This is a genomic window from Halorussus pelagicus (assembly GCF_004087835.1).
Lineage (GTDB): Archaea > Halobacteriota > Halobacteria > Halobacteriales > Haladaptataceae > Halorussus > Halorussus pelagicus.
This window is the reverse complement of the sequence record NZ_CP035119.1, coordinates 2,293,391-2,736,049: the sequence shown is the minus strand read 5'-3', so window position 1 is coordinate 2,736,049 and position 442,659 is coordinate 2,293,391. Positions and strand designations below refer to the sequence as shown.

Below are 442,659 nucleotides of genomic sequence, written 5' to 3'. Positions count from 1 at the left end.
TCGGCGACACCAGCGGCGTCGCCGACTTCCGCGAGGACGAAGTTCGCGTGGCTCTCCCACGTCGGCGCGTCCAGATGCTCGTAGAGGTGTTCGCGCGCCCACGCGGCGGTCTCGACGGTCTTCTCGGCGTGGTCGTCGTCGTCCAGCGCGGCGAGTCCCGCCCTGCAGGCGACTTCGCTCGCGGCGAAGGGCGTGTTCACTCGGGCGTACGCGTCGGCCCACCCCTCGGGAACAACGCCATAACCGAGGCGGACGCCCGCCAATCCGTACACCTTCGAGAAGGTCCTGAGGACGGCCACGTCGTCGCGCGACTTGACGAGTTCGACCGCGCTCGGCCCGTCGTGGAACTCGCCGTAGGCCTCGTCCACGAGGACGAGCGTGTCATCGCCCGTCTCGTCGGCGATTTCCTCGATTGCGTCGAGTTCGAATCGCTTCCCGGTCGGGTTGTGCGGACTCGTGAGGTGAACGATGCGCTCGCCGTCGTACTCGGCGAGGACCGTCTCGCTATTCAGCGCGAAGTCGTCATCTTTCGAGAGGTGGTAGTTTGCGACCTCGCCGTGGTGGAAGCGAGCGCTCATCCCGTAGTAGGCGAAGCCCGGTTCGGGTACCAGTACCTCGTCGCCGGGGTCGAGCATCGCGCGGGCGAGGTAGTCCAGCACGCCGTCGCCGCCGTTTCCAAGCCAGATTTGGTCGGGCGTGACACTCCACTCGTCGGCCAGTTTCTCCGTGAGGTCGGCGTGAGAGGCCTTGGGGTAGGAGCTAGCCGACGCGGCCGTCTCCCGAATGGCTTCGACCGCGGCCGGACTCGGGCCGAACGGGTTCTCGTTCGACGCGAGTTTCACGAGGTCGTCGGGGTCCAACCCGAGGTCGCGGGCGACCTCCTCGATGCCCCGTCCGGCCTGATACACGGTGTGCGAAGAGAGATCCCGTGGTTCCATGTGAGAGAGGTGTGGGCGACCCGTCTTAAGCGTGCTCACCTTCGGCGACCCGTCGCCGTCGGAAGATGGTCCCCGACGCCCGCCAGTATTTTTGTCAGACTCCGCCCAGTATGCATAAGGAAAGTCCTGTGGTCCCTTCGGTGGGGAGAGACACGATGTCACGAGAAAATCGCAATCAGCGGAGAGGCAACGAGGAGAGCAGCTACGACCGCAGTTCGCAGAGCGAGGGTGGCACGCGACGGCGACGCTACTCCGCGGGCGGGCGAGACCGACGGTCCGGGCGACGCCAGTCCGGCGAGCGGAACGTACTCGGCCAGCGTCAGCAGTCCGGGCAACAGTATAGCCAACAGCAGCAGTCCGGACAGCAGGGACAATCCGGCCAACAGCATCAACAGTCCGCGCGGCAGAGCAACCGATACGGGAGCAACCGCCAGCAGCGCGGCCAGCACGGACAGTCAGTCCAACAGGGCCAGAGCGGCCGATACGAGCAGACCGGTCAGAACCGAACCGGCCGGAACCAGATGGGTGGCCGCGAGGTTCAGGAGCAGGGACATCACCAGCGGTCCGGACAACATCAGCAGTCGGGGAGTCAGCAGAGCAAACGGGGCAAGCAGGGAGGTCCCCAGAGCAAGCGATACGGAAAGAACCGCGGTCAGTCCCAGCAGGGTGGACGAGACCGGAGCAGTCAGCGCCACGAGGTCGGACAGAATCAGGGCCGAGGACAGAGCCGTCAGGGCCAGAGCGACGTTCACCAACGGAGCCAGCGCGGCGGAAGCGGCGGCCGGTACACCAGCCACGAACTGGGCGGCCAGCAAACTGGCCAGCAGTCCGTCCAGCGCGGCCAGTCCGGTCAGCACGCTGGGCATCAGCAGAGCGGTCGGTACGAGCACTCCGGCCAGCGCGGCCAGTCCGGCCGCGGAGAGCAGGGCCAGAACCAGTACGGCGGGAGTTCCGAGAGCGGGTTCAGTTCCGTCCAGCAAACCATGATGCGGGGACAGGAACAGCACGGGACACGGAGCGAGCAGAGCCGCGGCGACGAGTCGTCGCAGCGCCGCGGCGGTCGATAGGACGACGAACGTCACCAGCGGTCGCAGTGCTCGCTGACTCGGGCGACTCTGACTTTTTTCGCCGGACTCGACAACGGTGAGAGACGTTACCACTATTGCCGTTCGGGACCGAGGTTCCGTGGGGAACGGGAATGTTCACGCGACATACTACCAAGAGTGGGGACGAAACCGGCGGTGGTGCGCGATGAGTGACGCGCCCGAGACCGACCCCGACGTAGAGACGACCGAACAGCGCAGGGTCGTCGATTACGACGAACTCGAAGCGATGCTCGGCGACCACGTCGTCGGGCGCGAGACGCATTTGAACGCCGAGGGGTTCGTCGTTCGCCCGGACGCCGTCGAGTCGGTCCTCCGGACGCTCAAGCGAGAGGCCGGATTCGACCACCTCTCGCTGCTCACGGCCCAAGAGTACGAGGATCGCTACGAGAGCATCTATCACCTGACGAAGTACGACGACCGGACCCAAGAGGTCAACGTCATCGTGCCGACCAGCAAGGACGACCCGTGGAACGAGAGCGCCGCGTCAGTCTACAAGACCGCGGAGTGGCACGAGCGCGAAGCGTACGATTTGGTCGGTATCGACTACGAGGGCCATCCGGACCTCAAACGCATCCTTCTGCCCCAGACGTGGCAGGGCCACCCGCTGAGTCTCGACTACGATCAGGACAAGCCACAAGTCGTCGCCCTGCAGGCGCACGTCAACCCCATCGCCGAGAGTCGGAAGGGCACCGAGTCGGAGTCGGACACGATGTTCCTCAACATCGGGCCGCACCACCCCGCGACGCACGGCGTTCTCCACCTGAAGACGGTGCTGGACGGCGAGCAGGTCGAGAACGTGGAACCTGACATCGGCTACCTGCACCGCTGCGAGGAGGAGATGTGCCAGAGCAACAACTACCGGTACCAGATAATGCCATATCCCGACCGGTGGGACTACACCGCGAACATGCCCAACGAGTGGGCCTACGCCCGCGTGGCGGAGGACTTGAACGACATCGAGGTGCCCGAGTACGCCCAGATAATCCGGACGATGGCGGTCGAGTTCGCCCGCATCAAGGGTCACATGCTCGCGGTTGGTACGTTCGCGCTGGACGTGTACGGCGACTTCACAGCGACGTTCATGTACGCCATCCGGGACCGAGAAATCGTCCAGAACATCTTGGAGGACCTGACCGGCCAGCGCATGATGTTCAACTACTTCCGGTTGGGCGGCGTCGTCTGGGACTTGCCGGAACCCCGCGAGGAGTGGTTCAACAAGATTCGGGATTTCCTCGACACCATCCCGCGACACGTCGAGGAGTACCACAACCTGCTGACCGACAACGAAATCTTCCAGAAGCGAACCGTCGGTACCGGCGTCATCGACGCCGAGACCGCGAAAGACTACGGGTGTACGGGTCCGGTCGCTCGCGGGTCGGGCGTCGATTACGACGTGCGGCGCGACGACCCCTACGGCTACTACGACGAACTCGACTGGAACGTCGTCACGGAACCCTACGGAGATAACTTCTCGCGCCTGATGGTGCGACTCCGAGAGGTCGAGGAATCGGCCAAGATAATCGGCCAGTGCGTCAACCTGCTCGAAGACTGGCCGGAGGACGAGCGCACCATCCAGAGCAACGTCCCCCGGACACTCAAGCCCGACGCCGATACGGAGATTTATCGGGCCGTCGAGGCCGCGAAGGGCGAGATGGGCATCTACATCCGGTCGGACGGAACCAACCAGCCCGCGCGGTTCAAGATTCGGAGTCCGTGTTTCAACAACCTCCACGCGCTCGAAGCGATGGCCGAGGGCGAGTACGTGCCCGACTTGGTGGCGGCGCTCGGGAGTCTCGACATCGTGTTGGGGTCGGTAGACCGGTAGTTCGCTACTACTGCACGGAGTCGAGTTCTGCGTCGCGCGCCCCGCGGCGCTCGACTGACTCGGCGTCCGGCCGGTCGCGGGCGTCGGAGGACGCCTCGATGAGGTCGTCGAGTCGTCGGTCGAACTCGTCCTGTCCGATCTCTCCGGCGGCGTACCGGCGCTTCAGCGTCTCCACCGGACTCTCGCCCCGAGAGGCGTCGCTTCGAGTCGGGTCGGAGGTGGGAGCGAACATCGTCGTCACTGCGACTGCCGGGAGAAGTAGAGACAGGATAGCAAACAGAAGCGCGAGCAGGGTGTAGGTTAATCCGCTTTTCACTCCGGAGACGACCGCGAACATCGCGTAAAGCGAAAGTACGGCCCCAATCGTCGCCAGTCCGGCGACGCGACGCCGCCATCGGCGGCTATCGGGAGTGAATCTGGCCAGAAGCCTCGGAGGTCCGGGAGAGTCGTCGGGGACATTCATGTCAAGTATTCCATTACACAGCGGTCTGAAACACCTTTCGGTGGGTCAGCGAGCGTTCGTACTTCGGCGTATCGGGATGGCCACAACCCCCTTACCGCAATCTCCCGTGCCACAGCCATGGTCGAGTTCGGTTACACGCTCTCCAGCGAGGAACACGCTCCGACCGACCTCGTGACCCACGCGGTCCGTGCCGAGGAGGTCGGGTTCGACTTCGTCTCGATTTCGGACCACTTCCACCCGTGGATTCGCCAGCAGGGCCACGCACCGTTCGCTTGGTCCACGCTCGGCGGGGTCGCCGCGGCGACCGACGACGTAGACGTTGGCGTCGGCGTGACCTGTCCCATCGTTCGCGTCCACCCGGCCATCCTCGCGCAGGCGTCCGCGACAGTAGCCTCGATGTTCGAGACCTCCGACCAGCAGTTCTACTTCGGCGTCGGCACGGGCGAGAACCTGAACGAACACGTCCTCGGGGACCACTGGCCGCCCCACCACGTCCGCCTCGACATGCTCGAAGAGGCAATCGACGTGATTCGAAAACTCTGGACCGGCGAGATGGTCAACCATCACGGCGACCACTACACCGTCGAGAACGCGAAACTGTTTACGCTCCCCGAGGAGACGCCGCCGATTTGCGTCTCGGCCTACGGCGAGCAGACGGCGAGGAAGGCCGCGGAACTCGGCGACGGGTTCTGGTCGGTCGGCCCGCAGGACGTGGTCGAGAGGTTCGAACGGGAGGGCGGCGACGGACCGAAGTTCAGTCAACTGACGGTCTGCTACGCCGACAGCGAGGACGAGGCGGTCGATATCGCTCACGAACACTGGCCCAACAGCCTCCTGCCGGGGCAACTCGCCACGGAACTCGCCACGCCGAAATTCTTCGAGCAGGCCTGCCAGATGGTCGAGAAAGCGGACGTGCGCGAGACCGACAGCATCGTGACCGACCCCGACCCGCAGGCCCACGTCGAGAGCGTGCAGGAGTTCGTGGACGCGGGATACGACCACGTGTACGTCCACCAAATCGGCCCGGAGCAAGAGAAGCTCTTTGACCTCTACGAGGACGAGATTCTGCCGAAGTTCCAATAGGAGGATTTTAGGATAAGTATTTCTCTTCTTTTTCAGTAGTAGATGCTTGTTCAAACATTTTATCTTTACGCCAACTTAGATAATAGTACCAAATCCCATTAAGTTGTGGTGTATCCCGATTTAGTTGCCGTCTCTTTTTCTCAAGACGCTCAAGCTGATCTCGAAGTTCGGGAATATCTGCTTCTTCCCTTTTCACATCCAATTCGATGAAACTGTCCACTTTATCAAACAGATCTTGATGCTTTTGACCAGAATTATAGTATGATTTTGACTTAGAACGAGGGCGTCCGATTGCGGTTCCCAGTGAAACCACAAACAATCCGATAGATAATGAAGCAAGTAGATTTGGTCCAAATTGTCCTTTCGTTAGCCCATAGGTCATTACTCCTCCAAATATCACCGTAGTCCATTCTGCGATGTTGGATATCCACTTAAAACCAGTAGAAGCTAAGTAGTACCGTTTGAAATTCCAAAGTTCGTTATTCTTCAAATCAATAGACTCACTATAAATTTGCTTCCTCGTACCTGGCTCTATTATTTCCTCGGTCATATCAAGGAAGTTTCTTCCTTATTTCTTAAATACATTCACACTCTCAGATCCCATCGGTTTCAATCACGTTTTCAGAGAGATGTAGCTCAGTTTGTAATTTCCCTTCATACTCGTATGCTCGTGACTCTTGTATTAAATACGTATTTCCTTCCTCAAGGAGGTCGAGTTTTAGACCATGTACATCTCGCCAGATAACGAATTGAATCTCTCCGGTTTCATCCTCAAGTGTACCCCTTTGGCGTATTTTTCCGTATTTAAAATAATCTTCATTAGTAACACGCCCTGTGAAGTTCACTATTTCACCGCTTTTGATGTCTCCTATCTTCTTTTCCGGTGTTTTTTCCAAATCATGATCTTCTTCTGAAATCCACTCTTTATAAATATCTCTTACTTCGGCTGGACGTCTCTTAATTACGGTCGGTGTTTCAGAAACATGCCTACCAGTAAAAGTAATGAACTTCCTTTTGTCATACAATTCTATTTTTTGGTCATCTGAGAGGCCGTAATCAGGGATGGGTGCCTCTAAAAGGACATGTAGACCTTTTCCACTAGGAGAAATCTCTGTATAGGAATCTAATTGCTTCACCAGTTCCCAAGCTCTGCTTTCCACCTTCTGGCTTTCTTTATCAATACAGAAATCTATGTCCAATACGCAAAACGGGTCGTGTTTTGTAAGAGGAAACCCAACTCCATTAACTGAATACAATTCTTCTTTGGCCTCCCAAACATCTGCGAAACTTTTCCAATTAGACTTGTTGTTCCAATTAGGTTTTCATATCGCTCAGTATCAACCGGAATTTTCCTTGTTTCCGTTCCTTTTTCAATTGAAGTCCAACACATCCATTGTTTTCGATGGAGTAACTTCGGGATTAGCTCGCCAATCGCAACTCCGCTTTCTTCAATTGTTCTTTCCCCAGTGGAGGATGTCTCACACATTTATCAGATAATAAATTCCTATCCCGGCAAATAACTTTCTACCATCAATATTAGATTTGAATCCATACAATTGATGCATGTACTTCACGATGCATAGTTCGTATCTTAAACCGGACAGCCCCGAATCTCGCCGCCGCGCATCCCGTCGGCAACCCAGTAGATGGACAACACGAGCGCGACCAGCGCGAGGACCGAAAACTCCAGTCCGTCGAAGGGAAGCAGGGTCGCCGCGCCCGCGACGCCGAACAGCGAGAGGAGGCCCGCCAACAGCGCCGACCCGCAGGCCGCACAGCCAGCACCGAGCGCGCCGAGGACGAGACCGACCGTGCTTCCGCCTGCGGCCCCGCCGCCAGCGCCGTCTCCCTCGCTCAGTCCGACCCCGTGTTCCCGGAAGTGGTAGACGACCATCGCCACGTCCACGCCCGCGAGCGCGGCGATAGCGACGAGCAGTAGCTCCGCGACCGGCCCGTAGTTCGTGCCGAGGAAGGGGTAGAGACCGAGCAGGATGGTCGTCCGGTCGCCGAGTCCGATGGGGGCGGTCAGCGCGAACTCCGCCAGCGCGAGGTTCTGCCCGAGGACGAACGCCGAGAGCGCGACGAGCGCGGCGGCGACGGCGAGCGCGGCGTAGGCAGGTCCCCCAAGCACGAGGCGCGCGGTCCGACCCATCAGTCGCCAGTCGTCAGTGCGGGTCGGCAGACGCGGGCGGAGCCGCCAGAGATTTGCGAGGCTCACGAGTCACACCCCGAGCGCGGCCTTCACGACCTGAAAGCTGATGCTTCCCCTCGCGCTCGTCCGGAATTCGTCGCCCCGGAACAGGAATACGGTCGGAGTCGTCTGACCGACGCCCGCCTCCTTCCCGGCCGCGAGGTCGGCCTGCACCGCGTCGTCGTGAGCCTTCTCCTCGGCGTCGGCGACGACCGCCTCCGCGTTGAGGTCGGTTTCGTCGGCGAGGAAGGTTCTGGTTCGCTCGAAGACGTTGCTCGTATCGAACTGCTCCTGCTTCTCGAAGTAGTGGCCGACGAGCGCCCACGTCGCTTCCGACCCCTGCCGGAAGCCCGGTCGTGCGGCGGTCGAGGCGTCGGCGGGCACGTCGCGCTCGGGGTTCAGCGCCTCCATCTCGTGGGCGAACGCCGACTCGATGGCCTGCGTCGCGGGCTCGCCCCACGGGTAGACTACGGGGTAGCTCCGGAGGACGAACGTGACGCGGTCGCCGAGTCGCTCGCGTATCTTCGGTACGGTGTCCCGCTCGAAGGCCGCGCATCGCGTGCAGGAGGGGTCCTCGAAAGCGACGACGGTGCCTGCGGCCTCGCCGGGCGACGGTCCGAACCGGGTCTGGTCGGCGAACCCCGCCGCGGCGGGGTGGTCGCCGAGCGCGGTAGTGGTCGGCGTTCCGGAACTCGTCTCGGTCGATCCGGCGGGAGCGTCACCGGGGTCGGACAGACCGCCGATGCACCCCGCCAGCGAACAGACTGCGCTCGCGCCGCCGACGGCGAGCAGCCGCCGACGACTCGACCGTCGATCTCCTTCAAGCGTCATGTCTAAAAGGGCGTCGCCGACCGTCAAAGGCGTTGTTCCAATTTCGTACCGAGACGATGCCTACTCTCGCGCTGGCGCTCGCGTCGCTGGTCCTCCTCGACGGCGCGCGAGTACCGCCGTTTCTCCCACTCAGACAATCCCGGCAGTTTTTATTACCGGGGCGCGTAAAGCCCCCATAGACCGATAGCTCGGGGAATGTGGCCTCGCCACCGCGGGGTCCCGCCGATGGCTGTAAGACGCCGCGACCGGGACCCCGTCGCTCCGAGCAGGTTTACGTACGTACGGACGCCACCTAGCGCGGCGCTGTCGCGCGCGACGTGGTCTCGCCGCGGAACGACGGCGCGGGTCTCCCGCGAGAAGACAGCGGGGGTTTCCCGCGAACAGACGTCGCGGATTTGCCGCGAGAAGACGGCGTGGCCGTGCCGCGAACGGTGGCTTTGCGTACATAAGGTGAAACTATGGAAATCGAAATTGCAACCATCGGCGGTTACGAAGAAGTCGGACGGCAGTGTACTGCCGTTCGCGCAGGCGACGACGTTGTCATCTTCGACATGGGGCTGAACCTCTCGAAGGTGCTGCTCCACGACAACGTCGAGACGGAGAAACTACACAGTCTCGACCTCATCGACATGGGGGCGATTCCGGACGACCGCGTCATGTCGGACCTCGAAGGCGACGTGCAGGCCATCGTGCCGACCCACGGTCACCTCGACCACATCGGCGCAATCAGTAAGTTGGCCCACCGATACAACGCGCCAATCGTCTCCGCGCCCTACACCATCGAACTGGTCAAACAGCAGATTCAGGGCGAGGAGAAGTTCGGCGTCGAGAACGACCTAGTGAAGATGGAGGCCGGAGAGACCATGTCCATCGGCGACTCCGGACAAGTCGAGTTGGAGTTCGTCAACGTGACTCACTCCATCATCGACGCTATCAATCCGGTCCTCCACACGCCGGAGGGCGCAGTCGTCTACGGTCTCGACAAGCGCATGGACCACACGCCGGTTCTGGGCGACCCCATCGACATGAAGCGCTTCCGCGAAATCGGCCGCGAGGGCGAGGGCGTGCTGGCCTACATCGAGGACTGTACCAACGCGGGCCGGAAGGGGCGAACGCCGAGCGAGTCGGTCGCTCGACGCCACCTCAAGGACGTGATGACCTCCGTCGAGGACTACGACGGCGGCATCGTGGCGACAACGTTCTCCAGCCACATCGCCCGCGTCAAGAGCCTCGTGGAGTTCGCCCAAGATATCGGCCGCGAGCCGGTACTGCTCGGGCGCTCGATGGAGAAGTATTCGGGCACCGCCGAGCGACTCGACTTCGTGGACTTCCCCGAAGATATGGGGATGTTCGGCCACCGCAAGTCCGTGGACCGAACGTTCAAGCGAATTATGAAGGAGGGCAAGGAGAACTACCTCCCCATCGTCACCGGCCATCAGGGCGAACCGCGCGCGATGCTGACCCGGATGGGCCGCGGCGAGACGCCCTACGAACTGGAGAACGGCGACAAGGTCATCTTCTCGGCCCGCGTGATTCCGGAACCGACCAACGAGGGCCAGCGCTACCAGTCCGAGCGCCTCCTGAAGATGCAGGGCGCGCGCATCTACGACGACATCCACGTCTCGGGCCACCTCCGCGAGGAGGGCCACTACGAGATGATAGACGCGCTTCAGCCCCAGAACATCATCCCGGCCCACCAAGACATGAAAGGGTTCGCACCCTACGTGAGCCTCTGCGAGAGTCAGGGCTACAAGATGGGCCGCGACCTCCACGTAACGAGCAACGGCAACATCATCCAACTCGCCGAATAACATGACAGACGCGAGCGCCGAGACACTGGAAACGCAGGTGCTGGGAGCGGTCGAACAGCGACGCGAAATCGTCAACGCCGCCATCGAGGAGGACCTGCCGGTTGACGAACCACAGCGCCTCTACGAGGCGGTTCGGTACCTGCTCGACGCGGGCGGCAAGCGCCTGCGGCCGACCGTACTGTTGCTCGTCGCCGAGGCGCTCGCGGACCGCGACGCCGACCCCGCAGGCATCGACTATCGGGACTTCCCCGACCGACAGGGCAACAGCGTGGACGTGATGGCCGCCGCGGTCGCTATCGAGGTTATCCAGTCGTTCACGCTCATCCACGACGACATCATGGACGACGACGACCTGCGCCGGGGCGTCCCCGCAGTCCACCGCGAATACGACACCGAGACCGCGATTCTCGCGGGCGATACGCTCTACTCGAAGGCGTTCGAGATTCTGGTAGAGGCCGACGCCGACCCCGCGCGCGTCGTGGAGGCGACCGACGTGTTGGCGACGACCTGTACCAACATCTGCGAGGGCCAAGCCCACGACATCGCCTTCGAGGAGCGCCCGAACGTCGTTCCCGACGAGTATCTAGAGATGATAAAGGACAAGACCGCCGTCCTCTACGGCGCGGCGGCGACCATCCCGGCCATCTTGCTCGGCGCGGACGACGAGACCGTCGAGGAACTGTACCAGTACGGCATCGACGTGGGCCGAGCGTTCCAGATTCAGGACGACGTGCTCGACCTGACGGTGCCGAGCGAGAAACTCGGCAAACAGCGCGGGAGCGACCTCGTGGAGAACAAACAGACCATCATCACGCTCCACGCCCGCGAGCAGGGCGTCGATGTGGACTCGCTGGTCGAGACCGATGACGTGGAGTCGGTCACAGAGACCGAAATCGACGAGGCGGTCGCCCGACTCGAAGACGCCGGAAGTATCGATTACGCCAAGGAGAAAGCCCAAGAGTTGGTGACTCGCGGCAAGGACCGACTGTCGGTCCTGCCGGAGAACGAGTCGCGCGAACTGCTCGAAGGCATCGCGGACTACCTCATCGAACGGGGTTACTGACGGCGCTCGCCGGAGAATTTCTTCTCGTCGTGTTCGACGCCGATGAGTGAAAACTACAGGAGGGAGGCGTCAGCGGGGCTTCTCGGCGGCGTCACCGAGTGATAGTCGAGAGAAAGACGTCAGCGGGACCCGGAGCGGTCATTCGCCGGAAAATTCCTTGTAGTGGGTGTGTTCGAGATACTCTTCGAGCGTGGGTTGTCGCCAGTAGCGTACCACGTCGCTTCGGTCGTCGTACTCCACGATGTCGGCCTCGGCGAGACGCGGCAGGTGGGTCTCTCGAAGCTCCTCGGCGATGGTCGCTCTCAGCGAGTCCGTAATCGGCTCGTCGGCCGTGCGACCTTCCCACATGACCACGTTGTCGGCCAACTGATCGACCTCGGCGAGACCATCCTCGGTGCCGATGAGCGTGTACAACGCGTATCGGCGGCGGCTCTCCGCGAGGAGGTCGAAGAGCTCGTCGAACGAGGGCGTCGTAACTGCGCGACCGTTTCGGAGGGCATGGTCGCCCTCGATACCCGAGCGAATAGTGTCGTTGTCCATAGCGGGTGACCTCCATCTATACTATGCCCCAGAGGGGACAACAAACCTATGCCTCAATAATGAGGTTCGGCCGGTAGAGAGTGTCAGTAGCCGAATATCAAACGTCTTAGGGGTCGAACGAACGTTCACTCACCCGACGTTTGGAGGTCGAGGAAGGTGCCGACGAGTTTCCGCTGGGCGGCCTGTAGGTGCTGGTGGAGCGTCGGCGACGAGATGCCGAGCGACTCCGCGACTTCCTCGCCGGTACTCTCGCGGGGGTACTCGTAGTAGCCCGCGAAGTAGGCCGCCTGCAACGCGGTCCGCTGTTTCTCGGTCAACTTCTCGGCGAGCGTCTGGCGGAACTCTTGGGTCGTGTGGACAGGTCTGTTTACCTCCTGCTTGCTCACGAGTTCGGCACCCGAATACGTCGTCTGAAACTCCTCGACAACGCTTCGGACGCTCACGTCGTTCGGTGCCTCAGCGAGACACCGAACGACGCCGCTCTCGGCCGTCGCGGACTTGACCACGGTCCCGGTCTCCACCAGTTGGCCGACCCCGGATTGGGCGGAGTCGATTTCGAACAGACACTGGTCGTCGTCCTCGGTCACGAGTCGGTACTCCTCGACAGTCGAGGAGTCGTCGAGTTGGTCGGTGAGTGCATCGACGGAGGCCCCCTCAACCGCGACGTATTCGAGCAACTGGTCGCCCGAGAGACCGACCAGACCGCGCAACGAGAACTCGCAGTCGAGTTCGGCCGAGATGCGTCCGAATCCCCGCTCGGGGTTTTCGACGCGGAACTCCAACTCGACCGCGGCGTCCGACAGGAGCAGATTACGATTCTTGACCGCGTTGATAGCGAAGGCGACGATTTCCCCGAGCGTTTCGAGAGCGGGGAGTTCCCGGTCGCCGAACGTCCCCGGGCAGGCCCCGCTGATGCCGAGGACGCCGTAGTTTGTCGTCCCGTAGGTCAGGGGCACGAGGACGGCCGTGGACATGTCCAACTCGGCCATGAGTTTGCGCTCGCGCTCCGAGAGGAGGTCGGCGTCGCCGACTTCGGAGATGACGACCGACTCGTCGTCGCCGACGACCCGCGAGAGCGCATTCTCGGAGTCGGGCCGGGAGCTGGTCGCCTCCACCAGTCGCTCGATTTGTTGGCGCTCGATGCCTGCGACCGTACTCGGAGGCATCTGTTCGTCTTTGACCCACGGCCCGCCGACCCACGCGAACTGGTAGAACTCCGAATCGGCCAGTTCCTCGCAGACGACGCGCTCTATCTCTTCGCGGGTCGCAGACCCGACTAACGACTGGAGGATATCGTTGATTAGCCCGTTGATGCGGTTGAGTCGGGTGAGTTCGTCGCGGCTCTCGGCGAGGCGACGCTCGTTTTCCCGGCGCTCGGTCACGTCGCGGGCGACCCAGACGACCGCCTCTCGGCCCTCGATGGTGTCACCCAGCGGCGCGGTCCGGCCCTCGTACCAGCGTTCGCCCGTCTCCGTCTCGGCCTTGTACTCGACGGTCTCGACGCCGCCGGTTTCGAGCGTCCGGTGGACGAGGTCGAGGTACCTGTCGGCCTGCTCGGCCGGGAAGGCGTCGTGGAGTCGCTTGCCGACCAACTGCTCCTGTTGGAACGTCCGCAGGTCCTTGCTACTCGGTCCCGACAGCACCTCCAGATACCGGCCGTTCTCATCTAACACGAAGGCTACGTCGGGAAATGCGTTCGTCAGTTCTCGGAGTCGGTCGCCGCTGACGCCCGACTCGGTCTCGACGCTGGCGGCGGCAACAGCACGGTCGATGCGCTCGCGGAGGGTATCGCCGTCTGCGTCCTTCGGGAGGTAGTCGGTCGCGCCCGTGGCGAATGCATCGCTGGCGACCGCTTCACTCCCCGACCCGGTGTAGAGGACGAACGGGAGATTCGGGTAGTCGTCGCGGACCGCTTCCAGCAACTCTAACCCGTCGCCGCCGGGAAGGTCGTACTCGCTGACGACGCAGTCGAACGTGCCGTCGGCCGCGAGACTGTCGCGGGCGGCCGCGGCCGTCTCCGCAGTCGAGAGAGTGACCGACTCGGCCTCGGACAGCGCCGCTGGCGGCGGTTCGTCGGCGTCCACGTAGAGGACTCGGACTGTCCGCACCGAGGTCCGAGCGGTTCGGTCGGTCGTCGCCAGCGTAGTCTTCTCGGAGGTCACGTTCTAAAAGAGAGTATATCCCCGTGAAAGTAAGGGTCTTGGTTAGTTCGCCAACTACTCCGACCGGCGGGCGCTCGGGCCGAACAGAATCCGGACGAGTTTTCCCGAAGACGGTGCAACACATCGACAATGAACGACGAACTCCGCGAGCGAATCGAGACGGAGGCAGAGAAGCACGCGCTCGTCAACGCGGTCAAACACGAGAGCGAGGCCGACGTTGGTGCCGTGATGGGACCGCTGATGGGCGAGAATCCCGACTTTCGACAGCACGGCGACGAGATTCCGGGCGTTATCGCACCCGTGGTCTCGCGGGTCAACGAGTCGAGCGTCGAGGAGCGCCGCGAGCGACTCGGCGAACTCGCGCCCGACTGGTTGGAGGAGATAGAGAGCGAGGACGAAGAGGACGACCAGATTCTCCCGGACCTACCGAACACCGAGGAGTACGACGAGATTCGGATGCGGTGTGCGCCCAACCCCAACGGCCCGTGGCACATGGGTCACGCTCGGATGCCCGCGGTCATCGGCACCTACGCCGAAGAGTACGACGGCGAGTTCATCGTCCGGTTCGACGACACTGACCCCGAGACCAAGCGTCCGCTACTGTGGGCCTACGACGAGATTCTGGACGAAATCGGCTATCTCGGCTTCGAACCAGCGGAAGTCTACCGAGCGAGCGACCGTCTGGAGACGTACTACGACCACGCCCGCGACCTCATCGAGAAGGGCGGAGCCTACACCTGTTCGTGTTCCGGCGAGGAGTTCTCCGAGATGAAAAACTCCGCGGAAGCCTGTCCGCACCGCGACAAGGACCCCGAGACGACGATGGACGAGTTCGAGGCGATGGTGGACGGCGAGTACGACTCGGGCGAGATGGTCCTCCGCGTCAAAACCGACATCGAACACAAGAACCCGGCCCTGCGTGACTGGGTGGGCTTCCGCATCATCGACACGCCACACCCCCGCGAGGAGGCCGAAAACTACCGGTGCTGGCCGATGCTTGACTTCCAGTCGGGCGTGGACGACCACCTCACGGGCGTCACGCACATCATCCGAGGCATCGACCTGCAGGACTCGGCGAAGCGCCAGCAGTTCGTCTACGACTACTTCGACTGGGAGTACCCCGAGGTCATCCACTGGGGCCACGTCCAAGTGGACGAGTACGACGTGAAGATGTCCACCTCCACGATTCGGGAACTCATCGAGACGGGCGAACTTGACGGCTGGGACGACCCGCGCGCGCCGACGATTCCGAGCGTCCGCAGGCGGGGCATCCGCGGCGAGGCCATCGTGGACGCGATGGTCGAACTCGGCACCTCGACCAGCAACGTCGATCTGGCGATGAGTACGGTCTACTCGAACAACCGCCAGCGCATCGACGACGACGCCGACCGCTACTTCTTCGTCCGCGAGGACCACGCCGACTTCACGCTCACCGGCGACCACCCCGAGACCGCTCACCCGCCGGTCCACCCCGAACACGACGAGCGAGGCACCCGCGACATCGACGCCGGAAACCGCGTCCGAATCGAGGAGGCGGACGTGCCCGACGACGGCGAGCGCGTCTGGCTCAAGGGATTCGGCTGTTTCCGGCGCGAGGACGACGCCTTCGAGTACGTCGGCGACGACATTTCGGCGGTCCGCGAGGAGGGCGTGGACGTGATTCACTGGGTGCCCGCCGACTCCGCGACGCTGACCCAGATGCGAAAGAAGGAGGGCGACGTGGTCGGCTACGCCGAACCCGGTTTCCGGGAGACCGAACCCGACGAGATGGTGCAGTTCGAGCGCGTCGGCTTCGCCCGCGTGGACCGACAGGAGGCCGACGACGAGACGGTCGTCTACTTCGCGCACGAGTAGCGTCTCGGCTCTCCGCTGGCGGCGAATAGCGAACGCTTTTCTCCGAGATTCACGGCCACTCGCTCTCTCGGCCCTCTATGGGGTCGGCGACCACGCCGTCCCGCTGGGCCAGCACGCGGGCGTGGGCCGCACAGACCTCTCGGTTCTCCGTCCACGGAACGTGTAGCCTGACCGTCGCGGTGGATGAGCAGTCCGACTCGGCGCACTCGGCCATGCGCGGCGCTACGCGCGCCACGCTAATCGGTGTACCGTCGCTTCTCCTCGGCCGCGGCGTCGCCCCCGTAGCGGTCCACCAGCGGTTCGTAGGCGTCGCCGAGCGCGCGCATGCACTGGCCCGCCGAGTGGAAGCCGAGTTCGTCGGCGACTTCCGGCCACGGGTGGCCTTGGAGGACCTTCCGGACGAGGATGCGCTCGGCGCGCGCAGAGAGCGCGTCCGAGTCGGTTCCCTCCCCCGAGTCCACGAAGTACCGGAGCGCCACCCGCCGGAAGGGACGGGGCGCGGCGTCGTACTGGCCGGGACCGTAGGCGCTCGCGGCGACTGCCCGCCAGTCCCACGCCGAGAGGTCGAGTTCGACCGGGGCATCGACCGACCGCAGGAGCGCCCGAATCATGTCGGGGTCGGCGTCCCGAAGCGGGTCGGCCAGCATCGAGGCAACTCGGGAGGCGAACCAGCGCGCGTGACGGTCGTGAAGCTCCTCGCCCGCGTCGCTCAGGGGGTCGAGCATCAGCGCCGAATGCTCCCCGCTGGTGTCGTTTCTGGTGGTCGAAAGCTGGACCGTCCGGTAGCCGTTCGCGCGCCAGAACCGCAGGAGTTCGGGGGTCGCGCCGTAGCCGACGCCGAGCCAGTCCAACTCGTCTTCGAACTCCGCGCGAATCTCCCCGAGCAGTCGGGAGCCGAGACCCCGCGAGCGCACGGCGTGGTGGGTTGCGATTCGCATCACGCGCTTCCCGACCGGGATTCCGGCCCGCTCGTCGCGGAGTTGGGAGGTCAGCACGTCGGGGAGCATGTTGCCCCGTACCCGGCCGCCCTCGTACATGTGTTCGCGCACGTCCGCGGGGAGACCGCCCTCGCGGGCGAGCAGTGCGACCGCGACGACGTGATTCCGGCCGGTCGCGTCGTCCTCACGGACGAGTGCCCGGACCGACAGGTTCGGCGCGTCGAGCAGGCGCGCGAGGTCGTCGGGTTCAGTCCGGTAGTGAGCCAACACGAGCAGGCCGAAAACCTCCCGGAGCAGGGTCTCGTCAGCGAGCAGGTCCGCGGGCGAGACGGCGCGATACGCGACCGACTGGGGGTCTGTGTCGGCGACCACCTCGTCCACCGGCGGCCGGGCGTCGAGCAGGAGCGCGCGAAACGCCCAGACCTCCACGGGGTCGCCCGCGGCATAGCGAATCGGTTCGTCAAGACCGGTCTCGACGACTTCGTGGTCGCTCTCGTCAAGTCGGTCGCGGAACCGGACAGAGAAGCCCCGGCCCGCGCCCTCATAGCCGTGAATCGTCGTCGTGAACGCGACCTTCGGGGCCGCCAAGAACCGTTCGAGCAGTCGGACCGAGAGCGCCGCGGCCTCGTCCACGAAGACGGCGTCCGGCGCGCTCGCGGGCTTGTCCGCGAGCGCGCCGGACTCACCGGTCTCCCCGTCGCCGAGCAGGTCGGCGGCAGCGGTGGGGTCGGCGAATCGGACGCAACCGCCCGAGTCGCCTTCGACCCGAATCTCGCGCGGCGAATCGCGGTCGGTCACGACCGCGACGCCGAGCGTCTGTAGCAGGGCCTGCGCCCGGACGAACACCTCGCGGCAACTCCGGTACTCCGGGGCCGTGACCAGCACGTCCGCGCCCTCGGCGGCGAGGCTTCCGGCCGCGATGCCCGCGGCGCTGGACTTGCCCCGGCCGCGGTCGGCCTCCACGACGACCGCAGTTGTTTCGGAGTCGTCGCTCTCGCCTCCTTCGTCGCTGTCAGCGTCGCGCAACGCCTCTAGCTCCCGGACGACTTCCATCTGGTCGCCCGTGAGACAAGCGTCGTACGCCGCGTCAGGGAACCGGCGTTTTTCTGGGAGTTCCGGCGAGTCGTCGTCGGCAGTCGAGAGTCGCGGCGCGGGGTGAGTCAGACCGTCGCGCTCGACGGTCCCGGCGTCCGCGTCGAAGATTGCGACGCCGGGATGGGCGCGCAGCGTCTCGGCGAAGCGCCGCCGGAAGTTCCCCGTCACGTCCGCGAGGTCGTCGGGCGGCACCGCCAGCGTCCCATCGAAGTCCGTCCGGCACTCGGGCCACTCGTCTAAGGGCGGCGCGAGCAGGACGAACAGGCCGCCCCCGTCCACCGCGCCGACGACCCGGCCGAGCGCGTTCGGCCGGAAGTCGGCGTGGGCGTCGAAGACCACGCAGTCGCGGGTGGTCCCGAGCAGTCGGTCGGCGCGCTTCGGGGCGACGCGCTCGCAGTCGAGACTCCCGGTGCCGACCAGCGCGGTCGCTTTCCGGTCGATTTCGGCCGCGTCGAGCGCGGCGTCGGCGGCCGCGTAACAGGCGTCGCGGTCGCCGGTGAGGACGAGCAGACGGCGTTGGTTCGCGCGGCGGGCCTCGTCTCGCAGGGCAGTGGCGACCCCGGCTACGTCCATGCTCGCCGTTGGTCCGGGCCGAAGAAGGGCGTTTTCCTTCGGAGATACTGCGTCAGTACCGTCGCTACTGTTCGGACGAGTCGGAAAAACTGGTCGCGCGAAATCGGGAAACCGGAATGGCGAATAGAGAATGGGGAATCTGGGGGTCGCCGCCGCGTCAGGTCACTTTCTTCCGGAGGTAGGCCGAGATGCCCTCGCTGAGGAGGACGACGCCGAGGATGGCGATGAGGATGGTGAGAACGGCCGACCAGTTGAAGTAGTTGATGTTGGTCTGGAGCGCGACGCCGATACCGCCCGCACCGACGAACCCGATGATGGTCGAGGCCCGGACGTTGATGTCCCAGCGGAACGTGGCGACCGAGACGAACGCGGGCTTGATCTGGGGCACGATGCCGTAGATGAACGTCTGAAGCGTCGATGCGCCGGTCGCGTCGATGGCTTCGACCTGCCCGTGGTCGATCTCCTCGATGGCCTCCGCGATGAGTTTCGCGGTGAAGCCAACCGACCGAACCGCAATGGCGAGGACGCCAGCGAGCGCGCCCGGACCGAACAACACGACGAAGATGAGCGCCCAGATGATAACGTTCACCGAGCGCGTGAACGAGATGATGAACTTTCCGAACCAGTAGGTGAGGCGGGTCGGCGACGTGTTCTCCGCGCCGAGGAACGCCACCGGGAGCGCGAGCAGTATCGCCAACCCGGTTCCGAGTATCGAGATGTTGACGGTCTCGATGAGCGGGCCGACGATTTCAGACGTGTAGGCCACGTCCGGCGGATACATCCGACCGAAGAGGTCGGCGACTTCGCGCGGCGCGGAGGCCACGTAGTCGTAGTTGACCTCCATCGAGCGCCACGCGACGGCGAGAACCACGAGCGTCCCGAGGACCGCGAGGTATCGGGTGAGTCGCTCGCGCCGCGAGTAGCGGTGCCAGTCACCGGACGACGGATTCGTTCTGTCGGACATCACTGGACCCTCCGTCGCGCGTAGGCGCTAACCACTTCGCCGACGATGACGAGGCCGACGATGACGAAGACGATGAGCGAGCTGAACTGGTAGTCGTACTTCTGGAAGGAGTTCAGCAGGGTGATGCCGATACCGCCCGCGCCGACGATACCGACGACCGTGCTGTGCCGGAGGTTGATGTCGAGTCGGTAGATGCTGAGACCGATGACTCGCGGGACGACTTGGGGCAGGACGCCGAAGATGTAGACGTGGAGTCGGCCCGCGCCGACCGCTTCGACGGCCTCCATCTGCCCGATGTCGATGTCCTCTATCTCCTCGGCGAGCAGTTTGCCGAAGAAGCCGACGGTCTTGAACGCGAGCGCGAGAACGCCCGCCAGCGGGCCGAACCCGACCGCCTTCACCATCACGATTGCGACGATGAGTTCGTGGAACGCCCGCGTGACCGAGACGATGCCCCGGCCCACGCCGTAGATTGGCTTGGGCGCGAGGTTCCCCGCCGCCATGAATGCGACGGGAATACTGATGACGACGCCGATGCCCGTCGCCAGTATCGACATGACGATGCTCTCGACGACCCCGCGGACCATCAACTGGAACTGCGAGGGGGTCGCCGCTGGCGGGAGCATATTCGAGACCAGCGTGATGCCAGCCGAGATTCCCTGTAGGAACCGGTCGAACGAAATCCGGAGGTCCCACACGCTGAAGAGGACGAACCCAGCGATGACCGCGTACACCGCGTACTTGGCGTAGCGGTTGTAGAACGCCGTCGGGCGGTTCCACTGGTCGTCGTAGTCGGCGCTCTGGTGAGTCGCCATGAGCGACTACCCCTCCCTCGCACTGCGCTCGACGGCGTCCTCCGAGAGGTCGTCGCCGTCGCTCGCGGCCGCGTCGCGCTCTTCCCGAGAGTCGCCGTCCCGGTAGATGATGTCTTGGGCCTGCTCGTCCAGTTCCTCAGGGGTGCCCTCGAAGACGACCTGACCGTCGCTGAGACCGACGATTCGGTCGGCGTAGTCCAGTGCGAGGTCAACCTCGTGGATGTTGATGAGGACCGGAATGTCGTCCTCGCTGGCAATTTCGGTCAGCAGGTCCATCACCTCGATGGACGTTTCGGGGTCGAGCGCGCTGGTCGGTTCGTCCACCAGCAGAATCTTGGGCCGCTGGATGACCGCCCGCGCGATGCCCACGCGCTGGCGCTGGCCGCCCGACAGTTCGTCGGCGCGGTTGTCCTCGTGGCCGCCGAGACCGACCCGGTCGAGTATCTCGCGGGCGCGAGCGATGTCCTTTCCGTCGAAGTCCCGACGGAACGCGCGCCACGTACTCATGTAGCCGAGTCGCCCCGAGAGGACGTTCTCCATGACGGTGAGCCGTTCGATGAGGTTGAACTCCTGATGAATCATCCCCATGTCGCGGCGGGCCTCCTTGAGGTCCGCGCTCCCCAGCGCGGTAATCTCGGTGTCGCCGAGCCAGATGCTCCCGCCGGTCGGTTCGGTGAGGCGGTTGATACACCGGATGAACGTACTTTTTCCAGCACCGCTCGGGCCGATAATCGCAACAATCTCGCTACCACCGACTTCCATAGAGATGCCGTCGAGCGCGCGGTCGCCCGAATCGTACACCTTCTCTAAATCTTCGACCCGTATCATTTGTTGGTCACTCTTCGAGGTTGCCCGTCTGGTACTCGACGCCGTTCTTCTCCTGAATCTGGAGGATGATGTCGTAGGCCGTCGCGTAGTCGATTTCGGTCCATTTGCCTCGTCCCTCGAACGTCTCGGCTATCTTGGTGTCGGAGTAGTCGTAGTCGATGAATGCCTTCCGGATGCCGTCCTGAATCTCGGGCGTGAGGTTGTACCGGTAGTTGAAACTGGTCGTCGGGAAGGGGTTGCTCGCCCAGACCACCTTGATATTCGTCGGATCAACGTTCCCGGAGTTTGCCACGCGCGTCACGCACGTACTACACACGGGCGCGGCGTCGTAGTCGCCGTTTGCGACGCCGAGGATGCTCTGTTCGTGGCCGCCTGAGTAGGAGACCTCGTAGTCCTCGCCGGGCGTCACGCCTTCGTTCTCGAAGAGCGCGCGCGGTGCCTGATTTCCGGAGTTCGACGACGGTTCGGAGTGAGCGACGCGCTTGCCGCTCAGGTCGTCGAGACCGTTTATTTCGTCGTTGTCGGCCTGCGTGGCCAGCCAGAGCCGGTAGCCGAACGCGCCGTCGTCGGACACCTGAATCGAGAACGGCACCGCGCCCGCGAGGTTGACCGCGAACGGGGTCGGGCCGGTCGAGAACCCGCCGACGTGAAGGCGCTCGGAGCGCATCGCCTCGATCATCGAGGCGTACGACTGGAGGGGGAAGTATTCGACCTCCTTACCGGTCTCTTTCGCAATGTTGTCCATCAGCGGTTGCATCGTATCGCGGTACGCCGCCGGGTCCTCGGTGGGCGTCATGGCGAACGCCAACTTGTCGGGGTCGATGAGGTCGTCGTCGTTTGACGGCGTCTGCTGGACGGGATCGCCGTAGCGAGGTTCGTCTCGCGTCTCCATATTTTCGAGGTCTTCGAGGGTCCCCGTCTCGAAGCCGGACTGAATTAGCGCTCGCATCGGTTGGGGGAACTCGGGGTTCGCCGGGTCGAAATCGGAAGCACCAGCGCCCATCTGGGTTCCGGTCGTGGTTTCCTCGCTGTCGCCTTCGCCTTGAATACAGCCAGCGAGTCCGTACGTGACCGCTGCGCTCGTCGAAGCCAGTAGCGACCGTCTCGAAAATTGTTTCTTAGTCATCGGCGGTGGACGCCAATACGTAGCGCCCCTTATCAATCTTTATCATATTTAATAGAACTCCTTAAATACTCTATCAGATTAGGTTCGAGCGTCACGCGAACGATGGCCGTGACCGACTTCCCGTGCGTTCGTTTCGCACGCCGTCGCCGCATTTGAAAGCGCTTTTAAGGGGTGACGAACTACGGAAGGATACGACCTGTGCGCGGTTGATGATGCTCCTAGCCGCAAAGGATTTGCCCGGCAGGGGAGCTTGAGCCGACGTGCAGGGAGGTGAACAACCTATGCCAGTGTACGTAAACTTCGACGTCCCAGCCGACCTCCAAGACAGCGCCGTCGAGGCGCTCGAGGTCGCCCGAGACACAGGTAGTGTAAAGAAAGGTACGAACGAGACGACCAAAGCGATTGAGCGCGGCAACGCCGACCTCATCTTCATCGCCGAAGACGTTCAGCCGGAAGAGATCGTCATGCACCTTCCGGAACTCGCCGACGAGAAGGGAATTCCCTTCATCTTCGTCGAGACGCAGGACGACATCGGTCACGCCGCCGGACTCGAAGTCGGGAGCGCCGCCGCTGCGGTCACCGACTCCGGCGAGGCCGAAGACGACATCGAAGACATCGCCAGCAAGGTCGAGGAACTTCGTTGAGGTGGTTGAGTCATGAGTGCAGAGGAAACTGAAGAAGAAGGCTCCACGCCCGCCGAAGTGATAGAGATCGTCGGCAAGACGGGGATGCACGGCGAGGCCATGCAGGTCAAGTGCCGCATCCGCGAGGGCGAGAATCAGGGCCGCATCATTACGCGGAACTGCCTCGGCCCCGTCCGAGAGGGCGACGTCTTGCAACTACGCGAGACCGCACGCGAAGCCGACTCCATCGGAGGTCAGTAACCCATGCCCCAGTTCCGAGTCTGTGACTACTGTGGCGACGACATCGAACCCGGTACGGGCACCATGTACGTCTCCACCGACGGTAGCACGACCCACTTCTGTTCGGCGAAGTGCGAAAAGAACGCCGACCTCGGCCGCGAGCCGCGTGACCTCGAATGGACCGAGGAAGGCGGCGCAGAGAGGACCAACGAATGAGCGACGACGCCGAGCGCACCTTCGTGATGGTCAAGCCCGACGGCGTCCAGCGCGGCCTCATCGGGGAGATCGTCTCCCGATTCGAGGAGCGCGGTCTGAAGATGGTCGCCGGAAAGTTCATGCAGATGAGCGAGGACCTCGCTCACGACCACTACGGCGAACACGAGGGCAAGCCGTTCTTCGAGGGCCTCGTTGACTTCATCACGTCCGGTCCCGTCTTTGCGATGGTCTGGGAAGGTCAAGACGCGACCCGACAGGTCCGCAAGATGATGGGCGAGACCGACCCGGCCGAGTCCGCGCCCGGCACCATCCGTGGCGACTTCGGACTCGACCTCGGTCGCAACGTCATCCACGGTTCGGACCACGAGGACGAAGGCGCGAACGAGCGCGAAATCGACCTATTCTTCGACGAAGAGGAACTGGTCGATTACGAGCGTATCGACGAGACGTGGCTGTACGAGTAACGGCCTAACGCGGTCGATTCGTTTTTCGTTATTTTCTTCGAGTTCGGAGTGGCGACGCCGACGTACCCTGTCGTCGTACAGCCGTCGCCGTACATCCGAAACCGCACGGCAAGAAAGAGCGGAAGTTCAGTCCGCTAGCGGTCGCTCGTCCCCGTTGACGCTGTCGATTATCGCGTCGCCGTCGGGGCGCTCGACCAGCCAGAACAGCTTGTAGGCGTCCACCGTCCGTGCGAACTCGACTTCCGGCACGTCGCCCAGAATCGAAGTGCGGAGCGTCCACTTGAACGCCGCATCACGGGCCTTCTCGTCGGCCTGCTCGGGCGAGAGTTCGCTGGGGAGGACCAGTGCGTCCTCAACCGTTCGGGTCTCGAACTCCGGAACCCTGTCGGCCCGGAGCGAGAGGCGGCGCGAGCAGTCCACGCTGACGACGCGACTGTCACGTCGAGGGGACATGAACGGACGGGCCACCTCGACCTCGGCTTCGTAGACGCGATAGGGGTAGGCCACCGCGCCGACCCGGCCCGCGGACGCCACGTCTTCGCGGGATACCGTCGGTCGGATGACCGGGAGTTCGACCGCCTCGTGGCGCTGGCCGACCAGCGGGTTCGATTGGGTCGCCTCAGTGTCGGCGCTCCGGGCTTCCGATTCCGCGGTGTCTGCCTCGGACTCCGCCGCGGAATCGCTGGCGTCGGCGTCAGCGCTCATCGTCGTCCCAGTAGCCCGACGCGGCGACGTGGCCGCGGATGTTGTCCGCCTCGGTCACGACCTTCGGCGAGGTGTCGTCGCTCGTCCCGCCGTCGGTGGCGTAGTCGGGGGCGCTCCCGTCGGAGATGACTGCCGAGAGCGGCTTGTCGAACACGTCGAAGTGGTCGTCCACGCCCGCGGGCGGTTCGGTGAGTAGCGACACCGTGACCAGCGTAATCACCGAGAGGATGAACGCCGGGAACAGGCCGTAGACGCCGACGAGACCCGAGAGGAACGCCGAGCCTTCGACCGTCGCCGACAGGCCGAGCAGGTCGATAACCGTCGAAAGCTGGGTCCAGAGAATCATCGTAGCCGTGCCGACGAGCATGCTGGCGACCGACCCCTTGGCGGTCACGCGCTTCCACCAGAGGGTGGCGATGACCGTCGGGCCGATTGCGGCCCCCAGACCGCCCCACGCGTAGTCGAGGACGAGCGTGTAGATGGGCGTGCTCTTGGCGAGGTACGCGAACGCGACGCTCGCGGTGCCGAGACCGAAGGTGACGTACCGCGAGTATTTCACGAGTTCTTCCTCGGTGGCCTCCTTGTTGAAGAAGCCGTGGTACACGTCTTCCACGACCGCGCTGGTGGCGACGAGCAGTTGGGAGTCGGCGCTGGACATCATCGCGGCGAGGGCCGCCGCGAGGACGATACCGGCGATAGCGCCGGGCAGGAGGTCGAGGGTGAGCATCGGCATGACCTCGTCGCCGTTCTGGATGGCTCCCTCGCCGAACATGGCGATGGCGTAGAGACCGACTAGCGCAGCGCCGATGTAGGCGACGAACATGAACAGTTGGGCGACCAGCGCCGCGGTCCGGATGTTCTTCACACGGTCGATACCCATGAACCGGACCATGATGTGGGGGTTGCCGGGCACCCCGAGACCGATGGCGGCGTAGCTGATGATGCCGAAGAGTGCGGCCCAGCCGGTTGTTCCGGCCGTGATGCTGGTCATCGACGACCCCGCGGTGGCCGCGACCTCCGCGAAGGGCAGGCCCATGTTGAGGAATGCGATGACCGGCAGGAGGATGAACGCCGCGAGGATGATGGCCCCTTGGAAGTAGTCGGACCACGCCACGGCGAAGTAGCCTCCGAGGAAGGTGTAGCCGATGACGATGACGCCGCCGACCAGAATCCCGACCCACGGCTCGATGCCGGTCAGAATCTGGAGCAAGGTCCCGGCCGCGACGATTTGGGCACCGACGTAGCCGCCCTCGAACAGCATGAGGACGACGGCCGAGACGCCCTTGACCGCGCCGGTATCGTCGCCGAGGCGGGTGGCGAAGAACGTCGGGAGCGTCACCGACCGGACGAGTTCGGTGTACTTCCGCAGGCGCTTGGCGAGGCCCGCCCACGCAAACAGGTCCGCCGGAATCATCCCGAGACCGTTCAGGAACGCCATGATACCGGTGCTGTACGCGTCGGAGGGCACCCCGAGCGTGAGCCACCCGCTCATCTCGGAGGCGCGTTCGGAGAATCCGGTCACGACGGGACCGATTTCGCGGCCGCCGATGACGTAGTCGCCGACCGAGTCCATGAACCGCGAGGAGTAGAGACCGATGCCGAGCAAGACGAGCAGGTAAAGCGAGAACGCACCGAGGACCCAGATACCCGCGTCGCCCGCGAGACCGCCCGCGCTACTTTGCATGCTCGCCCTCCTCGTAGCGCTGGCGCAGGCGACGCTCGCGGCGACCCTCCCAGACGTAGTACGTTATCAACATGGTGAAAAACATCACGTACGGTCCGACGACCCCGAGCCAATCGAGTGTGCTCATGGCAGGCATTATCACTGTAGCCGTAAACAAAGGTATTATATTTATCTTTTGATTAGACAGCCCTTCTGTCTCTTAGCAGTCATCTCGGACAATCTAAATCCACTATACGACCGCGGTACTCAGTATTTATACATAAATACCGAAACAACCTCGAACAACTCACTCGTCGTGGAACAGCGGTTTTACGCTTGAGCTACCACATCCCAAACATGGACATCGATACCACGCGACGTGCGCTCGTCGCCGCCATCGTCGGCGGCGGCGCTGTTGGCGGGTCCCTCTCGCCGGTCCGGGGGTATCTCGACCGGTTTGCCCCTTTCTCCGGGTCGGCGTGGCGGGACGCGACTGACCGGACGAATCAGCGAGTCGAAAGCCCGTACGGTCTTGCGGCGGTCCGCTACGACGAGTACGGGACCGCGCATGTGGACGGAGACGACGAGCAGGCGCTCTACTTCGCGGTCGGATACGCGCAGGCCGCCGACCGACTCTTCCAGATGGACCTCCAGCGGCGGGTGATGCGCGGCGAACTCTCGGAAGTCGTCGGCGAGCGCGCGCTCGACTCCGACGAGTTCCACGTCCGGATGGACTTCGCGGGCGGCGCGGAGGCGAACCTCGAACTGCTTGAAGGGACGCCGACCGGCGAAGCCGTCGAGGCGTTCTGCGAGGGCGTCAACGCCTGCCGAGAGCGCGAGGCGCTCCCGATGGAGTTCGGCCTGCTCGACTACGAACCTGACCCGTGGACCGCTGCCGACACGATGCTGATGGAACAGCAGATTTCGTGGGGGCTGACTGGGGATTTCTCGACGCTCCGGCGCGAGCGGTTGGCGCGGAAACTCGGCGAGGACGCCGTCGAGGAGTTGTATCCCTTCCGGATGGACCACGACGCGCCCATCATCAGGTCCGGTTCGGACAGCGGGAACGACGGCACGACCGCGAGCGCCCGAACTCGCCGGACGGTTTCGTCGTCCCGCGATTTCGAGGGCGACGACCTGCTCGACTGGGTGTCGTCGTTCGAGTCGCCGCCCGGCGTCGGGTCGAACAGTTGGGTCGTCTCGGGCGACCAGACCGCGAGTGGCGACCCCATCGTGGCAAACGACCCGCACCTCTCGCTGATGGCACCGCCAGTCTGGTACGAGATGAACCTCCGGAGCGACGAGGCGAGCGTCCGCGGCGTGACGTTTCCGGGCGTCCCGTTCGTCGTCATCGGGGAGAACGACTCGGGCGCGTGGGGGTTCACCAACAGCGGGGCCGACGTTATCGACTTCTACAGCTACGAGACCGACGAGTCGGGCGACCGCTACCACTACGAGGGCGAGTGGCGAGAGTTCGAGACCGAGGAGCGAACCATCGCGGTCAGCGACGGCGAGGACCGGACGGTCACGGTCCGGAAGACGATCCACGGGCCGCTCCTCGAACGCGAGGGCCAGCGAGTCGGCGTCTCGTGGACGGGCCACACCGCGACCCGGACCTCGGAGGCGATTCACGAGTACAGCAAGACCGACGGGATGGAGGAGTTCCTCGACGCCACCCAGAAGATGGACCTGCCGACCCAGAGCGTCGTCTACGCCGACCGAGAGGGTAACACGCTCTACTACGTGACCGGCAAGATTCCGATGCGTACGATAAACAACGAAGAGGTGTGGGGCACGCGGGTCTTCGACGGCTCTGCGGGCGAAGCCGAGTGGGAGGGCTTCGAACCCTTCGGCGTCTCGTCGTGGGAGGGGTTCGTCCCCTTCGAGGAGAAGCCACACGTCCGCAATCCGGAGTACCTCGGCAGCGCGAACCAGCGCATCGAAGACGACCCCGAACACTACATCGGCGAGCGGTACAGTACGCCCTACCGGGGCCAGCGACTCTACGAACTGCTCGACCGGCGCGCCGACTCGGAGCGACCGATGGACCCGCAGTTCATGCGCCGACTCCAACGGGACGCGAAGTCGGCCCGCGCCGAACAAATACTGGACGAACTCGTCGCCGCGGCCGAGGGTGAGGACGGACTTGCAGAGGCGACCGAGACGCTCCGGAACTGGGACGCCCGGATGACCCGTGACTCGCGCGCGGCGCTCGTCTTTGTGATGTGGTTCGAGCAGTTCCGCGAGGAGACGTTCGGCGACGAGTTCGAGAGCAACGACCTCGACGAGGAAGACTACCCGAACGACTGGGTGCTGGCGACCCTGCCCGCCGAGAGTCGCTGGTTCGGCGACGAGGGCCGCGAGGCGGTGATGGTCCGGGCGCTTCGGACGGCCATCGAGGACATCGAGGACGGCGCGACCTACGGCGACTACAACACGACCGCGGCCATCACCCATCCGTTCGACCAGTCGTTTCTCAACTACCCCGAGTATCCGACCGACGGGTCGGCCTACACGCTGAACAACTACCGCAAGGAGTCTGCGGTCGGGAGCAGTTGGCGGCAGGTCTGTCCCCTCTCCGACCGCAAGCAGTCGATTTGCATTCTACCTGGCGGCAACTCCGGGGCGTACTTTTCGGACCACTACGACGACCAACTCCGACTGTGGGCCGACGGCAAGTACAAGTCGATGAGCCGCGCCCTCGCTGGCGAGACGGCCATCGAGTTCGAGACCGCCGACTCGGAGGGCGACCAATGAGCGAACTCTCCGACGACCTGACCGCGAGTCGCGCCGAGACCGGACCGCTCGGGAGCGCGCTCGCCGAAATCCGGACCGACGCCAGAGCGCGGTGGGCCGCGCTCCTCGCGGGCGTGGTCGTCGGTCTCGCGGCGGCGTGGGTCCACTGGTACGGCTTCCTCCTCGGCGGCGCAGTGGTCGGTCTCGCCTCGAAGAACGTCAAGCGAGGTCTCGCGGCCGGAATCGCCTTCGGGGTGTTGGCGTGGGCGGTGTTCGCCGTCCTCGTCGCCGCGAACGGCGGTTTGGTGCAGTACGCCCGGATGGGTCGGTTGCTCTATCTGAGCGTCGGAATTCCGGTCGGCCTGTCGGCGCTCGGGTCGCTAGTTCGAGGTGTAGTCTGAGTCTCGGGAAATCGTCATTCTCGCTGTATCGTGAGAAACAGATGAGTAGACCAAGCGGAGCGAGCGACTGCCGACGCCACTCATACCGCAACCGCGGGCCTCACGCCTCCCCAACCTCGGCGGCCGCATCCGCGGCCGCCGTCCCTCGCGCGGTTGGCGCGCGCAGTTCTGCGCGCGCCCGCACGCGCCGATCTGGAAATCCACCCAGCGCGAAAGCTCCCAGAGAAACCCATCGCACAAACCTTCAAGTGCGAAGCCGGGGCGAACCCTGCCCGTGACCTGAATCAGGCCGGAGCGCGCCAGCGGTTGCGCGGCGCGCGGCGCTCCGGAGCGCGGCCGATGCGTGCCGCCTGTCAGCCACTCCGACGAGCGCCAGCGGCGGCCAGTCGAATCGCCGTCGGTCAGTCGTCGGCGGCCACGGCCGACCGCTCAACCTCGATTTCGCCGTCGTCGAGTTCCTGTTCGACCTCTCGGGCGGCCTGCACGAGGTTCGCCATCTTCTCGTAGGCCACCTCGCGCGGGAGTAGCTTCACCCCACAGTCGGGACTGACGGTCAACTGCTCGGGCGGCACGACTTCCAGCCCCTTCTTGATGTTCGCCTTGATTTCGGGCACCGTCTCCACGTCGGCGTCGTGGGCGTCAACTACGCCGAGCGCGAGGTCCGCGGTAAACTCGGGGTCTTTGAACACGTCCAACTGCTCGTAGTCGCCGTTGGCGAGTTCGAGGTCGAACTCGTCCACCGGGAAGTCCAGAATCTCCGGGTAGATGCGCGAGTAGTCGCCGTAACAGACGTGGAGTCCGATGCGCACGTCCTCGGGAATCCCGTCCGCAATGCGTTCGAGGCAGTCGCCGACGATGGCGTGGTCGTCCGGCGTCGTCGCCAGCGCGGGTTCATCTATCTGAACGTAGCGAGCGCCAGCCTCGACCAGTTTCTCTATCTCCTCGTTCACGAGGTCCGCGAGGTCGCGGGCCAGCGACTCGGTGTCGTCGTAGGCCTCGTTGAAGCTCCAGTTCGCCAGCGTGTACGGGCCGGTGATGGGCACCTTGACCGGTCGGTCCGAGACGCTCGCGGTGAACTCGTACTCGTCAACGAGCCACGACTCGTCGTACTCCACTTCGGAGACGACCGAGGGCTTGTCGAAGGTGTTGTGACCCCACACCTTCACGGGACCGTTGAACTCGTAGCCGTCGATGCGGTGGGCGAAGAACTCCACCATCTCGTTGCGCCGCATCTCGCCGTCTACGATTACGTCGAGTCCGGCACGCTCGTGTTCGTCCGTGATGAGTCGCGCGGCGTCGTCCTTGGCCTCCTGCCACGCGTCGTCGTCGAAATCCGGCGTCGCTCGCGGTTCGTCATCGCTCGCGTTCGAGGCGCGTTGCGCCTCGCTGTCCTCGTGAAGGTCACGCGCACGGTCCAGCCATTTCGGCTTGGGGTAGCTACCGACGACGGTCGTCAGCAGGAAGTGGTCAGTCGGGTGATTCTCGGGTCGGAACTGGTCTCGGTTCTGGCTCATGCTGTCACCTCTGCGAGGTCGGTCGCTTCGCCGAGCGCAGCGAGTTTCTCCTCGAACGTCGAGTAGGGCAGGTAGAACAGTTCGGTGTTCGGCGTCAGGTACACCGTCTCGAAGTCGGCGGCGGGGGTGTTCTCCTCCAGCCAATCGGCGCGCTCCGAGATGGCTCCGGCGTCCTCGACCAGCGTGTTCTGGCCGTCTACGACGCCTGCCGCGATGGAGTTCTTGGTGCCGTACTCGTTGATGTTGTAGAGGTTGTCCTCCGGGTTCGAGACGAAGTCGTAGCCCAGCGCGTCGAAGTCGGCGTCCAGCAGGTGCGCGTGGACTTTCTCCTCCAGCGCGCCCCAGTAGGTGTGGACGACAACGTCGGTGTCCGCGTCGGCCGCGCCTGCCACGGTGTCTACTGCCTCGCTGGCGCGCTCGTCCTCGCCCTCGTCTGGCGCGTTCTCGACCAGCGAGGGTTCGAGAACGAACAGCGTCTCGACTTCGGGGAACGCCTCGACCTCTCCGGCGAGGAAGTCCGCAACGGCGTCGAGGAAGTCCGCGTCGTCGCCGTAGTGTTCGTCGGTGGCGAGGTCGGCCAGCGAGTACGGGCCGGGGACGACCGCCTGAAGGGAGTCGTCGTCCGCGAACTCGCTCGCGGTCTCCAACTCGGCGGCGATGTCACCGTCGAACGTCAGGTCGTCGGTCACGACCGGCTCTCGGTAGAAGTTGTTGTTGTCGTAGTACCGGACGATGCCGCGGGTCTCGACGGCGTCGTGGACCGCGAGGGGATGGGCCAGCATGTCGTCCCACCGGAGTTGTCCCTCCACGGTGCGGTCGAGTCCGGCCTCCTGCTGTCGGCCGACGACCTCCTCGCGCGCCTCGTCGTAGACGGTCACGATTTCCTCGTCCTCGTCGCCGCTGACGAGGTCGTGTTTCTGATGGCCCTTCAGGTCGGCCAAGTCGTCCTTGGCCCAGTCCGGAAGGGGATACACTCCCGGCGTCGTTGCGACGTATTTGCTCATGTACCCCGGACTACGAAATGCTGGTGCTTAATATTTTCCTCTTCGGAGATTACTGATGGGAATAGAATGTGGGTACCACATCACACGAATCGATGGAGCGTGAACCCGATAAAGGCGACTGCGACGGCGACCGCGGCTTAACGCACGAGTTTCAACACCGTTAGCGTCTCGAAGGGGAACGACTCGTCGCGGAGCGCCACCGCCGAGAACCCTTGGTCGTCGGCCAGTCCGACGACTTCGTCTACCCCCGTGAGGCTACTGACCAGTAGGTAGACCGCCCCGTCGGGCGCGAGCGCGCGCCCGACGGATTCGAGGAACGGTTCGATGACCTTCCGTCCGTCCTCGCCGCCCGAAAGCGCGACCTCCATCCAGTCGTCGCGCTCGTCGTCGGGGTCGGTCGGCAGGTAGGGCGGATTGAACAGCACGGCGTCGAAGACGCCCGTTCGGAAGGGTTCGAGCAGGTCGGCCCGGACCGCCTCGACGCCGCGCTCGCGGGCCTGTCGGCAAGCGTGGGGGTTCAGGTCAGAGCCGAGGACGCGCGCGCCGGTCTCGTCGCCGACCGTCTCGGCGACGTACCCCGACCCGGTGCCGACCTCCAGCGCGAGGTCCGCGGGGTGAGATTCGAGGTCTGCGACCGCGGCCTCGGCCAGCAGGTGGGAGTCCTCGGCTGGCTGATACACTTCGGTCTCGGCGTCGCGTTGGTCGGCGAGGTCGGTCACTGCTCGCTCACCTCGCTCGCGTCGGACCGCTCGTCGGCCACGCCGCCGTCGGTCTGCCCGGCCTCGGCTCTGGGGCCGTCGGCGGTCGCTTCCGGCAGGTCAGCATCGCTAGCGAGGCGAAAGCCGCCCGACTCCTGCCGACCGGTGAGTTCGCGCTGGGGGTAGGGAATCTTGACGCCCTCGCGGTCGAAGGCCGCCTTGACCGACTCGATGATCGCGGTACGGGCGCGCCACTGCCTGCGGGCGCTGGGCTTATCTATCCAGCACCGCAGGACCAGCGTGACCGCTGAGTCGCCGAACTCCTTGAGGACGACCTTCGGGGTCGGGACGGTCAGCACCTCGTCCAAGTCCTTCATCGTCGTCTTGGCGAGTTCGGACGCTTGCTCTACGTCAGCCTCGTAATCGACGCCGATTTCGACCTCGATGCGGAGGCGGCCCTTCCTGCTCTTGTTGATTATCTTCTCGCCGCTCACGATGTCGTTAGGAATCATCACGTACTCACCTGCGAAGGTCTGGATGCGCGTGTTGACGATGGAGATGTCGGTTACGATGCCTTCCTCGCCGTCGATTTCCACCCAGTCGCCGATTTCGAAAGGCCGAGAGAACATCAACACGAACCCCGCGAGCAGGGCACCGAGCGTCTGGCGGGCCGCCATACCGACGACGATACCGAGGAAGCCCGCACCGACCAGCAGCCCGCTGAGGTCGATGTTCCAGAGACCGAGGATGATGGCCACCGCCGAGACGTAGACCGTGAGCTGTGAGACTCGATAGACGATTTCGCTCTGATGTTCGCTGATGGTGTCGTGGCCGTCAACCAGTCGGTCGATGGCCCGCTTGACGAACCCGGTGGCGATGTACGCGCCCGCCAGCACGGCCAGCGCGAGGAATATCGAGAACCCTTTTCCGGCGACGTTGTTGATACCGTCGAGCGCCTGGGCGGCGGTCGTCCCGCGTTCCCAGAGGACTATGAGACTAATCGCCGACACGAGGAGGAGACCGCCCAGCGACGCAAGCAACACTACGTCGCCGACCTGACTCGGAAATCGCTGGCGGAGCTTCGGCCGGACGCGCCGGGCGACCCAGAAGGCTCCGACGAGAACGAGCAGAATGGCGGCTGTCGCCGCGAGCTGTTCGGTCGTCGTGAAGTCGGCCAATCGGTCGATAGTCGAGAGGAGGCCAGCGAGCGCCCCGCTCACTCGTCCTCACCGCCGTCGAGACCGTACTCGGTCGCAATCGTCGCTAGCGCCGCGAACGTCTCGGGCGGAATCTTGCCCGCGCGCTTGCCCAGCACGTCGGGGTCCAACTCGGTCTTCCCCTCCGAGATGGCCGTGACCGGCGCGTCGGCGTCGTCTAGCCCCGAGATGTGGCCGGTGTTCCGAATCGCGTTCCGGAGCGTCTTACGCCGCTGGGTGAAGATGGCTTTGACGAACCGGAGGAAGAACGCCTCGTCTTCGACCTCGTAGTCGGGGTCGCGCGGCGTCGTCCGGACGACGGCGCTCTCGACATCCGGCGGCGGCGAGAACGCCTCCTTGGGCACGGGTTCGACGACTTCCACGTCGGCGTAGTGCTGGGCGGAGACCGAGAGGCGACCGTAGTCGTCGGTCGCCACGTCTGCGGCCATGCGCTCGGCGAACTCCTGCTGGAACATCAACAGCGTCGGCTCGCCGCGGGGGAGCAGTCGGAAGGTGATTTCGCTAGAGACGCCGTAGGGGAGATTCGAGATGCAGGCGGTGAACTCCGGGAGATCGGTTTCGAGCGCGTCGCCTGTCACGACCGTCAGGCGTCCGGCGGCGATTTCATCGGCGAACTCCTCACGCAGGAACGCCGCGAGGTCTCGGTCGCGCTCTATCACCGTTACCTCGTCGGCGACGGCGAGCAGTCGGTCAGTCAGTGCGCCGGTCCCCGGCCCGATTTCGAGGACGTGCGACAGGTCGAAGTCGGTCTCCTCGGCGTAGTCGGGCAGTCGGTCGAGAACCCGGTCGTCTACGAGGAAGTGCTGGTCCCGGTCGGGGTTCCCCCGGACGCCCGCCCGTCTGAGCAGGGCGTCGGGGTTGCGGAAGTCGCCTTCCGCGTCGCGTGCGTCGGTCATCTTGCTCGGTGATAGCCCCCGGAAATGGGTAAAGCCACCGAGTCGTTGAGGCGCGACCTCGGGGAGAAAAGCCGAGAACAGCGACTCCGTCCGGGCTACTCCTGTTGCTCTTCGACTCGCACGAACGTGCGGTACTTCAAGTCGTCCTCCCGAATCTCTTCGAGGATGCGCTCGACCAGCACCTCCTTGGGATTGTGAAGACCCGACACCCGACTTTCGAGGTCGTCGAAACTCTGGAACGGCTTGCGCTTGCGGTTCTCCAGAATGTTGTTTCGGAGTTTCTTCCCGATGCCGGGGAGCAGATTCAACTGGTGCAGGCGGAGCGTGATGGGTTGAGCGTCGTTGTAGAAGTCCACGAATCGTCGCTCGTTGGACTCCACCACGTCGCGGATTGCGTGTTCGAGTTCCGACTGGGCGGCCGTCGAAAGGTCCGCGTGCTCGATTTCGCGCACGTTGTCCACGAGGTCGTCGCCGCGGTCGGCGTCGAAGCGGTCGGTAATAGTGAGACTCACGTCCTCTTCGAGGGTCACCTCGAAGAGTCGGAACTCTTCGACGCCCAGCGCGTACGCGAGCGCGGGTTTCTGATACTGGGGCCTGTCGTCGTCGGCGCGACCGTGCGGGAGATAATCCAGTACGACCGCTGGCACCTGCTCTTCGTCGTCATTCTGTTCACTCATTGTCATTGATTACGGCGACGAACTATTTAAAGAGTTGGTGGCGTCAGACGTACTTCGCAACGACATTGAGAATGTCGTCGAGTTCCTCGCCCGAGAGCGTGTATCGCTCTTGGGCGTACACCGCGCGGAGTTCGTCGCGGTCCTGCGGAAGTATATCGGCAATCTTGTACGCGGTCTGCTCGTCCACCTTGTCGAGTTCGAGCAGTTGCTCGACGAGTTCGCGGGACTCCTCGGCTTCGAGCGTGGCGAACTGGTTGACGTGTTCGATGGCGCGCGCCAGTTCGTAGCGCATCTCTCGGTCCTCGTCCAAGGCCCGCTCCTGTTCGACATCCGAGAGAAGCTCCTTGGCTTCCGCGGTAGTAAGGAACTCCTCTTGGACTTTCTCCTTAAATATCGTCATGCTATTCCTGCGCTTTCAGGTGTGCCGAAGTGACGATGAGGGTCTTGTCCTTGCCGCCGTCGGCGACGCCGACTTTGTAGGCTTCGCCCTGCTTACCTTCGATTTCGCCGGTCAGGCCGTCGAAGCGCGGGTGGTAGCGACCGTCCTCGACGCTCGGGTCGATTTTGAGGTGGACCTTCTGGCCCTCCTCGAACTGCTGGACGGCGCGCTGAGGCGGGGACGTACCGCGCTCTCGGGGTTCGTTCGAGAGTTTGTCACGAGTGCTGTGTTTGGGTCCGTTCGAACTCGGCATAGTCGTACCCACCCCTTGTTCTGTCACCGTTATAAAAGGCACGTTCCGCGTTCCTCGGAGTTCAACGTCTGCGGTTCACGCCGGAAGGGCAAGAGTAACCTGCCGTCCGCTCCTCGCTACCCATATGACCGACAGCGAAGAGTTCGACTTCGAGACGCGGTCGATTCACGCCGGACAGGAACCCGACGAGGAGACCGGGGCGCTCATGACCCCGATTCACGCCAACTCGACCTACGAGCAGGACGCGCCGGGCGAGCATCGTGGCTACGAATACTCCCGAACGGGCAACCCCACGCGAACGGACCTCGAAGCCAACGTCGCCAGCCTCGAAAGCGGCGAGTACGGTCGCGCCTTTTCGAGCGGCATGGGCGCTATCAACACGGTCCTGAACCTGCTAGAAGCGGGCGACCACGTCGTCGCCAGCGAGGACGTGTACGGCGGCACCCACCGCATCTTCACGCAGGTCTACGAGCAGTACGACCTCGAATTCGACTTCGTTGATATGACCGACCTCGACGAAACCGAGGCTGCCGTGCGCGAGGAGACCGAACTCGTCTGGGTCGAAACCCCCACGAATCCCCTGCTCAACGTCGTTGACATCGCGGGCACCGCCGACATCGCCCACGAGAACGACGCGCTCTGTGCGGTGGACAACACCTTCGCCACGCCGTACCTCCAGCGTCCGCTCGAACTCGGCGCGGACCTCGTTTCCCACTCGCTGACCAAGTACATGGGCGGCCACTCCGACGTGGTCGGCGGCGCGCTCGTGACGAACGACGAGGAACTGGACGAGGAGTTCGGTTTCTACCAGAACAGCGTCGGCGCGACGCCCGGTCCCCACGAGTGTTTCCTCGTCCTGCGCGGGACGAAGACGCTGCCGGTCCGGATGGACCGCCACTGCGAGAACGCCCGCGCGCTCGCCGACTGGTTGCAGGACCACGACGCCGTCGAGCGCGTTTACTACCCCGGACTCGACTCGCACCCGGACCACGAACTCGCGGCCGAACAGATGGACGACTTCGGCGGGATGGTCAGCTTCGAGATGGACGCCAGCCTCGAAGAGACCGCCGACGTAGTGTCGAACACCGAGGTCTTCACGCTCGCGGAAAGTCTCGGCGGCGTCGAAAGCCTCATCGAGCAACCCGCGACGATGACCCACGCCGCGATTCCGGCGGAGGAGCGTGAGGCCGCCGGACTCCGTGACGGTCTCATTCGGGCGAGTATCGGCATTGAGAGCGTCGATGACCTGAAGGCGGACTTGGCCCAAGCGTTCAAGCAGTCGCTAAACTGAGGCCGGTTCAGTGGAGCGGGTTTCGGCATCGCGTATTTTCGTCAGCGGTTATTTTTCCTCGCCGGGACCGAGACCGAACGTCTCCCGGATTCGCCTCGATAAGTCCTCGCGGAGGTTCCGCAGGTCGGCGAAATTTTCGGTGGGGTCGGCTTCGGCCGAATCACCACTGTCGGAGTCGGATTCGCTAGGGTCGGTTCCGTCGGATTTCGATTCCTGACCGGCGTCATCGGCGCGAGCGACGTCGTTCTGCTCCGCGTCGGGATACGGAAATCGGTGGGCGCGCCACGCCGAGGGGAGCGCGTCGCGGGCGTCGAGTTCGAGCGAGCGCCCAGCGATGGTCTCGGCGTCGAGTCGGGAGTAGACCGCGCCGTCCTCGTGGAAGAGACCGTTGATGCGAACCTTCTCGCGGGGTTTTCGGAGGTACGCCGGGCGGAGCATCAGGCTCCAGAAGAAGTCGCCGTCGAGGGTACCCGCGTCGTGGACCTCCCGAATCGTCGGGGCGAGACTGGCGAGGTTCGGCGCGAAGCGCGAGGGCGGTTCGTCGAGAGTTCGTTGCCACTCGGTACACCAGAGGGGCTTGGCGGGGGTCGCGGTGTCGTCATCAGTCCCTTCGGAGATGTCGTCGGCGAGCGCGCGCTGTTCGGCCACGTACTCGCGGGCCGCGCTCCGAGTTCGCGGGAGATTCATATGGAACTGGTAGGCGTCGAGCGCGCCGTCGCGGTCGTAGACGCGGGCGAAGCGCACGTCCTTGGTGCCCATCGTGAGCGCGGCGTCCGGCGCGGCGTCCCGGACCGTTTCGAGCGCGTCCATCACGAAGTCGCGGCGCGGTTGCACGTCGCCGGGTTCGTTCATGATTTCGGTGGCGAGCAGGCGGTCGTCCTCGGCGTACTCCTGCGCCCATCGACGCGCGAAGTGAATTGGCGAGCGGTCGTAGCCCTTCCAGTTGCGCGGTCGCAGGATTTTCGACCGTGAGGGAGAGTGAACGCCGAACGCCTTTCGCGGGTCTCGCGCACGGAGGTTCTCCTCGGTCGGTGGTGCCTCCGGCGTGGCTTCGAAGAGCATGACGACCGGATGGATGGCGCGCTCTCGGCAGGCCGAGAGGAAATGTTCGACGTGCGCGAAGAAGGTCGGGCCGTCCTCGCGCCAGCATTCGTAGGAGGCGAAGACTCGGAGACTGTTCAGTCGGAGACGCGCGGCGAAGTCGAGTTCGCGCTCGATGGTCTCGTTGTCGTAGTCGGCCCACATCTGGTAGGCGTTCCAGTCCTTCTGCGGGAGGTACACCGCCCCGCGAACGTCGCGGAGAGTGTCGGAGCGGGCATCGTCGGTCACGACGAACGAGAGCAAATACGGAGGGAAAAGCGTTCGGTCGGGGACGGTGATAGGTCGTCGTCGGGAGATGTCGAGGCGACGACGAACCGTGGTACGCCGAACCACCATTTCCGCTGTTTCGTCTGTTCGGAAGGATTTATAAAAACCCCCACCCCGGCGTTCCTCTGAATGGTCCTTAGAACGGAGGGGAGGCGAAGCGGCGTGAACTGTCGAGCAGTTATTTTCCCACCTGAATAGTTGAAATAGTCTGAGTAGACTAGTTTGCGGATTCTGTTTCTGGGACTAGAACAAGAAACTTGCTCTTTCTAGAAGCCCTTGAGAACGGCCACCCCTCGATTCACCGCATTCAGCGGAACGATGGGGTGGGGGTGTTTCTTAAATAACTCACTCACATGAATCAGCGGAATCAGCGGAACGGGTGGTTTCGATAGCTTCAAGACCGACCCGCGACTCCGCCACGAGTATCATGGGTTCGTTCGACTTCGTCCGGGAATATTCTCCGTACACCAACCGCGAGGCGCTGTTGGACGATTACACGCCCGACACGCTGGTCGGCCGCGACGACGAACTCGAGGAGTACCACGGCGCGCTCCAACCGGCCATCTACGGCGAGCAACCGGACAACATCTTCCTCTACGGCAAGGCGGGCGTGGGCAAGACTGCCGCCACCCGATTTCTCCTGAACAAACTCGAAGACAACGCCGAGGAGTACGAGGACTTGGACGTTCGCACCGAAATCATCAACTGCGACGGCCTGAACTCCTCGTATCGGGTCGCCAGCAACCTCGTCAACACGATGCGCCCGCCGTCGGACCACATCAGCGAGACGGGCTACTCCCGCTCGCAGGTCTACGACATCATGTGGCAGGAACTCGACAACGCGGGCGGCATCATCCTCGTCGTGCTGGACGAAATCGACCACCTCAAGGACGACTCCATCCTCTATCAACTCTCCCGCGCCCGCGAGAACGAGAACCTGACCGAGGCCCGTATCGGTCTCATCGGCATCAGCAACGACCTCACGTTCCGCGACTCGCTCTCTCCCAAAGTTCGGTCCTCCCTCTGTGAGCGCGCCATCTCTTTTTCCACGTACGACGCCAACGAACTCCGCGCGGTCCTCGAACAGCGCAAGAGCGTCGCGTTCAAAGACGACGTGCTGACCGACGATGTGGTGCCGCTCTGCGCCGCGTTCGGTGCCCAAGAGTCCGGCGACGCCCGAAAGGCCCTCGACCTGCTGTTGAAGGCGGGCGACCTCGCCCGCGAGCAGAACGACGAGGAAGTCGCCGAACAGCATGTCCGCAGAGGTCGCCAACTCCTCGAACGCGAGCAAGTCGCCCGCGGCATCGCGGACCTCAACGACCACGAACGACTTGTAGTCTACGCGCTGGCCACGCTCGAAGCCGAGGACGACACCCCGGCGCGCTCGCGGGAGATTTATACCCGCTACAAATCCTTGGCGGACGCCGCGGGAAAGGACTCGCTGACCGCGCGCTGGCTTCGGGAACACCTCGACGACCTCGCCATGCTCGGTATCCTCAATGTCACCGAAATCAACGAGGGGTCGGCGGGCGGCAAGTACCGGGAGTACGACCTCCAGCAGGACCTCGCAGTCGTGCTAGACGCGCTCGAAGAAACCTTCGAGTCGATGGGCGTCCACGCGAGCGTGAAGGGCTACCTGTAGCCACTTTTTGCTGCACTCGGTTGCGCCGCGCCGCGGGTTCGGGGGTCTCGCTGACAGAATGTGGGAAAAACACTGAAAGACAACCCGTGACTTCCGAGTCGTCGTTCGCTCCCTCGCTCGCGGTCGTCTCGCTAGCCCGACCGCACTACTAATTCTCGCAATGACGAGGATTTATACCCAAAGCCGGGACGACTCAGAGACAAACACGGACCCAGGAACAGATGCGGACCCGGAGTGTGCGACTGCGGGGAAGACGCCCGCTGCGACGACCAGACCGACGACGAGCAGGAGGGTGCTGGTTCTCATGTGCTCGTCTCCGTTCCCGAGGACAATAACGCTCCACGCGGTCGTCGGCCGTTAAACGCCGGAAATCGACGGTTGATTACGTTCTGGTCGTCGTTTCGTCGCCGCTGTCGCGCCCCCGCGAGAACAGGAACAGCGCGAACAGGAGCGGCGAAAGAAACGCCAGCGCGAGACCCACTGCCAGCACCAGCGCGCCGGTCGGGAGCGAGGCGAGACCACCCTCGCCTCCGTCTCCGGTCTCTCCGGTCACGTTCAGGTCGCCAATCATCGTGGTCGGGTGGACCGTACAGACGTACTGGGCGGCGTTCCCCGTCGCGGTGAACGTCACCGAGGCCGTCCCGCCCTGTTCGGTGATGATGTCGCTCTCGACGATGGCGTTCTCGCCGCCGTCCCAGATGACGATGTTGTGCGGTTGGCCGTCGAGGTTCTCGAACCAGAACTCGTACTCTCGGCCCGCTTCCAACTCGATGGTCGGGTTCTCCTCGCCCTCGATGGCCGCGGGTTCGCGGCCCTGCCACCCCGCGACCTCGCCGCCGAAGCGGTAGGTCTGGGCCTGCGCGGAGGCGTCGTCGGCGAACGCGGCGCTCGCTCCCGCCGCGGCGGCCGCGCCGCTCACCCGGACGAACGTCCGGCGGGTCAGGCCGTCCTCGGTCCCCGACTCCGAATCGGCCGAGTCCGCTCGCTTTGGACCGCTCCCTGAGTCTCCCCGCTCCGCGGACGTAGAATCCCCCGTCATCGTTCCTCCGAGTGATTTCGCCGCGAATCCTCAAGAGTCCACGGGCCAGCGAGAGCCAGCGGCGAGGCGTTTCGCTCGGAGGCGACTCACCGGACCGAACGCGACTCGCTCGCTGGCCCGAAAACGACTAACTACCGGCGGCCGTCGCCCCGACATGGACGCGACCACCGGATTCGTCACCCAACTCGGGATGAACTACGAGACGGCCTTCGACGTGGCCGCGGAGTTAGACTTCGACTACGTGGAACTGCTGATGGACGGCGACCACGAGCGCCGGAGCCTCGACCCCGCGGCCGTGCGCGAGGCCGCCGCCGACCGGGACCTCGACCTGCTGGTCCACCTGCCCTTTGCGCTCGACGTGGGGTCGGCCTACGAACACGTCCGCGAGGGCGCGATTCGGGAACTCGTCGCGGCCGCCGAGACCGCCGCGGAGATGGGCGCCCAGAAGGGCGTCGCACACGCCAACTCGAAAGCGTGGGGTCCCGCGTGGGACGACGCCGACCTGCGCGACCTCGTCCTCGATTCGGTCCGCGAGGTGGACGCCGAGACGCCCGACGACTTCGAGATCTGCTTCGAGAACATTCCGCGCGGGGCCTTTTCGACGGGGAACTTCCCGGACCTCTTCGCCGACACCGACGCCGCGATGACTCTCGACACCGGCCACGCCCGCGTGGACGGGTTCGACTCGGCGGGGATGGCGACGTTCGTCGCGCGCCACGCCGACCGAATCTCGCATTTCCACCTCAACGACACCCGGAAAGCGCAGGACGAACACCTGCCGTTCGGCGCGGGCACCATCGACTTCGAGCGGATACTCGGCGCGCTCCCAGCGGACTGGTCGGGGACGCTCTCGCTGGAGGTGTTCACGCTCGACTACGGCTACATCGGCGTGAGCAAGGAGTATCTTGACGACGTACTCGCCAGCGTGGAGTCGTGAGGACGAAAACGGTCGTCGGTTTTCGGAGATAGAGAGTAGCAATTCCGGGACGCGCGCACTCGGAAGACGCGGGGTGTCTTCGGGTGTGCGCCCTCGGCCGCGCGGAGCCGCGAGTGCGGCCGAGGGCGCGGCGCGTCCTGTCGGTGGTGAAAATTCGCGTTTCCGGTGGGCAGTGGAAATGCGCGCTCTCGGTTGTCCGCGACGATTCGCGTTCCCGCCGTTGCCCGACTCCGCGACCCGAAGCGGTGCGACGCTCGCCACCGACCAACTCTTTTCGGCGCGCCGCCGATAGTGTCGAAACGTGACCAATTCGGACTCCGACGTTCTCGTCGCAGGCGAAGCCCTGATAGACTTCCTGCCGGACAGTCCCGGCCCGCTCGCGGGCGTCGAAAACTTCTCGCGGCGCGCGGGCGGCGCGCCCGCGAACGTCGCGGTCGCGCTGGCGCAACTCGACGCAGTCCCGTGGTTCTGGACCCGCGTGGGCGAGGACCCCTTCGGCGACCACCTTGCGGCGACTCTCTCGTCGTTCGGTCTCCCCGACCGCTTCGTCGAGCGCGACCCGGACGCCAAGACCGCGCTGGCGTTCGTCAGCCACGACGCGGACGCCGACCGCGCGTTCACCTTCTACCGCGACGGGACCGCCGACACGCGCGTCGAACCCGGTGGCGTCCCCGACCGAACCCTCGACTCGGTGTCGTGGGTCTACGTGGGCGGGGTGATGCTCGCGGCCGATCCCGGCCGGTCGGCCACGCTGGACCTCGCCGAACGCGCCGCCGAGCGCGACTGTACCGTGGTCTTCGACCCCAACGCCCGCCCGGAACTCTGGGACTCCGAGGCGGCGTTCGGCGAGCGCGTCCGCGAGATGCTCGCGTTCGCCGACGTGGTGAAGGCCACCCCGGAGGACCTCCGCGCGGCCGGATTCGACGGAGACTCGCCCGACGCCCTCGCCGCGGGCGTCACCGACGCGGGACCCCACACCGCCCTGCTCACGCTCGGCGGTTCGGGGGCATTCGCTCGCTCGACCGACGCCGCGCCGTGGGGCGCGGACGAGGCCGCTCACGGCGGCTACGAGGTCGAATCGGTCGCGGACACGACGGGCGCGGGCGACGCCTTCACCGCGGGGGCGCTGGCCGCGCTCGCGGCCGGAGCGGGCGACGAGACCGACGATTCGGCCGACGGCTCGACCAGCGACCCGAGCGACCGCTCGCTCGCGGCGGTCCTCCGGTTCGCCAACGCAGTGGCGGCGGTCACGACCACCGCGCCCGGCGCGATGACCGCGCTCCCGACCCGCGAGGCGGTCCGAGAGTTCCGGAGCCAGCGAGATTGAACCGGACGCGCTGGGAATCCGCTTCTGCCTCGGCCCCGAACTATTTGACCCACGCCCTCACAACCCACGGACATGCACGAGCGAGCAGCAGAGTTCGCCGACCGGGCGCGCCGCCGCCACGACTTCGAGGTAGATGTCGAGGAGTTCCCCGAGGGGACAAAGACCGCCGCGGACGCCGCCGACGCCATCGGCTGTGACGTGGCCCAAATCGCCAGTAGCATCGCCATGCGCGCCGACGACTGCCTCGTCGTGGTCGTGACCAGCGGTGCGAACCGGGTCAGCGAGACGAAACTCGCCGACCGTCTCGGACTCGCCGAGGACGACGTGGCGATAGCCGACGCCGGAGAAATCAAGGCCGCGCTCGGCTGGTCCATCGGCGGCGTCCCGCCGTTCTGCCACGACGCCGACGTGCCGGTGTTCCTCGACCGGACCCTCACCGAGTTCGAGACGGTGTGGGCCGCCGCGGGGACCCCGGAAGCGGTGTTCCCCATCGCGCCCGACGAACTCCGAGAGCTGTCCGGCGCGGAGGTCGCCGACGTGGCCGAGTGAGCGCCCCGACCGCGATTTCCAGATTTTCGAGACCCTGCTACTACTTTTTGGTTCCGTCGCGGGCCAACCCGAGCGCCTGCGCCGTGGGGAGTTCCCATCCGTAGCTGACCGCCGCCATCCGGGTTCCGACCGTCACCGCCGCACAGACCGCCGCGGCGCTACTTCCACTCCCACTCCCACTGAGGGCCGTCACCACCCAGTACGTACTCCCGCCCAGCACCGCGCAACTCGCGTAGAAATCGTCGAAGAGGATGAACGGCGACCTGTCGAGGAGGATGTCCGCGAACGCGCCGCCGCCCACCGCGTTGATGGTTCCGACGGCGACGACGCCGAACGCCGAGACGCCCGCGTCGCTCGCCACGATGGCCCCCGCGGTGGTGAACGCCGCGAGTCCGACCGCGTCGGAGAACAGCGTTATCGGGTGGTCGTCCGGCGAGTCGAGGACGACGCTCAGACCGACCGCCAGCGCCACGCCGACCATTCCGAGACTTATCTCGCCGAGCGACCTGAGCGCAAGCGGGACGCGATTCACGAGCAGGTCGCGCGTCGCCCCGCCAGCGAACGCCGTGACCAGTCCGACGACCGCGACGCCGAACACGTCGAACTCCTCGCGTATCGCCTTTGTCGCGCCGACGAGCGCGAACGCGACCAGTCCGACCGTGTTCATCGCGGTGAACGGGTCCACTAGCAACGCTTCGGCGAGGTTCTGAACCACTACGTTCGGTCTCGCCTGCGAGCGTCTTGAGCGCTACGCATCGGCCGCCGCGCTCGCAGGGAATTCGCCTCCGAAGCCGAACCCTTGATTTTCCGGGCGTCCGAATCGCCGACCATGAGCCTCCTCGAAACCGCGCTCACGACCGTCCTCGACGCCAGCCTCGGCGTCTGGCTCGGGAGCATCGTTTTCTTCTCGTTCGTCGGCGCGCCGACGACCTTCGACGTGTTGGGCGACGACGCCGGACAGGTCGTCAACGCCATCTTCCCGAAGTATTACTCGTTCGGCACGGGGTTGGGATTCGTCGCGTCCGCGGCCGCGCTCGCGGTGCGCATCGGTCCCTACGACGGCATCCTCCTCGCGGTCCTGCCGCTGGCGGGCGTCGCGCTTAACCTCTACGCCCGGCAGGTCCTCATTCCGAAGATGGAGCGCGCGGGCAACGACGCCTTCGCGCAGTACCACGGGCAGTCGGTCGCGCTGAACGGCGTCACGATGCTGGTGGTCGCCGTCGCGCTGGTCGTCTCGCATCTTTGAACAATACACAGATTGCTAAGGAAACGAAATACAATGTTGAAAGGTACCTATACGTTGCTCGTAGCGCTCGAAACCTCCGCGACCGTCGAGTTCGGCGCGGCGGGCGAACGCGACCTTTCGGCCGGATGGTACGCCTACACCGGGAGCGCGTTCGGAACCGGCGGATTCGCGCGCGTCGAGCGCCACCGCGAACTCGCCCGCGGGGAACGCGACGCCCGCCACTGGCACGTCGATTACCTGCTCGGCCACCCCGAGAGTCGCATCGCGGAAGTGGTGAAAACTGCGGGCGCGGACGCCGAGTGTGCAATCAGTCGGAAAATCGAGACCGACGACGCCGCAGCCGAATCGGTCGCGGGTCTCGGCGCGTCGGACTGCGAGTGCGAATCGCACTTGACGTTCGCTCCGGCGCGCGAGACGTTGGAGCGTGCGGTGAGGAGCGCCCACGAGTCGGCGAGCGAGTGATTGCGGTCGAGCGGCGGGGACTCGCCGTGCGAGTCACGCCGACGCCGACTCCCGGTCGCCCCGACGGACCGCCAGCAGCGAGAGACCGAGCGCGACCGCGTAGGTGCCGTACCGGACGTACCACGGGGCCGCGTCGAGGAACAGGACCGCACCGACGAGAAGACTCATTCCGGCAGTCAGGAGCACGACCCACGTATCGCTCTGGTCAGACATGACTAATAGTTGGTAGAAGCTGTACAAATATCTTCTCACCGCGGTCGATTCGCTCGGCAGTTGCAGTGGGACGCATTCGCCCGGCGGACGTCGCCGTAGACCTAACTATCTCCGGCCCTCAGTCACACACATGGCTTTCAAACGGAACGTCGGCGGACTCGACAGAATCGCTCGCGCGGTCCTCGGGGTCGCGCTGGTCGCAGTTGCGGTCGGCGCGTTCGTCCTCGGCCGCGGCGGCAACATCGGCGTTGTGGCGGGGATTGCGGGCGCGGCGCTCCTGTTCAACGCCGCCACGCAGTTCTGTGGCATCAACGCCCTGTTGGGAATCGACACCTGTTCGCGGAGATAGCGCGCGAGTCCGTCAGTACACCGCGTCGGCTATCTCGTCGTCCAACTCCTTGAACGTGTCGAGGTGCGTCCGGCGCTCGGTCCGGAGCGTCGCCAGTTTCTCGTCCAGATTCGCCACGTTCTCGGCCGCGTCGAACTCTCGGATGTCCATGCCCGGCACCTCGCTCGGGACCGTCATCTCCGTCGCGTCGTCGTCGGTCCACTTGACGGTGCCGCGGGCGATTTCCCGCAGGAGCGTCACCGAGTCCTCGACGCCGATATCTCGGCCGCCGAGGCTCCCGGTATTGAGAACGAAGCAGTCCACGTCGAGGTCGGCCACGAGGTCTCGGAAGCGATTGCCTTCCTCGCCTTTCGACCCGACGATGAAGGGATTCGTGCCGACCACGCGGATGGACTCCCCGGCCTTCGAGGGGTCGCCCGCGCTGGTCTGGACCGACTCGCCGAGCATGAACGCCACGGCGGCCTCCTCGGGAGTGAGTTTGGCGACCGGCGGCATGACGGGGTTTCGCGTGATGAAGAAAATCTGATCGACGCTCTCCAAGTCGATGTCCTCGCCCGCCGACGAGAGTTGCTCGCGCTCGATGACGGCGCGACCGTTCGAGGTGTGGCGGTCGCTGTCGAAATCGACGGTCCCGTCGTCAGCCACGTCCACGTTCTCTAGGACCGCCGACTCGTCGGTCACGGCGTCGTGCATCGCGGGCTGTTCGTCGGCGTCGAGACCGATTGTCTTGACGTAGAGACCGTTGCCCTCGCTCCCGGCGATGGCTCCGTCCGGGCGGAGCGCGCACACGTCGTCTTGTAGCATCGTCGCGTCCTCGCCCGATTCTTCGTCGAGCCAAAGCCCGTGAGCCGTCAACGTGGACTTGCCGGTCGCCGACAGGCCGAGGAACGCCTGTCCGACGGTCCGGCGGTCGCCGTCTTCGGCGTCGGGGTCGGCTTTCAAGCGGACCCGCTTGCTTCCGGCGTGGAGTCCGAGACCGCCCTGTTGCTTCGCGTAGTACATGAACAGGCGCAGGAACGACTTCTTCGCCTCGCCGGTGTAGTCACTCCCGAGGACGGCGGTGACGCCCTTTTCGGGGAGAATGCGAATCGCAGTCTCCTCGAACTCGGGCACCTGCACGGTCACGAAGTCCGGGTCCGGAGCGGCGTCCGCGCCGCCCGCTCCGTCAGCTTCGACCGGTTCGAAGAGCTTCGACCACGCCAGCGCGATGCGGGCGTACTCCTTCGAGACGAAGAGCCGACAGACGTACGAGTGGTCGGGGTGGCGACCCATCCGGCGGTCCACACAGACCATCTCGCGCTCGGCGGCCGCCTCGACGGCCCGCTCGACGTGTGCGTAGTCGTCCGCACCGAAGTCGTCGTCTATCGCGTTTTCGGTCCGGTCGGCGTTCCGCGAGCGCTCGTCGCTGACGTACGACGGCGACCCGAACTCCGTGGTCGTTTCGAGGTGGGCCGAGAACTCTCGGAGTCGGTCCATCGAGGGCTGGTAGCGGACGTTGCCAGCTTCGACGGGGTCGGGGAGTGCTGTCTCCAGTGACCGAACTGTCTTCCCGAATTCTGACATCGAGTGAAGACAGAGTACCCCGCCGTATAATTATGCACCATTTACGCGGGCCTCGGGGTTTCTACCCCGGATTTTTAATTTCGGTTTCGAGTAAATAATCCGGATTTTGCGACGGATGGGTCTAGTTGTGTCGGCGTAGGAACGGGTTGTCGGGTTCGATTCCCACCCCGCTGAAACAGGACACTACTTTTAAGCGCGACTCGGGCGAACGTCCGTGCGTGGACGAGAACACTGGAGGGTTGTCGGGGCTGTTCGCGCCCGAGCGAGTCGCCGTAATCGGCGCGACCGAGAGCGAGGGGTCTATCGGTCGTGCGATTATGCGGAACTTGCAGGACGACTTCGCGGGCGAGACGGTTCCGGTGAACCCCAACTATGACGACGTGCTGGGGCTGGACTGCTACCCCGATATCGATTCCGTGCCGGGCGAACTGCACCTCGCGGTCGTCGTGGTGCCGCCCGGAATCGCCGTCGAGGCGGTCCGACAGTGCGGTGAGAGCGACATACGAAACGTCGTGGTCATCACCGCCGGGTTCGGCGAGACCGGGAGCGAGGGCGCGAGTCGGGAGCAGGAACTGACCGAGGTCGCCGAGGAGTACGGTCTCAACCTCGTGGGACCGAACAGCCTCGGCGTAATGAGTACGCCGTCGGGACTGAACGCGACGTTCGGTCCCGAGAACGCGCGTTCCGGCTCTATCTCCTTCATGAGCCAGTCGGGCGCGTTCATCACGGCGGTACTGGACTGGGCCAACGACGAGGGAATCGGGTTCAAGGACGTGGTCTCGCTGGGCAACAAGGCCGTGCTGGACGAGACCGACTTCGTGGAGGCGTGGGGTGACGACCCCGATACCGACGTAATCTTGGGCTATCTGGAAGGCGTCGAGAACGGCGGCGAGTTCATCGACGCGGCCCGCGACGTGACCGACGACACGCCAATCGTGATGGTCAAGTCCGGGCGCACCGAGGCGGGCGCGCAGGCGGTGTCTTCCCACACGGGGACGCTCGCCGGGAGCGAGCAGGCTTACGAGGCCGGGCTGGAACAGGCCGGAGTGTTGCGCGTCGAGAACGTCCAAGAGCTGTTCGACTTCTCTCAAATCCTGTCGGGCCAACCCGTGCCGGATTCGGACGACGTGGCCATCATGACCAACGCGGGCGGACCGGGCGTCATGACCACCGACGCGGTGGGCGACTCGACTCTCTCGCTGGCGTCGTTCACCGACGAGACGCTGGACGCGCTCTCGGAGTCGATGCCCGAGGAAGCCAACATCTACAACCCCATCGACGCCATCGGCGACGCCGACATCGAGCGATTCGAGGAGGCGCTGGACATCGCACTGAGCGACGAGAACGTCGGGTGTGCAGTGGTGATTTCGGCACCGACCGCGGTCATCGACTTCGACGATCTCGCCGAAGTCATCACCGACTTGCAGGCCAAACACGGCAAACCGGTCGCCTCGGTGCTGATGGGTGGCGCGCGCACCGAGTCGGCGAAGAAAATCCTGCGCGAGGGCGGCATCCCGAACTACTTCGACCCGGCGCGCGCGGTCCGGAGCCTCGACGCCCTCTCGCGCTACAGAGACATTAGCCAGCGCGAGTACGAGGCCCCCGAGCAGTTCGACGTGGACCGCGAGCGCGCCAAAGAGATTCTGCAACGCGCCGAACAGCGCGGGGACAATCGCCTCGGCGTGGAGGCGATGGACCTGCTGGACGCCTACGGGATTCCGACGCCGGAGGGCACCGTCGCCGAGGACCCCGAGGAGGCGGTCGCCACCGCCCAAGACATCGAGGGCGACGTGGTGATGAAAATCGTCTCGCCGGACATCCTTCACAAGTCCGACATCGGCGGCGTGAAGGTCGGCGTCGAACTAGAGGACGTGTACGACGCCTTCGAGGACCTCGTGACTCGCGCCCGGAATTACCAGCCAGACGCCGACATTCTGGGCGTCCAAGTACAGGAGATGGTGGACCTCGACGCGGGCACCGAGACCATCATCGGAATGAACCGCGACCCGCAGTTCGGACCACTCTTGCTGTTCGGACTCGGGGGCATCTTCGTGGAGATTCTGGAGGACACCGAAACTCGCGTCGCGCCCGTCAGCGAGCGCGAGGCCGGAGAGATGGTCGAAGGAATTCGCTCTGCGCCGCTCCTTCGCGGGGCGCGCGGCCGCGACCCCGCAGACCGCGATGCCATCGTCGAGAGCCTGCAACGGCTCTCGCAACTCGTGACCGACTTCCCCGCGATTCTGGAACTCGACGTGAACCCCCTCGTCGCGGGACCCGAGGGCGTGCAGGCCGTGGACGTGCGACTGACCGTGGACACCGACGAACTGTGACGACCGACGAACCCAATCCGACCACCACCCACACCCAATCATGAAAACGATACTCGTTACCGCGACCGAAGAAAGCACAGGCAAGACCGCGGTCGCGCTCGCGCTGGCCAAACTGGCCGCCGAGCGCGGCCTCTCGGTCGGCTACATGAAACCCAAGGGCACCCGCCTCCAGAGCAACGTCGGCAAGACGCTGGACGAGGACCCGATGCTCGCGCGCGAACTGCTCGACCTCGACGCCGAGATGCACGACCTCGAACCCGTGGTCTACTCGCCGACGTTCGTCGAACAGGCCGTTAAAGGCCGCGAGGACCCCGACGAACTCCGCGAGCAGGTCCGCGAGAGCTTCGACAGTCTCGCCGAGGGCAAGGACCTAATGGTCATCGAGGGCGGCGGGAAACTCACCACGGGCGGTATCGTGGGCCTGACCGACCCCGAAGTCGCCGACCTGCTGGACGCCGAGGTCCTGCTCCTCTCGAAATACTCGCAGGCGGGCGACGTAGACGACGTACTGGCCGCCGCCGAGGACGTGCAAGCGACCGGCGACGACCGACTGCTGGGCGTGCTGTTCAACGCCGTCCAAGAGGGCAACTTCGACGGTCTGGACACGGCGGTCGTCCCCTTCCTCGAAGGCCGCGGCGTGCCAGTCCTCGGGGTCGTCCCGCGCGAGCAGTCGCTCGCGGGCGTGACCGTTGCGGAACTCGGGGAGGAACTCTCGGCCGAACAACTGAACAGCGCGCCCGGTGACGCCTTCGTGGAGCGATTCCTCGTCGGCGCGATGTCGGGCGATTCGGCTCTGCGACACCTCCGTCGGACGAAGGACGCCGCGCTCGTCACCGGGGGCGACCGGCCGGACCTCCAGCGGGTCGCGCTGGAAGCGCCGGGCGTGAAGTGTCTGATTCTGACCGGCGGCTTCCGGCCGCCGGGCGCGGTCATCGGCAAGGCCGAGGAGAAGGGCGTCCCGGTCCTGCTGGTCCAGTCGGACACGCTGACGACCGTCGAGCGCGCCGAGGACGTGATTCGAAGCGGTCGCACCCGCGACGCCGAGACGGTCGCGGTGATGCGGGACCTGCTCCACGACCACGCGGACGTGGAGTCAATCGTCGGCGGTGCTGACGCCGACACGCAGGCGGACGGGAGCGCGAACTCCAGTGAAGAAGAGTCGGACGCCGCCGAGAAGTAGTCCCGCAAGTCAACTGTAGGCGCTGGCGGCGTCGGCGCGAATCTGGGAGAAGTTGGGCTTCGAGGCGGAGGGCGTCCACCGCGACGAGGCGTTCACCGACGGCGAGTACGTCACCGTTCGGTACTTCGGCGCGCTGGACACCGAGTGGCTGTCAGAGTGAGAGGGAGAACGGGACCGAAGGCGGTAGCGAAGCCGTTCGAGGAAGCTACTCCAGCACGCTCTCGACGGCTTCGAGCGCGGGCGTCACGTTCGACACGTCGCTGTCCATCCCGACGAAGACGGTCGGCAGACCGTCGTACCCGAGGACGACGAGGTTGATGCCGTCATCGAACACCTCGACCGAGGTGGTGTAGCGCCCGAGCGGTTCGTGGAGGTCGGCCTTCCGGTCGCTGTGCAAATTCTTGAAGGCGACATCGTCGATGATGTCGTCGATTTGCTCGGCCGAGTAGTCGTCAAGGGCTTCCTCTGAGGTGTAGGCGACGGAATACTCTCGCTCGCGGAACTTCCCGTAGAAGACTCCACGGAGTCCGTCACCGACCCGTTCTCGGAGCGCGACGACCAACCGGTCGATTTTCGAGTCCATATGTCGAGTCTACGAAACGGAGCGTTATTTTTCTTCCTGAATGAGAAATATCTCTCGCGTTCACTGGCGTTTGTCACTTGCACCGCCGGGTTATTTACTCCGGGAGCGAAAACTCGCTGGCGAATGGTAGTCGAACGCATACTCGCGCTGGCGACGATACTCGTCCTCGCGGGAACGTTTCCGCTGGCAGTTATCGCGGCCCGCGGGTTCCGCGGCGCGCCGTTCGGGTCTGTCCTGCGCCCGCTTCCCGTCCTTCTGCTCGCGTATATCGCGCTGAACGCGGGCACCGCGCTCGGGGTCTCTACGCCGCCCGCCTTCAACCTCGCGGCGTCGGCAGTGGCGACCGTGACCGCACTGGTCGCGGCGGCGCACGTCCTCGTCTTGCTCACCGAACGGAGGAAAGTATGAACCCGATGAGCAACTTCGTCTCGTTCGTCTTCATCGCCCAGACGTCGATGCTGGTCATCACTACCGTCCTGCTCGTCTACCCTACTGTCGCATACGCTCGGAACGTCGCGCACACGCGCGGCCTGCTGTTGCTGGCCGCCGCGTTTCTCTCCCTGACGTTCTCGTACGTCGCGTCGATACCGCTCGAACTGTCGCTGGTCTCAGCGGTGTTCGACTTCTCGGCGTCGGTCTTCACGGCCGCCGGAATCTGGCAGTTCGCCCGGCCGTTCGTGCGCATGGACGACCGTGACGTGGAAACGACGACCGCGGACGACGCGTCCGGAGGGTTCGAGAGTGCCCGAGGAGACTGACGGGGCGGCGTTCTCGCTTGACCCCGGCGAGCAGGCGCTGGTGTCGGTCCCCTCGATGGGGTCGCCGCTGACCGCCCTGCCGGACGAGGCCTTCGAGAACATGTTGGTGGTGTCGGCCACCGCCGCACCCGGCAGGGTCGAGTCGATAGTCGAACGCCGCGGCGGCGACCCCAGCAAGGTCGGCGTCGTCCCGGTCACGGGGTCGCCCAGCGAGTACGACGGCCCGCTCTGGACAACCGACCCGGTGGACCCGAGCGATCTGACCGGCATCAGCATCCGCGTCTCGACGGCGATGGAGTACGTCATGGGCGGCGGCTGGGTCGTCGTTGACAACGTGAACGTCCTGTTGATGTACGGTCGAGTCGAGCAGGTGTTCAGACTGCTCGATTCGGTCGTCTCGGCCAGCCGCGAGAAAGGAGCCTGCGGGGCGTACTGCACGGTTCGAGACGCAGTCACCGACGAGACGTACGACCGACTTCGCGGACTCTGTGACCGCACGATAACGGTCGAGTAGTTCGACGCGCGACCGGACTACATTCGTCGCACACTCGGGCTAATTTTCCGTCGTCTGAGTCCTGATACTGATACGGTAAAATTAATATTCTCTCATTTGCTAAGAGTACCCATAGATGAAACGACGCACGTTTCTGGCGAGCGGTGTGGCGTCGCTCTCGCTGACCGCCGGATGTCTCGGGGGCGGTGGGAGCGGTGCCGAACTCTCGCTGAAACCGGAAGACGGTAACGTTGACGGTTACCCGCCGGAGTTCGACGACCAACCCGAAGAGCGGAACATCGACACGTCATCGTTCGGCACGACTGAGGAGAACGGCGTGCAGGTACCTCTCGCGCCCGTCGATGTGGCCCACTACTGGTACAAACGCGGCGAGGCCCGAATCGCGGACGCTCGCGGTAAGAAGTCCTACAAGAAGTCCCACGTTTACGGGGCGGTCCTGAGTCAGGCCTCGAAGGGCCGACGCGCCGACAACGACCCCGTGATGGACTGGCCGAAAGACGACCGAATCATCTGTTACTGTGGCTGTCCACACCACCTCTCGTCGATGCGCGCTTCCCAACTCATCAACGAGGGTTACGAGAACGTCTACGTCATCGACGAGGGATTCTGGGAGTGGCAGGACCGCGGCTACCCGATGCGAGGGAGCGACGTGTCCAGCAAGCCCAACAGTTGGGTCATTAGCGGCGAGACCCAAGCGTCGCTCGCGGGGCGCAACGCGTGGGCGCGCCACCGCGCGTCCGGCCAGATGGAGTCAACCGACATCACCGACGCCGGGAGCTACGAACTCCACCTCAAGTTCCACGAGGTCGGTCCCGACTCGACCATCGAAGTCGAGACGCCGGACTATCAAGTCGAAGGGAAGCTAAAGGACCTCGCCGCCGGAACGGTCCAAGGCTGAGACCGGGGCGAAGTCGTCGTCGCCGTATTTTCCGTCGCACCGAGATTCCCGCCGTCGATTACGGCGAGTTTTCACTTTTCGAAATCGGTCCGCGAGATTGCGGACCGCGATTCACTGTACCGACTCCGAGTTCGTCTGCTCTTTCGACGTACTTTCGACCGACGATTCGGTTCCAAGCAGTACAGTTTATTTTCACAGAGTAAAATATTTATATCCTAATTTAGTTTTATAATACTAACCAAAGATATTATAAACTAAAAGAACGATAAAAACGTTTATGTCCGGTTACAACCGACGGTCGTTCCTCAAAGTCAGCGGCACAGCACTCGGCGGCATCGCAGTCGGTAGCACGGTGACGGTCGCAACCGCCGACGAGCGATTCCTCGTGGACAGCAAGAAGACCTCGAAATCCGAGGCCGAGGCGGCGGGTCTCGACGTGGCCCACGACCTCCCCGAAATCGACACGCTGGTCGTGGAGGGCGCGGAGTCCGACGTGGAGGCGCTCGGAGTCGATTACGCCGCCGACAGCACCTACTCGCTCGACCTTCCGTTCGACGAAGAGCAGGTCGCGTCCGAAGACGCTACGGACGAACCGTACTACTCCGCCCAGTGGGACAAGCAGGCCCAGAACATCCCGGACGCCCACGAAATCACGCGCGGCGAGGGCACTCGCGTCGCGGTCATCGACACCGGCGTCGCGGCGGGACACCCCGACCTCCAGCACGCGGTGAACGAGGACCTCTCGCAGGACTTCACCGGCGACGGCTACGGCGCGGCCGGACCGTACGGCGGCTACCACGGCACCCACGTCGCGGGCATCGTCGCGGCCGACGACCGAAACGACGCCGGAGCGGTCGGCTCCGCGCCCGGCACCGAAATCGTGGACTGCCGGGTCTTCTCGCCGAGCGAGAACGCGGCGTTCGCCGACATCGTGGCCGCGATGGTCTACAGCGCTCGCATCGGCTGTGACGCGGCGAACCTCAGCTTAGGGTCCTACCCCGCCTCTCGAAAAGAGAACGGGAGCTTCTACGGCAAGATTCTCAACCGGACGACGAGCTACGCCAAGAATCAGGGAACCGTCATCGTGGTCGCGGCGGGCAACGACTCCGCGGACCTCCAGCACGACGGAAGCCTCATCAGCCTCCCGAGCGAGGCGGCCAACGTCGTCTCGGTCAGCGCGACCGGACCCATCGGGTTCAATCAGGGCGACGACGGTCTCGAATCGCCGACTTACACGCCCGCGGCCTACACAAACTACGGCACGAACGCCATCGACGTGGCTGCGCCCGGCGGGAACTTCGACGACTACTCCGCTGGCTGGTTTTACGACATGGTGTTCAACGCCATCGCCCGACCGCAGTTCGACGCCGACGGCAACTACGTCGGCGCGAGTTACACCCACTCGTGGATTGCCGGAACGTCGATGGCCGCGCCGCAGGTCGCTGGCGCAGTCGCGCTCCTCCGGAGCCAGCGTCCCGACCTCAACGCGAACAAAGTCCGCAAGCGACTCCGCAACACCGCCGAAGTGCCCGAGGAGTTCGACAAGACCTACTACGGCGCTGGCGAACTGAACACCTACGAAGCGCTGAAGTAAAGCCGAAACCGCCGTCGTTTTTTCGGGCAACGCGACTCGGGAGTCGCGTCGCACGTCACCCCGGATGGTTCCTCCCGAATCGCGTCCACTTCGAGCTACGCTCACTCAGAGACGCCTCCTTCTCTCGCCTCTCGCGCTCTCCGACGACGAGACCCCGTATCTACGCAAGCGATTCCGAATCCCGTGCATTTATGCCCACGCTGTTAGTAGGCTACTAACAACAGTGCCAGATATGAACCGACACCGCGTCGTGCGGAGGGCCGACTCGTGAACGCGAGCGACCTCTTCGCCGCCGTCACGCAGTATAGCCGCGGAATCATCGCCGTCCTACTCGTGCTGACCGTGCTGGTCGGGGCGGGCGCGCCGATGGTTGACCAGTCGTCGTCGCTCGAACAGTTCCAGAGCGACAGCACGGCCGCCGACAAACTCAATTACATCGAGGAGAACTTCGAGTCCGGCGACGAGAACACGACGACCGCCCAACTTATCGTCCGCGACGAGGGCGGAAACGTCCTCTCGAAGGACGCGATGGTCGAGACCCTGCAACTCCAACAGGCGTTGCGCGACAACGCGACGGTCAACCGAACGCTGTCGAACGAGACGCCCAGCACCGGCATCGCGAACGTCGTTGCGACGGCCAGCATTCGACAGGAGCAGGCGACCGAACTCAAAGAGAGCGGTGCCGAACTCCGAGAGCGTCGGGAATCGCTCAACGAGTCGCGGGCCGAACTCCAACAGCGGAGTCAAGAAATCAACCGGACCGCCGGGCGACTCGGCGCGAGTCTGAACCAGACCCGCGAGTTGCAGACCGAATACGACCGTCTCAACGCCTCCTACCAGCAGGGCGAGGTGAGCGACTCGGCCTACCGCCAGCAGTCCGAACAGTTGGAGACCCAACTTCGACAGGTCCGGACCTCGGCGACAGAGAACCTGACCGCGAACCAGTCGGCGACGTTCGCACAGGCCTTCCAGCAGACCCGCGGTCTGCAACTCCAACTCGATAGACTCAACACCTCCTACCAGCAGGGCGACATCAACCAATCGACCTACCGCCAGCGTACGACTGAGATTCAGTCTCAGTTCGAACAGGTGTTCGAGTTGGGCACGCGGGGCGTCTTGGCCGACAAGTACCAGCAACTCCAACAGCGCGGCGAGGAGTTGCGCGAGGAAGGCGAACAGTTAGCCGAGGACGCAGAACGACTCCAAGAGCAGCGCCAGCAGTTGCAGAACGCCTCTGCACCCCCGCTACGGGAGCAGACCGACCGCTTGCAGTCGATGAACGCCTCGGACATCGAATCGACGGTCGAGACGGTCCTGAGCGAGAGCGACGACGGGTCGTCGAGTCAGGCGTTCACGTTCATGCCGACCTCCTACGAACCCGGTAGCACCGAGGCCAACGCGACGATGGTTGTCGTCTTCCAGACCCAAGACGGCCAGACGGTCCAAGGCATGGCGTCGAGCGACATCGTTGACTCCCAGACCGCGATGGCCGACATCGCCGAGCAGGAACTCGACCGGGAAGTCCTCGTCTTCGGGTCCGGCATCATCAGCGAGGAGACCGACCAGTCGATGACCGACAGCATCGCCATCGTCGGTCCGATGGCGCTCATCTTCGTCATCCTGACGCTGATAATCGCCTACCGCGACCTGCTCGACATCCTTCTGGGCGTGTTCGGTATCGGCGCAGTCCTCGTCTGGACGTTCGGCTTCATGGGCTGGGTAGGAATCACCTTCAACCAGATATTCATCGCGGTGCCGGTCCTGCTCATCGGTCTCTCCATCGACTACGCGATCCACGTCTTCATGCGTCACCGCGAGGAGCGCGAGGAACACGACGGCGAGAGCGTCCGCGAGGGGATGTCGGTCGCACTTGCGAGCGTCGGCGTGGCGCTCGTCTGGGTGACCGCGACGACGGTCATCGGCTTCATGTCGAATCTTGTCAGTCCCCTCCCGCCGATTCAGGACTTCGGTATCGTGAGTTCGGTCGGCATCCTCTCGGCGCTGATCGTCTTCGGCGGACTGATTCCGGCGCTCAAGGTCGAAATCGACGGCTTCCTCGAAGCACGCGGCTTCGACCGCAAGAAGAAAGCTTTCGGAACTGGCGGCGGCGCGCTCGGGTCGCTGCTCTCTGCCGGGTCGGTCGCGGCCCGGAAGGCACCCTTCGTCGTCATCGCGCTGACGCTGGTGCTGTCGGCAGGCGGCGCGTACGGCGCGACGCAGGTCGATACCAGTTTCGCGCAGACGGACTTCCTCGCGGAGGACCCGGCCGACTGGATGAAGGACCTGCCCGAACCGTTCGCGCCCGGCGACTACTCCGCGAAGGCGAACCTCGAATACGTCAACGACAACTTCCTGCGACAGGACTCGCAGGCCCAGATTCTGGTCGAGGGTCCCGTAGCGAATCCCGACGCCCTCGAAAAGTTACAGCGGGCCGAGGAGACGGCCGCCCAGAAGGACGACGTGGTTGTCGTCCTCTCGAACGGCGAGCCACAGATTCGGAGTCCGCTCTCGGTGATGGACCAAGTCGCGGCCGAAAACGAGTCGTTCAACCAGACGTTCGCGGCGGCCGACACCGACGGCGATAGCGTGCCCGACCGTAACGTCGAGGAAGTTCTCGACGAACTGTACGCGGTCGCACCGCAGGAGGCGAAAGGTGTCGTCGTCCGACAGGACGGCGAGTACGAGGCCGCGCGCATGATCGTCTCGGTCCAAGGCGGTGCCTCCTCCTCGACGGTTACGACGGAGATGCGCAACATCGCCACCGAAATCAGTAACGACGACCTGACCGCCACCGCGACCGGCCAGCCAATCGTCTTCGAAATCGTCCAGAAACAGCTTCTGGACACCGTCATCGAGAGCCTGCTCATCACACTCGCGGCGACGTTCGCGTTCCTGATGATCGCCTACCGTCTCGTCCACGGGAGCGCCACGCTGGGAGCCATCACCCTGCTCCCCGTGGCGTTCAGCGTCTCGTGGATTCTTGGGACGATGTATCTGCTCGGGATGCCGTTCAACGTCCTGACGGGGATGATCACCAGCCTCACGGTCGGACTCGGGGTGGCCTACAGCATCCACCTCAGCGAGCGCTACACCATGGAACTCGGGCGGCGCGACACCATGTGGGAAGCCATGAACGAGAGCGTCACCGGCACCGGCGGCGCGCTTCTCGGTAGCGCGGCGACCACCGTCGGCGGGTTCGGCGTCCTCGTGTTCGCCATCCTGCCCGCGCTCCAGCAGTTCGGCGTCATCACCGGCCTGACAATCGTCTACGCGTTCCTCGCCAGCGTCCTCGTCCTGCCGAGTCTGCTGGTGCTGTGGACGCGCTATCTCGGGCCGGGCGAGACGGACGCGAGCCAACCGAGCGCCGCAGTCGCTAACGGCGGGACGGAGATGAGCGAGGACTGATGGACGAAGACGACGCCATCGACGCCCTCGAACACCTCGGACTCTCGAACTACGAGGCCAAGGTGTTCGCCGCGCTCCAGCGACTCGGCACCGGCACCGCCCGCGACGTGCATCGGGCGACCGACGTGCCTCGCTCGCAGGTCTACGGCGCGGCCGAGTCCCTGCAAGACCGCGGTCTCGTGGAGGTCCAGCAGTCCAAGCCAATCCAGTATCGCCCCGTCAGCCTCGACGCCGCCCGGTCGCATCTCCGTGGCGAGTTCGAGCGCACCCAAGAGCTGGCCTTCGACTACCTCGAAGCGGCCCGAAAACAGCGCGGCGAGGGCGACGAGGAGCGCGAGGATATCTGGACGGTCCACGGTCGGACCAGCATCGACGGCCGAGTCGAGCAACTGCTCGAAGAGGCCGAGCGCCGAATCCTCTTCGGCGTCGGCCACGACGCCCGCGGACTGACCGACGACCTCGCCGACCGCCTGCGCGAACGGGCCGACGCAGGCGTCGAGGTCGTCCTCGTCGGCGACTCCGTGCTCGAAGAACTGTTCGCCGACAGCGATGTGGAAATCGCGGACTTCCCCGCCGACCACCCGCACAACAAACCTCCGGACCGCGACGACCCTATCGGCCGGGTCGTCGTCGTGGACGGCGAGACGGTGCTGTTGAGCGTCCGCGACAGGCGCGACGACCCCGAGTTGGAGGAAGAGACCGCCATCTGGTCGTCGAAGACCGGTATCGCCGCGGTCCTCATCCAACTCATCGACGGCGGACTCGGCGACGCCGTGTCGGTCTAAGCCAAGCCGGGAAAATCCGCTCACCCGACACTTTTTCTCGGTCGGCCTTGTAGCCCGACCCATGCCGTGGTACGCCGTAGAAGCGCTTGACGACGCGCTCGACGCCACGAAGTCGTTGCTCACTCCGTTCGACGCCCGCCAGTGGCTCAAACTCGCCGTCGTGGTCTTCTTCCTCGGAGGCACCGGGGGCGGTGGGCCGTTCACCAGCGGGGGTGGCGGCGGTGGCGGTTCGACCGACGTGTCCGGCGACGCTCCGGAGTTAACGTTCGGGCCGGGGAGCGAGTTCGACGTTCCGTCCGCGCTAGGCGACGTACTGCCAGTCATCCTCGGCGTGGTTGCCATCGCGCTACTCGTGGGTCTGCTCTACGTGCTAATCGGGACCGTGATGGAGTTCGTCTTCGTGGAGACGCTTCGCCGCCAGCACGTCCGGATTCGGGACTATGCCAGTCAGCACCTCGGCCGCGCCGTCCAGTTGTTCGCCTTCCGGGTCGCGCTCGGCCTGCTGGTCGTCGTTCCGGCAATCGCGCTGGTGGCGGGCATTGTCGGACTCGCCACGGGCGCGCTCGAAATTTCGGTTGTCCTGCTTGTTCTCTTGATTCCGCTGGTCGCAGTCGTCGGCTTCCTCGTCGCGCTACTTGACGCGTTCACCGTCAACTTCGTCGTGCCGGTGATGATTCTGAAAGACACCGGCGTCCTCGCGGGGTGGCGTCGGTTCTGGCCCACGCTGACCGAGGAGTGGAAGCAGTACGGCGTCTACGCGCTCGTCCGAGTCGTCCTCGCGTTCGCCGCCGGACTGGTGGCCACGGTCGCTGGCGGAATCATCGGCGCGTTGCTGGTCGCGCCGCTGGCCATCGTGGGCATCGTAGCGGTTCCCGCGTTCGGGGGTTTCGGCGCGATACTTTCGAACCCGGCCGCGCTGGCCGTCGCGGGACTCCTCGCGCTGTCGTACGTCGTCGTCCTGACCGCCGCGCTCGCGGTGGTCTTCGTGCCCATCCAGACGTATCTGCGCTACCACTCGCTCGTCGTTCTCGGCGACACTAACAGCGAGTTCGACCTGATTCCGGACCTGCGCCGCGAGATACGCGAGTCGGAGTGACGATACCGACGGGAGGTTTGTGTTGGACAAGAGAAAAATTACTTCGACCGGCCAGTCCCCGATTTGTCACACTTATTTACAGTGTCGGGAGAATAGACTGATTTATGCCCTCCAAAGTCAAAGACGTTGTGTTCAGTGAACCCGCTGGGAAACGTAATGCGTTCGTGATGTTTGGTAGCTCACTCGCAATGTTGAGCATCTATATCTACTACGATGTTCTACGCGATGTCTCCTCGGTCAACTCACTTATTATGGCGCTTGGGTTCGCGCTGTCCGGAGTCGCTGAGTCCCTTCCAACGGAGCGCCGACAGATGGCCGGTGGATTGCGTGTAACCGCGCTTCTGTTGCTAATCGGTCTACTCATCCTGTTAACCTTCGCTCCCGAACTCGTGCTCTGACCACGATTGGGTCCGTGTTCGATTCGCATAGCTACGTAGCGGTCTCGCGTTTCGATTTCGGACGCCGAGTTACATAACGAAATCGCGCTACCGACCACTGTTGTGAGTCAGAGTTTCGACCGGAGTTGCCGCGAGACCGCCGCGTCGTCGAGCAGTTCGCCGTCGCGCCGGACGTGGACGACCGGCGCGTCGTCCATCCGGAGCCATTCGTCGTCGCCCTCGCCCGAGAGCGAAATCGACCGGCCGGTGCGGCGGGTGCGGACGCGACGAGCGGTCTCACGCGCTCGCTCGTCCCCGTCCTCGCGTTCGGTTCCGTCCGCGCGCTCGCTTCGCTCGCACGCGTCGAGCGCGAGCGGCGGAGCGCTCCGTTCGGTCGCCACGATGGGGATGTTTTCGAGGTGCGGGTCAACTTCGCGGAGGAGCGTGCGATACTCGCGGACGAGACCGACGGCCGCTTCGGCGGCGTCGGCCGAGGGGAACGACTCGCTCCGGACCGGGACCGGGCACTTACCGGATAGCGGACAGACGACGGCGAAATCGCCGTCGGGGTCGGTCAACTCGGTTATTCGCTCGCGGAGGTGTTCGAGAGAGTCTGTCATGGGGACTCGGTGGCCAGCCCTCAGCGGACCGTTGAAGTCGTTTCGGTATCCTCGTCGGCCGCCGCGCTGACAGAACCTGCGCGCTCCATTTCTCACACGCGAGCGCAGAGGTGACTCCGGACCGCGCGCTGGCAGTCGGCCAGCACGGCGTCGAGTTCCGCGAGGTCCGCCAGCACGGGGTGAGCGTCCGAAAACTCGCCGTAGAGGTGGGCGAGTAGCTCCGACTCCCGAATCCCGGTCAGGCCGTCGTTGCGCGTCTCCCGAATCGCGGCCTGTCGCTCGGCGGCGATGCGGTCGCAGGTCGCGCGGAACTCGGCCAGTCGGTCGTGGCGCGCCCGCAACTCCTCGAAGCCGAGTTGGAGCAGGGGTGTTTCGTCGGCGTCCGCCAGCCAGTCGGTCATGTCGCTCAGTTCGTCGGCGATGTCTCGGACTCGGTCGCGCTCGCCTTCGATGCCCTCGGCGAGCAGGCGACACTCCTTGCGGCGCTGGTCGGCCTGCGAGAGGAGTTGGCGCTTGAGTCCGGTCGAGAACCCGCCCGCCGCGGGCGAGAGCGCCGCGGTCAGTTCCGGCGATAGCTCGTCGGCCATCGCTTCCTGCATCGACTCGGCGTCGGCGTAGGGTAGAACCGTCTCGCGGAATGCCTCGCGGACGGTCGCCGCGCCGCCGGACGCGTCCGCTCCGGTCGTTCCGACGGCGAGCGCGCTCCCGGCCGACCTGCCGCCCGACGACCCCGCCGACCGGCCGCCCTGTCGATTCGCGTTGGTGACCGACACCGCCGCGACGCGCTCGCGGAACTCGCCGAACGCCGCGACTTTTTCGGCGATGCGGTCGCGCTCGCTCGCCGCGCGTTCGACCGCCGCGGGCGTCCGGGGTTCGAACGTCGTCGCGTCTCCTGTGGGGAACTGTTCGATCATAGCTTCGAGTCGAGTTGGCGCTCTACGGCGTCGTCAGGGAGCGGTTCGCCGTCGCTCCGGACGTGGACCAGCGGCGCGTTGTCCATCCGGAGCCACTCGGACTCGCAGTCGCCCGAGAGGGTCACCGACCGCGAGGACTGGGGGAGACCGTTCGCGCGTCTCCCCTCGGTGCGCTCGCGGGTCGAGACCAGCGTGGGCGCGTCGCCCGGTCGCTCGTATACCGAGAGGCGATGCTCGGGGAGTTGCGGGTCGGTCTCGCGGAGCGCCTCGCGGTAGGTTCGGGCGAGGTCCGCGGCCTCGTTGGCGGCCGCCTCGGTAGGGAACTCCCGGCCAGTCAGCGGCGCGGGGCACTCGTCCGTGTCGGCACACGCGACGTAGAAATCGCCGCCGTCAGCGGCGAGGTCGGCGATTTCTCCGCGGATGGCGTCGAGGGAGCAGGTCATGTTTTAGGCTTACCTAATCCGAATTAGGCTGGCCTAAAAGAACTTTCGGATGGGCGTCGCTGCGACGCCGTCGTCGGTACGGAACTCGGCGGACCGGTCGCGCTACCACAAGAGATTTTTGTCACGGCTCTGAATAGTCTGCCGACATGGTACACTGCCCCGGATGTGACAGTTCGCTCGCCGACGTGGCGGACATCGACTTCGAAGAAGTGGACTCCGCGATGGGTATCGTCAGAGCCTCGAAGCGGTTCTACACCGCTAACTGCGCCGAGTGCGGTCGCACCATCGGGAGCGGCGTCGCGGGTGCGAAATCGAACGGGGGTGCCGCTTGACGATGGTTCACTGTCCCGAGTGCGAGACGACGCTGGAAGAGCAGGGCGACGTGGAGTTTCTGGATATGGACTCCACGACCGGATTTTTCAAAGCCTCGAAGCGGTTCTATCTCGTCGCCTGCGCGGACTGCGGTGCCGCCATCGGAAGCGGCGTCGCTGGCGCGATGTAACTCCTCGGAACGGACTCCGTTCGCGTTCAGAACGACGTGTACTCCCCGACCAACTCGACCAACTCGCGCTTCTCGACCTGGCCCCGAACGCGCTCTTGACAGTCGCCGTCGGCGTACACCTCGAACGCTGGTGTGGCCTCGATGCCGCGCTCCAAGGCCAACTTCTGGTGATGCACGATATTGACTTTCGCCACCGCGGCGAACGTCTCGCGGGCGACGGACTCGACGACCGGGTGGAGGCGCTGGCCCGCCCCGCCGTTGGCGTAGTAGTGGACCAACACGACATCGTGGGCCGTCACGGTCTGGTCGAAGCTCTGGGAGCCATCGACGTACACCGGCGACGCTGGCGCGCCGAGGCCCTGTTTCTGTGCGAGCGCGCGCTTCTTGCGCTCACGGACTGCATCGAGGTCCTCGTCGTCCATGTCGTTCAGGAGTTGTGAGGGGGCCGACTTAGTTTTGCGGTCCGCTTCTCAGCGTCGATAATTCTGGTCGCGGGAACTTCAAACCGCGCTCGCGTCGAGTGCGTCCGCGCCGTCATCGTTCGCACCGTCGTCCACGAGCTGTCGATACGCGCCGACGAGTACCGCGACGCCGAACACCGAGGCGACGCCGGAGAAGGCTCCGGTCAGGAGGGCGTTCACGAGCGGGTCGATGACTCCGACCAGACCCACGATGCCACCGACCAGACCGGCGATGATGGCGACGACGAAGCCGAGTCCGAACAGGCGGAGCCGGTGTCCGGAGGTGAGTTCCCAGCTTCGTTTCATCGACTCCACGACCCCGGCGTCCTCGACGGCGACCACGAGGGAAGTGAACAACAGACTGACACCGAGGAACAGGCCGGGGAAAAACAGGAAGCCGAACCCGATGAGCGTGACTATTGTCACGAGAATGGAGACGACGAACGTCACACCGACTGTCCGGGCGAGCCGCCGGGTGTGGTCGGCGCTCGGAACGGCGTCGGTGTCGGCGTACAGCGCCCGCATGGCGACGATGCCGAGAACGGTGCCAGCGACGAGGAGGACGAGACCGAGGACGGCGCTGACGGCCATCGGAACTCCGAGTGCGAGCGGATACAACTGCGAGGACTGCCCGGTCTCGGGGAGACCGGCCAACGCCTCGGCGAACAGCGACTGGGTGACGACCTGCGTGGCGAGTTGGAAGACGACGTAGGCGGCGATGAGGGTCGCTCCGCCGCGCGTCGAGAGCTTATCGACCGCGTAGCTCAACGAGCGTCCGATACTAAGTTTGGAGGGCATTGGTCCATATTTCTAGTCATATCGTATATACTTTTGTTTTCGGCGCTAACGAACTTCGACTGCGGTCGGTCCGCCGGACTACTCCGTCCCCTCGGCGTCGCGGCCAGTCAGTTCCTCCAGCAGGAAGCGCGCTTGCTCCTTGTCTAGGGGGTCGTTGGCGTTCCCGCAGTGGGGCGACTGCACGCAGGCGGGACACCCGCCCGCGGCGTCGCAGTCACAGGCTTCTATCATCTCGGCGGTCTGGGCCATCAGGTCCGACACCGTCTCGTAGCCCTCTCGGACGAGTCCGACGCCGCCGGGGTAGCCGTCGTAGATGAAGATGGTGCTTCTGCCGGTGGCGGGATGCATCGGCGTCGAGAGACCGCCGATGTCTGCGCGGTCACAGAGCAGTTCCAGCGGGAACAGCGAAATCATCCCGTGTTCGGCGGCGTGAATGCCGCCGTTGAAGTCGCCCTGCTCGCGCATCGCCTGTTCGACCTCGCGGGGCACCGTGAAGTACAGCGCCTTCGTCCGGAGCGAGATTTCGGGCATCTCCAGCGACTCGCGGGCCAGCGTCTCGCCCGAGCGGTCGCGGCGCTCGAAGCCGGTAATCTGCTTGCGCATCGTCACGTCGGCGAACCTGACAGCCACGTCCTCGCGGGTGGCCAGTCGCTTCTCGCGCAGGTCCTCCTCGACGGTAATCTCCTTCTCGTGGAGGACCTTGGTGTGGTAGTCGGCCCACGTCGGACTCAGTTCCGCGACTTCTTTGTCCAGGTCGAGGTCCACCACCTCGTAGGACTGGCCCTGATGGTGGTAGATGGCACCGGGGTGGGCGTCGGTCAGCGCGTCCTCGAAGGGGAGGGTGGCGATGGTGTCGCCGTTGCGCCGGTCCAGCAGGTTCACCTCGCGGTCGTCGATGGAGCGCAGACTCATCTCGTGTTGGGGACTGCCGTCGCCGTCGTAGGTCCAGCGCAGACCGTCGTCGGTGATGCGCTGTTCCAGCAAACCCTCCGCTTCGAGGTCGGCCACGAGGTCCGGAAACTCCTCGCCGAAGTAGTCGGCGTCCTCGGGCGAGAGCCACGTCTCGCGGGCCGCCGACAGCACGTGGTCGGGCAGGAGTTGGTCGTTCGCGGGGTTGACGACTGCGCGCTCGGGCGACCCCGCGAAGAACTCCTCGGGGTTGGCCATCAGGTACTGGTCCAACTGGTCTTCTCCGGCGACGAGGGCGACGAGACTCGGGTCGTCGCCTCGGCCCGCGCGCCCGGCCTGCTGGAACGCCGCCATCCGCGTGCCGGGGTAGCCGTCGAGCAACACCGCGTCGAGACCCCCGATGTCCACGCCGAGTTCGAGCGCGTTGGTACTCCAAACGCCTCGGACCTCGCCGTTCTGAAGCCCTCGCTCGATTTCCTTCCGGCGGTCGTCGCTTAGCGCGGCCTGATACGCCGTCACGTCGGGCGCGAGGTCGCCTCGGTCCCTGTCGCGCAACTCGTCGGCGCTCTCCATCGCCCACTGCTCGGCGGCCTGCCGGGCGCGAGTGAAGGTGAGCGTCTGGTACTCCTTCGAGACGAGGTCGGCGAACAGGCGCTTGGTCTCGGCGTGGTTCGACCGGCGCTGGCCCGACGTTCCTACCTGCGCGGTCTCGTACTCCGGCGGGTTCCACAGCACCCAGTGAGTCGGCCCGGTGTCGCTCACGTCCTCGTCTATCAGTCGGAACGACGATTCGGGGGTCCCGGTCACGCTCGCGGCGTGTTCGACGGGGTTCCCGATGGTCGCCGAACAGCAGACGAACTCGGGGTCGGCGTCGAAGCGGTCGCAGATGCGCCGGAGTCGTCGGAGCAGGAGCGCGACGTGGCTTCCGAAGACGCCGCGGTACTCGTGAACCTCGTCCAGCACGACCGTTTCGAGACCCTTGAAAAACCAGTCCCAAAGGCGGTGGGCGTGGGGCAGAAGCGCGTAGTGGAGCATGTCGGGGTTCGTGAGAACGACGGTCGGCCGCCGGTCCCGAACGTCGCGCTTCTCGGACTTGCTCAGTCGCCCGGTGTACTGCTCGACGGAGACGCGACTGCCGAAGCCCAACTCGCGGGCGAGGTCCGAGAGGGTCTCCTCTTGGTCGTTGATGAGCGCGTTCTGGGGCGCGACGTAGAGGGTGCGCCCGCCGTGGTCCATCGCGCGCTCGAACGCCGGGACGGTGTACGCGAGGCTCTTGCCGCTCGCGGTCGGCGTGGCGACGACGACGTTCTCGCCGCGGCGAACCGCCTCGATGGTCTCGACTTGGTGGCGATAGAGGCGGTCGATGCCCCGCGATTCGAGCGCGCTCTCCAGTCGCCCTTCGAGTTCCACGTCGGCGAAGTCGCCGTCCCGACCGGGGAGGGTCCGGTGGGTCTCGACCTGCCCGGCGTAGTAGGGTCGGTCCTGGAGCCAATCGATGGTCTCGTCCACGAGTCGGCGATAGGGTCGGGGTCCCTAACCCCTTTCGCCGCGGAGCGAAAGTGAACGCTGGCGGTCGGTGCCCCCGGAATCGAGAACCTGTGTTCGTACTCTGGGAAGAATTACTAAGGGTTTGTGAGTCGTCGGGTTTCGCGGGGGAGAACACAATGGGAGACGACGACCGACGACACGGGTCCGGTAGCTACGAACCGGGCGACACCAGCATGCGAGTGGGAATGGAATCGCTCCGCGAGCGCGGACTCGAACCGGAGGAACTGCGCGAACGCCTCATCGACGCCATCGGCGCGGAGTTCAGCACGTACTACTACTACACCAACCTCCGGATGCACCTCGCGGGCCACGAGGACTACAAGGAGATTACCGAGGACGCGCGCCTCGAAGACCGCGCGCACTTCGAGTTGGTCGCGCCTCGCGTCTACGAACTCGGCGGGTCGCTCCCGAACGACATCGGCGACTTCATGAGTCGAGCGTCCTGTCCGCACGCGGAACTGCCGGTGGCGATGGGCGGCGACGCACCGGACGACCTCGAACAACTCGATGCCGAGAGCGTCCTCGAAGTGCTGCTGGAGGCCGAGCGCTGCGCCATCCGGACGTGGAGCGAAATCTGCGACATGACCCAAGGAAAGGACCCGCGGACCTACGACATGGCGAGTCGCATCCTGCAGGAGGAAATCGAACACGAAGCGTGGTTCGTGGAACTCCTCAGCATGGAGCGCGACGGCGAAATCAACCCGGCGGGCCACTTCGTCCGCGGCGAACCCGGCGACGCGCCGTACTCGACCAACCGACGCATCAACGACTCGGCCTGACGACGGCAACGCGAACCGCGACGGTCGGCGAATCGGTCGCTACGCGCTCGGTCGCCGACACGTTCATCCCGATTTATCGACTACCAATCGTCGTGAGTACGTACACCGTCGTCATCGAGATTCCGGCGGACTGCGCCGTCGAGCAGGCCGGAGAGACCGTCGAAATCGAGGTTCCCGAGAGCGAGTACGTCCTCTCGGCCGCACGGAGTGCGGGCGTCTGGCTTCCGGCCGACTGCCAGCAGGGGTGGTGTACCACCTGCGCCGCGAAACTGCTCTCGGGCGAGGTTGACCAGTCTGACGCCCGGCGCTACTACGAGGAAGACGAGGAGGCCGACCTGATTCTCTCCTGCGTCGCCAAGCCCCGGTCGGACCTCCGGATTCGGGCCTGCCAGAACGACGCGATGCTCGACCACCGCGCGGAACACGACAAGCCGCCGGGCCAGTCGAAGCGGTGAGACAGATGTAGCAGTGTTAGAGACATATTTGTGTTTCTCGGCTACGGCGCGGTCCGGTCGGCGCTCGCCGTCGCCCCATCGCCGTTTTGTCGCCAGCAGTGGCCCATCACCGTTTTACCGCCAGCAGTGGCCCCATCGCTGTTTTACCGCCAGCGGTCCTACACTCGTCCATGAGCGACTACCACGCGGCCCTCGTCTACGACGGCGAGTGTCCGTTCTGCTCGGCGGCGGCCACGGCGCTCCGGCGACTCGACGGCGTCGGCGCTATCGCGTGGGGCGACGACCCGGCCCAAGCGTTTCTCGAAGCGCAGTTCGGCGAGACCCCCTTCGCGCTGGTCTTCGCGGATAACCGGGAGGAACGCGTCTACGTCGGCCGCGAGGCGGCGCGCGAACTCTGCGACCGGGCCGGGATGCCCGTCCTCGTGGGGGACATCGTGGGCGACAACTACGAGTCGCTGGCCGACGCGATTCGGCGCGTGACGGGCGTGGAGGGTGAGCCTGAGCCGTATCACGGTACCTATCCGCTTTCGGAGGCAGGGATGGAGGCGTTCGGGGAGTTGGCGGCGAACGCGTGGCACACCGCGAAAGTGGGTCGCTAACGGAGACAGTGTACTCGTCGGAGCGAAGGAGTCGGGTGGGTAACGGAGCGAAGGAACAGGATGAGTCTCGGAGCGAAGCTAGCTTCAGGCTTGAGCCAATCATACCGCACCCGCCCCGCACGGCACCGCCCCGCCCCGCATCAGCCTCACGCCTCCCCAGCCTCCTCGCTCGCTTCGCTCGCTCGTCCACCGGAGGACAAACTGCGTCTTCCGAGCCTGCGCTCACGTCCGCTCGCGCAGACCTCGCGCGGTTGGTTCGACGGCGCACCTGCGCCGTCGCACCAGCACGCGCCGGGCAGAACGTCGAATCGTGCGCGAACTCCGTTATCTGTCCCGCGTCACGACTTCGCCGGGCGTCGTCGTCGCGCGCGAAGAGAGCGTCACGCCCGCGTTCAGACTCGTGTTGATGGCCGTCTTCGCGTCGTCGCCGACGACGACGCCGAACTTCCGGCGGCCCGTCGAAACGCGCTCGCCCTTGACAGTAAGCCGCACGGAGTCGCCGTCGTGGCGGAGGTTGGCGACGTTCGTGCCCGCGCCGAAGTTGACGTTCCGGCCCAGCACGCTGTCGCCGACGTAGCTCAGGTGCGCGACGTGGCTCCCCTTGCCGACGACGCTGTTCTTGATTTCGACGCCGTGGCCAACGTGGGCGTCCTCGCCGACCAGCGTCGCGCCCCGGACGTAGGAATTCGGGCCAACGCTCGCGCCTGAGCGGACGAGCGCGGGACCTTCGATGACGACTCCTGCGTCCACCGTCGCGCCCTCCTCGATGACGACCGGGCCGCGCAGGTCGGCGTCCTCGTGGACCTCGCCGCGCACGTCGCGGGCCAGTTCACCGAGTTTCCACTCGTTGGCCTCCAGCAGTTCCCACGGGCGACCCACGTCGAGCCATCGGTCCATCGCGGCGTAACCCACGTCGTACTCCGCGACGGCGCGGGCCACCACGTCCGTGATTTCGTGTTCGCCGCGCTCGCTCGCTGGCACCTCTAGCCATTCGCGCGCTTCGGCGGGGAAAACGTACGCCCCGGCGTTGGCGAGGTCGGTCGGCGGGTCGGCCGGTTTCTCCACGATGTCGGTGACGGTGCCGTCTTCCGCCGAAAGGACGCCGTAGTTCGAGGGGTCGGCGACGCGGACCGCGCCGACGCTCGGTCCCGAATCGAACAGGTCGGCGACGGCCGCGGGGTCGTAGAGGTTGTCGCCGTTGAGAACCGCGAACTCGCCGTCCAGATGCTCGCGGGCCGCTCGAACCGCGTCGGCGGTCCCGGCCTGTTCGCTTTGGACCGCGTAGGTGACCGTCACGCCGCGGTACTCCTCGCCGAAGTATCCGCGGACCTCCTCGGCCTCGTAGCCGACAACGACGACGAGTTCCTCCGCGCCAGCGTCCACGGCCGCGTCCGCGGCGTGCGCGACCAGCGGCCGGTCGGCGACCGGGAGCATCGGTTTCGGGAGCGACGCCGACAGCGGTCGGATTCTGGTCCCCTCGCCCGCGGCCAGAAGCACTGCTTGCATGCCACCGCATTCGACGGCCAGTAGTTTCAGTCTCCCGGAGTCGTCGGATACTATTCGTCAAACGGTTACATTGAACGGGGGCGAGACTCTTGGTATTGTTCGACAGCCGTGTTTAAAACCCTGTGACCGGTCCTACCAGAGGTTTTTCCCTTCCGGGTATCTTCTTTCGATAGAAACGGACGACTGTCGTCGGAGAGACGTTCCGGACGCCCTCTCGCGGCAAATGGCTTAATATCTGGGGGAACGTAGTCTCGTCCGGCTTATCGAGACTCCGGGAACTCTCCCACAAGGTGTCGGAAACAACGGAACCATGATTGACAACGAATGAACATCGATACATCGGACAAGCGGCAACTCGACCAGTCGTCGAACGTTCTGTTACTGGCACCGCTGACGCCGACGGGGAATCGCGCCTGTCTCGAACTACTCGCTTCGACCGCCCGACCGGACGAGACCAACGTCGCCGCGGTGACGTACACGCCGCCGCCGGAGACGTGGATTTCCGACTGGAAGGCGAACGTCGGCGACCTCCCGGCCGAACTCGCGTTCATCCACGCGAACACGGTCGAGACCGATGACGGGCCGGACGGCACGGAGGTCCCGGAGAACGTCTCGGTCGCGCGAGTGGACCCGAATCAGCCGATGGACATCATCGCGCCACTGAGCGAGCAGTTGACTCGGTGGGAGGACAACGGCAACCAGACGCTCGTGTCGGTCCAGACGCTGACGGTCCTCTTGGAATACGTCGATTTCGACACGGCGTTTCGGTATCTCCACATCCTCACCCACCGGGTGCAGGCGGCCGACGCAATCGGGTTCTACCACATGGACCCGGACATCCACGACGAGGAGACCGTCAACACGCTGAAGACGCTGTTCGACGCCGTGGTCGAGGTGGGCGACGACGGCCGGGAGTGGTCGGTCACCGAGACCTACGGCGACCGGAGCGCGACCAGCGATCACGCCCAAACCCACGACACCGACGTGTCGGTCTCCGACTCCGACGACGGCGTGTTCGGGTCCGTCCTGAGCGCGGTGTCGAACCTGTTCTCGGGGGCTGACGAACCGGAGCGCCCCGAGACTGGACCCGGACCCGACCCCGATATTTCGGCGTCGCCGGGGTCGTCGGCCGGAAGCACGGCCGCCGACTCCGACCACTCCGCGAGCGAGTCGAGCGCCGAGCAGTTCCCCGACGAGGCGATGCTGACCGACGAGGACCGCATCCGCGAACTGCTGACGAGTTACGGCGGCCGGATGAAGCAGGCCGACGTGACCGAAGAGACCGACTGGTCGAAATCGACCGTGAGTCGCAAACTCTCGAAGATGGAAGAGAAAGGTCTCGTTACCCGCGTACAGGTCGGCCGCGGCAACCTCGTCTTCTTGAGCGGCTACGAACCGGAAACCGCGAAATCGCCCTTCGAACAGGAGACGACTGACGGATGAGCGAATCACTACCGAGCGCCAACGACATCGCAACCATGCCCAAGGACGCCACAGTGCTGATAGTCGATGACGAGGAGCCAATAACCGACGCCTACGCTCAGTGGCTCGAAGAGGACTACAACGTTCGAACCGCCTACAGCGGGTCGGAAGCGCTCGACGAACTTGACGAGGGGGTCGATGTGGTCCTTCTGGACCGCCGGATGCCGAACCTCTCGGGCGAGGACGTGCTGGCGCGGATTCACGAACAGGGACTCAACTGTCGGGTTGCGCTCGTCTCGGCGGTCGAACCCGACTTCGACATCCTCGAACTCGGCTTCGACGCCTACCTCGAAAAGCCGGTGTCGAAGGCCGAGGAACTGCTCGAAATCGTCGAGACGCTGCTCACGCGCTCGACCTACGACGCCCAGATGCAGCGGTTCCTCTCGCTGGCCAACAAGAAGGCCGCCTTGGAGACGAAAAAGAGTCCCGAGGAACTGGACGCAAACAAGGAGTACGCCGACCTCACCGCGGAACTGGCCGAACTCCGGGCGCAACTCTCGGACACCGCCGGGACGCTGGACGACGACGACCTGCGCGCGGAGTTCTACGACGGCGACTAGCGGGCGGGTGCCAGCGACTCGCAGGGCGACGCCAGCGACTCACAGAGCGAGTCGGCGTTTTCGTTTAAGTGCTTCTGGCGACAACGGGCAGATACGAGGGAAGTCGGCGACGTTCTACCGGACGCTACACCTGCCAGCGATGCGTCTTCGCCTGCTAGTGATATCTTCTCTTGCCAGCGATGCGTCTTCTCACGTTCCCGAGAGGCGCATGTTTCAACTATCCCCGCCGAGTACGGCCGGGTGATGACCGAGGGGTGGACGGACTCGCTGCCGACGTGGCAGTCGGGACCACACGACGACCGAGACGCCGACCGACCGCTCAGCCAGCGCCCCGGCGACGGGGCGGTCGGCCGGGCGGACCTCCAGCGCGACCAGACGGTGCGCCAGTGGGGACCAGTCACGCCGAGCGCAACCCAAATCGGCCGCGCCGAGTCGCCCGACGCCGACCTCTCCGAGAGCGTTCGTCGCCTCCACGAGGAGCGCCACTCGGCGATGGCGGGCCATAGCTCGCGGATGCACCGCCTCGACAAACTCCGCATCTCCCACGCGCTCTGCAACGATTTGTCGCTGACGACGTGGCAACGCGACCGCGTGGTCGGCATCATGTCTGACCTCGATTTGACCGCGTTCGGAAGCCAGCGCGCGATTCCGAAGGTCGCGCTGGTCGTCATCCGCCACGTCGTGGACCGCGAGCGCGAACACTACCTCGGTCTCCACGACGAGGAGTGGATCGGGCAACTCCCGCCGGACCGACTCGGCGACCTCTACGACCGGTTCCGGTCCATCACCGACGACCCGCAGTTCTCGGACCTCGTGGAGAAGCACGGACTGAACGTGACCAGTCTCAACCGACTCCGGCGCACCCTGAAAGAGCAACTCGCCGACCAGCACCTCGAAGACGCGGTGTACGGTCGCAACCCCCAGCGAGACCCGAACCTGCCGAGCCTCGACGCTCGCCGGACTGACGAGACTGACGAGTGACGAGACCGACGAGGAGCGATAGCTGGCAAGGGTGATAGCTGAAACTGCAAGGGAATCGACGGCAGAGAAAAACCGCAGGAAAACGGCGAACGAATCTTCCTCGTATCTATCCGTTGTCGCCAGAAGCACTTAAACGAAATCGGTCGAGGAACCTATGGCGACGGTTCGCGCGCCGCCTGCGTAAACAGACCTCCGACGTAGACGAGCGTCACCGAGGCGAGCGCCAGCGCGACCGCTTGGGCGATTAGCAGGTCGTACAGCACAGCCAGCGCGATGAGCGCCCAGAGAACGCCGCGCCGGAGGACCAATCCCGACGACGTGACCAGTGTCACGAACGACTCGGCGCGCCGCTTGGACAACGACCGCAGGTGGACTGCCTGCGCGACGACGTACGCCAACGACGCGAGGAAAATGGCCGCCGGTGCGCTCCGGAAGAAGCTTCCGACAGCAAGAATCGCCAGTACGAACGCTCTAAGGCCGACTGTCCGCCACGATATTCGCTCCGTGAAACTCATGGTCGATTTTCTGACTAGTTTCTTACAAGTGTTGCGTATCGAAGCCGCCCGCTGATTTTCCGCCGTCAACCACAAAATCAAGTTCCCCCGGTGAACACACCCGAACACCAGATGATAGAAGTCGAGAACCTGCGGAAGGAGTACGGCGGATTCACCGCCGTCGAGGGCAGTAGCTTCTCGGTTCCCGAAGGCGAGGTGTTCGGCGTCATCGGCCCGAACGGCGCGGGCAAGACCACGACCCTGAAAATGCTCTCGGGACTGGTCGAACCCACCTCGGGGTCGGCCACGGTCGCGGGCTACGACGCCCAAGACCCCGAGATGCGAACGCACCTCGGCTTCCTGCCCGAGGAGTCGCCCCTCTACGAGGACATGTCCGCCGTCTCGTACCTCCGCTTTTTCGCGGACCTCTACGACGTGCCGACCGACGCCGCGAACTCGCGCATCCACGACACGCTTGACCGCCTCGAACTGGACCACCGCGACCGGAAAATCGGCGATATGTCGAAGGGGATGACCCGGAAAGTCGCCATCGCGCGCTCGCTGGTCAACGACCCCGACGTACTCGTCTACGACGAACCCGCGAGCGGACTCGACCCCTTGACGACCAACTACATCATCGAGTTCACCCGCGAACTCGCCGAGTCGGGCAAGACCGTCGTCTTCAGCGCGCACAACCTCTTCCACGTCGAGAGCATCTGCGACCGCGTGGCCGTGATGAACGACGGCCGAATCGTCGCTCGCGGGAGCGTCGAGAACATCCGCGAGGAACACGGCCGGACCGAGTACCGCGTCTACACCACGGTCGAAGTGGCGGGCGCGGTGAAGGAGAACGGCCGGTACCGCCGCACCGTCGAGAGCATGGACGCCGTCGAGGAGACCCGCGAACTCGCCGAGGCGGCGGGCGGCGAGGTCGATGACATTCAGACTCACACCCCGAGTCTCGAAGACATCTTCCTCGACCTCGCGGCCGAGTCCCCGGACGTGGAGGGCCGACCGTGAAGCTACGCAAGACCCTGCGCATCGCGCGCTGGGAAATCTCGAAGAACGCGGGGCAACTCGACCGCCGGACGGTCGCGGTCGGTCTCGTCGTCCTGCTCGCGGTGGGTGCGCTGACCCCGCTGGTCGCCAGCGAGGGCGTCACCCTGAACGACGGCATCTACCGCGTCGGCGTCTCGCAGGACAACCCGTACTACGCCCCCGTGCAGAACGACTCGACGTTCGTCGCGGTCGAACCCAGAGACGAGGGGTCGGACCTGTTCTTCTGCACGGAATCGACGCCGAACTGCGAACCCGGCGATATTCGCGCCGACAACACCGACAAGGGGAGGGCCGCGGTCGCGGAACTCCGGAAGTCGGTCGGCCGGTACAACGACCGCCTGATGGCCGACGAGTCCGACAGCGTCGCGGCGTTCCCCGTCTCCGTTTCGGTCAGTTACGAGCAACAGGACGGCCTACAGGTCGGTGGCTCAGGGTCGTCCGACGAGGCCCGCCGGACCACCCGCGAGGGCGAGAAGCGTCTCGGCGGCGGAAGCGGCGAAAGCGGCGGGGATGGCGACTCCGGCGGGTCGGGAACCGACTCGTCGGACTCCGGGTCGGGCGCGAGCGACGGTCCGGTCGGCGCGCCCTCGGTCGGTAGCGGCGGCGGGTCGCTGTTCGGCGGAAACGCGCAGGGCGACACGCCCTCGGGCATCGCGCCGCCGTTCCCCTTCGAGTCGCTGGTGCTGGCGTTCGCGTTCGTCCTGCCGATGAACTTCGTGATTCAGGCGTACGCCTCCACGATTCTCGACGAGCGAGTCAACGAGCGCGGCGAACTCCTGCTGGTCTCGCCGGTCTCGCGCGGCGACATCATCGCGGGCAAGACCCTGCCGTACTTCGCGGGGATGGTCGCCATCGCCTCGCTGACGGCGGTCGGTATCGCGGTCCTGACCCCCGCCGCGGCGGGCGCGCTCGCGGTCGCTTCGACCGCGGCGAAGTCGGTCTCCGCGGTGGTTCCCATCGCGTTGCTCTTCCTCTCGGCGGCGTTCGTCGGCGGGATGTTCGCGCGGTCGTTCAAGGAACTCACGTTCGTCACGGTGACCCTGTCGGTGTTCCTGACCTCCTACGCGTTCGTCCCCGCGATTTTCACGAACGTCCACCCGGTCGCGGCCATCTCGCCGCTCACGCTCGTCGTGAAGGCTCTGCGCGGGACCGCCTTCACGCTGGGCGAGTACGCCTTCTCGACGGGACCGCTCTACCTCTCGTCGGGCGCGCTGTTCGCGCTCGGCGCGGGCGTCTACCGCGAGGAGGACATGTTCACCCAGCGGTCGGTCCCGCTGAAGTTCCTCGACGCGCTCGACGGCCAGATTTCGGGGCGGCGCTCGATTGCGAAACTGAGCGCGCTCTCGATTCCGTTCGTCTTCGTCGGCGAACTGCTCGCGGTCGCGCTCCTCTTTGCGCTTCCGGTGTCGCTGTCGATGCCGGTCTTGCTCGTCGCCATCGCGGCCGTCGAGGAGTTCGCCAAGAGCATCCACATCTACGCCGGGTTCGCCCACTCGCGGTTCGAGCGGACGCTCCGCTCGGCCGGTATTCTCGGGTTCCTGTCGGGACTGGGCTTCTTCCTCGGCGAGAAGGCGACCGCCGTCGCCCAACTGGTCGGTCTGCCGGACCTCGAACTCGGCCGGGCCGCGTTCGGCACCGTGACGGGGTTGGGCATCGAGACCTCGCCGCTCTTGCTGATCGGTCTGCTATTCGCGCCGCTGGCGCTTCACACCGTCACGACGACGATTACGGCCGCGGGCGCGACGCGGGACCGCAACTGGTACGCCGGGACGCTCGTTACGGCGACGTTGCTTCACGCTGCCTACAACCTAACGGTGGTGAGTTACATTGGGTAAGCGCCTGACGGTCGCCAAGCGCGAACTCGCGTCGCTCCGGAGCGAGAAGACCATCGTGCTGGCCATCCTCATCCAGTTGTTCATCGCCGCGTTCTCGTCGTTCCTCGCGGTGGGGCTGGTCTCGCTGTACGACCCCGGTTCGGTCTCGAACCAGTTCGTCGTGGAGTTCGGCGTCACGGGCGAGGCCCGCGAGGATATCGTTCCCGTCATCGAGGAGCGCGACGGCTGGCGCGCCATCGAGTACGGCGAGGAGGCCGCGGCGCTCCGGGACTTCAACGGGGGTGAGGTTCACGCCGTCCTCGCGGTCTCTCGGACGGACAGCGGCCGGGCGCAGGTCCGGGCGACCGCGCCCGACGGCAACGTCCGGACGACGCTCGTCGTGACCCAAATCAAGGGCGTGCTGGAGGCGTTCGAGCGGAGCGAGCGCGACCGACTCAGTTCCCGCTTGGAGCGCCAACCGGTCGAACTGCCGCCCGACGCCTCCTCCAGCCCCTACTTCGGGTTCACCTACACGGTGTTGCTCCCGCTTCTGACCTTCCTGCCGGTGTTCGTCAGCGGGTCCATCGCGGTGGACGCCATCGCCGAGGAGTACGACCGCGGGACCCTCGAACTCCTCCGGGTGACGCCCCTGACCGGGACCGACATCGTGGACGGGAAGCTACTGGCGATGGGAAGCCTCGCGCCCGTGCAGGCAGGCGCGTGGCTGGCAATCCTGTCGCTTCGCGGGACCGCGATTTCGAACCCCTTCGAGATTCTGTTGCTCGTGACGGGCTTCTCGGTCGGCGTCGTCACGATGGGCGCGACCGCGGCGCTGGCGTTCCGCGAGCGCAAGCAGGCCCAGTTCCTCTTCTCGATGGGCGTGCTGGTCGTGTTTAGCTCGACGTATCTCCTGCCGGAGTCGCCCGCGAACGCGGTGGCGAAACTGGCTATCGGGAGTCCGACACAGACGACCCACCTCTCGGTCGTCGCCTATCTGGTCGTCTCGCTGGTCGCGTTCGTCGGACTTCGGCGCGCGGTCGAAAAGCGGGGTCTCGGCGAGTAGGTCGTCGCGCGTCCGCCTCACTCGTCGAAACTGCGGCGCGAGCGGTCGTTCGCGCGGCGAGACGCCGCGGCGTCGGTGTCCCGCCGCGCCGCCTTCTCGGCCGACTCGCGGTCCATCACCTGTCGCCCATTCTTCTCGCTATCGACCGCGGCCCACAGGAGCAGGCCGCCGCCGACGCTCACGAACAGGACCAGCGCGAACATCGCGGCTCCGGACATGGCAACCTCAACCGAGGAACACGTCCACGATGTCGCTCCCCGTGGAGCCAGTGTCGCGGTAGAGTTCCGAGTAGCCGCAGCTCAGGCACGAGACGACCTGAAACTGGTTGGTCTGAATGTCGAACATCTTCGAGAGACCGCCGCCGGTCGTCGAAATCGTTCCCACGTCGGTCTCGGTGTGGCCGCACTTCGGACAGCCGTCGTCGTCGTGGATTTCGTCGGAGGGCATCGTCGGCGATTGTCGGACCGTTGGCATGAGCTTTGTGGTCGGTCGGAAGCGATTGGCGAACTCCGCATCGTCACCGGAGCGCCGTCACCAGCAGGACCACGCCTGCGACGGCACCCAACAGCGCGAGCGACGTGCCGCCCAACTCGCCCGAACGTCCAGCGGGCAGGTCCCGCGCGAGCAGACCGGCCGCGAGCGCGGCGCAGACCCCGACCGCGAGGACGCCGAGACCGTGGAGCAGTTCGACCTTCCGAGTCGCCGCGCGGCGGCCGACCTCCGACCCGAGCGTCGTGGCGAACTCCCCGGCGTCCCAGACCGCCAGCGCGGCGACGAGCGCGGCGAAGACGAGCCACGTCGGCGCGCTCACAGTCCCGGCGAACGCCGCGGCGACGAAGAGACCGCCCCCCGCGAGCGCCGGACCGGCCGCGCGGTCGGTGACGAACCCGAGCGCGAACGCGACCCAGAGCGCGAAGAGACTCACCACCGCGAGCAAAAGCACGCCCGCGGTCAGACCGAGGACGACCGTCTCGCCGCCGTAGAACGTTACGACGCCCTCCGAGAGGTCCCGGAAGCGCCCCGCCAGCGGCGCGTCGAGTCGCCCGGCGACGAAGCCGACGAGCGCGTCGAGGAGCGGTCGGTGAACCACGCCGACCGACGCGACGACTGCCATCCCGGCGAGGAACGGCGCGTAGCCGACCAGCATCTCCCGCGTGGAGGTGCGCGACGAGCGCCGGACCAGCGCCGCCACAAGTGCCAGCGCGCCCGCGACGAGCGCGAGCCACCAGAGCGCGGTCCGGACGCCCGGCGTCGCCGTGAGGGTGACGAGGAAGTCCCGGACCGCGCCGGGGAGCGCGCTCTCGACCACCGACTCGGAAATCCCCAGTTCGACGAGGAAGACGACCGGGAGCGCGACGACGCCGAGTCCGAGGAGTTGCCCAAGCGCGCGCTGAAGGCCCGCCGCGAGGGCCGCGACCCTCACATCGCCGAGTTCGGCGTCCCCTGCCAGTTCCTCGGTCGGGAGGTCCCGAACCGCGAGGTAACTGGCGAGCGTTGCGGCCGCGGCCAGCAGGCCGAACGAGAGCAGGTGAATCTCCCCTCCCGAGGGCGCGAACAACCAGTCGGTCGCCATCGACACGAAGTCGCCGACCACACCCGCCGCGCCGACCTCGAAGTTCGTCAGGAGTGCGTGGCCCGCGAGCGCGAGGAACAGGACGAACGGAAGCACCGCGACCCGGTTCGTAACGTCGAGGGACTTCGAGACGGACCACGAGGTGGCGACGCCTCGGACCGACGCCGCCGCGCCGAAGACCGCGACCGTGCCGCCCCAGAGGACCGCCAGCACGCCGACGATGCGAAGCGACTCGCCGACCACGCGGGTCGGCGACGACGCCGGGAACGAGGCCGCGAACGCGACCAGCGTCTCGTAGCCGATGCCCGCCGCGACTGCGGTCCCCGCGGGAACCAGCAGGAGACTCCCCGCCAGCGTCGCGGGCACGCGCCACCGGTCGCGCGTCAGCAACCAGAGCGCGGCCGCGAGACAGACTGCGCCCGCCGCGGCGGCGAGCGCGCCCCTCACCACCCCGACAGTCGCGCTCAGGCCCGCGACGCCGCCAGCAGTGCCCAGTAGCGCGACCGCGGTACTCGCTCTCGTCGGTGCCCAGTTCGCCGTCGAGTCGGTCGCGTCGTGTTCGTCCATCATGGTCAGAGCAGGCTCCGTAGCGAGCGTTCCAGCGCGATTCCGAGCGGGTCGTCCACGTCCCAATCGACGGTCGTCGCCCCGGCGGTCCGGAGGTCCCAAAGGCGAATCGCGCGCCGCGTCGCGGCGACCGACCGGCCGGGCGACGACCTGGCGTCTCCCCCGGTCACGTCGGGACTCAGCGCGGCAACGTCGTGGCCGCGGGCCGCCAGTGCGCGGGCCAGCGACTCCGGCCAGTCGTCCAGCACGGGCGAGACGACGACGACCTGCGCGTCGCCCGGCAGGCGCGCGAGCAGTCGCCGAGTCATCGCGTCGGCCGGGTCGGAACTCCCGTCGGGGACTCCGCCGTCCGCCGCGGCCGCGGCGGTAGCGGTGACCGGACTCGTCCCGTCGGTCGGCACGGAATCGGGGTCGTCGCGGTCGGCCGCGCGACCCACCGCGTCGAAGACGAGGCGGGCGCTCCCCGCGCCGTCGGAGTCGGCCCACGGCAGGTCGTCGGGCGGCAGACCGCCTTCGAGGTCGTCCTCGCCGAGTCCGACCGCGGTGACGCTGGTCGCCACGTTCGCGCCCGTCAGCGCGTCGTAGAGCCGTTCGGCGGCGTAGGCCGAGAGCGCCGCGCCGTTGGGGTAGCCCGCGCTCGGGGTCGTCCGGGCGACCGGCCGGGCGTCCACCACGACGACGGTCCGGGCCGCCCGCTCCTCGCGGAACCGCACCGTGGTCAGGTCGCCGGTCTTGGCGAACCGCCGCCAGTCGAGGCGACTGATGGGGTCGCCGGGCCGGTACTCGCGGGTCGAGTGGAACTCGATTCCCTCGCCGCCCGAGTCGGTGGTGTGGGTCCCGACGCGCCGCGGCGACGCCCGGCCGAACGGCGGGTCGGCGACCGAACGCGAACACGAGAGGGTCGTCTCGCCGTCCGCTTCGACCGCCGTCGTCACGCGGTCGGTCCCGCTGACGGTTCGGACTCGAACGGCCGGGTCGCCGAACTCGTAGTCGCCGCGCTTGGCGACCACGGAGTACGAGACGGTCGCCTCCTCGCCGGGGCGGAGCGCGACCGCGGCCCGCGGCGACCCCGAACTGACCGCCAACTCGTCGGGCACGCCGTCCACGATTCGCACGTCCGCGAGCGCCGACTCGCCCGGATTGTGGACCGTCAGCGTCACCTCGACCTCGCCGCCCGGCGGCGGACTTGCGGGGTCGAACGCCCTCGTCACCTCGGGTTCGGTCGCGCCCGAGAGCGACGAGAGCGCGCCGACGGCGACGTAGGCCAGCGGCACCGCCGCGGCCGCGAACAGTCGCGCCTCGGCGTAGAGCAGGCCGAGCGTCGTCAACAGGAGCGTCCCGGCGAGCGCGCCGCGGAACCGCGGGACGCGGGTGCGAGTCACGAGTTCCCTCCCGCGGTGTCGGCCGAGTCGTCGGCTGGGCCACCCCTCACCGAATCACCCTCCGCGTCCGATTTGTCGCCGAGGACGCGCTCGATTTCCCCGACCGTGCGCTCGATTCGCCGCCGTCGCTCGGCGGCCGGGTCGAGCCACGCCCGCAGGCGCGAGGCGAGCGAGAAGGAGGGTCCCGACTCCCCGGCGAGGAACGCCGCGGCGGTCTGGTCGCCGGTCCACGCGCCGGTTGCGACCGCCAACTCGGCCTGCTCTGGACCGCGGTCGGCCGCGCGAGCGTGGGCGCTCGCGGCGGTGTCCGCGAGGGTCGATTGGACTGCATCGAGCGCGCGCTCGTCGCCGTCGCAGGCGTCGGCGACGCTCGCGTCGAACGTCTCGCCGGTTCGGGCGCGGTCGGCGGCGCTCACCTGCTGGGGCCGGTCGTCCGTCGCGTCGAATCTGGCGGCCGGGCCGTCGGTCGGCGCGCGGTCCGGTCGCCCGCCGCGGGCGGCCCACGCCGCGTACGCGCCGACGACCGACCCGAGGACGAGCAGGAGTCGCTGAGGGTCTCGGGATTCGAGGACCGAGACGACCGCCGAGAGGCGGTCGGCGAGACCGGGCGCGACGACCACCGCGGCCGCGAGGAGCGTGGCCAGCGCGCCGAGCGCGCCCAGAGCGCGAACGCGCATCAGTCGTCACCTCCCGAGCGGGCGTCGCGGGAATCGCGCGCGTCGCTCCCCTCGCGGGCCGCACGCTCGATGGCGTCGATTGCCTCCTCGACGTGGGCGAGGCGGTCGCTCGGTGAGCGCGCGCCGTACTCAACGTCCCGGAAGGCGTCGCGCAGGGTGACGACCGCGGCGGGCGGCAGGCCGTCCTCGCTGACCGCGTGGTCGGCGAGTTCGCCGGGCGTCGAGGCCTCCGGTCGCCGGACCGAGACGACTCGGAGGAACGTCGCCCACGCCTCCCGGAGCGTTCGGTAGGAGTCGGCCGCCTCGGCGTCCTCAGACCCCGAAACGTCCGGCGTGGGACCGCCGCCGAGCGACCGCAACGACCCCGCGCGGACCGCCCGCACGCGCTCGGCGAACCACGCCCGGAGTCGCGCGAGCAGTTCCGAGACCGTCGTCTCGCCCGCGGCGAGTTCTTCGAGCGCGTCGAGGACCGTCTCGACGGCCCGCGCGAGGCGGTCGGCCGCGCCGAACAGCGCGGCGACCGCGAGGTCCGGAATCGCGCGCACGGTCCCGGCGAGCGCGGCGACGAGTCGCCGGAGCGTCCACCCCCGGCGGGAGGCCCCGAAAGCGAGTCCGCCGAGGACGAGTGCGAGACCGCTGAGGACCCCGGCGAGGTTGACCAGCAGTCCCGAGACGGTCGCTCGGCGCGTCTGGCCCTCCGCGGAGACGACGACCTCGGCGCTCCGCTGGACGGGGAGCGAGGCCGTCGCCGTGCCGTTGATGCCGGTGGTCTCGTTCGCGCCCGCGACTTCCACTGTGGCGTCCGTCAGCGGGTCGCCGCCGTAGGTCGCGCTGATTTCGACCGCGGTGCCGGGGAGCGCGAGCGGGAACTGTGGGTCAACGTCGAGTTCGAGGCGCGGGAGCGAGAGGGTGCGCTCGCCCGAGACCGACCCGCGGGAAACCGCGAGCGTGACGTTGCCCGGCGAGTCGGGGAGTCGGACCCGGAGACGGCCGTTCCGGTCGGTCGTGCCGACCGTCTCGCCGTCGAGGGTCACGTCGGCGTTCCGGACCGCCACGCCCTCGACCGTCGCGGTCACGACGACTTCGCGCCCCGTGGCCACGTCGCCCGAGACGGCGAGCGAGGCGTCGGTCGCCAGCGGGTACTCGGTGCCGTCGGTGGCGTTGCTCCCGTTTTCCTGCGCGAGAGCGCGCGGTGAAGGGGAAAAGGAAGAGGAAGAGAGCGAGCGCGGCGGGTCCGACAGCGAGAACGCGGCGTCGAAATTCGTCGGCGGCCCGGCGACACCCTCGACCACGTCATCGTCCGACGTGCCGCCGACCGCTATCCGCAGATTCTCGGCGTAGGGGACCTGCCCGGTCACCGTCCCCTCGGTGTCGGTGATGCCGACCTGTTCCCCGTTGAAGAAGACCGGGACGCCGATGGCGGGGGTTCCCTCGTCGGTGACGGTCACCTCGACCGTCGCGCCGGGGACCGGGGTACGATTGAGTCTGACGCTGTACTGGTCGGTCGTCCGAGAGTCGGTCTCCGTGGTCGTCTCTCCGGCGTCCTCGCCGGTCGTCGTCTCGTCGGAGTCGGTCGCGGTCGTCTCCGCGGGCGTCTCGCCGCTCTCCGTCGAGTCGGTGGGCGTCTCGCCCTCCGGCGAGGAGTCAGTCCCCGACGCGCCGGTTCGGGTCCCGCCGCTTCCGCCGCTCGTCGCGGTCGGGTCGCCCTCGCCGGGGTCGGTGGCCGTCTTGTTCGGTGAGAACCGCTCGTCGGGACTGCCTGACTCGTTGGGCGAGTAGTCGCTCGGGTCGGCGTCGGTCTGATTCGTCAGGGCGCGCTGTTCGGCGTCGAGGCGCTCGCGTCCGGGTGTCGGGTCGAATTTTACCCATCCGACATCTGGGAAGTACGCCTCGACCCACGCGTGGGCGTTCATCCCGCGGACCTCGTAGGTGTTCGCGCCGACCGACTGGCCGGTAGAGTAGCCCACGACGTAGCGCGCGGGGATGTCCTGCGAGCGGAGCATCACCGTCATCGAGGTGGCGAAATATTCGCAGTAGCCCTTCTCCATGTCGAAGACGAACTGCGAGGCCACGTCCTCGCCCGCGGGTTCCGAGACGTTCAGCGAGTAGTTCTTGTTCGATTCGAGCCACGACTCGATTCGCGTCGCGGACTCGTAGGGCGAGGAGGCGTCCGCGGTCAGGTCGTCGGTGAACCGCCCGATGCGGCGGTCGGCGTCGCCCGGCAGGTCGGTGTAGCGCCGCTCGATTTCGTCCGGGTAGTCGCTCCCCGCGGTCCGGAGAACGTTCGGGTCGCGGGCGGGCAGGTGGCTGACCCCGGAGTAGGTCGTCCCCGGCGAAATCGGGGATTGGCTCTCGAAGGCCCTGTCGTCGGTGACGTACAGCGAGTCGGCGTCCGCTTCGACGGAGTTCGCGCGCCAGACGCTCGGGAGCGCGGTCGCCGACCGCTGGAGCGTGACGCGATACTGGACCTCTCGGCCCTGAATCGCCGCGTCCTCGATGGGTCCATCGTAGGGTCGGCGCTCGCCGGAGGACTCCCACCCCGACCCGGTGTAGGTGTCGTACGCACCGGTCCGCCAGTAGGCGGGGACCGAACTCTGCACCTGAAAGTGGGTCTCGGCGTTCTGGGACCGGAAGGCGCTGGTCCCCTCGCTCGCCAGCGACCCGCCGACGTCGGTCTGGTCGCCGGGATTCAGCGCGCCGAGTCCGCCGCCGCTTCCGGTCCCGCCGCTCCCCTCCGAGAGTCCGTAGGGGTCAACGTTCGGTTGGGGGACGACGGACCCGATGGGGGAACTCCCGAGTCCGGCCCCCGAGACGGCGGGGACGAGGGTGCCCGCGAGGACGACCGCGAGGACGCAACACGCCGCGAGCGCGGCGCGGAGTCGGTCGCGGGACTGTTCGTCGTCGGGCAACAGAGGTGACGGCTTCGTTGGCATGATGAGTGAGTCCGCGGACGGCGCAGTCTTGGTGCAACGTGTGCGCAGACAGGTAAAAAGAGTGGTGGAAGTCAGGGATGTTGACAGGAGGCGGGGCGGCGGGTGTGGTCGTCTCGGAGACGCGCTCGGTGGAACGAACCACGGAGCGCGCTCGACGGACCAATCCACGGGACGCGCCGCGTCTGCGCTCGCGCTCGCGGAACCGCGAGCGCGAGCGCAGACGTAAGCAAGGAGGCACGGGGCGTGGTGGCGGTGCGGTCGGCGATGCTGTGCGGTGTCGGTGTCGTGCAGTTGCAGTGCAGTCGCGGCGACTCCTCAGCGTCGGCGATAGCTAGCGAGGTCTGTCGCCGCCGACAGTTCCCAACGAGACCGAGAGTAGAAGACTTATGACGGGTGAGTAACCATTTCCCGTCGAATGAGCGAGTTGAACCGCCGCCAATTGCTCGCTGGACTCGGCACCGCGGCCGTCGGCGTCGGCGGCTATCGCTGGTGGAACGGCGATAACTGCCCCGACCGCAGAGACCCCGAGTGGACTCTCAGCGGCGAACGCTGGTCTCCGCCCGTCACTACCGATGGTTCCGTCTACGTCTCGGAGCAGTTCGGCACCACGGATGACGACCTCGTCTCTCGCGTCGCGTCGCTGGAGCAGTACGACGGCGAACCGAACTGGGTCTTCACCGTGTCCGGTGGCGGTGCCGGGGTACCGCTCGTCGCCGACGAGACGGTCTACGTCGGAACCGGCGGGGACTTGGTGTACGCGCTCGACCGGCGGACCGGACGCGTCGAGTGGCGCTACGACGCTGACGGCCGCGAGACCTACGGCGGCGGCGCGTGGGGCCAACCGGCCAAGACCGACGGACTCGTGCTGGTCGGCGTCTCGCACTCCGAAGAGGGGGACGCGATGCCGAGCGACGACGAGACCTACACCCACCGAGTCGTCGCGCTCGACGCCGACACCGGCGAAGAGGTCTGGGCGCAGGAGGTAGACGAAATGGTCTGGACCGGTCCCGTCGCAGTCGGTGATACCGTCGTTACGGCGACGGAAGCCGGGGAGGTCTACGGATTCGCGGCCGACAACGGAACTCGACGCTGGCGGACCGGGGTCGGCGAGACGGTGAACCAGTCGATTTTCGCCGACGGCGATACGGTCCACGTCGCCAGCGGGAAGGGAGAAATCGCGGCGCTCGCCGCAGAATCGGGCGCGGAGCGGTGGACCACCTCGCTGTCGAGTTCCGTCATTTCGTTCTCGCACGACGACGCGAACCTCTTTGTCGGGACCCATTCGGGGAGCGTCGTCGCCGTCTCGCAGGACGACGGGAGCGAACGCTGGCGCTCCGCGGGCGAGGAGGGAATCTCCGGTCTCGATTCCGACGGGTCGGTCGCGTACGCCATCGACTACAGGGGGTACGTCCGAGTTCTCGACGCCGAGACGGGCGAGCGCCGAGACCTGTTCCGGGTCCCCGAGAAGCGAGGAGAGGACCTGTGCGGTTGGAGTCCGACCTACGAGCGGCGAGTCGGTCTCGTCGCTGGCGACGACGACCTGTTCGTCTCTGGGCCGTGGGTCAGACAGGTGCCCCGCTACCGGGAGTGAGGACTCGCACTGCACCACCACGATTTTCGAGGTGGAGACCGATTGGCAGACGATGCCAGCCTACAGTTCGGGATTCCGGTCGCTCGACGCCGAACACGACGACCTCGCGCTCGACGTGACAGGCGAGATTCCGTCGTGGCTCTCGGGGTCGCTGGTCCGCAACGGTCCCGGCAAGTTCGAGGTGGGCGGCCAGCGAGTCGAACACTGGTTCGACGGACTGGCGATGCTCCACAAGTTCCGGTTCGACGCCGGTTCGGTGTCGTACTCGAACCGATTTCTCCGGACCGAGACCTACCGGCGGGCCGTCGAGGAGGGCGAGATTTCGAGCCAGTTCGCCACCTCGGGGGGCTATCTCGACCAGTTGAAGTCGTTTCTGGGCGACCCGACCGACAACGCGAACGTCAACGTCGCCCGCGTCGGCGGCGAGTACGTCGCGCTGACCGAGACGCTCCGCAGAGTCCGCTTCGACCCCGAGAGCCTCGCGGTGCAGGACCATCTCGATTACGCCGACGACCTGACGGTCCACCACGTCACGGCCCATCTCCAGCGCGACGACCGGCGCGGGGAGACGGTCGGCTACGCGACGCAGTTCGGCCGGACGAACCGCTATCACGTCTATCGGGTCTCGGACGAGCAGTCCGCGGCGGGGAAAATCGAGCGCGTCCCCGTGGTCTCGCTCGACGTGGACCGCCCGGCGTACCTCCACAGTTTCGCGCTGACGCCGCGGTACGCGGTCCTCGTCGAACCGCCGTTCGTCACGAACCCGATGCGCTTTCTCCTGCCGGGCGAGGGCGGGTTCATCGACAACTTTCGCTGGCGGCCCGAGCGCGGCACGCGATTTCTCGCCGTCGAGCGCGAGACGGGGGACCTCGTGGTCGAGCGCCGCGTTACCCCGTTTTTCTTTTTCCACACGGTCAACGCCTTCGAGTCCGAGGGCGACATCGTCGTGGACCTCGTGGCCTACGAGGACGCCGAAATCGTTTCGAATCTGTTCATGGGTGCGGTCGGTGAGGAGGTCGAATCGGTGGACGAGCGCGGGGAGCGCGCCCCTGACTCCGGGCCGGACCTCAACGCCGCGGACGGCGAGTTGACGCGCTTCCGAATTCCCGTCGCGGACGACTCCGAGAGCGTCCGACGCCGGAGCGTCTACACCGGCACGGAACTCCCGCGAGTCGCCCCGCAGGCCCGGACGAAGCGGTACCGCTACGCCTACGGGCAAGCGACCGCCCGCGAAGGCCAGACCGGTCTCGTCAAGGTGACCGTCGAAACCGGCGAGGCGACCGAGTGGTGGGCCGACGACCACTACGCCGGAGAGCCGATTTTCGTGCCGAAACCGGCAGAGGATGTGGAAGGTACAGAGGGCGCAGACGCGCCCGAGGACCGCGGCGTCGTCCTCGCGCCCGCGCTCGACGCCGAGCGCGGGCAGTCGCTACTGGTCGTTCTCGACGGCGAGCGCTTCGAGGAGTTGGCGCGCGCCGAGGTTCCCCATCACATCCCGTTCGGGTTCCACGGCGAGTTCTTCCCCGAAGTCGAGCGATGACTCAGCGTTCGTGGGTCCGGACCTCGGTCCCGGTCTCCGGGACTGTCGGATGGGTCTCCGCGAACTCGCCGTCGGTCTCCTCGCGGGCCAGAATCTCCCACTCGCGGTCGCGGACGGAAACGCCCCGATGACGTTCGCTGGGAGAGTTACCCGCAGAAATTAGACCGACGACGACTTCACCGCGGGCACCTCCACGCGCTCCAGCACGTCCGCGACGATTGCGCTTCGGTCGGTCCCGCGGACGCTCGCCTCGTCGGTCAACACGAGGCGGTGGGCGAACGTCGGTTCCGCGACTCGCTTCACGTCGTCGGGGACGACGTACCCGCGGCCCGAGACGATCGCGCTGGCGCGGGCGGCCTCGAAGAGGCGCTGGATACCGCGCGGCGAGACGCCGACATCGACGCGGTCGTCCTCTCTGGTCGCTCGTCCGAGCGCGACCACGTAGTCCCGAATCTTGCCATCCACGCGGACCGATTCGAGGACGCGCTGGATGGCCGCGACCTCCCGGCCCTCCACCACGGACTGGACGCTCGGAGCCTTCGCGGTCCGGTCGGCGCGCTTGTCCACCAGTTCGCGCTCGCCGCCGAAGTCGGGGTACCCCATCGTCGTCTTGACGATGAAGCGGTCGCGCTGGGCCTCCGGCAGGCCGAAGGTGCCCTCCTGCTCGACGGGGTTCTGCGTGGCGAGGACGAAAAACGGCGTCGGGAGGTCGTGAGTCGTCCCGTCCACCGTGACCTGCCCCTCGCCCATCGCTTCCAGCAGGGCGGCTTGGGTCTTGGGCGGCGCGCGATTGATTTCGTCGGCGAGGACGACGTTGGCGAAGATAGGGCCGGGCGAGAACTCGAACTCGCCGGTTCCCTCGTCGTAGACGTTCGACCCCGTGATGTCGGCGGGGAGCAGGTCGGGGGTGAACTGAATGCGCGAAAAAGAGAGACCGAGCGCGTCGGCGAACGACCGCGCGGTCAGGGTCTTTCCCGTCCCCGGCACGTCTTCGAGCAGGACGTGCCCGCGGGCCAAGATTCCGGTGAGGACGGTTTCGAGGAACTCCTCGTCGGCGATGACCGCCGAACTGACGGCGTCGAGGACGCGCTCGCAACGCTGGGTCGCCGTGGGTTGGTCCATGTCCCGAACTCTTAGTGAGTCGTAAAGAAGCTTGGTACTCAGCAAACCGACGGGTGTTCGGTGTCGTCTCTATCGGGGGCGATTTCGGCAGGAGACCGGGTCGAAAAGACGCCACTTGCTCGCCGCGAGTCGGGGTTTCCGTGAGGTCCCATCGAAACCGTCGGCAGGAGCGACTTGCGAACAAATTTCGAGTGTGTTCGGTGAGAGAAGGAAGAAATATATGAGGTTAAGAATGTTCGAAATAGTATGGGTTTCTTCTCGACCGAGAACCGCGACGCACGCACCGTTGCAGTCCTCGGAGGAGCTATCTACGCGGTATTCGTCCTCTCGTGGCTCTTCTCGGCAGGTGTTTATTTTTCGTCTCAGGGGGTAGTGGCGGTCGTATTCGCGCTCGGCTACTCGGTGGTGGGAATGTTCGTTACGGCCGCCGTTCCCCTGTACCTGTTCGGCCGCTTCTCGCTCGTCTCCTCACCGCTTGCGACGCTCTGGATTTTGGGCGATACGGCGTATCAATGGCGGTACGGAGCGCATCTTCACCCGCTCTCGTCGTATCTGATCGTCTGGCCGATTCTATTGGGATTCGTGCTAGTAATTACGCTCGGAGAAGCAGCACTTAGAGTCGGTCTGGACCGTATTATCGGCCGGTTCGGCCTCCAACGGGTCTTTTAAACGAGGCCGGAGACCTCGACGGCCCGCTCGTCTCCGGACTACTCCTCGATGTCGATTGCGGGCCGACCCGGTTCGGTCTTGCTCGCCAGTTGGTCGTCGGCCTCATCGGCGCTCTGGACGACCACACTGGCTCCGAACTCCCGTTCCAACAGCCACGCGGCGCGTTCGAGGGCGGCGCGCTCGCGCTCGGGCGACAGTTGCTCGTCCAGTGCTTCCGAGCGCGCGGCGAGGTCCTTGGCGAAGTCCGCGGCGGCCTCGCCGACCTCGCGCAGTTGCTCGTCGCCCATGACCGTGCCGACGACGTTGCCCTCGGCGTTCGCGGCGACTTCGCGGGCGCGGTGCTTCCACTCGGGGGCGACTGCGAGCGTGACGGTCTCGGGGTCCTCGATGCCAACCGTATCCACGATGTCGCGCACGTCCTCGCGGGTGTTCTCCACGAGGCGACGCTCGATGTCGTAGTTCTCAGGGGCGTCTGCGGCGGGCCAGTCGGCCTCGGCGACGAGTCCGTCGCGGCCCAGTCGCTCCCAGACCTCTTCGGCGAGGTGGGGCGCGACCGGCGACAGAATCTTGACGGCCGTCACCAGTCCGCGCTCGAAGGTGTCGGCGTCGGGTGTGGTGTACTCCCGGTAGCGCCGCAGGAGCGAAATCTGCTCGCGGACCGCTTGGAGCGCGTGGTTGAATCGGAAGTCCTCGTACTCCTCGGTCGCGGTGGCGACCGTGGCGTCGATTTCCCGCGAAACGTAGTCGGCGACGGCCAGAGCGTCGGTGTCGTCTTCCGCGGCGGTCACCTCGCCCGCGGCGAACTCCTCGGCCAGTCGGTAGACGTTCTGCAGGAAGTTGTTCGCTGAGTGGACACCTTCGGCGCTCCACGCGAACTCCTTCTCGGGTTGGGCGGCCTCCATGATGAACAGGCGGGCGGTGTCCGCGCCGTACTCGTCGATGATGCGCTGGGGCGAGACGCCGTTGCCCTTGCTCTTGGACATCTTGTTGCCGTCCTCGCCCAGCACCATCCCCTGATTCGTCAGGTCGGTAAACGGTTCGCGGACGCCCTCCAGCAGGTCGATGTCGTCCAGCACCTTCGTGAAGAACCGGGCGTACAGCAGGTGCATCACGGCGTGTTCGATGCCGCCGACGTACTGGTCTACCGGCATCCAATCGCTCGGTCGGTCGGTGTCGAAGGGCACCGCTTTTTCGTCCGGCGAGACGTAGCGCAGGAAGTACCACGACGAGTCCACGAAGGTGTCCATCGTATCGGTCTCGCGCACGGCGTCGCCGCCACAGTCGGGACACTCGACGCGCTTCCACTCCTCGGCGGCGTCCAGCGGGTTGCCCGTCGTGTGGACGAACTCGGGCAACTCGACCGGCAGGTCCTCGTCGGGTACCGGGACGTGGCCACAGTCGTCACAGTGAATCATCGGGATGGGGGTGCCCCAGTAGCGCTGGCGCGAGATGCCCCAGTCCCGGAGTTTGTACTCGGTGCGGTGGTCGCCGTCGAACTCCTCGACGAACCGCTCGCGGGCCTCCTCGCTGGGCAGGCCGTCGAACTCGCCGCTGTTGACCAGCACGCCGTCGGGCGTGTAGGCGTCTTCCTGTACGTCTACCTCCTCGGGGTCGGTGTCGGCGTCCGGCGCGGGTTCCACGACCTGTTCGATGGGAATGTCGTGGGCCTCGGCGAACTCGTGGTCCCGGTCGTCGTGGCCGGGCACCGCGTACAGCGCGCCCGTGCCCACGTCGGTCAGCACGTAGTCGGCGACGTAGACGGGAATCTCGTCGCCCGTGGCTGGGTTGACCGCGTACTCTCCTGTGAACACACCGGAGGTCACGTCGAGGTCGTCCTCGTCGGCGTGTTCGGCCTCGTCGATGTACTCGGCGACTTCCTCGTTGTCTTCGGCGATTTCCTGCGCGACGGGGTGGCCGGGAGCCAGCGAGAAGAAGGTCGCGCCGTGAATCGTGTCGAGTCGCGTCGTGAAGATGTCTACGTCGCCGTAGCCCGGAATCTCGAAGGCCACGCTGTCGCCCTCTTGGCGGCCGATCCAGTTGCGCTGCATCTCCCGGACGTTGGCGGGCCAGTCGTCCAGTTCGTCCAGCGACTCCAGCAGTTCGTCGGCGTAGTCGGTAATGGTGAAAAACCACTGGTCCATCTCGCGGTGTTCGATGGGCGTGTCACACCGCCAGCACAGTTCCGCCTCGCCCTCGACCTGCTCGTCGGCCAGCACGGTCTCGCAGGAGGGACACCAGTTCAGTTCGGCGCTCTGGCGCTCTAACAGCCCCTCGTCGCGGAATCGCTTGAACAGCCACTGGTTCCACTGGTAGTAGTCGGGGTCGCAGGTCGTGACCTCGCGCTCCCAGTCGTAGCCAAAGCCCATCGCCTTGAGCTGTTCTTTCATCGAGTCGATGCAATCCAGCGTCCAGTCGCGCGGGTTGGTGTCGCGCTCCTCGGCGGCGTTCTCGGCGGGCAGGCCAAACGAGTCCCACCCCATCGGGTGCAGAACGTTCTCGCCGCGGAGTCGCTCGAATCGGGCGTAGGCGTCGGTGATGGTGTAGTTACGAACGTGGCCCATGTGGAGGTTCCCGGAGGTGTAAGGGAACATGGCGAGGACGTACTCGGGGTCCTCGGCGCTGTCCGGAATGCGGAACACGTCGGCGTCCTCCCACTCGCGTTGCCACTTCGGTTCGACCGACGTATGGTCGAACCCTCGTTCGCGCTGCTCGGTAGTCATTATATCGAAATACGGGCGACCACGATACAATAGCTTTGCCTTCTGCCAGTCGCCGCCACACCGTCGGGACCGTCATCTCCTTGGCCCTACCGCCCGAATCGTCGCCCATGCGCCGCGTCGGTCTCCGCGCCCTGATGGCCCTCGTCGGTCTCGCCCTGCTCGCCGTCTACGCGGGCGTCGCCTACCTCGGCTACCGACTGCTGGCCGCGGTCTGGCTGGCGCGCGCCGACCTGCTTGCGGTCGTCCTCTGGACCACCGGTCTCACCGTCGCGCTCGGCTACCTCAGCTACCGCTTCGGCACGGGACAGCTCCTCTCTCGGGTCGGCGCGGCCGACCTCTCGCGCCGTCGCGCACCCGAGGTCCACGCTCGCCTCGACCGCCTCGCCGAGGAGATGAACGCGGGCCGACCCCGCCTGCTCGTCGGGCGCATCGGTGCGCCGAACGCCATGGCGCTGGGCGGGGTCCGGGATGGCGCGGTCGTTCTCGACCGCTCGGTGTTGTTCCTGCTGTCGGCCGACGAACTCGAAGCCCTGCTGGCCCACGAACTCGCGCACCTCGAAAGCAAGGACAGCCTCGTCCAGACGCTGGCCTACAGCACCGGGCAGTCGCTCGTCTGGGTCGTCGTCGCCGCGGCGCTCCCGTTCGTCCTCGTCGGGTCGGGGCTGCACCGGGCGTTCGACTGGCTTCGAGGGCGACCGCCCGCCGACGCGCTCGCGCCTGTCGCCTCGCTCCGCAGGCGAGTCGGACAAGTCGTCATGGTCGGGTTCGTGGCGCTCACGCTCGTCATGCTCGCACACTCGCGGCGGCGCGAGTACGCCGCCGACGACCGCGCGGCCGCGGTAACGGGCAATCCCCTCGCACTCGCCCGCGCGCTCCGGAAAATCGAGCGCGCCACCGAACCGCGATGGGCGATGTCGTCATCGCTGTACGTCCGCGGCGACGAGGACGGCGCGCTGACGCGACTGCTCTCGACGCATCCCGAGATGGACGAGCGCATCGACCGACTGGTCGAGCGCGCGGACCGCGAGCGCGGCGCGGTGTCGATAACGGTTCGATGAGCTGCCGGGAGGTCCCGAGCGAGTCCACCGGCCGAATCCGTTATTTCGCTCGCTTCCCTAGTACCACTGCTATGAAACGACGAACGTTCGTGAAAGGCGGGGGGACAGTCGCGGTGGGCGGACTTACGGGCCTCGCAGGGTGTAACGCGCCGTCGGGAGACGGCGCTGAAGGGACGACGACGGAGACGACCCCGGCGGGGACGACTGCCGAGGACGCGGCCGAGACGGACGGAACGACGACCGAGGATGGCGGACCCGTGCAGGTCGCCATGATTAGCGAGGGGACCAACTACTACTTCGACCCCATCGGCCTGTTCGTCGAACCGGGGACGACTGTCGAGTGGGTCAACCAGTCGGGGTCCCACTCTGCGACGGCTTACGCCGAGGGGACGGGCAGCGCGGAAGTCACCCGCATTCCGGACGACGCGGAGCCGTGGAACAGCGAAATCATCACCGAGCAGGGCGGCACCTTCAGCCACACCTTCGAGGTGGAGGGCACCTACGACTACTTTTGCATCCCGCACAAGACGCTGGGGATGGTCGCGCGAATCGTCTGTGGACAACCCGGCGGCGTTGAGGGGAACCCGCCGGACGGCGAGGTGCCCGCGCCCCAAGACATCGTGGACCGAGGGTCCATCTCCTACGAGGAGTTCGCGGGCGACGGATAGGTCCACAACGAGTCGCGTTGCGCGACGCCGTCAGTCGTCGTCGCCGGAGACGCTTTCGAGGTCCGCTTCGGTGAGCGCCCGACGCCACGACCCGAACCGTCGGTGGTAGGTCACGGGGGCGTACTGGCCCCGGTCGTCCATCTCGGCGGCCTTCGGGGAGCGGCCGAGTTCGTCGGTGAGACGCTCTATCTCCCGGAGAAGTTCGGTCTCGGAGATGCCGTCGTTGGTGTCGAGCATCGCCTCGCGGAGCGCGTTCGACCAGCTACCGAACCGGAGCTGATAGGTCCGGTTCGAATACTCGCCGTGGTCGGTCATGTCCCGCTGGGTCGGCGGCTCGCCCAGCTCGGTGTAGAGCCGCTGAAGCTCGGCCAGTAGTTCTCTGTCGGGAATGCGCTTGCTACCCATCTCGTCGGGGTCCAACCCGGCCGCCTCCAGCGCCTCGTTCCAGCCTCCGAAGACTTCCTGATAGCGCTCCGGCGCGTACTCGCCCTCCTCGTGCATGTCCACCACGGTCGGCGTCTTGCCGAGCCGGGCGGCCAGCGACTGAAGTGCGGACCGGAGCGTCTCCGGAGTGACTTGCTGGCTCATCTGGTCGTTACGTTTGAGCGAGAAGTCTTAAATCTGAGCGTTTCTGGATTCTCCAGAGGTGTAACTCATTTGTCGGTGTCCGATTCGGCAAGATATCAACGACTATAATTCTGTTTTCAATTAAGCAAGTATTTATATAGGGGGAATGCGAACGTCGCAACTAAGCACGTATCATCTCGGGAGAAGTGCCGGTTCGGGGCGGCTTTGGCGGTCCCCCGCCGACGAACGTACCATGCGGCGTCGGTATAATAAAGTATATGGCCGCTTCTCACGGGTGATAACGTGACGGAAAACAGAGAAATACGAAACATGAAACTCAAAGCACTATTCGAAGACGACGGCGCAGTCTCGCCGGTCATCGGCGTCATCCTGATGGTGGCGATTACGGTGATTCTGGCCGCGGTGATTGGAACGTTCGTTCTCGGTCTCGGCGACCGAGTGAGTCAGGCGAGTCCGAACTCACAGTTTAGTTTCAATTACGGGACTGCTGGCGGAACGAACGGAGACTACGTGAACATCACTCACGACGGCGGTGACGGTGTTGAGGCGGACCAACTTAGCGTTCAGATTAACAGTAGCACTGCGTGGAACGGTACAGGTTATGAGAACAACTTCATCAGTGCCGGAGGCAGTGATGGATGGTCTGGAAAGAAAATCACCGCTGGCAATACCCTCGACATTCAGGAAGACGGTAGCTTCATGAGCGACGGCGACACGGTGAAAGTCATTTGGAGTGCTTCGGGTAGCGACAAGACGGCTGTCGTTGGCGAGTCCGAGGTGTCGCTCTGACGATGGAGCTGAAAAACTTGTTCGGTGACGAGGACGCCGTCTCGCCGGTCATCGGCGTCATCCTGATGGTGGCGATTACGGTCATCCTCGCCGCCGTCATCGGTACGTTCGTCCTCGGTCTCGGCGACCGCGTGAATCAGGCGAGTCCGAGTGCGACGTTCAGTTTCGACTATAGCCAATCTAGCGGCAATATCACTGTGGATACAGTTCACGACGGTGGGGACTCCGTTGCGGCCGACCAAGTGAACGTTACTGTCGGTGGACAGAACGTCTACGGCAACGGTGGTCTTGTAGTGAGCAGTTCAGATAACAGTTCCTTCCCGAACGAAGATATTACTGCTGGTGACGGTCTCACCGTCAACAGCAGTTCCTTCTCGGACGGCGACGCAGTGAAAATCATCTGGAAAGCGTCCGGTAGCGACAAGACGGCGGTCATCGGCGAGTCTGAAGTCAACGTCTAGTCGGCGTACGCATTTCCCGATTTTTCGCGCTCTCACTCCGACAACCCCGTGTTTCGCCACTGCGACGACCGAGGCTACACGTCCGCGCTGGCGACGAACAGCAGATGTTCGGCCGCGTCCTCCACGGCGTCCATCGCGGCGTCGAGTTTCAAGATTAACTCCCGGACCACGAGCGCCTCCGCGGTCGGCCGCCCCTCGAAGGCCGCCGCGAGCGCGTCGTGTTTCAGGCCGTCGCACTCGCTTTCGAGGTCGGCCACCCGGTCAACCGCGTCGGTGACCGAGACCGCCGCGCTCTCGCCGACCAACTGCTCGACGTAGGCGGTCGTCGCCGCGGCCAACTCTGCGGCCGCCTCGGCGGTCAGCATCGCCATCTCTCGGAGCGTCGTCCGCGCCGAATCGCCCAGTTCCGGGGTGATAGCGTGTAGCTCTCGAACGAATCCCTCCGCGCGATTCGGCACCGCGTCGATGGCGGCGTAGAGTCTGGCCACGTCGTCCACGCGGAGATACATCTCGGTGTAGTTCGGCGGCATCGACTCGCGGACGGTCCCTCGCAGCTCTCGAAGCGCGGTGTCGCAGGCCGATTCGTGCTCGGCGACGCGCTCGACCGCTTCCTCGAACGCGGCCGGGTCGGTTCCGTAGGCGTCAAGCGCGTCCGGGAGGTGGGCGGTCGTGTCGGTCACCCCGTCGAGGTACGTTTCGGTCAGTCTCCGAACTGCCGCGGCGTAGTCTCCCCTCGCAGAACTCATATCGGAGACGCGAGCGAGCAACGGGAAAAGGCTACTATGAGGGGTACGTTCGGGAACCGTACTCATACCATTGAGCGCGGACTTTCGGGTCGGTATCGCGTCTTTCGCTGTCTCGGTAAGCCGAAACCCGAAACGAAATAACCGCCGCCGCGGTACGCTCTCTCGTGACGATTCGAACGGTCAGTTCCCGCGAGTCCTTCGAAACTCTCGCCGCGACTCTCGACGCGCCCGCCCGAATCCCGGTCGAAGTCCGGACCGCGGTCGGCGACCCGTACGACGCCTACCGGCGCGCGCGCAACGAGGAAGGGGGCGTCTACCTCGAAACGACCGGCGGACAGGACGGGTGGGGCTACTTCGCCACCGACCCCGAGCGATGGGTCCGGACCGACGCCTCGGACGCAACGCCGGAGGGGTTCGCCGCGCTGGACGACCTGCTCGGCGAGGAGCGACTGGTCCGCGGGGACTGCGACGTGCCCTACCCCTGCGGCGCGCTCGGGTGGTTCTCCTACGACCTCGCCCGCGAGTTGGAGGAACTACCCGACACGACCGACGACGACCGCGACCTCCCGCGGCTTCAGTTGGGCGTCTACGACCGCGTGGCGTCGTGGCGCGAACCGCGCGACGGGGGCGAGACGGAGTTACGAGTCACCTGCTGTCCGCGAGTCGCGCCGGATGACGACGCGGCCGAACTCTACCGCCGGGCGGTCGAGCGCGCCCGCGACCTCGCGCGGCGGGCGAGCGAGGGCGACCCGCAGGTCGAAGACCCGCCCGCCGACGCCGAGACGGCGACGTTCCGCAACGAGGTCGGCCGCGAGGAGTACGCCGAGCGCGTGCGCCGGACCAAGGCGTACGTCCGCGACGGCGAGACGTTTCAGGCGAATATCTCCCAGCGACTCGTCGCGCCCGCGGCGGTCCACCCCGTCTCGGCGTTCGCGGCGCTCCGGTGGGTGAACCCCGCGCCGTACTCCGCGATGGTGGAGTTCCCCGGCGTCGATCTGGTCTCGGCAAGTCCGGAACTCCTGATAGACTGCGCGGGCGATCGTCTCGTGACCGAACCCATCGCCGGGACCCGGCCGCGCGGCGAGACGCCCGCGGACGACCGACGACTGGAGCGCGAACTGCTCGACAGCGAGAAGGAACACGCCGAACACGCGATGCTGGTCGATTTGGAGCGCAACGACCTCGGGAAGGTCTGTGAGTTCGGGTCGGTCGAGGTCTCGGAGTACCGGCGTATCGACCGCTACTCCGAGGTGATGCACACCGTCTCGAAGGTCGTCGGGCGTCGCCGCGAGGACGCCTCGGTCGCGGACGCCATCGCCGCCGTCTTCCCCGGCGGGACCATCACGGGTGCCCCCAAACCCCGGACAATGGAGATAATCGACGAACTCGAATCGACCCGGCGCGGTCCCTACACCGGCGCTATCGGCGCCGTCGGGTTCGACGAGCGCGCCACGCTGAACATGACCATCCGGACGCTGGTCCGGGCGGGCGAGCAGTATTATCTGCGGGTCGGCGCGGGCATCGTCCACGATTCGGACCCCGACGACGAACACGAGGAGACGCTGGCGAAGGGCCGGGCGCTGGTCCGCGCGATGGACGACGCGCTCGGCGACGAGGCGGAGTTGGCCGTCGAGGAGTGAGCGGGGGATTTCGGAGAGTTTCTGACAGTCTTCGTTTCCACTGCGGTCGGCGCGTGCGGGCGTGGCGCGTTCATGCGCCACGCCCATCCGCGCGAGGGACGGCGGCCGCGGATGCGGCCGCCGAGGTTGGGGAGGCGTGAGGCTGATGCGGTCGCGGTGCTGTGCGGTGGCGGTATGAGTTGCTCACGCCTGACGCTAGCTTCCTCTCGACGGTCCACTCGTTTCTCTCTCGACGTTCACCTCATTGCTCTCCGACTCGATTCACATCTCGGCCTCGTACACGACGAATCGACCACGAACTCCCAGTCAACCCACACGACGAAGCGGGAGTCGAATTGCTTAATCCGACCTATCGACTACCCACGGACGATGCAATTCGGGGAGTTCGCCGACATCGCCGCCGAAATCGAGGAGTTGAGCGCCGACACCGAGATTACCGAGCAGGTCACGCACCTGTTCGAGGGCGCGACCGATGACCTCCCCGTGCTGGCCCGGTTCGTGCAGGGCCGCGTCTTCCCAGCCTGGGCCTCGCGGACCCTCGACATCGGGCCGAACTACTGCTACGAGGCCATCGCGCGGGCCGCCGGGACCAACGTCTCGGCCGACGACGTGGAGGACCGACTTGCCGAGGTGGGCGATATCGGCGAGGTGGCCGCGAGCTACGACTTCGGCGGCCAGCAGGGTCTCGGAGCGTTCACCGGCGGGGGAGCGAGCGGGACGGGCGCGAGCGACGGGTCTGGAACGAGCGGCGCGAACGACCTCACTGTCGCCGAGGTCGCCGACGAACTCGACGCGCTCGCGGCGGCGGAAGGCTCGGGCAGTCAGGACACGAAGATAGACATCCTGTTCGCGCTGTTCAACCGCGCGGACGCGGTCGAGGCGCGCTATCTCGCCAGACTCGTCCTCTCGGAGATGCGCATCGGCGTCGGCGAGGGCACCGTCAGGGACGCCGTCGCCGGGGCCTTCGACGTGCCCGTCGAATCCGTCGAGCGCGCGTTGCAGGTGTCGAACGACTACGGCGAGGTGGCCCGCGTCGCCCGCGAGGAGGGCGAGTCGGGACTCGCGGAACTGGACCTCGAAGTCGGTCGGCCGGTGCAGGCGATGCTGGCGCAGGCCGGGACCGTCGGCGACGCGCTCGAAGATTGGGAGGAGGTCGCGGTCGAGTGGAAGTACGACGGCGCTCGCGTCCAGATTCACTACGACCCCGAGGGGTTGGGGTGGGACGCCGCCGACGATTCCGCTGACCCGACCCGGAGCGCCGACGCCGCCGGGGGCGAGGGCCGCAACCGAGACAACGCCCGCGAGGTCGCAATCTTCTCGCGGAACATGGAGGACGTGACCGACGCCCTCCCCGAAGTCGTCGAGGAGGTCGAGGCGAATCTGGACGCTCCGGCCATCCTCGACGGCGAAGTCGTCGCCACCGAGGACGGCGACCCCCTGCCGTTTCAGGAGGTCCTGCGGCGCTTCCGTCGGAAGCACGACGTTGCCCGCGCCCGCGAGGAGGTCGAACTCGACCTGTTCGCGTTCGACTGCCTGCACGCCGCTGGCGACGACCTGCTCCGGACGCCCCTACCCGAGCGCCACGAGCGACTGGACGCGATTTTCGACGCCGAGGACGGGTCCGGCGAGTCGGTGGTCTCGTCGCTTCACCTCGCGGACGACGCCGACGAAATCGCCAGCATCGAGACCAAAGCCCTCGACGCGGGCCACGAGGGAATCATGCTGAAGAACCCCGACTCGACCTACTCGCCGGGCCGCCGGGGGAAGAACTGGCTCAAGCGCAAACCCGACGTGGAGACGCTGGACCTCGTGGTCACGGGCGCGGAGTGGGGCGAGGGCCGCCGGGCGAGTTTCCTCGGAACCTTTCTGCTCTCGGCGCGCGCCGATGGGGATGCGGGCGACGGAGACGCGAGCAACGGCGAGTTCGAGACGCTCGGCAAGGTCGCCACCGGAATCACCGACGAGGAACTGGCGGACTTGACCGACCTGCTGGAACCGCACATCCGGAAGCAGGAGGGCCAAGAGGTCGAAATCGCCCCGAAGGTCGTCTTCGAGGTGGGGTACGAGGAGATTCAGGAGTCGCCGACCTACTCGTCGGGCTATGCCCTGCGCTTCCCGCGATTCCTCGGCGTGCGCGACGACAAGGACCCCGAGAGCGCGGATTCGCTGGCGCGCGTCGAGCGACTGGCCGACGAGCAGTAGGAAGTGATACTCGATAGTTTCAGGGAGCGAGCGCACCGTCGTCGTGGGGAGTCGAGTTCGCGTAGAGGAGGTATCCCATCGTAAGCAGCGACAGCGTGAGCAGTTCGCCGGACGGAAACCATCCCGGAATGTCGCCGTTCTTCAGGCCAATAGCGTATAGCAGACTCCACGTCCCCGAGAAGAGCAGTAACGGAATCCCAACGAACCGGATGGAACCGTCTTTCCAGAGGAAAGCTAGTCCGAAAAGTGAAGTCCCCGCTATGTACGGCAGAGGACTAAGCCAGAAGAGATACCGAAATTCAGGTGTCGGGCGAACGAGAGCGGTTAGAAGACCGCTCAAAAAGAGGAGCGGCGTGAGTGCCATCAGGGCGACACCCCCAATGGCTAACCGAGGAGTCTCGGAAGTCAGGCGGTGATACAGACCTAACAAAGCAACGAACGAGAGTCCACGTCCGACGAGTCCTGGTGATAGGGCGGAGGAAATGAAGCCCACCCATCCCGGTAGTCGCTCCGTTGGCATGACCCCGGCGAAATCCGGAAAAGCCGGGGACGCAATCTGGATTATTAGAAGCCCTCCCGCAATCAAAAGGAGAACACCGGTCTTTTCTTCGAGCAGTTCTCGCAGCTCCAAATGAATCATTGACATTACTGTGCCACCACCGCCCGGTGTTAAATGTTGTTCTAATTACCTCCGAGCGTTCACTACTCGAACTCTCGACCGAGCGTCCCGAAGCCGGTGGGACTTTACCGACACAGCACCTTCCGGTAAGAGTGAATTCCGACGAAGTCCGAAACCAGTGGGCCGAGCGGTCGGGCGAATATTCGCCGAGCTACTACGCCTACTACGGTCCCGACGAGACGAGCGACCGGATTCTGGACCTGCTCGACTCGTTCGTCGGGTCGGACGCCGCCGTCCTCGAACTCGGGTGCAGTTCCGGCCGTCATCTCGCGCACCTCCACGAACACGGCTACGACGACATCCACGGCGTCGAAATCAACGACGAGGCCTTCGACGTGATGGCCGACGCCTACCCCGACCTCGCCGAGGCCGGGACGTTCTACAACGACGCCATCGAGGACCTTATCCCGGAATTCGAAGACGGCCGGTTCGACGCCGTCTTCTCCGTCGAAACGCTCCAGCACATCCACCCCGACGACGAGGCGGTCTTCGGGGAACTGGCGCGCATCACCGCTGACACGCTCGTCACCGTCGAGAACGAGAACCGCGACGACGACTCGGAGGAGACGGACGAAAACGACGCGAACCGCGGTGCGGGCGCTCCTCGCACCGAGAGCGAAACGGACACCGAAGTCGATGTTCCTGAAGGCATCGAGGCGGAAGCCCGGCGAGGAGTCAACTACGTCAAAGAGGAGTTCCCGCTCTACTACCGCAATTGGAACCGGATTTTCACCGAATTGGGCTTCACCGAGGTCGAACGTCGGGCGACCAAGCGCGACACGCTCCGGGCGTTCCGCCGCGACGACTGACCGCGCTCGCGGATTTCGGAATGGATGTTCCACCGAGGCCGAACCGTTTTGACTGCCCCGCTCCAACCTGCGGGCATGACAATTCGACACGACGGACTCACCGCGGAGTGGCTCGGCTACGCTGGCCTGCGGCTCGAATCGCCCGACGGAACGGTCGTCTACGTTGACCCCGGCCGGTACGGCACGCTCACGGGCGAGTGGCGGCCAGACTCGCCGGGCGTCGGCCACCCCGAGGCGCGCGACTATCGCCCGGAAGACGGCGACCTCGTACTGGTCACCCACGACCACCACTACGACTCCGACGCGATTCGGCGCGTCGCCGCTGAGGACGCCACGCTGGTCGTCTACAATGCGGTCTATCCGCCGAAAATCGACCGCGACGTGGAGGCGTTAGGCGACTTGCCCTACGAAGTCATCAAGGTGGACGAGACGGACGACCTTCTGCTCGGCAACGTTATCGTCCGGTCGGTCGCGGGCTACAACGAACCCGACGGGCCTCACACCGACGCGAACGGCGACCCCTTCCACCCCGAGGGATTCGGCGTCGGCTACCACCTCACGCTCCCCGGCCGGAACGCCGAGGACGTGACGGTGTTCTGGCCGGGCGACTCCGACGCTCTGCCGGGCCACACGGAACTCGACGTGTCGCTGTTCTGCCCGCCCATCGGCGGGTCGTTCACGATGAACCGCGAGGAGGCCGCGGAACTCGCGGAAGCGATGGACCCCGACCTCGTGCTGCCGATTCACTACAACACCTTCGAGGCGCTGGAGACCGATTCGGGCGCGTTCGCCGCCGACGTGGCCAAGCGCGGCGTTCCCGTGGTGCTGGACGAGTAGGCAGACGGAGCGGAACCGAGGAGATTATTTCTTCTAAGTTGCTAGTTATTTTTGAGAGTAAATGCTCCCGGTACGACGATGGACCCGGCCCGCACTGCTCGCGGCAGTCGGTAGCGCGCTCTATGCCGCCGTCGTCCTCGCGTGGGGTCTCGACCCTCGTCAGAAATTGCCTTCTCGACGCCGCTCTGGCTGACCGTCGGCGGTGCGCTCGCCGGAGCGGCCGGTGTCGTCGGCGTCCCGATTGCCCTCTGGGTTCGCTATCGCATCCGGAGTCCGGTTGTCCTGATGGCCGGTCTGCTCGCGTTCTGGCACATCCTTATCGAGTACCCACCAATCGGGAGCGGGCAGGGAGACACGCCGGGGGTTCACCTTCGTCTTTCTCTTCGCACCGCTGTACGTCGCGGGCTACTTCCTGCTAGCGGCGGTCGAGCGGTGGCTTTGCGGTCGGCCCGGTCTCGAACTGCTCCTCGCGTAGAATTACACTCTTCGGGACGACCCTCCGGATTTTTGTTCCTGTCTGACAACTACCGGGCATGGACTGGAACGCACTGCTCGCCCCCGTGGTTCGCTACACCGGCCTCGCCGCGGCCGCAACGGTCGGCGTCGCCTACCTCGTTTTCAGCACCGGACTCACACTCCTTCTGCTCGCCGGGACCGGCGTCCTCCTCGTCGTTCTCGGCGCTGGCGAGGCCGGGGCCGCGCCAGCCTCGGGGGTCGGCATGGCCGAGGACTCCGGGATGGAGGCGGTGACCGAGGGGATGAACGGGACGGAGATGCTTTCGGGGTCGAGCGCCCACCTCTCGCTCCGCGCGAAGATGCTGTTCTACGGTCTCGGTCTCGTCCTGTGGAACATCGCGGGACTGGCCGTTCTGCTCCGATGAGGCGCGTCGCACCTCACTCGCGGCCGCCGACGCGAACGTCGCACCGAAACCCGAAAGACCACGTATATGTCGCCCCGCTACCACGTTCCGGGCATGGAGAAGGTCCCCGACGACTGGCCCTACGCCGACGAACCGACCGCCTGCGCGGCCTGCGGGAGCGACGACGACCGACACGTCACGGTCGATACTCTCGGTCTCGTCTGGGGCGCGGCGATGGACGGCGGTCTCGCGCCGACCGCAGTCGGCGACTACGGCGGCACCCTCCGGTTCCGGTGCTGTCACGACTGTTGGACGAGTCGAGGTATCGACGCGCTCGAAGAAGTCCGGACCTTGGTTGACCGCGAGGCCCGCGCCGAAGGCGACCGCTCGTTCGCGCTGGACGACGAACAGGTCGCGGCGGCCGCGAAACTCGACGCCGAGCGCGTCGCTGTCGGCGACTTCCGACGCCTCGACTACCGGAGCGACCCCGAGCGCAGGCACGTTCGCTCGCAGGACGAAGCGGTCGAATCGGTGCTGGAGAGTTGGTTCGACAGCGAGTGACGAGCGGTTCGGGCGCGAGCACTCTCCGTTCGCTCGCGCGGTCCTCCCTCGTTACTCGCTCTCAATCATCACGTCGGTCGCTTTGACGACCGCGTTCACGTCCGCGCCTTCCGCCAAGCCGAGTCGGTCAGCCGACTTGCTGGTGATTATCGACGTGACCTCGGTTCCGTCGTCGGTCTCCACGACGACTTCCGCCGTCAGTCCCGCCGTGTCGAGCGACTTCACGGTTCCCGCGAGTCGGTTACGTGCGCTGAGTGGCATCGAACGCGCTACGACGTGTTCCGGGTTACGTCTACTGGCAGTCAGCTATCGAGAGGATGCCGCCCGCGCTTCGGTTCCCAGTCGGGTTCTCGGAAATGCAGCACAATTTACTTATTCCGGCCGCAACTACTTAGAGTGTGAGTCCTCGCACCACACCTAACTTCTGTTCGCAGTGCGGAGCGTCGCTATCGCCCGGCGACAGCTTCTGTTCGCAGTGCGGGTCCGCCGTGGACGAGGAGACCGCGGGCGCTCAGGGTGTTGCGCCCGACACCGACGCGGCGGCCCTCTCCGACCCCGGTCTCCGAGAGCGCGTCGAATCGCTCGCGCTCGACGGCTGGGAGGTGAAGCGCGACGACGGCGACGGCGTCGTGATGGTCAACCGAACAATCGGGTCGCTGTGGATACACGCGCTCCTGTTGGCGGTCACCACTCCTGCCGGAAACCTGCTGTACGCGTGGTACAACTACTCGCCCGGAGCCGAACGCATCGAACTCCGCCCGGACGGTACCGAGCGCCGCCCCGACGAGAACTCGTCAGAGTGGACGCTGAAGTCCGCTGTCGGCATCGCGGCCGGACTGCTGTTCGGGGCGTGGCTCGCGTTCGTCGGCACGCTGGCGCTCTGGCTCACGTCGTCGTTCCTGACGACCCTCCTCGCAGTCGTCTTCCTGCTGGGGGCAGTCGCGTCGATTCCGCTCGCCATGCAGTTCGCGCCGGGCTTCGAATCGCCGACGACGTTCGGCCGTCGCCAGACGACCGACGAGGAAATCGTGGACGAACCCAATCGCCCGTGTTCGGCCTGCGCTCGCCCGGTCGGAACCGGCGTGCGCCGGACCTTCGCCGAGAAGCGCTACGTCGCCGGGATTCCCGTGGAAACGCTGAGTGAGGGCGAAAATATCTACTGCCGAGCGTGCGCGAACGGCGACCCGTTCGTCCGGGAGCGAGATGACGACGAAACGGGACCGGAGCGAGAACGAGAGTTCGCCTGACTACAGGACGCCCATCGCTTCGAGTCGCTCGGGCAAATACCGCTCGGTCACGAAGTCCAGTCCGTGAGACGCCAGCGACTGCTGTTCGGACTTCTTCCCGATGTCAAGTTGAATCTCTATCTGCTCCTCCCAGTAGTCGGTCTGGAAGCGCGGGTCTTCGAGTTCGCTTTCGAGCGCGTTCACGTCGGAGTCGCTGAGGGGGTCGGTCGGCAGGTCGTACTCCACGATGTCTTCGGGTTGGATGCCGATGAACTGGGCCTCCGGCGTGGCCAAATACTCGCTGAGGTGGGCCGACTTGATGGACCCGTAGGCTACCGACCCGAAGATGCGGTACGACCACGGGTCGCCGTCGGTGAAGACGGTTACGGGCAGGTCGAGTTCGTCGTGGAGGCGCTTGGTGATGCGGCGAGTCGCGCGCGCTGGCTGACCCTTGAGGTGGACGACGATGGTGTTGTACTTCTCGTCGAAGCCGTTCTCGACCAGTCGGTCGCGCATGCCACCGGTCTCCACGCAGAGGACGAAGTCGGCGTCGTGGTCCAGAAACTCGATGGTGTCGGGGTTGTTCGGAATCTGGTAGCCGCCCTCTCCAACGTCCTTCTGACAGTGGATCTCGCGCTCGCCGCGGCGAGTCTGTTCGCGGAGATAGAGCGGTCCCATGATGGTCGCGCCCGACTCCTCGGGGCGCATGTGGAAGTCCTCGCGCGTGACCTCCGAGACGATTTCTAAGTCCTCGACCAACTGGTTGGACTCGTCCTGCGAGGAGAACTGCGCCTCGTTCACGTCCCAGCTCTCGCTGAGGTAGTAGAGTTCACGCAGGGTCGATGAACGGTCTTCCTCCAACTGCTCGGAGAGGAAGTCGATAGTGTATATAGCCTTCAGTAGTTTACGAGCGCCCCGGACGCTGTTGGCGCTCCGTGTGCTTTCGCGGTCGCCGTACACCCAGACGTTCTCGTCCTCGTCGAAGACGATGTTGCTCTTGGTCCGGGTCGGGAGCGACATCTCGGGGATGTCGCCGCGCTCGAACTGGTCGTAGAACTCCGCGGCGAGGTCGATGAGTTTCTCTTGGGCTTCTGCTTCGTTGTCTGCGCTCATTGGTTGATGGTGAGTTTCGGGTCCTCGATTCCTTCGACGCTAACGTCGAACGATGCGTCCTCGCCGACCTCGTACTCCAACGTGACCTCGTCGCCGCTCCCGACGGTCGGCGACCACTTGACGAACCACTCGCCGTCCATGTCCACGGCGGTTGCGCCGTCCGAGAGATTCTGTGGTTGCGCGTTCACGATTTCGGTGATTTCCGGCGAGGCGTTCGTGTCGCTGTTGTTCTCGACGGTGAGCCGAACGGTGCCGTTCTCGACTTCGCGTTCGACCAGCACGTTGTTCATGATTCGGGCCAGCGCGTCCTCGTACCGGGGTTCGCTCTGGTCGGTCACGTCGGCCAACTTCTCGGCCATCTCCGGAAGAATCGAGGCGATAACGTTCTGCTTTTTCTTGCGCTTCTCAAGCGATTTGCGCTTGTTGAGATACGACTTCAACTCGCGGGCGGCCTCCCGAATCGCCAACTCGATTTCGTCCTCGATTTCGGGGACGTTGGCGACGGCGTCCTTGCTCTCGCTGGTGAACGGCACGTTGGTCGAGGCGACGTGGACCATGATGACCGCCGGGCCGTTCGGGATGCCCGACCCGCCGGGTTGGCTCAGGTTGTAGTTGCGCCAGCCGATGGATTTGACCACGTCGGTCGTCGCACAGGCCCCACGCTGGTAGACCAGCGGGACGCGGTTGGCGAACCGCAGGACCTCGGCCTTGCCCTCCTCTTCCAACTCGCCGCCGTAGGCGATTCCGGCCTCCACAATGAAGGGGTCGCCGCCGTGAACGTCGGCGTCGCGGGTCGAAGCCGCGTAGAAGTCGGCGTCGTACTCCTTTCGGAGTCCGGCCTCCACGAGGTCGGCGGTGATGGGCGACAGGCAGTTGGTCGGCGGCGAAATGATGTCGGTTTCGGTCATCGCCGCCAACAGGTCGCTGGACATGTCGCGGTCGTCCACGAACTCCCGGACTTTCGGCACCTCGTCGGGGACCGTGACCATCGCGTTCCAGACCTCCATGACGACGTTTTCGCGCGCCGTCTCGCCGATGGTCGCGTCGTCGAACTCTTCGGTCTGGTCGGCGGCCGTGTCCACGTAGTCGCGCAACTCGTCGTGAGTCGCGCGGTCGCGCTCGCGGCCCTTCTCGAAGCGCTTGGCGAGGCGTTCGGCGAGACCGTGGATGGTCTCGTCGTCCTTCCGGGTGCTGGTCGCGGCGTCCACGAGTCCGTAGAGATCGCTGGTCCGCCCCTCCGTGAGTTCGGCCCACGCGGCTTCGACGGCGTTTTGTTGTACGGTGTCGCCGAACGTCTCGTTGAACGCCTCGCCGTCGCCGACCGACTCGGCGGTCTCGGCGACGATTTCGACCAGTTCGCTGTGAGCGACCCGGTTTCGAGCGGTGACGGTCTCGGCGACCTCGTCGCCGAACGCGGCGGTCGCGTCCGCGGTCTTGTTCGAGACCGCGGACGCGACTGCGCGCGCGAGGTCGGATTTCTGGTTGCTCTGGGGCGGTTGCCACGCCGCCTCGCGGCCGAAGTGGCGGTCGCGGAAGTTGTCAAGGATGGAGTCGGCGGTCTTGCGACCGACACGGGTGAACTCCTCCTGTGCGAATCCCGAAATGCTGTGGGAGTCAGTGCTAGCGAGCATCTTCAGCAACGTCCCGAGTTCGACGCCGTGGGGGTGCGGGCGAATCTCTTCAGTCTCGGCCGGGAGTTCCGCGCGCTCGGCCCGCCGGAACTGCTGTGGCTCGTCCATGCTCGGTTCGCGGTACTCGATGCGAGCGTGGGGGTTGACGACCGCTGTGTGCTTGATGTAACGCTGGAGCTGCTGGCGCGCCCGCATGTTGGCCTCCATCTCCAACTCGATGCGAGTCCCGTGGGTGTCGTTGACGTGCTTGCCCACGGGCGGCGAGTCGGCCTCGTGTTTGATTTCCGGTTCGTTCTCATCGGTGTCGATGATGAGTTCGAAGTACTGCTCGGTCCCTTCCTCGGTCTTGCTGGTAATCTTCGCTGGCTTGCCGGAGGTCTGCTGGGCGTAGAGGACCGCCGCCGAAATCCCGATTCCCTGCTGACCGCGGCTCTGTTCTCGGGCGTGGAACCGCGAGCCGTAGAGGAGTTTTCCGAAGACTTTCGGGACCTGCTCTTTGGTGATTCCGGGACCATTGTCCTCGACGACGAGGGTGTAATAGTCGCCCTCGTCGTCGATTTCGACGTAGATGTCGGGCTTGATACCCGCCTCCTCGGTCGCGTCGAGGGCGTTGTCAACCGCCTCCTTCACCGCTGTCACCAGCCCTCGGGCACCGCTGTCGAACCCGAGCATGTGCTTGTTCTTCTCGAAGAACTCGGCGATAGAGATCTGGCGTTGGCTCTCGGCCAACTCCTCGGCGATCCCCTCCTCCTCGCCGAGCGTCGACTGGATAGATGGCATTCTGTAGTACGTCGTAGCCGCGTAGATGTTAAAGCCTTCTTGATGCCAGAATGAAAGTAAAAATAGTGAATAAACTGTATTTCGATATAGTAAATGAGGTGCGTTCGGCGGCTTCGTCCCGAGGTCGCGGCGGCCGACTCGCCGCTCGCGGTGGCGCAAAAGAAATAGTTCGAGTGGTATCTCGCCAGAGCGGTTTTCCACCGCACTGTCGTACCCTCTCGCATGGAAAGGTTACGGTGGGTGCAACTGACCGAACAGGAGCGCGACGACTTCCTTGGCGACGGCGGCACGGGCACGCTCTCGTTCTCGACCGAAGGCGCGGACCCTCCGTTCTCGCTCCCGGTCTCGTACGGCTACGACGCCGGGAACTTCTACTTCAGACTCGCGTTCCCCGACGACAGCGGGAAGAACCAAGTGGTCGATAACCCAGTCGCTTTCGTCACGCACGCCCGGACTGACGAGGGGTGGCGGAGCGTCGTCGCCGCCGGAACGCTCGAAGACGTGACCGACATGGACTACGACTCCGCCGCGGTGCAGGGGATGTGGGCCGTGGACATCCCCAAGGTGGACGTGTTCGAGGACCCGCCAGACGACGTACCGTTCCGGCAGTTCCGACTCGTCCCCGAGCGACTGACCGGCCGGAAGGAAGTTCGGTCGGACGACTCCACGAAGGCGTGACTTCCGAGTGAGCGCCACGTTCGGGTCTCGTCTCGATTTCGCCGTCATTTCGACTAATGACATTTTTCTCGCGCGCGCGTGTGCGAGGGATTTATCAGGAAGGAACTGCTACCCTGAATCAGGTTTTATGAGTCAGGAAAGTGAATACGGGGCCGGGCAGATTCAGGTTCTCGAAGGCCTACAGGCGGTTCGGAAACGCCCGGCGATGTATATCGGTTCTACCGATACACGCGGCTTACATCACCTCGTTTTCGAGGTCGTTGACAATTCTATCGACGAGGCCCTCGCCGGTTACTGTGACTCGATTGATGTAAACATCCGCGACGACGGGTCGGTGGCTATCTCCGACGACGGTCGCGGGATTCCGGTAGACACCCACGAGGAGTACGACAAGCCCGCAGTCGAGGTCATTCTGACCGTCCTCCACGCTGGCGGGAAGTTCGACAACAAGTCCTATCAGGTCTCGGGCGGTCTCCACGGCGTCGGCGTCTCGGTGGTCAACGCGCTCTCGGAGCGCCTCGAAGTTGAGGTCAAGCGCGACGGCGCGCTCTGGCACCAGCGGTTCGAACGGGGCGAACCCGTCACGCCGCTCGAACGCGTGCGCGACCTCGAACCCGACGAAGAGACCGGGACCGAGATTCAGTTCTGGCCCGACAGCGACATCTTCGAGACGACCGAGTTCACGTATTCGACGCTGGAGAGTCGGCTTCGAGAACTCGCCTTCCTCAACTCCGGGGTGCAGATTTCGCTCGCGGACCTCCGCGAGGACGGCGACTCGGACACCTTCGAGTACGAGGGCGGGATTCGGGAGTTCGTCGAGTATCTCAACGAGACGAAGACCCCGCTCCACGACGAGGTCATCTACTTCGAGGACGAGGACCAAGACATTCAGGTCGAGGTGGCGACGCAGGCCACCGACGAGCTTCAGGGGTCCATCCACGCTTTCGCCAACAACATCAACACGCGCGAGGGCGGCACACACCTCACCGGGTTCAAGACGGCCCTGACGCGGTTCGTCAACGACTACGCCAACGACAACGACCTTCTGGGCGACTTGGACGAGAACTTGAAAGGCGAGGACGTGCGGGAGGGTCTGACGGCGGTTATCTCGGTCAAGCACCCCGACCCGCAGTTCGAGGGCCAGACCAAGACCAAACTGGGCAACAGCGAGGTCCGAGGCATCGTCGAATCGGCGATTCACGAGGGACTCTCGACGTACTTCGAGGAGAACCCGACGACCGCCGAGGCCATCGTCTCGAAGGCCGTCGAGGCCGCAAAAGCCCGAAAAGCCGCCAAGAAAGCCGAGGAGTTGACTCGACGAAAGAACGCCTTGGAGTCGAGCGCGCTCCCCGGAAAACTGGCTGACTGCCAATCGCGCGACCCCACCGAGTCCGAACTCTTCGTGGTGGAGGGCGACTCCGCGGGCGGGAGCGCGAAGCAGGCCCGCGACCGGGAGTTTCAGGCCATTTTGCCGCTGTTCGGCAAGGTGCTGAACGTCGAGAAACACCGCCTCGACCGGGTGCTGGAGAACGACAAGATTCGCCACTTCATCACCGCGCTCGGCACCGGCATCGGCGACGAGTTCGAGATAGACGACGCGCGCTACCACAAGATAATCATCATGACGGACGCGGACGTGGACGGCGCGCACATCCGAACGCTCTATCTGACGCTCCTGTATCGATACATGAAGCCCCTGCTGGAAGCGGGCTACGTCTACGCGGCCCAACCGCCGCTCTACCGGATTCGCTACCGCGGCGAGACGTACGACGCCATGACCGAGGCCGAGCGCGAGCGGATTATCGAAGAGAAGTGCGACGGCAACCCCACGCAGGTCCAGCGGTTCAAGGGTCTCGGGGAGATGAACCCCGAACAGCTCTGGGAGACCACGATGAATCCCGACAACCGCATCCTGAAGCAGATCACCATCGAGGACGCCGCCGCGGCGGACAAGATGTTCTCGGTGCTGATGGGCGACGCCGTCGAACCGCGAAAGCAGTTCATCAAAGAACACGCCAGCGAAGCCGACTGGGTTGACATCTGATATGAGTACGGATACACCGGACCTCCCCGACGAGGTCGCAGAGCGAGTACGGAACGTCCGCGTCGAGGACGAGATGGAGCAGAGCTACATCGACTACGCGATGTCGGTCATCGCGGGCCGCGCGCTCCCTGACGTGCGCGACGGACTGAAGCCCGTCCACCGGCGCATCCTCTACGCGATGCACCGGGCGGGCATCTCCAGCTGGGCAAGCCATCGGAAGTCCTCGAACATCGTCGGCGACACGATGGGCGACTTCCACCCCCACGGTGACAAGTCCATCTACGACGCGCTCGTTCGGATGGCACAGGACTTCTCGATGCGGTACCCCCTCGTGGACGGGCAGGGGAACTTCGGCTCTATCGACGGCGACCCGGCCGCCGCGATGCGATACACCGAGGCCCGAATGGGTCCCATCGCCGAGGAGTTGCTGGCCGATATCGACATGGACACCGTCGATTGGAAATCGAACTACGACGACCGCTTGCAGGAACCGGAGGTGTTGCCCTCGGCGTTCCCGAATCTGTTGGTCAACGGGTCGTCGGGCATCGCGGTCGGCATGTCCACGAACATCCCGCCGCACAATCTCGGCGAAGTCGTGGACGCGACGGTGGAACTCATCGAGAATCCCGACGCGACCGTCGAGGACCTGATGGAACACGTCAAGGGTCCGGATTTCCCGACCGGCGCGAACATCGTCGGCCGGAACTCGGTTCACGCCGCCTACAAGACGGGGCGGGGTCGAATCCGGATGCGCGCGGAGTTCGAGGTCGAGGAGCGCGAGACCGGGAGCGACCGCATCGTTATCAGCGAACTTCCGTTCCAGACCAACAAGGCCCGGATGATAGAGAAGATAGCCGACGCGGTCAACGACGGGTCGCTCGAAGGCATCCGCGACCTGCGCGACGAGTCCGACCGCGACGGCATCCGGGTCGTGGTCGAACTCAAGCAGAACGCGATGACGGAAGTCGTCAAGAACCAACTGCTGGAGGGCTACCTCGAAAAGACCTTCGGCGTCATCAACCTCGCGCTGGTCGATGGCGAACCGAAGGTGCTGTCGCTCAAGGAGACGCTCCAGCACTACCTCGACCACCGCAAGGAGGTCGTCAGACGGCGGAGCCAGCACGAACTCGACGAGGCCGAGGACCGCGCCCACATCCTCGAAGGGCGTCTCACGGCGCTCGAACACGCCGACGACGTAGTGGACATCATTCAGGACGCCGAGGACCGCGACGGCGCGAAAGCCGACCTGCAAGCCGAATACGACTTCTCCGACGAGCAGGTCGATCACATCGTTCGGATGCAGTTGGGTAGCCTCACCTCGATGGAGGCCGCCGAAATCGAAGACGAGTACGAGGACGTCCAATCCCGCATCGAGCGCCTCAAGACCATCCTCGGCGACGAGTCGGAACTGCTCTCGGTCATCGAGGAGGAGCTACTTGCGGTCAAAGACGAGTACGACGACGACCGGCGGACCTCGTTCATCGAGAACACCGACGAAGTGACCCGCGAGGACCTCATCGCCGAGGAGGACGTGGTCGTGGTCGTCACCGAGCAGGACTACGTCAAGCGGATGCCCGTCGCCCAGTTCGACGCGCAGAACCGCGGCGGCAAGGGCATCATCGGCGGCGACATCAAGGAGGGCGACCGCGTCTCGAAGGTGTTCCGAGCGAACACTCACGACTACCTGCTCTGTTTCACCAATCAGGGGCAGGTCTACAGCCTGAAGGCCTACGAGATTCCCGAGATGTCCCGGACGGCGCGGGGCAAGTCGGCGGTCAACCTGCTTGACTTGGACGACGGCGAAGAGATTACCGCGGTCGTCAACACCGACGACTTCGAGGACGGGGAGTGTCTGAGCATGGTTACGCGCGACGGCTACGTCAAGCGGACCGCCGCCTCGGAGTTCGACAACATCCTCTCGACGGGTATCATCGCCGCCAAACTGGAGGACGGCGACGAACTCGTGGACGTGAAAGTGACCGACGGATCGACCGACCTGCTGGTCGCCACTCGCGGCGGCATGGCGATTCGTTTCGACGAGGACGAGGCCCGCACGATGGGCCGGAACGCTCGGGGCGTCCGGGGCGTTGACCTCGAAGGCGACGACACGGTCGCCGGGATGGTCGCGGCCGAGGACGGCACCGACCGCGACCTGCTGACGGTCACGGAGAACGGCTACGGCAAGCGGACGGCCCTCTCGGAGTACCGCAAGCAGTCGCGCAACGGGAAGGGTCTGGTCGATATCAAGACCGGCGGCCGGAACGGCGGCGTCACGTCGGTCAAGGCCGTTGCCCCGGCCGACCACCTCGTTATCATGAGCGACGACGGCCAGATTATGCGGATTCGCGCGAGCGATATCTCCGAAGTCGGCCGGAACACGATGGGCGTGAAGGTAATGGAACTGGAAGGCGACGACGGCGTGGCCAGCGTGGACGTGATTCCGGACGGAAGCGGAAGCGACGACTCCGACGAGTCGGCCGAGAGCGAAGCGTAGCTGATTCGCTGGTTTCTCGTTTGCTGTTTTCTCGCTTGCCGGTTTTTCGCTCGTCGTTTCTCAATCACCCGCTATCTCGGCCACTCCTCGGAGGTCCGGGACCTCGTAGTTGGGTTCGACCGACAACTCGACGCCGCGGCAGTGGTCGCGCCGGACGAACGCGGAGTCGAGACCCGCGCGGTGGGCCGCCGCCACGTCGCTCTCGCTGTCGCCGACGTAGAGGGCGGTCTCGCCCCCGAGGTCGGCCAGCGCGCGCTCAAGGTAATGGGGGTTCGGCTTCTTCTTGTCGAGACTCCCGACGCCCATCTCGCGGCCGTAGTGCGTGCCGAACAGGTCTCGGAATCCACAGTGGTCGAGGACGAACTCGATGGTCTCGTGCTGGTTCGAACTCACGAGACCGAACTCGTGGGCGAGGTCCTCGACGGCCGCAACGTCGTCGTAGCGGGCGCGCGCTCCCTCGCGGAACTCGTCGCGCTGGGCCGCCGAAGCGTGGCGGTCCCGCGCCGTCCAGAACTCGTCGGGGTCCAACCCGTAGGTGTCGCAGACTTCGTGTAGACTCTCGGGCGTGACGCCCCGAAGTACGTCGGCGACGTGTTCCTCGTCGGGCGACTCGACGCCCACCGCGCGGAAGGCCGATTCGGCCGCCCGTCGGAGAGTCGCGTCGCTTGGCGGTTCGACCAGTACGCCGTCGTTGTCAAACAGAATCGCGTCGTAGTCGGTCATTCGTCGGGTCTCGCGCCCGCCGACTGCTTTACTATGTCGGTTCGAGAAGCGTACCCACAGGCCGCAACCTTCCCGCGGCCGAAGGTCTCGGCGAAAAACAGTCGCGCTACAGAATCCGCTTTCCGAGACCGCTCGCGGCCAGTTCGGTCGCCAACTCGGCTGTCTCGTTGTGTTCGTCCAAGATAGCGTTGACCTCCACGACTTCGAGGGTTCGGAGGATGTCCTCAGCCTCGTCGCGCTCGGCGACTTTCTCCAAGGCGGTGTGGGCCTCGCGGTAGTTGACGCCGCCCCGGACCGGGGTGCCGACGCCGGGTGCGACCTTGGGGTCGAGCCAGTCCATGTCGAGGCTGACGTGGATGCCGTCGGTGCCGTCGGTCGCAACGTCCAGCGCGTCTTCCACGACGGGGACGACGCCGCGCTCGTCGATGTCCGACATGGTGTAGGCGGTCACGTCGCTCTCCCGAATCGCCTCGCGTTCCGCGTCGTCCAACCGCCGGAGACCGACCATGGCGACGTTCTCCTCGCGGAGAGTCGGGGCGTTCGCCCACTCGGTGTCGGCGAAGTCCCCAATGCCGAGCAGCGCCGCCAGCGGCATCCCGTGGACGTTGCCCGAGGGCGAGGTTTTGGGCGTGTTGAAGTCGCCGTGGGCGTCGAACCAGACGACGCCGAGGTCGGCGTCGCGGGCCGCGCCCGTGACGGTTCCGATGGCGATGGAGTGGTCACCGCCCAGCACCAGCGGGAATCGGCCCGAATCGAGGGTTTCGGCCACCTCGTCGGAGAGTCGGGTACACACGTCAGCCGTCTCGCGCAGGAACTTGGCGTGGCCCTCGCTGGGTTGCTCGGCGTCGGGGTCGCGCTCCTCAGCGCGCGGGACCGGCAGGTCGCCCGCGTCGGTCACGTCGAGACCCATCGCTTCGAGTTCGTCCGCGAGTCCCGCGTAGCGGATGGTCGAAGAACCCATATCGACGCCGCGTCGGTCCGCGCCGAGGTCCATCGGCGCGCCGATAATTTGCACCTGTCTGCTCATGACCGGACGTTCGAGACCCCGTGGTAAAGAAGACGTGATTTCGGTTTGGCGCGAGAATTGCGAACTCGAAGACCGACGGCGTCCGGTTCCGACTGCGAACCTATGCGGACTACTTGTACGGCGCGCAGACCTCTTCGAGACCCTCCTCGAAGCTGATTTCGGGTGTCCAGCCGGTCGCCTCCCTCATCTTCGAGGCGTCGGCCATCGTGTCGTGGACGAACATATCGTCGTCGATGGGGTTCTCGATGTGTTCGGGTTCTACGTCCGCACCGAGTTCGTCTTCCAGCATTTCGATGACCTCGTTGGCGCTGTAGGAGTCGCCCGTACCGAGGTTGTAGATGCCGGTGAGTTCGTGGTCCGCTGCGAGTTCGAGACCGCGGACGATATCGGAGACGTGCGTGAAGTCTCGGGTGTGGCTCCCGTCGCCGTAGATGACGGGAGTCTCGTCGTTGGCGATATCGTGAGCGAACTGCGAGATGATGTTCGCGTACTCGCCTTTGTGTTCCTCAGACCCGCCGTAGCCTTGATACACCGAGAAGAAGCGCATCCCGGCCACGTTCAGGTCGTGGGCGTTGGCGAAATACTCGCCGTAGCGCTCGCGGGCGAGTTTCGACGCCTCGTAGCCCGTACGGGCCTCCACGTCCATACTCTCGGGCGAGGGGTCGGTCCGACTCCCGTAGATCGACGATGTCGAGGCGTAGACGACAGTGTCACAGCCGTCCTGCCTGACTTGTTCGACGGTGTTGGCGAAACCTTCGACGTTGACGCGCGCACCCTGTCGGAGACCTTCGATGCTGTCCTCGTGCATGGTGAGCGACGACAGCGCCGCGAGGTGGAACAGCACGTCCACATCTTCGGTCGGCAGGTCGTCGTCCAGCACGCTTGCGTCGTGGAACTCGACGGCGTCGTCGATATTCTCGGGGGTGCCGAGATAGCAGTCGTCCACCGCGAGAACGTCGTTCTCGTCGGCGAGGTAGTTAGCCAGATTCGACCCGATGAAGCCTGCACCACCGGTCACGAGGACGCGTTTCCCTTGCATATCTGGACCCATCGTCGCCACCGTCAAATCGCTGTCGCTCCGCTCTCCGGGCACGGGTGACCACCTGTCAGTCCGTCGGAATTCCGACGCCCGTCGCGCCGTCGGCCGGTCCGTCGCATTTAAGCCTATCTGTCGCCAACGATGGGTCAATGTCCACAATCGAACTGACGGCGAGTCAAAAGAAGATCCTCCGCGCGCTCGTGGACCTCCACCGCGAGACCGAGGACGCCGTAAAAGGTGAAGATATCGCCGACGAAGTCGATCGGAACCCCGGTACTATTCGGAACCAGATGCAGAGTCTCAAGGCCCTCCAACTCGTCGAAGGCGTCCCCGGTCCGAAAGGCGGGTACAAGCCGACGGCCAACGCGTTCGATGCGCTCGGCGTCCAGAACATGGACCAAGAGGCAGAGGTCCCCATCGCTCTTGACGGCGAACTGCTCGAAGACCTCAACGTCGAGGAAATCGACCTCGCCAGCGTCCACCACCCGGAACTCTGCCGAGCCGAAATCCACGTCCGCGGGTCGGTGGGGCAGTTTCACGAGGGCGACAGCGTCCGCGTCGGACCGACGCCCCTCTCGAAACTCGTCATCCACGGGTCCGTGGACGGGAAAGACGACACGAACAACATCCTAATTCTGAAGCTCGAATCGATGGAAGCCCCCGCCGAGGAACCTGAACACTAACTCCGCTCTACATCTCGTATTTATCGCCCGATACTGATATCTCTCTTTCATTTTTTCGTGATAGGTACTCTCTCTCATTCGTTCCGGGGTTTCAAAGCCTTTGTATCCCCGGCCTTCGGAGATGTTGATATGACTGAGAAAGTCGTCGTGGTCGGCGCGGGTTACGCTGGTGCAGGCGCGGTTCAGAGCCTCGAAGACGAGTTGGAGCATGCGGACGTAGAACTGACGTGGATTTCCGAGAACAACTACCACCTCGTTCTTCACGAAGCGCACCGCGTCATCCGTGACCCGAGAGTCGAAGACGACATCACGATTCCGGTCGGCGACATCGCTAGCCCGAGTACGCGATTCGTGCAGGCCCGCGTCGAGAGCGTCGATACGGACGACCAAACGGTCGAACTCGACGGCGACGACGCCGTCGAATACGACTACCTAGTGGTCGGAATCGGGAGCCAGACCGCCTACTACGGCATCCCCGGCATGGAGGAGAACGCCCTGACGCTCAAGAGTCTGGACGACGCCCACGAGATTCACCAGCAGGTCAAAGACGCCGCCTCGACGGCCTCGCGCAACGACCCCGCAAAGGTCGTCATCGGCGGTGCAGGTCTCTCGGGCATCCAGAGCGCGGGCGAGGTCGCGGAGTACCGCGACGAACACCGCGCGCCCATCGACATCTACCTCGTGGAAGCGCTCGAAGAGATCATGCCCGGACAGGACTCGGAGTTGCAGGGCACGGTCCGGCGACACCTCGAAGAAGCCGACGTCGAAATCCTGACCGACGACCCCATCACGGAGGCCGACGAGGACGCCATCCACTTCGACGAGGGCGACCCGCTCGACTACGACGTGTTCGTCTGGACCGGCGGCATCACCGGGCAGGACGCGCTCGACGACACCGACCTCGACAACGAACACAACCGCGTCACCTCCGAGTCTACCTTCCAGACCAGCGACGAGAACGTCTTCGCCATCGGCGACTCGGCCATCATCGACCAGGGCGAGAACCCCGCGCCGCCGACCGCGCAGGCCGCGTGGCAGGCCGCCGAAGTCGTCGGGGAGAACATCGCTCGCGCCATCAACGACCAACCGCTCGAAACGTGGTCCTACGAGGACAAGGGGACGCTCATCTCCATCGGCGAGACTGCCGTCGCCCACGACGTGCAGGCCGGTGGCGTCTCGGTTCCGTTCCGGACGTTCAACTCCTACCCCGCGAAGTTCCTCAAGAAGGCCGTCGCCGCGCGCTGGATTGCGGACGTGAGTTCGCTCCCGCGCGCGCTCAAGGCGTGGGACTCGCTGTAGGAACAAACTAACCTCTTGTAGAAACGCCGAACCCAACCGCTCTTACTCGCCGTCTCGCTGTTCTACAATCCGGTCGATGATGTGGCCCGTCGAGAGCAGTTCGCCCTCGTAGGCCGGGTCGAGTGGACTCGCACGCCGGACCTCGCAGTCGATGCCGCGCCGAGCGAGTTCGTCCTCGATGGCCGCGGCGTCGTGGTGCTGGTCGTGGCCCAGCGCGATAACGTCCGGGTCCAGTTCCTCGATGGGCGCGAAGATGTCGTCGGGGTGGCCGACGCGCGCGTCGTCCACCGGGTCGAGCGCCGCGACCATATCGCGGCGCTGGCGGTTCGGCAGTATCGGCGGTGCTTTGTGGGTGACGTTCTCCCGTCTGGCGACGATGACCGTGAGTCGGTCGCCGAACGCCCTCGCATCCCGGAGGTAGTGGACGTGTCCGGGATGGAGAATATCGAACGTTCCCTGTGCGATGACGTGGGTCATGCTCCGGCCTCCTCGGTCGATGCTGTGTTCTCGTCAGTCATGCTAAATCCTCGTCAGTCACGGTGCGTCCGCGTCCTCGTCGAAGTTGTAGTCTAACTCGGCGTCGATGTCGGCCTGCGTGAAATCGAAGAACGATTCGCCCTCGGGGAGCGACACGTCGAGCACGTCGAGGTCTCGCGGTTCGCCCTCCCGGTCGAACGCCTGCCAGTCCCCACGTTCGTAGGGGTAGCCGATGATGATGTGGACTTTCCCTCTGCCGAAGGTGGCCAAGTCCTCTTTGCTCGGCTTCAAGACCCCGTTCGGGTGGGAGTGGACCGACCCGACGGAGTTGAAGTCGTTGGGCACTTGGCTCGTCTTGACGGTGGCGCTCACCGAGTTGGTCTCCGTGCCGGGGATGACCAGCACGTCGGTGATGACGGTCCCGTCGCGTTCGAGTCCGAGCGACCGCGCGTCCTCGCCGCGGAGAAAGCCCATATACTCGTGAGGGTGAGCGTCCTCGGACGCCGCCAACGCGAACTGCATGGCGTCTTCGGCGATGCCGAGGATTTCGCTCGACCGGAACAACCGCATGGTCGAAACTCCGGTCGGGCGCGTTCTAAAGGTTGCGAACCGCTAGGCGAACGGACGTTCGGGTCGAGAAGCACGGATATATTGCTCGTAGAGACGCTATCTTCAGGCTTGACGAAAAGAGTCGGCCGCAACACCACCGTATGCACCGCGCCGCCTCGCATCAGCCTCACGCCTCCCCAACCGCTTGTGCTTCTCGGTCACTTCGTTCGCTCCGATGCTCAGCCCTCGCGCGGATGGGCGCGTCGCCCACGGCGTCGCGCCGTCGGACAAACCACGTCCGACGAGCCGTGCGCTCACGTCTGCTTGCGGTTCCACCGCTCGCTTGTCGCGGCGCGGAGCGCCGTGCACCGTTCGCGCAGACGCCCGCACGCGCCGGGCCGAACAGTCCACCGAGCGCGAACGAGACTCGGAGAACGAGCGAGACCCCTCAGAATCGGAATCCGGAAGTCGGCGCATGAAGCTCTGAGCCGGATAGAACCCCGAAGAACGACGCGAATTGCTCCCGACCAGAACGGGGCGTCCTGTGGCTACTTGCAAACCCTTAAAATCGACCGAACCGAAACTACGGGCAAGAATGACATCTACCGCTGACTCGGGCGAGGTCGTCGTCTACGACCTCGACCCGGCCTGCACCCTCGAAGACGTTTCAGAGGGCAACTACTACCACGCCACCGTCAACGGCGTGGTCGATTACGGCGTGTTCGTGGACCTCTCGGAGTCGGTCTCCGGACTCGCTCACGAGTCGAACTACGAGGGTAGCTACGCGGTCGGCGACGATCTCGTGGTGGAATTGACCGAGATTCGGGAGAACGGCGACCTCAGCTTCGACCCCGTGGAACTCGACGACTACGAGACCGTCGAAGTCGGCCACGACTACGACATCTCCGACGCGGGCGACCTCTCGGACGCGGTCGGCGAAACCGTCCACCTCGAAGGCGAAATCGTCCAGATAAAGCAGACTGGCGGCCCGACCATCTTCCACGTCAGCGACGAGACCGGCGTGGTCCCCTGCGCCGCGTTCGAGGAGGCTGGCGTCCGCGCGTACCCCGAGGTCGAAATCGACGACGTGGTTCGCGTGACCGGGCAGGTAGACGAGCGCGGCAACTCCCTACAGGTCGAAGTCGATTCGCTGGACGTGCTGACCGACGGCGAGGCCGACGACGTGCGCGAGCGCCTCTCGGCCGCGCTCGACGAGCGCGCCCAGCCCCACGAGACCGAACCGCTCGTGGAGTGGCCCGCGCTGACCCAGATGTTCCCCGACCTCGAAGAAGTCGCGCGCCAACTTCGCCGGACCGTCCTCGAAAGTCGGCCCATCCGCGTGCGCCACCACGCTGACGGCGACGGGATGTGCGCCTCGATTCCGGTCCAGTACGCCTTGGAGCAGTTCATCGAGGAGACTCACCAAGACCCCGAGGCCAAGCGCCACCTCTTCAAGCGCCTGCCGAGCAAGGCACCCTTCTACGAGATGGAGGACGTGACCCGCGACCTGAACTTCGCGCTCGAAGATCAGGCCCGTCACGGCCAGAAACTCCCGCTCCTGCTGATGCTCGACAACGGGAGCACCGCCGAGGACGTGCCCGCGTACAAGAACCTCGCACACTACGACATCCCCATCGTCGTTGTCGATCACCATCACCCCGACCCGGAGGCGGTCGAACCCTACGTGGACAACCACGTCAATCCGTACCTCTACGACGAGGACTACCGCATCACGACCGGGATGATGTGCGTCGAACTGGCGCGGATGATTTGGCCGCCCATCACCGAGGAACTCCGCCACGTCCCCGCGGTCGCGGGACTCTGTGACCGCTCGAAGGCCGACGCGATGACCGACTACGTGGAACTCGCCGAGTCTGAGGGCTACGAAGAGGCCTTCCTCCGCGACGTGGGCGAGGCGCTGGACTACGAGGCCCACTGGCTGAAGTACGACGCCGGGCGCAACCTCATCAACGACGTGCTGAACGTCGGTAACGGAGATGGCGACGAGCGCCACCGCGAACTCGTCTCGTTCCTCTCGGAGACTGCCGAGTCCGAGGTCGAGGACCAACTCGACGCCGCCATGCCTCACGTCGAACACGAGCGTCTGGAGAGCGACGCGAACCTCTACCGCATCGACGTGGAGAACCACGCCCACCGGTTCACCTACCCCGCGCCGGGCAAGACCACGGGCGAAATCCACGACCGGAAGGTCCAAGAGACCGGCGAACCGGTCATCACCATCGGCTACGGGCCGGACTTCGCAGTTCTCCGGAGCGACGGCGTGCGCCTCGACATCCCCGAGATGGTGACGGAACTCAACGAGGAAATCGTCGGCGGCGGCGTCTCGGGCGGCGGCCACCTCGTCGTCGGGTCCATCAAGTTCGTCCCCGGCATGCGCGAGGAAGTGCTGGACGCGCTGGTCGAGAAGATGGCCGACGCCGAACTCGACGAGGCGTTGCAGAGTACGACCGTCGGTCACGAGCAGGACGACTGAGTTAGCGGCGCTTCTCGAAGACCACCTCCCGTTTTGCGACCAGAATTGCGACGACGGCACCGATAGCCACCGCCGCGAGCAGGCCGACCGGAACGCGATTCGACCCGCCGTATCCGCCTTCGCCCGCGCTCGCCTCCCAGTCGGCGTCGAAGGCGTCGGCGTAGTACGCGCCCGCCTCCTCGCCGTGTAACAGCACGGCGACTTCTCGGTTCTCCCGTGCCGAGTTGTTGTTCCAGTTCAAACTTCCGACCACCGCCGTCTCGCCGTCCACGACCACGCCCTTGGCGTGAATCTTCTCGTAGCGTCCTCGCGGGTCGGCGAGGCGCGCGTCGAGCGGCAGGTCTTCTCTCTCGGCGCGCCCGTTCAGCCACTTGACCAACTTTTCGTTGTCTTCCTTGACGTACCACGCGCTACTCAGCAGTACATCGACCTCGACGCCTCGGCGCGCGGCCCGGAGGGTCGCACGAAGGAGTGAGTGTCTTCGCCCGCCGACCGAGACCTGCTGGACGCGAATGGACTCGTCGGCGGCGTCGAGTCGGTCGAGTAAAGCATCCTCTGCATTGTCGGGAGCAACGAGAACACTGCTCGAAGCAACCGTAATATTGCTCGGTGTGACCTTCGACGGGTACGTCTCGTTCGCGGGTGTGCCGTCGGCGGGGGTAAAGCTCTCTCCCCGACGGAATTCGGACCACGATTTCGCGCCCCGGTAGTCGGCATCAGCCTCGAACACCTCTGCGAGGCGGCCCGCGGCCGCCTCGCTCCGTACGACCGCGCCCCACCCGCGGTTCGCGTGGCCGCCGGTCCCCGATGGCTTCCAGTTCTCGGTCAGTACGAGCGCGCGGTCGTCCGCGACGGCGTACTTCGGGTGGTGGAAGTCGTAGCGGGCGCGCGGCCCGCCGAGGACACGAACTTCGACGCCGCGGGCGACCAGCGAGTCGAGAATCTTTGCTGACCGCCGGGTGAGACCGCCGACCGGCGCGCCGTCCACCAGCACGCGGACGGAGACGCCCCTGCTTGCGGCGTCGGCCAGCAGGTCGGCGACTCGTGGGGAAGCGAAGCTGTAGCCCGCCAGCAGGATGCGCCGGTCGGCCGAGCGAAGCGTCTCGACGGGAACGTTGGGCGCGTCGGGCAGGACGAACGCCCGCGCTTCGGTCGGTCCGGTCCGGGCGACGCCGAAGTCCGTCGCACCGAGGGGCGTCCACCGCCAGCGGTCGTCGCCGGTCGTTCGGTGCCAGCGTTCGCTCTCGGGAGCGTTTTCGTACGTGACACTCCCTATGGTTCTGTTTCCGCGAACCAGTCGGACCGTCTCGCCGCCGTTCGCCAGTGAGAAGTGACCGTCGAGCGCGAGGACGCGAGCGTCGGTCAGGTTTCGCGCGAACTCGGGGGCGGTCGAGACGGCGACCCGACCCGAAACGGTCGCGTTCGGGAGCGAGACGGTCGCTTCGCCGTCGGCGAGCGCCCACGCAGAGAGGTTCGTCCGGTCGGGAATCTGGAGGACGACGAACTCCCCGGCATCCTCGTCCGCGACGGGATTCGGGTAGAGCGAGACGATTTCGGGTGTTCCAGTCGCGGTCATCGCGTCGTTTGCGGCCGCGGTCACCCCGTGATTCACTGGCGACTCGGCCGTCGCACCCGCGGGAGCGGCCGGTATCGCCGCTGGCGCGACGACTACGAGCAGGACCGCGGCGAGGAGCGTCGGCGTGAGGGCGCGCGAGGAGGACACGGGAAGGGTTGGTCGCCCGTTCCGATTTAAACCCTCGGGGACCGGTGGATTTTTGCTCGATAGGTTCGCCGGTGTGAATATGGTGGACTTGGTGCTGGCGCTCGAACTCTCGGGATACGCGCTCGGTGCGCTCGGCGCGGCGTTGGTCTTCTTCGAGTTCTTCCAACTGCCGACCTACGTTGAGTATAGCGAGGAGTACAACGACTACAGCCTCGACATCTCGCCGATGGAAGTGACCGAACATACCTGGATCGGTCGCATCGGCGCGTTCCTTCTCATCGTCGCCTTCGCCGTGCAGTTCGTCGCGGCGCTACTCGGCTGAGGGGTGGACGACGTTCCGACAGTCGGGACACTCGGCGAAGCGGGCGGGGCGGCCGTCGGACTCGTACTCGATGAGAAGCCAGTCACGAGTAATCACTTCGTCGCAGTTTGGACAGCGCCCGACCGTTTTCGGTTCGTACGCCATACTTGCGTACGTATTAGGACGAATAGCCGTCGCTTTGTTATTGTGTGAGTAATGTCGATATCGAACGGTACCGTCAGACTAACTCGACCGCAAATCCGGGACCGGAAGACGACTCCGGCGGTAGTCGCGGCTTATGCCGCTGTTTGGCGCTCGCTCTCGACTGCTTTCTCGGCTTCGGCCTGCACGAGGTACGCCCGGTCGTCGGCGTATGGTCGGACTGCTTCGAGTGCGCGCTCGGTGCCGATTTGGTTGAGCGCCCACGCCGCGCTGGCCCGAACCTCGTCGGCCTCGTCGTCTTCGAGCAGGTCCGCGAGCGGGTCGATGGCACGCGTGTCGCCGATGAGACCGAGCGTGCGGGCGGCCTGACTTCGCACTTCTGAGTTGTCGGCCGCGAGTCGGTCGGCAACGTCTTGGGTCGCCTCCTCGCTACCGATTTCGCCGACCGCCTTGAGCGCGGGCTTGGCGAGACCGGGGTCCGAATCCACGTAGTCGAGTACCGCGTCGAGACCTTCCTTGTCGCCGATTTTGCCGAGCGTCCGAATCGCGTACTCGTCTCGGCGCTGGGCGAGTTCCGTCATCTTCTCCAGCGAGTCGGGGTGGCCCATTCGGACGAGCGCCTCCTTGCAGTGTTCCTCCATGAAGTTCGACTGGAGGTTGTCGAGCGCGAGCAACACCATGTCCGCGCGGCCGCGCTTCTCCCAGACCTTCAGCGCGTGCCACTCCGGCGGGTAGTCCTTGCGGTGGTCGAGAACGTCGTAGAAACCCTGTGCCTGCAACTGCTCGCGGGTTTCGAGGTCGTCCCACTCCTCGGCGGCCTCGACGCCAGCGTCGAGGTCGGCGGCCGCTTCCTGTAGGTCCGCGATGGTTTCGGCGTCCTCGTCGGGGTCGAGTCCCGCCTCGCCGATTTCGACCGCGGCGTCGTCGATAGCGCCCGCGATGTCGGTCACGCCCGTCGAGACGGTCGCAGAGATGGAGACGCCCAGAATCTCTTCTACGTCCGCGATGAAGGCCTCGACCACTTCGGCCAGTTCCTCGCGGCCCGTGTCGGTCCACTCGGTGTCCTCGACGGTGGTTCCGGACGCGCTCACGTCCTCGACAACGTCCTCGGCGTAGGGACCGCGGGCGTCTTCGAGGTCGCTTTGGAGGTCCGAGAGACGGCCCTCGAACTGCTCGCGGGGACCCTCCTCGTCCTCGTCGTCGGGTTCCGGGAGATCGGCGTCTTCGAGGTGTCCCTCGATTTCGTCGAGATGCGCCTCAACCTCGTCGAGGTCGGCCTCGGTTTCGGCCGCTTCGAGGTCGCTCTCGGCGGCGTCGAGTTCTTCCTCTAGCTCCTCCTCGGAGAGCGGCGTCGTGTCGAGTTCGGTCTCCTCGGACTGTTCGGTCTCCGGCGCTTCCTCGGTCTCCTCGCCCGCGTTGTCCTCGTCGCTCATTCGTCCCACCCCGCAAGGCTTACCGGACTCATATGTGCAAAACTCGGTGCGTACACCTCAAGAGCGTTTCCCTTCACCCTCGCGGGTCGCCGACCTCCGGCCCTCGACCTCGCGCGCGTCGAGGTCGCAGTCGGTCTCCCGCCAGTAGAATCGCGGGCCGAGCAGAAGATACGCCAGCGCCGCCGCGAGCAGGAGTCGGGGGAACGCCCGGCCGAAGGCGGCCGGAACGAGGATGGCCAGCGCCTGTAAACCACCCATCGCCAACGCGTCACGCGCGAAGAGGTCCGGATACGTCACGTTCGTCACCATCAGGTACGCGAAGGCACCCGCGGCCGCCAGCAGGACTGTGGCGTCCTCGACGCCCGCCAGCACGCTCGCGGCGAGAAGCGTCCCCGCGAGCGTACTCGGGACGCCCTCGGTGTGTCCGTTACCCACGTCGTAGGCGGTGTAGAGTCCGAGTCGGACGACCGCCATCGCCACGAACAACGCGGGCACCGCGAAGACCGCGACGGCCACCGCGGAGGGGTCGGTCAGTGCCCACCGCTCGCGCGCGACGACGAACACGAGCATGGCTGGCGCGACGCCGAACGAGGCCACGTCCGCCAGCGAGTCCAGATACTCGCCCGCGGGCGTGCTACCCAACGTCCGGGCGACGACGCCGTCGAGACCGTCGGCGACCGCCGCGAGCAACACCAACCGGGCGGCCAGTTCCGGGTCGATGGTCGCGGCGACGGCCGCGAGGAAGCCGAGCGCGGCGTTGGCGACCGTCACCGCGTCGGCGACGCCGAGCCGACCGACGAAGCGGGGTTCCATACGTGTCGGGTGTGCGGTGGCCGTTGATACGTCTTTATATCCGGACGACTCTCGCTCGGCGGGTAGGGTCGCGCTCGGGGTTCGAGTCGCGGCCGACGGTTCCGGGACCCGCTTTCGCATGACCTAAATCGCTTGAACGCCGAGCCACCGACATGAACCGCCGAACCTTCCTCGCCGGGGCCGCGACCGTCACAGCAGTCGGGGTAGCCGGGTGTAGCGCCCTCGGCGGCGGGAACAACGAAGCGACCGACTACGACGTGGGCATGGGGTCGGCGTTCTTCCGGCCCGCCGAAATCGAGGTCTCGGTCGGTGAAACCGTCGTTTGGGCGAACACGGGCAACCGTAGACACACCGTAACGGCCTACGAGAACCAGATTCCCGACGACGCCGACTACTTCTCGTCGGGCGGTTTCGACTCGGAGGCGGACGCCGTCGATGGCTGGCAGGACGGGTTCGGAGGGTACATCGAGTCGGGGACGACGTACGAACACACCTTCGAGATTCCCGGCGACTACCACTACTACTGCATCCCCCACGAACCGGAGGGGATGGTCGGGAAAGTCGTGGTGACGGAGTAATCTCCTGTATAAAACAAAAGCGTTCTATCTTTTACTAAAGTTATCCTGTTGAGACATTCGATAATACATCCAATACCCCGGTAATAGAGCTACGAAAATGTCTACTGGTATTCCGAGTATATAATTACAGGCCCACATCAACAAACCGACAGCAGCCATACTGCCTACTACCAAAAAGAACCAAGCGACTTCGTAGGCTTTCTCAGATAGTTTTGGCTGGAACCTCTCAGAGGCTTCTACTTCTGCAGCCAAGCCTACTGTTATTGAACCCATCGCAGCATACGCCCCTGAGTATCGCTGCAGTGGATTAAACGAAAGAAGGTTATATTGGGCCACGAGTATAGATATACTAACCATTGCTGCAACGCTTAACGTTGCAGCTTCTTCTTTTGATCCTATTTTCATAAATACAAAATACGCGACGAAGCCACAAATGGCCATGGCTAAGACAAGAATTAATGTCTCAAGCATCACTTTCACACGTCCATAATCGCTTAAATTATTACTTATCCCTCACTAGATACTCGGTGAAAATGACCTATAAATAAAAATAGGATAAAACCGGTGACCAAATGTGGTTTAGACTTCGACTTCGTCGTCGTCCACGTCCACGGAGGTCTCTTCCTCGGCGGCGACCTCTTCGGGACGGGCTTCCAGCGTCGTCTTCTGAATCTCGACGCGGCGGAGCGGGTAGATGGTCTTGGCCTCGCCGTAGATAGCCGACGAGAGCCGCCCCTCGACCACGCTGTCGATGAGGTCCTCGAAGGTGCGGTCCTCGGCGGCCTCCTCGACGATGTCGATCATCGTCCGGCGGATGGCCTGCTCTTGGCTCGCGTCGGCGTCCTTGGTCGTGAACGCGACGGGCTGAATCTGGACGCGGTAGTCGTCGGTCGTCAGGACCGTGATGTACGCCTCGACCTTCGAGGCACCGCGTCGCACGAGACTCCGCAGGTAGTCGCGGGTCAGTTCGTGCTTGATGAACTCGGTGTACGCCGAGTCGCTTCCCACGTCGTTGATTTTGAACGTGAGCTTGGTGTTGTTCTCGCTGGCGTCGCCTTTCAGCTCGCCCAGCGTCGTCTCGATGTTGCGACCGAGAACTTTATCCGGTTCGTCTGCGGGGGTGCCACCGAGCTCCTGTCGGTCGAACTGCTGGGGAGCGTGGATGGTGTACCACCGCTTCTCGTGTTTCTGCTTGGATACGGATCGTTCGCTCATGATTGGGTTGTGTTGTCTGCGTCTGCTGTGAATCGATTGGCTATCTGTACGACTTCCTGCGCCACCGCGAGGTTCACCACGTAGTCATCTATCGTACTCCGGAGACCGCCGGTCGTCTCGCGCTCGGCGGTCGTCACGACCGACGCGACGCCGTCGTCGCGCTCGACTCGCGTATCGATTTCGGTCGTGTTGTCGGGTCGAACCGACGCCGCCAGAATCTCGGCGTTCTCGACCCGCGACCGAATCGTCGCCGAGCGCCCGGCCGACTGTTCGGAGTCGGAGCGACCAGTCATTGTCTGGCCTCCCGGAAGGCGGCAAGGAAATCCTTGGTGTCCGTCTCGGGGTCGAATCGCGCGTAGCCACGGGTCGGCGTACCGCCACCCGTCCCGCCGACCGCTCGTGCGGCCTCGGTCGTCGCCGCGCCGACGGCTGAGTCCGCGACCGCAATCGCGGCGGCCTCGGACTCGCCGACGACGAGCGCGACGGGTTCGGGCGACCGGAAGTCCCGCAGGAGACGGGCAACCGTCTCGACGGGAGCGCTCTCCGTGCGAAGCACGAACAGGCCGTCGTACCGGCCAGTCGTGCCCTCGCGCAGAACCGCGTGAGCGCGCTCGGCGTGGTCGCGCCACGCATCGAGCGCGTCGGCGCGAGCGTCGTGACCGAGCGCCAGCGCGACGCCGGTTCCCGGTCGCTCGCGCGCGGCGGCTTCCAGCACGTCGGCGTAGCCTTCGACCGTGGCGAACGGTGCGCTCGCCGTCCCCGCGTCGCCGGACTCCTCGTCCGGAATCGCGTGCGGCCGGAGCGCGCGCTCGACGGTCTCGGCGGCGCGGTCGGTCGCGCCCTCTCGGCCCGCGACCGCGAGCGCGAACTCCGAGGCGACCGCTCGGTGGGCCGCCTCGTCGAGTTCCGCGGGCAGGCCGAGTTCGGCGAGCGCGGCCTGTACGGTCTCGCTGTCGCCGGAGTAGTCGGCGTGCGCGAGCGTCGAGTGTGCGAGTCCGTCCACGAGGTCGTCGGTCGGCACGCCGACACCGAGTCTCCGGTCGAGACCGGCCTCGCGTGCGCGTTCGAGGACGTGTGCGCTCTCGCCCGCTCCCGCGGGGTGGCCTGCGGCGACGACCCCCGCGAGCGCCAGCACGGCGTCGGGGGTCGCACCGAGTTCGCCCGCGGCGTCGAAGGCGGTCACGCTGGCCGGGGTCGTCTCGCCCGGCAGGTGAACCTCCGTCGCGGGGTCGAGACCGATGGCGACAGCAGTGTCGCGGGCGTCCGTTGAGTCCTCGTCAGAGGAGTCTGTGGGACGAGCCAGCGTCTCGCCGAATCGCCCGACTCGAACCTGATACGGAACGCCGCGGTCGGCGCAGGCGCGAGCGAGCAGTCCGGCCGCCGCGAGGCAGTCGCCGTCGGCACGCGCGAGGACGCGAACGAAGTCGGTCTCGCGCAGTTCGGCGGCCACGTCGCTGGCCGAGTGGGTGTGGTCACCGCTTGTGGATCGACCCGAGGTGGACATTCAGGTTACTCTTCGGTGATTTCCTTGGCGGTGTCGTAGGAGTACGTGAAGTCAACGCTGAGTTCGTCGCCGCGGTAGTAGTCGATGAGGCGTCGAGCCTTCGACTGGGTGTTCTGAAGCGCGCGCTTGTTGGCGGCGTCTTGGGGGTTCTCGTCCATGTGCTCGCGCAGGCGGACGGCCCGCTCAAGCAGGTTGTAGAGGTCCTCCGGAACGTCGCCAGTGGCGTCGTTCTCCTCGAGAATCTCGGTGACTTTCTTGCCGGTCGCAAGCTTCACGTCCGGGATAGGCGTGCCTTTCACGCCCTCGTCACGAAGCTTCAGACCGATCTGGCTCGGGCTGTGGCCCTGTTCGGCCAGTTTGACGACGCGCTCTTCGATGGCGTCTTCGTCTACGTCGCTCCACTCCGGCGGTTCGTCTGCCACGGGCTTGTCCGAGTCGGACGAGCCACGGCGGCGGGTGTGCATTCGTGCCATAGTTGTCTGATTGGAACTGCACAGGCCGCTATCGCCGATTGTGAGGTATGCGTGCTGATGCGTCGGTCTGACGCGGCGCACGTCCGCAATCCCGAGTCGGGCAAGCACCCGACGAGTCAGATTTGCGGCTGTGCTGTTCCCGTACATTTGGGGATACACCTGCAAGGGTAAAGCTTTACTATATCCTATTGTCCTCCTCGCTCTCACACGTCCGTCGTTTCGAGAAGTTCGAACAATCATTCCGGCGCGCGCTGGCGCGACCTCGTGTCTCCCCATTAGCGCGCGAGGTCTGCGCGAGCGAAGCGAGTGCAGGCTCAGCGGACGCGGTTGCGGAATGAGTGGCGTCGGCAGTAGCTAGCTACGGACGCCCCGTCTTCCTGCTGAACCGGATGGTCGAACCCACCAACTCGACTACCGACGGATTCTCTCCACCCAGTTACTCACCTCCTCTGTCACTCCTTCTCGATAGTCGGGCGATTCCGAGAGGTTTATCAGTAACCCCGGCCAACGAAGAAATGCGTTCGAGGGCTCGTAGATCAGCGGTAGATCATCCCCCTGGCACGGGGAAGGCCGCGGGTTCAAATCCCGCCGAGTCCATCCGCATTTTACCGCCGTTTCAAGGGGGACTAAACAGACATCTACACGTCTGTACTCCCCGGAAACCGGTGAATCGGCATCTCGATACACCCCCAACAGAAAGCGAGTAGCCGCGCAACCGGAACGCGGGTCGCCGCCTTCCGGCGGTCAGGATAGGGGATGGAGGTGGTCCGCGTGAGCGTTGACCACCTCACGCCCGTCTGTACCTACTGCGGTCTCGCCATCGACACACCTGAAAAAGAGTGTCCCGCCCTCGATGACGGGAGGTGTCGGCCCTAATGGCGCTGAAGAGGAGCCGCTACCCGCTTCAAGGCGTCACCTACGTTCGGATGACCAAGTGTCCGTGCGGCTACGAGTTCTCCGACTACGAGCGCCGTTCGGAACACTTCCTTGAAGACCACACTGCCGACGACGTTCCCGGCCTCTCGAACCGAGGTGACCGCGCGTGACCGCCGACCTTGCCACGGCGCACCAGCGCGCCGTCGCCACCCTCAACCTCGCCCGCGACCGCTACCTCGGCTATCTGGAGCGGGTCGGCCCGCGCAAGTGCATCGACGGCCTGCGCGACCGCCTCGACGACGGCCAGACCGTCTGGCTCGTCTGCTTGGAGAAGGACGACACCTTCTGCCATCGTCGGTTGCTCGCGGCGCGCGTCCGCGGTAGCTCGCCGACTCACTGGAGCGAGCTTCACGAGTCGCCGGAACCCGACACCGACGACGAAGACGGCCCGACGACTGCCACCCTCGGCGACTTCGCGGGAGGTGAGACCGCGTGAGCGACGACTCGACGAGCGAGACATTGCACGTCGTGGACCTGTTCGCGGGCGGCGGCGGCATCTCAACCGGCGTGGCCAACGCCGCTCGGAACCTCGGCTACACCCCCGGCGAGGACCTCAAGCTGGTCGCGGTCAACCACAGCGAAGACGCGATAGCGACCCACGAAGCAAACCACCCGTGGGCCGACCACTACCACGCCAAGGTCGAGGCGCTCCACCCGCCCAACGTCGCCCCGGCGAACGACGTGGACCTGCTCACCGCTGGCCCGTCCTGCACGCACTTCTCGAAGGCCCGTGGCGGCCAACCGGTCCAAGAGCAGGAACGCGCCAGTCCGTGGCACGTCCTGCGCTGGGTCGAACTCCTCCGCCCGAAGCACCTGCTCATCGAGAACGTCGGCGACCTCCGGTCGTGGGGACCAGTCGTAGATGGCGAACCGACCCGCGACGGCTCAATCTACGAGCGCTGGATTGGAATGCTCCAAGCGCTCGGGTACACCGTCATCCGCGACGAGAAGGACCGCTACGGCGTCAAGCTCCGAGCCGCCGACTACGGCGACCCGACAACCCGCCAGCGCCTGTTCGTCATCGCCAGCCGGACGAAACGACCGACTGCTCCCCCACGGACCCACTCCGACGACCCGGACGACGACCTCGCCGACTGGGTACCGGCCAGCGCGGTCATCGACTGGAGCGACCGTGGCGAGTCGCTGTTCGCGCGCTCAAAGGCGCTCTCCGGCAAGACGATGGACCGCATCGCCCACGGCATCCGAGACTTCTGCGACGACCGTCTCGCGCCGTACGCCGACGCGCTCGAACGCCTCACCGAAGAGGACATCTACGCGCTCCAAGACGACGTGGTCCGGGTCGAAGACCTCGCGGAGGCGCTGACCGAGCGGACTGACCCGTTCCTCGTGCGCGGCGAGGTCGCGGTCACCGACGAGAGCGAGGCCTCGACGCCGATGGTGATGGGCCAGCACTCCGGCGCACTCCCGCGTGACGCCGAGACCGACCCGCTCCCGACCATCGCTAAGCGCGGCGCGATTCACTTCATCGAGGCCGACGCGTTCGTCCTCCCGCGAAACGGGTCCAGCGGCGGTAAACACTCGAACCCCGCGTTCGACCCTGACGACCAACCGCTCCACACCGTCACCGCTCGGAACCACGACGGCCGGTTGTTCACGCCGTTCCTCGTCGATTACAAGGGCACGCCAGACCACGCCGCCCAGTCGGTCGCCGAGCCACTCCCGACGCTGACGACGCGCGCACGGTACGCGCTCGTCCATCCGGACATCTACCCGTGGGGTATCGACCTCCAGTACCGGATGCTCGACCCGCCGGAGACCAAGCAAGCGCAGGGGTTCCCGGCCGACTACGAGATTACCGGCGACACGAAGCGCACTCGCCGCGCCCAAATCGGGAACGCCGTCCCGGTCGGGATGGCGACCGCGCTCGCCGAGCACATCCTCGCCGCCGAGACCGCGACCCTCTCGACGTTCGATGCGGGCCTCTCCGACGACCCCGAGGTCGAAATCCCGGCGTACGAGGAGGTGGTCTCCGATGACTGAGCAGCCCACAGACGAAACCGAGCGGTGTCCGGAGTGTCGTGAGGACATGGAACCGATGGACGTGAGGAAGCGTCTAAAGCGCGGTCGAATCTCATACCAACGCCGTTGCCCGAACTGTGATGCGTTTATCGGAGCGGGGAAGAAGACGTTCTACAACGGCGAGGAGTTCGTGACGGAGACCGTCGGTGAGCAGTCCAGCACGGCCACCGAGCAGGGAGGTGACGACGCTTGACGCACGTCGCCAGCGCGCCCCACGAACTGGAGGCCGACTGGAACTTCTTCGAGCATGGTCTCTCGCCCTACTGGGCCGTCACGAACCTCCTCGTCAACCAGTTCGACGGCCACGCCGACCAACTGGAATACGACCTCGACGGTGAACAGTGGTCGTTCGAACTCTACTACCAGAAGGGTGGCATCGCACCCCGACCCGACGACCCCATCGACGCGCCGCGACTTTACGAGCCCCGACTGAAAGCCCGCGGTCACGGCGAACGCAAGGTCACGTTCCACGTCCGACCCCGGTTCAAGGGCATGGAACACTACGAGTCGGGCGACCGCATCTCGACTCCCTGCGACCGCGACTCCATCCCGAACGAAGGCGTCAACGTCCACGTCCAAGGCAGCAACCTCGAACCCGAGGAGTACGAACGACTCCTCCCCCAACTCGTCCAGTTGCTGTTCGCGGAGGCGGGCCAGCGGTTCAACCACGAATACTTCAACCCGCGCTACATCCACGACTCGTCGAACGCTCACTCTTACGAACGCTATCTCCGCATCCGCCGGTCGATGAACCAGAAAATCATCGGCACCAGCGGCATCCTCCAGAAACTCCATCACCTTCTCCTCGACGAGGAGGGCGTGCGCTACTCGCTGGAGGTCGATAACGAGGACACCGTCGGCAAGATGCACCGACTCCCGCTCCGGCAGTCGGCCGCCCGCGAACTTCCGGTCGGGAATCGCGGGAAGCAGGTCAAGAGCTACCTCCTGAAGAACCCCGACAGCGTCGATGAAACCGACCCGACCCACCACCCAAAACTCGGCGTGCTCTTCAACAAGGAGCTGAACAACTCGACCGTTCGCTGGTCGAAGATCGACGACCTCCAGCGTGAACTCAACGAAACGCTCATCAACCTCCTCTACTGGTCGAACGTCCCAACCGACCCCGACCAGACGACGTTCGTCCCTGACAGCCACTTCGACGTGAGCGCCTACGACGAGAATCCGACGCTCCGGCTCTACGACGACCCAACGCCGAAACTCGAAGCCTCGCAGGAAGCGCTACTCGTCCAACAGATGCGCGAGTTGACCGACGCCGACATGGACCACCTCGAAGCGATGACCGACAGCGGCCAGTGCCACTACGAAGAAGTCATCGACGAGGCGGATACCTCAGTCTCGACGCTCTACCGCACCCTCAAGCGGTGCGACGCGCTCCTTGAATCCGACAACGGCGTCGTCAAGTGGCGGTCGAAGAAGATTCGCCAAGAGTTCGCCGCCGTCTTCGAGCGCGTCGAGGAGACCGTCGAGGCCGCCGCCGACCAAGCCGCGCGCATCCTCGATCTCGACCCACGGCAACTGAAAGAGAAAGGCTCGGCCTTCCAGCGATGGCTGACTCAGTACGGTGCCGAAGTTATCAACGACGGGAGCGCACCACGCGACCGCGTCCACATCAAGATCACGTCGGTCCTCAACCGGTATCGGCAGAGTTCAGGAGAGTACATCGGGAAGGTCTTGGAGTACCTTGAGGTCGTCTGGACGAAAGCCGGATTCGACGCGCCACTTCACAAAGCGATCATCGAGTTCAATACGGGCAACGGCTACCACCGACTGATATACGGATCGGACGAACATGAACGAATAATGGATAGTTCCACCAACTGACGCGCGACTAAGTAGTGGCAACACTATTCTTCGGGGCAATTTATACAACTACAATTTTACTTCTCTTCCTCGAAACACAAGCTAACTTGCTTTAGCCAGTCTGAGATATGCGACCAGTGAGTACGGAGGTGCGGCCCTTCCCGGCGAGCTTCCCATCCAACGGGAAGCCCCCCTTAGAAGGTGTGCCTAAGGGCACCCACCAAAAAAAGTACCCCCTGCCTCCGCAAATTCAGCGGAACAGCGGAAACCACGGTGGGACTCACACCCGATCAGTCGTCCCCGAGCGCCTCATCAACATAGGACGCCTCGTAGCCCAGAACGTCACGAAGAAGTTGCGCAGGGTCTCGATCAGCCAGACCACGCGGCAACGAATCTCCCTCCGGCCCCTCCAACCCCATCAGCAAGTTAGCGGGATACGTTCCGTACAGACGAGTTAGCAGGTTCGCCAACTCCCATGCAGGCCGTGGCTCTTCGTAAGTGGCAATTTCCGTCGGACTCGCGTAGCCCGCTGGCCCCTCCCAAATTTGGACTTCGTATCCCGTGAAGCTCTTTCGCTGACCATCATTGATGATTCGGCCCTCAACCTCGCTTACAATGACCGACGTATCTCCATTCTCGTACCCATGCTCCGTTTCTTCCCAAGTATCATTCGGTGAGACCATACTCGACCGATATATGCGGACCCCTCAAGAGCCTTTGCCCCTAAGGGGCAGGACAATTGCGGGCCGGGCCAGAACGGCCCGGCCCGCCGTGGATTGGCCAATCTGCCGAAACCAGAAGGTAGAACGGATAGAACGGGTAGTAGAGCCGTATACGCGGTTAGGAAAATCCTACCCCTATCTCCTCTACGGTAGGCGAGACCTACCGCATCAACTTAGAGTAACTCGCGGAGAGGGTCTAAGTCTCGGTCCGACGGCGTCGCCCAGACCACCGCAGACGCCAACACGTAGAGATGGACCGGCGCAAGCCAGAACCACCCGCTCCCCGAGAGCGGCGACAGAACAATCCACATGTACGCCGCGAGGAACATCCCGCCCGTGACTACCGGTGCAACTCCGACGACGACCTGCGGCCACACTGCCGCCTCCTCGGCGAACTCAACGTCGAGCCACGGACGGCCCTGTGCGGTCACCCCGAACTCCACGTCCTCGGCAAACAGGAGTGCCGCGAGGTAGTGCATCACCTCGTGAAGCAGATATGCCGGTCGGAAGACTGCGTACACCGCGGTCACACTGTCTCACCTCTCGCAGACGACGAGGAGAGTTCACTCACCACCATCAGGTAGAGGACTGCTCCGAGATAGCACCCAAGAAACAGCGCGCTACAGAACTGGCTCGCAACCGGAAACCCGTGGAACGAGGTCCACGACATCGCGCCGAACGCGACGAATCCAGCGACCCCCGACCAGTAGGCTGGCTTGATGAGCGCCTCCATCTCGTCGGTCGAAGTCATTGTCCCACTCCCTGATAGAGCGTCCACAGCGCCGACGCACCGGCACCGATGGCGATAAGCATCAAGACGTTGCTGCCGAGACCGGGCAGAACCGGTGCAGCCATCCCGCCGACGATGACCGACACGACGACCAGCGGAGCAGGCGACCGCGAGTAGACGGCAAACGACCCGCCGAACGCAACCAGCACCCAGACCACGAACGCCGGACCCATCGGGTTCATGAAGGTCCGGATGATGCCCTCGATGAAGTTCCCTTCCGCCCAGAACTCCAACAGTCCGCCTGACTCTTGGAGAGGAAGTAGCTCGAACATGGGTTACAACCTCGTTCGGAGCACGATTTGAAGGATTGTCCAACCGATTATCGCGTAGACGGGGTACGCGAAGAACACCGCCGCGCGCTTCGGAACCCCCAGATTCACGAGAACGCCATCCAAGTTCCCGAGAATCCCGAGTGTCCGACCGACGATTCCGAGCGCGTCAGCAGGGTTGAGCGACCCTGAATCGGAGACCTCCCCGGACGAGTTCTCGTACGCCCTGTTCGCGTCATCCACGTCCTCTTTGACTCCCGTCGTCGGGTAAACTCCGAACGTCGGAGCAAGCGTCGCCGAGGCAAACGCCGTCGCCGCGACGATGCAGACGATTAAAATCACCATCTCCTTTCCTCGCATTCCCATATTATCGACCCCCCATGCGACTGCTGAGATAGAAGGCGAGTCCGACGCTCCCGGCGTAGAGAATCACGCCGATTCGGAGGTCGAGGACTCCGCTGTACCACAGCGCACCGGCGACCGACGCCGTCACGACCGAGCCAATCGGCGCAGATATCGGCCCGAACAGTCCACCGATGAGGAGGATGAGACTCCCGTATCCGACCTTTTGCCACATCGGACCGAGACCCGTTTCGACGCTCCCGCGGTAGACGTTCACCTTCTGCTGACCGCTAATCGTCTTGTTCGTTCCTTCTGTCGCGCTCCATTCGACGATGAACGTCTCGTCGGTCTCGTTCGCGTCGATGGGGACCGACGCCGCATAGGTCTCGACGGTCCCGTACACCGTCTTCTCGAAGACGACGTTACTCTCGTTGCCCTTCTGGTAGACGAGAAGCTCTAAATCGGACACTGACTGGTCGTGGGACGCGAACGTGATGCTGATCGTTCCCTCGCCGGTCGTCTCGTTGTGCGACCCGCGGACGCTCATCGCGTACGGCGTTCCCGCTGAGACCCCGACATCGACACTCCGGACGTTCAGTTGCAGAATTTGGTTTGCGAATCCGCTATCAGCAGTGTACCCACCGAGGTCTTTCGATTTCGACCCCTCGTTGACGATAAGTCGGTACTCCTCCCCATCGGTGACACCGACGCACGCGTAGTTGGTCGAGCCGAAGTACGTTCCTGCGGCGTCGCGCCACTCGCCGTCGATGTAGCTTTCGAGGACCAGCCACGTATCCGCAGGCTCGAATCCCGCGCTCTGTGAGTTGACCTCGAAACACTGTTGGAACGTCTGGGAATCGCTTTTGTTTAGCAGGACTGTATGCCGGTTCGTCCGTGAATAGGGGTGGTTGATCAGCATCCGGCGGCTTTGATACTCGTCGGCGGTGAGACGAATTTTAAGCTGAGTATCTGGAACCGCGCCGACGACGGCCGTCCCGTCCGAGACCGAGCGCGTCTCTCGGAAGTCACCGTTCGTTTCGATGATCTCCATGTCGATCTCCGACGTTACGAGCGCCGACCGGTTGTCGCCGTCGTGAATATGAAGGATGAGCGGCGATTTGAACTCTAACGAGTCCGTCGAGACGGTATGCCCGTAGGAGTCCGTGAGAATCCAGTGATAGGAATGGGTCCCGCCCGAGACGTTCGAGACCGACACACTGGCGGTCCCGTTGCTGGCTAACGTCGTTGTCGCTTCCTCGACGCCGTCGAGGATGAGTGACGCGTCCACGGAGTCGCCTTGGGTTTTACCGAAGTCGGTGTCGTTGACCGGGACCTCGACCGTGATGGACCGTCCGCTCGTTCCGTTTCCGTTCGCTGGCGTCGCGTTCACGGTATCAGCGGTGGGTGGGTCTGTCTCGACGAGCATCCCCTCGTCGTGCAGTTCGGCCGTCGGGTTGCTCCCCGTCTTTTCGAGGGTCACGTCCACCCGCCACTTTGGGGAGTCAAAGTCGGCTCCGGAGATATTGACGGTCTTATTGCCTGAATTCGAGAATGTTGATGAATCAACCACCTGCCACTGCGTACCAGTCCACGCCTGCCACTCGACAGTCGCGGTCGCGTTCGAGATCGAGAGATTCGTCCAGGCCTTTTTCGCGTTGGTCGCGGTGTGGTTATCGCTCACGTACAATCCTGTCTCGGCGTGAGTTCCCGCGTCCACCGCATCGACAGTTCCCACGTCCGTCTCTTGTTGCTGGATTTGGAACGTATCGTAGCCGTTCGTCATGTCGTTGCGGAAATTGACCGTGCTGCTACCAGACGCCCCGCTTTGTATCATCCACTCAACCGTCGCGGTGTCGGAACTCGGGTCAATGTCACGGACATTCACCCACACCCATTCGTTGTTCCCAGGGGTCGTTGCAATCGTAGTCCACGACCCGTCATAGTAAACGAGGTCGCCATTCCGGATTCCAACGTTTACAATCGAGTTACCATCCTCGTTCAAGTAGATGAGCGTCCCAGCGTCCGTATGCGAGTACAGCCACGCGCTCGCGTTCGCCGTGGAGGTCTGGACCGACTGGTCAAGGTCGCCCCCAGTGACGTTTACCGATCGGGTGCCGTCGTGAACGGGCGACGAGACGACTTCTGCGCTATCTCCCGCCCAGTCACTGGGGAAGGCTCCCAGATCGTCGTCTTCAAAACCGTCCGTGAGTCCGGTAGCCAGTGACACGCTAGCTGCCTCACCAGAACCGTCAACCGTCACATTTTCGAGTGTCGTCGCACCCGATAACTCTGCGCCCGTCGAGTGCTCACTTCCGACGGCTAATTCTCCATGCGCCGCCGTGACAGGACCCACTGATGTTGCCAGATACACTGCCACGAGCGCGAACACGACGATACTCTTACGCGCCATCTGTGTCCTCCATCTGACCGCGGTTTTCCGGTGCGATGCTCGCCGAACCAGTTTGGAGTTTCAGTCGTGTCATAATCACTGCCTCCCTGCGAGCCCCAACTTGGCGACGACCGCCAGCAGCACCCACGCGAAGCACCCGATAAACACCGCAATCGGCAGAATCTCCAGAACCAACCACGCGAAATTATCGAGCGGGCCCATCGACCACGCTCCGGACTCGATCAGTCTGGACCCTGCCGCTTTATTTCCTAACCGACCCAGTAGACTCGGCGCGAACGTGAGAAAGACGATCCCGAGCAGCAGGACCTTGAACAGGAACTGAATGCCACGAAGCATGGTCAGTACCTCCGACTCGACAACAGCACCGCCTTTCCGAACAGGAACACCGTCACGAGGATCATCACGAGGAACGGCATCGAATGGCGGGCCTGCGCCATGTAGCCGATACCGTTGCTCGCGTATCCTTCGTACCGAGTGTCCGCCGACCGGTTGACCGCCATCTCCTGACTCTTGTCAAAAATCGGCCCGATGAACGCGAACGTGAGCGCAAACGCACCGAGAACGAACAGCGCGATGACGATATGGTACCCGATCGCGCGGTCGTCCTCGACGAAACTCCGACGGGTCACTCGAATCCCTCCTCGAAGGCCGCGTCGAACTCGGCGTCCATCTCGTCAAGTGACGCCACCGGGTTCCGGTACTCCTTGCTGAAGAGACCGCCTATCTCCTCGAACTCCTGCCAGAAGTCGGACCGGGGCTGGTCGCCACCCGGAAGTTCCTTCTTCCGTCTGTCGAACTTCTTCCGCAGGTCGAGGTCCCGCTCGAAGTCCTGATTGAACTCTTGGTCGAGCTGCAGGTCCTGATCGAGGTCCTGCTCGAAATCGAGGTCGAGGGTTTGGTCCATCTCGGTGGAGAGGTCCACTGAACTCTCGACTGTGACGCCTTGATCAGTCGCCTGCGCTTCACGGAGCCGAGACGCAGTATCCTCGAACGTCGAATCGAGGTCGCGTTGAACCTCCTCCTGCAGGTCACGAAGCGTCGTCGCCGCCTCCTCTTCCTCAACCGTCCGCGCTTCGACGCCCACCTCCGTCGTCTTTTCTGTCTCAGCCGTCGTTTTCTGGGCGTCTTGAAGTTCGAACTGCTGTCTCAGGCCCTGATTTAGCTCGTCTATCTCTCGGATGGTCTGGTCAAGGCTCTTCGACTGTGACCCCGGTTTAACACCGATTTCTGACTCAAGATCTGTCTCTGAAGTCTCCCGAACGTCCGTCGTCGGGGTACTCTCGGCCACTTCTTCGACAGACTGGTCGTCAGGAGTTAGTTCGCGGAGATCCTCCGTCGGGGTCGCCCCCGGCTCGGCCTCACTGACCTCGGCCGACTCGGGGGTCCACTCGTCTGTCTCCCGAACGTCCTGTTCCGAGACCTTCTCTCGAAGTTCTTCCAGTTCCTTATCGAGGTCTGAAAGCTCCTCGTCCGACTCCGTCGTCTCGCTGTTCGATTCTTCACGGTCTCTCGTCAGTGTCAACTGGTCCCCTGCACCAGTTCCCGGCCCAAGCGGCTGGGCCTGCCTGCGCTCATCGCGCAGGAACTGCCTCACTCGCGGATCATCGACCGTCTCACGGAGTTTCTGTCCTGCCTTTTTGCCTGCGACGACACTCAACTCTTCAGGACCGAGTTTGTTACCAGGCATTTGGGAGACGACCCGCGAACCAGTCGCTGTCTTCGAGGCGAGTCGCGTCGCAACACTTCCGACCAGTTCCTCGCCGGGTTGAATCCCGTAGGCCGCCGCCCGACCCGCCGTCGAGGACAGCTTCGAGGCACCGGAGATGGCGGCAGCACTCCCGCCTAACGACCCGACAAGTTGCCCGGAAAACTCCGCCGGGTTCGACTGCGCAGCATCGACAGCGGCCGCGCCAGCCGACACGAGTGCGTCATCAGTCTGTTCAGCGACTTCGTCTCCGTCTCCAGCGAGCGTCTCGGACCCGGCGTAAACAAGGTACTCAGCGCCTTCCTTCAGCCCGAGTGCCGCCCTCGGGACGTTTGCAATGTTTGCGGCCCCCTCGAAGGTGCCCTTCCCGAACGACCGGAGACTCTCCTCTAACGCGACACTGGTTCCTTCCAGCGACGAAGCCGCATCGTCGTACCCTCTCGCTCGCAAATCGTTTGCGGTGTCCTCCAACTCTTCGGCGATAATCGACTCCGAGGCGATCCCTCCCTCATCGAAGAGCGCGCTCGACGTATCCTGAATCGCGCTACTGATGGCCTGCGACCCTCCTTCGAGGTAGTCCTCGACGGTTTCACCGCCGGTGAACGGAATTTCGGCCTGATAATCACCGAACTGTTCTTCGGCCTGTTGCCCTTCGATCTGCGCGACGAGGTCGCCCTTCTCGTTCTCGACGACCTCGATGTTCTCCGCGTTCGGGTTCTGTTCGCGGGCTTTCTGCCTGAGGAGGGTCTTGCGTGCTTCGCGCGTTAGCTCGACTCCGTAACCGGTCTCAGCCTCCTTGTCGGCCGCGAGATCCTCAACACTATCCGGCCCCTTCCGGAAGACGCGCTTTATGTCCGACTCGTCGATGTTCTCGGTCTCTTCGGCGATCCGTTCGCGGATGTTGGTCGTGGTCTCCGTCCGGTCAAGAACAAAACCACCCTGCTCGTCCCGGCCGACATCGACGTTCACGTCTGAGTCGTCCTCAACCTGCTTTTCCATCAACTCTTCACCAAGTTGCCCGCCGGAACCGACGCGGCGTTTCTCGTCGGCGTTTCGAGGCGGGCCGAGGGAGAACTCCTCACCGACATCCGACTGGTCGTTCGTTAGGTCCGGTCCTCCTCTCGGACCATCAATTCTCTCGGGCTGATCGCCGAAGATGGGTCTCGCAGTGAGGTCGCCATCCTCTTTTGAGAACTCGACATCTTCCGCGCCAGTTTGCTCCTTCAGACGGTCCTCGAGCACGTCACGCTGTGCGCCACGGGACAGTCCGAGGACTTCCACCACGTTCTCACCAGTCACGCGCACACGAACATCAGACGGGCTAACTTCACTCCCGTACTCGCTCGCAACGTTGCGCTGGACCTCCGATACTGTCTCCTGAACGGTGTCCCTCGAAAGGTCAGGGGCACCGTCATCGGTGACGACAGTCGGTCGTTCGGCAGGCATCACCTCCTCGGAGTATTTCTCTCCGGACCTCGACGACGTATCCGTGTCGTCCTCTGGAGTCGTATCGTTAGGGCTGTCATCGCCATAGCGAGCCTCGTTGGCCATGTCCTTGTCGAACCCATCGCCTGCCGAGCCGGACCCAGAAGCGCCGCTACTTCCCGAGTTGGAGTCCGAGGAGTCACTACTTCCGGAGTCCGATTCGGACCCGGAATCCGACCCCAGACCACCGGTCAACTCGCCCTGTGTCGGTGCGGTCCCTCCAGGACCGTCGTTCCCGACAGTCTCCGAGTCGTCAGACTCGGTCTCGTCGCTGGACGAGTCATCGTCACGGCTCCCACCTCCTCGGCGAACGGGCGGTCTCGGCATCTTACCTCCCCCAGCCCCGCCCTTGCTTCCACTGACCGGACGACGAGTTCTGGACGTGGACATCCGTATTTCGCTTCCGTGCTTCTTTCTGCGCGACCGATCTCGCCTTCCCCTTCCGGTGGTGACGTGAGAGGATGCTACCACCGCGGCCCGCGCCGTTCTTCACGACCCAATCGCCTTTCCGGTCGTCGCGCGTCGGGTCGTGCTCGACGTAGATCGTCACGCCGACCCCTCCCGAGCTTGCTCCTCGCCGTCGATCACCTTGCCGCCGCTGTCCTCCGACATCTCGCCGAACTGGACCTCATCTGCGTCGGTCTCCTGCTCTTCCGACTCGCCTTCCGGGGACCAAATCTCGAACGCCGCGAAAAACTCACTGAGGTAGTTCAGAGCCGGAACTCCCACCAGCGCGTAGAAACCGACCTTCGAGACCGACCAGATAGCGTCAAACTGGTCGGCAGTGAGCCGATCCTGAAACGCGAACAGGACCGCCATCTGCGTTCCGAGGGTGACGCAGGCGATCAACACGATGAACCCCCTCGTAATCGAACTTCCATCGAAGTTCTCGGACGCTTCGCCGAGTGATTCTCGGACGTTCATCAGAACAACCCTCCCATCGCCGCGAGGTCGAAGCCAGTCACGAGGTAGTCGGTCGGGACGCTGATGTACGGCATCGGGATACTGCCGCCGCCAGCCCCGCCGCCGCCCCCGCCACCCTGATTGCTCCCCATCCAGTACCCGATGAGCAGCAGGACGATGGAGAACGCCGTCTGGGTCATCGGACTCGTCTGGCCGTACTTCGCCACGCTCGTGCGAACGTAATCGGTCGTCTTCCGGAACCCGTTGCCGTCGAGCATGCTGAACGGCGTGTAGTTCTCCAAATGCCCGAAGTTCACCATGAAGTCCGACCTCACCGGCACCTCCTCGACGAGGTCTTCCTCGTAGTCGTCCTCGTCCTTGCCCTTCTCGGGCGCGCCGACGCGTTTCTCCTCGTCGTAGGCGTCGCCGCCGTCGGTCTCGACGCGCTCTTTTCCTTCGAGGATTTCGAGCGTCGCGGGGTTGACCAGCGCCTCGATGTCCTCGACGATGATTCCGACCGTCGAGCCGTAGAACTTGAACAGACTTCCCTGACCGCCAGCCTTCCGGAACTTCCCGTCGCTCTTCAACCCGCGCTGGGGTTCGGTCTTCTCGGTCGCTGGCCGGAGCTTGATACGGCCGGTGTCGTCGATCTTGAGCGCCGAGGTCCCGGCGATCATCATCGCCGGGATGAACAGGGCGCTTGCGATCGTGTTCCGTGCCTTCTGAATGTACGCTTCGTAGTCGATGTCTTGGAAATCCATGAGTGATCACCCGAATAAGCGCCCGAGCAGGCCCTCTCCTTCACGCTCCGTGTAGCGGGTCTGCTCTTGCCGCATCGTCTTGATGATATCCTGTTGAGCCATGTCCTTGCCACCCGACGCCTTTGCGAGGATGAGACTCTCGATGGACTCGATTTCGCGCACTTGGTCGGGGGTGAGCGGTGTCTTATCGCCGAGGCCGTCGCCGTACACCAACTTCCGGGCGGGTCCGGTCATCCGCGACCCGGAGGGCGGATGCTGGGCAAGATACTCGAAGGTCCGCTTGTGGACCATGTTCTTGAACTCCCAGAACTCCGCCTCCGAGCGGTTCGCCAGTTGGTGGGCGCGCGAGAGTTCGGCCTCCATGAACTCGATGTATTGGCTACCCACGTCGGATTTGACCACCTCGGCGAGGTACTGACGGTCGCCGTCGAGCGCACCGTTCTGGGTCTTGTTCAGGTCGCTGTAGTCGTCGTTTCCTGCGCTGTTCCCCGACGAAGCCGTCGCCGTTCCGGCGGTCCCGGTCTGGCCGTTCTGCTTGGTCTTACTCACTGAAACACACCTCCGAGCACATCTCGACGGTCAACGTCGAGTTTCGAAATCAGCAGGCCGTACACGATGAGCACATCTGCGAACGCGCACAGGAACCACAGTACCGCGAGGTAGTACGCCTCAGTCGCCAGTATCGAGCCGTTGGACACGACTTCGAGGTTGAGCGACGCGACGCCACACAGCGCGAACGCGAGCGCTCCGAACACGGCCATCAGGAGGTCAGCATCTTGAAGTTCGCCACGGCGAGCTACCGCGAGGTAGCTGGCTATTGCAGCCGCAGCCAACACGAAGAGGTACACTTGAACGAGCATGTCTGGTTACGTCACCTTGGTCGCCGCGAGGAGCGCGGCGACCACGGCGATGAGAAGCCCGATATCGCTCCCTGCTCCGAAGAGCAGTCCAATTCCGACCGCCAGCGGCCGTATACGTTGGTCGGCCGATTCGTACCAGTAATCGACGGTTGCCTCGTTCCCCTCCACCGGACATCCCGGTCCGGCGGAGACACCTTGTTCTGAACAGGTCACGAAGTCGATCGTCCCGGCGCTCGCGTTGAGCCGGTAGTCCTCGGACTCGTTCAGCGTCGTCCCATTCTGAGAAACCGTCTCGTTGCCGTACAGCGAGTTGTTGCCGAGCGTCTGCCACGTCGCGGTGTTTCCGGCGCTATCCGCGACGGTGAGCGTCTCGGTCGCGTGGTAGTCGGTGGCGGTCCCCTGAAGAGCGGACCCCAAAACGAGGGGTGCGCCGAACAGCAGGACGACCGCCGCCGCCACGATGATGAATCGCTGCATGAGCGGTGGTACGAGGTCGAAGGGACGGGATTGGATTGGGAGCGATACCGCGCGGGATGGTTACAAACGATACTATTAGGCCCGGTTCAGGTACGCGAAGACCATGAACACGATCATCAGGAGGGGCACAAGCCACCCGAACTCGATGACACCCGCGGCCTGCTCACCGCTGTTGATGTTACCCAGCGGGCCGCTGATGTTCCCGCCCGCGTTGCCGACCTTCGAGAGGATGACCGGCATGAGGTAGAGCACGACGGCGACCGTCAGGACGCCAATCATGGTACTCTCGGGGCCGAAGAACCGCGCCATCTTCGAGTCGCTTTCTTCGAGGTCCTGCTGCGCCTTGGTCTTCGAGAGTTCCCAGTCCTCGGTCAGTCCCTCGGACGCGAAGTCTACTTCGACCGCGCTACGGAGCGTCTCGCCAGCGACTTCTGCGCCGTTAGCCGTTTTCTCTTTACCTTGTGCGATGGCTTCCGCCGTCGCCTGACGGAAGCCGTCGAGCGTTGCCGTCGGTCCCGAGGACGCGGTCGCCCCCGAGGTTGCCATGCCTGCGGACATGTACGTGTCCGAAAAACCCGTCTCTCGCCTAATAATTACCGTAATGATACATTCTGCAGTAGCGAGTACCAGTCTCCAGCATTGTACCGCGTTACGGTAATCTGACAGTGATTTCCACTCTGTCGTTTTCGTATGTCGAACTACGACGACGACACTCCGGAGCGCGCCCGGAAATCACTCAACACCATTCATAAAGCGCGGAAACAGGCCGACGCCGCGATGGACCTCTACATCGACGTGTTCTACAAAGACAACAACGCGAAACTCGAAGAAGCACACGTCGAACTTCACAAGGCGGTCATCCGGTACTACAACCGGCTTCGACCGTATCTGGCGAAGAAGCCCGAGTTATTCAAGCGAAAAGCGATTCACGAGACCCAACAGGGGAACCTCTACCTCAACTCACTCGACAAGTGGCGAACGGCGAAGAGCACGTCCGAGCGGACCCGCCGGAAAATGGGCGAGGCCGACGAAACCGAGATGGTTGACGAGACGATCTGCCTCCCGGCCGATATTCTGTTCTCGGCTTACGACCGGCTGAATCTCGCACTGGTCGAACTCGACTTCGGCGCACAACCCGGTGACGATGTGCCTGAAACCAGCGTCGAGGACGCCGTCGAAGACCCGGACGCCAGCGCCGACGAGTCCGGTGACACCGAGGAGGTGGCCGGATGAGCACCACCACCAACGCTGACCTCGACCTCCTCGAACTCCCCGAACCGCCTCAGCCCGAGAGTCCCTCGCTCCCGCCGGAACTCCTCGACGACCCGGTCGGCGACGAGATCGGCGGCGAGTCGTTCACCGACTCGCCGTTCTGGGAGGAGTACGAGAAGCGAGCCTCCCAGAACCGCGACTTCACGGTCATCGTCTCCGACTGGGACAACGAGCGCGGCTCCGGCAAGACGACGCTTTCCATCAAGCTGGCGCGGGCGATGGACCAGTCGGACAAGGGCCTGACGCCCTCGAAAGCGACGCTCACTCCCGAGGAGATGATCAACGCCTACTCGGCCGAACCACACCAAAGCGCGCTCATCCTCGACGAGGCCGAGGCCGGAATGAACTCGCGGGACGCGATGACGACGACGAACAAGGTACTCTCGAAGATGGTCTCGATGGCGCGTGTCGCCGAGAAGTACGTCATCTTCAACATGCCCGCCTCGTCGCACATCGACAAGAACATCCTCGACCTCGCGGACTACTGGATTCTGGTCCAGCGCCGCGGCCTCGCCCGCGTCTACGAGTTGAACAAGAACCCGTTCGAGGGCAGGACGTACCCGACACCGACCCAGACGATGACGTGGGACGCCCTCGACGGTGACAATCCAGTGTATCAGTCCCTTACGTCCGAGAAATGGGACGAGATTGGGAGTGGGGCGGACGGCGAGTCGAAGTACATCAGCCGCGAGGACCACCAGGAGCGCGTCGAGGCGGAGCGGAAGACCGCCCGCGAGGAGACCCGCGACGAAATCATTGCGAACCTGCTCAAGCATCCCGGCGTAGCGCTACCACAGACAAAAATCGGTGAAGTCGCCTGTCTGATGAGCCAATCGCACGTCTCGAACGTTAAGAAGGACGTTGACCAATTCGCCACGAACGACTTCTTGGCCGAAATTACTGGGAAATAATAGCTATGCTGGAGAAAACCGCAGGACGGCGACGACCAACAGACCTACCGACCAATTACCACTCGATTAGTTATATTATACTAAACGCGCAAAGGGCCAGCCGACCCTCAGTTGGTAGCGATAGCCGTCGGCGAACTTCTATTCACACCCATACGTTGCGGAACTTAGTGGGGCGTGCGCACGGAGTGCGCAACAACCGACAGATTCCGCAACGAGGAGGTACCGAATGAAAGTCGCCGACGCGCACGCGGCCATCCGCGCAGGCGCTCTCACTGCTCCCGAAATAACCCGTGAGATCGACGGTATTAGCGACCGTTCTCACGTCTCACGGGAACTCAAGAAGATGGCCGAAGACGACGACACGCGGTTGGCCCGCCACGAGAAGGACACCGGCCGGGGATTCGTCTACAGCATCCCGGCCGACGACGCTGACCACGACCTCGATACCCTGCCGGTCCTCGGAGATCGGGAGTACGACTGGGACAGCTTGGTCCCGACCATCGACGAGGTTCCGAACTACATCAGCGTCCTCGGTGAGTTCGAGGACATCGAGGCCGCCCTCGACCAGCGCGAGACTAACGGGCCGATTCCGCACTTCCGTTTGGTCGGTCCGCCCGGCACCGGAAAGACGACACTCGTTCGCCGTCTCGCCGCCGAACGCGGCTGGCCGGTTATCGAGGTTCAGATTACGGCACAGATGAAGGAAGCAAGCCTCGTCGGCTCACCGCACCTACTCGGAGGCGAATCGGTCTGGGTTGACGGCCCCGTCGTCCGGGCGCTGCTGTGTTCGCAGGACCGGCCGGTCGTCGTCCTCTGGGACGAGATCAACCGCAGTCCGTTCCGGAACAAGTCGCCACTCCAGTCGGTTCTCGACTCCCGAACGTCAGTGACGGTTAAACCGAGAGCCAACGAGGAGATTCGGGGGAACACCGAGAACCTGATCTCGTTCTCGACGATGAACGAAGGAGCGCAATACAAGACGTTCGACGTGGACCCCGCCGAGGAGCGCCGCCACGGAAACACGTTTCCGGTCCCGTATCTCGGCCTCGTTGACCGAGCGCGAGAGGTTGACCTGCTCGCCGACGAGACGCCGGTCGCCAACGAGGTCGCGGAGACGATGGTCACCATCGCCAACGACCTCCGGCGAAAGGCCGCTGACAGGGGCGGAACGATTCAACGTGGCGTTCCAACATCGACGCTCTTCCGCTGGGCTCGCACCTATGCGGCCTACGACGGGACGCGACCTGACCCACTCCTACGGGCTGCGCAGACGGCGCTGATCAACCCCCGATACGACTGGGGCGATGTCCTCGAACCGGACCCGGAGAACGACTCGCTCTACGCCGACGGCAGTCCGGCGCGCGCGGTCGAGCGCCTCGTCGAACATCACCTCTCGGGTGACGCCGACACGACGGTAGACCAGACACAGGGGGTCGCTTGATGCTCCACGCTAACGCCGGGGAGTTAGTCCGGTTCCTGTTCCGTCACGGGACAGACCGAGAGAGAGAGAGGGGGACTACCGGCGAGGAGGCTAAGCTGATGGAGTTCCCCGCCAACACCGCGTTACTGGTTGAATCCCATCTCAGTGACGTGGACCCAGATACGGCGACGGCTACGGACGCCGACTCGGACGACGACCCCGAGGAGTGGTCGGAGGAGGACCTCGACCAGATCATGGGCCTCGACTCCAACATCGAGCAGGAGGACGAGGTCCTTCAGAACGTGACGGTTGACGTGGTCGCTGACGAGAGCGAGCGCAACGAGCGTATCGCCGAGTACGACGGAGCGGCTCCATTGCCGGACATCCACGAGCGTATCCGCGAAACTGCCATCGACTGCAAGGTCTACTCGGCGTTTCTGGACATCTTCAGCGACGAGCGCCGTCGCCCAGTTGACGAGCCGGGAACGCTGGACCTTCGACAGGCGACTCGGTACGTCTGTGGCGACACGACCACTGACCCCTACGAGGAGTGGACCGAGGTGACCGGCGGCAACGTCGCGGTCGGCGTCTCGCTCGACCAGTCCGGGTCGATGGGTCAGTACGAGGTCGAGTCGAAATCGGCCGTCGGTGCGTTCCTCGACGCGGTCCAGAAGTTCGGCGGCGAGGTCGTCGCAAACGCGTGGCAGGGCGGTAGTCGCTCCGCGGACAGCGTCGTCCTCACGCGGCCGCGGGAGAAATTCGACTGGGAACACCTCCTCGCGGTGCGCCCCCGGTCGTCAGACCCGATCTCGGCAGGGCTATTGCACTGCGCGAGCCTCCTCGACCGAGTGGCCGCCGACGAGAAGCTCCTGCTCGTCGTCCACGACGGCCACCCGACCGTGCTGTCTCGGACCGACCTCGACAAGACGGACGCCTGCCGAGAGGCCGCCGAAACCGTCGATGAACTCCGAGACGAGGGGTTCACGGTCATCGGTGTCGGCTTCGGCGGTGTCTCCGAACGCAACCTCGCACGGATGTTCGGTGAGGATGGCTACGTTCACACCGAGTTGGAACGGCTGGCCGACGCACTCGTCGAGAGCTACGAGAAACTGGAGGATGACCACGGTGGTGGCGCGTAGCGCCGCCGGATGGTGTGACGTACTCCCCGACAGGTATAGTACCCTGCTCGCCGCGATGACGCTCCTTTTTCTCTCCGGCTACGAACTGCTGGCCATCCCTCTCCAGATGGTCATCTACGTGCGTGCGTACGCCGCGGTCTGGGTCGCCCTCGAAGACCTCAACGCCGAGGAGCCCGCGGAGTTGCTCGAACCCTACTGGCTGTCGGTGCCGCTCGCGGTGACGATCGGCGCGAGTACCGCGTCGGTCCACGTTCTCGTTCTCCGGTCGCCGATGGTACTCGCGGTCACGCTCGTCGTTCTAACCGGTGTGCTCGAAGAAGTGTACGGCATCCACCGCCACGGAACCGCGGAAGATGTGACGCGGCTACGGGCGTTGGTGCTGGACGAGTAGGAAGAGCGTCGTGAGAAGTAGAAGACCGACCAGCCACAGCGAAGCTACTTCCAGCGAACAACCGGAACTGAGACACCCCGTCGAAGCCGCGTCACTCAGCATCGGCCTCGGCCTCCCGGAGATTGTTTTTCTTGCCTTCTATCATTTCTGTCTCTCCCCTGTTAGCTCTCGGCCGGGTTACTGCGGGTCGAGGAGAATCGCCCCGTCTTCGCGGGTCTTGATCACGTACTTTTCGCCCTCGACGAGCGCCACCTCGTCTTTGGCCTTCGTGACGGTCACGCGGTACGAGCCGTTCGCGTAGAACAACGGCCGAACGCCGACAGTCGTCCATTCGTCAGTATCGGCGTCGGTTTCCTGCGGCGTCGTTTTTGATGTACTCATTGTGGTCCGTCTTGGTGTAAGGAGGCCCACTTAAAATCCTAATACCTCGTTAGGGTAGAATCCGTCTCAGAACCCCCCGGTTCTGAGACACCACAGAACCACCGCGCACCTTTTTAAACATATAACATCAAGTATAGCATGAAATAGACCATGACCGACGAGTTCGAATACACCACCAAACCGTGGCAGCGATCACAATCCAGTTGGGCAACTACAATCCCGTCCGAAATACTCGCTATCAAAAGCGCTCCGACCGGCGACAACGCTCGCGTGAAGTGGTCGATTAATGAAGATACTGGAGCCGTCGAAGTGCGATTCGTCGAGGAGAGTAGCGATGATTAGTGACGTTGCCAAACAGACCGCACAAGAAGCCGTCGAGACGTACGAACAAGATATCGTACCCCAAGCGTGGGAGAATCTTGACGAAGGCCGGTCTTGCACAGTTTGCGAAGGTGACGAGTACGCTACTCTTGAAGGAAAAGCGGAATGCACCGTACAGGAGTACACCGGAGACTGTGGTTGCGGGGGACAAGCCCTCATCCATCGATTGACGGTGAATATCGGCGGTAAGCTGCCGTTTTCACAGAAGCATCTTCTCAAAACTGCTTGTACGGAGTGCGACGACCTAGCGGAGGTTACAGTGTCGGATATCCTTAAATTCACTTCTCCCGTGCAAGAAGAGACGTTCCACATCGAAACGGGCGTGTTCACGGAAACCCATCCGATTCACCACCATCACACCAGTTACACCCCGGAAGAAACAATTCTCGTGTGCGACTCGTGTCATGCACGAATTCACTCAGACCCAGATTTCCGCCCCGATCTCACACCCTCCCGGTCTCGGGATGCGTTGGAGGCCGATAGCCATGACTAACGAGGAGCGCGCCGTCGGCTACGCTCGTCTCTCCCAAGACGGGAAGTCGCTCCCGGAACAGCGCGAGTCCATCCGCGAGTACGCCGACGAACGCGGCTTCGACCTCGAACAAATCTTCGACGACGGCCAACACGCCAGCGGGTACTCCGCCGACCGCGAGGAGTACCAAGCCATGCTCGACCGTCTCGAAGACGGTGACGTAGACCACGTCGTCGTCCGGGACCGGTCGCGGCTTTCCCGCGACAGCAAGGAGCGACTTCGCCTGCTCCTCGATCTCGACTCGATGGGCGTTGATGTCCACGTCGTCGAGGTCGGGGAGCGCGTCGATCTGGACGACCCCTACGCGCTCACCCGCGAGTCGGCGCAGGCCGACGCCGACGACGCCGAGAAACGCAAGGAGGCCGAGCGCGGACGCGCCGAGGCCGAGTATCGCGCCCAGAACGGTCTCCCGAACGGGCGGCCGCCGTTCGGTCTCCAGTACGGTCCAGAGAAAGAGCGATTCGTTCCAGACCACGATGACGACGCCTTCGAGACCGCACTGGAAGTCATCGACTTGCGGGCGGACGGAGTCTCGTTTCGAGCCATCGCCGAGGACATCGACGGAGTCTCGAAGGACACCGCGCGGCGGATTGTGGACCGGCGCGAGAAGTATCTTGATTGCGGTTAACAGAAGTTCTGGGTTGCATAGACCCGCGTCTTACCATCAACTTCGATGATGTAGACGCCAATACCCTCTTTTTGCCAGTAGTCCCGGAGGATGTTCTTCCGGTGGCCTGTCGAGTTCATCCACTGGTTCACGAGGCCGCGAGCCAGTTCTTTTTCGTTCGAGTAGTAGACGCTCTCTCCATTATCTCGGAGAACATTTTCGTTCGCGTAAGTGTACGCAATATTCTCAGCACCGGTCGCATATCTGTTTCCACTCATTGGCACCTCACACATGTAGCCGTACTCCTCGTAGCGGTCTTCCATCGAATCGCCGTCCGGTGATGTGTGCGAAAAGTAGCCCTGCTCGCCCATGTCGCGGCTGTGATTTCGAGCAATATTCCTAAGGTGCGGATTAAACTTGAGCGGTTGCAGACCCCGATCTTGTCGCCGTTCGTTTATCTCCTCGTGAACCAGATACTCGATTTGGGTTCGGTTGAGGTCGTTGTCAAACAGGCCCGAACCGTCACTCGACGAGTCCGACGCTTCGGAATCAGACCGACGCGTTTCTTCGTCAGTAGCGTTTGCGACCGCGCCTTCTGTGTCCTCCAAGAACGACTCCGCTGGAGAGGTATCGACGGGGAAGCCGGGAATACCGACGACGCCCAGTTGACCGACGGTCGCCACGGAGATCAGGACGACGAGGAGAAACCGAGCCGAGAGTAGCGAGGAAAGAACCGACGATGAACCACGTCCCGTACTTCGAGTAGAGTTTCCGCGTCCGGGGAGCTTCGAGGCCGTCCAGCGACGAGCGCGGTTTAGCGGGTCGGTCACTGTCCCGACGATGGCGTTCCAGCGCTGGCGGCGCTTGATCTTGTTCAATTCCTTGTCGATGTTCTTGTCGTCGTTCGACTTCGTCTGGACTGGTGGACTCGAATCGAGGTCCTCGACGGCCTCTTCCGTTCCGTAGGTTCGAATCTTGCTCTTGTCCATCGCCTTGGGCGATTCACTCGCGGAGTCCGACGAGTCGCCGAGCGTCGCATCGAAGGCGCTCTCGAAGTGTTTCCCGGCGTCGTTCGCGGCCCGAGTCGAGGGACAGTTGTGCTTCTCCGGGAGCGTGTGCGACGAACAGACCTCCGTCCCGCAGTAGTTGCACCGTCGGGTGAGGTCGTCTGTCTCGCCACAAATCGCGCATCCGGCCATTATCCTGTGGCTAATACCGACGAAAGTTAATTATTCGGGTTCGGTGATAGGTGAGGCGCTCGATTCAATGTCCAATCTGTCGAGCAAGTTAATCGCCCGACCATGCGTATCTTGGACCGTCTACTTTTACTCCGATAGGATGGTCATCGACTTTTTCAACTAAGCCATTATCTGCCAGCTTTGTGCGCAGAACCGGACACGCTCTCCGAAATGACCCCACGTTGAAGCAGAAACCGAGTGACAAGCGATGAACCGCTAAACGACGTTAGTTTTATGTTGTCAGAATATTGGGATAGAGTATGCTCTTCATCATATTCGGGTGGTCGCATCGGACGAAAGAGTACGGGCCTACGTATCCGATGGAGTGCCCGCATTGCAGTAACGAGAGCTACTTTCACTTGCTCAAGTACCGTCGCTGGTTCTCTTTGTACTTCATACCACTCATCCCTCTTGGTTTCGGCTCCTACGACCTCGTTTGTCCAGTCTGTAGTTCAAGTATCGAACTCGACGGACGGGCCGAGGCCACGCAAGCAAAGCAACTCTCATCTGCGGCAGAAGACTATCAGGATGGCAAATTGACTACCGGCGAGTTCGACCACGAGCTACAAGCATTCGAGGCCGATGTTTTCTCCGACGTGGCTGCTCGGGACATCAAGCGGCAACCCTACGGAGACGGTGACAGTAAGATATTCCGTCCGCTCATGGCTCTTCTATTTGTCTTCGCCACAATTGTGGCAGTACAAAGTGCGGTGAGTCTTTATCCCGGTTCATTTGCACTTGGAGTGCTCTGTATGCTCCCGTATCTGGTCATCCGATACCGCGACCCGGAAAGTACGACGGTGCCCTTCGCAAGTATTCTGAAGAACCGAAGCTGACAGTTTACTCCTCGTCGCTCTCTAAGTCCTCGGCGTCGAGGTCGCCAGCGAGATAGGCACGACCTCGGTCCGTAATCCGATAGTACCCTCGTTTTCCTTCTACCTTCTCCAGCAAGCCATGGTCGGCCAATTCAGGCATTCGACGTTTTACAGTCGGATGCGATACTCCTTCGATGTTGAAGGATACAACCGCTGGCGGCATAGAAATGTCCTGCTCCTCAAAAAATTCGAGGATAGCAGGGTCTGACTTAGTCATCCACGTCACCAGCGGGCGCATTACCCCGCTCTCGATGCTCAATTCTCATAATTGCATGTCACCCGTCCGCTGTTAATACCTGTTGGTGTGTTCATGATACTAATCGGTATCAAGATTTATTACGCATTACTCTAAAGGGAGAAATCACGGAGACAATCGCGGACCCGTCGCTCGCCGATGGGTCCATCGCTCGAAAACGAAGCGGACCCCGCTGTTAGGGGCAGCGGGTCCGCGTGAGCCTCCGTAAGACAGGTACGGAAGCCATGTACGCAAACACGACGACGGGACTTGATAGTTCCGCACGACGGAAACGACGTGAATCGACCGCGAGACTAACAAAATCAAATAACTTCCGCGGTGAAACCGGACTACTTTCACTTTCACCGCGTGCAAGAATTAGATTCTTAACAAACCCGTGTGTTACTCCGAAACACATGTCGGGAGAACCGATAGTCAGGCTCAACAACGACACCTCGCGGTGGCGGTGGGCGTGCCCGCGCGGCCACCGCAACTGGGAAGCGACCAACGACCACGTCTGGTGCCAGACCTGCGCGCGCCAGCGCGGCGACGGTCACTACCACCGATTGCTCGACAAGCGCTCGGGCGACCTCGTCGCTCGCGCGCAACTGGTCGTGGTTGACAAGGGAGGGTCAGCATGAACTGCCCGCACTGCGGCGCGGGCGTGGACGGTGTCTCGGCGACGACGGCGGCAGTTAGGCGAGACTACTCGTCGCCTTGCTCAAGCAGTCGTTGGATAACGTCGTCAAAAGTGTCGCCCGGTGCTTTTCGGACGTTCAGTTCCTGCCACGTGTCGGTTGTTACCTGTATAGATGTAATGTCGTCGCTCATTGTCGAATCAATGGTTTCTGTGGGGTATAGGTTTTTGGATAAAGTCAGTATCTAAGGCCCTATAGAACAACAGAACCAAGTCAATAGAACAATGCTCCTGTAATACTATGGCAGAAATGACAACCGTGTCCGTCTCAGCGGACACATGGAAACGGCTGAATCGTGCGAAAGAACCCGGAGAAACGTTCGATGACGTTCTCCAGCGACTGATTAGCGAGGGGTCAGCATGACCCTGAAGAACGCGGTTGACGGCCAGATGCTCGAAATCAACGACGAGCGATTCGCGGTCGTCTCAGAGGAGACGTTCGTTCTGGCCCCCGAGAACTTCATGGTCCCCGAGGACGACGCGGTCGTCTTCCTGAAGGGGATGGACAACCAGTTCGCACAGGTCTGTTCAGGTCCCGTGCTGGAGACGCCGTCCGGTAGCGAGCAAGTTCAGCGCGTCGAAGACGTGACGCCCGACTGGAAGGCCGAGACCATCGCGGCGGACGGAGGTGACGCGTAATGTCGTTCTTCATTCGCGTCGAAGGCCTCGACCCCGAGGACCTGAGCGACAACGCGGCTCACGACCTCACCGACCGCCTGTTCGCCGACATCTGTGAGGACTACCCCGAGCACTACGACGACCTGACGGGCGTCATCCCGGTCCTCAACGAGGCCGAACACGCGCGGCTGGTCGCGGCCTCGACCATCGAGCGACCGACCGAGCAGGACGCGGCCATCGGTGAGCCGGAGATGGCGACCGACGGCGGGGCGACCCCGTGGGACCCGTGGTGCGACTGGTGCCAGATGGCGTTCAAGGACGGACCCGACTGGAAAGTCGAAGCCACCAACATCACCGGCTGGTTCTGCACCGAGAACTGCGCGGACCAATGGCGGTCGGGTGACACCACTCCCGAGCGAGTCGGCCAACAGGACGACGCCACCCCCGAGACGGAGGAAGATGGCGAGCAGGAGGTCATGACCGACGGCGGGCGCGAACCTCCGAAGAGGAAGAGTGAACCGTACCACTGTGGCTTCTGCGACGAGACGAGTCCGGACCCTGCGACAACGAGTCTTCCCTGTGGCTGTGTCCGCGTGACGTGTCCGAACTGCGGGAAGACCGACGAACTTCACGAAACGTTCTGCCGGGCGGATGAAGTTGCGACCGACGGCGGAACGGACCTTGCGACCTACGAGTTCACTGTCGAGAACGATGGTTCAAGCATCGTCTACGGGCCGTGGAACGACGGCGACGAGTGGATGCTCGCACTGAGCACTGCGACCGGCGAGCGCGTCCGGCTCCTGCTCGGCGAGGCCGCGATGTACGAACTCTGGACCGAGACCCACAACACCCCTCGACCTCGTGCGGCCGAGCCACGAGACACGCTCTCGCGGGAAATCGTCGAGAAGGTCAACGGGATGAACGCCGACCAACTCCGCGAGGTCCTCGACGCCATCGAGGACGTTGGAGGACAGCGATGAGCATCGAACGCGAGGTCGCGGTCTCGACTCGGGCGTACCCGAGCGGGCGCTGTCGAGCTATCTCACGGTCCGAGCGTCGGCGCTGTCGGAACTCCTGCGGCCGCGGACCGGACGAGGGACTGTGCGCGACGCACGCCGCCGAGACCGACCCGGTGACCATCGACTGCGACCCGCGGACGCTCATCGCGGCCGTCTCCGAGCAGTTCCCCGCGCGATGCCGAGCTATCCACAGCGGCCTGCGCTGCGAGACCGGCTGCGGTCCGACCGACCGGTTCTGCGCGCTTCACGAGACCGTCGCCGTCTCCGAGGTCATCGACTCGCTCGACGACGGCGAACTCGACACCGCGCTCATCAAGCAGGCGCTGTCCGCGGTCGAGGAGGTCGAGACGCGATGAGTCTGACGTGTGACGGATGTGGGATAACCAGCGAGGACGTGCGCCTCGTTGAGGTGGAGAACCCGGACGGACTCATCACGACGTGCGACAGGTGTGAGGACAACCTCAACTCCGACATCGTCTCCGAGGAGGGGTCGCCGTGACCGGTCGTCAGACGACCCTCGACCGCTTCGTGGGTCGGTTCGTCTGCGACTGCGGAGCAGTTCGACGGACGTTTCTCGGACTGACGAAACATCGGTCCGCTCGACGCTGCTGGGAGGACGCATGACTCGGTGCGACGGGTGCGGACGACAGACGAAGACGTACATCTTCCATTCTGGGCCGTGCGCTCGCTACTGTCCGAGTTGCGAGGAGTTCCGAGAGGAGAACAGCATCGAGGCAGGAGAAAATGAGCAGTACAAGCTACGAGCGGCCGCTTCCATCGAGGAGTGAGACAAATATGGCAACCAACACGCAGGACAACGGCAACAACGAATCGACAGCGAAACCGCTCTACCAACGAGAATCCGCGCCGGTTGACCGAGCAGACGATTTGATTCTGCTCGCTCTGAGCGCGGCCGACGACGACCTCGACGGCGACGACATTTTCGCGCGAACCTCGGACCTCGCTATCGAGGTGTTCGGCACGGTCGTTGACGGCACGAACGCCGAGTGGGAGTGTAAGGACGCTATCGACAGGTTCGACCAGCTGGGCTACGTCGATGGCACTCCCTTCCGAGAGGAGAGCATCTCGCTGACGGAGAAGGGCGAGAAGGGTGCGGGAGCGCTCCGTGCGGGACTTTCCGACGACAAGCGAGACGCACTTGCGGAGTGGACCGGGCAGGAGGCGATGCTCAGTGAGTAGCGACCTCGAACCGCTCCCGCCCGCGGAGGCGGTGAACCTGTACCTCAGCCATCGAGAGCCGGAACTGTCGGAGAAGTCGCTGGAGAACCAGCGCTATCGGCTGAACGCGTTCATCGCGTTCTGCGAAGAGGAGCACATCGAGAACCTGAACGAACTCACCGGGCGAGACCTCCACCGGTACCGCGTCTGGAGACGGAACGGCGAGGGCGACGGGTACCGTGACGACGGCGTCTCGAAGACAACCCTCCGGAGTAACCTCGCTACGCTCCGGGTCTTCCTCGAATTTGCGGCGAGCATCGATGCCGTCGAGTCGGGAATGCGCGAGCGTGTTCTGCTCCCCGAAATCGACCCAGAGGAGGAGGCAAAAGACGAGAAGCTGTCGGAGGACCGTGCGGAAGCTATCCTCGAATACGTCGAGCAGTTCGAGTACGCGAGCCGCGACCACGTCATCCTCGCGCTACTGTGGCACACTGGTATCCGGTTGGGTAGCCTGCGCGCGTTCGACGTGGGCGACTTCGACCCGGACGCCCCGTGCCTCGAACTCCGGCATCGGCCCGAGAACGAGACGCCGCTGAAGAACGCGAAGGCGGCGAACCGGACCATCGCGGTCGGCGACCACTACGCGGAGGTCCTACAGGACTACATCGACCACAACCGCCACGACGTGACCGACGACTACGGCCGCGAGCCGCTTATCACCAGCGAGCAGGGCCGTCTCACCGAGACACCGATTCGTCGGACGGTCTACCAGTGGACGCGGCCGTGCATGGTCGCCGACTGTCCGCACAACGAGGACCCTGACGACTGTCCGTACATGAACCGCGACCGGGCCAGCGAGTGTCCTTCGTCGCGGTCGCCCCACGGCATCCGGCGCGGCGCGATCACGAAGCACCTCCGCGACGGCACCCCCGAGGAAATCGTCACCGACCGGTGTAACGTCAGCAGTGATGTCCTCGACCAGCACTACGACCAGCGAACCGAGCGCGAGAAAATGGAACTTCGACGCGAGTTCCTCCAAGACGCATGATTTCGAGCAACTCCCCCACCACGAGAAGCGAGACCCGGCATCGAACGAGAACCCGCGCATCCCGCGAGAAGCCGACACCCCGCCGAGTCCATCCGCATTTTTCGCCCGTAACCGGGGACCAAAAGCACAACGCCGAGTTACGTCTCTTTGACCCCGTCGAGTCGTCGTTCTCGGCGTCGAGCGACAGATGCGCACGGAGCGCTCCGCCAGACCGTATCGACGCCTCCGACATCCGCGTATCGGAGGTGTTTTGTACCGATGGACGAATTCATTACGTAGACGGCACGGTCGGGAAGCGACCTTTCAGCCCGCGTGGTTTCCACACGGGTTACCGCTGTCTGACCTACTCCGTCTGTTCAAACTCGTGAGCGGCGGCTATTGCTGTATTCAAAATCCGACGACCGACCAGCGGGAGGTCCGTCGCCCGAAAGTACCTCCACAGTCGGAACTCATCTCCAGAGTTAGAAGTCGGTCCGCGAAAGCCACTCGCGCGCGACGGCGACGAACCACGCCATTCAGACCGCGAACGCGACCAGCCACGCGGCGTACCGGACCGCCGGAGAGCGAGCGACGAGGTACGCGACGCCGAGGATGTCACTGTCGGCGGGCATGTGTGGACCGTCACCGTCGGCGTTCGCCTCCGCTGCGGGCGAGTAACATCACGACGCCGAGCGCGAGCAACATGACGATACTGGCGCTCCCGATAACGACGAGTTGGGCGTCCTCGTCGCCGACACCCGCTGCGACGACCACCTGTAGCACACCTGCGCCGACGAGAACGCCGACGAGCGCGACGACCCGCCAATCCGGTCGCCTCGACGCAATTGCCATACGGTAGCACACTAACTGAACGACCGTAGTTGTATCGCTGACCGCGCGCGAGACCGATGGTCAAGAAGTCGGCTCGGCCGCGACGCCGCAGTCACCCCCGCACTAGAACGCGCCCGCTCGAATGGACAGTGACCTCGTACACGTCGTAGGGGAACGACACCGAAACGTCGTCCCGGAGGTCGCCGTAGCGCCGCGTCTGGAAGAACAACTGGAGCGCGTCACAGTCTACCACGGAACTCAGCGGCGTCATCTGTGCGGGGTCGCGCTCGACGACTTCCGAGAGTGCGAGCGCGACACCTGTGCACACTTCTCCGTCGAGCATGTGCTGGCTGATGTTGAAGACGTAGGTAGAGTTGGCCGCGCCGTTTTCGGAGGTAGATTCGATTTCTACGAGGTCGATGTTCTTTCTCGACATACTCATTCTGGTTGCTACCGGTTCTCAGTGTGGGGCGTACAAAGAGTTTCCGGTGAGCAGAACCGCCCGGAGAAACCCTGATGGCGGACTTTCGAAGGAGTGGTCTCCGTCCGGAAGCTCCGGAATCTGCTCGCCGTCTCCGGAATCCGGTCGCCTCCGACGCCGATTTGGAGCTTCCGATCTCGTCAATGCGCTAGTGAATTTTTCTCGAGGGGTGGCGGCTTAGTTTATAAGTCCCCGGTTCGATGGGGCGGACATGACCGGTCGGCGGCGTTCATCGCTCGGGGACACGCGGTCGGGAGAGAGGGGTTCGGACCGGCGGGGCCAGTCGGAGGTGTTGGGCGTCGTCCTCCTGCTCGGAATCACGATTATGGGCACGGGTCTCATCGTCGCGTTCGGGTCGTCGGCACTCGACGACTCTAAGCGAACCTCAGAGATAGACAGCGCCGAGAACGCGATGACGCAACTCGACTCGAAGGCGAGTCTGGTCGGCATCGGGTCCTCGCCCGCACAGCGAGCCTCGCTCGGCGTCGGCGGCGTCTCGGTCGAGAATCGGAGCGGGTGGATGCGAATCCGGGTCGTCAACCGGACCGACGGCACGACCGAACACGACGTGATGAACCGGACGCTCGGCGCGATAACCTACGAGAACGGCGACACCGACATCGCCTATCAGGGCGGCGGCGTCTGGCGACGGACTGACGGCGGCAGTACGATGGTCTCGCCGCCGGAGTTCCACTATCGGGGGACCACGCTGACGCTCCCGCTGGTCAGCGTGAACGGGACCGACTCGCTCGACGGGACGATTCGGATGGCTCGCGGCGGTCCCACCGAGTCGAAGTTCCCCAAGCAGGGCGACGCCGCCTTCCGAAATCCGCTCGAAAACGGCGAAGTGACCGTCACGGTCCGGAGCGCGTACTACGAGGCGTGGGGCCGGTTCTTCGAGCAACGGACTGGTGGGGAGGTCACGTACGACCACGCCCGCAAGCGAGTCGTCATCACGCTGGTCGCGCCGACCGAGACCCAGAACGTGACGAACGCGCTGGCGGGGACGACGCCCGACCAGATGACCATTCAGGGCGCTGGCGGGTCGTCGTTCACCGACAGCTACAATTCCTCTGACGGCCCGTACTCCGGCAGTCCGTCGATGCCCTACGAGGGAACCATCGTCACGAAGGGGAGCGTCGAGTTGACCGGCGGTGCAGAAGTCTACGGCGACATCCGGACTGGCGGCGGCACCGTGGACTTCGGCGGCGGCGTCGCGGTCCACGGCAACGTCTCCTACGGTGGAACTATCAACTGCAAGGACAACGGTGGCGGATGCAAGTCGGTCGATGGTTGGCAGGCGAACAACGGCACGGCACCAGACATCAGTCCCATCGGCGAGTTGGTCACCCGGAAGGACGCGACGTACAGCGACGCCTCGAACAACGACAACGACGCCGTGACAGCCATCAACGAGAGCACCGACGAGTGGAACGAGTCCGAATCGACGCTCACCCTTCCCTCCGGCGCGTACTACGTGGACACCGAGACACTCGACTCCTCACAGACCGTGGAGTTCGACAACACCGGCGGCGACGTGACGCTGGTCGTGGATGACAACATCGTCTGGAACGACGTGAACATCGACGTTGCGGACCCCGACGGCGGCATGGTGAAACTCTACACGACCGGATCGAGGTTCCACGTCATCGGCGGCGAAGTCGGCGACACGGCGACCCACGAGTCGCCGGTCTTCCGGGTGTACGCCGGGCCGGGACTCGACGTGAAACTCGACGACAGCGCGAAACTCGTCGGTCTCATCTACGCACCGGGCACCGACACCCAGAGCGGTTCGATTACGGTCCGCACCCAGTCGGAACTGTTTGGCGGCATCGTCGGCGGCGGCAACACCCTCTTGAAGGCGGGTGGGTCGATTCACTTCGACCGGGCGCTCCGGTCCGTCCAGCCGGTCGTCGGCGTGAGCGGTGACGTTCCGCGAGTGACCTACCTCCACGTCAGCGTCAGTCGCGTGAACGTGACGAGCGCGTAAAATCGGTCGTCAGTTCGCTTTGTCTCCCCTCCGAACTCCCGGCGACAGCCGCGACTCAGGCCTGAATTTCGAACTCCACGACCGTCTCGGGGACGAGCAGATGGTCGGTCCGGAACTGGTAGGTTACCTCGCCGTCGCCGGGGTCGGCGAGCGACGGGTTCGAGGGCGGGGGCACCATCCCCTGCTCCTCAAAGTAGCGACCCCACGCCGCGGCGCGGGGCGACTCGACGGTGACGTTGACCCGCGCTTCGTCAGCCGAATCCGGTCCGGTGTCGAACTCGCCGTCGAGCTGTTGGGACTGTCGATGAGCGACCAGCAGGACCGTCGAGGAACCGCCGACGCCTCCGGAGTCGGTTCGGGGGTAGGTCACCAGCAGGGGAACCAGCGAGCGACGTTCGTTCACGAGCAGGTCGGGTTCGTTGCGCATCGCCGCCGAGTCGCCGTCCACACGGAACGTCGCGCCCGCCGAGAACACCGCCTTCCCCGCCGTCCCGGAGTAGACCAGCGGCCGGGTACTCCCCCGGTAGGTCGCGTTCGCGTCCGTGACGGTGTGGTTGACCTGCACCTCGACGGACACGGGGTCGCCGAACCCGAGGGTGGCCTCCGAGAGTTTGAGTTCGGTCGCCCGACTGGGCGCGCCCTCGCGGGTCAGGTCCTCGACGTTGTCGTCCAACACGTCGAACGCCCGGACCGCGTTGGTCAGTTGCTCGTCGTCGCGGGCGTCGGCCAGTCCGCCGATACCCGTGGTGTAGACGACGCCGACGGAGGCCGTCACCAGCGCGAACACGAAGACGAATCCGATGGTCTCGCTGACGCCCCGGCGGTCCATCATCTCGAACGCACCTCCAGTCTGTCGGGGTCGGAATCCGTGTTCAGGACGATTCGGAGGTCGCCGCCCCGGACCGTCGCGTTCCGGACCGCGGTGTCGTTGTGGAACCCGACCTCGACGGTCACCTCGGGCGTGTCCGACTGGAGGACGAGGCGGGCGTTCGACTCCGTGGCGTTGACCCGCACGTCGTAGCGCGTGCCCGCGACTCGCTCGGGGACCGCCGTCGAAATCGAGACTGTGGGGTCAGTTTCCGGTCCGGCGCTCCCGGTTTGAGCCAACCTGTCGGCGGCCATCAGGTCGCCCGCGATTCGCTCGCCGAGGACCGACAGTTCGGTCCGGGCGGCCGACTCCCGGCGGTCCTGAACCATCCCGCCGGTCGCGGTCAACACCCCGCCGATGAGCATCGTCGCCACCACGAGGTTGAGTGCGTAGTTGACCGTAACCGAGACGCTCCGCGTGTCGCCACCGAATCCGGAGGAATCGCGGCGTCTTCCGCGTCCCGTCATCGCGGCTCACCCGGCGCTGACCGGACGGTGGTGTGATACGTGAGCGTCGGCGTCTCGAAGTGTATCTCGAACCGGGCGGCGTACACTGCGGGTGCCGACCGCGGCGACGACGAGGTCCCCGGTCCCGCGACGTTCCCCGTCCGCACGTCGGTCCCGGCCGCAGACGTGTTAACGGTCACTCCGTACGTTCCAGTCGCGTCGTCGGCATTCTCGAACGCCACGTCGTAGGGCGCGGCGACGCCGTTCGCCCAGACTAACGCCGGACATCGTTGGCCGCCGACGGTGCCCGACGTGAGGTCAATGGTCGCCTCCGAGACCATCACCGAGCAGACCGCGGTGGCCGACGCCTCGCTCCCGTTTTTCACCGCGACGGTGATGGCCCCGCCGTCGTCGTAGATGCGGGCCTGCCACTCGTCGGAACTCCCCACTGCGCGGACCGCGAACGCCGACCCCGCCGTCCCGCTCAGTTCGTCGCGGGCGACGGTCAGCGCGAACCCGCGTACGCCCGGCCCGTCTCCCGACCCGGCGTCCTCGACGAGCGTCCAGTCGGCCGACTCGCCGTCGCTCGTGAAGTTCCGCGAGGCGTCGGTCTGGCGGAGGATGCGCCCCTCCGTCAGGTCCACTGTCTCGGTCTCGACGACCGCGAGCGTCGAGCGCTCGGCGCTGTAGCGAGACGCCAACCTGTCGTAGCGCTTGACGCCCGCGGTGACGTTCGCCTCGACCTTCGTGCGGGTGTCGTACTCCGCGCGGTTCTCGGCGTCTACGACGTCGCCGACGCCCGCGATGGTCTCCTGCTGGAAGGAGACGGCCCCGCCGTCCTCGACTTCCGCCCCGCGCGTGGCGAGGTTCTGCGTGTAGATGACCGTGTTCAACAGCAGGACCAGCGCGACCAGCGTCACCGCGACCGCGAGACCGGTCACGAGGATTAGCTGTCCGCGGTCTCGATGCATCACATCTGCCATACGACAAGTTGCACCTCCATGACGTTGTAGAAACTCGCGTTGGGCGCGGCGTCCTGCGCGTAGAAACTGGCCGACGAGACGGTGCCACTCGCGCCCGAGAGCGGCGTGTCGTCGGCCAGCGTGACGGTCCGGGTCGCCGACGCCGCGTTGTCGCTGGGCGACCCCATGTAGACCATCGTCTGCGTTCGTGTGCCGTTCTCCGCGGTCCGATACCGGACGATGACGTTGTACGCGATGCGGCGGTCCATCGTTGAGAGGTCGCCGAACGTGTCGTTCAGCGCGGTCCCGAAGGCGTTGGGTGGCCCGCCGTTCGCGTAGAATCCGCGGCTTCCGGTCCGGACGAACGCCCCCTCGCTGGCGTTCCAGAACGTCACCGCCGGGCGGAGCGTGCCGTTCTCGGCCGCCGTCGCCAGCACGTCGGCGGCCGCGGTCCGGTGTTGGGTCTCGATGTGCTGGTTCGACGTGCTGGCGGTCAGCGGCGTCACGGCCGTCGCCTGAAGCGCGAACAGGACGCCAGAAACGACTAACAGCGCGGCCATGAACGCTTCGAGAGTGTGGGCCTGCCCGCGGGAGCGCGACCGTCCGGAACTGCGTTTCCCCGACATGCTACCACATCCTCACGTAGAGGTCGGCGTCGTCGCCGCCGAGCAGAACGACCCGGCGAGAGACGACCACGTTCTCGGAGTCGGGCGGCGTCGGTCCCGCCGCGAGCGTGACGCCGTTTCTCGACCGGATAGTTCCGTCCTCCGCTATCGTAACGTTGACCGCCGTCGCGGGACCGAGACCGAGCGCGGCGTCCAAGTCCGCGGCGTCGGTGGTGAACTGACACCCCGCGACCCCGCCCGCGCCGTCGCCCGCGGCGTCGAAGAACTCGGCGGTACACGCCGGGTCGAACGCGCCGGGAGTTGTCGGATGTGCGAGCAGTTGTTCGGCCAGCAGGCCCGCGGTCCGGTCGGCCGCCAGCACGTCGCCCGACCCGGTCGCGGTGAACGGTTCGAACGCGCTCGGCAGGAACGTGACGACGAACGCCACCGTCAGCAGGAAGACGCTCATCCCGACCACGAAGTCGATGCTCGTCTGCGCGCGAGAGGCGTATCGATTTTCGTCCTCGCCCGCGGTCGAACGGTCGCCGCGCTCGTCGGCGGGGCGCGCGTCCTCGGCGGTGGATGTGTTCCGGAGCATGGTCAGATGAACGCGAAGGTGACGAGCGCGACGGTCGGTAGCACGACGGCGAACTTCACGCCGGACAGCAGCGACGCATCGCGGATATAGCCCGCGATGAACCCCGAGAGTATCGCTTGCAGGGTCACGGCGTGGAAAAACAGCATCGACAGCAGTTTCGTGTCGATGCCGCCGCCGAACTGCGAGGCCCCCGCTCCGTCGCCCGAGGAGGCCTGTCCCGCGAGTCCGGCCATCACGTCGAGGAACCTCACCTTCAGGATGGCCATCACCGCGAGCAGGGTGAGGTAGGTCATGATGATGATGACGACCTGCATCCGCGAGCGGGACTTGCGCTCGCGGGCGATGTCGTCCTGATTCTCGCTGGCTTGGGCCGCCGTCGAGAGGACCGCCGTAATCCGGCTGGAGGCCTCCTGAGCTTTGGAGACGAGCTTCACGGTCCGTGCGAGGCGCGGGATGTGATAGCGGTTGTTGAACTCGATGAGCGCGGGCTTCAGCCCCATCCCGTACTCGACCTTCGCGTGAATCACGTCGAACTCGTCGGCCAGCTTTCCCGACGAAGTGTCGGCGACGGTCCGGATGGATTCGAGCAGCGTGAGGCCGGTGTCGTTGGCCGACGAGAGCTTTCGCAGATTGTCCGAGAGTTTGCTGACGACCGCCTGCCGGGACCGGACGTTCCACGTATGGAAAATCGCCAGCGGCAGGAAGTTGACGTACACCGGGACGTAGACGTAGATGAACGTGCCCCAGATGGGTCGAGCGACCATCTGCTGGAACGTCCGGGGCGCGGTCCCGGTCCAGACCGCGTTACCGACTAGCACCAGCGACGCCGGGAACGTGAGACCGAGGATGAACAGCGGATGGTCCCGAAAGAAGACGTGCGGTTGCTTGAGCAACTCGACGGTCTCGTAGGTTCCCTCGCGGCTTTTGATGCGGTCGAAGACCGAGAAGTCGCCGACGTAGCGCTCGATGAGACCGAGGTGGAGCAGGCCCGCGCCCGTCGATGCTTCGAGTCGGTCGCCGCCGTCCGAGGGATTGAGATAGCCGTCACCGGGTTCGTCCTGTTTGACCGTCGAGACCAGCACGAGGAACCCGACGCCGGTCAGGGGAATCAGGCCGTACACCGTCGCGTAGAGCATCGACTCTTGGGCCTCCCCGAGCATCGACATGATGACGAGGATGATGATGAGGAGCAGGGGGAACAACGAGAGGGTCATATACATCTCGCCGAACAGCTCCAGCGTCTCCAAGGTCATCTCCTGTTGCTGTTTGGCGGTCCGCATGTGCTTGTCCTTCTTGTCGTCAAGGAAGTCACTCATGTCGCCGCCGGAGTTGACGATGGAGAGCATGTCGGTGAGAAACTGGCTCAGTTCGTCGCTCGGCGTCTCAATCGCCCGCGTCTGGATGGCGGTCCGGTAGTCGGTGTCGAAATACTCGGTCTCTTGGACGATGGACTGGAACTCGTGGGACACCTCGCCGTACGTGTCGTCGGCCTTCGCCATCGCCTCCAGAATTTCGAGTTGGTTCAGCCCGCCGACCGAGAGAGCGTACATGAACGAGATGGCGTCGGGCAGGAGCATGTTTATCTCTCGCTCGCGCTCGCTGGCCCGCATGTACGGAATCCCGACGACGATGCCGAAGCCAATGGCGAAGCCTATCGCGCCGAATATCAGCCCGCTGACCGCGACCAGCGAGGGAATCTTGAACGTCTTGATTATCCACGCGACGGTTTGGTTGGGCACCGGCACGCCGATGAGAATGCCCACCTCGACGACGCCGGTCACGAACAGCACGTAGCCGACGAACGTGCCGAGCAACCAGAGGACGACGCCCGCGAGGACGCCGACCGCCAGCCCCCGCGAGAGGTAGAGTTCCACGGTGTCGGCCATCCGCGCCTCCGCGAGTTTCGTCTCCACGTCGGCCACGAAGTCGCCGTCCTCGTCGAAGAGGTAGTCGAAGAGGGGGTAGAACGCGTCGGCCAGCGCGTCGGCCGACCGCTCGGGACTGGACGCTCCGTGGCTCATGCGTCCTCCTCGTCGTCAGATGACCGATTCTCGTCGCCATCGAACGCGGCCTCGAAGTCGCCGAACGACTCGTCTCCCTCCGGCGCATCTGCCGCCGTAGACTCGCCGGAATTGGCGTCGGCGCGGTCGTCGCCGACCGCGCCCTCTTCGCCCTCGTCGTACTCCTCCTCGTCGTACTCGTCGGGGAAGCTTCCGAGTTCTCCGGCCTCGTTGATGTTCCGAACGCTGTCTTCCGGGCCGACCGACTCGGTGTCTCGGACTCGCTCGTCGTCGCCCCGGTCGGCGTCAGGCGAGTCGCTTGTTTCGGAAGTCTCCGAGTCGTCGCCTTCCGAATCGCTTCGGGTCGGCCGGTCGCCCGCGCCGGGTTCGGCCTCGATTTCATCGGGGGCGTCGGTGGGTTCGGCCGACTTCGCCAGCGCGACTGCGAGACCGTCCACGTTGGCGTCGGCCCCGCGGTAGTCGTCCAAGAGTCGGTCCTCGGCCTCCGCGAGGATGCCCTTGGCGAGTTCGTAGGTCTCCTCGGAGGGGTCCGGGCGAGGCACCATCTCTTCTTTCTTGGGGTCCACGTCGATTTGGACGCTCTCCATCTCCCGGAGGTCCTCCAAGCTATCTTCCAGTTTCTCGTTGGCAACGAGCGTCAGGATGGTCTCGGGGTCGTTGATGAACGCCTGCACCGTCGCGGCGACCTGCGTGTACTCGTTGAGACTGTTCCTGATGAGGTACGCGAGGATGACCCGGCGCTTGAGAATCTCGTCCTCCAGTCGCTCGTGGTCCCACCCGCGGTCGAACATGATGTCCTCCATCGTGTTCGACCCCGAGAGGCGCATGAACTCGTCGTCCTCTGCGCGCCACTGGAAGATGTCTTGAACGTTGATTTCGTCGTTCTCGGCGCTGTACTCGTTGATTTCCGTGAGCGACTTGTTCCGGCGGACCTTGCTCCCCTGCACTCGCGTCTGGGTCTGGATGGAGACCAAATCGAGCGCCGTGAACAGCGTCTTCGAGACGTTGATGGGTTCGGTGGTGAACCGCTTTAGCACCTCACCGACAGTGTCGGCGTGGAACGTGGTGTAGGTCGTGTGGCCCGTGGACATGACCTGAAAGAGTGTGCGGCCCTCCTCGCCGCGAATCTCGCCCATCACGATGTAGTCGGGTCGTTGGCGGAGCGCGGCTTCCAGCAAGTCGAACTCGTCCACGTCTCCCTTGTCGTCGTCGCTGAACGACGGCCGGGTGACCGACGCAATCCAGTTGCGCTGTGGCAGTTCGACCTCGCGGGTGTCCTCGATGGAGACGATTTTCGTGTTCGACGGGATGAACAGCGAGACGGCGTTCAGGCTGGTGGTCTTGCCCGACGCTGTGCCTCCGGCGAAGATGAGCGACTTGTGGTTCTCGATGGCGAGCCACATGAACGCCATCTCCTCCAGCGAGAACGTGTTCCAGTTCACGAGGTCCACGGGGGTGAACGGCACGTCCTTGAACTGCCGGATGGTGTAGTTGGTGCCGTGGTCGCTGACCTCGCGGCCGAGCGTCAACTGGGCGCGAGAGCCGTCGGGCAGGGTGGCGTCCACCTGCGGTTCGCGCTTGCTGATGCCCTTGCCCGAGCGCTGGGCCATCTTGACCACGAAGTCGTCCAGTTCGCTCTCGCCGTGATAGACGTTCGTGATGACCTGCTCGTAGTCGGTGTGATAGACGAACACCGGCGAGTTGTAGCCGTCACAGGAGATGTCCTCGACGTTGATGTCGTGTTTGATGCCGTCGATTCGCTCGTAGCCCACGAAGTCCCGCCGGAGGTAGTAGAGTAGTTTCTCGGTCTGGTACTCCGAGAGGTCGTCGTTGTCCTCCTCGATGAGGACCGGTTCGGGCCGGACCATGATGCCGTCGAGACCGCCCGACTCGTCGGGTTCCAGTTCCTCGATTTTGGCTTCGACCGCGGCCCGGACCTGCTCGCGCAGCGTCCCTTCCGCCTCGAAGTCGAGGTCGATATACTCGTCGAGTCGGACTGTGGGTTCGGCGTCCTCGTCCGCGCTCGCGGGCAGATCGCTCTCGGCCTCGGCGTCGGCTTTCTTCGTCGCGGGCAGGTCTTCGTCCACAGTTTCGACATCCCCGCCTGCGGTTTCGGCGTTACCTGCGGTCTCGTCGGAGGGGGTATCGGACGATTCGGGAGATTCCTGTTTGTCGGGTGACTCCGACGATTCCGGTTCGTCGGACGATTCCGGTTCGTCGGGAGTCTCAGCGGTTTCGGGGTCGCTATCGGCGTTCGCGTCCGAGTCGTCGCCGACCGTCCCGCCGTCCGCCGCGACATCCTCGTCGTCGGTCTCGGCGTCCGTCGAGGGGTCGCTCTCGCCGTCCGGTGACGGTTCGGGTTCTCTCTCTGCCTCGACTTCCGACGCTTCGCCGTCGGCCGCCGCCTCGGCGGCGGCCTTCTCGGAATCCTCGCCGTCGCGTTCGCGGTCTTCCGCGTCGCGCTCGGCGCTCGCGTCGGCCTTTCGCTCGCGGCGCTCCTTGATGTACTCCCGGAGCGGTTGGACCGCGGCGTCGGTCTCCTCGCGGAGGCGTTCGAGGTAGGCGCTCACCGCGTCTCTGGTTTCGTCGTAGCGGTCGAGCAGTTCCTGCAACTGCTCGGCGCGCTCGCCGTCGTTCTCGGCGTAGAGGTCGTAGCGCGCGAGCAGTTGCAGGGTCTCGCGTTGGATTACGTCGCCGCGCTCTTCCTCCTCGGCGTCTACGACCACGTCGTCGCTGGAGTATTTGATGGACGACCGGAGCTTCTTCGTCAGGAACTCCGTGAGGTCGTCCTCGATGGGGGTGCAGTACGGTTCGACGAGGTAGTATTTCGTCTCGTTCTCCTTGGCGGAGTGGAAGATGACGACGAACGAGTAGGGCTTGTTGACCCAGTAGCGGTCGGTCTCCCGGAAGTGCTGTTTTTTCGGGAGCGAGACCTCCTTTTCGAGGTCGTAGCGATTGACCACCGTGGTGTGGCCCTCCACCGTCGAGAAGAAGGCGTCCTCGTCCAACTCCTCGGGCACGTCGAGGGTGCGCTCGTCCTCAACCTCCAGCATGTGTTCGGCGTTGGCCGCGCCCTGCGCGAGTCGCTGTTCGAGGTCTTCCTCGGGGAACCCGAGCCACTCTTCCTTCTCGAAGCGGTCGATTTCTCCCTCGTCGTCGCGGGGTCGCTCGGGCGCGGTAACGTCGGTGTCGGTGTAGTAGTATTCGTACTTGAAGTGTTCCCAGTAGTACCTCCCCTTCGTGACCGGCGTGGTCGCGGGGTCGAGCCACGCCTCGAACGACGCACTCACGTCGGTAACTGCCGTTCCGACCTCGAAGACGCTGGCCGAGAAGTCGTCGTGACCGAGCCACTCGCTCCGGTCGAAGGGGACGACTTCGCCCGACTCGTCGCGCGGGAGCGCCATCCCCTCCTCGGCTTCGTCGTAGTAATACTCGTAGCGGAAATGCTCCCAGAGGTACTCGCCGAGCGCGACCGGCGTCTCCTCCGGGTCGAGGAACGCCTCGAAGTAGGCGCTGAGTCCCGCGGCGGTCTCGGTCCCGTCTCGGACGCGCTCGCCGGTTTCGCCGGGGTCGTGGCCGAGGAACTGCTCGGCCTCGAAGGGCTGGGGCTTGCCCCGCCAGTTGGTCGGCGGACCGCCGTCCTCGTAGAAGAACTCCGATTTGAACTCCTCCCAGTCGTACTCGTCGACCGTGACCCCCGCGCTGGCAAGTTTTTCGTCGCTGATATCGAGCGAGCGCGGTCCGTCAGTCTCCTCGGAATCGCCTTCAGGGTTGGTCTCTCCTTCGCCTGAGTCGTCGTCTTCGGACTCGCTGCCTCCGGCCTCGTCGTCTTCGGACTCGTTGCCCCTGGATTCGTCGGCGTCTCCGCCGTCAGCGTCGGTCTCGCCGGTCTCGGAATCGACTTCGGAACTCTCGCCGGTCCCGGAATCGTCGTCCGCGATTTCGGATTCGTCGCCGGTCGCCGAGTCGTCCGCGCCGTCGAGGTCCCCGTCGTCCGTCGAATCGCTTTCAGCGTCCGAATCGTCTCCGGAGTCCGTGTCGTCGGCGTCCGCCTCCGCTTCGGGCGAGTCCACATAGCCGGACGCTCCGCGGTCGGTGGCGTCGGAGACGCTTTCCTCGGCGTCCTCGTCCGCTGGCGCGCTCTCGGACCCCGAGTCGTCGTGCGCGTCTCCCTCGCTCCCGTCGCGGTCCGGTCGTTGCCCGTCCGACCGTTCGTTTCCCGGCGATTTCTCGTCGCCGTCCCGCTCGTCGCTCATTGGCTACTCCCCTCGCCTAATGACGCAAAAAACCTCGTAACAGAGAGAAGATACGTCGCCATAGTTTAGCATACATGCTCAATGGGAGGTTAATCAAAATTGTGGCCGACAGGATACGTAGTTGATACGTCTGGCACGGTCGGCTGACACCGTCAGCCGCCGAATTACGATTCGACTTATCTAGTAGCATCGATTACCTTTTCGGCGACTCGACCGTCGAGTAACGCGACGTTTCTCGACGGCACTCGTCTTACGCGATTACATCGAAAACGTCGCCGTTCTCGTCGAAAAATCGGAAGGCGTAACTTACGTGCCTTGCTACCTTTAGTCGTGCTTTCAGTACGGTTCTTGGCGATGGTGAGCACGACCCTGCTCGTGGTCGGCGCGCTCCTCGTGGGCGAGGCGCTTCACGGCGGCGTCGTGACCGGGCAGGCACCCCTGACCTCGCCGTACGTCGTCGTCCGAGTCGTTCTTGGCGGACTCTTCATCGCACTCGGCTACCGATTTCGGACGCCGGTCGAAGACTACGTGGACGTACCCTCGGGCGACCCCAACCGGTCCGGCGAGTCCGAAGAGCCGTCGCCCGACCCCGACCAGTCCGGCGACTTCGACCCCGAGATGTCGCCGCTCGGCGGCGACGGTCTCGAACACGTCGAGACCGACGACGGCGATACCCGCGACGCCCGTGCCGACCGCGACACCAGCGAATAGCGACCGTTCGGAGCGTTTTTCTCGGGATTTTCCGCCGTCTCTATCGAACTCCATCGCTCCGGAGAGGAGAGGCAACTGGCGGCCGATTCGATACGCGACTGAAAGTGCGGAAGTTTTAACCTTGGCGAATAATACCACAAACCATGGCGATACGCGAACAAGTCCCGAAACCCCTACGCGGTCCGGCGGGTTTTGCATCGTTGGCAGTCATGCTTCTCGGGGTCGTAATCGGATACATCCTCATCACGACGGGTATCACCCTCTATTTCAACCTCGACCCCATCGAGCAGGGAGCGGTCACTAGCTTCGAGGCACTCGCAGTAACCGGCGTCGGCGTCGGTACGCTGGCCGTCGGCTATCTCGGGTGGCGCGGCTTCAACTACTTCGCTTACTAACCATGCCAACCGACGTTCGCACACACCCCGACGCACCCGATCTCGAACAGTTGCAGAACCTCGTCCTCGAACCGATTTCGCAGGACGAAATTCGCCGCCGCCGTGAGAACGGCGAGACGCTGGCTGAAGACCTAATCAACGACCGTGGAGACCTCGACGTTCGCGCGCCGATGAGCGAGGAACCCGGCGAACCCGTTGACGGCGACGTGGGAACCGCGCTGTACCGACTGGTCCAGCTGTTCGGCACGCCGACGTTCCCCGAGTACATGGCGGGCGAGGACATCAGCGACCGCTGCGAGAGGACCTACAAGTACCTCTTCCGAGTCAAGCTTGACGACGACGTGGCGGACCTCCCCGACGAGTGGCTGATAACCGTCGGCGACTGGAAAGTGGAAGTCGGCGTCGGCGTCTGCGAGTGGCGCGACGAGGACTCGGAGTTCACCGCCGACACGCAGGTCGCGCTGACCTCGATGGCGCTCGTCCAGAACGTCACGGCCGAACCGGTCGAGTGCGATTACAAGGAGATCTGGTACTGACTCGGCGCATGGACGACCCGAAGGAATCGGTGTACGTCTGGTTGACCGACGAGCGAAACCGGACGATGCTGCTGTTCGCGTTGGCGGCGGGACTGGGTCTCACCAGTCTGGCTTTCTTCTTCCTCGGCAGTTCGAACTCCCCGACGCGAACCGAGTTCTCGCTCCTCGTCGCCGCGATGGTCGTTGTGTTCTACATGACGCTCCGGACGAACGTCTTCTGACCGACCTCACTGTCCGGTCAACCAGTGCATCAGGGCGAACGCCACGGCGAGCGACGCCATGAGGAGTCCGGCGAACACCGGCACGATGGCCGAGTAAGCGTAGAGTCCGATCCAGTGGCCGCCGTAGGCCGCGGCGATGAATCCCGGCACAGAGACCACCAGAAACAGCGACGAGAGGTATCCGGCGAGCGTCGGGTCGTCGCCGTGGCTGGCGTACGTGCCCTCCTCGCGGACCGTCTTCTCGCGCTGTGGCGTGTTCTTCGGCACGGGATGACGTAGCGCGGGACGGCGTATAAATTTCGGGATACGAATCGAGCGGGGCATCGTCGCGCGCGTCAGGTCTCGAAGTACCCGCCGACAATCAGCGCGCCGAAGTACGTTCCGTAGAACGTGATCACGTAGGGTGGCAGGCCGCTAGCGAGCGCCTCGCCGATCATCTTCGGCAGGAGGAGGTCGCGGGTGAACGGCGCGTAGCTGTGGACCCAGAGCGGCGCGATCCACGCGAGGACCTGAACGGCAAGCCCGACCAGCACCGCGACGAGCGAGAGACTGATACTCTCCGTGAGGTCGTCCGCGAGGAAGTGGGCGTACGCGCCCGCGACGCCGACGAGAGCGAGCGCCCACATCTCGGTGACACCCCACGGCAGAAAATGGTCTTTGAGAAACATGAACACGCCAGTTCCGGCGACGACGCCGATGAGCGACCCGAGCACGAGCAGTCGGAGTCGTCCCCGAATCGCCCCGAATCCGAACCGCGTCCCCGAGAGCGTCCGTTCAGCCATCCGTCTCCTCCGTGATCTCGATTTCGGTGCGCTGGTCGCGTATCGACCCCTCAAGTTGTCCCGTCACGACGACGCTGCCCGCCTCGACGGCTTCGGCGGCCCGCTCGCGGTGTTTTTCCGGGACGCTAATCCGGGCGGCCACGGTCCGGGTCTCGCCCGCGGGAATCGTCGTCTCTTCGACCTGATTCCCGGTGCCGGTCAGTTGCGTCCCGTCGGCTTTTCCGTAGAGTCGGCCGTAAGATGCCGTGAACTCGGCCCGCGTCGGATTGCGGACCGCTATCTCGACGACGAGCTGTTCGCGGTCCTCCGAGAGCGTCACGTCGGTCGCAGTCGCATCCATGCTGACCGTGTTCATCACGGCGAGATGCCCCGAGAACGTCGGAACGAACAACGCCACGGCGACGAGCGCGACGAGCAGAAACGACCCCAGCGTAATCGGTTTTCGGGGCCGCGGTAACGTTCGGTCTGCCATAAGTTACCACAACTACCACACTGCGGAAAGATAAGCGTTTTCGAAATCCGTGAAGAATCGACCGGAGCGACCGGAAACCCGCTCCGCGAGTCCGCGAACGCGGAGTCCGTGCGAATGTCGCTTGCCGGAGTTCGTCGCCTGCGGTCAGCCTGCGCTCGGTCGCCTGTGGTCAGCCATCGCGGTCAGTCGTCCGCGCCCGGCGCTTTCGGCGTCTGCGCTGCACTCTCGTAGAGATGACACGCGGTTATCTGCGGTCCGGCCTCGCGGAGGTCGGGGTGGTCGTGTTCACAGATCGTTTGGAACTCGCCGTCGAGAGCGTCGCGCGCGCCCTCGTAGTCGCTCTGGACGACGCGCTCGGCGGCCTCCCGAATCGCCGTCTCGGCCGCTTGAGGCAGGTCCAACGTCTCGATATCTATCCGACTCCCGGTCTCGGAGGCGGGGCGGTGTTCCTCCGGAAGTTCGAGCGACAGGCCGTGTTCCATCAACTCCTCGGCGGCGCGACCGCTCGCGGTCTCGGGACTGGTCTCTACGTCCTCCGGCCCGAGTTGTTCGCTCAATACCTTCCGCTTGAACTGGAACGCTCGCCGGAACGCAGGTTGGCTACCGGACCAGTCCTGAGGCGGGATGATCTTCGAACACCGCGGATGGAACCGACAGCCGGAGGGCGGGTTTCGCGGGTTGGGGACCTCGCCCGTCACGTTCGCGCGGCGTCGCTCGGCGTCTGGCGCAACCTCCGGCACCGCGTCGAACAGCGCCTCGGTGTAGGGGTGTTTGGGGTTCATCACCACCTCGTCGGTCGGTCCCTGCTCGATAACGTCGCCGAGATACATGATGGCGGTCCGGTCGCACATGTACCGGATGAGCGAGAGGTCGTGGCTGATGAACACGTAGGTCAGGCCGTACTCGTCCTGCAACTCCTTCATCAGGTTCAACACGCCCGCCCGGATAGACACGTCGAGCATCGAGACGGGTTCGTCACAGACCACGAAGTCGGGGTTGACGACCAGCGCCCGCGCGATGGCGACGCGCTGGAGTTCGCCGCCGGAGAGTTCCTTGGGGAACTCGTTGAGGTACGCCTCGGCTGGCGAGAGACCGACCTCGTTGAGCACCTCGATGACGCGTTCGCGGCGCTCGCTGTAGCCGTCGTGCATGTCGTTGATGCGGAGCGGTTCCACGACCGACTGGAAGACGGTCATCCGCGGGTTGAGGCTCTCGAAGGGGTCCTGAAAGATCATCTGGACCCGCTTTCGGAACTCCTCTTCTTCGTCGTTGGACATCTCGGTGATGTCGTTGCCGTCGAAGTGAATGCTCCCCTTTGTCGGTTCGTAGAGCTGAACGAGCAGTTTGCCCAGCGTGGTCTTTCCACAGCCGGACTCGCCCGCGATACCCATGATGTCGCCCTCGTTGATGGTGAGCGATACGTCGTCAACTGCTTTCACGGGTGTGGGTTCGTTGCCCATCAGGCGGTCTACGATCCCCTGAGACATCCCGAACCATTTCGAGAGATTTTCGACTTCGATCAGTGGGTCTGCGTTTCTGTCCATATTTCCTCCTTGGCTGCGTCTTCGCGCATTCGTTCGAGGTCGTCAATTTGGTAACACGCCGACCGATGTGCGTGGCGGTCGGTGGCTTCGGTTCGCGTCCCGTCCTCGGCGGCGTCAACGTCGTACATCGGCGGGTGTTCGGTGTGACACTCGTCGGTCACGAACGGACACCGGTCGGCGAACCGACAGCCTTTGCCGGGGTCGAGTAGCGTCGGCGGTGACCCCGGAATCGAGACCAACTGCTCTTGTTCCTGTTTGACCGTCGGGAAGGAGTTTTTCAACCCGAGCGTGTAGGGGTTGGCGGCGTCTTCGAGAACTTCGCGCTTGGGACCGCTCTCCATCATCTTGCCGCCGTACATCACGCCGAGTTTGTCACAGATTTCGGCCATGACGCTGATGTCGTGGCTGATGACGAGGATGGAGACATCGAACTCCTCCTGTAGCTCTTCGAGTTCCTCAAGGATTCGGTCCTGAATGATAACGTCGAGCGCCGTCGTCGGCTCGTCGGCGATGAGCATATCCGGATTGCACGCCATCGCCATGGCGATGACCGCGCGCTGTTTCATCCCGCCCGAATACTCGTGGGCGTAGTCGTCGGCCCGTTCGGGTTCGATGCCGACCCGTTCGAGCAGGTCGCGGGCGCGCTCGTCGGCCTCCTCTCGGGACGTGTTCGGTTCGTGTCGGAGGATGGCCTCGATAATCTGGTCGCCGACCTTGTAGACGGGATTGAGCGCGTTCATCGCGCTCTGGGGAATCAGCGCGATGTTGCGCCACCGGATGTCCCGAATGTCTTGGTCGTCCAGTTCCGAGAGGTCGGTCATCCCGTCCTCGCGGACGGGGTACTGGTCGTCCTCGATTATCTCGCGGCGGGCGTTCCCGCTCTCGTCTTCCCACCGCGGGAGCGTGCCGTCGAACCAGATTTCGCCGCTCTCGACGGAGCCGTTCGAGTCGAGCAACTGGATGAGCGACTTGCCGAGCGTCGTCTTGCCACAGCCCGACTCGCCGACGAGACCGAACGTCTCGCCGTGTTCGACGTTGAAGTCCACTTCGTCAACGGCGTGGACTTTCGACTCGCCAGCGTCGTATCGCACCGAGAGATCGTTAACTTCGAGTAATGACATTTCAGCTGTCCTCCTGCGGGTTGGTCACGTCCTCCATCGAGAAGCCGACGAAGTAGAACGCCGCCGCGACGAGCATGATACAGACGCCCGGCGGGATGAGCCACCACCACGCCTCGAAGACGTATCCACCCGACTTGATGTTCTGGAGCATCAGTCCCCACGAGTTGGCGGTGAAGTCCGCCAGTCCGAGGTACGCCAGCGACGCCTGCGCGATGATGGCTGTCGCGGCGTCCTGCGCGAGGAAGACGAACGCCAGCGGCAGGACGTTGGGCATGATGTGTCGGAACACGATTCGCGTGTCGCTCGCGCCCGCGACCTTTGCGGACTCGACGTACGACCGCTCCTTCAGCGAGAGCGTCGCGCCACGGATGACGATGCAGTTGTTGAGCCACGACGTGACCGCGATGCCGAGGATGATGTTCGTCGTCGTGATACCCCGAATCGCCACGAGGACGATGAGGAACGGCAGGAACGGCAGGCCGAACATCACGTCAACGATGCGCTGGATGATCTCGTCGATCCATGTGTTTCCGTAGAAGCCACTGATGAGTCCGAGCGGAACGCCCACGAGACTCGACAGTAGACCGGCCGCGAAGCCGATGTACAGCGCGTCGTCGGCCGCATGGATGATGAGCGTCAGAATGCCCTCTCCGCCGTAGTTCGTTCCGAGCGGTGCCCAGAACGGGTCGCCGAACGCGGGCGGATGCGGGAGCGATTCGGACTGCTCGGCCGTCATCCGTCCGGGTTCGGTCCCGAGATACGCCCGCCACTCCAGCGAGTGGGGCGCGAAGAAGTCGGGGAACAGCGCCCAGAGGATGAACACCACCATGATGACGACGCCCAGCACGCCCATCTTCTCGGCGGTAAATCGGTCCCAACCGCGACGGAACCGCTCGATGCGTGGTCGCCAGCGCTCCTTCAGCGAGTCGAACTGCGAGGAGCTTTCGGTCTCCGTGGACATTACGAGTCACCTCCGAACTTGATCCGCGGGTCGAGATACGTGTACGCGATGTCGGTCAGGAGTCGCATGACGATGATGAGGATGGCGAGCATGAAGAACGCCGCTTGCGAGACCGGGTAGTCTCGACTCAGCACCGAGGTGACGATGACCTGTCCGAGACCCGGCCAACTGAACACGTTCTCGATGATGACGCTCCCGTCGAGCAGGAACGCGAGACCGACGATGGCTTGGGTCGCCACCGGAATCAGCGCGTTTCGCGCCGCGTGTTTTATCATCACGGTCCGTTCGCTCAGGCCCTTGGCCTGCGCGAGGAACACGTAGTCCTCGCTGGTGACGTTGTTCATCTCCGGACGCATGACCAGCATCGCACCGACCCACGAGACGAATGCGATGCTGATGAGCGGAAGCGTGATGTGTTTGAGAACGTCGAAGATGATGTTCATCACGGTCCAGTCGAACTCGGCGAACTTCGTGAACATGTAGGTACTCGGAAACCAGCCGAGTTCGTAGTTGAACAGCCAGATGAACAACCACGCCAGCCAGAAGGCTGGCATCGAGTACACCGCAAGACTCGACGTGAAGATGGTCTTGTCCTTCCGAGTGCCGCGCCACCAGCCGAGGTACATCCCGACGAGCGGGCCGATGATGAACTGGGCGATGAACGCCGCGCCGAAGAGGACTAACGTCCGCGGAAGACGACTGATGATAACGTCCCAGACGGGTGCCTTGTACGTCGGCGACCGACCGAAGTTACCGGTCTGGTAGTTAATCATGAAGTCGAGGTACTGGCTCCAAATCGGTTCGTTGAGACCCCACGTCCGGCGTAGTTGCTGGATGTCCGCTTGGTCTAGCTCCGGGGTAATCATCGAGGAGATGAACGACCCCGGCATGCTCCGGATGAGGACGAACAGCAGCGACATGATGACAAGCAGGGTCAGGTAGGAGACGACCAACCGCTTGCCGAGGTATCGTGCGCTAATTCGTGTCATATTTTGTATTCGGTTACCATTTGCTCGCTTGTTTTAACTGCGACTCTGGCAAATACGTGAGATTCATTGTGGAGGTTCGTTATCAATGTGATGATTTACCACGGCAAAGCACCCCCTCGAATCAACCACTCGCTAGTATTCGAATGGTGTTCTCGTCGGACGAAAACGAAGTTCGAGAGGGAGTAGCGACCGTGCTACTCTTTCAGGTGGATGTTGTTGATCTCCGAGCCGAACGAGGCGTACGGCGGGTCCACGAGGTTCGAGATGAATCCGCCGAACTTCTGGTCGTTGACCGGCCAGCGCATCTTCTCGTAGTGCATCAGGAAGTACGGCATGTCGAGGTAGATACGCTCCAACGCTTTCGCCGTCGTCTTATTCCGCTTCTCGGGGTCCAACTCCTTCCGAGCCGTCGAGAGGAAGTCGTCGGCACTGCCGCCGGAGAGACCGTAGCCCGTGGAGTTGTACATGAAGCTCTCGTCGTTGCCGTCCGAGAGGTCGTCGGCGTTGTCGCTGTGGAAGAACGAGTAGGCCGAACTGCCGAACGGTCCGGTGCCGCCCCAGCCCATCGGGTACACGTCGAAGTCTTCCTCGTTGTAGACTCTCGAAGACATCGTGTTGAACGAGAGCGCTTGGGTCTTCACCGGGATGCCGAGTTGCTTGAGGTTGTCCACCAATCGCTGGATTGCCTTGGCCTCTTTCGGCGTGTTCTTCGGCGGGTCGATGAAGAAGGTAATCGGTTCGCCGTCCATGACCTCGGGAATGGTCTTGCCGCCCACGCGAATCTCCTTGTCGGCTCCGTCGTAGTCTTTCAGGACGCTAGACTGGACGCTACCGAACGAGTAGTCGTACTTGGCTTCCGACTGGCTCGCACTGACGCCCGAGAGACTGCCGGGGTAGTCTTTCCCCGCGTAGGTGCCTTCCGAGCCGTCGATGACCTTGCCCTCGGTGAGGAAGTTGCGGACGGCCTCCACGTCGGGAACTGCCGCCTCCTTGTTCCGGAAGTCGAAGGCTTCGGTCGCCGGGTGGGTCGAGACTTCGTCTTCGCCCGCGAACTGGAAGTCGGGGCGAGGTCTGGCGTATCCGGGCGTCTGGGCGAAGTCGCCCTTGACCACGTAGCCCTGTTTCAGGCGGTTGACCCAGTAGTGTTCGTCGAACATGAACGCTATCGCCTGTTTGAACCCAACGTCGTCGAGCGGTTTGCGACGGCCGTTGAAACCGAGGTAGCTGAACCCGCTGGAGACCCCGTTGATGAGGCTCATGCCGTCCGTATTTTTCACCTTCTCGATCTTGGACGTAGACATCGAGCCGTAGTGGGTGTCGATTTCGCCCTGCAGGAAGGCGTTGGTCATTGCGGTCTTGCTACCGTAGACCTTGAAGTTGACCTTGTCGAGGAACGGACCGCCAGCGATGAGCTGGTCGTGTTCCTGCTTCCAGTCGAGGGTACTGAGGGTCTCGAAGTAGTTGTCGTGGTCGAAGACGATCTGCATCGAGGTGTCCGGGTCGAACTTCGTGAGGTGGGCCGGACCGAGACCGACGGGACCGTTTTCGTTCTCTTCCATCGGGCTGTACTGCTGGTAGTCTTTGCCCTCCCACTTGTGTTTGGGCAGGAACGGGAGACCGCCGAGGGTGTCGGTTTCCCAGTAGCCGATGGGCTGAGAGAGATCAATGCGGAAGTCCCAGTCGCTGTCTGAGGCCTCTTCGATGCTCTCTATCGGCTCGACGACGGAGGCGTAGTTCCCCGGCTCGTTCTCCATGCAGTACCGGTAGGTGAACAGAACGTCCTCCTTGGTGAAGTCCTCGCCGTCGTTCCACTTCAGCCCCTCCCGCATGTCGAAGAAGACGCTCGGCTTGTCGCCCTCCTCGATGCTCCAGTCGGTGAAGACATTCGGTTGAACCGACTGATCGACGGGGTCGAGTTCGGTACCGAACTCGTACACGCGGTTCAGCGCGACGGCGGCATACACCCCACTGCTCGTGAGCATGTTCGCCGTGTCCGGCTTAGAGGACATCCCGTAGACGAGCGTCCCGCCGCGCTCGATGTCTTCGGCGGACTGGTCGCTCTCGGTGGGAGTCGCTTCGGTCGTCTCGTTTCCGCCGTCGTCAGTCGTGGCGTCGTTCGAGTCGTCGCCACCACTGCTACAGCCTGCAAGAGAGAGGGCAACGGCACCAGCACCACTCGCTTTCAGAAACTTACGTCGGCTATCGTTCGTACCATCCGATCGGTTGCGCCGGTGTGGCATACCAATGTGGTATGCAATCACGCATTTAAATCTAATGGTTATGAGATGACGATGGTAAAACAGGCTCATAAATAGTGTTATTGAGCCAATTACGCACGGGCTTCTCCCCGCGATTCGCAGAGCAAGGACCGATTACTCGACCGAACTACTCGCCGATGCCCTCGCCGTGGAGACCCATGTATCCGAAGTAGACCGTTGCCGACGCCGCCATCGACACCATCGTTATCCAGAGCTTCGGCGTCAATGCGCTGGGATTCGACTGGGACCAGAGCATGCTTAGCACCGACCACAGCGTGGCGACGGCGAACGCGAGCATCATGATCCACGTTCCGAGCAGTCGGTCACCCCGTCGGGCGGTCACGAGCGCGACGGTCATCAGTAGCCAAGCGATGATTGCGAGGACTCCGCGAGTGTCTAACGCCATCGTACTCTCGTCTCTTCGATGCGGAGACTCGACTGATAAAAGTGTGCTTTCCGTTATGCGGGCGGTGCGACGCCGAGCGCCTCGATGAGCGCCATCACGCCCTCGTGGGACGACTCCGGCCCGCGGGCGGTGATGAGGTCGCCGTCCACCGTGACGCTGGTGTCGGCGTCAAGTTCCGCGTCCCAGTTACCGCCTGCGGCCTTCACCTCGTCTTCGACCCAGTAGGGAAGTTTACGGCCGCCGGGCATCAGGTCGTTGTCGTCCACGATTCCCTCCTCCCACTCGTTCGGGAATCCCGTCACGTCGCGGCCCGCCACCAGAAGCTCGCCGTCGCTGTCGCGGGTGAACGCCAGCAGGCCGACCGCGTGACAGATGACCAGCGCCTTCTGGTCGTCGCCCTCAACGCTCTCGCGGAGGAGTTTCCGTGCGTGTTTGTCCTGGTTCACGTCCCAGTTGGTCCCGTGACCGCCGGGGAACACCACGGCGTCGTACTCGTCGGTGTCGGCCTTCGCTATCGGCTGCGGGTTCTGGAGCCGCTGGTCGTTCCGGTGGACCTCTTTGACCCACTCGGCGGTCTCCTCGCCCACGTTTTCGGGGTCGATGGACCGGTCGTCCACCACGGGCGTGTTCCCGCTCGGCGTCGCCACGTCCACGTCGGCGTCGGTGTCCGAGAGCGTCTCCAGCGGGTCTACACACTCTTCTCCCCAGTATCCCTCTTCGCTGACCACGAATAGTACCGATGTCATCATCGGTGGTTACCCCGCGACGTTGAATAAAGTCGCGGCCGGGGCGAGGTCGGCCCCTATCCAGTTCTCATACGCGACGGCGCGCCTGTTGGTCACGAAGAGAAGATAGACAAAAATAGTTGGAGTCGTATTCGGAATCGACCGTCCGCACTCGGCGACTTCGGAGACGAACCGATTCACAACGTCGCGGATTGTCGGTGCAACTTCCGGGCGGCGACGAGACGCTTCCCTCCGCAGTCGAGTCGGAGAGTAATCACACCGAAACACCTCACTGGGAGGTGAGTTTCGCAAAAGTATAGCGGGAGGTGGATTTGAACCACCGGTCTGCGGGTTATGAGCCCGCCGGAATCTCCTGGCTATCCCATCCCGCTACCATATGGTAACGCCGTCTTACGGATAAGGGTTCTGATTCCGACGCCGTATGCGAATTAATCTCTCCCTCAGCAGGGCGCCGTCTGGAACGCGACGATTTCCGCCGGAGTACCCGCCTCGCGCGCGACGAACGCCCGTTCGAGGGGGTCGAACCCAAAAATGTTTATCGCTCGGTCGCTCGCCTATAACTCGATGGAGTACGCGCTCGTCCTGCTGTGGTTCGTCGTGTATCAGGCGCTCGCGTTCGCCGCCCTACCGCTCGCGGCCCGACTGTTCCCCCGATTCCCCGACAGAGGCGCGGCCTTCGCCCTCCCGATTGCCGTGGTCGTGATGACCGTGGTCGGCTTCTGGGTCGGACACGTCGGGTTCGGTCGCTGGATAGCGTTCCTCGGTGTCGGCGTTCTCCTCGGACTCTCCGGACTCGTCCTGTGGAGCGCCGGGTCGCTCCGGCCCGGCGGAGACAGACCGCTCGGGGACGCCGTCCCGCTTCGCGCGTACGCGGAAACTGCTATTGTCTTCGGCGTCGCGTTCGCCCTTCTCGTCGCGGTGCGAGCGGTTGACCCGTCGGTCCACCCCGGCGGCGGCGAGAAGTTCCTCGATTTCGGCATCCTCAAGTCGCTGTTGCGCGCCGAGGTCCTGCCTCCCCAAGACATGTGGTGGGCGGGCGAACACGTCCTCTACTACTACGGCGGCCACCTCGCGTCCGCGCTTCTGACTCACCTCACGGGCACCGAGACCCAGTACGCCTACAACCTCGCGCTCTCGGGATTCTACGCGATGCTTGTCACCGGCGCGTACGGACTCGCTGGCGCGCTCGCGGACGCCCGCGGGGCCTCCCGCCGCGTCGGCGGCGCGTTCGGAGCCTTCTTCGTCGGCTTCGCGGCTAACCTCGTCACTGCGGTTACGGGACTCGTCTGGCTTCTCCCCGACGAGACGGCGCGGGGCGTCGCCGACTGGGTGGCCTCGCCCATCGCGGACTCGACCTCCGGGACGCTGTTGACGGAGGGACTGTCCGAGTTCGGCTACTGGGCACCGAGTAGGGTCATTCCCGGCACCATCAACGAGTTCCCGCTGTTTGCGTTCCTCAACGGCGACCTGCACGGCCACATGCTCAGCACGCCGTTCCTGCTGTCGATTGCCGCGCTTGGGTTCGCCTACTACCGGACCGGACCGAGCGCGCTCCGGCGTCGCCAAATGCTCGTCTTCGGCGTCCTCCCGATTGTCGTCGGCCTGCTCGGTCTCGTGAACGTCTGGAGCTTTCCGACCGCTCTCGGCGTGGTCTGGCTCGCGGTCCTGTTCGCGCCAGCGACCCCGACAAGCCTGTTCCCCGGCGTCTCGACCGACGAGCGCGACGCTCGTCGGGACGCGGAGCGAACCGACGGCGGCGAGAGCGCGAGCGCGACCGGAACGGCCACCCAGTCGGCCGGAAGGCTCGTTCTCGACGAGGCCCGCCGAATCGGCGGCGCGTTCGCCGTGACGGGCGTCGTCGCCGCCGCGGCGGTGGCGTGGGTCGCGCCGTTCGTCTTCGGCATCCTCCTGCGCTCGGCCACCAATCGGAGCCTCGCAGTCCTCCCCGAGCAGTCGAGCGCGGTCGGACTCCTGCTCGTCCACGGGGCGTTCCTGTTGGTGTTTGCGGCGTTCTTGTGGCCGCGAGCGCGGACCGCGCTCGCAGTCCGACCCGCGCGGGCGGGCCTTCTCGCGCTGGCGGTCGCGGCGTTCGCGTGGCAACTCGGCTACCCCGTGCTGGTGCTGGTCGTTCCCCTGCTGGCGGTCGGGTGGCTGTTGCTCCGAACCGTCGGCGGTCGCACCGAACGCGGCGTCGGCTACGAGACGGTGCTGATAGTCGCCGGGACTGGTCTCGTGACGCTCGTGGAGTTCGTCTACGTGCAGGACAACGCTATCGGCGGCCGGTTCAACACCGTCTTCAAGGTGTACATGCAGGTCTGGGTCCTCTGGGCGACCGCCGCGGGGGCCGCGCTGGCGAGTCTCGTCAGTTCGGCCGGTCCCGCCGACTGGCGACTCCCGGCGCTCGGTATCGACCGGAAGGGCGTCATGACGGGCGTCGCGGCGCTACTGGTCGTCTCGACCGCGCTCTACGGCGCGCTCGCGCTCGGCGGTCATTTCACCAGCGAAGCCAACCGAATCGACGACCCGACCTTGGCCGGGAAGGCTTACGTCGAAGATGACCACCCCGACGAGGCGGCCGCCATCAAGTGGTTGGACGACCGAGCGGGCCAACCACACATCGTCTCGCCGCCGGGCCGAGAAGTATACTCGTGGTCGAGTCCCGCCGCCTCGCTGACTGGCCTGCCGACCGTCGTCGGGTGGGTGTATCAGGAGGGCGTCTATCGCGGGAGCGAGAAGTCCGACTTACGGGCCAGCGACGTTGACCTCGTCTACACTGGAACGTGGGACGACCGGGCCGAACTGCTGGACAAATACGACGTGCGGTATGTCTACGTCGGTCCGAGCGCCCACGACCAGTACGACGACGAGGACCTCCGGTTCGAGCAGTATCCCGGCATCGAGGAAGCGTTCCGCGAGGGCGACGTAGTCGTCTACGAAGTCACGGACGCCTGAAAACGTCGGCCGAAACACGACTGCTGTGCCTCGCCTCTCTCACTCTTCGGTCGCGCGCTCGGACTTCCACGCGGTCCGGCACGGTTCGCTACAGAAATCGTAAATCTCGACCGTGCCGTCGTCGTCCCGGACGGTCGCAACCGGATGCCACTCCTCGGTCGGCACCGAACAGTCGCAGTAGGTACACCGGTCGCTCACCGCGTCGCTGTCGGTCGGTCGGCCGTTGGACGCACTACGGCCGGGTTCACCGGTATCTGACATCGGTCTTGGTTCGTTGGTTCGAACGTTTCTCACTCGTGGGCACTCGCTACGCCTCTTCGTAGTTTCCAACTCGACGGTGGTCGTCAGAGTCGTCGGAGAGTTCGGTCGCTACGTCGCGTTCGGTGACCTCCACGTCCCCGCTTCCGCGGACGACGACATCGCATCCGGCAAAAGCAAACTCGACGTGACCCTGCGCCCGATCTCCCCCACCGACAGTCGAGAACAGTCGGTCGAGCGCGTCGGGGTCGATGACGTGGTACAGCGGTCCCACCTCGGTCGGTTCCTTGCCCGTCTCCTCGGCCACGGCGGCAATGACGCGCTGACTGACCGACTGCTGCTCAAACGATTTTCCGCTTGTACTCGTACTCATTCTATATCCTACTCTAGAGCGGGCTATAGGGATAGGAATTAACGATATACATATACCCGTTCAATCCGCTTCGGGATTATACATCTAAATTTGGTGGAATTGGCTACTCGTCCTCGAACAGGAGACCGAACAGCGCGCGCTCCGCGCCCCGAACGTGACGGCTGACGGTCGGCTGAGAGACGCCGAGCGTGTCCGCAATCTCCTGAGCGGAACTCTCGCGGGGCCACTCGAAGTAGCCGCCGAAGTATGCCATCCGCAGAACCTCGCGCTGGCGCTCGGTGAGTCGTTCTCTGAGTTCCAACTCGAAGTCCTGTCTCGTCACGACGGGGTCGTCGCACTCCCGCCGAGCGACCAACTTCGCATTCTCGTAGTAGTCCTCGAAGTGATTGACGAACGTTCGCACGTCGGCACGCTGGGGGATTCGAATCACGAACCGGCCTCCGTCTTCGGTCGCTGTTATCGTCCGGGGCATCGCGCCGCGTTCCATCAGCGACCGGAGGAACGCCCGGTCGGTGAGCGTACACTCGAAAAGAGCCTCGTCGTCGCGCTCTGTGACGAGACGAATCCGGTCTATCCACATCACGCCCTCGGCGAACGCGAGAACGTCCTCGGGGTCGGCTCCCGAGATGGTGAAGAACGTGTGTAGCTGACCGTCGTCGCGCTGGACCGCGTTCTCGAACTCGAACTGCGCTCCGCTTTCGGCGATGAACCCGAGAATCGGGTTCTCGGACCCGCGGATGCGGAAGTCAAGTTCTATCGACCGTTCGCTCACGAGCGCCTGCTTTTGTTCGAGCGCGTTGAGCGCGTAGCCGATGGTGTCGCCGAGTTCCGACAGCACCGCACGCTCCAGTTCGTCGAACACGTCGGTCCCGTCGGCGTAGATAGTCAGGACCCCGTGAAGTCGCTCGTCGTAACTCGCCGGAATCGATACGCACGACCGATAGCCCCGTTCGAGCGCCTGCTCGCGCCACGGGTCGAACGGCGGGTGACCGAGCAGGTCGTTCTGGACCTGCACCGTTCGGCTCCGGACCGCGCGCCCGGCCGGTCCGTCGCCGACCGCTTCACCCTCGTCTGCGGTAACTTCGATTTCCTCCAGATAGCCATCCTCGACCCCGGCACCGGTCTCCGGTCGGACTCGGTCGGTCGTCCGGTCGTGCGTCCCGAACCACGCGAATCGGTAGGGACCGGTCTCGGTCAGTCGCTCGCAGACCGCTCGCATCGCCTCGTCCTCCGAAGCGGCCTGCGTCAGCGCTTTAGTTATGTCACGAATCACGCTGTTGAGCCGGTTGACGCGTTCGAGTTCGCGGTTTTTCGCCTGCAAATTGTTGCGCTGTTCGCGGAGCGTCTCCTCGCGCTCGCCCCGGTCCAACGCGGTCCGGACGTTCGAACACAGCATGTCCGCCAGCGAGCGGTCGGCCGAGTCGAAGGCGTCAGTCTCGGCGGCCGCGGCGACGAAGACTCCGTACTTGCCCAGCGGGACCGCGAGCGCACTTCCCATCTCTACGTCGGCATCAAGGGCGGCGTCGAGATCCTCGAACGCCCGCGTCTCGCTCGCCACGAACGTCTGCCACGCCACGTCCTCGCCGTGGCGCCCGAGAAGCGCGTCATCTATCTCACCGTCCCAGCGTTGGACGGTCGTAGCGAGTCTGCTGGTCTCGTCGTCGTACAGCGCGACCGCGACGTTCGGAAAGTCCAGCGTCTCGACGGCGGCCTCAACCGCGACATCACAAATTTCGGTCGGGGAGTCGGACTCGGTCAGCGACTGGAACAACTCGTTGAGCGAAGTGAGTTTCTGCTCGCGGCGCTTGCGGTCGGAAACGTTCCGAACCACTCCGACGCGACCGATTTCGTCGCCGAGCGGGAGCGGTGCCACCCGGACTTCGACCGGGACCGACCCGCCGTCGGCGCTCGGCATCGTCGTCTCCATCGCCATCGAGTTCTCCTCGGCGTCGAGCGCCTCGCAAATCCACCGACTCTCCTCGTAGCGGTCCGACCCGAGAACCGCCTCGATGTGCTCGCCGAGCAACTCCTCACGGGCGTGACCGGTCAACTCGACGTAGGCGTCGTTGACCGCGACGAATCGGGAGTCAGCGTCAAGGGCGTACACGCCGTCGTCAACCGCGTCGAGCATCGCCTCGGAGCGTTCGAGTCGGCGCTCGCGCTCGCGGCGCTGGAGGACGGCGGCGAGAATCCGGGCGATACTCTGGACGAACTCTACGTGATAGTCGGCGTACGACCGTTTGTCGGTACTGTGACTGCCCAGAATACCCCACGGGTTCTCGGGCGACCCGATTATCGCGCTGATGCCGCCGACCGCCTCCGCGGAGTCGAGCAGCACGTCACCCGCGAATCGGTCCTCGTTCGCCATGTCTTCGACGACAATTGGTTCCTCGGAGAGCAACGTGTAGCCCGCCTGCGAGTCGCGCTCGGTCCCGATAGACGCCGCGCCCACGAGGTCGTCGTCCCACCCGAAGACGGCCCGAACGAGCAGGTCGTCCTCGTCCGGGCGGTACTCCAGCACTCCGGCGTACTCGTTGTCGAGCGCGTCAGCCACGAGTTCGACCGCCTCGTTCATCAAGTCGCCGACCGACCAGTCCTCCAGCGCGTGCCGGGAGAACGTAGCCAACGCCTCCTGCTGGCGAATCCGGTCGCGTAGCTCCGACTCTCCACCCTCGGCGTCGTCTCGGACGTAGGTCTCGGAGACGACCGCACTCTCAATTCGGGTCGCCAGCACTCGGGCGCGTTCGGTCTCCGACAAGTGCGAGTGCTCGTCGGCCGACTCGGGAGCATGCTCGGGCATCGACAACGAAAGAGTCGTGACGCGCGGGTCGGTTTCTCGGACGAGCGCGACCGCCGCATCCTCGCAGTCCGGAAGGTCGGCGTCGAGAACGACGTGGTCGATGCACTCGGCGTCCACGACGCCGAGCGCGCGCTCGACGCTGGTGACCGAGGAGAACGCCACCGCCGGTCGTTCTTCCTCGAAGACGGCTTCGAGTCGCTCGCCTCTCGATGCGTCCGCGGTGACGTAGAGCGCGCGGACCGGGCCAGCAGTCGGTGCGTTTGGGGGCGTCGAATTCATTCTCCGAACTGGTAGTCGAACGCAGGCGTCGTGAGTCGCTGGGAAGGTCTGTTTCAACTACGGGGCGGTCCGGCAAAAACTATGCGGCCCTACACGTCTCGGGGCTGGCGGGACGCGACGACCGAACGCTGGTCGGGATTCGAATCGAGGATAGAGTAACCACTCACCAGTTAGTTCGACAGAGATGCGCCGACCGGGAATTGAACCGGAGCCAGACGTTCCGACTCGCTTCGCTCGTGGGCGTGCGACTGGCAGGGTTCAATCCCTGCGTATTTTGTCTCACTGCGTTCGACAGAAATGCGCCGACCGGGAATTGAACCCGGGTCAATGGCTTGGAAGGCCATAGTCATACCACTAGACCACCGGCGCACTGCGCTCACTTCGTTTGGTTGTGCCCCGAGCCTTGCCTCACTTCGTTCGGCAAGACACCGGCGCGCTTCGTTCGCTCGCGCGCCGAGGCTCGAAAACGCATCGCGTTTTCTCACCACCGGCGTGCGGCGTCGTGTTTGGTCGTTGGCCGCCCTGCATTAAGGGCCTTACTGTTTCGGTCGAGGAGCTAACTGCGAGTTTCTGTCTATTTCTTCTCGCGCGCACGCGGGAGCGACGACATTACTCCGAGACCGGACGAACGACGCCGTAGCAGTTCCCGCTCGACACCTCGAAATCAATCAGTTCCAGTCCGCTCGCGGCCACGTCGTCCTCGAACTCGTCGGGCGAGTAGATGTGATAGAATCGCTCGACCGTCTCGCCGCCCGGCAGGGTCCACTCGACTTCGGTGTCGAAGCCTTTCTCGCGGTCGAATCGGTCGTGGGCGGTACTCCACGCGCTGACGAGCGCGCGGCCCTCGGGCGCGAGGACGCGCGCCAGTTCGTCCAGACTCCCGACGCGGGCGGCCCGACTCGGCAGGTGGTGAAGCGTAGCGACGTAGACCGCCAGTTCGACCGTCGAGTCCCGGAGTGGGAGTCGCGCGGCGTCGGCCTGCACGAGGTCGGCGTCGAACCCCCGCTCGGCGGCGCGCTCGCGGGCGGTGTCGAGCAGCCCACGACTCGCGTCCGCGGCCACGACGCGGTCGGCGTGGCCCGCGAGCAGTTCGGCGTGACGGCCGTTGCCACAGCCGAGGTCGAGCGCCGTCGCGGCCTGCGGCGCGTCCTGTACGAACGATTCGACCTCGGGCCACGCGTACTCGCGGGTCTGCGCGAAGTGGTCGGCGATGTAGTCGTACGTCGCGCGAACCTCGCGGCGCTCGACTGGGTCCTCCGCCTCGTCCATGCGTTCGGTTCGACGCCGGGCCGTGAAAACGACTCCGGGTTTCCTCGCGGGAGTCCCACTACCCCTGTCCGACCATCCGCTCCTCGTCGTCCCACTCGCGCTGGCGGAGTTCGTACTTCTGAATCTTTCCCGTGGCTGTCTGGGGGAGTTCGGCGACGAACTCCACGCGGTGGACCGTCTTGTAGGAGGCCATGCGCTCGTTCGTGAACTCCTGAATCTCCTGTTCGGTCACGCCGGGGTTTTCGGGGTCGCCCGACGCCGGAACGACGAAGGCCTTCGGGGTCTCGCCCCACTGGTCGCTCGGGGCCGGGACGACGGCGACCGCGGCGACCTCGTCGTGGTCGAAGAGGGTGTCCTCGATTTCGATGCTGGAGATGTTCTCGCCGCCCGAGATGATGATGTCCTTCTTACGGTCCTGAATCGACACCATCCCGTGGTCGTCCACGACCGCGAGGTCGCCGGTGTGGAACCACCCCTCGCACTTCTCGTTGAACGCCGCCTCGGTCGCTTGGGGTTTGTTCCAGTAGCCGTCCATCACCTGATTGCCCCGAACGACGATTTCGCCGAGCGTCGAGTCGTCGCGGGGCACCTCCTCGCCGTCGTCGTCCACGACCGCGACTTCCGTGCCGAGGACGCCCATACCCTGCCGTTTCTTGATTGCGAAGCGACTATCGTCGTCGTCCATCAGGCGGCGCGCGTCCGAGATGGTCACGAGCGGGCCGGTCTCGGTCAGGCCGTAGAGATGCTTGAGATACCAGTCGAACTCGTCCTCGACGGTCCGGATGGTCGCCTCCGGCGGAGCCGACCCCGCAGTCGTCACCCGAACGTCATTGTCACCGCTCATCTCCGGACGGTCGTTCTCCTCGTAGTAGTCCGCGAGCATGTTGAGGACCGTCGGCGCGCCACAGAGGAACGACACGTCTTCGGCCCGAATCGTCTCGACCACGTCGGCGGCGTCCACGCCCCGTGTGCAGACGTGTTTGGCACCGACGCCGGTAATCGCGTAGATGTGGCCCCACCCGTTGACGTGGAACATCGGGAGGGTCCAGAGATACACGTCGTCGTCGTAGAGTTCGTGGTGGACCGAGAGGATGTAGGCGTGGAGAGTTTCGGTGCGGTGGGTCCGCATCACGCCCTTCGGGTCGCCCGTGGTGCCCGAAGTGTAGTTGATGGTGATAATCTCGTCTTCGGCCATCTCCGGGCGCTCGTAGTCGTCGGGGTTGGCGTCGGCGACGACAGCATCGAAGTCCTCCCAGTCGCCCGCCGTCGCCTCGGCGTCGTTGGAGACAAACACCTTCGTCGGGACCTCCTCGCGGATAGCTTCGATTTTCTCGGCGTAGGCGTAGTCGGCGATTATCGCGTCAACGCCCGCGTCCGACAGGATGTACTCGTAGTCGTCGGGCGTCAACCGATAGTTCAGCGGGGTGTGGACCGCACCCAACTGCATAATTCCGTAGGCTGCTTCGAGTTGGTAATGGGTGTTCGGGTCGAGGACGGCCACCCGGTCGCCCTTCTCGATACCTCGCTCGGCCAGCGCGGCCGAGAGGCGGTCGGCCCGCTCCCCGAACTCGTCGTAAGTGTAGCGCTCCCCGGTCGTGGCGACGATGGCCTCTTGGTCGCCGTAATGTCTCCGCGCCCGGTCGAGGAAGTCGGTCACCAGCAACGGTTTCTGCATGCTCTAAAGTTCACGAACTTTCACGAAATACGTTATGGTGGTGGTAAATCTACGGCGTCTCCGTTGGCTCTCGCTCGCCAGACCGTTCCAAACTCCGACCGGTCACCGCTCCGAGCGGGGGCGAACCGCGAACCCTTTTCACCGACCGGTGCGTCGTTGGACGCATGGACGTGGCGGCAGCGGACGGCGGGACGACCGGCGGCAAGGCGAAAGTCAAAGACTACATGACCCGCGATGTCGTGACGGTGTCGCCCGACGCCACCGTCGAGCAGGTGTCGCATCAAATCGCCGAGAGCGACGAACACAACGGCTATCCGGTCTGTGACGGCCGACGGGTCGAGGGATTCGTCAGCGCCCGCGACCTCCTGTTGGCCGACAGCGAAGAGCCGATTTTCAAGGTGATGAGCCAAGACCTCATCGTCGCCCACCCCGACATGGACGTGAACGACGCCGCGCGCGTCATCCTTCGGTCGGGCATCCAGAAGTTGCCCGTCGTTGACGATGCGGGCAACCTCGTGGGCATCATCTCGAACACGGATGTGATTCGGTCCCAAATCGAGCGCGCGACGCCCGAGAAGGTCGGGAAACTCATGCGCACGCTCGAATCCATCCACGACACCGAGGTCGAGCAGACCCGGCGAGACGTTCCGCTGGACGAACTCACCCCGACGCAGGGGAAAGTCTACGCCGACGAGTTGGAGGGACGGAGCTACGAACTCGAACGCGGACTGGCCGAACCGCTCGTCGTCATCGACTGCGCGCCCAACAGCGACGACGGCGACTTCCTGCTGGCCGACGGCCACCATCGGGTGATGGCCGCCGACAGAATCGACCTCGACACGATGGACGCCTACGTTATCCTCGTGGACGAGGACGTGGAACTCGGGATGGCCAAGACTGCCGAGAAGGAGGGTTTAGGCAGTCTGGGCGACGTGAAAGTCGTGGACTACGCTCGCCACCCGCTCGTAGAGACCACGAAGCGATTGCAGTAGTCGCGCTCGCCCGAGCGCTCTTTCGACGGTCGTCTCGGTCTCCTCTCGAACACGTTTCGGCGGCGTGCAGGCAGTTAGCATGCCTCTGCGTGGGTTTCGTATTCCGAAATGGCGAGTACCGACCGCAGCGATATCGAACCCGCGGCTTGCCGAAGACAAGTAAAAATCGAGATAGAAAATTTTACACACCATTGATTACTTTTGACAAGCATGGATTCACCGGAACAGAGACAGAAACAGACGGTCCTCTCGGTCGAGGACCTGCGAAAGACGTACGGCGACGGCAGTGTCGTCGCGGTTGACGACGTTTCCTTTTCGGTCGAGAGAGGGTCCGTCGTCGGTCTTCTGGGACCCAACGGGGCCGGAAAAACCTCAACTATCAAGTCCATCCTCGGCGTCGTCCTGCCGGACGAAGGCGAGGTGGAAGTTGATGGCGTGAACGTCCACGAGGGCGGCGGCAAGATGTACGAGAAAGTGAGTGCCGTCCTCGAAGGCGCGCGAAACGTCTACTGGCGACTGACGGTACAGGAGAACCTCTCCTTTTTCTCGTCCCTGCAGGGCATCGACCCGCGGGACCACCGCGAGGAACACGAGGAGTTGATGGAACTGCTGAACATCGACCACAAAGCCGACGAGGTGGTCAAAGACCTCTCGCGGGGCATGAAGCAGAAGACCGCCCTCGCCTGCGCGCTCGTCCGCGAAACGCCCGTTCTCTTTCTGGACGAACCGACGCTCGGTCTCGACGTGGAGGCCTCTCACGACCTCCGACAGGAACTCGAACGCCTCGTCACGCAGGAGAACCGGACGGTCATCCTGAGTAGCCACGACATGGACGTGATGCAGGACCTCTGTGACCGTATCATCATCATGGACGAGGGCGAGGTCGTCACCGACGAAGACGTGACCGAGTTAGTGGAACTGTTCCAGACGCAGGCCTACGAAGTCATCGTCGAGGAGGCGGTTTCGACGACGGCCCGACAGGCGCTCGAACGCGACTTCGACGTGAACGAGTGGCGCGAGCGCGGCGACTGGACGGTCTGTGAGGTGTCGCTGGACGACCGCGAGCGAATCCACGACCTGATGGGGACCTTAGCGGAGTTCGACCTGACGCCTCGGTCAGTGTCGGTCGTCCAACCCGACCTCGAAGACGTGTTCCTCGAAGTGACCGGCGGAAACGAGGACGAAGACGAGACCGAAGACAAAGAGGAGAGCGAGACCGAGGACGCGGCCCGGATAGTGGAGGGCCGCGCATGAGTCTCCACCACCTCTATCTGTTCAGTCGCGCCTCGTTCTACAAGTCGCTCATTCTGATGAAGCGGTATCTCGTCAACACGCTCTCCCAAATCGTCAGCATGTACCTGCTGTTCGCGGTGATGTTCTTCGGCGGCCAGCAACTCGCTGGCGCGGCCATCACCAACTCGATAGAGGGCATCGTCGTCGGCTACTTCCTCTGGATGCTCATCATGAGTTCCTACTCGTCCATCGCGGGCAACATCACAAAGGAGGCCCAATGGGGCACGCTCGAACAGCTCTACATGTCGCCGCTCGGGTTCGACCGAATCGTGGGCATCAAGACCATCGTGAACGTCTTCGTGAGTCTGCTGATTGCGACGACGCTACTGGTCTTGATGCTGTTGACGACCGGCGTTACGCTGAGTTTCAATCTGCTCACCATCACGCCGATTATCGTCCTGACGCTCGCGCCCGCGGTCGGATTGGGTTACATCTTCGGTGGTCTCGCCCTGCTCTACAAGCGAATCGAGAGCGCGTTCCAACTCATGCAGTTCGCGTTCATCGGACTCATCGCGGCCCCCGTCGAGCAGTTCGCCGCGCTCAAGTTCGCGCCGTTCGCGCTGGGGAGCCATCTGCTCCGACAGGCCATGAGCGAACAGCAGACGCTGTTGGAGATGCCGACCGCGGACCTCGGTCTACTCGTCGCGGTGGGCGTCGTCTATCTCGGTCTCGGCTACGGTATCTTCCGGGTCATCCAGACGAAGGCGCGAGAACGCGGCGTGCTGGGAGAATACTGAGCCTCGGCGTTCGTTGCACCGACTCGTCGTTCGATTCTGGATACGCTGTCCGTGACGGCGCAATTCACGCAACTTCATTATCCTTCGAGCAATTATTACAATCATGTACGACGACGACGACCTCGCGGAGATACGCGACGCCAAAGAGGAGTGGGAAGAGGAGACCTTAGACCCCGTACTCGACGCGTACGGCGAGCGGAAAGACCGGTTCGCCACGGTGTCGAACCTCGAAGTTGACCGACTCTACACCCCCGAGGACGTTGCCGACGTAGACTACGACGAGGACTTGGGCTTCCCCGGCGAGGAACCGTACACTCGCGGGCCGTACCCGACGATGTATCGCGGTCGGACGTGGACGATGCGCCAGTTCGCTGGGTTCGGCACCGCAGAGGAGACCAACGAGCGATTCCACTACCTCATCGACGAGGGCCAGACCGGTCTTTCGACGGCGTTCGACATGCCGAGCTTGATGGGAAAAGACTCCGACGACCCCCTCTCTGACGGCGAGGTCGGCAAGGAGGGCGTCGCGGTGGACACGCTCAAGGACATGGAGATTCTGTTCGACGGCATCGACCTCGATGAGGTCTCGACCTCCTTTACCATCAACCCCTCCGCGCCGGTCATCTACGCGATGTACATCGCGCTGGCCGACCAGCAGGGCGTCCCCCGCGAGGAGATTCGGGGGACCCTCCAGAACGACATGCTCAAGGAGTTCATCGCCCAGAAGGAGTGGGTTATCCCGCCCGAACCCTCGCTGGACATCGTGACCGACACCATCGAGTTCGCCGTCGAGGAAACCCCGAACATCAAGCCCGTCTCCATCTCGGGCTACCACATCCGCGAGGCCGGTTCGACTGCGATTCAGGAACTCGCGTTCACGCTCGCGGACGGGTTCGCCTACGTCGAGGACTGTCTCGACCGCGGGATGGACGTGGACGACTTCGCGCCCCAGTTGTCTTTCTTCTTCAACTCCCACAACTCCATCTTCGAGGAAGTCGCCAAGTTCCGCGCCGCGCGGCGCATCTACTCGAACGTGATGGGCGAGTGGTACGGTGCCGAGAAGGACGCCAGCAAACAGCTCAAGTTCCACACCCAGACCGCGGGCCAGAGTCTGACCGCCCAACAGCCGCTGAACAACGTGGTCCGCGTGACGATTCAGGCCTTGGCTGGCGTCCTCGGCGGCACTCAGAGTCTCCACACCAACAGCTTCGACGAGGCGCTGGCCCTGCCCTCCGAGAAGGCCGTCCGGGTCGCGCTCCGGACCCAGCAGATAATCGCCGACGAGTCGGGCGCGGCCGACATCGCGGATCCGCTCGGCGGGTCGTTCGCCGTCGAGAGCCTGACCGACGAGACCGAGCAGAAGGCGATGGCCTACATCGAGGAAATAAAGGAGATGGGCGACGGCTCGGTCCGCGACGGCGTGCTGGAGGGCATCGAGGGGGGCTACTTCCACCGCGAGATTCAGGACGCCTCTTACGAGTACCAAGAGCGCGTCGAGGAGGGCGAGGAGACCGTCGTCGGCGTCAACAAGTACGAAATCGAGGAGGACACCCAACCCGACATTCTCAAAGTGGACGAGGAGACCCAAGAGCGCCAACTCGACCGCCTCGCCGAGGTCAAGGAAGAGCGCGACGACGAGGAAGTCGAGTCCGCGCTCGGCGAGTTACAGGACGCCATCGACGCCGACGAGAACGTGATGCCCGCCATCATCGACGCGGTGAAGGCCTACGCGACGATGGGCGAAATCATGCAGGTCTTCGAGACCGAGTATGGGAGCTATCAGGAGACGGTTAACGTCGCATAGCTCGGACGAGACCGTGGGGACTTGGCGGCGTTTCTCTGCACCAATTTCATTTCTAACTCAGAAATCAAAAAATTATATTACTCGTCGCTGCACTTATTCTCATGCGCATGAGTTCCAGAAGAAACTTCCTCAAGAAGCTCGGTGCGGCAAGCACGGCCGGTCTCGCTGGCGCGAGTGCCCTCTCGGGAATCGCGGCGGCGGACATGCCGGATGTCGAGTGGGTGCCAGCCGACTCCAGCAACTACACGAGTGCGAACCGCGGTGGAGCCGAGATCGACTGGATCATCATTCACACGGTCCAAGGGTCGGCCAGCGGTGCGGTTAGCTGGTTCCAGAACCCCGACGCCAACGTGAGCGCCCACTTCACCGTCGCCGAAGACGGCTACCTCTACCAGAGCCTCTCGGAGGTCAACGTCGGCTGGCACGCGGGCGACTGGAGCTACAACCAGTCCTCCGTCGGCATCGAACACGGCGGCTACGTCAGCGGCACCTACGAGGACGCCCAACTCCAGAAGTCGGCCGACCTCGTCGCCTACCTCTGCGAGCAGTACGGCATCCCGAAACAGCGCGCCACCTACGTGCCTACTAACGCGGGAGACAACGAGACGGGCGGCATCATCGGCCACGACCAAGTTCCCGGCAGTTCCCACACCGACCCCGGCGACAACTGGGACTGGGACTACTTCATCGACCTCGTCAACCATTCCTAATTCCAAATTGACGACCGTTTCCCAGCTCATATTTAAACATCATTTATTTTAAGAAGTGAAAGAAGGAAGCTGTATATTGATGAAAACAAGGAGGAGATTTCTCACCACGACTTTCGCAGGTAGTCTCGCGCTTAGCGGTTGTACTTCATTCATGGAACATAATTCTAGAACAAATATTGAATTTATCAGAGTTATAAATTCCAATGAAAAACGGCACGAAGTGAGTATCGTCCTTCTTCGGGAAGATTCAGTCATTTTTGCTGACCAACGGACCGCGAGTGCACAGAAAGACGAAGTTACAGGCGGTTACGTCTTATCCGATGGCTGGGAAAAAGACTCTGGGAAACACACTGTCGCCATAAAAATAGACGATGGTCCGTGGCGACAACGAACGCTCGAAAATCCGGAAGAAAGCGACTGTTTGAGCGTCGTCGTCCGTATACAAGACGACGGCAAGGGAGTGATCCTAACTCAGTCGGAAAGAGCCTGCCCACGCTAAGCACAATGTTCTTCCAAGAGTATCGCGTTAGCTTCTCTATGAGCTACACCGTCCAGTACTACGACCTCGTTCTGGTCGCCATCTTCGCCACGATGGCGGTGGGGACCGGAATCGGCGTCTTGACGCCGCTCGCGCTCCCGACCGCAGTCACCCTCGCGGGCGTGGCCGCGGCCCTGCTCATCGCCCACGGTCTGTTCGTCAGAGGGCCGGTGGACGGGGCGGAGGACCTGACCGACGAAGTCGAGACGCTGAACTGAACTCGCGGAACTATCGTGGCCACGTCGCCGCCGACCGTGCCGCGACGACTCCGTCTCCGACAAAGTTTCTGGTCGCCATGCTCGCCTGCGCGCGCATCGGCGCGCTTGAGATGACCTGACCGTCAGTTCTCGGGGTCCACGACCGTCGCCTCGAAGTTCGCCTCACCGCCGGGAGCGTACTCGCCGTCGTCCTCCGGTAGCGACTGAATCGTCTCGAAGAAGCGGTCGGTGATGACCTCGCTGACGACGCTTGTCAGCGACGCCTCCTCCTCGTCTTCGACCTCGCCGAGCAGGCCGAGCGGAATCTGGGCACCAGCCATGTCGGCGTGGCCGCCCGCGCTTCCGATCTGGCCGAACGCCGACCGGAGCGTCCCGCCGAGGTCGATGTCGGTGCCGCGGGCGCGCGCCGAGACGTAGACCGTGCCGTCGCGGAACCCGTAGACCAGCGTCGTCGTTATCGACTCCATGTTGAGCAGGTGGTCGGCCGCCTGCGCGAGGGCGTCGCGGTCCGACAGCGCCCCGACGCAAGTCGCCAGCACCGTTCCCTCGACGCGCCGGTTCCGGATAGCACGAGAGATTGTCTCGAAAGTGTCGGCGCTGACCGACGGACTCTCGACGCGCTCCAGCGTCCCGACGTTGGCGTGGGGAAGCAGGTGGGAGGCCGCCTCGAAGTCGGCGGTCGAGACCTCGCGCGAGAAGTCCTTGGTATCGACACGGATGCCGTACAGCAGGCCGGTCGCAACGTCTTCCGAGAAGTCGATACCGAGGCGCTGGATGTGTTCGGCAAGCAGGGTCGAGGTCGCGCCCACGTCGCTTCGGAGGTCCACGAACTCGGCTTCCGGCGGCTCTTTGGGTGGGTGGTGATCGACGACGATGTCGATGGCGGTGTCTTCGGGCAGTTGGTCGTTGACGCCCGGCCGGGAGTGATCGACCAGCGCGATACCGGCGAACTCCTCGGGATCGACCGCCTCGTCGGCCGCGAAGTTCCGGAGGTCCAACTCCAGCAGGTTGACGAAGGCCCGGTTCTCCTGATGGGAAATGTCGCCGAAGTAGCAGGGAACCGCCTCGGTACCGACCGCCTCGGCGACCCGACACAGCGCGACGGCGCTGGCGATGGCGTCGGGGTCCGGGTTGTCGTGCATGAACACCGCCAAGGTACCGTCGATTCGCCGAATCGTCCGCCGGAGGTTGACGGTCCGAATCGCGTACTCGCCGAGCGTGACCGCCAGCACCTGTTCGACCAACGCCTGCGTCGGGTCGATGACGTGGTCCGAGAGCGTCTCGATACGCTCGCGCTGGCCGGGACCACACCCCTCGCCGAGGTAGCCGATGACGTACGCCTCGGGGAACAACTCGACCGCGAGTTCGGCGGCCTGCCGATTGGTCTCGGGTTCTCGGTTGGCGACCACGACCACGTCGGCCCCGTCAACGCTCTCTCGCATCGCCTCGGGGTCGGTCGGATCACCGACGGTCGCCGAGACGCCTTCCTCACGGAGCGCATCGACGCGGCTCTCGGCGTCGTCAACGACCAACATGTTGCTTTCGCCGTCGGCTATCGCCTCCACGAGGGTCTGACCGACGGTTCCACACCCCAGTACCAGCCGCGAAACCATTCTATCCGCGGCTTTCTGTTGCGCGGCCTAAAGTCTACCGTCTACCGCCCGCCTTCGCGCGGCGTCGGGCGTTTCAGCGCACTTCGGAGCGTCGAGAGACGCGTCTCGGAGGTCGGCGTCAGAAAAATGAACCGCGAATCGTCGAATCGAAGACGGTGGCGTCGATTACGCCACGAGCGCGGCGGCGGCGTCGGTCGCGTACTGCCAAACCGAACCGAATCCGGGCAGGAGCAGGACGGTCACGACGGCGGCCGCGGACAGCGCGGCGTAGAGACCGACGGGCTTGGACTCGATGTCGAACTCGCCCACCGGGTCCTCTATCCACATCGCCTTGACGACCCGCGAGTAGTAGTACAGCGACAGCGCGCTGTTGATGGCACCGACCGCGGCGAGCCACCAGAACCCTGCGCGGACCGCGCCCGCGAACAGGAAGTATTTACTCATGAAGCCGCCGAACGGCGGAAGTCCCGCGAGGCTGAACAGGAAGACGGTCATGGCGACGCAGGCGAACGGTGCCCGCGCGGCCAGTCCGTTGAAGTCCTCGAACTTTCGGCCGATGGACCAATACTCGGTCAGGGCGATGAACAGGAACGCGCCCGTGTTCATGAACCCGTAGACGAGCAGGTGGGCCATCCCGCCTGCCAGCACGAACTGGTCGCTACCGCCCGATAGCGCGGCGAGCGCGATGAGGACGTAGCCCGCGTGACCGATAGAGGAGTACGCGAGCATGCGCTTGACCGTGTCCTGGGTCGCGGCCGCGAAGTTGCCCAGCGTCATCGTCACGACCGCCAGAATCTGGGCCGCGAGGACCCAGTCAACGCCCGCAGTCGCGCTCGTGACCAACTGGTCAACGGGGAACGCGACGATGAACACGCGGAACGCCACGGCGAACCCGGCGGCCTTCGAGGCTGACGAGAGGAACGCCGAGATGGGCGCGGGTGCGCCCTCGTAGGCCTCGGGTGCCCAGAAGTGGAACGGCACCGCCGAGACCTTGTACGAGAACCCGCCCAGTATCATCAGTATCCCGATACCGAGGACGCCAGTCAGGTCGGTTTCGCCGACCGCGTTGGCGACCTCGGGCAACAGGAGCGATCCGGTCACCGCGTAGACCAGACTGATACCGTAGGCGAGGATAGACGACGAGAGCGCGCCGACGAGGAAGTATTTCAGTCCTGCCTCGACGCTCCCGCGGTTCTTCTTGAGGATGGCGACCAGCGCGAACGACGGCAGGCTGGAGAGTTCGAGGCTGATGAACACGACCGCGAGACTGTTCGCGGTCGCCATCATCGTCATCCCCGTCGCCGCCAGCATGACGAGCGCGTAGTATTCGGCCTGATAGGAGTGGTCGCGCATGTAGTCGTAGCTGGCCGCACAGACCAGCACGGTCACGCTCGCAAAGACGAACGCGAAGAACAGGCTCATCGAGTCCACGACGACCGAGTTCGCGTAGAGTCGAATCGGCTCTGTCCCCGTGCCAGCCAGCAGATACCACGCCGAGACGCCCGCGGCGGCGAGCGACCCGAGAGTCGCGGTTCCCGCAATTAGCGGCCGGTTCTCGGAGCCGGGGTCGATGCTATCGATGATGAACAGCAGGAGCGCTGTCGCCGCGAACGCGTAGGCGGGTGCGAGCGCCGTCCACGTCGGAAGTTGCACCGCCATCTATACACCACCTCCGGCCGCCGGAACCAGCGGATTCACTGCGTCCTGAATCATCGTGTAGAAGATGTTCGGGTCCACGCCCAACAGGATGACCAGCAGGATGAGGACCACGAGCGGAGCCACGTCGTGGAACGCGGCCGGACCGACCTCGTAGTCCGTCTCAGTCTCGAAGGTCCCGAACAGCGTGCGCTGCATGGCGAACAGCAGGTAGCCCGCGACCACGACGATGCCGAACATCGCGGCGGCCGTGAACCACACCGAGCCAGCGAACGCGCCGAACGAGCCGAGGAAGATGAACAGCTCCGCGGCGAAGCCAGCCATCAGCGGCAGGCCCATATATCCGAACGCGCCCGCGACGAACACCGCGACGGTGAACGGCATCTTGCTCGCCAGCCCGGACATGTCCGAGACCATCCGGGTGTGAGTCGTGTTGTAGATGACGCCGACCGACATGAACATCAGCCCCGAGATGAGACCGTGGGCGACCATCTGGAAGGTCGCACCGCCCATGCCGTAGAGCGTGTACGCCACGAGTCCGAGGATGACGTACCCCATCGAGGAGACCGAGGAGTACGCCACGATGCGCTTGAGGTCGGTCTGGGCCAGCGCCAGCATCGCGCCGTAGATGACGCTAATCACCGCAAACAGCGCGATAATTGGCGCATTGTTCTGGGCAACGTCCGGCAACATTGTGAAGTTGAACCGGAGCAGCGCGTAGGTACCCATCTTCAGCAGGACCCCCGCCAGCATAATCGACACCGGCGTCGGGGCCTCGACGTGGGCGTCCGGCAGCCACGTATGGAACGGGACGATCGGAACCTTCACCGCGAAGCCGACGAACATGGCGACGAACGCCGCCACCTTCAGCGTGCCCGCGGTGAGCGGTCCGAGACCGCCGAGTTCGCCCGCGCGAAGCGCTTGGGCGATAGCGGGCATGTCGAGACTCGTCACCGAGTCGCCGAGTCCGAACACCAGCGCGATGAACCCGATGAACATCACGAGCGAGGCGATGTTCGTGTAGACGAACATCTTGATTGCGGCGTACTTGCGGCGCGGACCGCCCCAGACGCCGATGAGGACGTACATCGGAACCAGCACCATCTCCCAGAAGACGAACCACTGGAAGAAGTCGAGCGCCGAGAAGACGCCCAGCAGGCTGGCCTCGAGGAACAGCATCAGCCCGTAGAACTGGCTCTGGCGCTCGTCGATGGGCGTCCACGACGCCAGCAGGGCCAGCGACGTGAGCACCGTGGTCAGCGCGACCAGCGGCATACTGATGCCGTCGAGTCCGACGTGCCAGTTCAGCGTGTAGGGTCCGGCAGTGACCCACTCGAAGTTCGTCTCGAAGGCCAGTTCGCTGCCCGCCAACAGGGCGTTACCGCTGGCCTCGTACGTACTGTACATCCAGAGACTCCCGGCGAGCGGGAGCAGGCTGAGCGCGAACGCGAGCTTGCTCGCCACCTTGTTCGGGGCGAGGAACACCGCGAACGCGCTCGCCAGCGTCACCGCGATGAGTGCTTCAATCCACATTCAGAACCAACCTCCCACGAGTCCGATAACGACGAGCAAGACGACGAAACTCGCCGTCAGCAGGAAGGCGTAGTTCGACACTACGCCGGTCTGGATGCGCTTGATGCGGCTCCCGCCGAACAGGCTCACGCTGGAGACGCCGTCCACGACGCCGTCGATGACGCCTTGGTCGAACTTGTCCGCGGCGCGGGCCAGCGGCAGGGTGAAGCCGGTCGCCAGCCAGACCTGATACTCGTCTTGATAGTAGTTGTTGAACAACACTGTCTTCGCGCCGCCCAGTTTGTCGGTGTGCTCCTTGGGGTCCGGCACCGCGTAGAGCTTCCACGCGAGTCCGGCACCCGCGAGCGCGAGTGCGAGCGAGACGCCCGCACCGAGGAGAACCGTCGTGACCTCCGAACCGACGTATCCGGCCGAGTAGTGCGCGAAGTCGTGCGTCAGTTCACCGTAGTGGTGAGCCGACAGCGCCTCCGGACCGGCGTCGAGCCACTGGTGGAGGAAGTCGATGTTCTCCACGCCCAACACCTTCTGGACCGGAAGCAGGTTTGCGACGCCAGCGACAGCCGCGAGCGTCCCGAGGGCCGCGAGCGGTCCCTTCACGTTCCAGCGAACGCCGTGGGGGTCCCGCGCGGTGTCGCTCCGGGGTTCACCGTGGAAGGTCAGCGCGACCATCCGGAAGGTGTAGAACCCGGTGAAGAACACCGCGAGCAGGCCCATCGCGTAGGCTGCGAGCAGTATCGGGCTGTTGAGACCGTGGACGAGCGCCTCGTAGAGGATTTCGTCCTTCGACCAGAAGCCCGAGAACGGGACGATGCCCGCGAGCGCGAGCGACCCCGAGAGGAACGCGTAGTAGGTCACGGGCATCCGGTCTTTCAGACCGCCCATGTCCCACATGTTCTCGTTGTGGTGCATTGCGATGATGACCGACCCCGCACCGAGGAACAGCAGCGCCTTGAAGAAGGCGTGGGTCATCAGGTGGAAGGAGGCGGCGACGTAGCCGCCAGCGCCCAGTCCGAGCATCATGTAGCCGTACTGGGAGATGGTCGAGTACGCCAGCACCTGCTTTATCTCCTTCTTGACGACGCCCATCGTCGCCGCGAACAGGGCCGTGAAGCCGCCGATGAACGCGATGAGGGCCAACACCTGCGGTAGCAGGGCGTAGAACCCGTAGATGCGCGCGACGAGGAAGACGCCCGCCGCGACCATCGTCGCCGCGTGAATGAGCGCGGAAACGGGGGTCGGACCCTCCATGGCGTCGGGCAGCCACGTATGCAGGGGGAACTGCGCGGACTTGCCGACGACGCCGCCGAGGATAAGCAGTCCGAGGACTGCGAACCACGCCTGCGGGTCGAGTCCGAGGTAGGTCGTCACCTCGACGCTCTCACCGAGCAGAGCCTGTTCGGCGACGTGGGGGAACGAATGGAGGCTCTCGCTACCGACGAACATCGACGTGCCGAAGGTGGCGAAGACGCCGACGACGCCGATGAGGAAGAAGTAGTCCCCGAATCGAGTGACGAGGAACGCCTTCTTCGCCGCGCTCGGCGGGCCGTCGTCGCTCTGCCAGAAGCCGATGAGGAGCCACGAACAGAGACCCACCAGCTCGAAGAACATGAACGCCATGAGCAGGTTGTCCGCGAAGACGAACGAGAGCATGCTCGCGGTGAACAGGCCCAGTCCGCCGTAGTAGCGGGGCAGGCCCGTCTCGCCCTCGTCGTTCATGTAGCCGAGGCTGAAAATGTGGACGAGCAGCGCGACCAGCGAGACGATGATGAGCATCATCGTCGAGAGCGGGTCGAGTAGAACGCCCAGATGCAGGTCGAACGTGGCTTCGCCCGCGCCCGCAACCCACGTCACGTACTCGTGGTACATGCCGTCGGAAGTGCCGCGAACGGCCACGAACGCCCACACCGACAGCAGGAGCGAGCCAGCCGTGGCGAGGATGCCCGGAATTGCCCCGCCCTTCGGGAGCAGTCGCGGAGCGAACGCTCCGACGAGCAACGCGATCAGGAACGATACGAACGGCAGGGCCGCGATGACCGGTGCCAGTTCGAAGGGGAGTGCTGCCATACGTTTACCACCTCATCGTCGTCGCTTCGGTTACGTCCACGTCCTTGAAATTACGATACAACACGAGGATGATGCCGATACCGACCGCGACCTCCGCGGCCGCCAGCGCGAGCGTGAACAGGCTGAACGTCTGGCCCGTCAGGTTGCCGTGGTAGTTCGAGAACGCGACGAGGTTGATGTTCGCCGCGTTCAACAGCAACTCCACGCTCATCAGGAACAGCAGCGCGTTCCGGCGAGTCAGAATGCCGAACACGCCGATTGCGAACACGGCGGCCGAGAGCAGGAGGTAATACTGAGCCGGAACCATCACTGCTCACCTCCGTCGGTTCTCTCGCCACCGTCCGCGACGACTTCACCGTCTGCAGACTCCTGCTCGACCGCGCCCGAGCGGAGCGCCGAGACGATTTGGCCGTCCTCTTCGCGGCTGGCTAGCAACACTGCGCCGTCGAGCGCCGCGTCCAGCACCACCGCGATGAGGATAAACGCCACCAGAAAGCCCTCGCTCGGAATCGCGTTGGGGGCCTGAATGTTGAACATCGCGTAGCCGATGCTGGCCACGACGGACGCGCCTTCGGGGAATCCGGCAGCGTCGCCGAAGTTCGCGCCGACGAAGACCCACGCCATCACTGCGAAGAGCGCGAGCGCGGCGATGCCGGGCAACTTCCGACCTCTGTCGTCGTTGTAATCACTCATACGTCGGTCACCTCCTCGTTCTGTTCATCTGTCGTAGCCTGGCGCGTGAGCATCACGGCGAACGTGATGAGGATGAGCACTCCGCCCACGTAGACGAGTACCTGCATAGCCGCGAGGAACTCCGCCTGTAACATCACGTAGTGAACCGCGACGGAGAGCAACGCGACACCCAGCAGTAACGCGGAGTGCCACACGTCCCGCACCAGGACGACGCCCAGACTACTCGCTATCGTGACGAGAGCGAACAGCCCGAACGTTAGTAGTTCGTATACCATTTCAGTCACCTTGAAGTTCTCGTATTCGTCCTTTTAACGTTTCGAGACGGACTTACTGGTAGTCCACCTCGCCCTCGCCCTCGCCGATCCACGCGCCCCGGTCGGGTTCGCGGGATTCGAGGGGGTCCATGTCCTTGTACCACGGGACGTTCTTTAGCTGCTCTTTGTTGTACACGAGGTCGTCTTTGGTGTCGCCCGTGAACTCGAAGTTCTCGGTGAGCAGGATGGCGTCCACCGGGCAGACCTCCTCGCACAGCCGACAGTAGATGCACTGTCCGATGTGGAGGTTGTACTGCTCGCCGTTGCGCTGGTCGTCCTGAACGATCTGAATCGTGTCGTTCGGACAGACGTTCTCGCACTGGCGACACCAGATGCAGCGCTCTTGGCTGAACTTGTGGACCCCGCGGAATCGGGGGCTTACTTCGGGTGCCACGTCGGGGTACTCGACCGTGAACGTGGACCCGTCCAGTGCGTGCTTCAGCGTCGTCGCCATTGATTTGAGGACTCCGATCATTAGAGCATCACCCCAACGATGACGGCCGTCAGGACGAGGTTAACGAAGCTCAACACGAGCATACCCTTCCAGCCGATTTCGATGAGTTGGTCGATGCGGACGCGGGGAACTGCCGACCGCGCCCACTGGGTGAACAGGAAGACGGCCCATATCTTGATAATGAACCAGATGAATCCCGGCAGAATCGGCCCGGACGGACCGCCGAGGAACACCGTCGCCACGATGGCACCACCGAGGAAGATGTGGATGAACTCGCCCATGTAGAACAGGACGAAGTAAATACTGGAATACTCGGTCATGTACCCGGCGACGATTTCGGTCGGCGCTTCCGGGATGTCGAACGGGTTACGCCCGACTTCCGCGAGGTTTGCGACCATGAACAGGACGAACGCGAAGGGGTTCACGAACGCGAACCACGACGGAATCGTGACACCGGCAATCGTCACGAGCGGTTCGGCCTGCTGTGCGACGATTTCGCTCGTCTGGAGCGTCCCCGTGAACAGCACGACCGACGCCGCCGTGACGACCAGCGGAATCTCGTAAGCGATGTTCTGCGCGATGGCCCGCAGACCACCCATCAGCGAGTATTTGTTGTTCGAGGAGTAGCCCGCCATCGTCAGCGCGAGCGTGGCGATGGACGCGACCGCGAAAACGTAGGCCAACCCGGTTTCGGGGTCGGCGAGCTGAAGATTGATTCCGAAGATCGAACCCATCGGGATGACCGCGAACCCGACCAGCGCCGACCCCGCCAGCACGATTGGCGCGAGGTCGTAGGCCGGTCGGTCAGCGCCGTCCGGGATGATGAGTTCCTTCGCCATCAGCTGGACCGCCGCGGCCGGAATGATGAGGAGACCGAACGGTCCGATGCGGTCAACCGCGATGCGATCGGTGAACGCCGCGGTTATCTTCCGCTTGGCCCACGGTCCGGCGACCCCGGCGTTCGCCAGCATGATGTTTGCGATGAGGAACGCGCCAAGGAACGCCGCGATGGCCTCCTGCCAGATGGCCATCTCGGAGCCGAAAAGCACCTTCCCGATAGTCTCGGGGAGCAGGGTCGGTTCGGCCTGCAGCGGGACGAACATCAACGGTCCACCTCCCCGAGAATCACGTCGAGGCTACCCAGCGCCGCGACGAGGTCGGGCACGTACTCGCCCTCGGCCATCGCCTCCAGCGAGTGGAGGTTGTTGAAACACGGACTCCGAATCTTGAACCGGCCGGGCTTGTCGGTGCCGTCCGACCGGATGTAGATGCCGAGTTCGCCCTTCGCGCCTTCGACGGCGCGGTAGACCTCGGTGTCCGGGTCGGGCTTGAGCGTCCGGGGGACGTTCGCCTGAATGTTGCGCTCGTCCTCGGGCCAGTCTTCGAGCAGATCGACACACTGGGTGATTATCTTGGCGGACTCTTCGACCTCGCGCATCCGGACGAGCAGTCGCGCGAAGTTGTCGCCGCCGTCCTCGGTGATAACGTCCCAGTCGAGTTCGTCGTAGTAGCCGTAGGAGTCGTCGCGGCGCAGGTCGTAATCGACGCCCGATCCGCGGGCGACCGGTCCCGTACAGCCGTACTCCTTCGCGGTCTCGGCGTCGAGGACGCCGGTGCCGATGGTCCGCTTCTGGAGAATCTCGTTGCCCGTGATGAGGTCGTGGTACTCTTCGAGAGTTTCGGGGAGTTCGTCCATGAAGTCCCGAATCTGCTCGAAGAACTCCTCGCGGGGTTCGGGCAGATCCCAGACGACTCCGCCGAGCCGGAAGTAGTTGAACATCATGCGCTGGCCGGTCAAGTCCTCCAGAATGTTCTGGATTTTCTCGCGGTCGCGCATGGCGTACATGAATATGGCCGTGAAGTCGCCGTAGATGTCCAGACAGAACGTTCCGAGCGCGAGCATGTGCGACGCGATGCGACACAGCTCGGCGCTCATCGTCCGGATTATCTGGGCGTACTCGGGCACCTCGATGTCGTTCAAGTCCTCCGCCACGCGGGCGTAGGCCCACTCGTTGAGCAGGCCCGCCGAAGCGTAGTCCCACCGGTCGGGGTACGGCATAATCTGGTGGCGGTAGGTCCCGTTCTGGCACATCTGCTCCTCACAGCGGTGCAGATAGCCGATGTCGGGGTCCACGTCCACGACCTGCTCGCCGTCCAGCACCGTCTTGACGTGCAGGACGCCGTGCGTCGCGGGGTGGTGGGGACCGATGTTGAGGAACATCGTGTCCGACTCGGAGTCGGTGCCCCGCTGGTTCTCGGCGATGGGGTTGACGTGTTCCTGCAGCGTGACGATCTGGGGCTTGTCCTGATCGTAGTTGGAACTCAGCGGGTGGCCCTGCCACGTCTCGGGCAGGAGGATGCGCCGCATGTCCGGGTGGTTCTCGTAGTCGATGCCGACGAGGTCGTACGCCTCCCGTTCGTGCCACTCTGCGGTCTTGTACACCGACGCCGCCGACTCGCTGGTCGGATTCTCCGGGTCGGTGGGCACGACGACGCTGACCTCTTGGGTCGGGTCGTCGTACTTCTTGAGGTGATAGACGCTCTCGTAGCGGTCTTCGTAGTCCTGCGCGGTGACCATCGAGAGATGATCGAACCCGGCCTCCTCGCGGAGGAGTTCGAGCGTCTCCTCGACCTCGTCCGGTCGGACGACGAACCCCTCGGCATTGAGGTGGGTCTCGCGTCCGAGAACGTGCTCACCGAGCAGGGACTCGATGGCGTCGTAATCGACGCCCTCGACCTGCGGAAGGTCTCCCTCGGGTGCTTTCTCTTGGGAACTCATGGTGAATCAGCCCAGTTGTAGCGCATGACGAGGGTTTCCTCGTCGATGTCGTCTGCGAGCGTGTCGATGAGTTCGTCGCGTTCGAGGTCGCCGAACTGCTCCAACTCGTAGGGCTTGACCGTCACCGGCGAGGTCTCGCCGTTGGCGATGCGCTCTTGCATCTTCACGACGCCGTAGATGAGCGCCTCGGGGCGGGGCGGACAACCGGGGACGTGGATGTCCACCGGGATGACCTCCTCGGCACCCTTGATGACGTTGTAGCCCTCTTGGAACGGGCCGCCGGAGATGGCACACGACCCCATGTTGACGACGAACTTGGGCTCGGGCATCTGGTCGTAGACCCGCTTCATCCGGGGGGCGAACTTCGAGACGATGGTCCCCGGAACGATCATCACGTCGGCCTGTCGGGGCGACGCGCGGGGCACGCCCGACCCGAATCGGTCGAGGTCGTGCTTGACCGCGTAGGTGTGCATCATCTCGATGCTGCAGCAAGCGATACCGAACTGCAGCATGAACATCGACGAGCCCCGGACCCAGTTCATGAACTTGTCGAACTTCGTGAGGATGAACGGCGTCGAGCCGAACGCCTCCCGAAGCTTCGAGTTAAACCGGTTGTCCACGCCCGACATCCGGGCTTCGCGGGTCTTTGTCTGTGGGTCTGTACTACTGTGAATCGTGTCCCGTGGTTCGTTACTCATTATCTATCCACGCTCCGTTGCGAACGGTCGGGGTTGCGAACCCACCGTACGGCACCGTTACGCCACGCCCAGCCGAGACCGACGATGAGAATGCCGACAAACACAAGCATCGGGAACAAGGCTCCCATCAGGCCGACGCTCTCCATCGAGACCGCGTTCCTGTAGATAACCGTCCAAGGGAAGATGAGGACGGTCTCGATGTCGAAGACGACGAACAGCAACGCGACCATGTAGTACTGTATGTTGAATCGGATTCGCGTGCCGCCCGTCGGCACTTCGCCGCTCTCGTAGGTGGCGTATTTACCTTTCTCGGGCACGGTCGGCCGGAGCAGGCTGGACACCGTCATCATCCCGAACGGTATCAACAGCCCCACCAGCGCTAACGCGCCAATAGCTATCCATGGATTCATGCCGATATTCTCCTACCATCCCGAGATTATGAGCGCACCCTCATAAGCGTTGATTCTTCCGATTCGGACGAATCTGGCCGCCTCACACCCCGTTCGTCGGATTGACAGATTCTGTCGGGAAACCGGATATTTCTACTCGGAATCGGTGTTCCGAGTGGGAGCCTTCTCGGAACCGTCACAGCGCGATACCGATTCGCTGACGTTAACCCGACCACACCGCCGAAATGCCGGGCGGAACGGTCCGGACCGTCGGATACGGGGTCGGGTCGGTCGGCTCTCGACGCCGCGGCGTCGCGCCCGCACGCGAAGAAATCAAGTGGCGATTGCGTGCGAGTCGGTCACTCCTCCGATTCGCGGAACCCCGGCGTCCCCTCCTCGTGGAGTCGTCGGGATACGTCGGCGACGCCCTCCTGCAAGTCGTCGTGGTACGCGACCAGTTCCTCGCGCAACGCCTCGTGCTGGCGCGAGAGAATCTGAACCGCCGACAGCGCCGCGTTGAACGACTTGCCCGCGTCAACCGCGACAAGCGGTGCGCCTTGTGGCATCCCGACGACGGAGGGCAGAGACTTCTCTTGGACCGGGACGCCGATGACCGGAAGCGGGTAGGCCAGCGAGGCGGTCATGTTCGGCAGGTCGGCGGACTTGCCGCCAGCGCCCGCGATGATGACATCGAGACCGCGCTCCTCGGCGGTCTCGGCGTAGGCGTACATTAACTCGGGCGTCCGATGGGCCGAGACCACGTAGGTCTCGAAGGTGAACCGCGCTTCCGGCGGGTCGTCGTAGTCGGTCACTTCCTCGAAGCCGAGTTCCGTCAGCGCGTCGTAGGCTCCGGGTCGGCCGTCCGCAGACCCCGCCATCACGTCGAGGTCCGAGTCGCTCCCCATCACGATGCCGATGTCGGGCGTCTTCTCGGGGTCTCTGTCGCGCTGTGCCTCCGCTCGCAGGTCGTCGATGAGTGTCTGGAGTTTGGTCTCGCTCATTCGAAAGTCACCTCGTCGCGCAGGTCGCGCGCCGTATCGAGCAGGCGGTCGGTCGTCGTGCCCTCGCCGCTCGCATCGTTCTCCTCACGGTCGCCGACGACCGTGAAGTGGCCCATCTTCCGCAGGGGGTAGACCTCGTGTTTGCCGTACCAGTGGAGACTCGCGCCCGGATGGCGCAAAATCGCGTCGTCGCCCGACCAGTCGGCGGGTCTGCGCTCGTCGCCCCCACCGAGCAGGTTCGCCGACACCGTGGGACTCCGGAGGTCGGTCGCGCCGAGCGGTCGCCCCGTCACGGCGCGGACGTGCTGTTCGAACTGGGAGGTCAGCGCGCCCTCGATAGTGTAGTGGCCCGAGTTGTGGGGCCGCGGGGCGATTTCGTTGACCAGAATCTCACCCTCGCTCGTCTCGAACAGCTCGATGCCGTAGACGCCCCGTCCCGACAGCATCGCCAGCACGTCCTCGGCCACCTCGCGGGCGCGCTCGGCGACGGTCTCGCTCGTCCGGGCGGGAACGACCGTCTCGCGCAGAATCTCCTCGCGGTGGACGTTCTCGCCCAGCGGGAAGGCGGCCGTCTCGCCGTCCGCGCCCTTCACGCCGATGACCGAGACCTCGCGCTCGAAGTCCACGAACTCCTCGACCACCGCGCCGCCGGAGACCGCATCGAGCGCGTCGTCTGCCTCGCTCGGGTCGGTTATCGGGACGTTACCTCGGCCGTCGTAACCGCCCTCGCGGGCCTTGAGCATGACGGGGTAGCCGAACTGCTCGACGGCGGCGTCCAACTCCTCGCGGTCGCCGACTCGCCGGAACTCGGGCACCGGAACCCCGGCGTCCCGCAGGGCCTCGTTTTGCACCAACTTGTCCTGAATCGTCCGGAGCGTCTCGGGGTCGGGGTTGACGGGCACGTCGTACTCGTCTTCGACCGCCGCGAGCAGGTCCGGGTCGGCCAACTCGATTTCGTAGGTCACGTAGTCCGCGCGCGCGGCCAACTCTCGGACGCCCTCTTCGTCGTCGAACTCGCCGACGATTTGGTCGCGGGCGACCGGCGAGGCCGGGCACTCGGGCGTGGGGTCGAGGACGACCACCTCGACTCCGAGCGGCGCGGCCGCCTCCGCCAGCATCCGACCGAGCTGTCCCCCGCCGACGACGCCGAGCGTCTCTGTGTCGGTCATTCGGTCGAAGATTGTAGACGCCCCTGCATAAGATTTGCCAACTCGGACAGCAGATGTTCAAGAATGTGGATATAATCGGCGGTGGCGTTCAACTAACCGCGCCTCGCTGCGCTCGCTGTTCCGGCGGCAGGGCGTCCTCGTCCACGAAGAAGACCGTCTCGCTCCCCCAGAGGGTCAGTCCCTCCTCGAAGGCCCGGTAGCCGTCGAGTTGCTGGGCGACCACGTCGCGGTCACCAGCGCGTGCGACGACGACCGGCGGCGGATTCGACCCGACCGCCTGCACGTCGTCCGTACTGTCTACCTCCGCGCCGTACATTTCGGTGTACCACGGAATCGGCAGGCGGTCGTACCACCCGCCGCCCGCGGCCCATCGGTCGTTCTCGGACTCGTCAGCGACGTAGAAGTCCGACCCGTAGTACAGCACGTCGGTGCCGTCGTTGTTAGTCACGGCGTAGCGCACCCGTTGGAGCGTCGGCTGGATTCCCTCCGCGGGTTGGCCGTACTGGACGAGCGCGTTCCGTTCGGACGCGCCCTCGTCGAGATACTGGTCGGCCGGATGCATATAGGTCGTGCTGGCCGCGGTGGCCGCCACCTGTCCGGCGACCAGCAACACGAGCAGGGCCGCGAGCGTCGCGCTCACGGCGTCTCCATCGGTCACGGACTCGCTTCCCCACCGGACGAGGATGGCGAGACCGACGCCAGCGGGAATCGCCAGCGGAACGACCGCGTGGATGACTTCCCACGGGAAGGCGTTCTCCACGATGACGGGGTAGCCGATGATGCTGACGAACCCCCAGTAGAAGGTGAACGCTACGAGGTCGCGCGGTTTGTCGCCGACGTAGCGGTCGGTCAGGAAGCCGACCCCCGCCAGCACGAGGAGCGCGAGCGAACTCCGCCGGAGGACCCCTCCCAGCGACTCGAACGTGTCGAGATACGACTTCTGGTTGCCCTCTCCCCACTTCCCCATGAACGACTCCCACGACCCGACCGTCGCTTCCTCTATTACCGCGGGGAACATGCCGGGGTTCGAGAATGCCTTCCAGAGACCGGGTTCGGGGATGCCCCGCGACCGCGGCGCGTAGAAGAAGACGACGACGGCGAAGAAAAACAGGAGGCCGAACACGAGGTGGAGTCCCCAGCGACCGTGCCAGAGCGCGGTCCACGTCTCGCGGGCCTGTTCGCGCAGGAACTGCTTGCGGTCGTCGGTCCCCGCGACGAGTTGCAATCGGTGGTCCAACAGCAGGACCGCCGCGCCCGCCCACGTCACGACGTAGACCAGCACGTTCTCCTTGGTCGTGAACGCCAGCGCGAGCATCAGCGTCCCGGCGTAGAGGTATCGCGGTTTGCGGGTGTCGAACAGGCGGACGTAGAACGCCAGCGCGTACACCATGAACGCCGCCAGAAGCACGTCGTTGCGCATGAACCGCGAGTAGTAGAGGACGATGGGGTTGGCCGCGAAGAAGAGACCGACAGTGACCATCTCGACGCGGTTGAGTCGCTCGCGGAACAGCCACGCGGTCAGCGGGAGCAGGCCCGAGACCACCGCGACCGGGGCGCGCGCCACGAAGTCGCTCGCGCCGAAGAGCTGAAACAGATACTTGTTGACGTGATAGACGAACGGCCCGTGAATGACGGCGTGGTACTCCCAGATGCCGTTCTCGGCGTAGCGCAGAATCCAGTAGCCGACCCGCGCCTCGTCCCAGTGGAACGCCCGTGACCCGAGCGCGAAGAACCGGAGCGACAGCGACAGCGCCGTCACCGCCAGCACGGCGACGGCGGTGCGCGCGCCAATCGCCCGGCCGAACGCGGTCGCGGACTCGCGGGACCACCGCCGAGCGTTGGCGGACTTCTCGTCTGCGGTCATCGTTTTCCGAAACCATCCCGAGGGATACAAGTTTTCCGGAGAACGGTAGTTCTTTTACTCGCCCAAACCTTCATCACGATATGGTTTCGCTCGGTCTCGTCGTCTCGCGGTTCAACCGCGAGGTAACCGACCAGATGGAAGAACACGCCCACGAGGCCGCCGCCGACCGCGGTGTCGAAGTGGTCGAAACGCTCCGCGTCCCCGGCGCGTACGATTCGCCGCTCGCGGCCGACCGCTTGGCCCGGCGCGACGAAATCGACGCCGTGGCCGTGGTCGGGACGATAGTGACCGGCGACACCGACCACGACCGAGTCATCGCCGACGCGACCGCTCAAGGCCTGACCGACGTAAGCCTCGACCGCGACACGCCCGTCACCTTCGGCGTGAGCGGACCGGGGATGTCCGGTGCTGAGGCCCGCGAGCGCGCGGACAAGGGTAGCGAGGCGGTAGCGGCAGCAATCGAACTTGCGGAGGAACTCTAACATGCATTTCTCAGACAGAATCCAACGAGTCGAACCGAGCGCGACGCTCGCCATCAGCAACCTCGCGTCCGAACTAGAAGCCGAGGGCGCGGACGTGGTAGACCTGAGCGTCGGCGAACCCGACTTTCCGACGCCCGAGAACATCGTCTCGGCTGGGCAGGAAGCGATGGACGCGGGCCACACGGGCTACACCTCCTCGAACGGTATCGCCGAACTCCGCGAAGTCGTCGCCGAGAAGTTGCGCGACGACGGTCTCGACCACGAGGCTGAGAACGTCATCGTGACGCCGGGCGCGAAGCAGGCGCTCTACGAGGCCGTCCAGACGCTCGTGGACGACGGCGACGAGGTCGTCCTGCTCGACCCCGCGTGGGTCTCCTACGAGGCGATGGTCAAACTCGCGGGCGGAGACTTGAACCGCGTGGATCTCGCGCCCCACGACTTCCAACTCGAACCCGCGCTGGACGAACTCGGCGACGCGATGTCCGACGAGACCGAACTGCTGGTCGTCAACTCCCCGAACAACCCCACGGGCGCAGTCTACTCCGACGACGCGCTCGCGGGCGTCCGCGACCTCGCGGTCGAACACGACGTGACCGTCATCAGCGACGAAATCTATGGGGAGATAACCTACGGACCGGACCCGACCAGTCTCGGCACGTTCGAGGGGATGGCCGACCGGACCGTCACTGTCAACGGCTTCTCGAAGGCCTACTCGATGACGGGGTGGCGACTCGGCTACTTCGCGGGTCCCGAGGAACTGATTTCGCAGGCCGGAAAGCTTCACTCCCACTCAGTGTCCTGTGCGACCAACTTCGTCCAGCACGCGGGCGTCGAAGCCCTCGAAAACACCGACGAGGCGATAGACGAGATGGTCGAGGCCTTCGCCGAGCGCCGCGAGTTCCTGCTCGACAGACTCGACGCGGAGGGCGTCGCTGCTCCCGAACCTGACGGCGCGTTCTACCTGATGATGGAGGTCGCCGAGGACGACCAGACGTGGTGCGAGGACGCCTTAGAACAGGCTCACGTCGCCACCGTGCCGGGGAGCGCGTTCGGCGCGCCGGGGTATGCCCGCATCTCCTACGCCAACAGTAAGGAGCGCATCGGTGAGGCCGTGGACAGACTCGTGGACGCCGACCTGCTGTAGACTGACCCTTTTTCACGATTCTCGCCCGCCGAGAACCTCCCAATCCTCTTAAGAGTCAGTCCGTCGTAGCTACCGGTACTCATCATGTACGACACCGTAGTTGTCCCCACCGACGGGAGCGACCACGCCGAGCGCGCCGCCGAACACGCCTTCGACCTCGCGCGGCGCTTCGACGCTGCGGTCCACCTCGTCAACGTCGTGGACGTACAGAGCGAGGGCGGTCTCTTCAGCGCGGGTGGCGTTGACGAAGCGTTCATCGAGCAACTCGAAGACCGCGCCCGTGAGACGATTTCGGACCTCGAAGCGCTCGCCGACTCGGACGACGACGTTCGCACGGCAGTCGTCCACGGCAAGCCCTCGGAGGGCATCCTCGACTACGCCGAGGAGTCGAACGCCGACCTCGTGTTTATGGGAACGCACGGCCGGACCGGACTGAACCGATACGTCACCGGGAGCGTGACCGAGCGCGTCCTCCGTCTCGCGGACGTGCCCGTGTTCACGGTTCAGGCGACCGACCGGAGCGTCGCGGACGGCTACGACGACGTGTTGATTCCGACCGATGGCAGCGACTGCGCCGACGTTGCGGTCGAACACGGTCTCGCCGTCGCCGAACGGTACGACGCGACCGTCCACGCGGTCAGCGTCGTGGACATCCGAATCGCGGTCGGCACGTCGGGCGACCCGTCCGACGCGATGGGCGAGACCCAGATACTGGACGAACTCGAAGCGCAGGCCCAAGACGCCGCCGATGGAGTCGCCGAGCGCGCCCGCGAGGCGGGACTGGACGCCGTAACCGCGGTCGAGAAGGGGGTTCCTGCGAGGGGACTGCTCGACTACGCGGACGACAGCGAGGTAGACTTACTCACGATGGGCACGCACGGCAGGACCGGAATCGACCGCTACTTCCTCGGCAGTACGACAGCGAAAGTCGTCCGAACCTCCGAAGTACCCGTGCTGTCGGTTCGCGCGCCGCGCGCAGACGAGAAGTAAGGCAAGCGCCGAAAACGGAACGGGGTCGCCGACCTACGCTCGCCCGAACAACTGAATCCACTCGCCGTCCGACACCGATTCGACCGCGAACCCGGCGTCAGCGACCAGTTCGCGCAGTTCGTCGGCCCGGTAGAGCGTGAACTGTCGGTGGTCCTCGTCGTAGGTGTCGCCGACCGTCTCGCCGTCGCCCCGAGCGACCGAGAGACAGAGAACGCCCTCGGGTCGAAGCGCGCGCCGGAACTCCCGAAGAGTGTTGGGAGCGTCCGCGCGGGGGACGTGGAGGAACGACGCGCAGGCCCAGAGTCCGTCCAGCGAGTCGGCGGCGAACCCGAGGTTGCGCATGTCCATACGGGCGAACGACGCGCTGGGCGCTCGGGCGTTGGCCGCCCGGAGAAACGCGGGCGTGAGGTCCGCGCCGACGACTTCGTGGCCGCGCTCGGCGAAGGTGGCTGACTCCCAACCGGGACCACAGCCCACGTCGGCGATTCGGGCCGACTCGCGGCCGGTCGCGGGTTCGAGCGCGTCGAGGAACTGCTCGACCAGTTCGCGGACTACCGACCGGTCGCCGTGGCGCTCTCGGTACTCGTCGGCGACCGACTGGTAGGTCGAAATCGTCTCGGGGTCGGTCATCGCCCGGCAGTTCGCCGTCGGTTCGTATCAATCTGGCCACTTGTCTGCCCCACTTCTCGGACAAAATTCATAATTGTAGAATATTAACTACACTCGTAGTAAGTTTTCAAAACTTTCCTTACCCGCCGCCGAGAACACGCCGAATTGAAACTCCTTCATGTCCACGATAGATACGGAGGGTGTCGGCGCTGGCCGTAACAGGTTCATCTACGTCGCCGCCGCGTTAGCCGCCCTCAACGGACTGTTGTTCGGGTTCGACACGGGCATCATCTCGGGTGCCTTCCTGTACATCAAACAGACGTTCACGATGTCGCCGCTCGTCCGGGGCATCGTGGTCAGCGGTGCGATGGCGGGCGCTGCGGTGGGGGCCGCGCTGGGCGGGAAACTCGCCGACCGCATCGGTCGCCGACGGCTCATCCTGCTCGGCGCGGTCGTCTTCTTCATCGGGTCGGGGACGATGGCGCTCGCGCCGAACGTTCCGATACTGGTGCTGGGCCGACTCATCGACGGGGTCGCCATCGGCTTCGCGTCCATCGTCGGGCCGCTGTACATCTCGGAGATAGCGCCGCCGAAGATTCGGGGCGCGCTCACCTCGCTCAACCAACTCATGGTCACGGTCGGCATCCTCTCGTCGTACTTCGTCAACTACGCCTTCGCCGACGCGGGCGCGTGGCGCTGGATGCTCGGGGCCGGGATGGTTCCGGCGGTCATCCTCGCGGTCGGCATGCTGAAGATGCCCGAGAGTCCGCGCTGGCTCTTCGAACACGGCCGCCGAGAGGAGGCCCGCGAAGTCCTCGAACGCACCCGCGAGGGCGGCGTCGAAGCGGAGCTGGCGGAAATCGAGGAGACCGTCGAGGAGCAGTCGGGCACCGGACTCGGCGACCTGATTCAGCCGTGGCTCCGCCCGGCGCTGGTCGTCGGTCTGGGACTCGCGGTGTTCCAGCAGGTCACGGGTATCAACGCGGTGATGTACTACGCACCGACCGTCCTCGAATCGACCGGCTTCGGGAGTACGACCTCGATTCTGGCGACGGTCGGCATCGGCGTCATCAACGTCGTGATGACCGTCGTCGCAATCGCGCTCATCGACCGCGTCGGGCGGCGCGCGCTGTTGCTCGTCGGCGTCGGCGGGATGGTGCTGACGCTGGGCATCCTCGGCGCGGTGTTCTACATGCCGGGGTTCTCGGGCGTGCTCGGGTGGTTCGCCACCGGGAGCCTGATGCTGTACGTCGCCTTCTTCGCCATCGGTCTCGGACCGGTGTTCTGGCTCATTATCTCCGAGATTTACCCGCTGTCGGTCCGCGGGACCGCGATGGGAGCCGTCACCGTGGCCAACTGGGGCGCGAACCTGCTGGTCTCGCTGACGTTCCCGATGCTGACCGCAAACGTCGGCACCTCCTCGACGTTCTGGCTGTTCGGCGGACTCAGCGCAATCGCGCTGGTGTTCACCTACTACGTTGTTCCCGAGACCAAGGGCCGCTCGCTGGAAGAAATCGAGGCCGACCTCCGCGAGAACGTCGGCACCGCGTCGGCCGGTGGGTCGTCGGGTGAGTCGCCGGACATCGGCGACGACTGAGAGTAGCTACTCCAGACACAGACCGGGATGCCACCGCTCGACGCCCGCCTCTGCCTTCACTTCGTCCGATCCCACCTTTTTACTTCGTTGGGTGTCCTCACGCCCTCGCTTCGCTCGGGCGTTGCGGGCACCACGCCTCGTAAAAACGTGGATGAAAAACGGGACGCTCGCTCCCACCGGTCGCTCGCGTCTCGCAGTTTGGTGGTGCGCTCACTCGCTTCGCTCGTTCGCTGAAACGAATTGTCGAACGTTCAGTCGAGACTCAGACCGGGATGCCACCGCTCGACGCCCGCCTCTGCCTTCACTTCGTCCATCTGCGCCAGAAGCTTCACCGCGAGGCTTGCGGTCTCCGCGGCGCGGTTCTCGCCCTCAGTCAGGAACTCGCCAGTCTCGCGGTTGGCGAACACCGAGCAGACCGCGCCCGCTCGGAGTCCGTAGATGTTGGCGAGCGTCATGATGGCGCTGGCCTCCATCTCGATGTTCTTGACGTTCGCCTCCTTCAGATTCTCGACGAGTTCGTCGCTCCCGGCGGCCTCGAAACCCTCGAAACCGGGGCGGCCCTGCCCGGCGTAGAAGCTGTCGGCGCTCATCGTGACGCCGGTGTGGTAGTCGTAGCCGAGTCGCTCGGCGGCCGCGACGAGCGCGGAGACGACCTCGTAGTCGGCGACGGCGGGGTAGTCCTCGCGGACATAGGCGTCGCTGGTCCCCTCTTGGCGGACGCCGCCAGTCGAGATGACCAAATCGCCGACGTCCATCTCGGGCTGGATGGCACCGCAGGAGCCGACTCGGATAAAGGTGTCAGCGCCGATTCGGGCCAACTCCTCGACGGCGATTGCGGCGGAGGGACTTCCAATGCCCGTCGAGGTGACGCTGATGGGCGCACCCTCGTAGTCGCCGGTGACGGTCCGGTACTCGCGGTGGCTGGCCATCTCGTCGGCCGAGTCCCAGAACTGGGTTATCTTCTCGATGCGCTCGGGGTTGCCGGGCAAGAGAACGGCGTCGGCCACGTCGCCCTCGCCGACCTCGATGTGGTACTGCACGTCGTCGTTCGGGTCTTCGCTGTCGCCGGTCATACCCGCTCAGGTTGCTCCCCCGAATAAAAAGTCCTTCGCGTTCACTCCGGGGGTCGTCGTTTTGCCGCCGCGTACCCGTGCGTGTCTCGCTTCCGGCCAACGTTTCCCCCTGTGCTCCACATGTATTGATTTATTCTTATGTTTATTTTATTCATAAAAATACAATATTTGTGGATATAAATATTGAGGTGATGATTGGAGAAAGAAACGTTTCGCGTCGGTCGTTCGTCAAGAAGAGTGTCGTCGCTACCGGACTCACCGGTGGCGTCCTCGGAAGCACCCAGTCGGTCGCCGCCGATTCCCCGCAGACCCTCTTCATCGAGGGGCAAGGCGACTACATCGCGGTGGTCAACGACCCGAACGCCACCGGACGGAATCTAGAATCCGGCGACTCCATCAGAAGCGACGACGACAAGACGATTGTCGAGGGGTCGGTCAACGGCGACGTGGATAAAATCGACTTCGATGGGTGGGTCACGACCCTCAATCTCGACGGCAATCTAGACGCCATCGTAGATGGAACCGACGACGCACCGAACGGTGACCTCGTCGTCGAAGGGTCGAATTCGTCCTACGCGTTCATCGTCGGCTACAGCGCCGAGAAGACCAGCGACTGTGAGTCTACCGAGTCGGTGAGCAACGACGCCAACGTCGCCGGAAAGCTCGATTTCAGTGACACAGACACGTTCAGCGTCATCGGCGCTCTCGAAGACGCCTCGACGTTCTCCAGCGACGCCAACGTGACCTTCCGGTACAAGGATTAATCCGCGTCGGTCGAATCGCGGCCGTCGGGCCGTCAGCGGTCACGGCCGACGGCGCGCGTGAACCGTTTCTTGAACTCTTTTTGTCGCCAAAATCGCGGTCGAACTGCCGGAAGCGAGAGATTTTTCTCCGGTGCGCGCCGAGCGAATTGCGTGTCGCGCTATCGAGATGCCCTACTGTTCGTCTTCCTCGCAGTCGCGTGGGGCGGGTCGTTCGTCGCCATCGAAATCGGATTGGATTCGCTCCCGCCGCTGTTGTTCGCGGCGCTCCGGTACGACATCGGCGCGATCATTCTCGTCGTCTACGCCGCACTCGCCTGCGACCGATGGGTGCCCCGGACCCGCGACGACTACCTCGCAGTCCTCGTCGTCGGCGTGTTCCTCATCACCGCAGCGAACGGACTACTCTTCGTCGGCCAGCAGTACACGACCGGCGGCGTCGCCGCGATTCTCTACAGCCTGAACCCCGTGCTGACGACGGGGTTCGCTCGGAGTCTACTCCCCGACGACACACTGTCGCCGGTCGGACTGCTCGGCCTGCTCGTCGGACTCGCGGGCGTCGCGCTGGTCGTGCGACCCGATCCCGCGAACCTGCTCGCGGGCGTGACTGGGAAACTGCTGGTCGTCGGGTCCGCGACCAGCGTCGCGCTCGGGAGCGTTCTCCTCCGGCGGCGCAGCCCCAGTATGGACAGCACCGCGACGACCGCGTGGGGAATGTTCGTCGGCGCGCTGTTGATGCACGCGGCGAGTCTCGCCTCGGGCGAGACGCCGCGAGTCGCCGACGCGCTCGCTCCGCAGGTCGCGGTCCCGCTGGCCTACCTCGCGGTGGTGGCCACCGCGGGAGCCTACGCCGCCTACTTCGGACTGCTGGAGCGTCACAGTCCGGTGCAGGTAAACCTCGTCTCCTACCTCGTGCCGATGGTGACGGCGGTGGCCGGGTGGGTCCTGCTCGGCGAGACGCTGACCGCGACGACGATGGGCGGCTTTCTGGTCATTCTCGCCGGGTTCTCGCTGGTGAAACGCGACGCGCTGGTCGCGTTCGCGGGTCGGCAGTTGGCCTAACCACCGGCGATAGAGAAGAATTGAACGACCCTCGCGCTACTCCAACATCTCCTCGGTAATCGTGTCCGGCAGGAGTTCGCCGAGCGTGTACTCGGTCACTTCGTCGCTCCCGTCGTCCCCCTGCCCCGCGTCGCAGACAATCGGCAGGTCGTCCTCGCAGAACTCCGCGAGCGTCTGGCGACACATCCCGCAGGGGGTGACGCCGTCACGAGCGCCGGAGCTAACCACCAGCGCGTCGAACTCGCGGTGGCCCTCCTTGACGGCCTCGGCGATGGCGACCTCCTCGGCGTGGAGGCTGTTGCTGTAGTTGGCGTTCTCGATGTTACAGCCAACGTAGACGCTTCCGTCGGCGGTCTGGAGCGCCGCGCCGACCGTATAGTCCGAGTAGGGGACGTGGGCCTGCTCCTGCACGTCGCGGGCGGCCTCGATGAGTTCGTCCATGATGGCGAGGTTGGCAGCCATCGGTCAAGTATCTCCCGTCTGCGCCGTCGTCGCTCGCGGTCGCTTGACGATCCTCCCGTTCAACCCTTGTGTTCGACGCCCACGCTCGCCCCCGACGACTCGTTCGCCCGTTAGCTCCCGAGCCAATCGTTGTCGGATACGTCGTAGCCGTTCCGGTTGCAGAACTTGCGCGCGCGGCGACGGACCTCCCTCGACCCCGGTCGCTTGCCGTCGGTTTCCAGTCGCTCGACTATCCAGTCGGCCACGACCGCGATTCCCTCGTCATCGTCGTCCGAGTCGATGGCTTCGAGCGCCCGGAGCGTCTTCCGGTACATCTCGTACTGCTGTCGCGGTCGTCGGCGTCGGTGCGGGAGTCGTCGGTCTCCTCGATGCGGCGCATCGCTGATTCGACTGTCACACCAGTACGTCGAGAGCCAGCGTGGTAAAACTCGGGACCGCTCGGGCAGGTCGTTACTCCTCGCCCGACTCGTAGTGGTCGCCCGCCGCGTCCGGAATCCGGGTGCGACCGACGAACGCCAGCACGACGATGACCGTCACGTACGGAATGATGCCGATGAGTTCGCTCGGGATGCTGTAACCGAGCTGTTGGAGTCGAATCTGGAGCGCATCGAGGCTGGCGAAGAGGAACGACGCGCCGAACGCGCCCAGCGGGTTGTAGTTGCCAAACAGGTAGGCCGTGATGCCGATCCAGCCCCGGCCGTTGACCATCGTCGCCCCGCCGCCGATGAACTGGCCGACGCGGCCGAGCGCGAGTCCGGCCCCGCCGAGTCCCGAGAAGAATCCCGACAGCAGGACGCCCGAGTAGCGGACCTTCCGCACGTCCACGCCCACGGTGTCGAGTGCCTTCGGGTTCTCGCCGCTGGCCTCTATCCAGCGGCCGAACGCCGTCCGGTTCAGCACGTACCACGCGGCCGGAACCGAGACGAGCATCATCACGACCGGCGGACTCACCTCGATGAAGCCGAAGTCGAAACTTCCCAGCGTGGCGACGGGGGGACTGTTGACCTGCCCCCAGATGACCTTGCTGGCGAACGGTGCGAGACCGAGCGCGATGAGCCACACCGCGAGTCCGGCGATAATCTGGTCGGCCTTGAACTCGATGCAGACGACCGCGAACAGCAGCGCGAAGAGGACGCTTGCCAGCACGGCGGCGACGAAGCCGACCCAGAGGTGCAGTTGCGTGGGGTCCGCGCCGCCGATGGTTCCGGCGACCGCGATGGAGGTGAACGCCGAGATGATGAGCAGACCCTCCAGCCCGATGTTGATGACGCCGCTCTTCTCGGCGAAGATACCCCCGAGGGCCGCGAACGCGATGGGAACCGCGAGTCGAAGCACTGACCGAACGTAGTTGGCGTCCACGATGCGGACGAGTTCGGAGACGGGGCTCTCGGGGAAGAACAGTTCGACGGCGAACAGCGCGACGACCGCCAACACCGCGGTTCCCGCGAGCCAGCGGCGTTTGCGGTCGGATTCGACGTAGCTCATTGCTCGTCACCTCCGTCGTCCGCGCCGGGAATTACGTCTGTCGTCTCGTCCGCTCGCTCGCTCCCACCGTCGGTGGCGACCGCGGGCGATTCGTCGCCGAATCGGAAGCGCGAGCCGACCATCCGGAAAAACTCCGGCATGGCGATAAAGAGGATGATGAGACCGCGCAGGACGCCGACCAACTGCTTGGGGACCGAGAGTTGGAACTCGATGGCGAGGCTCCCCGTCTTGAGCGCGCCAAAGAGCAGGCCCGCCGGAATCACGCCGAGCGGGTTGTTACCCGCGAGGATGGAGACGGTGATGCCGTCGAACCCAAGCGACGGGATGCCGGTCTGCCAGCGCGAGGCGACCATCAGCACGTACACCGCGCCGCCGAGACCAGCGAGCGCCCCGGAGACGGTCATGCTGGAGACGGTCATCTGTTTCGAATCGACGCCACCGTACTCGGCGGCCTCCGGTTGGACGCCGCTGGTCCGGAGGTCGTAGCCGAACGACGTGCTGTTGAGCATCCAGTAGACGCCGACGACGAGCGCCAGCGCGCCGACGAGCGCGAACATCGAGAAGACCGTCGAGTCGAAGACGACGGCCTGTAACTGTGCGAACTCAGGAATCGAGCGCGTCTGGACCGTCTGGCTGTTGGGGTCTTTGAACACCTCCGAGACGAGCGTGAACGCGATGCCCGTGGCGACGAAGTTGAGCATGATGGTCGTAATAACCTCGTTCGCGTCGGCGTAGGCCTTCAGCGCGCCCGGAATCGCGCCCCAGACGCCGCCGACCAGCGCGCCAGCGAGCAGGCCGACAGCGATGAGAAGCAGTCCGCCGACGACGCTCGCGGGGACGAACGGCGCGACCCACAGAACCGCCATCGCGGTACCGAGCGCGCCCAACACGAGTTGGCCCTGCGTCCCGATGTTGAACATCCCGGCGCGGAACGCGACGGCGACCGAGAGACCGGTGAACAGCAACAGTGTGGTCTCTTTGAGCGTGATTGCGAAGTTGTACGGCGGCCACAGCGCGCCGACCAGCATGACCCGATACACCGCGATGGGGTCGTAGCAGAACGACCCGACACCAGACAGCGCGAAGAACGGCGAGTCACACGTTGCGACCCACCCCGAGACGAGGATAATCACCGCGCCGATGACGACCGACAGCACGAGCGCCGCGAGACTGATGAGAATGCGCTCGGCCGCCGAGGCGTCCACGAGGCGAGCGAGCGCGCGGTTCGCTTGAGTCCGCCACGAACTGCCCGAGTCGTCTCCGTCGGGCGCGTCGCTCATCGGTCACCTCCCACGGCGTCGGCGATGCTCGGCGCGTCCTCGGGTATCTGGCCAGCCATCAACAGGCCGAGTTCCTCCTCAGTCACACGGTCGGGGTCCACCACGTCCACGATTTCGCCTTCATGCATCACGCCGAGTCGGTCCGAAAGCTGTTGGACCTCGTCGAGTTTCGAGGAGACGAGCAGAATCGACTTGCCCGCTCGGCGCAGGTCGAGGATGCGCTCGTGGATGAACTCGATGCTCCCCACGTCCACCCCGCGAGTCGGGTGGGAGGCGACCACGACCTCCGGGTCGCGGGCGAACTCCCGGCCGACGACGAACTTCTGTTGGTTACCGCCCGACAGCGATTTCGACTCGGCGTCGGCGTTCGGCGGGCGCACGTCGTACTCCTCGATGATGTCCTCGGCGTGACCGCGGGTGTAGTCCCAATCGACGCGGCCGCCCTCGGCGAACTCCGAGGTGTGCTGGCTCCCGAGAAGGCCGTTCTCCACGAGGTCGAAGTCCATGACGAGACCGCGCTCTTGGCGGTCCTCGGGCACGTAGGCCATCCCGGCGTCGATTCGCTCGCGCCGCGAGAGGTCGGTCACGTCTCGTCCGTCCATCGAGACCGTTCCGCTCTCGGGCGTCGTCAGGCCCGTAATCGCTTCCACGAGTTCCGACTGTCCGTTGCCGTCCACTCCGGCGATGCCGAACACCTCACCCTCGCGCGCGGTGATGTCCACGCCGCTGACTTGCTCGACGCCCCGGCCGTCGGTGACCCGCAGATTCGACACCGACAGGCCAACGTCGCCCGGTTCTACGTGGTCCTTGTCTGCTTCGAGCAGGACCTCCCGACCGACCATCAACTCGGCGAGTTCCTCACGGTTGGTCGCGTCGGCGTCCACGGAACCGACGTTCCTGCCGTCTCGGAGGACCGTGATGTCGTCGGCGGCCTCCATCGCCTCGCCCAACTTGTGCGTGATGAAGATAATCGTCTTGTCCTCGCCCGCGAGTTCGTCGAAGACGCCGAAGAGGTCCTCAACCTCTTGGGGCGTCAGCACCGCGGTCGGTTCGTCCAAAATTAGCACGTCCGCGCCGCCGTACAGCGCCTTCAGGATTTCGACGCGTTGTTGCACGCCGACGCTCACGTCCTCGACACGAGCGGTCGGGTCCACGTCGAAGCCGTAGCGTTCGCTCAACTCCCGAACGTCCTCGCGGGCCTGCTGGCGGTCCATGGCGAGTCCGCCCCACTTGCGGGGTTCGTGACCGAGGACGATGTTTTCCGCGGTGGTCAGGGTATCGACCAGCATGAAGTGCTGATGAATCATCCCGACACCGGCGTCGATGGCGTCCCGCGGCGTCTCGAATTCGCGTGGTTCGCCGTGCAGGTTGACGGTCCCCCCCTCGGGTTGGTAGAGACCGTACAGTACGTTCATCAGCGTCGTCTTGCCAGCGCCGTTCTCGCCGAGAAGGGCGTGGACGCTTCCCTCCTCGACTTCGAGGGTGACCTCGTCGTTGGCGATGACGCCGGGGAATCGTTTCGTGATTCCCTGTAAGTGGACGGCTACGCTCATCTTTGGTCGGTGTTCTTGGTCTGCCCGCTTAAGCAACCCGGATTTGCGAAGGAGAGTTCAAGGAGAATACCTATTTTCAGAGTCCCAGTCGGTCGTTCTTTCGGTCCGCCCGCAGGCTCGCCCGCTAGCGATTCGTCGCTACTGGTCGGTGGTCTTCCCGACCGGGTCGCTACTGCCCCGTGGTCGTTTCCTGACCGACTGCCGCTGGCGTGGTCGGAACCGTTATCTCGCCGCTCACGATTCGTTGCTCGGACCGTTCGAGCGCCGACGTGACCGCTTGGGGAATCTCGCCCTCCAGTTCCGAACTGTACACCGCCTCGACGCCGTTGGCCCCTAGTCCGAGGCGGTTGACCGCGCCGCCCTCGAAGTTGCCGTTCGTGACGCGACGGATGGACCGGAAGACGGCCTCATCGACGTGCTTGACCATGCTGGCCAGAATCACGTCGGCGAACTCCGGGAGACTCCGGCTCTGGTCGGCATCGACGCCGATGGCGTACCGCTCGTTGTTCCGGGCCGCCCTGAACACGCCGTTGCCGGTGCCGCCCGCCGCGTGATAGATGATGTCGGCACCGTTCTCGTACATCGAGTTGGCGATGGACTGGCCCTGCGCGGGGTCGCTGAACGACCCGGCGTACGCCGACAAGACGTTCGCGTCGGGGTTCGCGTACCGGACGCCCGCCAGATACCCCGCCTCGAACTTCTTGATGAGCGGCACCTCCTGCCCGCCGACGAACCCGACCGTGGGTCGGTCGTTGGTCGCGCCCCCGCCCGCGCCGAACTCCATCGTCGTCAGCAGGCCAGCGAGGTGGCCGACTTGGAACGACCCCTGTTGCTCCTCGAAGACGTAACTGGCGACGTTCGGCATCTCGACGACCGTGTCCACGACCATGAATTTCTGGTCGGAGAACTGCTGTGCGTTCTGTTGGAGCGCGTCGGCCTGCACGAATCCGATGCAACAGATGAGGTCGTAGTCAGGATTCCGAGAGCGGGCGAATCGCCGCTGGAGCGTCGCCACATCGCTCGGCGTTGATGGCTCGGCGTTCTGGAACGCCACCGCGAACTCCTCGGCCGCCCGCTGGACTCCGGCGAAAGCCATGTCGTTGAACGAGTTGTCCCCCAGTCCACCGGTCGCATACACCATCCCGACGGTTGTCGTCTCCTGTAAGCGCCCGACCGTTCCGAACGCGGCCGCCCCGCCCAACGCTTGCAGAAACCGACGCCGCCGTTTGTCTTTCCCCCGCATACCCACTACGTCATTATCGAACGTGATGAAATCGACGCTTTGTTGCCCGCCGTCCCCACCGAAACCGAGAGCAAAGAGCCGAGACTCCGCGACTCAGGCGTTGTCGGGGCTGGACGGAACTTCGATGTCGCCGTCGGCGATTTTCGTCTGGGACTCTTCGAGTTTCGACTTGACCGAGTCGGGAATCTCGGAGCCGAGTTCGTCGCCGTACACCGCGGCGACGCCGTTCTGTTCGAGACCGAGCGTCTGGACCGAGCCGCCGCCGAAGTTCCCGCTCATGGTGCGCTCGACCGAGCGGTAGACGGCTTCGTCAACGTACTTGACCATGCTGGCCAGAATCACGTCGCTGTAGTCCGAGAGGCTCTTGGACTGGTCGGAGTCAACGCCGATGGCGAAGCGGCCCTTGTTCTGGGCCGCCTTGAAGATACCGTTGCCGGTGCCGCCCGCCGCGTGGTAGATGATGTCTGCGCCGTTGTCGTACATCGAGTTGGCGATAGACTGGCCCTGTCCGGGGTCCTGATACGTCCCCGCGTAGGTGGTCGTCAGTTCCACGTCGGAGTTAGCGTGTGCGACGCCAGCCTTGAACCCGGTCTCGAACTTCTTGATGAGCGGGACCTCCTTGCCGCCGACGAACCCAACCTTCAGGTCGTCGGTGGTCTCGCCCGCGCCCGCGCTGAAGTCCATGTCGGTCAGCAGGCCAGCGAGGTGGCCGACCTGGAACGAGCCTTGGTGTTCCTTGAACGTGTAGCTCGCCACGTTGTCGTTCTCGACGACCGTGTCAACGACCATGAACTTCTGGTCGCTGAACCGGTCGGCGTTTTCCTTGAGCGCGCTCGCCTGCACGTAGCCGATGCAACTGATGAGGTCGTAGTTGCCCGACTGGGCGAACTTGCGCTGGAGCGACGCCACGTCGCTCGGACTGCTCGGTTCGGAGTTTTTGTACGTCGTACCGAACTCGGACTCGGCCTGCTGGATACCCCGGTGGGCCATGTCGTTGAACGAGTTGTCGCCGAGACCGCCGGTCGCGTACACCATGCCGACGTTCAGCGGATCGGACTCGGTGGTCGTCTCCGAGTCGGAGTCCTCGGTCGTTCCGTCGTCGGAGTCGGTGGTGGTCTCGTTGCCGCCACTGCCTCCTCCAAGACAGCCCGCGAGTCCAGTTCCGAGAAGTCCAGCACCGCCGACCTTGAGCATCCGCCGTCTACCCGTGTCAATTTTCGCCATCGTATCCGACATACTTCGACACCGCGCTATAAAACCGTCGCTTCAAAGTTGAAACCGTGGAAAATACTGTTTCGAGCGGTTCTGCCGCGGAATCTATCGAGGCTTACTGCACCTCGCCGACCGCGTTCTTCACGACCTCACTGGCGGTTGCCACGAGCGCGTCCACGTCGTCGCTCTCGGCGTAGATGCGGACGTAGGGTTCGGTGCCGCTCGGTCGGACCAGCACCCACGACCCGTCCGGCAGGGTCGCCCGGACGCCGTACTCGGTCGCCACCTCGGCGTCGGGGAACCGCTCGGGAACCGTGGTCTCCAGTCGGCCCATCACCCCCGACTTGGCGTCGTCGGGACAGGAGACGCTGACTTTCCGGTAGGGTCGCTCGGTGACCGGCTCCCGGAGCGGCGCGAGACCGCCCGCGTCCGCGACGAGTCGGGAGATGACCGCCGCGCTCGTCACGCCGTCTATCCACCCACCGAACTGGGTGTGGACGTGCTTCCACGGCTCGGCCGCGAAGACGACTTCGGTATCCTCGCTCCCGGCGTCGCGCGCCGCGGCGATGCCCTCGTGGAGCGCCCCGAGGCGGACGCGCTCGACGCGACCCCCCGCGGTCTCGACTCGCTCGTCGATTCGGCCCGAGGCGTTGGGCGTCGTCACGACCACGGGGTCGTCGGCGTCGCTCCCGTCTGTGTAGTGTTCCGCGAGAACCGCGACTACGGTGTCCTCGTGAACGACTTCGCCCGCGCCGTCGAGGACGACGATTCGGTCGGCGTCGCCGTCGTGGCCGATGCCGAGGTCCGCGTCGGGGTCGCTCTCCACGAAGTTCCGGAGGTCTTCGAGCGTTTCGGGCGTCGGCTTGCTCTCCCGGCCGGGGAAGTGGCCGTCCACGTTGGCGTTCAGGGTGACGACCTCCGCGCCGAGCGCACGGAGGACCTGCGGGGTCGCCACGGCGGCCATCCCGTTGCCACAATCGACCACGACGCGCAGGCCGTCGAGTGGCGCGCCCTGTTCCTGTGCGTACCCCACAACGGCGTCTCGGTAGTCCTCAAGGACGCTCACGCGCTCGCTGTCGCCCCACTCGTCCCACGCGACCGGCGGGTCGTCGGTCTCGACGCGCGAGTCGATTGCCTGCTCGGCGTCGCGGTCGAACTCCTCGCCGTCCACGAACAGTTTGATGCCGTTGTCGGTCGGCGGGTTGTGACTGGCGGTCACCATCACGCCGCGGCGGCCCCGCGAGGCGAACGCCAACGCCGGGGTCGGAAGTTGGCCCGCCCGGCGCACGTCGGTCCCGGCGCTTTCGAGTCCGGCCTCCATCGCGGCCGCGAGCGCGGTCCCGGTCTGGCGACCGTCGCGCGCGACGACGAACTCGGTCCCGTCGCGTCCGGCGGCCCGCCCGACCGCCAGCGCGAGTTCCGGCGTCACCGTCTCGACTACGCTGCCGCGGATTCCCGCGGTCCCGAAGAGAGTCATACCCCGACTTCGGGGAGCGGGATACTTAGCTTGCCGCGATTCGGCACGGCGAGTCCGAGGTGAGACGCCCGGCGGTTCCGCACGACAACGGGACAGTTCGGTCAAATTCCAAGGAAAGAAATACTCCTAACGGACATAGCTTCAGACATGGAATTTCCGGACATCACCGACCCGCAAGGGTTGTTCGACATCGTTCTGTGGAGTATCGTCCTGCTATCCGCCGTCGTCCTCGCGGTCCTGTTGCTGTTCGGTACGCTGTGAATCGCCGGACGGAGAAGTTTCTATCGAGAGACGAACCGACGACTAGCGAGTCGCATAGCGATTCGCCGGAAGTGGTCAGGTGGAGGTAGAGTCGCCGACGAGCGGCGGCGGGGACTCAGAGTTCGACGCCGCTCGGGATGAGACTGTGCTGGCGGAGGAGGTTCCCCTCGTCGTCGTAGACGAGGAAGGTACTCTTGTCGTACTCCACGAGGTCGTCGCCGTTGATGCTGATTTCGACGTGGTAGCGCCCGTCCATATCCCCGGTCGATTTCCCGTACTCGCGGGCCGCGGTGATGAACTTCAGCACGTCGTCGGCGTCCTCGTTGAGTTCGAGCACGAAGTCACCCGTGATGCGGTTGGTCACGCTGACGACCCCTGTGGTGTCGGCGTCGTCAACGGGACCTTGCAACCGGAAAGCCACGTCGGTCTCTCCGGCGTCGAGCAGTTCGTCGTCTGTCCCCGTGAGGCGCTCGTGGAGCGTCGAGGACGGCCCCTCAAAGTCGATGATTACTGTCGGTCGCTTGGCTTCGGCGTCGTCCTCGATCCAATCGACGTTCCGAACCTCTAGCGTGAAGTAGTCGCGCCTCATTCCGTATCTGGCTCTACGTCCCGACGCGTCATGAACGTAACGCCAGTGGCAGGACGCCGTCGGCGTGGCGAACGTCGGAATCGCCCCGCGGGAAACCGGTCGCTCGGGCGACAGCTCGGGGGTTGTGCGCCTAAATATAAACGAGATGACTTTTTAACCGGCGTATCCTACCAGTCGGTAGCTCGACAGGTCGAATTCTCGCGTCCATCGTCCCGGACCGACCGAAGACGACCCAAATCCCTTTCAGGTCCGGTCCCCAAGAGTCTGCCAATGGCGCAGTGCGACGCGTGTGGCGAACACGAGAACATGCCCTACGAGTGCCGACGGTGCGGCGGCACCTACTGCTCGGCCCATCGGCTCCCCGAGAGTCACGACTGTCCGGGGCTGAACCAATGGAACGACCCCGACGGCGTGTTCGACAGCGGGTTCGACGACAGCGTGGACGACGGCCGCGGGTCGAACGGCATCACCGACCGCATCGGCCTGAACACGGGACCGGGCGGTCCACTGGGCTACTTCCGGAACAACATGAGTTTCGTGTTCCTCGGGGTGATGTGGATAACTTTCGCCCTTCAGCTGCTGGTCTCGGCCGTCCTCGGACTGCCGGGACTCGCGGAGTTGCTGTTCGTCCTGCGGTCGGACCACATCTTCCGAGTTTGGACGTGGGTCACGTCCATCTTCGCCCACGGCGGCTTCGGTCACATCGCGCTGAACTCCATCGTGCTGTACTTCTTCGGCCCGGTAGTCGAGCGTCGCATCGGGACCAAGAAGTTCGTCGCCCTCTTCCTCGTCGCGGGGATGGCCGCGGGTCTCGCACAGGTCGCCGTCTCGGCGGTGATGTCGCCCGGACTCGTGAGCGGCGTCGTCGGCGCGAGCGGTGCCATCGCCGCAATCTTGGGCGTGCTGACAGTCCTGAACCCGAACCTGACCATCTACCTCTACTTTATCCTCCCCATGCCCCTCTGGGTTGCGACGGGACTCTTCGTCGGCTACTCGGTGTTCGTCTCCGCGACCGGCGGTATCGGCGCTGGCGGCGTCGCCCAGTTGGCCCACCTCGCGGGCGTCGGCATCGGGTTGGCCTACGGCGCGAAACTCAAGCGTGAGGGCGAGCGCGCGCCACAGGAACTCCAACTCGGCGGCGGCCGCGGCGGTCCCGGCAGAGGGCCGGGCGGTCCGGGCGGACGGTTCTGAGGAATCGACGCCGTCGTACGGTCATTTTTCTCGCGGTCGCTCCGACTCCGCGTAGCGAAGGGTACGTTTCGAGCACCCGGTCTCGGCTAACGTCGAGACCGACCGCTCGGAAAAGTGGGTTGGTGATGCCGCTCGATGCGCCGCGACGACCGACGGGAGTGCCGCCGGTTACATCCGTCCGTTCAGTTGCCGGGGTAAGGCAGCTCACAGCACGGATAATTGCTACCGAAGATCACTCGAATCATGCATGTAATACACATGCACTAGCATTATTTATAATCTTCTATTGTGCTTCATTTAAGCTGTTGAGATAGATAACCACGCGCGTCCCGCCACCTCCAAGTCGGTACGGACACAATCCCCTCAGCGCGACCTCATCCCCTCGATTTCCATGAACCCAGTACATCCTGAGTTCGCGCCCGACGCCGGTCTCTCCCGCGCGGAGATGGAGCGACTCCAGAACGACCTCGCCGCGGTCGCCGTCTTCGAAGACGCGTTCGACTTCGACCCGACCGCCGTGTCCGCGACGGCGGGCGACGCGACCCAGACGACGTTCGAGCAGTCCCGTCCGGACCCCGACGGCGAACCTCCGGTCGTCGCGGGCGTGGACCAAGCGTTCACCGCCGACGGCGAGCAGGCGGTCAGCGCCATCGTCGCCTCGAAAGGCGGCGAAGTCGTCGAGCGCGTCCACGCGGTCGAACCGACCGAGATTCCGTACATCCCCGGCCTGCTCTCGTTCCGCGAGGGCGGGGCCGTCCTCTCGGCGTTCGAGGCGCTGTCGGTAGACCCGGACCTCGCGGTCGTGGACGGGAGCGGGCGCATCCACTTTCGGCAGGCGGGCATCGCCACCCACGTCGGCGTCATGCTCGACCTGCCCGCAATCGGCGTGGCCAAGAACCTGCTCTGCGGGCGACCCGCCGAGTCGCTGGACGACCATCTGCCGGAGGGCGCGCGCGTCGCCATCGTCGCCGACGACAGCGTGACCGCGCCGGAGGGGACCGTCATCGGCCACGTCTACCAGTCCCGGCAGTACGACAATCCGCAGAAACGCTACGTGAACCCGCTCTACGTGAGTCCGGGCCACCGCGTGAGCGCCGACACCGCGACCGACCTCGTGGGTCGGCTCTGCGCGGGGTACAAACTCCCGGAACCGACCCGACTCGCCGATAGCTACGCCGACGAGGTGAAGGCCGAAGTCGGCGACTGAGCGTCCCGCGGCGATTCCACTCCGCACCGAACGGATTTTTCGACACTCGTCACCGCTCGCTGACTTGCGATTTCGACTTCGACCGCGTGCCGATTTTACCACGCCTCGAACCGACCTCACCACGCCTCGAACCGACGAAATTTAACTGTCCGTACCGCGACAGGGCAACTGTGACCGAAACCGTTCTCATCACTGGTTGCTCGTCGGGTATCGGGCGCGAGACGGCCCACGCCTTTCTCGAAGATGGGTGGGACGTGTACGCGACCGCCCGGAATCCCGCCGACGTGGAAGCGCTCGGCGAGGCCGGGGCGAACATCGCCTCGCTCGACGTGACCGACGAAGACGACGTAGAGCGCGTGGTCGAACGCATGATAGACGAGGAGGGTCGCATCGACTGCCTCGTGAACAACGCGGGGTACGCCCAACTCGGCCCGGTCGAGGACGTACCCGTCGAGAGCGTCGAAGACCAGTTCGCGGTGAACGTTTTCGGCGTCCACCGGCTCACGCGCGAGGTCCTGCCCCACATGCGCCAGCGCCAGACCGGCACCATCGTCAACGTCTCCAGCGTCGCGGGGCGACTCGCCACGCCCGGCATGGGCATCTACAACGGGTCGAAGTTCGCCGTGGAGGGCATCACCGACGCGCTCCGCCCCGAGGTCGCTGAGTACGGCATCGACGCGGTGCTGGTCGAACCCGGCCCGGTCGATACCGCGTTCACCGAGCGCGCGTCGTCGGAAATCGACGGCATCGAGCGCTCGGACGCCTACGACGCGCTCTACTCGATTCTGGACGACACCGAGGCCGTCGGCGGCGGCGGTCCCGGTTCGGTCCACCCCCGCGAAGTCGCCGAGACGATTCTCGACGCCGCGAACCTGACCGACCCCGCCGCGCGCTACCCGGTCGGACAGGTGGCGAAGGTGGCGATGCTCGGTCGGTTCGTGCCCGCGAAGTTGCGCGACAAGTTCTACCGCCTCGCGCTCTCGCTCGTGACGAAAAATCCGTTCGGCGACTGACGGCTACTCCGCTCGGCGCGCGACCATCGCGGCCGCGAGTAGGGCGAGTACGGTCGCGCCGACGGAGAATCCCGGCGTGTCGCCGCTTGACGTACCCTCGCCGTCCGTGCCGGTGTTCGACTCGTCCTCGATTGGGGCCTCCGCGGACTCGTCTCGCACCTCGAAGTTCATCGTCAGGTCGTCGTGTTCGCGCGCGGCGCTGGTGTTCTCGACCGGGAAGTACGTGATGGCGGCCCGGAGCGTGTACGTGCCGGGGTCGGACCCGCTCACTTCCGCCGAGATGTCCTTGGTCTCGCCGGGGTCCACGACGAACGTCGCGGTCGGGAGTCCGCCGCCGCTACTCTGCACGTCGCTCCCGCCCTGAACCCGGAGACCGCTCGGAACTTGGAGCGTAATCTGGACCTTTATCGGCTTCTGGTTGGTCACGTCCGCCGTGAACGCGCCCGCGAGTCGGCCGGGGTCACCCGGTTCGACAACCTTCTCGGGCGTGTAGAGGCGGGCGACTTGGAACCACTCACCGTTCGCAAACGAGGTTCCGGACTCGGAGGCGACACCGGAACTCGTCTCGCTCGCGGCGGGCGTCGTGGTCACGTCGCCGACCGGAACCCGGAGCGTCTTTTTCACCGTGCGGTCGCCGTTGTCCGTGACCCACAGCGTCACCGAGTGGACGCCCTCCTCCTCGAACGTGTAGGAGGCCTGCGACCCGGACTCCTCGACGTACTCGTCGTCGTCGAGGTCCCACTCGTAGTCGGTTATCTTCCCGTCGGGGTCAGTCGAACCCCCGGCGTCGAACGTGACGGTGTCGCCCGGCGAGGGGTTCGACGGCGAGTAGTCGGCCGACACGTCCGGGGCGCTGTTGTTGACTCGAATCCGCTTGACCGTCTTGACCGTGCGGTCGCCGTTGTCCGTGACCCAGAGCGTCACCGGGTACGTTCCGGCCGTCTCGAACGACGTAGTGACCGTGGACCCGTGCTCTTCGACGTACTCGTCGTTGTCGAGGTCCCACTCGTAGTCGGTTATCTTCCCGTCGGGGTCGGCCGAACTTCCCGCGTCGAACTCGATGGTATCGTCCGGCGAGGGGTTCGACGGCGAGTAGCTGAACGTGGTGTTTGGCGCGGCGTTGTCCACCTCGATGGTTTTGGTCTGTCTCGTCGTCCGTTCGCCGTTGTCGGTGACCCAGAGCGTCACCGTGTAGGTTCCGCCGGTCTCGAACGACGTGGTGACGGTGGACCCGGATTCTTCGACGTACTCGTCGTTGTCGAGGTCCCACTCGTAGTCGGTGATGCGACCGTCGGCGTCGGTGGAGTCGCCCGCGTCGAGCGTAATGGTGTCGTCAGGCGCGGGTTCGCCCGGCGAGTAGTCGAACGACGCCTTCGGCGCGGAGTTCCCGACCTCGACGGTTTTGGTCTTCCTGACCGTGCGGTCGCCGTTGTCGGTGACCCAGAGCGTCACCGTGTAGGTTCCGCCGGTCTCGAACGACGTGGTGACGGTGGACCCGGATTCTTCGACGTAGTCGTCACCGTCGAGGTCCCACTCGTAGTCGGTGATGCGACCGTCGGGGTCGCTCGATTCCCCGGCATCGAACGTGATGGTGTCGTCCGGGGCGGGGTCGTTCGGCGAGTAACTGAACGCCGCCTTCGGCGCGTCGTTCTCCACCGAAACCGTGACGGTCGTCTCGTCGGTTTCGCCCTCGTCGTCGGTGACCCAGAGCGTCACCGTGTACGTTCCGGCGCTGTCGAACGCTGTCGTGACCGTGGCGCCGTCCTCCTCGACGTACTCGTCGCCGTCGAGGTCCCACTCGTACTCCTCGATGGTGCCGGGGGCAGTCGAGTCCGACCCGTCGAACGTGATGGTGTCGTCGGGCGCGGGGTCGTCCGGCGAGAAGGAAATCGAGGCGGTCAGCGTGTCGTTCGCCGCGGTTGCCGTCGCCGCGCTAGGTGTCAAAAATGCACTCGGCGCGGATATTAATACAGATATTGTAAGCAAAAATGCAGTTACGCGAACAATTCTCATCTCGCATCGAGGTTTCGTCTCTACATACAAAAACTTTCAAAATGACTAGGGCGGTCGAAGCCGTCGGGGACCCCGCGGCGTCACCGACCTCACTCCAAGCAACTGGCCACGAGCGCGAGCATCGTCTCGCCCCGAACCTCGTCGGCCAACAGTGGGACGCGCTTCACGTCGTGGCCGCGGAAGACCTCTTGGGCCTCCGCGAGGGCGTCCTGCTGGACCGACCAGCGCCGCTGACAGAACTCACAGCTGTCGAGGTTCGGCGAAACGAACGTATCGGTGTCAGTTCCGGCCGCGCTTCCCGCCACGTCGGTCAGGTCCTCCATCACCTTGTTGACGACGACGGTGCCGACGGGGACGCCGAACTCCGAGAGTTGGCCGAGCAGGCGCTTGGACTCGAAAACGCTCATCTCCTCGGGCACCATCACGACCCGGAAGTCGGTCTGACTCGGGTCCTGAAGCGTCGCCCGCAGGCGCTCGATGCGCTCGCTGAGTTCGTCGAGGTCGTCTAACCCCTGCTCGGGGTCGGCATCCTCGCCGCCGAACATCCCCTTCATCCCCTCCATCATCCCCTGAAACTTCTGCTTGAGCTTCATGATTCGCCCGACCATCGTGTCCATTATCTCCGGGAGTTCGAGCAGTCGGAGGGTGTGGCCGGTCGGCGCGGTGTCCACGACCACGCGCTCGAACCGCTCGTCGTCCATGAACTCCAACAACTTCTGCATCGCGGCGGCCTCGTCCGCGCCGGGCATCGGCCCGCCGAGCATCGCGTCCATCGGGTTGTCGCCGCCGAGTAGTCCGCCGAGCGGACCGCCGTCGCCGCCCATCGGTCCTGCGCCGCCCGCCGCCCCCGAACCGTCGTCGGTCGCGGCGTCGCCCGCCTCGCCGCCCGCGGTCCCGCCGAGCATCGTCTCGCCCGCCTCCATCGCGGCCTCGGGGTCTATCTCCGCGGCGTAGAGGGGCACGTCCTCCCGGATGCGCTCGGGGTCGGCCGGGATATCGGTCTCGAAGGTGTCCGACAGCGAGTGTGCGGGGTCGGTCGAGACGACCAGCGTCGGCGTGCCGTCGCGGGCGCTCGCCAGTCCCGTCGCCGCCGCCATCGTGGTCTTGCCGACGCCGCCTTTCCCCCCGTAGAGGACATACTCGGGGGCGTCAACGCCCTTCGGCACGTCGCTCTCGTCGATGTGTTCGACCGGCTCAACGTCGAGTTGGCTCATTGCCCGAGGGTAGTCAGTCGGGACTTGTGTACTCGTCGGTCTCTCACCTCACGGATTCGAAATCGTCGCGTCAGTTGGGTGTGTTGTTGGCCCGGTCGGAGTACGTCGTCACGCCGGTTGGAGTCGAGGATTTGCCCGACAACCGCGAACGCCGTCGAAAACCCGAGAAGCGAGCTACTGCCGACGCCACTCAGACTGCAACCGCACCGCCACCGACTGCGACCGCACAGCACCCCACCGCAACAGCACAGCACCCCACCGCAACAGCACAGCACCCCACCGCAACAGCACAGCACCCCACCGCAACAGCACGGCACCGCGCCCCGAACCTCCCCGCTTCTCGCCGAGCGCAAGCGCGGCGCGTTCCGTGGTCCGTGAAAATGCGCTCTCGCGTGGTTCGCGGAGATTCGCTCTCGCGTGGTCTGAGAAAATACCCGCCTCAAAAGGTGCCCGAGTTCGCCCTCAGTCACGGAGGTCCGCCACGTCGCGCCGGGAGGCGTCCAGCACCTCGCGGGGAGCCAGTTCGACCTCGCGCCACGCCGGAAGCCGCCGGTCGCCCTCTGGCGGAGCGATGGCTTCGGCGTAGATGTCCACCTGCTCGCGCTCCTCGCTCCGGTCGTAGTCGAGTCCGTTGAACCCCGCGTCGGCGGCGTACTGCTCGACGAACTGTTCGGCGACCGCCCGGTAGCGGTCCGGCAGGGTCTCGTAGTCGGGAGTCACGCCGTGCGATTCGACCGCACGCAGGAGCGCCGCCCCGACGTGACGGCTCATGTCCGAGAGACCCGTCGGTCCCGAGACGGCGCGATGGTCGTGTTCGTAACGCCCGAGGTCTACCTGCGCGCTGGCCTCGAACCCGGCGTGGGCGAACGCCTCGCCGAGCGTGCCGACCTCTAACCCCCAGTGGCGCTCGACCCGGAGCGAGTTCACGAGGTCCGCCGTCGCCCCGAACTCGCCAGCAAGCGCGTACCGGAACGAATCGAGATACTTCAACACCGCCGCGTCCGGCTGGGCGTCGGCGAGCGCGCGCACGAGCGGTGCGTAGAACAACCGACAGAGCCGCCCGTAGAGCTTCCCGTTCTCGACGCGCGCGTAGTACCCCTTCGAGAACTCGTAGCCGGACGCGAGCGGATAGAGGAGACGCGCCACGTCGCCGCCCTCGTAGGTCTCGGCGTCGGCGTCGTGGACCGCGACGTACTCGCGGCGCGCGGCGGCGACCCCGAGCGCAAGCCACACGTCCCGGCCCTTCCCGGCCTCGCCGTTCAGGCCGCACTCGCCCAGCAGGTCGGTTACGCCCGGTCCGTTGCACCAGACCACCGACAGCGGCAGGTCGAACCCCTCCAACCAGTCCAAGAACGGCGCGACCTTCTCGGGGGGCGCGCGCAGGGCGACGACCACCTCGCCGGGCGCGACCGTTTCCAACTCCGAGAGGACGCGCTCAGCGGCGAGTCCGGCGTACTCGCGCTCGGTCATCGGCACGACCACCGCGGCGCGGTCGGTCGGCGCATCCGGAACGTGGCCCGTCAGGTCGTGTAGCGTGGCGACTCGCTCCTGTCCGTACTCCATCGCGTGGGGCTTAGGAAGGAGGGATTGAAAAGGGAGCGAAAGCGGCGACGGGCGGGTGGCTTCTCGGCGTCTCGATTTTCGGTCAGTCTCCGCGTCCAGTCTTCGTCACTCGTCATCCTCGTCCCGGCCCATCATCTCGGCGACTTCCTCTCGTGAGACCAACTCCGCGCTACCCGACCGCAGTTCGTGTTCGCTCGCCGCAATTTTCTTCCATCCTTCACGCGAGAAGTTCGGGTGCTTCACCGCGTCACGGGCCGCGTAGCGAAGGAACTCACTACGAGAGCTGAAGCCCTGTTCCTCCCACGTCGTGTCGATGTCTTCGAGGAACGCTTTGCTCAACCGGAGGTTGATTTGGACCATCTCCGGCCCGTCGTTGCCAGTCCCGGTGGCGGCATCGGACATATACGGATGCTTTAGGTTCGTATATGAATGAATCTTCCCACGCGCCTCGTCGGCTTCGAACGTCGCGCGAGGGTCATCTACGACACTGTTCGCCCAGTTCAACGACTGTCGATTTCGCGTCTTACTCTTCTATCTCCGCGGCGTCCAAGTCGCCGTTCAGATACCGCTTCCCGTCTTCGGTGATCGAATAGACCCCGTTCCCCAAATTCACGAGTAAGCCGTACTCCGTTAATCGTTGACAGCGCGTATTGATGTGCTGTCGTGAGAACCGCACTCGGTCGTCTTCGTACATCTTGGTCGGGGTCGCCGGACCGTGTTCGTTCACGAACTCCAGAATCCGGTCGTCGGCGATAGACATCCACTCGGCGGAGAGACGCATGCCCCTCGATTTAGCTGAAAGTCGTATATTTGCGGCGTATAGTAAACTATACTGTCTTTGTAGGTATTTTACAGACTATGAGTAAACTATATTTGACTCAGGGGATAACCCAACGATGGGAGCAGTCTCGGTCCGATGATGAAACTCGGCGCTACCACTCAGGGCAGTCTGCTTCCACATCATCATGTACGCGCTACCTTCCCAACGTTCGAGGGTATTGATTGCTAACCAAACATCCCGAGGAGGTCCGACCCGTGACTAACACCGACGACTGGGAACAAGTTGCTCGTCGGACGGTGGCCCACTCATTGGATTGTCTCCTCGACGACACGGCGTCAACTATCGAACCCGTAGCAGATACCGTCTATTGGAGTCACGACGTGACCCCCGAGCAGGTCGATGCAATGCGCCAACTCGCGTTCGAGTTGGAGTACGCCACCGAGGAGTACGTCGCGCGCCTCTGCGAGGAGACGACACCGTGGGACGACGACGCCAACCGTATCGTTTCTCGACTTCCCGATTCCCCTAACGACACTTAGCCAGCCACCGAGGGGTCCTCCTTGCCCTTCGGCAACTTGTCGGCCGCCCAGAGGACCACCAGCACGGCCAGCACGCCGACCAACACGCCGCCGAACGTCCGAAACACCGTGTCGTAGGCGAACCCGGCGTCCACGAGCGTCCCGACGGCGACGCTCCCGGTGGCTTGGACGATCATCATCGCGCCGCTGTACAGCGAGTAGGCGCTCGCGCGGTTCTCGTCGGGGAGCGAGTCGAGCAGATAGGTGTCGAGCGCGGGGAAGAGACTGTGGATGACGTAGCCCAGAATCGCCGTGACGACCGCGAGCGCGAGGAGTCCCTGTACCGCGGTCAGCGCGAACAGGCAGGCGATGAACCCGCCGAGAATCGACAGCATCAGCGGAACGTGGGGCAGTCGGTCGGCGAGTCGCCCCGTGAGCCAGAACGCCGGGACGCCCGCCGCGAACACGACCGTCAGGAGCGTGTTGGCGGTTCCGGGGTCGATTCCCTTCGTCGCCGTGACGTACTTGATGTAGAAGTTAAACAGACCGTTCCACGCGAACCCGGCCATCCCGAGGATGGCGACGCCGCTCACGATGATGGGCCACTGCCTGCGGGCCGCGGCGAGGAGCGCACGGTCCTCGGACCCGGCGTCGGGCATCTCGGTCCGCTTGGCGGTCCGGTAGAATACTCCGGTCGCGGTCGCCGCGACGACCGCGACGATGACGAAGACGCCCCGCCACGGGGCGAACGGCACGGTTCCGAAGAGGTCCTGCCAGAGACCGGCCGTCAGGACCGCGCCGACGAACAGCGGCGCGGCGACCGCGGCGAGTTGACTTGCGGTGCCGTGAATCCCGAGCGTCCGACCGACTCGCTCGGGGTAGAGTTCCGAGATGAGCGGGTTCGCGGCGATGAAGTACGCGCCGCTGGCCACGCCCATCAGGAACGCGCCGAGACCGAGCATGACCACGGAGTTCGCAAGGGCGATGAACGCCGCCGACCCGGTCAGCACCGCGCCGGTTCCGAGGACGACCTTGTGGCGCTCGACGCGAGTCAGCAGATAGCCGGTCGGAATCCGCGGCGTCGCGCTCCCCAACCACGCCAGCGTGGCTATCAGTCCTGCCGTGGACTCAGTGAGCGTGAACGCCGTCGAGAGCGGTTCCAACAGCGGCGCGAACACCACCCGTCCGAGGTTGACCAGAAACACCATCGAGCACATCGACGCGAAGACCCGACCACGTGACACACACGAGGCTATTCCGAGGGGACAGTCAAACCTTCCGAATCCGGCGAAGTGGCCCGTACTCTTTTCATTCTTCTGGTCGTAGATATCTGGCCATGAAATCAATCCGTCGCGGTCTCTGGGACGGCGAAGTCGCCAAGGACCCCCGCGGCAGGTTCTCGTGTCGCATCTGCCGGGAGCGTCTGGCGGCGCACTCCGAGACCGAGGACGGCGGCGTCGTTCGGTGGTGTCCCGACTGCGACCGCGCGTGGAAGACGAGGGCGACTCCGCGCTGGCGGACGACCGGCGGGTAGTGTGGGTCTGCTGTCGCGGCCGCGATTACTCGAACACGGCGTCGAAGGCGTCCGCCCCGAGGGGTTCGAACCGGCCCGCCTCGACGTTCTCCTCGACGTGTGCCGGGCGACTCATCCCGACCAGTGAGGAGGTGACGCCGGGCGCGCTCCGGGCGAAGTTGATGGCGCGCTGGACCGTGGTGTCGCCCTCCAAGCGCTCGCCCACGTCGGCGGGAATCTCGGCGGCCAAATCGCCCTGCGCGATGCTGGCGCTGGTGAAGACGTTCAGGCCCGCCTCGTGAGCGAACCAGAGCGCGCTCTGGGGACCCTCCGGTCCCTCGTGGGACTCGACGGTGAACGCGTCGGCCATGAAGACGTTGAACGGCAACTGAATTGCGCGGAGGTGAGTCGCCGTGTTCTCGGCGGCCTTCGCGGCCTTCCGGGCGCGCGAGACGATTTCGGGCAGCGAGAGATACTCGTCGTCTCCCTCGGGCACCCGGAGACCGTTCCACGTCGCCACGCCGTACTTCGAGATGTCGCCCGCCGCGGCGCGCTCTTCGAGGCGCGTGAAGGTCGCTTCCAGTTGGTCGTAGACCTCCTCGCGCGAGCGAGCGTGGAGTTGCGTCTCCGGGTTGTGGACGTAGTAGAGGTCGATTTCCTCGACGCCGAGGTTGTCGAGCGACTGGTCTAACTGGTCGTCGATGAACTCGGGCGCGATGCAGTGGCTCCCGCGGGCCAACTCCTCGCGCTCCACGAGTCCGGAATCGACGAACTCCCGTTTGACGTACTCGCCAGGGTCCTCGGGCCGGGACCCGTCGAAGGGCAGAAAGCCACCTTTCGTGGAGACGAACACCGAATCGCGGTCCACGTCGGCGTCCTCGATGGCCCGACCGACCGCGCGCTCGCTCCGCTGGCACCGATAGTTGCTGGCGGTGTCCACGACGTTGACGCCGCGTTCGAGTGCGGTGGCGATGGCGTCGCGGTAGCGCGCGTCCACCTCGTCGGTCGGGTCGCCGAGGTACGTACCGAGACCGATAGAGGAGATGGCTAACCCGTCGAACCGCCGGAAGTAGGTCCGTCCGAAGTCGTCGCCGTGTTCCTGTTTGTACTGGTACGCGCCGTCGTCGGTGGCCATGTCCGAGCGTAGCAGTTCTATCGGGATAAGCCCGCAGGATTTCGCGCCCGCGAACCGAAACGAGTCCGAGTAATTTTTAGTCTCGCCAAAATCAGAACGCTTTTAGTTTTTAGGTGCCCCTAAAACACTATGGCGACGAATCGACGCGATCTGCTGAAAGCGGGGAGCGCACTGTTTGCAGGCGTATCGTTGGCTGGTTGTGGCGGTCAATTGGAGAATGCGGCTCCGACGTCCTCCGAGGACGGGGAGGCGAGCGCGCCGGACTCTGCCGCCCTCGCGGTCGCGGCCGAGTGGAACGTCTACCGGTCGGTGGCCCGCGACGCGCTCGCGCTCGGCGCGGCGGGTGAGTTCGACGCCGGGGCGCGGCGGTCGGCCGACGCCTTCGAGAAGTTCGAGAAGGCGTCCGGCGAGTGGGGCGCGCACGAAGCGCTCGAATCGACCGAGGGGAACCACTACGAGGAGTTCGAGGAGGCGCTCGGTCAACTCCGAGAGCAAGCGACCGGCGAGAACATCGAGGAGATGCGCGTCGAGGCCGACCTCGTCTCGAAGCACCTCGGGGCGGCCCAGACCGAGCGCGTCGGCGAGGCGAACGCCCGCGCGCTCGACCTGCTGGCGCTCGGGTCGCGGGCGTCCACGGCAGCCGCACTCGCTGGCGCGGGGAAGTTCGACGCCGCCGCGACAGTGGTCGATGACGCCGCCGAGGACTTCGAGCAGTCCGACGCTCACGGCGCGCTCGAAGACGCCGACGCCGAGAGCTACGAGGCCTTCGAGACCGCGCTCGAAGCGGCGAAGAACGCCGCCAGCGACGAGCGGGCGGGAGACCTCCGCGAGCAGGCGAGCGCGGCGCTCGACGCCGCGGCGACCGGCGCGTACGCCCTGGCCGACAGCGAGCGCGCCGCCGGAGCGGGCCACCTCGCAGCTGTGCAGGCCCGCGGTTACGACGCCGGGGCGCTGGCCTCGCTCGGCGGCCCGTCGATAGACTTCGCGCACGCCGCCGCGCTCAACGGCTACCGAGCGAGAGCGTACGACGCCGCGTGGCTGACCGCACGCGGGAAGACCGAGCGCGCGAAGCGGGTTGCCGAGGACACGTTCGCGCATTTCGAGGGCGCGAAGGCCCACGAGGCGCTCGAAGAGGCGGACGGCGAAGCCTACGAGGGGTTCGAGAGCGGACTGGAGGACCTCGCCAGCGCGGCCGGGAACGGCGACGCGGAGGCCGCCGCGAAGGCCGCCGACTCGGTGGAGAAGCACCTCCGGGCGGGCATCTCGGCGCTCGCCACCGACACCGAGGCTGCGGTCCTGCAGGCAGCGTTCTTCCGGGCGCGATTCGGCGACGCCCGCGAACTGCACGCGCTCGGCGAGAGCGAGGCGGCGGCGACCGTCGCAAGCGGTCTCTTTGAGCGATTCGAGGCGGACCAACTCGGCTTCCACGAGACGCTCGAAGGCGCGAGCGAGGACCTCTACGAGACCTTCGAACACGAACACCTCAAGGAGGGGCTGATTCCGGCGTTCGAGAACGGAGACGATGAGGGCGTGGCGACCCACTTCGAGGGCGCGACCGACGCGCTGTTCCAGTTCGAGACGCAGGTCGGGTCCGCGGCGCAGGTGAGTCCCGCCGAGAGCGGCCTGATGAGCGCCCGCGTCTTCGACGCCGCGGCACTTTCGGCGTTCGGAGAGTCGGCCCGCGCGAAGACGGTCGTCCAGTCGGCGTTCCAGCACTTCGAGGCGGGCGCGGGCGGGTTCCACGAGGCGCTCGAAAGCGCCAACGAATCGAGATACGAGTCGTTCGAGAGCGCGCTGAACGCCGCGGGAAGCGCGGCGAAGGGCGGCGAAAACGGGCGAGCGTACGCAGAAGCCAAATCGTTCAACGAGGAGGCCGTCGCCGCGAGCTACGACGTCGTCGCCAACGCGGGCGGGGACTTCAGCGGCGCGGCCGAGAGCGTCGCGCAGGACGCCTTCGCCGGGTTCGAAGAAGCGAACGTCCACGAGACGCTGGAGGAGGCCGACGGCGACGCCTACGAGCGCTTCGAGGGCAGTCTCGAAGCGCTAATCGGGGCACTGGCGGACGAGTCGGGCGTGTCCGACGCGCTCGAAGCGTTCGCGCGCGCCTCGGTCCGGGCCGAGTTCGCCGTGGCGGGAGCGACAGAGAAGGCACCGGTCGGCGAGGGCGAGTCCGGCGGCGACGGCGAGAGCGACGAGCAACTGAGCGGCGGTCCGAACGTCGTCGAGGGCGTTCCGGACGACGCCGACCATGTGGTGAAACTGAACGCCGTCGCGTTCGACCCGGCGGAACTGACAGTCCAGCAGGGCGACACGGTGGCCTTCGAACACGCCGCCGGTGAACCCCACTCGGTCACTGCCTACGGAGAGAAGATTCCGGAGGGGGCGAACTACTGGGCGTCGGGTGACTTCGACTCCCAAGAAGCGGCCGCTGAGGGCTGGGAGAACGGGAGCGGCGCCGTCCAGTCGGGCCAATCGTTCGTCCACACCTTCGAGACGACCGGGACCCACGAGTACTTCTGCATCCCGCACGAGGCCGCGGGCATGACGGGGAAAATCGTCGTGGAGTAGCGCATCCGTCATTAGAGTCGCGCGAAAGTCACGGCGTACGGCCGGGACCCTCGGACGGTAGCCCGGTTCACACGTCGCCGTTGAGCGCCGAGAACACGTCGTCGGCGAGTTCGGCCTGCGACCACATCGCCGTCTCCCCGCCGCTGGCGAACGTCGCGCCCTCGACGGGAAGCTGTCCGCCGCCCATGCGGGCGTGGCCGCCCGCGCTCGCGCCGGGAATCTCGTCGGCGACGCTCTCCAAGGCCTTCCCCATGTGGACCCGGTCGTCGCGCGACCGGCCCGAGAGGTGGACCGTCTCGTCGCGCCGTCCGTAGATGACCACCGCGGTCACGCCCTCCAGTTGGAGGAGTTCGTCGGCCGCTTGGGGGATAGCGTCAACGTTGTTCACTCGCCCCACGTCGCTGACCGCGAACGACCCGCGCACGTCGCGGCCCGTGATAGCGCGGGACTTGACCTCCAGCACTTCGGCGCTGACTTGCGGGTTGGCGATTCGGTCGAGCAGGTCCTCATCGACGCCCCCGTAGAGGTACGCCGCCGCGTGGAACTCCGCCTCGGTACACCCGTTCGTGAGATGTTTTGTGTCCGACTGGATACCGTAGAGCAGGCCCGTCGAGATCTCCGGAGGGACCTCGAAGTCGTTCGCGCTCTCGTCGTCGGGACCGACCGGAGTCGCGCCCACGTCCTCCAGATACTCCGCGACGATGGTCGCGCAGGCCCCGTAGTCGGTTCGCTGGTCGGTGAAGCGCTCGCCGGTCCCGTTGCCGGGGTGGTGGTCCACGACCGCGTAGGGTTCGAGTCCCTCGGCCCCCTCGAACCCGCGGGGCGTGTTGTGATCAACCAGAACCACGTCCTCGCAGGCGACCTCGCTGACGTGGTCGATTTGGTCGAGTTCGAGGTCGAGGACGGTTCGGAACGCCCGGTTTTGCTGGTGGCGAATCTGGCCAGCGAACTGGAGGGTCGCGTCGGTGCCGACCTCGCTGGCCAAGTGGGCGACGCCGATGGCACAAGCCATCGCGTCGGGGTCGGGATTCGGGTGCATCAGGATGGCGACCGCCTCGCGCTTGGCCAGCGCGCGCTTCAGACGGGTCCCCATCGGCCGCCGAATCCAGCGGACGACCAACCAGAGCGACGCCACCAGCGCAATCGCGCCGAGGGCAACGGCCCCCGCGAGTTCGGGCGAACTCAGGCCCCACGCCTCGGCGGCCCGAATGAACTCCCGAACCCGCAGTTGCGGAAGGGCTGGCAGTTGCATGACTCGCATGGACGGTCCCGACGAACAAGAAATTTTCCCGAAATGTAGAACGTTGAGCGATTCGGCCGAGTTAGTTCCGGTAGGTCTCGATTGCGTCCCGATAGCCCTCCCGATAGGTCGGATAGCTGAACTCATAGCCGAGCGTCCGCAACGTCTCGTTGTCGCATCGTTTGCTGGTCAGAATCCGGCGTCGGACGCGCTCGGAGAGGTCGTCGTTGGCCAGTCGCTCCTCGGCAGTCTGCTTGGGCGGGGTCGGCTCCCCGCACTCCTCGGCCAGCCAATCGGCGAACTCCCACTTCGAGACCGGTTCGTCGTCCGCGACCAGCACGACCTCACCGCGCGCGAGGTCCTCGTCCAGCAGGAACCGGACCGCGCCAGCGGCGTCGTCGCGGTGAATCATGTTCAGGTAGCCCTCCGTGACCGGTCCCTCAAGATAGCGCTCCAGTCGTGTCCGGCCGGGACCGTAGATTCCCGCGAGGCGCGCGACGGTGCCGTCAATGCCGTGCTTGGGGGCTTCTTCGAGCGCCACGCGCTCGGCCTCCGCCAGCACCTCGGTCTTGTCGGTCCGGGGGTCGAGGGGCGTCTCCTCGTCCACCCAGTCACCGCTATGGTCGCCGTAGACGCCCGTGCTGGACGTGTAGACCAATCGCTCGGGCGGGTTCTCTCGCCCGCCGAACTCTTCGATAGCGGTGCGTAACCCCTCGACGTATATCTTGCGTGCGGCCGCCGCGTCGCGTCCGCCCGAACTCGCCGCGAAGACCACGGCGTCCACGTCGGGCACCGCGGTCAGCGAGTCCGCGTCAGTCACATCGGCCCGGACCGCCTCGAACCCCGCGTCCTCAATGGCGGCGAGACCGTCGTCGGAGCGCCGGACACCCACCGCGCGGTGGCCCGCCTCGGTCAGTTGGCGGCCGAGTTCGAGACCGACGTAGCCACACCCGAGTATCGCAACGTGCATGCTCGGGCGTTGGGCCGTGGCCGGGATAACTCCCGCGGCGTAGGAGCATTCTGTGAGATTTCGTTTCTGTTTTTCGTAGGATTGAGTTTCCGACTTGGCGCGTGGGGGCGCGACGCCCACGGCGTCGCGCCCATTTGCGCGAGGTCGTCGTGAACGGAGGTGAACGACGGCTCGTCGGACGGGGTTTGTCCGACGGTGGATGAGGACCGCAGGGAGCGAAGCGACCGAGGACCGCAATCGGTTGGGGAGGACCTGGCCGTCGCGGTGCTGTGCGGTTGCGGTGACTCCTTGGCTCACGCCTGAAGCTAGCCCACTGTCTCGTTCGACCGCCCATGAGGCCGACCAGAAACGAATCGTGAATCAGCAAACAGCAAGACGACCCAAACCACCCAGAACGCTACCGCTGGCGACTGGCGATGAAGTGGTGAAGCGTCGCGTACTCGTCAAGGGTCATCGGCGCGCGCCCCTCGACCTTCTGGTGAACCTGCTTGCCGTCCAATTCGTCGATTTCTGCGGCGATGGTGTCCACATCGAGGACCGCCGTGGTCATCCCCATCAGGAGCGTGTCTCGAATCTCGGCGACGATGGCGTCGGCGGGCGGCGCATCCTCGTCGAGCGCGGCGACGGCGGCGGCGTCCTCCAGCGTCAGCTCGTCGGCGACCCCGGCGTCTTCGTCGGCCAGCATAGCAATCGTCTCGCGGTCCACGCCGGTCTCCTCGGCGACCGAATCGACGCCGCGGGCCGCGACGATGGCGGCGAGGTCCGTGACGTAGTTCGCGCGTACCTCGTCGGCAGAGGTCGATTCGGGGTCCTCGATGTCGTCGTAAATCATGGTCGAAGCGAGGGTCCCCTGATTGAAAGGGGTTTCACTTCGATAGACGGGTGTTCTCGGTGGTTCGGTGGGGTTGATGTTGTCCGCGGGGCAGCTGTCTGGAAGGCGGGGAAGAAGCTAGCTTCAGGCGTGAGCGATGGAGTCGCCCGCACGGCACCGCACCGCGACAGCAAGCCTCACGCCTCCCCAACCGCCTGCGTTGCTCGGTCTCCGCTTCGCTCCGACCTGCGCTACTCATCCACCGTCGGACAAACCCCGTCCGACGAGCCGTCGTTCACGTCCGTTCACGACGACCTCGCGCGGAACGGCGCGACGCCCGGCGGCGTCGCGCCCGCACGCGCCGGAGTGGAGAATACCGCCGTCACGCCACCGACTCTCGAACCACCCAGAGACGCCTGCTTACGACGACCACCCCGGCGAGGTTTCGTCCCGAGTGCCGTCCCTGTCGCCGACGCCCGGCGGACCGGGCGGCACGACCACCACGACGGTCGTCTCCGTTTCGAAGGAGACCGGCGTCGTGCGCCCGAGGACTTCGGACTCGCCGTCCTCGTCCCAGTCGAGACTCACGGTCCCGTTTTCGCGGACGTAGGCCACCGACTCGCCGGGTGGCCCTTGGGGCGCGCTCACCGCGAAGCGGGCGTACTCGCCCTCCACGCCGACCGACCAGACGTTGAGTGTCGCGTACCAGTAGCCCGGTACGGGCGCGACGGGCAGACCCGAGGGGACCGCGCCCAACACCTCGCCGAACCACCGCTTGCTGGCGACCTCCGTCGCGTTTCCGAGACCGGCCTTCACCGCGCGCTTCAGCGCGGTCTTCGCCACGTTCCGGGTCTCACTCGCCGTCCCGTTCACCGTCGAGCGCGGCGGTCCTTCGACCTCCTCGCGGACCGACTCGACGGCCAACTCGGTCCGCAGGTCCACCCAGTCGCGTCGGTCGGAGCGCCGGAGGGCGGGCCGGTTCCGGACCACAGCCTCGGCGATGGCCTCCGCGGCCGACCCGTTCGCCACCGCGAGCGCCCGCCCAGCGGTCGTGTCCCACTGCGCCAGTCCCGACGCGACGGCGGCCCGGCGCTCGGTCTCGGTCAGGTCGAAGCGCGACAGCGCCATCCCGGCGACCAACTCCCGGCGAACGTCCGCCATCGACGAGGCGAGCGACTGCTGAAGCGAGTCGCGCCGCCGCGCCAGACTCCGGTTGTCCTCCTCCGCGAGCGTCCGGTTCGCGGCCCGGAGCGCCAGCGCGGCGGTTCGGAGGTCGGTCCGGCCCGACTCGCCGTCGCCGACCACCGCCGAGGCGACCGACTTCGCGGCATCGCCGTAGGGGACCGTGAAGACGTTCCGATTCCGAGCGGCGAGCGGATGGGCCGTCTCGCCGTCCGGAATCGCGGCGACCTGCTCGTGGTCGAGCGAGGACAGCGTGAGGTACGGCGGCGCGCCTGACACGCTCAGGTTGAGCGAGCGCCCCGGCCCGTCGGCGGGCAGGGGCCGCGGCGGCGGCGTCTCCGGCGTCGTCCGCTCGCGGAGAATCTTCCGAGCGCGGTCTAGCGACACCCCCGCGTCGGCGAGCGCACCCTCGACGCCCGTCCGAGTCCGCTCCTCGCGGTCGGCACGCGTCTCCAATCGAGAAACCACTCGGTCGAGGTACGCGGCCCGCGCCGCGACTCGCGCCCGGTCGGCCACGCCGTCGTAGCGGGCGGGCGCGTCGAGGAGCGCCGCGCGCCGACTCCGGACCGTCCGAGCGAGTTCGGCGGTCGGCGGTTCGCCGCCGACCGCCCGATTCCGGGAGACGGTCACCGAGAGGTTCCGGACGCGCTCGCGCAGTGCCACGAGGTCTCGATAGACCCACTCCCGGAGGTCGGCGGGTCGGCGACTTGCGACTTCCTCGGAGCGAGTATCGAGCGTTCCAGCGACCGCTCGCTCGGCGAGTGCGTCGAACCCACCGCGAGAACCGACCACCTGCTCGGTCGCTCGCTCGCCAAACTCCCGGAAGTTCGGTCCGTCGAGCGCGCCGCCGTGCTCGTGGATTCCCGAGACCGGCCGCGAGGGCGCGAGGTCGGATTCGATGCTGTGGTCGCCCGCGACGCCGACGCGCACCGCGAACGTCTCGGTCCACCGCTGGACCGTTTGGCGCGTTTCGGGAGTGTTCGTCTCGTTGCCGCGTTCCCCGCCATCGTTGCCGTCGTTGCCCTCGATGCCGCCCTCTCGCTCCCACTCGGCGACCAGCGCGTGCCTCCGTACGACTCGGTGCGATTCGGTGTCCAGCAGGTGCCACTCCTCCGGAGCGCCAAGCGTCGGCGCGCTTGCGGGACCATCTGCCGACCGCTCGACCGCCGTCCGCGTCCGGACCTCGCTCGACCGGAGCGTCCAGTTCGCGCCCGGCGATTCGAGCGCAGGTCGTGCCTCGCTCTCTGCGGGGTTCTCCCGAACCGCGGCCACGACGCGCGCGTCGGCGGTGTAGGCCGAACGTAGGACCTCCGAGAGGCCGGGACCGTCCGCACCCGACACGAGGTCTGTGAACGCGCGGTCGGCCGTCCGATTCACGCCGACGCGGAGGGACCGCCGGGTCTCGCGCGGATTCTCGGTCAGATTTTTGCTCGTCACCCCGCCGGGCATCGGATTGTCCTGCTGGTACCGCTCTGCCGTCGCCAGCAGTCGCCCGGTCCACGCCGACCCGCGTTGGTTGTCAGCGGCCGTCAACAGGTCTGTCGCGCCGATTCTGGCGGTCGCCCACCCGAGCGCGCGCCGCGCTCGCGGGTCGCTCTTCCCGAAGGCGTCTCGCTGTTCGCGCAGGAGCGCGCCGTTCGCGGCGAGTTCGATGTGGCGGTTCGCCACGACGTTCTGGACCGGCGCGCCGCCGTACTGGGCGTACCCTCGCGCCCACGCCGCGACGTAGAGTCGCGCGGTGAGTCGGCGGCCGAGACCGGGCGCGAGCGGGCCGCGATTCAGCCGGGACTCGAAGCGCACCGTGCGCTCGTGGAGCGCCAGCGCGGGCGTCGCCACGACCAACTCCGGCGCGATTCGCTCGCGCTCGACTACCCGGCCGCCGCGGGTCGCCGTGACGGTAACGTTCCGGATGCGGACCCGCAGTCCGGCGTTCTCCGCGCGGTCCGCGCCGCCCGCGGGTTCGATTTCGACTCGGCGCTTGGCCGCCCGGAGGTCCGAGGCGTTCCGAATCGCCGGAAGCGAGACCGAGGTGCGAACGCCCTCGGACTGGCCGATGTCGGACCGCCCGACGCCGACCGCCGAGAGGTCCTCGCGGGCCGCCAGATAGATGCGGAGTCGGAGCGCGTCGCGGAACGGCGTCGAGTCGTTGAGCGCGCGTCCCGCGGTGGAGTTTCCGGGCGCGGTGACCGGCGCGCTGGCGGCCGCTCGCCCGGCGCGCGCGACCGCGCCGCGGAGCGCGGTGTTCGTCGCGGCAGTGGTGCGCTCGACGGCGACCCCCACCGAGTCGTCCGTTCGGGGGGTCGGCCCGCCCGCCAACGAGGCGCTGATGCCCGCGCTCCCGACCAGCAGGAGGACGCCGACGAGCGCGAAGGGGACCCGGCCCCTGCGGTCCTCGGCCAGTCTCATCTCGACCACGTCCTGACGGTCAGGCGGACCTCCCGGACCGCTACCGCGGCCGCGTACACGTCGGCGTCGGGCGGCGGCGCGGGGCCAGCGACGACTCGGCCGGAGCGCTCGGGAGTCGATTGCGAAGTGGGCGAGTACGAGGTGGGCAAAGTCTCTGACGGTCGCGCGACCACCTGCGCGCTGATTCCGGCGCGTCGGAGCGCCCGCCCGACCGTTGCCGTGGCGGCGCGCACGAAGTCGGTCGCCGATTCCGGCTCTGCGTTCGCCGCGGACGCGCTGGCGAGCAGTCCGGCCAGCGTGTCGTGGACCGTCCGATTCCGGGTGTTCTCGTTGGCCGAGTCCGCCGGTCGGTAGGTCACGCTCGCGGTACTCGTCGCCACCAGGGTCGCGGCTTCGTCCGCAGAGTCCGGTGCCGTCGGAGGTCCGGACCGGCGGTCCTGCGCGGGCGTCCCGGCGAGGGTCAGCGCGCTCGCCGAGACCAGCAGGAGGCAGAGCGACACGTCGAGGACCGTACTAATTGCCCTCACGACCACACCTCCGCGCGGAGGCGGCCTGGGCGGACGCTCCCCGGCGCGATGCGGACGCTCACCGCGAGCGCGGCGTCGTCGGCGCTCGGCGGTGGGGTTGGTCCGGCGTGCCACGACTGTCCCGCGGCTTGGAGCGTGAGGTTCAGGCGGTAGCCATCCGGCCCGGCGCGCAGGCCCGCGGCGAGCGCCTCGGGGTCCGCGATGCCGGTCTCCGTGAGTGCGCGGTTCGCTCGCTCGACGGTCGGGTCGGCGACGTTCCGGTCGGGCGTCGGGATAGTCGCGTCGAGGACGCCAGTGTAGGCAGTCAGCGCGACGCCGACGACGAAGACGGCAACGAGCGCCGCGAGGGGTTCGACCTGCGCGCGGTTCGCGGCGTCGCTACCCGACGAGCGTGACATCGACGCCCTCCCACGAGACTCGGCGGATGGTCAGTCGCTCGCGCGAGCGCCACTCCGGCGTCCGGTCGCGGGCGTCGGCCGCGGCCCGCTGGAAGTCGGCGGGGGTGCCGAAGGCCCGTTCCGGTGGCGTTCCGTGAAGCACGTCCCAGAGCGCGGTGTCGCGCCGAACCGGCGTCACCGGCCCGTAGGCGAACGTCGCATGGCCGGTCTCGCCGTCCTCGCTGAGCCAGAGTCGGTACGGGCCGATGCGGGCGCGCTCGGCAGAAAGCGGATGAAGACCGGTTGTCTGGTGAGCGCTCGCCGCGACGGAATCGACGGTTGCGGCCGCGCCCGCGGCGTCCGGCGGCGGGGCGCGGGGGAGCGTCGCCGCGACACCGACTGCGGTGGCGCTCGCCAACGCGAGGCCGACCCAGAGATACCACGTCTCGACTGGTGCGTCGAACATGGACCGGGTTCGTCCCGTCCTCGGGTTTAAACGTCGGGGTGCGCTCGGTGACGCAGGCCACCGGCGGGGCGGTGCCCAAAACGTCACCGTCACGCCGCGAACCCCGCGCCGACGAAGCCAGCGAGAAACGACCCGACCGCGCCGAGGAGCGCCAGACCGACCCGATAACCCACGAGCGCGCGGTCGAACCCCCGCTCCAGTCCGGTCGCCAGCGCGGTCAGCACGGCGGCCATCAGCAGGACGTAGGCCGAGACGGCGAGACCGAGCGCCGCGGTCGGGAGCGGGTCGCCGAGCGTTCCGGCGGCCATCCCGTCCGCGAGCGCGACCGTGGCCCCGCCGACTAGCGGGCCGAACACCGCCGCGGTGTTCCGGAGCGTCCCGGTCACGCTGGCGAGTTCGCGCCGGGCCTCGCGCTCGACGCGCTGAAGATCGTCAACGTGGTCGGCCATGGCGACAATTGCGCGTCCGGCGGGGCGGCCCTCCCGCGCCGCGAGCGCAAGCAGGGCGGCAACGCTCCGGGCCTGCGGACTCGGTACGTCGGCGAGCGCGCCGTACTCGCCAAGAAACGCCTCGCGGACGCCGACCCGGAGTCGTCGCTGAATCTCCGCGGTCTCGGCCAGCGTCTCGCCCGTGCGCCCGGCGACTTCCGGCGCGGCGTCCGCAATCGCTGACTCGACCGCCGCACTGTCGCTCACGCGCCGACCGACCAGATAGAGCGCGTCGGTCAGGTTCGCTTCGACGGCGCGGGCGTCGTCGCGCACTGCTTTCACCGGCCGGAACCACCAGACCAGCGCCGCGCCGAGTCCGCCGCCAGCGAGCACGGGCCAGCACGTCCACCCCGGAAGCGGCGCGGTGGCGAGCAGCGCGAGGAGACCCGCGCCGACCCCGACCGCGAGCGTCGGCCAACGTCGGTCGGGAATCGCGGGGTGGTCGGGCGACACCTCCGGCGGCGGGAACGCGGCGGGCCGCCGGACCGAGAGCCACGCGCTAGCGCCGACCAGCGCCGCGGGCAGGAGTAGGTCGTAGACGACCACGAGAACCGGAATCGAGAGGGGAAGACCGGCCACGCGCGCCGCGGGGAGGACCGCGACCAGCGCGAGGGGGAGCAGGACGCCGAAGGCGTACAGCGCCGTGGTCGGCCCGCGGACGGATTCGGCGAACTCGGCCATCCGGTCGCGGGTGCCGTCGAGAATCGCGGCCATCGCGCGGTCCAGCGTGGTCTCGCGCTCGCCAGCGGGCGCGTCGGCCGCCGACTCCACCAGCAGGGCCGCGCGCCGGAGCGGCGGGTTCCAGTCGGCCCACGCCGCGCCGAACGACGCGAGACCCGACCGCGGCGTGCCCTCCGCCCGTCGGACGTGTTCGCGGAGGTCGGCGGCCAATCGCCCCTCGCCTCGCGCGGCGAACGCCGCCGCGCGCTCGCTGGCAGGTTCGACGCGCATCCGCAACACTGCCCGTGCGATGAGCGCTGGCGCGGTCCCGAGCGCGGCGGTCCGCCGGGCGGTGGCGAGCGCAATCGGGCCTCGCCGCGCGGCGTGCGCGACGCCGAACGCGACGGCGAGGACGGCCACCGCGGCCGGAATCCGGAGCGGTGCTGGCGCGACTACCGCGAGGGGAACTCCGACCAGCGCGACGAGCGCGGCGGTCCCGTTGCCCGCCCGGACCGTCGTCTCGGCGTCCACCCCGGCATCGAGGTACGCCAGCGCCCGCCGGAGGTCGGCGCGATTCTCGTCGTCGCCGCACCCGACCGACCACGGCCAGCAGGTTGCGAGCCGTCGGACGAGGCGCGCCCACCAGTCCGGTTCGCTCACGACACCCTCCGGTCGGCGTAGGCCGAGACGACCGCTTTCGGGTCCGTTCGGTTCTTCCGAGCGAGGTCGGCGAGCAGGGTCTCGCGCTCGCTCAACGCCTCGCGCACGTCGGCGTAGGACTCCCCGGCATCGGCGAGCGCGGCGACCAACGCGCTGTTTCCGCGGTCGATGCGTCCGGTGGGCGCGAGTTCGTCGTCCCGGACTCGGTAGAGCGATTCGAACCGGTCGCCGTCCACGAGTTCCTCGACAGCTTTCACGCGGCGGCGCTTGCCCGCTGGCGTCGAGACGGCTTCGAGCGTCACCACGAGGTCGGTCGCGGCGAACGATGAAGCCGAGACGCCGAGGTCAGAGACGACGCGCTCGCGGACGCCCGCGCCGCCGTCGCCGTGGATGGTTCCGAGGACGGCGTCGCCGTTCGCGCCGACGCGCATCGCCTCGTAGAGGACCGCGGCCTCCTCGCCGCGGACTTCGCCGACGACGAGCGCACCCTCTCCGAGTCGGAGCGCGGTCCGGAGCGCCTCCGCAGGCGCGAGACCCGGCCCGTCACCGGTCTCAGTCCGAAGCGGTTGGACATCGCGGCCACGGCGCTGGAGCGGTGCGACCGGGAGTTCCGGCGTGTCCTCGATGACGACGGTTCTGGTCGCCGCGGGGAGTTCCCAGCAGAGCGCGCCCAGCAAGGTGGTCTTGCCCGCACCGCGAGGTCCGGCGACGAGTCCGGCCGCGGCGCGTTCGGTGGCCAGCGAGAGGAGCGCGGCGGCGTCAACGGGAAGGGTTCCGTTGCTGACCAGCGCGGGCAGGGTCCACGGCGTCGCGTCGCGGGCGCGGAACGCGAACCCCGGCCCATCGCTTACTGGGTCGGTGACGCCCGCGACGCGGACCGCGCCGGAGTCGTCCTCGTCCGGGCCGACTTCCGCCGTCGCGTCGAGCGTCGGCGCGGCGCGCGAGAACGCACGGCCGCTCTCGCGCCGGAATCGGGAGGCGAGCGCCTGTGCGCCCCCAGTAGTGAGTCGGACGTTCGTCCGCATGCGCTCGCCGTCCACTGTGACCCGCAGGGGGTTCCGGCCGACCGGCGCGGTGGCGAACGCGTCCGAGACCGCGGGGTCGGCGAAGAGGTCCGCGAGGACGCCGTAGCCGCGGGTGTGCTTCCGGAGCGCGGCCGCGAGGGCGTCTACGGGGTCGTCGGAGTCGGCGACTTCCCGGACTGCTCGGCCCGGCGCGCGCTCGCTGGCGGTGGAACTCTCACTAGCAACTGCGCCGTCGGCGAGCAGACCGTAGGCCTCCGCGAGCGCGTCGAGCGCGCTGGCGTCGAACGCGTGTTCGACCGGTTCGAGGTGGTAGGTCCGGAGCGCACGCTCGTCGGCGTAGATTCGGACCGTCGCGCCGGTGTCGAGTTCGCGGGTCTCGGCGAACGTCGCCTCGGGCGGGGGTTCGGCGGCCACGCGGGCCTTCGCAATCGGCGGGCCGACGAAGGGACGGAGCGCGTCGGCGTACCCCTCGACGCGGCGCGCGCACTCGGCGAGACCGGTCTCGGCGACGAGTTCGCCGACCGGTCCCGCGCGGCCGAGGGCGGCGCGAGCGGCGGCGAGCGGGTCGGATTCGGCGCGGTCGGCGAGCGTTCGGTCGTAGAACGCCGCGCGCTCGGCGAACCGTCCGGCCGCGACGAGCAGCGCGGCCGACTCGCCCTCGTAGGCGCGTTCGATGCGCTCGGTCCGGGTCACGACCGCGCTGGCCTCGCGGTCTGCCAGCGCGGCGATTGCGGTCCGGCGGCAGGCCGGTTCGGCCGCGAGGTCGCCCGCGCCGGGGCAGTCCGCGGCGTCGAGCAGGAGGCGGTCGTCCTCGAATCGGGGGTCGCAGGCGCAGTCCGGGTCGTCGTCGCGGAAGCGCGCGAGCGGGTTTCGCATGGGCCGGGGTCGTCCCGTCCTCGGGTTTAAACCCTCGCGTGGGGGAGGGACCCGGCCGCGCGAAGGTTGACCGTAGGTTTATACCCGAAAGCGGACGAGAATCGAATATGTCCCTTCGACGGAGTCACCTCGCGGGACTCGCACTCGTGGCGCTCTCGGCCGCGATGAGCGCGCTGGCGGTCTCCGAGATGCCCGCCGAGATGGCGACCCACTGGAACGCCGCGGGCGAAATCGACGGTCAGACGCCGAAGATAGTCGCGCTCGCTCTCTTCCCGGCGCTGTCGGCCGGGATGCTCGCGCTGTTCGCGCTCCTCCCGCGAATCGACCCGCTCGGCGAGAACGTCGCGGCGTTCCGCGAGCAGTACGACACGTTCGTCGTCCTTCTGCTGGCCTTCCTGACGTACGTCCACGCGCTCGTCCTCGCGGCCAACGCGGGCTACGAGTTCGAGATGGTCCAAGCGCTCGCGCCCGCCGTCGGCGCGCTCTACTACTACGTCGGGGTCCTGTCGGCCCACGCCGAGCGCAACTGGTTCGTCGGCATCCGCACGCCGTGGACCATCTCCGACGACGAGGTCTGGAGACGGACCCACGAGCGCGCCGCGCCGCTGTTCAAACTCGCGGGCGTCGTGGCCGCGTTCGGCGCGGTGGTTCCGGCCTACGCAGAACTACTCCTCGCGGCCCCGGTGTTCGCCGTGGCGCTGTACAGCACGGTCTACTCCTACGTGGCCTATCGGAACGTCAGCACGTAGTGTCGGAAACGAGACCGCGAGTCTCACGCCGTCCGCCGAGAAGGCTCCCGAACTCGACTACGGGGACTTCTCGCTCACCAACACGGCGTCGGAACCGGCGACCGTCACCGTACATCCGGCGTAGGGAAACGTTACGTGGGCATCGACAGCCGAAAGGTTGGCGAGTGCGTCGGGATCGATAACGTCGTGCAGCGGGCACGCGTCCGTGTGCCCGACACCACCATCGGCGGCCAGTTCGTCCGGCATCGGCAGGAGACGGGCCTCGGTCACCGTTTCGACGGCGCGAACGACCGCTTCGACGACGCTCTCGTCCTCGTCGAAACGGTACTCGAACGCAGAGGAATTATCAGTAGAATGGTGGGTAGTGTCGGCAATAGCTTCGTCAGGCATACTCGCTATATAGCCAGAGGAAACGATTGACAGTTGGTGTTAACTATGAAACCACTTTATATGCCGTCGAAGGTCTCACTGCGTCGCGTCGCCCGACGAGTCGTGTCGAGCGATGGTACTGCCGAGGAGGTTGCGAATGCCCCGGTGGAGACGATTCGAAAACGCCGGGCGAGAGATACCGATTCGGGAAGCGAGCGCTTCGAGGTCGGTTTCACGGGGGTCGTCGTAGTACCCCTCAGCGAACGCGAGAAGTAACGCCTCGTGCTGGTCGGTCGTGAGGTTGTACTCGTCGCCGACCTGCATCTCCGCGAGCGAGTTGAGCCGCGTCAGCGTCGCGCCGATGTCGTGGTCGGTGCAGTGTCGCTGGAACGTCGCTATCTGGTCGGTGTCCGTGGCCCGAAACTCGAACGTCCAGTTTCCCTGCGACCCGAATGCGGACAGGAGCGTCAACTCGCTTTCGAGAACGCCGCTCAGGACAGTCTCGTCTTCGGGATTCCACTGGATGCGAAAGAGACCTTCGTCGCCGAGGTCGTCCACCAGCGTCACCGACAGGAACGCGGGGTTGGCCGCCAGCGTCTCTCGGACCTGCTCGATGTCGTCGTCACGAACCCAGAAGTAGGGGAGGATGTGGTCTTTGGTCGGAACGACGCGTTCGAGTTCTATCGCCGCGTCCGGCAGGTGTTCGAACAGTCGGCCGAGAGCGAAGTCGCGCGCCGGGATAGTGAACTCCGCGATGGTCGCCATGTTCGGACAGATTGGCTCGTGCGACGAAAAGGTCACCTGTTTGTTCAAAACAGGCGGTCGTCACGAAAAAGGGTCGTCGGAGAAGCTCACCGGGCGTACGCCACGAGACCGCGCCACGCCGAGAAACAGACGGTCCCGACGATGCTGATAACGATGATGAACGTCACCGGCGAACTCCCGTGGAAGAAGTCGGTCGAGCGGAGCGTCAGTCCGATGGCCGCCGCGGGAATCCACGTCGTGACCGCGCGCACCACTGCGGTCCCGACCGTGCGCGTCGCGTCGGGAGCGTACGCGCCCGAGACCAGCGCGGCGACGACCCACCCGACGAGGAACGGGGCAATCGTCTCGGCGACGTACCCCGGCGACGCGATGGGGTCAACGCCGTGGTTGATAGACCCGACCGTGAGGAAGGCACTCAGCACCAGCAGATCGCCGAGGGCAATTCCGGCGGTAGCGAGCGAGCGGTCGAACCGCGAGCGAGCGAGTCCGTCGGCGTTGCTCATAGCTTCGCGTTGGGACCCGTCGGTAATGTTTCCCCCGGTACGTGACCGTGGTCGCTTTCCAGCACCCGATCACCGTCTACTCGCTCCGCGTTCCGACCACGGTGTACTCGAACCCCCGCGAGCGATATTTGGCGTCGAGACCCGCGTCGGCGACCATCCGGCCGAGGTCCGCTGGCGCGAAGAACGTGGAGTCGAAGCCGTAGAGCTGTTCGCCGCGTTCTACGAGTCGCCCGACCGGCGCGGTCGGGTCGATTTCGCGGACGACGAGGACGCCGCCCGGTCGGAGGACGCGGGCGGCCGACTCGACCGCGCGCTCGGGGTCGCCGAAGTGGTGGAGCGCGTCCACCACGAGGACGGCATCGACGCTCTCGTCGGCGAACGGTAGGCGTGCGGCGTCGGCCCGGACCGCCTCGAACCCGTTTCGGCGGGCCTGCTGGGTCATGCCCGCCGCGGCGTCGGCGACGATGCGCTCGCGCGCACCGAGCGCCGACGCGCCGCGGCCGGTGCCCCCGCCAACGTCGAGAACGCGCTCTACCTCCCGGTCGGCGAAGTCGAGCGCCGCCCGGAACTCCTCGGCGTCGGGCGTCGGCGAAAACCAGTCGTAGAACCGGGCGAAGCGGTCGAAGGTGGCGGTGTCGCCGAGTGCGCTGGACATGTCGATGCAGACGGGCCGGAGCGAGAAAAAACCGGACGCTCGGTTATGACTCTCGCTCGCGTCGGCGCGTGAGTGCCCAGAGAACGATAAGAACGCCTTCGAGGCGAGCCATCCGGTACACCCACGGTCGGAGTTCCACGTCGCCGTCGGCGGCGGCGAGGTTCATCCAGAAGTCCACGACTCGGCGGGGATAGACGGCTTCGAGGACGCCGAGCGCCAGCAGTGTGAGGCGAACGACCATGCCGAGCGTACGTCGGTCGGTGTCAAGAGCGTGTCGGCGAGCGTGGGCGGTCGAGTCGGGCTTCCGGTATCGGCTCACGGACTGAGGATTGGGACGGGGGAGCGACTAGCTACTGCCGACACCGAGGAGTTGCCCCATCGCGCCCGCACGCACTGACTCTGAGTTCATCCGAGCGCACGCCGACCCATCCTCCCGCGAGCGAAGAGCAGTTACCGTACGAACCCCAAACTGGGTCATGGAGTACGCGGTACTCGGGTGGCCCGACGACGGCCCGCAACTCCGACTCGACCACCGCGAGTTCAGTTATGCCGGGAAGTTCGTCATGTCCAACACCGGGAAGGCGGTGGTCCGCGACGACGAGGGCCGAGCGCGCCCGACCCGTCAGAGCGAGACCGGTACCGCCGCCGAGAGCGACGCCCCGGACCGCGACTGGGTCGAAGACGACCGCATCATCGCCGCCGTCGCGTTCAACGAAGACCGGACCGACCCCGAGACGGCGTGGCTTCGGTACGTCACCGTCCGGCAGGACCGCCGCGGAGCGGGCGTCGGCGCGCGCCTCTGTCGATTTGCCACCGAGCGCCTCCGCGAGCGCGGGTACGAGCGGGTCCGCATCGCGGTGAACAACCCCTTCGCGTACCACGCGCTCTACAAGGCCGGGTTCGGCTACACCGGCGAGGAGACCGGTCTCGCGGAGTTAGTCCTCGTCTCGCCCGGCGACCGGTCGGCCGAGCGCTACCGGACCGGACTCGACGCCTACCGCGAGCGAGACGACCTCGGCGACGCCGAGCGCGACTTTCTGGCCGCGAAGGCCGACGCGGGACCGCCGGAGATTATCGACTCTCCGGTCTCCGAGTAGTCGGGCGACCTCGCCAGCCACCGAGGTTAAGCGCACGGCGACCGAATTGCGACGCGATTCTGGGGGTTCACGATGGACGAGAAACATCCGCTACCGGGGGAAGACGAATCGTTCTGGCTGGCGACGACTGACCGGACGGATTTTCCGGCGCTCGACGGGGACCGTTACGTCGAGACGGCGGTGGTCGGCGGGGGTATCGCGGGGGTTACCGCCGCGCTCCACGCCACCGAGGCGGGTCAGTCGGTCGCCCTGCTCGAAGCCGACCGCATCGTCGAGGGCGTCACCGGCCGGACGACCGCGAAGGTGACCGCACAGCACGGACTCGTCTACGACGACCTGCTGGACAAGCACGGTCGGGACGCCGCCAAGCAGTACGCCAGCGCCAACGCGGCCGCAATCGAGGAAATCGCCGACCGCGTCGAGCGCCACGACATCGACTGTAACTTCGAGCGACTTCCGGCCTACACCTACGCCGCCGACGAGGACCAACGCGCGGCGGTCGGCCGCGAGACCACCGTTGCCGAAGGACTGGACCTGCCCGCGGAGTTCGTCGCCGACCCGCCGTTCCCCGACGAGACGCCCGGCGCGGTGAAGTTCGCCGAGCAGGCGCAGTTCCACCCGCGGAAGTATCTGCTCGAACTCGCCGACGAGATTCCGGGCGAGGACGCCCACGTCTTCGAGCAGACGAAGGTGACCGAGGTGGACGACGGCGGGCAAGACGACCCTTGCCGGGTCGAGACCGAGCGCGGAACCGTCACCGCCGACAGCGTCCTCGTCACGACCCACTTCCCCATCGAGGACCCGGCGTTCTACTTCGCGCGCCAGTACCCCAAGCGGTCGTACGTGCTGGCGGTCGAACTCGCCGAGGAACCGCCCGAAGGGATGTTCTACCGCGACGAGTCGCCGTACTTCTCTGTCCGGCCGGTGCCGAGCACTGAGGCGTTGGGGTCCGGGGCGGGCGGACAGGGGTCGGACCGGCAGATGGTGCTCATTGGCGGCCAGAACCACAAGACGGGACAGGGCGATTCGACTGCCGAGCGGTACCGGAGACTGGAGCGACAGGCCCGCGACCACTTCGAGGTCGAATCGGTCGCGTACCGGTGGTCCACGCAGGATTTCGTCTCCGTGGACCAGATTCCCTTCGTGGGAGAACTCGGTCCGACGACTCACGGGGTGTACGTCGCCACGGGGTTCGGCGGGTGGGGCATGACCAACGGGACCGCGGCGGGGCGGATGCTCGCGGCGTACGCCCGCGGAGAGTCCCCGCGGTGGGCCGAGGCCTTCGACTCGCAGCGATTCGACCCCGAGGCCGGGGGCGAGGAGTTTCTCAAGGAGAATCTCGACGTTGGCACGGAGTTCGCCCGCGACTGGGCGAAGGCCCCGTTTCGCGGTAAGGACCCGATGGTCGCGCCCGGCGAGGGCGAGGTGGTCCGACGCGACCGCACGCAACTCGCTGTCGCCCGCGACCAGGAGGGCGAACTCCACGTCACGTCGGCGGTCTGCACGCACATGGACTGCATCGTCCACTGGAACGACGCCGAGCAGTCGTGGGACTGCCCGTGTCACGGGTCGCGCTTCTCGATAGACGGCGAGGTGCTGGACGGTCCCGCGGTCGCGGACCTGCCCGAGCGCGGAGAGTGAGTTCGTTCGAGCGATTTTCAGAGACGTACACGATTTCTAGTCACGACGTAGAAATTACTGACAGGAATTTCTAGACCCGCCAGAGAGCCGCTTTCTGATTCATTTGAAGCACTGTAGAGCCGAAAACAGACCAGTATCGTACTCATAACTTATGGAAATCTCACGGAGTGCATACGATTCGCCTATCGGTATTGAACCGGTCAACTACGGGAAAGAGTTATATACCTATGGGGCATATTTTGTAATAGACTATGACTGGGTACTACGACTTCATCCTCGGCCTGATTCCGCTTTCCCTGATCGGTGTAACCGCGACCCTGAGCGTCCTCGGTTTCTCACTCACGTCCGCCGTCCCGCTGGCGGCCAGCATCCCGGTTGCACTCATCGGTCACGCACTGTTCGTCAACAGTCCCGTTGAGGACACCCAGTCTTCGCCCGAAACGGTCGAGTCTTCGTCTTCGACCTCCTTCGAAGCCGCTGACTGATCCGGTTCTCCGCTCTCTCGATTCGATTTTTCACTTCGGTTTTCATTTTGGGTCCGACAGTTTCTGACCGTCGAGCGACGCTGAACAACCAGTCGTCTCGGCCGGTGCCTCAATCGTTTTCCGACTGGACTGTGTTAACTCGCGCATGACGGACGCAGTCTTTCTGACCAGCGAGGACGTTTCCGGACTGGCGTCGCCCGGCGAGTACGTCGAAGCGGTCCGCGAGGGCTACCGCCAGCGCGGCGAGGGCGCTCCGGCCCGACCGCGCGCGAAACTCACCAATGCCGAGCCACCGGGGATGCTCACCGACTACGCGGCCGTCCTCCCCGAGACCGGTGCGATGGGCGGGTACATGTACGCCGCCGGGTTCGGGGCGGAGGACGCGTGGTTCGTCGCGCCACTGTTCGACGCCGAGTCGGGCGAACCGCTCGCACTGCTGGACGGCGCGAGCATGAACCCCTTCAAGACCGGCGCGGCGGGCGCGGTCGGCACCGACGCGCTGGCCCGCGAGGACGCCAAGACGCTGGCAGTCATCGGCACCGGGTCGCAGGCCCGCGGGCAGTTGCGCGCGACCGAAACCGTCCGGGACCTCGACAGCGTCTGGGTCTACTCGCCGACGAAAGAGTCTCGGGAGTCGTTCGCCGCCGAGATGAACGAACAACTGGACCCCTCGGTCGCGGCGGTCGCCTCCAGCGCGGCCGCAGTCGAGGAGGCCGATATCGTGATTACGGCGACGACCGCGAGCGACCCGGTGTTCGATGGCGACCTGCTCGCGCCGGGCACCCACGTCACCGCGATGGGCCAGTACCATCCCGACAAGCGCGAACTCGACGCGACGACCATCGAGCGCGCGACCTACGTCCCGGACCTCCGCGAGCGCGTCATGCAGGACGCCGGGTCGTTCATCGCCGCGGTCGAAGACGGCGCGGTCTCGGACGACGACATTCACGCGGAACTCGGCGAGGTCGTCGCCGGGCAAGCGCCGGGCCGGGAGAGCGACGAGGACATCACGGTCTTCGACAGCGGCGGGACGGGAATCGAGACGGTCGCCGCGGCCCACATGCTCTACGAGAAAGCGAGCGAGGCGGGTCTCGGGTCGGACATCTCGCTCGCGCCAGCGAGCGAGGCGCTGACCGGGAGGTAGTTCGGTCGCTCATCGAGGGACGGTGAGACCGCTCACGGGCCAGCGATTCGAAGAAGAGGATAATTACTGAGTCGTCGCACGCTCTCTCGCGCCGCGAGCATCACGGCGGCGATGAACGACGAGTCGGTACCGGCTTTGGTTTCTTGCTTTTTGCGCTCTGCGTCGGTTAGGCGGGGTGCTACCACTGCACAGCCTTGCTAAATATTTACTCGTACTTGAGATATTATCTCGGTTAGGTCTCTGTCAGCGGCTCGCAAATCATTGGGGATGGCACGGCACGGGGTAGGACGCGAGTCCGACGGAAACCTTACCCTACCGTCAGGTTTCTGTATCGTCACTTCGAAGCCGACGCATGGTCTCCGCCATGGACGAAGACTCCGACTCGCCTTCCGACAACGCCGAAGGTGCCCCGGAAACCGACGGCGGCAGAGATGTCGGTTTCGACGAGGCCGCGCTCTACGGCGTCGTCCGAACGGCCGTCGAGGACGCCATCCTCGGCGTCATCGGCACCCTCCTGCTGGTCGGCGTCGCGCTCGTGATTACGTGGACCGGTATTCTGCTCGCCACTCAGTCGGTGAGCGCGGCCGCGACAGGGTTTGGCGTCGTCGCCGTCGCCTTCGGACTCTATCTCGGCGCGGCGACGCTTGGCGTCGTTCCGCCAGCGCGCGAGTGGTTCTGAACGAGAGGAAACGAAAAGAGAACAGGAGAGAGAATGAGCGAACAGAACCTGACTTGTCTGCCGTCTACAGCCCCAACGCCTGCATCAGCGTCATGCCACTCGCCAGCGCGCCGACCAGATAGCCGCCGATAGCGCCGCCGTTCAACAGCGGCAGTCCGGCGTGCGCCCGACCCTTCATCACCATCCAGAGCAGGGCGAGCAGTCCGGCGATAGTTCCGACCATCGAGGTCAGCGCGGGCAGATTCAGCGCGAGACCGGAGACGAGCGGTTCCGGCGGCGCGAACGACGCCGCGCTGGCGACCATCACCGAGGGCATCACCGCGTCGCCGAGACCGATGAAGAACACGTCGCGCTCGGTCACGTCCGGGCGCTCGGCGTCGGCGTCGGTCGCCGCGGGGTCGCCGCCGTCGGCCGCGCTCGGTTCGTCCTCCATCGAGGCTTCGGCTTCGTCCTCCTCACCGGTCATTCCGCCGTCGTCGTTCAAGAAGGAGTACGAGAGCGTCATCGGAATCACGAGGATGACGGGAATCTTGAGGTCCATGACGCCCGAGGCCAGCGTCAGCATGTGTTCGGTGCCGTAGACGCTGATGGCGTCGTAGACGGCCAACACGGTTAACAGCAGGATGGCCGGGAGCAGACCGAAACTGATACCGAACAGTCCGGCCGCGCCAGCGCCCATCACGACGCCCGCGGCGTCGATAACGTACCACTCCGGATGAACCGCGAGCGCGAGCGAGACGCCCGCCGCCGCGGCCAGCGCGAGGACGTTGAGGGGTGCGCCCCCGAACTGCACGAGGAGCCATCCCGGAATTACGACCGAGAAGACGTACCACGAGAGCAGTCCGCTGGTGAAGATAAGCGCCCCGCGGAGCAACCACTGCACTTCGAGTTTGATGATGGCGAGCATCACGCCGGTCAGGACTAGCACTGCCGCGACGTAGAACAGACTGTTCGTCGGGTCGGAGGGGTTCTCGACCTGCTGGTAGCCCGCCTGCTGAAACGGCTCGACGAGCGCCAGCGCGCCGAGTTGGACCAGCAGGAACATGGCGACGGTCAACCCGACGGCCGCGAATACGCGCGTTCGATTCTCCATGCCGTGGCGTTGCCACCCGGCCGCCTTTGTGGTTGTGGATTCGCTGTCGGTAACGCGCGTTGCCCGCGAGTAGTGACCGCTGGAATCGGTGCCATCCGCGATTTCCCGGCGCGAGCGACGCCGAACGGAATTAACCGTTCTCGGGATTGAACCGGAGACGCATCGTCGCCGATTCGCATGCACTCGAATCGCGCTCGCGCGCTCGTCCTCGTCGTCATCCTCGTCGCCGGGTTCGCGGCCCCGACCGCCGTGGGTCTCTCGGCCGGAGACGACGCGGCGCAGTCGAACCAATCGACAGCGCAAGGAGACGCCGAATCGGCTCGCACTGGCGACGCTCTGCAAGTCGTGCGAACGCTCGAAACGCTTCCGAACACCGACGCGACCGGACTCGGCGTCGCGCCCGCGAACGCGGCGCGGGCCGAACAGGACGTGGGCGAACTGACGCCGCGCGAGGCGGCCGAACTCGGTGCCAGACAGGGTGCGCAACTCGCCGAGATTCAGGGCGCGACCGTTCCCGACCGAAAGCGGACGGCGGCGGTCCGCGGTGCGGTCGCGGCCGCACCGAACGACTCCGACGCGAACGTCGGCAAGGTTCTCGTCGCGGCGCGCGGAGCGGCCCACGGCGCGCTGTTGCAGTCCCAAGAGACGACCGTCCGCCAGATTCAGTCCGCGGTCCGCGGGGCCGCGACGGGCGGCATCGTCCAGACCCAAGCCGCCGAAATCGTCCAAGTGCAAGGTGCGGCGTTCGGGGCGGCCCACGGGTCGGTCGCCCAGCGACAGACCGCGAGCGTGACCCAGATACAGGTCGCGGCGCGCGGGGCGGCCCACGGCGCGGCGACCTCGGCCGGTCGGAACGACGTGACGGCCATCGGTAAGGTGCAGGAGGCCGCCCAAGGCGCGGCGTTCGGGTCGCTCGCCCAGCACCAGCGCGTCGGCGCTCGTCAGCTTCAGTCGGCCGCGCGCGGGTCCGCGGGCGGCGCGCTCGTCCAGGTCCAGCGAGTGAACGTCAAGCAGGTGCAGGTCGCCGCCCTCGGCGCGGCCAAGGGCGGCGTGAAAAAGCCCAAGCCGAGGGAGGTCCCGGCCGAGAAGGTCGAGGCGGCCTGCCGCGGGGCGGCCTCGGGTGCCATCAGTCAGACCCAGCGCGTCACCGTCGAGCAGATACAACTCGCCGCCGAGGGTGCGGCCCAAGGCGGAGTGGTGAAGCAGGTCCAGCGGGTGAACGTCGAGCAAGTGCAGGCCGCGACGCTCGGCGCGGCCCGCGGCGCGCTGACCAAGGTGACGGTCGTGCAGGTCCAGATAGTGAACGTCGTCCAGATTCAGGTCGCCGCCGCGGGCGCGGCCACCGGCGCGGTCGAGTCCGTCGTCCAGCGCCAAGAGGTGACCGTCGAGCAGGTGCAGGCCGCCGCGCTCGGCGCGGCCAAGGGCGGCGTGACGCAGGTCCAGACCGTGAACGTGCGACAGGTGCAGGCGGCCTCTCGCGGGGCCGCGTTCGGGTCGCTGGTCCAGTCCCAGTCCGCGAACGTCGCGCAGATTCAGGCCGCGGCGGAGGGGTCGGCCGCCGGTGCGGTCGTCCAGAGTCAGCGCGTGGACGTGACGCAGGTCCAGATTCTCGCCGCCGCGCAGGGGGCCGCGACCGGAAGCGTCTCGCAGAGTCAGGTGGCCAGCGTCACCCAGATACAGGCCGCCGCCCGCGGTGCCGCCTCCGGCGGCGTCGCGTCGGCCGCCGAGACCGAGGACGCCAGCGCCGAGCAGACCCTCGCTATCACCAGCGGCGCGGCCGCCGGGGCCGCGGAGTCCGCCGCCGAGGAGGGCGTTACCGCGGCCGCGGAGATACTGGACGCGAGTCGGCAGGCCGCGGTCGAGACGGCGGAACTGGTCGCTGAGGGCGAGGACGTGCCCCCCGAGGAGTTGCAGCAGAGCGCCGCCTCGGCCGCCGCGGAGGTGGTTGCCACGCAACCGACGGAGACGCCGGGCACGACCACGGTTCGTACCACGACCACGGAGACCGTGACCCCGATTCAGGAGACCGTAATCGAACCCACGGAGACAACCGCGACGACGACCGAGACGACCGAAACCGCGACTATCGAGACGACCACGACTACGGCAACGACCGAGGAAACTCCGAAGACAACTGAAACCACGACAACCGAGGCGACGACTACGAGAAACCTGACGACAACCACGACTGAGACAACGACCGCAACCCCGACGACAGAGGAGACAACTACGACCGCAACCCCGACGACTCAGACCACGATAACGGAGGAGACCACGACCACGGACGAGACCACTGAGGAGACGACCGCGACAGCAGAAACGACGACCGAGACCATTACGACTGAGGAGACCACCACGACAGCGGAAACGACGACAACCGCGATGACCGAGACGACGACCGAACAGACCACCACGGAAACCGCGACGCCTACAACTACAACGACGGAAATCACGACAACCACGACGCCAGAAACCACCACGACCACCGCAACTACCACACCGGAAACCACCACAACCACCGCGACGGAAACTACCACGACCGTGACCCCGGCGAGCGTCACGTTCCAGAACCAGAGCGCCGACGACGCGGTCGTCGTCGAGTCGGCGGTCCTGCCCGAGGGCGGATTCGTCGCGGCCTACGACGCGAACGGGAACGTCGTCGGCGTCTCGGAGTACCTCGCGCCGGGCGAATACGAGGCGGTCGAGGTGTCGCTACTCGCCGACCTCTCGGGCCGACAGGTCCTCCTCGCGGTTCCCCACCGAGACACCGACGCCGACCAGCAGTTCGACTTCGTGGAGAGCGGCGGTTCGACGGACGTGCCGTACGCGAACGCCACCGACGAGTTCGTCTTCGACACCGCCATCGTGGACTTCGGCGGCGATGCGGTCGCCACGACGACCGAGGCGCTTCCGACCACGGACACCGCGACGACCGCCGGAGGGACGACAACGTTCGCGTCGGCCTCCGGAGAGTCCGATGACGGTCTCTCGGCGCTCGTCCCGGTCGGTGTCGGGACCGTCGCGCTACTAGTCGGACGGTCCGCGAGCGAGTAGGTGAGTCGGAAGCGGGTGAAAAATCAGTCGTCGGCCGCTCTACCGCGCGTAGAGTTTCTTGCCGAGAAGGGGAGCCAGCGCGACCCCTTCGTCGGGCGTGACCGCGACGTAGGGCCGCGAGACCGGGCCGAACACGTCCACGACTCGGCCCACGCTACGCAACTGCTCGTCCACCGCCTCGGTGCCCACGTCCGGATGGTCGTCGTCGGAACAGCGGACGACCGCGAGTCCCTGCGCGGTCCGGACGACCGCACCGAGTTTCTGCATCGCCATCAGTCTCGGAGCGCCGCGACGTACGCCGCGACCGCCTGAATCAGGTCGTTCTTCGTCGAATCGTCGGCGTTCTGGACCAGCACGCGGCCGCGCTCGTCCCAGTTCTCGCGGGAGTAGGCCTTGTCGCGCTCGATTATCGCGTCGTACCCGACCTGCTGGACTGCTTGGGCTATCTCGTCTACCGTCGGCTCATCGACGGCCATCTCGGCGGCGACCCGTCGGCCCTCGTTGCGGGTCTTCTCCGCGTCGAAGTAGGCGGGCCACAGCACTTTCTCGACCATATCTCACCCTCTCACTCCGGCCACTAAACACCTTAGGAAACGCGCGAAAGAAGAGATTCCTCGGGACGGCTCAAGGGTGTCGCGTCAGCGCCGACCGGCGAGCATCGCCGCGCCAGCCAGCGCGGCGAGCGCCGCGGAGACGCCGAATCCGGGGATGGACCCCGTGGAGGAGTCGGCGGTCGTCGTCTCCGTGGTCGCCTCCTGCATCGCGTCCTCGGCCGTCGTCGCGGCGTCGGTCGTCGTGTCAGGAGCCTCAGTCGTTTCGACCGTGGTCGTCGTGGTGTTCGCCTCGGCGTAGGCGTCGGGGTGGAACGCTTGGGCCATCTTCACCACGGCGTGGACGACTCGCGGCGCGGGCTGGCTGATGTTCTCGTTGCTGACCGTGAGAACCTGCCCGTTCTTGACGGCGTTGGTGCCGTTGTACGCCTCGGTCTGTGGGTACGCGCCGAACGCGCCGAGTTGGATAATCCACTCGGGGTTCTGCTGGACGATGACCTCCTCGCTAATCTTCCCGTAGCCCGAGACGTTCGCCTCGGCGGCGACGTTGGTTCCGCCAGCGAGTTCGACCACGTTGCCGACGAACGTGCCGCTTCCGGCGGTCCATCCGCCGCCCTGCGAGATGAGGACGCCCGGCGCGTCCTCGCCCTCAACGGCGTCACGGACCGTGCCGATGCGGTCCTGCATCCACGAGACCGTCTCGGTGGCACCTTCGCAGTTACCAGTGAGCGTGCCAATCAGATTCGTCTTCGCGTAGATGTCCTCGACGGAGGACGCGTAGCCGAGTTTGAAGACGGTGAGTCCGGCGTCACGGAGCTTCTGGACCGTCTCGTTCGGGATGACGTTCGGGGCGAGAACGAGGTCGGCCTCGGTCGAGACGACTTTCTCGACGTTGACGTAGCTCTGGCCCGCGCCCGAGATGTTGGTCCGGGAGTCGGCACCCTCCAAGTAGTTGGCGTACTGGGAGACGCCGACGACTTGCGACTCGCCGCCGATTTCCCACATCGTCTGGGCCGCGCTCGGCGCGAGCGTGACGACGCGCTCGGGTTTCTGCTCGACGGTCACTTCGGTCTCCGTCGCGTCGGTCTCCGTGACGGGGAACGAACAATCAGTCTGGGTCGCGGTCGCTCCGGTACTCGCAACTGCGGCGTCGCCGGAAACTGCACCGACCGGGGCGACGCCCGCCGCGAGCAACAGCAGTACCGCGAATAGGCTCGTGAACTTCTTACTCATGCGTGCCCAACTCCGGCTGTATCCAATAAGTATTTACCTAAAGCAATCTGGCTTTCAGACGATGCGTGGCTCCGCGCGAGTCGTCGGCTGGTCGGCCGGACTGACCGCCGCGCTGGCGGTCGTCGTGGTTGTCAGCGCCGCAATCGGGCCGGTGGCGCTCGACTATCTCGTCGTCGGGAAAGTGCTTCTGAACGCCGTCGCCGTGCCCGCCGGGGTCGGCGTGGCCGAGCGGACGCTCCGAATCGCGGGACTCGCTATTTCGGTCCCGACCCCGACCGTCGCGTTCGCGGCGATTTTCGACTTCGCAGTGCCCGAGACCGCCCAAACAATCGTGATAACGCTGCGCCTGCCCCGCATCGCGCTCGGGGCGGTCGTCGGTCTCGCGCTTTCGACGGCGGGGGTCGTGATGCAGGGGTTCTTCCGGAATCCGATGGCCGACCCCTCCATCATCGGCGTCTCGTCCGGCGCGGCGGTGGGCGCGGTGGCGACCATCGCGCTTCCCTTCGCGCTCCCGTTCGCGCCCCACCTCGCGCTCCCGGCCGCGGCGTTCCTCGGCGCGCTCGGGGCCGCCTTCGGCGTCTACCTGCTCGCCACCGAGGACGGCCGGACGCCCGTCGCAACGCTCCTGCTCGCTGGCGTCGCGGTCCAGACGTTCCTCGGCGCAGTCGTCTCCTTTCTACTCCTCCAGAGCGGCGAGAGCCTCCGCCGGGCGGTTTACTGGTTGATGGGCCACCTCCATCTGGCGTCGTGGACCGACGTGACGATGGTCCTCCCGGTCGCGCTTGCCGGGTTCATGATTCTCTACGCGTACGCGGAGGACCTGAACGTCCTCCTGCTCGGGGAGGAGGACGCCCACGCGCTCGGCGTCGAAGTCGAGCGCACCAAGCGCCTCCTGCTCGGAGTCGCCAGCGTGATGACCGGCGCGGCGGTTGCGGTCACCGGCGTCATCGGCTTTGTCGGTCTCGTGGTGCCCCACGTCATGCGCCTGCTCGTCGGCCCGAACCACCGAATCCTACTCCCCACCTCCGCGCTCGCTGGCGCGACGTTCCTCGTCGCCACGGACACGCTGGCGCGCTCGGGACCGGCGGAGCTACCAGTCGGCATCGTGACTGCGTTTCTGGGCGCGCCCTTCTTCCTCTATCTCCTCCGCACGCGGGAGGTGCATGCGCTGTGAGACGGGATTTGGACACGCGCGCAAGGCGACGACGTTCGATTGGATGCGCTCGGCCGACCAACTGGCAGGCGAACGCTCAACCGACCAGCCGACGGGAACGCGCTAACTCCTACCGACTACCGTGTGGGTGGATGAAAGGGACCGACCGCTCGCGGGTCTTCGACCCGTGGTCGTCTCTGCGGGCACTACTCGCGCCGGGCGTTGCCGAGAGGCGCGAGTATCCCGCAGAGCGACCGCGAGCGGTCGGGGGCTTTCTAAAACCACGTTCCTCCGGCGACAGTCACAGCTCCGACGATTCTCACGACTCCGACGACCGAAACCCCACGTAGAAACCGATGATAGAGATAGACGACGTATCCGTCCGACTCGGCGAGAACGCCATCCTCGACGGCGTGACAACGACTATCGAGGACGGCCAGTTCGTCGGCTTGGTCGGTCCAAACGGTGCCGGGAAGACCACTCTGCTCCGGACTATTCACGGCGTCCTCACTCCCGACCGCGGCGAGGTCCGGGTGGCGGGCGATTCCGTTTCCTCGTTGGCTTCGAAAGAGACCAGTCGCCGGGTCGCAGTCGTCCCGCAGGACACGACGCTCTCGTTCGACTTCCCGGTCGAGGACGTGGTGGCGATGGGTCGCCACCCCTATCGGTCGCGGTTCTCGGGACCCTCCGACGGGGGCGAGTCCGACCGCGAGCGAGTGCAGGCCGCGATGGAGCGAACCGAGGTAGACCACTTCGCCGACCGGTCGATTACGGCGGTCTCGGGCGGCGAGCGCCAGCGCGTCCTACTGGCACGCGCGCTCGCGCAGGACACCCCCGCACTCTTGCTGGACGAACCGACCGCGAGCCTCGACATCAACCATCAGGTGCGAACGCTCGAACTCGTCCGCGAACTGGCCAACGAGGACGGCAAGACTGTCGTGGCGGCCATCCACGACCTGAATCTGGCGGCCCACTACTGCGACGAACTCCGCCTGCTCGCTGGCGGCGAGATTCAGGCCAGCGGCGACCCCGAGGCGGTCCTCGCGGAGGACCACCTCGAAGCGGCTTTCGACACGCGCGCGGTGGTCTCCAGTCACCCCGTCACGGGGTCCACGTACGTCACGGCCCTGCCCGAGCGCCCGACCGAGAGCGAGGGGCGCGTTCACGTCGTCGGAGGCGGCGGCACGGTTTCACGACTTCTCTACGTCCTCTCGGCGGCGGGCTACGAGGTGTCGGTCGGCGCGCTCAACGAGGGCGATTCGGACCTCGAAACCGCCCGGTCGCTCGGTCTCGACGCCGTGACCGAGGAACCGTTCGCGCCGGTCGGCGACGAGGCCCGCCGGGCAGTCGAGGACCGGATTCGCCGGGCGGACGCGACGGTCCTCGCGGACGTGGAGGTCGGCGCGGGCAACCTCGCCAACCTCCGGGCCGCCCGCGAGGCCGACTCGGTAGTCGTGGTCGAGGAGCGACCCTTCGCCGAGCGCAACTACGCCGGGAGCGACGCCGCGGCGCTCTACCGCGAGTTGAGCGAGCGCGGGCGCGTCGTGGGACCGGACGAACTGCTCTCGGCGGTGGAGGCGGCCGTGGCCGGTCCGGGCGAGCGACCGAGCGCGCAGGTGGAGTGAGTCGTCAGGGAACCGGTTCGAGTCGCACCGAGACGCAAGGAATTTGTCAACTGTGGCGAAACTGACGGGCGATGCCCTCCACCATCTCGCGGCGGCGACTGCTGGCGGCGACCGGCGCGGTCGGTCTCGCGGGAGCGAGCGGTTGTCTCGACGCCATCGACGGAGTAACGGACGGTCAGGACGGTGAGCGACGACTCAGGCTCACGCTTTTGCGCGAGACGGAATCGCTCCGCGACAGGTACGTCACCGACCTCGAAGAGAGTCGTCCCGATTGGGATGAAGACGCCTTCGCGGCCGCGCTCGACGGCGAGACGTACACCATTCAGTACCGAGAGCCGTTCTTCGCGCGCGACGACCCGACGTACGCTGAACGCGACGGAACCTACTACCGACTCGGCTCCATCGTCGTCGGCGAGGCAGAAGTGACTCACCCCGTTCTCCGTCTGAAAACGGTCGGGCGACCCGACGAACTCGACTCCGTGCCCGACCACGTCGCGCACGGCGACCTACCGGGGACCGACCAGCGAGCGGTCAAAATCGCGCAGATGGCCGCCCGCGCTCGGGGTAACGCAGGTGGCGTTCCGCGGGGTCTCGTCCAGCGAGGGGGCTACGTCTACCGGAGAGAGGAGGCAATCGAGGCGAGCAGTCTCCTCGGGGACTCGGGACCGAGCCACGTCGAGTATCGAGACAAAATCTACTCGGTCGAAGTCGCCCGTGAGACGTTCTACGAGCGAATTTACCGCGCCGAGGTCGAACCGGTCGCCGAGTCGCCCGACGAGATGGAGGCGGTTCTCCGCGCGCGTTTCGTTGGCCCTCGACTCGACAGAGACGACCTTTCGGCCGACGAACGGACGATTCTCCGGGAAGCGAGAGGTCACGACGCCTACAGCGAGACCCATCCCTACTCGTCGGCGTACCGGTCGATACTGAAGCGACTCGAACGCCGGGCGTATATCGACGGGAACGTCCGGAAAGACGCCTTCGCGCAACCGGAGACGCCCGAACTGCTCCAACTCGACGGCAGGTACTACGAGTTCCGACTGCGGTTCGTCGGCGACGAGTGACGCACTCGCGTCAGTAACTGTGGCGCGCTCGCCTCGGTACTGTGGCTGACGCGCTCGCGTCGTCGCCAGCGACGACGCGAGCGCGCCCTGTAGCGTCGCATGCTACCACTACTCACGAATGCTTTTCCGACAGCCGCTTGCCAATTCACGCATGGCAGACCCCTTCGGCCGCGCGGTCCGGGACCACCATCGCGGCGAGCGCGACGAACCGCTGGCTCAGCGCGACGGCGAGCAGACCCGTGAGCATCCCATCGAGCAGTTCTACTTCACGGAGTTTGCTGGCGAGGGTGAGAACGGCCGCTGGCTCGACGCCCGACTCGACGGGCCGCTGTTGGACCTCGGGGCTGGCGCGGGCCGCCACGCGCTGTACTTTCAGGAGCGCTTCGAGACGGTCGCCGTCGAGGTCAGCGACGACCTCGTGGCGACGATGCGCGAGCGCGGCGTCGAAGACGCCCGCGAAGGCGACATGTTCGCGCTCCGCGAGCAGTTCGAGCGCGACCGGTTCCGGTCGGCGCTCGCCATCGGGACGCAACTCGGTCTCGCGGGGTCAATGGACGGCCTTCGGCGATTTCTGGGGGACCTCGCGGTCGTGACGACGCCGGACGCGACGGCGGTGGTGGACTGCTACGACCCGGCGCGAATCGAGACCGGGGAACTGCTCGGCTACCGACCGGACCCGACGCCGGGGATGGCCGCGCGCGTGATGACCTTCGAGTACGAGGGCGAACTGGGCGAAACCCTGCTGTTTCGGTTGTTCGGTCCCGACCGGATTCGGGAGGCCGCGGTCGGGACCGGGTGGTCGGTCGAAGAGGTGCGGTACGGCGACGAAGGACCCCACTACCGGGTCGCGCTCGAAAAAGCCTAACTCGCGGCGCGTTCGCGCTGTTGGGCCAACTCGAACAGCATCAGCGACGCGAACGTGCTGGCCGCGAACAGGATCATCCCGGCGATGCCGACGCCGACGGTGGGCGCGGCCAGACTCCCGGTGCCCAGCAGTGCCCCCGATGCGAGGGCGATGGTCGTCCGGCCCGGCCGCGAGAGGTTCGCACACCGCTGGGCGAGCGTCGGGTCCAGACCCACGATTCGGGTCCAGACGACGTACAGCGACGTGACGAACAGAAACGCGAGCAGGCCGACGCCCAGCAGGAGGGCGAACTTCGCGGGGTTCATTTCACGTTTGCAAGACCGTCATGGTTCAGATATAAGTGTATCGGTGATATTTTCCGCAAAATCACCGATAGCGCGGCGTCTCAGCCGTCGGATTCGTCGGAGTCCGGTCCGTCGATTTATGTGACTCGCGCCCTGAGAATCCGATATGGAACTCGCCGACCGGTCCGTCGTGGTCGTTGGCAGCGGCTTCGGCGGTCTCTCGACGGCCTGTTACCTCGCCGACGCGGGGGCCGACGTGACCGTAGTTGAGAAGAACGAACAGTTGGGTGGCCGGGCGAGCGTCCTCGAACGCGACGGTTTCAGATTCGATATGGGTCCGTCGTGGTATCTGATGCCCGACGTGTTCGAGCGCTTTTTCGGCCACTTCGGTCGGAGTCCCGACGAGTATTACGGACTGGAACATCTCGACCCCCACTACGGGATTTTCTTCAAGGACGGCGACGAGGTGACCGTCACGGCCGACCGCGAGGCGACGAAGGCGACCTTCGAGGAGTACGAACCCGGTGCGGGCGCGGCGCTGGACGCCTACCTCGAGGAGTCCGAGGAGACCTACGATATCGGGATGGAACACTTCGTCTACGAGGACCGACCGCGGTTCCGCGACTACGTGGACCTAGACGTGGTTCGCCACGCCCGCGGACTCACCTTCCTCGGGTCGATGCAGGGCCACGTCGAGGAGTATTTCGACCACCCGAAACTCCAGCAGATAATGCAGTACACGCTGGTCTTCCTCGGCGGGTCACCGAAGAACACGCCCGCGCTCTACAACCTGATGAGCCACGTCGATTTCAACCTCGGGGTCCACTATCCCGTGGCGAACGACGAGGAAGGCGAATCCCGCGGCGGGATGGGCGTCGTCGTGGACGGCATCGCGGAGTTGGGCGCGGAGTTGGGTGTCGAGTACCGCACCGACAGCGAGGTCGAGTCCATCCTTGGGTCCGCGGGGAACTTCCGGGTGGAATTGGACACCGACGGGAGTGAGGAAGGCGACTACCTCCGCGCGGACCTCGTGGTCAGCGACGCCGACTACGCCCACACCGAGCAGGAACTCCTGCCGCCCCAGAGCCGCCAGTACGACGCCGACTACTGGGACTCTCGAACCTACGCGCCCTCCGCGTTCCTGCTGTATCTCGGCGTCGAAGGCGACGTGGACGGACTGGAACACCACACGCTCGTCCTGCCCAGCGACTGGAACGACCACTTCGACAAAATTTTCGAGGACCCCGAGTGGCCCGACGACCCCGCCTACTACCTCTGCGTGCCGAGCGAGACCGACGAGACGGTCGCGCCCGAGGGCCACAGCAACCTGTTCGCGCTGGTGCCAATCGCGCCGGGTCTCGAAGACGGTCCCGAGACCCGCGAGCGCTACCGGGACCTCGTGTTGGACGACATCGCCGAGAACACCGGCGTCGAGTTGCGGGACCGAATCGTACTCGAAGAGAGCTTCTGCGTCTCGGACTTCGCCGACCGGTACAACTCCATCGAGGGCACCGCGCTCGGGTTGGCACACACGCTCCGCCAGACCGGCCCGCTCCGGCCCGGCCACCGTTCCTCGGAGGTTCCCGGTCTCTACTTCACGGGGTCGTTCACAACGCCCGGCATCGGCGTCCCGATGTGTCTCATCAGCGGCCAGCACACCGCCGACGCCGTGCTGGAGGACTACGGCCGGTAGCCAGCGATGGCCGGACGCTCACCGAACGCGACGCCGGGCTATCTCCTGACACTCTCGCGGCCCCGGTTCTGGCTCTATCTCGCCGGGCCGGTCCTCGTCGGGGTCGCTTACGGCGCGGAGAGCGCGAGCGACCTGTTCGCCCCCGTCGCTGTCGCGCTGTTCGCGTACTTCCTCGTGCCCGCGAACGTCTACCTCTACGGCGTCAACGACATCTTCGACGCGGACATCGACGCCGAGAATCCGAAGAAGACGGGTGAAGGCGCTCCCGAGGCCCGGTTCCGGGGCGGGAAAGCGGTCGCCGCCGTCGTCGCGGTCTGCGGTCTCGCGGGCCTCGCGCTGGCGGGTGCGCTCCTCGCGGGCGCGCTCGGTACGAACGCGTCCGCTGGCGCGGGCGCGGCGCTCTGGGTCGTCGCGTTCCTCGTTCTCGGCTACGCCTACAGCGCGCCGCCGTTCCGCCTCAAGACCGTCCCGCCGCTCGACTCGGTGTCGAACGGTCTCTACGTCCTGCCGGGCGCGGCGGCGTTCGTCGCCTTGGCGGGCCGCCAACCCCCGGCGCTCGCGGTCGCTGGCGGGTGGCTCTGGGCGATGGCGATGCACACCTTCTCGGCGATTCCCGACATCGAACCCGACCGCCGGGCCGGGATTCGGACGACGGCGACCATGCTAGGTGAGCGAGCGACCTTGGCGTACTGCGGGACGGTCTGGCTTGTCGCCGCGGGAGCGTTCGGCCTGCTGGACCTCCGGGCCGGGGCGCTCCTCCTGCTGTACCCCCTGCTCGCCGCGGGTGTCGCCGAGACCGACGTGGACGTAGCGCGGGCCTACTGGTGGTTCCCGGCGGTCAACGGACTGGTCGGGATGGTGCTGACCTTGGGCGGTCTCTGGGGGGTCGTGCGTGGATAACTCGACCCGCGACTCCGTGACTAGAGCGCGAGTCGAGGCGGAACTCTCCCGACTCGTCCGCGAGAACCGTTTCACCATCGCGGTCGTCTTCCCCCTCGTCGGGGCCGCGCTGTTCGTCCTGAGCCACGAGCAGGTGCTGCTCCCGTCGTGGCTGGCGATGCACCCCCTGCTCATTCTCTTCGGAACCCTCGTGATGCGCCTGCCGCTGGTGGCTGGTCTCGCGCCCCTCGTGGACCGAAAGGCCGGAGTCGGTCTCCTACTTATCACGGCCTACAGCTACGCCATCGAGTACGTCGGGGTCCACTACGGCGTTCCCTACGGCGAGTTCATCTATGAGCTTCAACTCGGGCCGATGGTCGGCGGGGTCCCGATTGGTCTCCCGGTGTTTTTCCTTCCGCTGGTCCTCAACAGCTATCTGCTGGTCCTACTCTTGCTCCCGCGGGCGTCCCGCGCCAAACGAACCCTCGCGGCGCTCGCGCTCGTCCTCGTGGTGGACCTCGTGCTGGACCCCGCGGCGGTCGGTCTCGACTTTTGGGACTACGGCGGCGGGGTCTACTACGGCGTCCCCCTCTCGAACTACGCCGGGTGGGTCCTGAGCGGCCTGATTGCGGTCTCGGTCGTGGAGTGGAGTTTCGACCGCGAGGCGCTGGCGGACCGACTGGCCGACTGCGAGTTCGCGCTCGACGACTTCGTGAGCTTCGTCGTCCTCTGGGGCGCGATGAACGCCTACTTCGGCAACTGGGTCGCCGTCGCGCTGGCGGTCGGTCTCTCGGCGGGACTGGTCCGGACCGACCGCTTTGACTTCGCGGGAGTCGGTCCGGAGAGTCCCGAGCAGAGCTGAGGCGGACGCGAGTCGTTCGTAACGAACGACTCGCCCCGCTCGAAGGACGATATTCAAGTGTTCGCGCCCCCAAACCCCGACGATGGGATTGGCAGACGACTCTCGCGTCACGGTGTTTCTCGGCGGCTTCATCCTCTCGCTTCTCGCGCTGGTCGGCGTCACCGCGCTCGGCGCGTTCGCGGTCCTCACGGCGCTTCTCGACCCGGCCGCGGGGGCGTCGATTCTGGTCGTCCTGTTGGAGACGGCCGCGCCCTTCGTCGCCGTCGCCGCGATGCTGGGGTTCGTCTCGCTGTTCTTGCTGGTCGGTCTCGTCGTGACCGCCGTCCGGAGCGCGTCGATACCTCGGAGCGCCCGACTCGCGGGTCTCGCCCGGACGGTCGAACGCTACTCCGCTGGCGCTCGGGACCTCGGTCTCTCCGAAACGTTCGAACCCACGACCGAGGACCGCATCGACGAGTTGAAAGAGCGATACGTCGATGGCGAAATAACCGAGTTGGAGTACGAGCGGCGACTTCAAGACCTGATGCGCGAGGAGGACGTGAGCGACGAGCGCGTGCGTCGGGAGCGCGACCAGCGCGACCGCGAGTTCGAACTATAAGCGATGTGTAGGTTCGTCGTATCGTCTTTCGAGACGGGTGCCATCCCGGCAGAGCGAGCAGACCGGTTCGCTACCAGCGGCTAGTCCAATGTCGATGGTTGACCGGCAAAAATATGATTCAGTTTGGCGCAACGACTTTGGGAGCTACTTAAAAGTCGCCACAGTAGCATCCTTCGTCGTTACAGACGCAATCCAGCGGCGAAACGGGGAACGAGAACATACGTTGTCACCTCCGTATTATCGGATTTCATATTTATACAAATAATTTTCTAATATATATTTATAAGTCTGTAAGTGCTACCCAAAATTCGGCGCGGTCGTTCGGGCAGTCGCTCGCGGTCCCGACCGTTTCCGACTCCGATACTCCTAAGCGCGCCGCGTGGCATCACGCAGACATGGACTACCACGAGGCGGCGAACTTCCTGTTCGACCTGCGTCGGTTCCGCCCCAAACCGGGGACGGAATCGACCGCGGAACTTCTCGCCCACCTCGGCGACCCCCACGAGGGGGTCGATTTCGTGCAGGTGGCCGGGTCGAACGGGAAGGGATCGACGGCCAGAATGGCCGAGCGCGCCCTCCGCGAGGCGGACCTCGACGTTGGACTCTACACCTCTCCGCACTTCGACGACGTGCGCGAGCGCATCCGAGCGAACGGTCGCAAGATTCCCAAGTCCGCGCTGGTCGAGTACGTCGAATCGGTGAAAGAGTACGTCGAGGACCGGGCCGCGGACGGCGAGGCCCCCACCTTCTTCGAGGTGATGACGGGACTCGCGCTCTGGCAGTTCGGCCGCGAGGACCTCGACGTGGCGATTCTGGAGGTCGGCATCGGCGGGCGGTACGACGCGACCAGCGTCGTGGACCCCGTCGCCAGCGCGGTCACGAGCGTCACCTTGGAACACACCGGCATCATCGGCGAGACTATCGAGGAAATCGCCCGCGACAAGGCCCACGTCGCGCCCGCGGACGCACCGCTCGTGACCGCGACGACCGGCGAGGCGCTGGACGCGGTACGGGAACAGGCGGGCGAGGTCGTCCGTGTGGGTGAGGACGCCGAAGCGCCGGACGTGCAGGTCGAGTACGGCGGCCGGACCAACCACACCGAGGCCGCGATTTCGCTCGCCGGTCCCGACTGGAGCGTCGAGACCGAGATTCCCCTGCTCGGAGAGTATCAGGCGCAAAACGCGGGTGTGGCGGCCGCGCTGGCCCGACAGGTCGCGGCGCGCCGCGACCTGCCGGAGACCGCGCTGAACGAGGACACACTCGCCCGCGGCCTCCGGAAGGCTGATTGGCCCGGCCGGTTCGAGGTGATGGGCCGTGACCCCGTCGTCGCCCTCGACGGGGCGCACAACCCTGGCGCGTGCGAGGCGTTGGCCGAGACCGTCGGCGAGTTCGACGGCGAGTACGACGACCTCCATCTCGTCTTCGGCGCGATGCACGACAAGGACCTCCGGGGGATGGCCGAGGCCCTGCCGACGCCAGACCGAGTGGTCGCCTGCCAACCGAATCTGGACCGCGCGGAGGACGAGGCGGTCGTCGCCCGCGCCTTCGAGGAGGCGGGCGCTGGCGAGGTGCTGACCCGCAACGCGGTGGAGGGCGCGGTCGAGAACGCGCTGAACGCCGCCGAGGAGGACGACCTCGTACTGGTCGCGGGGTCGCTGTACGCCGTCGCCGAGGCCCGGACGCGCTGGACTCGCGCCGAGATTCCCAAGCGCATCCGGAATCTGGACGACGCCCGCGAGGCACTTTCGGGCGCGGACGTGACTGACCCCGGCGTCTGGCGGATGCGCGGCAAGGCGGTCCACCGCGTGCTGAAGACCCGCGTGCAGGTCCGACAGGCGCGCTACCTCAAAGAGGAGATGCTGAGTCTCGGCGGCGAGTGCGCGGTCTCGGGAACCAACGAGCAGGACGACCAGAACGTGGACGTAGTGTTGATGGGCACGCTCGCGCAGTTCAAGCGCCTCGCCGGGAAACTCGACGGCCAACCCTACGGCCTGTCGGTGTTCGCCGACGACGTGCGCGAGGCGCTGGGCATCCAGACCGAGAGCGAGCGCCGGGGCTACCCGTGGGAGGACGGCACCGCCGTGATGGGCATCCTGAACGTCACGCCCGACTCGTTCCACGACGGCGGGCGCTACGAGGCCGTCGAGGACGCCATCGCCCGCGCCGAGGAGATGGTCGAAGCGGGCGCGGACATCATCGACGTGGGCGGCGAGTCCACTCGCCCCGGCGCGGACGAAATTTCGGTCGAAGACGAAATCGAGCGCGTGGTTCCGGTCATCGAGGCCATCGCAGACCTCGACGCCGCGATTTCCATCGACACCCGCAAGGCCGCCGTCGCGGAGGCCGCCCTCGACGCGGGCGCGGACATCCTTAACGACGTGTCGGGTCTCGAAGACCCGGAGATGCGCTTCGTCGCGGCCGACCGCGACGTGCCCATCGTCGTGATGCACAGCATCGACGCCCCGGTCGTCCCGGACAGAGACGTTCACTACGACGACGTGGTCGAGGACGTAATCGAGGAGTTAGAGGAGAAGGTCCTGCTGGCTGAGAAGGCCGGACTCGACCGCGAGCAGATACTCGTGGACCCCGGACTCGGCTTCGGCAAGGAGAGTTCCGAGAGTTTTGAGTTACTGGGCCGGACCGACGAGTTCCACGCGCTGGAGTGTCCCGTCCTCGTCGGCCACTCCCACAAGTCGATGTTCGACCTCATCGGCGAAGACGACGACCGGACCGCGGCGACGGTGGCCGGGACCGCAATCGCCGCCGAGCGCGGGGCCGACATCGTTCGGGTTCACGACGTTGCCGAGAACGTCGCCGCCGTAAACGCTGTCGAGGCGGCGGATACTCCGGAGCAGTTCGGAGAATAGACGACCGGAACGGTTCGGAGGAGAGACGACGGAGTTTCGATTTCGGTCTCGTTCTACAGCAAGAAGACCAGAAGCGCCACCAACACAACAACCAACACGACGCCGCCAGCCACCGCGGCCGGTTCGACCCAACTCATCCGGTCTCCGGCCTCGTCGTAGGCCGCGAGGTACTTGTCGAGGACTTGCTCCTCGTCGTACTCTGCGAAGTTCTCGTTGAACTCCATCGGGTCCATGTCGCTGGCCGTGATTAGCGCGTCGGTGAGTTCCTGCTCGCTGGTGGTCCGGAACGCACGGTCCTCCTGCTCGACCAGTTCGTGGGCGCTGGACTCGACGTGGTACTCCACGACGCCCGCACATCCGGCGGCCAGCGCCCGGAGGAGGTCGGTCGGGAACGCCTCGCGGCGGGCGGTCTGGGCGTAGACGTGTGCGCCCTTGAACGCCGCCAGCCGATTTTCCAGCGGTTGGTCGCCAGCGAACGAGACGCGGTCCTCGATTCGCAGGTCACGAACCTGTCGCTCGTACACGTCGCGTTCGGGACCGTCGCCGATGACGACGGCCGACCAGTCGTGGTCGCGCAGTTCCGCCAGCGCGAGGAGCAAGCTTTCGAGGTTGGCGTCGGCGTCGAGTCGCCGGGAGTAGACGATGTCGGCGACTTCGCGGGGGTCGGCCGCGCGGATGGCGTCCACGTCGATGCCGTTGGGCACGACCCGGACCGCCTCGCCGTCCGCGCCGAGTTCCCGAACGCGAGTCCGGACGGTTTCGGACGGAACTAAAACGAGTTCGGGCACCGTCGCAGCGAGTCGCCAGACGGGGTCGTCGGCGTCGCCCGCTTGCGGGGACTCGTACCAGTCCACCACAAGCGGTGCGCGCAGAAAGACGCTCGCGGCCTTCGCGGCGAGAACGTGGGTCGGGTCGGCGGCGGTGGCCTGAATCACGTCCGGGTCGGCGGCCCGGAGGGCGGCCGGGAGCGAGACGGCGAATCGGCCCTCGCCGCGCCCGTCGGTGACTGCCCGGTAGGTCACGCCGTCCTGCTCGAACGTCTCGTGGTCGCCGTCCCACCACTGTCCACAGCAGACGACCACGTCGTGACCCCGGCCAGCGAGCGCCTCGGCGGTGCGCCGGATTCGTCGCGTTGCCCCCGTCTGGCGGTGTTGAGCGACCGTTTCCGAGACGAACGCGACGCGCATACGTTTCGCCACGAAGCGGGCCACTAAAAACCCAACTCTTTGGGTCCGCGGGGCGGCCGGTCGGGGGTCGCTCGGTGGCGCTCGCTCTCTCGGTGCGTGCGGTGGCGCTCAGTCGTTCAGTTCGAGGATGAAATCCGGCGCAGCGTTGTCGGCCCGGCGACGCCACTGCCGGAGGTCGTAGGTGTGACACAGCGCGGTCGCACCGAACACCGAGATGACTACGAGTGCGTACTGGACGCCCGAGAGGAGAGTGAAGGGGTAGAGGTCAACCCAGACCGAGGCCAGCAGGACGAGGCTCACGGCGGCGAGAGCGAGGTAAAGCCGGTGCCACGGGACCGAGGTCTGGGGGTCGCTGGCCAGTTGCAGTTCCAGTCGCTCGGCTCGCTCGGTGGGTTCGACCAGACTCCGGTCGGGGTCGTACCGGAGGACGCCCGCCGACTGCAACTTCGGGAGATGGGTCTGATGGAGCGCGCTGTAGACGGACTTGCGCTCTCCCGGCGACACGTTCGAGACGGTCGTGTCGTTCTCCCACGCCGCGACCTGCTCGGCGAGTTCGCCGAGGTCAACAGCGCCGCCGTATCGCTGGAGATAGTAGAGAACGTACCGACGCCGGAGATTCTTGACGGCGTCGAATACTTCCTCCCGAGAGGGGCGTGTGGTTTCAGTAGCCATGCGTACCGTAGAAAACAGACGATAGAACGCCGGATAAACGGATTCGACCGTTCACTTCCCGGCGAGAATCGTTCAACGGTTCAACCAAAAGTTGCGCGCTCGCTGCCGGACGAAACTCTCCATTCCGGGAGATACCCGAAACGAGACCAGTCGCCAAACCCGTCGGGTCGAGGCTCGGCGACCGACCGCCATCAGCGACCACCCGACTGAACGGGACCCTCGACGCGCTCGGACCCCGGCAGGCGGCGCGTCGCGGCGCAGTCGGAACCCGCCGTTACTCCCGCGAGGGGCGGCGTAATCGACTGTTTCCGCGCGCGTCCCCGGCGCACGCGACGACTTCCGGAGACCAAAGCGATTTGACCGTCGGCTTGCAATCTGTTCGCATGCCAACGTACGATTTCGAGCGCTATCTCAACGTCCGGAGCGCGAGGGTCCCGACGTTCGGTCCTAACGGGGAACTCGCGTTCCTGCTGAATACGACAGGCGTACCGCAGGTATGGCGACTCGACGAACCCGGCGAGTGGCCCCAGCAACTCACCTTCGAGGAGGAGGAAGTCAGCTTCGCGGACTGGTCGCCCGAGCGTGACGAACTCGTCTTCGGGATGGACCAGGGCGGCGACGAGCGCACCCAACTGTTCCGACTCGACGCCGACGGCGAGACCGTCACGCCGCTGACCGACATGCCCGAGGCCATCCACCACTGGGGCGAGTGGAACTCGGACGGGTCGAGGTTCGCGTTCACGTCGAACCGGCGCGACGAGTCGGTTTTCGACGTGTACGTGCAGGGCCGCGACGAGTGCGGCGACGACGCCGAGATGGTCTACGAGGGCGACGGTTGGCTCACGGTCGCGGGGTGGAGTCCCGAGGGGAACCGCCTCGCCGTCACCGAGATGCACTCCAGTTTCGACTACGACGTGTACGTCCTCGACCTCGCTACCGGCGACCTCGATTGCGTGACGCCCCACGGGGGCGACGTTCGCTATCAGTCGGTTAACTGGGGTCCCGACGGCGACGCGCTCTACCTGCGCACCGACGAGGGTGCCGATACGATGTACCTCGCGCGTCTCGACCTCGAAACCGGAGCGTTGGAGACGGTCGCCTCGGGCGGGGAGTGGAACGTCGAGAGCGTCACCGTGGACGAGGACACCGGTCGGTTCGTCTTCGGTCGAAACGTAGACGGCTACACCGACCTCACGGTCGGCGAACTCACCGGCGAGACCGAGTTCGAGACGTTCCCCACGCCCGACCTCCCGAAAGCCGTCACCGGCACCGGGGTCTTCGACCGCGACGCCGAGCGGGTGGCGTTCGGCGTCACGGGAAGCGCCGAGAACACCAACGTCTCCGTCGTGGACGTGGAATCCGGCGAGACCGAGCGCTGGACCGACGCCGCGACCGCGGGCCTGCCCAAAGAGTCCTTCGTGGAACCGGAGTTGGTTCGCTACGAGACGTTTGACGACGACGAGTCGGGCGAGCGCCGCGAGATTCCGGCCTTCTTCTCGGTGCCTGAAGACGCGACACCGGGCGAGACGCCCGTCATCGTGGACATCCACGGCGGTCCCGAGAGCCAACGCCGACCGACGTTCCATCCGGTCAAGCAGTATTTCTTGAACCGCGGCTACGCCTACTTCGAACCGAACGTCCGCGGTTCGACGGGGTACGGCACGGCCTACACCCATCTTGACGACGTGGAAAAGCGCATGGACTCGGTTCGGGACATCGCGGAGGGCGTCGAGTGGCTTCACGACCGGCCCGAAATCGACCCCGAGCGCGTCGTCGCCTTCGGCGGGTCCTACGGCGGGTTCATGGTACTGGCGGCCCTGACGGAGTATCCCGACCTCTGGGCCGCGGGCGTGGACGTGGTCGGCATCGCCAACTTCGTCACGTTCCTCGAAAACACGGGCGACTGGCGGCGCGAACACCGCGAGGCCGAGTACGGGTCGCTGGCCGACGACCGCGAGTTCTTGGAGTCCATCAGTCCCACGAACAACGTCGAGAACATCCGCGCGCCCCTGCTGGTCCTCCACGGCGCGAACGACCCTCGGGTCCCGGTGGGCGAGGCCGAGCAGATAGCCGAGACGGCGGCCGAGCAGGGTGTGCCCGTCGAGAAATTGATTTTCGAGGACGAGGGCCACGGATTCACGAAGTTGGAGAACCGCATCGAGGCGTACACGACGGTCGCCGATTTCCTCGGCAAACACGTCTGAGTAGGCCCGGCCTAACCGCCCGAAATCGCGTGTGCGCGCTCTCCGACTCGCCCGCGAAAACGCCGGGCGCAGTTGCAGAGCTGGCAACTGTGCGGGAGCTTTTATATTCCTCGTGGCCTTTCGTTCGTCCGTGAAACCGACGAGACACCCGCCGTCCGCCACTGACGTCCCGACGAACCGACTCCGGGTATCGCCCAGCGCCGCCCGAGAGACCGACCCCGACGCGACGATTCTCCACTCATGCCCGCGATAGAGACTCGCGGACTGACCAAACGGTTCGGCGCGGACGTGGTCGCCGTCGATTCGCTCGACCTGACCGTCGAGTCCGGCGAGATATTCGGCTTCCTCGGGCCGAACGGCGCGGGCAAGTCCACGACCATCAACCTCCTGCTGGACTTCATCCGGCCGAGCGAGGGGTCCGCGGAGGTGCTGGGCCACGACGCTCAGCGCGAAACTCAAGCCATCCGCGAGCGCGTCGGCGTCCTCCCCGAGGGCGCGACCCTCTACGACCGACTCACCGGCCGCGAACACGTCGAGTGGGTCTCCCAGACCAAGGGCGCGGACGCCGACCCCGACGCGATTCTCGACCGGGTGGGTCTCGGCCGCGAGGACCGCCAGCGACGCGCTGGCGGGTACTCAAAGGGAATGGGCCAGCGCCTCGCGCTCGGGATGGCGCTGGTCGGCGACCCCGACCTGCTGATTCTGGACGAACCCTCCTCGGGACTCGACCCCAACGGGATTCAGGAGATGCGCGAACTGCTCCGCGAGGAGGCCGACCGGGGAACGACCGTCTTTTTCTCCAGTCACATCCTGCCGCAGGTCGAGGCGGTCTGTGACCGCGTGGGCATCATGAGCAACGGCCGCCTCGTCGCCGAGGACACCATCGCGGGTCTCCGGGAATCGACCGGCGGAACCAGCCAGATTACCGCCACCGTGGACCGCGTGCCCGAGGGCTTCGACTCAACCGCACTCGCGGACCTCGGGGGCGTCGAGCGCGCGAGCGTCGAGGGAACCGACGTGACCGCGGTCTGCTCGGACCCCGGCGCGAAGATGACCGTCCTCAAGCGCATCGACGAGGAAACGACGGTTCGGGACATCCACTCCGAGGAGTCGTCGCTCGAAGACCTGTTCAACCAGTACACCGCGACTAACCCCGGCGACGGAACCGGCGCGACCGGGAGCGAGGCGCATGAAACCGACGCCGAACCCGAAGACGCCTCGGAGGTGACGGCATGAGTCTCCGCGCCGTTGTCAGCAAGGACTTCAAGGACGTTCGCCGCGCGAAACTCCTCTGGTTTGTCGGGGGCATCTACACGCTGTTCGCCGCGCTGTTCTTCTACACCGGCAGTACGGGTCAGGACCCCTCGGTCCTGCGACAGCTCTGGAACATGTCGGGGCTGGCCATCCTGTTCATCCCCTTAGTCGCGCTGGTGGCGGCCTACCTCGCCGTCGCTGGCGAGCGCGAGTCGGGAAGCATCAAGTTCCTGCTGTCGATTCCGAACCGTCGCCGCGACGTGGTGTTCGGCAAGTTCCTCTCGCGGGCCGGACTGGTCTGTGGCGCGATTACGGTGGCGTTCGCCGTCGGCGCGGCGCTGACCGCGGCGCTCTACCCCGCTCTCGAACTCGCAACGTTCGCTCGGGTCGTCGCGCTCGTCCTCTACTTCGCGCTGGCGTACGTCGCCGTCGCCATCGGTATCTCGGCGCTGACCGCCTCGCGCTCGCGGGCGATGGCCGGGTCGGTCGGCTACTTCTTCGTGTTCAACATCCTCTGGATTCAGGGGTCGGCGTTCTCGGTCGTCGGCGCGCTCCGGTTCGTCTTCGAGGACACGCTGGGAGTCGCGCTCTCGCAAAACACCGAGGCGTTCGTCCAGTCGCTGAGTCCCGCGGCGGCGTACCTCCAATCGCTCCGACTGGCGTTCCCCGAGGGCTACCGTGACATTCCGCCCGCGGACCCCTCGACGCCGTTCTACCTCGAAGCCGAGTTCTCGCTCGTCATTCTGGGCGCGTGGATTCTGTTGCCCCTACTGGTGGGCTACCTGCGCTTCGAGCGGACCGACCTCGGGTAGCGTCGTTCTCGTTCTCGGAGCGTGCTCACGAGTAGCGAAGTTCGGCAGTTGCGACGAAACACTCAATCCAACCCAACCCAACCCAACCCAACCCAACCCAACCCAACCCAACCCAACCCAACCCAACCCAACCCAACCGATACCGGCGATTTCGAACGCGGCGAACAGACGTAAGTCGCCCACGCGATTACGGATTTCCATGTCACCATCTGACAGCGAATCGGCCGATAGCGTCGCTGAAACCGCAGAACAGAACCAAGAGAGCGCGAGTAGCAAGAACGTCGAGACTCACTCCTCGTCGTTCAAACTCGCTCGCGTCCTGTTCGGCGGCGTACTGGCGTTCACGGCGATAGACAACTTCCGGGAGCTAGACGACATGATCGCCTACGCCGAGAGCGAGGGCGCACCGATGGCCGACCGGTCGGTCCCGGCCATCAGCGGAAGCCTGCTGTTCGGCGGTCTCGGCGTCGCCGCGTGGAAACTCCCCCGACTCGCGGCCGGAGCGGTCGCCACCTTCCTCGTAGCCATCACGCCGGTCATGCACGACTTCTGGGCGAAAGAGGACGACCAAGAGAAAGAACAGCACATGATTCACTTCCTGAAAAACACCGCCCTGCTCGGCGGTGCGCTCGCGTTCCTCCGCGTCGCAGAGGACGAGTAAGCGTCGAATCGCTCGCCTCTCGAAGAGACGCGCTTCTCAGATAACGCCGGTCGTCTCGACGGCCTCGTAGGCGGCCGCTTCGCTCATTCCGTTGCCCAGAATCGTGTAGCGGTCCCGAATCTCGTGGGCGGCGGTCAGCGCCGCAACGACCGTCTCGTCGTCGATGCCCAGTTGTGCGGCCGTGGTCGGCGCGCCGATGGTCGCCAGCGCGTCGCGGACGCCCTGCCAGTTGCCGCCGTGGAGATACTCCGCGACGATTGTGCCGACGCCGACCTGATGGCCGTGAAGCGCGGCGTCGGGGACCATCCGGTCCAACTGATGGGAAAAGAGGTGTTCCGCGCCGGAGGCGGGCCGCGAGGAGTCGGCGATGGACATCGCCACGCCCGAGGAGACCAGTGCCTTGACGACGACCCACGCGGACTCTTCGAGTCCCTGCTTGATGGAGTCGGCGTTGTCCACCAGCATCTCGGCAGTCATCTCGGCGAGCGCCGCGGCGTAGTGGTGGTACTCCACGTTCTGAAGCCGGTTTGCCAGCCGCCAGTCCTTGATGGCGGTGTAGTTGCTGATGATGTCGGCGCATCCGGCCGTGGTGAGTTCCCACGGCGCGTCCGCCAGAATCTCGGTGTCGGCGACGACCGCCAGCGGTGGCTCCGCGGCGACGCTGTGGCGCGTATCGCCCTCGGGGACCGACCCGCGGCCCGAGACGATGCCGTCGTGGCTCGCCGCAGTCGGAACCGAGACGAACCCCCGGCCGAGGTCGTGGCTCGCCATCTTGGCGATGTCGATGGCCTTCCCGCCGCCGACGCCGACGAGGTAGCCCGCATCGACTTCCTCGGCGACGGCGATGACCTCTTGGACCGCCTCGAAACTCGCCTCCGCGATTTCGACCACCGCGGGGTTCTCGCCCGCGTCCTCGAAGTCGGCGGCGACGCGCTCGGCGGCGATCTGCCGGGGCGTGGGGCTGGTGACGACCAGCGGCCGCCCGTGCAGGTGGAGTTCCGAGACCGCCTCGACGGTCTGGTCGAGGACGCCGTGGCCCACCAGCACGTTCCGCGGCAGGCGAATCCACGTCGTTTTGTCGAACATACCCGCTACTCTCTCGTGCTCGGGCAAAACAGTTTACGTCTCTGGCGGTTCCGCGAGATTGGGTTTCGGTGGAAGAACTGTGTCCGACTCCCAGCGAACTATTGCTGTTCGGCTCTCCGCGGAGGAAGGTGACGAACGCGAGAGACGGACTACTGCCGATGACGAGGAGTCACCGCGACCGCACCGCCCCGCACAGCACCGCGCCCCGAACCTCCCCGCTTGCGTCTGCGCTCGCGCAGGACCGCAAGCGCGAGCGCAGACGCGGCGCGTCCCGTGGACTGCGACATGGGGCGCATCCTGTGGACCCTCCCACCGAGCGCATTCCGTGGACAATGACACTCCGCGCTCGACTACTCCCGGAGCGGACTCCGCGAGGAGCGCCACGCCGACTGCGACGCCCGCGGCGGTCGGCGGAGCGCGTGGCGGACCGCCAGCAAGTGGCGGGCGAACGCCGCGGCCGCGAGAAGACCCGCGCCGACCACCGCGTTCGTCGAGAAGCCAGCGGTCGGGACCGCCACGACCCACTGCGGGACGGCCACCCGTCCCGTGACGACGACGACCCACGCCGTCGCGCCCGCGGCCTGAAGCACCGCCGTCCCGATGGTCGCGCGCTGGACCAGCGAGGCGAGCGCGTTCCGACCACGGACGACGTTGTCCGCGACGGTGTGGCGGGCCACGAGCGCGGCGGCGAAGACGAGACCGACGCCGATGACGCCGACGAGTCCGGCGGTCACCTCGACCGCGCCGAACCACCCGACCCAGAGCGCGGTCTCGGCGAGCGCGAGACCAGCGAGCGCCCGCGCCGGAATCGCCCGACCCCACCCGTTGACCGTGACGTGGGCGAGCAACGCCTCCACGAGCATCCCGGCCGAGAGACCGACGACGCCGACCAGCGCCGACGCCGACAGCGGGGCGGCGTCGCCGACCAACCCGAGCCACACCGACAGCGCGGTGACCTCGACGACCGTCAGGCAGACGACGCCGACGGCTCTGACGGTCGTCCGAATCGCCTCGCGTATCATCGTCGGAGGGGTGAGACCGACGTTCTGCGACGACGATGCAGTGGCATAGCTTGGCAATCGCCATCGAGGGTATTTGTTATCAACTACCTGAGGATGGTAGCGCGGGCCTGCGAACGGTCGAACGTCGGGGGTAACGGCCGCTTCAGCCGAGAGTCGGGTACGTATCGCGTCGGACCGCCCACCGCGACGGTTCGCCCGGATTGACGATTCGCCCGCCTCGCGCGGTCAGAGCGTGTCCAGCACGCCCAGCACGCGCTCTTCGGCCTCGCGTCCGGGGTCGTACTCGCTCCCGTCGCGGTCGCTGTCGAGGTGTTCCTCGACAGTCGTCGCCATCGCCGCCGGGAGCGGCGTCGAGTCCCATCCGAGACTCGCCAGTTTGTCGGTGTCGAGGACGTGCGGATAATCCCGATATAGCACGAAGTCGTCGGACGAGAGGTCCGCGGCCGCGAGTTCGCGCTCGCCAGCGTGAACGATTTCGAGGTCCGTATCGAGGGCGTCGGCGATGAGGTTCAGCATCTCGTCTATCGTCACGACGCGGCGGTCGCCGACGTTGTAGGACTCGCCGGGCGTCCCCTCCTCGGCGACGACCCGGAGCGCGCTCGCCACGTCCTCGACGTAGGCGCGGTGCCAGACGTTGTCGCCGTCGCCGGGGACGACCACGCGGTCGTAGTTCGCAACTCTATCTATCCAGTAGTCCAGTCGCTCGGTGTAGTCGTGGGGACCGTAGACGATGCAGGGCCGGACGCTGTAGGCGTTCACGCCGCGCTCGGCGGCCGCCTCGATTGCGCGGTCGCCCTCGGCCTTCCGGTTGCCGTAGGTGTCACCCGAGTCGTCGGTCGCCTGCTCTCGCGTGCAGGGCCGGAGTTCGGTCTCGTCCTCGCGCTTGGGAATCTCCTCGTTGCCGTAGGCGTCGCCCGACGAGATGTAGACGTAGGCGTCGGCGTCCGAGAATATCTCCGTCGCGGCCCGAACTTCTCGGGGCTTGTAGGCCACGCAGTCGAAGACAGCGTCGGGGTCCACCTCACGGCGGGCCTGTTCGAGCGCGGTCTCGTTGCTCCGGTCGCCCTCGTAGTGGGTGACGCCCTCCGCGTCGGCGAAGGGGTTGTCGTGGTTCCCGCGGTTGAAAATCGTCACGTCGTAGTCGTGGTCGCGCAGTTCCGAGACGAGGTGGCGGCCGATGAACCGGGTGCCGCCGATGACGAGTGCGGTGTCCATGCCCGCGCTTGGTCGCCCGGTCCCAAAGACCTACTGGACTCGGAAATCCGACGAGTAGACAGTTCTGGACTATTTCCCGGACAGTCGAGGTAGAATACAGGATTCCTCGCTACGAACGTCGGCTTTTCGTCTGATTTGCGCGAATCGGGTCGAACGTTTATCAGTGAGAACGTTGAATGCAGGGAGCATGGGACAGAGAGAGGCCGATTCCGACAGTATCGAAATCCGCGAGGCCGAATCGGGGGACGTGGACGGGATTCGGAGCGTCGCGCTGGAATCGCTTCGGGCGTCCTACGCCGACGTACTCGACGAGGAGGTCATCGAGACCGCAGTGGGGGAGTGGTACGCCGACGACGCGATGGAAGCCGAAATCGACGAAGAGGGGATGCTCTATCTCCTCGCGGTCGCTGGCGACGAGGTCGTCGGCTTCTCACAGAACCTCGTGGCCGAGGAGGACGGTACCATCCTCTGGTTGCACGTCAACCCTGACAACCGCGACGAGAACGTCGGGACGACCCTGCTGAATCAGACGCTGGCCACGCTCTCGGAGCGGGGCGTCGAGCGCATCGCGGCCGAAGTCCTCGCGGAGAACGAGGCCGGATGCGCCTTCTACGAGGCCAACGGCTTCGAGAAGGCCAGCGAGCGCGAGCGCGACATCGGCGGCGAGAGCCACGTCGAGAACGTCTACGTCCACGAGGGCCGAGCGAAGTACGAGACCCGCGAGTTCGAGGGCCAGACGCTCTCGGTCAACTGGGCCGAGAGCGACCGCGGGTCGAAGGCCCCGTTCTACGCGGCCTACACCGACGAGGACGGCGAGGACCTCTACGGCTACTTCTGCTCGAACTGCGAGAGTTTCGACACCGCGATGGACTCGATGGAGCGGTTGGAGTGCAACGACTGCGGGAACACGAAGAAGCCGGTTCGGTGGGACGCGTCGTATTTGTAAGCAACGAGATGGAAATCAGTCCGCCTCACTCTGCACCACACCGCCCGACCCCTCCCGACCTCGCGCCTCTGGCGGCGGCGAGTTCCGCATGATGTATCTCGGCAGGAGCGTCAACAGCGTGACGACGCCGAACCCGGATTCGAACCGCGTCAGATAGAGCGCGTAAAACTGGATTCTGTCATCGTTTACATCGCCAATCACGAAAGGGTATAAAACCCGATTTAGAAACAAAGCCGATTTCGTTCCACCGTGGCATTCGTGCAGGGTCCGGACATCTCTGGGGATGGTTCGGAGTTCGGCGCGGCGGAGTGTCGGACTACTTGTAGAAGTCGAGCGTTTCGGCTATCTTCCCCGCCGGGTTCTCGATTGGGTCGTAGAAATCGCCGCTCTCTTCTCTGTAGTAGTCGCGGTACTCGCGTCCCACGTCGTAGACCGATACCGACGACCACTCGCCAACGTACTCTCCGCCTGCCGGGGCGGCACCGTCGTCGTACGTCACTCGGATGTTTTCCTCCGGGGCGTACGACCGCGTCATGTGTTCGGGGTCGAACACCGCGTGCGCGAACGACTCGTCTTGGGGTGATGTGGCCCCGTCCCATGTCGTCAAGAGGAGCGGTTCCGAGTGAATATCGTCCCGTCCGATGTCGATGACGAAGATGTCTCCCTCGTTGTCGAGGAACGCCTTCAGGTAGTTCAACCCGGACCGTATCGAATCCGTAGGTACCGGCACGGGAACGTCTTGTCCCAACTGACGGATATAAACTTCCCTCTCGCCGTCTCGGGCGTCGGTTCTCGTTCGCGGCGACGCGAAAAACGACGCCGGGCTTCAGCCCTGCCACTCTAACACGGTGGCGGCCCACGTATAGCCGGTTCCGGCCGCGAGGAAGCAGAGCAGGTCGCCCTCCGCGACCAGTCCGCGCGATAGCGCCTCGTCGAGCGCGAGAATCTGGTCAACGCTCTGGACGTGTCCGTACTCGTCGAGGTAGTAGTTCTCGGCGTCGAGTTTCCCGGTCAAAATATCGTGGAACGACCGCTTCATGTGGGTCAGCGCCACGAAGTCGAGGTCGTCGCGGTCGTAGCCCGACCGGGCCAAGGCGTCGTCGGCCACGTCGAGGAAGTTCGGGAGACTGGCGTCGGCCAGTCGTTCCTTCATGCCCTCGGGGTCGGGCACGTCGAGGGTGTGAAGCCCCTGCTCGACGGTCGTATGACTGGTCGGGTTTCGGGACCCGCCCGCGGGCATCACCACGTCCTCCGAGAAACTGCCGTCGGTGACGGCAGCGCTCTCGCGGACGACCGCCCGCGTGCGCGACTCGTCGGGAGCCTCCTCCAAGACCATCGCGCAGGCCCCGCTCCCGAAGTTGAACATGAACGACGAGTCCTCGTTCTCGTAGTCCACCAAGTCCTCTTCCCGGCTCGCCGAGACCAGCAGTGCGGTCTCGGGAGTGTCGGCGAGGAGTTGGGACTTGGCCTGCCGGATGGCCAACGGCGCGCCCGCACAGAGCGCGTAGCTCTCGACCGCGAAGGCGTCCTCGGCATCGAGGCGTTCCGCGACGTTCGCCGCGGCGCTCCAGACCACGAAGTCCTTGAACTCCGACCCGTGGTAGAGGACCATATCCACGTCTGCGGGCGCGAGGTCGGCATCCGCGAGGGCGTCCTCGGCGGCGCTCACGCACATGTCGGTGGCGTGGTCGCCGTCGGGCGGACAGACCCGCTTCTCGCGGACGCCCATCTTCTCGACGACGACCTCCTCGGGGATGTCGCTCTCGGCGGCGATTTCCTCGCCGGTGAGGACTCGCTCGGGCACGTAGGTTCCGTAGCCCGTGAGTCCGACCGCGGAGTCGTCGCTCGGCGGTTCGCCGTTCGTCGGACCGTCGCCCGTCGATTCGTTCCCGCTCATTCCTCGTCACCTCGCAGTCGCGCGGCGACTTGCTCGCCGACCGGACCGCCGAGGCGGTCTCGGACGGTGCCGAGCAGACCGTTCGGCACGAACAGCACGAACAGCACGAAGATGACGCCGACGTAGAGTTCGGCGTGGCCGTTCAGGAACGTGTCGATGGTCTGGCCGACCGTCAGCCCGTTGTAGAGTTCGGTCGTCATCGTCGCCTCGCCGAGGTGTTCCCGGAGATACGGGAGCAGTCCGCCGCCCTCGCCGGTCTTCGACAGGAACTCCGTGACGCTCTCGTCGAAGAGCCACCCGTACAGCGGCCCGGCGAGCGTGCCGAATCCGCCGATGATGGACGCGAGCAGTGCGTCGCCGGTCACGAGGAAGTAGAAGGTGTTCTCGGGCGAGACCGACCGCTGGAAGCCCGCGAACAGGCCCCCGGCGACCGCGGCGAAAAAGGCGCTGACCGCGAACGCGCCGAGTTTGTACCAGAAGGTGTTGTAGCCGACCGCCTCGGCGCGCTCCTCGTTCTCGCGGATAGCGACGAGGACGCGGCCGAACGGCGAGTGGATGATGCGCTGCATGGCGAAGTAACAGACCAACACCACGAGACCGATCATGTAGTACGACACCTCGGTCGTCCCGAAGTTCAGGACGCCGAGCAAGCCCTCAACGCTGTCGCCCGCGAGTTGGCCGATGGCGAGGTTCAGCGAGTCCACGCCGGGGACGCCGACGCTGAACGGGTCGGTGCGTTCGAGGACCGCGGGACCATCCCGCGGGTTCGAGGCGGCGTAGTCCCATCCGCGGACGAACACGTACAGCACCTGCGAGAAGCCAAGCGTAATCATGGCGAAATAGACGCCCGAGAGGCGGAACGACACCGCGCCGATGAGCAACGCGAGGACGACCGCGACGAGTCCCGCCAGCGCGAGCAGGACGACGAACGACGTGTCCGTTGCGACGAGGGGTATCTTCCCGTTCGACGCGAGGACGACGAAGTACGCCCCCGCGCCGTAGAAGGCCGCGTGGCCGAAGGAGAGATAGCCCGTGTAGCCGCTGATGAAGTCGAACGACATGGCGAACAGTCCGAAGTAGAGGACCGCGACCATCGTCTCGACTTTGGGCAGGACCGCGACCATCTCGGAACTCAGCGGCGAGGTTATCAGCGCCGAGTAGAGCGCGGGGTAGGCCGCCAACAGCGCGATGACTACGAGGTGGGCAGTCTGCTCGCGGGCGTAGCGAACCGGCCACGACGCCGCCGATTCCGCGGTGGAATCGGACGAAGCGGCGTCTGCGGTTTCGGTGCTAATGGCCGCCCACCTCCTCGACGCCGAACAGTCCCTGTGGGCGCAGGACGAGCATCACCACGAGGATGAGGAAGATGGTCATCTCGGGCAGGCCCGCGAACTCTATCTCGTTGACGAACCACCACGTCATCGTGGCGTCCGTCATCCCGACGATGACCGCCGCGACGACAGTGCCCCGGAAGGTGCCGAGACCGCCGATGATGACGACGACGAATGCCGGGAGCAAGGTGTCGGCCGCCAAGGGGACGCTGGCACCCCACGCGGGGTCCCACATCAGGAGCGTCCCGGCCGCGCCCGCGACGCCCGCACCGAGCGCGAAGACCACGGTGAACACCCGGCGCACGTCGATGCCCAGCGCTTCGGTCATCTCGGCGTCCTCGCTCCCGGCCCGGATTATCATCCCGTAGCGCGTCTTGGTGAGGAACGCCCAGAGACCCGCGACCGTGGCGGTCCCGAACGCGATTTCGAACAGCGAGAGACCGCTGACCGAGACGATGCCCAAATCGACCGACTCGGCGAGCGCGGCGGGCTTGGTGCCCAGCGCGGCCTGCCAGTCGCTAGTCGGTTGCATCCCGTAGAAGAGGACGACGATGCGGACGATTTCGTCCAGAATCAGCGTCAACCCGAAGGTGAGTAGAATCTGGTAGACCGGCGGTCGGTCGTAGAGTTGCCGGATGAGACCGACCTCCACGACGCCGCCGAGACCCGCCAGCAGCGCGAACGTCGCCGCGAGCGCGACGAAGAAAAACAGCAGGTTCGCGCCGAATCCGGTACTCCCGCCGACGAGACCGACCATTATCAGGCCGCCCAGATACGCCCCGATCATCGTCATCGAACCGTGCGCGAAGTTCAGCACGCCCATCAGTCCGAAGATGAGGGTCAGACCGCTCGCAATCATCACGTAGAGTCCGGCCTTCGCCAGTCCGTCCACGAGGACGGCCGCCAGATTCTCCGGCCGGAGGAACTGTCCGAGTGCGTCTGCGAACCCCGCCATCACGACGAGGTTCGCCAGTGTCGATTCGAATCCAGTCATGCGCTGAGATACCTCCTGAGTCGTTCGTCGTCGGCCGAAGTCTCGTCGGCGTTCCCGGACTCGACCACCTGCCCGTTGTCCACGACGTAGAAGCGGTCCGCGAGGTCGAGCGCCAGCGGCAGGTTCTGCTCGACCAGCAGGATGGTCGTGTCGTCTGCGGCGTCGTTCAGGGCCTCGGCCACGCGCTCGACGATGAGCGGCGCGAGACCCTCGCTCGGTTCGTCCACCAGCAGGAGGTCGTTGTCGCCGACCAACCCGCGCGAGAGCGCGAGCATCTGCTGTTGGCCACCCGAGAGGTTCCCGGCGTCGCGGCCCTTGTGGTCTCGCAGGTCGGGGAACGTCTCGAAAGCGCGTTCGACCGCCGCGTCGGCGTCCGTCCCGTCGGGCACCGCGACGCGAATATTCTCCTCGACGGAGAGTTGCGTGAAGATGCGCCGCTCCTCGGGAATCCACCCGACGCCCATCTTGGCGACTTCGTGGGTCTCTAGTCCGGTCACGTCCTCGCCGCGGTAGCGGACCGCGCCCTCGCTCGGCGGGGTCAACTGGAGGATGGTCCGGAGCGTGGTCGTCTTGCCGACGCCGTTGCGGCCCACGAGGGCGACGACTTCGCCCTCCTCGACTTCGAGCGAGACGCCTTCGAGGATGTGGCTCTCGCCGTAGTAGGTGTGGGCGTCCTCGACTTCGAGTAGGGTCATGGTAATTCCTCCGTGGAGTGGTCGTCTGCAGCGTCTGTCGAGCGACCGAGGGCGCATGTGGTACTACGAAGTTCTCGAAAGCCCCCGACCGCTCGCGGTCGCTCACCAACATATCTCGGCCTCTCTGCACCGCCCGGCCGAGATAGGGGTCGCTGAGACGACCACGTAAACGCGAGCGGTCGGCCCCTTTCAGTCCCGCCCGATTCTCTACGAGTCACCGAGCGTTCGCCCGTGGTCCGTCGCACCGAGCGCGCCGCGGCGGAGAGCGTCGGCGTCACGCCGTCCCCTCCTCCGGGTCGGTCCCGGCGTCCGCGGCGTCGGCGTCGGGCGCAGTTTCGTCGGCGTCGAGGCTCCCGGCCTCGTAGCCGCCGAGATACGCCTCCTGCACGGTCGGGTCGCCCCGAACCTCTTCGGGCGGTCCCTCCGCGATGACCGCGCCCTGATTCAGCACCACGACGCGGTCAGAGACGTTCATCACGATGTCCATGTTGTGTTCCACGAGCAGGACCGCGTGGTCGGTCGCCACGTCCTCAATGAGGTCGATAATGCGGTCCACGCTCTCGGAGGAGACCCCCGCGTTGGGTTCGTCCAGCAGGAGTACGTCGGGGTCCCCCGCGAGGGCGATACCGACCTCCAACTGGCGCTTCGCGCCGTGGCTCAGGCTCTCGGCCGCGGTGTCGGCCTCGTCGGCGAGACCCACGCGGTCGAGGATTCGGTGGGCCTCCTCGCGGTGGCGCTCGAACGCCTCGGCGTTGCGCCAAAGCTTCGCGCCGTCGTTCGAGGCGGCCTGCGCGGCGACCCGGACGTTCTCCAGTACCGTGCTGGTCGGAAAGACGTTCGTTATCTGGTACGAGCGGTGCAGGCCGAGATTCGCGGTCTCGTAGGGCGTGGCGTCGGTCACGTCGCGCCAGCCTCCCTGCTCGCGCACTTCGACGGTCCCGCGGGTCGGGGTCAACACGCCCGTCAGTAGGTTGAAGAACGTGGTCTTCCCGGCACCGTTGGGTCCGATGAGCGAACACAGCTCCCCGTCGTCGAGCGCGAAATCTACGTCATCGACGGCCGTGAGACCGCCGAAATCCTTCGTCAGTTCCGAAGTTCGCAACATGGCCTACAGCGAGCAGTCCACGCCGCTCTTGGGAATCGTGGATTCGTCGGCCCCGATGGTCGCCAGCGGCTCGCTAGGCATGATGGCGGCGTCCCAGTTGTCAGCCCACTCGTCGCTCGTGGGAACCGGGTCCGCGACAGTCATCGCCGACCGGGCCTGATTGTTGTACTTCTGGAAGGTGTACGCACCCTCGCCCTTCGGTGTGTCCGCGACGGTCATCCCGCGGAGCGCCTCGGCGATGTCCGCGCCTTCGGTCGAACCGCTCTCCGTGACCGCCTGCGAGATGGCCGACGCGGCGGTGAACGAACCGGAGGTAAACAGGTCCGGGACGACGCCGTACGTGCTGGTGTAGGTGTCCACGAACTCGCTATTGATGTCGTTGTCGTACTGGTTCCAGTGGTAGCGCGTCGTGAACGGCCCGAGACCGGTGTCCGCGAGTTTCTCCGTCGTGAGCGGCTTGCCCAGCGCCTTCTGGAGCGTCTGGCCGACGACGCTGTTGGTAATCTGGGTGGCGAAGCCGCCGAACACCCGGTAGTCGTAGTCGCCGTTGAGATACGAGGTGAACAGTTTGGGCAGGGTAGCGACCGTGAAGCCGCCGACGATACCCTCCGCGCCCGCGCTCTGGGCGTTGTCGAGCAGACTCTTCCACTCGGAGTAACCCTGCGGGACGAACTTCTTGTCGATGATTTCGACGCCCTCGTTCTTCAGTACCTCTTCGTAGTTGTTGACGACCGCCTTGCCGAACGAGTAGTCCGCGCCGAAAAGATAGACCTTGCTCACGTCGGTCTGGTTGGCGACGTACTTCCCGCCCGAGCGGGCGTCCATCGCGGTGTTCTCGCTCGCACGGAAGACGAGGTTACTGCACGTATCGGAACTCGCCGTGGTGCTGGCCGACGCCGCGGGACCGACCATGTACGGGACTTGGGCCTGCTTTGAGACGGTCTTGATGACGCGGTTGGCCGCCCCGGAGGAGGCACATCCGAACAGCATGTCCACCTCCTCGTTTTTCACGAGGTCGGTCGCCAGCGACTGGGCCTTGTCGGCCGCGAACTGCGTGTCCCGGACGATGAGTTCGTACTCGACATCGCCGACCGTGACGGACTTCCGGCCCGTGCTGGCGTCCTCGATTGGGTCGGTGTCGCCCTTGTACGCGAGACCCGAGTAGAAACCCCACAGCGCCTGCTGGCCGTAGTATTTCAGGTCTCCCGAGGTCGGCTGAAGGACGCCGATTTTGACGCCCGAGGTTGATGCCTGCTCCGTCGTCGTCGCCGTGGTCTCTGTCATTCCGCCATCTGTCTCGTCGCTCGCAGTTGTCGTTGTTGTACTCTGTCCGCCGTCGTCGCCGGTACACCCGGCGAGTCCCGCTACGCCGGTCGCGCCGAGCGCAGTGAGCCATCGCCGCCGTGAAACGCTGTCATCCACCATAACAGATTGGAGTGATACATTCTATCCGGCAAGTACTGCGGGGTTAACATGTGAACAGCGGTGCGAGACTCCGCGAGTCCGGCGGCGTCGTCCTCCCGACGCTTCACACGTTAACCTCCGGTTTCTCATGGACAGGGCGACTCTCACCGGTCATGACCGACGAAGTCACCGCTCCCGAGTTCGCCAGCGAGGACGCCCTCGTCGTGGACGACGACCGCTTCGCGCCCGAGAACGTCGCGCTCGTGACGGGCGCGGCCTCGGGCATCGGACGCGCGACCGCGCTCGTGCTGGCCGAGAACGGCCTGACCGTGGTCGGGACGGACGTGGACGAGGACGGACTTGCTGAGACTCAAGCGAAGGCCGAGCAACACGACGCGCCAGGCACCGTCGAGACGGTCGCGGGTGACCTGCGCGAGGACGTGCCCGAAATCGCGGACGCCGCGGCCGAGTACGGCGACGTTGCCTTCCTCGCCAACGTCGCGGGGATGCAACACATCGACCCCATCGAGGAGTTTCCGATGGAGACCTACGACCGGATGCAGGAAGTCATGGTCCGCGCGCCGGTCGAACTCTCCAAGGAGTGTCTGCCCCGCATGCGCGAGAACGGGTTTGGCTGTATCGGCAACATGGCCTCGGTCCACGGCCACTACGTCACCGGCGACAAGGTGGCGTACAACGTGGCGAAGTTCGGCATTCGGGGTCTCACCCAGTCCATCGCCGCGGAGGGCGACGGCGATATCCGCGCCTTCTCGGTCAGCACGGGCTACGTGAAGACGCCGCTCGTGACCGACCAGATTCCCGACACCGCCGACCAGCGCGGGATTTCGGTGCAGGAGGTCGTCGAGGACGTGATGCTCGGCCAGTCGCGTACGACGGAGATGATGACGCCGGTCGAGGTCGGGAACCTGTTCGCGTTCGGCTTCTCGAAGCACGGCCAGCATCTCAACGGCGGGGACCTGCGGTTCGACGGCGGGATGACGCTGACCTACGAGTGAGTCCGTGCGGTCGCCGACGCGCCGCTCTCCGAGCGGCGCGTCACCGCCGTTCGGGAGGTCTCACCCGCTCTCTGGCAGGACGTGTTCGACGTTCTCGAAGGGGAGCCATCCGACGTTTCGGCCGTGGCTGTCTTTCAGAATCAGTCCCTCGCGGCCTTCCTCGAAGGCGTCGCAGGTGACGCTCGCTCCGTCGGTGCGTTCGACGCGTGGCATGTCCGATTCTGCTCAGGCACGCGACAAAAATTTTCGGGGAAGTCGCCCGTCAGCGCCCGGCCATCTCGCGTCGGACGCCCCACAGCAGGACCATCCCGCAGGCAGACAGCGCGCCGAGCGCGGCCCACCCGACCCCGTACCCGGTCGTGTCCACGAGGTAGCCGAACGCTGGCGGGGTCAGCAGGCCCCCGACGTTGATGGCGGTCTGGCCGCCCGCCGTTGCGGCCCCGAGGTCTTCGCTGGCCACGAGTTCGCCGAGACAGGAGTAGTAGACGCCGGGCATCCCGAGGACGGTCAGGCCGAGTCCGGCGAACACCGCCGCGGCGACCGCGAGGTCCGTGATGCCGAGCGCGAGCGACCCGAAGAGCAGGACCGACCCGCCGAGTTGCGCGAGCGAGACCGTCGCCGCGCCGGAGTCGCCGTCGAGCGCGTCGGCCAGCGACCCCGCGCCGATTCGGCCCGCGCTCCCCGTGGTCTGGGTCAGCGCGAGGACGACGCCGCCCGCCGCGGCCCCGGCACCCACTATGTCCTCGACGTAGAGGATGATGTAGCCGAGCATCGAGAAGATGGTCGCGCCGACAAACAGACCCGCCGCGACCAGCAGGAGGTAGGCCCTGTCGTCGGCCAACCCCGAGAGGTCGGGGAGTTCCCACCGACCGGAGCCGCCGGTCCCCGTGTAGAGGAACGCGAAAACGACGGCGTAGGCACCCGCGACCGCGGCGACGACCCAGAAGCCACGTCGCCACACGAAGACGGCCGCAACGCCCGTGACCACCAGCGAGGCCGCGCCGCTCCCGGCGGTGACGCCGACCTGCTTGACGCCCATAGCGAGGTTCTCCCGACCGCGAGGCGCGGCAGCGACGATGCCCTTGTTCGAGGCGGGCATCGCGGCGGCGTAGGCGCCCCCGAGGACGACGGCGGCCCCGAGCAGGAGGAGGTAGGTCGGCGCGAGCGCGACGGCGACAGTCCCGCCCGCCAGCGCGAGCAGGCTGACGACCATCGTCCGGCGCTCGCCGAATCCGTCCACCGCCGCGCCGCTGGGGAAGAGATTCAGCGTGTAGCCGACCAGCGCGGCCGTGAGGAACAGGCCGACGAGCGTCCGCGAAACGTCGAAATCCTCCCGGACGAATGAGGTCGCGGCGAAGATGCTGTAGTAACAGAGGCTGGCCGCCGTCTGCCAGCCAGCGATGACGAGGACCGACCGCCAGCCACGCTCCACGGAGTCACCACCCCGAACGCCGAGCGTACCAACTCGAACGCTGGACGTACCATCTCGTCGTCGGGGAATCGCCCGACGAGTATCGGTTGCACTTCGAACTCATCCTACCGGCGCGTGGCCGACGAATCCGAATAAATCCACCGCAATCCGCAAGCCGGGACGGGAATGCTACAGGTGAGCGAGGCAGGTCACTCCAACTCGTCTAAGGCTTCCACGACGCGCTGGATCATCTTTTGCTGGCCGCGCCGGAGATTCTTCGACACCGCGGGCTTGGACACGTCGAACTCGTCGGCGAGGTGGCCGAGCGTCGCGCCCCGCGGGTTCTCGAAGTAACCGTCCGAAACCGCGGTTTCGAGCGTCTGGCGCTCCACGTCCGAGAGGTCCCGACACCCCTCGATGAGCGTCATCGCGGCCCCCGCGTTCTGGACGAAGTCCTGCATCTCGGGCAGTTCCGTGTTATTCCGGTCGAGAACGTCGAACTCGTTGCCTCGCTCCAGTTCCGAGAGCGTCGTGTCGGCCTCCTCGATGCCGTCGAAACCGACGTGCCAGACCTCGCTGCCACCTTCGATGTGGAACGGGCCGGTGACGTAGCCGTCGTTGTCTCGAATCGTCGCCATTGCGTCGGTCTCGCCGATGACCGTCCGGATGTGCGCGACGTTGTCCCTGCGGGTCAACAGGGCGTAGTCGTGCATGTTCTGGTGGTCGCGCAGCGACGAGAGACCCTTCGAGAGCGTCCCGCGGTCCTCGCCCTCGACCATCATCCGCGTCTCCAACCGGTCGTTCGCCCGGTCGAAGTCCCACTGGATGGCCGAGAACCCCACCGCGTGGTCGTCGGTAGTGTCGATGAACGGGCAGTCGTACTGCTCCATGTCCATCGTGATATCTATCATATTCTGTCCTTGCTATTGAACCTCATACGAGAGATAGGATAAAAAGACTTTTCTTCGCTTTCGATAGCGATTGGGTAAAGTGTCGCCGGTCGGTCCCTGTACGAAGTCCCGCGACCCGACCGCGGGCGCTCAGAGATTTCCGACGCCGAAACCACTTTCCTCGCGCTCGCCCAAGACGGAGACGCTATGGCTCAACGCGAGGACTTCGACGACGGACAGCGACTGGACGGGATGCCGCGACTCGGTCTCGGGACGTGGGAGAACACCGACGCCGGGACGTGCGCGGATAGCGTCCGGCAGGCGCTCGAAATGGGGTATCGACACATCGACACCGCACAGATATACGACAACGAGGAACACGTCGGCGAGGGCATCGCGGCGGCCGACGTTGACCGCGAGGACATCTTTCTGGCAACGAAAATCTGGACGAGCAACCTCTCGTACGACGACGTGATTCACACCGCGAAAGAGAGCCTCGACAAACTCGGCGTGGACTACGTGGACCTGCTGTACGTCCACTGGCCAGCCAACGAGTACGACGCTGAGGACACCCTTCCGGCGTTCGACCAACTCTACGACGACGGTCTCATCGAGAACGTCGGCGTGAGCAACTTCGAACCGCGCCATCTCGACGAAGCCCAAGACGTACTCGACGCGCCCGTCTTCGCCAATCAAGTCGAGATGCACCCGCTGCTCCCGCAGGACGAGCTGGTCGAGTACGGGCAGGAGAACGACGTGAACCTCGTCGCGTACTCGCCGCTGGCCCGCGGAGAGGTCTTCGACGTGCCCGAGATGCAGGAAATCGCCGAGAAACACGACGCCTCTGCGGCGCAGGTCAGTCTCGCGTGGCTCCGCCAGCGCGACGGCGTGGCCGCGATTCCGAAGGCCTCCAGCGAGACCCACATTCGGGACAACTGGGAGTCGTTGGCCCTCGAACTCGACGACGAGGACGTAGCGAAGATAGAGAGCATCGACCGGCGCGAGCGACAGGTAGACCCCGACTTCGGCCCGTGGAACTGACCGTCTAACGACTTCAAACTTTACAGCCGTTCGTACCACGGCGGATTTTCTTGCAGATGGTCGATGAAGATTAATGTTTCATCGTAATCTATGAGATAAACATGTCCTTCTCCGCGTTCCGATGATTCCCAGACGAACGGTGCTTCATCGTCAGTATCTAAATCGCGTACTATCTCTTTGGCAGCCTCTTGGTCCTCGGCACCGAACCACGACCGAACTGTCCGCATCGGAACTTTATCTGGTTCGACCACATCTTGCCCTACTAGTGTCTCTAAGAGGTCGATAGTCAGATTTGTTTCGTCGTAATGACTCCGTCCGTCCACTTTTACAGGACTATCAGCCACGAGTAATTAGAGTTGTCCTTTTGCAGCGTTGGAACGACTCCTTGCACAGGAGGAATAGGTTTATACACGGTGCACTACACAATACGTGTATGGACTCGGTGAACAACGCGCCTAATGCAGAGGGGTCTTATAGCGAGAACTCGCCGTTTGTCCGGTTGCTAGGGACTCAAGGAAGAGTTCGGATACTCGATGTCTTTCTGAGGAAGCACTACAAGGAGTTGACTGCTGCAGAAGTTGCCGATCTAGCTGGTGTCTCCCCGAGTACCTTCCATCGGAACATAAACGAGTTGAAAGACCTCAGCGTTGTTCGGGAAACCGAACCTGTTGCCGGTACGACTCGATACAAATTAAACGAAGACAGTCCGATTGCGCAAACTCTTGGGCGGGCGCAATCAGAACTGTTGGAGTACAGTCGCAAAGTGATGAACGAGACGGAGTCTTCCGAACTCCCGAACATCGAAGAAGTTCTATCGGCACAAAACAGACGTTCAAAGAAAAAGACACCACCCCGTAGCAGAAGGCGAAACCGTGACACGATTACGGGTGAAGTCGAAGTTCCGAACTAATTATGCCGATGGAATCTACCGAAACGGAATCACGAGACCCTGTAAAAATGTTTGTATTCTATGATGAAGAACCGGGGAACCCAATTTCCACGTTCACGGAAAAGGAATCCGTTCCACTACCGGAGACAGGAGAAAAAGTCCAATTGAGAGAAGCAGGTGGTAGTGAGGACCCGGAAACGTATGAGTTAGATTTAGAGATAGAAGAGGTTGGCCGCTACACCGTTGAAGAGAAGTGGACGAGTTACACGCATGCGGAGTACTCTACTGCGGATGGCATCGCCGAACAACTGATAGTGTACGTCATGATTGAAGTGGAACCAGTCGGTGAAGAGTAATCTACTTCTCGAAGTTCTCGAAATTCTGCTTCTGGATTCTGACTCTCTCGGCATTCATGCTTCGCTGAATCGCACCCGGTAGCCCGCCGCTTCTTCCGACGAGTTTCGTTTATCCCGGAAAACACAATTCTTTACTGAAAGGTGTGCGATTTGGCGGACGATGAACGAGTCAGCCGACTCCTCCACGTTCCGCGCCGTCCATCGACTCGTGGAACACTACACGCCCGACGGAACGCTCGGCCGAACCCTGCTCGGCGGAATCGCCCTCACCTTCGCCCCGTTTTTGTTCTTCGGCGGTATCGAAATGCTGTTTCCCGTGATTACGCTCACCACCTCCCTGATGGGACTGTTCGGCTTCGTCGTCGGACTCTCGGCATTCTTCGTCGGAATCCTGACGCTCTGGCCAGTCTACCTCTCGCTCATCGGCAACGTTGAGTCCGCGGCGATGTACCCCGACGGCGCGAGCAAATCGAGACCGAACGAGAACCGCGAGAGCGCCGAAGCCATCCTGAAGCGCCGATACGCCGCCGGAGAACTCTCCCGCGAGCAGTTCGAACACCAACTCAATGCGCTGCTGGAAACGTCCGAGAGCGACCACAAGAAACCGCGCCCCAACGAGGAGCGACGCGACGACGAACGCCGCGAGCGCGCTCGGAATCGGTAGCCAGTCTCGAAACCGAACGCGCGGCAGTCTGACGACGCCCCCGAATGTCAGCCTCCGTTTACTTCCCAAAACGACCCCGAAACTTGATAACGACCGCACCGTAGTAAAACTCAGATGCACGGTGGAACGAGCAACACCGGTCTCGTCGGGGCGATTCGGTACGACCTACGGCGACTACACGAGAGTTGGATGGCCCTGTTTTTCCCTCGCCAGCGAAGCGAGCAGGGCGGCGTCCTCGGGAAGTGGGAACCTTCCTCGACCTCTGGGAGAGTCGCCTACCGGGGGTGGAGCGCGGTCGGTACGGCGGCCGTCGCGCTCCTCTACCCTCTGACGCTGTTCGGCTTCGCGGCCCGGTACTACACGCGGAAAATCGACGGCACGGCGACGCGCCTCGGCGTCGTCGGCGTCCTCCTGCTGTCTCTGCTGGCGTGGGGCGGCCTGACGGCGCTCGCCCGACTCCGGTTCTCGACGGACGGCTTTCTCGCGGTGGGGACCGCGGGCGGCGTCGCCACCGTGGCGGCCGTGCTGGCGTATCTTACGGGGACTCGCGGCGGGCGCGTCAGTACGGTCCTGTTGGCCTACCCCTTCGCCATGACGGCCATCTTCCTCCCGCCGGTCGTCGCGGCGCTCTACTCGCCGACGCTCTCGGAGGTCATCTTCCCGAAGAGCTACACCCTCGCGGTCTGGTTGCTCGACAACCCCCTCAACCTCTGGGGAATCAACACGTTCCTGCGCGAGCAGTTCACGCTTGAGGGCGCGAACTACGTGGCGATGTGGGTCGGACTCTCGGTGCCGACCGGGTGGGTCCTCGGCCTGCTGGTGACGCTGGCCGACGTGGCGCGGCCGAAAAGCGAGTAGAGCAACGTTTTTGCTTCTCTCGTCCTGACATTCGCGTATGGAGTTTAATCTGCCCGTAACCGCGGCGGCACTGCTCGCAATCGTCGGCGTCGGGACGGCGGCGCTCATCGGTATGGGTTTCATGGCGACGAACACGGTGTTGATGATGGTGACGCCCTCGATGCTGGCGTTCGGCCTCGTCGCGCTCTTCCTCGGTATCAAGCACGGTGAGTACCGAGCGACGCGATAATCTCGAAAAGAACCGCAAGCGCGCGGTCCGACTCGCTTTTGCGGTCATCCTGACCCTACCCAGTCGAGTCCGAGTAGACGACCGCGATGCGAACGAAGTGAGCGAGCGGACCGAGGAATCCCTCGAACTCACGCGCCAGAGGCGCGTGAATGAGGGGGTGACGACGTGTTTTTCATGAAAGTTTTGCCAGCGAGGAGATTCGCCGAAGGCGAATTTCCGAGCGCAGCAAAAGTTTCACATGTAGCCCAGATCGCGCAGGCGCTCCATCAGGTCCTCTTTGTCTTGGGCGCGGCCCGCGCGCTCGGTCGTGTCTTCGAGGTCCTGCAACCACGCGGGTTCCTCGTCGGACTTCTCGGTGCTGACTTCGCTCCCCAGCGAGCGGAATCCGGCGAAATACTTGGGACTGACCGGGATGTCGTCCTGCGTGAGACCGTTCGGCAGGTCGTCGTCGGACTGCGGGACGTGGCCGTCGTCGGGGTAGTCCTCGACGGTGTCCGGGACGACGAAGTGCCAGAAGGCGTCCCAGACCGCGCGCTCGTCGAACTGGAGAATCGGCTGGACGCGGTCGTGGGGCGGGTAGATGTCGGGGTCGTGGCGCGGCGAGAAGAACGTCTCGTCGGCGCGGGCCTCCTGCTCGTCCCAGCGGACGCCGGAGATGATACCGTCGATGTCGAGTTCCTCGATGGTGTCGTTGAGCGCGACGGTCTTCAGCAGGTGGTTGCCGACGTAGGTGTCGAGCAGGAACGGGAAACTGTCCTCCTCGTACTCCAGAATCTCGCGGACGTGGTGCTGATTGTGGTCGTTCAGGGCGTCGATGGGGATGTCGTCGCCCGGCGAGAGGTCGTTTGCCTCGGCGTACTCGCCCACGTCGTCGTTGCTCGCGTAGACCACGTCGAGGTCCCACTCGTCTTCCCACTTGGCGACGAAGTCGTGAATCTCGTCGAAGTGCTGGAAGTGGTCGATGAAGACCGCGGTCGGGGTCGGGAGGTCGTACTTCTCGGCGACCTCCTTGATGAAGTAGAGGGTGAGCGTCGAGTCCTTCCCACCGGTCCACATCACGGCGGGGTTCTCGTACTCTTCGAGTCCCTGCCGGGTCACGTCGATGGCCTTCTCGATTTTGTGCTCGATGGAGGCGTAGTTCTCGGGGTCTTCGCCTTCGCCGTCGGTGTAGTCTACGTCGACGTAGTTCGGGAAGTCTTCGGGCATCGTTCGTAATTACATCTAATTAGGACCGTAAAGTGCTTTTCGGCTCTTCGCGCTCGCAAGTCGTGCCAGCGGAACCGAAAGCTCCGTTTGACGGGGTTCTAACTCCTAATTAGTGCCAACTACCAACGTGGCAAATTCTCACACAAACACGGGCTGAGCGAACTGTGAGCGCACGAGCGCGCCCGAGGACGACTTCCGACTGACCGGCCCGGCCGAAATTCCCACCAACAGCGAGCCGAAGGCTCGCGCACCAGCAACCGTACTGCGAGCGAGGGAGCGTAGCGACTGAGCGAGCAGACCAAGCGACGACCAAAGCGAACGTAGTGAGCGACGAGAGGAGCGCAGTGTTTTTCATCAACGTTTTGCCAGCGAACGAACTGCGAGCCGTCGGCTCGCAGTTCGTGAGTGCAGCAAAAGGTTGTCTAGATAAATTCGTTGTCGCGCCAATCGACCCCGCTGGACCCGGAGTTCGAGGAGTCCGGCCCTTCGACCACTTCGATGGAGGCGGGTCGGTCTTCGCCGTCCACGATGCGGGTCGCTTGCAGGTCGCCGTCCTTCTCGGTAATCGCGGTCAGCGTTCCCTTCTCGGCGAGTCGCGCGATGTCACAGAGGACGAGGAACATCGGGTACTGGAGCGCCGTGTTCTGAAGCACGGTCTCGCGGTCGCCCTTGAACGCGGCGACTTCGATGAGCTCGCCCATCGGTTCGTCGTCTTCCTCCTCGTCGAGGTCCTCGTCGTCGTTCCAGCGCGGTCCCTCGCGTCGCTTTTGCTCTTCTTCGGTGTAGACGCGGGTCTCCGAGATGGACGCTTTCAGCTGTGCGGTCGGCGTGTACTTGCTGATGCTGTCGTCGTCCGAAACCGCACTGATGATGAGCGTGTTCTTGCGCCGGGTGATATCGACGCTGTCGATGCTCGGGGGAAGGTCAGGGTCCTCCTCGAAGTGGTCGTAAACGTTCTCTAGCGGCAGTTCGAGCGTCGAATGAAGTCGATATACTTGCCCCGTCATTTGTAATTGACATGCAGGTTCCCGGCTGGCGACACGGTACACGGGCTTCTAAGGTATCCGAACATATATGGCCTACTCTTTTGGTCCTCAGTACGTCCGTTGAAATTACTATTCAAGCCGACAGCTCGTCGGCGAGTTCGCCGCGCTCCTCGAGTTCCGCGAGCACGTCGCTTCCGCCGACGAACTCTCCGTCCACGAACGTCTGTGGAATCGTCTCCCAACCGCTGTGGTCCTCCAGTGCGGTTCGGAACTCTCCGAGCGCGTCTAGCACGTCTACGGTCTCGTAGTCGTCGCGGTGCTGCTGGATGAGTTCGAGCGCCTTCTGGGAGTAGCCACACTGGGGCATCAACTCGTTGCCCTTCATGAAGAGGACAACCTCGTTGCCCTCGATGGCCGAGTCCACGCGGTCTCGAACCTCGTCCTCGGTCAGGTCGCTTTCCGGCTGGAAAGTCATACTCCCTGATAGGCGGCCCGGTCGCAAAGAAGTTGCGTTAGTCGTCGTTGCCCACCCGCACCACGTTGATGAGCGAGTGGACCGGGACGCCCTCGATGTCCTCGACGCCCTGTTTGTCCACGAGGACGACGCAGGCGACCGGTTCGCCGCCCTGCTCGCGGATGGCTTCGACCGTTTCGGTCATCGTCGTCCCGCTGGTGATAGTGTCGTCAACGACGTAGCACTCGCGGTCCCGAATCTGGGCGAAGTTCCGCGAGAAGGTGCCGCCCAAATCCTCGATGTCGCCCTCCTCCCACTGGTGCTTGCTCGGGGCGTACGTCCCGAGGTCGGTGTCGAGTTCGCGCGCGACGGCGGTGGCCAGCGGCGCACCCGCTTTCTCGATGCCGATAGTTAGGTCCACGTCCTCGCCCTGCTTTTTGAGGAGGTCGGCCATCGCGGCCCCGGCGTGGTGGAGGCGGTTGCTGTCCCGGCCGAGCGCCGACCAATCGACGTGGATGTCGTGGGGACCGCCCGAGGGTTCGGTCGGCGTTGCGGTCGTCGTCGCGCCGGTGCCGCTCCGCTCGACCAGCCAACTCGCCGTCTCGCGCGAGACGTTGAGTTCGTCGGCGATTTCGCCCTTCGATAGCCCCTGCTGGGCGAGTTCTGCCGCGCTCTCGATGAGGTCGTCTACGTTCTTCATATCTGGTTAAATTGTACCGCGGTCTTTATTGTCGTTTCGTCATGCCGAGACCGCGTCTCGGCGCTTGCCGAATCGTCTTCGGCGGTGTTCGCAAATGCGGCCTCGTAGTCGCCGAGGTCGTGGACGCCCGTCACGAGGTCGTCGAGGAACCACGAGGGGAACGCCCCGAGCGTTTCGACCGCCGACTCGAAATGGGAGACGTTGGAGTTGACGCTCCCGACCAGTGCCTTGTTGTTCATCACGAACTCCTTGTGGAGTCGCCCGCCGTCGATTTCGAAGTCCCACGGTTCGGGGACGCCGAGCAGGGCACCCACCCCGCCGGGCGCGAGCGCGTCGATGCACTCGAAGGCGTGGCGCGCGTAGCCGGTGGCCTCGTAGACGAAATCGACCGCCTCGTGGGCGTCCGGAATCTCGGAAACCGGCGTCTGCCGGGAGTCCACGTAGGTCGCGCCCAACTTCTCGATGATATCGATGGTCGGGTCCGGGCGGTCGCGGCGTCCGAGGCAGTAGGTCCGGTCGTAGCCGCGCTGGTCGAGCATGGCCAGCGTGAGCAGGCCGAGGCTTCCGTTGCCCAGCACGAGGCCCGACTCGGGGTTCCAGTCGAACGCCGACCGCGAGGCCGCGGCGTGTTCGATGGCCTTCTGGGAGATACTGACCGGTTCCACGAGGAATCCCCACTCCGCGAGGCTTTCCGGCACGGGCACGAGCGACTTCGCGGGCGCGGTGAAATATTCGGACATGAACCCGTGCGCGCCGTCGATACCGCACTCCCGGCAGTCCTCGGGCGGAGCCATGTCGGGTTCGCCGCGCTCGAAGTATTCGTTGGTGCCTTCGACGGGCGGCCGTCGGACGGTCGGCGCGACCACGTCGCCCTCCTCGAAAGCGGTGCCCTCGGCGTCGGCGACGACGCCGACGGCCTCGTGGCCTAACACGAGGTGGTCTTCCCCCTCGGGGAATCCGCCGTGACTCCCCGCGATGACCTCGTGGTCGGTCCCGTCCACGCCGACCCGGAGCGTTCGGACCAGCACCTCACCCGGTTCGGGGTCCGGACGCGCCACCTCGGCGACTGTCGGCGAGGTCTCGCCCCGCCGGACGACGATTGCTTCCATGACCGGTGGTAGGACCGCGGGGGACAAAAGATTTATTCTATACCGAGTAAACATCTGATACGGGCGGGGGTGAAACCCAACACCTGTCGTCCTGCCCACCGCGCACATTCTGGCTAGCGATTGACGGCGTTCCGGTAGATACTCGGAAACTCGTTGGGACTACGCCCAGAGGTCGTAGAGGTCGTCACGAATCGCGTCACGAATCAGTTCGCCGTCGAGTGCGACGCCCGCGTCCTCGTTGGCGTCGCTCTCGCCGACGCTCTCCACGACCCCGATTTCGCTCGCCTCGATACCCGCGGCGTCGAGCGCGTTGAGCGCCGCGTCGAGGTCGGACTCGGGGACGGTCGCCAACAGCGCGCCCGACCCGAAGATGCAGAGCGGGTCCACGCCCATCGCCGCACAGATTTTCTCGGTCTCCTCGCGGACGGGCACCGCGCTCCGGTCGATATCGAGACGAACCCCCGAGGCAGTCGCCATCTCGACCATCCCGTTGAGCAGACCGCCCTCGGTCGGGTCGTGCATCGCGGTGGCCGACTCCCGGAGGACCCGCGACTCCGGCAGGACGCTGATGTCCGCGAAAAAGCCTTCTGCGCGCGCCAGCAGGTCCGCGGACAGGTCGAGTTCGTCGCGGAAGTCGGTCGCCACCACCGCGGTTCCCTCGACGCCTGCGCCCTTCGTCAGGACCACGCGGTCGCCCGGTTCCGCGCCGCCGGTCGGGACGAACTCGTCGGCCAGTCCCATCGCGGTCATCGACACCATCGGGCGCTCCAGCGCCGGGGTGTACTCCGAGTGGCCGCCGACGATGGCGACGCCCGACTCGCGGGCCGCCTCGTCCATCTGGGTCGTCAGGGTATCGACCGTCTCCGCGTCGTCGTCGGGCAGGAACAGGACGTTCGTGAGCCATCGCGGGTCGGCCCCCGACGCGGCCACATCGTTGCACGCGACGTGGACCGCGAGCGTGCCGAGGCGCTCTTTCGCCAGCGAGAGCGGGTCGGAACTGGCAACGAGCAGTTGGTCGCCGACGCGCATCGCCGCGGCGTCCTCGCCGTACTGCGGTCCCATTACCACCGAATCGTCGCGTGCGCCCGTCCGCGAGAGGACGCGCACGAGGACTTCGGGGTCGAGTTTGCCGATCATACCCGTTTCTCGGTGGGCTGGGGTCTAATGTTCGGCGGATAATCCGAGGGACGGAGTAGCTTACACAGTAACGTTTATCCAGATGACTGCCATAGCATTTTATATGGCAACTGACGGAAATCCGGCTCGACCGCCGTCTGACGACGACATGCTCCCCGATGAACGGGAAGTAGTCGCCGAGCGCGTCGAGTCGTTGGACGACGATTCGAGCCACCTCTCCGTTGAGGAAGTCGCCGAGGGGTTAGATATTGAGTTAGAGTAGGAGATGCCGCGCGCACCTTCTACACTCCGGTTTCTCCCCGAGGCCCGCGACGATTTGGCCGATATTCAGGGACACAATCCCGACCACGCTAAGCGAATTTTACGGAAAATCGACGATTGGCAGGACAAAATAGAGTGGGACCGCGTTCCACAGGACCATCTTACCTACCTTACTGGAACGGAAGCATACAACTTCTATCGGGAACGAGTCGGCAACAGTGGCTATCGTGTCATCTACGAAATTAGCAACGACGAGATGGTCGTTGTCGGTATTCTCCCGAAGGGAGACTATACCTACGACTTGGGTGAGTTTCGGCGTCGGATGGGCCGGGAGTAACGGAGACAACGAAGCCACAACGTAATCCGCCGACGTTTCGCACCGACCCCGACCTTTATTTCACTTAGCGACCCACTCCCACCATGGAGCGGTACGACCAACTCTATCGACTCTACGACGAGTTCGACGCCGCGACCCTCCGGGCCCTCCAGAACTTCGTGGACCTCTTTCCCCCGGTGGACTCGCGCGTCGCGCTCGAACACTGGCAGGAGGCCAGCGACGAACTGGACGAGCGCAAAACCGAGGTGCGCGACGCCTTCCCTGCGGCGGGCGAGACGTTCTGCGAACTCGCGTCGCGGGCCACGCGCGACCAAGCGTTCACCGCGCTGGACCTCTACGCCAAGTACGACCGCGGCGTGAACGTCCTCGTCCTCGACGTGGACGAGACGCTTCGCTCGGCGGGCGGCACCGACAACGAGATTCCCCGCGAGACCCTGCACCTTCTGACCGAGTTTCACGAGGCGGGGATGCCCATCGTGGTCTGTACCGGCCAGACCTTGGAGAACGTCAAGGGGTTCCTGATTCAGGGTCTCGGGAACGAAATCGTCCACTCCGGAAACCTCTCGGTGGTCTACGAGGCTGGAACCGGCGTGTTCACGCCGGGCCACGGCGCGGACACCAAGCGTCTCCTCTACGACGACTTGGACCGCGACGTGCGGGCCATCTTCGACGCGGTGCGCTCGCGGGTCCTCTCGGAGGCCCCCGAGCGCCTGCGCCGCGGGTGTCACCTGCAGGGCAACGAGTTCAACGTCACGCTCAAGCCCAACTTCGAGACGGGGAGCGACGAGGCCCGCGAGGTCATCGACCGCGCGCTGGTCTACGAACTCGACCTGCTCGGGTCCGCCGTCACCGAGAAAATTGGCGAAGCGGTCGAAGCGGACGCCGACATGGCGAGCGACTGGGCGCGGGCTTACTACGCGGCCCAAGACCCCGAAATTCGGGGGGTCCTCGAAAGCGAGGGCGGGACGCCCGACGCCGACCCGGCGGACGTGCCCGCCCCGATTCGCAACGCCTTCGAGCGCATCGACGTGGCCTACTACGAGGCCGACGCGGCCGAAATCGGGAGCCTCGAACTCAACAAGGTCGCGGGCGTCGAGTCGGCCTTCGACGTGCTGGGCATCGACGACCCCTTCGCCGCGGTCATGGGCGACAGCAAGAGCGACCTCCGGGTGATGAAGTGGGTCGCCGACGAAGGGATGGGTATCGCGGCCGCTCCCGAGCATTCGTCTCGTGACGTACTGGACCACGTCGTCAAGACCGACGAGTTGGTGTTCGACCGCGGGAAGGCTGGCGACGTACTGCGGACGATTTACGCACTGAACCGACTGGCGAACTTGGGATGAGTCTCCCGGCGGCGATACGAACTCGACTAGTCATTTTTCCGAAAGCTTATGCCGTTGCTCACACAACAGGAACGCCGATGCCCTCCAACGTGAAATCCACCCTCGTAGCGGCGGTTCGCGTCGTTCTCGTCTGCGTCGGCGTCGGAGTCGCGGCTGCGACAGTCTTCACTGTAGCCTCGATGCCGCCACCGCCGCCCGAGAGCGACGGGTTCGCCCACGGAATGGCGGCGATTATCGGTGGCATCGTCGTCGTCCTGACGCTCGGACTCGCCGCGGTCGGCGTCAGCCTGCCCGCGCTGTTGGGCCGCGACGACCGACTCAGATTCAACCGCTGGCAGCGCCTCGCGCTGAAGGGCGCGGGGGTCCTGATAGGCGGCGGTATCGCCGTCGGACTGGCGTTCGGTGTCGTGACGCAACTCCAGTACGGAATCGTCCTCTGGCTCGGCCTCGTGGCACTGGCGACCGTCGTCGTCTGCGCGACGCTCGTCTGGAGAGTCACAGAAGTAGTCGTTCAGCTGCTCTATCGGACGTTCAACAACCGTACTGCGTAATATCCTGTCTCGAAGCGTCGCCCATCGAGACCGGAAACCAAGAAAAGTCGAGAAGCCGAGAAGCGGTCGGCGGCGGTCCCAGCCCACTCGAATCTCGCCGACCGAGTCGCGCTCAGACGTTCAACTGGAACCGAACCGTGTCGCCGCTCTCCAGCGAACTGTACGTCGAGAGCGTCTCCGTCGAGTCGAACGCCTCGCGGACGACCACGGTGTCCGAGCGGAGGCGCTGGCCGTCGAGGACGCCCGCGCGGACCTGCGGGCCGTGCTGCTCGGCGAGTTTGTCAACCACGTCTGCGACCGTCGCGTCGTCGGGCACTGCCACGCGCGCCTCGCGGGTGCCGGTCCGTGCGACGAGGGTTCCGGTAAGTTTTACAGTGACGTTCATACACACACCCTGTAGCGCCACCGACTAAAAGTTTACTCAAACTCGAAAAAGTCCTACCGAGATGCGACCGCTTAAGGACGGGGCACCCGTCGCTTCGGATATGGCGAACAACGCGCCCGAACCCGGCGCGGACGACCCGCTCGGCGTCCACGGCGTCGTCCCGCCGACGATTACGGCGTTCGACGAGGACGAATCAGTCGATTACGAGGAAACTGCGGCCCACGCGCGGTTCGTCGTGGACCGGGGCGCACACGGGGTTTTCCCGCTGGGGACCAACGGCGAGTTCCCGCTGTTGACGCCCGACGAGCGCGACGGCGTAGTCGAGGCAGTCGTGGACGAAATCGGCGACGACGCGCCGGTCATCGCGGGCGTCGGCGCGCCAAGTACGCGCCAGACGGTCGCGCACGCCGAACACGCCGAGTCGGTCGGCGCGGACGGCGTGGTCGTCGTGACGCCCTACTACTACCCGGTGGACCACGACGCCGCCCTGACCCATTACCGGCGGGTCGCCGAGGCGGTGGACCTCCCGGTGTACGTCTACCACATCCCGAGCAAGACGGGCAACTCGCTATCGCTCGACACGCTCGACGCGCTCGCGGACATCGAGAATCTGGTCGGGCTGAAGGATTCGAGCAAGGACGTGCCGTGGCTCGGACAGGCTATCGACGCCCACCCTGAACTGACCTTCCTCGCGGGGTCGGACTCGCTTCTGTTCCCCGGACTGGAAGTCGGCTGTGCAGGCATGGTCAGCGCCGTCGCCAACGTCTTCCCCGAGTTGGTCGTTGACCTCTACGAAGCCTACGACGGGGACGACGAGGAGCGTGCCCGCGAGTTGCAGAGCGAGGTCTACGACGTGCGCTCGGCGCTCAAGCGCGGTCCCTACATGGCGGGCGTCAAGACCGCGCTCGGCCTGCGAGACGTTGACCTCGAACCCGGCCCGCTCCGGAGTCCGCTCCGGACGATGGACGACGACGACCGCGAGGCGCTCCGCGCGGACCTCTCGGAACTCGGCTTACTCTGAAGCGCGGCAACGACCGTCCCGTTCCGTTCGTTCCGTTCGCTTTGTTCTGTCCTCGGTGAACGGTCGGAGGTTTTAATGCCGATGTTGTGCTAGTCTTTGTCATAGCTCGATAGTCGCACGCGGCGTGACGGCGACGGAAATGGACCCACGCGGACCACGGGATTCACAACCACCTGATACAGATGAACTCCGGTCCTCTCCGCCGTAGACTCCCCGAATCCACGGCCACGAACGGCGACAACTCCTTGTTCAACAAGCGAACGCTCCTCGGCGTGCAGTGCTGGATAATCGGCGCACTGAGCGCGCTCGACGCACTGTTAACGCTCATGCTCGGGGGCATCCTGCTCGCCGCGCCGCTGTTCGCCCTCGGTGCGTACCTCGTGTTCGGAACGACGCTCGCGCCCGAGCGAGCCGCACGAACCTACAAATTTTTACTCTACCCGGAGTAAGTAATTGTCATGGTTCGAGACTACGAGTCGCTCCACGACCCGAACGCCGAGTACACGATGCGCGAACTCTCGGCGGAGACGATGGAGTGCGACAACTCGCGTCCGAACGGACGCGACGTAGAAATAACCGACGTGCAGACCACGATGGTTGATGGTAACTTCCCGTGGACGCTCGTACGAGTCTACACCGACGCCGGTGTCGTGGGGACCGGCGAAGCCTACTGGGGCGCGGGCGTGCCCGAACTCATCGAGCGGATGAAGCCGTTCGTCGTCGGCGAGAACCCGCTAGACATCGACCGCCTCTACGAACACCTCATCCAGAAGATGTCCGGCGAGGGGTCGGTCGAGGGCGTCACGGTCACCGCCATCTCGGGCATCGAACTCGCGCTTCACGACCTCGCGGGCAAAATTTTGGGCGTCCCCGCCTACCAACTTCTCGGCGGGAAGTACCGCGACGAGGTGCGGGTCTACTGCGACTGTCACACCGAGTCCGAGGCCGACCCCGACGCCTGCGCCGACGAAGCGGAACGCGTCGTCGAGGAACTGGGCTACGACGCGCTCAAGTTCGACCTTGACGTGCCCTCCGGACTGGAGAAAGACCGCGCGAACCGCCACCTCCGGCCCGGCGAGATTCGCCACAAGGCCGAAATCGTCGAGAAGGTCACCGAGCGCGTGAAAGACCGCGCTGACGTTGCCTTCGACTGCCACTGGACGTTCTCCGGTGGGTCCGCCAAGCGTCTCGCGGACGCCATCGAGGAGTACGACGTGTGGTGGCTCGAAGACCCCGTCCCGCCGGAAAACCTCGACGTGCAAGAGGAGGTCACGAAGTCCACGACCACCCCCATCGCGGTCGGCGAGAACCGCTACCGAGTCACGGAGGAGCGCCGTCTCATCGAGAATCAGGCCGTCGATATCGTCGCGCCCGACCTGCCGAAGGTCGGCGGGATGCGCGAGACCCGGAAAATCGCGGACGTTGCCAACCAGTATTACGTGCCGGTTGCGATGCACAACGTCTCCTCGCCCGTGGCGACGATGGCGAGTGCGCACGTCGGCGCGGCCATCCCGAACAGCCTCGCGGTCGAGTACCACTCCTACGAACTCGGCTGGTGGTCCGACCTCGTGGAGGAGGACGTTATCGAGGACGGCTACATCGAGATTCCCGAACAGCCGGGTCTCGGCGTGACGCTGGACATGGACGTGGTCGAAGAGAAGATGGTCGAAGGCGAGACGTTGTTCGACGAGGCGTAGCTTCGTCGGACACCCATTCTCCCCGTCGGTTCGCTCTTTTCGATAGCGACAGGATTTAGTTCCGCGGCGTTCCGGCAAGCACCGATGGCACCTGTCGCTCTGCTAACTCCTCCCCGCCGCGACGCCCTCCTCGCGGTGATCGCGCTGGCGCTCCTCGTCGCACCGGTCTGGGCACCGATTCTCCATCTCGGCGACACGAACTACCGCTACGAGCGCGTTCGCGTCACCGCCGAAAACGGAACCATCGAGTACGCCAACGAGTCGGCCGCGCCAGCGGGCACTCCCGTCAGTGTCGAAGTCGCCTGCACGGAAGGAGCGATGAGGTCTCGCGCGTGCTTCTTCGAGCAGTACCTCGCCAACAACACTGTTCCGACGAGCATCTACGCGACGAATCTCATCAATCACGACCTCCCGACCTTCGAGCGGTACCGCTACGTCGTCGTGAACGAGACCGTCCACGAGTTGCGATACGACAGCAATCGCTCCCACGAGAACGAGAACGGGATGTACCGCGTGGACCTCGCGCTCGAACCCACGTCCGCACGCGACGCACTCAAGTCGGTCTCAATTCGCGCCGAGCGCGCTCCTGGCCCCGTCAGAGCGGCCGCGAAACGCGGCACCGCAACGTCCCACCGCGACCTCGACGGCCCGAAGACGCCGATTCGACTGAGCGACGGCACCTATTACCGGGTGTATCTGTCCTCGGCAACCACCTCCTCGTTCCGGAGTTTCGCGGCCGGGGTCCTCCGGTGGGTCACTCCGCTCGTCGGCCTCTCGCTGATCGCCGGACTCTCCGGTCGGTTCGAGGTCCGATACGTCGGGAAGTGACCCCTCCCTGCCGCATTCTCCGGCGGAAGCGACGGCTCTTCACGCACTCCAGTGCCAACCACTCTCATGGTCGAAGACCGCGACGAGGTGCTGTGTCTCGCCAACGGCATCTTCGGCGAGGGGTCCGCGGGCTTCGTGGAGATGCACGGCGGCGACCCTGCGGTCCACGACGCGCCGACTCCGGGTTTCGACGCCGAGTCGGTGAAGGAATGTCGCGGAGCGTACGTGGCCGTCCTCGTCTGACTCGCAGGAGTCGCGGCGACGCTCGTCCTCTCCCGCAGTTAGGCCAGTGCGGGGTCTACCTTCCGACCGACCCACAGCAGACTCCCGACCAGCAGGACGATTGCGACGGGAACCAACCACTGGAAGACGGTCAGCATCGCGCTCGACGCCTGAATGCCGAAGATGACGAGGACAACCGGGCCACAGCACGCCGCACCCGACAATAGCGCAGGAACCCCGGCCAGCAGACCGGACGACGACGAGGCGATGCCACAGGCCTTCGGCTGTCGCCACGCGAGGTACGTCACCGCGAGGTTCACCCCGACCAGCAGTGCGATACCGAGACCGAGGAGCGTGTTCAGCGAGAACAGATACGTGCCGAACCCGAACTCCACGAGCGCGACCGGTTCGAAAGAGAGGGCGCTGTTGGCCGGTTGGAAGAGGCGTCCGAGCGGATTCTCGGCGACGAGTATCCCGACCTCACCGCTTCCGTCGAACGCGAGGAGGTCGCCGAGCCAGAGATACGCCAGCAGATAGAGCGCCGTCGCGCCCGCGAACACCGCGACCCCGTCGCGCCGCCCGAGCGACGCCCGGACCGCGAACTCCGTCCGGGAGACGGTCCGGCGGACCGGACCGCGCGAGCGCGTCTCGGTGGCCATTAGGTCACCACCCCGACTCTCCGTCGCATCTCTTCGACGCCCGTCATCCCGTCACGACCTCCGTACTCGGGTAGAACCCCGACCACGCGAACCACATCGCGTCGAAGGCGTAGAATCGGTCGAGCGGGAGGTTCGCGGGTTCGTAGCGCGTCCCGTCGTCGGCGACGGCCCGCCCCTTGTCGTAGTCGAACGACCGGCCAGTCGGGTTCCGGTAGACGTAGGCCGTGTCGAGCCTCGGGTCGTAGACCCCGAGGAGGGTGGCGTCACCGACCGAACCGGACAGCACGCCCGCCTCTCGGAGCGCGGGCTTCTCGAACGCGAGCCGCGACTCCGACTCCGGTAGCCGCGCGCCGAGAACGACCCGCTTGTTCGGCAGGCGGTCGTCCTCCCCGAGCGGCGCGAACAGCGTCGAGTCCCGCACGTAGTACCCCGACGGATTCGGGACGTAGGAACCGTAAGGGTCCTGTTCGTAGTTGCGGACGTGCCCGGTGTCCGTCGAGAGGACTCGCGTCTCGGGATGGGTCGCCTTCCACATTTCCCACGTCGTCCAGACGAGTCGAAACTCCTGCAGAGACCGCCCCCCGAACTCGCCGGAAATCGCGGTCCCGAGGATTTGGGGCCACCGGCTGTCGGTCTCTCGGTCGTACATCACGAGGTTGTTGTTCACCAGTTTCCCCGACACCCCGAAGGTGGTCTCACCGCGCCGGAACCCCATCGCGGTCCCGGTCAGCGGACAGTAAGTCACCGAAACTGGCTCGCCGCCCACCACGTCGTTGGTTATCTCGTGTTGGACCAGAATCTTCTGGGGATAGGCCTTGACCTCGCCGTTCCGAACGAGACCGAACACCACGTCTTCGGGGCGCAACTCTGAATCCGCCTGCTCGGCGTCCTGAAACGTCGGTTCGTCTATCGACGGGATGCCGTCCTTCGGCGGACCGCCAGACAGGACCTCCTCGCGGAGCGTTGCGAGGTCGTACTCGACCGGGAGCGCCGATGGACGGAGCGGAATCCCGCCGACGCGCTCGCTCGCGGTGGTCGTCCCCTGCGCTCCCGCTCGACTGTCCTGCAACTCCCCATCCTGCCCCTCGACACCCTCCGCGGTGAGTCCCCCGATGCATCCCGACAGCCCGGTCAGCGCGACACCTGCCGCGGCCACGAACCGCCGTCTCGAAGTCGGTTCCATAGCGGTCGATAGGCACTGAAAGACGTTAACACTTCTACGGTCGTGCCCTCGGAGTGCACACCCGCTTCGTCGTCCGCGCAAACGACGCCTCTTTACCGCGCCGAGTGCCAAACCACCTCATGACCAACGACGACGAACTGCTGATGACGCCCGGACCGACCGCCGTTCCGCCGGACGTACTGGACGCGATGGGTCGCCCGCCGGTCAACCCCGACGTGGAGGCAGAGTTCGGCACGTTCTACCGAGACCTGCTCGACAAACTGGCGCGGGTGTACGACACCGATGACGATACTGTGGTCCTCAGCGGCGAGGGCATCCTCGGGTTGGAGACGGCCGTCGCGTCGCTGGTCGCACCCGGCGACGAAGTCCTCTGTCTGGCCAACGGCATCTACGGCGAGGGGTTCGCGGACTTCGTGGAGACCCACGGCGGCGACCCGCTACTCCACGACGTGCCCTTCGACGCGAGATTCGACGTAGAGACCGTGAAAGAGCTAGTCGCGGAGCGCGACTTCGAAGTTGCCACGATGGTCCACTGCGAGACGCCGACCGGCGTGTTGAACGACTTCGACGAAATTCTGGGCATCTTGCAGGACGCGGGCGTCCTGACGATAGTCGATGCGGTCTCGTCGCTCGGGGGCGCGCCGGTCCCGACCGAGAACATCGACGTGTGTCTCGGAGCCTCCCAGAAGTGTTTCAGTTCGCCCGCGGGCCTGACCACGCTGTCGGTCAGCGACGCCGCGTGGGGGAGAGTCGAAGATATCGAGCAGAACACCTTCTACACCAGCCTCGAACCGTGGCGGGACATCGAGATTTCGGACGGCTCGGCTCCCCATCTGCCCTACACCCACAGCGTCTCGAACCTCTACGCGCTGGACGCGTCGCTCGATAGACTGCTTGAGGAAGGTCTCGCCAGCGTCTACGACCGCCACGAGGCGGTCGCCGCTCGGTGCCGCGAGCGCGGCCGGGACCTCGGTCTCGACCCGTTCGCCGCCGACGAGGCGCTCCGCTCGCCGACCGTGACCGCGTTCGAAGTGGATGGAGACGCGAGCGACCTGCAAGAGAAACTGGCCGACCGCCACGGCGTCACCCTCGCAACCGGTCTCGGCGACCTCGCCGACGACGTACTTCGGGTCGGGCACATGGGGTACAACGCCGACGCCGAGCGAGTCGAGCGCGCGATGGACGCGCTCGCGGACGTTCTCGACTGAGCGAGGACGGAACCACGGCTCAGGGTTCCTCAATGGTGTCGATGACGCGCTGAGAGAGGTCAACGTCCGAGAGGTCGCCGCGAGCGTGGGCGGTCAACCACTCGGCGTCGGCCCGCCACGTCCCTCGCGGCTCCTCCTCGATGCTCGACACGTCGGCGCGAACGTCGAGAGGGTCCCATCCTTCCTCGTGGAGCGCCAGCAGGCGATTGAGGACGCGGCCGACCTCGCGGTGGGGCACGCCGTCGCCCGGCGAGGCCGTCTCGTACTCGATGCGGAGCGTCCCCTCGTCGGTCGTGAGGTCGGTGACGTAGACGCCGTGGCTCATCAGTCGTTGTTCGAGTCGCTCGCGCAGGTCCGAATCGTCCATGCGGGGTCGTTGGGCACGAACCGGGAAAACGCCTCGCTACCAGAAGCCGTGCGAGTCCCGCGGTGCGACACAGGAACAGGTTACCGTCGGGTCGAGCACGTCGTCTACCGGGAGCGCTTCGCCACACTCCGTGCAGATAATCGTCGTGCCCCCGGTGCGCCGGTAGCGGCGCAGCGCGTGGGCACCGATAACGACTCCGGCGGCGAGACCGACCGCCCCCGCCAGTGCTTTGTCTACGAACGCAGTCTCGCGTGCCATGCGCTCCGAAGGTCGGCGTATAAACTTAAACCCATTGACGCCGGGTACCCAACAGAATTCGTCGTGTCCGAGAGATTACAACCTTTTTAACGTCGTCGGTGGTAGCAGTCTGCATGAACGACCCGACGGAGTCTCACGAGAACGCGCTCGTCGGACTCACCTCACTCGGAATCCTCGGTGCCGGTCTCGGTGCGCTCTTTCTGGGCGTCGAGGACTTCTGGCTCGTGTTCGTCATCGGGTTTGCGGTCCTCGTTCCGATAGTGGCGACCCTGACCGGGGACCACGGCACGGGCGAGTACGACCCATGGCTCGGCACGAGGGAGCATCAGCGACACGACGAGACTGGCGAATACGACCGGTACGACGATACCGGCGAACGCCACCGCCACGACGGCACGGGCGAACGCCACCGCCACGACGGCACGGGCGAACGCCACCGCCACGACGGCAGGGCCGCGACGGCACAGCAAAACGACGAGTCCGGCCGGAGCGCCGAGCGAGTTGAGGACGCCGAAGTGGAGTCGAAACAGGACGCGCTCGACACGCTCCGCGAGCGATACGCGCGTGGCGACCTCAGCGAGACGGACTTCGAGCGAAAGGTCGAGGCGCTACTCGAAACCGAGACGCCCGAGAGCGCGCGCAAGCGAATCGAGCGCGCGCGGACCGGCGACGAGAGCGAGCGCACCTCCGCCGACCGCGACGCCGACGAGACGGAGATGAACCTCGAAACCGACGAGCGCACGCGGTGAGCGCGAGGCGCGACCGTCTCAGCGAGTGAGACCTGCCGGACGCCCGTCGCGGCCGCGGTCCCCGTCCGCGACCGACAGACGCTACATATAAATGGTCGCTCGAAGCAAATACGGACACATGGTAGGGTTCCTGAACTTCGTCATCGGCTTCGTCGTGAGCCTCCTCATCGGGGCGTTCGGTATCTACGTCGGCGCGCGCGTCATCGCCGACCGAGACGACTACGAGTACGCCATCCTGACCGCGCTGGTCGGCGCGCTCGTCTGGTGGCTGGTCGCGGGGCTGTTCAGCATCATCCCCATCGTCGGCGGCCTCGTCGGCTCCGTCCTCGGCCTGCTGGCGTGGGTGTACGTCATCAACGCGCGCTACCCCGGCGGTTGGGGGAAGGCGCTCGGTATCGCGCTCGTCGCCTACATCACGGTCTGGGTCGTGCTGGTCGTGCTCAATTCGGTGGGTCTCATCGCCACCGGCGCGCTCGGCGTGCCCGGACTGTAGGCCGACTACGTTTCGTATCCCAACTCTTCTCCCACGAGGTCCGCGGCGTTCCGTATCGCACCCACCGACGAAAGGTAGCCAGCGCCGACGGTCGTCTTGAGCGCCTTCGCGGCCGCGCCGGTGAGAACCGTCGGACCGACCTGCGCCACCGCGCCGTCGCCGATGGAGACCAGCCACCCCGGCGAGTCGAACGCGAAGGGTTCGAGTCGCGGTTCGAACATATCGTCGCCCTCGCGGTCGTACGCCACGAGGCTGGCGACGTTCTCCGCGACGGCGCGGGCCTCCCGGACCGCGGCCTGCGCGCTCGCCGGGACAGGTTCGCCGTCGGCGTCCACCACGCGGGCCGCGTCGCCGACGACGAAGGTGCCGTCGCCGAGTCGCAGGGTGTTTTTCACCGCGGGGCGCTCGCCGCCGAGGGCGTCGGGACCGCGGATGCCGCCAGTCCAGACAAACTGGTCGTAGTCGATTCGCTCGCCGGTGTCAAGTTCGATGGCCTCGTCGTCCGCCGAGGAGACCGCCGTACCGGTCCGAATCTCCACATCGCGGGTCTCCAACTGCTCGCGGACCGCAGATTGGAAGTTCTCGGGGAACGCGGGCGCGACCTCGTCCAACTGTTCGAGCAGGGTGACGGTGACGGACTCGCTCTCGCCTTCCTCGCGGGCGAACGCCGCGAGTTCGCCCGCGACCTGCACGCCCGACAGGCCCGCACCGCCGACGACGACGCGACTCGGGTCGTCGGGTCGTCCGGCCGAAATCGCGTCGAGGAACCCCGCGCGAATCGTCTCGGCGTCGTCCAGCGTCTTGAGCGGCGTGGCGTGTTCTTCGAGGCCCGGCAGTCCGTAGAACGCCGTCTCGGTCCCGAGACAGACCGCGGCGTAGTCGTAGTCGATTTCCTCGCCCGACGCGAGCGCGACGACGTTTTCGTCAGGGTCCACCTCGGCGACCTCGGCCTGCCGGACCTCAGCGCGGTCCAGCACCTCGTCTAGCGGAACCACGATGTCGTCGGCAATCGACGGGCGACGAATCGCGCGATGAATTTCGTGCTGGACGAGGTGGCGTCCGGTCCGTTCTACGACCAGAATCTCCACGTCGTCGGGGACGGTGCGCTCCAGTTTTCGGGCGAGGGCCAGTCCGGCGTAGCCCGCGCCGAGGACAGCGATTCGCATTCTGTCGGGGCTAGGGAGCGAGGGGGCTTAGAAGTGCGGGGGAGACGCCGATAGGTCACGGTTGGCGAAGCAACTGCGAGAGCTGAGTTACATTGCGTACATGGTTACATCTGTACGTCAGTAACACGTATTACGATAGGTTACGTCTATCCACTCATGTCTATCGACATCGACACCTTCGAAGAGAAAAGCGAGACCGAACTCGCCGACATGACGAACGGCGAGCGCGTCCTCCGCTTTCTCGCCCATAACGACGACCTCGCGTTCAAGCCCGCCGAGATCGCCGAGCAGGTCGGTGTGAATAAAAACTCCATCGGGAACGTCCTCCGTCGCCTCGAAGACCGCGAACTCGTCCGGCACAAAGGTCCCTACTGGGCCATCACCGCCGACGAAGAGCGACTCGCGTCGTTCAGTGCGTACTTCCGAACCACATCCGCTCTCGACGACCGACTCGGAGAGGAAGACCCCGACGAGTGGGCCGCTCACGCGCCCGACGAACCGCATCCGAACGCCGAACGCGACGAGGACGACGAATGAACTACGACCGAGGCGACGTTGTCTACGGAAAAAGACCCGTTCGACAACAGCACGCACGCTCGCCCGTGGCTCATCGTCTCGGACGAGTCGCATCCGTTCTACGGCGAGCAGTACGTCGCGCTGACGCTCACCTCGAAGTCGTGGTACGACGAGGGATTCGAACTGCGCGACGACGACTGGATTCGCGGAGGAATGCCCGAAAACAGCAAGGTCGTGACGTGGGGGTTCGCCTCTCCGGACCACGACGATTTAGACCACGACCGCTGGCAGGGGACGCTCGAAACCGAAGTGGTCGATGCCTGCGTCGAGCGAGCGACGGACTACGTGGGCCTCTGAGACGGCGTTCGGTTCAGAACAGCGCCTCGCTCTCGTCGAGAATCCGGGCCGGGCCACCAGCCTCCCAGACCATCGTCTCGACGCCGCAGTCGGCGACGACTTCCTCGACGCGTTCGACGTGTTCGGCGGTCGTGTTGACGTAGACGCTCGCGCCGGTGTCAGTCGAGAAGTAGACCGGCACGCCCTCGTCGCGGAGTTCGCGGACCGCGTTGAAAATCTCGATGGTGTCGGGCTTCCAGTAAACCCACCCGGAGGGACCGGTCATCGTCGTCGCAGCCAGCGACAGCGAGTCGTGTTCGGCGGTCTCGAAGACCCGCTGGAAGTCGCCCTCGCGGAGCGCGTCACGCACCTCCGCGAGCTGGTCGTGGATATGCGCGAGTCGCGCCTCGAACATGTGGCTGTCGGCGGCCTCGCGGTGGGCGTGTTCGGTCTCCTTGTAGGCGGGGACGAGACCCGCGACGATTCGCAGGTCGTCTTCGAGCGGACTGTCGAGGCGCTCGGAGCGACAGTCCTCGTCGTTGAGTCCGGTGTGGAGGTCCGAGAACCCGCCGGTCACGGCGCGGGCGGCCGAGGACGACCCGCGGCGCGCGATGGTCGAGATGTCGGGCCGGGTGGCGTCGAGGTCCGCGGCCTCCGCCAGCGCCATCGCCGCGGCGGCGAATCCGGACGACGACGAACCGAGACCCACGTTCGACGGGAAGGAGTTCTCGCTCTCCAGTCGGACGGGATACTGGGCGTGGTCGGCGTCGGCGCGCGCTCGGACCTCCGCGACGACGTTGGCCACGCGGTCGGCCTCGTGGGCCTCCAACTTCTCGCCGCCGACGACGAAGGTGTCGGCGTCGAGGTCCGGGTCGAACTCGACGGTGGTCTTGGTGTGACTCGGCGCGGTGCAGACGCTGATGGAGTCGTGATAGGGGAGGCGCAGGTCTTCGTCGCGCATCCCGTGATATTTAACGAGTCCTTGGATGGGGTGAGCTTTCGCGGTCGCCTTCATGCTTGGACGGGGGTGGTTGTGGTGGTTAAAACTCTCGGTACTCCGATAGTGGCTTTTCGCGGATTCGACTTCAGCGTCCGAGCGAGTAGCGAACCATTCAAACCCCGCGCACGCCACCGAACGGACATGGGAACGCCACTCGATAGCCGCCAAGCGCAAGCCGAGGAGGTCGTCGAACGCCTCTACGAGGAGTATCCCGACACCACAATCTCGCTTAATTTCTCGAACCGCCTCGAACTGCTCATCGCGGTCATGCTCTCGGCGCAGTGTACCGACGAGCGCGTAAACAAGGAGACCGCCCACCTCTTCGAGAAGTACGAGACCGTCGGGGAGTACGCCGAAGCCGACGTTGACGAACTCTCCGAGGATATCGGCTCGATTACGTACCACAACAGCAAGGCCGATTACATCGTCTCTACCGCCCGAACCCTCATCGAGGAGTACGACGGCGAAGTCCCCGACAAGATGGACGAGTTGACCGAACTGAAAGGCGTCGGGCGCAAGACCGCAAACGTCGTGCTCCAGCACGGCCACGACGTGGTGGAGGGTATCGTGGTTGACACCCACGTTCAGCGCCTCTCGCGGCGTCTCGGTATCACGGAGGACGAACGCCCGACGGACATCGAGCAGGACTTGATGGGTATCGTCCCCGAGGACGACTGGCAACAGTTCACGCACCTCTGTATCAGTCACGGGCGGGCGACCTGCACCGCGCGAAACCCCGACTGTGACGACTGCGTGCTGGAGAACGTCTGTCCGTCCTCGAAACTTGACCACGAGGTGGACCTCGCCAGCGGCGAGGCGTGGTAGTTCACTGCCAGAGACGATGTTCACCCGAAGACGATTCCTGCTGGCCGCCGGGACCACCCTCTCGCTGAGTGGCTGTCTCGGTGACTCCGAACCGTCCGCCCGCGTCGCAGAGCTACGGTTAATCAACCAGAGCAACAGCTCGCGCCGATTCGACCTCGAAATCGAGGCCGACGGCGAGACGGTCTACGATGAGACCCACGCCGTCGCGCCCGCCGAAGAGGAACCGGTTCCGGTCGTGAACGACCTGCCGAGCGAGCGCGGACGGGTCACGGTCACGACGCGAGTTCTCGGGACCGACGCCGCCGACTCAGTGACTTACGAGGACGACAAGTGTCACCGACTCATCGTCGAGTACGAGCAGGGGAGCGTGGGGTACTATTCAACGACGGGCGGCGAAGCGTGTAAGACAACCACGGAATCGTAGCGACCCGGAAATCGGAGCGCGCGATTCAGTACAACACGTAGTCGATGAAGAATCGTGCCATCCCGACGATCCACGCTAGCACCCAAAAGAGGACGTAGCCCACGACGCCGACGCGGAGTCGCCCGCGCCACGCGCCCATGTTCTCGTGGAGTTCGCTGATGTCCACGTCGCGGTCGGCCGCGTCGGTCTCGTAGAGGTCGTGCTGGCGCTTGACCTGAAAGATGCGGACGATGCCCGTCAGCGCGACTAGTAACATCGCGTAGGCTTGGATGCCGAGGAAGGCGTGAAGCGCCGCGAATCCCCCAAGTTGGTCGAAAAAGCGCGGGAGCATCCACGTCACCATCGGCACCCCCGTCAACAGGAGTCCGACCGTAATGAACTTGAGGTGGTGTATCAGCACGTCCCACGTAACCACCTCTTGGTCGAGGATGTACCACGCGCCGTAGAGGTAAAACGGGAGGCTGGCAGTGACGACGAGGGCGACCCCAGCCGCAACCACCGTCTCGCTGACCATGGACGGCGGTTGGGAACGCGGGTGGTTAAGCGGTGCGAAACCGGTCTCGCGCTGCTCCCGACTAGATTCCGACCTTGCCGCGACTGGTTGCCTTCGGGATAGTTTGTAGCAAACTTAATCAGGCGGAGGAACCACAGTTCGGACGAACGAACCAAATGTCCGGACCCATCATCATCTTCGTGGACCCCGACGAGTCGGCCCGCGAGGAGACGCTGGACCGACTTCGGGCCGCGGGCGACGAGCCGACGCTGGTCGCGGCCGAATCGCTCTCGGCGGCCGAGAAACTGTTGTGCGAACGCGCTGCCGACTGCGTCGTAACCGAACACGACCTGCCGGATGGGACCGGTCTCGAACTCGCCACGCGCGTCCGGGACGTTCGGCCGAGCGTCGCCTGCATCGTCTACACCGCGGCCGACCGCGAAGAACTGGCCACCGACGAGTTCGGCGATACCGTCGTGGAGTACGTCCCCAAGGACGCGCCGAACGCCGCCGACCAGTTGTGGAACGTCGTGGATTTCACCGCGTCGTTTCGCGCGCAGACGGCGTATCCGCTCCCAGAGAACGAAACGGACCGACTCGCCGCGCTCGACCCCTACGACCTCGACCCCGAGGCGCTACAGGACGACGTTGGGAAAATCACCGACCTCGCCGCCCGACATCTCGACGTGCCGATGTCGTCGATCAGCCTGATAAAGGAACACAGCCAAGAGTTTCTGGCCTGTCACGGCGCGGACTGGACCCCGATCCAACGGGAGGACTCCGTCTGCACCTACGCCATCGTCGAGGACGACCCGGTGGCCGTCATCGAAGACGTGACGGAGGACCCGCGGTTCGCGGACAACGAAGAGTTAGACGACCTCGGGATTCGCTCGTACGCTGGCGCGGACCTGACGACTGACAACGGGTTGACCGTGGGGACGCTGTGTGCCTACGGCAAGGAACCGCGAACCTTCTCGGACGACGACCGGGAGTTTCTCGCCACGCTGGCGGACGTGGCGATGAACATTCTCGAACTGCACTACGAACTGTCCGAGTTGCACGAGGACCGCGCGGACCCGCCCGAGGACGACGGCGAAGGAGGACGACGATGAGCAACGAGCGTGTCGCGCTGTACGAGTTCGCCGCCGACCTGCCGCTCGGCGGTATCGAACCCGGAACGAACCTGCTCGTGGCCGGTCCCACGATGGGCGGCGCGCGCCGTCTCGCGCTCCGTCTGGTCGCCGACGCGACCGACCGCGGCGAGGGAATGTTGCTCGTCTCCACCGACAAGGCGAGCGGGAAGGTTCTCTCGGAGTGCGACGGTCTCTGTACCAACCTCGGAGGCTCGCCCGTCGGCGTCGTGGACTGCGTGAGTTCGGGACCCGGTCGAGGCCAGTTCGCCGACAGCGTCGAGACGGTGTCGAGTCCGGGCGACCTGACGGGTATCGGCATCGAGTTCTCGGGACTCTACCAGAATATCCACCGGTCGGGCACCGAGCGCGTCCGGGCGGGTCTGTACTCCATCTCGACGCTGTTGATGTACGCCGACTTTCAGACGGTCTCGCGGTTTATCCACACGATCAGCGGGCGCATCGCCGCGACAGACGGTCTCGGCGTGTTCCTCATCGACCCGGCCACGCAGGACGAGAAGGTCGTCAGCACCATGGCCCAACTCTGCGACGCCAAAGTGGACGTTCGGGAGCGCGACGACGGCAAAAGCGAACTGCGAGTGCGAGGCCTGCGCGACCAACCGCACGAATGGACGCCGTTCTGAGCGTGCTTCGGCCCTGACCGCCGAGGCTACGTCGCGGCGCTTATACCGCTACAGGTATGAGTTCCGGACAATGACCGACGCCTCGGACGACCCGGCGGGCGAACGACCGGTCGATTCGCCGAGCGAGGCCGACGCGAGCGGCCGACCCGACCCCGAGGAGGACCGAGAGAACCCGGACCGCCCCGCCGACGCGGGCGAGCGCGACCGACTCACCTCCGAGGAAGTCGAGGAGAAGTACGACTTCGAGGAGTTCGGCCCCCAAGACATGGCCGAAATGTCCTACGAGGAGTGGGAAGCGGTCTTCGACCACGACTCGTGGATTACCGGCCGCGACCTGCTCGACAGGGTGGAGGCCGACCTCAAGAGTCGAGTCGCCGACCGAGACGTGTTCGCCGTCGTCGAGCGCATCGAACGGAACGGCAAGCCACAACTGCTGGCGTACTCCGACGAGGGGTACGCAGTAGTCTACCCCGACGGCACTGTCGAGGGGAGCGGCACCGTCCTCCGAGACGTGAAACCCTCGGTGGCGCTGGCCTCGATGGAGAGCTACGAGGTGCCCGAGATGCCCGAGGGCGAGGTGCTTCCCGACCCCGCGGAGGTACCGGAAGGCTCCGGGCAACTGGGCAACAAACTGATGCAGGTTATCGCCGCGGCCCACGTCCTCGCTGGCGTCGCGCTGTTCGTGTCGTGGATAGCCCTCGGTCTCCCGCTCGTCGCCGCGGTGGCCGCGTTCGGGTTTTTCTTCTTCGGCGTGTTCGTCTTCCTGCTGGTGGCCAACGCCCGACTTTCCGACCGGTTCCGGGCCGAGGAGTACCGCAACCGCCTCCGGGCAGTCGGCTTGGACGAGGAGGAGCGACCCGACTTCCTGCCGGACGGCGACGACGAGTCGCCCGATGCGGTCGGCGACGCGGGCGGTTCGACGGGCGACGACGCACCCGATACGGACGTTTCCCCGCGGTCCGAAAGTGGGAACTAGACCCATACTCGGCGCGTCGGCCGCCCAGACCCCCGTCCGGCGGCATCGGTGGCTTTAAGCAAGTCCTGTCCTGACTTTCAACCGTATGAAGAGGCGGGACTTTCTGATGGCAGCCACCGGTGTTGCGGGCGGCGGTGCCGCAGGGGCGACGGCCGCTGCGGCCCAAGAGACGACTACCACGTCGTCCGGCAATACCACTGCCTCCGAAAACGAGACCACGACCGCCGCCAACGCGACGACGACCAGCGGAGGCTCGTCCGGCGGTGGCGGTCCGACCGAGGAAGTGATAGTCGGTCCCGGCGGGAGCCTCGTGTACGAGCCCGCCGATTTGACCATCGCTCCCGGAACGACAGTGAACTTCGTCTGGGAGTCAGATAACCACAACATCGTCGTGAATAGCCAACCCGACGGTGCGGGTTGGGAAGGGACGGCAGGGAGCGAGACCAAGACCTACAACACCGGCCACGAACACTCTCACACGTTCGAGACGACCGGAACGTACGAGTATTACTGCCAGCCACACCGCACCGCCGGAATGAAGGCTTCCATCACGGTACAGGAAGGCGGCGCGCAGAGTAGTGGCGGCGGTGGACACGCGGAGGAGGACCCCAAACACATGGGCGTGCCGATTCAGGCCCACTTCGTCGGGCTGGGGGCCTTGCTCATGATGGCTGTTTCGCTCGTCTACACGTTCTTCATCCTGAAGTACGGCGAGTCACCGCACGCGAGCGGAGGTAACTAACCATGTCATCCACAGGCTCGACTTACGGCGACATTCATCGCTACGAACCGCCACGAGAGAGTACGGCCGCGGCTATCGCCATCGTCCTTCTGACGGTGGTCGAAGTCGTGTTTGTCGGTCTGTTCACCTACGGACTGCTCACTGGTTGGGGGTTCAGTGGAATCGGAAACATGTACCTCGGGGGCGTCCTCGCGGTCATCTTCATCGACCTCGCGTTCATCCTCCTGCTGTACCGCAAGGAGTTCCTCCCGGACGTAATGATCGTCAAGAAGCGTCGCCGCAAGTGGGAAGACCTCTACATCCGAGAGGAACAGCAACACGGCACCGATTCGTTCGGTGACGCGTGGGACCAGTTCAAACAGGCAGTGTACCCGTACTACAAGCGATAACTATGACAGGAGAAGACGACAAATACCCCAAGAGCACAGGCCGCCGCCGCTTCGTCAAAGGCGTCGTCGGTGGCGCGTCCCTCGCGGGCGTCGCGACGGCCGCCGCAGCAGGCGTCAACGCCACCACGGCCCAAACCGGCGCTGGCGGTGGGACCACTCAGTTCATGGCGATGCAGAACACCTCCGGTCCCGCACCTCGCGGGATGCCCCAGATTCCGGTCGAAATCGACTCGGAAGGCTACCTGAAAGGCGTCTGGCCAGAAGTGAAGACGGTCAATCAGGGCGGACGAGAGGTAACGGTCGCCGAGACCGAAATGGGCGGCGTTACCTACTCCTCGGAGTGGTTCCAGTACTGCGGCGTCCAGACGTACCCCGGCGTCCAACCCGACGCCGACCAGGACAACTACTTCCGATACACCGGCAACTCGAAGTTCGATTGGCAGAACGAGTCGGTCAGCGAAGGCGACAAGATTCACGTTGACGACTTCAGCGACTACGAGACGTGGGGCAACGGCATCGGCCAGAGCGGTCTCGGTAAGCCCGCACAAGGAATGTGGCGCTCGCAGGACGTGCCGCCGAGCGGTCGGATGCCGATTCAGGTAATCCGTAGCAGTCGGATCGAAGAGATGGCCAAAGAAGACGACTGGATCGGGGCCAGCACCGAAGAAGGATTTATCGCAAACCTGAACAAATGCACGCACTTTTGTTGCGTCCCAACGTTCAAAGGGTTGGCAGGGTCGTCCGTGGCCAGCGCAGAGGACATGATCTACTGCCAGTGTCACCAGTCGGTGTACGACCCGTTCAACATCATCAAAAAGTCGTTCGTCGCGCTCCCGCGACCGGGTGGTGAGTGACCAATGAGTCTCGAACGCAAGGACGACCACGACCACGGCGAATGGCTTCGGGAGCGGAACCTGTCGCCAGTGGAGACGACGTTCCTGACGGTTCTCATCTGGCTCGACAAGCGATTCCGCGTCGTTGACTATCTCGAGATTCTGGAGACCCTGTACTACAGGGTCAACATGCAGATGCCCAAGAGTCACACCGAGCAGTACAACTTGGACAACAAGTTCTGGTACTGGTACCCGCTGTACGCGCTCGGTAGCTTCTCGACCATCGCGTACGTCGTCGCGGCGCTGAGTGGCGCGTTACTCGGGTTCTACTACGCACCGGCGACCACGGGCGACCCGACGACGGCGTACAATCAACTGGCGTTCATCATGACCGACCTGAACTTCGGCTTCATGCTCCGGTCCATCCACCGATGGTCGGCGCAGGTGATGGTCGCCGCCGTGTTCCTGCACATGCTTCGAGTCTACTTCACCGGAGCGTACAAGGAACCGCGCGAACTCAACTGGATAATCGGCATCATCCTGATCAGCCTGACGATGGTGTTCGGATACACGGGATACCTTCTCCCGTGGGACCAACTGGCGTTCTGGGCAGGACAGATTGGCGTCGAGATGGCCCGTTCGATACCGCTCATCGGCGAGTGGCTCGCGCTACTCGTCTTCGGCGGGTTCAGCCTCGGGCAACCGACGCTCCAGCGGATGTACATCTTCCACGTCTTCCTGCTCCCGTTCGTCGTAACGACGCTCATCGCCGTCCACATCGCTATCGTGTGGATTCAGGGCATCGCGGAACCCCACTAAATCATGGCAGACGAAGAACCACAGACAGACGGAAGCGGAACTGGTATTGTCCCGCCGGACGACGAGACCCCGACGTGGAGCGAGCGCAAGCAGCGTACACAGGGTCTCTCCCGGCTGACTTACGAGTATTTCGAGCGCGCACGTCGAGAGGACCAAGACCTCCGACAGGAGTCCAGTTACGTCGAGCGTGACGTGCTGGCGTTCCCGGTGTGGCCTCACGAGATGATTCGGAACCTCTCGTTGACGAGCTTCTTCGTCGGGATGATCATCTTCCTCTCGGCGACGCTCCCGCCGCACCTCGGCGCTCCGGCCGACCCGAACTCGACTCCGGCGGTCATCCTGCCGGACTGGTACCTTTACTGGTCGTTCGGCCTGCTGAAGCTCGGCCCGCTCAACCCTGAGCTGGCGATTCTCGGCGGCCAAAAGCTGCTGTCCGACCGCGCGTACGGCGTCGTTGCAAACGTCGTCGTCGTCGGCATCGTCGCCATCGTCCCGTTCCTGAACAAGGGAAGCGCACGCCGACCGGTCGAACAGCCCTTCTGGTCCGCGGTCGGGATGACTGGGTTCGCGTTCGCGTGGACCATCAGCATCTACTCGGCGAAGAACCTCACCCCCGTCGACCCGCACCTGCTGTTCGACCTGACGTTCCTCGTGCCGCCCATCGTGGGCACCATCACGTACGCGGTGCTGAAGTCGATGCGCGAGGGGTACATGTACGACCTCAACCGCCGGTACTACCGGCTCCGGCCGCCGAAGTAACGCCGTCACGATTTTTATTATGGATTCGAGCACGAACGACACCGACGACGAGGAGACTGGCGCACGCGAAGTCGAGGTACCGCTCAGGCTCTACAAGGCCGTGACGGTGTTCTCGACCATGTTCGCGGTGGCGTTCGTCGTGGGCGGGTTCATCGTCCTCGACACCGCGACACGACAGGCCCGACTCTCGCTGTCGGAGATGGACCTGCCGCTGGCCATTCTCGGCGTGGCGATGATTGCCGCGGGCGCGACGGTGTACGCGTTTGCGACTCGCTTCCGAGCCGAGGGAATGGGAAAACCTAAAGACGACTCCGACGAACCAACAAACAATGGCTGACGAATTCATTAAGGGATTCGGTATCCTGACGGGCGGCGGTCTCGTCTGGATGGTGCTGTCAGGGTGGTACACCACGCCGGGGTTCGAGGACACGCAGCTTCTCGGTGAGATTCCCGGTAATCTGGACATGTACGGGCAAGCCGCCATCATGCTCCGGGAGGCGATGATGTGGTTCACCATCCTCGGCGTACTGACGTTCTGGGTCGTTCTTCCGGCGCTCGACCAACTGCGCGAAGCATCGTCGTAGAATCGACCGTTCGATTTCTTTCGTTTTCCTCCCTCGCTAGCGCCGCCCGCGCGCAGTCGCGGGGTCGGGTCGTCGTCTCGTAAGGCCGATGCGACGCACGTCGCGTCGCCTCCGCGCACGACCGTCTCCCAGTAGGGTGACGACCGACTGGGCCGCGTCCACGCCGAGCCACGGCGACGGCGAACTCCTCGCGCTCCTTCACAGAGTGCCGTTCGCGGAGGACGTCGCCGTCGGCCGCAGTCGAGTGTCGGACGCGAACGCGAGCAGTTCGACGGACGGTGTCGCGGACGGTGAAGAGGACTGTGTCGCGCGAAGAGCGAGGAGGCCACGCGGTCCGCGGCAGTGTCCTGCGGTTCGGAGAGCGCGACTCGTCACAAGCGGTGGTCGCTCGCCTCGGCAGTTCCAGCGAGGGCGAAGACCGACGACTGACTACCCAGAAGCGATGGACCGAAAGAAACGACCGCAAGCCGCGATCAGATGACGGAGTTCCAGAGGGGTTCGATGACGAAGAACACGCTGAGATAGCCAGCGTAGAGGAACACGACGAACGATGCGCTCAGCGCGCCCTTGGGACTCGACAGTTTCTCGTCGCTCCGGAGTTCGACTTCGCGGGCCTCGAACTCGAAGAAGTCGGTCACGAACAGACCGAGGACGAGCGTCGAGAGGACCATCCCGGCGTGGTGATGGAGGCTCAGCAGGTAGAACGACCCGAGAACGAGGACGACGTTCGAGACCTCGTGGAGCCAGTTGCGACTCAGTTCCTCGTCGTAGTCGTCGCTTTGGGCCTGCTTGCGGTAGTCCCTGTAGGCCCACCAGCGAGTGCCCATATTGACCAACACGAGGGCGAACACCACGTACTCGATGATGTCCGCGAAGAGCGTGTCAATCGGTCCGAGCAGTGACAGCGGTTCCATACTGGATACTCGTGAAGGCGTCGTATTAAACCTTCATTTCCGAGCGCGTCGAACGCCCGCCCGCGCCACCGCTCCCGGCCGTCGGTCCGCGTGTCAGCGTTCGAAGAACGGTCGGCTCTCGGCCACCCGAACCAGTTCGAGCGCGCCGTCTGCCACGACCTCAACCGGTGTGTGGGGCGGGACCGCACGGACTTCTCGGTCATCGAGCGACAGCGAGACCTCGCCTTCGTCGCGCTCGACCGACAGTTCGACGGGACGCTCGGCCGACACCACCCAGTGGTCGAAATCGACCGCGAACGGTGCGACCGGAACGACGCCGACGACGCCGCTGTCGGGTTCGACGAGCGGCCCGCCCGCGCTCCGGCCGTAGCCGTGGCTCCCGGTCGGCGTCGAGACGACCACGCCGTCCGCACGGAATCGAGACACCTGTTCGCCGCGCGACCGGACCGCGTACTCGGAGATGCGAGCGGGTTCGGAGGTGACGAGCATCACGTCCGCCAGCGCGGGACCGACGCGCTCGCCGCCGACCGAGACCGACAGCACCGACCGCTCGACGGTCTCGAACTCGTTGGCGAGAACTGCTTTGACTGCGGCAGTGGCGGCCTCGGGGTTGACGCCACCGTAGCCCGGTCCAGCATCGACCGGCAGGACCGGCACCGCGGCGCGCTCGCGGACGAGCGCGAGCAGAGCGGTCTCGCCGACCGCGACGACCGCCGCGGGGTCGGCCGCGAGGACTTCGCTTGCCGGGCCGCGAACCGCGGCCGCGTCGGTCTCGACCGCGTCGCGTATCTCGTCGGCGAGCGCGCCATCGCCAGCGATGCCGAGCGTCGCAGTTCCGACGCCCTCGTCGTTCGCGCTACCCATTGGCGGCCACTTGGTCACCATCCCTCAAAAGGGTACGGAGTCCGCGTCGCGGCCGTACGGTGGGTCGTCTACTCGTCGTAGGGCCAGTCGCCGATAATCTTCATGCCCTCGGCTTGGTCCTCGTCTTCGAGCGCCGCAGCGATTTCTTCGGGGTCCTTGCGGGCCACCGAAAACTCCTCGCGCGCGAGGCGGACGGTCAGTTCGGTCAGCAAAATCGCCTGCTCGCGGAGGTCCCGGACTTCGAGTTTGTCCAAGCTATCGGCGTAGGTGTGGCCCCACCCGCGGCCCTCGTCGCCGGTCTCGCTCATGACGTGATAGCCCGGCACGCCCCACTTGACGTATGGCCAGTGGTCGCTGTGGGGACCCTGCTCGGGGATGGTCTTCACGGGATGGCTAAAGTCCTCGCCCAACTGCTCGGCCGCGGCGTCGAGCGCGTCGAAGCCGTGGGTGTGGAAGGTGAGCGTCCGCCCGCGGACGACGCCGTCGTTGTTCACGATGGCCTTGATGGAGTCCAAGTCGCGGCTCCCGGCGTCAACGCCCGACCCCACGAGACCGACCTCCTCGGAGCCGTACGCGATGAAATGTACCTTCGTATCGAGTTCGTCCTCGCGGGCCGCGAGCGACCGAGCCATCTCGACGACCATCGCCGTTCCCGCGCCGTTGTCCATCGCGCCCTCGGAGATGTCGTGGGCATCGACGTGGCTGGTGACAAGCACCTCCTCGTCGGTGTCCGGACCCAGTTCCGCGTGGACGTTCTGGCTCGTCGCGTCGTCGATGTCAGCCTCGACGCGTACCTCGACCTGTTGGCCCTCCCAGCGCCGCGAGAGTCGGGACCCGACCTCCTTCGAGACCCCGACGGCGGGAACGTCGCCGATGGGGTCCTCGCCGGTTCCGACGCTTCCGGTCGGCGGCAGACAGCCCTCGACGTGGTTCCGGAAGACGAAGGCGGCCGCGCCGCCCTCAACGGCGTAGTAGTATTTTTCCCGTCGGTGGATGAACCGGTCGTAGTAGTCCGGAACGTTCGAGGCGACCATCACGACCTTTCCCTCGATGTCGGTCTCTTCGAAGTCGGCGGGGAGACCGTAGCCGAGGTCCACGAGTTCGCCCGTCGCGCTCGCGTCGGGACTACGCGGGAGCGCGATGGACTCCTGTGTCGTGTCGCCAGCGCGAATCTCGCTGTCGCCGCGGGCCCAGCCCTGCACGTCGAACGTTTCGAGTCGGGCGTCTCGCGCGCCGACGCTTGCGAGCGCGTCGCGCGTGCGCTCGGCGGCCTCGCGCTCGCCCTCGCTCCCGGCCATCCGGTCGCCGATGTTAACGAGCGTCTCCAAGTGGTTCCACCCGGCGTCGCTGGTGAACGTCTCGCCGATCCACTGTGTCATACCACCGCATGAACTTCGGCCGACAGTAAGCGTTTCGAATCGAAAATTCCGACGGTTCGTCACTCGACGGCGCGTTTTGCGCGCCCCTCGTCGGAAATTCCCAGCGTTCTTTTAAACACGCCGACCATCTCCAGACATTTTGTCTCCCCAACAATACTTTATAATGCTGGACGCCCACTTTGTCATGGAAGTCGGTGATGGATACTATGGCAATACAGGCACCCGACGTGACCCGCGTCGTCGCTCCGGACGGCACCGTCAACGAAGGCACCGACCCCGAACTCTCGGAGTCGGCCGTAATCGACCTCTACCGGCTACAGGTACTCGCCCGGACGTTCGACGAGAAAGCGGTCGCGCTCCACCGACAGGGCCGCATCGGCACCTACGCACCGCTTCAGGGCCAAGAGGCCGCGCAGGTCGGCGCGGCGTACGCCCTCGCGGACGACGACTACTGTTTCCCGACGTACCGTGACCACGCAATCTACCTGACTCGCGGACTCGCGCTCGAAGACGTATTGGTCCACCTGCTCGGGAAGGGCAACTACGTGGACCGCGAGGACCCCGCTACGCTCCGGACGTTCCCACCGACCATCCCCATCGCCACCCAACTCCCTCACGCCGTCGGTGTGAGCATGGCGGCGGACTATCGAGGTGACGACTGTGCCGCGCTCGTCAGTTTCGGGGACGGCGCGACCAGCGAAGGCGACTTTCACGAGGGGATGAACTTCGCAGGCGTCTTCGAGACGCCGACGGTCTTTTTCTGCCAGAACAACCAGTGGGCGATTTCGATGCCGCGCGAGCGCCAGACCGCCTCCGCGACCATCGCCCAGAAAGCACAGGCCTACGGCTTCGAGGGCGTCCGCGTGGACGGCAACGACGTGCTGGCGGTGTACACCGCGGTCGAGGACGCCCTCGACGCCGCGAAGTCCGGGGAGGGACCGCGCCTCATCGAGGCAGTCACGTACCGGCGGGGTGCCCACACGACCACCGACGACCCCTCGAAGTACCGCGACGACGAAGAAGTCGAAAAATGGCGACAGAAGGACCCCGTCGAGCGCACCCGCGAGTTCTTAGAAGACGCTCACGGCTGGTCGGCGACCGACGAGGAGAAACTCCGAGAGTGGGCCGACCAGCGCGTCGCGGAGGCCGTCGCCGAAGTCGAGACCCGCACCGGTCTCGACGTGGACGCCATCTTCGAACACGTCTACGCCGAAACGCCGGAGCGACTTCGGCGTCAGCGCGAGCGCGTCGTGGATAATCCGGAAGTCGAACGGTAGCGCGACGATGGGGAACGCGTCCCGGAGTCGAGTAGCGCGACGACGGCGGGTCCGCGCGGCGAGCGACGGGCGCGACGTAATTGCACAACACCGACGGAACTCCGGTCGGTTCGCGGACGCGTTCAGGTGCCTTTTTACTATTCGACGCGCAACCACCCTGTATGACAGTAGCGGACGATTCAACAGAAGAGCACGGCCATCACCTCCCGGCCGTCGAGGACTGGCCCCGCGGCTTCGGCGAGGCGAGTTGGTGGCCCTTCATCACCGCGCTCGGCGGTGCGGGCATCTACATCGGTGCCGCACTATTCTTGCTCGCCCAAGGACAGGACCCGATAGTCAACCCGCTCTACGGTCCCGTGGCGTTCGTGGGGTCGATTGGTCTCTTCCTCGTCGGACTGTACGGTTGGGTGTACCACGCCTTCGTCTCGGCGTTCTGGTCGAGCGACGGTCACGGCGGCAGCGGACTCAGATGGGGCATGGTACTGTTCCTCGGGTCCGAAGTAGCGACGTTCAGCGCCGGGTTCGTCTACTACTTCTTCATCCGCGCGGGGACGTGGTCCACCGAAGAGTTCCCGGAACTGGTCGGGTCGCTGGTACTGGTCAACACCGCGCTGCTGGTGCTGTCGAGTATCACGCTCCACTGGGGCCACATCCAACTCCGGAAGGGTAACCGCCAGAACTTCCTCGTCGGTCTGGCCTCGACGCTGCTGCTCGGCGTCGTCTTCATCGGCGGACAGGTCTACGAGTATTACGAGTTCATCCAGCACGAGGGCTTCACGGTCGGAACGGGCATCTTCGGAAGCGCGTTCTACGGGCTGACCGGCCTGCACGGTCTCCACGTCTCGATGGGCGCGGTCCTCATCGGCATCGTGTTCATCCGCGCGCTCTACGGACAGTACACCGCCGACCGCCACGTCTCGGTCACGACGGTCTCGATGTACTGGCACTTCGTGGACGCGGTCTGGATATTCCTCGTCGTCGTGCTGTACGTCGGCGCGGAAGTCTCGTTCTAACCAACCTCGCCGTTTCGCGCGCTCGTTTTTCCAGCCATTCCCAACGCCTCGTAGCGAAACGTCCGGCGGTCGGTCTGCTCGGCGACGATTGTCTCGGCCGACTCGCCGCCCGCGTGACCGGCATCCTCGGCCGTGCCAAGGAGGACAGGACCGCCCGCTGTCTCCGCCTGCATCCGGGCGGCCATTTTCCGGGCGTGACTGGGGTGGACGCGGGTGTCGTTCTACCCTGCCGTGAACAGGACCGGCGGGTACTCGATGCGGTCGTCGGCGTCGTCCGCGACGTTGTGATACGGCGAGTACGCTCGTAAAAACTCGAACTCGTCGGGGTCTCGGGCGCGAACAGGACTTCCTCGCGTCCGTCGAAGCACCAGTGGCGCAGTTCCGTCTCGGTATCGCCGCCCGACGCTGACTCGGTGGCAACGTAGTACAACACTCGCCGTCGGCGTTCCACGCGACCGTGCCGGGACTCGCGGGGTCGTAGCCGACGAACGCACGACTGACTCGCCCGGAGTCGTCCAGCACGGCCACGTCCTCGCCGTCGGGAACGCTCGCCACATGAATATCGACGCGCTCGTCGCCCGATTCGCATACGGTTCGAAAGTACGACCGTTCGCCGCTTCGACGGTGCCGTACCCGGCACCATCGGCGAGCGTTCGCATCTCCGAGCGAAGGCGGCCGCGCGAGGGAGTGTCAAGGAGCGCGTCGGCGTACTCGTTCTGTGCGACGGTCCACTCGCGGACCGCTTCGTCGTCAACCTCCAACCAGCGATACGGGTCAGCGATTTCGGTTCCGTGGAACTGCTCGGTGACGGGGTCGCGTCGGCGGCGGGTCGTCGGTCCAATCGGGCGGCAACATGCCGGGACGGTTCGCTCACCGTGTCAAAAAAGCGTGCGGTTCCGTGAAAACGGGTCACACTCGCTGGGCGACGCCGCGGCTACGCGGTCGGTGTTCAGTCCGAAAAGCGGAGAGCGCGGAACGCGAGTTAGCTCGAACTGTTGCCCTGCTGGTCGTCCAGCCAGTCCTGATACTCCTGCTGGGAGACGACTTCGACTTCACCGAGCATCTTCGAGTGACCGACGCCACAGTATTCCGCACAGTAGAGCTGATACGTCCCGGTCTCGGTTATCTTCGTCTTAATCATGTTGTGCTGACCGGGGAGGGCGTCCTGTTTTAACCCGAGTTCGGGTACGTGGAACGCGTGAAGCCAGTCCGTGGAAGTGATGTTGAGATACACGTTCTGCCCCTCAGGCAGGACGAGCGTACCGGTCGCCGAGACGTTCTCGCCCTCGTAGTTGAAGTTCCAGAGGTACTTCTGGCCGACGACTTCCACTTCGACGGCTTCCTCGCTCGGTTCGTACGCTCCCTCGGCGTTCGAGACGTACTCGTTGGCCATCACGCCGTAGGAGGCGTAACCGACGACCAGCAGGACCAGCGCGGTGGCGATGGTCCACGATATTTCGAGGCGACGGTTCTCCTTGGTGGGCTTGGGGTCGTCGTTGTTGCGGTACTTCCACACGGTGTAGATGAGGATACCCTCAACCAGCACCGTGATGGGAATCGCCATGTACAGCAACTGGGTGTTGAGCGACCGAATCAGTTCCTCGGTCGTCGAATCGTACCCCTGCGCCATCACCGGGTCGGCGAACAGGGCGAGCGCCGCGACCCCCAGTAGCGTTGCGAACGCTGTCCGCTTGGAACTCATGCTGTTCAGGAATTAGTACGAGACTCATAAATACCTACTGACTTCCCCCGTCGGACGGGATTGTTCGATCTCCTCGTGCGCCGCGTGATTCGGTTCTTCTAAATACGGCGAGTCCGGATATTCGATAAGGAGATTCGCGTGACAGAACACACGTCCCGGCGGTTCGTCTCGATGCTCGCTGGTACCGCAATCGGCGTCTATCTACTGGTGGTCGTCGGTGCAACCACGGCGCTGACGGACGCCGCGGCCGCCTGTCCGACGTGGCCCGCGTGTAACGGCCAGTGGCTCGTCCCGCTCGACCAGCCGAAACTCGCGGTCGCGTGGGGCCACCGAGTCGCCGCGCTCGGCGTCGCGCTCGCGCTCGCGGCGACCACGATACTCGCGTGGCGCGTCGATACCGACCGCCGCGTCCGAACCTCACTCGCCGTCGCCGCGTTGCTTTACCCGGCGCAGGTCGGTCTCGGCGCGTTCGCCGCGACCACCGCCACCCCGGCGGTGCTGTCGGCGGTCCACCTCGTCGTCGGCATGGCCATCTTTGGCGGCATCATTCTCGCGCTGGCGTGGACGCTCGAACCCGAAACGTTCGACGAACCGACCGGCGTCGAGGACCCCGAGGAGATGCCCGACGCCGAGGACCATCCCGAGCGCCCGAATCCGGCCGCGGTCCCGGACGGATTCGTCGCCCGCGCCAAGCGCACCGGGTTCGCGTACTTCCGACTGATGAAACCCCGGCTGATGTGGCTACTCTGTCTGGTCGCCTCGGCCGCGATGGCGCTGGCGGCCGGTCCCACCGACCTCGGGGTGAGGACGGTCGTCGCCACCCTCACCGGCGGGGTCCTCTCTATCGGCGCGTCGGGCACGTTCAACCACGTCCTCGAACGCGACGTGGACAAGAAGATGAACCGGACCGCCGACCGGCCCGCGGCGACCGACCAGATTCCGGTCCGCAACGCCGTCGTCTTCGGTCTCGTGCTGACAGTGCTCTCGCTGGCCGCGTTCCTGACGGTCAACGTGCTGGCGGCCGTACTCGGGCTGTTCGCCATCCTGTTCTACAGCGTGGTCTACACGCTCCTTCTGAAGCCCAACACGGTCCAGAACACCGTCATCGGCGGATTCGCCGGGGCGCTCCCGGCGCTCATCGGCGGGGCCGCCGCGACGGGCGAAATCGGCCTGCCCGCAATCGTACTCGCCGGAGTCATCTTCCTTTGGACGCCTGCGCACTTCTACAACCTCGCGCTGGCGTACAAGGACGACTACGCCCGCGGCGGATTCCCAATGATGCCCGTCGTCCGCGGCGAGGCCGTTACTCGCAAGCACATCCTGCTGTACCTCGGGGCGACCCTGCTGGCGGCGGGGTTGCTCTCGGCGGTCACGACGCTCGGGTGGCTCTACGCCGCGACCAGCGTGACGTTCGGTGCGGTCTTCCTCTGGACGGTTATCCGTCTCCACTACGAGCGGACCGAAGAGGCCGCGTTCCGGTCGTTCCACGCCTCGAACGCCTATCTGGGCGCGCTCCTGCTGGCGGTCGTCGCCGACGCGCTCGCGTTCTGACCCGCCAACCATGACACGGACTCTCGACGTTTCGATTGACCGACTCCGGCCGAGTTTCGACACCCTGCTGTGGGTGGGACTCGCCCTCAACACCGAACTCATCCTCACGTTCGCGTACCTCCTGCTCGCGGACGTGACCATCACCGAGTGGCGGTATCTCGTCTTCCCGTTCGTCTGGCTCAATCTCAGCGCGTGGGCGCTCGTCCGGACGAAGCCGTCGGCGGACTCGCCCCGCGCTCGCTACGTCGGCGCGACGATTGCCGTCGGCTACTTCCTCCTGCTGGCCTCCGTCGGCGGCCTGCTCAAGCCGGGACTGCTCTTTCACAGTCACGCCGGAGGCTCGGCGGGCGCACACACCCATCCCTCCGGGTTCCGAATCGCGTGGCTCCCACCCGGTTGGGGACCGGCCCTGCTGTACTCGGGCGAACTCGTGCAGGCGACCCTGATGCCGTACAAGCTTGTCGGCTACCTGACGCTGGCGTATCTCGTCTACGACACGGTGCTGGAGACCGCGGGGTCGGCGGTGTCGGGGCTGATCGGACTGGTCTCCTGTGTGAGTTGCACATGGCCCGTCGTCGCCACGCTCGCGGCCGGAGTCGCCGGAAGCGGGACCGCGGTCGCGGCCGCGGCGAGCGAGTGGTCGTACACGCTCGGTACCGCCGCGTTCGCCCTGACGGTCGTTCTGCTTCGCTGGCGGCCGTCCATCGGAACGTTCCGGTAAGAACCTCACTACCATTATTTTCCGTGATGATTTGGGGCGGCTATAATCCAGTTCACATCAGACGTTCGTCTGACAGCCATGCCGACTCCCGGTGACGACGCCACCGCCTCGACTTCGCGGCCTCGGAGTCGAGATACTACCTCTGGGTCTCCTTGCGCTTCGCCGCCGCCGACGTGGTTCGCGCCGCCGAGCTATCGCCACTCGGCCGAGACCTCCGACTCGGGCGCGAGCGATTCCTTGGGCGACGAGCCACAGAGCCTTCAGGAGCGACTGGCGCGCCTCGGCGAGTGAGTCGATGCTGTCGCCGGGAGCGTCGAGTTCACTCGGCGAGTCGGTACTCCTCGGCGTCGGCCGGACCGCCGACGTAGCCGAGCAACCAGTCCCACTTCTCGGGGACCGAATCTCGCTTCGGCGCGTCGGCCATGCGCTCGGCGATGAACGTCGGACTCCACTCGACGCCCTCCGACTCCCGGAGTCGGACCGCGGCGTCGGCGACTCGCTCGGCGTCGCGCTCGGTCCCGAACTCCGCGGCGACCTTCGTTTCGACTTCGGTTCTGAACGCGTCGGTGCCGTCGGTCATACGGTTTCTATCCGACCTCCGACACAAATAGTTGCTGGCGTCGGAACCGACGGGCTTAGGGCCGGACCGCCGCAAGTGCCCGGCATGACCGAGCCACTGGTCGCCGAGGGCCTGACGAAGTCCTACGGCGACACCGCGGCGCTTGATGGCGTCTCGCTGTCGGTCGGCGAGGGCGAGGTGTTCGGACTCATCGGTCCCAACGGCGCGGGCAAGACCACGCTTGTCCGGGCGCTGACGGGGACGACGGAACCGGACTCGGGGTCGGTATCGGTGTTCGGCACCGACCCAGCATCGGCCGACCGCCAGCGCATCGGCCTGCTCCCCCAAGCGTTCGACCCGCCCGAGCGGTTGACCGCCCGCGAACTGGTCGCGTACTACGCCGGACTGTACGACGAGGCGCGCGACCCCGAGACCGTCCTCTCGGAGGTCGGTCTCGACGCCACTGACGAGACGTGGTACGAGAACCTCTCGGGCGGCCAACAGCGCCGGACCTGCGTCGGGACGGCGTTGGTCAACGACCCGGACCTCCTCTTTCTGGACGAACCGACCACGGGCATCGACCCGGCCGGGCGGCGAGCGCTCTGGAATCTGGTGGAGGACCTCACGAACAGAGGCACCACTGTCTTCCTCACGACGCACTCGATGGAGGAGGCCGAACGACTCGCAGACCGGGTGGGCCTGCTCGCCGACGGCGAACTCGCCGCGGTCGGGTCTCCCTCCGACCTCGTGGCCGAGTACGGCGGCCGGACCCGAATCGTGGTCGAGACCGACGACGGCACGGGGACGGACGCCCAGAGCGACGCCGACGCCGGAACCGACTCGGCGAGCGCGGCCGACGCGCTCGCGGACACCGACTTCGAGGTCGAGACCAGCGAGGGCCGCCTCGTCGTGACGGGCGTCCTGCCCGAGGACATCGGCGAGGTTGTCGCGGCGCTGAACGACGGCGGGGTCGCCTACGAGTCGCTGACGTGGACCGAACCGGACCTCGAAGACGCCTTCCTCCGGTTGACCGGGCGCTCGGTCGCGGGCGGCGAGGGCGTCGCGCTCGGGCGGGCCGAGAGCGAGACGGACGACTGGTCCGACGACGGCGAAACCGCGGTCGCGGGAGGCGAGCGATGACCGCGAGCGGTCGCGTCCGCGCGGAGGCCAGCGCGGCGTGGCGGTCGTTCACTCGGCGGCGGACCGCGGTGTTCTTCACGTTCTTCTTCCCGGTCATCCTCATCCTCATCTTCGCGGTGCTGGTCCAGACGAATCCGGGCGGCGGCCTGTTCGCCCAACCGCCGGGCTACTACCTGCCGGGGTATCTCGCGGTCGTGGTGCTGTTCACGCCGCTCTCGCGGGTCGGGTCCGAAGTCGCGCGCCACCGCGAGGGCAACCGCTTCGAGAAACTGGCGACGACGCCGCTGTCGCGCGCCGAGTGGTTGCTCGCCCACACGCTGGTCAACGTCGCCATCATCGGCATCGCGGGCCTGCTCATCCTCGGGTTGATGGCGCTGGTGACCGGCACCGCGTCGCTGGCGCTCGGCCCGGCGAATCTGGCGCTCGTCGCCGTCTTCGTCGCGTTCGCCGTCGCGCTGTTCTGCGGTCTCGGCGCGGTGCTGGGCGGACTGGCCGACTCCCAAGACGGCGTCATCGCCGCGAGCAACGCCATCGCGCTCCCCCTGCTGTTCCTCTCGGACACGTTCGTCACGCCCGACCTGCTCCCGGCGTGGTTCCGACCCGCCATGAACCTCTCGCCGCTGACGTACTTCGCTCGCGGGGTCCGAGAACTGACCTACGTGCCGACGGGGAGCGAAATCGTGCTTCCGGCCGTCACCTTCGGCGAGTCGTGGGAGGTCAACCTCGCGGTCCTCGCGGCCCTCACGCTCGTCTTCTTCGCCGCCGGGACCTACGCGATTCCGCGGACGGACTGACCTCACTCCACTTTTGCGCGGAGTCGCTGGCGGAATCCGGCCGACTCGGGAATCTCCTCGTCGGTCGCGTCCTCGACCGGAACGCCGCGCAACCGGAGAATTTCGGCGGCCTCGTCGGCGTCGTCTTCGGTCGGCGTCTCGATGTCGAGCAGGCCGCGAGCCTCGTCTTCGAACTCGACGCTGAGTTCGTCGTCGTCCGTGCGCCGGACCACGGCGATGTCACGCAGTCGGGCCGTCTTCGTGCGGGTCGCTCGGTACGCTACCACGAGGAGACCGAAACAGACGCAGGCGGACAGGAACAGCGGCATCGGGTCGGCTTGGCCGGAGAGGATATCCGAACCGCTTGCGACGACGCGGCGGAGGAGGTTGGCCGACCCGACCAGCGAGAAGACGAACAGCAACCGCCGTCCCGCGGCGTTGGTGGTCCAGCCCTCTCGCCATTTCTCGCGCACAATCCGGCCCACCGACCCCGAGATTTCGAGGCGACCGTCACGGACGGTCGCCGTACCCGTGGCGGTGGGGAACGTCCACTCGTCTGTCACGAGTGGTCACTCGTCTCCGAGGGTCTTATGTCACTCGGTCGAACCGAGGGGGTGCGACCGATTTCGAGGTCAGTCAGTAGCCGAGGTCGGTGAGATGGTCCGCGATTTTCGCGGCGTAGCGGTCGTCCTCGAAGTAGAGCAGGTGTTCGAGCAGGGGAACCAACTGGTAAATCGCGCGCCGACCCTCGTCGAATCCGGGGTCGATGCCCCGCGCTTCGTCGTAGGTCTCGAAGAAGGCGTCGCCGAACGACCCCGCGAACGCGACGTACGCGAGTTCCACCTCGGCGTGGCCGAAGTAACACGCCGGGTCGAGAAATGCCCGGACCCGCCCGTCGGCGGCGAGGATGTTGTTCGCCCACACGTCGCCGTGTATCAGCGCGGGCGGCGGGTCATCGGGGAGCAACGAGTCGAGGTCGCCCGCGAGCGCGTCGAGTCTATCGCCGAGTTTTGCCGGGAGGACGCCCGCCTCGCGGGCCTTCCGCGCGAAATGGCGGAGTCGCCGGTCCCGGAAGAACGCGACCCACGAGTCGGTCCACGGGTTCGGTTGGCGGTACGGACCGGTCAGGGTGTCGCGCGGAAAGCCGTACTTCCCCGCCGCTTCGTCGCTCGCTCCGTCCCGTTCGGCCGGGCGCTCTCCGTGGAGCGCCGCGAGGTGGCGGGCCGCGTCGCGCTCGACGACCGGGATAATCTCACTGTCGCCCTCAACGTACTCCAAGACCAGCAGGTCGTCGCCGCGATACAACACCTCGGGGACCGGGAGGCCGCGGTCCGCCAGAACGTCGAGCATGAACGCCTCCACGCCGAGGGGCGTCTCGCCAGTCTTGGCCGCGACGGTCCGGCCGTCGGCGAGAGTCACGCGGGCGACGCGCCCGACCTCGCCGCCGTCGAGTTCGGTGACGGACTCGACCGGAGTTTCGAGCGCGTCGGCGACGCGCGCGCCGAGGCGTGGAGACCGAGCGCCCTCGCTCATCGCCGAATGGCGACGAGCGGTGCCAACGCCATCACGTACTCCTCGACGCCGTAGATGTGGTTGAGCATGACGTAGGTCACGATGCCGAGCGCGAGACTCAGACCCCACGCTGCGACGGCGATTCGGCCGACCTTCGCGTGGGCGGTGTCCCGGAGTTCCGACGGGGTGTGGGTGAGACCGAGGACCACCGCGTGGACGACCACCGGCACCGACACCGCCGAGAGGACGATGTGGATGGCGAGCATCACGAGGTAGGCGTAGTAGACCGGGCCGGTCGCCGCGATTTGCTTCTCGCCGCCGCCCCCGATTTTCACGAGGTAGATGACGAGAAACAGCATGATGAGCGTGAACGCGGTCAACATCGCGGCCCGGTGTTTGCGAACCTCGCCGCGGCGAATCCACAGCACGCCGAGGACGATGGAAGTCAGCGCGAAGGTGTTCACGACCGCGATGGCGTGACTGAGCAGGTCCACCGTCGCGCGTTCGAGTTCCGGATAGATGGGCAGGATGCCCGCGAACGTTCCGAGGACGAGGACGTAACCGAGTACCGAGAGGGCCGCAGTTGCGGCCCGTGGGTTGTCCTTGACCCGCCGCTTCGCAGTCGAAGTAGCCATGTTCGGACGTTGGGACTTCCGGCCCAAGTGTGTTCCTGTCCGTCGCGGACGCCGACCTCCTTGCCGCCGATTCCGTCTCGCACGAACGTTTAAATCCGAAGCCGAGACGAACCTGCCCCGATGGAGGCGTCCGGCGTCCGCGTCGGCCTGTCGGTCGGTCCCTCAGCCGCGGCGCTCGCGTTCGTCTTCGGCGGGGTCGCGCTCGGGACGCTGAGCGGACTCACGCCCGGCCTGCACGTCAACAACCTCGCGCTCCTGCTGGCGTCGGTCGCGCCCGCGGTGCCCGGTCCGCCGCGACTCGTCGGCGCGGCGATACTCGCGGCCGGAGTGGTTCACTCGTTTCTCGACGCCGTGCCCGCGATGGCGCTCGGGGTGCCAGACGCCGCGATGGCCGCGACCGCGCTCCCGGCCCACAGACTCGTCATCGCGGGCCGAGGGCGAGAAGCGATTCGGCTCTCGGCGCTCGGGAGCGGTCTCGCGGTCGCGCTGGCGGTCCCGCTCGCGGTGCCGGTCACGCGCGGGATGACGGTCGCCTACCCCGTCGTGCGCGCGCACCTCCCGGTGGTTCTCGGCGTCGTCGTCGCGTTCCTCCTGCTGACCGAAGGTTCGATTCGGGCGTTTTGGGGCGGCATGGCGGGGTTCACGGGGAGCGCGACGCTCGGGTACGCGACTCTCGATTTGACCCCCGCCGCGCCCCTCGACGCGGGCGGGATGCTCACGCCCCTGTTCGCGGGCCTGTTCGGCGCGCCGGTCCTGCTGGAGGCGCTGTCGGGGTCGGGCGTCCCCGAGCAGGACGACGCGACGATTGCGGTCTCCCGGCGGACGGTCGGCCTGACCGCGGCGGCCGGAAGCCTCGCCGGAGCGGCCGTCGGCTACCTGCCGGGCGTTTCCTCGGCCGTCGCCGCGGTGATAGCGCTCGCGCTGGTGCCCGGTTCGACCGACGCCCGCGGATTCGTCGTGGCGACCAGCGGCGTCAACACCGCCAACACGATATTCGCGCTCTTTGCATTATCGGCGCTCGGCACGCCCCGGACCGGCGTGATGGTCGCGCTCCGGGAGGCGAACGCGCCGGTGAACCTACCGCTCCTGCTCGTCACGGCCGCGATTGCGGGTCTCGCGGGCTTTCTGCTCGTCCTCGGCGTCGGCGACCGCTACCTCCGGACGGTCGGCGCTATCGACCAGTTGCGCCTCTCGGTCGGCGTCCTCGCGCTATTGGTCGGACTGAGTTGGCTGTTCGCGGGCGGGGTCGGCGTCGCCGTCTTCGGCGTCGCCACGCTCGTCGGTCTCGTTCCGGCGCGGTTCGGTGCCCGGCGCGTCCACCTGATGGGGGTGTTACTCGGACCGCTGATGGTGGGCGTGTGAGCGGCAGGGTCGCTTGTCCGCCCCGCGCTCAGTCCTCCAGAATCCGCTTCGTCCGGCGGTGGCGGTCCCGGAACATCGGCTCGAAACCGACCCAGCCGAGCGGGCCGAACAGGTCGCCGACCACGGGGAGTCGGTACTCCACCCGGTCTCGAAGGAGCGTCCGGTCGTCGCCGTCGGCGTAGAAGTAGTGCGTGTGGTGCCACTCCGGAAACGGCCCGTCCTCCATCACGTCCGTGAAGACGGCGGTGCCGTCGCCCTCTTGGCGGCGGGTGATTCGCGTGGTCCAGCGCTGGCGCGGACCGACGCCGAACGGTTGCATCGACATCCGGACCGCCGTGCCGGACTCTAACACCGCGTCGTCGCCGCGCTTGCTCCCGTCCGGGCCGCGAATGGTCTCGACTCGGAGATGCATCCAGTCGGGCGTGAGCGCCTCTAGTCCGTCGATTCGGGAGTGAAACGTCCACACCTCGTCGAGCGGCGCATCGACCCGGACTTCGCGCTGGTAGGTAGCCATCAGTTCGGCGTAGGGACTGTAGGAACCCAATCCTTGCGGTCCCGGTCGTCTGCACGGCGAGCGTCGGCAACGTCCGTCGGTCGGCAAATACTGACTGTCACATGGAAGCTTTATATGTGTAGTCCCGTTCTCCACTGCACATGGTTTCGGAGCGCGCGACCCGGACGACCCCGTTCGCCGCGATGGACGTACTCGAACGGGCAAACCGCATGGACGACGTGGTACATCTCGAAGTGGGCGAACCCGACTTCGACACGCCAACAGCAGTCACCGACGCGGCAGTCGCGGCGCTCCGGGCGGGCGAAACCGGCTACACCTCCTCGAAGGGGAAACCGGAACTGCGCCGAGCTATCGCCGACTACTACGACCGGCGCTACGGCGTGGACGTGTCGCCCGAGCGCATCGTCGTTACCTCGGGGTCCTCGCCCGCGCTCCTACTCGCGTTCTCCGCGCTGGTAGACCCCGGCGACGAGGTGGTGCTGACCGACCCCTACTACGCCTGCTACCCGAACTTCGTCCGCCAGACCGGCGGGCGCATCTCGACGGTTCCGCTGTCTGCCGACGACGGATTCCGTCCGCGCGCGGACGCCTTCGCGCGCACGGTCAGCCCCGAGACGGAAGCACTCCTGCTCAACTCGCCCGCGAACCCGACCGGCGCGGTGCTTTCCGGGTCAACGCTCGCCGAACTCGTTGACCTCGCCGACGCCGCGGACGCCACCGTCATCTCCGACGAGGTGTACCACGGCCTGACCTACGACGGCGAGGACCACACCATCTTGGAGTACACCGACGACGCATTCGTGATAGACGGCTTCTCCAAGCGATTCGCCATGACCGGATGGCGGCTCGGGTGGATGGTCGCGCCGCCGGAGTACGTGGGCCACGTCAACCGCATCGCCCAGAACACGCTCATCTGCGCACCGAACTTCGTCCAGTCGGGCGGCGTCGCGGCGTTAGACGAGGTCGGCAGCGACTTCCTCGGCGACGTGCGCGACACCTATCGGGAGCGCCGCGACTACCTCGTGAGCGAAGTCGAGGACTGGGGACTGAGCATGGGGTATACGCCCGGTGGCGCGTACTACCTGCTCGTGGACGTGAGCGACCTGCCGGGGGATGCCTTCGACGCCGCGGACTTCTTCCTCGAAGAGGCGGGCGTGGCGATGACGCCCGGCCCGGACTTCGGGTCCAACGCCGAGGAGTGTCTACGAGTCTCCTACGCCAACAGCGCCGAGCGACTGGCCGAGGCCTCCGAGCGCATCCAGCGCGCGCTGGAGAGCCTCGAACTCTCGACGGCAGACTGACCTCGCTGCGGACGGCTTTCGGACAGTTTTTCGTTTTCTAGCAGTGGATAGAGATGGCTCACGCAATTGTGAATCGTTCCGACCGGCGCGTGTGGGCGCGACGCCGTGTGCGTCGCGCCCATCCGCGCGAGCGAAGCGAGTGCAGGCTCGTCAGAGTGTGCCTCTGACGGTGGACGACTGAGCGACTGAAAGGAGCAATAGAGGAGGCTGGGGAGGCGTGAGGCCCGTGCGGGGCGGTGCTGTGCGGTATGATTTGTTCAAGTCTGAAGCTAGCTTCTCGACTGCTTTCTCTTCGTTCCTCCACAACTAGCATTCCTCCGCAACTAGCGTTCCCCGTCGCTACTTTTCTCCACAACAAGGGTTCCCCTACTGGCCACCCCAAACCACCGAAAACGAACCGACGCCGAACTCACTCGATTTCCACGACCCGTCCTACTTCAAGCGCTCTTGCAGGAACGACGGATGCGCCGCGGTCACGCCCTCGATGTCCAGAATCTTCTCGCTGATGACGTCGCCGACGGCGTCGCCGTCCGCGGCCCGGACCTCGGCCATGAGCATGTGGTCGCCCGACGAGGAGTACAGCGTCTCGACTTCGGCCAAGTTCTTCAGGTCGCGGGTGGCCTCGACGTACTTCTCGCTGGCCACGTCCATCCCGACGAGCGCGATGGACTTGCTGGAGAGTTTCTTCGGGTCTATCTCGGCAGAATACCCCACGATAACCCCCTCGTCTTCGAGTTTGTCGATGTACTTTCGGACCGTGGGCTTCGAGACGTTCGCCCGGTCGGCGATTTCGGCGTAGGACGCTTGTGCGTCCTCTTCGAGGACGGAGAGAATTCGGTCCTCCGTGGACTGTGTACTCATTAGCAGTGTGTTTCGGTCACAGGAAAAAATACCTTCCGAATAGGAAAACGGTTCGTACGCTGACCGAACGCTTGTTTGCGGCGTCGAATCAGCGGTCTCTGAGCGGTCGCCGAGTGCGAGCAGTTGCTGACGGCCATCCGCCTTTTCCCCGCCGACGAGTTACGTCGGTGCATGGAACGACGCTCGCGCCGACGGTTCCTACAGGTCTCGCTCGCCGGAGTCGCCGCCGGTCTCGCCGGGTGCGGGATGCCCGGCGGTGGCGAAGACGATGACGAAGGCGGAGAGAATGGCGACGACGGAGAGAGCGACGACGGAGGCGACAGCGGGGAAGACGACGACGGAAGCGAAAGCGGCGAGGACGAAGAAAGCAGCGCGCTCGATGGCGACAGCTGGTAGCCGCCTCGCATCTGGCCACGGACCGGCGACTAGAGCTGGACCGGCGTGGCCGTAATCGTCGCAAACCGGCCGTCTCGCTTCGAGTTCGTGACTTCTTGGACGAGCGGTCCGAGACCGTTTTCGACGCTCGTCAGTGCCTCGTCGGTCAGGTCCTCGGCCGTCTCGAACACGTAAACCCACGTCGCGGTGTCCGACGACAGACTCCCTCTGGAGAGACCCCACAGCTTGATAGCGTCATTGTCGATTTCCCCGCCGGTCGGCGGCCCGTACTGCCCGGTGACGAGGCCGCGGTCGGGGAGTCGTTGGAAGACGCGGGTGAAATCGGGGTCTCTCTCCTCCAATCGCTCTCGCTTCCCCAGTCGCGTGTCTATCCACGTCCGGAGGTCGGACCCCGCGAGGAGGGCGTCGTCGCTGACAGCCACCTCGATGCCCGTCTCGGTTTGTTCCGCGAAGGCGTACTTCTCGTACTCGCCGGTCCGCTCGTGGTCGGGTGACTCCTCGATGCGGGCGGTCAGCGAGGCGGCGTCGAACGACCCGAGGTGGATGACGTTGCCGGATTGAGTGAGGTGTCCGTCGAAACTCTCGCGGGAGAGATCTAGAAACGAGACGCGGCCGCCTTTCACGTACGCGTCGGAGTAGCCTCGCACGTAGTCGAAGCGGTGGTTGCTGTTCGGTATCGTGCTGTAGTCGGTGAGCCACTTCCGGAACGGTGCAACCTCGTCCCACGCGACGGTCGGCGCGGCGTCGTCGGACTCAACTGTCGTCCCTTCGGCGTCGGACCCAGTGGTGGTCCGTTCGTCGGTTGTCTGGGTGGTCGTCGTAGCACTATCGGACTCGTTTCCGCGCTTCGACGTTCCGGCACACCCAGCGAGAGCGACCGCGACGCTGGCGACGAAACTTCGACGGGAACCAGTTGGAAGAGTCATACTTTCGATCAGCCCCCACAGAAACAAAACCGCACCGCTTTGCCGTCAGTCGATTCGCGTCCCGACGAGAGTCGCCGTCGGGACGCCGCGTTGGCCACGCATCTCGAAAAATCGAAAACCGCCAGCAGCGACGCCGAGTTACTTGTGACGTTCGAGCAGGTCGTAGCTACGCTCCCACTCGTAGTCCTCGTCGAAGTACCGCTCGGCCAGCGGTTCCTCGGGCATGTCGCCCGTGGCCTGCTTTTCCTCCTGATAGGACGGTCGGTCCTCGTCGTGGTAGAACCGACCCGTCAGGACCTCGCCCTCGTAGAGCGCGTCCTCGGCCTTCTGCATCATCTCGGAAGCCTCTCCTCGGTCGGTGATGTCGAAGTCGTAGTCGTCGCTGTCCTGCACGTCGATGTACGGGACGTACTGCTTGGCGTCCTTGTTCCACGTCGGACACTGCGTGAGGAAGTCAACGTGCGCGAACCCGTCGTGTTCCATCGCCTCCGTCAGGATTTCCTTCGCCTGATTCGGGTTGACCGCCGCGGTCCGAGCGACGTACGACGCCCCGGAGGTCAGCGCGAGCGAGAGCGGTCGAATCGGCTGCTTTGCGCTCCCGTGGGGCTGGGTCTTCGACTTGTGACCCTTCGGACTGGTCGGGGAGGTCTGGCCCTTCGTCAGCCCGAAGATTTCGTTGTCGAAGACGATGTAGGTCATGTCGTGGTTCTCGCGGGCGGTGTGCATGAAGTGGTTCCCGCCGATACCGTAGCCGTCGCCGTCACCGCCCGCCGCGATGACTTCGAGGTCGGGGTTGGCCATTTTCGCCGCGCGAGCGACCGGTAGCGAGCGGCCGTGGATGGAGTGGAACCCGTAGCTCTTGAAGTAGCTCGACAGCTTGCCCGAGCAACCGATACCCGTGACCAGCAGGGTCTCTTCCGGCGTACGGCCGACTTCCGGCATCGCCTGCTTCAGCGCCTTCAGGACGCCGAAGTCGCCACAGCCCGGACACCACGTCGCCTGCGGTTCGATTTCGGGCGTGAACTCGTCTCTGTCGATTTCTCGCTCTTCACCGATTGCGTTGAATGCACTCATGATTAGTCACCCGTTGCGGATTCGATGCGGACGTTGTACTGGCTCAGGTCGGCGTCCCCGCTGATTCGGCTCTCGAAGCCGGAGACGACCTCGCGCGGCTCGAAGGGGTTGCCGTCGTACTTAAGCAGGCTGTACAGCTTCTCGCCGAAGCGACCGAGCTGACCCTGAACGTGGCGGCGGAACTGCGCGGTCGCGTTCATCTCGACGACGAGCGCCTCGTCAACGCTTTCGAGGAACGCGGTTACCTCGTCCGCGGCGAACGGCATCATGTCGCTGACGTTCATCGCCTTCACCGAGTGGCCCTGCTCGTTCAGTACATCGACGGCCTCCTCAACGACCCCCTTGGTACTGCCCCAACTGAGGATACCGTACTCGGCGTCCTCGGGACCGTAGACTGCCTGATGGTCGGCGTTTTCCGCGAGTTCGTCGCGGATGGAGTCGAGCTTGGCCATCCGACGGTTCATCTGGAGGACGCGGTTGTCCGGGTCCTCGCTGATGTGGCCGACTTCGTTGTGTTCGTTACCCGAAGCGAGGTAGTTGCCGCCCTTCTGGCCGGGGAGCGAGCGGGGGCTGACGCCGCCGCGCTCGCCGTCGTCGTCGTACATGAACCGCTTGAAGCGACCGGCTTCCTGCACGGCCTCTTCGAGGTCTTCCTCGGTGACGACGCTCCCGATGTCGGGGTTCGGCTCCTCATCGAACACGTCCTCGGGGACGGTCTGGTGGCCGCCCGAGAGCTTCTGGTCGTAGATGACGATGGCCGGAATCTGGTACTCGTAGGCGATTTCGAAGGCCTTTCGAGTCTGCTCGTAACACTCCGCGGCGTCGCCCGGCGCGAACACGACGCGGTTCGAGTCGCCCTGCGAGGTGTACAGGACGTGTTCGAGGTCGCCCTGCTCGGGCTTGGTCGGCATTCCGGTCGAACCGCCAGCGCGCATCGACTCCACGAGGACGATGGGCGTCTCGGTCATCTCGGCGAGACCGAGCGGTTCGGACATCAGCGCGAAGCCGCCGCCGGACGACCCGGACATCGCCTTCGCTCCGGCGTGGCTCGCACCGATGGCGAGCGACGCCGCGGCGATTTCGTCCTCGACCTGCTCGGAGATGCCGCCCATCTCGGGCAGGTGTTGGGTCATAATCGTGAACACGTCGGTCCACGGGGTCATCGGGTAGCCCGAGATGAACCGACAGCCCTCGTCGAGCGACCCGTAGGCGATGCCGTGCGAGCCGGAGACGAGGACCTGCTCCGCTTCCTGCGTCCCGGTCGGGGCGCGCAGGTCGTGGGTGTGTTCGTAGTCCTCCTTGACCGACTCGTAGGCCTCTTCGAGAGTCTGGAGGTTGGCCTCCAGCACGTCGCCGCTCATGGCGTCGGTCATCAGGTCCTCGATGTACTGGAGGTCCATGTCGAGTAGCGCCGCGGTGGCACCGACGCCCGCCGTGTTGCGCATGATTTCTCGGCCGTGTTCCTTGGCGAGACCCCGCAGGTCGAGGTCGTAGACGTGCCAGTTGTTCTCCTCGACGCGCTCGTCGAAGTTCTCGATTTCGCTGGCGTCGAGCAGGCCGGAGTCGTAGACGATGACGCCGCCCTCTCGAAGTTCATCAAGGTTCTCGGTCAGCGGTTTGACCTCCTCGTTGCCGTAGTAGGCTTCCTCTTGGGGGTTGCGAGCGAAGCTGTCACCCAGCGCGAGGAGGAAGTTGTAGTTGTCTCCTCGGGACTTTACGGGGTCGTCTTTCGCCCGAATCTCTACGTACGTGTGGCCGCCACGGATGCGCGACGGGTAGTGTCGGTGCGTGAAAACGTTCAGACCCGAGCGCATTAGCGCTTTGGCGAAGTTCTGGCTCGTCGAGTCGATTCCGTCGCCGGAACCCCCCGCGATTCGCCAGATAAGTTCGTCGTTAGTCATATCTGTTGCTCACGGCCGTTAGGCCCAGTGATTGGAAATAAATGGGGGAATCAGTAAAGCCTTTGCTATAGATTGGCAAGGAACGTTCATGAGGGATTGAGGGCGATTGATTCTGACGGGTGTTTGCCGACGTTCCGTTCTTTACTCCGGGAGCGGATTTGAACAGTATTATTCAATTACCTCTTAAAACTTCACACGTAATTTTTTAAGCGGGAACGGTGCAAACCAACCGCATGTCGAAGCTGACGTTGGTTGTTCTCACCGTACTCCTTGTCGTGACGACCACTGCAGCCGGAACGCTCGCTGTGAACGACGCCACGTCCGCGAACGAAGCGCCACTCGCGGACGCTGGTCTCGACCAAGACGTGAGGAAAAGTGCGACCGTCCTCCTCGACGCCACGGGGTCGCGCGACCCAGACGGTCGCATCGAGCGCTACGACTGGTCGATACGAACTCCGGCCGGTGACACCGTCGCCCCCGACTGCGCCGACTGTGCCAGAACGCGATTCTCACCGACCGAGACGGGCCGCTATCGCGTCACGATAACCGTCACCGACGACGACGGCGCGACCAGTTCCGACACGCTTTACGCCGACGTATCGCCCGGCGAAGGTCCGGCCGTCTCGGTCACGGGCGCGACGCGACCAACCGAAGGCTCTGAGGCGACCTACACCGCGACCCTCTCGAAGGGAACCGCCGTACTCGACCACATCGTCTGGCGAGTCAATGGCACCCGGATTGCGAACTCCTCGCTTTCGGCCGACCAGACGACACACACCGTGACGAAGCATTTCCCCACTGCCGGAGACCTCGACGTTACCGCGACGGTCTACGACGTCGATGGACTGACGAACGCGAGTTCGCTCGCTGTCGAAGTCCAGTCGCAGTCCGACTCACCCACTGAATCGCCGGGGTCGGGGACGACGACCGCCGACCGAAACTCGCCGCAGATAGCGGGCGACACAGTCGTCACTGGTTCGAGACCCCTCCGAGGTCGGTACAATGCTCGACTGGACGCTCCGACTAGCGAGATTGCCTCCGTCGAGTGGCGAAGCACCGCCGGTCGTATCGGGAGTGGCCAGTCGCTGACCCGGACGTGGGAACCCGGCGACCACGAACTCTATGCCGTCGTGACGTACACTGATCACTCCACCAACGTCGCCACGTTCACTGATGGGACGACAACGGTCACGGCCGACCCGCGACCGAACGTCTCGTTCGAATCGCTCGACCCACACGGTTCGATTTCGGGGAGCGTCAGCGGCGTCGATGAGTACGAGAACTTGAACGGACTTCGCGTCGAAGTCGATGGCGAAATCGTCGCCGTGGCTGGCGATACCGTACGCAGAGGTCGTCACCACGAGTTTGGCCGCCAGCGAACGATGCGTTTTGCTCATTCGGATTTCACCCCCGGTCAGCGACACACAGTACGCGTCGTCGCCACCGACAAGCGCGGCCAGACAGCCAGTACGAGTCGAGAAATCGTTCCGGTCGAGGACCCCGAAATCGTCAGGTCGGAGTTCGTCAACGGACCGGTAGACTCGTACCACGAGCGGCTTGACCCCGCTCGGTACGCCGCGCACCACGTCTTGGAAATCGATTTGAACGGTGTTGACGCTGAGGAAGTGGATGCAGAAGTACAGTCCAGAGATGATAATCTCAGACAAATAAAAAATAGACGGGTCAGAGAAGTAGAGGAGACAGAAGAAGATCGTTTAGTCATTCACAGTTACTGGGCGGGTAAATCGCCAGAAAAATATAGAGTATCCTCACACGTAGCGTATCTGGGGAACCTATTTAGCTGGAAGAAAAAACAGATATCTATATTCTCTGTAACACCAAGCCAGCCAGAACTCCGGCTAAATGTAGTCAACGACGGTACAGAGGAGTACATCACCCGCGAGCACGGCATCTTGGTAAACGCCTCGGGGTCTTTTGACCCGGACGGAACGGAACTCAAATACATCTGGAAATACGGAGCAGAGCCGACGAAACCTGACAACTCGACGGCAAAATTCCGATCTTACAAGCGAGCGGCCAGCATCGTCGAAGACGAGTACGATTTGCGAGCGAAGCGAAATTTCGACTTCTTGGAGTATTTCGTTCCGGATATATCCAAGACGACCGTTCTGAGCGAGGAACCTTACGCTGACAGAGAGACTGTTCGTGTTCAAGTGAAAACGGAACCGTACCACTTCTCGAAACAGACGTACTATCAGGACTTCTCACTGGGGATTTCGGTATCGAACCCGGAGGCAAACGTCGTCGAATGGAAGACAGTTGAGGCAACAAAAAGTGGACACTCCGACGCGACAGAGACGCCGTATCGATACGTCGGAATCATCGAAGTTCCCACCGAAACGCTCGCCTCAACCTCGCCCTCTCCGACGGTGACGATTTATAACGAAGAAAACGCTCGAAAAGAGGTTGAAACCGATCTGCCGGAGATTGGGGTTTCGGAGACTCATAGTAGGGACTGGACCGCGGCCACCGTGGAAAATCTCTCGTATCTGGTCGAAAGGCCTCGCACGAGGGAAGTGACCGTTGATACCGTTCAAACCCGAAACGAGTATCTCGACCGAGGATACGAAGTCGATCAAACCAGCGAAGAATCGAAATACGTACTCGAAAGCAAAGTTCAGACCGAGGCCGCCAAGTACGAAACTGAAACGAAAACGTTCGACAGCCTCCGACTTCGGGAGATGTTTCTGGCATCCTCAAACGGATGGTACGCTTCCGGACGTGAGCAGAGTCAGAAAACGACGACGGAAACGTTCTCCAGATGGTATCCACTCTCCGGAAACCAGTTCGAGCAGAAGTGGCATGATTCGAGTCTCTGGAACGGAGAGCGAACAGGAGAGACTCGTGAAGAACGTGTCGAGCCTGCCGAGTACCGAACTCAGCGCAAGTACAGCTACAAAAACGAGATCGAGAAGACCAAGACGATGACGGTACATCGGACTGGAACCCGATGGGTGACGAAAACTCGCACGCGTGTCATAGAGCGATGTCGTCCTGAGTTCGGCTGTTACAACGTTCGCCGAACGTACACCTATAGAACGAAGGAGACCTACACGTATCGGACGACAACGACGTACAGCTATACCGTTACGAAGACAGAAACGTACTGGGCAACATCGAAGCGCAGCCCAACGCATACGTTTACCGGGAAAGCGAGACGGGTGAAGATTTCGGACGCGGTGTACGAGACCCAATTCGAGGTCGAATATAAAACCCAGTCCACCGAAACAGTGACGCGTTACGAAGTTGCGCGTGATACCAAAGTCCGAGATGCGGTCTACGAATGGCAGACGGAAGTTACGACGAAGGACTACACGCTGGCGAGAAAGCAGGTGTATGCCAAAGACGACTGGCGGATAACGACCGAACAGACGACCACTTGGACTCTCGTCCGCAACGATGGCACCGCAAAACTGTGGACGCCGATATACGACGAGAGAAGCGACGTCGTTAGAACCAAAGCAGTCGTCACTGGAACGCTCACGACTCGGTCCTACGACCCGGAAACCGGCAGTGTCACCGAAAAGAGAGAACCCGTGTCGAATACATTCGTGTACGAAACAGCTAAAAGTAGAGGCGAGATAATAGAAAGCATAACTGATACAGGGAGTGGACCTAGCTGGTGTAAGCTGAAAGTGGCCTGTTCGCAGTCTACTAACAACTAAATCGCCATGATCTCTAAGAAATTGTCCATCGCGTTCGGTGTCCTCTTCGTGGCTTGTGGATTACTCTCCATGACCGTCGTCGCTACGGAGCCATTACAGGACGAACATTCGAGCAAAGAAGTCGAGTCAGCAAGTGATGTCGAATACACGGTCACGCTCAACGAAGAGCAATCCGTGGTTGAAATTATAGCTGAGAATCCAACTAAAGAGAAAGTCAATCTCACAGGATATGTACTCAAAGTCGATAAGCAACGAGTTCATGAAGAAAATCTCAACCTCTCTAGCGGCGAACAGCGAACGAAGCAAATCAACATCACGGACGGCATAAACGTCAATCAGGACGAACACACGGTCACGTTCTCCACGTTCGGCGGACACGCCGAGTTCAACTTCACGCGAAAAATCGACTCGGCCGACTCCGGAAAGATTCCGACGCCGTACATCGCCGATGTGGAAGTCACCGAGGGGACGATTGCGGGTGAGCCGTCCTCAGTAGCCAACGTCACGCTCGTGAATCCGTCGGAACAGCTCTACAGCACGAAACTCATGGTTCACACGGTCGGGACAGACGGAAGCCTCTATCCCGCTTCGGTTCGGCCGGGCGACACGCGGACGATTACCGTAGAGTTGCTCGACGACCGTGGCGCGGAGATAGCTGGTGAAGCGCGCCTCTATACGGGCAACACGACGACGGCGGAAGGGGGAATCGATCAGGTAGAGTTCGCCGGACAGAGTGGAGACCAAACCCAAGTTTGGAACGATTCGTACGAGCCGGTGCGACCGACGTGGATGCAGAACAACTACGAGTACCGCAACGACAGCTACGGAGGTATCGGCACGAGACTCAGCAGCGGACACGAACTCGCGGGAATCCCGATAGTGTATATTTGCGCCGCGGTCCTGATCGGACTGTTTGCGTTCCGCAGATTCCGCTGACGCGGCCTACGACTCCTTCGTCCGGATGATTTCGCGCATGTTCAGGTAGATGTCCCGCGGCGAAGTCTCCTCGTCGGGGTCGTAGAGGTCGCTGATTCGGTAGAGAATCGCGGCGACCATCTTGCTCTCGGAACTCTCGGCACGAATGTCATCGGCAATTGTGCGAAGCGTCTCGACGCGCTCCGGGTCGCTTCCGTCTGGGTCGTCGGACATGTCTCAGCGTTGCTGGCGTCGCTTGATAACTCCGACGTTGTTGGCGACGTTCTCCGTCAGAACGCGGAAGGCGTCGCCCGTGTCGCTGTCCTCGTCGAGGACGATTGGCTTCCCCTCGTCGCCGCCGGTCCGGACCGACGGGTCGATGGGGATGGACCCGAGGAACGGCATGTCGTTGTCCTCGGCGAACTTCGCGCCGCCGCCGCGGCCGAAGATGTCGTGTTCGCCGCCGCAGTCGGGGCACTTGAACGTGGACATGTTCTCGGCGATGCCGAGGACCGACGTGTCGTGCTTGCCGAACATCCGCAGGCCCTTGCGGGCGTCGTCGATGGCGACATCTTGGGGCGTCGTGACGATGACCGCGCCCGTGACGGGGACGCTCTGGAGAAGCGTGAGTTGGGCGTCGCCGGTCCCCGGCGGGAGGTCCACGACCATGTAGTCGAGGTGGCCCCACTCCACGTCCTCCCAGAGTTGGGTGAGGACCTTGTGGACCATCGGACCGCGCCAGATGACGGGGTCGTCCTCGCCAACGAGGAAGGCCATGCTCATGAGTTTCACGCCGAACTGCTCGGGCGGAATCATGGTCTCGTCTTCGGTCGCCGTCGGGACTTCCTCGGCATCCACCATCCGGGGGACGTTCGGCCCGTACACGTCGGCGTCGAACAGGCCGACGCGCGCGCCCATCTGGGAGAGACCGGCCGCGATGTTGACCGCGACGGTGGATTTGCCGACGCCGCCCTTGCCCGAGGCGACCGCGATGATGTTCTTGACGTTCGGAAGAACCTGTTCGTCGGTCGAGATATCGTCGTCCACGCGGGCCGAAAGGTCGGCGTCGAGTCCGTGGTCGCCGAGGACTTCCCGAACGCGGTTGGCGATTTGGGTCTCGTGGGGCGAGTAGGGAGCGCCCAGTGCCAGCGAGATGACCGCGGTATCGCCGTCAACAGACACGTCGTTGACTAGACCGAGCGAGACGATGTCGTCGCCGAGGTCCGGGTCCTCTATTTCCCCGAGTAAGTCGCGTACCTCCGATTCGTTCATGGCCGAAGATACGGTCCGACGTGTCGATAAGCCTTGTCAACTTTCGGTCCCGAGTCGTCGGGCGCGAACCCAGAGGAATCGCCTCGGGCGCACCGAATACGTAATCTTGAGCGTATCGTTTCGGGGGTCATGGCGGACCGCGAGACTGCTCCGGTTGATGTTGGAGAGCGCTACTCGCTCGAAATCGAAGACCTCGGGAGCGAAGGCGATGGTGTCGCCCGAATCGGATCATTCATCGTGTTCGTCCCCGGCGCGGACCTCGGGGACCGCGTGGACATCCGCATCGAGGAGGTCGGTGGGAGTCACGCCGTCGCCTCCGTGGTAGAGGAGTCCGACTCGGCGGACGAGGGGCGAAGCGAAACTGACGAGTGACGACAAGGTCGAGCGAGTAGCGCGACCGAACGCGTTCGTAACTGGATTCGGTTACGAGAGCGCGGGGTTCGACAGCGATTTTAAGGACTCGTGCGCGAAAGGTCTGAACCATGTTGGAGGACGATTTCGGGCGCGAGGTCTCCGGGGTGCGGGTCTCGCTCACCGACAGGTGCAACTTCGACTGCGTCTACTGTCACAACGAGGGGTTGGGCGACACTCGCGGGCCGATGGACCCCCAGGACGACGAGATGAGCGCAGACGAAGTGGTCAGATTTCTGGAAGTCGCCCACGAGTTCGGCGTGGGCAAGGTCAAGTTCACGGGCGGCGAACCGATGCTCCGGCAAGATTTAGAGGAGATAATCCGGCGGACACCCGACGAGATGGAGGTGTCGATGACGACGAACGGAACCTTCCTGCCGGGGCGTGCGCCCGACCTCGTGGACGCCGGACTGGAGCGGGTGAACGTCTCGCAGGACGCGCTCGACCCCGAGGCGTTCGCTGAAGTTACCCAAAGCGGAGCCTACGACAAGGTCATCGAGGGCGTCGAGGCGGCGCTCGATGCCGGACTCGACCCCGTGAAACTGAACATGGTCGTGTTCGAGCACACGGCGGGCTACGTCGAGGAGATGGTCGAGCACGTCGCCGAGAACGAGGGGTTGCAGCTCCAACTCATCCAGTACATGCCCGAACTCACGGGCAAGCCCGAGTGGAACATCGACATCCAGCGCGTCCACGACTGGCTGGCCGACCTTGCCGACGAAGTCGAGACCCGCGAGATGCACCACCGAAGACGTTACTGGGTCGGCGGAACGTCGTCGGACGAGTCGAGCGGGATGGTCGAAATCGTGGACCCGGTCGAGAACCCGCAGTTCTGCGCGAACTGCCACCGCGTGCGCGTCACGCACGAAGGATACCTCAAGGGATGTCTGAATCGCAACGACGACCTCCGGTCGATGGGCGAGATGACACGCGACGAGATTCGGGGGACGTTCCGCGAGACGGTCGAGAATCGGGTCCCCTACTACGGCGAGTACATGGTGCAGGGCGACGACGGCGAGTGGGAAATCAACGACGAGTACGTCGAAGTTTGAATCCCGACGCGCGTTCGAATCGTGTCCTCCCCGAACTCCATACCTGTTTTCCCCCCGACTTCGGGCTAGCCCGTACGCTTAACGCGGAACCTCGGGAGCGATTCCTCTCAGAATCATGAGAAGCCGGAACGAAGAGACAGCGTTTCGTTGTATTTATATATGGCCGCCCAGTAGATTGAGTTGCAAACCTGTAGGGGCGTCCGGTCCCGAGTCCGAGAGGGCGACAGTGAATGCAAGCGTGTCGAGGTAGCCTAGTCTGGCCCACGGCGCAGGGTTGCTAACTCTGTGGCGTCAAGCCTCGAGGGTTCGAATCCCTCCCTCGACGCTTTCAGTATCCAAACCATGAGTACGGAAGAACCACAGGAGGAAGACGAGGACCTCCGCTATTTCGTCCGCATCGGGCAAACCGACCTCGATGGGACGAAGTCCGTCGAACGATCCCTGAGCGAACTGAACGGGATCGGTCGCCGAGCGGCGCGAATCATCGCCGACAAGACCGGCGTAGATCGCACGGCGACGTTCGGACGCCTCGAAGACGACGAGATCGATACCGTCGTCGAGGCCGTCGAGAACTTCGCCGACGAGGTCCCTGAATGGCTCGCTAACCACCGCAACGAGTACTTCTCCGGAGAGACGACCCACCAGACGGGCAACGACCTGAACATGACCCGTCGACAGGACATCAACCGGATGAAGATGATCGACTCGTACAAGGGCGTCCGCCACAAGCGTGGCCAGAAGGTCCGCGGACAGCGCACCCGTTCGACGGGGCGTACCGAGGGCACCATCGGCGTCAACGTCGAGGAGATCAAAGAAGAGCAGGCGGCCGAAGAGGCCGCAGACGAGGGTGGTGAAGAATAATGGCGCTCGGACAGAACACCAAGTTCTACGAGACGCCGAACCATCCCTATCAGGGCGAGCGTATCTCCGAGGAACGCAGTCTCCTCGACCGCTACGGCCTGCAGAACAAGCAAGAACTCTGGCGCGCCCAGTCGAAGCTTCGTAGCTACCGCCGCGAAGCCCGGAACATCCTCGCGCAGCGAGCGCAGGGTGACACCGAGATGGTTGAGGGCGAAGAGTTCGTCACGGCACTCCAGCGAATCGGCGTCCTCGACGACGGCGACGAACTGGACGATGTCCTGCTGCTGGACGTAACCGACGTGCTGGAGCGGCGTCTTCAGACAGTTGCCTACCGCAAAGGTCTGGGCAACACGCCGAATCAGGCTCGACAGTTCGTCGTCCACGGACACGTTACCGTTGACGGCCAGCGCGTGCAGGCTCCCTCGTACAAGGTCGAAGTGGCCGAGGAGTCCGCTGTCGAGTTCGAGGAGAACAGTCCGCTGTCGGACGAACTCCACCCCGAACGAGCGGAGGGTAACGAATGAGCGCAAACGACGACGAAAAATGGGGCGTAGCCCACGTTCACGCATCGTTCAACAACACCATCATCACGGTCACTGACCTGACCGGTGCTGAGACCATCGCCAAGTCCTCCGGCGGGACGGTCGTCAAGCAGAACCGCGACGAGTCCTCGCCGTACGCCGCGATGCAGATGGCCGAGACGGTCGCAGAAGAAGTCAAGGCCGCGGGCATCGACGGCGTTCACGTCAACGTGCGCGGTCCCGGCGGCAATCTCCAGCAGAACCCCGGACCGGGCGCGCAGGCGACGATTCGGGCCTTGGCTCGCGCCGGACTCGAAATCGGTCGTATCGAGGACGTGACCCCCATCCCGCACGACGGCACCCGCGCCCCCAAGGGCAAGAGTGGATTCTAACCCATGACAGAAGAGTACGAGGTTGAGTTCATCGAACGCGGCGACCGACAGTCTCGGTTCCTCGTTCGAGGCGTGACCCCGGCGTTCGCCAACGGTATTCGCCGCGCCATCGTCGCGGACGTGCCGACACTCTCTATCGACACGGTCCGGATGGTCGAGAACTCGTCGGTGATGTTCGACGAGCAGATCGGTCTACGGCTCGGTCTCGTGCCCCTCAGCACGCCGCTCGGCGAGTTCGAGGAGGGCGACACCGTCACTCTCAGCCTCGACGTATCGGGTCCGGGGACCGCCTACTCGGGCGACCTCGTGAGTTCCGACGAGATGGTCCAACCGGCCGACGACAACGTTCCCATCATCGACTTGAAGGACGACCAACGGCTCGAACTCGAAGCCGACGCCGTCCTCTCGTCGGGGAAGGACCACGCCAAACATCAGGGCGGCGTGGCCGTCGGCTACCGACACCTCCAGCGCGTGGAGGTCGTCGGCGACCGTGACGAGTACGACGAGGCCGAAGAGACCCGAATCCTGCGCGGTGTCATCGAAGACGACGGCGAACTCGTCTCGACCGCGGAGTTCGACCACGACCTCACGAACCGGTATCCCGGCAAGGAGATCGAGGTCCACGACGTAGACAACGCGTTCGTCTTCCACGTCGAGACCGACGGGTCGCTGACCATCGACGAGCTCGTGACGGAAGCGGCCGCGACGATTAGCGACCGCGCCGACGAACTCGAACAAGCAGTACAACTGTAGAACCATGCAGGGCACTTCAAACCACATTTCGGCGTTCGCCCGTCTCGGCCAGCAGTGCAATCGCCGTGCGGGCGTGCGATTCCGAACGCAGACCGAAAGTGGTTTGAAGGGCCACCCACAACACACAGTTGCCCGCGAAGGGTTGCACGTGTGTTCTACGTGCAGGGATAGCCAAGTCAGGCCAACGGCGCAGCGTTCAGGGCGCTGTCTCGTAGGAGTTCGCAGGTTCAAATCCTGCTCCCTGCACTGCAATTTTCATTCCCATCAGGAGGAAGTATTATGAGCAAGACGAATCCGAGGCTCACCAGTCTCATCGCTGATCTGAAGTCGGAGTCCCGCGACTCGGACGCCGACGTGTGGAGTACTGTCGCAGACCGCCTCGAGAAGCCCCGGAGCACCTACGCGGAAGTCAACCTCGGTCGCATCGAGCGATACGCCGAGGAAGACGAGACCGTCGTCGTGCCCGGCAAGGTTCTCGGAAGCGGAGCACTGCAGAAGACCGTCACCGTCGCCGCCGTGGACTTTTCGTCCACCGCGGAGACGAAGATTCAGCAAGCGGACGGTGAGGCTCTCGAACTCGAACAGGTAGTCGAACAGAACCCCGACGGCTCGAACGTACGGGTGATCCGATGAGTCTCGCAGAATTCGACGCAGACGTAGTGGTTGATGCCCGCGACTGTATCCTCGGTCGCGTGGCGAGCCAAGTTGCACAGCGCGCCCTCGATGGCGAGCGTGTCGCGGTAGTCAACGCCGAGGACGCGGTCATCACCGGAAGCGAAGACGACGTGATGGCGAAATACGAGAAGCGCGCCGAACTGGGTTCGGACAGCGGTCCGTACTACCCCAAGCGCCCCGACATGATCTTCAAGCGGACCATCCGCGGGATGGTTCCCTACAAGCAAGACCGCGGTCGGGAAGCCTTCGAGAACGTCCGGGTCTACGTCGGCAATCCCCACGACGACGACGGGGAGGTTCTCGACGGGACCTCGCTGGACCGACTCTCGAACATCCGATTCGTCCAGCTGGGCGAAATCAGCAAGAATCTGGGTGCTAACGTCACATGGTAACCAACACGAGCGGAAAGAAGAAGACGGCCATCGCCCGCGCCACCGTCACGGACGGCGAGGGACGAGTGCGAATCAACTCCCAGCCCGTCGAGCTGGTCGAACCGGAGACGGCACAGCTGAAGATGCTGGAGCCGTTCCGCATCGGTGGCGACGAGTTGCGCGACGACGTGGACGTTGAAGTCGACGTGCAGGGCGGCGGCATCAGCGGACAGGCCGACGCAGTCCGGACCGCCATCGCGCGCGGTCTGGTCCAGTACACGAACGACGCCGAGCTTCGGGACGCGTTCATCGAATTCGACCGGTCGCTGCTGGTCAACGACTCGCGGCGTTCCGAGCCGAAGAAGTGGGGCGGTCCCGGCGCTCGCGCCCGCTACCAGAAATCTTACCGCTGATCACTATGACAGGAAACCCGCGGTCCACGACGGAGGCACGATAAGCCATGATGGTACCAGTCCGCTGTTTCACCTGCGGAAAGGTCGTCGGGGAGTACTGGGAAGAGTTCAAAGCACGGTCGGCGACGAAGGAGGGCGACGAGGACCCCGAAAAGGTCCTCGACGAACTCGGCGTCGAACGACAGTGCTGTCGCCGAATGCTCGTCTCGCACAAGGACCTCGTCGACATCGTCGCTCCCTACCAGTAATGGCTCAGCAACGCTACTCCCGCTACGAGAAGGCCCGAATCATCGGGGCACGCGCCCTGCAGGTGTCGTACGGCGCACCCGTGCTGACCGACACCGAGGAGACGGAGCCGATACTCATCGCGGCCGACGAGTACGACGCTGGCGTCCTGCCGTTCACGGTACGCCGAGGTGAGAAATGACGCTCGTCAGCGAGGTTCGGCTCCGACAGGTGCTCGACTCCCGAGGAAATCGGACGGTCGAGGCCGACGTGGTCACCGAAAGTGGTGGCTTCGGCCGTGCGGCGGCCCCGAGCGGAGCCTCGACCGGCGAGTACGAGGCCATCGAACTCAACCCGAGCGAGGCCATCGCCTCGGCCCGCGAACACGCCGTCCCGCGGTTGGAGGGGAAAGTCTTCGTCGGCGACCAGCGCGACGTGGACCGCACGCTTCGCGCGGCCGACGGCACGGACGACTTCTCCGAAATCGGTGCGAACAGCGCGGTCGCCATCAGCATGGCCGCCTCGAAGGCCGCGGCCGACGTAACCGGCGCACCGCTCTACCAGCACCTCGGCGGCGCGTTCCGCGGTGAAGAGTTCCCGACGCCGCTGGGCAACGTCATCGGCGGCGGCGAACACGCCGAGGACGCGACCGCGATTCAGGAGTTCCTCGCCGCGCCCGTCGGCGCGCCGAACGTCCAAGACGCGGTGTTCGCCAACGCCGCGGTCCATCAGGAGGTCCACGACCTGCTGACCGAGCGCGATATCGCCGCCGGAAAAGGCGACGAAGGCGCGTGGGCACCGTCCATCGAGGACGACGAGGCGTTCGAGTTGATGGCGGAGGCCACCGACTCGGTCGCCGACGAATTCGGCTTCGAGATCAAGGTCGGTCTCGACGTGGCCGGTGCGGAGATGTACGACGAGGACGATGAGGAGTACGTCTACCGCGAGACGACCCGTTCGACCGACGAACAGATAGAGTACATCGCCGACCTCGTTGACGAGTACGACCTCGCGTACGTCGAGGACCCGCTTGACGAGGACGACTATGCCGGGTTCGCGGAGTTGACCCGAAAAGTCGGCGACCGAACGCTCGTTTGCGGCGACGACCTGTTCGTCACCAACGTCGAGCGACTGGAGACGGGCATCGAACAGGACGCTGGCAACTCTATCTTGGTCAAGCCCAACCAGATCGGCACGCTCTCGGACGCTGTAGACGCCGTCGAACTCGCGGTCCAGAGCGGCTACCAGCCAGTCATCTCCCACCGGAGCGGAGAGACCGAAGACACGACCATCGCACACCTCGCCGTGGCGACCGGTGCCCCGTACATCAAGACGGGCGCGGTCGGCGGCGAGCGAACCGCCAAGCTCAACGAACTCATTCGCATCGAGCAAAACGTATCACGACTATGAGCGAAAACGACACCGAACAGGTAGACGAAGAAGGCCTCGACGCCGCGGAATCGGAGAACGACACCGAACCCGAGGGCGCTGGCGGCGCGGAGCCGTCCGAACAGCCCGACGAGGACGTGGCGGCGCAGGCCGACGACGAAGAAACGACCGAGGAAGACGAGGGACCGAACCTCGACGAGAACGTCATGGAGAACCAAGAGGAGGCCGACCTCCTCATCCCCGTCGAGGAGTACCTCGGCGCTGGCGTCCACATCGGTACCCAGCAGAAGACCCAGGACATGGAGCGGTTCATCCACCGCGTCCGGACCGACGGCCTGTACGTCCTCGACGTTTCGAAGACCGACAGCCGCATCCGAACCGCGGCGGACTTCCTCTCGAACTACAGCCCCGAGCAGATTCTGGTCACGTCCTCGCGCCAGTACGGCCGCTTCCCGGCAGAGAAGTTCGCCGACGCGGTCGGCGCGCGCGCCCGGACCGGCCGGTTCATCCCCGGCACCCTGACCAACCCCAAGTACGACGGCTACATCGAGCCGGACGTGCTGGTCGTGACCGACCCCATCGGTGACGCCCAAGCGGTCAAGGAGGCCATCACGGTGGGCATTCCGGTCATCGCCATGTGCGACTCCAACAACAACACGAGCAACGTGGACCTCGTGGTTCCGACGAACAACAAGGGTCGAAAGGCGCTGTCGGTCGTCTACTGGCTGCTGGCCAACGAGACGCTCGACCGCCGCGGTGCCGAACCCGCCTACTCGCTCGACGACTTCGAGAGCGAGATTTAACGTCGCTGAGCTTTCGCGTTTTCCGCGTTCGAGACGGACTTTTCTCAGACGTTCGACCGACGAGCGGCGGTGCTGTTTACGTCCACGTTCCGACAGTGATGTTGCTATTGCTCTCGTGGGTCTAACGCGTAGTAAAGTACCGTGAGCGTGAGACCCATTGCGACCGCGCTAACGACGGCGAACTTCCCGAAGAAGCTACCGACGAGGAGATAGCTACAGAAGGCAGTTGCGCCCGTCAAGACCGCGTATCCGAGCCGAGAGAGGCTTTGCGTCCACTCGTCGAGACGCCGATACCAGCGTCGCAACTGATTCACGCACCATCGTAGGGACGGGTCGTTGTTAGTTCTACGTGATAACGGGAGCGTCAGTCGAGTCGGACGGGCCACCGGGACGAAAACGTTCGAGCAAAAAGACGTGGCCGGACTACTCTTCGAGGCAGTCTTCGAGCGGGCCGATAACCTCGTCTGCGACCGAGTAGGGGTCGGTCTCGCGTTCGAGGACCTGTTGGGCGAACGCTTCGATGCCGCCCTGTCGCTCGATTTCGTCCTCCAGCAGGGTGCCCACGTCGTCGCGGAGCAGATTGCGAATCTCCTCGGCGTAGCGCATCCGGGCCTTCTCTTCGAGCAGGCCCGACTCGGCGAGGTAGTCGGCGTGGTCCGCGAGCGTCTCGACCAGCGTCTCGACGCCCTCGCCGTCCTTGGCGACGGTCTCCACGATTTGGGGGTCCCAGCTATCGGTCTCGTCGTCGGCGTCGTCTCCTTCGTCGCGCTCGTCGCTGGTCGCGCCCGCGCCGTGGTGGCCCGTGGCGAGACTCGCCGTGTTGTCCTGTTGCATGTGGACCATCTCGCGGAGTTCCTGCACGGTTCGGTCCGCGCCCGCGAGGTCGGCCTTGTTGACGACGAACACGTCGGCGATTTCGAGGATGCCCGCTTTGAGCATCTGCACGTCGTCGCCGCTTCCCGGTGGGACCAGCACCGTGACCGTGTCGGCGGACTTCACGATGTCTATCTCGTTCTGGCCAGCGCCGACCGTCTCGATGAGTATCTTGTCCTTGCCAAAGGCGTCGAGCGCCTTCACCGCGTCCGTGGTCGCGGTCGAGAGGCCGCCGAGCGTACCGCGGGCCGACATCGACCGGAAGAACACGTCCATGTCGCCGACGTTGCTCGCCATCCGGATGCGGTCGCCGAGGACGGCACCACCCGTGAACGGCGAAGAGGGGTCAACCGCGATGACGCCAACCGTCTCGCCGCGCTCGCGGTAGTAGTTGGCCATCTTGTCCACAAGCGTCGATTTGCCAGCGCCGGGACTGCCCGTGATGCCGATGACCTCGGCGTCGCCGGTGTGCTGGTGGAGTTGCGAGACGAGGTTTCGGTACCCCGGCGCGCGGTTCTCGATTTTGGTGATGGTACGGGCCAGCGCGCGGTGCTTGCCCGCCAGCAGTTCTTCGAGCAGTTCGGCGTGGTCGGGTTCACCGCTCATCGCTGCGGGGCGTTCTCGCGGACGAACTCGATGGTCTCCTCCATCGGCGTGCCGGGACCGAACACCTCGGCGACGCCCAGTTCCTTGAGTTCCGCCTTGTCGTCGTCGGGGACGACCCCGCCGACGAGGATGAGGGTGTCCTCGAAGGCGTCGTACTCCTTGAGACCCTCGATGATTTTGGGGACGAGCGTGTTGTGGGCACCCGAGAGGATGGAGATGCCCAGCACGTTCACGTCCTCTTGGACCGCCGCCTGCACGATTTCGTCGGGCGCGTTGTGAAGCCCCGAGTAAATGACCTCGAACCCGGCGTCGCGGAACGCCCGCGCGATGACGTGTGCGCCGCGGTCGTGCCCGTCAAGTCCGACTTTGGCGACGAGGCAGCGAATCGACTGCTGTTCGGAATCTGCGCTCATACCCCTCAATTCTTGCCCTCAGACTTTGACCCTTACGGAAACTTCACTGAAAGTTCATTTGGGTTCGTGAAAGCATGGTTGCCGAGAGCGTGAAGTCGGGGTGACGCGAAACCGAGTGACGCCTCTCTAGAAATCCGACCGTTCGACAGTCACCCAGTAGCCACTCTTCGGTAGCGTGCGAAAGAAAAATCGAGTTCTGAAACGTCGGGTTCCGGAACGGGACGCCGATTTAACCGAAGAGTTCGCCGAGACCTTCGCCGTCTGCGTCTTCGTCCTCGTCGTCGTCGCCGTCGTCCGCTTCGGTCTCTTCCTCTTCGTCGCCGCCTTCCTCGTCGGCGGACTCTTCGTCGGCACCGCTCTCTGCGGCAGCGCCGCCTGCGGCGGCTCCGCCAGCGGGTACGGCCGCAGCCTGCTCGACCGCTTCCTCGATGTCAACATCCTCGAGCGCGGCGACAAGCGCCTTGACACGGGATTCCTCGACATCGACGCCTGCGGCGTCGAGCACGTTGGTGAGGTTCTCTTCGTTGATCTCTTCGCCCGATTCGTTCAGGATGAGTGCAGCGTAAACGTATTCCATTGTTAGTAGTTGTGTAGTGGTTGGTTATCCGAACATCTCGCCGAGTGCGTCGCCGCCGTCCTCGTCGTCGCCGTCGTCTTCCTCGTCTTCGGCGTCGGCGTCCTCGGTCTCGGTGTCGGATTCGGTTTCTTCGTCGCTCGATTCCTCGATGGCGGCACCTGCGGCGGGAGCTTCGACGTTAGAAAGCTCCTCGGGCAGTGCCTCCTCGTCGTCGATTTGCGCGGCGAGCGCGCGAACCTGTCCGTCCGCCTTGCTCACGAGGTCCGGCACAACGTCCGGACTCTCGATTTCGGCCTGCAGACCGAGGCTCTTGGCCTCGCCCTCGGCCTTCCGGACGAGCGTCGGCGCGGTCTGGGCGGTCGGGTAGACCGCGTTGACCGAGAGGTTGCGGGCGCGGGCCGCGGCGGCCTGCACGTCCGCGCGGTACTCCTCGACATCGATGGCCAGTTCGTCGGACTCGAACAGGACACCGTCGGAGAAGACACCGCGAAGGTCCAGTCCCACTTCCTTCGGCTCCATGCCGAGTTCTGCGAGGACGTTGGCCACTTCCTCGGACACCTCGTCGCCTTCCTCGGCGACGACGCTGTCCTCGGTGACGTGGATGGACCCTTCCATGATGCGGGCCGAAGCGCCGATGCTCTGGAGTTCGCCCACGAACGGGCCAGGGTCAACGCCCGTGTCACCCTCGGGGATGAGGATGTCGTTGGGCGCGACCTCGCCAGCGCTAATCGGAGCCGGACTCTTCGAGGCTTCGAGTTCCTGATACAGCCCGAACGGGTTGTCGTTCGTGCCGATGAGTCCGACTTCGCCGGAGACGTACTGCTTCAGCTCTTCCATACCCTCATCGACTTCGTCGAGGGCGCGCGAGAGCAGCGTGTTCCGGCTGATACGCAGTTCGGCGCTTCCGTGGAGGTTGCGCCGCATCGTCTGTAGCTGGCGCGACGGGATGCCCGTCACGTTGACGATGCCGACACTGCTGTAGCCTTCAATGAGGTCAACGATGTCGTCAACCTCGGCCTTTTTCCACTGGGGGATTGTCTCGGTCTTGCGTTCGGCCGACATGTTAGGCCACCTCCACGGACGGTCCCATCGTCGTCTTCACGTAGACGTTGTCGATGTTGAGCGGACCCTTTTCGAGGTTCGAGTGGAGTCGGCGAAGAATCACGTCGATGTTGTCGCCGATTTCTTCGGCGTCCATGTTCTCCGCACCCACGCGGGTGTGGAAGGTACGCCGGTCGCCACTCCGAAGCTGGACCGTATTCTTCATCCGCTGGACGGTCTCGACGACGTCGTCGTCGGGCTGAAGCGGTTCCGGCATCTTCCCTCGCGGACCGAGGATGGTACCGAGATACCGACCGATGTCTTGCATCAGTGCCGCTTCGGCGATGAAGAAGTCGGTCTCGTCGGCGAGGTCCTTCGCCTCGTCGTCGTCGTCGCCGAGGTCTTCGAGGTCGTCGCTGTCGAAGACTTCGTCGGCAACGTCTTCGGCGCGGAGGGCGGTCTCGCCCTCTGCGAACACGACAATTTTCGTCTCCTGTCCGGTTCCGGACGGGAGAACGATACTTTCGTCTACGCGGTTCGACGGTTCGTTCAAATCGAGATCGCGCAAGTTAATCGCAAGGTCCACCGTTTCGCGGAAGTTCCGCTCAGGTGCATCCTCGAGTGCGCGAGAGACTGCTTGCTCTATCTCCTGATCTGCCATTGTTCACCTCCGTAGTACGCAGGACGCTCCTACGGGTCAGTGAAACAGGTTACTGTCTGTTGTCGTCATCGTCACGGGCCGCCAAGACGGCGACTCCGCGACCGCACGGCAGTAGACAGTAAACGCCTGTCTCACCCGAATCGACGGCCATGCGAAACTTAAACCCGTCGAAGCAGCGCGAGTTCGGAGGCGCGACCGCCGGAAGTTTTACGCCGTGTTCGTTCGAAAGTTGCCAGCGTGGATAGCGTCGAACTCAGCACCGTCGTCTACGTTCCGCCCGAAGAGACCTACGACTTTCTCGTTGATTTTCCGGGCTACGCCGACTACTCGAAGCACCTCGGCCGAGTCGAACCAAACGGCGACGGCGGACCCGGCACGGAGTACGACATTCACATCCAGTGGTGGAAACTAAACTACGTTGTCCGCTCTGAGGTGACGGAGTTCGACCGCCCCGAGCGAATCGGCTGGCGAATCACGAAGGACCTCCGCGCGCACGGCGAGTGGCGAGTCGAACCCGCCCCGGACGCCGCGCGGTCTGACGCCGAGTCCGCCTCGCGGGTCCGCCTCGTCATCAAGTTCGACGCCGATTCGGCAAGTTCCGACATGCTGGACCTGCCCCGCCTCGTCTCGCTGGACTGGGTCATCGACAAGGTCAAACCGCTCGTCCTGAAGGAGGCCGAGCGCGTCGTCGAGCGCATCGTGGCCGACCTCGAAGGCCAGCGCCGCGAAGTCGAGTTGACGCTTCACGAGGCGCCCGACACGGTGTAACTGTCCGAAACGCGGAAAATCGAGGTCGCCGCCGCGAACGCGCTATTCTGCTTGGCCGTAGTCGCCGCCGTACTTCATGAAGAAGTACGCGAGACCGAGCGTGAACACCATCGCCGCCGTCGTGGCGACGCCGAGCGACTTCGCGCTGCTCGGAATGGCGGGACCGCCGCCCCCGCTGCTCGCGCCGCCTTCCTGTACCGTGATGGAGGCCGCCATCCCTGCGGTCTTGTGGGGCTGGCAGAAGTATTCGTAGGTCCCGGTTGTCTCGAACGTGTGGGAATACTCGTGACCGCTGTTGTAGGTCTTGCTTGCGCCGCCTTCGGTTCCCTCCCACTCCGCGCCGTCGGGTTGGCTGTCCACGACGATGTTGTGGTTGTCCGACTCCCAGACGAAGTTCACCGTCGTCCCCGGTGCGATAGTCAGTTCTTCGGGGTCGTAGACGAGGCTTCCGCCGGGACCGACGATGACCTCTTGGCTCCCGCCACCGCCGCCTTCCTCTTGACTCTCTGCCGCACCGGCAGTTCCCGCCGCGCCCGCGGCGGCCGCGGCACCCGTGGCGGTCCGCATGAATCCGCGCCGCGTGACCGACTCGGTTCCTTCCGTGCTCATACTCGGGGCTAACGGAGGTGGGTACTCTATACTTTCGATACCGACCCACCTTTTTTCCTCGTCGGGTGTTCTCGGGCGCGACCAGAGGTCGCGCCCTGCGGGCACCACTCCTCAAAAAAATGTGGATCAAAAAAGGGCCGCTCGCTCGGTCACTTGCGCGGCGCTCCGCGCCGCGCTACCACTCCCTCGCTCGCGGTACAGTTGCTAGTGACTGGTGGACAGTGAAGCGGAGCGAAAACTTGGTAAGGTGGAAAAAGCGAGAACTCGGTAGAACGAGGAGGCGAGCGCACGCGCGTGGACCATTGCACCGAGCGCGAGAATCGACCTGCGCAGACGCAGGTGCTACAGGCTGTAGTCGTGATTCCCGGTTTCGGTTTCGAGGAACGCGGTCAACAGGTCGATGGTCGCTTCCACGTCGGCGTGGTGGACGCTCTCGGTGACGGTGTGGAGATAGCGCGTCGGAATCGAAATCGCGCCGACGGGCTTGGCACCGTGGGTGTTCTGGAAGCCCGAGGTGTCGGTGGCCCCGGAGGGAAGCACCTCCAACTGGTAGTCCACATCTCGGTCCTCGGCCACCGAGCGCATCCGGCGGTGGACCTTCGGCGTCGTGACGACGCTGGAGTCTTTGAGCTTTATCGCCGCGCCGTCGCCGAGTTCCGTGACGTACTCGCTCTCCTTCTCGACGGCCGGGATGTCGTTGGCGACGGTCACGTCAAGCGCGACGGCGAGGTCGGGGTCGAGGTCCGCACCGAGCGCGGGCGCGCCGCGAACCCCCAGTTCCTCTTGGACCGTCGCGCAGAAGTGAATCGTCACGTCCGGGTCCTCGATTCGCTTCGCGGCTTCGAGCATGGCGAACAGACAGACCCGGTCGTCAAGCGCCTTGCCGGTCACGTTCTCGCCGATTCGCTCGGTGGTCTGTTCCATACTGACGAGGTCGCCGACCGAAACGCGCTCTTGTACCTCCTCGGCGGGCAGTCCGAGGTCGATTGTCACGTCCGAGACGGAGAACTCCTCGTCGTCGTCCTTGACGTGAGTCGGGACGGACCCGATGACCCCGGTCAAGTCCTCCCCGTCGGTGTGGACCGTCACGCGCTGGGCGCGCAGTACGTCGGGGTCCCACCCGCCGAGCGTATCGACTCGGAGGAACCCGTCGTCGGTGACGTGCTTGACCATGAAGCCGATTTCGTCCATGTGGGCCGCGATAGCGACCGAGTAGTCGCTCTCACCCTCGACGGTGGCGACGACGTTACCCATCGCGTCGGTGTGAACCGAGTCGGCCACGCCCTCGAACTCCCGGCGCACGAGGCCGCGAATTCGGTCCTCGTAGCCGGGAACGCCGCTGGTCTCGGTCAGTTCGCCCAGGAGGTCGAAGTCGAAGTCGAAGTCCATACCGGTTACTGCTCGCTCGATAGAGTTAAACGCCGCTATCGCTCTGCTGGCGGCGGTACCCATCGCGTGACTCCGCGTGTGGTCGCGCGTACCGACTCGCCAACGACCCCTTCGCAGTCGCTCGTTGTTCCCGGCGACTGCGAAGTCGATGCATAACAAAGGCCAGCGCGACGCAAGCAGACGGCGGAGCGACGCGACCGACGCGGTCCCGCCGAGGTCGGCGGGGTCGCTCGCTCGAACGAACGCCTCCGGACTCAAACGATGTACGAAGGAAACACGGTCGGCGTCGTCGTACCGGCCTACAACGAACAGGGATTTGTCGCCGATGTCATCGACGCCATCCCCGACTACGTGGACCGCATCTACGCCGTGGACGACCGCTCGACCGACGATACGTGGCGGGAGATACGCGAGTGCGCCAAGCGCGCGAACGGGGACGCGGACGCTTCGTCCGTCGAGCAGACCATCGCCGACGGCGGCGTCGGCGTCTCGCGTCGGGTCGTCCCGATTCGCCACGAGGAGAACTGCGGCGTCGGCGGCGCAATCAAGACGGGCTATCGGCGCGCCCGCGACGACGAGATGGACGTGACCGCCGTCGTCGCTGGCGACGGCCAGATGGACCCCGACCTGCTTGACAGGCTGTTAGACCCCATCGTGAACGACGGGGCCGACTACGCCAAGGGGACCCGACTCGTCGATTCGGAGTACCGCGACGGGATGCCGCCGTTCCGACTGTTCGGCAACCAACTGCTCACGCTCCTGACGCAGGTCGCCAGCGGCTACTGGCGGACGACCGACCCGCAGAACGGTTACACCGCCATCTCGCTGCGCGCGCTCGACCAACTGGACATCGACGGACTCTACGAGGACTACGGCTTCGCAAACGAACTGCTGGTCCGCCTCAACTGTCACGGGATGGCGGTCGCCGACGTGGCGATTCCGGCCATCTACGGCGACGAGGAGAGCACCATTCGGTATCGCACCTTCGTTCCCAAGCTATCGTGGCTCCTGTTGGCGAATTTCTGCCGTCGGCTTCGGGTCCAGTTCACCGAGTCGGGCGCGCGGACGCCCGCGGTCGGGTACGCGCTCGGCGCGTTCGGACTCGTCGCCGCCGTCGTCGCGGGGCTGCTCGACAGACTCGACCTGACCGCAGGACTCGTCATTAGCGGCTATCTGGCGCTCGGTCTCGGCATCCACCGGGACCGCGTCCACAACGACGGCTTGGAGATGCGCGTGACGAACGAGAGCGACGAGACGTAGCGACGTTTTCCGTTTCGGACCGGCGCGCCCGGTCAGACCGTCGCTTCGCCGACCATCCGCTCGTAGGTCCGCTTGGTCGGGAGCGACCTGAGCGCCGTCGAATCGGTCGCCACCGACACCACGAGGTCGGTCAGGTTCACCTTGTCAGCGAGGAACGCCTCGCGCTTTTGCGCCCACTCGTCGGCGACGCCCTCGTCGGCGAGCAGTCGAGTCGCCGTCTCCGAAACCGCGTCGAACGCTCGGAGGTTGTAGATGAGTCCTTCGCGTTCGAGTGCCGCGAAGTTGCCCATGTCGTCCTCGCCGACGAAGGAGTTCGAGCGAATCGCGGGCGTTCCCAAGAGCGCGGCCTCCGTAACCATCGTCTGGGTGTCCGCGACCAGCAGGGAGGCCTCGGCCAGCGCGTCGTGGAGCAGGGCGGGGTGCAGGTCGAAGGGCCGGGCCGGAACGTCCGAGAACTCCATCGACCCGCCCTCGTCGGAGACGAAGACGGTGGCCCGCTCGGCCAGCGTCTCGACCAGTCTCCGGCGCTTCTCGGGTGTGAACCCGTCATGGCCCACGTCGTGGTGGGACCCGAAGGCGTTGAGGCGGACGATGGCGAACGCCCCGTCCGGCCCGACGCCCAACCGCTTGCGGATGTCTCCCTGCGGTTCGTACTCCTCGGGGTGGAGATAGGCACACTCCTTGAACCCCCGGAAGACGTGGTGTTTCGCGCCGAGGTCCTTGTCGAAGGTGTGTGGTGTGAGGTAAGCCTCCGCGAAGGGCCGCGAGATGGCGTGGTCGAGGTGGGTGTTCTCCGAGTCGGTGACGAGGACGACCGGGGTGTCCGTGACTGCGCCAGCGTGGGCGGCGTAGGCTCCGACGCCGAATATCTTGTCCGGGTCGTAGCGCCGCGCCTCCCGGACGATGGTGAGGTAGTGGCGCGGAAGCTGTCGGGCCAGCGAATATTTGCTCGTCGCTAGTTCTCCGTAGACGACGTGGGGCAGGTCGTAGTAGTCGAGCAAATCGAGCGTACACCCGTAGTCGCGCGCCAGCAACAGCGTCTCGTGGCCCCGCTCGTTCAACTCCGCGACGGCGTTGCGATAGAGGTGGACGTGCGCGGGCGTGTTTGCGAAGAAGAGGTAGTTCATGTCCCGAGTGGCGTTCGCTCGCGCGCAGGGTTTGTTCTACGCCGCGTGGGACCGAATCAGTCGCCGACAACCGCCTCGCCGACGGAGCGTACGAGCGGTCTGACACGCTGGTAATCGCCCCTTACTGGACAACCGCGAGAAAAAGAACGCCGAACAACGGAGCTATCGAATCGAAAGCGAGTCAGGAACCGTCCTCGACGCGGACGTTCGCGGGACCGTCGAGGCTGAACGCCGTGATTTCGCCGGAGAAGCGGTAGCCGTCCTTGCCGCCGACGATTCGGCCCGAGATGGTGCCGTCCGAGACGGTGTCGTAGTCGTTGACCGACCCGAGCGCGGCGCTCTTGCGCGCCTCGCCGCTGACCTCGAAGGTGTAACTACTGGCGCGGCGCGGCCGGTTGCTCCCGTCGATGACCAGCTTGTTCGGCAGGACGAGGTCCGAGACGTTGACCTCCTCGCCCTCCCACCGGAGCGTCCACTGGCTCTCGTCGAGATTCATCGAAACCACGTCGCCGTCCACGAGGAACGAGTCGCCGTAGCCGTTGCCCGCGACGCCGGAGACGGTCACCGTGCCGTCGCCGTTGTCGGTCACGCTGTCGTTGTCCTCGGCCTTCACGTCGCCCGCGGAGGTGCGCTTTGCGACGCCGCCCTCGACGGTGAACTCGTAGGAGACGCTCGACGTGTTCGGTCCCGCGACGAGTTCGAGGAGCGCGCCCTCGCTGTCGGACTGCTCGGTGTCGCTGGTCGTGGTGTTCGACCCTGACCCGCCGCTGGCGCTCGACGTGCCGCTGGCGGCCTCGTCGGGCGTCATGGGGACGCCGTCGGGGACGCGACCCGTGTTCGCGTCCGACCCCCAGCGTGTGTTCTTCGAGATAATCTGGGGATCGCCCGCTCTGCCGTCCTGTTCGACTCGCGCGGGCGAACTGCCGATGTCCGAGTCCGTCACTTCCACCGGACCCCACCACGCCCAGACGCCACGGGGTTGCTTTGCGCCCGGCGACGAACAGCCGACGTCACAGCCGCGCGTGCTTCCGCCTTCGACCACGCAGTTCTCGACGTAGCAGGTCCGGCCGTCGATGGACCCGACGCGGATGTTGGAGATGTTGTTGCTGTTGAAGTAGCTGTCGTAGACGTTCACGACGCCGCCGTGGCTTCCGGCGTAGTCGTAGCCGGGGTCGGTGCCGTAGAGACCGTTGTCGATGAAATGCTGGATGTTGACCCTGCGGAAATTCAGCGTGCCGTAGTGGTCCGGACCGTTGACCCAGATAGCACCCTTACCAGAGCCTTCGGTCTGGCCGTCGCCCATGTAGAGGTTCTCGACCGTGGCGGTGCCACCCTTCGAGACCGAGGGCGTGAACAGGTAGTGGCCGCCGGGGTGGTTGCCCTTGAACGCAACGTTTCGGACCGTCCACCCGTCGCCGCTGGCGGTTATCTTCGCCGACGCGCCGTCGGCGGTCATGTCGATGAGGAGGTTCTCCAGCGTCTGGCCGCTCCCGACGCTGAACGTTCGGGTGTTGCCAGCCGAAACCGTGACCGTCCGGTAGTCCGCCGCATTTGCGTCGCTCGATAGTGCGCCGACGCCGAAAGCGCCAGCGAGACCTGCGCCCGCCGCTCCGAGGAAGGAGCGCCGATTGACCGCTCGTTCACCGCGTTCGCGTGCCGTCTTGTCGCGTGCCATAGCATCTTCAAAGCAAGGTTACTATATTACAAGCCTTACGGTTTCTCTTCAATATTAGATTACTAATTTATATGTCCGATATCGGTGGAGTACGGTCAGGTAAGTTATCGGCGTGTGATATTTCACCCCGAACCGGACGATTGCGCCGAAAATGCCACGAGCGGCAGTCTCAGCCGTTACAATGGAAGCGTAACCGGGTGCGCAGTTGAGTAATGCCGGGTTTCGGCGACGAACGTCCCCGAATTCTGAGGCGACTGGACGACGAAACCGTCTCCGAGTGGAGGCAACGAGCGTTGCGGCGGAGTTCGAGCCAACCGCGAACGGCGGCCGCAAGAAACACTCAACTAGTTCTTCGTTGTTCCGGAAACCTTTTGCCCCGAACAACACATATCATCGGACATGGCAGACGAAGAAATCGAAGCCGAACTCCGCGAACAGTTCACCGACGCATTCGAGGGCGCAGACTTCCCGGTCAGCAACCCGATGGACCTCGTGCCCGCGCTGCCGAACGGACCCGGCACGCGCTTCGAGGCCGGTGACGTTAGCCTCACCGCGATGGAGCTGTCCACGAAGATGTCCGACGCGCAGGACTTCCCGTACGACGAGGTGGACACCCTCGTGGACGACCTCCTCGAAGGGCTGAAACAGAAGGATATGCTGTAGCTACTCGTCTTCTTCTTCCTCGTCGTCTTCGGGAAGCGCGACTAGTAGCACTTCCCAGACGTCGTATTCTTCGTTGAACTGACTGTCGAGAACGCGGTCTTTCTCCCCGATGGGAATCGGCTGTTGGGGATGAGACACTTCCAGCCACGTCACGGTCGGTTCCGTGATGTCCATCTCCGCGATGTCGTCGGGACCCGCGGCGGTCTCGACTGATTCGTTCACGCTACGCTCCCCCGGACCTGTCGGTGTACCTTGACGTTCCATCCGAATCTCCCCGTCGTCTTGTACCACATCGTTTCATAAAACTGTGCCGGGCATTCGCTCGCCGGTCCGGAAGCCACAAGTCACGACCGTTCCAACCTCCGCTGATGAGACAGTCGCACGTCCGACTGCCCGTACGCGCGGCGTTCGCGCTCGTCGCAGGAACTCTCTTCGCCGGGACCGCGCTCGCCCACGGTGGGGGTCTCCGGGCGGCCTCCGGCGACCTCTCGGTGCCGACGTGGCTGTTCTTGCTGACCGGCGGCGGCGTCGTCGGCGCGTCGTTCCTGCTCGCCAGTTTCGTCACCGACCGGGCGTTCATCCGCGCGGTTCACGGCTGGCGGCGAGTCGCTGACGCGCCACTCGACGCCGCGATGGCGCTGACGCGGGTCCTCTCGGTCGCGGCACTGTTCGGCATCGTCGCAATCGGACTCTTCGGCCCGGAACGGATGTTCCGGAACGCCGCGATTCTGTTGGTCTGGGTCGGCTGGTGGGCGGGCTACGTCGCCACGATTTACCTCGTCGGGAACAGTTGGCCCGCGCTGAATCCGTGGCGGGCCGTCGCCGAGTGGGTGCCGACGCTCGACCGCGAGTACCCCGAGCGACTGGGCGCGTGGCCGAGCGTTGTCGGTCTCCTCGCGGTCGTCTGGCTGGAAGTCGTCAGTCCGCTGGCCGACGACCCGCGACTGCTGACGTGGGTCATCGTCGGCTATTCCGTCGTCACGCTGACTGGCGCGCTCGTCTTCGGCCCGGACGCGTGGTTCGGCAAAGCCGACCCCGTCGCGCGACTCTGCCGGTACTACGGGCAGGTCGCGCCGATTCAGCGCGCCGAGGGCGGCGGTCTCGAACTCCGACCGCCGGGCGCGGCGCTGACCGACCCGCTCCCCGACGACGGCCGCGACGGGGTGGCCTTCGTCGTGGCGATTCTGTGGGTCACGACCTACGACGGGTTCGTCGGCACGCCGCTCTGGGGCGACATCGCGCGCGGCGCGGTCGGTCTCGGCGTCCCTGCTGTCGTCCTCTACCCGACCGCGCTCCTCGCGGGCTACGCACTCTTTCTGGGAGTCTACTGGCTCGCGTCCGGATTTTCGCGCCGGACCGCCGAGACCTACCTGAAGCCCGACGCCATCGCCCGCCGGTTCGCGCCCTCGCTGTTGCCCATCGCGGCGGGGTACCACCTCGCGCACTTCCTCGGTCTCTCGCTGTCGCTGTCGCCCGCGCTGGTCTCGGCGCTGTCGAATCCGCTCCAGCCGCCGATCAACCCCTCCGTAATCGTCCTGCCGGACTGGTTCGGCATGCTCGCGGTGGCGTTCGTCCTGCTCGGACACCTGCTGGCGGTCTGGGTCGCACACGCGAGCGCGTACGAGGTGTTCCCCGGCCGGTTGCAGGCGATTCAGAGCCAGTACCCCTTCGTCGTCGTGATGGTCCTCTATACGATGTCGAGCCTCTGGATAGTCTCCGCACCGAGCGCCGCACCGCCGTTCGTCTGAAACGCGCGACGAACGTCACACCGAAACTGATCCCCGAAATCCACCCCCGAACCCAATCATGACCGACCGACCGACGCTGACCGACGACACCGAGGTGCCGCCGGGCGAATCGCCAGTCAACTGTCCCCACTGCGGTCGCCCACTGGAGAGCGAGCGACTGCTCGTGCTCCACGAGGGCATCGATCACTGGGAACGCCTCGACGACGAGCGCCGCGAGGAGTTCCACGAGACCTATCGACGCGAGAACGACGACCTGCGGACGTTCCGACTCAAGATGCTCGGGGTGTTGGTCGTGGTGTACTTCGCGTTCCTGTTCGTCTACTCGGTCCAGATGAACGACCCCTACAGCGTGATTTCGCTGGCCTTCGTCTGAGCGCCCCGACTCCCGCGGCGGCCGGGAGACGCCGCCCGCGAATACTTTCGGGTCGCGCCTCAACACCACGCAACTCCGGAGCGGTGCCCTTTAGTCGCTACCCGCCCGACCGGTAGGTATGGACGAGCAACCCGGACTGAGCGACGAGTACCGCAAGGCGAGTCCGTGGCCGGTGTTCGTCGCCTTCGGTCTCGCCATCTTCGAGGTCGGCATCGTCTGGCCACTCTTCCCCGTCGCGGTCGGCGGTCTCCTGCTGTTCGTCGGGAGCATCGTCGGCATCCTGCGCGAGTCGGGATACATCGCCGACCCGTGGAAGGGACTGGTCACGGCGTCGGTGCTGTGTCTCGCCGTCGGCAGCGTCATCACCTACTTCACGAGCGGATCGGTCCACCTCCGCGGCGTCGCCATCGTCGTCGGCGGAGTCATCTTCCTCTTCGGCGGCGTCTTCGGGTCGGTCTGGCAACCGAAGGCGGCCTGAGAAGCGACGGACTGACTCGGCGCGCGCGACGGCGCGACCGTACGCCCCCGCGCGGCCGACCCGAATCGGCAACCTATTTGGGACCCCCGTTGCTACCACCGTGTATGGCAACCCCCATCTTCGAACGGGAGACCTGGCTCGACATCTCGGTCAACATCATCCCGCTCTTCATCATCGGCTTCTTCGTCGTGTTGTTCACCGTCAACTCGCCGTGGAAAATCGAGGGGCTGACATCCGTCCTCGGGTTCGCCCTGCTTGTCGTCCCCTTCCTCCTGCTGGCGTACCTGACCTACATCGCGGCCGCCCTCATCGAGTCTGCCGAGTCGGAGTGACGCCACCGCCGTTCTCCCGTCCCGTTCCCCGAAGCAAACGGTCGGTACGGTAGCGTCGGTTTTCATTTCGCCTTCGTTTCGATTCGGTAACGCTTACTTCTGGGTCGCCGTGAGTCCGACGACAATCGTGGCGGAGTAGCGACAGTTAATGGATTTCTCCGCGAAAAGTTTGCAATCGGTTGGCACGAAACCCCCCGACGCCGCGGCGGCGTATCCTAACCTTTCTTTACCTTGTAGTCCTGACGAAGCCGTATGGTAGAAGCCGGGCAAATCGCACTCACCGTCGTCATGGGGCTCCTCCTGTTTGGAGTCGCCACGTTCCTCACGCGGTTGGAGGACTGGCGCTCCTACACGCCCCTTGCGGGCGGCGGGTACGTCGGCGAACAGACTGGGCAGGCACACAGCGAGAAGCCTGCCGGAATCGTGCGTTGGCTAACGACGGTTGACCACAAGGACATCGGTATCCTCTACGGACTGTACGGACTCATCGCGTTCACGTGGGGCGGCATCGCCGTCCTGCTGATGCGCGCAGAACTGACGACGGCCGCCGAGAACTTCATCGGGGCGAACTTCTACAACGCCCTGCTGACGACTCACGGCATCACGATGCTGTTCCTGTTCGGGACGCCCATCATCGCGGCGTTCGGGAACTACTTCGTGCCCCTGCTCATCGGCGCGGACGACATGGCGTTCCCGCGAATCAACGCCATCGCGTTCTGGTTGCTCCCGCCCGCGGCCCTGCTCATCTGGGCGGGCTTCCCGCTGGCGTCGTTGACCGAGACCATCGACCCGGCCCAGACCTCGTGGACGATGTACACGCCGCTGTCGGTCGAGCAGACGAACCCCGGCGTGGACCTGATGCTTCTCGGACTGCATCTCTCAGGGGTTTCGGCGACGATGGGGGCGATAAACTTCATCGCAACCATCTTCAGCGAGCGCGGTGAGGAAGTCGGGTGGGAGAACCTCGACATCTTCTCGTGGACGATGGTCACCCAGTCGGGCATCATCCTCTTCTCGTTCCCGCTGCTCGGGAGCGCGCTCGTGATGCTCCTGTTGGACCGCAACTTCGCCACCACGTTCTTCGCGGCGGAAGGCGGTGGTCCCATCCTCTGGCAACACCTGTTCTGGTTCTTCGGCCACCCCGAAGTGTACATCCTCGTGTTGCCGCCGATGGGGCTGGTCAGTCTCATCCTGCCGCGGTTCTCGGGCCGGAAGCTGTTCGGGTTCAAGTTCGTCGTCTACTCGACGCTGGCCATCGGTGTCCTTTCGTTCGGCGTCTGGGCACACCACATGTTCAGCACGGGTATCGACCCGCGCATCCGGGCGAGTTTCATGGCGGTGTCACTCGCAATCGCGGTGCCGAGCGCGGTCAAGGTGTTCAACTGGATTACGACGATGTGGAACGGGAAAATCCGCCTCGTGGCACCGATGCTGTTCTGCATCGGCTTCGTCCAGAACTTCATCATCGGCGGCGTCACCGGCGTCTTCCTCGCGTCGATTCCGGTTGACCTCGTGCTTCACGACACCTACTACGTCGTCGGGCACTTCCACTTCATCGTGATGGGCGCTATCGCAGCTGCCGGGTTCGCGGGCATCTACTACTGGTTCCCGCTCTACACCGGCCGGATGTACCAGCGCACCCTCGCCAAGTGGCACTTCTGGCTGACGATGATCGGCAGTAACGTGACGTTCATCGCCATGCTCCTGCTGGGCTACGGCGGGATGCCCCGGCGCTACGCGACTTACCTCCCGCAGTTCACCAACATGCACATCGCCGCCACGGTCGGGGCGTTCATCATGGGCTTCGGACAACTCATCTTCGTCTACAACCTGCTGACTTCGTGGCTCGAAGGCCCCCGCGTCGAGAGCGGCGACCCGTGGGACCTCGAAGAGTACGGCATGAAGTCCAAGGAGTGGGCGTGGTTCGAGCGCAAGCGTGAGACGGCACTCACCGACGGCGGCGAAGAGGTCGCCACCGACGGCGGAGAGCCGACCGACGACGAATAGCGACGACCGTTTTTCCGATTTTTCTCTATCGAACAGCCACGCCACCGTCGAAAAGAGAGCGTTTTCGACCTCGCCCGCGCGCCTACCGCCGGAGCTCGTCTACGTAGTCGGCGACGTACTCTCGGAGCGGGCGGAGGTCTTGGCCCTGCACGTCTGACAAGTCGTCTGTCACGCGGTCGGCGAAACCGAAGCGCGCGGTGGTGTAGATGCCGACCATCACCGCGACGTAGGGCCAGTCGAACCCGCGGCGGCGCATGTGCTACGCGAACTAGGGAATCGAGGGGTCAGCGTACGCTACTGGCCGGTCCAACATCGCGCTGAACACTCCGGCGACCTGTCGGTGGGTGAGTGCGGCGGGACCGGTCCGGTCGTAGGCGCAGTCGCGGTGGCCCGGTTCGGTCAGCGCGACCGCCAGCGCATTGCCCCACGTCTCCGGTCGCTCGAAGTCGAACTCCGCGAGTTCGACTTCGTCCGCGAACCGGTCCGCTGCCCTACAGGGTCGCGGACGCCCGCTCGGACCGTCTCGTCGCGGTCCGCGTGCGCACTCACGACGTGAGACCCGACGGTACCGGTCGTGCCGGTAACGAGGACTTCATCGTTCTCGGAGTCACGTCACCGCGAGCACGAGGCCCATCGCAAACATGAGAAAAGCGATTCCCCCGAGGATGTAGCCCAGCATGTCTTTTTCGGTCATACCAGACGTTGGGGCGTCCGGATGAAAAGGCTAATCCTTCCCGCGGTCGGACCTTCGCTCGTGAGTGAGACGTTCCGCGGACGGTCGTTCGTCGTCGGGTTCTACTTCCTCATCGTCGCCATCACGGGCGCGGTCGGCGCGGTGTTGGGTGCGGTCGGTCCCGACGACCTCTCGACCGTGAAACTCCTCTTTCTGGTCGAGTTGGAACCGACGCCGCTCGGTCTCGCGGTCTACGGCGTCGTGACGGTCGGATTGGCGCTCGGAGTCCTGTTGGGACTGGTCGTCCTCGTCTCGGAAGTGGCCGACGCCGAGAAGCCACAAAACGATTCCTGACGCGGGTCGTTGGCCTTCTCACCAACGTTTCCAGGTGCGTCGGCTCTCGGAGCGACGACTACGGCAAGAATAGGAACACCGCGTAGGCGACGACCAGCAGGACCGTCGCGTGCTTCGCGCCGTTCCGGACGCTCCCCTCGCCCATCTGTCCGGCGACCAGCCCCGAGCAGACCGCCTGCACGAGCGACGTGTGGAAGAACAGCAGGGTGTAGGCCTCGACATCGACGCCCGCGATGCCCCCGATGGGACTGTTGCTCGCCGCGCTCCCCGGCGCGGGCGCGGCGGCGTCGGTCGGCAGGTTCGGGATGAGGATGCTGTTCAGCGCCCCGACGATGACGAGGAAGACGATGAACGAGAGGTAGATGATGATAATGTACGTCAGCATCTCTTGGCGGCGCTTGCGCTTGAGTCGCCGGGTGTCTTGGGCGTCGTCGGCCGCGATGCGCAGGACGCGCGCGATGTCGCCGCTGGCGTGCATCGCGTTGGCGATGAGCGTGACCGTCCGGGTGATGGTCGGCGTGTCGAGGCGGTCCTCCAGTCGGTAGAGCGCGGTCTCGGCGTCCACGCCCCACTCGATGTCGGTCCAGAGGCGCTTGGCCTCCGCGTCGAGCGCGCCGAGGTCGCTCGTGGCGACGCGCTCGAAGCTCTCGACGACCGACATTCCCGCCTCGTTGACGCTGGCGAGGCGGTCGAGGAAGTCCGGGACCGCGGCCTCGATTGCGGCGATGCGCCGCCGGTGGAGTTCCTGAACGACGGCGAAGGTGCCGACGGCGAACAGCGCGGCCTGCACCGCGAAGTCGTCGAACACTCGGAGCGTGAGCGTTCCGTTCGCCAGATGCGGCCACGACCGGAGCAGAATCGAGAGCAGGCCGAGCGGTATGGTGACGTAGAGGACGACGACGGGGTTCTCGCGCAGGGTCCGAGTCGGGTCCGAGAGCGCCCGCCGAAGCCAATCCACGTTCTCCGCGGCGTCGAGGCGCTCGAAGTTCGAGACGGCCGAGTCCTCAGTGGTCGCGCCAGCGTCGGCAGTCGCAGTTCCGCCGCCGTCCGAGAGCGCGGGCGTCGCGTCTTCGTCCGGGCGATCGACGCCCGTGCGCTCGGCCGTGGGCGCGTCCGTTCGCCGGACGCCCGCGAGCGCCGCGGCCGCGAGATTCACGTCCCGGTCCTCACGACTCGCCCGGAGCGATTCGGTGATGCTGTCGAGGTAAATGACGAACCCGACGTTCGCCAGCGGGATGGCGAAGTACGCAAGCATCCGGAGGACCGGCAGAGTGTCGCCCAGCGCCATCAGCCCCATGATGACGAGGATGGTGATAAACAGCAGCGGCGCGACGACGAACACCGAGACGTACCCCTCCGCGAGCGTGGCGAGCAGTTCGAGAAACGACTCCTGTTGGGCCTCGGCGTCCTCCTGATAGCGCCGGTACTGGGTGTCGAGATACGACGAAATGCTCTGGCCGCTCTGGAGGACGCTGGCGAGGTTGTCCGCGAACTCGCCGAACTTCTCGCTGGGCGTGCGGTCGGCGAGGCGTTCGATGGCCGAGAGCATGTCCAACCCCGCGTAGTCCATCGCCTTGACCGCGACCGCTATCTCCTCGGCGGCGTCGCCGAACACCTCCTGATTGCCCGCCAGTGTGCGCAGAATCTCGGGGAATGCCATCCCGGACCGCGAGAGCGCGTAGATGAACGCCACCGTCCGAGCGAGGCTTTCGTCGATTTTGCGCTCGCGGGCGTTCGCCCGGTAGGAGACGTTCTCCCACCGGAGCCAGTAGGTCACGACGCCCGAGAACACCCCGAGCGTCGCGCTACTCGCCAACAGGAGCGCGAACAACTGCCCCGCCGAGAGGTTCGGAAAGACGAGCAGGCCCGCGAGGAAGTGTAGTTGCGTGGGTAACGTCTCGCGCATCGTTTCGGGCGAGATGCGCAAAATCGCCAGCGCGCCCGCGACGACGTAGACGCCAGCGATGCTCCCGACAACCCCGGCGTATCCGGCGTACAGCAGGGTCTTGGCCGCGAACATCCGGTAGGTTTCGCTGGCGTGGACCGACTGGAGGAGCGTCCGGCGTTGCATCTGTCGCCTGCCGCGCTCGGCGACCCAGTCGCCGAACCCCGTGAGCGCGAGGAAGACGACGAGTCGGTTCGCCCGGCGCGAGACCGGCGCGAGCGCCACCGGGAGCGCGAACAGCGCGACCAGTACGAGCGGCAGAAACCCCCACATCAGTCGAACCCGGTCGTGACCTCGGCGTCCAACTCGATGGTGTCCAACACGCGGTCGGGATGGGAGTAATACTCGTTTATCATCGCGGTGAACCGCCGGTAGTCCGAGACGCCCTGCTCGCGGAGATACTGGAGGACGCGCTCGCGGTCACGGAGTTCTTCGAGCAGTTCGCTACGGGACCACCCTCGCTCGTCCTGAATCTCGTCCAAAATGTTGCTGTCGCTCTGGCGGAAGGTGTCCGCGTTGGCGTTCCACGAGAACGTCGTCGAGTAGTCCAAGTCGCCGGTCCGCTGGTCGATGCCCTCGATTTCGGCCAGCACGCGGTTCCGCCGGACGCGCTCGTCGCCGACGTAGGTCAGCGTCTGGACCGACAGGATGTCGAGGCTCTGAATCATCGCCCGCGGGACGTTGATGGGTTCGTTTTCGAGGCGGTTGATGACCGTCTGGACCGAGTCGGCGTGCATCGTCGAGTAGGTGGTGTGACCCGTGTTCATCGCCTGAAAGAGCGTCATCGCCTCCTCGCCGCGGACCTCGCCGACGACGATGTACTCGGGGCGGTGGCGAAGCGCGGACCGAAGCAGGTCGTACATCGTGATGTCGGCGCTCTCGCCCCGGCGCTCACGCGTGACCGACGACAGCCAGTTGTCGTGATACAGCGCCAACTCGCGGGTGTCCTCGATGGTCAGCACCTTCGAGCGCGGCGGGACGAACATCGAGATGGCGTTCATCGAGGTGGTCTTGCCCGACGCCGTCCCTCCGGCGAAGATGAGCGACTTGTTCGACTCGATGGCCAGCCAGAGATACGCCATCTGGTCGAGGCTAAACGTGCCGTACTCCACGAGGTCGATGGGCGTGAACGGTTCGTCGGCGTACTTCCGAATCGTGAACGCCGACCCGCGGGGCGTGACCTCCTCGCCGAGGGCGAGTTCGGCCCGCGAGCCGTCGGGCAGGGTCGTCTCGACCACGGGGTCGCCGATGCTGACGTGGCGGCCCGACTGCTGGGCGAGTCGGACCACGAGATTGTCTAACTCCTCTTGGCCGTAGACGACGTTCGTCTCGATGTCGGTGTACTCGTCGTGGTAGACGAACAGCGGCAAGTCGTAACCGTCACAGGAGATGTCCTCGATGTGGGGGTCCGACAGCAGGGGGTCCAACTTGTCGAACCCGCGAAACGAGCGAAAGAGGTAGTAGAACAGCCGGTAGAAGCTCGCCGTGTCCACTTCGACGCCGTACATCGAGAGGAGTTCCCGGAGTTCGTCTTTTAGGACGCTCTCGGCGGTGGCCGGGTCGTCGGCGTCCTCGCGGGGTTCCCGGCGGTGGACCAGCGAGTCGCGGATGTCCGAGAGCAGGCGGTCGAGCAGTTCGGTTTCGAGGTCGTCCAGTTCGGGTTCCACGACCTGATACAGATACTCGTTTTCCACCTCGTCGTAGTTGATGGAGACGAACGCGAAGGGGGCGTCCACCCAGTATCGGTCCACCTCCTCGTAGCCCGACAGCCCCGAGAACGTCACCAGCGGCCCGTGTTCGCCGGGGTCGTACTCCTCGGCGTCAACGGTGGTCCCTCGGAGGACTTCCGCGGTCCGCCGGAGCGTCCGCTGGAACTCCTGAATGCGAATCCGCACGTCGTTGGTCCACTCGGAGAGGGGCGACTGAGACATGATGGGTCGAAAACCGCGGGCAGCGACGACAGTCGTGTGGCCCGCGGACGGTTTACGCGCCACATCACAGCGGTGGTACTTAAATCACGGGTTGCGCTACGGATAGGGCGCGATTGGCCGACAGGTGAGGCCTGCTGACGACTCGCTCCAGAAAATCACCGAGTTGACACTCCTGCGTCCCGGTAGCTTTTACTCCCCGGCTTTCGGTGTCTCGCGCATGGTATGGGTTCGGTCCGAGTACGCGGGCGAGTTGGCCGTGGTCGCGGCGTGGCTCTCGGCGCTCCTCCCGTGGAACGTCACCTACTCGACGCTCTCGGGCGTCGGTAGTGTCCTGTTCGTCCGCTTTCCGTTCTTTCAGCTTCGGTACGTCTCGGGCATCTCCATTTCGGAGGGTCTCGCGGTCCGGACGCCGCTGAGCGCGCTCGCGCTTCAGGAGGGCCAGTCGATAGCGGCCGCGTATCAGGCGTGGACGGTCGGCGCGGCGGTCGTCGCCGCCGCCGTGGCGCTGAGCGTCCTGCTTTATCGGTTCGAGGAGCGCGTCGAGGCGACCATCGACCCGGTGCGAGCGATGGGTGGCCTGCTCGTGCTCGCGGGCGTCGTCCTCTCGGTTGCGACGTGGTTGCTCTGGACTCGCGGGTTCCCCGGACTGCCGATTCCGGTCGGTGTCGTCTTCCTCTATCTGTTCGGCGCGACCTTGCTCGTCGCCCGTCGGGAGTGACCCCAAGGGGTCTACTCGGCCTTGCCGCCGCCGTACACCGCGAAGTTGTAATACTGCCAGATGGACGTAACCGACTCGAAGCCAGAGTTCCTGAGCCAGACCAACTGGTCGGTCAGCGTCGAGGGGTCGTCGTAGTCGTCGCTGGCCTCCCACTCGTCCATGAACGCCGACTCGTCCCATCCCTTCGAGCGGACCCAGTTCTCTATCATGTCCTCCGAGAGCGTTTCGAGGTGGGGCGCGTCGAACCGAACCACGTCGCCGTTGATGAACCATCCGCCGGGCGCGAGCGATTCGTAGATGGCGTCAAAGAGGTCCTGCTTCCCGGTCTCGTCGAGGTGGTGAATCGCCAGCGAGGAGACCACGAGGTCGTACTCACCGTCCGCGTTCGGGTAGTCGTCGGGGAACGCGCCCGACCGGAGGGTCGCGCGGTCGCCGAACGTCTCCAGTTTCCGCTCGGCCTCGTCGAGCATCTGGTCGCTGTGGTCAACCGCCAGCACCTCGCTGTCGGGGAACCGAGTCAGGAGTTTGGTCGTGAGTTCGCCGGTCCCCGCGCCGAGTTCGAGGACGTTCACGGGGTCGCTTCGGTCGTGTGGCGGTGCGTTGAGGATGGTGTCGTGGAGTTCGTCGTACCGCGGCACGATGGCCTCGATACCGGGGTCGTAGACGCTCGCGTCCGCGAACACCTCTCCGGGCTTTTTCATGCACCTTCGTAATCACCCCACGCACCTATGCTTTGAACGGAGTCATAGCGCCGCCGGGCGATTATTTCTGGGGCGCATGCCCCGGCAGTCGTCGCCCGTATCTGTGACGAGGCGTCAACGCGGGCGACGAGGCGATTCGGGCGCGGTCCAGCAGGCGGGTCGCGCTCCCGGCGAATTTTTGGCGGTGGCGCACCGAGAACGAGACGTGAAGGAGTACGAGCGCAAGCAACTGCTCGAACGCGTCGAGCGCGAGGGCGCGACGGTCGGCGCGGACATCCCAGAGACCATCGACGTGCAGGGTGAGGAGATAGACCTCCGGGAGTTCGTCTTCGAAATCAAGCGACGGGAGACGGTTCCCGCGGGCGAGCGCGACCGAGTAGACGAGGCCAAGAAGAACCTCCGGCGCGAGCGTCTTCAGCGCAGGCAACTGCTGGAGGAGGGCGACATCTCCCGCGAGGAGGGCGAGGACCTCGTGGCCGCCGTCGTCGGCATCGACCGGGCGCTCAACGCGCTCGAAAGCCTCGGTCCGACCGACCTCGAACGCGAGAGCCAAGCCAAGGAGGCCGCCGACCAGAAGCGCTGGATGTCGTTTCTCAAGCAAGCGCTCGGGCGCGACGACGCGGGCAGTCGCGGACGATTCTAACCATGTCACGAAACGCCGAAATCGCCGATGTACTCGAAGCGTACGCCGACCTGCTGGCCGCCCAAGGTGTCGATTACAAGCCGAAGGTGTACGAGCGGGCCGCCGAGAGCATCCGGGACTCCCCCGAGAACATTGAGGAACTGGCCGCCGAGGGACCCGAAGCCGTCCAGCGGATTCAGGACGTGGGCGAGTCCATCTCGGAGAAAGTCGTGGAGACCGTCGAGACCGGCACCTTCGAGCAGTTAGAGGAAAAGCGCGCGGAGATGCCGGTCGAGATGGCTGAACTCACGAGCGTCGAGGGCGTCGGCCCGAAGACGGTCGGCGATCTCTACCGGGCACTGGACGTGCGGGACTTGGACGACCTCGAAAACGCGGCCCGCGAGGGCGAGATTCGGGAGGTGTCCGGGTTCGGCGAGAAGACCGAGCAGAACATCTTGGAGGGCATCCAGTTCGCCCGCCAGTCGCAGGGCCGGGAACTGCTCGGCGATGCCCGACCTGTTGGCGAGGCGGCCCTCGACTTCTTCGAGGCGATTCCGGAGGCGGGTCGGTGCGAACTCGCGGGGTCGCTCCGCCGCTGGAAGCCGACCATCGGCGACATCGACGTGCTGGTCGGGAGCGAGGACCGACAGGCGGTCATCGACGCGTTCACCGACTGGACGGAGACCGACGAAGTCATCGAGGCCGGAACGGACAAAGCGAGCGTGCGCTCGGACGGCCAGCGCGTAGATTTGCGCGTCGTGGACCCCGAGGAGTTCGGGAGCGCGCTCCAGTATTTCACCGGGAGCAAGGAACACAACATCCGCCTGCGCAACTACGCCATCGAGCGCGAGTTCAAGATCAACGAGTACGGCGTCTTCGACGTGAGCGAGGTCGAAGACGCAGACGCCGGACAGCGTGTGGGCGAGCGCGTGGCTGGCGAGACCGAGGAAGGGATGTACGAGGCGCTTGGTCTGCCCTACATCGAACCGGAGATGCGCGAGGACCGCGGGGAAATCGACGCCGCGGCCGCCGACGCCCTGCCGGACCTCGTGGAGGTGGACGAAATTCGGGGCGACCTGCATCTCCACACCGAGTGGTCCGACGGCGGATTCACCATCGAGGAGATGGCCGAGGCCGCCGCGGCGTTCGGTCACGACTACATTGCCGTCTCCGACCACGCGACCGGGCCGGGGATGGTCGGCGGCGTCGGACTGGATGACGAGGAGTTACGCGAGCAACTGGCCGAGATTCGAGCCATCGAGGACGACCTCCCCGTCACGGTGTTCGCTGGCGTCGAGACCAACATCGCCGAGGACGGGCAAATCAGCGTCGGCGACGACCTGCTTTCGGACCTCGACTGCGTAGTCGCGTCGCCACACAGCAAACTGGAAGGCGACGGGACCGACCGCCTCGTCGCGGCCATCGAACACCCGAGCGTCGATATCCTTGGTCATCCGAGCGGCCGGATGATACACAAGCGCCCCGGTCTCGAACTGGATATCGACGCGGTGGCCCGCGCCGCCGTGGACCACGACACCGCGCTCGAAATCAACAGCAACCCTCACCGCCTCGACCTCTGGGGAAGCGCGGTCAAGCAGGCCGTCGAGGAGGGCGCGACCATCGCCATTGACACCGACGCCCACTCCCCACCCGAGTACGCGAACGTCCGATACGGCGTCCACACCGCCCGGCGCGGGTGGGCGCAGGCCGACGATATTCTGAACGCGCGGGACGCCGAGGGCGTGCGCGAATTTCTGCACTGACGATGGCTGAAACGCCCCGCGGACCCTCGGAAACGCCGCTTCTGCTCGACGCCATGCTCGGCAAGTTGACGACGTATCTCCGGATGTGCGGCTACGACGCGGCCTACGCGCTCGACAGGGGACGGGAGACCGACGAGAAGCTACTCGAAATTGCGCGCGACGAGAACCGCCTGCTCGTGACGCGCGACGCCGAACTGGCCGAGAGCGCGGGCGGCTTGCTCCTCACGTCGAAGGACGTGACCGACCAGTTGGGGGAACTGGCCGACGCCGGGTTCGCGCTCGAACTCTCGGACCCGAGGCGATGTGCGAACTGTAACGGCGAGTTAGTCGCCGTCGCACAAGCCGACTCGACGCCCGAGTACGCGCCTGACCCCGCGGAGACCGAAACGTTGCGCTGTCCGGACTGCGGGCAACACTTCTGGAAAGGAAGCCACTGGGACGCGGTAAAAGAGACGCTTCGAGGCGTCTAGCTGTTCGGTTCCCACTCCTCGCAGGCGTCCATGTCGCTCATCGTGCGACCGTAGAAACCGCAGTGGGGTTGCATCCCCTCGTTGGTCCGGACGTACTGGAAGTGCTGGCAGTTGCCGCAGTAGGCGTCAGTGGTTCCCTGTTGAGGTTGGGTCGGCGAGTCGGCGTCGTCCAGCGGCGATTGGATATCGTCGCTGGCGGTGCCCCCGTCGCTCGTCGCCACGCCGCGACCGGACGCAGCGAAGTTCGACGCGTCCCGGTCGGCGTGGTTCGTCTGAGTCGGGGTCTCGCCGTCCGGCATGTTCCCCATGAATGCGACGCCGCCGAGACCGGTGTCGGCCGGGTCGGCGGCGACTCGCCCGGAGTCGGTCGGAATCGGTTCGGGGTCGTTGTCCGGGTCGCCCGCGGCCGCGTCCGCGAGTTCGGTCTGGAGCGCGTTCAGATTCTCGATGTCGTCGAACTCCGACAGTTCGTCCTTCTGGACCTCGACGGTCCGGACCTCGCCCTCGTGGGCGACTTCGAGCGTGACGGTGCCGCCGGGGTCGTTTCGCGTCTTGAAGTTGACCACGGCGACGAACAGACAGCCGAAGGTGACGAGCGCGCCAAAGAAGTAGACGGCGACGACCGGGAGCGTGAGCTGTCGATTGTAGCCCGCCCAGTGTTTCGGGTAGGCGTAGGTGAACAGTGCGACCCCGAGCATCGAGATGCCCGCACCGATTGCGGCCGCGGCCCGGACGCGCTCGCTGGCTGGCAGGACGCTGAAGATGCCGACGAACACAGCCGGGACGCCGAGTCCGGCGAGGACGCCCGCGACCTTGCGGGCACCCAACAGGTCGAGTCCGAAAACGGTGTGAAGGCTCGTCGTGGCGAAGAGGATGCCGAGTACGACGAGCAGCGCCCCGGCGGCGAACAGACCGACCCCGAGGTAGAGGAGTCGGACGTTCCCGACCTCGCCGACGTTCTCCTCGTAGGCCTCCGCGAGGCTTGTCATACGGGGACAATTGCACGCGAACAAGTAAACGTTGCGTCAGACGCCTGTGGCCGTTCTGGTAGGTCGGTCGCGGGGCGGAAACGACGGATACCGGAGCCGCGACGACCCAAATTGCCGATTCATGTCAACTCAGAAGAACGAGGCGGGACGTGTGAAGAATCCCCAGACGAACGCCCGCGGTGTTCGCTAACTCGGGCGCTTCCCGAGACACCACGCTTTTCCACGTCGGTCCCGAACGCCGAGTCATGGCAGACGACGATTCCAACGAGAACGCACCTAACGAGTCCGAGGGCGGAGAGGGCGAGGAAAAGTCCTTCCGAGAGCGCGTCGAGGAGATTCGAGAGAAGCGCGCCGAAGAGGGCGAGGCAGAGGGCGACGCCGACGAGCGACGCGAGAAGATGGAAGAGATGATGGGCGGCGGTCCCGGCGGCATGGGCGGCGGTCCCGGTGGCGGCGGCAACCCGTTCGCACAGATGATGAGCGGCATGATGGGCGGCGGTCCCGGTGGACCCGGCGGCGCAGGTCCCGGTGGCGCTGGTCCCGGCGGCCGACCCGGCGAGGGCGAGTCCGTCGGCGACGAGGAACTCGTCCGCGAGGTCCGACAGCTCCGCGACGAGGTCCGCGACGCAACGCGACAGCTTCAGCGCATCGCCGACGCCGTCGAAGACCTCGACGACTGAGAGTCGCGCCCGACGCTCGGTCCCGTCGAGACAGTTCGTCCGACTTCCGGATTTTTTGTTGACTGCGTCCCGTCAGTTCGGTAGGGGACGGTCCGTCCAGTTCCGATCAACTACGCCATCCAGAGGTCTAAGTATCACGGCATGAACAACCACACCGTGTGCCCGAGCGAATCCTCCAACTCCGGCAACGTACTTCACGTCCCCGACCTCACGTAACTTGCTGGAGGCTTTAAAGATGAAACGCCGAACCGTCGTCGTCGGTACACTCACCGCCTTCACCGGCCTCACCGGGTGTCTCGGCTCGTCGCAGACCGACACCCCGAGCGAGACGACCGAGAAGCGAACGACGGACGAACCACCGACGACGGAAGACTCGTCTACGACGGTCACGACACCGGCAGTGAACGAGACGCCATACGCCGCTGTCGGACAGTGGAACCTCCCGAAAAATCCGTTTTCGTCGGGTGAACCGCCGCGGGTCGCCTTGCTGACCGACGGCGACTGGCGAAGTCGGCTACGCGAGTCGGGACTGTCGGACCGGAGTCGGTCGTTCCTCTCGGAGACGGATTTCGAGGAAAACAGCGTCGTCGCGGTGTCGGCCCGCGTCTCGGCCGGGAAGAATCGACTCGTAGTCGAGTCAGTCGAGGGCGTCGGGACCGAAACTCTGCGACTCCGACTCAGCGAGTACGAGTCCGAGAGCGGACTCAACAACGCGCCGCTCCACCTGCTGTTGGTCCGGGTTCCGAACCGCGGGACGAGACCGACGCAAGCGCGAGCAACGCTTGCCCTCGTCGGGGACACCGCTACCATCTCGACAGGAGACTAAAGTCCTCAGCGCCACGTTTTCTGCTGTACTCGTTCTCCATGCGAAGCCGTCTCAGTGCGACAGTTTCCGGGAGCCGTGGATTTATTATCGACCCATCTGCTATTTCGGTTCGTAACAGTGTCCGAGTCAAGCGGCGGCACGCTCCGCCTCTTCGGAAACCGCGAGTTCGTCGCGCTCGCCAGCACCGCGTTCGCCCGGAGTCAGGCCTACTCCACGATTCTCATCGCGCTGGCGCTGTACGCCGACATGTTCAATACGTCGGGCACGGTCGAGGGACTGTTCGGCACCGCGTTCGCGGCGGTCCAGTTGCTAATCGTCCTCCCGCTCGGGCGGTACATCGACCTCAAGGACGCCAAGAAGTTCCTGCTGGTCGGTCTCCTGCTCAACGTCGCGGTGTTCGTCGGCTTCACGTTCGTCTCCGGCGTCGAACACGTCATTCTGCTCCGCGCGGTGCAGGGGCTGGGCGCGAGCATCCTCTGGCTAACTGGCACCACCGTGGTCGGCGAGATTAGTCCCGACGAGTCCCGCGGCCTGTGGATAGGGTCGTACAATCAGGTCGGGGCGTTTTCGAGCCTGTTCGGCGACGTGTTCGGCGGACTGTTGCTGTTCGTTTACGGCTTCGAGATGACCTACGCCGTGTTGAGCCTGTTCACCATCGGCGCGTTCGTCTCGGTCTACCTCTTCCTCCGGGACAACCCCGGCGGGAGCGCCGACCCCGAGGAGGCCAGCGGAATGGAGACCATCAAGGACCTGCTCGGCCGCCGGGCGATTCAGGCGCTCGTCTTCTTCCGCGGGTCGTTCAGCGTCGGCAAGATGGCGGTCATCACCTTCCTGCCCATCTACGCTCGGACCGGGTTCGGCATCAACGCGTTTCTCATCGGCGGCATCATGGCCGGAGGGAAACTCACGAAGGGACTCACGCAGGGGTGGGTCGGCGACCTGACCGACCGGTTCGGCCGGAAGTACCGGTTCGTCCTCGCGGGCGCGCTGGTCTACGCGGTCGGTGTGGCGCTCATCCCCCTCGCTGGGTTCGCGGAGGGGCGCGTTCCGAGCGTGACGCTCGCGGCGTTCGGCGAGCAGATGGCGCTTCCGGGGGCGTTCTTCGTCCTGTTCGCGGCCTACGGCGTCCTCGGCATCGGCGACAGCATTCGACTCCCCGCCAGCATGTCGCTGTTCGTCGAGGAAGGCGAGTATTTCGACGCGGTGGGGTCGAGCCTCTCGCTCCGGTCTATCGCGTGGAAGGTCGGACAGGTCGGCGGCCCGGTGCTGGTCGGAGCCATCTGGGACGCCACCTCGGTCCTCGTCGCGTTCTGGACTGCGGCAGGATTCATCATCGTCTCGGCGGCCACGTTCACGGTGCTGTTCGGCACGGAACCCGCGCCCGAACACGTCACCGCGCCCGCGAACGACTGAGCGAGCGTCGAGGTGCTCGATGGAGTCAAAGAAAGGATTCGGCGGACTCGAAAAACGACGCGGGGAGCGACGGCGGAGTTGCGAGATTACGAGACAGCGACTTCGTCGGCGCGTTTGATGATATCGATGGCGTCGGCGTCCACGGACTCGGTGTCGAGCCAGTGGGGCACGTAGTTGCGCTTCTCGAAGTCCTCGCGCTCGTCCTCGGTGCCGATGACGCACCACAACTGCGGTTCGTCCGGGCCGTGCCAGTCGCCCTGCCGACTGATGCCGAAACAGACGACTTCGCTGCCGTCGTAGTTGATGACGGCGTTCTTCCGGATGCCGGGGTCCCCGTGGATGATGAGTCGCTTCATGCCCGGCGATTCGGAAGGAGCGTGTTTAAGCGCTTCGGGACCGGTCTCGGACGCGCGTCTCGTCGTCAGACGTACGAACCGACGTGGGCCATGTGATGGACCACCTCGTCCGAGAGATTCGTCAGGTAGCCTGAGTGGTCGGTGCCGACCTGCGACGTGCTGTCGGACTCGGTGTAGTTGGGCGCGGGCGTGTTGCCCTCCTCGTAGCCAGTCTCGCCGAGCGCTTGATCGAACTCGATGGTGTTGTAGACCCACTGGAGCACGTCGTCTTCGTGGCTGTGGTAGTTGAACGCGGCCGTGACGACGTTGCTGATGGCGTTGTACGTGTCGATAGACTCCTTCGTGGGCGCTTCGTTGTCCTGTGCGGCCCCGAGGAGATGCGTCGAGTACACTCGGTGCCCGTTGTCCGTGAACCACGACCCGTTCAGCGACCGAAGCGAACTCAACAGGACCTGCGCGCCCAGCGAGTGACTGGCGAGTCGAACGGTCGAATTCGGGCACTGGTGCTTGAGGTCCACGAGGAACTGGGACAGTTTCGCGCCGTTTTTCTGTGCGACATCTTGGGCCTCGCCCCATCCGTAGTCGATGCCGCCGCCAACGTCGTTGTCCCATGTGTAGCCGACGACCGTGCCGCCGTACCCGGACCCGGTGAGTTCGTCGCGCGCGAGGCGGGCCTTCTCGCGGGCCGCCTGCTCGGTGTCCGATTCGCTACTCTTCTTGTCCCAGCCGTGGATGAACACCGTCAGGTCGCCAGCACAACCGGTATCGACGCCGGGGACGAGACCGTTCGTATCGTAGCTGAGTTGCGTCTCGCCCGAGACCAACGATCCGTCGTCAGTGAAGTGGTCGCGCGTCGAGACAAGGGGCACGTCGTAGGCCGCCGTGGAACCGGACGACCCGACGAGGGCGGCGACTCCGGTGGTAGCTACCGCGCTCTGCTTGAGTAAATTGCGTCTTCTGACTATCATCAAAATTATAGCTTATCGGAGCTTACTTAATATTTTTTGCAAAGAAACAAATGATTGAATCATCTTGTCGTCGGTAAGCTGGCGCTCGCAGGCCGACGACCGGCACGCGCGTTATCGCAGGAAGTCGTCGATTGCGTCGGTGACCGAGTCGTCGTGATTCCGGACGCGCCGGTCGTAACAGGTCTCACAGACCAATCCGTGTTCGCCGACCGGTTCGCGGTCCTCCTCGTCGCGTTCGTGTCCGAAGTAGTAGCCACAGTCGTCACAGACGAGGAGTTCGTCCGCGGGTCCGAGCCATCCGCGAAGCGACCCGTAAGCCGCCTCGTCGGCCAGCAGGTCGTCGGCCGCGAGTTCGTCGGGGCAGTCGGAGACCCGAGCGAGTCGGTCTCTGTGGGCCTCGTTGATGTGGGACGCGCCCTGCACGCGGGCGGCCTGCCGAGCGGCGTCACAGTCCTCGCCGGTCCCGCGGATTCGATACCCACAGTGGACGCACTCGAAACGATGCTGGACCATTATGCGGACTCGGACGCCGCGAGTCGGTCTGGCCCCGGTACGGTCCCGCCAGCGGATTCGTAAAACGAGGTCTTCCGAATCCAGCACCCGCGCTCCTGCGGCGTCGCTTCCCCCCGCCCGTCCATTCCGTATCGTTCGAGCCGATTCGAGTGAGAGCCTAACATCGTATCCTCCGACGACTGCCGCCGTGAACGCGGTCGTCGTTACCGCCACATATTCACATACGACAGTCGTTACCGAATTGTTTTCACGGAGATGACTTAAAATCGTGCCACGCGGAGTAAAAGTGAAAGTCCGTCACGGAAACGACCCTGTATCGGTCGGGACGGCGGCCACCACGGAGACCAACAACTCGAAAGGAGAACTCCCAACTGCGGTCCCCGCCGTCGGGGATTCGTCGTGAACCAAACGGGTTTTAAGCCCGGTGGCCTTACACCCGACAAGGTAGATATCTATGCAGATGCCACGACGGTTCAACACGTACTGCCCGCATTGTAAAGCCCACGAAGAACACGAAGTCCAGAAGGTCCGAACCGGTCGTTCGACCGGCATGAAGTGGGACCAGCGCAAGCAGCGCGAGGGCTCGAAGGGTATCGGTAACCGCGGTCGGTTCTCCAAGGTCCCCGGTGGCGACAAGCCGACGAAGAAGACCGACCTCAAGTACCTCTGCAGCGAGTGTGGCAAGGCCCACCTCCGCGAGGGATGGCGCGCTGGCCGACTGGAGCTAGAGGACTAATCATGGCAGGAAACTTTTACACCGTTCAGTGTCCGGACTGTGACAACGAACAGACCGTCTTCGGCAAGGCCGCGACCGAGGTCGCCTGCGCCGTCTGCGGCGCGACCCTCGCCCGGCCGACCGGCGGCGACGCCGAATTCGAAGGCGAAGTAACTGATACAGTGGAAGCCCGATGAAATATAGCGGCTGGCCCGACACCGGCGAACTCGTCGTCGGCAAGATAGACGAAATCGAAGACTTCGGCGTCTTCGTGGACCTCTCGGAGTACGAGGACAAGCGCGGACTCATCCACGTCAGCGAAGTCGCAAGCGGGTGGATAAAGAACATCCGCGACCACGTCAACGAGGGCCAGACGGTCGTCTGCAAGGTACTTGACGTGGACGAGGACGCACAGCAGATCGACCTCTCGCTGAAGGACGTTAACGACCATCAGCACTCCGAGAAGATTCAGGAGTGGAAAAACGAGCAGAAGGCCGACAACTGGATGGAACTGGCCTTCGGCGAGGACATGGACGACGACAAATACGCCCACGTCGCCAACGAACTCCTTGCGGAGTTCGGCGGTCTCTACGGCGGATTCGAGCAGGCCGCGATTCACGGTCCCGAGGCCCTGGACGACACCGACCTCACCGACGACGAACTTGACGCCATCGTGGATACCGCCCGCGAGAACGTCTCGGTGCCCTACGTCACGGTCACGGGCTACGTGGACCTCGAAAGCGCGTCAAGCGGCGGCGTAGACGACATCAAGGAGGCCCTACAGGCCGCCGAGGGGAACGGCGACATCCCCGACGAAATCGACCTCGAAGTCACCTACGTCGGCGCGCCCGAGTACCGCATCCGGGTGCAAGCACCCAACTACAAGACCGCCGAAGACCAACTCAAAGAGAGCGCGGCCCGCGCGGAAGAGGCCATCGAGTCGGTCGGCGGCACCGGGGCGTTCCACCGCGAGCGCCAGACCGAAGAAGAGCAGTAGACGGATGAAATCCGACATCCTCGTCTGTTCGGCGTGGCGCGACGAACACCCGCGTCCGGTATACACCCTTTCTTCGACGTGTCCCGACTGCGGAGCAGACGCCGTCAACAGCGCACCCGCGCCGTTCAACCCCGAGGACCCCTACGGCGAGTACCGACGGGCACTTAAGCAGCGCGCCCGCGAGTAAGCCACATGGACGAACTCGATATCGAGGCAGTTGCGGACCCCGACCTGCAGGACCCGGTTCTGGTCGAGGGCCTGCCGGGCGTCGGCCACGTCGGAAAGCTGGCGGCCGAACACCTCCTCGAAGAGAAAGACAGCGAGTTGGTGCGGCGAGTCTACTCCGAACACTTCCCGCCGCAAGTCAGCGTCGAAGACGACGGGACGACCGAACTGGCCTGCGTGGAGGTTTACGCCGTCGAACTCGACGACCGCGACCTGCTGGTGCTGACCGGCGACCATCAGGCCAGTGATAACACCGGCCACTATCGCCTGACCGACGCCTTCCTTGGTATCGCTGAGGAGTTCGGCGTCGAGACGGTGTACGCGCTCGGCGGCGTCCCCACAGGCGAACTGATGGACGAGTACGACGTGCTGGGCGCGGCCACCGACGAGGAGTTCGTGACGGAACTCGAAGACGCTGGCGTCGAGTTCCGCGAGGACGAACCCGCGGGCGGCATCGTCGGCACGAGCGGACTCCTGCTCGGACTCGGCGAGCGGCAGGGCTTCCGAGCGACGTGTCTGATGGGCGAGACCAGCGGTTACCTCGTTGACCCCAAGAGCGCCCGCGCGGTCCTCGAAGTGTTGGAGGACGTGTTGGACTTCGAGGTCGAGTTCGACTCGCTGGAGGAGCGCGCCGACGACATGGAGGACGTGGCGAACAAGATTCAAGAGATGGAGAGCCAGCAGTCCGGAATGGCGACCGACGAAAACCTGCGGTACATCGGCTGAACGAAGCCCTCCGCAGAGCCCTCCCAGAACGATGACAAGCATTAGACTCGCGTCTCGCCTTGGGGTCGCCTTGCTTGCGGTGGTCAGTTGCACGCTCGCGCTCATCGGCGGTATCGTGATTTCGACCGCGCAAATCGGTGCGATAGTCGGGCCAGCCTTGCTCGTGTCACCCGAGACTGGAGCGTCCGTCGGCACGATACTCGGGACCGTCCTCGCGGTTGGTATCGTCGTCGTGACCGCCTCCACCGGGACGAACGCCGTCCACGACCGGTTCGACTCACGCCCAATAACCGGGACTGCGTACGCGGGCGACGAGATCGAGTCACTCGTCGAACGCCTTGCTCTCCAACTCGACGTTCCAATGCCCGCTGTGGAACTCGCCGAGACGTCAGTTCCACACGCCTCCGTCTCGGGACTGACGCGCAGCGGGACCACGCTCGTCGTCTCGTCCGGACTGCTGGACCGACTGGACCGCGATCAGTTGGCAGCGGTCCTCGCTCATGAACTCGCCCACCTCGCTAACCGGGATGCGCTGGTCGTCACACTGGTCGCGGTTCCGGCCGTGTTCGGGCAATCAGTGATGGACCGCATGAACGCCACTAATGAGAGCGAGGGCGTCCCTGGCGGTCTCTACACCAACCTGTTCGGCATCGCTGTCTTCCTACTCGCGGGTTGTGTCTGTCTGATCGGAAAGTCGATGCTCGCGGTTTTCACCCGACAGCGCGAACTCGCCGCGGACAGAGCGGCGGCGCAACTCGTCGGGTCGCCAGCCACGCTCGCCGACGCTCTCGAGACGCTTGATCCCGAGTCCATCGACGCTCCGGTGGCGGACATCCGCCGGGCACGGGCCGTTGGCGTTTTCTCTATCGTGGAACCGCCCCAATCGTCTCGAGACGCGTTCACCATCTGGGAAAACCAGCGCCGACCGCCAACTGTACGAGTCCGCGATTGGTTCGTCGCCACCGGCGACGCGCTGTTCGCCACGCACCCTCCCATAGAGAAGCGAACGGAACTCCTTCGGAGAGACGAGCGAGAGTAGTCAGCGCTCGTCTCGGACCTTCGAGAGTCGTCGGGAGAGCGACGGGCGAGACCGGAGGTGCTGGACGATTCGATTCGGGTTCTCCTCAATTCCAGCCTGTGCAGCGAGTTCCTGAAGCGAATCACTCAGTCGCTCGGCCCCGACTCGACTTGCCGCTCGCCTGTCGGCGCGATATCCGAGCCGCCAGCACAGCCAATCGAGGGCGACAACGGTGACGATGCCCGCGGGCAAGGCGACGGCGACAGTCAGAGGCGTCGGCCGGACTGGGACGAGTTTGAGCAGGAGTCCAAGGAGAGCGACGCCGACCAACACCTTGAGCGAGAGGACCAGAGCGGCGACTCCACGGTAGGAGAGTCGCTCTCGCTCGCCGTGAATGGCGAGCATGGACTCGAACGCGACCTCCGACTGGTCGAAGAACCGTTCGGAGACGTACAGTCGCCGCAAGCCCACGGGACCGACGACCGCCATTTCGGTGTCCGAACCGAACGCACCTTCGACGACCCGCCACGGTACGTCAGCGAGCGGCGTCGCCTCCGTGGCTTCGGCGAGTCGCCGCCGTTCGTCGTCGGACGGCATGCGCGCAGAAACCGACAGCGAAACCAGTATCGGTCCCGCGAGATACGAGCCGAGGGGCAGGGCGGCGACTGCGACGCCGACAATGCCGAGGCCGAACCGGGCGTTGGCGACCGTCGCGGCGAGCGCGACCGGAAGGCCCAACATAAGACCGTGAACCCCAAGTGTCCGGGCCGCGGCGAGGGTGGCGGTCATTCGGTCGGGAGCGGACTCAGCTGTCGGGGTCATCGAGGGAAACACGGCATAGTATGTGCTGACCGTGGCGAGTACGGCGGTCGGGAGGACTAGCGACCAGCCGAGTATCGTACCGAATATATCGGGCAGTGTCGGTGCAAGTGCCGTGCGGACGGCGTTCGGCACGTTTGTGATAACCGCTGTTCCGATGGCCGCGACCGTAACCGTGCCACCCCAGACGGCGACAAGCCTTCGGAGTCGGGACACGACTTCCGTGTTGTCGTCCGTAGTGAGCGTGCGACTACCAATTTGGCCGACCGCGTATCCGAGCGCACAAGCGACTATCGAGGCGAGGAGGTACGATGCGATGACCATGAATAAAATCGGGGACGAAGTGTATTAAATGACTCCGAGTGCAGCGGCGGCCGGGAGCGAGAACGTGATTGTACCGGTACTGATCGCAATGATGATAGCGATTGCGATGAGCGCGGCCGCGACATACAGAAGCCAGTCCCAGAGGCCCTGTTTGTCGGCCCACTCCTCAATGGCAGATAGTGCGGTCTCGAACGCACTTTGGGCAATGGTTGCGACCGACGCGCCTGCCTCGATGATGTCGTCTGGACAGATGACTTTCGCACACTGGTTCAGTTGAGTGCCATCAACAGCTTCCATGCCAGTATAGAGGCACCCGTCCTGCGGGTCAGACCCGACCCAGACGTTCGCACTCCAACTAGCCGACCAGTCGCGGTCCCATTTGAGGTCGAACGACGTGAGAGCGAACGACATGTAGTGAAGGTTCGGGAGTGCCATGGTATCGCAGTCGGGCGACCCATAACTCGGCGTCGCCGAGTCCACACAAATTTTCGACCCGTCTGCACCGAAGTCGGTCCAGTAGCAGATGTCGAACGGAATGTCGGTGGGCGTCACCTGCGTCGAGGGACCGTCGCTGTTGGTAGTCCCGTTGAAGTCCGAGCGCATCTGCGTTTCGAGTTGCTGTTTGACTTTCCGCTTTCGCTCTTGAGGCTCGGCGACATCGGACGTAGAGAAGGGATTGACGGAAATCTGATCAAGGGCGAGGTCCACAATGGAGTCCCAAACACTCTCTATGTCGATGTCGAAGTCGGAGGCGGCGGCCGCATTACCGCTCAGTGCCGGAAAAGCGGATATCCCGGCACCAGCTAAGCCCATTTGTTTCAATAGGCTTCTTTTACTCATGCTATTATACAACATATTTTTATTTTTCTTTTTCATTGCATTATTATTGTTATAGCGAGTGTGTATAAATTGTTTGGCCGAGAAAATATATAATATTTATTTATATTATTTATTCAAAATACTATCTATACGGTCTTGTCAATCGCTTCGTGAAGGAGCTTCGACCGATGGCCTCTCGTACACTGGGGGAACCGACTACTCCAAGACTCGGCGACTTCGCTCGGTGTACCAGTGATAGGTCGCCGACAGTCCAAAGAGAGCAAGGAAATACCATGACCAGAAGCCGACACCGAGTGACGAGACGAACAGCAGGTCCAGTCGGACCGCCAGAAGCGTGACGAGTCCCAACGCGCTCACGCCGAGGTAGTAGGTAGACCACGAGATGTCGTCCTCGGAGACGACCTCCATGTACACCTCGACCTCCTCGGCCCGCTCGCGGAGTTCGAGTCGCTGGTCGCGCTGGTCGTAGTCGATGATTTCGAGGTCGTCGAGTTTCGGGAGATGGGTCTGGTGGAGCGAGACGTAGACGCTCTTGCGTACGTCGCGGGGTGGAGGCGACTCGCCGGTTTCGACCGAGGCGATGTGTTCGGCGAGCGCATCGACGCCAATCGCTCCCTCGGAGTCTCTGAGGTGCTGTATCGCCCGTCGCCGTCGGTCGTTTCGCAGGACGTTGTGTATCTCGCCGGGGTCGAGTTCGTCCTCGCGGTCGGGGTTCTGGTCCTGTACTGTCATTGGCCCAAATATAGATAGCGCCCTGACATACCGTTCGGTCCATCTAAGCGAGCGGACATTAATGTTACCATTGTTTTGGTGGGAAACAATTGGGGCGGTCGGCGAGAGATTCTTTATTCTACGCCCCGTACGCCCTCCCGTGTTGCCCGAATGGTTGGTCGTCGGCCTCTGGTTGTCGGTGGGCATCGGGGTCCTCATCGGTGCCATCTTCGTGGCGGGGTCGCGTCTCTACCCGAATCAATCCCCGAACGCGACTTACACCACGGGTGAGGGCAGACGACGCATCGAGATTCGCCAGTACCTCTCGACTATCGGCGAGGAGTTCGCCGAGGAGCATTTCGTGGCGGGCCAACACGTCGCGTTCTACCTCCCCGAGCGCGATGTGGCCATCACCTTCGACGCGCGGGCCTACTTCCGCATCCAACGGTCGCCGACCTACGCCGTCCTCGTCGAACACGAGATGCCCGGCATGCATTTGGGCGACCGCCTGCCCTTCGAGACGCCCGATATCTCCGAAGAAGAGGACGAGCGCGTTGATCCCACTGAGGCCGCCTTCGCAATTCTGGGCGTGTCCCCCGGAGCGTCGCTCTCGGAGGTCAAGCGCGCCTACCGGCGGAAGGTCAAGGAGGTCCACCCCGACCACGGCGGCGACCGCGAGGAGTTCCAGCAGGTCCGTGAGGCCTACACCGCGGCGAAGAATCGAGTGAGTTAGGAGCCGAGCAGAGAGCAGTCGGAGAGCGAACAGTCAAACGAGGAGAGTCGAGAGGCTACGAACCCAGTTCCGAGACCTCGTAGGTGACGTTCCCGTCCCGGAGCGCGTCGGTGACTCGGCCGACGATGTCGGCGGTGGCGACGACGACCACATCGAGTCCGCGGCCCGCGGCCTCGGCGGCCACCTCGCCAGCGGCGAACGTAGTCGCGTGGTCCACGTCGGCGCGCCGGAGCGCGACCACGGCCTCGACGCCCGTCGCGGCCACGAGGTCGGCTGACTCGCAGGCCTCGGCGAGTGTCCGGGCGTCGGTGGCGGACGCACCACCCGACCGGACCGGTGACACTTGATACACCGTGACCGTACCGGGGTCGAACTCGATGATTCCCTCGAACCCGGTCACGCCCACGTCCGCGCCTGCCTCGGCGTCGGTGGTGGCAACGCCGGTCGCCGGACCCTCCTCGCCGGGCGTCGCGTGGAGCAATCCGCCCCGGAGCGAGAGCGTGACTGCCTCGCCCTCCGACACGTCGTCGGTGGCGATGGCGGCTTCCTCCTGTACGCTTCCGAGGATGTCGTCGGTGACGTGGTCGGCGTACCGGCGCACGTCGGTCGCCTCTTGGAGGAGCCAATCGACGCCCTCCTTGGTGACGCTGTAGCGCGAGCGACCTTCCTTCTCGACCAGTTCGTCCTCGACCAGCGCACGGATGTACTCGCTGACGGCCTGACTCGTCACCCCGACAGCGTCCGCGATTTCGCCCTGACTCACCGCGGGTTGGCGCTCCGCAATCTCCGCGAGGATGCGAAATCGCGTCGCGGCCCGCTTGTTCTCCAAAACGTCGGCCATACCTACCGGTTTCACCACGACGAACATAAATCCCCGGCGGTCGCTTCGTCGGAAGTCTAAAAAGAATCGTCGAAGGAGAGACCATCGGGAACGATGGGGACCGAAAACCGGATGCACCTACTGATAGAGATTATCTGAACCCGTGACAATCGACCGGAAACTGCCAGAACAGGTCGGCGTTGCTCGACTCTCGCCACCCTTGTTCATCGATGATATTTCGTGTCGTCACGCAAAATTCCTCTTTGGTCAGTCGCTCCTTTCGATACAGAAAGTACAGCGGTTCGTTCGGGGGCACTACGTCGAACTCGATTCCGCGCTCGCGGACTCGACGCAAAACCGGACCCAAATCGTCGTCGTAGCCCACGACGGTGTCGAACGTGTCGGGTGTGGTGAAGAGTGCGATACGAATCGACTTCTCGCCGCCGTTGTTTTGATTGTAGGGCGGTGAACCGGGTGCCGGATACAGGGCGATATTCTCCCAATTTTCGTACTCAGAGACGTACTCGTACGCGGTTTTCGCCCCGTTTCGATACGGAAACGGTTTCTCTCGGTTGTCTTTTCCAGATTGAATTTCCTTGTAGCAGTTCGCGGTGACCGTCATCGGAACCGAAGTGAACACTTGTTCGGCGTGCTCACAGTGTCCGAGTGCCGCCAAAGCGTTCGCGTCGAATAATCGTCGAAATACGTGCGACGAACCCATCACTTCGAATCGAATAAATCCACAGTGTAAACTCTACCGAATACTCACTTCGAGAGACGAGTATAGCGACTAAAACACCAGATCGTCTTCGTACTTCTCGTCCCAGTCCGTCTCGTCTACACTCTTTTCCATCAGCGTTCCTGTCACGGTCGCTTCCCAATCGTCGCCAATGACTTGTCTGGCCTCTTCCTCGGTTATCTCGCCGTCTTCGTACTTCCGATACGCTGCCCGCTTGTCCGACGCTGTCGGAGTGTCGTAGACGGCCATCGACTATCTACGTCGGATTAAAATCTTTCAGAATATAAATCTTGGCGTCAAGCTGGCTGTCAGTGGGTGAAAACCGGAGGTCGCGTGTCTCTGACGAACGTTCGCTCGGTGAGCGCCGAGACGGTCGCGTGCGCCCTCCGACCGTCGTCTTCGACACCAACGCCTCGTCGCGGGACTCGCGTTTCTCGACCGCGACGCGGAGCCTTGCTGAGGCGTCCGATTCCGACAATCGGAACCCGGAAGAGCGACCGGACCCAACACCGCGCCGATGGACGCGCAGTTGTGCGACCAGGCGGTCTACCTCCCCGACGAGGACGCCCTCGTCGTCGCCGACCTCCACGTCGGCCGCGACGCCGACTCGGCGCTCGAACTTCCGTTGGGCGAGCGCGCCGACCTGACCGACCGACTGGCCGACCTGCTGGCGAAGTTCTTGCCCGCCGAGGTCGTGGTCGCGGGCGACCTCCTCCACGCCTTCGACCGCGTTCCGGAGGGCGTCGCCGAGACGGTGGCCGCGCTCGGTGAGACCGTCGCGGCCGCAGGCGCAGAACTGGTCGTCGTCCGGGGCAACCACGACGCGATGCTCGACCCGGTACTCGACTCGGTGGCCGACTCGTACCTCGCCGACGAGTCGGCGGACGCCGCAGCGAGCGCCCCCGCGTCCGTGCCGACCGCCGAGGAGTACCGCCTCGGCGACACGCTGGTCGTCCACGGCCACGCCCCACCGGAGGCGTCGGCCGACCGCTACGTCGTCGGCCACGACCACCCGGCCATCGAAATCGAGGGGACGCGCCATCCCTGTCTGCTGTACGGGCCGGGGACCTATCGCGGCGGTGACGTGCTGATGGTGCCAGCGTTCAACCGCCTCGCGCCCGGCGCGACGGTCAACGGGATGTGGGCCGACGACTTCCAGTCGCCGCTGGTTCGGGATGCGGAGGCGCTTCGGCCGGTCGTGTGGGACGCCGAGAGGGGCGAGCAGTTGTCGTTCCCGCCGCTCGGGGAGTTTCGGAAGATGCTTTGAGAGCGTGGCGTGTTCTTTTTCGGAGTTCGTGGTCTGACGAGGTGCGTCTCCGAGACGGGGGTTATTTCGACGGAGAAGCTAGCTACTGCCGACTCCGAGGAGTTACCGCACAGCACTGCCACGACACGCCACCGCACGGCACCGCAACAGCGGACCTCACGCCTCCCCAACCGCCTGCGCTACTCGGCCGTCGGCCTGCGTTGCTCGTCCACCGGGAGACAACCCGCGTCTCCCGAGCCGTGCGCTCACGTTCGTTCGCGCAGACCTCGTGCGGAAAGGCGCGGCGCTCATGAGCGCCGCGCCCGCACGCGCCGGAGTAGTTGGTCAATTTTCGAGCGGAACGTTCGTTCGGACGATTCGCCCGCTACTCCAAGTCAAAATCCTCTGCCACCGCGTTCGCGGCCTTCCGACCGCTCACCATCGCGGCGTTGAGCGACGAGGCGTCGGTGTACTCGCCCGCGAGGTAGACCGGTCCCGCCGGAGCGGCCACATCGGGCAGGCGGCCGTGAACGCCCGGCGGTTGGGCGAACTGCGCGAACTCGACGCGGCTCGTGTGGAGAAGTTCAAGGTCGAGATTTCGCTCGGGGTACCACGCATCGAGCGTCCGGGCAGTCTCGTCCGCGAGGTCCTCCTCGGGGTCGTCGGCCACTCCGAGATACGTCGCGCTCAGGAGGTTACGGTCCTCTGGCGCGTACTCGGGCGCGACGGCCGAAAGCTGTGCGATTTGGTTGGGCGCGTCGGACTCGGCGTTGAGCAAGAGGCGCTTGCCCGCGTCGAGTTCCGGACCGTCGAAGGCGTAATACTGAGTGACACAGCCCTTCGCGTCGGTCGGAATCGACTCGACGCCGGTCAGTTCGCGGGCCTGCTTGGGGTCGGTGGCGACGACCACGGCGTCGGCGCTGGTTGAGTCCCGACCGAGTTCGAGTTTCGGGCTGTGGCCGTTCGCGTCGAGGTCGGTCACGGTCTCGTCGGTCACGACTTCGACGCCCGCCTCGCGGGCGGCCTCGGCCAACTGCTCGCTCACCGCAGCCATCCCGCGGGCCGGGACCGCGATGCGGCCGACCGTCAGCATCTTGAACGTGAACTCGAAGACCTTCTTCGAGGTTTCGAGGCTCCGGTCCAGCGTGATGCCGCCGTAGAACGGCGCGGCGAAGTTATCGAGGAACTGCTCGGAGAAGCCTCGCTCGCGGAGATACTCGCGGGTGGTCGCGTCGCGGCCGCGGAAGATGTCGCGGTCGGACTCGTCGGCGAGTTCCCGGCGGAGTTGGAGAATCTTTAGCTTGTCTCGGAACGTCACGTCCCGATTGAGGACCGTCTCCAGCGCGGCGTCCACGTCCCGGAAAGGGTCCGAGAGCGTCGAACGCTCACCGGGGCGGGCGACGACCGCGCCGGGCTTGAAGTACCGCAGGTCCAGCGCGTCGAGGTCCAACTCCCGCTCAACTGCCGGGTACGCGGTGAAAAGCACCTGAAACCCGCGGTCGAAGACGAATCCGTCGCGGCGGAGCGACCGCACTCGACCACCAAGGTCGTGGTGGCGCTCGTAGAGTCGCACGTCCGCGCCCGCGTCCGCGAGGCGACGCGCCGCGACCAGTCCGGCCAGTCCACCGCCAGCGACGACGACTTCGGTCATAACGAGGGGTTCGGGCGCGCGTCACAAATTTTTGCTGCTCCGAGGCCGCGGGAAACCGCCGACAACACTGAAGGACCGACTCGCCGTAGCGGTCGTATGGCACGGGAAGTCAAACTCAGCCACATCGAATCGGTCCTCGACGACCTGTCGTATCCGGCCACGCGCGAGGCGGCCGCGAGCGAGTTCGAGGACGTGACGGTGCTGCTCGCCGACGGCGAGCGCAACTTGGGGGAGCTAATCGCCGGGACCCCGGCCGAGGAGTTCGACTCGAACGAGGAACTCCAGTCCGAGATTAACAACGTCCTGCCCCGCGAGGCGGTGGGCGAGCCGTACCAGTCGGAGGGCGAGGGATAAGGGAGCGAGGTCGTCGGCACTCCGGCGGAAAAGCCGTCGCCAGTCGTCGGTCAGCGCGCGAGTGAGGCGAAACACGTCGCTTAACTTGCCGGGTCGGTTACGGCGTGACAACAATGGAGTTCTGTGACGAGTGCGGTTCGATGATGAAGGCCGAGGACGAGCTTTGGGTCTGCGGAAGCTGTGGCAACAAGACGCCGAAGGACCCCGAGGCCAGCTACGTCGTGACCGAGGACCAAGAGGCCAGCGAGGTCATCGAGACCAATCAGGGCGACGAGGAGAGCGCGCTCCCGACGACCGAGGCCCACTGCCCGGAGTGTGGCAACGACCGCGCTCGCTGGTACATGCAACAGATTCGCGCGGCCGACGAGAGCGAGACACGCTTCTTTATCTGTACGGAATGTGACCATAAGTGGAGGGAAGACGACAACTAGCGACGTTTTACTGCGCTCGGTCGGCGAGCGCCGTCGGCGCTCGCGGTAGAATCACTTGTGCGCGAGTCTCCGACTCTCTGTGACATGGTTTGTGGAGGTCTTCGCCGCACTACCCGACGACCTGCCGGACCCGGCCCTTGCTTTCTTTGAGAACGTACTTCAGCACGTCGCCGCCCTCCGGAAGCGAGTAGAGATCGCCGAGTTCGTCGGGCGACTCGGGGGCGACGCCCGCGGCGACGTTCCGGATACCCGTCACCAGCACGTCGTCCGAGACGGCGAACAGGCGCTCGCGGACCTCCGCCCACGTTCGAGCGTCAGAGAGGTCCACCGGTTCGTAGGCCGCGATGGACCCGCCGTCGAGCGTCTCGGTGAGTCGCTGGAGGGTCACGCCCGCGGCGTCCTCGCCGTGGAGAAACTCCCAAAAGCCCGAGGGCATCCCGCGGTACTTTCGGATGTCGCCGTGGTGAAAGCTCAGGACGCCGTATTCGGGCGCGTCGAGTACGTCGCCCTTCAGGACGCCAAACCCGAAGCGAATCGCCACGTCGGTCTCGCCGACGACTTCCACCGCGCGGTCGGGGAGGACGTTGCCGAAGTCCGAGGCCGGTTCGGGAGCGACCGCCAGCGTCTCGGGGTCGCCGATTCCGGCGATGTCCGCGACCGCACGCGGTCGCTGGTGAGCGGGTGTGTCGCCGAGTTTGACCGCCGCGCCGACCGGCGTCCAGAGTGGGTACTTCCGGACGCGGTCGAGGTAGTGGTCGAGACCGCCCGCCTTGCCACCGGTCGATTCGGTACACTCGACGACCGTCGTCACCTCGGCGTCGGTCCGCGCGAGCATCGTCTCGACCGCGCGGGCCTGCCACGCCGGAACGTCGGGACCGCGAACCAGAAGCGCGACCGATAGTGTCTCGGACATGCGTCGTCCGCCAGAAGGGCGACCGTTGGCTTTGTTATGCGCCGACTGCGCGCGCCAACGTCGAGTCTATCCAAAAACAGGGTGCGATTGAGCGCCGGTCGGTCAGGGTCGCCGCGCGAACGTCAAGTAGCCCGTGTGGCCGACGCCCGCCGTCGAGGGTCTCGACCCTCGGTCGTCGAAGTCCATCCGACGCTGAATGGTCTCGAACGTCTCCACGTCCGAAAGCCCGACCTCGCGGGCCGCCTGTACGGTCTCGCGGGTCTGCTCGACGAACGGGGAGTAGACCGCGACGTAGCCGCCCCGAACCAGCACGTCTGGCGCGCGAGCGACGATTTCGGGCGCGTCCTCCGTGTCGAGGGTCAGCACGTCGAACCCGGTGAGGTCCGCGTCGCTCTCGCCGTCCAACTCCGCGGTCAGGTCGCCAGCGCGCACGTCAACCGAATCGGCCACGTCGGCCAGTTCCATGTTCTCGCGGGCAGTTACGGCGAAGTCGGCGTCGCGCTCGTAGGTGGTCACGTTCGCGCCCATCCGGCCGAGATACGCCGAGAGAACGCCGGTTCCGGTTCCGGCGTCCAGCACGCGGTCGCCCGCCGCGACGCCGGTATGGCCCACGATGAGACCCACGTCACGGGGCATCATCGGCGCGCCGGTGCGCTCGAAGTGGTTGAACAGGTCGGGACCGCGCAACCCGCGGACCTCGAACGGTTCGCCCAGATGGGTCTCCAGCGTTTGGCCCGGTTCGGCGTCCTCGGGAACGTCGAGGACGCCGAGGTCGGTCTGGAGTTCCTCGCCGGGTTCCCGCAGATACTCGCGGTCGCCGTGAACCAGCAGAACGGTCACTGTAGCCGCTCGACCGCGGCCGCGAGGTCGCCGTCGGTGGCTTCGAGTGCCTCGCGCGCGTCGTCTTCGTTGGCTCCGGCCTGCTGGGCGACGATTTCCACGTCCTCGTCGGGGATACCCGAACTCCCGCCGCTCTCGTCGCCGGATTCGACCGCGCTGGTCTCGTCCGCGCCGCGAGTCTCGGGTTCGCCGACGACCTGATAGGTCTCCTGACCGCGGGCGTCCATAATCGTGATTTCTGGGTTGTCGAACACGAGTTGCTCGCCATCGCTCTTCGTGATGACGACTTCCTCGGCGTCGAGTTCGTCAACGTCGATACCCATCTGCTTCATCATCTGCTGCATCTTACGAGGGTCGAGACCCCCGCCGCCTCCTCCGAACATACTCGGTTCGTCGGAGCGTGAAGAAATAAGGTTGGCGGACCGCCACCGAGGGCGACCGGGTCGGGAGCAAAGCAGGTGCCCGACTCGGAACTACTCGTCTGCGGCCTCGCGGACCATCACGGCCATCCCGGTGTCGAAATCGGCCATCGCGTCGGCCGAGAGTTCGGCCCGACCCACGGCGAGGACCGACCCCTCTTCGTGGACGATTGCGACCTCGTCGCCGGGCCGAATCTCCGGGCCGACTGCGCCGACAAACTTTGCGAAGACGTTCTTGCCGTCCCGGACGAACGGTTCGCTCTCGTCGCCGACGACGACCCGGCCCGCCGGGGCGTCGAGTGCGGCGGCGACCCGGCGACCGCCCTCCAGTCCGAGGGTGAACCGGCCGTCGGTGCCGTAGGTCACGAGTCGCCCGGCGTCGGCGATGACCTGCTGGGGTCGCCCCGACGAGGAACGCTTGATTTCGAGGTCTTCGTCGTCGGGAAACAGCGCCGCGCCGACGCCCGCCCCGAACTGGTAGTCGGCGGTCGTCCGGAGTCGCGGGAGGTCGTCGGTCTCGCTCGTACTCATTGGCCGCGAGTTGGCGCGGCGCGGCGAAAAGGCTTCGTTCTCGTCGTCCCAAGTGTGAGGTTCGGTAACTCGAACCGAGTTACCGAGAAACAATTTAACTATTTATTGTTCAGTTTATCGGCGGTTACGGTTTGATTTATATCCTTGGAGCAACTACCCGCGCTTACGATGAAAGCAAACCTCGGTCTCGCACTCGTCGTCTTGGCTGGCGCAGTCGTCTTCGCAATCGCCACCATCCAGACGTTCCCGACATACCTCCTCTCGGCCGTCGCGGTGCTGGTCATGGCGGCAGGCGCGCTCCTCAGTGGCACCGCCAACGAGGACGGACGCCCCGTCTGAGACGGCGAACGCGGCGAGACTCGTTTTTCAGAGTAAGAATGTGTCCGGTCGTTCGGACATATCGACGAAGGCGTCGGCGGCCTCGATGAGTTCTTCGGAAGTCGATTCGGCGAAACTCGTGACCTCCGTGCGCACGCCCTCGTGACGGAGGTGCGAGCAGAGCCGCGAGAAGTCGCCGTCGCCGGTACAGAGGATGACGGTATCGACGTGGTTGGCGAGCGTCACCGCGTCCAGACTCATGCCCACGTCCCAGTCGGCCTTCTTCGACCCGTCGCCGAACGTCTTGAGTTCCTTTATTTTCGTCTCGAAGCCGATGTCCCCGAGCGCCTCGAAGAACCGTTCCTCGTCGGGGCTGTCGGCCTGAATCACGTAGGCGATAGCGCGAGTCAGCTCGCGGTCCTGTACGGATTTTTCGAGGAGCGCGGAGTAGTCGATGTTTCGGCTGTAGACGCTTTGGGCGGTGTGATAGAGGTTTTGAGCGTCCGCAAGAACGGCGACCCGCTGGTGCGGGTGAATTTCGGTCATAGAGGATGTTTGGTACCCCCTGCGGTATAAAGTTCCGCCACGGCCGCTCGCCGACGACCCATCGTCCAATTCCTAATTTTCAGTTTTTCACGACGGCGGCGTCGGGTGCGAGGTCAGTTCCAGCGTCGCAGGGTCGAGTTCGTAGTACCGCTTGTCCACCGACGCGATACCGACGACTCGCGTGTCGCCGTACGTCGTCTCGGCGTGTTCGTGGTGGTGGCCGACCAGACAGAGGCGCGGTTCGACCGCCTCTATCAGTTCGTCGATGTACTCACAGCCGACCTCGTAGGACTCCGAGACCGGCAGGCCGTGGGGCGCTTCGTGGGTGAGCAACACGTCCACGTCGTCTAACTGCTTGACCGCCTCCACATCCTCGCGGACGAAGTGGCGGCGGCGCTCGCCCTGTAGGTTCGGCCGCGGGCGTTCGTACTGAGTCGGTGCGTAGTTGCCGGACAGGCCCGCCACGCGCAGGCCGTCGATTTCGACCGCCTCGTCCGCTATCAGGAAGGCGTTCGTCACGTCGGAACTCTCGACGCGGCCGTGTCGGAGCGCGTCGATGATGTCAAACTCCTCGTTGTTACCGGCGATGAAGTAGGTCGGAATCGGCAGGTCGTAGTAGAGTAGGTCGCCCAACTGCAGCGCAACGTCCGCGTCGGTCTCCCGATAGGCGGCGAACAGCGCGCGCCGATTGTCGGGATCGTCGGCGTGGGCGTCTCCGAGAACGAGCATTAACCGTCCGTTCGGCCCTGGGAAGGATAAAACCCACTCTCGGGCGTTGGGGTCGGCAGGTGTCGCCCCCGACGCAAGCGTTAAGTCCTCGGCGAAAAGTGAAACGGGTATGCACTCCGACGCCGCCGCGGCCATTTTCGCGTCCTCGGCCAGCGTCGGGTCGGTCGGTTTTTCGGGTCTGAAACGCACAAAACGCGGTTACTGACAGGTCTTCGGCGGTGTGGCACCCCGTCGCGGGCCGTACTCGTTCTGTCGCACCGACCAGCTATCAGCGTTCCAGTCCCAGACACCACATGACACACACCGACGAACCTTTCGGCGGGGTCTACCCGGCGATGACGACCCCCTTCGCCAGCGACGACAGTATCGACTTCGAACAACTCCGAGCGGACGCGCGACGACTCGCGGACGCGGGCGTAGACGGCTTGCTGGCGGTCGGTTCGACCGGCGAGAGCGCGACCCTGAGCCACGACGAACACGTCGAGGTCGTGGACGCCGTCACCGACGCCGTGGACGTGCCGGTCATCGCGGGGGCCGGGAGCAACAACACCCGCGAAGCCCTCGAACTCTCCCGACGCTCGGCCGACGCCGGGACCGACGCCTTGCTTCTCATCTCGCCGTACTACAACAAGCCCGAACCCGAGGGGATGGAACACCACTACCGAACTATCGCCGACGAGGTTGACGTGCCCCAAATCGTCTACAACGTCCCCTCCCGCACGGGGAGAAATATCGCCGTCGAGACCGCGGTCTCGCTCGCGGACCACGAGAACATCCGGGGGTACAAGGCCGCCAGCGGCGACCTGAACCGAATCGGCGAGGTTATCGAACGGACGCGCGACGAGGAGTTTGCGGTCCTCTCGGGCGACGACTTCCTCACGCTCCCGATGCTCTCGCTCGGCGCGACGGGCACCATCAGCGTCTCGGCGAACGTCGAACCCGAGCGCACTGCGGCGCTGGTCGAGGCCGCCCGCTCGGGCGAGTTCGCCGAGGCCCGCGAGATTCACGAGGAACTCGCGCCGCTCGTCCGCGCGCTGTTCTCGGAGACCAACCCCATCCCGGTCAAGGAGGCGATGGAGATTCGCGGCTACGGCCCGGCCCGCCTCCGCTCGCCGCTGACCCGACTCTCCGAGGCGAACCGCGCAGAACTTGCAGGTATCCTCGAAGAATTATCAGGAGAACCGACTGGGGTACACCAATGAGCGCGGGCGACGACGAAGAACCGACGGCCGTCTCGGTTGCGGTCACGGGCGCGACCGGCGAGATGGGTCAGGCGGTCCTCGACGCCGCCAGCGCCCGCGAGGACGCGTCGGTGGCGTTCGCGGTCAACCGCGACCCCGCGGACGAGGAGTCCGCGAGCGGCGTCCCCGTCGAACCCGCCAGCGAGTTCGACCGACTGCTCGCCAACCACGACCCCGACGCAGTTATCGACTTCACCGGACCCGCGAGCAGTCGGAACTACGTCGCCGCCGCCGCGGAGGCCGGAATCGCCAGCGTCGTCGGCACGACCGGGTTCGACGACGAGGGCGAGCGGGCGCTCCGCGAACGCGCGGAGTACGCGCCCGTCCTGAAGGCCTCGAACTTCGGCCGGGGTGTGCAGGCGTTGCTCTCGGCCGTCGAGTCGGCGGTGGCCGACCTGCCGGGCTACGACGTGGAAGTGACCGAGACTCATCACAACCGGAAGCGAGACGCCCCGAGCGGCACCGCGAAGACGATTTTGGAGACCGTCGAGGACGCCAGAGCGGCAGGTGGCGAAGAGTCCGGCCCGCGCGTCCACGGCCGCGAGGGCGAGGCACCCCGCGAGGCGGGCGAAATCGGCGTCCACGCGCGCCGGGCGGGGACCATCACGGGCGAACACGAGGTCCTGCTCGCTGGCAATCACGAGGAGGTCCGACTCACCCACCGCGCGGAGGACCGCGGCGTCTTCGCCGAGGGAGCCTTGGACGCGGCAGTCTGGCTCGCGGGCCGAGAGCCGGGGTGGTACGATTTCGCGGACGTAGTGGAGGGAGACGCATGAGCTTGGAATCCGACGTAGGCGACCTGTGGCATCGATACGACGACGGCGCGCTCACCGCGGCCGACGCGGGCGAGGAGGAGTACGCCGTCCTCGAAGCGTTCCTCGACGCGCTCGAAACCGGGGAGGTCCGGGCCGCCGAACCCGACGGCGACGGCGAGTGGCACTCTAACGAGTGGGTCAAGCAGGGCATCCTGCTGAACTTCGGCCTGCGCGACATCGCGGGCCGCGAGTACGGCGACGTGACTTACCACGACGTGCTTCCCCTGCGCGAGACCGGGGACCTGCCCGACCGGGGGACCCGCAACACGCCCGACGGGACCGTCCTCCGTCGGGGGTCGTACGTCGGGTCCGACGCCATCCTGATGAGTCCGAGTTTCGTGAACATCGGCGCGTACGTCGGCGACGGAACGCTCGTGGACTCCTGTGACACCGTGGGGTCGTGCGCCCAAATCGGCGCGGACGTGAAGTTGGGCGCGAACACCCTCATCGGCGGCGTGCTGGAACCCGTCGAAGACGCGCCGGTCGTGGTCGAGGACGGCGCGTCGCTCGGCGCGGGGTGCCGAGTCACCTCGGGATTCGTCGTGGGCGAGAACTCGGTGGTCGCGGAAAACACCCTTCTCACGCCCCGAATCCCGGTGTACGACCTCGTGGAGGACGAAATCCTCTACGGTCGTCTCCCGCCCGAGCGCCGGGCGTTCGCGCGCTTCGTGGAGTCGTCGGTCGGCGACCACGACCTGTTCGACGGCGGGGCGTACAAGCCCGCGGTCGTGGCGATGGACCTCGAAGAGACCACGATGGAGGGCGTCGAGCGCGAGGAGGCCCTGCGAGAATGAGCGCCGCGACGGGGTCGAATCCGGCGGTCCGACGACTCGCCGACTGGCCCGCCGAGCGCCTGCGCGACCTCGCTGAGGAATACGGCACGCCCCTCTACGTCTTCGACATCGAGCGCACCCGCGAGAACTACCGCCGGATGGCCGAGGCGTTCCCCGAGACCGAAATCTACTACGCCGCGAAGGCCAACACCGCTCGGCCGGTCCTGCGCGCCCTCGCCGACGAGGGCGCGGGCGTCGAGTGCGCCTCTGCGGGCGAGTTGGCGCGGGTATTAGACGCTGGCGTTCCGGGCGAGCGCGTCCACTACACCGCGGTCAACCCGCCCGCTCGGGACCTCGACGTGGCAGTCCGACTCGCCGACGAGTATCCCGGCGTGACCATCACCGCGGGCGCGGCCGACACCCTCGACCGACTCGCCGAGCGCGGGTACGACGGCCGAATCTGTCTGCGGGTCAACCCCGGCGTCGGCGCGGGCCACCACGAAAAGGTCTCGACCGGTGGGGACGCGAAGTTCGGCGTCCCCGCCGAGCGCGCGGCCGACCTCCTCGAAGACGCCGCCGAGTCGTTCGAGGCCGTCGGCATCCACGCCCACGCCGGAAGCGGCATCTCGGGCGAGGACCTTTCGGCCCACCGGGAACTCGTCGGTCGAATGGGTGAACTGGCCCGCGAGGTCGAAGGCCGGGGAATCGACATCGAGTTCGTGGACGTGGGCGGCGGGTTCGGCGTTCCCTACGCGCCCAAGGAGGACCCGCTCGACTTGGAAGCGGTCGCCGAGGCGACCCGCGAGGCCCTCGGCGACGTGGATGCGGCGCTCGCGGTCGAACCCGGCCGATACCTCGTCGCCGACGCGGGCGTCCTGCTAACCGAAGTCAACACGGTCAAGGAGGTTCCGGGGGGCGCAGTGGTCGGCGTCGGCGCGGGGATGACCACCCTCGCGCGGCCCGCCATCTACGACGCCCATCACGAGATTCGGAATCTCGCCCCAGACGCCGCCGAACGCCCGGAGCGCGAGGTAACGGTCGCCGGGCCGGTCTGCGAGAGCGGCGACTCGCTGGGCGAGCATCGACTCCCCGACCCCGAGCGCGGCGACCTGCTCGCGGTCGGCAACGCAGGGGCCTACGGCTACGAGATGGCGAGCCAGTACAACTCCCGTCCCCGCCCGGCGTCGGTCGTCCTGGACGGCGACGACGCCCGAGTGGCGCGGCGACGCGAAACGATTGCGGACGTGACGGCGGTCGAACCGGAGGAGAACGTATGAGCATCGAATTCGAGAAGTTTCACGGCACCGGCAACGATTTCGTAGTAGTAGACGCGGACGAGTACGTCCCCGACCGGGGCGCGTTCGCCCGCGAAGTGTGTGACCGACGCGACGGCGTGCGTCTCACAGACGGCGGCGCGGCCGCCGAGCAGGGGAAAAGTTCGGAGTCGGTCGGTGCCGACGGCACGCTGTTTCTGGCGCTCGAACCCAATTTCTCGCCGCCGCGGGCGGTGATGACGCTGGTCCAACCCGACGGTTCGACCGCGGCGATGTGCGGCAACGGCGCGCGCTGTGCCGCGAAGTGGGCCGCCGAGCGAACCGGTGCCGACACCGTGATGCTCGACACGCAGGCCGGGACGCGCCGGGCCGAAATCGCGGACGACGAGGTGACCATCGAGATGGGCGCGCCGTCGTTCGCGCCCGAAGAGGTTCCTCTCGCGGCCGACCGCGAGGAGCCGCTACTGGAGGAGACCATCGAGGGCGTCGAACTGACCGCGGTGAACACCGGCGTCCCCCACGGCGTCGCGTTCGTCGAAGACGTGGACGAGGTGGCCCTCGACGCGGTGGCCCCGGCGGTTCGCCGCGCCGACGTGTTCCCGGATGGCGCGAACGTCACGTTCGCATCCCGTCGAGACGAGGGCGACAGCGCGGAGACGGCGACCTTCGACCAGCGGACCTACGAGCGCGGCGTCGAGGGAGAGACCCGCGCCTGCGGCACCGGCGCGGTCGCAATCGCGGCGGTCGCGCGACGACTGGGCGAGGTCGAGGAAGACGCCGAGTCCGTCGCGGTCTTCCCGCCGGGCGGTCGCCTCGGCGTGGCGTTCGACGGCGAGCGCGCCAGTCTGACTGGTCCCGCCGAACGCGAGTTCGAGGGCGAGATTGCTTCCACGCCGGAACCGCGGCGACTCTCGGAAGCATGAGTTTCGACTCAGTCGAGTTCCTCGAAGCGGCGGTGCAAACGCCCTCTCACGAGGACGTGACCAAGATGCGGAAGTTGCTGGTCTCAACGCTCGAATCAGCGGACGCAGACCCCGAGGTTCGGGTCTCGGTGGACGACGCCGGAAACATGGTCGCGGTCAGAGACTCCGGGCGCGACGGTCCCCACGTCGTCCTCAACACCCACATCGACACCGTGCCGCCCCACGTCGAGTTCTCCCGAGACGACGGCGTGATTCGCGGTCGGGGGTCCTGCGACGCGAAGGGACCGCTGGCGGCGATACTCGCGGCGTTCCTCGGTGCGGAAGTCGAGCGCGGGCGGGTGACGCTTGCCGTCACGCCCGACGAGGAGACGAACTCGACCGGCGCGGCCGCCCTCGATTTCGACCCCGAACCCGACGCCGTCATCGTTGGCGAACCGACCGAACTCGACGTGTGCAACGCGGCCAAGGGGCGGTTTCAGGCGACGGTCACGGTCCGGGGCGCGAACGCTCACGCCGCGGAACCGGAGTCCGGAGTCAACGCGGTTCGCGCGGCGGGCGACCTGCTGAGCGAGGCGTCGGAGACGCCTCGAACGAGCGGTGAAGCCGCGAGCGGGGCGCTCGACACCTTCGACGACCGGGAAGACCGCCCGGACGCGAGCGACGCGCTGGGCGACTCAACGCTGACGCCGACGACCATCGAGGGCGGTACCGCGACGAATCAGGTGCCCGCCGAGTGTTCGTTCGTCGTGGACCGTCGGAGCGTGCCCCCGGAGACCGCCGAGGGGTTCCGCGAGGCGCTGGAAACGCACCTCCGGGCGCATGCGCCGGAGGCCGTCGGCGTCGAGGTGGCGCTCGCGGAGCGCGACACGCCGTTTCTGGCGGCGTTCGAGACGCCCGCGGAGGGCGAACTGGCGGCGACGCTCCGAGAGACCAGCGGCGGGAACGTCCGGCCGTTCGGTGCCGCGACGGAGGCATCCTACTTCGCACAGGTCGCGCCGACGGTCGTGTTCGGTCCGGGGTCGCTGGCCGACGACGAGGGCGCGGTGGCCCACGCGCCCCGCGAGTACGTCCGGGTCGCCGAGGTCGAACGCGCGGGCGAGGCTATCGAGGAGACGCTGGCGGCGCTGTTGACGTGACCGACCGCGGTGGCCGCGCGACTGACACAAGAGATTTAGTCAGAGACAGAGTACAGAGAAATATATGGCTGACAGACCCAAATCGTTCAGGTACACGCGCCAACAGTGGGTCTTCATGTTGGTATTCGCCGCCGTGACAGGTGTGACGTGGTATCTGACTGAGCCGACCTCCTCACGGTTCGGGTCAGCAGTAATTGCGGGCCTCGGGGCGTTCCTGATGATGGCCCTCGTATTCCGACTATCCGGCGAACAGACCAGACAGACGGTCCTCGACCTGATAAGCTTTCTTTTCCCTTAGGTCGAAGAAGAAAAGACAGCAAACGAGGAGCTAACTTTAGTCTGCAGAGCCGGAATTACAGGTAGGGAATGTCAATTTGGATGATGCCGCCGGGCTTCTGGTCTGGTCCGCAGGCACCGATACCGGATGGCTTGCAGATGGTGGCCGCGACCCGATTACCACAGCCGGAAGCCTTCTTGGCGACGAAACAGACCGCCTTCACGAACGTCGTACACGCGATGCTGCCAACGACTGTGATACCGAGAAGCAGACAACTGAGCGTTCCTCCAGCGTTGCACACAGCGGTACAGAGCAGTTTGGAGGCTTCGTAACACTGGCTACACTCGTTTACTTTGATAACGTCTGGAAGGTCAACTTGCGTCGTAACGCCGTCCTGTGCGGTGGTTGCCTCCCGACCGGCCTCCAGTTCGTCAATCGCACGCTGGAGCGCGTCGCCGTCGGGTTCGAGCGTCCGTTGCTCGATGGCACCATCGACAAGTTCGTATTTTTCGGTTTTGAGCCACAGCCCCTCGGCGGTGTGGTATTCGAGGTCCAACGTTGCAACCTCAACGGTGTCGGCTTCCATGTCCCGAGCGACGACTATCATCGCATCCACGTTCTCGCGCGGTTCGTCCAGACGGTACTCAACGACTTCCCGCTTCAGTTGTTCGGTCTCAGTTCGGGCCGCAAAGAGGTTGTCCGCACTCCATTTGAAGCTATATCCCAACTTGTCCGCCTTGGCGAGCAACATCTCGAACGCCGTCGTGTCGGCGAGGTCCCGTGCGAGCGAGAACTTCTGGTCATCTTCGAGGATGGTGACGGGATCGGCGGTTGACCCGTCAGCGGCCGCCATCGACACGCTGAACGTCGAACCGAGCCCGACCATGCCGGTTCCAACCATTCCTCGCAATACGTCCCGTCTATCTACATTATCCTCGGACATCAGATTAAGATGTAAACTCTAAAAACTTTAATTTGGTGTTTTGTATATTAGATATTATGTGGTGTTCTGAGAACGATATGGGTAACGCCGACCTCAACGATACGGCCCGCTCGGCACTCACGACGGGAGCCAGAGCATCAACGTCTTGGTTGGTACGAGAGCGTGAACCTCGACTGGAGCTACACCCGCCCGCGGTCACGATCACTGACGAATTCGAGGTCAACGCCTGAGCGAAACCGCCGAGCGCGACCGCTCGGTTACCACGCTCAGCGCCGCGTCCACACGACGGTTCGGTGAGGGAAGTGCTGTCGCCGGACGGCCTCGCTGACCGCGAGCAGACCCGCGGCGGCCATCGCTATCGAACTCGCGCCGAACTTCGTCCGCCAGTTGAAAAAGACGCGGCGAGTGACGAGATACGTCTCGCCGTCGCGCTGGACGGCTAACTTCCCCTTCGTCTTCCGCGGTCCCGGCAGTTCGGTCGGGTCGCGGACGACGAGTCGCTCGCCCGCGAGGACGCGCTGGACAGTTTGGCGGTCGCGCTCCGAGAGACTGTCGTAGACGACCAGCGACTCGGTGTCGTCGGGGACCTCTTTGACGGTGCCCAGCGACGTGACTTCGTACTCAAGCGCGCCGACGCCGACGACGAGCGCGCCGGTCAGCAGGAAGATGCCGACGATGAAGAGACCAAAGTAAACGCTATCGCTCACGTTCGGACGTATGAACGAGATTATAAATTGGTTTCGCTGATAGTGGGTTCTGTCGTGCGAACTGTTGGAGGGATTTCGATCTATGTTTGGCTCTGACCCCAAAGAAATATATCTTCCGCCTGCGTAACCGAACACGTCGCGCCGAGCGACGACGAGCGAGGAGAAGGCGTGAATTTAGAACAGAATCCACGCTTCGAGTTTCGTGACGGCAGTTTCGTCGAAGTCAGCGTCTCCCGCGTTCCCGAAAGCGAAATCCATGATCTTGGAATCAAGTACTCGTTCCAGTTCGTCAATCCGGACGGAACACCCATACTGCGGTACGACAATGCCCACGGCGTTCACGAGCGACACGAGGGCGACGGCGAGGGCATACCAATCGAGTACGAGGGGAGCGTGGAAGCGCACTTGGAGCAGTTCTTCGAAGAAGTCGAAGAACTGCAGAGGTAGACGCTACTGTCAGGTGTCGAGTCGAAGGGACGAGTCTCGTCTCTTGAGCAGGAGTCGCAGTCTCGCTACGAGGAGGACGCAACGAGATAGGAAACGAGATAGCAAACAGCAGTATCGACTTCCGGACTTCGGTCGTACACTCACCAAGTAAGTCAACTTGCCGCAGTCCGGCATACCGGAAGGCCATCCCACAAGACCGAATGTCAGACAGCAACGAAACGAATCAGAAAGATCAGAAGCTCCGAATCGAATCCAAGCCGTGGGAGTCGTTCAAAGAGCGCGCACTCGAATCTGCACGGGAGTTCGACCGCGGGGAGGAGAACGGTCCTCGCGTTCTGAGCTTCGAGGACCCGGAACGGATTCAGCGCCTCTTGACGCCGCGACGACTCGAACTGCTCCGCTCGGTCATGGAGAACTCGCCCGGAAGCATCCGACAGTTGTCCGACCGACTCGACCGGAACGTCAGCGACGTTCACGACGACGTGACGCTGTTGGAAGAGTACGGAATCATGGAGCTAGAACAGAACGGTCGCGCCAAGTGCCCCGTCGTCCCGTACGACGAAATCGAGATCGAAGTCACGCTATCGCTCCCGAACGGCGGTAACTCGAACGAGCGTAGTCCCGCCGCACCGTGATTGGAAGTCGGCTTTACCTTTTCATATCCATGTGCCCGAATAGCTGAGAAAAAGAGCAAAGACGATACTTACTGCCGAGACCGACCGGACCGCCGTCGTTACTCCCCGCCCAGCGACTCGACCATCGCTCCGGCGACGCCAGTGTACCCAGCGGGCGTCAGGTCCAGCAGTTCCTCGCGGGTCGCCTCGTCCACGTCGAGGTCCGCAAAGAGGTCACGGAAGTCTTCGAGGGTCACGCGCTGGCCGCGCGTGAGGTCCTTGACGCGCTCGTAGGCGTCGTCGTGGCCCTCGCGCCGGAGGATGGTCTGAACCGCCTCGCCGATGATTTCGGGGGTGTCGTCCAAGTCCTCGCGCATGACCTGTTCGTTGGGCACGACCTTGCCGAGTCCGGCCTGCAACTTGACGTAGCCCAGCAGGCAGTAGGCGAACGCCGCGCCGACGTTTCGCTTCACCGTGGAGTCCGAGAGGTCCCGCTGAAGCCGCGACGAGGTGACGTAGTCGCCGAGGAAGACGAGGTCCGAGTTGGCTTTCGAGAGGTTCCCCTCGCTGTTTTCGAAGTCGATGGGGTTGACCTTGTGGGGCATAGTCGAGGAACCGGTTTCGCCCTCCGTCACCTCCTGACCGAGGTAGCGGTCGCTGACGTAGCGCCACGCGTCGCGGTCCAAGTCGAGCAGGACGTTGTTCGCCCCGCGCAGGGCGTCGAACAGTTCCGCGAGGTCGTCGCAGGGGTTGACCTGCGTCGTGAGCGGTGCCCGTTCGAGACCGAGTCCCTCCACGAACTCCCCAGCGAACGCGGACCACTCCACGTCGGGGTAGGCCGCGACGTGGGCCGCGTAGGTGCCCGACGCGCCAGCCAGTTTGCCCTGAAGTCCGTCGCGGGCCTCTTTCACGCGACCGATGGCGCGGCCGAGGCGCGAGGCGAAGACGGCCATCTCCTTGCCAAAGGTGGTCGGGGTCGCTGGCTGGCCGTGGGTCCGCGCGAGCATGGGCACGTCCGCGTACTCGCGGGCGAGGTCTCCGAGCGCGTCCCGAATTTCGCCGAGTTCCGGCAGGAGAACGTCCTCGACAGCGCCCTTCACCAGCAAGCGGTAGGCGAGGTTGTTCACGTCCTCGCTGGTCAGCGCGAAGTGAATCCACGAAGACGCATCCGCTGTGTCCTCGGGCAGGTTCTCGCGGACGAAATACTCGACGGCCTTCACGTCGTGGTTGGTCGCCGAGTAGTCGCGGTAGCCCTCGGTCTCGATTCGCTTGACGAGGTCGGCGTCGTCCTCGTCGAACTCCTCGTAGAGGCTCCGCAGGTGGTCGCGGTCCGCGGCGGCCAGTTCCAGCGGGGTCGCGTCGAGGTCGGCCAGCGCGACCAGATACTCGACTTCGACTCGCACGCGAGCGCGCATGAGCGCGGCCTCGCTCGCGTACTCGCGCAGGGGTTCGGTCCGACCGGCGTACCGGCCGTCGAGCGGCGACACGGCGTAGAGGGAGTTCATGTGCCAATCTGGCCCGGCTGACGGCAAAAGCGTGTCGGTCGAAGTCGTCACAGACGTGTATATCGAAAGGGCTGAATCGGGTATAAAAGCCAAAAGTATCCTCGTTCGTGTATAATCTCTCGTTCGAGACCGCAATGCCTTTTTCCTCCGCGAGCGGGGGTTCGAACATGACTCGAATCGCTGGACTCGCCAGTAACCGCGGACGGAACCTGATGCACCTCGCCGACCGCGCCCCCGGCGGCGCGGAAGTCGGCGTCGTGGTGACCAACGACCCGGACGCGCCCGTGCTGGAAGCCGCAGAGAAGCGCGGGATTCCCACGGAAGTCGTAGAGCGAGGCGACGACGAGAGCAGACGCGATCACGAGGAGCGCGTGGTCGGCGCGCTCGAAGCATACGACTTCGACCTCGTCTGTCTCGACGGCTACATGCGCATCCTCTCGGACGCGTTCTTGGACGAGACGCCCCTGACGCTGAACGTCCACCCGTCGCTGCTGCCGTCGTTCCCCGGCATGGACGCCCACCGGCAGGTCCTTGACGCGAGCGTGAAGGCCACCGGGTGTACGGTCCACGTCGTCACCGACGCCACCGACGACGAGGGCGCGGTCGTCGAGAGCGAGGTGGACGCCGGACCCATCGTCACTCAAGAACCGGTCCCGGTCTACACAGACGACGACGAGGCGGACCTGAAAGAGCGCGTCCTCTACGAGGGCGAGTTCAGGGCCTACCCGCGCGCGGTCAAGTGGTTCGCCGAGGGCCGACTCGACGTGGACGCCGAGGCGGGCGCGGTCCGTGTCGAGGGCGACGAGGACGGCCAGTTCCCGGTCCGAAAGCTCGAATCGGCCGACCGCGCCGCGAACCTGCGCTACGGCGAGAATCCCCATCAGGACGCCGCGCTCTACGGCGACGCCACCTGCGAGGAGGCCAGCGTCGTAGACGCCCCCCAGTTGAACGAGGGCGCGAAGGGGATGGGCTACAACAACTACAACGACGCCGACGCCGCGCTGAATCTGGTCAAGGAGTTCGACCGGCCCGCCGCGGCGGTCATCAAGCACACGAACCCGGCGGGGTGTGCCACCGCCGATTCGCTTGCGGAGGCCTACGAGCGCGCGCTCTCGACGGACGCCAAGAGCGCGTTCGGCGGTATCGTCGCGCTGAACCGCGAGTGCGACGACGCGACCGCAACGCAGGTAATCGACTCGTTCAAGGAGGTCGTCGTCGCGCCGGGATACACCGACGACGCGCTGGCGACCCTCCGCGAGAAGGACAACCTGCGCGTGCTGGATGTCCGAGACGAAGAGACGTTCGCGGACATCTCGGAGACGACCACCGAGAAGGACCTCGTGGGCGGCCGACTCGTCCAGGAGCGCGACCTGCAAGCGCCGACCCGCGAGGAGTTGGAGGTCGTCACGGAGCGCGACCCCACCGACGACCAACTCGGCTCGCTGCTGTTCGCGTGGCAGACCATCAAACACGTCAAGTCCAACGCCATCCTGTTCGCCGACGGCACCGAAACCGTCGGCGTCGGGGCGGGGCAGGTCTCCCGAGTGGACGCCGTCGAGATTGCGAAGATGAAGGCCGAGAAGGACGCCGAGGGTAAGTCCGCCGAGGGCGCGGTCATGGCCAGCGACGCCTTCTTCCCCTTCCCGGACGCCATCGAGGCGGCCGCCGAGGCGGGCATCGAGGCCGTGATTCAGCCCGGCGGGTCGGTCAACGACGACGACGTAATCGAGGCCGCCGACGAACACGACATAGCGATGGTGTTCACCGGCAGTCGGTGTTTCCGGCACGACTGACCGTCGGGAAGGAGTCGCCGGAGGCTCGTCAGAGCTTGCCTCTAACGGCGTTTCCGGCACGACTGAGGAGTAACTACGGAATCGATTTTCTCGGAAAATCGGACGCCGCGGCCGACTCAGTCAGCCTGCGGCGTCCCTTCGGGGTGGTGGCTCGCGTGGCCGCTCTCGGCTTTCGGGATGGCGCTGACCGCCCGAAACACGGTAACTGGGTCCCGTGACTTCTGCCAGTGCCAGCGCGTCTTCGCCCAGAGCCACGCCGCGCGAAACGCCCCGACTTCGGGCGGCGACGAGAACACGTCGTAGTCGAGCGCCCGGATGAGGCGGTGATGCTCGGCGTAGAGTACCGCGGCGTATAGCACCGCGAACTGGCAGTCCTCGGGCAGATACTCGATGCCCGCGACGCCCTCGCGGTACTTTCGCTCGGCGCGGCGCAGTTCGTCGGCCATCGCGGCCCGGAAGCCGTCGGTCGGGTTGCAACGCCGAATGTCGGCCTCCGTGACGCCGTGTCGGTCGCGGGTGTCGCCGGGGAGATAGATGCGGTCGTGGTCCTCGATGTCCTCGCGCACGTCGCGCAGGAAGTTCGTCAACTGGAACGCCTCGCCGAGCGCGACCGCGTGAGGCTTCGCTCGTTCGGGTTCCTCGACGCCTATCACGGCGTTCATCATCACGCCGACGGCGGCGGCCGACCCGCGCATGTACTCCGCCAGTTCGTCGTAGGACTCCCAGCGATTCTTCTCGATGTCCGAGAGCATCGCGTCGATGAATATCTCTATCTCCTCGTCGGGAATCCCGCGGTTCTCGCTGACCTCTTGGAAAGCCGCGAGAACGTCGTCGTCGGTCTCTTTCCGGCCCAGCGCCTCTGCTCGAAGTCGTTCGAGTCGCTCGCGTTGCTCCTCGGGCGGCAGGTCGGTCGCGCCGTCCACGACCTCGTCGGCCACGCGGAAGAACGCGTAGACGACGTACGTCGGGTCGCGGACCCGCTCGGGGAGCAACCGCGTAGCGAAATGGAAGGTTCTGCCGGTTCGCTGCTGAATCGTCTTGCTCCGTCGGAGTTGTCGGTCGGTGACCATTATGTCTCCTGTGTTGTGCAGAGTCCGGCCGAACAGCAGCGGCCCCCGCAGCGTTCGGTTTAGGGATTCGTTCGGGTTAACTGTTGGCGTTGGGAATATCTGTGTGACTGACTGGACTTGTCGTGTCTTTCCCCGCCGGTGGCCCTGCGAGTTTTACGCCTGACCGTGTAATCCGAACGCATGACCGACGAACTGCTCGTCTACGGGTCGTACGGATACACGGGCGCGCTCGTCGCCCAGAGCGCGCTGGAGCGGGGGCTGACACCGGTCCTCTCGGGTCGGTCGGCCGAGAAAGTCGAGGCGCAGGCGACCGACCTCGGTCTCGACCACCGCGTGTTTAGCCTCCAACATCCCGAGGTCGTCGAGCGACAGGTTGCGGGGTTCTCGGCGGTGTTGAACTGCGCGGGTCCGGTCTCGGAGACCGCCGAACCGCTCTACTCGGCGTGTCTGAACGCGGGCACCGACTACCTCGACATCACGGGTGAACTCGACGTGCTGGAGGCCGTCGCGGGGCGCGCCGACGAGGCCGAGGCGACCGACGTAACCCTGCTCCCGGCGGTCGGTTTCGACGTGGTGCCGACCGACTGTCTCGCTGGCTATCTCGCCAACGCGCTCCCGTCGGCGACGCGACTCACGCTCGCCATCGACGGGATGGGGACGCTCTCGTCCGGCACCGCCAAGTCCATCGCGGAGGGACTGGCCCGGCCGGGCGCGGTGCGCGAGGACGGGCGGATTCGGTCGGTTCCCTCGGCGTGGAAGACCCGCCGCCTCGACTTCGGCCGCGGTCCCAAGCCCGCGGTGACGATTCCGTGGGGCGACGTGTCGTCGGCCTACCACACCACCGGAATTCCGAACATCGAGACCTACGCCACGGTCCCGGAGTATGCCGCGACGGTGATGGCCAATACCCGACCGCTCGCGCCGCTGTTGGGGTCGCGGCCAGTCCGGAGCGCGCTGAAGGCCGTCGTTGACAGGGTGGTCTCGGGACCCACCACCGAGGAGCGCGCCCGGAACTCGGCCCGCGTCTGGGGCGAGGTCGAGGACGACGACGGCAGGCGCTTCGCGGCCAGAATGCGAACGCCCGACCCCTACAGCCTGACCGCCCGGACCGCGGTCGAGGCCGCCCGGCGGGTCGTCTCCAACGAGGTCAAGGCGGGGTTCCACACACCGGCGTCGGCGTTCGGCCCGGAGTTCGCACTGGCGTTCGACGGCGTGGAGCGCGAGGACGTGCGGGGGGTTTCGGAGGTTGAGCGGAGCGTGGAGGGTTGAGGAGAGACCGTTTCCATACTTCATCTACGGACGGGGCGCTCGTCGAGGTCGGCGGCGAGGCCGGTCAATGATAACGGCGAACGGGAGAACGTTGGCGAGTTCTTCGCAGTAGGTATCTTCCGAGATGACGATGTCCCTCGCAAATTTGAGAATAGGTAACGTACATCTATTGTAAATTTAACTAAGAAATTATTAACCACCTATAGGACTTTTATTTTAGTGCTATGGGAGAAAAAGATAGCACGAGTCGGCGTAGCGTCCTCAAATCGGCCAGCGTCGCGTTCGTCGCGGGTACCACGGCCCTCGCGACGGCCGGTAACGCCTCGGCGTCCCACAACGAGTGGAACGTGGGCGACATCGTTTCGACCGACGGAAAAGTTCCCGGTTGGACTGACCGATGTGGCACCGGCGATTTCGACCGCTACATTGACGGTCAACCGGGCGAGATCGTCGACGGACCCTGCTACAATGGTTCCTACAAGTTCTGGAAAGTCGAGCTAAGCAACCTCGGCGACGTGCGGTGGTTCAGACAGGACTTTCTCACGAACGAGCGCGACGGATAGTCAGGTCGCGTAGCCACTTTATTCAGTTCGACACGTAATTCGCGGAAAAGGAAGGTGGAGGGATTTGAACTGCGTCGAGACGGTCCGGGCGTGCGGCCGTCGGCCGTTCCGGGCATGCGACTCGTCTCGATCAAATCCCACCACGGAACGCTCCTCAGCCTCACTACGTTCGGCAGAAAGAGCCGGTGGAGGGATTTGAACCCTCGGCCTATTCCTTACGAAGGAATCGCTCTAGCCAGTCTGAGCTACACCGGCGCGCTACTCTGTCTTCACTACTTACTACCCTCGACAGACAAAATAAGGCTTCCGAAATCGCCCGCCGTTAGCGAGACAGTCGCACGTCGAGACAGACGTTGAGTTCGTGGGGCGCGTACGACCGGACGACGTGGCGTGTCTCGACTTCGACCTCGTACTCGGGTTCCGCGGCGGCCCGAATCGCGGCCTCGCCCGGCCCGAAGGGGTCGTCCTCGTGCTGGATGTCGTAGTAGTGGAGAACGCAGTCGTCGCCAGCAAGTTCGACCGCCGCGTCGAGGAACTCGTCGGCGCTGTGGGGCAGATTCATCACCGCGCGGTCGGCCCAGTCGGCGTAGTCGCCAGCCACGTCCCTCACGTCTCCTTGAGTCGCGGTCACGCGCTCTTCCACGTCGTTTCGGCGCGCGTTCTCGTGGAGGTATTCGACCGCGCGCTCGTTCAGATCGACGCCGACGACCTCCGCGTCGCGCTTAGCGAAGGGGACGACGAAGGGACCGACCCCGGCGAACATGTCGAAGGCGCGCTCGCCGGAGTCCACCTGCTCGGCGACGCGGTGGCGCTCGGTGGCCAGTCGCGGCGAGAAGTAGACCTCGGCCACGTCGAGCAGGTACTCACAGCCGTACTCGCGGTGGACCGTCTCCGTGCTCTCGCCGACCAACACCTCCCAGTCGCGGACACGCAACTCGCCTTTCACCTTCGAGGCGCGATTGACGACCGTCTCGACGGGGATGTCCGAGACCATCACGGCGTCGGCGATTTCGCGGGCGGTATCGGGGTCGTCCTCGTCCAGAATCACGATGTCGCCGAGTCGTTCGTAGGTGGGTTCGAAGCCGAGCAGGTCCGCGGGCGTGTCCGGCGTCTCTCGGTCGCCGACAGCGCGCGAGACGATTGCCATATCCTCGGGCACCGCCTCGTCGTCGGTCACCGGCAGGTAGAGATAGCCGTCCTCGACCTCGATTTCGAACTCGGCGGCGAGCAGTCCGTCGTCGGCCAACCGCTGGCGGGTCTCCTCGCCTCGTTCACGCTCGACGCGAACGCACGGCACTTCCATACCTCCGTTTTTCGGGGTGTGGCGGTAAGGGTGACGCTTCGCGTCGGCTACGAGGCGTCGGCCTCCGAAGTCTCCGAGGGCGTGCGCTCGTCAGGTCGCCTACGGTCGAGCGCGTCCATCACGTAGTTCGCCGAAATCCCGTGGATAACGATGGACGCGA

482 protein-coding genes, 6 tRNA genes and 1 pseudogene (2 of these 489 only partly in view) are annotated in these 442,659 nt (G+C 64.9%); 234 read left to right on the top strand and 255 right to left on the bottom strand.

The genetic code is table 11. The annotated features are described in order from the left end of the window. Positions 1–938, bottom strand: the 5' portion of a protein-coding gene (hisC, locus tag EP007_RS13860; RefSeq protein ID WP_128478218.1) for a histidinol-phosphate transaminase. It extends 136 nt beyond the left edge of the window; 938 of the gene's 1,074 nt are visible here — the first part of the coding sequence; it begins with the start codon at positions 936–938; the stop codon falls past the left edge of the window. Positions 939–1,093: 155 nt separating this feature from the next. Between hisC and EP007_RS13855 the strand changes: the two genes are divergently transcribed. After that, positions 1,094–2,005, top strand: a complete 912-nt coding sequence (locus tag EP007_RS13855; RefSeq protein WP_128478217.1) for a hypothetical protein — start codon at positions 1,094–1,096, stop codon at positions 2,003–2,005. Between the two features lie 265 nt (positions 2,006–2,270). After that, positions 2,271–3,869: an NADH-quinone oxidoreductase subunit D gene (locus tag EP007_RS13850; RefSeq protein WP_368408106.1), complete on the top strand. Its 1,599-nt coding sequence runs from the start codon at positions 2,271–2,273 to the stop codon at positions 3,867–3,869. A 7-nt stretch (positions 3,870–3,876) separates the two neighbouring features. Here EP007_RS13850 and EP007_RS13845 read toward each other — a convergent pair whose 3' ends face one another. After that, complete coding sequence (locus EP007_RS13845) at positions 3,877–4,185, bottom strand: SHOCT domain-containing protein (protein ID WP_166035602.1); 309 nt, start codon at positions 4,183–4,185, stop codon at positions 3,877–3,879. A gap of 264 nt (positions 4,186–4,449) precedes the next feature. Here EP007_RS13845 and EP007_RS13840 point away from each other — a divergent pair, with 264 nt between their 5' ends. Continuing rightward, positions 4,450–5,415: a TIGR03557 family F420-dependent LLM class oxidoreductase gene (locus EP007_RS13840; RefSeq protein ID WP_128478214.1), complete on the top strand. Its 966-nt coding sequence runs from the start codon at positions 4,450–4,452 to the stop codon at positions 5,413–5,415. 7 nt (positions 5,416–5,422) lie between these two features. Here the strand turns inward: EP007_RS13840 and EP007_RS13835 are convergent, their stop codons facing one another. The 5 genes from EP007_RS13835 to EP007_RS13815 all read right to left on the bottom strand — a co-directional run bounded on the left by EP007_RS13835 (position 5,423) and on the right by EP007_RS13815 (position 8,437). Then, positions 5,423–5,965, bottom strand: coding sequence for a hypothetical protein (locus tag EP007_RS13835; RefSeq protein WP_128478213.1), 543 nt, complete (start codon positions 5,963–5,965; stop codon positions 5,423–5,425). Between the two features lie 43 nt (positions 5,966–6,008). Next, on the bottom strand, positions 6,009–6,614 hold the full coding sequence (locus tag EP007_RS13830) for a hypothetical protein (RefSeq protein WP_128478212.1): 606 nt from the start codon (positions 6,612–6,614) through the stop codon (positions 6,009–6,011). After that, positions 6,605–6,901 carry a hypothetical protein gene (locus tag EP007_RS13825; protein ID WP_128478211.1) on the bottom strand — a complete coding sequence of 99 codons (297 nt, stop codon included), beginning with the start codon at positions 6,899–6,901 and terminating at the stop codon, positions 6,605–6,607. The genes EP007_RS13830 and EP007_RS13825 overlap by 10 nt, the downstream gene beginning before the upstream one ends. 105 nt (positions 6,902–7,006) lie before the next feature. After that, positions 7,007–7,567, bottom strand: a complete 561-nt coding sequence (locus EP007_RS13820; protein WP_128478609.1) for a hypothetical protein — start codon at positions 7,565–7,567, stop codon at positions 7,007–7,009. 69 nt (positions 7,568–7,636) lie between these two features. Next, positions 7,637–8,437, bottom strand: a complete 801-nt coding sequence (locus EP007_RS13815; protein ID WP_128478210.1) for a DsbA family protein — start codon at positions 8,435–8,437, stop codon at positions 7,637–7,639. Positions 8,438–8,895: 458 nt separating this feature from the next. On the opposite strand from EP007_RS13815, the gene EP007_RS13810 reads away from it, so the two are divergent. Beyond that, entirely contained in the window at positions 8,896–10,248 is a 1,353-nt protein-coding gene (locus EP007_RS13810) for a ribonuclease J (RefSeq protein ID WP_128478209.1), read from the top strand. A 1-nt stretch (position 10,249) separates the two neighbouring features. Next, positions 10,250–11,311, top strand: a complete 1,062-nt coding sequence (gene idsA3 / locus EP007_RS13805) for a geranylfarnesyl diphosphate synthase (protein ID WP_128478208.1) — start codon at positions 10,250–10,252, stop codon at positions 11,309–11,311. A 138-nt stretch (positions 11,312–11,449) separates the two neighbouring features. Here the strand turns inward: idsA3 and EP007_RS13800 are convergent, their stop codons facing one another. Then, complete coding sequence (locus EP007_RS13800; RefSeq protein ID WP_208023499.1) at positions 11,450–11,851, bottom strand: DUF7344 domain-containing protein; 402 nt, start codon at positions 11,849–11,851, stop codon at positions 11,450–11,452. A gap of 125 nt (positions 11,852–11,976) precedes the next feature. Further along, positions 11,977–14,013 (bottom strand): bacterio-opsin activator domain-containing protein, encoded by a 2,037-nt coding sequence (locus EP007_RS13795; protein WP_128478207.1) that lies wholly within the window; start codon positions 14,011–14,013, stop codon positions 11,977–11,979. Between the two features lie 129 nt (positions 14,014–14,142). On the opposite strand from EP007_RS13795, the gene EP007_RS13790 reads away from it, so the two are divergent. Then, entirely contained in the window at positions 14,143–15,867 is a 1,725-nt protein-coding gene (locus EP007_RS13790; RefSeq protein WP_128478206.1) for a glutamate--tRNA ligase, read from the top strand. Between the two features lie 49 nt (positions 15,868–15,916). Here the strand turns inward: EP007_RS13790 and EP007_RS17585 are convergent, their stop codons facing one another. The 6 genes from EP007_RS17585 to phnD all read right to left on the bottom strand — a co-directional run bounded on the left by EP007_RS17585 (position 15,917) and on the right by phnD (position 22,206). Next, on the bottom strand, positions 15,917–16,081 hold the full coding sequence (locus tag EP007_RS17585) for a hypothetical protein (RefSeq protein ID WP_166035600.1): 165 nt from the start codon (positions 16,079–16,081) through the stop codon (positions 15,917–15,919). 22 nt (positions 16,082–16,103) lie between these two features. Next, positions 16,104–18,473, bottom strand: a complete 2,370-nt coding sequence (gene tmcA / locus EP007_RS13785) for a tRNA(Met) cytidine acetyltransferase TmcA (protein ID WP_128478205.1) — start codon at positions 18,471–18,473, stop codon at positions 16,104–16,106. 157 nt (positions 18,474–18,630) lie between these two features. After that, on the bottom strand, positions 18,631–19,437 hold the full coding sequence (gene phnE, locus EP007_RS13780) for a phosphonate ABC transporter, permease protein PhnE (RefSeq protein ID WP_128478204.1): 807 nt from the start codon (positions 19,435–19,437) through the stop codon (positions 18,631–18,633). Then, positions 19,437–20,252, bottom strand: a complete 816-nt coding sequence (gene phnE, locus EP007_RS13775; protein WP_128478203.1) for a phosphonate ABC transporter, permease protein PhnE — start codon at positions 20,250–20,252, stop codon at positions 19,437–19,439. The genes phnE (EP007_RS13780) and phnE (EP007_RS13775) overlap by 1 nt, the downstream gene beginning before the upstream one ends. 6 nt (positions 20,253–20,258) lie before the next feature. Continuing rightward, on the bottom strand, positions 20,259–21,080 hold the full coding sequence (gene phnC, locus EP007_RS13770) for a phosphonate ABC transporter ATP-binding protein (protein WP_128478202.1): 822 nt from the start codon (positions 21,078–21,080) through the stop codon (positions 20,259–20,261). A gap of 7 nt (positions 21,081–21,087) precedes the next feature. Further along, positions 21,088–22,206 (bottom strand): phosphate/phosphite/phosphonate ABC transporter substrate-binding protein, encoded by a 1,119-nt coding sequence (gene phnD, locus EP007_RS13765; RefSeq protein ID WP_128478201.1) that lies wholly within the window; start codon positions 22,204–22,206, stop codon positions 21,088–21,090. A 281-nt stretch (positions 22,207–22,487) separates the two neighbouring features. Here phnD and rpl7ae point away from each other — a divergent pair, with 281 nt between their 5' ends. The 4 genes from rpl7ae to ndk are packed head-to-tail and all read left to right on the top strand — an operon-like array spanning position 22,488 to position 23,749. Beyond that, positions 22,488–22,850: a 50S ribosomal protein L7Ae gene (rpl7ae, locus tag EP007_RS13760; protein ID WP_128478200.1), complete on the top strand. Its 363-nt coding sequence runs from the start codon at positions 22,488–22,490 to the stop codon at positions 22,848–22,850. Between the two features lie 12 nt (positions 22,851–22,862). Continuing rightward, positions 22,863–23,090, top strand: coding sequence for a 30S ribosomal protein S28e (locus EP007_RS13755; protein WP_115796086.1), 228 nt, complete (start codon positions 22,863–22,865; stop codon positions 23,088–23,090). 3 nt (positions 23,091–23,093) lie between these two features. Further along, positions 23,094–23,285 (top strand): 50S ribosomal protein L24e, encoded by a 192-nt coding sequence (locus tag EP007_RS13750; RefSeq protein ID WP_128478199.1) that lies wholly within the window; start codon positions 23,094–23,096, stop codon positions 23,283–23,285. Beyond that, positions 23,282–23,749 carry a nucleoside-diphosphate kinase gene (gene ndk / locus EP007_RS13745; protein ID WP_128478198.1) on the top strand — a complete coding sequence of 156 codons (468 nt, stop codon included), beginning with the start codon at positions 23,282–23,284 and terminating at the stop codon, positions 23,747–23,749. The genes EP007_RS13750 and ndk overlap by 4 nt, the downstream gene beginning before the upstream one ends. A gap of 126 nt (positions 23,750–23,875) precedes the next feature. Here ndk and EP007_RS13740 read toward each other — a convergent pair whose 3' ends face one another. Genes EP007_RS13740 through EP007_RS17580 form a run of 3 tightly spaced genes read right to left on the bottom strand, consistent with a single transcriptional unit; the run spans position 23,876 to position 26,265 of the window. Next, complete coding sequence (locus tag EP007_RS13740; protein ID WP_243700391.1) at positions 23,876–24,454, bottom strand: hypothetical protein; 579 nt, start codon at positions 24,452–24,454, stop codon at positions 23,876–23,878. Beyond that, positions 24,444–26,138, bottom strand: a complete 1,695-nt coding sequence (locus EP007_RS13735; protein WP_128478197.1) for a sodium/proline symporter — start codon at positions 26,136–26,138, stop codon at positions 24,444–24,446. Before EP007_RS13735 ends, EP007_RS13740 begins: the two co-directional genes overlap by 11 nt. Continuing rightward, positions 26,128–26,265 (bottom strand): hypothetical protein, encoded by a 138-nt coding sequence (locus EP007_RS17580; RefSeq protein ID WP_166035382.1) that lies wholly within the window; start codon positions 26,263–26,265, stop codon positions 26,128–26,130. Before EP007_RS17580 ends, EP007_RS13735 begins: the two co-directional genes overlap by 11 nt. A 209-nt stretch (positions 26,266–26,474) precedes the next feature. On the opposite strand from EP007_RS17580, the gene EP007_RS13730 reads away from it, so the two are divergent. Continuing rightward, positions 26,475–28,874: a penicillin acylase family protein gene (locus EP007_RS13730; protein WP_128478196.1), complete on the top strand. Its 2,400-nt coding sequence runs from the start codon at positions 26,475–26,477 to the stop codon at positions 28,872–28,874. Beyond that, positions 28,871–29,254, top strand: coding sequence for a hypothetical protein (locus tag EP007_RS13725; protein ID WP_128478195.1), 384 nt, complete (start codon positions 28,871–28,873; stop codon positions 29,252–29,254). The genes EP007_RS13730 and EP007_RS13725 overlap by 4 nt, the downstream gene beginning before the upstream one ends. A gap of 401 nt (positions 29,255–29,655) precedes the next feature. Here EP007_RS13725 and EP007_RS13720 read toward each other — a convergent pair whose 3' ends face one another. The 8 genes from EP007_RS13720 to EP007_RS13685 all read right to left on the bottom strand — a co-directional run bounded on the left by EP007_RS13720 (position 29,656) and on the right by EP007_RS13685 (position 35,952). Next, positions 29,656–30,768 (bottom strand): methionine synthase, encoded by a 1,113-nt coding sequence (locus EP007_RS13720; protein WP_128478194.1) that lies wholly within the window; start codon positions 30,766–30,768, stop codon positions 29,656–29,658. After that, positions 30,765–31,772, bottom strand: a complete 1,008-nt coding sequence (locus EP007_RS13715; RefSeq protein ID WP_128478193.1) for a 5-methyltetrahydropteroyltriglutamate--homocysteine methyltransferase — start codon at positions 31,770–31,772, stop codon at positions 30,765–30,767. Before EP007_RS13715 ends, EP007_RS13720 begins: the two co-directional genes overlap by 4 nt. 137 nt (positions 31,773–31,909) lie before the next feature. Continuing rightward, positions 31,910–32,491 carry a HemK2/MTQ2 family protein methyltransferase gene (locus tag EP007_RS13710; RefSeq protein ID WP_128478192.1) on the bottom strand — a complete coding sequence of 194 codons (582 nt, stop codon included), beginning with the start codon at positions 32,489–32,491 and terminating at the stop codon, positions 31,910–31,912. Continuing rightward, the gene (locus tag EP007_RS13705; RefSeq protein ID WP_166035598.1) at positions 32,488–33,690 is read right to left on the bottom strand and encodes a mechanosensitive ion channel family protein; all 1,203 of its coding nucleotides are present in this window, start codon (positions 33,688–33,690) and stop codon (positions 32,488–32,490) included. Before EP007_RS13705 ends, EP007_RS13710 begins: the two co-directional genes overlap by 4 nt. Beyond that, positions 33,687–34,583, bottom strand: coding sequence for a 16S ribosomal RNA methyltransferase A (locus tag EP007_RS13700; protein WP_128478191.1), 897 nt, complete (start codon positions 34,581–34,583; stop codon positions 33,687–33,689). The genes EP007_RS13705 and EP007_RS13700 overlap by 4 nt, the downstream gene beginning before the upstream one ends. A gap of 95 nt (positions 34,584–34,678) precedes the next feature. Continuing rightward, complete coding sequence (locus tag EP007_RS13695) at positions 34,679–35,260, bottom strand: DUF655 domain-containing protein (protein ID WP_128478190.1); 582 nt, start codon at positions 35,258–35,260, stop codon at positions 34,679–34,681. 43 nt (positions 35,261–35,303) lie between these two features. Continuing rightward, positions 35,304–35,660 carry an RNA polymerase Rpb4 family protein gene (locus EP007_RS13690; RefSeq protein WP_128478189.1) on the bottom strand — a complete coding sequence of 119 codons (357 nt, stop codon included), beginning with the start codon at positions 35,658–35,660 and terminating at the stop codon, positions 35,304–35,306. A gap of 1 nt (position 35,661) precedes the next feature. After that, complete coding sequence (locus EP007_RS13685; RefSeq protein ID WP_128478188.1) at positions 35,662–35,952, bottom strand: 50S ribosomal protein L21e; 291 nt, start codon at positions 35,950–35,952, stop codon at positions 35,662–35,664. A gap of 124 nt (positions 35,953–36,076) precedes the next feature. Between EP007_RS13685 and EP007_RS13680 the strand changes: the two genes are divergently transcribed. After that, positions 36,077–37,243 (top strand): cystathionine gamma-synthase, encoded by a 1,167-nt coding sequence (locus EP007_RS13680; RefSeq protein WP_128478187.1) that lies wholly within the window; start codon positions 36,077–36,079, stop codon positions 37,241–37,243. Positions 37,244–37,291: 48 nt separating this feature from the next. Here EP007_RS13680 and EP007_RS13675 read toward each other — a convergent pair whose 3' ends face one another. Next, positions 37,292–38,572, bottom strand: a complete 1,281-nt coding sequence (locus tag EP007_RS13675; protein WP_128478186.1) for a glycoside hydrolase 5 family protein — start codon at positions 38,570–38,572, stop codon at positions 37,292–37,294. A 466-nt stretch (positions 38,573–39,038) separates the two neighbouring features. Between EP007_RS13675 and EP007_RS13670 the strand changes: the two genes are divergently transcribed. After that, positions 39,039–40,253 carry a Cdc6/Cdc18 family protein gene (locus EP007_RS13670; RefSeq protein ID WP_128478185.1) on the top strand — a complete coding sequence of 405 codons (1,215 nt, stop codon included), beginning with the start codon at positions 39,039–39,041 and terminating at the stop codon, positions 40,251–40,253. A gap of 382 nt (positions 40,254–40,635) precedes the next feature. Here the strand turns inward: EP007_RS13670 and EP007_RS13665 are convergent, their stop codons facing one another. After that, the gene (locus tag EP007_RS13665) at positions 40,636–41,292 is read right to left on the bottom strand and encodes a cupredoxin domain-containing protein (protein WP_128478184.1); all 657 of its coding nucleotides are present in this window, start codon (positions 41,290–41,292) and stop codon (positions 40,636–40,638) included. Between the two features lie 154 nt (positions 41,293–41,446). Between EP007_RS13665 and EP007_RS13660 the strand changes: the two genes are divergently transcribed. From EP007_RS13660 to EP007_RS13650, 3 genes are all read left to right on the top strand, one after another. Continuing rightward, a complete protein-coding gene (locus tag EP007_RS13660; RefSeq protein ID WP_128478183.1) occupies positions 41,447–42,229 on the top strand; it encodes a sugar phosphate isomerase/epimerase family protein in 783 nt (260 codons plus the stop codon). Positions 42,230–42,530: 301 nt separating this feature from the next. Beyond that, positions 42,531–43,556: a carbohydrate kinase family protein gene (locus EP007_RS13655; RefSeq protein WP_128478182.1), complete on the top strand. Its 1,026-nt coding sequence runs from the start codon at positions 42,531–42,533 to the stop codon at positions 43,554–43,556. A 72-nt stretch (positions 43,557–43,628) separates the two neighbouring features. After that, positions 43,629–44,105 (top strand): YbaK/EbsC family protein, encoded by a 477-nt coding sequence (locus EP007_RS13650; RefSeq protein ID WP_128478181.1) that lies wholly within the window; start codon positions 43,629–43,631, stop codon positions 44,103–44,105. A gap of 40 nt (positions 44,106–44,145) precedes the next feature. Here EP007_RS13650 and EP007_RS13645 read toward each other — a convergent pair whose 3' ends face one another. After that, positions 44,146–44,772, bottom strand: a complete 627-nt coding sequence (locus EP007_RS13645; RefSeq protein ID WP_208023612.1) for a trimeric intracellular cation channel family protein — start codon at positions 44,770–44,772, stop codon at positions 44,146–44,148. 162 nt (positions 44,773–44,934) lie between these two features. Between EP007_RS13645 and EP007_RS13640 the strand changes: the two genes are divergently transcribed. Further along, a complete protein-coding gene (locus tag EP007_RS13640; RefSeq protein WP_128478179.1) occupies positions 44,935–45,351 on the top strand; it encodes a DUF4149 domain-containing protein in 417 nt (138 codons plus the stop codon). A gap of 33 nt (positions 45,352–45,384) precedes the next feature. Further along, positions 45,385–45,813 carry a GIY-YIG nuclease family protein gene (locus tag EP007_RS13635; protein WP_128478178.1) on the top strand — a complete coding sequence of 143 codons (429 nt, stop codon included), beginning with the start codon at positions 45,385–45,387 and terminating at the stop codon, positions 45,811–45,813. Between the two features lie 33 nt (positions 45,814–45,846). On the opposite strand, the gene EP007_RS13630 is transcribed toward EP007_RS13635, so the two are convergent. After that, positions 45,847–46,026, bottom strand: a complete 180-nt coding sequence (locus EP007_RS13630; protein ID WP_128478177.1) for a hypothetical protein — start codon at positions 46,024–46,026, stop codon at positions 45,847–45,849. A gap of 130 nt (positions 46,027–46,156) precedes the next feature. Between EP007_RS13630 and EP007_RS13625 the strand changes: the two genes are divergently transcribed. Beyond that, positions 46,157–46,375 carry a YgaP family membrane protein gene (locus EP007_RS13625; protein ID WP_128478176.1) on the top strand — a complete coding sequence of 73 codons (219 nt, stop codon included), beginning with the start codon at positions 46,157–46,159 and terminating at the stop codon, positions 46,373–46,375. A 12-nt stretch (positions 46,376–46,387) separates the two neighbouring features. On the opposite strand, the gene EP007_RS13620 is transcribed toward EP007_RS13625, so the two are convergent. Next, positions 46,388–47,938, bottom strand: coding sequence for a phosphoenolpyruvate carboxykinase (ATP) (locus EP007_RS13620; protein WP_128478175.1), 1,551 nt, complete (start codon positions 47,936–47,938; stop codon positions 46,388–46,390). 218 nt (positions 47,939–48,156) lie between these two features. Between EP007_RS13620 and EP007_RS13615 the strand changes: the two genes are divergently transcribed. Then, entirely contained in the window at positions 48,157–50,268 is a 2,112-nt protein-coding gene (locus tag EP007_RS13615) for an acetate--CoA ligase family protein (protein WP_128478174.1), read from the top strand. Positions 50,269–50,308: 40 nt separating this feature from the next. Next, the gene (locus tag EP007_RS13610) at positions 50,309–51,448 is read left to right on the top strand and encodes a phosphotransacetylase family protein (protein WP_128478173.1); all 1,140 of its coding nucleotides are present in this window, start codon (positions 50,309–50,311) and stop codon (positions 51,446–51,448) included. Positions 51,449–51,653: 205 nt separating this feature from the next. Here EP007_RS13610 and EP007_RS13605 read toward each other — a convergent pair whose 3' ends face one another. Next, positions 51,654–52,031, bottom strand: coding sequence for a hypothetical protein (locus EP007_RS13605; protein ID WP_128478172.1), 378 nt, complete (start codon positions 52,029–52,031; stop codon positions 51,654–51,656). 123 nt (positions 52,032–52,154) lie between these two features. On the opposite strand from EP007_RS13605, the gene EP007_RS13600 reads away from it, so the two are divergent. From EP007_RS13600 to EP007_RS13560, 9 genes are all read left to right on the top strand, one after another. Further along, a complete protein-coding gene (locus EP007_RS13600) occupies positions 52,155–52,439 on the top strand; it encodes a hypothetical protein (protein WP_128478171.1) in 285 nt (94 codons plus the stop codon). Further along, positions 52,436–52,789, top strand: a complete 354-nt coding sequence (locus tag EP007_RS13595) for a hypothetical protein (RefSeq protein ID WP_166035596.1) — start codon at positions 52,436–52,438, stop codon at positions 52,787–52,789. The genes EP007_RS13600 and EP007_RS13595 overlap by 4 nt, the downstream gene beginning before the upstream one ends. Further along, positions 52,773–53,303 carry a DUF7504 family protein gene (locus EP007_RS13590; protein WP_128478169.1) on the top strand — a complete coding sequence of 177 codons (531 nt, stop codon included), beginning with the start codon at positions 52,773–52,775 and terminating at the stop codon, positions 53,301–53,303. The genes EP007_RS13595 and EP007_RS13590 overlap by 17 nt, the downstream gene beginning before the upstream one ends. A gap of 115 nt (positions 53,304–53,418) precedes the next feature. Beyond that, entirely contained in the window at positions 53,419–54,201 is a 783-nt protein-coding gene (locus tag EP007_RS13585; RefSeq protein ID WP_128478168.1) for a rhodanese-like domain-containing protein, read from the top strand. Positions 54,202–54,478: 277 nt separating this feature from the next. After that, complete coding sequence (locus EP007_RS13580; protein WP_128478167.1) at positions 54,479–55,795, top strand: S8 family peptidase; 1,317 nt, start codon at positions 54,479–54,481, stop codon at positions 55,793–55,795. A 267-nt stretch (positions 55,796–56,062) separates the two neighbouring features. Continuing rightward, a complete protein-coding gene (locus tag EP007_RS13575) occupies positions 56,063–59,200 on the top strand; it encodes an MMPL family transporter (RefSeq protein ID WP_243700390.1) in 3,138 nt (1,045 codons plus the stop codon). Beyond that, the gene (locus EP007_RS13570; protein ID WP_128478166.1) at positions 59,200–59,985 is read left to right on the top strand and encodes a TrmB family transcriptional regulator; all 786 of its coding nucleotides are present in this window, start codon (positions 59,200–59,202) and stop codon (positions 59,983–59,985) included. The genes EP007_RS13575 and EP007_RS13570 overlap by 1 nt, the downstream gene beginning before the upstream one ends. A gap of 61 nt (positions 59,986–60,046) precedes the next feature. Beyond that, positions 60,047–61,081 carry a DUF7544 domain-containing protein gene (locus tag EP007_RS13565; RefSeq protein WP_128478165.1) on the top strand — a complete coding sequence of 345 codons (1,035 nt, stop codon included), beginning with the start codon at positions 60,047–60,049 and terminating at the stop codon, positions 61,079–61,081. 104 nt (positions 61,082–61,185) lie between these two features. Beyond that, complete coding sequence (locus EP007_RS13560; protein WP_128478164.1) at positions 61,186–61,479, top strand: hypothetical protein; 294 nt, start codon at positions 61,186–61,188, stop codon at positions 61,477–61,479. A gap of 107 nt (positions 61,480–61,586) precedes the next feature. Here the strand turns inward: EP007_RS13560 and EP007_RS13555 are convergent, their stop codons facing one another. The 3 genes from EP007_RS13555 to EP007_RS13545 all read right to left on the bottom strand — a co-directional run bounded on the left by EP007_RS13555 (position 61,587) and on the right by EP007_RS13545 (position 63,435). Continuing rightward, complete coding sequence (locus EP007_RS13555; RefSeq protein ID WP_128478163.1) at positions 61,587–62,078, bottom strand: DUF7552 domain-containing protein; 492 nt, start codon at positions 62,076–62,078, stop codon at positions 61,587–61,589. 92 nt (positions 62,079–62,170) lie between these two features. Then, entirely contained in the window at positions 62,171–62,992 is an 822-nt protein-coding gene (locus tag EP007_RS13550; protein ID WP_128478162.1) for a DUF7260 family protein, read from the bottom strand. Then, positions 62,989–63,435: a DUF7552 domain-containing protein gene (locus EP007_RS13545; protein ID WP_128478161.1), complete on the bottom strand. Its 447-nt coding sequence runs from the start codon at positions 63,433–63,435 to the stop codon at positions 62,989–62,991. Before EP007_RS13545 ends, EP007_RS13550 begins: the two co-directional genes overlap by 4 nt. A gap of 146 nt (positions 63,436–63,581) precedes the next feature. Here EP007_RS13545 and EP007_RS13540 point away from each other — a divergent pair, with 146 nt between their 5' ends. Continuing rightward, positions 63,582–63,767, top strand: coding sequence for a hypothetical protein (locus tag EP007_RS13540; protein ID WP_128478160.1), 186 nt, complete (start codon positions 63,582–63,584; stop codon positions 63,765–63,767). Positions 63,768–63,769: 2 nt separating this feature from the next. Continuing rightward, positions 63,770–63,937 (top strand): hypothetical protein, encoded by a 168-nt coding sequence (locus EP007_RS17575; RefSeq protein ID WP_166035594.1) that lies wholly within the window; start codon positions 63,770–63,772, stop codon positions 63,935–63,937. 26 nt (positions 63,938–63,963) lie between these two features. Here the strand turns inward: EP007_RS17575 and EP007_RS13535 are convergent, their stop codons facing one another. The 3 genes from EP007_RS13535 to EP007_RS13525 form a co-directional block, all read right to left on the bottom strand. Continuing rightward, positions 63,964–64,359 carry a thioredoxin family protein gene (locus tag EP007_RS13535; RefSeq protein WP_128478159.1) on the bottom strand — a complete coding sequence of 132 codons (396 nt, stop codon included), beginning with the start codon at positions 64,357–64,359 and terminating at the stop codon, positions 63,964–63,966. A gap of 78 nt (positions 64,360–64,437) precedes the next feature. Then, complete coding sequence (locus EP007_RS13530; protein ID WP_128478158.1) at positions 64,438–65,196, bottom strand: hypothetical protein; 759 nt, start codon at positions 65,194–65,196, stop codon at positions 64,438–64,440. A gap of 78 nt (positions 65,197–65,274) precedes the next feature. Continuing rightward, on the bottom strand, positions 65,275–67,614 hold the full coding sequence (locus EP007_RS13525) for a DEAD/DEAH box helicase (protein WP_128478157.1): 2,340 nt from the start codon (positions 67,612–67,614) through the stop codon (positions 65,275–65,277). Positions 67,615–67,769: 155 nt separating this feature from the next. On the opposite strand from EP007_RS13525, the gene dps reads away from it, so the two are divergent. The 3 genes from dps (at position 67,770) to EP007_RS13510 (ending at position 69,486) form a co-directional block, all read left to right on the top strand. Continuing rightward, positions 67,770–68,432: a DNA protection during starvation protein gene (gene dps, locus EP007_RS13520; protein ID WP_128478156.1), complete on the top strand. Its 663-nt coding sequence runs from the start codon at positions 67,770–67,772 to the stop codon at positions 68,430–68,432. A 92-nt stretch (positions 68,433–68,524) separates the two neighbouring features. Continuing rightward, positions 68,525–68,887: a 2Fe-2S iron-sulfur cluster-binding protein gene (locus EP007_RS13515; RefSeq protein ID WP_128478155.1), complete on the top strand. Its 363-nt coding sequence runs from the start codon at positions 68,525–68,527 to the stop codon at positions 68,885–68,887. Positions 68,888–69,057: 170 nt separating this feature from the next. Continuing rightward, complete coding sequence (locus tag EP007_RS13510) at positions 69,058–69,486, top strand: DCC1-like thiol-disulfide oxidoreductase family protein (protein ID WP_128478154.1); 429 nt, start codon at positions 69,058–69,060, stop codon at positions 69,484–69,486. A gap of 324 nt (positions 69,487–69,810) precedes the next feature. Here EP007_RS13510 and glmU read toward each other — a convergent pair whose 3' ends face one another. Further along, positions 69,811–70,992, bottom strand: a complete 1,182-nt coding sequence (gene glmU / locus EP007_RS13505) for a bifunctional sugar-1-phosphate nucleotidylyltransferase/acetyltransferase (protein WP_128478153.1) — start codon at positions 70,990–70,992, stop codon at positions 69,811–69,813. 324 nt (positions 70,993–71,316) lie between these two features. Here glmU and EP007_RS13500 point away from each other — a divergent pair, with 324 nt between their 5' ends. The 3 genes from EP007_RS13500 to EP007_RS13490 all read left to right on the top strand — a co-directional run bounded on the left by EP007_RS13500 (position 71,317) and on the right by EP007_RS13490 (position 74,015). Next, positions 71,317–72,435: a helix-turn-helix transcriptional regulator gene (locus EP007_RS13500; RefSeq protein WP_128478152.1), complete on the top strand. Its 1,119-nt coding sequence runs from the start codon at positions 71,317–71,319 to the stop codon at positions 72,433–72,435. After that, complete coding sequence (locus tag EP007_RS13495) at positions 72,432–73,034, top strand: response regulator transcription factor (protein WP_243700389.1); 603 nt, start codon at positions 72,432–72,434, stop codon at positions 73,032–73,034. The genes EP007_RS13500 and EP007_RS13495 overlap by 4 nt, the downstream gene beginning before the upstream one ends. A 243-nt stretch (positions 73,035–73,277) precedes the next feature. Then, positions 73,278–74,015 carry a DNA-directed RNA polymerase subunit epsilon gene (locus EP007_RS13490; protein WP_128478151.1) on the top strand — a complete coding sequence of 246 codons (738 nt, stop codon included), beginning with the start codon at positions 73,278–73,280 and terminating at the stop codon, positions 74,013–74,015. A gap of 152 nt (positions 74,016–74,167) precedes the next feature. Here EP007_RS13490 and EP007_RS13485 read toward each other — a convergent pair whose 3' ends face one another. After that, positions 74,168–74,530: a hypothetical protein gene (locus EP007_RS13485; RefSeq protein WP_128478150.1), complete on the bottom strand. Its 363-nt coding sequence runs from the start codon at positions 74,528–74,530 to the stop codon at positions 74,168–74,170. Between the two features lie 111 nt (positions 74,531–74,641). On the opposite strand from EP007_RS13485, the gene EP007_RS13480 reads away from it, so the two are divergent. The 3 genes from EP007_RS13480 to EP007_RS13470 are packed head-to-tail and all read left to right on the top strand — an operon-like array spanning position 74,642 to position 78,445. Further along, a complete protein-coding gene (locus tag EP007_RS13480) occupies positions 74,642–75,529 on the top strand; it encodes an ABC transporter ATP-binding protein (RefSeq protein ID WP_128478603.1) in 888 nt (295 codons plus the stop codon). Then, positions 75,526–77,403 carry an ABC transporter permease subunit gene (locus EP007_RS13475; RefSeq protein ID WP_128478149.1) on the top strand — a complete coding sequence of 626 codons (1,878 nt, stop codon included), beginning with the start codon at positions 75,526–75,528 and terminating at the stop codon, positions 77,401–77,403. The genes EP007_RS13480 and EP007_RS13475 overlap by 4 nt, the downstream gene beginning before the upstream one ends. Beyond that, a complete protein-coding gene (locus EP007_RS13470) occupies positions 77,396–78,445 on the top strand; it encodes an ABC transporter permease (RefSeq protein ID WP_128478148.1) in 1,050 nt (349 codons plus the stop codon). Before EP007_RS13475 ends, EP007_RS13470 begins: the two co-directional genes overlap by 8 nt. A gap of 17 nt (positions 78,446–78,462) precedes the next feature. Here the strand turns inward: EP007_RS13470 and EP007_RS13465 are convergent, their stop codons facing one another. The 6 genes from EP007_RS13465 to EP007_RS13440 form a co-directional block, all read right to left on the bottom strand. After that, on the bottom strand, positions 78,463–78,663 hold the full coding sequence (locus tag EP007_RS13465; RefSeq protein WP_128478147.1) for a hypothetical protein: 201 nt from the start codon (positions 78,661–78,663) through the stop codon (positions 78,463–78,465). A gap of 7 nt (positions 78,664–78,670) precedes the next feature. Next, positions 78,671–78,892 carry a zinc ribbon domain-containing protein gene (locus tag EP007_RS13460; RefSeq protein ID WP_128478146.1) on the bottom strand — a complete coding sequence of 74 codons (222 nt, stop codon included), beginning with the start codon at positions 78,890–78,892 and terminating at the stop codon, positions 78,671–78,673. 70 nt (positions 78,893–78,962) lie between these two features. Continuing rightward, the gene (locus EP007_RS13455; protein ID WP_128478145.1) at positions 78,963–80,588 is read right to left on the bottom strand and encodes a DUF7519 family protein; all 1,626 of its coding nucleotides are present in this window, start codon (positions 80,586–80,588) and stop codon (positions 78,963–78,965) included. A gap of 2 nt (positions 80,589–80,590) precedes the next feature. Then, complete coding sequence (locus EP007_RS13450; protein WP_128478144.1) at positions 80,591–81,967, bottom strand: DUF58 domain-containing protein; 1,377 nt, start codon at positions 81,965–81,967, stop codon at positions 80,591–80,593. Further along, complete coding sequence (locus EP007_RS13445; RefSeq protein ID WP_128478143.1) at positions 81,964–82,644, bottom strand: DUF7269 family protein; 681 nt, start codon at positions 82,642–82,644, stop codon at positions 81,964–81,966. Before EP007_RS13445 ends, EP007_RS13450 begins: the two co-directional genes overlap by 4 nt. Continuing rightward, positions 82,644–85,577 carry a transglutaminaseTgpA domain-containing protein gene (locus EP007_RS13440; RefSeq protein WP_128478142.1) on the bottom strand — a complete coding sequence of 978 codons (2,934 nt, stop codon included), beginning with the start codon at positions 85,575–85,577 and terminating at the stop codon, positions 82,644–82,646. The genes EP007_RS13445 and EP007_RS13440 overlap by 1 nt, the downstream gene beginning before the upstream one ends. Before the next feature lie 415 nt (positions 85,578–85,992). On the opposite strand from EP007_RS13440, the gene EP007_RS13435 reads away from it, so the two are divergent. The 3 genes from EP007_RS13435 to EP007_RS17570 are packed head-to-tail and all read left to right on the top strand — an operon-like array spanning position 85,993 to position 88,871. Beyond that, positions 85,993–87,168: an outer membrane protein assembly factor BamB family protein gene (locus EP007_RS13435; RefSeq protein ID WP_128478141.1), complete on the top strand. Its 1,176-nt coding sequence runs from the start codon at positions 85,993–85,995 to the stop codon at positions 87,166–87,168. 52 nt (positions 87,169–87,220) lie between these two features. Continuing rightward, positions 87,221–88,708: a carotenoid oxygenase family protein gene (locus EP007_RS13430; RefSeq protein ID WP_128478140.1), complete on the top strand. Its 1,488-nt coding sequence runs from the start codon at positions 87,221–87,223 to the stop codon at positions 88,706–88,708. Positions 88,709–88,718: 10 nt separating this feature from the next. Further along, the gene (locus EP007_RS17570) at positions 88,719–88,871 is read left to right on the top strand and encodes a hypothetical protein (RefSeq protein WP_166035592.1); all 153 of its coding nucleotides are present in this window, start codon (positions 88,719–88,721) and stop codon (positions 88,869–88,871) included. Here the strand turns inward: EP007_RS17570 and EP007_RS13425 are convergent. Then, positions 88,868–89,830: an AAA family ATPase gene (locus EP007_RS13425; protein ID WP_128478139.1), complete on the bottom strand. Its 963-nt coding sequence runs from the start codon at positions 89,828–89,830 to the stop codon at positions 88,868–88,870. The two genes, EP007_RS17570 and EP007_RS13425, sit on opposite strands and share 4 nt — an antisense overlap. A gap of 246 nt (positions 89,831–90,076) precedes the next feature. Between EP007_RS13425 and EP007_RS13420 the strand changes: the two genes are divergently transcribed. After that, entirely contained in the window at positions 90,077–90,499 is a 423-nt protein-coding gene (locus tag EP007_RS13420; RefSeq protein ID WP_128478138.1) for a hypothetical protein, read from the top strand. A 38-nt stretch (positions 90,500–90,537) separates the two neighbouring features. Here the strand turns inward: EP007_RS13420 and leuS are convergent, their stop codons facing one another. After that, the gene (gene leuS, locus EP007_RS13415) at positions 90,538–93,219 is read right to left on the bottom strand and encodes a leucine--tRNA ligase (protein ID WP_128478137.1); all 2,682 of its coding nucleotides are present in this window, start codon (positions 93,217–93,219) and stop codon (positions 90,538–90,540) included. A 107-nt stretch (positions 93,220–93,326) separates the two neighbouring features. Between leuS and EP007_RS13410 the strand changes: the two genes are divergently transcribed. Continuing rightward, complete coding sequence (locus tag EP007_RS13410; protein WP_128478602.1) at positions 93,327–94,277, top strand: M48 family metallopeptidase; 951 nt, start codon at positions 93,327–93,329, stop codon at positions 94,275–94,277. Positions 94,278–94,348: 71 nt separating this feature from the next. Continuing rightward, entirely contained in the window at positions 94,349–94,945 is a 597-nt protein-coding gene (locus EP007_RS13405; protein ID WP_128478136.1) for a plastocyanin/azurin family copper-binding protein, read from the top strand. Positions 94,946–94,975: 30 nt separating this feature from the next. Here EP007_RS13405 and EP007_RS13400 read toward each other — a convergent pair whose 3' ends face one another. Then, positions 94,976–95,533: a homing endonuclease associated repeat-containing protein gene (locus tag EP007_RS13400; protein WP_128478135.1), complete on the bottom strand. Its 558-nt coding sequence runs from the start codon at positions 95,531–95,533 to the stop codon at positions 94,976–94,978. A 309-nt stretch (positions 95,534–95,842) separates the two neighbouring features. On the opposite strand from EP007_RS13400, the gene EP007_RS13395 reads away from it, so the two are divergent. Both EP007_RS13395 and EP007_RS13390 read left to right on the top strand, forming a co-directional pair. Further along, positions 95,843–96,322, top strand: coding sequence for a type IV pilin (locus EP007_RS13395; protein WP_128478134.1), 480 nt, complete (start codon positions 95,843–95,845; stop codon positions 96,320–96,322). A gap of 2 nt (positions 96,323–96,324) precedes the next feature. Then, complete coding sequence (locus EP007_RS13390; protein ID WP_128478133.1) at positions 96,325–96,783, top strand: type IV pilin; 459 nt, start codon at positions 96,325–96,327, stop codon at positions 96,781–96,783. 74 nt (positions 96,784–96,857) lie between these two features. On the opposite strand, the gene EP007_RS13385 is transcribed toward EP007_RS13390, so the two are convergent. Further along, a complete protein-coding gene (locus EP007_RS13385) occupies positions 96,858–97,529 on the bottom strand; it encodes a DUF47 family protein (RefSeq protein ID WP_166035590.1) in 672 nt (223 codons plus the stop codon). 164 nt (positions 97,530–97,693) lie between these two features. Between EP007_RS13385 and pabB the strand changes: the two genes are divergently transcribed. Both pabB and ligA read left to right on the top strand, forming a co-directional pair. After that, positions 97,694–99,169 (top strand): aminodeoxychorismate synthase, component I, encoded by a 1,476-nt coding sequence (gene pabB / locus EP007_RS13380; protein WP_394346043.1) that lies wholly within the window; start codon positions 97,694–97,696, stop codon positions 99,167–99,169. Positions 99,170–99,538: 369 nt separating this feature from the next. After that, entirely contained in the window at positions 99,539–101,371 is a 1,833-nt protein-coding gene (ligA, locus tag EP007_RS13375) for an ATP-dependent DNA ligase LigA (protein ID WP_128478131.1), read from the top strand. 19 nt (positions 101,372–101,390) lie between these two features. On the opposite strand, the gene EP007_RS13370 is transcribed toward ligA, so the two are convergent. Then, complete coding sequence (locus tag EP007_RS13370; RefSeq protein ID WP_128478130.1) at positions 101,391–102,011, bottom strand: hypothetical protein; 621 nt, start codon at positions 102,009–102,011, stop codon at positions 101,391–101,393. A 131-nt stretch (positions 102,012–102,142) separates the two neighbouring features. Here EP007_RS13370 and EP007_RS13365 point away from each other — a divergent pair, with 131 nt between their 5' ends. After that, entirely contained in the window at positions 102,143–102,859 is a 717-nt protein-coding gene (locus tag EP007_RS13365; protein WP_128478129.1) for a class I SAM-dependent methyltransferase, read from the top strand. 75 nt (positions 102,860–102,934) lie between these two features. Next, a complete protein-coding gene (locus EP007_RS13360) occupies positions 102,935–103,696 on the top strand; it encodes an MBL fold metallo-hydrolase (protein ID WP_128478128.1) in 762 nt (253 codons plus the stop codon). A 159-nt stretch (positions 103,697–103,855) separates the two neighbouring features. Here the strand turns inward: EP007_RS13360 and EP007_RS17565 are convergent, their stop codons facing one another. After that, a complete protein-coding gene (locus EP007_RS17565) occupies positions 103,856–104,008 on the bottom strand; it encodes a hypothetical protein (protein WP_166035588.1) in 153 nt (50 codons plus the stop codon). A 221-nt stretch (positions 104,009–104,229) separates the two neighbouring features. Between EP007_RS17565 and EP007_RS13350 the strand changes: the two genes are divergently transcribed. Beyond that, positions 104,230–104,577: a hypothetical protein gene (locus tag EP007_RS13350; RefSeq protein WP_128478127.1), complete on the top strand. Its 348-nt coding sequence runs from the start codon at positions 104,230–104,232 to the stop codon at positions 104,575–104,577. Between the two features lie 93 nt (positions 104,578–104,670). Next, positions 104,671–105,117 carry a hypothetical protein gene (locus EP007_RS13345; RefSeq protein ID WP_128478126.1) on the top strand — a complete coding sequence of 149 codons (447 nt, stop codon included), beginning with the start codon at positions 104,671–104,673 and terminating at the stop codon, positions 105,115–105,117. Between the two features lie 51 nt (positions 105,118–105,168). On the opposite strand, the gene EP007_RS13340 is transcribed toward EP007_RS13345, so the two are convergent. Continuing rightward, positions 105,169–105,378, bottom strand: a complete 210-nt coding sequence (locus EP007_RS13340) for a TOBE domain-containing protein (protein WP_128478125.1) — start codon at positions 105,376–105,378, stop codon at positions 105,169–105,171. 137 nt (positions 105,379–105,515) lie between these two features. On the opposite strand from EP007_RS13340, the gene EP007_RS13335 reads away from it, so the two are divergent. Continuing rightward, positions 105,516–106,364, top strand: coding sequence for a zinc ribbon domain-containing protein (locus tag EP007_RS13335; RefSeq protein ID WP_128478124.1), 849 nt, complete (start codon positions 105,516–105,518; stop codon positions 106,362–106,364). Here EP007_RS13335 and EP007_RS13330 read toward each other — a convergent pair whose 3' ends face one another. Together EP007_RS13330 and EP007_RS13325 are read right to left on the bottom strand one after the other, a co-directional pair. Beyond that, positions 106,365–107,456: a DNA topoisomerase IV subunit A gene (locus EP007_RS13330; RefSeq protein ID WP_128478123.1), complete on the bottom strand. Its 1,092-nt coding sequence runs from the start codon at positions 107,454–107,456 to the stop codon at positions 106,365–106,367. Then, positions 107,453–109,867, bottom strand: coding sequence for a DNA topoisomerase VI subunit B (locus EP007_RS13325; RefSeq protein WP_128478122.1), 2,415 nt, complete (start codon positions 109,865–109,867; stop codon positions 107,453–107,455). The genes EP007_RS13330 and EP007_RS13325 overlap by 4 nt, the downstream gene beginning before the upstream one ends. 222 nt (positions 109,868–110,089) lie before the next feature. Between EP007_RS13325 and EP007_RS13320 the strand changes: the two genes are divergently transcribed. The 3 genes from EP007_RS13320 (at position 110,090) to gyrA (ending at position 115,083) form a co-directional block, all read left to right on the top strand. Then, complete coding sequence (locus EP007_RS13320; RefSeq protein WP_128478121.1) at positions 110,090–110,545, top strand: pyridoxamine 5'-phosphate oxidase family protein; 456 nt, start codon at positions 110,090–110,092, stop codon at positions 110,543–110,545. 127 nt (positions 110,546–110,672) lie between these two features. Further along, complete coding sequence (gene gyrB, locus EP007_RS13315) at positions 110,673–112,589, top strand: DNA topoisomerase (ATP-hydrolyzing) subunit B (protein ID WP_128478120.1); 1,917 nt, start codon at positions 110,673–110,675, stop codon at positions 112,587–112,589. Between the two features lies 1 nt (position 112,590). After that, on the top strand, positions 112,591–115,083 hold the full coding sequence (gene gyrA, locus EP007_RS13310; protein WP_128478119.1) for a DNA gyrase subunit A: 2,493 nt from the start codon (positions 112,591–112,593) through the stop codon (positions 115,081–115,083). A 60-nt stretch (positions 115,084–115,143) separates the two neighbouring features. Here gyrA and EP007_RS13305 read toward each other — a convergent pair whose 3' ends face one another. From EP007_RS13305 to EP007_RS13295, 3 genes are all read right to left on the bottom strand, one after another. Beyond that, positions 115,144–115,806 (bottom strand): HAD family hydrolase, encoded by a 663-nt coding sequence (locus EP007_RS13305; RefSeq protein WP_128478118.1) that lies wholly within the window; start codon positions 115,804–115,806, stop codon positions 115,144–115,146. A 106-nt stretch (positions 115,807–115,912) separates the two neighbouring features. Next, the gene (rocF, locus tag EP007_RS13300; protein WP_128478117.1) at positions 115,913–116,833 is read right to left on the bottom strand and encodes an arginase; all 921 of its coding nucleotides are present in this window, start codon (positions 116,831–116,833) and stop codon (positions 115,913–115,915) included. Between the two features lie 109 nt (positions 116,834–116,942). Continuing rightward, positions 116,943–117,872: an NAD-dependent epimerase/dehydratase family protein gene (locus EP007_RS13295; RefSeq protein WP_128478116.1), complete on the bottom strand. Its 930-nt coding sequence runs from the start codon at positions 117,870–117,872 to the stop codon at positions 116,943–116,945. Positions 117,873–118,021: 149 nt separating this feature from the next. Here EP007_RS13295 and EP007_RS13290 point away from each other — a divergent pair, with 149 nt between their 5' ends. Beyond that, entirely contained in the window at positions 118,022–118,555 is a 534-nt protein-coding gene (locus EP007_RS13290) for an Rrf2 family transcriptional regulator (RefSeq protein WP_128478115.1), read from the top strand. Positions 118,556–118,684: 129 nt separating this feature from the next. Further along, positions 118,685–119,854 (top strand): NAD(P)/FAD-dependent oxidoreductase, encoded by a 1,170-nt coding sequence (locus EP007_RS13285; RefSeq protein WP_128478114.1) that lies wholly within the window; start codon positions 118,685–118,687, stop codon positions 119,852–119,854. 42 nt (positions 119,855–119,896) lie between these two features. Here EP007_RS13285 and EP007_RS13280 read toward each other — a convergent pair whose 3' ends face one another. Beyond that, positions 119,897–120,331, bottom strand: a complete 435-nt coding sequence (locus EP007_RS13280; protein WP_128478113.1) for an adenylyltransferase/cytidyltransferase family protein — start codon at positions 120,329–120,331, stop codon at positions 119,897–119,899. A 57-nt stretch (positions 120,332–120,388) separates the two neighbouring features. Continuing rightward, positions 120,389–120,901 (bottom strand): Mov34/MPN/PAD-1 family protein, encoded by a 513-nt coding sequence (locus EP007_RS13275; protein ID WP_128478112.1) that lies wholly within the window; start codon positions 120,899–120,901, stop codon positions 120,389–120,391. A gap of 574 nt (positions 120,902–121,475) precedes the next feature. Here EP007_RS13275 and EP007_RS13270 point away from each other — a divergent pair. Then, positions 121,476–123,374 carry a DHH family phosphoesterase gene (locus EP007_RS13270; RefSeq protein WP_128478111.1) on the top strand — a complete coding sequence of 633 codons (1,899 nt, stop codon included), beginning with the start codon at positions 121,476–121,478 and terminating at the stop codon, positions 123,372–123,374. 1 nt (position 123,375) lies between these two features. On the opposite strand, the gene EP007_RS13265 is transcribed toward EP007_RS13270, so the two are convergent. Further along, entirely contained in the window at positions 123,376–125,097 is a 1,722-nt protein-coding gene (locus EP007_RS13265; protein ID WP_128478110.1) for a phospholipase D-like domain-containing protein, read from the bottom strand. 79 nt (positions 125,098–125,176) lie between these two features. Between EP007_RS13265 and EP007_RS13260 the strand changes: the two genes are divergently transcribed. Then, on the top strand, positions 125,177–125,419 hold the full coding sequence (locus EP007_RS13260) for a hypothetical protein (RefSeq protein ID WP_128478109.1): 243 nt from the start codon (positions 125,177–125,179) through the stop codon (positions 125,417–125,419). On the opposite strand, the gene EP007_RS17560 is transcribed toward EP007_RS13260, so the two are convergent. The 3 genes from EP007_RS17560 to EP007_RS13250 form a co-directional block, all read right to left on the bottom strand. Continuing rightward, the gene (locus tag EP007_RS17560; protein ID WP_166035586.1) at positions 125,408–125,563 is read right to left on the bottom strand and encodes a DUF7837 family putative zinc-binding protein; all 156 of its coding nucleotides are present in this window, start codon (positions 125,561–125,563) and stop codon (positions 125,408–125,410) included. The two genes, EP007_RS13260 and EP007_RS17560, sit on opposite strands and share 12 nt — an antisense overlap. Positions 125,564–125,694: 131 nt before the next feature. After that, complete coding sequence (locus EP007_RS13255) at positions 125,695–126,993, bottom strand: HEAT repeat domain-containing protein (RefSeq protein ID WP_128478108.1); 1,299 nt, start codon at positions 126,991–126,993, stop codon at positions 125,695–125,697. Between the two features lie 57 nt (positions 126,994–127,050). Beyond that, a complete protein-coding gene (locus EP007_RS13250) occupies positions 127,051–127,806 on the bottom strand; it encodes a protein sorting system archaetidylserine synthase (protein ID WP_128478107.1) in 756 nt (251 codons plus the stop codon). A 152-nt stretch (positions 127,807–127,958) separates the two neighbouring features. Between EP007_RS13250 and EP007_RS13245 the strand changes: the two genes are divergently transcribed. Next, positions 127,959–128,384 (top strand): plastocyanin/azurin family copper-binding protein, encoded by a 426-nt coding sequence (locus EP007_RS13245; protein ID WP_128478106.1) that lies wholly within the window; start codon positions 127,959–127,961, stop codon positions 128,382–128,384. Positions 128,385–128,408: 24 nt separating this feature from the next. On the opposite strand, the gene EP007_RS13240 is transcribed toward EP007_RS13245, so the two are convergent. The 5 genes from EP007_RS13240 to EP007_RS13220 all read right to left on the bottom strand — a co-directional run bounded on the left by EP007_RS13240 (position 128,409) and on the right by EP007_RS13220 (position 131,576). After that, positions 128,409–128,858, bottom strand: a complete 450-nt coding sequence (locus tag EP007_RS13240) for a hypothetical protein (RefSeq protein WP_128478105.1) — start codon at positions 128,856–128,858, stop codon at positions 128,409–128,411. Positions 128,859–128,963: 105 nt separating this feature from the next. After that, on the bottom strand, positions 128,964–129,599 hold the full coding sequence (locus tag EP007_RS13235) for a 30S ribosomal protein S3ae (protein ID WP_128478104.1): 636 nt from the start codon (positions 129,597–129,599) through the stop codon (positions 128,964–128,966). Continuing rightward, positions 129,596–129,892 (bottom strand): KEOPS complex subunit Pcc1, encoded by a 297-nt coding sequence (locus EP007_RS13230; protein WP_128478103.1) that lies wholly within the window; start codon positions 129,890–129,892, stop codon positions 129,596–129,598. Before EP007_RS13230 ends, EP007_RS13235 begins: the two co-directional genes overlap by 4 nt. Continuing rightward, positions 129,889–131,103, bottom strand: a complete 1,215-nt coding sequence (locus EP007_RS13225; RefSeq protein ID WP_128478102.1) for an exonuclease RecJ — start codon at positions 131,101–131,103, stop codon at positions 129,889–129,891. The genes EP007_RS13230 and EP007_RS13225 overlap by 4 nt, the downstream gene beginning before the upstream one ends. 5 nt (positions 131,104–131,108) lie before the next feature. Then, positions 131,109–131,576: a 30S ribosomal protein S15 gene (locus tag EP007_RS13220; protein WP_128478101.1), complete on the bottom strand. Its 468-nt coding sequence runs from the start codon at positions 131,574–131,576 to the stop codon at positions 131,109–131,111. Between the two features lie 525 nt (positions 131,577–132,101). Between EP007_RS13220 and EP007_RS13215 the strand changes: the two genes are divergently transcribed. The 6 genes from EP007_RS13215 (at position 132,102) to EP007_RS13195 (ending at position 136,394) form a co-directional block, all read left to right on the top strand. After that, positions 132,102–132,173, top strand: a tRNA-Ala gene (locus tag EP007_RS13215). A gap of 278 nt (positions 132,174–132,451) precedes the next feature. Further along, entirely contained in the window at positions 132,452–132,622 is a 171-nt protein-coding gene (locus EP007_RS17555; protein WP_166035584.1) for a hypothetical protein, read from the top strand. Then, positions 132,619–132,948: a DUF488 family protein gene (locus tag EP007_RS13210; protein WP_128478100.1), complete on the top strand. Its 330-nt coding sequence runs from the start codon at positions 132,619–132,621 to the stop codon at positions 132,946–132,948. The genes EP007_RS17555 and EP007_RS13210 overlap by 4 nt, the downstream gene beginning before the upstream one ends. Next, entirely contained in the window at positions 132,945–134,513 is a 1,569-nt protein-coding gene (locus EP007_RS13205) for a DNA cytosine methyltransferase (RefSeq protein WP_128478099.1), read from the top strand. Before EP007_RS13210 ends, EP007_RS13205 begins: the two co-directional genes overlap by 4 nt. Then, positions 134,506–134,745 carry a hypothetical protein gene (locus tag EP007_RS13200; RefSeq protein WP_128478098.1) on the top strand — a complete coding sequence of 80 codons (240 nt, stop codon included), beginning with the start codon at positions 134,506–134,508 and terminating at the stop codon, positions 134,743–134,745. Before EP007_RS13205 ends, EP007_RS13200 begins: the two co-directional genes overlap by 8 nt. Continuing rightward, the gene (locus EP007_RS13195; protein ID WP_128478097.1) at positions 134,742–136,394 is read left to right on the top strand and encodes a DUF7845 domain-containing protein; all 1,653 of its coding nucleotides are present in this window, start codon (positions 134,742–134,744) and stop codon (positions 136,392–136,394) included. Before EP007_RS13200 ends, EP007_RS13195 begins: the two co-directional genes overlap by 4 nt. A 269-nt stretch (positions 136,395–136,663) precedes the next feature. Here EP007_RS13195 and EP007_RS13190 read toward each other — a convergent pair whose 3' ends face one another. From EP007_RS13190 to EP007_RS13115, 16 genes are all read right to left on the bottom strand, one after another. After that, positions 136,664–137,056, bottom strand: a complete 393-nt coding sequence (locus EP007_RS13190; protein WP_128478096.1) for a hypothetical protein — start codon at positions 137,054–137,056, stop codon at positions 136,664–136,666. Between the two features lie 212 nt (positions 137,057–137,268). Continuing rightward, positions 137,269–137,625, bottom strand: a complete 357-nt coding sequence (locus tag EP007_RS13185) for a hypothetical protein (RefSeq protein ID WP_128478095.1) — start codon at positions 137,623–137,625, stop codon at positions 137,269–137,271. Next, entirely contained in the window at positions 137,622–137,846 is a 225-nt protein-coding gene (locus tag EP007_RS13180) for a hypothetical protein (protein WP_128478094.1), read from the bottom strand. The genes EP007_RS13185 and EP007_RS13180 overlap by 4 nt, the downstream gene beginning before the upstream one ends. Beyond that, positions 137,843–138,157 (bottom strand): hypothetical protein, encoded by a 315-nt coding sequence (locus EP007_RS13175; protein ID WP_128478093.1) that lies wholly within the window; start codon positions 138,155–138,157, stop codon positions 137,843–137,845. The genes EP007_RS13180 and EP007_RS13175 overlap by 4 nt, the downstream gene beginning before the upstream one ends. A 3-nt stretch (positions 138,158–138,160) precedes the next feature. Then, positions 138,161–138,520, bottom strand: a complete 360-nt coding sequence (locus EP007_RS13170) for a hypothetical protein (RefSeq protein WP_128478092.1) — start codon at positions 138,518–138,520, stop codon at positions 138,161–138,163. 1 nt (position 138,521) lies between these two features. After that, on the bottom strand, positions 138,522–140,723 hold the full coding sequence (locus EP007_RS13165) for a hypothetical protein (protein ID WP_128478091.1): 2,202 nt from the start codon (positions 140,721–140,723) through the stop codon (positions 138,522–138,524). Between the two features lie 258 nt (positions 140,724–140,981). After that, the gene (locus EP007_RS13160) at positions 140,982–141,242 is read right to left on the bottom strand and encodes a hypothetical protein (protein WP_128478090.1); all 261 of its coding nucleotides are present in this window, start codon (positions 141,240–141,242) and stop codon (positions 140,982–140,984) included. Between the two features lie 2 nt (positions 141,243–141,244). Next, a complete protein-coding gene (locus EP007_RS13155) occupies positions 141,245–141,535 on the bottom strand; it encodes a hypothetical protein (RefSeq protein ID WP_128478089.1) in 291 nt (96 codons plus the stop codon). Beyond that, positions 141,532–144,423, bottom strand: a complete 2,892-nt coding sequence (locus EP007_RS13150) for a hypothetical protein (RefSeq protein ID WP_128478088.1) — start codon at positions 144,421–144,423, stop codon at positions 141,532–141,534. The genes EP007_RS13155 and EP007_RS13150 overlap by 4 nt, the downstream gene beginning before the upstream one ends. A gap of 1 nt (position 144,424) precedes the next feature. Beyond that, the gene (locus EP007_RS13145; RefSeq protein ID WP_128478087.1) at positions 144,425–144,646 is read right to left on the bottom strand and encodes a hypothetical protein; all 222 of its coding nucleotides are present in this window, start codon (positions 144,644–144,646) and stop codon (positions 144,425–144,427) included. Beyond that, positions 144,643–145,020 carry a hypothetical protein gene (locus EP007_RS13140; RefSeq protein ID WP_128478086.1) on the bottom strand — a complete coding sequence of 126 codons (378 nt, stop codon included), beginning with the start codon at positions 145,018–145,020 and terminating at the stop codon, positions 144,643–144,645. The genes EP007_RS13145 and EP007_RS13140 overlap by 4 nt, the downstream gene beginning before the upstream one ends. Further along, entirely contained in the window at positions 145,020–145,760 is a 741-nt protein-coding gene (locus EP007_RS13135) for a hypothetical protein (RefSeq protein ID WP_128478085.1), read from the bottom strand. The genes EP007_RS13140 and EP007_RS13135 overlap by 1 nt, the downstream gene beginning before the upstream one ends. Positions 145,761–145,766: 6 nt before the next feature. After that, positions 145,767–146,309 carry a hypothetical protein gene (locus EP007_RS13130; RefSeq protein ID WP_128478084.1) on the bottom strand — a complete coding sequence of 181 codons (543 nt, stop codon included), beginning with the start codon at positions 146,307–146,309 and terminating at the stop codon, positions 145,767–145,769. Then, positions 146,306–146,620 (bottom strand): hypothetical protein, encoded by a 315-nt coding sequence (locus tag EP007_RS13125; RefSeq protein ID WP_128478083.1) that lies wholly within the window; start codon positions 146,618–146,620, stop codon positions 146,306–146,308. The genes EP007_RS13130 and EP007_RS13125 overlap by 4 nt, the downstream gene beginning before the upstream one ends. A gap of 6 nt (positions 146,621–146,626) precedes the next feature. Continuing rightward, positions 146,627–147,097 (bottom strand): hypothetical protein, encoded by a 471-nt coding sequence (locus EP007_RS13120; protein WP_128478082.1) that lies wholly within the window; start codon positions 147,095–147,097, stop codon positions 146,627–146,629. 75 nt (positions 147,098–147,172) lie between these two features. Further along, complete coding sequence (locus EP007_RS13115; RefSeq protein WP_128478081.1) at positions 147,173–147,643, bottom strand: hypothetical protein; 471 nt, start codon at positions 147,641–147,643, stop codon at positions 147,173–147,175. Between the two features lie 144 nt (positions 147,644–147,787). Here EP007_RS13115 and EP007_RS13110 point away from each other — a divergent pair, with 144 nt between their 5' ends. The 5 genes from EP007_RS13110 (at position 147,788) to EP007_RS13090 (ending at position 152,230) form a co-directional block, all read left to right on the top strand. Continuing rightward, a complete protein-coding gene (locus EP007_RS13110; protein ID WP_128478080.1) occupies positions 147,788–148,330 on the top strand; it encodes a hypothetical protein in 543 nt (180 codons plus the stop codon). Next, positions 148,327–149,280 carry a hypothetical protein gene (locus tag EP007_RS13105; RefSeq protein WP_128478079.1) on the top strand — a complete coding sequence of 318 codons (954 nt, stop codon included), beginning with the start codon at positions 148,327–148,329 and terminating at the stop codon, positions 149,278–149,280. Before EP007_RS13110 ends, EP007_RS13105 begins: the two co-directional genes overlap by 4 nt. A gap of 226 nt (positions 149,281–149,506) precedes the next feature. After that, positions 149,507–150,721, top strand: coding sequence for an AAA family ATPase (locus EP007_RS13100; RefSeq protein WP_128478078.1), 1,215 nt, complete (start codon positions 149,507–149,509; stop codon positions 150,719–150,721). Next, positions 150,721–151,839 (top strand): vWA domain-containing protein, encoded by a 1,119-nt coding sequence (locus EP007_RS13095; protein ID WP_128478077.1) that lies wholly within the window; start codon positions 150,721–150,723, stop codon positions 151,837–151,839. Before EP007_RS13100 ends, EP007_RS13095 begins: the two co-directional genes overlap by 1 nt. Then, positions 151,826–152,230 carry a hypothetical protein gene (locus tag EP007_RS13090; RefSeq protein WP_128478076.1) on the top strand — a complete coding sequence of 135 codons (405 nt, stop codon included), beginning with the start codon at positions 151,826–151,828 and terminating at the stop codon, positions 152,228–152,230. Before EP007_RS13095 ends, EP007_RS13090 begins: the two co-directional genes overlap by 14 nt. Positions 152,231–152,407: 177 nt before the next feature. Here the strand turns inward: EP007_RS13090 and EP007_RS13085 are convergent, their stop codons facing one another. Continuing rightward, positions 152,408–152,611: a hypothetical protein gene (locus tag EP007_RS13085; protein WP_128478075.1), complete on the bottom strand. Its 204-nt coding sequence runs from the start codon at positions 152,609–152,611 to the stop codon at positions 152,408–152,410. A 150-nt stretch (positions 152,612–152,761) separates the two neighbouring features. Between EP007_RS13085 and EP007_RS13080 the strand changes: the two genes are divergently transcribed. The 3 genes from EP007_RS13080 to EP007_RS13070 are packed head-to-tail and all read left to right on the top strand — an operon-like array spanning position 152,762 to position 154,152. After that, positions 152,762–152,953 carry a hypothetical protein gene (locus tag EP007_RS13080; protein WP_128478074.1) on the top strand — a complete coding sequence of 64 codons (192 nt, stop codon included), beginning with the start codon at positions 152,762–152,764 and terminating at the stop codon, positions 152,951–152,953. Then, positions 152,946–153,485, top strand: coding sequence for a hypothetical protein (locus EP007_RS13075; RefSeq protein WP_128478073.1), 540 nt, complete (start codon positions 152,946–152,948; stop codon positions 153,483–153,485). Before EP007_RS13080 ends, EP007_RS13075 begins: the two co-directional genes overlap by 8 nt. Next, positions 153,478–154,152 carry a recombinase family protein gene (locus tag EP007_RS13070; RefSeq protein WP_128478072.1) on the top strand — a complete coding sequence of 225 codons (675 nt, stop codon included), beginning with the start codon at positions 153,478–153,480 and terminating at the stop codon, positions 154,150–154,152. Before EP007_RS13075 ends, EP007_RS13070 begins: the two co-directional genes overlap by 8 nt. Here EP007_RS13070 and EP007_RS13065 read toward each other — a convergent pair. Beyond that, entirely contained in the window at positions 154,149–155,330 is a 1,182-nt protein-coding gene (locus EP007_RS13065; RefSeq protein ID WP_128478600.1) for a CAP domain-containing protein, read from the bottom strand. The genes EP007_RS13070 and EP007_RS13065 overlap by 4 nt on opposite strands. A gap of 299 nt (positions 155,331–155,629) precedes the next feature. On the opposite strand from EP007_RS13065, the gene EP007_RS13060 reads away from it, so the two are divergent. After that, positions 155,630–156,205 (top strand): zinc ribbon domain-containing protein, encoded by a 576-nt coding sequence (locus EP007_RS13060; RefSeq protein ID WP_128478071.1) that lies wholly within the window; start codon positions 155,630–155,632, stop codon positions 156,203–156,205. Positions 156,206–156,209: 4 nt separating this feature from the next. On the opposite strand, the gene EP007_RS18285 is transcribed toward EP007_RS13060, so the two are convergent. Beyond that, the gene (locus tag EP007_RS18285) at positions 156,210–156,482 is read right to left on the bottom strand and encodes an ArsR family transcriptional regulator (RefSeq protein WP_128478599.1); all 273 of its coding nucleotides are present in this window, start codon (positions 156,480–156,482) and stop codon (positions 156,210–156,212) included. A 413-nt stretch (positions 156,483–156,895) separates the two neighbouring features. Between EP007_RS18285 and EP007_RS13050 the strand changes: the two genes are divergently transcribed. After that, positions 156,896–157,120 (top strand): hypothetical protein, encoded by a 225-nt coding sequence (locus tag EP007_RS13050; RefSeq protein ID WP_128478070.1) that lies wholly within the window; start codon positions 156,896–156,898, stop codon positions 157,118–157,120. A 64-nt stretch (positions 157,121–157,184) separates the two neighbouring features. Here the strand turns inward: EP007_RS13050 and EP007_RS17955 are convergent, their stop codons facing one another. Then, positions 157,185–157,310 (bottom strand): antitoxin VapB family protein, encoded by a 126-nt coding sequence (locus EP007_RS17955; RefSeq protein WP_243700387.1) that lies wholly within the window; start codon positions 157,308–157,310, stop codon positions 157,185–157,187. Positions 157,311–157,417: 107 nt separating this feature from the next. On the opposite strand from EP007_RS17955, the gene EP007_RS18360 reads away from it, so the two are divergent. The 8 genes from EP007_RS18360 (at position 157,418) to EP007_RS13025 (ending at position 161,040) form a co-directional block, all read left to right on the top strand. Further along, positions 157,418–157,540 carry a DUF7557 family protein gene (locus EP007_RS18360; protein ID WP_449405013.1) on the top strand — a complete coding sequence of 41 codons (123 nt, stop codon included), beginning with the start codon at positions 157,418–157,420 and terminating at the stop codon, positions 157,538–157,540. Further along, complete coding sequence (locus EP007_RS13045; RefSeq protein WP_128478069.1) at positions 157,537–157,815, top strand: hypothetical protein; 279 nt, start codon at positions 157,537–157,539, stop codon at positions 157,813–157,815. The genes EP007_RS18360 and EP007_RS13045 overlap by 4 nt, the downstream gene beginning before the upstream one ends. Continuing rightward, positions 157,815–158,774 carry a hypothetical protein gene (locus tag EP007_RS13040; RefSeq protein WP_128478068.1) on the top strand — a complete coding sequence of 320 codons (960 nt, stop codon included), beginning with the start codon at positions 157,815–157,817 and terminating at the stop codon, positions 158,772–158,774. The genes EP007_RS13045 and EP007_RS13040 overlap by 1 nt, the downstream gene beginning before the upstream one ends. Further along, the gene (locus EP007_RS13035) at positions 158,771–159,169 is read left to right on the top strand and encodes a hypothetical protein (RefSeq protein WP_128478067.1); all 399 of its coding nucleotides are present in this window, start codon (positions 158,771–158,773) and stop codon (positions 159,167–159,169) included. Before EP007_RS13040 ends, EP007_RS13035 begins: the two co-directional genes overlap by 4 nt. After that, entirely contained in the window at positions 159,166–159,312 is a 147-nt protein-coding gene (locus tag EP007_RS17550; protein WP_166035582.1) for a hypothetical protein, read from the top strand. Before EP007_RS13035 ends, EP007_RS17550 begins: the two co-directional genes overlap by 4 nt. 121 nt (positions 159,313–159,433) lie before the next feature. Next, on the top strand, positions 159,434–159,601 hold the full coding sequence (locus EP007_RS17545) for a hypothetical protein (protein ID WP_166035578.1): 168 nt from the start codon (positions 159,434–159,436) through the stop codon (positions 159,599–159,601). Positions 159,602–159,608: 7 nt separating this feature from the next. Then, positions 159,609–160,013 (top strand): hypothetical protein, encoded by a 405-nt coding sequence (locus EP007_RS13030; RefSeq protein WP_128478066.1) that lies wholly within the window; start codon positions 159,609–159,611, stop codon positions 160,011–160,013. After that, complete coding sequence (locus EP007_RS13025) at positions 160,006–161,040, top strand: tyrosine-type recombinase/integrase (protein WP_128478065.1); 1,035 nt, start codon at positions 160,006–160,008, stop codon at positions 161,038–161,040. Before EP007_RS13030 ends, EP007_RS13025 begins: the two co-directional genes overlap by 8 nt. A 621-nt stretch (positions 161,041–161,661) precedes the next feature. On the opposite strand, the gene EP007_RS13020 is transcribed toward EP007_RS13025, so the two are convergent. Together EP007_RS13020 and EP007_RS13015 are read right to left on the bottom strand one after the other, a co-directional pair. Further along, positions 161,662–161,871 (bottom strand): hypothetical protein, encoded by a 210-nt coding sequence (locus EP007_RS13020; RefSeq protein ID WP_128478064.1) that lies wholly within the window; start codon positions 161,869–161,871, stop codon positions 161,662–161,664. Positions 161,872–161,962: 91 nt separating this feature from the next. Then, on the bottom strand, positions 161,963–162,286 hold the full coding sequence (locus EP007_RS13015) for a HalOD1 output domain-containing protein (protein WP_128478063.1): 324 nt from the start codon (positions 162,284–162,286) through the stop codon (positions 161,963–161,965). 256 nt (positions 162,287–162,542) lie between these two features. Between EP007_RS13015 and EP007_RS13010 the strand changes: the two genes are divergently transcribed. Beyond that, a complete protein-coding gene (locus EP007_RS13010) occupies positions 162,543–164,321 on the top strand; it encodes a DUF7289 family protein (protein ID WP_128478062.1) in 1,779 nt (592 codons plus the stop codon). A 55-nt stretch (positions 164,322–164,376) separates the two neighbouring features. Here EP007_RS13010 and EP007_RS13005 read toward each other — a convergent pair whose 3' ends face one another. From EP007_RS13005 to EP007_RS18280, 7 genes are read right to left on the bottom strand one after another with little or no spacing between them, the layout of a single operon-like run. Continuing rightward, complete coding sequence (locus tag EP007_RS13005) at positions 164,377–165,153, bottom strand: DUF7289 family protein (protein WP_128478061.1); 777 nt, start codon at positions 165,151–165,153, stop codon at positions 164,377–164,379. Beyond that, positions 165,150–165,656 (bottom strand): DUF7266 family protein, encoded by a 507-nt coding sequence (locus EP007_RS13000; protein WP_128478060.1) that lies wholly within the window; start codon positions 165,654–165,656, stop codon positions 165,150–165,152. The genes EP007_RS13005 and EP007_RS13000 overlap by 4 nt, the downstream gene beginning before the upstream one ends. Continuing rightward, a complete protein-coding gene (locus tag EP007_RS12995; RefSeq protein WP_128478059.1) occupies positions 165,653–166,618 on the bottom strand; it encodes a DUF7261 family protein in 966 nt (321 codons plus the stop codon). The genes EP007_RS13000 and EP007_RS12995 overlap by 4 nt, the downstream gene beginning before the upstream one ends. Next, the gene (locus EP007_RS12990) at positions 166,606–167,223 is read right to left on the bottom strand and encodes a DUF7288 family protein (RefSeq protein WP_128478058.1); all 618 of its coding nucleotides are present in this window, start codon (positions 167,221–167,223) and stop codon (positions 166,606–166,608) included. The genes EP007_RS12995 and EP007_RS12990 overlap by 13 nt, the downstream gene beginning before the upstream one ends. A gap of 1 nt (position 167,224) precedes the next feature. After that, positions 167,225–167,800 (bottom strand): DUF7287 family protein, encoded by a 576-nt coding sequence (locus tag EP007_RS12985; protein WP_128478057.1) that lies wholly within the window; start codon positions 167,798–167,800, stop codon positions 167,225–167,227. A 2-nt stretch (positions 167,801–167,802) separates the two neighbouring features. Then, positions 167,803–169,821, bottom strand: coding sequence for a type II secretion system F family protein (locus tag EP007_RS12980; RefSeq protein WP_128478056.1), 2,019 nt, complete (start codon positions 169,819–169,821; stop codon positions 167,803–167,805). Continuing rightward, the gene (locus tag EP007_RS18280) at positions 169,818–174,077 is read right to left on the bottom strand and encodes a type II/IV secretion system ATPase subunit (protein WP_368408078.1); all 4,260 of its coding nucleotides are present in this window, start codon (positions 174,075–174,077) and stop codon (positions 169,818–169,820) included. Before EP007_RS18280 ends, EP007_RS12980 begins: the two co-directional genes overlap by 4 nt. 330 nt (positions 174,078–174,407) lie before the next feature. On the opposite strand from EP007_RS18280, the gene EP007_RS12970 reads away from it, so the two are divergent. The 4 genes from EP007_RS12970 to EP007_RS12955 all read left to right on the top strand — a co-directional run bounded on the left by EP007_RS12970 (position 174,408) and on the right by EP007_RS12955 (position 175,940). After that, on the top strand, positions 174,408–174,788 hold the full coding sequence (locus EP007_RS12970) for a hypothetical protein (RefSeq protein WP_128478055.1): 381 nt from the start codon (positions 174,408–174,410) through the stop codon (positions 174,786–174,788). Positions 174,789–174,931: 143 nt separating this feature from the next. Continuing rightward, complete coding sequence (locus EP007_RS12965; protein ID WP_128478054.1) at positions 174,932–175,183, top strand: hypothetical protein; 252 nt, start codon at positions 174,932–174,934, stop codon at positions 175,181–175,183. 2 nt (positions 175,184–175,185) lie between these two features. Next, on the top strand, positions 175,186–175,719 hold the full coding sequence (locus EP007_RS12960; protein ID WP_128478053.1) for a hypothetical protein: 534 nt from the start codon (positions 175,186–175,188) through the stop codon (positions 175,717–175,719). Positions 175,720–175,727: 8 nt separating this feature from the next. Beyond that, positions 175,728–175,940, top strand: a complete 213-nt coding sequence (locus EP007_RS12955; RefSeq protein WP_128478052.1) for a hypothetical protein — start codon at positions 175,728–175,730, stop codon at positions 175,938–175,940. Positions 175,941–175,946: 6 nt separating this feature from the next. On the opposite strand, the gene EP007_RS12950 is transcribed toward EP007_RS12955, so the two are convergent. From EP007_RS12950 to EP007_RS12900, 11 genes are all read right to left on the bottom strand, one after another. Continuing rightward, on the bottom strand, positions 175,947–176,207 hold the full coding sequence (locus EP007_RS12950) for a hypothetical protein (RefSeq protein ID WP_128478051.1): 261 nt from the start codon (positions 176,205–176,207) through the stop codon (positions 175,947–175,949). A gap of 68 nt (positions 176,208–176,275) precedes the next feature. Continuing rightward, positions 176,276–176,722 carry a hypothetical protein gene (locus tag EP007_RS12945; RefSeq protein ID WP_128478050.1) on the bottom strand — a complete coding sequence of 149 codons (447 nt, stop codon included), beginning with the start codon at positions 176,720–176,722 and terminating at the stop codon, positions 176,276–176,278. Next, positions 176,715–177,194 carry a hypothetical protein gene (locus EP007_RS12940; protein WP_128478049.1) on the bottom strand — a complete coding sequence of 160 codons (480 nt, stop codon included), beginning with the start codon at positions 177,192–177,194 and terminating at the stop codon, positions 176,715–176,717. Before EP007_RS12940 ends, EP007_RS12945 begins: the two co-directional genes overlap by 8 nt. A 182-nt stretch (positions 177,195–177,376) precedes the next feature. Then, the gene (locus tag EP007_RS12935; RefSeq protein WP_128478048.1) at positions 177,377–178,738 is read right to left on the bottom strand and encodes an oligopeptide/dipeptide ABC transporter ATP-binding protein; all 1,362 of its coding nucleotides are present in this window, start codon (positions 178,736–178,738) and stop codon (positions 177,377–177,379) included. After that, positions 178,714–179,859, bottom strand: a complete 1,146-nt coding sequence (locus EP007_RS12930) for an ABC transporter ATP-binding protein (RefSeq protein ID WP_128478047.1) — start codon at positions 179,857–179,859, stop codon at positions 178,714–178,716. The genes EP007_RS12935 and EP007_RS12930 overlap by 25 nt, the downstream gene beginning before the upstream one ends. 1 nt (position 179,860) lies before the next feature. Next, positions 179,861–180,820 (bottom strand): ABC transporter permease, encoded by a 960-nt coding sequence (locus EP007_RS12925; RefSeq protein ID WP_128478046.1) that lies wholly within the window; start codon positions 180,818–180,820, stop codon positions 179,861–179,863. Further along, positions 180,820–181,809, bottom strand: a complete 990-nt coding sequence (locus EP007_RS12920) for an ABC transporter permease (RefSeq protein WP_243700386.1) — start codon at positions 181,807–181,809, stop codon at positions 180,820–180,822. Before EP007_RS12920 ends, EP007_RS12925 begins: the two co-directional genes overlap by 1 nt. A gap of 194 nt (positions 181,810–182,003) precedes the next feature. Next, positions 182,004–184,049, bottom strand: a complete 2,046-nt coding sequence (locus EP007_RS12915) for an ABC transporter substrate-binding protein (RefSeq protein ID WP_166035576.1) — start codon at positions 184,047–184,049, stop codon at positions 182,004–182,006. A 145-nt stretch (positions 184,050–184,194) separates the two neighbouring features. Next, entirely contained in the window at positions 184,195–184,473 is a 279-nt protein-coding gene (locus EP007_RS12910) for a hypothetical protein (protein WP_128478044.1), read from the bottom strand. Positions 184,474–184,526: 53 nt separating this feature from the next. After that, positions 184,527–185,219, bottom strand: coding sequence for a type 1 glutamine amidotransferase domain-containing protein (locus EP007_RS12905; protein ID WP_128478043.1), 693 nt, complete (start codon positions 185,217–185,219; stop codon positions 184,527–184,529). Between the two features lie 296 nt (positions 185,220–185,515). Continuing rightward, positions 185,516–185,590: transfer RNA gene (locus EP007_RS12900), tRNA-Met, on the bottom strand. 193 nt (positions 185,591–185,783) lie between these two features. On the opposite strand from EP007_RS12900, the gene EP007_RS12895 reads away from it, so the two are divergent. Further along, positions 185,784–188,171, top strand: coding sequence for a DUF2298 domain-containing protein (locus EP007_RS12895; RefSeq protein WP_128478042.1), 2,388 nt, complete (start codon positions 185,784–185,786; stop codon positions 188,169–188,171). Positions 188,172–188,210: 39 nt separating this feature from the next. Here EP007_RS12895 and EP007_RS12890 read toward each other — a convergent pair whose 3' ends face one another. From EP007_RS12890 to EP007_RS12865, 6 genes are all read right to left on the bottom strand, one after another. Next, the gene (locus EP007_RS12890) at positions 188,211–188,432 is read right to left on the bottom strand and encodes a DUF7576 family protein (protein WP_128478041.1); all 222 of its coding nucleotides are present in this window, start codon (positions 188,430–188,432) and stop codon (positions 188,211–188,213) included. A 46-nt stretch (positions 188,433–188,478) separates the two neighbouring features. Next, positions 188,479–188,802 carry a HalOD1 output domain-containing protein gene (locus EP007_RS12885; RefSeq protein ID WP_128478040.1) on the bottom strand — a complete coding sequence of 108 codons (324 nt, stop codon included), beginning with the start codon at positions 188,800–188,802 and terminating at the stop codon, positions 188,479–188,481. 103 nt (positions 188,803–188,905) lie between these two features. Then, positions 188,906–191,881 (bottom strand): bacterio-opsin activator domain-containing protein, encoded by a 2,976-nt coding sequence (locus tag EP007_RS12880; protein WP_128478039.1) that lies wholly within the window; start codon positions 191,879–191,881, stop codon positions 188,906–188,908. 298 nt (positions 191,882–192,179) lie between these two features. After that, positions 192,180–192,250 (bottom strand) — tRNA-Gly (locus tag EP007_RS12875). Between the two features lie 240 nt (positions 192,251–192,490). Beyond that, the gene (locus EP007_RS12870) at positions 192,491–193,150 is read right to left on the bottom strand and encodes a class I SAM-dependent methyltransferase (protein WP_128478038.1); all 660 of its coding nucleotides are present in this window, start codon (positions 193,148–193,150) and stop codon (positions 192,491–192,493) included. Positions 193,151–193,208: 58 nt separating this feature from the next. Next, entirely contained in the window at positions 193,209–194,825 is a 1,617-nt protein-coding gene (locus tag EP007_RS12865; protein WP_128478037.1) for a long-chain-fatty-acid--CoA ligase, read from the bottom strand. A gap of 164 nt (positions 194,826–194,989) precedes the next feature. On the opposite strand from EP007_RS12865, the gene EP007_RS12860 reads away from it, so the two are divergent. The 6 genes from EP007_RS12860 to EP007_RS12835 all read left to right on the top strand — a co-directional run bounded on the left by EP007_RS12860 (position 194,990) and on the right by EP007_RS12835 (position 201,117). Next, positions 194,990–195,817, top strand: a complete 828-nt coding sequence (locus tag EP007_RS12860) for a CBS domain-containing ParB/RepB/Spo0J family partition protein (protein WP_128478036.1) — start codon at positions 194,990–194,992, stop codon at positions 195,815–195,817. A 210-nt stretch (positions 195,818–196,027) separates the two neighbouring features. Beyond that, positions 196,028–197,071 carry an ABC transporter ATP-binding protein gene (locus tag EP007_RS12855; RefSeq protein ID WP_128478035.1) on the top strand — a complete coding sequence of 348 codons (1,044 nt, stop codon included), beginning with the start codon at positions 196,028–196,030 and terminating at the stop codon, positions 197,069–197,071. Then, entirely contained in the window at positions 197,068–197,847 is a 780-nt protein-coding gene (locus tag EP007_RS12850) for an ABC transporter permease (protein ID WP_128478034.1), read from the top strand. The genes EP007_RS12855 and EP007_RS12850 overlap by 4 nt, the downstream gene beginning before the upstream one ends. 103 nt (positions 197,848–197,950) lie before the next feature. Continuing rightward, positions 197,951–199,651 carry an acyl-CoA mutase large subunit family protein gene (locus EP007_RS12845; RefSeq protein WP_128478033.1) on the top strand — a complete coding sequence of 567 codons (1,701 nt, stop codon included), beginning with the start codon at positions 197,951–197,953 and terminating at the stop codon, positions 199,649–199,651. A 107-nt stretch (positions 199,652–199,758) separates the two neighbouring features. Further along, positions 199,759–200,361: an N-acetylmuramoyl-L-alanine amidase gene (locus EP007_RS12840; RefSeq protein ID WP_128478032.1), complete on the top strand. Its 603-nt coding sequence runs from the start codon at positions 199,759–199,761 to the stop codon at positions 200,359–200,361. A gap of 537 nt (positions 200,362–200,898) precedes the next feature. Continuing rightward, entirely contained in the window at positions 200,899–201,117 is a 219-nt protein-coding gene (locus EP007_RS12835) for a hypothetical protein (RefSeq protein ID WP_128478031.1), read from the top strand. Between the two features lie 122 nt (positions 201,118–201,239). Here EP007_RS12835 and EP007_RS12830 read toward each other — a convergent pair whose 3' ends face one another. From EP007_RS12830 to EP007_RS12760, 15 genes are all read right to left on the bottom strand, one after another. After that, complete coding sequence (locus tag EP007_RS12830) at positions 201,240–202,730, bottom strand: DHH family phosphoesterase (RefSeq protein ID WP_128478030.1); 1,491 nt, start codon at positions 202,728–202,730, stop codon at positions 201,240–201,242. A gap of 165 nt (positions 202,731–202,895) precedes the next feature. Beyond that, positions 202,896–204,389 (bottom strand): NADH-quinone oxidoreductase subunit N, encoded by a 1,494-nt coding sequence (locus tag EP007_RS12825; RefSeq protein ID WP_128478029.1) that lies wholly within the window; start codon positions 204,387–204,389, stop codon positions 202,896–202,898. Further along, entirely contained in the window at positions 204,390–205,919 is a 1,530-nt protein-coding gene (locus EP007_RS12820) for a complex I subunit 4 family protein (protein ID WP_128478028.1), read from the bottom strand. Further along, positions 205,920–207,983 carry an NADH-quinone oxidoreductase subunit L gene (gene nuoL / locus EP007_RS12815; protein WP_128478027.1) on the bottom strand — a complete coding sequence of 688 codons (2,064 nt, stop codon included), beginning with the start codon at positions 207,981–207,983 and terminating at the stop codon, positions 205,920–205,922. A 4-nt stretch (positions 207,984–207,987) separates the two neighbouring features. Next, the gene (gene nuoK / locus EP007_RS12810; RefSeq protein ID WP_128478597.1) at positions 207,988–208,290 is read right to left on the bottom strand and encodes an NADH-quinone oxidoreductase subunit NuoK; all 303 of its coding nucleotides are present in this window, start codon (positions 208,288–208,290) and stop codon (positions 207,988–207,990) included. Beyond that, positions 208,290–208,676, bottom strand: a complete 387-nt coding sequence (locus EP007_RS12805) for a hypothetical protein (RefSeq protein ID WP_128478026.1) — start codon at positions 208,674–208,676, stop codon at positions 208,290–208,292. Before EP007_RS12805 ends, nuoK begins: the two co-directional genes overlap by 1 nt. Continuing rightward, on the bottom strand, positions 208,673–208,951 hold the full coding sequence (locus tag EP007_RS12800) for an NADH-quinone oxidoreductase subunit J (protein WP_128478596.1): 279 nt from the start codon (positions 208,949–208,951) through the stop codon (positions 208,673–208,675). Before EP007_RS12800 ends, EP007_RS12805 begins: the two co-directional genes overlap by 4 nt. A gap of 52 nt (positions 208,952–209,003) precedes the next feature. Then, entirely contained in the window at positions 209,004–209,465 is a 462-nt protein-coding gene (locus EP007_RS12795; RefSeq protein WP_128478025.1) for a NuoI/complex I 23 kDa subunit family protein, read from the bottom strand. Further along, a complete protein-coding gene (locus EP007_RS12790; RefSeq protein WP_128478024.1) occupies positions 209,465–210,547 on the bottom strand; it encodes a complex I subunit 1/NuoH family protein in 1,083 nt (360 codons plus the stop codon). Before EP007_RS12790 ends, EP007_RS12795 begins: the two co-directional genes overlap by 1 nt. Beyond that, a complete protein-coding gene (locus EP007_RS12785; protein ID WP_128478023.1) occupies positions 210,547–212,223 on the bottom strand; it encodes an NADH-quinone oxidoreductase subunit D in 1,677 nt (558 codons plus the stop codon). Before EP007_RS12785 ends, EP007_RS12790 begins: the two co-directional genes overlap by 1 nt. Continuing rightward, a complete protein-coding gene (locus EP007_RS12780; protein ID WP_128478022.1) occupies positions 212,220–212,924 on the bottom strand; it encodes an NADH-quinone oxidoreductase subunit B in 705 nt (234 codons plus the stop codon). Before EP007_RS12780 ends, EP007_RS12785 begins: the two co-directional genes overlap by 4 nt. Further along, entirely contained in the window at positions 212,921–213,331 is a 411-nt protein-coding gene (locus EP007_RS12775) for an NADH-quinone oxidoreductase subunit A (RefSeq protein ID WP_128478021.1), read from the bottom strand. The genes EP007_RS12780 and EP007_RS12775 overlap by 4 nt, the downstream gene beginning before the upstream one ends. A gap of 338 nt (positions 213,332–213,669) precedes the next feature. Next, the gene (gene purE / locus EP007_RS12770; protein WP_128478020.1) at positions 213,670–214,311 is read right to left on the bottom strand and encodes a 5-(carboxyamino)imidazole ribonucleotide mutase; all 642 of its coding nucleotides are present in this window, start codon (positions 214,309–214,311) and stop codon (positions 213,670–213,672) included. Further along, on the bottom strand, positions 214,308–215,480 hold the full coding sequence (locus tag EP007_RS12765) for a 5-(carboxyamino)imidazole ribonucleotide synthase (protein ID WP_128478019.1): 1,173 nt from the start codon (positions 215,478–215,480) through the stop codon (positions 214,308–214,310). The genes purE and EP007_RS12765 overlap by 4 nt, the downstream gene beginning before the upstream one ends. Before the next feature lie 88 nt (positions 215,481–215,568). Next, positions 215,569–217,344, bottom strand: coding sequence for a flippase activity-associated protein Agl23 (locus EP007_RS12760; RefSeq protein ID WP_128478018.1), 1,776 nt, complete (start codon positions 217,342–217,344; stop codon positions 215,569–215,571). A gap of 80 nt (positions 217,345–217,424) precedes the next feature. On the opposite strand from EP007_RS12760, the gene ribH reads away from it, so the two are divergent. The 3 genes from ribH to EP007_RS12745 all read left to right on the top strand — a co-directional run bounded on the left by ribH (position 217,425) and on the right by EP007_RS12745 (position 219,960). Next, complete coding sequence (gene ribH / locus EP007_RS12755) at positions 217,425–217,826, top strand: 6,7-dimethyl-8-ribityllumazine synthase (RefSeq protein ID WP_128478017.1); 402 nt, start codon at positions 217,425–217,427, stop codon at positions 217,824–217,826. 1 nt (position 217,827) lies between these two features. Beyond that, on the top strand, positions 217,828–218,970 hold the full coding sequence (locus tag EP007_RS12750; RefSeq protein ID WP_128478016.1) for a pyridoxal phosphate-dependent aminotransferase: 1,143 nt from the start codon (positions 217,828–217,830) through the stop codon (positions 218,968–218,970). Positions 218,971–219,054: 84 nt separating this feature from the next. Next, positions 219,055–219,960: a universal stress protein gene (locus EP007_RS12745; protein ID WP_128478015.1), complete on the top strand. Its 906-nt coding sequence runs from the start codon at positions 219,055–219,057 to the stop codon at positions 219,958–219,960. Between the two features lie 33 nt (positions 219,961–219,993). Here EP007_RS12745 and EP007_RS12740 read toward each other — a convergent pair whose 3' ends face one another. Next, positions 219,994–220,590, bottom strand: coding sequence for a class I SAM-dependent methyltransferase (locus tag EP007_RS12740; protein ID WP_128478014.1), 597 nt, complete (start codon positions 220,588–220,590; stop codon positions 219,994–219,996). Between the two features lie 157 nt (positions 220,591–220,747). Between EP007_RS12740 and EP007_RS12735 the strand changes: the two genes are divergently transcribed. Beyond that, positions 220,748–222,166: a sugar porter family MFS transporter gene (locus tag EP007_RS12735; RefSeq protein WP_128478013.1), complete on the top strand. Its 1,419-nt coding sequence runs from the start codon at positions 220,748–220,750 to the stop codon at positions 222,164–222,166. Positions 222,167–222,417: 251 nt separating this feature from the next. Here the strand turns inward: EP007_RS12735 and EP007_RS12730 are convergent, their stop codons facing one another. Beyond that, positions 222,418–223,239, bottom strand: a complete 822-nt coding sequence (locus tag EP007_RS12730; protein WP_128478012.1) for a nucleoside phosphorylase — start codon at positions 223,237–223,239, stop codon at positions 222,418–222,420. A 191-nt stretch (positions 223,240–223,430) separates the two neighbouring features. Between EP007_RS12730 and EP007_RS12725 the strand changes: the two genes are divergently transcribed. Both EP007_RS12725 and EP007_RS12720 read left to right on the top strand, forming a co-directional pair. Continuing rightward, positions 223,431–224,003 carry a hypothetical protein gene (locus EP007_RS12725; protein WP_128478011.1) on the top strand — a complete coding sequence of 191 codons (573 nt, stop codon included), beginning with the start codon at positions 223,431–223,433 and terminating at the stop codon, positions 224,001–224,003. A gap of 150 nt (positions 224,004–224,153) precedes the next feature. Further along, positions 224,154–225,062 carry a DMT family transporter gene (locus EP007_RS12720; protein WP_128478010.1) on the top strand — a complete coding sequence of 303 codons (909 nt, stop codon included), beginning with the start codon at positions 224,154–224,156 and terminating at the stop codon, positions 225,060–225,062. Between the two features lie 36 nt (positions 225,063–225,098). Here EP007_RS12720 and cdd read toward each other — a convergent pair whose 3' ends face one another. From cdd to EP007_RS12675, 9 genes are all read right to left on the bottom strand, one after another. Beyond that, a complete protein-coding gene (gene cdd, locus EP007_RS12715; RefSeq protein WP_128478595.1) occupies positions 225,099–225,503 on the bottom strand; it encodes a cytidine deaminase in 405 nt (134 codons plus the stop codon). A 131-nt stretch (positions 225,504–225,634) separates the two neighbouring features. Continuing rightward, the gene (locus EP007_RS12710; protein ID WP_128478009.1) at positions 225,635–225,838 is read right to left on the bottom strand and encodes a hypothetical protein; all 204 of its coding nucleotides are present in this window, start codon (positions 225,836–225,838) and stop codon (positions 225,635–225,637) included. Between the two features lie 136 nt (positions 225,839–225,974). Next, positions 225,975–227,009, bottom strand: a complete 1,035-nt coding sequence (locus EP007_RS12705; RefSeq protein ID WP_128478008.1) for an ABC transporter permease — start codon at positions 227,007–227,009, stop codon at positions 225,975–225,977. Beyond that, positions 227,006–228,289, bottom strand: coding sequence for an ABC transporter permease (locus EP007_RS12700; protein ID WP_128478007.1), 1,284 nt, complete (start codon positions 228,287–228,289; stop codon positions 227,006–227,008). Before EP007_RS12700 ends, EP007_RS12705 begins: the two co-directional genes overlap by 4 nt. Beyond that, positions 228,286–229,842, bottom strand: coding sequence for an ABC transporter ATP-binding protein (locus EP007_RS12695; RefSeq protein ID WP_128478006.1), 1,557 nt, complete (start codon positions 229,840–229,842; stop codon positions 228,286–228,288). The genes EP007_RS12700 and EP007_RS12695 overlap by 4 nt, the downstream gene beginning before the upstream one ends. Before the next feature lie 169 nt (positions 229,843–230,011). Further along, entirely contained in the window at positions 230,012–231,085 is a 1,074-nt protein-coding gene (locus EP007_RS12690) for a BMP family lipoprotein (RefSeq protein ID WP_128478005.1), read from the bottom strand. Positions 231,086–231,178: 93 nt separating this feature from the next. Beyond that, positions 231,179–232,309 carry a BMP family lipoprotein gene (locus EP007_RS12685; RefSeq protein WP_128478004.1) on the bottom strand — a complete coding sequence of 377 codons (1,131 nt, stop codon included), beginning with the start codon at positions 232,307–232,309 and terminating at the stop codon, positions 231,179–231,181. 103 nt (positions 232,310–232,412) lie between these two features. Beyond that, positions 232,413–233,774 (bottom strand): phosphopentomutase/phosphoglucosamine mutase, encoded by a 1,362-nt coding sequence (locus EP007_RS12680; RefSeq protein WP_128478003.1) that lies wholly within the window; start codon positions 233,772–233,774, stop codon positions 232,413–232,415. A 376-nt stretch (positions 233,775–234,150) separates the two neighbouring features. Then, positions 234,151–234,624 (bottom strand): DUF5793 family protein, encoded by a 474-nt coding sequence (locus EP007_RS12675; protein WP_128478002.1) that lies wholly within the window; start codon positions 234,622–234,624, stop codon positions 234,151–234,153. A gap of 270 nt (positions 234,625–234,894) precedes the next feature. Here EP007_RS12675 and EP007_RS12670 point away from each other — a divergent pair, with 270 nt between their 5' ends. The 3 genes from EP007_RS12670 (at position 234,895) to EP007_RS12660 (ending at position 238,035) form a co-directional block, all read left to right on the top strand. After that, positions 234,895–235,815, top strand: coding sequence for a rhomboid family intramembrane serine protease (locus EP007_RS12670; protein WP_128478001.1), 921 nt, complete (start codon positions 234,895–234,897; stop codon positions 235,813–235,815). A 391-nt stretch (positions 235,816–236,206) separates the two neighbouring features. Beyond that, the gene (locus EP007_RS12665) at positions 236,207–237,022 is read left to right on the top strand and encodes an endonuclease V (RefSeq protein ID WP_128478000.1); all 816 of its coding nucleotides are present in this window, start codon (positions 236,207–236,209) and stop codon (positions 237,020–237,022) included. A 170-nt stretch (positions 237,023–237,192) separates the two neighbouring features. After that, the gene (locus tag EP007_RS12660) at positions 237,193–238,035 is read left to right on the top strand and encodes an SDR family oxidoreductase (RefSeq protein WP_128477999.1); all 843 of its coding nucleotides are present in this window, start codon (positions 237,193–237,195) and stop codon (positions 238,033–238,035) included. 3 nt (positions 238,036–238,038) lie between these two features. Here EP007_RS12660 and EP007_RS12655 read toward each other — a convergent pair whose 3' ends face one another. The 5 genes from EP007_RS12655 to EP007_RS12635 all read right to left on the bottom strand — a co-directional run bounded on the left by EP007_RS12655 (position 238,039) and on the right by EP007_RS12635 (position 243,606). Further along, on the bottom strand, positions 238,039–239,979 hold the full coding sequence (locus EP007_RS12655) for a PKD domain-containing protein (protein WP_166035574.1): 1,941 nt from the start codon (positions 239,977–239,979) through the stop codon (positions 238,039–238,041). Between the two features lie 158 nt (positions 239,980–240,137). Beyond that, a complete protein-coding gene (locus EP007_RS12650) occupies positions 240,138–241,262 on the bottom strand; it encodes an ArsA family ATPase (RefSeq protein ID WP_128477997.1) in 1,125 nt (374 codons plus the stop codon). Positions 241,263–241,724: 462 nt separating this feature from the next. Then, complete coding sequence (locus EP007_RS12645; RefSeq protein ID WP_128477996.1) at positions 241,725–242,825, bottom strand: glycosyltransferase family protein; 1,101 nt, start codon at positions 242,823–242,825, stop codon at positions 241,725–241,727. A gap of 105 nt (positions 242,826–242,930) precedes the next feature. After that, entirely contained in the window at positions 242,931–243,227 is a 297-nt protein-coding gene (locus EP007_RS12640) for a ribbon-helix-helix domain-containing protein (protein WP_128477995.1), read from the bottom strand. A gap of 121 nt (positions 243,228–243,348) precedes the next feature. After that, positions 243,349–243,606, bottom strand: a complete 258-nt coding sequence (locus EP007_RS12635) for a MarR family transcriptional regulator (RefSeq protein ID WP_128477994.1) — start codon at positions 243,604–243,606, stop codon at positions 243,349–243,351. Between the two features lie 254 nt (positions 243,607–243,860). Here EP007_RS12635 and EP007_RS12630 point away from each other — a divergent pair, with 254 nt between their 5' ends. After that, positions 243,861–244,145, top strand: coding sequence for a hypothetical protein (locus EP007_RS12630; RefSeq protein WP_128477993.1), 285 nt, complete (start codon positions 243,861–243,863; stop codon positions 244,143–244,145). Here the strand turns inward: EP007_RS12630 and EP007_RS12625 are convergent. Next, positions 244,142–245,332, bottom strand: coding sequence for an MFS transporter (locus EP007_RS12625; RefSeq protein WP_128478594.1), 1,191 nt, complete (start codon positions 245,330–245,332; stop codon positions 244,142–244,144). The genes EP007_RS12630 and EP007_RS12625 overlap by 4 nt on opposite strands. Before the next feature lie 128 nt (positions 245,333–245,460). Between EP007_RS12625 and EP007_RS12620 the strand changes: the two genes are divergently transcribed. Next, on the top strand, positions 245,461–245,658 hold the full coding sequence (locus EP007_RS12620; RefSeq protein WP_128477992.1) for an HVO_0758 family zinc finger protein: 198 nt from the start codon (positions 245,461–245,463) through the stop codon (positions 245,656–245,658). 25 nt (positions 245,659–245,683) lie between these two features. Here the strand turns inward: EP007_RS12620 and EP007_RS12615 are convergent, their stop codons facing one another. Next, a complete protein-coding gene (locus EP007_RS12615; RefSeq protein ID WP_128477991.1) occupies positions 245,684–246,772 on the bottom strand; it encodes an aldo/keto reductase in 1,089 nt (362 codons plus the stop codon). 129 nt (positions 246,773–246,901) lie between these two features. Between EP007_RS12615 and EP007_RS12610 the strand changes: the two genes are divergently transcribed. Beyond that, on the top strand, positions 246,902–249,340 hold the full coding sequence (locus EP007_RS12610; RefSeq protein ID WP_128477990.1) for a DUF5059 domain-containing protein: 2,439 nt from the start codon (positions 246,902–246,904) through the stop codon (positions 249,338–249,340). A 67-nt stretch (positions 249,341–249,407) separates the two neighbouring features. Here the strand turns inward: EP007_RS12610 and EP007_RS12605 are convergent, their stop codons facing one another. From EP007_RS12605 to EP007_RS12565, 9 genes are all read right to left on the bottom strand, one after another. Then, a complete protein-coding gene (locus EP007_RS12605) occupies positions 249,408–250,592 on the bottom strand; it encodes a DHH family phosphoesterase (protein ID WP_128477989.1) in 1,185 nt (394 codons plus the stop codon). Positions 250,593–250,662: 70 nt separating this feature from the next. Further along, positions 250,663–251,550 (bottom strand): SDR family oxidoreductase, encoded by an 888-nt coding sequence (locus tag EP007_RS12600; RefSeq protein WP_128477988.1) that lies wholly within the window; start codon positions 251,548–251,550, stop codon positions 250,663–250,665. A gap of 397 nt (positions 251,551–251,947) precedes the next feature. After that, positions 251,948–252,382 carry a DUF5791 family protein gene (locus EP007_RS12595; protein ID WP_128477987.1) on the bottom strand — a complete coding sequence of 145 codons (435 nt, stop codon included), beginning with the start codon at positions 252,380–252,382 and terminating at the stop codon, positions 251,948–251,950. Between the two features lie 399 nt (positions 252,383–252,781). Next, a complete protein-coding gene (locus EP007_RS12590; protein WP_128477986.1) occupies positions 252,782–255,949 on the bottom strand; it encodes a DUF7286 family protein in 3,168 nt (1,055 codons plus the stop codon). Then, positions 255,946–256,476, bottom strand: coding sequence for a DUF7284 family protein (locus EP007_RS12585; protein ID WP_128477985.1), 531 nt, complete (start codon positions 256,474–256,476; stop codon positions 255,946–255,948). Before EP007_RS12585 ends, EP007_RS12590 begins: the two co-directional genes overlap by 4 nt. Then, a complete protein-coding gene (locus EP007_RS12580; protein ID WP_128477984.1) occupies positions 256,473–256,874 on the bottom strand; it encodes a DUF7285 family protein in 402 nt (133 codons plus the stop codon). The genes EP007_RS12585 and EP007_RS12580 overlap by 4 nt, the downstream gene beginning before the upstream one ends. After that, positions 256,855–257,319, bottom strand: coding sequence for a DUF7283 family protein (locus EP007_RS12575; protein ID WP_128477983.1), 465 nt, complete (start codon positions 257,317–257,319; stop codon positions 256,855–256,857). Before EP007_RS12575 ends, EP007_RS12580 begins: the two co-directional genes overlap by 20 nt. Before the next feature lie 89 nt (positions 257,320–257,408). After that, on the bottom strand, positions 257,409–259,127 hold the full coding sequence (locus EP007_RS12570) for a type II secretion system protein (RefSeq protein ID WP_128477982.1): 1,719 nt from the start codon (positions 259,125–259,127) through the stop codon (positions 257,409–257,411). Beyond that, complete coding sequence (locus EP007_RS12565; protein ID WP_128477981.1) at positions 259,124–261,028, bottom strand: ATPase, T2SS/T4P/T4SS family; 1,905 nt, start codon at positions 261,026–261,028, stop codon at positions 259,124–259,126. Before EP007_RS12565 ends, EP007_RS12570 begins: the two co-directional genes overlap by 4 nt. Before the next feature lie 107 nt (positions 261,029–261,135). Between EP007_RS12565 and EP007_RS12560 the strand changes: the two genes are divergently transcribed. Continuing rightward, the gene (locus EP007_RS12560) at positions 261,136–261,777 is read left to right on the top strand and encodes an SdpI family protein (RefSeq protein ID WP_128477980.1); all 642 of its coding nucleotides are present in this window, start codon (positions 261,136–261,138) and stop codon (positions 261,775–261,777) included. Positions 261,778–261,834: 57 nt separating this feature from the next. Here EP007_RS12560 and EP007_RS12555 read toward each other — a convergent pair whose 3' ends face one another. From EP007_RS12555 to EP007_RS12535, 5 genes are all read right to left on the bottom strand, one after another. Beyond that, entirely contained in the window at positions 261,835–262,167 is a 333-nt protein-coding gene (locus EP007_RS12555) for a HalOD1 output domain-containing protein (RefSeq protein WP_128477979.1), read from the bottom strand. A gap of 75 nt (positions 262,168–262,242) precedes the next feature. After that, complete coding sequence (locus EP007_RS12550; RefSeq protein ID WP_128477978.1) at positions 262,243–262,911, bottom strand: helix-turn-helix domain-containing protein; 669 nt, start codon at positions 262,909–262,911, stop codon at positions 262,243–262,245. Positions 262,912–262,997: 86 nt separating this feature from the next. Beyond that, on the bottom strand, positions 262,998–263,414 hold the full coding sequence (locus tag EP007_RS12545; RefSeq protein ID WP_128477977.1) for a DUF3054 domain-containing protein: 417 nt from the start codon (positions 263,412–263,414) through the stop codon (positions 262,998–263,000). A gap of 76 nt (positions 263,415–263,490) precedes the next feature. Further along, positions 263,491–264,069, bottom strand: coding sequence for a class I SAM-dependent methyltransferase (locus EP007_RS12540; RefSeq protein WP_128477976.1), 579 nt, complete (start codon positions 264,067–264,069; stop codon positions 263,491–263,493). Between the two features lie 43 nt (positions 264,070–264,112). Next, positions 264,113–264,388, bottom strand: a complete 276-nt coding sequence (locus tag EP007_RS12535) for a hypothetical protein (protein WP_368408076.1) — start codon at positions 264,386–264,388, stop codon at positions 264,113–264,115. Positions 264,389–264,545: 157 nt separating this feature from the next. On the opposite strand from EP007_RS12535, the gene EP007_RS12530 reads away from it, so the two are divergent. The 5 genes from EP007_RS12530 to EP007_RS12510 all read left to right on the top strand — a co-directional run bounded on the left by EP007_RS12530 (position 264,546) and on the right by EP007_RS12510 (position 269,115). Next, the gene (locus EP007_RS12530; RefSeq protein ID WP_128477975.1) at positions 264,546–265,166 is read left to right on the top strand and encodes a GNAT family N-acetyltransferase; all 621 of its coding nucleotides are present in this window, start codon (positions 264,546–264,548) and stop codon (positions 265,164–265,166) included. A 72-nt stretch (positions 265,167–265,238) separates the two neighbouring features. Next, the gene (locus tag EP007_RS12525; protein ID WP_128477974.1) at positions 265,239–266,807 is read left to right on the top strand and encodes an FAD-dependent oxidoreductase; all 1,569 of its coding nucleotides are present in this window, start codon (positions 265,239–265,241) and stop codon (positions 266,805–266,807) included. A gap of 251 nt (positions 266,808–267,058) precedes the next feature. Next, positions 267,059–267,292 (top strand): hypothetical protein, encoded by a 234-nt coding sequence (locus tag EP007_RS12520; protein WP_128477973.1) that lies wholly within the window; start codon positions 267,059–267,061, stop codon positions 267,290–267,292. 145 nt (positions 267,293–267,437) lie between these two features. Beyond that, positions 267,438–268,436: an ornithine cyclodeaminase family protein gene (locus EP007_RS12515; protein WP_128477972.1), complete on the top strand. Its 999-nt coding sequence runs from the start codon at positions 267,438–267,440 to the stop codon at positions 268,434–268,436. Between the two features lie 364 nt (positions 268,437–268,800). Continuing rightward, positions 268,801–269,115, top strand: coding sequence for a hypothetical protein (locus EP007_RS12510; protein ID WP_243700384.1), 315 nt, complete (start codon positions 268,801–268,803; stop codon positions 269,113–269,115). Between the two features lie 64 nt (positions 269,116–269,179). Here EP007_RS12510 and EP007_RS12505 read toward each other — a convergent pair whose 3' ends face one another. After that, positions 269,180–270,208 (bottom strand): presenilin family intramembrane aspartyl protease PSH, encoded by a 1,029-nt coding sequence (locus tag EP007_RS12505; RefSeq protein WP_128477970.1) that lies wholly within the window; start codon positions 270,206–270,208, stop codon positions 269,180–269,182. A gap of 177 nt (positions 270,209–270,385) precedes the next feature. Between EP007_RS12505 and EP007_RS17810 the strand changes: the two genes are divergently transcribed. Further along, a complete protein-coding gene (locus tag EP007_RS17810) occupies positions 270,386–273,262 on the top strand; it encodes a DUF7282 domain-containing protein (protein ID WP_208023497.1) in 2,877 nt (958 codons plus the stop codon). Between the two features lie 39 nt (positions 273,263–273,301). On the opposite strand, the gene EP007_RS12495 is transcribed toward EP007_RS17810, so the two are convergent. The 3 genes from EP007_RS12495 to EP007_RS12485 form a co-directional block, all read right to left on the bottom strand. After that, positions 273,302–273,529, bottom strand: coding sequence for an H/ACA ribonucleoprotein complex subunit GAR1 (locus EP007_RS12495; RefSeq protein WP_128477969.1), 228 nt, complete (start codon positions 273,527–273,529; stop codon positions 273,302–273,304). 5 nt (positions 273,530–273,534) lie between these two features. Continuing rightward, complete coding sequence (gene srp19, locus EP007_RS12490; RefSeq protein ID WP_128477968.1) at positions 273,535–273,816, bottom strand: signal recognition particle subunit SRP19; 282 nt, start codon at positions 273,814–273,816, stop codon at positions 273,535–273,537. 84 nt (positions 273,817–273,900) lie between these two features. Beyond that, complete coding sequence (locus EP007_RS12485) at positions 273,901–275,046, bottom strand: PGF-CTERM-anchored ABC transporter substrate-binding protein (protein ID WP_128477967.1); 1,146 nt, start codon at positions 275,044–275,046, stop codon at positions 273,901–273,903. 61 nt (positions 275,047–275,107) lie between these two features. Between EP007_RS12485 and btuC the strand changes: the two genes are divergently transcribed. The 4 genes from btuC (at position 275,108) to EP007_RS12465 (ending at position 279,753) form a co-directional block, all read left to right on the top strand. Beyond that, positions 275,108–276,220, top strand: coding sequence for a vitamin B12 ABC transporter permease BtuC (btuC, locus tag EP007_RS12480; RefSeq protein ID WP_128477966.1), 1,113 nt, complete (start codon positions 275,108–275,110; stop codon positions 276,218–276,220). A gap of 335 nt (positions 276,221–276,555) precedes the next feature. Then, positions 276,556–277,824 (top strand): heme ABC transporter ATP-binding protein, encoded by a 1,269-nt coding sequence (locus EP007_RS12475; RefSeq protein ID WP_128477965.1) that lies wholly within the window; start codon positions 276,556–276,558, stop codon positions 277,822–277,824. 71 nt (positions 277,825–277,895) lie between these two features. Then, on the top strand, positions 277,896–278,888 hold the full coding sequence (locus tag EP007_RS12470) for a hypothetical protein (RefSeq protein WP_128477964.1): 993 nt from the start codon (positions 277,896–277,898) through the stop codon (positions 278,886–278,888). Between the two features lie 151 nt (positions 278,889–279,039). Next, positions 279,040–279,753, top strand: coding sequence for a methyltransferase domain-containing protein (locus EP007_RS12465; RefSeq protein ID WP_128477963.1), 714 nt, complete (start codon positions 279,040–279,042; stop codon positions 279,751–279,753). Here EP007_RS12465 and EP007_RS12460 read toward each other — a convergent pair. Then, on the bottom strand, positions 279,750–280,058 hold the full coding sequence (locus tag EP007_RS12460; RefSeq protein ID WP_128477962.1) for a hypothetical protein: 309 nt from the start codon (positions 280,056–280,058) through the stop codon (positions 279,750–279,752). The genes EP007_RS12465 and EP007_RS12460 overlap by 4 nt on opposite strands. A 145-nt stretch (positions 280,059–280,203) precedes the next feature. Here EP007_RS12460 and EP007_RS12455 point away from each other — a divergent pair, with 145 nt between their 5' ends. The 5 genes from EP007_RS12455 to folP all read left to right on the top strand — a co-directional run bounded on the left by EP007_RS12455 (position 280,204) and on the right by folP (position 286,936). After that, complete coding sequence (locus EP007_RS12455) at positions 280,204–281,730, top strand: phytoene desaturase family protein (protein ID WP_128477961.1); 1,527 nt, start codon at positions 280,204–280,206, stop codon at positions 281,728–281,730. 6 nt (positions 281,731–281,736) lie between these two features. Next, positions 281,737–282,630, top strand: a complete 894-nt coding sequence (locus EP007_RS12450; RefSeq protein ID WP_128477960.1) for a prenyltransferase — start codon at positions 281,737–281,739, stop codon at positions 282,628–282,630. A 16-nt stretch (positions 282,631–282,646) separates the two neighbouring features. Further along, on the top strand, positions 282,647–283,471 hold the full coding sequence (cruF, locus tag EP007_RS12445; RefSeq protein ID WP_128477959.1) for a bisanhydrobacterioruberin hydratase: 825 nt from the start codon (positions 282,647–282,649) through the stop codon (positions 283,469–283,471). An 82-nt stretch (positions 283,472–283,553) separates the two neighbouring features. Beyond that, positions 283,554–284,069, top strand: a complete 516-nt coding sequence (locus EP007_RS12440; protein WP_128477958.1) for an SHOCT domain-containing protein — start codon at positions 283,554–283,556, stop codon at positions 284,067–284,069. Between the two features lie 395 nt (positions 284,070–284,464). Beyond that, the gene (gene folP, locus EP007_RS12435) at positions 284,465–286,936 is read left to right on the top strand and encodes a dihydropteroate synthase (protein WP_128477957.1); all 2,472 of its coding nucleotides are present in this window, start codon (positions 284,465–284,467) and stop codon (positions 286,934–286,936) included. Positions 286,937–286,989: 53 nt separating this feature from the next. On the opposite strand, the gene EP007_RS12430 is transcribed toward folP, so the two are convergent. Together EP007_RS12430 and EP007_RS12425 are read right to left on the bottom strand one after the other, a co-directional pair. Further along, on the bottom strand, positions 286,990–288,123 hold the full coding sequence (locus EP007_RS12430) for a glycosyltransferase (protein WP_128477956.1): 1,134 nt from the start codon (positions 288,121–288,123) through the stop codon (positions 286,990–286,992). 108 nt (positions 288,124–288,231) lie between these two features. Beyond that, complete coding sequence (locus EP007_RS12425) at positions 288,232–288,795, bottom strand: DUF7344 domain-containing protein (RefSeq protein WP_128477955.1); 564 nt, start codon at positions 288,793–288,795, stop codon at positions 288,232–288,234. A gap of 383 nt (positions 288,796–289,178) precedes the next feature. On the opposite strand from EP007_RS12425, the gene EP007_RS12420 reads away from it, so the two are divergent. The 4 genes from EP007_RS12420 (at position 289,179) to EP007_RS12405 (ending at position 293,726) form a co-directional block, all read left to right on the top strand. Then, a complete protein-coding gene (locus EP007_RS12420; RefSeq protein WP_128477954.1) occupies positions 289,179–290,999 on the top strand; it encodes a S9 family peptidase in 1,821 nt (606 codons plus the stop codon). Between the two features lie 240 nt (positions 291,000–291,239). Beyond that, positions 291,240–292,235, top strand: coding sequence for an ABC transporter ATP-binding protein (locus EP007_RS12415; protein ID WP_128477953.1), 996 nt, complete (start codon positions 291,240–291,242; stop codon positions 292,233–292,235). Further along, on the top strand, positions 292,232–293,065 hold the full coding sequence (locus EP007_RS12410) for an ABC transporter permease subunit (RefSeq protein WP_128477952.1): 834 nt from the start codon (positions 292,232–292,234) through the stop codon (positions 293,063–293,065). The genes EP007_RS12415 and EP007_RS12410 overlap by 4 nt, the downstream gene beginning before the upstream one ends. A gap of 199 nt (positions 293,066–293,264) precedes the next feature. Then, complete coding sequence (locus EP007_RS12405) at positions 293,265–293,726, top strand: DoxX family protein (RefSeq protein ID WP_128478592.1); 462 nt, start codon at positions 293,265–293,267, stop codon at positions 293,724–293,726. A gap of 36 nt (positions 293,727–293,762) precedes the next feature. Here the strand turns inward: EP007_RS12405 and EP007_RS12400 are convergent, their stop codons facing one another. The 3 genes from EP007_RS12400 to EP007_RS12390 all read right to left on the bottom strand — a co-directional run bounded on the left by EP007_RS12400 (position 293,763) and on the right by EP007_RS12390 (position 297,049). Then, positions 293,763–294,812 carry an NAD(P)-dependent glycerol-1-phosphate dehydrogenase gene (locus EP007_RS12400; protein ID WP_128477951.1) on the bottom strand — a complete coding sequence of 350 codons (1,050 nt, stop codon included), beginning with the start codon at positions 294,810–294,812 and terminating at the stop codon, positions 293,763–293,765. A gap of 350 nt (positions 294,813–295,162) precedes the next feature. Beyond that, positions 295,163–295,891 carry a hypothetical protein gene (locus EP007_RS12395; RefSeq protein ID WP_128477950.1) on the bottom strand — a complete coding sequence of 243 codons (729 nt, stop codon included), beginning with the start codon at positions 295,889–295,891 and terminating at the stop codon, positions 295,163–295,165. Positions 295,892–296,059: 168 nt separating this feature from the next. Beyond that, positions 296,060–297,049, bottom strand: a complete 990-nt coding sequence (locus EP007_RS12390) for an NAD-dependent epimerase/dehydratase family protein (RefSeq protein ID WP_128477949.1) — start codon at positions 297,047–297,049, stop codon at positions 296,060–296,062. 187 nt (positions 297,050–297,236) lie between these two features. Between EP007_RS12390 and EP007_RS12385 the strand changes: the two genes are divergently transcribed. Continuing rightward, entirely contained in the window at positions 297,237–297,995 is a 759-nt protein-coding gene (locus EP007_RS12385) for a GNAT family N-acetyltransferase (RefSeq protein ID WP_243700383.1), read from the top strand. A 15-nt stretch (positions 297,996–298,010) separates the two neighbouring features. On the opposite strand, the gene EP007_RS12380 is transcribed toward EP007_RS12385, so the two are convergent. The 8 genes from EP007_RS12380 to EP007_RS12345 all read right to left on the bottom strand — a co-directional run bounded on the left by EP007_RS12380 (position 298,011) and on the right by EP007_RS12345 (position 305,442). Next, the gene (locus tag EP007_RS12380) at positions 298,011–298,196 is read right to left on the bottom strand and encodes a hypothetical protein (protein WP_128477948.1); all 186 of its coding nucleotides are present in this window, start codon (positions 298,194–298,196) and stop codon (positions 298,011–298,013) included. 115 nt (positions 298,197–298,311) lie between these two features. Further along, on the bottom strand, positions 298,312–298,725 hold the full coding sequence (locus EP007_RS12375) for a hypothetical protein (protein WP_128477947.1): 414 nt from the start codon (positions 298,723–298,725) through the stop codon (positions 298,312–298,314). Between the two features lie 96 nt (positions 298,726–298,821). After that, positions 298,822–299,892, bottom strand: coding sequence for a 3-oxoacyl-ACP synthase (locus EP007_RS12370; protein WP_128477946.1), 1,071 nt, complete (start codon positions 299,890–299,892; stop codon positions 298,822–298,824). Beyond that, positions 299,889–301,016 carry a branched-chain amino acid ABC transporter permease gene (locus tag EP007_RS12365; RefSeq protein ID WP_128478590.1) on the bottom strand — a complete coding sequence of 376 codons (1,128 nt, stop codon included), beginning with the start codon at positions 301,014–301,016 and terminating at the stop codon, positions 299,889–299,891. Before EP007_RS12365 ends, EP007_RS12370 begins: the two co-directional genes overlap by 4 nt. A gap of 166 nt (positions 301,017–301,182) precedes the next feature. Next, complete coding sequence (locus tag EP007_RS12360; RefSeq protein ID WP_208023495.1) at positions 301,183–302,217, bottom strand: branched-chain amino acid ABC transporter permease; 1,035 nt, start codon at positions 302,215–302,217, stop codon at positions 301,183–301,185. Continuing rightward, entirely contained in the window at positions 302,214–302,912 is a 699-nt protein-coding gene (locus EP007_RS12355; RefSeq protein ID WP_128477945.1) for an ABC transporter ATP-binding protein, read from the bottom strand. The genes EP007_RS12360 and EP007_RS12355 overlap by 4 nt, the downstream gene beginning before the upstream one ends. A gap of 274 nt (positions 302,913–303,186) precedes the next feature. Next, complete coding sequence (locus EP007_RS12350; RefSeq protein WP_128477944.1) at positions 303,187–304,017, bottom strand: ABC transporter ATP-binding protein; 831 nt, start codon at positions 304,015–304,017, stop codon at positions 303,187–303,189. Between the two features lie 3 nt (positions 304,018–304,020). Continuing rightward, positions 304,021–305,442, bottom strand: coding sequence for an ABC transporter substrate-binding protein (locus EP007_RS12345; protein WP_128477943.1), 1,422 nt, complete (start codon positions 305,440–305,442; stop codon positions 304,021–304,023). Between the two features lie 152 nt (positions 305,443–305,594). Between EP007_RS12345 and EP007_RS12340 the strand changes: the two genes are divergently transcribed. After that, positions 305,595–306,437 (top strand): SDR family NAD(P)-dependent oxidoreductase, encoded by an 843-nt coding sequence (locus tag EP007_RS12340; protein ID WP_128477942.1) that lies wholly within the window; start codon positions 305,595–305,597, stop codon positions 306,435–306,437. Between the two features lie 60 nt (positions 306,438–306,497). On the opposite strand, the gene EP007_RS17540 is transcribed toward EP007_RS12340, so the two are convergent. The 3 genes from EP007_RS17540 to EP007_RS12330 all read right to left on the bottom strand — a co-directional run bounded on the left by EP007_RS17540 (position 306,498) and on the right by EP007_RS12330 (position 308,759). Beyond that, the gene (locus tag EP007_RS17540; RefSeq protein WP_166035572.1) at positions 306,498–306,650 is read right to left on the bottom strand and encodes a hypothetical protein; all 153 of its coding nucleotides are present in this window, start codon (positions 306,648–306,650) and stop codon (positions 306,498–306,500) included. A 49-nt stretch (positions 306,651–306,699) separates the two neighbouring features. Continuing rightward, entirely contained in the window at positions 306,700–307,869 is a 1,170-nt protein-coding gene (locus tag EP007_RS12335) for an MFS transporter (RefSeq protein WP_128477941.1), read from the bottom strand. Between the two features lie 188 nt (positions 307,870–308,057). Further along, complete coding sequence (locus EP007_RS12330) at positions 308,058–308,759, bottom strand: helix-turn-helix domain-containing protein (protein ID WP_128477940.1); 702 nt, start codon at positions 308,757–308,759, stop codon at positions 308,058–308,060. A gap of 186 nt (positions 308,760–308,945) precedes the next feature. On the opposite strand from EP007_RS12330, the gene EP007_RS12325 reads away from it, so the two are divergent. Continuing rightward, a complete protein-coding gene (locus tag EP007_RS12325) occupies positions 308,946–309,779 on the top strand; it encodes an aldo/keto reductase (RefSeq protein WP_128477939.1) in 834 nt (277 codons plus the stop codon). Positions 309,780–309,799: 20 nt separating this feature from the next. Here EP007_RS12325 and EP007_RS12320 read toward each other — a convergent pair whose 3' ends face one another. Then, the gene (locus EP007_RS12320; protein ID WP_128477938.1) at positions 309,800–310,123 is read right to left on the bottom strand and encodes a hypothetical protein; all 324 of its coding nucleotides are present in this window, start codon (positions 310,121–310,123) and stop codon (positions 309,800–309,802) included. A gap of 89 nt (positions 310,124–310,212) precedes the next feature. Between EP007_RS12320 and EP007_RS12315 the strand changes: the two genes are divergently transcribed. The 5 genes from EP007_RS12315 to EP007_RS12295 all read left to right on the top strand — a co-directional run bounded on the left by EP007_RS12315 (position 310,213) and on the right by EP007_RS12295 (position 312,775). Then, on the top strand, positions 310,213–310,689 hold the full coding sequence (locus EP007_RS12315; protein ID WP_128477937.1) for a winged helix-turn-helix domain-containing protein: 477 nt from the start codon (positions 310,213–310,215) through the stop codon (positions 310,687–310,689). Positions 310,690–310,697: 8 nt separating this feature from the next. Beyond that, positions 310,698–311,024, top strand: a complete 327-nt coding sequence (locus EP007_RS12310; RefSeq protein WP_128477936.1) for a hypothetical protein — start codon at positions 310,698–310,700, stop codon at positions 311,022–311,024. A 160-nt stretch (positions 311,025–311,184) separates the two neighbouring features. Then, positions 311,185–311,688 (top strand): SHOCT domain-containing protein, encoded by a 504-nt coding sequence (locus EP007_RS12305; protein WP_128477935.1) that lies wholly within the window; start codon positions 311,185–311,187, stop codon positions 311,686–311,688. Between the two features lie 114 nt (positions 311,689–311,802). After that, the gene (locus EP007_RS12300) at positions 311,803–312,546 is read left to right on the top strand and encodes a hypothetical protein (RefSeq protein ID WP_128477934.1); all 744 of its coding nucleotides are present in this window, start codon (positions 311,803–311,805) and stop codon (positions 312,544–312,546) included. Positions 312,547–312,583: 37 nt separating this feature from the next. Beyond that, entirely contained in the window at positions 312,584–312,775 is a 192-nt protein-coding gene (locus EP007_RS12295) for a DUF7333 family protein (RefSeq protein WP_128477933.1), read from the top strand. Positions 312,776–313,009: 234 nt separating this feature from the next. On the opposite strand, the gene EP007_RS12290 is transcribed toward EP007_RS12295, so the two are convergent. The 6 genes from EP007_RS12290 to EP007_RS12265 all read right to left on the bottom strand — a co-directional run bounded on the left by EP007_RS12290 (position 313,010) and on the right by EP007_RS12265 (position 318,367). After that, a complete protein-coding gene (locus EP007_RS12290; protein WP_128477932.1) occupies positions 313,010–313,981 on the bottom strand; it encodes a phosphoadenosine phosphosulfate reductase family protein in 972 nt (323 codons plus the stop codon). Positions 313,982–314,403: 422 nt separating this feature from the next. Further along, positions 314,404–314,988 (bottom strand): DUF7110 family protein, encoded by a 585-nt coding sequence (locus tag EP007_RS12285; RefSeq protein WP_128477931.1) that lies wholly within the window; start codon positions 314,986–314,988, stop codon positions 314,404–314,406. 112 nt (positions 314,989–315,100) lie between these two features. Then, positions 315,101–315,442, bottom strand: a complete 342-nt coding sequence (locus EP007_RS12280; protein WP_128477930.1) for a glutaredoxin family protein — start codon at positions 315,440–315,442, stop codon at positions 315,101–315,103. Between the two features lie 37 nt (positions 315,443–315,479). Then, positions 315,480–316,121, bottom strand: coding sequence for a transcriptional regulator GfcR (gene gfcR / locus EP007_RS12275; RefSeq protein WP_128477929.1), 642 nt, complete (start codon positions 316,119–316,121; stop codon positions 315,480–315,482). Further along, positions 316,118–317,230 (bottom strand): glucose 1-dehydrogenase, encoded by a 1,113-nt coding sequence (locus EP007_RS12270; protein ID WP_128477928.1) that lies wholly within the window; start codon positions 317,228–317,230, stop codon positions 316,118–316,120. Before EP007_RS12270 ends, gfcR begins: the two co-directional genes overlap by 4 nt. A 159-nt stretch (positions 317,231–317,389) precedes the next feature. After that, a complete protein-coding gene (locus tag EP007_RS12265) occupies positions 317,390–318,367 on the bottom strand; it encodes an AIR synthase family protein (RefSeq protein WP_128477927.1) in 978 nt (325 codons plus the stop codon). Between the two features lie 103 nt (positions 318,368–318,470). On the opposite strand from EP007_RS12265, the gene EP007_RS17535 reads away from it, so the two are divergent. The 4 genes from EP007_RS17535 to EP007_RS12250 all read left to right on the top strand — a co-directional run bounded on the left by EP007_RS17535 (position 318,471) and on the right by EP007_RS12250 (position 320,859). Beyond that, entirely contained in the window at positions 318,471–318,629 is a 159-nt protein-coding gene (locus EP007_RS17535; protein ID WP_166035570.1) for a hypothetical protein, read from the top strand. A 3-nt stretch (positions 318,630–318,632) separates the two neighbouring features. Next, positions 318,633–318,965 carry a type II toxin-antitoxin system RelE family toxin gene (locus tag EP007_RS12260; RefSeq protein WP_128477926.1) on the top strand — a complete coding sequence of 111 codons (333 nt, stop codon included), beginning with the start codon at positions 318,633–318,635 and terminating at the stop codon, positions 318,963–318,965. An 83-nt stretch (positions 318,966–319,048) separates the two neighbouring features. Next, on the top strand, positions 319,049–320,308 hold the full coding sequence (locus tag EP007_RS12255; RefSeq protein ID WP_128477925.1) for an HAD family hydrolase: 1,260 nt from the start codon (positions 319,049–319,051) through the stop codon (positions 320,306–320,308). Between the two features lie 77 nt (positions 320,309–320,385). Further along, positions 320,386–320,859: a hypothetical protein gene (locus EP007_RS12250; protein WP_128477924.1), complete on the top strand. Its 474-nt coding sequence runs from the start codon at positions 320,386–320,388 to the stop codon at positions 320,857–320,859. A 112-nt stretch (positions 320,860–320,971) separates the two neighbouring features. Here EP007_RS12250 and EP007_RS12245 read toward each other — a convergent pair whose 3' ends face one another. After that, positions 320,972–321,244, bottom strand: coding sequence for a MoaD/ThiS family protein (locus EP007_RS12245; RefSeq protein ID WP_128477923.1), 273 nt, complete (start codon positions 321,242–321,244; stop codon positions 320,972–320,974). 100 nt (positions 321,245–321,344) lie between these two features. Here EP007_RS12245 and EP007_RS12240 point away from each other — a divergent pair, with 100 nt between their 5' ends. The 5 genes from EP007_RS12240 (at position 321,345) to EP007_RS17530 (ending at position 325,033) form a co-directional block, all read left to right on the top strand. Then, positions 321,345–322,265, top strand: coding sequence for a dihydrodipicolinate synthase family protein (locus EP007_RS12240; RefSeq protein WP_128477922.1), 921 nt, complete (start codon positions 321,345–321,347; stop codon positions 322,263–322,265). A gap of 182 nt (positions 322,266–322,447) precedes the next feature. Beyond that, positions 322,448–322,714, top strand: a complete 267-nt coding sequence (locus EP007_RS12235) for a hypothetical protein (RefSeq protein ID WP_128477921.1) — start codon at positions 322,448–322,450, stop codon at positions 322,712–322,714. Between the two features lie 9 nt (positions 322,715–322,723). Next, complete coding sequence (locus EP007_RS12230; RefSeq protein WP_128477920.1) at positions 322,724–323,962, top strand: mandelate racemase/muconate lactonizing enzyme family protein; 1,239 nt, start codon at positions 322,724–322,726, stop codon at positions 323,960–323,962. Between the two features lie 84 nt (positions 323,963–324,046). Continuing rightward, complete coding sequence (locus tag EP007_RS12225) at positions 324,047–324,790, top strand: hypothetical protein (protein ID WP_128477919.1); 744 nt, start codon at positions 324,047–324,049, stop codon at positions 324,788–324,790. 66 nt (positions 324,791–324,856) lie between these two features. Further along, on the top strand, positions 324,857–325,033 hold the full coding sequence (locus EP007_RS17530; protein WP_166035568.1) for a hypothetical protein: 177 nt from the start codon (positions 324,857–324,859) through the stop codon (positions 325,031–325,033). A gap of 38 nt (positions 325,034–325,071) precedes the next feature. Here the strand turns inward: EP007_RS17530 and EP007_RS12220 are convergent, their stop codons facing one another. Beyond that, on the bottom strand, positions 325,072–325,671 hold the full coding sequence (locus EP007_RS12220; RefSeq protein ID WP_128477918.1) for a hypothetical protein: 600 nt from the start codon (positions 325,669–325,671) through the stop codon (positions 325,072–325,074). Between the two features lie 43 nt (positions 325,672–325,714). Continuing rightward, positions 325,715–326,854, bottom strand: a complete 1,140-nt coding sequence (locus EP007_RS12215) for a DUF3179 domain-containing protein (protein WP_128477917.1) — start codon at positions 326,852–326,854, stop codon at positions 325,715–325,717. Between the two features lie 119 nt (positions 326,855–326,973). Here EP007_RS12215 and EP007_RS12210 point away from each other — a divergent pair, with 119 nt between their 5' ends. After that, positions 326,974–328,062, top strand: a complete 1,089-nt coding sequence (locus EP007_RS12210) for a pyridoxal-phosphate-dependent aminotransferase family protein (protein WP_128477916.1) — start codon at positions 326,974–326,976, stop codon at positions 328,060–328,062. Between the two features lie 19 nt (positions 328,063–328,081). Here EP007_RS12210 and EP007_RS12205 read toward each other — a convergent pair whose 3' ends face one another. Together EP007_RS12205 and EP007_RS12200 are read right to left on the bottom strand one after the other, a co-directional pair. Beyond that, positions 328,082–328,429: a hypothetical protein gene (locus EP007_RS12205; RefSeq protein WP_128477915.1), complete on the bottom strand. Its 348-nt coding sequence runs from the start codon at positions 328,427–328,429 to the stop codon at positions 328,082–328,084. Between the two features lie 36 nt (positions 328,430–328,465). Beyond that, entirely contained in the window at positions 328,466–328,687 is a 222-nt protein-coding gene (locus EP007_RS12200; protein WP_128477914.1) for a hypothetical protein, read from the bottom strand. Between the two features lie 113 nt (positions 328,688–328,800). On the opposite strand from EP007_RS12200, the gene EP007_RS12195 reads away from it, so the two are divergent. Further along, on the top strand, positions 328,801–329,436 hold the full coding sequence (locus tag EP007_RS12195; protein WP_128477913.1) for an SHOCT domain-containing protein: 636 nt from the start codon (positions 328,801–328,803) through the stop codon (positions 329,434–329,436). A gap of 118 nt (positions 329,437–329,554) precedes the next feature. Then, positions 329,555–329,929: a hypothetical protein gene (locus EP007_RS12190; RefSeq protein ID WP_128477912.1), complete on the top strand. Its 375-nt coding sequence runs from the start codon at positions 329,555–329,557 to the stop codon at positions 329,927–329,929. Between the two features lie 5 nt (positions 329,930–329,934). On the opposite strand, the gene EP007_RS12185 is transcribed toward EP007_RS12190, so the two are convergent. Next, a complete protein-coding gene (locus EP007_RS12185; protein ID WP_128477911.1) occupies positions 329,935–331,095 on the bottom strand; it encodes an NAD(P)/FAD-dependent oxidoreductase in 1,161 nt (386 codons plus the stop codon). Positions 331,096–331,251: 156 nt separating this feature from the next. On the opposite strand from EP007_RS12185, the gene EP007_RS12180 reads away from it, so the two are divergent. Further along, entirely contained in the window at positions 331,252–331,632 is a 381-nt protein-coding gene (locus tag EP007_RS12180) for a MarR family transcriptional regulator (protein ID WP_128477910.1), read from the top strand. A gap of 18 nt (positions 331,633–331,650) precedes the next feature. Then, positions 331,651–331,968, top strand: coding sequence for a type II toxin-antitoxin system PemK/MazF family toxin (locus EP007_RS12175; RefSeq protein ID WP_243700382.1), 318 nt, complete (start codon positions 331,651–331,653; stop codon positions 331,966–331,968). Between the two features lie 13 nt (positions 331,969–331,981). Here the strand turns inward: EP007_RS12175 and mvaD are convergent, their stop codons facing one another. Then, the gene (mvaD, locus tag EP007_RS12170; protein WP_128477909.1) at positions 331,982–332,962 is read right to left on the bottom strand and encodes a phosphomevalonate decarboxylase MvaD; all 981 of its coding nucleotides are present in this window, start codon (positions 332,960–332,962) and stop codon (positions 331,982–331,984) included. A gap of 126 nt (positions 332,963–333,088) precedes the next feature. Here mvaD and nth point away from each other — a divergent pair, with 126 nt between their 5' ends. Together nth and EP007_RS12160 are read left to right on the top strand one after the other, a co-directional pair. After that, complete coding sequence (nth, locus tag EP007_RS12165) at positions 333,089–333,772, top strand: endonuclease III (RefSeq protein WP_128477908.1); 684 nt, start codon at positions 333,089–333,091, stop codon at positions 333,770–333,772. Positions 333,773–333,788: 16 nt separating this feature from the next. After that, positions 333,789–334,196 carry a hypothetical protein gene (locus EP007_RS12160; protein WP_128477907.1) on the top strand — a complete coding sequence of 136 codons (408 nt, stop codon included), beginning with the start codon at positions 333,789–333,791 and terminating at the stop codon, positions 334,194–334,196. 25 nt (positions 334,197–334,221) lie between these two features. Here EP007_RS12160 and EP007_RS12155 read toward each other — a convergent pair whose 3' ends face one another. Beyond that, positions 334,222–334,710 carry a DUF7321 family protein gene (locus EP007_RS12155; RefSeq protein WP_128477906.1) on the bottom strand — a complete coding sequence of 163 codons (489 nt, stop codon included), beginning with the start codon at positions 334,708–334,710 and terminating at the stop codon, positions 334,222–334,224. Positions 334,711–334,865: 155 nt separating this feature from the next. Between EP007_RS12155 and EP007_RS12150 the strand changes: the two genes are divergently transcribed. From EP007_RS12150 to EP007_RS12105, 10 genes are all read left to right on the top strand, one after another. Beyond that, entirely contained in the window at positions 334,866–335,801 is a 936-nt protein-coding gene (locus EP007_RS12150) for a GAF domain-containing protein (RefSeq protein WP_128477905.1), read from the top strand. Then, positions 335,798–336,463 (top strand): RAD55 family ATPase, encoded by a 666-nt coding sequence (locus tag EP007_RS12145; RefSeq protein ID WP_128477904.1) that lies wholly within the window; start codon positions 335,798–335,800, stop codon positions 336,461–336,463. Before EP007_RS12150 ends, EP007_RS12145 begins: the two co-directional genes overlap by 4 nt. Positions 336,464–336,533: 70 nt before the next feature. After that, positions 336,534–337,439, top strand: coding sequence for a DUF7319 domain-containing protein (locus tag EP007_RS12140; RefSeq protein ID WP_208023494.1), 906 nt, complete (start codon positions 336,534–336,536; stop codon positions 337,437–337,439). Between the two features lie 106 nt (positions 337,440–337,545). After that, complete coding sequence (locus EP007_RS12135; RefSeq protein WP_243700381.1) at positions 337,546–338,181, top strand: plastocyanin/azurin family copper-binding protein; 636 nt, start codon at positions 337,546–337,548, stop codon at positions 338,179–338,181. A 2-nt stretch (positions 338,182–338,183) separates the two neighbouring features. Next, on the top strand, positions 338,184–338,570 hold the full coding sequence (locus tag EP007_RS12130) for a DUF7318 family protein (protein WP_128477902.1): 387 nt from the start codon (positions 338,184–338,186) through the stop codon (positions 338,568–338,570). A gap of 2 nt (positions 338,571–338,572) precedes the next feature. Further along, positions 338,573–339,424, top strand: a complete 852-nt coding sequence (locus tag EP007_RS12125) for a ubiquinol-cytochrome c reductase iron-sulfur subunit (RefSeq protein ID WP_128477901.1) — start codon at positions 338,573–338,575, stop codon at positions 339,422–339,424. A 3-nt stretch (positions 339,425–339,427) separates the two neighbouring features. Beyond that, a complete protein-coding gene (locus EP007_RS12120; protein ID WP_128477900.1) occupies positions 339,428–340,222 on the top strand; it encodes a cytochrome b in 795 nt (264 codons plus the stop codon). A gap of 3 nt (positions 340,223–340,225) precedes the next feature. Beyond that, positions 340,226–340,981, top strand: coding sequence for a cytochrome b family protein (locus EP007_RS12115; protein WP_128477899.1), 756 nt, complete (start codon positions 340,226–340,228; stop codon positions 340,979–340,981). A 19-nt stretch (positions 340,982–341,000) separates the two neighbouring features. Beyond that, entirely contained in the window at positions 341,001–341,318 is a 318-nt protein-coding gene (locus EP007_RS12110; RefSeq protein WP_128477898.1) for a DUF7315 family membrane protein, read from the top strand. Continuing rightward, complete coding sequence (locus EP007_RS12105) at positions 341,311–341,565, top strand: DUF7314 family protein (protein WP_128477897.1); 255 nt, start codon at positions 341,311–341,313, stop codon at positions 341,563–341,565. Before EP007_RS12110 ends, EP007_RS12105 begins: the two co-directional genes overlap by 8 nt. A 473-nt stretch (positions 341,566–342,038) precedes the next feature. On the opposite strand, the gene EP007_RS12100 is transcribed toward EP007_RS12105, so the two are convergent. From EP007_RS12100 to EP007_RS12090, 3 genes are all read right to left on the bottom strand, one after another. Then, complete coding sequence (locus EP007_RS12100; RefSeq protein WP_128477896.1) at positions 342,039–342,479, bottom strand: DUF7313 family protein; 441 nt, start codon at positions 342,477–342,479, stop codon at positions 342,039–342,041. 93 nt (positions 342,480–342,572) lie between these two features. After that, a complete protein-coding gene (locus tag EP007_RS12095) occupies positions 342,573–343,343 on the bottom strand; it encodes an NAD(+)/NADH kinase (protein ID WP_166035566.1) in 771 nt (256 codons plus the stop codon). 68 nt (positions 343,344–343,411) lie between these two features. Next, a complete protein-coding gene (locus EP007_RS12090) occupies positions 343,412–344,722 on the bottom strand; it encodes a M28 family peptidase (RefSeq protein WP_128477894.1) in 1,311 nt (436 codons plus the stop codon). A 197-nt stretch (positions 344,723–344,919) separates the two neighbouring features. Between EP007_RS12090 and pdhA the strand changes: the two genes are divergently transcribed. Continuing rightward, entirely contained in the window at positions 344,920–345,999 is a 1,080-nt protein-coding gene (gene pdhA, locus EP007_RS12085; RefSeq protein WP_166035564.1) for a pyruvate dehydrogenase (acetyl-transferring) E1 component subunit alpha, read from the top strand. Positions 346,000–346,160: 161 nt separating this feature from the next. After that, positions 346,161–347,012, top strand: a complete 852-nt coding sequence (locus EP007_RS12080) for a cytochrome c oxidase subunit 3 (protein WP_128477893.1) — start codon at positions 346,161–346,163, stop codon at positions 347,010–347,012. On the opposite strand, the pseudogene EP007_RS17805 reads toward EP007_RS12080, so the two are convergent. From EP007_RS17805 to coxB, 3 genes and pseudogenes are all read right to left on the bottom strand, one after another. Continuing rightward, positions 347,009–347,221 (bottom strand): annotated as a pseudogene (locus EP007_RS17805) (hypothetical protein); the annotation flags it as partial. The gene EP007_RS12080 and the pseudogene EP007_RS17805 sit on opposite strands and share 4 nt — an antisense overlap. 12 nt (positions 347,222–347,233) lie before the next feature. Then, positions 347,234–347,854: a hypothetical protein gene (locus tag EP007_RS17800; protein WP_208023609.1), complete on the bottom strand. Its 621-nt coding sequence runs from the start codon at positions 347,852–347,854 to the stop codon at positions 347,234–347,236. A 140-nt stretch (positions 347,855–347,994) separates the two neighbouring features. After that, the gene (coxB, locus tag EP007_RS12065) at positions 347,995–348,714 is read right to left on the bottom strand and encodes a cytochrome c oxidase subunit II (RefSeq protein ID WP_128477892.1); all 720 of its coding nucleotides are present in this window, start codon (positions 348,712–348,714) and stop codon (positions 347,995–347,997) included. A gap of 171 nt (positions 348,715–348,885) precedes the next feature. On the opposite strand from coxB, the gene cyoE reads away from it, so the two are divergent. From cyoE to EP007_RS12050, 3 genes are all read left to right on the top strand, one after another. Next, positions 348,886–350,265: a heme o synthase gene (cyoE, locus tag EP007_RS12060; RefSeq protein WP_128478587.1), complete on the top strand. Its 1,380-nt coding sequence runs from the start codon at positions 348,886–348,888 to the stop codon at positions 350,263–350,265. A 10-nt stretch (positions 350,266–350,275) separates the two neighbouring features. Continuing rightward, complete coding sequence (locus tag EP007_RS12055) at positions 350,276–350,986, top strand: DUF7546 family protein (RefSeq protein WP_128477891.1); 711 nt, start codon at positions 350,276–350,278, stop codon at positions 350,984–350,986. A 78-nt stretch (positions 350,987–351,064) separates the two neighbouring features. Then, positions 351,065–351,277 (top strand): hypothetical protein, encoded by a 213-nt coding sequence (locus EP007_RS12050; RefSeq protein ID WP_128477890.1) that lies wholly within the window; start codon positions 351,065–351,067, stop codon positions 351,275–351,277. Positions 351,278–351,305: 28 nt separating this feature from the next. Here the strand turns inward: EP007_RS12050 and EP007_RS12045 are convergent, their stop codons facing one another. Then, on the bottom strand, positions 351,306–351,566 hold the full coding sequence (locus EP007_RS12045) for a hypothetical protein (protein ID WP_128477889.1): 261 nt from the start codon (positions 351,564–351,566) through the stop codon (positions 351,306–351,308). An 84-nt stretch (positions 351,567–351,650) separates the two neighbouring features. On the opposite strand from EP007_RS12045, the gene EP007_RS12040 reads away from it, so the two are divergent. Further along, positions 351,651–352,685 (top strand): ABC transporter ATP-binding protein, encoded by a 1,035-nt coding sequence (locus EP007_RS12040; RefSeq protein ID WP_128477888.1) that lies wholly within the window; start codon positions 351,651–351,653, stop codon positions 352,683–352,685. Continuing rightward, positions 352,682–353,479 carry an ABC transporter permease gene (locus EP007_RS12035; protein WP_128477887.1) on the top strand — a complete coding sequence of 266 codons (798 nt, stop codon included), beginning with the start codon at positions 352,682–352,684 and terminating at the stop codon, positions 353,477–353,479. Before EP007_RS12040 ends, EP007_RS12035 begins: the two co-directional genes overlap by 4 nt. Positions 353,480–353,481: 2 nt before the next feature. Here EP007_RS12035 and EP007_RS12030 read toward each other — a convergent pair whose 3' ends face one another. The 3 genes from EP007_RS12030 to EP007_RS12020 form a co-directional block, all read right to left on the bottom strand. Beyond that, positions 353,482–354,021 (bottom strand): hypothetical protein, encoded by a 540-nt coding sequence (locus EP007_RS12030; protein WP_128477886.1) that lies wholly within the window; start codon positions 354,019–354,021, stop codon positions 353,482–353,484. A gap of 73 nt (positions 354,022–354,094) precedes the next feature. Beyond that, positions 354,095–354,991 carry a fructosamine kinase family protein gene (locus EP007_RS12025; protein WP_128477885.1) on the bottom strand — a complete coding sequence of 299 codons (897 nt, stop codon included), beginning with the start codon at positions 354,989–354,991 and terminating at the stop codon, positions 354,095–354,097. Next, positions 354,988–355,605 (bottom strand): DUF420 domain-containing protein, encoded by a 618-nt coding sequence (locus EP007_RS12020; RefSeq protein ID WP_128477884.1) that lies wholly within the window; start codon positions 355,603–355,605, stop codon positions 354,988–354,990. Before EP007_RS12020 ends, EP007_RS12025 begins: the two co-directional genes overlap by 4 nt. 120 nt (positions 355,606–355,725) lie before the next feature. On the opposite strand from EP007_RS12020, the gene EP007_RS12015 reads away from it, so the two are divergent. Further along, positions 355,726–356,967 (top strand): tripartite tricarboxylate transporter permease, encoded by a 1,242-nt coding sequence (locus EP007_RS12015; protein WP_128477883.1) that lies wholly within the window; start codon positions 355,726–355,728, stop codon positions 356,965–356,967. Positions 356,968–356,995: 28 nt separating this feature from the next. Here the strand turns inward: EP007_RS12015 and EP007_RS12010 are convergent, their stop codons facing one another. Further along, positions 356,996–357,481: an SRPBCC family protein gene (locus EP007_RS12010; protein ID WP_128478586.1), complete on the bottom strand. Its 486-nt coding sequence runs from the start codon at positions 357,479–357,481 to the stop codon at positions 356,996–356,998. 140 nt (positions 357,482–357,621) lie between these two features. Here EP007_RS12010 and EP007_RS12005 point away from each other — a divergent pair, with 140 nt between their 5' ends. After that, positions 357,622–358,782 carry a pyridoxal phosphate-dependent aminotransferase gene (locus tag EP007_RS12005; RefSeq protein WP_128477882.1) on the top strand — a complete coding sequence of 387 codons (1,161 nt, stop codon included), beginning with the start codon at positions 357,622–357,624 and terminating at the stop codon, positions 358,780–358,782. Positions 358,783–359,214: 432 nt separating this feature from the next. Here the strand turns inward: EP007_RS12005 and lrpA1 are convergent, their stop codons facing one another. After that, positions 359,215–359,643 carry an HTH-type transcriptional regulator LrpA1 gene (gene lrpA1 / locus EP007_RS12000; protein WP_128477881.1) on the bottom strand — a complete coding sequence of 143 codons (429 nt, stop codon included), beginning with the start codon at positions 359,641–359,643 and terminating at the stop codon, positions 359,215–359,217. 171 nt (positions 359,644–359,814) lie between these two features. On the opposite strand from lrpA1, the gene EP007_RS11995 reads away from it, so the two are divergent. Beyond that, complete coding sequence (locus EP007_RS11995; protein ID WP_128477880.1) at positions 359,815–360,039, top strand: twin-arginine translocation signal domain-containing protein; 225 nt, start codon at positions 359,815–359,817, stop codon at positions 360,037–360,039. A gap of 29 nt (positions 360,040–360,068) precedes the next feature. Here EP007_RS11995 and EP007_RS11990 read toward each other — a convergent pair whose 3' ends face one another. From EP007_RS11990 to EP007_RS11980, 3 genes are all read right to left on the bottom strand, one after another. Further along, positions 360,069–360,965, bottom strand: coding sequence for a hypothetical protein (locus EP007_RS11990; RefSeq protein WP_128477879.1), 897 nt, complete (start codon positions 360,963–360,965; stop codon positions 360,069–360,071). Between the two features lie 138 nt (positions 360,966–361,103). Continuing rightward, on the bottom strand, positions 361,104–362,039 hold the full coding sequence (locus EP007_RS11985) for a thiamine pyrophosphate-dependent enzyme (RefSeq protein WP_128477878.1): 936 nt from the start codon (positions 362,037–362,039) through the stop codon (positions 361,104–361,106). A gap of 2 nt (positions 362,040–362,041) precedes the next feature. Further along, positions 362,042–363,940, bottom strand: coding sequence for a 2-oxoacid:acceptor oxidoreductase subunit alpha (locus EP007_RS11980; RefSeq protein WP_128477877.1), 1,899 nt, complete (start codon positions 363,938–363,940; stop codon positions 362,042–362,044). Positions 363,941–364,173: 233 nt separating this feature from the next. Between EP007_RS11980 and EP007_RS11975 the strand changes: the two genes are divergently transcribed. Further along, positions 364,174–367,626: a PKD domain-containing protein gene (locus EP007_RS11975; RefSeq protein WP_128477876.1), complete on the top strand. Its 3,453-nt coding sequence runs from the start codon at positions 364,174–364,176 to the stop codon at positions 367,624–367,626. Positions 367,627–367,695: 69 nt separating this feature from the next. Continuing rightward, positions 367,696–368,562, top strand: a complete 867-nt coding sequence (locus tag EP007_RS17950; protein ID WP_243700378.1) for a hypothetical protein — start codon at positions 367,696–367,698, stop codon at positions 368,560–368,562. 6 nt (positions 368,563–368,568) lie between these two features. On the opposite strand, the gene EP007_RS11965 is transcribed toward EP007_RS17950, so the two are convergent. Beyond that, positions 368,569–368,775, bottom strand: coding sequence for a hypothetical protein (locus EP007_RS11965; RefSeq protein WP_128477875.1), 207 nt, complete (start codon positions 368,773–368,775; stop codon positions 368,569–368,571). Between the two features lie 3 nt (positions 368,776–368,778). Further along, positions 368,779–369,813, bottom strand: coding sequence for an Mrp/NBP35 family ATP-binding protein (locus EP007_RS11960; protein WP_128477874.1), 1,035 nt, complete (start codon positions 369,811–369,813; stop codon positions 368,779–368,781). A 129-nt stretch (positions 369,814–369,942) separates the two neighbouring features. Here EP007_RS11960 and EP007_RS11955 point away from each other — a divergent pair, with 129 nt between their 5' ends. From EP007_RS11955 to rpsB, 15 genes are all read left to right on the top strand, one after another. After that, positions 369,943–370,185: a TRAM domain-containing protein gene (locus EP007_RS11955; protein ID WP_128477873.1), complete on the top strand. Its 243-nt coding sequence runs from the start codon at positions 369,943–369,945 to the stop codon at positions 370,183–370,185. A 110-nt stretch (positions 370,186–370,295) separates the two neighbouring features. After that, on the top strand, positions 370,296–371,276 hold the full coding sequence (moaA, locus tag EP007_RS11950; protein WP_128477872.1) for a GTP 3',8-cyclase MoaA: 981 nt from the start codon (positions 370,296–370,298) through the stop codon (positions 371,274–371,276). 240 nt (positions 371,277–371,516) lie between these two features. Further along, positions 371,517–371,601 (top strand) — tRNA-Ser (locus EP007_RS11945). A gap of 17 nt (positions 371,602–371,618) precedes the next feature. Next, positions 371,619–372,137 carry a 30S ribosomal protein S13 gene (locus EP007_RS11940; RefSeq protein ID WP_128477871.1) on the top strand — a complete coding sequence of 173 codons (519 nt, stop codon included), beginning with the start codon at positions 371,619–371,621 and terminating at the stop codon, positions 372,135–372,137. Next, a complete protein-coding gene (locus EP007_RS11935) occupies positions 372,137–372,661 on the top strand; it encodes a 30S ribosomal protein S4 (protein WP_128477870.1) in 525 nt (174 codons plus the stop codon). The genes EP007_RS11940 and EP007_RS11935 overlap by 1 nt, the downstream gene beginning before the upstream one ends. Further along, positions 372,658–373,050 (top strand): 30S ribosomal protein S11, encoded by a 393-nt coding sequence (locus tag EP007_RS11930; protein WP_128477869.1) that lies wholly within the window; start codon positions 372,658–372,660, stop codon positions 373,048–373,050. Before EP007_RS11935 ends, EP007_RS11930 begins: the two co-directional genes overlap by 4 nt. 3 nt (positions 373,051–373,053) lie before the next feature. Continuing rightward, a complete protein-coding gene (locus tag EP007_RS11925; RefSeq protein ID WP_128477868.1) occupies positions 373,054–373,803 on the top strand; it encodes a DNA-directed RNA polymerase subunit D in 750 nt (249 codons plus the stop codon). Positions 373,804–373,964: 161 nt separating this feature from the next. Next, a tRNA-Leu gene (locus tag EP007_RS11920) sits at positions 373,965–374,049 on the top strand. 33 nt (positions 374,050–374,082) lie between these two features. Continuing rightward, the gene (locus EP007_RS11915) at positions 374,083–374,436 is read left to right on the top strand and encodes a 50S ribosomal protein L18e (protein ID WP_208023492.1); all 354 of its coding nucleotides are present in this window, start codon (positions 374,083–374,085) and stop codon (positions 374,434–374,436) included. Beyond that, the gene (locus tag EP007_RS11910) at positions 374,433–374,870 is read left to right on the top strand and encodes a 50S ribosomal protein L13 (RefSeq protein ID WP_128477866.1); all 438 of its coding nucleotides are present in this window, start codon (positions 374,433–374,435) and stop codon (positions 374,868–374,870) included. Before EP007_RS11915 ends, EP007_RS11910 begins: the two co-directional genes overlap by 4 nt. After that, positions 374,864–375,262 carry a 30S ribosomal protein S9 gene (locus EP007_RS11905; RefSeq protein ID WP_128477865.1) on the top strand — a complete coding sequence of 133 codons (399 nt, stop codon included), beginning with the start codon at positions 374,864–374,866 and terminating at the stop codon, positions 375,260–375,262. Before EP007_RS11910 ends, EP007_RS11905 begins: the two co-directional genes overlap by 7 nt. 47 nt (positions 375,263–375,309) lie before the next feature. Next, a complete protein-coding gene (locus tag EP007_RS11900) occupies positions 375,310–375,510 on the top strand; it encodes a DNA-directed RNA polymerase subunit N (RefSeq protein WP_115795493.1) in 201 nt (66 codons plus the stop codon). Then, positions 375,510–375,689, top strand: coding sequence for a DNA-directed RNA polymerase subunit K (locus EP007_RS11895; RefSeq protein WP_128477864.1), 180 nt, complete (start codon positions 375,510–375,512; stop codon positions 375,687–375,689). Before EP007_RS11900 ends, EP007_RS11895 begins: the two co-directional genes overlap by 1 nt. Beyond that, positions 375,686–376,897, top strand: coding sequence for a phosphopyruvate hydratase (gene eno, locus EP007_RS11890; RefSeq protein ID WP_128477863.1), 1,212 nt, complete (start codon positions 375,686–375,688; stop codon positions 376,895–376,897). The genes EP007_RS11895 and eno overlap by 4 nt, the downstream gene beginning before the upstream one ends. Continuing rightward, complete coding sequence (rpsB, locus tag EP007_RS11885) at positions 376,894–377,679, top strand: 30S ribosomal protein S2 (RefSeq protein ID WP_128477862.1); 786 nt, start codon at positions 376,894–376,896, stop codon at positions 377,677–377,679. The genes eno and rpsB overlap by 4 nt, the downstream gene beginning before the upstream one ends. 104 nt (positions 377,680–377,783) lie before the next feature. Here rpsB and EP007_RS11880 read toward each other — a convergent pair whose 3' ends face one another. The 6 genes from EP007_RS11880 to EP007_RS11855 all read right to left on the bottom strand — a co-directional run bounded on the left by EP007_RS11880 (position 377,784) and on the right by EP007_RS11855 (position 381,850). Next, complete coding sequence (locus EP007_RS11880; RefSeq protein WP_128477861.1) at positions 377,784–377,993, bottom strand: hypothetical protein; 210 nt, start codon at positions 377,991–377,993, stop codon at positions 377,784–377,786. Positions 377,994–378,102: 109 nt separating this feature from the next. Beyond that, entirely contained in the window at positions 378,103–379,158 is a 1,056-nt protein-coding gene (meaB, locus tag EP007_RS11875; RefSeq protein WP_128477860.1) for a methylmalonyl Co-A mutase-associated GTPase MeaB, read from the bottom strand. Next, entirely contained in the window at positions 379,155–379,571 is a 417-nt protein-coding gene (locus EP007_RS11870) for a cobalamin B12-binding domain-containing protein (protein WP_128477859.1), read from the bottom strand. The genes meaB and EP007_RS11870 overlap by 4 nt, the downstream gene beginning before the upstream one ends. A gap of 229 nt (positions 379,572–379,800) precedes the next feature. Beyond that, a complete protein-coding gene (gene rpl12p, locus EP007_RS11865; protein ID WP_128477858.1) occupies positions 379,801–380,148 on the bottom strand; it encodes a 50S ribosomal protein P1 in 348 nt (115 codons plus the stop codon). A 24-nt stretch (positions 380,149–380,172) separates the two neighbouring features. Further along, positions 380,173–381,210: a 50S ribosomal protein L10 gene (locus EP007_RS11860; protein ID WP_128477857.1), complete on the bottom strand. Its 1,038-nt coding sequence runs from the start codon at positions 381,208–381,210 to the stop codon at positions 380,173–380,175. A 1-nt stretch (position 381,211) separates the two neighbouring features. Further along, positions 381,212–381,850 (bottom strand): 50S ribosomal protein L1, encoded by a 639-nt coding sequence (locus tag EP007_RS11855; protein WP_128477856.1) that lies wholly within the window; start codon positions 381,848–381,850, stop codon positions 381,212–381,214. 237 nt (positions 381,851–382,087) lie between these two features. Between EP007_RS11855 and EP007_RS11850 the strand changes: the two genes are divergently transcribed. After that, the gene (locus EP007_RS11850) at positions 382,088–382,618 is read left to right on the top strand and encodes an SRPBCC family protein (protein WP_128477855.1); all 531 of its coding nucleotides are present in this window, start codon (positions 382,088–382,090) and stop codon (positions 382,616–382,618) included. Positions 382,619–382,660: 42 nt separating this feature from the next. Here the strand turns inward: EP007_RS11850 and EP007_RS11845 are convergent, their stop codons facing one another. Together EP007_RS11845 and EP007_RS11840 are read right to left on the bottom strand one after the other, a co-directional pair. Then, the gene (locus tag EP007_RS11845; protein ID WP_128477854.1) at positions 382,661–383,227 is read right to left on the bottom strand and encodes a plastocyanin/azurin family copper-binding protein; all 567 of its coding nucleotides are present in this window, start codon (positions 383,225–383,227) and stop codon (positions 382,661–382,663) included. A 342-nt stretch (positions 383,228–383,569) separates the two neighbouring features. Continuing rightward, complete coding sequence (locus tag EP007_RS11840) at positions 383,570–384,616, bottom strand: M42 family metallopeptidase (protein ID WP_128477853.1); 1,047 nt, start codon at positions 384,614–384,616, stop codon at positions 383,570–383,572. 261 nt (positions 384,617–384,877) lie between these two features. Here EP007_RS11840 and EP007_RS11835 point away from each other — a divergent pair, with 261 nt between their 5' ends. Beyond that, positions 384,878–385,876: a glycosyltransferase family 2 protein gene (locus EP007_RS11835; protein WP_128477852.1), complete on the top strand. Its 999-nt coding sequence runs from the start codon at positions 384,878–384,880 to the stop codon at positions 385,874–385,876. Positions 385,877–385,908: 32 nt separating this feature from the next. On the opposite strand, the gene EP007_RS11830 is transcribed toward EP007_RS11835, so the two are convergent. Both EP007_RS11830 and EP007_RS11825 read right to left on the bottom strand, forming a co-directional pair. Beyond that, a complete protein-coding gene (locus EP007_RS11830; RefSeq protein WP_128477851.1) occupies positions 385,909–387,003 on the bottom strand; it encodes a DUF354 domain-containing protein in 1,095 nt (364 codons plus the stop codon). 181 nt (positions 387,004–387,184) lie between these two features. Then, positions 387,185–388,678, bottom strand: coding sequence for a hypothetical protein (locus EP007_RS11825; protein ID WP_128477850.1), 1,494 nt, complete (start codon positions 388,676–388,678; stop codon positions 387,185–387,187). A gap of 399 nt (positions 388,679–389,077) precedes the next feature. On the opposite strand from EP007_RS11825, the gene EP007_RS11820 reads away from it, so the two are divergent. Then, positions 389,078–389,341: an MTH865 family protein gene (locus EP007_RS11820; protein ID WP_128477849.1), complete on the top strand. Its 264-nt coding sequence runs from the start codon at positions 389,078–389,080 to the stop codon at positions 389,339–389,341. On the opposite strand, the gene EP007_RS11815 is transcribed toward EP007_RS11820, so the two are convergent. Continuing rightward, complete coding sequence (locus EP007_RS11815) at positions 389,342–389,563, bottom strand: hypothetical protein (protein WP_128477848.1); 222 nt, start codon at positions 389,561–389,563, stop codon at positions 389,342–389,344. A gap of 146 nt (positions 389,564–389,709) precedes the next feature. On the opposite strand from EP007_RS11815, the gene EP007_RS11810 reads away from it, so the two are divergent. The 5 genes from EP007_RS11810 (at position 389,710) to EP007_RS11790 (ending at position 394,279) form a co-directional block, all read left to right on the top strand. Then, on the top strand, positions 389,710–391,089 hold the full coding sequence (locus EP007_RS11810; protein ID WP_243700377.1) for a hypothetical protein: 1,380 nt from the start codon (positions 389,710–389,712) through the stop codon (positions 391,087–391,089). A 58-nt stretch (positions 391,090–391,147) separates the two neighbouring features. Next, positions 391,148–391,462 (top strand): C2H2-type zinc finger protein, encoded by a 315-nt coding sequence (locus EP007_RS11805; RefSeq protein WP_128477847.1) that lies wholly within the window; start codon positions 391,148–391,150, stop codon positions 391,460–391,462. 118 nt (positions 391,463–391,580) lie between these two features. Continuing rightward, positions 391,581–391,940, top strand: a complete 360-nt coding sequence (locus EP007_RS11800) for a DUF7541 family protein (RefSeq protein ID WP_128477846.1) — start codon at positions 391,581–391,583, stop codon at positions 391,938–391,940. A 104-nt stretch (positions 391,941–392,044) separates the two neighbouring features. Beyond that, positions 392,045–392,272 carry a DUF6684 family protein gene (locus EP007_RS11795; RefSeq protein ID WP_128477845.1) on the top strand — a complete coding sequence of 76 codons (228 nt, stop codon included), beginning with the start codon at positions 392,045–392,047 and terminating at the stop codon, positions 392,270–392,272. A gap of 252 nt (positions 392,273–392,524) precedes the next feature. Beyond that, on the top strand, positions 392,525–394,279 hold the full coding sequence (locus EP007_RS11790; RefSeq protein WP_243700376.1) for a cbb3-type cytochrome c oxidase subunit I: 1,755 nt from the start codon (positions 392,525–392,527) through the stop codon (positions 394,277–394,279). 82 nt (positions 394,280–394,361) lie between these two features. Here EP007_RS11790 and EP007_RS17795 read toward each other — a convergent pair whose 3' ends face one another. After that, entirely contained in the window at positions 394,362–394,535 is a 174-nt protein-coding gene (locus EP007_RS17795) for an NmrA family protein (RefSeq protein WP_243700375.1), read from the bottom strand. Positions 394,536–394,678: 143 nt separating this feature from the next. Continuing rightward, entirely contained in the window at positions 394,679–394,828 is a 150-nt protein-coding gene (locus tag EP007_RS18275) for a hypothetical protein (RefSeq protein WP_368408075.1), read from the bottom strand. 205 nt (positions 394,829–395,033) lie between these two features. Here EP007_RS18275 and EP007_RS11780 point away from each other — a divergent pair, with 205 nt between their 5' ends. Continuing rightward, on the top strand, positions 395,034–395,306 hold the full coding sequence (locus tag EP007_RS11780) for a DUF7520 family protein (protein WP_128477844.1): 273 nt from the start codon (positions 395,034–395,036) through the stop codon (positions 395,304–395,306). Between the two features lie 58 nt (positions 395,307–395,364). On the opposite strand, the gene EP007_RS11775 is transcribed toward EP007_RS11780, so the two are convergent. Together EP007_RS11775 and EP007_RS11770 are read right to left on the bottom strand one after the other, a co-directional pair. Then, positions 395,365–397,524, bottom strand: coding sequence for a type II secretion system F family protein (locus EP007_RS11775; protein ID WP_128477843.1), 2,160 nt, complete (start codon positions 397,522–397,524; stop codon positions 395,365–395,367). Then, entirely contained in the window at positions 397,524–399,182 is a 1,659-nt protein-coding gene (locus EP007_RS11770) for a type II/IV secretion system ATPase subunit (RefSeq protein ID WP_128477842.1), read from the bottom strand. Before EP007_RS11770 ends, EP007_RS11775 begins: the two co-directional genes overlap by 1 nt. Before the next feature lie 217 nt (positions 399,183–399,399). Here EP007_RS11770 and EP007_RS11765 point away from each other — a divergent pair, with 217 nt between their 5' ends. Beyond that, on the top strand, positions 399,400–399,900 hold the full coding sequence (locus EP007_RS11765; RefSeq protein WP_128477841.1) for a DUF7549 family protein: 501 nt from the start codon (positions 399,400–399,402) through the stop codon (positions 399,898–399,900). An 11-nt stretch (positions 399,901–399,911) separates the two neighbouring features. Here the strand turns inward: EP007_RS11765 and EP007_RS11760 are convergent, their stop codons facing one another. After that, the gene (locus EP007_RS11760; protein WP_128477840.1) at positions 399,912–400,601 is read right to left on the bottom strand and encodes a class I SAM-dependent methyltransferase; all 690 of its coding nucleotides are present in this window, start codon (positions 400,599–400,601) and stop codon (positions 399,912–399,914) included. Between the two features lie 205 nt (positions 400,602–400,806). Between EP007_RS11760 and EP007_RS11755 the strand changes: the two genes are divergently transcribed. Genes EP007_RS11755 through EP007_RS11745 form a run of 3 tightly spaced genes read left to right on the top strand, consistent with a single transcriptional unit; the run spans position 400,807 to position 403,456 of the window. Next, positions 400,807–401,244 (top strand): DUF5788 family protein, encoded by a 438-nt coding sequence (locus EP007_RS11755; RefSeq protein WP_128478582.1) that lies wholly within the window; start codon positions 400,807–400,809, stop codon positions 401,242–401,244. Between the two features lie 2 nt (positions 401,245–401,246). Then, positions 401,247–402,986, top strand: a complete 1,740-nt coding sequence (polX, locus tag EP007_RS11750; RefSeq protein WP_128477839.1) for a DNA polymerase/3'-5' exonuclease PolX — start codon at positions 401,247–401,249, stop codon at positions 402,984–402,986. Between the two features lie 2 nt (positions 402,987–402,988). Further along, positions 402,989–403,456, top strand: coding sequence for a Mut7-C RNAse domain-containing protein (locus EP007_RS11745; RefSeq protein WP_128477838.1), 468 nt, complete (start codon positions 402,989–402,991; stop codon positions 403,454–403,456). On the opposite strand, the gene EP007_RS11740 is transcribed toward EP007_RS11745, so the two are convergent. Then, the gene (locus EP007_RS11740; RefSeq protein WP_128477837.1) at positions 403,453–404,445 is read right to left on the bottom strand and encodes a DUF7139 domain-containing protein; all 993 of its coding nucleotides are present in this window, start codon (positions 404,443–404,445) and stop codon (positions 403,453–403,455) included. The two genes, EP007_RS11745 and EP007_RS11740, sit on opposite strands and share 4 nt — an antisense overlap. Before the next feature lie 245 nt (positions 404,446–404,690). On the opposite strand from EP007_RS11740, the gene EP007_RS11735 reads away from it, so the two are divergent. From EP007_RS11735 to EP007_RS11725, 3 genes are all read left to right on the top strand, one after another. Beyond that, on the top strand, positions 404,691–405,125 hold the full coding sequence (locus EP007_RS11735) for a hypothetical protein (protein ID WP_128477836.1): 435 nt from the start codon (positions 404,691–404,693) through the stop codon (positions 405,123–405,125). Between the two features lie 235 nt (positions 405,126–405,360). Next, positions 405,361–405,951 carry a hypothetical protein gene (locus tag EP007_RS11730; RefSeq protein ID WP_128477835.1) on the top strand — a complete coding sequence of 197 codons (591 nt, stop codon included), beginning with the start codon at positions 405,361–405,363 and terminating at the stop codon, positions 405,949–405,951. 117 nt (positions 405,952–406,068) lie between these two features. Next, on the top strand, positions 406,069–407,364 hold the full coding sequence (locus tag EP007_RS11725) for an MFS transporter (RefSeq protein ID WP_128477834.1): 1,296 nt from the start codon (positions 406,069–406,071) through the stop codon (positions 407,362–407,364). Positions 407,365–407,450: 86 nt separating this feature from the next. On the opposite strand, the gene EP007_RS11720 is transcribed toward EP007_RS11725, so the two are convergent. The 3 genes from EP007_RS11720 to EP007_RS11710 all read right to left on the bottom strand — a co-directional run bounded on the left by EP007_RS11720 (position 407,451) and on the right by EP007_RS11710 (position 409,201). Continuing rightward, entirely contained in the window at positions 407,451–407,720 is a 270-nt protein-coding gene (locus EP007_RS11720) for an HAH_0734 family protein (RefSeq protein ID WP_128477833.1), read from the bottom strand. A gap of 65 nt (positions 407,721–407,785) precedes the next feature. After that, positions 407,786–408,685, bottom strand: a complete 900-nt coding sequence (locus EP007_RS11715) for a DUF726 domain-containing protein (protein ID WP_368408105.1) — start codon at positions 408,683–408,685, stop codon at positions 407,786–407,788. A gap of 114 nt (positions 408,686–408,799) precedes the next feature. Next, positions 408,800–409,201, bottom strand: coding sequence for a hypothetical protein (locus EP007_RS11710; protein ID WP_128477831.1), 402 nt, complete (start codon positions 409,199–409,201; stop codon positions 408,800–408,802). 454 nt (positions 409,202–409,655) lie between these two features. On the opposite strand from EP007_RS11710, the gene EP007_RS11705 reads away from it, so the two are divergent. Genes EP007_RS11705 through EP007_RS11680 form a run of 6 tightly spaced genes read left to right on the top strand, consistent with a single transcriptional unit; the run spans position 409,656 to position 412,903 of the window. After that, positions 409,656–409,937, top strand: coding sequence for a 50S ribosomal protein L44e (locus EP007_RS11705; protein WP_128477830.1), 282 nt, complete (start codon positions 409,656–409,658; stop codon positions 409,935–409,937). A gap of 2 nt (positions 409,938–409,939) precedes the next feature. Further along, complete coding sequence (locus EP007_RS11700; protein WP_128477829.1) at positions 409,940–410,113, top strand: 30S ribosomal protein S27e; 174 nt, start codon at positions 409,940–409,942, stop codon at positions 410,111–410,113. Beyond that, complete coding sequence (locus EP007_RS11695; RefSeq protein WP_128477828.1) at positions 410,110–410,913, top strand: translation initiation factor IF-2 subunit alpha; 804 nt, start codon at positions 410,110–410,112, stop codon at positions 410,911–410,913. The genes EP007_RS11700 and EP007_RS11695 overlap by 4 nt, the downstream gene beginning before the upstream one ends. Before the next feature lie 4 nt (positions 410,914–410,917). Further along, positions 410,918–411,100, top strand: a complete 183-nt coding sequence (locus EP007_RS11690; RefSeq protein WP_128477827.1) for an RNA-protein complex protein Nop10 — start codon at positions 410,918–410,920, stop codon at positions 411,098–411,100. Positions 411,101–411,105: 5 nt separating this feature from the next. Then, a complete protein-coding gene (locus tag EP007_RS11685; RefSeq protein WP_128477826.1) occupies positions 411,106–411,864 on the top strand; it encodes a proteasome assembly chaperone family protein in 759 nt (252 codons plus the stop codon). A 31-nt stretch (positions 411,865–411,895) separates the two neighbouring features. Then, the gene (locus EP007_RS11680; protein WP_128477825.1) at positions 411,896–412,903 is read left to right on the top strand and encodes a M48 family metallopeptidase; all 1,008 of its coding nucleotides are present in this window, start codon (positions 411,896–411,898) and stop codon (positions 412,901–412,903) included. Here the strand turns inward: EP007_RS11680 and EP007_RS11675 are convergent, their stop codons facing one another. From EP007_RS11675 to EP007_RS11665, 3 genes are all read right to left on the bottom strand, one after another. Beyond that, positions 412,904–413,704 carry a hypothetical protein gene (locus EP007_RS11675; RefSeq protein WP_128477824.1) on the bottom strand — a complete coding sequence of 267 codons (801 nt, stop codon included), beginning with the start codon at positions 413,702–413,704 and terminating at the stop codon, positions 412,904–412,906. 345 nt (positions 413,705–414,049) lie between these two features. Then, positions 414,050–414,901 (bottom strand): hypothetical protein, encoded by an 852-nt coding sequence (locus tag EP007_RS11670; protein WP_128477823.1) that lies wholly within the window; start codon positions 414,899–414,901, stop codon positions 414,050–414,052. Between the two features lie 159 nt (positions 414,902–415,060). Next, on the bottom strand, positions 415,061–415,597 hold the full coding sequence (locus tag EP007_RS11665) for a DUF7344 domain-containing protein (protein ID WP_128477822.1): 537 nt from the start codon (positions 415,595–415,597) through the stop codon (positions 415,061–415,063). Between the two features lie 142 nt (positions 415,598–415,739). Between EP007_RS11665 and EP007_RS11660 the strand changes: the two genes are divergently transcribed. After that, entirely contained in the window at positions 415,740–416,309 is a 570-nt protein-coding gene (locus EP007_RS11660; protein WP_128477821.1) for a J domain-containing protein, read from the top strand. Positions 416,310–416,364: 55 nt separating this feature from the next. On the opposite strand, the gene EP007_RS11655 is transcribed toward EP007_RS11660, so the two are convergent. The 3 genes from EP007_RS11655 to EP007_RS11645 form a co-directional block, all read right to left on the bottom strand. After that, on the bottom strand, positions 416,365–417,150 hold the full coding sequence (locus EP007_RS11655; protein ID WP_128477820.1) for a DUF7839 domain-containing protein: 786 nt from the start codon (positions 417,148–417,150) through the stop codon (positions 416,365–416,367). Between the two features lie 130 nt (positions 417,151–417,280). Then, positions 417,281–417,751: a hypothetical protein gene (locus tag EP007_RS11650; RefSeq protein ID WP_128477819.1), complete on the bottom strand. Its 471-nt coding sequence runs from the start codon at positions 417,749–417,751 to the stop codon at positions 417,281–417,283. A gap of 168 nt (positions 417,752–417,919) precedes the next feature. After that, positions 417,920–418,117 carry a hypothetical protein gene (locus EP007_RS11645; RefSeq protein ID WP_128477818.1) on the bottom strand — a complete coding sequence of 66 codons (198 nt, stop codon included), beginning with the start codon at positions 418,115–418,117 and terminating at the stop codon, positions 417,920–417,922. 268 nt (positions 418,118–418,385) lie between these two features. Here EP007_RS11645 and EP007_RS11640 point away from each other — a divergent pair, with 268 nt between their 5' ends. Beyond that, on the top strand, positions 418,386–419,135 hold the full coding sequence (locus tag EP007_RS11640; RefSeq protein ID WP_128477817.1) for a metallophosphoesterase: 750 nt from the start codon (positions 418,386–418,388) through the stop codon (positions 419,133–419,135). Between the two features lie 364 nt (positions 419,136–419,499). Here the strand turns inward: EP007_RS11640 and EP007_RS11635 are convergent, their stop codons facing one another. Beyond that, positions 419,500–420,765 carry an NAD(P)/FAD-dependent oxidoreductase gene (locus EP007_RS11635; RefSeq protein ID WP_128477816.1) on the bottom strand — a complete coding sequence of 422 codons (1,266 nt, stop codon included), beginning with the start codon at positions 420,763–420,765 and terminating at the stop codon, positions 419,500–419,502. A 96-nt stretch (positions 420,766–420,861) separates the two neighbouring features. Between EP007_RS11635 and EP007_RS11630 the strand changes: the two genes are divergently transcribed. Then, positions 420,862–421,119 carry a DUF5789 family protein gene (locus tag EP007_RS11630; protein WP_128477815.1) on the top strand — a complete coding sequence of 86 codons (258 nt, stop codon included), beginning with the start codon at positions 420,862–420,864 and terminating at the stop codon, positions 421,117–421,119. 113 nt (positions 421,120–421,232) lie between these two features. Next, complete coding sequence (locus tag EP007_RS11625) at positions 421,233–421,550, top strand: transcription factor S (protein WP_128477814.1); 318 nt, start codon at positions 421,233–421,235, stop codon at positions 421,548–421,550. Between the two features lie 109 nt (positions 421,551–421,659). Here the strand turns inward: EP007_RS11625 and EP007_RS11620 are convergent, their stop codons facing one another. The 4 genes from EP007_RS11620 to EP007_RS11605 all read right to left on the bottom strand — a co-directional run bounded on the left by EP007_RS11620 (position 421,660) and on the right by EP007_RS11605 (position 424,253). After that, on the bottom strand, positions 421,660–422,463 hold the full coding sequence (locus EP007_RS11620; RefSeq protein WP_128477813.1) for a formyltransferase family protein: 804 nt from the start codon (positions 422,461–422,463) through the stop codon (positions 421,660–421,662). Between the two features lie 102 nt (positions 422,464–422,565). Beyond that, complete coding sequence (locus tag EP007_RS11615; RefSeq protein WP_128477812.1) at positions 422,566–423,303, bottom strand: tRNA (adenine-N1)-methyltransferase; 738 nt, start codon at positions 423,301–423,303, stop codon at positions 422,566–422,568. Further along, positions 423,300–423,686, bottom strand: a complete 387-nt coding sequence (locus EP007_RS11610; protein WP_128477811.1) for a nascent polypeptide-associated complex protein — start codon at positions 423,684–423,686, stop codon at positions 423,300–423,302. Before EP007_RS11610 ends, EP007_RS11615 begins: the two co-directional genes overlap by 4 nt. Positions 423,687–423,776: 90 nt before the next feature. Then, complete coding sequence (locus EP007_RS11605) at positions 423,777–424,253, bottom strand: PUA domain-containing protein (protein WP_128477810.1); 477 nt, start codon at positions 424,251–424,253, stop codon at positions 423,777–423,779. Positions 424,254–424,421: 168 nt separating this feature from the next. Between EP007_RS11605 and EP007_RS17525 the strand changes: the two genes are divergently transcribed. Further along, positions 424,422–424,592 carry a hypothetical protein gene (locus EP007_RS17525; protein ID WP_166035562.1) on the top strand — a complete coding sequence of 57 codons (171 nt, stop codon included), beginning with the start codon at positions 424,422–424,424 and terminating at the stop codon, positions 424,590–424,592. Between the two features lie 27 nt (positions 424,593–424,619). Here EP007_RS17525 and EP007_RS11600 read toward each other — a convergent pair whose 3' ends face one another. Next, complete coding sequence (locus EP007_RS11600) at positions 424,620–425,117, bottom strand: LabA-like NYN domain-containing protein (protein WP_128477809.1); 498 nt, start codon at positions 425,115–425,117, stop codon at positions 424,620–424,622. An 87-nt stretch (positions 425,118–425,204) separates the two neighbouring features. Continuing rightward, positions 425,205–425,846 carry a metallophosphoesterase family protein gene (locus tag EP007_RS11595; protein ID WP_243700373.1) on the bottom strand — a complete coding sequence of 214 codons (642 nt, stop codon included), beginning with the start codon at positions 425,844–425,846 and terminating at the stop codon, positions 425,205–425,207. A gap of 293 nt (positions 425,847–426,139) precedes the next feature. On the opposite strand from EP007_RS11595, the gene dapA reads away from it, so the two are divergent. From dapA to EP007_RS11560, 7 genes are all read left to right on the top strand, one after another. Continuing rightward, positions 426,140–427,048: a 4-hydroxy-tetrahydrodipicolinate synthase gene (dapA, locus tag EP007_RS11590; RefSeq protein ID WP_128477808.1), complete on the top strand. Its 909-nt coding sequence runs from the start codon at positions 426,140–426,142 to the stop codon at positions 427,046–427,048. Continuing rightward, positions 427,045–427,863, top strand: a complete 819-nt coding sequence (gene dapB / locus EP007_RS11585; protein WP_128477807.1) for a 4-hydroxy-tetrahydrodipicolinate reductase — start codon at positions 427,045–427,047, stop codon at positions 427,861–427,863. Before dapA ends, dapB begins: the two co-directional genes overlap by 4 nt. After that, complete coding sequence (locus EP007_RS11580) at positions 427,860–428,696, top strand: 2,3,4,5-tetrahydropyridine-2,6-dicarboxylate N-succinyltransferase (RefSeq protein ID WP_128477806.1); 837 nt, start codon at positions 427,860–427,862, stop codon at positions 428,694–428,696. Before dapB ends, EP007_RS11580 begins: the two co-directional genes overlap by 4 nt. Then, positions 428,693–429,952, top strand: coding sequence for a diaminopimelate decarboxylase (gene lysA, locus EP007_RS11575; protein WP_128477805.1), 1,260 nt, complete (start codon positions 428,693–428,695; stop codon positions 429,950–429,952). Before EP007_RS11580 ends, lysA begins: the two co-directional genes overlap by 4 nt. Beyond that, a complete protein-coding gene (gene dapF, locus EP007_RS11570) occupies positions 429,949–430,872 on the top strand; it encodes a diaminopimelate epimerase (protein ID WP_128477804.1) in 924 nt (307 codons plus the stop codon). Before lysA ends, dapF begins: the two co-directional genes overlap by 4 nt. Then, entirely contained in the window at positions 430,869–432,008 is a 1,140-nt protein-coding gene (locus tag EP007_RS11565) for a M20 family metallopeptidase (protein ID WP_128477803.1), read from the top strand. The genes dapF and EP007_RS11565 overlap by 4 nt, the downstream gene beginning before the upstream one ends. Positions 432,009–432,072: 64 nt before the next feature. Further along, positions 432,073–432,306, top strand: coding sequence for a hypothetical protein (locus EP007_RS11560; protein ID WP_128477802.1), 234 nt, complete (start codon positions 432,073–432,075; stop codon positions 432,304–432,306). A 55-nt stretch (positions 432,307–432,361) separates the two neighbouring features. On the opposite strand, the gene EP007_RS11555 is transcribed toward EP007_RS11560, so the two are convergent. After that, positions 432,362–433,186, bottom strand: a complete 825-nt coding sequence (locus tag EP007_RS11555; protein ID WP_166035560.1) for a halocin C8-like domain-containing protein — start codon at positions 433,184–433,186, stop codon at positions 432,362–432,364. A 98-nt stretch (positions 433,187–433,284) separates the two neighbouring features. Here EP007_RS11555 and EP007_RS17520 point away from each other — a divergent pair, with 98 nt between their 5' ends. Beyond that, positions 433,285–433,458 (top strand): hypothetical protein, encoded by a 174-nt coding sequence (locus tag EP007_RS17520; RefSeq protein ID WP_166035558.1) that lies wholly within the window; start codon positions 433,285–433,287, stop codon positions 433,456–433,458. 36 nt (positions 433,459–433,494) lie between these two features. Here EP007_RS17520 and EP007_RS11550 read toward each other — a convergent pair whose 3' ends face one another. Next, positions 433,495–433,935 (bottom strand): hypothetical protein, encoded by a 441-nt coding sequence (locus EP007_RS11550; RefSeq protein WP_128477800.1) that lies wholly within the window; start codon positions 433,933–433,935, stop codon positions 433,495–433,497. A 168-nt stretch (positions 433,936–434,103) separates the two neighbouring features. Between EP007_RS11550 and EP007_RS11545 the strand changes: the two genes are divergently transcribed. Beyond that, positions 434,104–434,382, top strand: a complete 279-nt coding sequence (locus tag EP007_RS11545) for a toxin-antitoxin system TumE family protein (protein ID WP_128477799.1) — start codon at positions 434,104–434,106, stop codon at positions 434,380–434,382. A 200-nt stretch (positions 434,383–434,582) separates the two neighbouring features. After that, positions 434,583–435,017, top strand: a complete 435-nt coding sequence (locus EP007_RS11540) for an HVO_A0114 family putative DNA-binding protein (protein WP_128477798.1) — start codon at positions 434,583–434,585, stop codon at positions 435,015–435,017. Positions 435,018–435,115: 98 nt separating this feature from the next. Here EP007_RS11540 and purB read toward each other — a convergent pair whose 3' ends face one another. Next, the gene (gene purB / locus EP007_RS11535) at positions 435,116–436,501 is read right to left on the bottom strand and encodes an adenylosuccinate lyase (RefSeq protein WP_128477797.1); all 1,386 of its coding nucleotides are present in this window, start codon (positions 436,499–436,501) and stop codon (positions 435,116–435,118) included. 167 nt (positions 436,502–436,668) lie between these two features. On the opposite strand from purB, the gene EP007_RS11530 reads away from it, so the two are divergent. Continuing rightward, positions 436,669–438,294: a formyltransferase family protein gene (locus EP007_RS11530; RefSeq protein WP_128477796.1), complete on the top strand. Its 1,626-nt coding sequence runs from the start codon at positions 436,669–436,671 to the stop codon at positions 438,292–438,294. A gap of 116 nt (positions 438,295–438,410) precedes the next feature. On the opposite strand, the gene EP007_RS11525 is transcribed toward EP007_RS11530, so the two are convergent. Then, positions 438,411–439,364: a phytoene/squalene synthase family protein gene (locus EP007_RS11525; protein WP_128477795.1), complete on the bottom strand. Its 954-nt coding sequence runs from the start codon at positions 439,362–439,364 to the stop codon at positions 438,411–438,413. A 180-nt stretch (positions 439,365–439,544) separates the two neighbouring features. Between EP007_RS11525 and EP007_RS11520 the strand changes: the two genes are divergently transcribed. Both EP007_RS11520 and EP007_RS11515 read left to right on the top strand, forming a co-directional pair. Then, entirely contained in the window at positions 439,545–440,633 is a 1,089-nt protein-coding gene (locus EP007_RS11520; protein WP_128477794.1) for a saccharopine dehydrogenase family protein, read from the top strand. A gap of 224 nt (positions 440,634–440,857) precedes the next feature. Beyond that, on the top strand, positions 440,858–441,196 hold the full coding sequence (locus EP007_RS11515) for a hypothetical protein (protein ID WP_128477793.1): 339 nt from the start codon (positions 440,858–440,860) through the stop codon (positions 441,194–441,196). Positions 441,197–441,376: 180 nt separating this feature from the next. Here EP007_RS11515 and EP007_RS11510 read toward each other — a convergent pair. The 3 genes from EP007_RS11510 to EP007_RS11500 form a co-directional block, all read right to left on the bottom strand. After that, a tRNA-Thr gene (locus EP007_RS11510) sits at positions 441,377–441,451 on the bottom strand. A 67-nt stretch (positions 441,452–441,518) separates the two neighbouring features. After that, the gene (locus EP007_RS11505) at positions 441,519–442,499 is read right to left on the bottom strand and encodes a class I SAM-dependent methyltransferase (protein WP_128477792.1); all 981 of its coding nucleotides are present in this window, start codon (positions 442,497–442,499) and stop codon (positions 441,519–441,521) included. Between the two features lie 47 nt (positions 442,500–442,546). Beyond that, positions 442,547–442,659, bottom strand: the final stretch of a protein-coding gene (locus EP007_RS11500; RefSeq protein ID WP_128477791.1) for a cation:proton antiporter. 1,204 nt of this gene lie beyond the right edge of the window; the window shows 113 of its 1,317 coding nt (coding positions 1,205–1,317); its start codon lies off the right edge, out of view; its stop codon occupies positions 442,547–442,549.

Coding starts and splice junctions, on each gene's coding strand:
- EP007_RS12460 (WP_128477962.1), bottom strand. CDS start 280,058: ATGAACCCCGCGAAGTTCGCCCTCCTGCTGGGCGTCGGCCTGCTCGCG.
- EP007_RS11830 (WP_128477851.1), bottom strand. CDS start 387,003: ATGAACTACCTCTTCTTCGCAAACACGCCCGCGCACGTCCACCTCTAT.
- EP007_RS12890 (WP_128478041.1), bottom strand. CDS start 188,432: ATGTCAGATACCGGTGAACCCGGCCGTAGTGCGTCCAACGGCCGACCG.
- EP007_RS12945 (WP_128478050.1), bottom strand. CDS start 176,722: ATGGCTGAACGGACGCTCTCGGGGACGCGGTTCGGATTCGGGGCGATT.
- EP007_RS13235 (WP_128478104.1), bottom strand. CDS start 129,599: ATGAGCGAACGATCCGTATCCAAGCAGAAACACGAGAAGCGGTGGTAC.
- lrpA1 (WP_128477881.1), bottom strand. CDS start 359,643: ATGAGTACACAGTCCACGGAGGACCGAATTCTCTCCGTCCTCGAAGAG.
- EP007_RS11795 (WP_128477845.1), top strand. CDS start 392,045: ATGGCAACCCCCATCTTCGAACGGGAGACCTGGCTCGACATCTCGGTC.
- EP007_RS12225 (WP_128477919.1), top strand. CDS start 324,047: ATGGCACCTGTCGCTCTGCTAACTCCTCCCCGCCGCGACGCCCTCCTC.
- EP007_RS13040 (WP_128478068.1), top strand. CDS start 157,815: ATGTCGTTCTTCATTCGCGTCGAAGGCCTCGACCCCGAGGACCTGAGC.
- EP007_RS12090 (WP_128477894.1), bottom strand. CDS start 344,722: ATGACACAGTGGATCGGCGAGACGTTCACCAGCGACGCCGGGTGGAAC.
- EP007_RS13560 (WP_128478164.1), top strand. CDS start 61,186: ATGCCCTCCAAAGTCAAAGACGTTGTGTTCAGTGAACCCGCTGGGAAA.
- EP007_RS11505 (WP_128477792.1), bottom strand. CDS start 442,499: ATGGAAGTGCCGTGCGTTCGCGTCGAGCGTGAACGAGGCGAGGAGACC.
- EP007_RS11520 (WP_128477794.1), top strand. CDS start 439,545: ATGACCGACGAACTGCTCGTCTACGGGTCGTACGGATACACGGGCGCG.
- EP007_RS12125 (WP_128477901.1), top strand. CDS start 338,573: ATGACAGGAGAAGACGACAAATACCCCAAGAGCACAGGCCGCCGCCGC.
- EP007_RS11525 (WP_128477795.1), bottom strand. CDS start 439,364: ATGGTCACCGACCGACAACTCCGACGGAGCAAGACGATTCAGCAGCGA.
- EP007_RS13225 (WP_128478102.1), bottom strand. CDS start 131,103: ATGTCCACCTCGGGTCGATCCACAAGCGGTGACCACACCCACTCGGCC.
- EP007_RS11820 (WP_128477849.1), top strand. CDS start 389,078: ATGGCAGACGAAGAAATCGAAGCCGAACTCCGCGAACAGTTCACCGAC.
- EP007_RS11910 (WP_128477866.1), top strand. CDS start 374,433: ATGAGTCTCGCAGAATTCGACGCAGACGTAGTGGTTGATGCCCGCGAC.
- EP007_RS12185 (WP_128477911.1), bottom strand. CDS start 331,095: ATGCGAATCGCTGTCCTCGGCGCGGGCTACGCCGGACTGGCCCTCGCC.
- EP007_RS11790 (WP_243700376.1), top strand. CDS start 392,525: ATGGTAGAAGCCGGGCAAATCGCACTCACCGTCGTCATGGGGCTCCTC.
- EP007_RS12250 (WP_128477924.1), top strand. CDS start 320,386: ATGCCCTCCAACGTGAAATCCACCCTCGTAGCGGCGGTTCGCGTCGTT.
- EP007_RS11700 (WP_128477829.1), top strand. CDS start 409,940: ATGGCAGGAAACTTTTACACCGTTCAGTGTCCGGACTGTGACAACGAA.
- EP007_RS13250 (WP_128478107.1), bottom strand. CDS start 127,806: ATGGAACCCCGCTTCGTCGGTCGGCTCGGCGTCGCCGACGCGGTGACG.
- EP007_RS11855 (WP_128477856.1), bottom strand. CDS start 381,850: ATGGCAGATCAGGAGATAGAGCAAGCAGTCTCTCGCGCACTCGAGGAT.
- nuoK (WP_128478597.1), bottom strand. CDS start 208,290: ATGGTTCCGGCTCAGTATTACCTCCTGCTCTCGGCCGCCGTGTTCGCA.
- EP007_RS12280 (WP_128477930.1), bottom strand. CDS start 315,442: ATGACTTTCCAGCCGGAAAGCGACCTGACCGAGGACGAGGTTCGAGAC.
- EP007_RS11900 (WP_115795493.1), top strand. CDS start 375,310: ATGATGGTACCAGTCCGCTGTTTCACCTGCGGAAAGGTCGTCGGGGAG.
- EP007_RS13405 (WP_128478136.1), top strand. CDS start 94,349: ATGAAACGACGAACGTTCGTGAAAGGCGGGGGGACAGTCGCGGTGGGC.
- tmcA (WP_128478205.1), bottom strand. CDS start 18,473: ATGGACGTAGCCGGGGTCGCCACTGCCCTGCGAGACGAGGCCCGCCGC.
- EP007_RS12880 (WP_128478039.1), bottom strand. CDS start 191,881: ATGAATTCGACGCCCCCAAACGCACCGACTGCTGGCCCGGTCCGCGCG.
- EP007_RS12920 (WP_243700386.1), bottom strand. CDS start 181,809: ATGACACGAATTAGCGCACGATACCTCGGCAAGCGGTTGGTCGTCTCC.
- EP007_RS13510 (WP_128478154.1), top strand. CDS start 69,058: ATGAGCGACTACCACGCGGCCCTCGTCTACGACGGCGAGTGTCCGTTC.
- EP007_RS12430 (WP_128477956.1), bottom strand. CDS start 288,123: ATGCGCGTCGCGTTCGTCTCGGAAACGGTCGCTCAACACCGCCAGACG.
- EP007_RS17810 (WP_208023497.1), top strand. CDS start 270,386: ATGCACTCGAATCGCGCTCGCGCGCTCGTCCTCGTCGTCATCCTCGTC.
- EP007_RS11975 (WP_128477876.1), top strand. CDS start 364,174: ATGTCGAAGCTGACGTTGGTTGTTCTCACCGTACTCCTTGTCGTGACG.
- EP007_RS11650 (WP_128477819.1), bottom strand. CDS start 417,751: ATGACGGTCACCGCGAACTGCTACAAGGAAATTCAATCTGGAAAAGAC.
- EP007_RS13735 (WP_128478197.1), bottom strand. CDS start 26,138: ATGCAAAGTAGCGCGGGCGGTCTCGCGGGCGACGCGGGTATCTGGGTC.
- EP007_RS12505 (WP_128477970.1), bottom strand. CDS start 270,208: ATGGAGAATCGAACGCGCGTATTCGCGGCCGTCGGGTTGACCGTCGCC.
- EP007_RS11985 (WP_128477878.1), bottom strand. CDS start 362,039: ATGAGTGCATTCAACGCAATCGGTGAAGAGCGAGAAATCGACAGAGAC.
- EP007_RS17580 (WP_166035382.1), bottom strand. CDS start 26,265: ATGAGCACACTCGATTGGCTCGGGGTCGTCGGACCGTACGTGATGTTT.
- EP007_RS11635 (WP_128477816.1), bottom strand. CDS start 420,765: ATGACCGAAGTCGTCGTCGCTGGCGGTGGACTGGCCGGACTGGTCGCG.
- EP007_RS13080 (WP_128478074.1), top strand. CDS start 152,762: ATGACCGACGAGTTCGAATACACCACCAAACCGTGGCAGCGATCACAA.
- EP007_RS13075 (WP_128478073.1), top strand. CDS start 152,946: ATGATTAGTGACGTTGCCAAACAGACCGCACAAGAAGCCGTCGAGACG.
- EP007_RS12330 (WP_128477940.1), bottom strand. CDS start 308,759: ATGATAGATATCACGATGGACATGGAGCAGTACGACTGCCCGTTCATC.
- EP007_RS13160 (WP_128478090.1), bottom strand. CDS start 141,242: ATGCTTCGTGGCATTCAGTTCCTGTTCAAGGTCCTGCTGCTCGGGATC.
- EP007_RS11695 (WP_128477828.1), top strand. CDS start 410,110: ATGAAATATAGCGGCTGGCCCGACACCGGCGAACTCGTCGTCGGCAAG.
- EP007_RS11685 (WP_128477826.1), top strand. CDS start 411,106: ATGGACGAACTCGATATCGAGGCAGTTGCGGACCCCGACCTGCAGGAC.
- EP007_RS12745 (WP_128478015.1), top strand. CDS start 219,055: ATGTACGACACCGTAGTTGTCCCCACCGACGGGAGCGACCACGCCGAG.
- EP007_RS13810 (WP_128478209.1), top strand. CDS start 8,896: ATGGAAATCGAAATTGCAACCATCGGCGGTTACGAAGAAGTCGGACGG.
- EP007_RS12215 (WP_128477917.1), bottom strand. CDS start 326,854: ATGGAACCGACTTCGAGACGGCGGTTCGTGGCCGCGGCAGGTGTCGCG.
- EP007_RS11720 (WP_128477833.1), bottom strand. CDS start 407,720: ATGAAGCGACTCATCATCCACGGGGACCCCGGCATCCGGAAGAACGCC.
- EP007_RS12390 (WP_128477949.1), bottom strand. CDS start 297,049: ATGGACACCGCACTCGTCATCGGCGGCACCCGGTTCATCGGCCGCCAC.
- EP007_RS12865 (WP_128478037.1), bottom strand. CDS start 194,825: ATGCAGAAACCGTTGCTGGTGACCGACTTCCTCGACCGGGCGCGGAGA.
- EP007_RS13730 (WP_128478196.1), top strand. CDS start 26,475: ATGGACATCGATACCACGCGACGTGCGCTCGTCGCCGCCATCGTCGGC.
- EP007_RS12265 (WP_128477927.1), bottom strand. CDS start 318,367: ATGATCGGCAAACTCGACCCCGAAGTCCTCGTGCGCGTCCTCTCGCGG.
- EP007_RS12830 (WP_128478030.1), bottom strand. CDS start 202,730: ATGGTTTCGCGGCTGGTACTGGGGTGTGGAACCGTCGGTCAGACCCTC.
- glmU (WP_128478153.1), bottom strand. CDS start 70,992: ATGCAAGCAGTGCTTCTGGCCGCGGGCGAGGGGACCAGAATCCGACCG.
- EP007_RS12420 (WP_128477954.1), top strand. CDS start 289,179: ATGCCAACGTACGATTTCGAGCGCTATCTCAACGTCCGGAGCGCGAGG.
- gyrB (WP_128478120.1), top strand. CDS start 110,673: ATGAGTCAGGAAAGTGAATACGGGGCCGGGCAGATTCAGGTTCTCGAA.
- EP007_RS13625 (WP_128478176.1), top strand. CDS start 46,157: ATGGCTTTCAAACGGAACGTCGGCGGACTCGACAGAATCGCTCGCGCG.
- EP007_RS12935 (WP_128478048.1), bottom strand. CDS start 178,738: ATGGACAGAAACGCAGACCCACTGATCGAAGTCGAAAATCTCTCGAAA.
- EP007_RS13000 (WP_128478060.1), bottom strand. CDS start 165,656: ATGACGGGACGCGGAAGACGCCGCGATTCCTCCGGATTCGGTGGCGAC.
- EP007_RS11540 (WP_128477798.1), top strand. CDS start 434,583: ATGTCAGACAGCAACGAAACGAATCAGAAAGATCAGAAGCTCCGAATC.
- pdhA (WP_166035564.1), top strand. CDS start 344,920: ATGGATACTATGGCAATACAGGCACCCGACGTGACCCGCGTCGTCGCT.
- EP007_RS13545 (WP_128478161.1), bottom strand. CDS start 63,435: ATGACCTGCTCCCTCGACGCCATCCGCGGAGAAATCGCCGACCTCGCC.
- EP007_RS12245 (WP_128477923.1), bottom strand. CDS start 321,244: ATGAACGTCACTGTAAAACTTACCGGAACCCTCGTCGCACGGACCGGC.
- EP007_RS13855 (WP_128478217.1), top strand. CDS start 1,094: ATGTCACGAGAAAATCGCAATCAGCGGAGAGGCAACGAGGAGAGCAGC.
- EP007_RS12525 (WP_128477974.1), top strand. CDS start 265,239: ATGGACGAGAAACATCCGCTACCGGGGGAAGACGAATCGTTCTGGCTG.
- ndk (WP_128478198.1), top strand. CDS start 23,282: ATGAGCGACGACGCCGAGCGCACCTTCGTGATGGTCAAGCCCGACGGC.
- EP007_RS12605 (WP_128477989.1), bottom strand. CDS start 250,592: ATGCAACTGCCAGCCCTTCCGCAACTGCGGGTTCGGGAGTTCATTCGG.
- EP007_RS12340 (WP_128477942.1), top strand. CDS start 305,595: ATGACCGACGAAGTCACCGCTCCCGAGTTCGCCAGCGAGGACGCCCTC.
- EP007_RS11930 (WP_128477869.1), top strand. CDS start 372,658: ATGAGCGCAAACGACGACGAAAAATGGGGCGTAGCCCACGTTCACGCA.
- EP007_RS18280 (WP_368408078.1), bottom strand. CDS start 174,077: ATGAGCGACGAGCGGGACGGCGACGAGAAATCGCCGGGAAACGAACGG.
- EP007_RS13660 (WP_128478183.1), top strand. CDS start 41,447: ATGGACGCGACCACCGGATTCGTCACCCAACTCGGGATGAACTACGAG.
- EP007_RS13230 (WP_128478103.1), bottom strand. CDS start 129,892: ATGACTGGTCGCTCCGACTCCGAACAGTCGGCCGGGCGCTCGGCGACG.
- EP007_RS11645 (WP_128477818.1), bottom strand. CDS start 418,117: ATGGCCGTCTACGACACTCCGACAGCGTCGGACAAGCGGGCAGCGTAT.
- EP007_RS12965 (WP_128478054.1), top strand. CDS start 174,932: ATGGCGATACGCGAACAAGTCCCGAAACCCCTACGCGGTCCGGCGGGT.
- EP007_RS13480 (WP_128478603.1), top strand. CDS start 74,642: ATGATAGAAGTCGAGAACCTGCGGAAGGAGTACGGCGGATTCACCGCC.
- dapF (WP_128477804.1), top strand. CDS start 429,949: ATGAGCATCGAATTCGAGAAGTTTCACGGCACCGGCAACGATTTCGTA.
- EP007_RS12010 (WP_128478586.1), bottom strand. CDS start 357,481: ATGGCTACCTACCAGCGCGAAGTCCGGGTCGATGCGCCGCTCGACGAG.
- EP007_RS12295 (WP_128477933.1), top strand. CDS start 312,584: ATGGAGTTTAATCTGCCCGTAACCGCGGCGGCACTGCTCGCAATCGTC.
- EP007_RS11990 (WP_128477879.1), bottom strand. CDS start 360,965: ATGACTCTTCCAACTGGTTCCCGTCGAAGTTTCGTCGCCAGCGTCGCG.
- EP007_RS11940 (WP_128477871.1), top strand. CDS start 371,619: ATGAGTACGGAAGAACCACAGGAGGAAGACGAGGACCTCCGCTATTTC.
- rpsB (WP_128477862.1), top strand. CDS start 376,894: ATGAGCGAAAACGACACCGAACAGGTAGACGAAGAAGGCCTCGACGCC.
- EP007_RS13585 (WP_128478168.1), top strand. CDS start 53,419: ATGAAACGACGCACGTTTCTGGCGAGCGGTGTGGCGTCGCTCTCGCTG.
- EP007_RS12230 (WP_128477920.1), top strand. CDS start 322,724: ATGGTTCGAGACTACGAGTCGCTCCACGACCCGAACGCCGAGTACACG.
- EP007_RS13720 (WP_128478194.1), bottom strand. CDS start 30,768: ATGAGCCAGAACCGAGACCAGTTCCGACCCGAGAATCACCCGACTGAC.
- EP007_RS12600 (WP_128477988.1), bottom strand. CDS start 251,550: ATGCACGTTGCGATACTCGGGTGTGGCTACGTCGGTCTCGAACTCGGC.
- EP007_RS13600 (WP_128478171.1), top strand. CDS start 52,155: ATGGTAGTCGAACGCATACTCGCGCTGGCGACGATACTCGTCCTCGCG.
- EP007_RS13030 (WP_128478066.1), top strand. CDS start 159,609: ATGGCAACCAACACGCAGGACAACGGCAACAACGAATCGACAGCGAAA.
- btuC (WP_128477966.1), top strand. CDS start 275,108: ATGCGTGGCTCCGCGCGAGTCGTCGGCTGGTCGGCCGGACTGACCGCC.
- EP007_RS11775 (WP_128477843.1), bottom strand. CDS start 397,524: ATGTGGGGGTTTCTGCCGCTCGTACTGGTCGCGCTGTTCGCGCTCCCG.
- EP007_RS12160 (WP_128477907.1), top strand. CDS start 333,789: ATGTTCACCCGAAGACGATTCCTGCTGGCCGCCGGGACCACCCTCTCG.
- EP007_RS13445 (WP_128478143.1), bottom strand. CDS start 82,644: ATGCGCGTTCGCGCTCTGGGCGCGCTCGGCGCGCTGGCCACGCTCCTC.
- EP007_RS13340 (WP_128478125.1), bottom strand. CDS start 105,378: ATGCCACTCAGCGCACGTAACCGACTCGCGGGAACCGTGAAGTCGCTC.
- EP007_RS13100 (WP_128478078.1), top strand. CDS start 149,507: ATGAAAGTCGCCGACGCGCACGCGGCCATCCGCGCAGGCGCTCTCACT.
- EP007_RS13635 (WP_128478178.1), top strand. CDS start 45,385: ATGTTGAAAGGTACCTATACGTTGCTCGTAGCGCTCGAAACCTCCGCG.
- EP007_RS13020 (WP_128478064.1), bottom strand. CDS start 161,871: ATGGCAATTGCGTCGAGGCGACCGGATTGGCGGGTCGTCGCGCTCGTC.
- EP007_RS12495 (WP_128477969.1), bottom strand. CDS start 273,529: ATGCAGAAACTCGGTGCGGTCGTCCGGACCGCGCAGGGACTCGCGGTC.
- EP007_RS13125 (WP_128478083.1), bottom strand. CDS start 146,620: ATGCTCGTTCAAGTGTACCTCTTCGTGTTGGCTGCGGCTGCAATAGCC.
- EP007_RS17535 (WP_166035570.1), top strand. CDS start 318,471: ATGGCAACTGACGGAAATCCGGCTCGACCGCCGTCTGACGACGACATG.
- EP007_RS12790 (WP_128478024.1), bottom strand. CDS start 210,547: ATGTTCGTCCCGCTGCAGGCCGAACCGACCCTGCTCCCCGAGACTATC.
- EP007_RS13755 (WP_115796086.1), top strand. CDS start 22,863: ATGAGTGCAGAGGAAACTGAAGAAGAAGGCTCCACGCCCGCCGAAGTG.
- EP007_RS11640 (WP_128477817.1), top strand. CDS start 418,386: ATGGACGCGCAGTTGTGCGACCAGGCGGTCTACCTCCCCGACGAGGAC.
- eno (WP_128477863.1), top strand. CDS start 375,686: ATGACGCTCGTCAGCGAGGTTCGGCTCCGACAGGTGCTCGACTCCCGA.
- EP007_RS12905 (WP_128478043.1), bottom strand. CDS start 185,219: ATGACATCGGTACTATTCGTGGTCAGCGAAGAGGGATACTGGGGAGAA.
- EP007_RS11810 (WP_243700377.1), top strand. CDS start 389,710: ATGAGACAGTCGCACGTCCGACTGCCCGTACGCGCGGCGTTCGCGCTC.
- EP007_RS12150 (WP_128477905.1), top strand. CDS start 334,866: ATGTCCGGACCCATCATCATCTTCGTGGACCCCGACGAGTCGGCCCGC.
- EP007_RS13490 (WP_128478151.1), top strand. CDS start 73,278: ATGACCGAGGGGTGGACGGACTCGCTGCCGACGTGGCAGTCGGGACCA.
- EP007_RS13305 (WP_128478118.1), bottom strand. CDS start 115,806: ATGACCGACTACGACGCGATTCTGTTTGACAACGACGGCGTACTGGTC.
- EP007_RS12400 (WP_128477951.1), bottom strand. CDS start 294,812: ATGTTCGACAAAACGACGTGGATTCGCCTGCCGCGGAACGTGCTGGTG.
- EP007_RS13620 (WP_128478175.1), bottom strand. CDS start 47,938: ATGTCAGAATTCGGGAAGACAGTTCGGTCACTGGAGACAGCACTCCCC.
- EP007_RS12140 (WP_208023494.1), top strand. CDS start 336,534: ATGACCGACGCCTCGGACGACCCGGCGGGCGAACGACCGGTCGATTCG.
- EP007_RS11825 (WP_128477850.1), bottom strand. CDS start 388,678: ATGGCACGCGACAAGACGGCACGCGAACGCGGTGAACGAGCGGTCAAT.
- EP007_RS12425 (WP_128477955.1), bottom strand. CDS start 288,795: ATGGCTACTGAAACCACACGCCCCTCTCGGGAGGAAGTATTCGACGCC.
- EP007_RS11710 (WP_128477831.1), bottom strand. CDS start 409,201: ATGGTCCAGCATCGTTTCGAGTGCGTCCACTGTGGGTATCGAATCCGC.
- folP (WP_128477957.1), top strand. CDS start 284,465: ATGGACTACCACGAGGCGGCGAACTTCCTGTTCGACCTGCGTCGGTTC.
- EP007_RS12105 (WP_128477897.1), top strand. CDS start 341,311: ATGGCTGACGAATTCATTAAGGGATTCGGTATCCTGACGGGCGGCGGT.
- moaA (WP_128477872.1), top strand. CDS start 370,296: ATGTTGGAGGACGATTTCGGGCGCGAGGTCTCCGGGGTGCGGGTCTCG.
- phnC (WP_128478202.1), bottom strand. CDS start 21,080: ATGATACGGGTCGAAGATTTAGAGAAGGTGTACGATTCGGGCGACCGC.
- mvaD (WP_128477909.1), bottom strand. CDS start 332,962: ATGAAGGCGACCGCGAAAGCTCACCCCATCCAAGGACTCGTTAAATAT.
- EP007_RS13060 (WP_128478071.1), top strand. CDS start 155,630: ATGCTCTTCATCATATTCGGGTGGTCGCATCGGACGAAAGAGTACGGG.
- EP007_RS12050 (WP_128477890.1), top strand. CDS start 351,065: ATGCCGACTCCCGGTGACGACGCCACCGCCTCGACTTCGCGGCCTCGG.
- EP007_RS11630 (WP_128477815.1), top strand. CDS start 420,862: ATGGCACGGGAAGTCAAACTCAGCCACATCGAATCGGTCCTCGACGAC.
- EP007_RS12925 (WP_128478046.1), bottom strand. CDS start 180,820: ATGTCCACGGAGACCGAAAGCTCCTCGCAGTTCGACTCGCTGAAGGAG.
- EP007_RS13455 (WP_128478145.1), bottom strand. CDS start 80,588: ATGATGGACGAACACGACGCGACCGACTCGACGGCGAACTGGGCACCG.
- EP007_RS12035 (WP_128477887.1), top strand. CDS start 352,682: ATGACCGCGAGCGGTCGCGTCCGCGCGGAGGCCAGCGCGGCGTGGCGG.
- EP007_RS12200 (WP_128477914.1), bottom strand. CDS start 328,687: ATGGCACGCGAGACTGCGTTCGTAGACAAAGCACTGGCGGGGGCGGTC.
- EP007_RS12800 (WP_128478596.1), bottom strand. CDS start 208,951: ATGGTATACGAACTACTAACGTTCGGGCTGTTCGCTCTCGTCACGATA.
- EP007_RS12240 (WP_128477922.1), top strand. CDS start 321,345: ATGGCGAACAACGCGCCCGAACCCGGCGCGGACGACCCGCTCGGCGTC.
- EP007_RS12415 (WP_128477953.1), top strand. CDS start 291,240: ATGCCCGCGATAGAGACTCGCGGACTGACCAAACGGTTCGGCGCGGAC.
- EP007_RS11915 (WP_208023492.1), top strand. CDS start 374,083: ATGAGCAAGACGAATCCGAGGCTCACCAGTCTCATCGCTGATCTGAAG.
- EP007_RS12735 (WP_128478013.1), top strand. CDS start 220,748: ATGTCCACGATAGATACGGAGGGTGTCGGCGCTGGCCGTAACAGGTTC.
- EP007_RS13110 (WP_128478080.1), top strand. CDS start 147,788: ATGTCGAACTACGACGACGACACTCCGGAGCGCGCCCGGAAATCACTC.
- EP007_RS12210 (WP_128477916.1), top strand. CDS start 326,974: ATGACCAACGACGACGAACTGCTGATGACGCCCGGACCGACCGCCGTT.
- EP007_RS11600 (WP_128477809.1), bottom strand. CDS start 425,117: ATGACCGAAATTCACCCGCACCAGCGGGTCGCCGTTCTTGCGGACGCT.
- EP007_RS12650 (WP_128477997.1), bottom strand. CDS start 241,262: ATGAGCCAACTCGACGTTGAGCCGGTCGAACACATCGACGAGAGCGAC.
- EP007_RS12135 (WP_243700381.1), top strand. CDS start 337,546: ATGGCAGCCACCGGTGTTGCGGGCGGCGGTGCCGCAGGGGCGACGGCC.
- EP007_RS12470 (WP_128477964.1), top strand. CDS start 277,896: ATGCCCTCCACCATCTCGCGGCGGCGACTGCTGGCGGCGACCGGCGCG.
- cdd (WP_128478595.1), bottom strand. CDS start 225,503: ATGGACGAACTCATCGAGGCCGCCCGCGACGTGCAGGAGCAGGCCCAC.
- EP007_RS12410 (WP_128477952.1), top strand. CDS start 292,232: ATGAGTCTCCGCGCCGTTGTCAGCAAGGACTTCAAGGACGTTCGCCGC.
- EP007_RS12550 (WP_128477978.1), bottom strand. CDS start 262,911: ATGGCGACCATCGCGGAGTTCACTATCCCGGCGCGCGACTTCGCTCTC.
- EP007_RS13485 (WP_128478150.1), bottom strand. CDS start 74,530: ATGAGTTTCACGGAGCGAATATCGTGGCGGACAGTCGGCCTTAGAGCG.
- EP007_RS12255 (WP_128477925.1), top strand. CDS start 319,049: ATGGAGCGGTACGACCAACTCTATCGACTCTACGACGAGTTCGACGCC.
- EP007_RS12990 (WP_128478058.1), bottom strand. CDS start 167,223: ATGTCGGGGAAACGCAGTTCCGGACGGTCGCGCTCCCGCGGGCAGGCC.
- EP007_RS13330 (WP_128478123.1), bottom strand. CDS start 107,456: ATGAGCGCAGACAACGAAGCAGAAGCCCAAGAGAAACTCATCGACCTC.
- EP007_RS13385 (WP_166035590.1), bottom strand. CDS start 97,529: ATGAGTTCTGCGAGGGGAGACTACGCCGCGGCAGTTCGGAGACTGACC.
- EP007_RS12760 (WP_128478018.1), bottom strand. CDS start 217,344: ATGACCGCAGACGAGAAGTCCGCCAACGCTCGGCGGTGGTCCCGCGAG.
- EP007_RS12205 (WP_128477915.1), bottom strand. CDS start 328,429: ATGGACGATTCGGACCTGCGCGAGCGACTCGAACAACGACTGATGAGC.
- EP007_RS13070 (WP_128478072.1), top strand. CDS start 153,478: ATGACTAACGAGGAGCGCGCCGTCGGCTACGCTCGTCTCTCCCAAGAC.
- purE (WP_128478020.1), bottom strand. CDS start 214,311: ATGAGCGAGACCAAACTCCAGACACTCATCGACGACCTGCGAGCGGAG.
- EP007_RS12670 (WP_128478001.1), top strand. CDS start 234,895: ATGGCGCAGTGCGACGCGTGTGGCGAACACGAGAACATGCCCTACGAG.
- EP007_RS12080 (WP_128477893.1), top strand. CDS start 346,161: ATGACAGTAGCGGACGATTCAACAGAAGAGCACGGCCATCACCTCCCG.
- EP007_RS17795 (WP_243700375.1), bottom strand. CDS start 394,535: ATGCGCCGCCGCGGGTTCGACTGGCCCTACGTCGCGGTGATGGTCGGC.
- EP007_RS12595 (WP_128477987.1), bottom strand. CDS start 252,382: ATGATTTACGACGACATCGAGGACCCCGAATCGACCTCTGCCGACGAG.
- EP007_RS13420 (WP_128478138.1), top strand. CDS start 90,077: ATGGGTTTCTTCTCGACCGAGAACCGCGACGCACGCACCGTTGCAGTC.
- EP007_RS13465 (WP_128478147.1), bottom strand. CDS start 78,663: ATGTCCGGAGCCGCGATGTTCGCGCTGGTCCTGTTCGTGAGCGTCGGC.
- EP007_RS11530 (WP_128477796.1), top strand. CDS start 436,669: ATGACTCGAATCGCTGGACTCGCCAGTAACCGCGGACGGAACCTGATG.
- EP007_RS11730 (WP_128477835.1), top strand. CDS start 405,361: ATGAAACGCCGAACCGTCGTCGTCGGTACACTCACCGCCTTCACCGGC.
- EP007_RS12895 (WP_128478042.1), top strand. CDS start 185,784: ATGGAGTACGCGCTCGTCCTGCTGTGGTTCGTCGTGTATCAGGCGCTC.
- EP007_RS12620 (WP_128477992.1), top strand. CDS start 245,461: ATGAAATCAATCCGTCGCGGTCTCTGGGACGGCGAAGTCGCCAAGGAC.
- phnE (WP_128478204.1), bottom strand. CDS start 19,437: ATGTCCGACAGAACGAATCCGTCGTCCGGTGACTGGCACCGCTACTCG.
- EP007_RS11670 (WP_128477823.1), bottom strand. CDS start 414,901: ATGAAAAAGAAAAATAAAAATATGTTGTATAATAGCATGAGTAAAAGA.
- EP007_RS13295 (WP_128478116.1), bottom strand. CDS start 117,872: ATGCAAGGGAAACGCGTCCTCGTGACCGGTGGTGCAGGCTTCATCGGG.
- EP007_RS11515 (WP_128477793.1), top strand. CDS start 440,858: ATGGGAGAAAAAGATAGCACGAGTCGGCGTAGCGTCCTCAAATCGGCC.
- EP007_RS12825 (WP_128478029.1), bottom strand. CDS start 204,389: ATGGCGGTGCAACTTCCGACGTGGACGGCGCTCGCACCCGCCTACGCG.
- EP007_RS13535 (WP_128478159.1), bottom strand. CDS start 64,359: ATGGACGACGAGGACCTCGATGCAGTCCGTGAGCGCAAGAAGCGCGCG.
- EP007_RS17575 (WP_166035594.1), top strand. CDS start 63,770: ATGGTTCACTGTCCCGAGTGCGAGACGACGCTGGAAGAGCAGGGCGAC.
- rpl12p (WP_128477858.1), bottom strand. CDS start 380,148: ATGGAATACGTTTACGCTGCACTCATCCTGAACGAATCGGGCGAAGAG.
- EP007_RS12260 (WP_128477926.1), top strand. CDS start 318,633: ATGCCGCGCGCACCTTCTACACTCCGGTTTCTCCCCGAGGCCCGCGAC.
- EP007_RS12120 (WP_128477900.1), top strand. CDS start 339,428: ATGAGTCTCGAACGCAAGGACGACCACGACCACGGCGAATGGCTTCGG.
- EP007_RS12235 (WP_128477921.1), top strand. CDS start 322,448: ATGAACTCCGGTCCTCTCCGCCGTAGACTCCCCGAATCCACGGCCACG.
- EP007_RS12465 (WP_128477963.1), top strand. CDS start 279,040: ATGGCAGACCCCTTCGGCCGCGCGGTCCGGGACCACCATCGCGGCGAG.
- EP007_RS13690 (WP_128478189.1), bottom strand. CDS start 35,660: ATGACGATATTTAAGGAGAAAGTCCAAGAGGAGTTCCTTACTACCGCG.
- EP007_RS17560 (WP_166035586.1), bottom strand. CDS start 125,563: ATGGCGTACGAACCGAAAACGGTCGGGCGCTGTCCAAACTGCGACGAA.
- EP007_RS17955 (WP_243700387.1), bottom strand. CDS start 157,310: ATGAGCGACGACATTACATCTATACAGGTAACAACCGACACGTGGCAG.
- EP007_RS12675 (WP_128478002.1), bottom strand. CDS start 234,624: ATGAGGCGCGACTACTTCACGCTAGAGGTTCGGAACGTCGATTGGATC.
- EP007_RS13010 (WP_128478062.1), top strand. CDS start 162,543: ATGACCGGTCGGCGGCGTTCATCGCTCGGGGACACGCGGTCGGGAGAG.
- phnD (WP_128478201.1), bottom strand. CDS start 22,206: ATGACTAAGAAACAATTTTCGAGACGGTCGCTACTGGCTTCGACGAGC.
- EP007_RS12640 (WP_128477995.1), bottom strand. CDS start 243,227: ATGTCCGATGCCGCCACCGGGACTGGCAACGACGGGCCGGAGATGGTC.
- EP007_RS12960 (WP_128478053.1), top strand. CDS start 175,186: ATGCCAACCGACGTTCGCACACACCCCGACGCACCCGATCTCGAACAG.
- EP007_RS12155 (WP_128477906.1), bottom strand. CDS start 334,710: ATGGTCAGCGAGACGGTGGTTGCGGCTGGGGTCGCCCTCGTCGTCACT.
- EP007_RS13555 (WP_128478163.1), bottom strand. CDS start 62,078: ATGACAGACTCTCTCGAACACCTCCGCGAGCGAATAACCGAGTTGACC.
- EP007_RS12740 (WP_128478014.1), bottom strand. CDS start 220,590: ATGACCGACCCCGAGACGATTTCGACCTACCAGTCGGTCGCCGACGAG.
- EP007_RS12040 (WP_128477888.1), top strand. CDS start 351,651: ATGACCGAGCCACTGGTCGCCGAGGGCCTGACGAAGTCCTACGGCGAC.
- EP007_RS13850 (WP_368408106.1), top strand. CDS start 2,271: ATGCTCGGCGACCACGTCGTCGGGCGCGAGACGCATTTGAACGCCGAG.
- EP007_RS13095 (WP_128478077.1), top strand. CDS start 150,721: ATGCTCCACGCTAACGCCGGGGAGTTAGTCCGGTTCCTGTTCCGTCAC.
- EP007_RS12885 (WP_128478040.1), bottom strand. CDS start 188,802: ATGAGTACGAGTACAAGCGGAAAATCGTTTGAGCAGCAGTCGGTCAGT.
- EP007_RS13790 (WP_128478206.1), top strand. CDS start 14,143: ATGAACGACGAACTCCGCGAGCGAATCGAGACGGAGGCAGAGAAGCAC.
- EP007_RS12315 (WP_128477937.1), top strand. CDS start 310,213: ATGGACTCGGTGAACAACGCGCCTAATGCAGAGGGGTCTTATAGCGAG.
- EP007_RS13725 (WP_128478195.1), top strand. CDS start 28,871: ATGAGCGAACTCTCCGACGACCTGACCGCGAGTCGCGCCGAGACCGGA.
- EP007_RS13820 (WP_128478609.1), bottom strand. CDS start 7,567: ATGGGTCGGACCGCGCGCCTCGTGCTTGGGGGACCTGCCTACGCCGCG.
- EP007_RS13595 (WP_166035596.1), top strand. CDS start 52,436: ATGAACCCGATGAGCAACTTCGTCTCGTTCGTCTTCATCGCCCAGACG.
- EP007_RS12835 (WP_128478031.1), top strand. CDS start 200,899: ATGAGCTACACCGTCCAGTACTACGACCTCGTTCTGGTCGCCATCTTC.
- EP007_RS12910 (WP_128478044.1), bottom strand. CDS start 184,473: ATGGCGTTAGACACTCGCGGAGTCCTCGCAATCATCGCTTGGCTACTG.
- EP007_RS11980 (WP_128477877.1), bottom strand. CDS start 363,940: ATGACTAACGACGAACTTATCTGGCGAATCGCGGGGGGTTCCGGCGAC.
- EP007_RS11965 (WP_128477875.1), bottom strand. CDS start 368,775: ATGTCCGACGACCCAGACGGAAGCGACCCGGAGCGCGTCGAGACGCTT.
- EP007_RS13665 (WP_128478184.1), bottom strand. CDS start 41,292: ATGACGGGGGATTCTACGTCCGCGGAGCGGGGAGACTCAGGGAGCGGT.
- EP007_RS12520 (WP_128477973.1), top strand. CDS start 267,059: ATGACTGGGTACTACGACTTCATCCTCGGCCTGATTCCGCTTTCCCTG.
- EP007_RS18285 (WP_128478599.1), bottom strand. CDS start 156,482: ATGCGCCCGCTGGTGACGTGGATGACTAAGTCAGACCCTGCTATCCTC.
- EP007_RS12985 (WP_128478057.1), bottom strand. CDS start 167,800: ATGCTCCGGAACACATCCACCGCCGAGGACGCGCGCCCCGCCGACGAG.
- EP007_RS11735 (WP_128477836.1), top strand. CDS start 404,691: ATGGCAGACGACGATTCCAACGAGAACGCACCTAACGAGTCCGAGGGC.
- EP007_RS12855 (WP_128478035.1), top strand. CDS start 196,028: ATGGATTCACCGGAACAGAGACAGAAACAGACGGTCCTCTCGGTCGAG.
- EP007_RS13325 (WP_128478122.1), bottom strand. CDS start 109,867: ATGCCATCTATCCAGTCGACGCTCGGCGAGGAGGAGGGGATCGCCGAG.
- EP007_RS13460 (WP_128478146.1), bottom strand. CDS start 78,892: ATGCCCTCCGACGAAATCCACGACGACGACGGCTGTCCGAAGTGCGGC.
- EP007_RS12775 (WP_128478021.1), bottom strand. CDS start 213,331: ATGAATCCATGGATAGCTATTGGCGCGTTAGCGCTGGTGGGGCTGTTG.
- EP007_RS11560 (WP_128477802.1), top strand. CDS start 432,073: ATGGCTGACAGACCCAAATCGTTCAGGTACACGCGCCAACAGTGGGTC.
- EP007_RS12860 (WP_128478036.1), top strand. CDS start 194,990: ATGGACGTGGCGGCAGCGGACGGCGGGACGACCGGCGGCAAGGCGAAA.
- EP007_RS13410 (WP_128478602.1), top strand. CDS start 93,327: ATGCGCCGCGTCGGTCTCCGCGCCCTGATGGCCCTCGTCGGTCTCGCC.
- EP007_RS11770 (WP_128477842.1), bottom strand. CDS start 399,182: ATGTCTCAGTCGCCCCTCTCCGAGTGGACCAACGACGTGCGGATTCGC.
- EP007_RS17550 (WP_166035582.1), top strand. CDS start 159,166: ATGAGTCTGACGTGTGACGGATGTGGGATAACCAGCGAGGACGTGCGC.
- EP007_RS13640 (WP_128478179.1), top strand. CDS start 44,935: ATGAGCCTCCTCGAAACCGCGCTCACGACCGTCCTCGACGCCAGCCTC.
- EP007_RS13695 (WP_128478190.1), bottom strand. CDS start 35,260: ATGAGTGAACAGAATGACGACGAAGAGCAGGTGCCAGCGGTCGTACTG.
- EP007_RS12290 (WP_128477932.1), bottom strand. CDS start 313,981: ATGCCCGAAGACTTCCCGAACTACGTCGACGTAGACTACACCGACGGC.
- EP007_RS11745 (WP_128477838.1), top strand. CDS start 402,989: ATGGCTGAAACGCCCCGCGGACCCTCGGAAACGCCGCTTCTGCTCGAC.
- EP007_RS12710 (WP_128478009.1), bottom strand. CDS start 225,838: ATGTACCGGAAGACGCTCCGGGCGCTCGAAGCCATCGACTCGGACGAC.
- EP007_RS12540 (WP_128477976.1), bottom strand. CDS start 264,069: ATGTCCAGCGCACTCGGCGACACCGCCACCTTCGACCGCTTCGCCCGG.
- EP007_RS12475 (WP_128477965.1), top strand. CDS start 276,556: ATGATAGAGATAGACGACGTATCCGTCCGACTCGGCGAGAACGCCATC.
- EP007_RS13065 (WP_128478600.1), bottom strand. CDS start 155,330: ATGGCCGGATGCGCGATTTGTGGCGAGACAGACGACCTCACCCGACGG.
- EP007_RS13200 (WP_128478098.1), top strand. CDS start 134,506: ATGACTGAGCAGCCCACAGACGAAACCGAGCGGTGTCCGGAGTGTCGT.
- EP007_RS13220 (WP_128478101.1), bottom strand. CDS start 131,576: ATGGCACGAATGCACACCCGCCGCCGTGGCTCGTCCGACTCGGACAAG.
- EP007_RS13580 (WP_128478167.1), top strand. CDS start 54,479: ATGTCCGGTTACAACCGACGGTCGTTCCTCAAAGTCAGCGGCACAGCA.
- EP007_RS12180 (WP_128477910.1), top strand. CDS start 331,252: ATGTCTATCGACATCGACACCTTCGAAGAGAAAAGCGAGACCGAACTC.
- EP007_RS12870 (WP_128478038.1), bottom strand. CDS start 193,150: ATGGACGAGGCGGAGGACCCAGTCGAGCGCCGCGAGGTTCGCGCGACG.
- EP007_RS12955 (WP_128478052.1), top strand. CDS start 175,728: ATGGACGACCCGAAGGAATCGGTGTACGTCTGGTTGACCGACGAGCGA.
- EP007_RS12820 (WP_128478028.1), bottom strand. CDS start 205,919: ATGTGGATTGAAGCACTCATCGCGGTGACGCTGGCGAGCGCGTTCGCG.
- EP007_RS12360 (WP_208023495.1), bottom strand. CDS start 302,217: ATGACTGGATTCGAATCGACACTGGCGAACCTCGTCGTGATGGCGGGG.
- EP007_RS12515 (WP_128477972.1), top strand. CDS start 267,438: ATGACGGACGCAGTCTTTCTGACCAGCGAGGACGTTTCCGGACTGGCG.
- EP007_RS13610 (WP_128478173.1), top strand. CDS start 50,309: ATGAAAACGATACTCGTTACCGCGACCGAAGAAAGCACAGGCAAGACC.
- EP007_RS13715 (WP_128478193.1), bottom strand. CDS start 31,772: ATGAGCAAATACGTCGCAACGACGCCGGGAGTGTATCCCCTTCCGGAC.
- EP007_RS13370 (WP_128478130.1), bottom strand. CDS start 102,011: ATGATTCATTTGGAGCTGCGAGAACTGCTCGAAGAAAAGACCGGTGTT.
- EP007_RS11580 (WP_128477806.1), top strand. CDS start 427,860: ATGAGCTTGGAATCCGACGTAGGCGACCTGTGGCATCGATACGACGAC.
- EP007_RS17540 (WP_166035572.1), bottom strand. CDS start 306,650: ATGCCACGCGTCGAACGCACCGACGGAGCGAGCGTCACCTGCGACGCC.
- EP007_RS12115 (WP_128477899.1), top strand. CDS start 340,226: ATGGCAGACGAAGAACCACAGACAGACGGAAGCGGAACTGGTATTGTC.
- EP007_RS13835 (WP_128478213.1), bottom strand. CDS start 5,965: ATGACCGAGGAAATAATAGAGCCAGGTACGAGGAAGCAAATTTATAGT.
- EP007_RS12385 (WP_243700383.1), top strand. CDS start 297,237: ATGGGACAGAGAGAGGCCGATTCCGACAGTATCGAAATCCGCGAGGCC.
- EP007_RS13840 (WP_128478214.1), top strand. CDS start 4,450: ATGGTCGAGTTCGGTTACACGCTCTCCAGCGAGGAACACGCTCCGACC.
- EP007_RS17585 (WP_166035600.1), bottom strand. CDS start 16,081: ATGGCCGAGTGCGCCGAGTCGGACTGCTCATCCACCGCGACGGTCAGG.
- EP007_RS12055 (WP_128477891.1), top strand. CDS start 350,276: ATGACACGGACTCTCGACGTTTCGATTGACCGACTCCGGCCGAGTTTC.
- idsA3 (WP_128478208.1), top strand. CDS start 10,250: ATGACAGACGCGAGCGCCGAGACACTGGAAACGCAGGTGCTGGGAGCG.
- EP007_RS11955 (WP_128477873.1), top strand. CDS start 369,943: ATGGCGGACCGCGAGACTGCTCCGGTTGATGTTGGAGAGCGCTACTCG.
- EP007_RS11805 (WP_128477847.1), top strand. CDS start 391,148: ATGACCGACCGACCGACGCTGACCGACGACACCGAGGTGCCGCCGGGC.
- EP007_RS13280 (WP_128478113.1), bottom strand. CDS start 120,331: ATGACCCACGTCATCGCACAGGGAACGTTCGATATTCTCCATCCCGGA.
- EP007_RS13050 (WP_128478070.1), top strand. CDS start 156,896: ATGTCGGGAGAACCGATAGTCAGGCTCAACAACGACACCTCGCGGTGG.
- EP007_RS11625 (WP_128477814.1), top strand. CDS start 421,233: ATGGAGTTCTGTGACGAGTGCGGTTCGATGATGAAGGCCGAGGACGAG.
- ribH (WP_128478017.1), top strand. CDS start 217,425: ATGGTTTCGCTCGGTCTCGTCGTCTCGCGGTTCAACCGCGAGGTAACC.
- EP007_RS12310 (WP_128477936.1), top strand. CDS start 310,698: ATGGAATCTACCGAAACGGAATCACGAGACCCTGTAAAAATGTTTGTA.
- EP007_RS12705 (WP_128478008.1), bottom strand. CDS start 227,009: ATGAGCTACGTCGAATCCGACCGCAAACGCCGCTGGCTCGCGGGAACC.
- EP007_RS13255 (WP_128478108.1), bottom strand. CDS start 126,993: ATGAGCGACGAGGACAACGCGGGCGAGGAGACCGAGGAAGCGCCGGAG.
- EP007_RS13290 (WP_128478115.1), top strand. CDS start 118,022: ATGTCCACAATCGAACTGACGGCGAGTCAAAAGAAGATCCTCCGCGCG.
- EP007_RS13400 (WP_128478135.1), bottom strand. CDS start 95,533: ATGAGCCAGCAAGTCACTCCGGAGACGCTCCGGTCCGCACTTCAGTCG.
- meaB (WP_128477860.1), bottom strand. CDS start 379,158: ATGAGCGGTGAACCCGACCACGCCGAACTGCTCGAAGAACTGCTGGCG.
- EP007_RS12350 (WP_128477944.1), bottom strand. CDS start 304,017: ATGTTGCGAACTTCGGAACTGACGAAGGATTTCGGCGGTCTCACGGCC.
- EP007_RS13350 (WP_128478127.1), top strand. CDS start 104,230: ATGGACTGGAACGCACTGCTCGCCCCCGTGGTTCGCTACACCGGCCTC.
- EP007_RS12450 (WP_128477960.1), top strand. CDS start 281,737: ATGGCCGGACGCTCACCGAACGCGACGCCGGGCTATCTCCTGACACTC.
- EP007_RS13105 (WP_128478079.1), top strand. CDS start 148,327: ATGAGCACCACCACCAACGCTGACCTCGACCTCCTCGAACTCCCCGAA.
- EP007_RS12300 (WP_128477934.1), top strand. CDS start 311,803: ATGCACGGTGGAACGAGCAACACCGGTCTCGTCGGGGCGATTCGGTAC.
- EP007_RS12220 (WP_128477918.1), bottom strand. CDS start 325,671: ATGGCCACCGAGACGCGCTCGCGCGGTCCGGTCCGCCGGACCGTCTCC.
- EP007_RS13495 (WP_243700389.1), top strand. CDS start 72,432: ATGAGCGAATCACTACCGAGCGCCAACGACATCGCAACCATGCCCAAG.
- EP007_RS13670 (WP_128478185.1), top strand. CDS start 39,039: ATGGGTTCGTTCGACTTCGTCCGGGAATATTCTCCGTACACCAACCGC.
- EP007_RS17555 (WP_166035584.1), top strand. CDS start 132,452: ATGGCGCTGAAGAGGAGCCGCTACCCGCTTCAAGGCGTCACCTACGTT.
- EP007_RS11895 (WP_128477864.1), top strand. CDS start 375,510: ATGGCTCAGCAACGCTACTCCCGCTACGAGAAGGCCCGAATCATCGGG.
- EP007_RS12095 (WP_166035566.1), bottom strand. CDS start 343,343: ATGGGTAGCGCGAACGACGAGGGCGTCGGAACTGCGACGCTCGGCATC.
- EP007_RS13015 (WP_128478063.1), bottom strand. CDS start 162,286: ATGTCGAGAAAGAACATCGACCTCGTAGAAATCGAATCTACCTCCGAA.
- leuS (WP_128478137.1), bottom strand. CDS start 93,219: ATGACTACCGAGCAGCGCGAACGAGGGTTCGACCATACGTCGGTCGAA.
- EP007_RS12795 (WP_128478025.1), bottom strand. CDS start 209,465: ATGATCGGAGTCCTCAAATCAATGGCGACGACGCTGAAGCACGCACTG.
- EP007_RS12145 (WP_128477904.1), top strand. CDS start 335,798: ATGAGCAACGAGCGTGTCGCGCTGTACGAGTTCGCCGCCGACCTGCCG.
- EP007_RS12015 (WP_128477883.1), top strand. CDS start 355,726: ATGGAGGCGTCCGGCGTCCGCGTCGGCCTGTCGGTCGGTCCCTCAGCC.
- EP007_RS12485 (WP_128477967.1), bottom strand. CDS start 275,046: ATGAGTAAGAAGTTCACGAGCCTATTCGCGGTACTGCTGTTGCTCGCG.
- EP007_RS11705 (WP_128477830.1), top strand. CDS start 409,656: ATGCAGATGCCACGACGGTTCAACACGTACTGCCCGCATTGTAAAGCC.
- EP007_RS17545 (WP_166035578.1), top strand. CDS start 159,434: ATGACTCGGTGCGACGGGTGCGGACGACAGACGAAGACGTACATCTTC.
- EP007_RS13565 (WP_128478165.1), top strand. CDS start 60,047: ATGCCGTGGTACGCCGTAGAAGCGCTTGACGACGCGCTCGACGCCACG.
- EP007_RS12930 (WP_128478047.1), bottom strand. CDS start 179,859: ATGTCATTACTCGAAGTTAACGATCTCTCGGTGCGATACGACGCTGGC.
- EP007_RS12995 (WP_128478059.1), bottom strand. CDS start 166,618: ATGGCAGATGTGATGCATCGAGACCGCGGACAGCTAATCCTCGTGACC.
- EP007_RS11835 (WP_128477852.1), top strand. CDS start 384,878: ATGTACGAAGGAAACACGGTCGGCGTCGTCGTACCGGCCTACAACGAA.
- EP007_RS12700 (WP_128478007.1), bottom strand. CDS start 228,289: ATGAGCGACGCGCCCGACGGAGACGACTCGGGCAGTTCGTGGCGGACT.
- EP007_RS12785 (WP_128478023.1), bottom strand. CDS start 212,223: ATGAGTTCCCAAGAGAAAGCACCCGAGGGAGACCTTCCGCAGGTCGAG.
- EP007_RS12695 (WP_128478006.1), bottom strand. CDS start 229,842: ATGAGCGTAGCCGTCCACTTACAGGGAATCACGAAACGATTCCCCGGC.
- EP007_RS13115 (WP_128478081.1), bottom strand. CDS start 147,643: ATGGCAACCTCGGGGGCGACCGCGTCCTCGGGACCGACGGCAACGCTC.
- EP007_RS12575 (WP_128477983.1), bottom strand. CDS start 257,319: ATGTTCGACGCACCAGTCGAGACGTGGTATCTCTGGGTCGGCCTCGCG.
- EP007_RS13190 (WP_128478096.1), bottom strand. CDS start 137,056: ATGGTCTCACCGAATGATACTTGGGAAGAAACGGAGCATGGGTACGAG.
- EP007_RS12840 (WP_128478032.1), top strand. CDS start 199,759: ATGAGTTCCAGAAGAAACTTCCTCAAGAAGCTCGGTGCGGCAAGCACG.
- EP007_RS12305 (WP_128477935.1), top strand. CDS start 311,185: ATGAACGAGTCAGCCGACTCCTCCACGTTCCGCGCCGTCCATCGACTC.
- purB (WP_128477797.1), bottom strand. CDS start 436,501: ATGAACTCCCTCTACGCCGTGTCGCCGCTCGACGGCCGGTACGCCGGT.
- EP007_RS13440 (WP_128478142.1), bottom strand. CDS start 85,577: ATGCCAACGAAGCCGTCACCTCTGTTGCCCGACGACGAACAGTCCCGC.
- EP007_RS12100 (WP_128477896.1), bottom strand. CDS start 342,479: ATGGAACCGCTGTCACTGCTCGGACCGATTGACACGCTCTTCGCGGAC.
- EP007_RS12365 (WP_128478590.1), bottom strand. CDS start 301,016: ATGGTCGCGGTCCTGCCCAAAGTCGAGACGATGGTCGCGGTCCTCTAC.
- EP007_RS13390 (WP_128478133.1), top strand. CDS start 96,325: ATGGAGCTGAAAAACTTGTTCGGTGACGAGGACGCCGTCTCGCCGGTC.
- EP007_RS12370 (WP_128477946.1), bottom strand. CDS start 299,892: ATGAGCGGGAACGAATCGACGGGCGACGGTCCGACGAACGGCGAACCG.
- coxB (WP_128477892.1), bottom strand. CDS start 348,714: ATGAGTTCCAAGCGGACAGCGTTCGCAACGCTACTGGGGGTCGCGGCG.
- EP007_RS17530 (WP_166035568.1), top strand. CDS start 324,857: ATGGTCGAAGACCGCGACGAGGTGCTGTGTCTCGCCAACGGCATCTTC.
- EP007_RS18360 (WP_449405013.1), top strand. CDS start 157,418: ATGGCAGAAATGACAACCGTGTCCGTCTCAGCGGACACATGGAAACGG.
- EP007_RS12110 (WP_128477898.1), top strand. CDS start 341,001: ATGGATTCGAGCACGAACGACACCGACGACGAGGAGACTGGCGCACGC.
- EP007_RS12440 (WP_128477958.1), top strand. CDS start 283,554: ATGGGATTGGCAGACGACTCTCGCGTCACGGTGTTTCTCGGCGGCTTC.
- EP007_RS12590 (WP_128477986.1), bottom strand. CDS start 255,949: ATGAGACTGGCCGAGGACCGCAGGGGCCGGGTCCCCTTCGCGCTCGTC.
- EP007_RS13270 (WP_128478111.1), top strand. CDS start 121,476: ATGACATCTACCGCTGACTCGGGCGAGGTCGTCGTCTACGACCTCGAC.
- EP007_RS11860 (WP_128477857.1), bottom strand. CDS start 381,210: ATGTCGGCCGAACGCAAGACCGAGACAATCCCCCAGTGGAAAAAGGCC.
- EP007_RS13630 (WP_128478177.1), bottom strand. CDS start 46,026: ATGTCTGACCAGAGCGATACGTGGGTCGTGCTCCTGACTGCCGGAATG.
- EP007_RS12565 (WP_128477981.1), bottom strand. CDS start 261,028: ATGCGAAACCCGCTCGCGCGCTTCCGCGACGACGACCCGGACTGCGCC.
- EP007_RS12130 (WP_128477902.1), top strand. CDS start 338,184: ATGTCATCCACAGGCTCGACTTACGGCGACATTCATCGCTACGAACCG.
- EP007_RS12615 (WP_128477991.1), bottom strand. CDS start 246,772: ATGGCCACCGACGACGGCGCGTACCAGTACAAACAGGAACACGGCGAC.
- EP007_RS12845 (WP_128478033.1), top strand. CDS start 197,951: ATGTACGACGACGACGACCTCGCGGAGATACGCGACGCCAAAGAGGAG.
- EP007_RS17520 (WP_166035558.1), top strand. CDS start 433,285: ATGTGGTGTTCTGAGAACGATATGGGTAACGCCGACCTCAACGATACG.
- EP007_RS13140 (WP_128478086.1), bottom strand. CDS start 145,020: ATGAACGTCCGAGAATCACTCGGCGAAGCGTCCGAGAACTTCGATGGA.
- EP007_RS12765 (WP_128478019.1), bottom strand. CDS start 215,480: ATGACCGACACAGAGACGCTCGGCGTCGTCGGCGGGGGACAGCTCGGT.
- EP007_RS13170 (WP_128478092.1), bottom strand. CDS start 138,520: ATGGGAATGCGAGGAAAGGAGATGGTGATTTTAATCGTCTGCATCGTC.
- rocF (WP_128478117.1), bottom strand. CDS start 116,833: ATGAGCAGACAGGTGCAAATTATCGGCGCGCCGATGGACCTCGGCGCG.
- EP007_RS11765 (WP_128477841.1), top strand. CDS start 399,400: ATGGTATGGGTTCGGTCCGAGTACGCGGGCGAGTTGGCCGTGGTCGCG.
- phnE (WP_128478203.1), bottom strand. CDS start 20,252: ATGGCGACTCACCAGAGCGCCGACTACGACGACCAGTGGAACCGCCCG.
- EP007_RS12270 (WP_128477928.1), bottom strand. CDS start 317,230: ATGGAAGCAATCGTCGTCCGGCGGGGCGAGACCTCGCCGACAGTCGCC.
- EP007_RS11605 (WP_128477810.1), bottom strand. CDS start 424,253: ATGAGTACGAGCGAGACCGACGACCTCCCGCGACTCCGGACGACCGCC.
- EP007_RS11610 (WP_128477811.1), bottom strand. CDS start 423,686: ATGTTCGGAGGAGGCGGCGGGGGTCTCGACCCTCGTAAGATGCAGCAG.
- lysA (WP_128477805.1), top strand. CDS start 428,693: ATGAGCGCCGCGACGGGGTCGAATCCGGCGGTCCGACGACTCGCCGAC.
- EP007_RS11760 (WP_128477840.1), bottom strand. CDS start 400,601: ATGAAAAAGCCCGGAGAGGTGTTCGCGGACGCGAGCGTCTACGACCCC.
- EP007_RS13550 (WP_128478162.1), bottom strand. CDS start 62,992: ATGATCGAACAGTTCCCCACAGGAGACGCGACGACGTTCGAACCCCGG.
- EP007_RS11840 (WP_128477853.1), bottom strand. CDS start 384,616: ATGGACTTCGACTTCGACTTCGACCTCCTGGGCGAACTGACCGAGACC.
- rpl7ae (WP_128478200.1), top strand. CDS start 22,488: ATGCCAGTGTACGTAAACTTCGACGTCCCAGCCGACCTCCAAGACAGC.
- EP007_RS11675 (WP_128477824.1), bottom strand. CDS start 413,704: ATGACCCCGACAGCTGAGTCCGCTCCCGACCGAATGACCGCCACCCTC.
- EP007_RS11620 (WP_128477813.1), bottom strand. CDS start 422,463: ATGTCCGAGACACTATCGGTCGCGCTTCTGGTTCGCGGTCCCGACGTT.
- EP007_RS13045 (WP_128478069.1), top strand. CDS start 157,537: ATGACCCTGAAGAACGCGGTTGACGGCCAGATGCTCGAAATCAACGAC.
- EP007_RS11555 (WP_166035560.1), bottom strand. CDS start 433,186: ATGGTTGGAACCGGCATGGTCGGGCTCGGTTCGACGTTCAGCGTGTCG.
- EP007_RS11925 (WP_128477868.1), top strand. CDS start 373,054: ATGACAGAAGAGTACGAGGTTGAGTTCATCGAACGCGGCGACCGACAG.
- EP007_RS12045 (WP_128477889.1), bottom strand. CDS start 351,566: ATGACCGACGGCACCGACGCGTTCAGAACCGAAGTCGAAACGAAGGTC.
- EP007_RS11680 (WP_128477825.1), top strand. CDS start 411,896: ATGACAAGCATTAGACTCGCGTCTCGCCTTGGGGTCGCCTTGCTTGCG.
- EP007_RS13245 (WP_128478106.1), top strand. CDS start 127,959: ATGAACCGCCGAACCTTCCTCGCCGGGGCCGCGACCGTCACAGCAGTC.
- EP007_RS12560 (WP_128477980.1), top strand. CDS start 261,136: ATGTCCCTTCGACGGAGTCACCTCGCGGGACTCGCACTCGTGGCGCTC.
- EP007_RS12725 (WP_128478011.1), top strand. CDS start 223,431: ATGATTGGAGAAAGAAACGTTTCGCGTCGGTCGTTCGTCAAGAAGAGT.
- EP007_RS11905 (WP_128477865.1), top strand. CDS start 374,864: ATGGTAACCAACACGAGCGGAAAGAAGAAGACGGCCATCGCCCGCGCC.
- EP007_RS13570 (WP_128478166.1), top strand. CDS start 59,200: ATGGACGAAGACGACGCCATCGACGCCCTCGAACACCTCGGACTCTCG.
- EP007_RS12545 (WP_128477977.1), bottom strand. CDS start 263,414: ATGAGCAACGCCGACGGACTCGCTCGCTCGCGGTTCGACCGCTCGCTC.
- EP007_RS12625 (WP_128478594.1), bottom strand. CDS start 245,332: ATGGTGTTTCTGGTCAACCTCGGACGGGTGGTGTTCGCGCCGCTGTTG.
- EP007_RS11935 (WP_128477870.1), top strand. CDS start 372,137: ATGGCGCTCGGACAGAACACCAAGTTCTACGAGACGCCGAACCATCCC.
- EP007_RS13650 (WP_128478181.1), top strand. CDS start 43,629: ATGCACGAGCGAGCAGCAGAGTTCGCCGACCGGGCGCGCCGCCGCCAC.
- EP007_RS13800 (WP_208023499.1), bottom strand. CDS start 11,851: ATGGACAACGACACTATTCGCTCGGGTATCGAGGGCGACCATGCCCTC.
- EP007_RS12555 (WP_128477979.1), bottom strand. CDS start 262,167: ATGCCTGACGAAGCTATTGCCGACACTACCCACCATTCTACTGATAAT.
- EP007_RS12355 (WP_128477945.1), bottom strand. CDS start 302,912: ATGACCCTACTCGAAGTCGAGGACGCCCACACCTACTACGGCGAGAGC.
- EP007_RS12690 (WP_128478005.1), bottom strand. CDS start 231,085: ATGCGGGGGAAAGACAAACGGCGGCGTCGGTTTCTGCAAGCGTTGGGC.
- EP007_RS12195 (WP_128477913.1), top strand. CDS start 328,801: ATGAACGACCCGACGGAGTCTCACGAGAACGCGCTCGTCGGACTCACC.
- EP007_RS13005 (WP_128478061.1), bottom strand. CDS start 165,153: ATGATGGACCGCCGGGGCGTCAGCGAGACCATCGGATTCGTCTTCGTG.
- EP007_RS13425 (WP_128478139.1), bottom strand. CDS start 89,830: ATGGACCAACCCACGGCGACCCAGCGTTGCGAGCGCGTCCTCGACGCC.
- EP007_RS12980 (WP_128478056.1), bottom strand. CDS start 169,821: ATGAGCCACGGAGCGTCCAGTCCCGAGCGGTCGGCCGACGCGCTGGCC.
- EP007_RS13395 (WP_128478134.1), top strand. CDS start 95,843: ATGAAACTCAAAGCACTATTCGAAGACGACGGCGCAGTCTCGCCGGTC.
- polX (WP_128477839.1), top strand. CDS start 401,247: ATGTCACGAAACGCCGAAATCGCCGATGTACTCGAAGCGTACGCCGAC.
- EP007_RS13285 (WP_128478114.1), top strand. CDS start 118,685: ATGACTGAGAAAGTCGTCGTGGTCGGCGCGGGTTACGCTGGTGCAGGC.
- EP007_RS13605 (WP_128478172.1), bottom strand. CDS start 52,031: ATGGACTCGAAAATCGACCGGTTGGTCGTCGCGCTCCGAGAACGGGTC.
- EP007_RS13275 (WP_128478112.1), bottom strand. CDS start 120,901: ATGCGGTTGTTCCGGTCGAGCGAAATCCTCGGCATCGCCGAAGACGCC.
- EP007_RS11665 (WP_128477822.1), bottom strand. CDS start 415,597: ATGACAGTACAGGACCAGAACCCCGACCGCGAGGACGAACTCGACCCC.
- EP007_RS12635 (WP_128477994.1), bottom strand. CDS start 243,606: ATGCGTCTCTCCGCCGAGTGGATGTCTATCGCCGACGACCGGATTCTG.
- EP007_RS11565 (WP_128477803.1), top strand. CDS start 430,869: ATGAGTTTCGACTCAGTCGAGTTCCTCGAAGCGGCGGTGCAAACGCCC.
- EP007_RS13150 (WP_128478088.1), bottom strand. CDS start 144,423: ATGCCGAGACCGCCCGTTCGCCGAGGAGGTGGGAGCCGTGACGATGAC.
- EP007_RS12940 (WP_128478049.1), bottom strand. CDS start 177,194: ATGGCAGACCGAACGTTACCGCGGCCCCGAAAACCGATTACGCTGGGG.
- EP007_RS17950 (WP_243700378.1), top strand. CDS start 367,696: ATGACCGTCGTCGCTACGGAGCCATTACAGGACGAACATTCGAGCAAA.
- EP007_RS12610 (WP_128477990.1), top strand. CDS start 246,902: ATGGCGACGAATCGACGCGATCTGCTGAAAGCGGGGAGCGCACTGTTT.
- gfcR (WP_128477929.1), bottom strand. CDS start 316,121: ATGAAGAACGTAGACGACCTCATCGAGAGCGCGGCAGAACTCGCCCAG.
- nuoL (WP_128478027.1), bottom strand. CDS start 207,983: ATGGCAGCACTCCCCTTCGAACTGGCACCGGTCATCGCGGCCCTGCCG.
- EP007_RS13700 (WP_128478191.1), bottom strand. CDS start 34,583: ATGACCGACGCACGCGACGCGGAAGGCGACTTCCGCAACCCCGACGCC.
- srp19 (WP_128477968.1), bottom strand. CDS start 273,816: ATGGTCGAGAAAGTGCTGTGGCCCGCCTACTTCGACGCGGAGAAGACC.
- EP007_RS12645 (WP_128477996.1), bottom strand. CDS start 242,825: ATGGAGTACGGACAGGAGCGAGTCGCCACGCTACACGACCTGACGGGC.
- EP007_RS13500 (WP_128478152.1), top strand. CDS start 71,317: ATGAACATCGATACATCGGACAAGCGGCAACTCGACCAGTCGTCGAAC.
- EP007_RS11690 (WP_128477827.1), top strand. CDS start 410,918: ATGAAATCCGACATCCTCGTCTGTTCGGCGTGGCGCGACGAACACCCG.
- EP007_RS11995 (WP_128477880.1), top strand. CDS start 359,815: ATGGAACGACGCTCGCGCCGACGGTTCCTACAGGTCTCGCTCGCCGGA.
- dapA (WP_128477808.1), top strand. CDS start 426,140: ATGACACACACCGACGAACCTTTCGGCGGGGTCTACCCGGCGATGACG.
- EP007_RS13740 (WP_243700391.1), bottom strand. CDS start 24,454: ATGAGCGCTGACGCCGACGCCAGCGATTCCGCGGCGGAGTCCGAGGCA.
- EP007_RS12685 (WP_128478004.1), bottom strand. CDS start 232,309: ATGGCGAAAATTGACACGGGTAGACGGCGGATGCTCAAGGTCGGCGGT.
- EP007_RS11740 (WP_128477837.1), bottom strand. CDS start 404,445: ATGACAAGCCTCGCGGAGGCCTACGAGGAGAACGTCGGCGAGGTCGGG.
- EP007_RS12665 (WP_128478000.1), top strand. CDS start 236,207: ATGAACCCAGTACATCCTGAGTTCGCGCCCGACGCCGGTCTCTCCCGC.
- EP007_RS13085 (WP_128478075.1), bottom strand. CDS start 152,611: ATGAGTACATCAAAAACGACGCCGCAGGAAACCGACGCCGATACTGAC.
- EP007_RS11655 (WP_128477820.1), bottom strand. CDS start 417,150: ATGGCCGACGTTTTGGAGAACAAGCGGGCCGCGACGCGATTTCGCATC.
- EP007_RS12005 (WP_128477882.1), top strand. CDS start 357,622: ATGGTTTCGGAGCGCGCGACCCGGACGACCCCGTTCGCCGCGATGGAC.
- EP007_RS13430 (WP_128478140.1), top strand. CDS start 87,221: ATGCCAGCCTACAGTTCGGGATTCCGGTCGCTCGACGCCGAACACGAC.
- EP007_RS13750 (WP_128478199.1), top strand. CDS start 23,094: ATGCCCCAGTTCCGAGTCTGTGACTACTGTGGCGACGACATCGAACCC.
- dps (WP_128478156.1), top strand. CDS start 67,770: ATGGGAGACGACGACCGACGACACGGGTCCGGTAGCTACGAACCGGGC.
- EP007_RS12345 (WP_128477943.1), bottom strand. CDS start 305,442: ATGGTGGATGACAGCGTTTCACGGCGGCGATGGCTCACTGCGCTCGGC.
- EP007_RS13815 (WP_128478210.1), bottom strand. CDS start 8,437: ATGACGCTTGAAGGAGATCGACGGTCGAGTCGTCGGCGGCTGCTCGCC.
- EP007_RS13345 (WP_128478126.1), top strand. CDS start 104,671: ATGGAGAAGGTCCCCGACGACTGGCCCTACGCCGACGAACCGACCGCC.
- EP007_RS12190 (WP_128477912.1), top strand. CDS start 329,555: ATGGTAGGGTTCCTGAACTTCGTCATCGGCTTCGTCGTGAGCCTCCTC.
- EP007_RS12325 (WP_128477939.1), top strand. CDS start 308,946: ATGGCTCAACGCGAGGACTTCGACGACGGACAGCGACTGGACGGGATG.
- EP007_RS13320 (WP_128478121.1), top strand. CDS start 110,090: ATGGAAAGGTTACGGTGGGTGCAACTGACCGAACAGGAGCGCGACGAC.
- EP007_RS11845 (WP_128477854.1), bottom strand. CDS start 383,227: ATGAGCACGGAAGGAACCGAGTCGGTCACGCGGCGCGGATTCATGCGG.
- EP007_RS12020 (WP_128477884.1), bottom strand. CDS start 355,605: ATGGCTACTTCGACTGCGAAGCGGCGGGTCAAGGACAACCCACGGGCC.
- EP007_RS12850 (WP_128478034.1), top strand. CDS start 197,068: ATGAGTCTCCACCACCTCTATCTGTTCAGTCGCGCCTCGTTCTACAAG.
- EP007_RS11595 (WP_243700373.1), bottom strand. CDS start 425,846: ATGCTCGTTCTCGGAGACGCCCACGCCGACGATCCCGACAATCGGCGC.
- nth (WP_128477908.1), top strand. CDS start 333,089: ATGGGAACGCCACTCGATAGCCGCCAAGCGCAAGCCGAGGAGGTCGTC.
- EP007_RS12750 (WP_128478016.1), top strand. CDS start 217,828: ATGCATTTCTCAGACAGAATCCAACGAGTCGAACCGAGCGCGACGCTC.
- EP007_RS13035 (WP_128478067.1), top strand. CDS start 158,771: ATGAGCATCGAACGCGAGGTCGCGGTCTCGACTCGGGCGTACCCGAGC.
- EP007_RS13825 (WP_128478211.1), bottom strand. CDS start 6,901: ATGTGTGAGACATCCTCCACTGGGGAAAGAACAATTGAAGAAAGCGGA.
- EP007_RS13530 (WP_128478158.1), bottom strand. CDS start 65,196: ATGCCCTCCAAACTTAGTATCGGACGCTCGTTGAGCTACGCGGTCGAT.
- EP007_RS12025 (WP_128477885.1), bottom strand. CDS start 354,991: ATGAGCGAGGGCGCTCGGTCTCCACGCCTCGGCGCGCGCGTCGCCGAC.
- dapB (WP_128477807.1), top strand. CDS start 427,045: ATGAGCGCGGGCGACGACGAAGAACCGACGGCCGTCTCGGTTGCGGTC.
- EP007_RS13135 (WP_128478085.1), bottom strand. CDS start 145,760: ATGGATTTCCAAGACATCGACTACGAAGCGTACATTCAGAAGGCACGG.
- EP007_RS13645 (WP_208023612.1), bottom strand. CDS start 44,772: ATGAACACGGTCGGACTGGTCGCGTTCGCGCTCGTCGGCGCGACAAAG.
- EP007_RS17525 (WP_166035562.1), top strand. CDS start 424,422: ATGAAAGCAAACCTCGGTCTCGCACTCGTCGTCTTGGCTGGCGCAGTC.
- EP007_RS13260 (WP_128478109.1), top strand. CDS start 125,177: ATGGTGGACTTGGTGCTGGCGCTCGAACTCTCGGGATACGCGCTCGGT.
- EP007_RS12580 (WP_128477984.1), bottom strand. CDS start 256,874: ATGTCACGCTCGTCGGGTAGCGACGCCGCGAACCGCGCGCAGGTCGAA.
- EP007_RS13175 (WP_128478093.1), bottom strand. CDS start 138,157: ATGTTCGAGCTACTTCCTCTCCAAGAGTCAGGCGGACTGTTGGAGTTC.
- EP007_RS12915 (WP_166035576.1), bottom strand. CDS start 184,049: ATGCCACACCGGCGCAACCGATCGGATGGTACGAACGATAGCCGACGT.
- EP007_RS13540 (WP_128478160.1), top strand. CDS start 63,582: ATGGTACACTGCCCCGGATGTGACAGTTCGCTCGCCGACGTGGCGGAC.
- EP007_RS12405 (WP_128478592.1), top strand. CDS start 293,265: ATGTCACCATCTGACAGCGAATCGGCCGATAGCGTCGCTGAAACCGCA.
- EP007_RS11800 (WP_128477846.1), top strand. CDS start 391,581: ATGGACGAGCAACCCGGACTGAGCGACGAGTACCGCAAGGCGAGTCCG.
- EP007_RS12285 (WP_128477931.1), bottom strand. CDS start 314,988: ATGACGGGGCAAGTATATCGACTTCATTCGACGCTCGAACTGCCGCTA.
- EP007_RS13360 (WP_128478128.1), top strand. CDS start 102,935: ATGACAATTCGACACGACGGACTCACCGCGGAGTGGCTCGGCTACGCT.
- EP007_RS12510 (WP_243700384.1), top strand. CDS start 268,801: ATGGACGAAGACTCCGACTCGCCTTCCGACAACGCCGAAGGTGCCCCG.
- EP007_RS13180 (WP_128478094.1), bottom strand. CDS start 137,846: ATGACTTCGACCGACGAGATGGAGGCGCTCATCAAGCCAGCCTACTGG.
- gyrA (WP_128478119.1), top strand. CDS start 112,591: ATGAGTACGGATACACCGGACCTCCCCGACGAGGTCGCAGAGCGAGTA.
- EP007_RS13435 (WP_128478141.1), top strand. CDS start 85,993: ATGAGCGAGTTGAACCGCCGCCAATTGCTCGCTGGACTCGGCACCGCG.
- EP007_RS11960 (WP_128477874.1), bottom strand. CDS start 369,813: ATGAACGAATCGGAGGTACGCGACTTACTCGGGGAAATAGAGGACCCG.
- EP007_RS12680 (WP_128478003.1), bottom strand. CDS start 233,774: ATGACTCTCTTCGGGACCGCGGGAATCCGCGGCAGCGTAGTCGAGACG.
- EP007_RS13120 (WP_128478082.1), bottom strand. CDS start 147,097: ATGCAGCGATTCATCATCGTGGCGGCGGCGGTCGTCCTGCTGTTCGGC.
- EP007_RS12805 (WP_128478026.1), bottom strand. CDS start 208,676: ATGAGTGATTACAACGACGACAGAGGTCGGAAGTTGCCCGGCATCGCC.
- EP007_RS11870 (WP_128477859.1), bottom strand. CDS start 379,571: ATGAGCGCAGATTCCGAACAGCAGTCGATTCGCTGCCTCGTCGCCAAA.
- EP007_RS12455 (WP_128477961.1), top strand. CDS start 280,204: ATGGAACTCGCCGACCGGTCCGTCGTGGTCGTTGGCAGCGGCTTCGGC.
- EP007_RS12530 (WP_128477975.1), top strand. CDS start 264,546: ATGGAGTACGCGGTACTCGGGTGGCCCGACGACGGCCCGCAACTCCGA.
- EP007_RS12730 (WP_128478012.1), bottom strand. CDS start 223,239: ATGACCGGCGACAGCGAAGACCCGAACGACGACGTGCAGTACCACATC.
- EP007_RS13685 (WP_128478188.1), bottom strand. CDS start 35,952: ATGCCGAGTTCGAACGGACCCAAACACAGCACTCGTGACAAACTCTCG.
- EP007_RS13680 (WP_128478187.1), top strand. CDS start 36,077: ATGACCGACAGCGAAGAGTTCGACTTCGAGACGCGGTCGATTCACGCC.
- cyoE (WP_128478587.1), top strand. CDS start 348,886: ATGCTCGCTGGTACCGCAATCGGCGTCTATCTACTGGTGGTCGTCGGT.
- ligA (WP_128478131.1), top strand. CDS start 99,539: ATGCAATTCGGGGAGTTCGCCGACATCGCCGCCGAAATCGAGGAGTTG.